Below are 461,373 nucleotides of genomic sequence, written 5' to 3' on the forward strand. Positions count from 1 at the left end.
GTCTTGTAGGACATGATACTATTCTGCGTATTCTTTCTAACATGCGGGTCCGTCTGTATCGTATTCTGGAGCCACAGGCACTGTTTCTGTCCTCGCGCTTTCGTACGGGAGATATTCTCGGCATGCTTGCGGATGATATTGAATATTTACAAAATGTCTATCTGCGCACCGTATTTCCTAGTGTAGTCGCCTTGCTGATTTATGCTGCTGCGGTTATTTCACTGGGCACCTTTGATATAGCCTTCGCGCTGCTAATGGCGCTGTACATGCTGGTGCTGGTGGTTGTGCTGCCCTTGATCTCACTGTTCTTCACCCAGAAGCGTCAACGTGAAGTGAAGCAGGCGCGCAATTCTCTCTATCAGAAGCTCACAGATGCCGTACTTGGCATGGGGGATTGGGTCATTAGCGGACGGCAAAGCCAGTTCGTGGAAACCTATGAAGCCGATGAGAAAAAGGTAGCCCGTACGGATGCCGCGCTACGCAGCTGGGCCCGCCTACGTATGTTCATTGGGCAGGCGATCGTTGGTATTGGCGTGCTTACACTAATCTCATGGGCGTCAGGTCAATATGCAGACGGCGCTTTTGCCGGGACGCTGATCGCGGCGTTTGTATTGGTTGTATTTCCAGTGGCAGATGCTTTTCTGCCAGTATCCGAAGCCGTTGAGAAAATTCCGCAGTACCGTAATTCTCTGGAGCGCCTGTCCGGTGTGGAAGAGGATAACGGGGCAACCGCTCACGCGGAACTGGAACAAGTGAACCTGGAGCCTGTCGAGCAGCTTAAAAGTTCCAGTACACACATTCAATTGAGAAATGCGGGTTACCGCTATGATACAGGAGAGGACTGGTCTATTCGCGATCTAACCCTCGACCTTCCACAAGGTAAAAAAATCGCCATCATCGGTCGCAGTGGTGCTGGTAAATCGACGCTGTTAAAGGTCATTCAAGGCGCGATTAAGCCGGCTATAGGTTCGGCTGTCATTAACGGAATCGATGCTGCAGCTTATGGCGAGAAGATTCCGGCGATTATTGCTGTGCTGAACCAGAGCCCGCATCTATTCGATACTACAGTGGCGAACAATATCCGTCTGGGAAATCCGCAGGCCTCTGACGAAGACCTTAAAGAGGCTGCTGCGCTGGCTAAACTGGATACACTGATCTCCACACTGCCTGAAGGCTATAACACACCCGTGCGTGAAGCAGGCCAACGCTTCTCCGGCGGGGAACGCCAGCGGATCGCGCTGGCCCGCATCCTGCTCCAGAATACGCCTGTTGTTATTCTCGATGAGCCAACCGTAGGGCTGGACCCCCGGACAGAGCGCGAGCTGCTGGCAACGATCTTTACAGCGATGGCTGGAAAGTCGCTGGTCTGGGTAACGCATCATCTCGTGGGCGCGGAGCAAATGGACGAAGTGATCTTTATGGAGAATGGTTCTGTGGAGATGCGCGGCACGCATGCCGAGCTGCTCAAGCGGGAGCCTCGTTACCGCAGATTGTATGAATTGGATCGACCGGTGAGCCTCTGATAAGAGAACGGAGTTTCCTTTTCCATGGAAGTGTGATAGAACAGTAGAAGGAGTATTAAGCCGCAGCGGCACAGAAAGGGATGCTTGGTTGAATGTATGTAGTGTGTAAGGAGCACGTGGAGCTGGCTATCGATAAGTTTGTGGACGAGTATGAAGATGCGCCCGACATTGTAGATTTGAAGGAAACGGAATTCTCTGACTGGGACCCGCCAGCGAAATGTGCGGAATGCGAGCAGAATGCAGAGTATTTGGTGGTCTGATCGTTGGCTGTTGCTTAGATGAAAGAGTATTAGACGTATTACAGGGATAGTGAGTGATGCGTCTAAAGTGAAAATGATGGTGCGGAAGGACGTGGTTCACGTCCTTTTTTTTGTTGGTTTGGGGAGTGGGGGGTGTTGCTCATGCGCTTGGTGAAGATAAATTGGGGTGAACCGTATCATGAGTAGGGGCAAGTTTTTTGAAGGGAAACTCGCAGGAGCTTGTATTTACAATATACAGACGATAGAAGCAGGATAGATCACACTCTGGTCGGAACGATGCATAAACAGGCTTCTGCGAGTTTAATTTGTACTACAAAATGATGATGTACCTCGAAGGTGATTTTTGCCGGTTCACAGCAAAAGTCCCTTCCGCCGTTTCGGCAGAAGGGGCCAGTTCAAAAAATGCTGTTGCATATGCGGGTTGATTCCAATTCAATGCTTCGCGTGTCCTTCGGAACACCGGTGTGAATCTAAGTAGTAATATTTTTGTATCAGTGTCCTCGTACAACTTGGATATTATTAATGAACCCGGCTGTAGGTGTAAATAGAGCAGTGAATTCCTTGCTCTTCACATCAAATTCGAATAACCCACGTTCATTTTTAACGATTGCTATCGTATATATTTTGCTACCATCGTTCGAGTAATTGGCCTCTCCTCTTTGTAATCTTGTAGTTCCCCAATTACTCACACTGGAGGTCTTGCTGGCAGTATCATAGTCAACAACCAAAGAGGGCACTTGGCCCTTATTATATTCCTTGTCACCAAATGCTATAACATGACCCTCTTTATTCATCAGCATACGAATCCAGTAATTTTCACTAAAGAGCTTTGTTTTCTCCTTTAAATCGTAATTCGTTTCGTATACGGTATACGTTGGCATTTTAAAATTGTTCTGTCCCGTGGGGCCATCTTGATGGGCTAGACTATAATTCCTTTCCTTCAACGAATAAGCAGAAGCATAAATTTTTTTGTTTTTATGATCTAATGTAATAGCTTCTACGAGCATGTCATCATCACCCCAGAGTGTCATCTCATTGGTGTTGAGATCAATAGCGCCTAATCGTATAGCTTGCTCTCCTTTTACATTAGCCACAAAAAATAATTGATCTCCTGAGGGAATAATATAGTTGACTGCAAATAAGTTATCTGTTAGTTGAGCGCTTTTTTCACTCGATAAATCTCTAACAAAGATCTGGTCTCCGTAATCCTTGTCTGTCCCTACCCTTTGGGTATAGTACACTAATTGATTAGGCTTATCATAAAAGCCCAACGGATATTGAGCTGTATAATCGAATTGAAAGACCGTTTTCATTTGCTTTGTAGCTGTATCATAGCTTAGTATTTGTGTCTTTATGGCTGCGTTTTCATCTGTAGTCGCATATTCTGAATAAGTCATCGTAATGTAATCAGCTGCAGTTGCTGGTGATTTCACCTCTGAACTAGCAGTAGGAGTAGTATTTGCTGTGCTTTCCGAACCAGCGTCCTTAGACGAGCACGAAATCAGTAATATTGCTATCAACAACAAACACATTAAAATCTTTGATTTTTTTTCCAAATCACTCTCTCCTTAATATCTGGTTCTATAATTAATTATGCCTATGGCTATAAGCCATAGGCATAATCTCTATAACTTAAAACTGATAATAGAATCTATCCGGGAAGGATAAAGTATCACTGTAAGTATGACCGAATTGTACATTATTCCAGCCCCAGAAATAGTTATCCATTACTGCATCAGGAAGAGAGCCAATGTCGTTCTTATATACAGTTTTAACAATATCAGTATCTAACGCTCTAGCAGTGATTGGAGTTCCATGAATTGCATTATCAATTTGTCGTTTTGTTGCGATATCACCTGCCCGGAAAACAGTAAATCTACCATCACCTGTTACAGCACCTGCCGAAATAATTACTGTTTGTCCTGATCCATATGTGTATGTACCTCCAGGCAAACGTCCTGGATAAGGGACTGTTGAACTTGGAACATCGGCTGCCACTGCTGCTTGTTTCGGAGCAATACTTTCATCTACATAGACACGATTGATATGTCCATCAGAACCATAGATAACTACAGTACCTGGAGATGGTTCTGGAAGATCAAATCCAAGATCTGTCACTGGTAAATGCTTAACAGATTCTGCTACAGCTTTGAAAAATTCATCCTCAGCAGCTCTTCCTTTAATATCTGGCACTTCTTCATAAGCTTGTAATGAACGTAATATGCCTTTTGTATCCCCAGAATGATCTGCTGCACTTGTATCATAGGTTATGATAGGTTCTTGCTCTGCATTATAAGTCAAAATTGCCCCTGGCACAAAAGCTGTTGGTATCTGATTCTTCACTGCTTCCAAATCAATTCGTAATTCTTTTGAAGTATTGCTATTCAGTTGAGAATTTTCAGTAGCATTTACCATCACAGCACATTCATAGTTATACCGGTAGTGAAATTGAAATGATCGCTGAAATGCTATCTGACTGTCTAAATCGCAGATTGGTCAAATGGGCAATGTGTAAATACAAGAGGTTCAGGGGACATCGCAGTCGAGCGGAAAAATGGCTGAAAGAACTTGCAAATAGAGAGCCCAATATGTTTCCACATTGGGCTCTCGGAATGAAACCATAACTGGCTGAATGATAAGAGCCGTAATGAGAGCCTGAAGGTGAAACTCCTTTGGGCTACTCGACTGTTTCAGGGAGTGGGGGCGTGGCTCAAGGGGCGAGAGGGATCGTATTTTGATGTAACGGGAACAATAGAAAAAGCTGCTTGGCGAGAAAAAGAGGCGTGTAGGGCATATCATTGCGAAGCCAATAGACAATTGTACCAATGAAGGCGGAGGAACCGTGCCAGATTGCAATATCGATTGGAACGCTTGCACCGGAAACAGATATAGAAGAGCCTGCTTTTTCGGCTCTGCTGGTGATGAGATCAACCATTAGCTTCGTAAGGCGATCGGTGAATACAGGTATACGTTTTGAAGCGAGCAGCACCTTGTAAAATTTCGAATTATCCGCGATATGCTCAAGCAGTTTGACCAATACGGACAAATCAATGTCTATGTCTAAACGAGTCTGATTCGGAGCATCACTTAGGATAGCCTGAATTTCATCAATCATTTGATTGGCCATCCTCTCCAGCATATCCGGTATATCCCGGTAATGAAGATAGAAGGTGGCCCGATTGATCGTAGCGCGTTCTGCAATACGATTCACGGTTATTTTCTCAAATTCAATCTCCTGAAGCAAATCAATAAATGCATCTCGAATCAATTGAAGCGTGCGAATGACACGCGGATCCGTCCGTGATGATGTTGTTGACATGGTAGGCCTCAGTTCCTTTCCCCATAAATGATTTATACGACAATTTCGTTCGATCTGTAAATTATATTTCCATTAGACAACAGATTGCTTTCAACCGTAAACTAATAAACATTTTCCGGGAATATGTTGCTTGTGAATTACAAGAGAGTTGATTATAATTCAACATTGAGTCTATTATACAACAACATGTTGATTGGCTCCATGATGAATGTAAAGGGAGTTGAGCAACATGAGTAATCAAGCAGCTTTTGACAGCAGTTCTATTAAGAAAGGTCCTCTGTTGTTTGTTATGATTCTGGGGGCGTTCATTGCCGTTTTGAATCAGACGATTATGAGCGTCGCGACACCGGGGCTGATGGTCGATTTTAACATTTTGGCGTCTACTGCCCAATGGCTGACGACCGGTTATATGTTGGTAAACGGAATTCTTATTCCGATCACCGCATTTTTAATGCAGCGGTTTACGACCCGTGAGCTATTTCAATCTTCCATGATTATTTTTCTAGCTGGAACCATTGTTTCGGCTACGGCGCATAGCTTCGATGCTTTGCTGGTAGGACGCCTGATTCAAGCAGCTGGAGCAGGTATTATTATGCCGCTACTGATGACCGTAATCCTGACTGTATTCCCACCTGACAAGCGAGGAGCTGCGATGGGGTTGGTCGGTTTCGCCATTATTTTTGCTCCTGCTATCGGGCCTACGCTCGCCGGTTATGTTATGGAGCATTATTCCTGGAATACGATGTTTTATGGAATGATCCCATTCGTTGTTATTGTTATTGGTATTGCCTTTATTTATTTGAAAAACGTATCTGAACGCAGCTATCCTAAGATTGACATCCTGAGTGTCATTCTTTCAACAATCGGATTCGGCGCTGTTCTTTACGGCTTCAGTAGTGCTGGAAGCAAAGGTTGGTCAAGCGCGGAAGTGGTTCTATTACTTGTTGCTGGTGTGGTCTCCTTGATTTTGTTTACCTGGAGACAGTTGGTCATCAAGAGTCCCCTTCTTGATCTCAGAGTGTTCAAATATAGCATGTTCTCCCTGACGACCGTTATTAATATTGCGGTTACCATGGTCATGTATGCAGATATGATGCTGCTTCCCCTGTATTTGCAGAATGCACGTGGATATACAGCTCTGGAGTCTGGTTTGCTTATGCTCCCTGGCGCACTTCTGATGGGAATTATGATGCCAGTGACAGGAAAGTTATTCGATCGGTTTGGAGCGAAATGGCTGTCCATTATCGGTATGGCTATTACAATCGTGACTACAATCGGGTTCGTTAATCTGACGGATTCCACCAGTTATACGTATTTAGTTCTAATGTCCACAGGACGACGCTTCGGGATGGCCATGTTCCTGATGCCAATCACAACGGCGGGCCTGAACCAACTGCCATCAAGACTGAATGCACATGGTACAGCCATCTCCAACACCATAAAGCAGGTCGCTGGTGCGATAGGTACGTCTTTACTTATCACGGTGATGACGAGCAGAACCAAGACCCACCTTGTGGATATGATGAGCGCAGGCGGCTCTTCTTCTAAGGAGCATTTGATCATGGAAGCTTCTATCCAGGGGATTAATGATGCGTATCTTCTTATTGTTGGAATTGGGATTGCCGGTCTCCTCCTTTCTTTCTTCATTAAACGTACGGAACCTTCGGAAGAGGATGGTAAGAGAGTAATCCTGCAATCCAAGGCAGTTAGATAATTTAAGATTAGAAAATATGTGAGAGAGCCCCTCCGCTTCGTAAAGCTGGAGGGGCTCTTCTGTGTACAATGCTGTTAGTGTGACAAGATGATGTGGAACAGCTGATTCCTGAAACAGGGTATCAGCCCGTTCTTTGTTTGGTTTATTTGCCATTACAGACAGCGGGAGAACTGTATATTGGGGTTTGAAATAGGGACTGGACTTGGTAGGTGGATATTGACATTACAAAGAAATAACATTTCGATAATACTCGTCTTATAAAACCGGTTTAATATGAAGTCTGTAGGAAAGAAAGCTGCATACAAAGAGACAAGGATTCATGGTGAGAACAGAATCAGGGGAGGAAGTATGTCCTTTCATTAAACCGGTTTAATGATATGGGATAAGAACATGAAAATTAGACTGCGTTCGCAGGAGATAAGAGAGGTTTTCTTCCTATGGCTACCATCGATGACGTAGCGAAAGCATCAGGCGTTTCAAAAGGCACCGTATCAAGCGTATTCAGCAAGAAAAGACCCATCAGTAAAGAAGTGACGGAACGAGTACTTGCGGCTGCGAAAGTGCTTAACTACAAGCCTAATTATTGGGCAAGAAGCCTGGCGAACAAGTCGACCCGCATTATCGGCCTTAATATTCAAGGAGAGAAATTCAAGTTCAGCCAGTTCCACCTCTCTCTTCTGAATGGTGTTCTAAGTGTCTGTTATGAGCACGGTTATAGGCTGCTCGTCAATACACTATCACATTCTTATCAGAACAAGTTGGAGCACATGGTTACAGGCCCGGCTAACGGAGAGATCTTGCTGAATCCGGAAAGCGAAGATGAACGGATCATTGAACGGTTATCCGGAGATGTGCCCATCGTCTTGATAGGCAGGCCCTCCTCTGACTTCGAGAACCATATCTCTTACGTGGACAATGACAACGTAAGCATGACCGAGCAAATCACCCGTTATTTGCTGGATCTTGGCCATCGGAACTTCTTGTTCCTAAACGCGCCGAAAGATAGAACTGTCGCAGTTGACCGAGCCCGTGGGTTTCTTGCCGCTGTCCAGGAAGCCGGGCTTCCACAGTCATCATATAGAATTGTATACAAACCTGATCCGGACAATTCTTCGCTCGATTTCGGTTATGAGACAACGCTCAAGGCACTTCAGGCAAATCAGGCAATTACAGCTATCATTGCGGATACAGACACCATGGCGCTCGGTGTTTATAAAGCGGCGGAATCGCTCAGAATCAACATTCCAAGTCAATTGTCCGTATTCGCGTTCAGTGACGATTCCGTGTTCTCACCAGAGTTCACGCCTCCGCTCACAGGTGTCCGCCTTCACGCCGAACGCTTGGGGCGGGAAGCAGCAGTCATGCTGATCGAACAGATGACAGGAAACGTAAATACAGTTAAGAGAACGATTGTGCCAACCGATATGGTCATCCGCAGCTCCTGCGCTGCACCCATTACGAACTTTGGAGGAAATTAATCATGAGTAAGAAGAACGTTGCAGTATCTTTGATCTTAGCCGGAACCGTGCTTTTGTCCGCATGTGGCAGCAACAACGACACATCTTCGTCGCCGGCTACGCCCGAATCGGCAGCTCCGACGGAGTCGACGGCGGGTATGAAGCTTGAGATTCTATCCGGTAACGTTGGAGGAAAGACGCCGGAAGGCAATACGAAATTCGCGCAAGCGATCAGCGACAAGACTGGTTTGGATGTGACGCTGGACAAGCCTGCTAGTGACTATGATCAGAAGGTGCTGACCGCGCTCAGCTCGGGAGCAAAATATGATTTGATCGAAGTCAGTGACTTGGCTAAGCTGGATGCATTCTTCAATCAAGGGGTTGTTACCGATCTGACCGATTTCGTGCAAAGCTCCAAGGTGCTTTCGGATCCTGCAGTTATCCCAACTGGTGAATGGGATCAACTTAAAGGTCCGGATGGCAAGATCTATGGGGTCTTCTCCAAATTCCAGGGCGCGACGATGCCTATCGTCCGTAAAGATTGGCTGAACAAGCTGAACCTGCAGGAACCGAAGACGCTAGATGAGCTTTACACCATCTTAAAGGCATTCAAGGAAGAAGACCCAGACGGGAACGGCCAAGCGGACACCTACGGATTGAGCACTTCGGGACTTTATGATATCCAAGGCATTATGAGCTCAGCCGGATTGAAATACAGGTATGTGATGGAGGACGGTAAACGTACGATTCCTTATGCAACCGATGCTGCGATTCCGATGTACGAATGGTTCGCCAAGCTCGTAAAGGAAGGCATTATGGATCCTAATTTCATTACGAACGATACAGCTAAAATGCGTAACCTGTTTCTCACCGACCGTGTCGGGATGGTCACATATTGGGATGCCTGGGTGGGGATGTTCAATAATTTGAAAAAGCAGGAAGATGCGAACACGGCTTTCCAGGCAGCGGGTATGGTGAGTCTCGAGGCTGCAGACGGTACGATTATCATGCGCCGGGGAGACCCGGATTTCTGGATTATTCCGGCAAATGCACCTCATCCGGAAGCAGCCAAGAAATTCCTTGAATTCTGGAATACGGAAGATGGTATTATTCTCGGGAGTTTGGGCGTTCAAGATCTCGACTATATCGTGGACAGCAATGGGTATTCACTGACAGAAACCGGTAAGGAGGCAAATATGGATCACGGCGTTCCATATTGGTACAACTCCACGGTTAAGCCGCTGTTCCCTGCTCTGCCTGGTGTCGAAGAAGCGATGGCGTTGTCCAAGCAGTATGCGACCCTCGAACTTTCTCTGTCTACTTGGCCGGATGCCGAGAAAATCGTGACGAACTACGCGCTTAAGGCAATGGCGGGCCAGATGCCGGCGAAGGACGCGGTTGAACAGATGCAGAAAGAATTGAAGGCTGCGAATTTAATCGACTAATCATCGGGAACATTCCGGAGTGACGGGCGGGAATATATTGTAGCTTCCTCATGGGTCATAGGACTTCATCTGGAGGCAGGAGGTGGAACAGCCATGAGAATGATCAAGAAGAACTCCATATTTTACGTCATGATGTTTCCGGTTATCATCTATTTTGCCTTGTTCGCTTATTATCCGCTTGTGAAAGGGCTCCAGACCAGTTTCCAGGACTACAAACTAATGGGTGAGCGGCCTTATATCGGATTCGACAATTATAATCAGGTTTTACATGATCCGAGCTTTTGGGATGCCCTATGGAATACGTTATATATAGGCGGGGGAATTCTCATCTTCGGTTTTATCGCCCCGCTGATTCTAGCACTCTCTTTGAACGAAGTCATGAAGAGTTGGTTCAAGAAAACCGCGCAACTCGTGCTGTACGTTCCGCATTTGTTATCTTGGGTGGTCATTGGGGGGATTTTCATCTTCCTCCTGTCCCCCGACAGCGGACTTGTTAATTTACTGTTGATCAAAATATTTGGTATCCAGCCAATTAACTTTATGGCAGAAGAAACCTGGGCCCGAATGATAATGATTGGTTCGGCTGTGTGGAAGGATATGGGCTACAACTGCATTTTGTTCCTGGCAGGCATCGCAGGCATTAGTCCCACCCTATACGAGGCCGCGCGAATGGACGAGGCGACAAGGTGGCAGCAAGTGCACTATGTGACGCTGCCGCAGTTGATGAACACGATGAAGGTAATCCTGCTGCTTAATACATTGGGGATTTTCCGGATTTTTGATCAAATCTTTGTGATGCGAAACCCGGCGATTGCCAGCAAGGTCGATGTGCTCATGGTGTATACGTTCCAGAAAGGAATTATGGAGATCCGTATAGGTCCTGCGGCGGCAGCCAGCTTCTTCGTTGTTTTATTCACGCTGCTGCTCACTTCTGTGGTTAGAAAAATGACGCGTTTTGATGAGGTGTAACAATGGATATCGAACGATTGGAGAGAAGGGGCTGGAGAAACAGGACGTTTGATGTCCTGAACGCGGCGTTCCTGATCTTGCTGATGCTGACGATGATTATCCCTTTTGCAAATGTAGTCGCGCTGGCCTTCTCATCTGGGATGGCTTCGATGAAGCCTGAGATCATCCTGTTTCCGAAAGATTTCAGTATAGAAGGATTCAGCACGGTGTGGAATAGTTTGGATCTCCGGCGTCCATTCATGAACAGTGTAATCGTCACCGTTTCCGGTACGATTCTTCATGTTCTGCTGTCCAGCTTGGCGGGATTTGTGCTCATTCAACCGCATTTGCCGGGCAAGAAATTTATGATTTCCTTCGTCCTGCTGACAATGATGATTCCGCAGGACGCGATCATGATTCCGCTCTATTTGGTGAATAAAGATTTGCATCTCATCAATACACTAAGTTCCCTAGTCTTATCAGGGATGATCTCCGGCTTCTCGATCCTGCTTATGCGCAATTTCTTCCTGAGCGTCCCTTACGAGATGTGCGAATCCGCGCAGATTGACGGCTTGGGGATGTTTCGCATCTTCACGACGATCTATATGCGTCTGGCGAAAACTGGGGTTGCTACAATCATGTTGTTCGAATTTGTGAGTCGCTGGAACATGCTGAGTGCTCCGGTTCTGTTCATAAATGACAGTTCCAAGATAACGCTTCAGGTGGCGCTCAAGTCGATGATTACGGATGCGAGTGCCACATCAAGCAATCTCCTGATCACGACGAACGTTCGAATGGCCGGGATCCTGATTTCGATTATCCCTTTGCTGGCAGTATACCCTTTCATTCAGAGATATTTCATGAAAGGACTTATGTTAGGTGCGAACAAAGAATAGAAAGGGTGAAATGTCTTGGAGATTCTCTCGACTCTTTCCTTGCACAGATCGATTGCTAAAGAAGAAGAAAAGACGTATATCGAGGTTCCCTTTGCAGTCGACAGTTTTGTTGAACGGATCGAAGTGAAGTATACGTACGAGCATCAGGATGGCACAACTGTAATTGATATCGGACTCCGTTCTCCGGAACGAATCATGGGTTGGAGCGGCGGGGCCAGGGACTCCTTCTTTGTCGGTCTCGGCAAAGCGACACCCGGTTATTTGGCTGGTCCGATACTGGCGGGCGAATGGAATGTCCTTCTGGGTGCCTACCGCGTGCCAGAAGGTGGGTGCGAGGTTAGGATTGAGTTGAAGCTCTTTCGTGAGCACCCGCGCTGGATGAAAGGCGACTTGCATATGCATAGCGTCCACAGTGACGGTACCTATACGATCGCGGAGGCCATTGAGTCGTGCAAGGAAAAGGGGCTTGAGTTCATGGCCTTCACAGATCACAATAATGCCTCACAGAATTTTTCTACATTGGCTGCCGATGATCAGATTGTGCTCATTCCCGGAGTGGAACTGACCAGCTACAAGGGACATTGCAACCTGTTGGGGGAATTAGACGCGCTGGATGACTTCCGTATCTTAACATCAGAGCAGGCAGTTGCTACATTGCAGCGGGCGGCGGACCATGGCGCATTCATTTCCTTAAATCACCCATTCTGCTCCAACTGCCCTTGGGAATTAGGATTTGACTTGCCTTATGACGCTATCGAGGTGTGGAATGGACCTTGGCGTCCGATTAACGAGACAGCCGTTCGCTGGTGGCACCAGCAATTGGTTTCCGGTCGCAAGCTTATCGCAGTTGGGGGAAGTGACACCCATAGACTTGATCTCCATGTCGCGCATGGAACGCCTACGTCTTATGTCCGTTCGGCAGCGGAATCGAAGGATGCGATTCTTCGTGGAATCAGGGCCGGGCATGTGGTGCTTTCTTTCAATACGAACGAGACTTTCATCGATTTGTCCATCGGGGAGGCAGGGGTGGGTGACACGGTGATTGTGGACCAACAGCAGAGATTTGAACTGGCGGTAAAGGTGATTGGTGCGGCAGGAGATCGTGTACAGCTATGGTCTGACCGTGGTGTAGAACAGGAATGGGTCGTGGAGACCGAAGGAGAATATGCCTTCCCTGTGTTGGCGGACCGCTTGTTCTATCGAGCGGAAGCGAGTCGTTACCTAGCGGAATGGAACATGACGATTACTTCTTGCCTGACTAATCCCGTCTACCTTCGTAAATTGCAGGAAGAGATATTGGTTTGAGTCTCCAGACTTTCACGGATACCCACGTAAACGTTGGCACGAAGCTGCCTGAATTGGTAAAGAAAGCGATTATGAAGAGGTTATTGGCTAATTAAGCAACGAACCGCGGTACGACCACTTTCATTCTTATAAAAACTGAGGATTGCCAAGAGATCGTTGATTTTTGAAGAGATGCCATAGAAGTAAAAGTCTCATATCAGTATAAAGAATATAATGGAAAACAGAATCCTGCTCTAACAGTGATACTTAATCTTCCTCAGAACCGGCATTCGTCTGGTTTTATGAAATCAGAAATTAATTCCTAATTTTCACGAGAAACAAAGTCCCTACGTCGATTAAGGGGCTTTTTTTGTCGAAGTTTGTCATTTTCTTGTCATTGGGTAAAGATATAATTCTCCTTAACAAGTATGAGATAACTCATATCTATAAGGAGGCGGTCCGATATTTCCCTAATAAGTGTAGGGATTTATAACTCCTTTGCTCAAGATGTGGACGGAAATATTTATTCTTGGGGTTACAATGGAGACGGGCAGCTTGGGTTTGGAAATTACGACAATACGAGTATTCCGGCCATCATTAGTGGCTTGACGAATGTTCTGGATATTACCGGTGGTGGCAATACTACAATTGCGCTAAAAGAGGATGGTAGTGTATGGACTTGGGGAGATGGTTATAATGGTCTGCTTGGTGATGGAGCGGATAATGGCCGTAACAAAGGTCTCGATAAGCATAGTTAATACAAAATAACAGGCTGCTATACGGCGGCCTGTTATTTTTTTTGCGTTACATGAAATCGAAAAAATAACGAATCACATGGAAAAAGACGGGTGCGGTATAGGTCAGACTGTCTACCCGGCTTAAGTAACTTTTTTTCAAAGCAACGAACTTGTCGTCATCGCCGATTAACAAATCCCGCTTCAGCACGGAGACGGTTAAGCTGCCGAAGAAACCGCTTAGGCTGATCAACATGCCGGAAAAGAGCCCGAAGGTCGGGTCAAGTGGTGTCAGGTAGGGATAGATTAGATAGGATACCCCTGTGGTGACAAGAAAAGCGCAGGCGAAGCCTTCCCAAGTTAATTGCGGGTTGGACGTGGGGACTATTTTTCGCTTACCGAAATAGATTGAGGCCAGATAATGGACAACATCATTCAGCTGCGTCAACACCACTAGAAACAACACAAGTCCTGCCCCGTACTCCGGTGTAGCAAATTGAAAATAAGCCAGATGACTAAGCCCGAAGACCATCAGCATAAGTCCCCACTGGGCTTGGCTGACGCTGCGCAGAAATCCAACCGTTCCTTTGTTGATCAATCGGGGAAGTGGCAGAAGCAAAAAGATATAGACAGGAATAAAGACAATAAACATCCCGTACCACTCAATGTAAATCCAGTAGAACTGCAAGGGAATTGACAAGTATGCCCACAGAAACAGTCTGCGGTCGGCTTTTCGCGATTTAATCATGGAGAAATATTCCTTAAGCGCGAAGAAGGTGAGTACCATTAGGGACAGCAGCGAAATGACTGGGTTGAATAAGGTAGCTAAGCAAAAGATGAAGAGCATGCCCCACCAGGTCTTAATGCGAAATCCAATGCCGGTATAGTCTTTGTTCGGCTGTACTCTGCTCACCCCATAATAAATGAGTTGGATGGCCGAAAGGGCTGCGAAAATTAGAATTAACGTGGATAGCGAGCGGTCCATTTCCAAATCACCAACTTGTCGTAAGGGTAGGATTCCATTAAAGGGATCATATGCTAAAATATAAGAAATTGTAGGTTTCACGTTATACTTTATCCTTATATTTTTCGAAGAGACGAATACCGTCCTTAAGTGGACGGTATATTCATTTCTTCTTATTATGAAGGAATAATTCAGACTTGATAAGGGGAAATTTTGTAAATGGAAGCTGATCGATCGGTCTTTATCTTGCTTACGAATACCGGAACATTTTTTACGAAGATCATTCAAGGCTATACGAAAGCACCATACAATCATGCCTCGATCTCCTTTAACCGGGAACTGTCTGAGTTGTACAGCTTTGGGAGAAAGCATCCTAACAATCCCCTGAATGGCGGATTTGTGCAGGAGGATCTCAAGACAGGCACGTTCAGTAAGTATCCGAATACGACATGCGTTATCTATGAGCTTCAGGTATCTGACCGCGAGGTCGAGAAAATGAAGCGGGTTCTGCACATCTTTATTCGAAGTCGTCAAAAGTATCTCTATAACTTTCTGGGACTGGTCGGCATCGCACTCAAGGAACCGGTGGAATTTAGTAACTCCTACTTTTGTTCGCAATTTGTTGCGGAAATACTAGTAAGGTCAGGTATTAAGTTATGGAACAAGCTGCCTGCACTCGTTACACCGGATGATTTTCGGCAAAGTGATCGGCTGCAGTTGATCTACGAAGGGAAATTAAGTGAGTACGAGCCTGAGACCTGAGGGGGAGTGCGGGTCAAGATAGACGGTACTTGCAGTGAAAGAGGTTTGCCGTATGGTCGGATGTTATTAGACCCTATGTCTCTCCATCCAGGCAGCAGCCCAATCGACAAGCGGCCTCTGTTCCAAAAATCGGATATCAGCATTCCCGATTTGATGTATCCTAATGTTTTTTTCCTTCTCGTATTCTTCCCCTAATGAGACAAAATCGCTGTCGTCCACAGCTAGGGTTTGGTAGGTCACCCATTTGCGAGTGCCGTCAGCCATGATCGCACTGCTTTCGTTGACCCTTTGCTTCGCAGGGAAGTCGGCTCTGGTTTCGGCTAAATGCAGAGATGTATTTTTATCATGGCCAACGCCTATTAACAGTACGTAACCATTCAGCTGATATAATTTATCCAATGGGGAGTCATCACCAAAAATATTGCTTAAATCATGAGTATTTGTAATATATGCAGCATGCTTGCCTACCGCGGCTATGGATCGTGCAGGGTGATCCGACCTTTTGGCTCCCGGCCATTTGCGAAACATTTCGGCCACGACGCCCATACCGATTGCCGGGGTAATATCCTTATCATAGGCAGGCCAGTGTTCCCGAATAATAGGCCACCATTCTACAGGTTCTTTCCAGTGTACACCCGTTGAAGGATCGAGATTCTTCCAAGTTTGGGAAGGCATCATCAAGGTTCCTTCTGTTCCTACAATTTCTAGAAGAGACCGAATTAACGTTTCGGCTCCTCCAACGACAAACCCCAGCTTGCTTAGCGAAGCATGAACAAATATGCTTTGTCCTTCCATCAGCCCGCAGCTTTTAAAGTGATGAACTAGGTCTTCTTTCGTTAAGAGGGCTCTTGATTCTTGTATGTCAGTCATATTAACCTCCACCTTTCGGGTTAAACTCTAATTCCAACCAAACCTTCTCAAGAAAGTTGAACATAGAACGTGGTCGATTCACCGACGGTGCTTTTGGCGTGAATCTTACCCTTGTGTTGATCAATGATGGATTTGGCGATGGCTAGACCTAGCCCATAACCTCCCTGTTTGCGTGCTCGGGAAGCATCGGTACGGTAGAATCGATCAAAGATTCGGGTCAGATGTTCCGCAGCAATGCCCTCACCGGTATTGGTAACCGAGAGCATAATATCGTTATGCTGTTTTTTGAGCGACAGGGTTACGGAGCCCTTGGGATTCGTATATTTCACGGCATTGTCTACGAGGATCATGACCACTTGCTTGATTTGTTCACTGTTGCCTTGCACCATCAAGTCAGGTTCAATCTCATAGTCAAGGGACACATGCTTCTCAAAGATCACGGCTTCCATCGTTAAAATAATATTCTCAACAGCCTCGCTCATATTGAACTTCGAAAAGACCATATTTGCTCTGGAATCATCCATTTCAGTCAAGTATAAAAGGTCATTGGTCAGTCTGGCCATTCTCTCTGTTTCCGATTTGATATAGTGCAGCCATTTGGCCTGATTATGAATCGTGTCTTCTGGATTGGATAAGAGAACATCCGCATTGGTGTTAATGATGGTGAGCGGAGTCTTTAGTTCATGGGAAGCATCGGCAATAAACTGCTTTTGTTTATCGAATGCTTCCTTGACCGGTGTAATTGAACGGTTGGCGAAGAACCGGCTAGTGAAGTATAGGATAATCAGCATCACCAATCCAACAACAGCGAAAGTATAGATTAAATTCGTCAGGATATTCTGCTGGGCAGTGATGTCAAGAAAGACAAGCATGGCCCCTTCATTCGTATGTTGTATGTTGAAGATCCACTGGCTCCCGTCCAGTGAGAACTTCCCGTTGTCCTTGTTCATGGCTACGGCTTCCTGTAACGCAGAGGCATAGAACTCATCATCCATATCGAGTTGAGAGATAGTGGCTGTACGAGTCCCTGCTTTATCCGTTTGCAGCGTGAATGAAACGGACCGTTCCGGAGGGGGGTTCCCGTTATCCATAAACCCATTGTCCTTAGTCGGTAATAGAGAAGAACCTTTGGTAGAGCCTTGTCGACCAGAATCACCAGGGGATTGTTGATGGAAATCCATGATTCTGTGAAGATCCATATCGATATCATTTTGCACATTCCGATAAGTAATTACGTAAATGGTGGTGAAGGCAATCAGCATCATCACAGAGATGGTGACTAGGTTAACAATAAGAAACCGATTTCTGAGCTTCGTAAACATCATGTGGTCACCTCTAATACATATCCTACATTTCTAATCGTATTAATGCGTACCGCCGAATTCAAGAAGGTCAGTTTTTTTCGCAAAAAAGAGATATAAACCTCCACATTGTTATGTTCTGCCTCCGAATCAAAGCCCCATAACTTCTCAATAATCTGCTCTTTGGAAGTTACGGCCTGTTTCCTTAATATCAGTAGCTCCAGCAATTCACATTCCTTCAAATTCATCTTGATCTCTTTCCCTTTGACAGATAGCTTCGGGTTCGCCGTATTGAGTTCGATATCCCCAAACTTTAAGGCATCGTCAGGGATCACTTCACCTTTACGTCGTAGCGCTGCCCGTATTCTTGCCAATAATTCCTCTGACGAGAAAGGTTTGGCTATATAGTCATCGGCTCCATAGTCCAGCCCCGTCACCATATCCGTGATTTCCCCCTTGGCGGTAAGAAGGATTACTGGGGTGGATACTCCCTCTTGGCGGAGCGCCTTCAACACGCTGATTCCATCCATTTCAGGCATCATAATGTCGAGCAGCAACAAATCATATATCCCGCTTAACGCGTGATCCAGACCGGATCTGCCATCATGGACTGCGTCTACGGAGTAATTATGTTTTTTTAATATTTGAGTTAAGGCTTCCGCAAGATGAAGCTCGTCTTCTACTATTAGTATCCTCATGGGTTTGCCCATCCTCTGCATAGGTTGTGTACTTGTTTACTTACGTCATTATAGCAAGTTTACCTTTAGTCAACCTTAATGAAGGTGACTAAATAGAAGCTGAATAAGGGAAACGGACAACAAGGTGAGAAGTAACGGAGGGGAATTTTGGAACTGGAGGAGCGGTAGCGTCCGCCTTTGTCTCCGGATTTCATCCGCGAGCAGCGGTATAAATCAAGAAATCTGGAGACAACAGCGGCCGGAAGTCCAACATTCACCGCAGTTACAATCAACACCTCGTTTGGAAGAGTCCTATTTCGGCTTCTATAGTAGGCACATGCAGAATTGTTAAACCAATGTAAAAGGATTAACGCAGTGTAAACTCATTTAAGATTCATTAAAGGTTCGGGGACTAAGATACATTCATAAGCAAGCGAGATAACACAGAAGACCTACCTAAACTGAAAGGATCTGAACCCCTATGGCTATTGAAGTGTTTAACCGTTATGAGAACAAATACTTGCTCGATAGTGAGTCTTACTACAAATTCTACAACCAACTGCTTGAATATATGGAACTGGACAATTACAACAAGCAGCATGAGTTTTATTCCATCACTAATATGTATTATGACACCGCACATGATGCTTTGATCCGGAATAGCCTAGCGAAGCCGAAATATAAGGAAAAACTTCGGATAAGAGCTTACGGTATCCCGAATCAGGATACGAGAGTGTATCTGGAAATCAAGAAAAAGGTGTTCGGTCTGGTCAACAAAAGAAGAACTTCGCTTCAATTAAATGAAGCTTATGATTTTGTCCGCACGGGTGTGGAGCCGGAATACAAAGACTACATGAACAAGCAGGTCATTGAAGAAATCAAATACTTCCTAACACGGTATGATTTACAGCCCAAGTTGTATCTGTCCTATGACCGGAAGGCGCTGTTCAGTAAAGAAAACCGTGATTTGAGAATTACGTTCGACACCAATATAAGATACAGACGGTATGATCTTCAGCTGGAACAAGGTACTTATGGCGAACTCTTGCTGGAGCCGGGACAATGGTTGATGGAGGTCAAGGCCGAGAAGACGATTCCGGTATGGTTGGCAAAAATGCTCTCTGAACATCAAATGTACCGTACCAGCTTCTCCAAGTATGGCAACGAGTACAAAAAAATGCTGAAGAACAGCAGAATAGAAAGTGAGAGTGCTCTCTATGCTTGATTCCATCTTTTCCGCAGCTTTGACTAGTACGGAATTAACATTCACCAATGCGATTCTAACCATTGTTATATCCATAGCACTAGGCGGAATCATTAGCTATACCTACATGAAAACTAATCCGGCAAGTTATTCGCAAAGCTTCACACTTACGATGGTGCTGCTGCCGGTAATTGTCGCGATCATCATTCTACTGATCGGCAGCAACGTAGCCAGAGCCTTCAGCCTTGCCGGTGCCTTCTCCATCATTCGCTTCAGAAGCGCACCAGGCGATCCGAAGGATATCACATTTGTACTGTTCACCATGGCGTCCGGACTTGCCTGCGGGGTTGGATCATTCGGGTACGCTGTATTATTCACACTTATCTTGTGCGTACTGATGTTTATCCTTAACCGCACGAAGTTTGGCGTAAGAACATCCCTACAGAAAACACTGAAAGTAACCATCCCGGAGGATCTGGGATATGAGGAAGCCTTTAATGAAGTTTTTGCCAAATACAACGTTGGATACGAGCTTAAAAAGATTAGAACCACCGAGCTTGGCAGCTTATATGAACTGGTCTACGCGGTAACCATCGATGAGCACACGAGCCAGAAGGAATTACTTGATGCTATCCGCTGCCGGAACGGCAATCTGGATCTCTCGCTAACCATGAATCCAACTACCACTGACTATTAAAATTTGAAGGGATTGATAAGATATGAAGAACTTAATAAAGAACGGTAAAATAGGGCTGGTGCTGTTGTGTATCGCTGTAATATCGGCCTGCAGCAGCAATACGACAGCCTCTGACACCTCTAGTGCAGCGGCAACAGCAATAACGACTACACAGAACGGGACAACTTCTAATGTACAACTAGCCAGTATCAAGCTGGCGGATCTGGTAACGTTCGACGAGGAGGATTCCACTACAGAGTGGAGCGCCGACAATTCAACAGCTATTGCTCTAAATGGAACAAGTGTTGTTGTTGATGGTTCCGGAGCTACAGCGAAGGATGGATCGGTGACGATTACAGCAGCAGGAACTTATGTCCTCAGCGGAACACTGAGTGAGGGGCAAGTTGTCGTCGATGTTCAGGATGAGGGAACGGTTCGTTTGGTATTAAACGGAGCAGAGCTTCATGACAGTAACAGCGCCCCAATCTACATTAAAGAAGCGGATAAGACGATCATTACGCTGCAAGAGGGTACGGAGAACAGCGTTACAGATGGACCAACCTATGTGTTCGCCGATGATTCCACCGATGAGCCAAGTGCGGCGATCTTCAGCAAATCGGATCTAACGATCAATGGAACGGGCAAGCTGACGGTTACGGCCAACTATAACGATGGAATATCAAGTAAAGACGATCTGAAAATCATGTCGGGTACGATTGAGGTTCAAGCTGCAGACGACGGCATTGTAGGCAAAGATCTCGTCGCCGTTCAGGACGGGAAGCTTACTATCAATGCTGGAGGAGACGGCATCAAATCAACAAATGACGAGGATACTTCCAAAGGTTTTATTGCCATTGCGGCAGGTACATTTGATATTACAGCCGTAAACGACGGCATTCAAGCGGAGACCTCAGTTGTCATTGACGGCGGTACCTACACGCTGGTCACAGGTGGAGGCCATGTGAACGCTGATGTGAAGATGGGCGATCAGGGCCCAGGCGGCATGGGCATGGGAGGGAATAAGAACCCCGAATCCAGTGCTGTGACAACGACAACAGAAACGACAGAAACAACAGCAACAACAGAAACCGAATCGACTAGCACTAAAGGGCTGAAAGCCGGTGGAGACATTACGGTTAATGGGGGCAGCTTTACGATTGATTCCGCAGATGACGCGGTGCATAGTAACAGTAATGTTTCGATAACGGCCGGAGATTTCAAGGTTACTGCTGGCGACGACGGAATTCATGCAGATGCCCTGTTGGCAATCATAGGCGGAACCATTGATATCACCAAGAGTTATGAAGGGATCGAAGGCGGGAATATCACGATTGCAGGCGGTGAAATCCATGTGGTTGCTTCCGATGACGGAGTAAATGTATCGGGAGGCAACGACGAAACATCTACCACAGGAACTCAAACACAAGATCAATTTACCAGCTCCGGCAGCAACATGCTCACCATCAGCGGCGGATATTTAACCGTAGATTCAACAGGTGATGGTCTAGATTCGAATGGATCGATCACAATGACCGGTGGTACTGTGATTGCCAATGGACCTACCAATAGTGGCAACGGCACCTTGGATTATGACGGTACCTTCGTGATGAGCGGTGGATTTCTGGTAGCGGCGGGCAGTTCAGGAATGGCTCAAGCGCCTGGTGAAGAATCCAGCCAATTCTCAGTCAGTATGACTTTCACAGAAACACAGCAGGCTGGAACGATGGTTCATCTGGAAGACAGCGAGGGCAACAATATCCTGACCTTTGCACCGTCCAAGACTTATCAAACCGTAGTGATTAACTCACCGGATCTGCAAGAGGGAGGTTCTTATACTCTCTATACAGGCGGAACATCCACAGGTAGCGAAGCGAGCGGATTGTATACGGATGGGGAATATGCAGGAGGAACAAAGGTAGTAGCCTTCGACATCTCCAGCAGCGTAACCTACTTGAACGAATCGGGAGTAACAACTGGCGGCAACACCATGGGTGGACCTGGTGGCGGCGGTGGCGGTAGAGGAACTAGACCTGAAGGTGGTGCGGGTCAAGGCACTATGCCTGATGGTGAAGGTGGCAGCCCGATGTAATGACCGGGTTATAGTATAACAATCAAAGAAGCTGGCGCATCCGCGGCAGCTTCTTTGATTGTTATCTGTGAGTCACCGTCCTCCTTTTGTTATGTAGGATGCAGGAGACCTGATCAAGAAACGGGAAGCCTAAAATAGCTCTTCAACATCTCATGAACCGCTTCATCCAAGTCAGGGTGAGTCGTCGAGACCAACCATTCGTCAGGAATGATGAGATAGCTGCCGGAGCTGCTTTTTAAATAACTGTAGATGATCTGAGCTTCGTCAAGCTTATGCCGGCTGAGTTCTTCCCTAACCTCGACCCCTTGATTCATGAACTGGTCTGTAATGGCAGACTGTATGACGGCATGAAGCTGCTTCGGGTCAGCGCTTTCGGTGTCCAGCTTAGCATGATAGAGGATGACACTGCCTTTGATCAGAATAAGCTTGAGGTTATACTCATTCATAGGTTCCAACACAACGATATTCTTGTTCTCTTCAGTGAAGCCGATGACCTTCTCTTTTTGCAGCAGAGAGCTGACTGCTCCGGTATAGTCCCGGTATTTGGCCGCAGTCTCAAAATCGTATTTCTCCGCAGCCTGACTCATGCGCCACTCCAGATCGCTTAATATGCTCGTATCCAATCCATGTAGCAGAGCGATAATTCTATCTATGATTTCATTGTATTTCTCCAGAGCTTCCCCGCCTGCGCACATTCCCAGGCATAAGCCAAGAGCGTGGTTAAGGCAGAGCGTATTCTTGTTACGGGGGCTGCTGCAAAGGATTTTCTGGTTCTCCTTGATGCCTAATACGGCTCTTTCCACGGTGCTCCTGCTGGTGTAGGGTCCGAAGTATAGGCTGTGCTCATCATCATTGGAGTCATAGGTGACTTCAAGCTGCCGATAAAGTCTGTCCATTCGAACCGCGATGTAGGTATAGGCCAACGGATTCTTCATTTTTTTATTGTACATGGGCTTGATCTCTTTAATTAAGTGGCATTCCAGCATAAAGGCCTCAAATTCCGTATCGGTGACAATATAATCGAGATCCTTAATGTTTCTTACCAGCTGCTTCACTTTAGGGGAATGCCCGGTGGAGTTGTAGAAATAGGATTGCACTCTTTTCTTCAGTCGTTTGGCTTTGCCGACATAAATGATATGCCCCAGACTATCCTTCATCAGATATACGCCGGGCGATAAAGGCAGTTCTGCTACCTTTTCTGTTAGATTCATAGGAATAGGACACCTCCGCTGCTCACGTTCGGCTAGTAAATTTAGTATAGACGATGGGTCCACGGAGATAAAGAAGTTGATATAGCGGAGTGATTTAGAAGGGAGGAGTCTACTTCTCTCGCAAAAAAATAAAGCAAACTCAGTCGCTTAGACGGAGTTTGCTTTATTTGTTCTACAATAAAATAATCTCTTGCACTTATGGAAGTATATTGCCTGCTGCAAGGAAGATAGCATACCATTCTTCACGAGTAAGCTGAACTTCACTAGCCTTAATGCAATCCTTTAGGCGATCAATGTTCATCGTGCCGATGACCGGTTGCATATGTGCCGGATGACGCAAAATCCAAGCGATGGCAATTGTGGTGTTACTTACTTCATATTTGGTGGCAATTTCATCAATCTTTTGGTTCAATTCCGGGAATTTGTCGCTTCCCAGGAACACACCTTCAAAGAATCCGTATTGGAACGGCGACCAAGGTTGAATCGTGATATCGTTCAGTCTACAATAATCCAGAATGAGGCCATCACGGTTAACGGCGGAGTGATTATCCATATTCACATTAAAGCCTTGGGAGATCATATTGGCGTTAGTGATACTTAATTGCAGCTGGTTGGCAACAATCGGTTGTTTCACCGATTTCTGCAGCAGTTGGATCTGCATTGGAGTCTGATTGGATACGCCGAAGTGTCTTACTTTTCCTGAGCTTTCCAGGATATTAAAGGCTTCTGCTACTTCATCCGGTTCTACCAAGGTATCCGGGCGATGCAGAAGTAGAACATCCAGATATTCGGTTTTCAGACGCGCCAGAATGTTGTCTACAGACTCCAAGATATGTTCTTTGGAGAAGTCGAACATTCCTTTGCGAATGCCGCATTTGGATTGCAGGATAATCTTTTCACGAATATTGGCATTCATATGGATGGCATCTGCGAATATTTCCTCACAGGCCCCAGCGCCGTATATATCTGCATGGTCGAAGAAATTGGCACCTTCGTCCAAGGCAGTTTGAATAAATTGTTCAGCCTCGGCTTTCTCAAGCGAATTAATACGCATGCAGCCGACTGCTACAACTGGCACCTCTAATGTGCTGGTACCTAGTTTCATTGTCTTCATGAATAACGTCCTCCTTAGTGATTGGGTAATCCGGTTTGCAGATGTAGAAGAATTCAAGAAAAGTATAACTGAATAAATACGCTTACGTAAGTGGTGAAATATTATATAGTAAGTGAAAGGAATGTTACTAAGGAATTATATTGCCTTTATATCACCAGATTTATGTATAAAGAAAGGGTGAGCTTATGAGGAAAATTATCGTATTTAACAGTATGTCTCTAGATGGTTATTATACAGGACCCAATGGAGAAATCGATTGGTTTATCCATGACCCCGAGGTCGACAAAACCTCACATGAGCTGATGAATCCGGACACGATATTATTTGGCAGAGCAACCTATCAGATGTTTGAGAGCTATTGGCCCCATGTCGCCAGAAATTCCAACGCTCCCGAAGGAGCCCGGCGAATGGCAGAGGAATTGAATCAGATGACTAAGGTGGTATTCTCCACAACGCTGACCGAAGTAACCTGGGAGAACTCCAAGCTGTTACACGACAATCTAGCAGAAGAAGTACGAAAGTTAAAGACAGACGAAGGTGCGGATATTACGATATTTGGCAGCGGTACACTCGTGCAGCAGCTTGCGCAGGAAGGTTTGATTGATGAATACTTGCTCCTTGTCATGCCAGTTGTTGTGGGTGGGGGCAAGCTGCTTTTTAAAGATGTCCAGAGAACTAAGCTTGTACTGCTAGAAACAAAGAGCTTCAAGTCAGGAGTAGCCCTGCTTCATTATAGAATTGGACAAGATGTCGGATGAATTCCATTCAGGAAATCATTGGAAAGTTTAAGCTCAATGTCCTGCATATAGCCGAGGTTCCTGAGTCGTATAGTTCTGAAGTATATAAGCTTACGCTTGTGGACCAAGAAGACGTCTATGTGAAGATCCCTTTTAATAAGGACAAATTATTTCGTGAATATGAGATGTTGGAAAAGTTAACAGGGATTATCCCCGTTCCGAAGGTGCTGGACATTTGGGATGGAGACGACAGGACTGCGGGTGCATTGCTTTTGTCAGCCATTGAGGGCATGCCTTGCACTGGTGTGGTGGATCAGCAGCTTGCGTATCAAATCGGGGTGGTTCATGCCAAGCTGCACAATGTGACTATGCCGGGTTATGGTGTTCAAGAAACTGCGGGGTTCAGAACGCTTGAAGATAATAATTGGAGATTATATATAAAAGGTAATTTTGAGAAGTGGCAGGAACCTTGTCAGGAAATCCTCAAGCCTGAGTTATTTGCGAAATGTGTGGCTCACTTTGACGGTGTATTTGCAGCTTTACCCGAGCCTGACGGCCCTTGTGTCGTACATATGGATTTCCGGCCTGGCAATATCTTAATCAAAGATAACCAAGTCGTAGGGATCATTGATTACGAGAGTGCGCGTGCGGGTTCCTCGGAAATTGATTTTACCAAAATCAATACATATGTTTGGGAAGTAGACCCGCGCGTGAAGCTGCCTTATCTGCAAGGATATGAAACCATTCGTCCTCTGCTGGATCTGGAGAGAGTATTACCGTTTTATAGTTTCTATGATGCTTTCTGTGCGGTGGCTTGGTGCAGGAAAAGAGGGCTCGAAAAAAATAAAGCGTATCTCCAGGAAAGTTTATCTGTTTTGGAGAAGTTGGTAGGTGATTGACGGATATTCGTACCTTTTGAAAAAAAGGCGATCTTGCCCCAGTTGAACTTGGGTGGGATCGCCTTTGTACCACTACTCCTCTGAATGCGCGGCTTCGTCCTTCACTTCCTCCCGAAAACCTTTGATGCTCTCCCTGCGCCGTTCATTCTTGTCTTCGATTTGGCTACGCTTCTCACTGCTGATTTCAGAGGAGAATTCTTCTAAATAATCCTCAGCTTCATCTAGATTCCGCAGTGTATCCTGAATACTGTTCTGCAAATGCTCGACATTATCTGCCCGATTATCCGGTTTTGCCATTCGAGTATCGCCTCCTGATAGTTGAAGCGCCGCTTAAGTGCGCTAATCATTAGCCTGAGCGTTAGCGGAGGATATTATGCACGAACGGGGGCAGTCCCATTTTATAGCGTTTGTCAATATGAAAAGACTATGGCAGAATATATAAGAACTAACAATAACGAATGGAGAATTGCTGATGATTGATTTACCCCATTGCCCGAAATGTAACTCAGAATATACTTATGAAGATGGGAGCTTGTTGGTCTGCCCGGAATGTGCCCATGAATGGACAGCAGGAGCAGATACAACAACCAGTGAAGATACTAAGATAATCAAGGATGCGAATGGAAATGTCTTAACCGATGGTGACTCTATAACCGTAATCAAAGACCTTAAAGTCAAAGGCACTTCATTAGTTGTCAAAATAGGGACAAAAGTGAAAAACATCCGTTTGATTGATGGAGATCATGATATTGATTGTAAAATTGATGGTTTTGGAGCTATGAAACTGAAATCCGAATTTGTGAAAAAGATATAAGTGAAAGGACCTTGTGACAGCCCTAGCTTGTAAGTGAAGCTGGGGCTGTTTTTGCCATATAACTTTACTGAAGCGTAAACATCCGTGTAAATCTCGGATGGTTTTTTTCTGGTTAGGGCTAGGAAGCATCTTTGCTTCCAATTCGAACTGCTGGCGCATTATGTTACACTAAAGATATGATAACCCCACTGAATTGGGGATGCTAACTACAATTAAGGATGGACCACTATAACAGCTATGGGGGTATGGATATGACAGAAATTAGCTACACCACCTCGCATCTTGAGACACCAGAACAGCTGCATGTTGCGCTTGCCGAAATCGCGAAGTGGGAGAAGGATCAGCATAAACTAATGATCTGGGATCGCCTTTCCCGCCTTCCCTTCAAGCTGCTGGATAAGATTACACCACAAATTATTCATGAGAAAATAGGCCTGCTGCTCGACGAGCTGGGGAGTTATATTCAGAACGGCGGAAACTACCTGGTCTCTCAGGGTAGAGTAGGTAACCTTGTGGCTGCTCACAGTCGTGCGCAGGGAGGACTGAATAGCGGTCCCTTTCCCCTGGCGGTGATGAATTCGGCAGCACTTCAGCTCTCCCATAGCCGCCGGAACATCGCAACCGCGCAGGGAGCGACCACAGGCTTTGGCGGCCTATTCACACTTGCGGCGGATATTCCCGCCATTCTAGGTCTGTCGCTAAAGGTTATTCAAGAGATCGGCCTCTGTTATGGTTACGATCCTAAGGAAAAAGCGGAACGGATATTCACGGTGAAGGTCATGCAGTTTGCCTCCTCGGATATCGTGGGTAAGCGGGCGATTCTGGAAGAATTGAATCTGCAAGCTGGCGGAGATGGGGATATCTCTAACGGGACAAGCACCGCTGTATCGAAGATACAGGGCTGGAGAGAAGTGGTTACCATGTACCGCGACAATTGGGGCTGGAAGAAGTTGCTGCAGACTATTCCAGTGGCTGGGATGTTCTTTGGTGCTTACACCAATCGAAAGGCATTGGAGGATGTCGCCGAGGCCGCGCGTATGTTATATCGGAAGCGAAGAATCCTGGAAAGATTGGCGCAGATCCAGAGCAAGCAGAGTGAATTATAGAGCTACAGAAGTTATCAGACGGAGGCATATATGTTTATTCAAATTATTGGCGTAGGCAAATTAAAAGAGAAGTATTTGGTGGATGGCATCGCGGAGTATGCCAAACGGCTGACACCATACCTCAAGTTCCAGATCATAGAGGTGGCAGATGAAAAAGCTCCCGACTCGATGAGCGAAGCCGAGGTCGCTATTGTAAAGGCACGCGAGGGCGAACGCATCCTCGCGCATATCAAGAGCGAGGCGCATGTCATTGCGCTCGCGATCGACGGCAAGCTCTGGAGCTCGGAAGAGCTTGCCGCCGAAATTGACCGACTCGGCACCTACGGGACGAGCCATGTCGTCTTCATCATCGGAGGGAGCCACGGGCTCTCCGACGACGTACTGCGCCGCGCGCAGCAGCGCATGAGCTTCGGGCGCATGACGCTGCCCCACCAGCTCATGCGCCTGGTCCTCACCGAGCAGATTTATCGCGCGGTGAAGATTAATCGGGGGGAACCGTACCATAAGTGACGCGAATTTTATGCAGGAAGAGAGTCGTTGAGCTAAATTATTAGGAGGTAAGAATGAACAGATTTGCGATATTTGGATATGACCCGGGTGGTATGGAATATCGAAATGGTGCTGCTGTATTAATTCTGTGTAGCAAAATGAGAGTACAGGGTATGCACTTAAAGGCAACGCAATCCGTTAATGAAACATTGGATTTTTACCGAGATACATTAAAAATTTATCCTGATAATATAGAAGTGTTAGGAGTAGGATCAGATACTTGTTTAAGTTGGGCGACAATAGCAGGTGGAAGTCGTCCGATGGATATTTATTTGAGAAGTAGGTATGGAGTAAATGTACAATCGCCCAATAGTTTACAGGGGGCGATGCTTACACAAGGGATGAGTATGGCTATAAAGGTTTGTGAGGCATATGGGAACGCTACATTTATATTAAACGAGAGTCATCCTAAAGTAGGTTATTATGCAGAATTTAATAAACCTTATAACTACAATTTAGGTATGTGGTGGGATCTAATCGGACTAATTAGTAAATATAATCGTAATATTATTAACAGTGATTATATAGAAAGCATTCCCAATGCATTTTTCGACCAAAACCAATTTAAAATAATTTATGATAATGATCATGTTTGGGATGCGCTGTTTGCTGCTTTTACAGTAGTGAATTACAGGTTCAATCCGACAAAACAGAGAATTAATGATTTAATGATAGATACAAAAACAAATAGTACATACACAGATTTGGTGATACCGACCGACACGAAGGAATATGCACACTATTATTGGATATAGGTGCTTTATCATGATTGGCTGGAAGTTGTTGAGGAGGTACTAAAGAGTCACTTATATATGATTGTTGAAAAAATTTAAAAACATGTGTTTAGTAGACAGGAAAAGCCATTCCTTTTGCAGGAGTATGGTCCAATTGCTTTTTCCAATGTTGCTCCACGACTTTTATAAGGCAACTACGTCTGCCCGTGCACTCGCGGCTGTTGGCATAACGGAAACAATCATCATCGTTGCAATTATGCTTTTAGCATCGTTCTTGTAGTGGCTGACAGTATTGAAGCGTGGTTTTTCCAACATGTTCGAGAGATAGTAACCAACCCTACGTTACTCAAAGAAGTTATCGCGGCAGTGAATGCCAAAAAGAATACAGAGCGCAAGCCGCGGGAAGATGCACGAAAATGGTTAGAAAAGGAACAGAGTCGAAGGGAATTGGTAAAAGCCAATCCCCTTATATAAGCCCGATAACTCCGTTAAGGTGGACCGTATCATAAGCGAAGTCGTATGTTCAAAAACATCGTGAAATTTAGTTTTCCTCCTTCGTGCATTTAATTTTTAAAATGTTCAAAGATGAACATTTTGCACCAAAAGACTTGTCATTATTTGTAACTAGGTGTAATATCCACATTGAATAAGTGTGTTGGAGGGGGTTATTTAAATTGAAAGAGAGAACTGAAGTAATTAATCTTTGTAAGCAAGTACTAGAAAATAGCGAACAAATTAAGGTTAGTAATGATAATCATGAAATAATTCGGAAAGTAGCTGAATTTATATTTAATCGTACACGTGAAATATATGATATCTGCAATGTGGAAAAATATAATGTATTTTTTAATGGAATTGTAGGTGTAGGTAAATCAACTGCTATTTGTAACCTATTCAATTTAATTGATAAAAGACATTTAAAGCCTGATGAAGAAATTTCAAATTTGGTTTTATTAAGGACATCTAGCGGGAGAACTACTGCGTGTGAAACAGAGATTATACAAAGCATTGAAGAAACAAGTAAAGTTATCGTCACAGCAGTAACAGGTGATGAATTTAAAGCTATGTTAGAAGAATATGTGTCATACCTTATTAACAAAAGTTCCTATCTCTCAGTAGAATCTATTCGTATTCTTGATAATATGCTTGAACTATCTCCAAGTGATTCTATAGAAGAACGGTTCTCTGCAATAAAAGACCGATTTGATTTGCATGATGAAGCATCATCTAGTGACAAGGGTATTTTACTTAATTATTTGATAAATTATATAAAGTACGAAGAAAGAACTCTCTGTGAATATACTATAGAAGATGCAAACACCGAATACTCTTTAAAAGAGCTTTTCCAAAAAATCAACAATGGATTACTAAAAAGCTGCCCTTATCCCAAGCAGATAAGGATTAGTTTATCCAAAAAACATTTTGATCTAAAGTTGCCCGAATTTATTGACAAAGTAGTTGATACACGTGGAATAGATAGTGGTGACCGTAAAGATATTCAAGACTCTATTAAATCACACAATAATATCACTATTATGTGTGATAGGATAAGTGATTTTTCAAGCAACCCTAACATCCTTAGCATTATGAAACAGGTCTTGATTCCAGAAAATAAAGATGATAATAAAAGAGTGTTTTTAGTTGGCTTGGAACGTGGAAATGAATTGAGAAATGTGGAAAGTTCAAAAAAAGATAAAGATATTGGTATTAAGAAAAAAACTGGTGATGCATTGACAATTTTTAATACTGAAAAAATAAATTTTCAGTTTAAAAATATTTTTTTCTATACACCTTTTAACGGATTGAAAATTGTTGATGGTGAAGAAATTTCCACTGTTGATGAAAATAAATATATTGAAGAGCAAAATCTATTTTTTACACATCTAAAAAAACAATTGGTTAGTATGTATCTTGACTATAGTGATGAATTATCAGATTTTATTAAGATGATTAATTCTTTAAGAAAAAATTATATTTCAGAACTTACTTTGCAAAAATTTGACAAAGTAAAAGGATTTACTCACAGTTTAGCAAAACAACTTCAAGATATAACGATTCAATTCAACACTGAATTAGAAAGTGACATTAAGAAAACCCATGCTTCAAAAGTTAGAGCAATGGTAAATAATGATGGAGAATATGGAAATTATAGTATATACACTGTATCAGAAAGACTTGGTGGTGAAAGCTTCCAATTAAGGGTATCTAATTTGAAATCACAACTACTCGGCAATATTGAAGCGGTTTTTGAAGATGATGATGAAATAGAGGTTATATGTAAGAAAACACTATATGCAAAAATAGAAGAAGCGTATTTGACCATGTATATGAAAAATCGTACATATTATTATAATAGTGTAAAAAACCCTTTAAATATTTCCTCGCATTGGCAAGAACCCAAAAAGTACTGGGGTCAAAAAGATTCATATGGCAATAAAATTGGTAATTACAGAAATAGAGTGGTAAAGAATGTACTGGAAAATATAACAAAATTACATATCGACATTATAATTAATGCTTCAAAAAACTATGATGAATTTTTTGTTGATGTAATTGATTTTTTACAATTTGAATAGTATAAAAACACCAGTCATAGTACTAATTTATATAAATAAATGATACGACGAAATTTTTTGAGCGACTAACTTTTGTTGCAAGAACTAACCAACGGAGTGAGTCATACGTTACCATATTTAGAACTTCATAACAATATATATTCTAGAGAATATACTGAAATTAACGGTAATGATAATATTCTTAAGAATAAAGGGGGAGACAAGAAATTAGTGTCGAATCCATAATATACAAAACATCCCAAGGGAGTGTGTATATTGACGTATTTTATGGAAATTGTCCCAAATATTATTGAGAACAAAAAACTTAGAGAACCACAAATCGAAGCGTATATTAAGATTAAAGAATACTTTGAAAGTAATCCTGTAGGAGAGGCATTAGTGGTATTACCCACTGGTACGGGTAAAAGTGGTTTAATCTCAATCGCTCCATATGGAGTCTCTAACAAGAGGGTTCTTGTAATTACACCTGGACTGGTAACAAAAAAGAGCGTGGTCAAAACACTACATCCCTTAGAGGATAACTTTTGGTTGAATCAAGATGTGATATTCTCACCTGAAGACATGCCAGTTGTAGAAGAATATGAATCTGATATGTTAATGTCCAGCTTAGAGAAATGCAATTTTGTTATTACAAATGTACATAAATTAAATAAATCTAGCCAAAAATCTTTATTGAATAATGTACCAAGAGATTTTTTTGACTTAGTTATTATTGATGAAGCGCATCATTCCGTAGCAAATACTTGGGTCGAGGCTTTAGAATACTTTTCGGAAGCAAAGAAACTGCACGTCACAGGGACCCCATATAGAGGAGATCATCAAGAACTGCCCGGTGAGGAAATTCACAATACATCATTATCTGAAGTTATGGCGCTAAAGTATGTTAAATGGCTAAGAAAGGCTACCATTAACAATGGGAACTTATACTTTTCTATTCCGGGCGACCAAAAAAAATATAGTAAGGATGAAGTTCTCGAAATAAAAGAAAAGGAGTGGGTTGAAAAATCCATTGCCCTTTCAGAAGAATGTTCAATAGATGTTATAGATGAAAGTATAAAACAGTTAAAAATAATTAAAGACGCGTCACCAAATGTTCCTCATAAAATTCTTGCTGTGGCTTGTAGCATCAAACATGCAAGAGATGTGGCACACTGGTACAGGGATAAGGGCTCGTTAGTCAGAATTGTTCATAGTGCAATGAAGCCAGACGAACTTGAACAAGCATTCCTGGATATTGAGGATCATAAGTGTGACGTTGTTGTTTCTGTTAATATGTTGATGGAGGGGTACGATCATAAGTATTTAACAGTACTTTCTCTATTCAGACCTTATCGTAGTTTAAATGCATTTGCTCAAGTTATTGGTAGAGTTTTGAGAGCTATTCCTAACGAGGAGATAACTGATTTCGCAATTGATAATAATGCAGTGGTTATATTCCACGAAGAAATAGGCTTGAATTTAATGTGGGAGATATTTTCAAAAGAAGTAGAGAAGAGCAAGAAGATCCCTGTGAAAGAATATGTAATATCAGATAGAGAATATGAGAAACGAGAAATTGTTTATGCCTCTATTGAAAAGGATCAGTATTTTATAAGTGATAAGGATTCCTACCTTTCTGGTCTTGATTTTAACGAAATGTTTGAACAAGCAAGGTCTCAAATCGAATCAGAACTTGAGAGCAAGATTCAAAAACTTAGAGATGCAGGACTTAGTGAAGAAGACGTACAGGCTGCTAAGGAGGCAATTAAGAAACAATCAATTACATCGAAAAAGAATGAGATTGATGAACTTTTATTATCAAAGCGACCGGAATTACTTAGAAAAAAAACCCGTGGACTTTTATATAACAATGCCAATGAGGCTGTTCAAGTAGTTCTTGAAGAAAAGGGTATAAACCCTAAAGACACCGATCTATATTTGAAGTTCAATAAAATTGTTCATAATCTAAATAGTGATTGTACCAATGATGGAATATTGGTAAGATACATTAATGCAAGACTCTATAACAAATATGGACCTGTAAAAAAGAGAGAACCTGAGGCTTTGCTTGATTCACAGAAGTACCTTGGTGTAATAATTGAGGAACTAAGGAGGATGATTTAAATGAAAGCAACGATTGAAATAAAAAGTAAGATTGACGAGCTAATACACTTATTACTCACTGACGGTGTACAGCCTAGCGATTTGACCGATAATATTTTTCTGGATGACTATAGCAATATTTCCTATAGAAGACAAAACCAAATGATTATTGGAGAACTTGTTTTTAAGGAAGAGATGGTAAATAAATTAGTGGAGACTAAGCTTAGATACTACTATAATTTGGATAAGAAGTTATTAAGAATTGAAGAAGAAATCTATAAGGGAACAAACGTGATTTGGGATAGAGCTATTACCGAAGCGAATATTCTTGATGAGCTACTTGTTTTATTGACTAAATCATACGATCAAGAACAAATCTCAAGGTTTTTATCAACATTACCTAGTAATCTTAAAGCAAAGATTGAGAAAAAGGTACATTCTTTAATTGCATAAAAGTAAGAGGCGCCCCTGACCTAAAGGAGCGTCTTTTTTTTAATTAAAACTTAATAATCCGATTTTTATGTTCTATTCTAGTATTTAGAGTGGGACACAGTAAAAATGAAATTCGCCCTACAAATGATACGCTGAACCGTATCATTTGTAGGGGCAAATTTTTTATAATTTATGGATCATAAGGAGGAAAAAATGACTGAATTATTAGCTCCAGCAGGAAGTATGGAAGCTTTAAAAGCTGCAATTTCTAATGGTTGTGATGCAATATACTTAGGAATGCAAAAATTTGGTGCACGTGCATACTCATCTAATTTTGATTTTGAATCGTTAAAAGAGGCTGTTACGTATGCGCACCTGAGGGACGTTAAAATCTATGTTACAATGAATACCATCGTTTTTGAAAACGAAGTTGAAGAGATGAAAGAGCAGATACGCGAATTAAATGATATCGGTGTGGATGGCATTATCGTCCAGGACCTGACTGCTCTCGATTATATCGTTAACAACTTTCTTGATATGGAAGCACATTGTTCAACTCAAATGGGAATAGACGATGTAGACGGAACATTATTATTTAAAGAACTTGGTGCTAAAAGAGTTGTTCTGTCCCGTGAGGTTGAGGTTGAAAAAGTAAAAGAGATCAAAAGAATAGCTGAAATACCCTTAGAAATTTTCGTTCACGGTGCTTTATGTGTATCTTATTCGGGAAACTGTCTAATGTCAGGGTTAATGGGCAATCGAAGCGCAAACCGCGGAAGATGTGTGGGTTCATGCCGTAAGGAGTATGAACTCATGGATAAGACAACAGGTACATCTTTAGGGAAAAACCATATTCTATCTACCAAGGACTTAAACACAATCGACTATATCGAGGATTTAAAAGAAATCGATTCTTTAAAAATCGAAGGTCGAATGAAAGTGCCTACGTATGTTGCGAATGTTGTATCCAAATATCGACTGGCCTTAGATCATAAAATAACCGAAGAAGATAAAGAAAATCTGAAAAAAACATTCAATCGAACATTTACTAAAGGATATTTGTTTCACGAAGATAGGAGAAATATTACAAACATTTTAAGACCTAATCACTTTGGTTATGAAATTGGAACAATCAGTAAGATTATTAAAGATACGTATGAAATAACACTTACACGTCCTTTAAATCAGAACGATACCATTCGAATAAGTCACAACAATGAAGATGTTAATTTAACGGTTGCAAAACTGTACGATAAAGATGGCGAATTAATCAACAAAGCAGATGATGTCTGCTATATCAAAATCAAAGAAAAGATGTCTACGGGAGATTTAGTATATAAAACGAAGGATTATTTCTATAACAAAGAATTAGAATCATTACTGGAAAAAGAATTTAAGCGGTTTAACCTCGATATTAGAGTATATGCACGTCCAGATTCAAAGCTTTTCATAGATGCGGAGGGCTTAGGCTTTCATTATTCATATGAAAGCGAGGAAATACTAGGCGAAGCCATTAATAATCCAACAACAAAAGACCAGGTAATCAAGCAATTTTCAAGATTAAATGATACTATATTCGAACTTAATGACGTCGATTTTGAGGAATGCAATGCATTTATTCCAGCTAAACTGTTAAATGCAGCAAGAAGAGATATTGTGCTGGGCTTATATGAATTAAAGCTTAACAGCCAGAAGAAAAGAACCAAGGCATTGGAAGCAAAAGAAAAAATAAGCTTTGCCCCTGTACAACCATACCTTACGGCCACTGTAACGACTAGGGAGCAGTATGATGCTTGCGTGAGCTGTGGAATTAAGGGAATCTATTTTGAAAATGTGGTTAGAAGAAATCAGAATGATTATAAGGAAAAAGAAGGGCAGCTCCTAATCGGAGGATATGGAGGAATTAACCACTACAGAGAAACGAATCCGTTTGTTACGGACTATTCTCTAAATGTTGTTAATGCTACCAGTTGCTATGAATTATATAAATTAGGTGCAAAACGAGTCACTTTATCTTATGAATTGAATAAGAGCCAAATTGAAGATTTAAGGAATGCCTATTATGAAGACAATGACGGCTATCCTGCACTGGAAATGATTGTATATGGCAGAGCTCCTTTGATGTTTACAAAATATTGTCCGATGAAAAAAATGAATCAATGCAGAATTTGCAAAACGAAGAGCTATGAGTTAAAAGATGAGCAAGGAACGTTCCCTATCATTTCCCATGATGATTGTACAACGACTCTCCTTAATGGGAGGACGCTTAATCTTTTAGATGAGCTACCAAACATCAAAGGAATCGAGGCATTCAGATTAAACTTCACAGTCGAATCTAAAGATCAGGTTGTGAAAGTCATTAATATGGCCTCAGGCAAATTAAATGACTCAATGAATAGTGCTGTCTTTAATCAGGAAACAGACACAAGAGGACATTTTAATAAAGAGATTGTGTAGGTAGCTAAAGGGATGGTTCTGGCGATATGATGGCGGGAGCGAAACCAACAGCGGCAGCGATCAGATTATGGCGTACATAAATGCCCGGACGGCAGACTCTGCGATTGGGGTATTCCGCGTACAGGCACCGGTTGCTGCTTTGATACTTCCCCGGGGAGGATCATTTACTTTTTTTTAATCCGGAACGGTTTTTAGGAATATTAGACCAGTGCGCAGGTGCTTTACTGTATAGGATAACGTCCTGACATCTCTCCTTCACTGAAGAAGCCATATAAGATTCAGACAGCGCGGATAACCCTACCATAAGTAGGGCAAAATTTCGAAGTGAGAGTGAGTAAGGGCTACAAATGGTCTGATCTTGGTGATAGACAGTGTTTACGCTGAAAAATGGTAAACTCGCAATTCTTGTTCTACAATACATCCAATAATAGTCACCACTTTAGCTGTCAAGAAAGGTAACACTATGATAAAAGTTGATAATTTATCCTTCTCGTTTCCGCAAAAAGAACTATATAAGGACATTTCGTTTACGATTGAAGAGGGGCAACATTGTGCTTTTATCGGAACAAGCGGCAGCGGGAAAAGTACATTGATCGATATACTGATAGATCCGGAAAGGTATTTGTTCGAGGGCGCAGCAGCGCCGGGTCTATCTCTGAAGCAAACCCCAAAAAGCCCAAACGTCACAACAGCGACTCTCCGGTAACGGGGAGTCGCTGCTTTTGTATTATCGGTCCTGAAGTGAAGGAGGCTGTCTATGATTACTTAATAGGGCAGGAGTCATTCAGACATCCGGGTTCGGTTGCGGATTCGGTATTTTCAACTGACACAGTCTCAAGCTTGGACCATGCTTGATTCAACACTTCTTTGAATAGAGAGGAATCCCGGGCGCCCGATACGGAATACGTTTCATTAAACAGAAAATACGGCATTCCCCCTACAGTGGCAAGGCGGCTATCTTTTGCATCCTTATGGACGTCTGTTGCGTATTGGTTACTCTCCAGAATCGCCAGTGATTTTGTTTCATCCAGACCTGTTTCTGCTGCCAGTAAGGCAAGGGTTGTATGGTCATTTATGTTGAGTCCATCCGTAAAATATGCTCTGAAGATACGTTCCGAGAGTTCATAAGCTTTCCCGTGGGCGGCTGCATAATGCGTTAGGCGGTGTGCGGCAAAAGTATTTGCCGGAATGGTTTGATCAAAACGATAATTGAGGCCGACCATTCTCGCCATGTCTGTAACCTGTATATAGGCATGCCTTGCTTGAGAAGCACTCATCCCTGCAAGTTTAGAAGCGAATTCGTAAATCGATTCTCCTGCCTGCGGATATTCATCCGGTGTCATTTCAAAGCTGTGGAGCACGATTTCTACCTCGTTTTTGTAATCAAACTGTTCCAGTGCAGCTTCAAACTTTTTTTTCCCAATATAGCAGAATGGGCAGGTATAGTCGAACCATATTTCTACTTTCATCTTCCTCTCACCCTCATTCCTTATTTTCTTATCCAACAACCTCTACTTTGAAATCACGATCTTCCCGCGTTTAGGCTGCATTTCACTTTTACGGTATGCCTGGTATAGGCCTTGGGCAGTAAATGGGTACATTTCATCTACATGAATGTGGAATTTTTCATCCTGTATATTACGGATTATTGACTCCAGATCGGCACGGTTAGCTCTTGCTTGGAAAAAGATTGAGTCTATATCACGGACCTTTGGACGTTGTCCAATAGCAAAGGCGACGATTGAGATATATTTTCCGCCATTTTTCAGAACAGCATAGCTTCCATTTCCGGCTTCTCCTGGTAATCCTGTGTCAAATGTGGATTTGTCCGCGATGGTATCCAGAACGATATCCACAGGCTCGGAAATTTGGTTTACCAATTCATCTTTTGTATAATCAATGACTTCATCCGCACCCAATTCCATGACGAATTGACGATTGACTTCCCTAGCTGTCGTAATTACATACGCTCCGTGTTGCTTCGCTAATTGAATGGCCGCATGACCTACGCCCCCTGCGCCGCCATGAATTAAAATACGTTGACCCTGCTGAAGTCCGCCATGCTCAAACAGGGCTTGCCAGGCCGTTAATGCAACCGTAGGTAGGGCACCAGCCTTTTCAAAGGACAGACTCTCCGGGATGGCGGCAAGGTGATCCTCTTCCACAGCAACGTAATTCATGTAGGAGCCTGTGGGAACCATTCCCATAACACGGTCACCTGGTTTGAAATGCTGCACCAATTTGCCAACTTCCTTTACAATACCGGCCACATCGAAACCAAGAATATACGGAAACTGGACTTGAAACATTGCCCCCATCGGACCCTGCTGAATGGCACCCGAGCGTATATGAACATCACCGGGATTTATGGATGAGGCATACATTTCCACAAGCACCTGTGTATCTTTAATTACAGGAACGGACACCTCCTGCTCCTCCAACGATTCAGGTATTCCGAAGCCAGTCAGCACAATTGCTTTCATCGTTATTCCCCTTCCTTTCCTTCAAAAAGTAGTCAAAAGTTGTTTAAGCAACATTTGTTTAAGCAACAGTTGTTTGATATGATCTTAGTATTATATTCTCATGACTTCAACCAGCAGATATAGGCGAAAAGTACCTTAAACAACAGATTTTGAAATTTGATGTCTTAGAAAGGGACTTAATTATGTTAAATCAGGATGACCCCAGAGTTCAACGCACACAAAAGTTAATAAGAGAAACGTTCAGAGAGCTGTTGCAGAATAAAGAGTTTGAAGAAATCACCATTAAAGATATCGCACAAAAGGCATCCATTAACCGAGCCACCTTCTATAATCATTATGCAGATAAATATGCTTTGCTGGAAGAAATTACCTTTATGGCATTTGATAACATGATTCCTGAACAAATTGCTCAGGCTCAAGGATTTACAGAGGATGTTTGCCGCCAGTTTATTGAATTGACTTATAGCTACATTATTTCGTTTTACCGGACATGCAGGTTTAGTACCAAGTCAGTTGCTGCACAAGTTGATGGTCAAATGAAGCGGAATTTACATCGGAGCATAGAATCTCTTCTGAGAAAAGGCGGGGATTCTGTCCATGTAACTATCAATGCGGCCATGATAAGTGCCGCCATTTACAATGCTGCCTACTACTGGTATGAGACAAACAAGGATGATAATGTTGAACAGCTCACAGATGCGGTTATTCTGTTCCTAAATAACGGCTTGCAAATGAAAAATTCCTGATCATGGCCGAGGTGCAGCAGCGACTTCCCGTCACCGGAGAGTTACTTCTATAAATCCATTCATGTGTCCGGGGATTTCTTCTTCAATTAGGTACTGGATATGATACATACGTGGGCTTATTCTCGCAAGCTGATCATAGTGACGGTAATAGTAGAAGTTATTTCTTTGGTGCTGTAATCACGCTCAAACGAGAAAAAAGCGAGACCTCGATTTATCATTAGGTCTCGCTTACATTCTACACATAGTAAAAATTCAAGGCTGGTTAAGGAGAAGTACACCTAGTTTTTGAAGCTGGCCCTTAAATTGCGCTCGTAGTTGTCAAAGAATTCTATAAACATCTTGCGTGGCATTTCAGTCATCCCAGTTTCCTCTCCAAGTACCATTACCTGATCCGTTGCAGCATCAAACGGCGTCCATGGAGGTAACATATTGCTGTTGGGATCGCCGTTTTTGGCGAAATTAACCCAATATGAAGACATTCGATCGGCCACGTCCCTGTCTACAGAGGTGTAAGGCAAGTTCACTTTGTCCAAATTATTGTAGGCATAAACAATTTCTCCGAAGTGGTAGGCTCCCAATTGAGTAAATCGAGAGGGTCCAGGCTGCCCTTTATCAAAATAATAGTAGTAGACCCTTGAGTTACCTGTTTGGTTTTGGAGTTGTGCCCAAGTGTGCATTTGCCAAGTAAAGAGCTTGTCTGTTGAAAGATCCAATTGGGCTTGTTTTGCTTCGCTATCGTTACTGGCAGGATACAACTGGAGTACTTCATCCGCCTTGTCTCCGAAACGCTCTCGCACGGACGCCTGGAATTTATCTGCGCCTTCTATGGCATATAGAGGCCACGGCAACGTTAAGAGGGATCCTTCATCCGCATTGCTTCCGACTAAGGTAGGCACATCATTTTGTTGACCGGCTTCAAAGATGTTATATACGGTATCTGGTAACACATAGCCATCTATAACCGGAGCGATTGTCTCTGCTGAGGAAGCGTCAAGCAACTCTTCTGCGGGCATTTGACGCATTTCTTTAATAGAAGCCTTGTTGAGTGATGCTTGAAATTCAACCCCTTGCTGCTCGGCCTGTGCTAGTGTTTGTGAGGAAATCCCCCCGGATTTTTCGCCCTCTGCGTCAAATGCAGCTCCGCTTTCGGCAATTGCTTTATTGAATAATCCCTTAGCCAGGGGAGATGCAGTAAGAATGTTAACCGAACCTGCCCCCGCCGATTCACCTGCAATCGTCACATTGTCCGGGTCGCCGCCGAATGATTCGATGTTATTCTTAACCCACTTCAATGCGGCGATTTGATCAAGAATTCCGTAGTTTCCTGACGCGCCGTAATCGGATTCCTCTGTTAGCTCTGGATTAGCCATGAAACCGAAAATGCCGAGTCGGTAATTAATAGTTACGAACAAAACGCCTTTTTGCGCCATATTTTCTCCATTGTACAAATCCATAGATCCTGATCCGTTTTTATAAGCCCCTCCATGGATAAACACCATGACCGGTTGTTTCTCTTGATTTGATTTAGCATTGGACCATACGTTCAAATACAGACTGTCCTCACTCATTTTTTCATTATTTTCAATTCCAAAATTATCAAGAAATTCACTTGTGCCAAGGCGTAAGCTAATGTAGCTTTTCAGAAAATTCGGTGTCCTACTTTGCATCTCCGCGTCGGAGAAACGCTCCAACTGGAGTACGCCATCCCACGGCTGGACCGGCTGTGGTGCTTTCCACCTTAAGTCACCAATTGGCGGGGCGGCGTAAGGAATTCCAGCGAACACTCGAACGGATTTGTCTTTGTTATATATTCCTGCAACCAAACCGTCTTGCGTTTCGATGGCTTCGGTGGATACGGATTCTCCTGAGCCTGTCCATACCGGCTTGTTTTCAATAACAGGTCCAGTCCATATAACCGTCAGGAATAAAAGAGTAATTATTAGCACCCAGCTGGCGATTCCGGGCAAAATCCTGATACGCAGGAGAGTTTTTCTCAAAGCAACTGTTACGACTATAATCATCACTAACAATACCCAGCCCAGCGGTCTGTTATCCCGAATTAATTGTGCCAGAATCGTGATTACTGTTAGGATAGTAAGTGGAATCCAGAATTGAATAATTGAGCGTTTCTTCCCATTGGGCTTGATTAAATTGTTGTGAACTTTACTCAAGTTGTTTACCTCCATACAAGATGTGATATGATACAGTTGTTTCTTATTTGCGTAGTATACAATTGCCTAAATAGAGTGTCAATTAATTGCAGAGATGTGAAACAGGAGGCGTTTTTTTGTACCATATAAGTAAAGATAAAAGATCGATCCAATCCAGTGAATGGATTTTTGAATCTTTGCAGGCGTTGTCCATGGAAATGGCTTATGAGGAGATAAGCATTACAGATATTGTTAATCGCGCAGGTATTGGAAGATCGACTTTTTATCGAAATTTTGACCATAAAGATGACGTATTAAGATTCAAATGCAACCAAGTATGCGTACAATTGAAGGATTATCTTATAAATTATCAAACTCGGCATGGCGTAGCTCCCGGTCCGGCCTCAACCAAGCCGTTTCTTGAATTCTGGTCCGGGAACTCCTACCTTATTGAAACGATAACTAGAATTAATAGGATTGATATTTTAAACAATTCTTATATTGAAGTACTGCAGCAATATTACTACAACCATGCTTATCTTATTGAGGGTATACCCGCAGAGTATGTAGAATATGTGATAGCTGCGAATGTTGGTTCGACCATCGGTGTGTTGGTCCAGTGGATTAAGAATAAAAAGCATGAATCCCCTGAAGATTTGTCTAAATTTCTCCTTCAGCACTACATATCCAGTTCAAATAGACCAGGGTCTGTCTTCAAACCTAGCGAACCTCTTATACCACGGTGATAATTCCGCCGCAACATTGGGTATTGCTCTTTTGATTGTCTTGTGACCATAACCAGGAGGGAATCTTAAAATGCCAAATAAAAACTGGGCGCTTCTCAATTCCTTGCAACTTGGACGATATGCTGAGTATTTTGCTAAGATGGATTTTGCCTCTTATGGACTTGAGGTGTTCTCATCGGAGGTTGATGATCGGGGAATCGACTTTGTTGTGAAGAATAAAGCGGGAATCTTTTCGGAAATTCAAGTCAAATCACTGAGGGGAACGGGGTATGTATTTGCTCATCTTTAGAAACGATATGATGCCGGACTTCTTTTTAATTCCTGCGAAGACATGGGCAAATCCAGATGCGGTTTTTGTTGATCGAGATTATAGCAAACCGGGTCAGACAAGCAAGCCTGAGTATGGCATCAATATATCTGTCAAAAACTACAGTATTCTTCAAGCTTTTAATTTTGAAAGTTCTATTCAAAGCTTTTTATAGTTGCCCCCATCATTTAGCGCTTGCCGCCAAACTCCCGCGTACATTCCCGTATGAGAGAGAGTAGCCTGACATTGTACGGGCAACTGCAGACAAGTCAGACACCATTAACTCTATGTGTGGTTTTTTGGGGAATTAGTTTTTTCTTGGTTGCCGAAATCGGGAAAATAATAATTTAACATTGTACGTTAAAGTGAGCTGCTTCGAGTTCAGTCAGGGGAATTGCCGCACCCGGAGTATGGAAATCATTCAGAATTCATACTCGCATCAGGGTGTCTGATCTTCTACATCAGGCACCCTGCAGTGTTCACATAGGATTACGCCTCTATTATCTAGTATTTACTCTGTCTTCTTTCGTAAGTTCTTGGTATAGGGTAAGTTTCTCTTCGGCGAGAGAAATCATGTAATCAATTTCTTGTCGCCTGGATTCCAGTCCCATCAGATGCTTCTCAAGGATTGCAATCCGTTTTTTTAAGGTGGGATTATAATTAGAAGGATACTCACCTTGTTGAATTTTATCCATCACACAGCCCTCACGAGTAAATTCCGTAATCTCCTCAAGCGATAAGCCTAATTTTTTCAGTTTATTTAGACATTGAATGTAGGAAACCTCGCTTTCTTTGTAGACACGTGCCCCTCCATTACTACGCTTGGGTTCATGTAGTACCCCGATTTTTTCATAATAACGAATCGTATAAGGAGTTAATCCCGTTTTTTCTGACACTTGACTTATCGTAAGCATCCGATTTCTGTCCCTCCTTTTTAATGCTGGTATTGAAAAATATTATACAGCTTTCAGTTAACTTAAAGCCAATGTTTACAATTGCCCCTAACTTCACCCTGAAAATTCACTTGACTTCCAGTTGACTCTAACTTGTAAGTTAACTTTACTAATTGAAATTCAGGAACAAACACTAAAGGGGTGTAACAATGAACAACGAATATTTCACGATTCAACAAGCATCGGAAGGTATCTGGGGTGCTATTTCGGTTCCAGGCAGCGGTTCTCTGGGGAATGCAGCAATTATTGATCTTGGGGATTTAACCGTTGTAGTGGATACAACCAACCTGCCGCATTCTGGTGTTTTGTTACGTCATACTGCTGAACAATTAACAAACAAACCGGTTAAATATGTAGTGAATACACATTTTCATGGAGATCATGTCAACGGCAATCAGGAATTTATGCAAAGCGAATTTATATCTACCGTTTGGACAAGAGATTTGCTTTCTGATATGGGTGAAGTGAATATTGATCTCATGCAGCAAAACATTCAAAAGTTAATAACTAGCCTAAATCATGTACGTTCAAAGCAAAGAGATCCCCACATGCTAACTGAAATCGACTATGATCTTTCCGTACAGCGAGCCCTTTATGATGCCATCCCTTCCCTTTGCAGGGTGATTCCCACGATAACTTTTGACGATAAACTCGTTATTCAAGGAACAAAGCGAACAATCGAAGTTTTATCTTACGGAGGCGGTCATTCTTTAAGTGATGCTGTTGTGTACGTTCCAGAAGAGCAAACTTTGATCGCTGGTGATTTAATATCGACTAAGACAATTCCGGTCATACCATACGGTAATCCATACGCTTGGATACGCATCCTTAAACGCATTCAAAAAGACCTCAAGGTCGATACTGTCGTTCCGGGACACGGAGATGTATCTAATTCAGATCGAATCACGGATGTCATACGCTTTTTGGAGAAAACGATCACTTATGTTTCTGGAGCTGTAAAAAGCGGGAAATCAGAGTCTTACTGGCTGGAACAAGGGGTATTAAAAGGCTATGAGGATTGGCATCTGCCCCAGTATTTCAGATGGAACTTTCGCTGGCTCTTTAACAGTATGCTTGTTCAAAACAACAGATGAGACAACAAGCAACACTGTTTGCAAAATAAATATAGAAAAGAGGATAAGTATGAAGTATACCTTATAAAGTTACGCGAAGAAGGCACCCATCGTGTGCCTTTCGATTTCGCTCAATAGATGATACGGTGAACCGTATCATAAGTAGGGGCAAGTTTTTTGAAGAAAAGCTCGCAGGAACCTGTATTTACAGCATACCGACCGTAGGAGCAGGGTAGGTCAAACTCTGGTTGGAATGTTACGTAGATATTTTTCCTGCGAGCTTGTTTATGCTACAGAATAATGATTTACCTTGAAGAAGGGACTTTTACCAGTCCTCGATGGGTCTTTGGTATGGTAGAAACAAGCGCTGACTGAGACTATGTGACGATTTTTTTCCTATATGCGGTTAGATTGTTGTCATGGCGAGGGCGGTGGGGTAATAGGAATGACTAGAACTTTTAAACTTGGCTGAATTTGGAGTGGGAGCTAAGGAAACGGAGGGACACATCATGGCGGCACAGACAATATCAGGCATCAGCCCGGTACAGGCCATTGCAGCTTACGGTGGCACACAAAGCGAGGTCAGTTCCTTGGAGAAGCAGCGGAATTTGTTGCAGATGGAACTGGACAAGGTGAATGCAGCGCAGGGCGGAGAGAGGCAGACTCCTTATCGCCGGGAGCAGCTGCAGCTGAGAATTCGATTGCTGGAGGCCCAACAGATGCAGAAAAGTGGGAGTAGCACCTCAGTCAATTTTGTACTGGCTCCTCCGCTTCAAGACCTTCCCCCACTCTTGCGGACTGAAGGAAAGGGAGGCCTCAAGGGCATCGGTCTGACTGATCCCCGGACGGCAACGGTAAACTCAGAGGGCCATTTCAACGCGTTAATTTAGACAAGAAAAAGAAGGTGCGAAAAGCGTCCGGTGATGAATCGGCTTCTCGCATCTTCTTTTTTAAAGAGGCAGCAGTGTATCGTGTATACTGAGGCCGCAGAACTACAAGGTTGGCTGATCCGTTAATATAGTTAATATAGATATATGTCTTTGTCTTCGCTATAACTTAAATGCAAAACTTGCTGCTTCAGACAGCGCGGTGAACCGTATCATAAACAGGGCGAACTTCTTAGCTTAATATCATTCCTGCACATAAACTGCAATACGTTATGGTGGATCACGCACCCATTATCAAAGAACTACCTTAAGTGGGTCTCTCAATGTTCTTTGGGGCGCGTGATGCGTTCCATTATCATAGCTACTCTGTGCCGGGGAAGAAAACGACCCATCTGAGCTGCCATGTGATTATTTCGCCCATCGACGATATAACTGCTACCTTTGTCGATTCCGCGAAATCCAGCTTGAACGACTTTCTCCGGAGTGGACAATGCGCTACCCGCCGCCATGTCCTTGCTACCGACAGCATCGAAAAAGCCTGTATCCGTCGCACCAGGGCACAGGGTAAGGACGCGCACACCGCGTCCACGGGTTTCGGCCCACAACGCTTCGGAGAAAGATAACACGAAAGCCTTGGTTGCACCATAAACAGCCGAATAGGCGCAAGGGGCAAACGCGGCCATTGAAGCCACATTGACGACGACTCCATCCTTGCGTTCCAGCATGCCGGGCAGAAAATGATGCGTCAGGTCGACAAGAGCAGCGGTGTTCAGCATAATTTCCTCCTGCTCGCGCTCTGGATCGATCTCCTCAAAGCGGCCATGCGTGCCAATGCCTGCATTATTGATTAGAATATCTACCGTTAGGCCGAGCTGGGCGATGGATTCGGCTAGTTGGCGCGGGGCACCTGCTTTGGACAAATCGCAGGGCAGGGCATACGCCTGCACTCCATGCTTACGTTGAATTTCGCCGGCCAATGCTTTCAGCTTCTTTTCTGAGCGTGCGGCTAATACCACATGGCAGCCTCGTGCAGCCAGCGCCCAAGCATACACTTCGCCAATTCCGGATGAAGCACCGGTGACCACTGCCAACTTGCCCTGATATGGATAGGTATTCATGACATAGCCCCCTCGTCTTGATATGGTTATCATAATACCAACGATAGAAGGGGCTAACCACTGTGCCTTTATACTATTAACGGAACTAACAGGCTAAGATTGCGGCGGCCATTCGGCGTCTTGCTTCAGCAAGATTGCTAGTCGCTCTTCCGTTCCCGAACCTGGTGTAGGAACGAAGAAGCACCATTGCAATCCCGGATTATTGTCGATGGCAGCGCAATGGATCGTGAACGCCAATTCCTGTCCGTCTGGAAGGAGATAATGAACCGGGGCAGAGCTTTTTTGCCGGATCTCATGCCACTCCCACAAACGTACGAAGTCTTCGCTGTTCCGTCTAAGACGCTCATATCGTTCCATGTACATGGGGTTGTTTTTGTTACTGTCGAAGCCTGCCCGGATTAACGCTGCCATGTAACGAGCAAATTCTTCCCAGTTTACAAGCCTCTTCGGGTACTCCGGATCCAGAAACAGCAGCGTCACCATGTTTCGTTCGCTTTCCGGCAATCGGCCGAAGTCCGCGACAACGAGCTCCGATCCTCGATTCCAGACGATCATATCGGCAAACTCATTGGCAATGAAAGAAGGATAACGCATTTGATCCACAAGGTTTTGCAAAAATCGGGTATCGGGTTTATCTGATCTCTGGGTCATGCTGAAGCTGATTGGATCGGGTGCGGCCAGGTCGAATAAGTGCTTCCGCTCGTCTGCATCCAGTTGCAGCGCTTCGCTGATGTGGGACAAGATTTCTGGGGAAGGATTCCTCTCTCGGCCCTGCTCCAGCCAGGTATAGTAAGTTATGCTGACATTGGCCAGATAGGCGACTTCTTCCCTTCGAAGACCCGGAGTACGTCTTCGGCCAGGCAAGGGCTTGATTCCCGCATTTTCAGGCTGAAGCCGATGTCTGCGCGATTTGATGAATTCCCCCAAAGCGGATGAAAAGTCATGGTTCTCCATATAGGCTCTGCCTCCTCTATTAACTAATACAATTTCGTGGATATGAGCAGAAGTCACCACTTGATCGAATCATGTTGCGTTCCATCTTTAGTGTGACATACATAGAGTATACTCGTTGAAGTAAGGTCAATTATAAGGAAAGTTTCTAGATTTCTCAAAATTGTTGTTCAAGAGAGGATCATCCCATAAAGGGTGTCCTTAGAAAAAAACTTGCTGCTAAAGAAAGTGCGGGGAACCCTACCATAAGTAACACGAAAAAAAGGGAGTGTGCGGACACTCTCTTTGAGCTAACATTGTCTGTTATCAAATGTCTACTTCACATTAATCAATAAGGCGAACCACATAGACCACTTAATTTGCCGTCTTATTGACGAAATCAATCTCATTTCTGATCCCTTTATGGGCGTCATTCCACAGGCCCTTTGTCAGGCGAATGCGCAGCAGGCATGTGTTAGGGTCTTCGTCGTTATTGGCTTCGTTATACCACTCGGCAAATATAGTGCGCAGCTTTGTCATCATCTCCGCATTTTTCTCGTCACATACCCAACCCAGGTTTTCACCGATACCATCGGCCGTAAAGTTTTCGATGATGATACAAACAGCGACTTCGGGGTTTTGGGCGATCTGCTGCATCTTGCCTGAGGTCGCGTTAGTGACGGTGTAGAATGCACCGTCCTCATAATAGGCGTCCACAATGCGGGCGGCGGGACGACTTTTGCCATTGGCCCCCGGTTCCAGTGCGATGGTGGACAGAGAGATTAGGCCGTCCTTGTTACCCACTTGTTCTTCCAGCAGCTTCATGGCTTCGTCGTACTTGCTCATTATATTACCTCCTAAAGTGTCATAAGGCATATAATGTTAAGCTTATCATTGTGAAATCTTAGTGCATGTGAGGAATAATACGATAAAATATTAAATCGCTATCATAATCCTCTGCTCGATTTAGGTATGGTTCAACTGATAGAGTCTTAAAATAGTGCACTTAACAAGTGTATATGGTACCCGAACTGGAGCCCTTCGATTTCGCTCTATAGATGTTACGGTGAACCGTATCATAAGCAGCTGCAAGTTTTTTTTATGGAACTCCTCGCGGGGCATAATGGGAAATCGGGATCTTTGTCAAGAAGATTGAATTCCCTTCTCCTTGCATGATAGCAGGCTTGCCTTTACTGTTTATCAGCGTGTTATCATGAGGTATTCTGGTCTACAGAGCACTTTCGAATAAAGGAGCAGATAATGAATACCAAGCATCGTAAAGTTATTTTAGCCATAACCCTATGCTATACCGTTTTGATTCTTTATTTTATGTTTATTGCTTTCGGCAGAGCAGATACCGTAGGTCGGGAGACAGGTTACACCTTTCTATTTTTACCGGATGATTTTTTCAAGCTGCCGGATCTATCGGATCTTCTACATCCAACGATGATGGATGCTGTGGGTTTTGGAAACATCGCAGCCTTCATCCCTTTCGGTATCTTGATCCCGTTGTTATATCGAACCGGCTTCATTCGATTCATGATCCTATTCATCCTGTGTATCCTTGTGCTTGAGACTGTTCAGGCGCTCACTTTGCTCGGCAGCTTCAATATGAACGACGTTATTCAAAACTCTTTAGGCGCAGCAGTCGGATTCGGGGCGTTTAGATTCGGATTTCGTACAAAAAAGGTCCGGAGAAACCTGGCCGCTACGGGCATCTCCGCGATTGTCCTGATGATCGGGATTTGGGGGAGCTTCGGGATCATCGACAAAGCGTTTACTAAAGAACTAGGCCCCTTCGTTGCATTAAACGAGTTGAAAAACAGCGGTGCAAGTTCATCGACGGGAACAACGCGAGACAGCTTCCAAATCGGCGGACAAAACGTAGAGCCCCAGTATAATGCGTACAGCACCGAAGGTAAAAGTACGGTGACGTACACATATACGTTAGGCAAAAAGGAGCTTTATCTCTACTTGAATTTTGGGATTCCCGATCAAGAGGATGCTCATGGGAGTCTGCGCATCTCTGCCGATGGCCAGGAGTATCTGTCCACGTCCGTAGAAGATCCAAGCCATGAACCGGGGATGTCCTCCATTTATCTTCAAGGGGCCCATGAGCTCACGATCACTCTGGAGGGAAATGAGAGAATATGGGATGTCGGATTCAGGGAGATGAGGTACACCTGGAATAAGTAAAGGGGCAAGGTCAGGTGCGACTGGGAGAGAGAGGCTGGGTTGAGTCCCAAACTGGTCGAGAAGCTGCATTAGATGTGGTTTTACGCGTACGCTAACTGGATGAATTGCTGCAATGGGTGCTCGGCTGGGGAGCGGGTGTAATCGTATTGGAGCCTGAACCATTCCGGAATAAGATTCGTGAGGAAGCCCAAAAAATTTCAGAACGCTACTGACATAACGCTGTCAGTAGCGTTGTTTTATTATTGGCTATGTAAACATAAAGGAGTATAGGAAGGATGGTATTTTGTGAATTTTGCTTCTGTACGCATCATTACCGACGATGTGAATCGTCTCGTCGAGTTCTATGAAAAAGTCCTGGGTGTTTCGGCGGTGCACCCCGCGCCTGTTTTTGCCGAACTCGTTATGCCAGCATGTACCCTGGCAATCGGCCACTCCCAAACGGCGCAGCTATTCGGCGCTGGTTCCGTAGTGGCAGCGAGCAATCACACTGTCATCCTCGAATTCCGCGTCGACGATGTCGAAGCCGAATACGCACGCTTGAAGCCAATTGTCTATGATTGGGTAAAAGAACCGACCACGATGCCGTGGGGGAACCGTTCTATGCTGTTCCGTGATCCCGACGGCAACCTTGTAAACCTCTTCGAGCCGGTGACCGAGGAAGCGATTAAACGGTTCAGTGGCAGGCATTGATTAACTGATCTTCATGAGGGTCATGTCGAGGTCGTAGCTAATTAATAGGCAAGCGTACTCGATCTCCTCCATTTTTCTCGCAAAGATTGGGCCAGGGAGTCCAGCGTATAGCGGAGTTTTCGCATGTTGTCATCGAGAATTTTGCCGTTCTCGATGACGGTCGGAGTGCCGGATACCAACCGGTTCCATGTCCTATTTTCAAGCGCGGTCTTGGACACGAGGAAAGAGATGCCGAAGAAGGTCAGCAGCGATACGGCGATGAGCTAATGGTTGAGCTTATCGTAAACGCCTTTTTAGGCCTATCATATAAGTAGGACGAAAAAAGCCGCGATCTGGATTATATATCCATTCGCGGCTTTTTGTTATCACAGATTCTCAGATTTCCCTATGCGTTTGAGGATACTGGTCCTTGGCATTTCCCGCAACATAGAAGTAGCTTCTACTATTCCAGCTGATTTTGCTTCGCTCATATGAGCATGAAAGGCTTTTACGCTTTCCCACTCCTGAGTTGAGTAAAAAGTTCCGGGTGCATTGCTGTCTTCGAAGATTTCATAGCTAATGAGACCCGGTTTATTTGAAGTTTCAATTGTAGTCTTGAAAGTCTGCTTTGTAAACTCCTCTTCGCCAGCTTTTGCATGGATTTCAATGAATATCGTTATACTTTCGGGATATTGGTTTTTTGTATTCATCGCATAGTCACTCCTAACAATTATGTGTTATTGAACTTGGTTAACAGTTTTTTCATTGCTTGAGTCGTTTGTTTTATTAGCTCCCGATCCTCGTCATCAAGAGTTTTTAAAATTTCAGAGGAGGAATTAATTAGCGTTTCAGCTGTTTTGTTAATAAGCCTTTGCCCAGCATCTGTAAGGCGAATCAAAGACACTCTTCTGTCATTGCTGCTGTTTACCCGCTCAACATAGTCAAGCTTTACAAGCTTATCGATTAAAACGGTTATGTTTGGTTTTGTAACATGCAGAATTTTACTTAAATCACTCATTGAGCGTTCTTTTCCGTCCGCCAACTCATGCAGAATGCCAAAATGTGTTCGAACCAAACCTGTTGTATTTAGTTGCTCGTCAACGAATTTTATAATTTTACTGTTGAGTTCATGAAGAACGTTTGAAAACTCCTTAATCATTAACAGCATCGGCTCGTTCTGTATTTTGTATCCCTCCTTTCAATTTCATACGGATGGCGTGTGCAATATAGTTAAACGTTTAATAGTTAAACGTTTAACTATTAATAGAATAATACTAACTTTTACAAATGTCAAGATTGTTCGATATGAAAATCGCCAGAATTGGAAGGATGGAATATATGATCCGATTAAGATTTTTTGGTTACCTCAGCTGAGAGCGATATTCAGGATATCGTGAGTATGCTTCGTGATGCCAAGATACGTGTGGCGAAAAATGTACTTAAAGAATCATTATGAAGCAGAGAAATTGAAAACGTTAGAAAACAAAAGCACAAGCCCTTGGCTTGTGCTTTTTGCTGTAGCTTAAGTGTAGTTCTTATTTTATGATTAATGGCAATAGTCTGAAATTTTATTTTCTAATAATCTTTTTAATTTACTAAGGAGCAGCCATGACATCATTTATTGGATTTATAGTAGTTATTATCGTTTATCCATCTTAACCGGTAATAAATATAAGTGACCCTTTAAATGAATGCGATTCTGAAAATGCCTGTGAATATAATTTGCGCTTCTTCATTTCTTCTTTTTTGTAAATTTCTATCATATGAAAATGCTTTGCTGACTAGTTTTGAATAAGTATCAATGGTATTTCAGCCCTGGATTTGGTGATGTAACGGATAAATTCGGTGTGACCTTTCAAATCCGATACAGACAGCGCGGGCTAACTTATCTTATTTTAAACATTTGATAAATCACACGGTCAAACATTCTATCGGACAAGATTTTCCGCATGAACAAAGCTAATTTGGCATTGCCCGCCACATATCTTGTTTTCGGCTTTTTGGATTGAATCGCTTTTAAAACCAATCGGGCAATAACATCAGGGGAAGAAGTACCACTTGGATTCTCAAATGTTTTTATAAAGGCGGCGGCCATTTTACTGTAGGCTGTATTCCCTGAGGTCTTCTCCACATGCTGGGACGCAACCCCTGCCCATTCACTTTCCGTTGCTCCCGGCTGGATAATGACCACATCGATACCGAAGGGCTTGACTTCCAGACGAAGGCAATCGGAGAATCCTTCCAGGGCGTGTTTTGCAGCGTGGTACCATGCGCCGAGCAGAGTGTAGATTTTCCCGCCGGCAGAAGAAGTATTGATGATTTTCCCTGATTTTTGTTTTCTCATCTGAGGGAGCACCAATTGTGTCAAACGGCTTAATCCAAAAAGGTTAACTTCGAATTGGCGCCGTGCTTCTTCCATCGGCACATCTTCGACTGCACCGTAGGAACCGTATCCCGCATTATTGAACAAAATGTCGATTCTACCCTGTTCCTGTATGATGCGGTTAACGCCATTCTTCATGGATGTTTCATCCGTGACGTCCATTTCCATAATATGTGCGCCTTTAGTTTCAATATCTCGCATCTGCTCCACACGTCTGGCGGCCCCATATACAATGAACCCTTCCTGTAAAAGCAACTTTACGGTAGCTTTACCTATTCCTGCCGATGCACCAGTGACTAAAACAACACCTTGCGTATTCAATGTTCATTCCTCCTCGTTTCTTCTCAAACAAACACCTTTTATTGACGTGACGTCACGTTACTTAAGGGCTATTATAGTGTAGTCTTTATGGTTACGCAAGATTTTTATGCTATAATTTTTTCGAAGGGAGTCTAAACTAATGGAATTTGATCGGGTACGAAATGATACACAGCGAAAGATCAGAGTGGAGCAAATTAAAAATGCAGCTATTAAGCTCTTTGATACAGAGCAATTTCATGAAATTGATTTAGCTAAAATCGCAAAAGAAACCACGTTTACGCGTGGCAATTTATATAAGTATATTTCTTCAAAAGAAGAGATTTTTCTTCTTGTCGTTCTGGATGAATTCAAGGATTGGATTAGTGACCTCAAAAAAAACTTCACTATTGAAATGACTCATGAAATCCAGGCTTTTTCACAAAGCTGGGCAGAGGTTGTGTATCGGCATCAACGGTTCCTAAAATTAATTTCGATGCTTTTTACAATGATTGAGAGGAATGTGACTCTGGAGAAGCTTGTTAGCTTTAAAAAACAATTCTCCATTGAAACGGTTGATTTAAATCATGTAATTAAATGCGTTTTCCCTGTATGGGATGATAAAACGATCGATAAATTTTTTCAGGTGCAAACGCACTATTTAATTGGATTATTTCCGTATACATCACCGACACCGATCCAAAAAGAGGCCATGGAGCAGTTGGAGATTGATTATAAATCTCTTGATTTCATTGACGAGTTTTCTGAGTTCATTTCCTTTACGGTGAGTTATTTAAATCATAATTTGAAGGCAAACAAATAAGTGCAGTACCCGTATAGTAGCAAGCTGCCGATTCACAGCATCTCAGGAGGCGAAGAGTGCGGAAGCGAGTGGAATGGACCCAGAAATCACTGGACCTGCTGCCTGAAGGATGGGAAGCTTATCGGTGATGTCGGCATTCACTTTATGGCTGATGATTACCAGGCTGAAATAGGCTTTACTCTTTCTCCTGAATTTCAAGGTAAAGCCATTTTATCAAAAGTTATCGGTTGAATGATCAATGGTATGACGATTGCATTTATGTCATTTTAGAGGATGATTGGAAGTTATTACCACGTTCGGCAGAAGAAGCCATAGTGATCATGATCGTGACAACGAAAGGGCCATCCTACAAAGGATGGCTCTAATTATTTCGGCGTCGAACTGTAAACGTATGGTTGCTGATTTGGCAGTTATTCATGCGAATTAAACTTCGACTTTTCCAATCTACTCTGTTCACGCATGGCGTTCATCTGCCTGGCATGTCTTACATTACGGCGGCTTTCTTTTGCTCTGAGTTGGCTCAACATAATGAGCAACCCAAAAGCGCCCAACACATAAGAAACCATATGATTCACTTCGTTCCACATGTTTGCAGCAGTCAGAAAAGATACCGCGCCAATGATTGTTGCAATAATCCGCCCTGTATTCTTATTTTGTGTCTCTATTAATTTTTTCTCAAAGGAAATTGATAACTTTACCCGTAGATTTCCGCTATCCATTTTATCTACTGCAGAAATGAACTTTTTTGTCGTAGGAAGGATTCCTTTGAGAAGATTTTTGCCTTCATCTACAACGTTGGAGAAGACACTTCCCCTTAGATCGCCACGCATAACCTCTTCAACATAAGGCTTAACGACCCCAATCAAATCAAGCTCAGGGTCCAGTCCAGTACAAAGTCCATACACCGTGCCTATGGCTTTTCCCAAAAATGTTGTATTTGCAGGTAACTGAAAGGGCTGGGAATAGAAGAAATCACGTAACTCCTCAACATTGTCACCTGACGTCACAAAACTCAAGTCAAACGTATCCCCGTTTATTTGTTCAAATAATGACGTGAGATTCCTTGCAAATACCTCTAAATCTACATTCCGTCTTAAAAATCTCAAACGATTAAGGGCATCGATGGCGCCGTGAGCATCTTTTAAATACACTGCCATTACAAGTGCTACCATTTGCGTCTTCATATCATCTGCAATTCGTCTGACCATTCCAAAATCGATTAAGGCTATGGTACCGTCAGGCTGCACGAGAACATTGCCCGGGTGCGGGTCTGCGTGAAAAAATCCTTCTAATAGAATCTGTTCTACGAAAATTTCTATCAGTGACTTCGCTAATTCAGTCCGATCCACACCCCAAGCATCAAGCTGGGCAAAGTCGTTGATTTTTACACCTTCCAAAAACTCCATGGTTAAAACCTTTGAAGTGGTATAGGACCAATGAATGGCTGGAACGACGACATCATCCCGATGGATAAACTGCAGCTGGAATTCTTCTGCATTATGCCCCTCTTTTTGATAATCGAGCTCTTCCATAATGGTTTCGCGAAACTCATCATACACAGCATCCAAGTCCATGAAGTCTGCAATCTTTGTCCAGCGTTTTAATAATCGAACAGCAATTTGGAGGGACTTGAAATCAATTGCAATAATGTCCTCGACCCCAGGACGCATAACTTTCACTGCGACTTCTTCACCTGTTCGTAAGGTCGCCCGATGTACCTGTCCTAAGGAAGCCGCTGCGATAGGAGTTGTACTAAACTCAGAAAAAATCTCGCTAATGGATGCTCCGAGTTCACTCTCTACCTTTTGCTGTATCTCGGAAAAATCTACGGAATCTACGGAATCCTGCAGCTTTGACAATTCATCAATAATTTCCTTCGGCAAAATATCCGCTTGTGCACTAACATGCTGCCCAAGCTTGATAATTAATCCACCCATATCCATTGCAGTATTCGTAAAATAGGTTGCCTGTTTTCGGTATAATGCTTTTGTTTTCGCTTCTAAGCGGCGGCTCGGAATAAAATGCTTTTGCTTGCCCAGCCACCAGAAATCCCAAGCGAACTTAAAAATCATCCGCATGGTTCTTCTGAACCGGACATCCTTCATCAATTTAAAGAATTCGCTCATTCTTTTTCATCTACCTCAGGTCTTTTTTCATCTACTACAGGCTCCTCATCCTCATCTTCAGAGATAGTAGTGTTTTTATCAAAGATCGCTTGGGCCATACTTTCAAACTTTTTCGAAGCGCTCATGAAGAAATCCGCAAATTTGTTGAACATTTCTGCTTTGACCAGAATGACAGCACCCTTGCGCTTATTCCCAAAAACGATGAATTTCTCACCTGGCTTGAGTTCAAGTTCTTCCCTAGCTTCTCTAGGAATAACAATTTGTCCTCTCTCACCCATTGATGTTGTTCCCAGCACTTTGCCATGCCCGAATCCATGACCATTTTCTTTTTTATGATTCATCATAATCTCTCCTTTGATAATCAATCTACACAATAGTATGATATTTCATACTAATCATATTATCAATGATAGTGTTGACTTTTTCAAATAGTTTCGGAGAGTTGACCCATGAAACTCCCAGCTTTACTTGCTACATGGTCGCTTTAACTTTGATTAATAACTTCATGAAGGTCTCGCTTTCTTCTTCGGTAAGGCCCTTGGTAATGCTTTTTTCTACTTCCATGAATATTTCGTCAAATTCTTCGACGAGGTCGGTCCCTTTTTTCAATAAGTATATTTTTTTTTGCCGCTCGTTATCTTTTGGAATCACCCTCTTGATGTATCCTTTTTTCTCCAAACCCTGAAGCATACTTGTAATGGTAGCTCCTGTACGGTTAAAGTGAATGGCCAAATCCTTCTGGATCACACCTTCGTCCTGATTTTCAAAAATGTAGCCCATCATCTGTCCTTGTTGAGCGTTCAGTCCCAGTTCTGATAATCTGGTATTCGCCATGCTTCTGACTTTCATTCCGATGTCTCGGATTGAATCTGAGTAGGGGGTAAGCAAACCTTGTTTCGTCATCCTGCGCTGGACTCCCTTGCTATAGTTTGAGTTCTAATTATAAGATCATCTTAATTTTCGAGACCCAAATAGTCAATTAATTTGTTAGATCTCGTTTAGTTTGAATGTTGACAGTTAGATATCTAACTGTTATAGTTCAAACATTAAATGAAATATATTATTCTAGGAGGCTAACAGAATGATTACTGCAATTACTAATGTGCGTATCTTTGACGGTGAGAAAGTGATCGGAGCCACGAAGGTTCTGATCGAAGATGAAAAGATCTTATCGGTGGGCGGGGAAATACCGGAGCATGCAGTCATTATCGATGCGGGAGGAGGGACTTTGATTCCGGGTCTGATTGATGCTCACGTTCATACATCCATAGACGGCTTGCGCGACGCACTGAAATTCGGAGTTACGACTGAATTGGAAATGATGGGCGGGTTTACGAGAAACGGCCGCGAGGCACAGTTGAAAGGGATCGAGGATATTGCCGACGTACGATCTGCTGGGATGGGGGTCACACCTCCGGGCGGACACCCGGATGAACTCATGCCAGGGGATGGGGAAATTCCAGATTTTGTACTGAAAGAAATGGAAAAGATGAGCGAGGAAGATCGTAACGCCATGCTGGTTGCCCATGCGCATGATCATGGGGAGGCGCCCACGGTAACGAACCGGGACGAAGCGGTGGCATTCGTAGGCGAACAAGTTAGAGATGGAGCGGACTATATCAAGATTATGATCGAAGAAGGGACGGTATTAGCAGCGCCCGGACTGCCTGTCTTAAGCCAAGATATTCTGAAAGCAGCTGTAGAGGAAGCACATCGGCATCACAAAATCGCGATTGCCCATGTATTGACTGCCGAATCTTCCCGGCAAGCCATAGAAGTTGGGGTCGAGGGACTTGCTCACTTATTTATCGATCGTCCTGAAAATACTCCGGATTTGGTGAGAATGATTGCTGAAGCTGGCGCTTTCGTTACGCCATGTCTCGTCTTAAACTCCTCCATTATCGGTAAACCCGCATCTGAAATGGCGCAGGATTCTCGTGTGAGTTCCAAGCTCAGTCCAGAATGGCTGGATACTCTAAATTCCAGTTTCCATACTTACCCGCAAGGCAGCATGGAAGATAACTATCGAAATGTGATGGATCTTCATCGTGCGGGCGTAGATATCCTGGTAGGTACGGATGTCTCTGTACCGGTTCCATCACTGGGGGGACTTGCCCATGGAGTCAGCGTACACCACGAGATGCAGCTATTGGTGGAAGCGGGATTCACGCCTGTAGAAGCTCTTCAGTCGGCTACTTCGAAGACAGCTCGCCGCTTCAGCCTAGACGATCGCGGACGTATCGTTGAGGGGGCAAGAGCAGACTTGGTCTTGGTCGACGGGGACCCGACAACGAATATCTCCGATACGTTATCAATTCGCGAAGTTTGGCAGCGCGGTGTTCGCAAAATAGGAGGGTGACTGCTACGACGCCACAGCCTCAGAACGTACAAGCAGAATTTTCGCTGAGCAGATATTGCCGGTTGGCATCTTCCTGAGGGATCCAGTTCCTGGAATTTTTTGATACTGCCAATGTTAGAGCTTATTGATGGTTTTCAGTGAAAATAAAACGCTCAAGAATAAAAAGGCGGCTAATTTTCTTCACTACCGTTTAACTTTGGTTGGGCAGGGATTTTTATTTGGCTTTCGCCCAGTCGCCCTTTCCGCGAATGCATATGATGATTATGCCTACTCATTGAAAGGAGCGATCACATATGGGATATTATCCAACGACGGGAACCGGCGGAGGATTTCCGGGAATCCCGGGCGGACCTGGCGTACCGGGCGGACCGGGAGGACCGGGGTCTCCAGGTGGATTTCCCGGAGGATTTCCAGGGGGTGCACCGGGAGGCGTTCAAGCGCCGACGGCTCCTCCACCGCAATTTGTACCGCAAATGCAGGCCACCACATTTGCCATCGACCCCGGTGGGATCAGACGCTGCCTATTCCGCAACACATACATTTGGCTGAACAACGGCGAGCAATTCTGGTTCTTCCCTGTATTCGTCGGGCGTAATTCTGTTGCAGGGTTCAGATGGTTCGGTTTCTTCTGGGGATACTTCGGTATCGATTTGAATCGGATTAGCTCGTTCACGTGCTTCTAAGACAGACAGCGAAAGAGAACAGCCAGTGGCCTGTTCTCTTTGTTGTGGATCTAATCATAAATAAAGGCATGAGACCTTGCTACTACTCAACATGGCTCGAATTGGAATTTGGAAAATGTTATTTCACACTTTAGGAGAATTTACCTCGCTGGACTGTATTCTTCATCGAGAAATTGCTGCACTGCCTGGAAGACCTGTAATCTGTTCTTCTCAAGCATGACCATATGCGTTCCTTCTCCGATTTCGACCCAACGCCGATAGGGAGCGCCTGTTATCTCGGAGAATATCTCTTTTGCCAATTCGATCGGAACATCGATGTCCCATTCTGCATGAACCAAAAGGACCGGAACCTTGATATCTTTGGGTTCATAGAACTTTTTGCCTGCGCCCCAATATTCGCGTACATCTTGTATGGGACCGTTAGTGGCTTGGATACTCAGGGGGGTCCGCATCTTGCTAGTGGGGTCAGAAGCAAGTGTGGCTTCCGACCACTTCTCGAACCAGCCGTCTGGGAGGAGGTTGTCTCTCTTATGTTCCGGAGCAGCACTTAACCATCTAACCTTCATTTGGTTTGTCGGAACGAAGCGATATGCTCCAAGCTGACCGCCGGGATCAAGCGGAATAGGCTCTGAGCTAATCCATTGCGGCGCGACTAGGGTAAGCTTATTCACTTTATTGTTATGCATGCTGGTGTAAGCGGCCGCTACGGTCCCGCCCCAGGACATGCCGAACACATTGATTTTGGATATTTTCTTTCGATTCAAGATAAAATCAACCGCAGTACCAAAATCTCGAACGGCTGTTTCGGTTCGGACGAGCGGAGGATTGTGATCAGCAGGCTGCTCCATCTCGGGTGGGTGAGTCGATCCACCATAACCGCGTACGTTCACGGCATACACATCATAACCATGACTGGCGAGAAAATCCAAAAAGGTAAAGCCGTCGAGTTCGACATCGAATAGACTTTCGATTGGATAGGTTGCACCATGTACGATCAATATTGTCCGTTCTGCGGAAAAGCTTTCACTGGAAGCCAAGCGTTTATTTCTAACCAGCAGTTCAATGCCCGGTGTATCGCTTTGAATTCTAAAGTCTTCCTTCACAATGAATTGCTTGTTTAATAATAGATTTGTATTCATGTTAATACACCTGCCATTTAACCAGATTTAATTACTCATAGCGCCATTTGAAGCCGTCTCCATCCCGACTCACATAACCTGCAGAAGTGCTAGGAAAATGCGTGCCGAAATAAAGGGCGTTGCGATCCGCTGCATAGGCAAGCGCCAAAAGCCGCGACTCACGTGCTTGTTCATCGAATTCACAGAAGCAAGAGTTCCATTCCGGACGATATACCTGGATCGGATGATGCAAGACATCGGAGGCGAAGAAGGCTTCTTCCCCGCGTGATGTTATACTGATCGACATTTGACCGATGCTATGGCCTGCCGATGGGATGAATTTGATTCCATCCATAAAGTCTCCGCCCTCTGGTCCGATGAATTCGGCTAATCCCACTTGGATAATCGGTAAAACACTTTCCTCGTAGGCATTAATGCTTACCTTGTTTGCCTCGTTATGGCTTTCCGAACTACCAAAGAATTTTTCCTCTATCTTCGGCATAATGTATTTGGCATTTGGGAAGGTCGGAACCCATTTGCCGTCAACTAACTTAGTGTTCCAGCCGACGTGATCATAATGGAGATGCGTCAGCAAGACATAGTCCACTTCCTCGGGGATTACGCCAGCTTCCTCCAACCATTGAAGATAGGGAAGCTGAAGATTGGAAAGACCCGGATTATTGGGCAAGTTTTTATCATTTCCAGTAGACGTATCTATTAAAATCGTATGCTCGGGAGTTTTTACGATCCAATTTCCGATCGTAATGATGACATGTTCCAGATCCTCATCCATACTTCCTTTAACCAACCAGTCTTTATGCTGTTCTAAGAAGGATGGATCCCAATCAGGAATAAGATCCTTCGCCGTATATCCGTTTGTTTCCAATTCATTTATACGTCTGACAGTGATATCTCCCACCTTATAGATCTTTGAGCCTAGTGCCATGATTGTTTCTCTCCCTCTATGATTTATTTAAGAGCGTAAATTACGCTAGCAACGAATATTATCTAGATAGGTCTGAAAAATTTCCTTTCAATGGTGTTCTGTCTGAAGACAATGCTTACTAGTGTCCCGGGAGCTAGCTTTACATCAACCTTGATATAAATACTAAGGCAATCATGTTCACAAATCAACGTTTTTAGAACGTAATCTTGACCCACTTCAAATGCTTGTAAATGCACAAATTGAGACATATAATAATAATATAATTTCGCTGTCAGCGTAAAAAATATCGAGGGGGAGAAATATCTACATGAATTCAATAGGCGGTTCCATCCGTAAAGTAAGAAAAGAGAAAAAATTAACTCTCCATGACGTGTCCGAAGCAGCCTCAATCTCGCCATCGTTTCTCAGCGAGATTGAGCGGGATAAGGCAAATCCTTCCATGAGCGTATTAAAACGGATCGGCAATGCATTGCAAATCAATTTCAGGGATTTATTAGCAAATGACGAACGAAGCCTTGTCATAAGAAAAAACGAACGAAAACCTCTTGTTCAATCCGAAGGCTCCAGGATTACCTGGTTTGCGCTTAGTCAGGGAAAGAGCAACAAAATGGGTCCGCTTTATGGGGTGCTTGAAGAAGGTGGCACTTCTGGGGAGATCGGTGTGGGTCACAGTGAAGGGGAAGAATTTACATTTGTCGTTTCAGGGAAATTGGAAATTATTGTTGGTAATGATCGATATGTTCTAGAAGAAGGAGATAGCATTTACTATGATGCTACCCTCCCTCATCGCTATAAAAATATCTGGAAAGGCGAAACCATACTTCTTTCCGTTTCGACTCCCCCGTTCTAAGGTGAGCCGTATCATTTGTAGCCTGAAATGAGAGGAAGATCAAATACATAACAAAGTGATTAAATGATCTTTTAAAATAAAGGATCTGAGTCGAAATAGACTTTGGGCCTTCCTTCCTCTTGCCAGCCCTTAACCTAATTTCCTAAATACACTTAAGGTATATTCCCTGTTTGAAGGATATGATGTTATTTAAGCGAATACAGCATAGGGATAAAATTATATGTATAAAGGTAGTGATAAGGCTGCATAACGGGCATATTCTGTTAGTTGATGACGAAAAAGGTATTTTAACTATGTTAGAACTGCTATTGGAGAAAGAAGGATTCAAACAAATTGCTACGGCAACCACGGGAAGGGAAGCTATGCGCCTTGTGGAAACAGCTTCATTCGATCTCATTGTGCTTGATGTGATGCTTCCGGATACAGATGGATTCGAACTGTGCCAACAGATCCGCAGGTTTACATCGGTGCCTATACTATTTCTGACCGCACGGTCTGGGGATCTTGATAAATTAATGGGACTTGGCATCGGAGGGGATGACTATATCACGAAGCCGTTCAATCCCTTGGAAGTTGTGGCGAGAATCCGGGCTCAATTGCGTCGACAAAACCTGTATAGATCGCCTACTCAACAGAAATCAAGTATTATGGATTTCGGTTTATTTGCTGTTAATAAAAGCGCCGCTCAACTGACCGTAAATGGAATAGACATCCCTTGTCCAGCTAAAGAATTTGAGCTGCTACTCTTTCTATGTGAGCATCCGAACCAGGTATTTACCGCGCTTCAACTATATGAACAGGTTTGGGGAAAGGCTCTTATGGGCGATGAGAAAACAGTGGTTATTCATATTTCCAGACTTAGAAAAAGACTTGAAGCCGATCCGTCCGATCCACAAACCATTGTGAATTTGCGTGGCATCGGTTATAAATTTATTCCAGCCCGGAAGGTTAGCTGCCCATGAAGACTAATTTTCGTCTGAGCCTCCGTCTCGTCGTATATCTAATGATCAGTCTTGTTATACTTACTCTGGTCATAGCTGCTGGGTTAGCGATTCTAACGGAATTGATTATTCCGCAAGAGGGGGATAATCAAGATCTTACGGTACTTATAAGTCTGTTCGTCATTATCGTAGGCTTCATGATCGTTTCCGGCTGGTCATTAGGAAGGCCACTTTATTATATTATTGGCTGGATTGACCGTCTGGCGAATGGAACATACGCTGATTCAGATGCTGAACAGAAGATCTACGCTAGCAAAGAGAAAAAACTAAAAAGACCGTACCACTTATATAAAGAGCTGATTATTCAACTTCATACCTTATCTGACGTTTTGGAGAAAAGTAAGCAAGATAGAATCCAACTGGATGAGATGAAGAGGGAGTGGATCGCTGGCATTTCCCATGATTTAAAAACCCCGCTTACGTACATCAAAGGGTATTCTTCGATGATGCTTTCCCCCCAATATGATTGGACCACGGAAGAAAAAACAAAATTTCTAATGGAGATCGAGCAAAAAGCCGACCATATGCAGGATCTGATTGGTGATTTAAATCTATCTTTTCGACTGGATGAACAGCAAACTCCTTTAAAGTGGGAACAAACGGATCTGATTGAATTTGTTCGGCGAATTGTAGCTGATGTGACTAACGATCCTCGTGCTGCTGGATACAATCTGTCACTCGAAACCACAGGATCGCATATTGAAACGATGTTGGATGTCAAGCTGCTGCAGCGGGCATTGCACAATTTGATCCTCAACGCTATTCTTCACAATCCTCCAGGTACAAATGTTACCATTCATATCCTACAAGACACTCACCTGCACATTGTTATCGCGGATGACGGAAAAGGGATGAGCGAGGAGGGAGTGGACCGTCTATTCGATAAATATTACCGCGGTACCTCCACAGATATACTTTCGGAGGGAACCGGCCTTGGGATGGCTATTGCTAGACAGTTGGTGTTGGCGCACGGGGGAGACATTAATGTGACTAGCCGTCTTAATGAAGGCACCTCAATATCCGTAACGTTGCCACTACATAATTAAGCTGAAGTTTGTTTGCCGTTTACTTCGATGTTACTTTCATGCTCTACAATATTCCATATAAGCCAATCGGATTATATTAGAGCTGTATGGGAGGTAAGGGTATGCTTCTGGAGATACATCAAGTAGGTAAACAATATAAAAAAGGTGTCTGGGCACTGCGAGAGATTAACCTGCAACTCAGGCCTGGAATTGTAGGTTTACTTGGGCCTAATGGTGCCGGTAAATCTACGCTCATGCGTATTCTTGCGACGATCTCCCAACCGACGGCTGGGACGGTCACTTGGAATGGAGTAGATATTCGGAAGAAACCTGATGAACTACGCTGCACACTGGGTTATTTGCCTCAAGACTTTGGCGTATATCCCCATTTGAATCCTATTGAATTTCTGGAATATGCAGCCGCTTTGAAGGGCCTGGGCGGTCGTCAGATGAAGACTCGAATATTGGAAATCCTCGAACTTTTAAATCTACATCATGTTTTGAAGCACCCAATCGGTAGTTTCTCAGGGGGAATGCGCCAGCGGATTGGCATTGCACAGGCGCTGTTGAATGATCCAAGATTGCTCATCGTCGATGAACCGACCGTCGGGCTGGATCCGGAAGAGCGGATGCGGTTTCGCAGCCTGCTAACAGACTTGTCTGGCGAACGAATTATCATTTTTTCAACGCATATTCTCTCGGATATTGAGGCGACCGCCGATCAGATTGCAATTATGTCTAAAGGCCAGTTGCTGACGAATTCTGATCCTACTGTACTCTTGCGCAATGTGCAGGGAAAGGTGTGGTCAGTCATTATCCCGGACGAAGAAATCCAGGAAGCACGCACAAGATGGACTATCAGCGGCACCATCCGGCGAGAGGACGGACTGCACCTTCGCATCGTCTCGGAGACACCACCTCTTCCACAAGCGATAGAAGTATCTCCAAGTCTTGAAGATGCCTACTTGTACGTTAGGGCAAATCAGGAGGGAGCATAACGTGAAAGTTATCCATATGATCTATCATATTGCACGTGCTGATCTTCTCGAAAGGATCAGACAATATGCATTTCTGATCATCCTAGGTATTACCATGCTGGCAGCTTATTTCTTTGTCCCCCCAGTAGAAGCCCGGTATGTCACGTTGTATCTAGATGAGTATCGGGGTGTCTATAACTCGGCTTGGATAGGCAGTTCTGTCGCCATTTCCACCACTTTGTTTCTGGCTTTGTTTGGCTTCTATTTGGTTAAGAACAGCATTCAGCGGGACGAAGTAACCAGAGTCGGTCAAATTATTGCAACTACCTCTGTGAAGAAGCTGTATTACTTGATCGGAAAGTGGATCAGTAACTTCGCCGCTCTGTCTATCATCGTATTTGTCGTCATTGTAATCGCGCTAATCATGCAATGGGTTCGTGGGGAGGAGATGGTGGTTGAACTATGGCCTCTGGTGTCTCCATTTCTGTTTCTGACACTTCCTACTATGTCTATCGTTGCTGCCATGGCGGTGCTGTTTGAGACACGTCAGGCATTGAAAGGCGGACTGGGTAATGTTATTTACTTCGTCCTCTACCTTATTTTTATTGCTAGTTCGAGATTTATGGTATTCGGACCTAACGTCATTATTTCGGATATGCTAAAGGAGCTCACTACCATCAGACCGGACTTTTCCGGTACGTACGGATTGGGTATTGTCTTTCAGGAGACACCGCTCCAGCTCTTTGAATGGCATGGCGTGAAATGGACCGGGGGTCTTCTGCAGCAGCAGTTATCGCTCTTCCTATTTGCCTTCTTGCTAATTCTTGTAGCGGTGTTGTTGTTCCATGGATTTAGGGATCAAGCAGCGAAAGGAAGGGGGAAACGAAAGCCATTCGCGGAAGTTACGATCGATGCGAAGACACACATTGATTTAGATAATGCTGGAGTTGATCTGAAGGGAAATTATGTGCGCTCGGATGCCCGAGTCCGTATGTCGGCACTTACCTCTGCGACCGTTCGTGATTCCTTTTTGTCCCTAGTGTATGCAGAATGGCGCTTGATGATGAAAAGCGCTTCGCTTGCTTGGTATGTAGTTGCCGGCATCTTATTCGTCCTTTGTCTTGTTTTCCCCGTTACAACCTCAGCCCAATGGATGATATGGCCCATAACCTGGATATGGCCGCTGGTGTTTTGGTCCGGAATGGGAAGTCGGGAAACACGCTACCAAACACAATACCTTGTAGCCTCGAGCCCGCGGTTTGCCACCCGCCAGTTGTCAGCGATGTGGATCTCTGGTGTTATGCTGACCTGTATTACAGGGGGAGGCGTGATCATACGAATGATCATGGAGGGAGATCCTGAATATTTAATGGCTTTTATCTCTGCTGTCATTCTAATTCCAAGTTTGGCTCTCGCATCCGGGGTGTTGACCAAGACAAATCGAACCTTTGAAGTAATATACATGATCGTCTGGTATCTGGGTCCATTCAACAAGATACCCTATCTTGATTTTCTGGGCACAAGGTTATCAGAAGGGGGTTCATTGATTCCGAGTCTAAGTTATATGTTAATTAGTAGCGGATTATTAATGGCGGCGTATGTGTCAAGAAGACGCTTAGCTCAAACCTTCTAGCTGTGGCTGGATCGAAAAAATCATTTGAATGGAAAGAATAATGGAGGGGGAAAACATGAAATCAAAATCATTTGCCGGTTTTATGATTAAGATGGCTCTGCTTGGACTTTGCATAGGTCTGTTGCTGTTCATACTCACGCAGTCGGGGGTTTTTGAGCTTCCGATTGTCATCGGTACAACCTCTTATGAAGGGATGAAGTCTTCACTTCTGCTGCTGATCGGTTCACCAATCGTACTGATCATCATTGGTTTTGTTATTTCGATTTTTATGCGTTCAGAAAGTGAGAAATAGCTAGGTTTTATTTTCCCAATATGATGCCTTTTGATTTTGCCCTGAAAGAAGAGACTCGAGGTGTACTTTGTTACGTAATTATCTCTAAGGTAATGAGAAGGACCCGAGATTGCACATCCCGACAAACAATATGTTGAGGAATTATACAATTTAAAAACATTAAAGTAAACCGTTCTTGTAAAGGATAAAAGCGGAGATGTTGTGCTTGATGATACCGGAAATCAAAAAACGGAAGAACAATCTATTGAATTCAAATCAGACTTAAGTGAAATCACAAAAAAAGCTCTTAGAGGTATTAACGTAGACATCAAGCGGGTTCAATTCACGATGGATCAATCTAAACAGAAAGTGGCTGAACAACTCCAGACTGTAGAACAAACGAATCAAGCGTTCCAAGAAATCGCATACTCCGTTATGAGTATTACAGAAAGAACCAATCACATTGTGATGTAGCTACAGAAGAGCAGCAGCGGCTACGGATAAAATACAAAAAATGTCAGTGTTATTCAATGACAACGTACTACTGGTGGAACGTAGAATTAATGCCTTTAAGCTAGGTCAATAAGGCCTTTTTAGTTCAATACCCTTAGTCGAGTGTTTTCCTGATTTATGAAGCTGGTCAAGTCCCCATTCAGTAGACATTGAAAAAATACCTAGAATACAAGCTGATTCCTGTACTCAACAGGAGTCAGCTTGTTTAGTTTTCGTTGTACTATATCCTCGTTGCAAAAAAAACTGTCCAACGGCGATAGGGAGCGCTTGTTATTTCGGAGAATAACTCTTTTGCCGAATCGATCGGGGCATCGATGTCTCATTCTGCATGAACAAGAGGACAGGAACCGTTTGTACCCACAAACATGGTCACAAATCAGCGTTTTTAGAATGTAATCCTGCACCACTTCAAATGCTTGTGAAAGTACAAACTGAGGCATATAATCGTAATAATATTTCGCTGACACTGTGAAAAATAGTGGAGGAGAAATATCTAGATGAATTCAATAGGTGATTCCATCCGCAAAACAAGAAAAAAGAAAAAATTAACTCTCCATGACGCAGCAACAAAATGGGTCCGTTTTGGGGGGGGCTAGAAGAAAGAAATAGCATTTATTATGACGCTACCATTCCTCATCGCTATAAAAATATCTGGAAAGGCGAAACCATACTGCTTTCCGTCTCGACCCCGCCGTTCTAATTAACAATATGTATTTTTCATCATTATTTTTGATCAAGAGGAGTAAGGTCTATGGATACAAATAATAGGTTATATGCATTTAAGTCTATTTCCCGATTTTCTTGCAGTCGCATTCAGTTGGAGCAACGGGTCAGCACTCGATTTGGATGGATGCTGATCACAATAGCAGGAACTGGAGCGGTTATTACCGATCATCAGCGTCATGTTATGTCATTCGGCAGTGCTTTGTTAGGGCAGTCAGGAAACCTTGTACTTCAAGCGGAACGATATGATGAAGAGAGTATATTTTTTTTTATTGAGTTCATTGCTGTTCCATTACCCGAATTTTTAGATGAGGACAGTCTGACTAAGAAGGAATCTCATTGGGCCAAAGTCAAGGAGGCATCGCATGCTAATGAGTTAGTGACATTGGCGGAACGGTTGTTTTCGGTCATGAATATGAATGCTGAATCCACGCAGCGCAGTTTGACCACACATATATTCATACAACAGATGATGCTTTGGTGGCTGAGCTATGATCACAACGAGCATAATCAACAACGGACGACAGATCAGGCAGTATTGTCAACTATGCATTACATGGAAGTTCATTTTACAGAAACTTTGACGAGAGAACAATTAGCTGCAATAGCAGGGATAGCCAGCACTTATTTCTCGGTTCTCTGCAAGAGATTAACCGGAATAAGTCCTTCCGACTATCTGGAGCGGCTTCGTGTCCATCGTGTAGCCGAGCTGCTGCTGCAAGGAAGAGAAAACAAGGGGGATCTGGCTGAGGTATCACGTCATTCCGGCTTTCGCGATCCGTGGTACATGAGTAAAAGGTTTCGAAAGCTTCAGGGCATGAGCCCCACGGTTTATAGGAGCAGTTTCATTCCTGAACGGGTGGCTTCACTGGAGTATCCATATACCTATCATTTGATTGCACTTGGCATCCTTCCATCTGCTGCACGCTTCAACAATTATAACGATGTAATCCCGCGAACCATACACGAAGCTATTGTAGAGCTTCCCTCTTTAATGTCTATTGAAAGTCAAATACAATTGCTCATTAAGAGTAAACCACAAGTCATTCTTACTTACGATATGGAGAATGTTCGTGAAAGACTTAGATGGGTCGCACCGGTAGTTTATATCCCTTGGTTATCGATGAACTGGCGGGAACATATGAAGACCATTGGTCGGTTATTTCTAAGAGAAGCCGAAGCAGTCCATTGTATAGAAGTATTGGATCGGCAGGCGGAGCAGGTCAGGCTTCAAGTATACGCCAAGATAGCACCTGGCACGAGGATTAGTGTGTTCAAAATCGAAAATAAACATTGTTATTTGTATGGCATTAGAGATACAGGCTGCATTTTCTATGAATTTCTCGGGTATTCTCCTCATCCTCATATCCAACAGCGTATTGCTCAAAATCCGAATTTTCATAGTATGGAGATTTCGATAAAGCAAATGACGGAATATGCAGGAGAAGTGAATTTTGTCATCCTGAATCCGGATTTGAGCGAGCAAAGCGATTATCTGCGAATGAACGAACATTGGAGGCAGTTCGAAATTGCGATTAAGCATCCGGTGATCTATCTCGATTATCGTGAGTGGCTACACTATGATCCGATCAATATTGCGGCTCAATTGCAAAAAATCAATGGTTTACTAGCCGGAGTAGCGCAGGTTCGTTAACAATATGACCAATTGCTTTTAATAATCGGATATAGTAGCTTTCCGTATTCCAAACTATAATGATAATGATAATGATTATCAGTTTCAATAGATGATGCGGAGGGAATCGAAGAGATGCGTACTGGGAAAATGGTTATCGCTAGCATGCTATTTATATTTATCATGTCATTAACGGCGTGTGGTCAGAAGAATATAACCGACACCAAAGGAACAGAGACACCAGCTGCAACAGGCACGACAGTGGAGCCATCACTAGAACCGAAAGAAAGTGCAGCAGAGGAACCAAAGGTGCGAACAGTAAATACTGTGAATGGGGACGTGACCATCCCAGTTAATCCACAGCGAATCGTGGCAACTTATTATGTTGGCGAACTAGCAGCTCTTGGCATCAAGCCGATCGGTACTGTAATCCGTCAGCTGGGAGATAAAAATCCCAATCTGGCTGCATATACAGAAGGAATAGTGGACATCGGCGAATTCCCTCCAAGTCTGGAGGCTATTGCCGCATTGGAGCCTGATTTAATCATTGCGACTGATTTTGATGGTATCGAATATGAGGATTATTCCAAGATCGCCCCTACGATTATCATTCCATGGGTAGCTGAAGATGTTACAACTAAGCTGCGTACCTTTGCGACACTTTTCAATAAAGAACAAGAAGCTGAGAAATTTATCGCTGAATCAGAAGCGAAAGTCGTCGAAGCCAGAGAGGCAATCAAGGGTTATGTATCTGAGGGCGAGACCTTCTCAATCATTAGGTTCTTTGGTAAATCTATTAGAGTGTATGGAGGGCGCGATATTGGCCATTCCCTATATAACAGTCTGCAGTTGACGCCGTCACCGCTTATTAAAGAAGCTATGGAGCAGAATCCGAACTTCACAAGCACGGAGGATGTCTCTTTGGAAGTGATCTCAAAATATGCGGCTGATCGTATATTTGTTGTAGTGACTGATGAAGATGGTGACAAGTACTATGATGAATTGCAAAAATTATCTGTCTGGACAGACCTGCCAGCAGTCAAGAATAATAAAGTGTACAAAATTCCAGCCGATAAGTGGTTCACCTATGACCCTATTTCCAACAATGTAACGTTGGACGAAGCTGTTCGTATTCTGAAAGAGGACGGTCTGAAATAGAGGAGATAATCAATATGGCAGTTGAATTGGAGCTATATGACGTTATTATTGTTGGGGGCGGTCCAGCTGGATTGTATGCTGCATTCTATAGCGGGATGCGGAATATGAAGACGAAGCTTATTGAGGCAAAGGATGAACTTGGCGGCTGGATGTTAATCTATCCGGATTCCCTGGGATACACTTGGTCTTGAATTGTCGGCTTCGTGCTCGGATGGCAAACAGGCCTGGGAAGCCTGCCAGCTGCACCAGCCCGATATTCTGCTCACAGATATCGGCATGCCGGCGATGAATGGATTGGAGTTAATCCAGAGAGCCCGTGAAGTAAATCCCCAGCTTCAGACGATTATATTGTCCTGTCACGGGGAATTTGAATATGCCCAAAAGGCCGTGAAATTGAATGTTGCCGAATATATATTGAAAGAAAGCCTGCAAATCGATCAGGTGATTTCTGTATTGGCCGAGGCGGTCTCCCGTTTAGAGGTTAAAATGATATCCCAAAATAATTACCTCCAGATGCAAAAGCTGGTCAGTCAAAATCACTCAGCCATCCGGACGAGATTCATCCGCATGTTCGTGGAGCAACCGGTTTGGGATGAAGCAGAGTGGTTCGGACAAGCCGAAGTTATGGGGGTCCGGCTGCAAAAAGGTATCCCATACTTGCCCGTGTTGGCAATCCCGGAACGCTCCTATGAACTGGAAAGACGTTTTGGCGGGATCGTGAACATGCAGTTTGTAATTGATAATGTGTTACAGGAATTTCTGGGAATTGACGGAATCATCCAGTTCGCTTTAACAGAACGGCAGTTCATACTATTCATACCCTTTCCGCATAGTATCATTCGAAATCTCTATGAGGATTTCAGAAATAAATTCCTGTATGTACAGAAGATGTCGAAGCTGCACTTGCGTATGGGTATTTCATTTTTTTACGGCGATGCCACTCCCAGCCTTATCGAAATAAAGAAACAGATTCAGGCGTTACTGGATTCCCATGCTCTACGCTTTTATACTGCTGAAGGAGCTATTATGAAGCTGGAACCTGTTAAGACGACCAACGAGGACCTGTTTATTCACTACTCTGAAATCCTTCAGCAGTTAAGAGACTGTATCCAAAATGAAGATAGTTCACGGATTTCTGCTACTGTCACAGATATCAAAAATTATATCAGCGCCATGAAATATCCGGTAGAAAGCGTAAAAAGCTGGTTGCTCAAAATGGTTATGGAACTAGAATTAAAATATATAGTAATGCAAAACTTTGTTAATAATTTCAATAGTGAAAGGTATCAGCGCTCTATACGGGAATTCGAAACCCTCAATCAGCTGATGGAATGGCTTGAAGGATTCTTGAAAGATAAAATAGTGATGCTGAAATCTATATGGAAACAAAATGTAAGAAAAGAAGTGGCCGAAGCAAAACGTTATGTTATGAACCATATTGGGGAGAAGGTTGGAATGGATGAAATGGCCAAACGTCTGGGGTTGAACCCTACCCATTTTAGCCGGTTATTTAAAATCGAGACAGGTCTCACCTTTATTGAGTATGTTACCAAACTAAAAATGGAACGTGCTCAGGATCTGTTAAATCAAACAAACATCACCATTGTAGATATTGCAGAGCAGTTAGGGTATGACAATGCCAGCTATTTCATAAAACTCTTCCGTAATTTCTCTGGTGTGACTCCTGTGGAATTCCGAAAATCCATCTAAAAAAATACTAAAACCGAACTGTGCTCGCGTGTCATAATCAACAAAATTTCCCACTGAATGTCTTATCAGCTCCTGTCTGCATTACTGGGCGGGGCTATTTGATGCTCAGTATATCCTGAAGCTTCAAGGTTCTTTTCAAGCAATGCCCCCAATCGCTGAGCCATAAAGGAAGGAGGGAGAGGCATACCATTCTTGAACCACCATTCCACAACCCCTACGATAGCCGCTCCTAAGAATTGAATATCCACATACTCACCGTCAGTTAATCCTTGATTGCTCCCTTCGGGCACATTATCCCCTAATTCTTGGAGAAAAAATGCAAGGAATCGATTGCGGAAAAATGGGCTTCCTTTACTGGCTAGTAATGCCGAGAAGAATAAAGAATGACTCTCAAAATACTCGAACCATACCAACCCCATATCTTTATAATCGGCGTCATCGTCTGTCGAATTGCAGAGTTCCCGTATATCGTCAATATGTTCTTCGATGAGCTTATCCAGAAGATCAAATTTATCCGTGTAGTGAAGATAGATAGTTCTTCGGCTAACATCTGCCCGGTCAGAAATATCTTGTATTGTAATCTGATCAAATTTCTTCTCAATCATCAGTTCAATAACAGCCATTTTGATTGCTTCTTGGGATTTGCGTATCCTTCGATCCATCTTTAACACTTGAGAATCACCAGCTTTCCTGAAAATAAATACACAATAATAAAGGATCTGTGAACTAATGCACGGAACCTGCCTTTTTAAGAATTGTAGACTTTCTATTTCTGTTTACAATTATACATAGTTGTTCCTTAATACACTAATGTGCATTTTATGTACATATATGGGGATGAAGTTATCATGATTACTAGTCGAGGGGGAACATTTCAATGAAAATTGCGATTATTGGAGCAACAGGGGGGACGGGAAGGAAAGTGCTGGAGCGTGCACTTGAATTGGGACATGAGGTTGTAGCTGTAGCCCGCCGGCCGGAAGGCATTACCTCTGCAGAGCGGCTCATCATTCGGCAGGGGGATGTATTCGATGTGTCAAGTATGGCCAAAGCCATTGCCGGTACAGATGTGGTAATCAGCTGCATTGGTCCAACCAGTAACTTCTCGCGGGGTAACGGCACGTCGAAGGGAGTCCTGAATGTCCTGGCGGCAAACTTCTCACCCGGTACCGTCATGTCGAAGGGAATTCCGAATATTATTGCAGCCTGTCAGGAGGCTGGAGTTAAGCGACTAGTCATGCAGAGTGGCATTGGGTTGAGCGATGGGAAGGAGCTTTCCGCAGGTAATCGGTGGGCTATAGGCATGAATCGCTGCATCTTATCGAAGGCGATCGAGGATAAGGCGATGGCTGAGCATGCGGTGCAACGGAGTGGCTTGGATTGGGTCATTGTACGACCGGCAGGGCTGAATAACGCAGCTGCCACTCTGAACTATACAGCAGGCCCATTAGCACGCATCGCTCCATTCCGGCCGCTATCTTTTATGGACTGTGCCGACTGCCTTGTACGGGCGGCGGGTGAGCCCGCATGGGTCGGTAAGATCGTAAATGTTGGACGAGGAATGAGAAAATAATCATTAAGGTTTCAAACATGGTTCATTACAGAGACAAGTTGGATAAAGCTCAAGCTGGTGAGACTTCCTAAAAGCGTGGGATCGCTCAGCATCCGCAACAATTATTAAGCGAAAATCGTGCCGTGAAAAATCTGGTCGCTCTCATAAGGATTGGTTTATATGAATGCGAGAAGGCCATCCTTTACGGGATGGCCTTCAAACTTGCCGCTTCAGCCATCGTGGGGAACTCCACAAGTGATGGTAAAGGAAAGATTTGAGTTGACGATACCAGCGACTTACCAAAGATGGGAAACTGTCTTTTAGTCATGCTTCCTAACTCGTTTTAACGTCTGTTAATGTGGTATATGTTGCTTAAGCAAAATAAAGGAAACTTTTACAGCATAGAGTTCCATTCGATTGGCTCAATCCCTTCATTTATGTTGCTATACTATTCTTAAAATACCAGAATAACCCTAATCGCCAATTTCAATAATGTTTCCCTCCGGGTCCGCAATGAAGAAGTTCCGCTGACCCCATGGCTTGGTAGATAATTCTTCAATGATTCTCACATTCAGCGCACTCAGCCGCTCATATTCCTGATCCACCTCATTCGTGGCAAAACGCATGTACATTTCCATAGTCAGGTTGATGCCGCTGGGTGGAACATAGGTTTCGCCAATGGACTCGGCAAAATGCTTACGGTCAAACATAAACAGCTGATCCGTGTCCTTCTTAAACGTCGCAAACAGGCCGCCGTCCCAACCGGTTTCAAAGTTCAAAACGTCACGGTAGAAAGTTACCATCTTTTCCATATTTCCCACGAATAGACCAACATCAATCATGCTGTGCAACCTCCCTCTAATCATCTAAAATCATCATATACCAAATCACTTTTTTTTACTTGGATAGTCTTGTCGGGATAACGGTCTGTCCTAGCAAGAACCCCCCCCCCCCAAAGATTGTGCTAAAATAATGTAGTAACCATTTTAACAATGATGAGGGATTTCATGTATAGAATAATGATGATTGAGGACGATGAAAAAATTAGACGGATTGTCGCTGATGCTTTGATCAAGTGGCAGTACGATGTGGTGGAAGTGACCCAATTTGACCAGGTGCTAACGGAATTTAAGCAGACAGATCCACACCTCATTTTATTGGATATTAATCTTCCGGTTTATGATGGATACTACTGGTGCCAGCAAATACGTGCGGTTTCCAAGGTGCCGATTATATTCCTTTCATCCAGAAATCAGAATATGGATATCATTATGGCGATTAATATGGGTGGGGATGATTTTATCCAGAAACCATTTGATTTGGATATTCTTGTCGCGAAAATCAGTGCGCTCATCCGCCGGAAATATACCTATCAGGAAGACGAGAACATCAGATTCATCCATCGGGGTTTGAAATTAAATATAACCAATTCAACTATTGAATATAAAGGGCAAAGCACGGAGTTAAGCCGGAATGAATTCATCCTTTTACAATTGCTGATGCGGAATGTCGGGAAAATTATTTCGCGCGAGGACTTCATGCAGGCACTATGGAATGAAGAACAGTTCGTCGATGATAACACGCTGACCGTAAATGTGAACCGGATGCGCAGGACAATCGCTGAGCTTGGCTTGGAGGAGTTCATTATCACCCGGAAAGGAATGGGGTATTTGATCGAATGACCTTCCTACGCTTTCTAACCTATGAAAAACCTTATATTTATGTGTATCTAGTCTGCTTCCTGATCTCGGCCGTGGTTCTGGTTACCGATAGCAATGGGGGCTGGACATGGGGGACATTATTCTATGCCTTCACCCTATCTTCGCTGGTGTTGCTCGGATTTTTAGTGCTTCGCTACCTGCAAAATGTTAGTGTGATCCGACAAATGAAAAGTGAGGATTATGACAGCTTGTCGCTGGAAGGAGAATTCGCTAAAGCGCACATCAATGAGCTGAAGAAGCAGCATATCCATGAAATGAATCGGACTCAAGATAGGCAGAATGAGCATTATGATTTTATCGTCTCCTGGTTCCATGAGATAAAAACACCGATTGCGGTTATTCGCTTACTGCAGCAAACCGAGATGGACGCGGGTAGTTTAAGAGAAGAGATTACAAGGATTGAAAATTACGTCGATCAAGCTCTCTATTACGCCAAACTCGATAGCTTTAATCAGGATTACGATATTCAAAATTGTGATATTATTCAGATTTCGAAAGAGATCGTTAAGGCTCATTCGAAAACCTTTTTTTCAAAAAAAATCCGCATTGACATGCAGGCAGAACCAATGGAGGTTCAAAGTGATCCTAAATGGCTGCAGTTTATCGTTAATCAGTTATTGACGAATAGTTTAAAATATACAGAGCATGGCGGGGAGATTACCATCTCAGCATTCGAAACCCCGCAGGATAAACAGCTGCTGATTCGGGACAGCGGAATTGGTATTAGTCAGAAAGATTTGCCGCGAATTTACAATCGAGGTTTTACTGGAGAAAATGGACGGACGTATACGAAGTCAACGGGAATGGGGTTATATTTAGCCCAACAGTTAAGTAACAAATTAGGACATTACATTAGTTGTACGTCGGTAGTGGGGGAGTTCACCCAATTCATTATTCACTTCCCGCTAGATAGCGATCCGTATTTAATACTACAAAAAAACACACGATGAGTAACTCACCGTGTGTTTTTTTCGTTAATAATTTTGTAGTAAATAGATGTTGATGATACATAAAAGATTAGATACGTTAACACATATACTCCCATGACAGAAAAAATAATCGTCGTTAAGGAAGGTGAATCTTTGATTACTAGGATGACTGTGTAGTATAAAAGAAACCAACTGTGTACCAATCCAAGTATTAGCGGCGGTAAAAATACGAACAGCAATTGTTTCCGAATAATCTTTTTTATTTCTTTGTCGTCCACACCAATTTTTCGTAAAATGGCGTAGTGTTCGCGCGCTTCTGTCGCTTCTCGCAGCTGTTTAAAGTATATGACACTTCCTAAAGCAAATAATGCAATGACTGCAAAAAATGCAACGGAGAACAATACTAAAGAGGATGATTCCGTATCAACAGAATACATATCTATATAGGCTGAATAATAGGCTCCTTCTGTTTTCATCACAATATCGTATATCTTTCGGGATATGTCATTGGATGTTTTCGGATCTTCGATTTGATAAATTTCATATGAAGTAAGGGTACGATTTTCTTTTAAGTCCTCAAAAGCTTCATCTGAAATAACGAGTACAGAAGGCTGAAGATCGGTATCTCCACCAGGACTCGTGGGGATACTTAACAACGGGTATCGTATTTTCTCGACTACACGAAATGTATGGTCTTCCAAAAGGGTGATTTCAAGCTGAGGACTTGTATACTTCGTTGGTTCATCTAATCCTCTTGCTAAAACAATCACTTCTTCCCCTTCTAAATCTACTTTTTCACCAACTCCACGTAAATCAACAACCGCATTGAATTGTGACTCAGGGAAAAGGTAAAACTCCTCTGTGTAATATTCGGGATAGCTATACAACATTTTTCTATTTGGGATTTTTTCTGTTTGAATTCCGGTAATTGATTTATGACCCATAATTGGATGTGAGCCATTCATAATTTGTTCAATTTGTTGTTGTGTTGCATCATCTTGCGTCGAAAAAGCAAAATGGTTTGGAAATTCTTTTTTTACAACATCAGCTTTCACAGCGTAATCTACGGCAATAAATCCAACTGCAAAGATGATAATAGCACTAATCAGTGAATTAAAAGTAAAGTTAATCGTATTTCCGCGAATAGAAAAACGGAGGGAGGAAATCCATAACATTTTGTTGCCACTAAAGTAATTTTTACTTTGACTCATCTTTTGTAAAATCCAACCGGAAAACTGGCGGAAAAATAAATATGTTCCGATAATCAATGCCACGGCTGTCGCAATTAATGTTTCTTCCAAATGATTCTTCCATATGTCTGTATCGTCAGCTATGGTAATCGTGAAGTAGGACGCTACGATCAATAGGATGGACAATAGCGCCAAAGGCATGGAAAACTTAAGCGGTTTGTCCATTTTTTCTTTTGCATGAAACAATTCAACTAACTGCACACGACGGACATTAAAATAACTTTGAATGGTAATGATACCGATTAATAAAGCGAATAACAGAATGGTTAAGGCGATTGCTTCCAGTGGAAAAGCAAAAGAAATATTGTCATTGTAGTGCATTAAGTTCATTAATACCGCGCCGAAAAATTTCGATAGCAATCCACCGATTACTATACCGCTCGATACAGAAATGGTGCTCAAGAATAATGTTTCAAAGAAGACCATTGTGGCAATTTGTCTTTCTTTCATCCCGTAAAGTAAATACATACCAAATTCTTTTTTTCGCTGCTTCATGAAAAATGAGTTCGCGTACAAAATAAAGAACACAATAAACAAAAAGACGATAATTGAGGCAATGAAAATAACCGTTTTGTAGTTTTCTTTATTTTGAATGGCTGCAACTACGTCCTCGTTAAACATTAAACCGGAAAAGGTAAAGTAAATGACAACCCCGACAAACATGGAAATGAAATATATGGTATAGAGTCGGAAGTTCCGCTTCATATTCCTCCATGATAAATCAATTAGGTTCATCGCTGGTCACTCCCTATAGCACTTTGAATCGTTAGGATTCTATCGAAGAATTCCTTTTCCGACTGTTCTCCTTTAAACATTTCATTGACGATTTTTCCATCACGAAGAAAAACCACGCGCTGGCAGTAGCTCGCTGCATACGAATCGTGAGTAATCATCAGAACCGTTGTCATAAATGTTCTATTTAACGATTGAATTTGTTCGAGCAGCTGGGTTGCAGATCGGGAATCAAGTGAACCCGTCGGCTCATCCGCAAACACAATCGCTGGCTTGGTAATAAGTGCCCGCGCTGCAGCCGTGCGCTGCTTTTGCCCACCGGAAATTTCCGACGGATATTGATGTAAAATCGATTCGATATTTAACGCTTCAAGCAATTTCGCTAATCGCTGCTCCATTTCCGCGACAGGTGTTTTTTGTAAGGAGAGCGGCAGCAGGATATTCTCTTTCACCGTTAATGTATCCAGTAAGTTGTAATCTTGAAAAATAAATCCCATGCGTTTCTGGCGGAATTCTCGTAAGGCTTTCTTCTTCATATCCAACAGCGATTTTCCTTCGATCCAAACCTCACCGCCGTTAAAGCTGTCAATTGTTGAGAGGGTATTCATTAATGTCGTTTTCCCAGAGCCGGATGGCCCCATAATCGCTGTAAATTCTCCTTCTTCAATGATCAAATCGATACTTTTTAAGACCTGTGTTTTTCCATACGATTTCGATAAGTTCTTTGTTTGAATAATTTTAGCCATGGTTACGGCCTCCTTCACCTCCATACTATATCGACTATTTTGCTGTCCAACCATCGAGTTAATACAATCTAAAGTGACATCTTTGTCATGTTGAGTCATTAGGATTGCGGATAGTTCGGTGCATCTGCTTGTAGTCGGGATAACCACGGAAGCCTCGCCAGAGATTCCTTATCTAAGCCTTCAATTATGCTGCACAAGTATTTTAAAAAGGTCACAGCAATATGCCCCCTGCAGTATCAGAAGGTCATTCGGCTGCAAATCGCACGCCGTTTGCTTCTCTCAGAGGGGAGTATAGCCGCATGTTCGGCCGCCCGCAGAACTGTTATTCCATTACAGGCGCCAGTCCCGCTGCCACAACTACCAAAACATCTCGCACGATCATTTCGATCGTACGATCTTGAGAATCTCGACTCCACTGTAAGGCTGAACCGAATATGCCCCAGCTTATGATTTGGGCCGTAGCCTCCACAATTTCTTTTGAAGGGGAGCTTGATGCTTCGCTCAGCCATTTGAACAGTAATTGATAAAGTTCCCTTTGCATAGCGCTTTCGAACAGGCGTTCATACTGGCTGTCCGCCGGTGTCATGTGCTGCCGGATACGAGAGATGAAATCGAAGACGGCTAAGATAAGAGTTCGCAGGCTGCCCATATCCGAGATGGAGGAATCGGGCAGTGCTTCGTTCAATCTCTTCTGGAATTTCTCTCTCATCCAGCTCTCCAAAAATGCATATCTATCTTCGAAATGTGCATAAAATGTGGTACGATTGACGGTCGCTTTAGCGGCTATGTCTTGCACGGAAATGGAATGGAGATTCTTTCTCTCGATGAGCAGTTCTGTAAAGGACTGCATCAGTAATTGACGCGTGCGTCTAACGCGGGGGTCATCAATATTCACTGGCATGCATAATCTCCTCCTATGGGATGGCTGGAAAGGCAACAAAGGCCTGAAGATGTTGGGAAAGCAACGATCGCGGTTCTTTGTTCATTGCCCGGATTACGTAATCCACCTATGATTCATGTGTAGTATACATGATACAAGGAGGGTTTGTTTACATGATCATTATAACCGGAGCGAATGGACAATTGGGTCGGGCGGTAGTAGAGGAGTTGCTGAGAACTGTCCCTGCTGAGCAGATTGGAGCGAGTGTCCGTGATCCGGAAAAGGCACAGGAACTTAAGGCGCAGGGGGTTCGTGTCCGCCGGGGCGATTTCACCGATGCGGACAGTCTTCTCCACGCTTTTGAAGGGGCATCAAAGGTTTTCATTGTTTCAACCGACAATGTAGGCGAGATAGCTGTCCAGCAGCGTGGGACGGCGATTGCCATGGCCAAGCAGGCTGGCGCCGATCGAATTGTCTATACCAGCCATATGGGTTCGTCCCTGACGTCGCATTTCCCTCCGATGGTCGCGCATGCCGCTATCGAAAACGTACTCCAAGCTTCTGGTATGGCGCATACTTCGCTTCGAAACGGCTTTTATGCCAATTCTGCGATCATGATGTTGGGTAATGCACTCCAAACCGGGGTGCTGGCAGCACCTATGGATGGGCCTGTTGCCTGGACGTCTCATCCCGATCTGGCCCAAGCGGCTGCGGCCCTCCTTAGTAACCAAAGTCTTGAGGGTATAACTCCTAATCTTACTGCCGCAGAGGCGATTGATTTGGAGGAGATCGCCGCGATTGCCTCTGAGTTAGCGGGGCGCTCGATACGCCGGATTGTCGTGCCGGATGACGAATATCGGGCGAATCTGGTCGCTCGCGGTGTTCCTGAGGCGAGGGCAGACATGCTCATGGGCCTCTTCCGCGCGAGCCGTGCTGGAGAATTCTCAGATGCGGATCCAATAATGCTTGCTCACTTGATCGGCCATCCACCGCTAACCTTTCGAGACTTCCTAAAAGCGTGGATCGCTCAGCATCCGCAATAATGATTAAGTGAAAATCGTGCCGTGAGAATTCTGGTCGCTCTCATAAGAAGTGGTTTATATGAATGCGAGAAGGCCATCCCGTAAAGGATGGCCTTCAAACTTGCCGCTTCAGCCATCGTGGGGAAACCTTATCATACCCACAACCGGTCCCCTCGCACCCAGCAGCGCAGTACCTAGCCACGAGCCGATAAAGCCTGCGATGATATTCCCCAGCACGCCTCCCGGAACGTCCCTACCCATCAGATTGCCGCTTAGCCAGCCGATCAACCCACCGACGATTAACACCCAGATCAGAAACATTGATTTGTCCCCTTTCCCCTCTATAGTGAATTCTATAAAATTTCACTTCTGAGAAGGGAATACTGGTCATTCCCGCATATCTCGCTAAGGGAGTTGGATTCGACGCGGTACTGATGTACCATGCTTCTTCGCGAACGATAATCAAAACTTGCCGCTTTGGCCAACGCAGTTGGCCAAAGCGGCAAGTTTTAGGGAAATAAGCTCACAGAGCTCTAGAGTCTACTCATTTTCGGATTGCTTCATATATAAATATCTGTTTTCCATTCCTTGGTGTTTGGTTGTAGTCGAAATCGGCGGATACCACGACCTCTGAAAAGCCGATGCTTTCTAAAATGAGCTTGAATTCTTCGACGCCATACCAACGTATGGCGAAACGTTGCAGTTCGGTCTGGATAAGGGCACCGTTGCGCCACTTTTCATATTTTAAATAGGTAACTTTGCATTGACTGTATATATCAGCTTCAACCAGTGTGCTGTCCATGGTGATGCTGTCTCCATTCGGCAAGCTGAATGTCGATGTACCACCAACTGGACCACACTCGAAATTCGTATCCGGCAGGAAAAAATCAAGGATAAGTCGTCCCCCTGGCTGGAGATGTTCGTACAGGCGCTTTAGTACTTTTATCGACACTTCCCGGTTCTCAATTAACATGAATGAACCACCTGGTATAATGATAGCTTCGTATGATTCAGGCAAAGAAAGCTCCTCAAGATCTGACTGGTATAAATGGGCAACTAACCCTCGTTCCTCGCATCGTTGACGGCAAGAAGCTAACATTTCGGGAGAATAATCAATTCCATCCACAATAAGTCCAGATTCGAGAAGCGGAATGAGTACACGCCCGGAACCGGTCATTGCTTCAAGAATACGCCCCTCACATTGTTTCAGTCTGTTGCGGTAATACTCTATATCACGATCCGAGTTTTGACCTATTTTCTTAGTGAGATCATAGACTTCTGTACAAAGTTCTCCATAATAGCTGAAAGACATATATTTTCCCTCCGTGATGAACTTGTAGGAAAATCACTCAAGTTCATTTACAATTACTTAATTATAGATTTAAGGGAATATATGGTCAACGCACAAAATAATTATAAAAAAACTTGCCGTACATCCCACGAAAGTAAATAGTGTCGAAGTCCATCTCATGAAAATTACTTAGTTGAACCTGTAAGACCGAACAAACCCAAAAGGAATGTTCAATCATGAAAAACCAAGTGTTCATCAAAAAAGCCGTTCTCTCCGTCATGCTGCTGTCCGCCGCTATCAGCCCCGTTGCCGCCTATGCCGCTGACGGAACTAGCAAAATCCCAACACCGAAGCCAGGTGCAGCGTCCTCCGCCCTGACCAAAGTTCCGGGTACCTACAACTTCCTCTCCGTTGATCATATTGATCCACCAGAATGGGGCGACCGTAGGAATCGGTAGCGCCCGGATACCAGTTTGGTCCCCCGTTGTAATTCACTAAACCTCTCCATATGTTATTTGCGCCCGCCAGGTTGATCATATCATTTAGAATCATAGCCCCCATATAGACTTGATCCTGCTGATCGCTGTGGTTGTAGGCATGTCCAAATGTGGAGCTGAATTTACCGGAATAACCATTTCTTGTATTTGGTTCAACTTGCATTAATCCATCCCCACCGGAGGGACCGCTTGAATCTGCCCCGTAGCTTGTTTCCTGCTTGATAACGGCACAAATCAACAAAGCAAAATCCCCATTTTTGCCAAACCGGTTATCCGCATTCACTGCATAGTTCCATATATAGCTGGGAGCTTCAGCAGGTTTGGATACGGTTGAAGAGCCGCCTGTTACAAGGTTAAATGCTTCCCATGCACCGCCTACAGCGGCTTTGTTCGCACTCAAAACCGCGCCGTTATTTAAATCCGTAGATACATACTGATGATTATTGGCCATGGCTTGAAGCGAGATGGTTCCATCCGCTAAGGTAGCTTTCATGAATTTCTCCCATATTTTCGATGGCAGATTCGAACAACTTTCAGCAGCATTGTTCAACAAGAGTCGATATATCTATGCTCATGCAAAGAGCAAGCTGAACACGAAGTAGGATGTGTTCGAACTTGCTCTCGTGGATAAATAAGCAGAAATATAAAGGGAATACTAATAAGCTAATTAAACGGCTGTACGGCCTCCATCAACAGGAAGAATGGCTCCATGAATAAAGCTGGAACTATCAGTTGCCAGAAAAATAATTGCAGCAGAGATCTCGTCGGGTGTAGCAGGACGTCCAGCAGGGGCCTGAGCGGCCAATTGGTCAAGCATACCACCCATTTGAACAGTACCTTCTGTGCGGGTTGGTCCCGGACTAACTGCATTAACTCGAACTCCACTAGGGCCATATTCAGCAGCCCATGATTTTGTAAGCAGACTGAGTGCTGCTTTGCTAGATCCATAAAGGCCCAGGACGGACGTGCCTAACTCCGCTACCATAGTCGTAATGTTGACGATTGCTCCTTTACCACGTTCGGCCATTAAGGGTGCAAGTTCGGCCACAAGAAAGTAAGGAACTTTGACATTCACTCCAAACACATTATCGAAGTCGGACTCCGTAGTTTCATGGGTTGGACCGATCGCACCGATCGCAGCGTTATTGATCAGAATGTCAATATGACCGCCTCCGAGCTCAATTGCTTTTTTCGCAAGTGTACGTGCACTCGCCTCGTCTTTAAGATCTGATGCTACGAAATCGACCCTTCCGCCAACAGCACGTATATCGTTTACTGTTTGCTCTCCACGTTCGATATTGCGTCCAGCAACGATGACATGAATGCCAAGCTCAGCTAGTGCTTTTGCGGTAGTTCGGCCAATCCCGCTTGTTCCTCCTGTAATAAGAGCTGTGGTTCCGGTTTGTTCTGAAATCATAAGTAATTACCTCTTCTCATCATTTTATGGATCATTTGATCCATTTTTTGTGGATCGAATAATCCAATAATAGTGATTATTTTCTGGATTGTCAACTCCATTTTTGCTATAATTAAATTATGAAAACTTCAGACGATTTAAACAAAACTTTATATAAGCTGAAACTTACCTCGAAGGGACAGGCTACACGAAATCGAATTGTTGAAGCTGCAGCTGATTTAATGTCCGAGCGAGGCATTGGTCGTACATCTGTGGAAGATGTCCAGCGTCTGGCAAAAGTAAGCGCCTCTCAGCTATATCACTATTTCAGTGACAAAAAAGAGCTGGTACGTGCCGTAATCGCACATCAGACCGAGGCAGTTCTAGATGCCCAGCAGCCTTACTTAAGTAAGCTCGATAGCTTTGAAGCACTGCAATCATGGAGAGATCTTATTATTGAAATCCAGACTCAACGGCAGTGCAAAACTGGTTGTCCCATCGGCTCTTTAGTGGGTGAAATATCCGAGACGGAGGAAGAAGCCCGTTCTGAACTTGTGTCTTGCTTTGCACAATGGGAGGCTGAAATTTCCAGAGGATTACATGAAATGTACAATCGCGGTGAGCTACGATCCGAATCAAATCCTGCTAGCTTAGCGTTGGCTCTTCTCACGGCACTTCAGGGTGGTCTTTTGCTCTCACAGGTGCGTCGAGAAGTTGCACCACTTGCTGCCGGATTAGATGCTGTGCTGGATCATATCCGTTCATTTGCCACTTAACTCCTTCAATATGGCTTGTACAACATTATGGTATGGCCTTTTACAGTTGTAGAAGTCTCAAATTAGAGTATGCCAACCCAACGAAAAAGCCCCTTCCGCTGAAATTTCTGCAGAAGGGGCTTTAGTTTTGAAAAATAGTTAGTTTATTTTACGCCATCGTTTAGAGTCACCGGAGTCAACGTAATCCCATTCGTATTAAAAAGGGTTCCGTCGTCGTCCTTCACATACTTATATTCGTTAGTAGTGGAGCTGAACAGCTTCGCCTGACCGGTCGAATCTTCGAACTGCTCTTCCTTCACCGGCATTCCTGTGGCTTTATCAGCATAGCCGAATAGCTGTATGTTGGCTTCCGTGGTGTCGTTAATATAAGCACGGTAGCTTTGAGAATATTTGCCGAGTGTTTTTCCATCCGGGGATTGTTCATCGCCAACATAAGTCCAGCTATTGTCGGTATACAGGGCTTTCTCATTTTGGAAATCAAATCTTTCGGCACCTGGCTTCTCCGCTTTCACAATCTTTCCGCTCACAGCATGTCCATCCGGCTCTCTTTGGATTACAATCATGTCGTCTTGCCCTTCAGTTTGATACGAACTATGATAATTTCGTACCTGATGATCAGCCGTATATTCCTTGGAGTCCATTCTTAACTGTTTCGTCACCGGGTTGTACCAATATTCGGAGTCTAAGGTCTGGCTTCCATCGGCTCTTGTATAAGACATTTTTGAGTACTGGATGGTTCCCTGCTCTTGATCAACCGCAGGTGTAGAAGTTGCTACTACCGGGGCCGTGATCAATACATTCTTGGATACTACATCGTTGCTGTCAGCTGCGTATGCAGCAATTGAACCCAGACTTGCGACGACCAATGCAGATGCCAGAGCCATCCCGGCGATTTTATTCCTTTTTCCGATTACCTTGAATTTCATGTGATCTACCTCCGCTTTTTTATGATGATTAGGAATTTGTAATTCCTGCTTGCATCCCTATTATAAAAAAGCAATATTGCATAACTATCGAAGAGTTGTAAATTAGTTGTTACTTATGGGGAAGAGGAGCTTTACTTTGGTACCGATATTTAAACGGCTGGTGATTTCAATCTTCCCGTCATGCAGGGTTATAATTTCTGAACATATAGCCAGACCCAGGCCAGCGCTGTGATGGGACTTCGATTGGGTTTTATCCACCATGAAAAACGGTTCAAATATATGAGGTACGTCCTGCTCCGGAATTCCAATCCCCTCGTCCTCTACTTCAAACACATAGAACCGATCACTGTCACTATAACCTCTGAAAAAAATTCGGCTACCTTCTGTGGATGCTTTCATCGCATTATCCAGCAGGTTGGTGCACAGCAGGATGAACAAATCCTTCTCTATCATGAGCTTATGAGGTTCAACGGAAACGACCAATTCAATATCTGATTTCTCAAGTCGAGGCTTTAAAGCTTCCTCTATCGCCACGCAGAGCGGTGTGATCTCTTCCATTTCAAGAATAGGCTTTTCTTTACCGACCAGGATCAGATCCATGAGTTTAAACGACAGGCTCTCCAGTCGCTTTCCCTCGGAGTATATATAATTTAATGCTTTGAAATAGACAGCTTCATTGTATTTGGTTGTACGTAAGAGGTCAGCATATCCGATAATTGAGGTGAGGGGTGTTTTTAATTCATGTGTCAGGTAATCAATGAAGTTCTGGCGCTGTCTTGCTAGCACCTCTAGCTCATCAACCTTGTCCTCCACTGCGTCCGCCATCTGGTTAAAGTTCTGTGCCAGAATGCCAATCTCATCATTAGAGAGCACGCTTACCCTTTGTGAGTAATCCCCTCGCGTTATGGTCTGAGCCGATTTAGTGAGAGAACGAACGGAGCGCGTCAGGTACCAGATCATCAGATACAATCCAACAGCCAGAATCAAAGTAATGACGATATAATCGTCGGCCCCGAGCTTAAGACCTTTGACTTTATCGGTAATGCTATTTCGGGCAGTCAAAAAAATAACGAGAATTCCTCCCGGCTCCAATTTACTCATGATTTCAAAACCATCTTGATCAGGCATATTGATATCCAGAAGGACCAGGTCTGGAGCATACGTGTTTATGTGCTCAAGCGCCTCTGATCCGTTGAATACCTGCTTGCTCGCATAACCTGCAATATCAAGATTCGTCTGGATCAAATCGGAAATCGCCTGATCATCTTCAACGATTAGTATTTTTTCCATAGTCAGCCTCTTTGTTCGATCATAGGTTAGCCCATACTAGTATTCAGGATAATGGCTTCCCTTGAATTATAGCTTACATGTAAGTCGGGAAACTATTTAAAAGATGTAAAATAGTTGTAAAGAATCCTACGCCTATTCATCAATTAAGGTTGGGTGGATGGCTTGCGAGATATGCTAAGATAGGTAACAAGTTTAAGGTGGAGGTGATTTATGAAGATCGAGCTTAACAGGCAAACCGCTAGGAAAATAGGTATTATGCTTGAATCTAATCTTATTTGGTATAAGCACTATTTCTTATTTTGTGATGAAGTCATTGAAAAAATGGATAAACCTCCGTATTGGATTATCGAACTTGCAACAAAAAAGTATATAGGGGATGCAGTGAGAATTGTAAATGGCTACGCCTTTTCGGAACCATTTGAAGCTTTCCCGGATTCGTTATATGATTTTCATATAGGCTGTCTGTATGTAAGATATGAACGGAAGGAACTATCATGGGCATCATTTCTGGAAGAATCCGGTGATTTTGCAGATGGTTATCAAGCAGTGAAAAAGGACTGTCAATTTTTCTACTATATGTTCAATGATTATCACGACAGTGAATATTCACTGGATTTAGAACTTAAACAAGCTGAGCTAGTGAAGAAAGAGTTTATGAATGAAATTTATGAGGTGCAGGGTATTTATACCCCATTTGTTGATTATTTTCGTAAGTATGTGTTATCCCAAAAGTAAATGGCTCTGTCGAAATCAGATATCATCCCCATATAATTCGTTCAAATGAGCGATATGATCCACTCCCCAATCATTCATGGCCTGCAATAAGGGGGTCATTCGTTGGCCGTATGACGTAATGGAATATTCGACTTTGGGAGGGACTTGCGGATAGACCTCGCGATGGATGATATCTTGATACTCTAATTCCCTTAGTTGCTGAGTGAGCATTTTTCGGGTAATGTCCGGGAGCGGAAGAATCATGAATATAACCTTATGGATTGTGCAGGGGATCTTGGGAGTAGGCTTTATTTTTTCCGGTTGGATGAAGGCGTTCCAGTATGAAAAAGCAAAAACGTCCTGGCCTTGGGTGAATGAGGTTTCGAAAGAATTAGTTTTCTTTATTGGAATCGTGGAATTGTTTGGCGTACTAGGGATCGTTTTGCCTCAAGCGACGAATATTGCACCTGTACTGACGCCGATTGCCGCAATCGGGCTTGTCCTAGTTGTTCTCTTTGGAGCGTTATTCCATATGAAGCGAAAAGAATATCAAGAAATTGGCGTGAACTTGGTTTTCTTGGTTCTAGCCCTAATTGTCGCAATTGGCCGCATGTGAGTAGTTGAAGATAAAAAAAATCCCCTCCGCCATTTCGGCAGAAGGGACCCTTCAATTCTTAATGATTCGCGAATCCTTTTAAGATCTCATGCACTTGGCTAACCATAGCGGTCGCGTCTGCACGGGTGATCCCGTCCTTCGGATTAAAATTGCCGTTTGCGTCCAGCTTCACGATCTTCAAGGAAATTGCCGTCTGAATAGCTCCTGAGTTTAAGATATCGATCTTGCCGTTATCTTTGATCTCAACCGGAATCAGATTAAGCAACGGAAGTTGGCCGCTCGTTTGGAGCGTATGAACCAGCAGATACGTGAACGATTCACGGGTCATTTCGGCTTTTGGATCGATCTTGATTTGCAGGTCCGCCTTAGATCCAACGGCTTCTTTGATCAATTGAATAGCTTGCTCTGCCGTAAGGATCTCGCTCACAGCTTCAGGTGCGGGGTGAGCTTTCAAGAATTCCACGGCTTTGTTAACGATGGCAGTGCCAGCAGTACGGGTAATATCGGCCTTCGGATTAAAGTTCCCAGCCTCGTCTAAGGTAACGAAACCAAGGGCGATTGCCGTTTGAATGGCACCCGAATTTGAGATATCCATCTGATTCTCATCCTTCACTTCGACCGGAATGACATTGATCATCGGCAGTTGACCGCTCGTTTGGAGGGTATGAACCAGCAGGTACGTGAACGATTCACGGCTCATCCTGGATTTCGGATCGATCTTGATCTGCAGGTCAGCATCCGGTCCAGCGGCTTGCTTGATCAATTGAACGGCTTGTTCTGCTGTAAGGGTCTCGTTCACAGCGACCGGCGCCGGATGTGCCTTCAGGTATGCCAGTGCATTGCTAATCTCTACGGCAGCCTCGGCCCGGGTAATTTCTTTCTTGGGGTTAAGTTTTCCGTTTGTATCCAGCTGCACAACACCATAGTTCAACGCGCGCTGGATCGAACCGGAATAATCGACCTTGACTTGATCCTGGTCTTTAAATTCAACAACAACAGGCTTCACCATAGGCAGTTGGCCGCTTATCTCGATCGCATGAATGAGCTGATATGTGAATTCTTCGCGCGTTAACTTCTGGTTTGGCTTCAAATCAGTGGGCAGATCCAGTCCGTTAACAGCAGCAATAATGAGGGCTTGTGAGTACCAAGCGGAATTACTGGCATTTGCAAAATAGTCTGTAGCCTTGGGCTCTTTAATGAATCGGACCAGATCCAGATTCAGTCCCATCGCATTGACGATCATCTGAACGCCTTCAGCCTCCGAAATGGCCATGTGCGGACCAAACAGGTAGGTGCTGATCCCTTTGATCAAGCCGCTGTTTTGCAGGGCAATGATCTTCTCTTTGTCTTGAACGTTATTTAAATCTTTGAAGGTTGCGGCGGAAGCAAATTGTTGCCCAGCAAAACTGAGAGTCAGGGCAGCAGCAGCGGTTATCGTTATCATCTTGAATGTTTTCTTCATTTCTTTCACCTCGTGTTGTAGTTTGTTGGTTATTTGTGATCTTAGACGTGCCATTGTACAAAAAGGTTACAACAAGATTTATTCCCTTATAACATCTAAAAAAACGAAGTGAGAGTAAGAATCCCGTTGACTTTGACGTCGTGTCGTACTTTAAGCTGTTCATTGAAGGGAGGAGCTATGGAGCTGCAGACCATAAGCGAGGTTACCAAGAACTATCAGATCTCAACAAGAACACTCAGATATTATGAGCAAATTGGATTGCTTCAGAGCTTGAAGAAGGAAGGATATGCTTATCGCACTTATGATGAGTGTTCGTTAAAAAGACTGGAACAGATATTGATCTTACGAAAGCTGAGAATTCCATTAAAAGAAATTCAGAGAATTTTGCAAAGTGAAGAGACACAAGTAGCACTAAACGTTTTTCAAGGAAAAATCCAAGAGCTATCGAATGAAATATGGACATTGTCTGCAATTCAGAGGGTTTTAAATCAATTGGTAATCTATCTAAGTGAACATGTAGAAGTGAAAATGAACCCTGAATATTTGTCTGAAGAATCAATACTGCAGGTCATTGAAGCCCTCCCCGTTACAAAAAATAAGCTTAAGGAGGAACCAACCATGAATGACTTGAATCTAGCCGACAATTATTTATCCCAACTTAAAGATGTGAGAATTGTATATTTAGCCCCCGTATCAGTTGCCTCGATACACTGTGCAGGTGGGTCACCGGAATACGACACAGGGAATGAACTACGGAAATTTATGATACAAACAAATCTGAAAGAGGTGAAGCCCGATCTACGGCATTTTGGTTTTAATCATCCCAATGGGCTTAAACCGGACGGAAGTGATCACGGATATGAGAGATGGGTAACCATTCCCGACAATATGGAGGTGCCGGAACCCTTCGTGAAAAAGATATTTCCTGGCGGCTTATATGCGGCCCACATGATACCCATGGGAAACTTCGAGGAATGGGGCTGGCTTACGGATTGGGTGAGAAACAGTAATGAGTATGAACCGAACTGGGGCGATCCAGATTGTATGAATGGTTCATTGGAAGAACATTTGAATTATATTAATCAATATCACTTGAGCAATGAGGAAATTGATAAAAGTTTGCAGTTGGACCTGCTGCTTCCGATAAAATCAAAGGGGTAATTTATCAAAGAAACGACTGCGCCGTCCATATAAAGGACGATGCAGCCGTTTCTTCTTGTCAAAAGTTGTTCCTTCAGCCATTGTCGCTAGCCGTCAGGGCTTTTTCCCAGACATGGCTTCTAAAAATCGCCTTAAAGCCAAGTCTTTTATAGAAGTCCATAGTAGATCCTACGTAAGCGGATTTTGCCCCGTATCCGGCGATTCGGTGGAGTCCTTCCCTAATGACGGCGCGAGCTAACCCTTTCTTACGGGCAGCAGCTATGGTCCCGACAGGCTCTAGAACACCGTGCTGATTTAGGGTGTCGTACCATAGCGTACAGAATGAAACAACTTCTCCTGAGACGTCGACAACAGACAGATCCAAGTCCGGTCGATAATCGGGAGCTAGCTTCATCCGTTCGAAAGCTAAGGGGAAAGTTCGATCATGGGCTTCTTCAAAGTAACCGAATGCTTTGGCATGAGCAAGAGCCTTGGCTTCGCTCGAAACGTCCAGTCCTGATTGAATGCGATAACCCTGTGGGAGATCAACGGACCCAAGATTGCGTAAGGAAAGAGTTGACATGGAGTCATCCCAATCTAATTTTTTGTAGCCTCTCGCAAGCGCGATGGCCTCCCGTATGGGGTCACCCTCTGGAATTCGTAAACGGATGACGCGCAAGCCCTTGTCCTGTATAGTTAAGCTACTCTCTGCAAAAACGAACATTTCTTCAAGTATCGCTGAAGACAAAGGGAATCTCACCTGGAAAAAGGCTTCACCGCTCTCTTCGCCTTCCGAATTAACGACTCCGACGATCATACCCGTTTCATCTTCCCAAACGCCCACAGTTTTTTCCCAGGAGTCGAACGTTCCATGCATCGTATGGCTGACCATTCTGCAGAAGTTCCATCTGTCGATAAGCCAATTTCCTTGATTGCCTGATTCCTTGAAGCTGGTAACAAGCATGTCACGGACTTTTAAGAAATCTTCTGTCTGGTAACTGCGAAATTTCACGTTCATCTTTTCACCGCTTTCGTATGCTCAAGATCATGTTCATCATACCAAGAAATGGAAACGTCCGGGATGTAGCAAATAATTAAATAAAAACTTGCCGTTACAGACATCACTGAGAACCGTATCATAAGTAGCTCTGGTATAAAATAATTACTCAGGGAAGGGTGCTGCCGTATGAACAAAACGGATCGTTTGCTGGCCATAGTACTTGAGCTCCAGCGTAACAAAGTGTTACGCGCTGAGGATTTGGCGGCCATATTTGAAACAAGCGTAAGAACCATTTATAGGGATATTCAGGCTTTGAGTGAAGCGGGCGTATCCGTGATAGGGGCGCCAGGACAGGGATACTCCTTAATAGAAGGGTATTTCCTACCGCCGGTCAGCTTTACAGTGGAAGAAGCCGTGACGTTACTCATCGGGACAGATTTTATCGAGCAGTGGTTTGATGCCCATTATGGCAGTAAGTCTCGAACTTCTAGAAGGAAGATTGAAGCTATTCTGCCGGAATCGGTCCGCAGTGAGGCAACCCGGATTCGCAAGAGCTTTCGTCTGATTGCAACTGCTGAAGATGCAGCACGAATACAAGAGAAGGCCTATATAGAAGTGATTCGTCGAGCGATATCGGAGGAAAAGAAAATTAGCTTCCATTATTCCAAAAGAATCGCTGAAGCCGACGGGAACCGTCAAAGTGTTCGTACTGTTGCCCCTTATGGACTTGTTCTTTTGAATGGGGCATGGGTGGTTACCGGATGGTGTGAATTGCGTCAAGACATCCGACATTTCCGATTATCCCGGATGACGGAGCTTATCGATCTGGAAGCCAGATTTGAGCTGCCAGCAGATTTTCAGTTAGATGAGTACCAGCCTCCAGATGATCGCCACGTTCTTGTGCGCATCCAGGTCCAACCTGATATTGCCGATAAGGTAAGGGAGTCTAACCATTTCTATACAGAAACCATAGAGGAGCATCCGGAAGGGTTGCTGATAACCTTTCGTGTTCGGCAGCCGGAGGAATTGCTGCAATCCGTGCTTGGCTGGGGAAGCGGAGTGGTTGTGCTGGAGCCGGAATCCCTCCGGCATCGGGTTAGAAATGAACTAGAGAACATGTTAAAACGCTACTGACATAATGGTGTCAGTAGCGTTTTTGTATACTTGGATAAAAAGATAGCTAAAGGAGCTAATAGATGATGATTACAACAAAGGAAGCATTACAACGGTTCGAGGAAACTGCGACATATTATATAGATGAACTGGATCAATACAATATGGAGCAACTGAAGCAAAAACCAAGTGAAGACGAGTGGTCCATAGGACAGATGGTTCAACATCTCATTAACTCAGCGCTTAATATGCATCTTCCTAATATGGATCAATGCCTGGTGCCAAGCCTAGATACCTTGCAATCTCTATCAGAAAAAACCGAGGCAGGTGCGGCTGCATTCGCTCAAGAAAGTTTCCCGCCCATTCGTATTCAGGTTCCGCCTTCCCCGCAATATACGCCGGCACAGCCGGAAAGCAAAGAGCAGCTAATTCAAGGATTACAGACGGTCATCCAGAGAATGCAGGAGATTGAACCCACTCTTGAACATGTGTCCACACAAACTACAGTGGCTCATCCGTCATTCGGCGGACTGTGTGCGGAAGAATGGTTCCTGCTTGTTGAAATGCACTATCGTCATCATCTTCTGCAGCTGAACCGCTTAAAAACAAACTTTGGTTCTTGAAAGAGACACCATCATTTCTTGAAAATGAGATAAGCTAACAAAGCCGCTTCAGGATTGGTGTTGTGTCTGCATCCCACAAAATCAGTCTTTAGCGATCCAAACAAATAGTAAAAAGACTCCTGACCATTCGTGGTCAGGAGTCTTTTGTTGTTTTCTGTCGAAGTTTGTCATTTTCCCGTCATTGGGGGTTGATATATTGGTATTAACTCATATGAAGGAGGAAATGAAATGCGTAGTCTATACAAAAAGGGAATTTCTATTATATTGGTGATGTTAATGGTGTTCAGTGGAGTTAGTGGGCTCCTCATTGGAGGAGACAAAGCGCATGCAGCAGGATTTGCAGGGGGTACAGGTACGGTAACTGATCCGTATTTGATTGCAAATGCGGCACAACTTGACGAGGTCAGAAATCATCTGGATGCAGGTCTTTATTTTAAACTGACAGCAGAGATTGATTTGAGTGGGTACGTTAATTGGGAGCCAATAGGGTATTATAATTTTATTAATTATGGCTGGGATGATCAAAGATTTCAAGGAAATATAGATGGTAATGGTTTTGAAATTAAGAATTTAACAATAGATAAAGAGTCAAATAATGTAGGGCTTTTCGGAATTGTGGTGGGTGGGTCGTTCAGCAATATGATCCTTAGAAATGTTAATGTTAGAGGTCTAAAGTCGGATTCAACGGGTAGCTTCGTGGGTGCCTTGGTTGGGAACAACTATGGTTCAACTATTAGTAATAGCTATGTCACAGGAACAGGTAGCGTAACGGGAGCAGGACCTGCTAATAGAGTAGGCGGATTGGTTGGAACAAACACCGGAACCATTGTAAACAGCTATACTACCATAAATGTAACTGGATTAGGTTATGTTGCTGGACTGGTTGGACAAAACCAAGGAACCATCAGCAATAGCTATGCTACGGGAAGTATAACTGGAACAGAGGATAATATTGGGGGTTTGGTAGGATATAACATGGAGGGACCGATAAGCAACAGTTATGCCACGGGAAGTGTAACAGGTAGAAGTGCCGTAGGCGGTTTAGCAGGAGTAAATAATGGTTATTGGGGTGCGGCAGTCATCAATAGCTACTCTACAGGAGCAGTGACGGGGACTGGAGCTGATGTAGGCGGCTTGCTAGGGGTTTATCCTGGAATTGGAAGCTTCAATAACAGCTTCTACGACAGTACAACATCAGGGAAATCAGATACTGGAAGAGGTACACCTGAAACAACCACACAGATGCAAGATGCAACTACATTTAGTAGCTGGGATAGTTCGATTTGGTATTTTGCTCCTGGCCAATACCCTCAATTGTGGAAGGGTTTATTGACACAAGGAACGAATGGTGGGACAACGAAGCTGACCCAGTTTATCGAGGGTATGGAATATTCGACGGATGGTGTTACGTATATCCCCTTCACGGGTTCTTCCGATGATATTAATGTAAATACAGGCGATATGATCACGGTACGTTTATCGACAAATCATTTAATAGCGAAGACATTTACAGTCAGTAACTCGGACATTAGACCAGCAGCGGCACCGGAAGCGGAATTGCAAGCTGGAACAAATCCGGGAACAACGGAGTTAATAGAGGTAACCGATGAGATGGAGTATAAAATTAACACAGGCATTTATATACCAGTTAGCACTGGAGAAATAAGCGTGGACAACCTTTCTGTGATTGTAGGAGATACGATTTATGTCCGAACAGCGCAAACCGGCGATCAACCGGCATCCAATGAACAAGTGTTGAATGTAATTGGAGAGAATATCAAGGTTGTCACCATTACAAGCTCAGTGATCGATGGCGTAACAGTGCCAGTAGCAGGTGAAACGCCAGTAGCAACCTTACCGGAAACCACCGAGTACACAGCAACGATTGCTTGGTTACCGGAACATAGCACATTTGCTACAAATACAGCATATACAGCAACAATTTCAATTACACCGAAGGTTGGGTATACGTTAACAGGTGTAACCAAAGACTCCATTGAGGTCTTTGGAGCAACAGCATCTAATGATGCGGATACAGGCGTTATCACAGCGGTATTCCCAGCCACAGACGCGACAGTCGCTGCAGCTATTACTGGAATAACAGTGCCAGTAGCAGGAGCAACGCCAGTAACAAACTTTAATACAGAAGAGTATACAGCAACGGTAAACTGGTCTCCATACCATACAACCTTTGCTCCTAGCACAGCATATACCGCGACAATATCACTTCTTCCAACAGCTGGTTATACATTAAAAGGTGTAACGGAGGACTTCTATACAGTTGCTGGAATTGAAGCTTCAAATGATGCTGGATCAGGCGAGTTAACAGTGTTATTTCCAGCAACAGGTGCGACAATCACAACTGCTGCTATTGCCGGCGTTACAGCACCTGAGGCAGGAGGGGCACCAGTAACAGTCTTGACAGATACAACCGAATATACAGCAACGATAGCTTGGTCGCCTGTTTCTGTGACCTTTGCTACTTACACAGCATATACCGCGACAATAACTCTTACACCAAAAGAGGGATACACATTCGCCGGTGTAGCTGAAGACTTCTTTACAGTAGATGGAGCATTACTGACAACAAATGCTGCGGATTCGGGTGTTATTACAGCGATATTCCCAGAAACAGCTGCGACCATTACAACAGCAGCCATTACGGGTGTTACAGTGCCAGTAACAGGAGCAACGCCAGTATCAGAGCTTGCCGATACGGATGATTACACCGCAACGATTACTTGGTTACCGGCAGACAGCACATTTGCTGCAAATACAATATATACAGCAGCTATAACAATCACACCCAAAGAAGGACACACATTAACAGGTGTGGATGAAGATTTCTATACCGTATTTGGAGCAACGACTACAACAAATAACGTGGAGACAGGGGTTGTAACAGCGGTATTCCCGGCAACCGAAGCGGTAATTGGGACAACAACGATATCAGGAGTAACTGTGCCAGTCTTTGGGCAGGTCCCAGTTAAGACTCTAGCCGATACTACGGAATATACAGCAACGATTAATTGGTTACCAGAGGCTGTGATGTATGCTCCAAGCACAGCATACACAGCAACAATCACGATCACACCGAAGGCAGGCTACACATTGGTAGGTGTGGGAGAGAACAGCTTTACAGTAGCAGGAGCATTAGCTACAAACTCAGTTAATTCAGGTTTTGTCACTGCGGTATTCCCAACAACAGCAGCAGCGAGCAATATTGCACTGCTGACATCGATAATTGGCACAGTAAGTGCAGGCGGAACAGCGAACGAAACCATTACGAGCATTCCCTACGGAACAACGTTAGCAGCGCTTAAGGCAGCGATTACAACATCCGTGAATGCAACGTTCGATGTGTTCGATGCAGATGGAACGACGATAGCTACTACTTTGGCAACAGGTAAGAAAGTTATTGTGACAGCGCAGGATGGAATAACGAAGGTCACATACACAGTGACAGTGAGTTCAGCAACACCAACACCAACACCGACACCGACACCAGCACCAGCATCAGTACCAACACCGACAACAACAACTAATGCTACCGTTATCTCTACAGATGGTTCTATCAAACTGCCCGCAGGCAGTGCCGGCCAAGTTAGCCTAAAGGATGACCTCACGGTTACTATTCCAGCAGATGCAACAGGTAAGGAACTAAATGTAACTATTGAGAAAGTTCAGAACACACAAAACCTGTTAACGAAGCAAGAGGTTCTACTCAGCCCGGTTTTTGAGATCCTGAAGAATTTCAAGGAGAACTTTAATGCGCCTGTATCGTTGATCTTTCTTTTCGATCCGACAAGCTTAACGGGCAACCAAAGAGCAGCCGTATTCTACTATGACGAAGTGAACAAGGTCTGGGTGGAAGTCGTCGGTAGCAAGGTAAGTGGCAATAAAATCACCGTAGATGTTAATCACTTCACAAAGTTTGCGGTATTGGCTGCTGGCGTTAAGGCAGACAACGCAACACCAGATCCACTAAAAGTTAACTTTAGCGATATCTCTGGACATTGGGCAGAGGCAAATATCAAGCAAGCGGTAAGCAGTGGTATAGTAAAAGGGTATGTAGACGGCACGTTTAAGCCGAGTGGAATTGTAACACGTGCGGAATTTGCTGTCATGATGATGAATACGTTGAAGTCGCAAGGAGAAGGAACGGCTCTGACTTTCACGGATACGTCTAAGATTGGAGCTTGGGCGCAGCAAGCAGTCGCTCAAGCCGTACAAGCAGGCATTATTAATGGTTATGAGGATGGAAGCTTCCGTCCAAACGCAGAAATTACACGTGCCGAGATGGCAGTAATGATCGCGACTGCATTAGGTCATTCTGATGAACCAAATGCTGACACTGGATTTGTAGACGCGGGAATTCCAACATGGGCGAAAAACAGCATTGCTTATATGAAGCTATCAAGTCTTATGCAGGGAAAAGGTAATAATGTTTTCGCCCCTCAAGACTTTGCAACAAGAGCTGAGGCGGCTACTGTTCTCTTGAATGTATTGGCACAGAAGATTAAATAAAAATGAGGTGGTATGCGTAAAGTAAATAATAGAGTATTAATAATAAAAGGGTGCCTGAGAAGGCACTCTTTTATTTCGTTGTTATAGTGTTAAGTGGGGAGAACATTTTCTTGGGATACATTAAGCGGCTTTTGCTTTCAAAGGTTCCTTGCGTTTGATGAAAAAAGCTAAGACCAACGCGATAACAGCAGCTCCGGTAGTGACCATCGAAGAAACATTCATCCCGTGTATTAAACTGTGTACATCACTTGTATTTCCCAAGCTTCCTCCATTATAGCTCATCATGATGGTGATGAGCAGCGCGGTCCCGATGGAACCGGCTACGGTTCGCAAGGTCGTGTTAACGGGAATCCCGTGCCGGATCAACTCGGGAGCTAGTGAATTCATGCCACTAGTTATGACCGGCATTATGGTTAGACTCACTCCAATCATCCGGAACGAATAACCAACCATCAAGAAAGCATAGGAAGTTGTCTCCGTTAAATGGGTAAATAACAAGGTGGATATTACTGTTAAGCTTAGCCCTGTAATGACCAGGAATCGGGCACCGAATTTATCGAATAACTTCCCTGCTATGGGCGACATGGCCCCCATCAGGATCGCACCGGGCAGCAGCATGAGTCCTGATTTAAGCGCCGAGTAACCAAGCATGGTCTGCATATAGATGGGCAGCAGCAGTTGTGCGCTAAGCATAATAATCATCAAAATCATACTGATTACCGTGGCTAAGGTGAACGAGGTACTCTTAAATACTCTTAATTCCAGTAGGGGGTTATCCAGCATGAATTGCCGCCATACGAACAGACCGAGCGCTAGGAAACCAACCGCTAAGGAGATAAGAACCTCCGTACTTTCCCAGCCTTTACTGCCAGAGATGCTGAACCCGTATAATACCCCGCTGAATCCAAGAGAGGACAGCATCACGGATAAAGAATCTATTTTACTCTTCACTTGCTTCGTTACATTCTTAAGTAAAAAGATGCCGACGAGTGTAATTAATAGTGTGCACGGGAACAGAATATAAAATAACAAACGCCATGAATGGTCTGCTACAAGCCATCCGCTCAGGACAGGCCCAATCGCCGGAGCAAAATTAATGGCAAGCCCAATAATCCCCATGGAGAAACCACGTTTAGCAACCGGGATCAGAATGAAGGCCAACGTTTGCACCAAGGGAAGCATAATCCCAACCCCAACCGCTTGCACAATTCGTCCGCTGAGCAGCAGACCAAAGTTTGGTGAGACCGCGCACAGTAGAGTACCTACAGTAAGCATCCCCATGGCAAATACGAATACTTGTTTTGTTGTGAATCTCTGGATTAGAAAAGCCGTAATCGGGACGACAATGCCGGTCACCAAGGCAAAAGCCGTCGTAAGCCATTGGGCTGAACTCGTCGAGATTTGAAAATCGCCCATAATGCTCGGCAGTGCGGTATTGAGTGAAGACTGATTCAGTAGCCCCAGCATAGCGCCGATAATTAGGATCGCCATGATAAACATTGTTCCTTTTGGTGCCTGTTCCATTCTGTTTCCCTCCAAGAGCAAATTGTAAAATGAATTAGTCAGTTGTGGTTTTCTCCTGCATCCTTAGGTTTGGTCAGCATAACGCCACCAGGCAAGTGTGCCTATAAAACCAATGCATCCAGTCAAATAAGGAAGCGTAAGGCTAAACGCTTGCAAATGGATGCTTTCGTCTCCGGAACCGACGGCGAGAAGAGCGGGAACTGCCCATGGAATATATTCAGCGATACCCATGCTCCCGCTGAGATTAGCAACTACCATGGTAAGTACGACAAATCCTAGAGGGGAGAGATAACCACGCCCAACACTGGCCATCCAGGCTACGGGTATGCATAAACAGATAACCATAAGAGCGAGCCTTGCATACGCTGTAAAGCTTTGAACAATGGTCTCAAGACTCCAGCCATCCAAGTGGACGAACCAGGCAGTTAACCCTCCTACAGCGAACATAAGCACTGCCAGTACCGCGCACCAAACGGTGGCAACGATCAATTTAGCGGCTGCCACTCCGTAACGGGACAGCGGAAGTGCCAGCAAATCCTTGATCGTGCGGTCGGAATATTCCCGGCCAAAAATCCAGCTATACACAAAACCAAATCCGATCAATCCCCCGATCGAAACAGCAGTACCAAGGTGATTCATGAAACCGGGCACATCGGTTTCCCCCTCAATAGCGTTCTGGGAGCCAATTAAGCCGGAAAAGGTGAGTCCGAGCATGACCGGCAGCAGTGTGCTGGCGAGTAATGAAATCCAGAGTAGTTTGGAGCGGCGAATTTTCAGGCTTTCTGTCCATATTGCAGTTGAAAATGGGTTCATCCTTTGCTTCCTCCCTCGATTTCAATCATTCTAAGAAAATAGGTCTCCAGATCCTCTTCCTGGACGGTAAGCTGGATTGGCGGCATATGCGCATTCACCAGCAGCTTGGCGATTCGGTCTGGATTCGCTATCGAGTGATCCTCAGAGAGCAGCAGCCCATCCGCGGACATCTTCACCTGATAGCCTTCCTGAATCAGCTTTAACCGCGCAGCTTCAGGATTCCGGGTCTGTACAAGCAGACGTTTTTGGAGTAAATGCTGCAAATTTTTTACATCTGTTTCCTGCAGCAGCTTGCCACGGTGAACAATTCCAATCCGCGTCGTCAGCCTCGCGACCTCGCCCAGAATATGACTGGAGATAAAAATCGTCACACCGTGATTGGCAGCAAGCTCGAGGAGCAGCTGTCGGACCTCAACAATTCCTGCCGGATCTAGTCCATTGGTAGGCTCATCCAGAATCAGCACTTTCGGATTATGTAGCAGCGCCTTGGCCAAACCCAGCCGCTGCCCGTTGCCAAGTGACAAATTCCCGGCTTTACGGTCCCGGTAGGGGGTAAGCTGAAGCTTATCCATTACCGTATCGATGGCATCGCGATCAGGGATGCCCCGCAAACGGCGGATGATCTCCAGATTCTCCAGAACGGTCAGCTCAGGATAGGAGTAGGGTGTTTCCACCATGTATCCTACATCTGCCCACAGCTTATGACTGCCGGCATCCACACGTTGTCCGAACAAATAAGAAGAACCGGAGTCGGGTCGGATCATGCCTAGCAGCATTCGTATGGTTGTGGTTTTGCCTGCCCCGTTCAGTCCCAGGAACCCGTAGATCTCTCCTTTGTTAACATGCAGTGAGAGGCCGTCAACCGCTGGATTGTTCCGAAAATGTTTAGTTAGACCTTCTGTCCGAATAATCGCATTCATCTACCCATCTCCTTTAAATCTAACTAGTTGTTTATATTTTGTGAAAATAAAAACCATCTTTTAAAGTAAAGACGGCTCCATGACACCATGAATTATGAATTTTGAAATCTGCTCAATGGTTTGTTCTCTTATCTGTGGTGAGTCCAGCTTACCCAGCACATTCCCATACCGGGAGAAAGCCTGAATAGTCGCTGTGGTCATATTCAGAATCAGTATTGGAAACATTGCCGGATCAAAATCCTGCCGGATGATTCCATTCTTCTTAGCGGCTGCGGCGAGCTCATATAGTTGGGTGATATCATCAGGACGGTATGTGATTTGATTCCAAGTCTTCCAGTCTTCCGCAGCCTCCCAAAAAAGAATCTTCAGATGGCGCGGGTGCTCCAGAAGAAACTCATATATTTCTTTTGTGATTTTTTCCAGGAATAACCGGAATACTATAGGATCTTTTACAAGATTGTCATTCTTCATGAAATCAGTAATTGTCGATCCTGTCGCCTGTTCACTGATTTGGTCAGCTCGTTTGATGACTTCTGTATAAAGTCCCAACTTGTCGCCAAAATATTGATAGATCATACTTTTATTGTACCCGGATGCCTTCGCAATTCCATCAATTCGTGCCGCCGAATAACCAAGCTCAGCAAACATCTCCTCAGCAGCATCAAGGATAATCACTTTGGTTCGGGCGGCATCGTAGGTTCGCGAACTTTTTTTACTCTCTGTGGGCTCTATTATTTCCACTTCCTTTACTTAAAACTAACTAGTTGGTTGAATTATATTGCGATATTGAAGAGAAGTCAAGTAGAAGTAACGAAGCAGAGGAATTATTGCAAGTCACACTTGAATTTTTGAAAATAGCCATTTTCGTAGTAAGATGAGGATGATGGAAATAAAATGAAATAATGGGGGCGTTCTTTGTTGAGAAGGTTGTCGATTCTAGCAATAATATGTGTTTTGGTATGTAGTGTAGTTCTTATTCCCGCTCCCGCATCCGCAGCTTCTAAGGGGTCCCATATTTTTGTGGACGGGGTGCCGTTGAATTCGAGATCCGTGAGCAAGAGCGGGGTATCGTTCGTCCCTTTCCGGGAATTGTTCGAGAAGCTGAAAATGAATATCGGCTATGATGCAAAACTGCAACAAGTCACGGGTACCAAAGGCGATTTGAAGATAATGTTTACGATTGGCAGCAAAACAGCATACGTTAATGGACAGAGAAAAGCACTGCAAGCAGCGCCTTTCTCCCAGAATGGCACAACGTTAATTCCGATTCGAATCGTTGGGGAAGCCACGGGAAACGCCGTCTATTATTCGGCGGCAGCAGATGTGATACAAATTAACAGCCCGTCCTTTAAAGGTGCCTCTTATACCATTGATGAGATTCCTATCTTATTCAATGCTAATGGAACCGTCTTATTCGGTCCCGACGCCTTGAAGGACATGAATCAGCAAAAAGAATTAGCCGAGATGGATGCCATTAAGGAGTTCACCGCCAACGCTCCCAAAATCCGTGTTGTTGGAGTACCACCAACACAGGAGCAAGCCAAAGAACCCGGCTATAAGGGATATCCCAATTATTTTGACGCCAATTATGTAACTGCAGCCGGAAACAAGGAAACGTTGCCTCCACTGATGAGCGAAGGCTGGATTTCTTTAGCTATGCTCTCAGAAATAGAAAACATCAGCAATCTTGGCAATAGTAATTCCAATATTCTTAGCATAGGCAAATATGTGGGAATAAATATTGTTAGGTATAATATCGTTTTGACAGATGAGTATAAAAAAGCACAAAAAGGCGATTTTACATTAAGCGATATACATATCAAAAAGTATAAAGGCACGATGTATCTGAACATCGAAGATTTAAAGACGGCTGGCCTGATTGAGTCTAATTAAGTTTTGTGGAAATAGTGAATGAATAGCTTACATGAAATGGCGACCCTACTTGGGTCGCCATTTTAATAATTCTAGAATGTGAACCTTATTGGCAGATCGAGCCAATATCTGTTGTAAGACCCGAATGGAGGCCGGCCATTATGAAGGACTTAGACTTAACCCCGTGGCTTATCCGGATGAGCCAGGGTGATGAACAAGCATTCCAAGTCGTTTACGAAGCAACGCGCGATCATGCTTACAGATTAATCAGCTATCTTGCTCCGAACAAAGAAGATATTGGCGATATCATGAGCGAAGTGTATTTGGAACTGTTCAGAAGTCTGAATACGTACGATTCGGAACAAAATTTTGCTTCATGGTTTAGCGGTTTGATTGTCAGACAAGTGCGGAACTGGAAGCGGAAGGAGTGGCGCTTTTTTCGTATCACGGAAAAGCTGAAGCTCAGCACCACCAAATCGTCCGATCCAGCGGCAGAGTTACGGTTGACGGCGCTGAGCGACCGATTGGACTTGCTTCCAATCCTGCAGACGCTACCGCTCAAATTCAAGGAGGTCATCGTCCTTCGCTACTACCAGGATTGCACTTTGGAGGACATTGCCGAATTGTTGAAGATTCCGTTAGGTACCGTAAAATCCAGACATCATCATGCACTTAAGCATTTACGCCGCCGATTTGATCAACAGGGTTTGCGAAAGGAGGGGGATGGCTTTGTCTATTGAGCAGCAACTAATAGCGGCGTTCGAACAAGATTCCCGGAAGTGTCCTTCCGACCTGGATACTCGAATTGCGGTGGAATACAGGCAGCAGGTGATGCAACAAAGGGGAAAACCATTCATGCCTAGAACAAGAAAAATGCCGAAATTTGTATTTATCGCCATCATATTTGTCCTGATTTGCGGATTCAGCTATGCAGGGAGCAAGCTCCTATTCGAAGATAAAACGGATACGTTCTCTATCAACTATCAAACAGCGCAGGAGTTGCACTTTGAGCAAGGCGATATAGAGAAGATTCGCGGTTCGCTAGAGGAAGTTAAAGCACAATTGAACCCCGGAGATACAGCAGTCGTATTTCTCCAAGATTATGACATACAGGTTGCAGGAACACCGCTTGTCTTTGGCATCAATAAACCGATTCCTCTCCCGTTAGAGGATTGGAAAGCGACATTGCAACAACACAGCATTGAGGAGAAGCTTCCCGAATCCATTCTTGGAACATTCAACTTCGTGGAGGGCATGGAAAACTCGCCATACCAATTTAGTTTTGGTCTGGATGGTTACCGGCTTCTCGATGAGATGAAAGCTGAAAACAAGAAGACAGGAAGTGAGTTATTGTGGCGAAAGGCGGATCTATCCAAAGATGAACCTGTTGTCCCCTATACTTCCGTATATCGTAATGCGGATAATGACACGATCTATTTAACTTGGCAAATTGCCAACGGTAACCCTGATCTTAAGATGTTCCAAGTAGCTCCACCCAACACTACCTTCGAGGAGATTAATCTAAGCGGCTTAACAGCACATTATATGTTGGACGATCAATCGCTGTTCGGGCAGAGCAATATTCATCAAGATGTGATGTGGCTCAAAGAAAGCAGAGGCAAGTCGGTTATCTATCATGTACAGACCGATTCTACGAAGCTGACCAAAGAACAATTGATTGAAGCAGCAAAAAGCTTGTTATAAGCATTCAATAGAACAGACCGCAGCTGTAAAAGGCTGCGGTCTGTTCTATATCGAAATAGGTCTCCAACACAATCAAACAATGCTGCCTCAAAGTATATGATAGACTGGACGTAGTGGTGTGAAGTCATAGAATGGAGAGCAACTATGAATATGAAATCATGGATTGTTATAATTATTTCAATACTAATCATTAGCGGATGTGCCAATCCCGAAGCCAAAAGATTTAAGAACAATGAAGTTGTGCAAGACGAAATTAAAGAATTGATTGTCTCCAAGGGAGCGGAAATGTACGATCTAGAACTCAACCCTATGATGGCAGAAATGGAGTTCGGTCGCGGACCTGCGCTCCCTTCCGTGGATAGTACTAAACTGGTTGTTCCAGTAAAAACAATAGGAATCCCTGAATTTAAATTTAACGCTATCGTGGATATTGGGGAAACAGAAGCTGGGGAAATTGGCATAAAGAGTGTAGATATTTATGGTAACCCCAATGGATTAGGTTATCTAGGTAACTTTCTGATGTCTTATGTCTTTCAGACAAAGTTCCACAATGAGCTGGATGAACTACTGAATTATGATAAAGGTATCTATTTAGATAGAGTGATGGTTCAGTCCAAGGCATCTATCTATATTGAGGATGAAGAGGAACTAGAGCAAATGATGCGAGCAATAACTGCAGACTATAATGCTGGAAAGTTCAATAATCCAGACGAATACACTTATCTAATAGATACGTATGGACTCGGGGGGCTGCCACAAGTATTTATCAAAATGGATCAAGCCTCTGATTCAGCAGCAACCGAGAAGAAATTCAATAATCTTGTCGCTTACATGACGAACAATAAGGATCTTCCCGCTGCTGAATATCATATTAAGACCTACTCTACCAATAAGAATGTGTCCACCTTCTCGAAATTTCTGGTAATCGGTGATTAACAGTAACCCTTTTACGTTCCATTATCTATAAACAATACATCCCTTTTGCTCTAATAACTCTAAGGTTCTAGTTACTTTCAGGTTGTGGTTCCATCGCAGATCGAGTTTCTCCAAACGTTCAAGGTTTAGAATGGAAGTTGGAATCTCCACTAACTGGTTATCTCTCAAATCCAGTTCAATGAGATTCTCTAACCCGCCTATTTCTTCAGGGAGTTCCTTTAATTTATTCTTTCTAAGGGTTAGCCGTCTTAACTTTTTTAATTTACCAATGGATGTAGGAAGGCCGCTTAATTGATTATCACTTATATCTATGACTCGGATTTCTTGCAAAGCTCCCAGATTTTCCGGCAGCCCTATGAATTGGTTACCATAGAGATGCAGTTCTCTTAACCCTATTATCTCCGTTATCGAATCGGGCAAGCTTTCAAGTTGATTATTATATAATCGCAATTCAATAAGTCTGTTCATTTTACCTATATCGAGCGGCAGCTTTTTTAGTTTATTATCCGTTACATTTAAATATTGTAGTTGCTGAAGAGCACAAAGCTGCTCCGGAAGATGTTCAAACTGATTATTACTGAGGTATAAAAAGGAATCCAATCCCTGTAGCTTTCCAATCGCTGCAGGCAATTCCTTCAACTTATTGTGTCCTAAATCTAGCATTCTTAAGTGGATTAAACGTTCGATCTCATCCGGCACTATTTCAATATCATTACCCGCATAATTTAATACTTCTAATTCCTCATGAAAGAACAGTTTCTTGGGGATCTCTTTAATACGGTTGTTATAGAGACTTAGCTCTATGAGCTCTTTGCTTTCTAATACAACCTCCGGTGTTTCTAATAGTCCTTTTCCGTCAAAATTATACCTCATGAAATTCCTCTCCTTTGATATTCAATCATCGGAACACTCTTTTTTCCTGAATAACGCTGTCCACAAAAAAGATTCACCGAATAACGGGTTGGGTTGTTCCATTTGGTGCATACGTCTGAACTCAATGATCTCAAAATCCTTAAAGATGGCTTTGATTTTGTCCTCAGTATAACCTAATCCATCCTTAAGGCTTCGTTGCCGATATACCTCCCAATCGGTCATATCTGCACCCATGCTGCCTAAGGCAAAGCACACTAGACCGAAGTATCCCCCCGGTTTCAAACCTTTGTTCACGATATCAAAGAAGCTAATTCTACGAATATCTTCCGTATTATGAATAGTTTCAGCAGTCATAGAGTCTATTCCTCCCTATAATCGATGTTATTTAATCATGAATATGGATGGAGAGATTTGGATAAGCCGTTAAAAGTTCATTTTTACGTAGATCCAGTTTAGTACGATCAAAACCTACTCCAAACAACTCGGCATCCGACTTGAAAGTAACACTTGTTCCGGTTTCATTCGATATGCCAACGGTCATTAATCCGGATTGCGGGATACCTTGTCTGTACTCTTGACGATAAATCTTGCCATCACGACGAATTTCAACGGTCAGCTTTTGTGATAGGGCATTAACCACTGCAATGCTAATCCCTCTCTCAGCCCCAGGAACTTGGAATTGAGCACTACTGCTAAACCGATTGATATCGGTCAGAATGGATTGAACAAGTGCTTCAACTGGAATACCTCTGCCATTATCAGTTACGGTCACGCTCCCATCATCGTGTAGGAACAGGTCTATTTCACTACAAAATCCCGCTTGGTGCTCAAGGATTGAATTCTCAACAACCGCCCACAGCAGGTGGTGGACATCGAAGTCTTGTGATGTTCCGAAATAAACCCCTGCGTTATTCCTTGTTTCCATCATGTCCATATAATCACTTGTATCTAGTAGGTCACCAGCCGCAGCTAATAGCAGAAGAAACGGGAGGCATCGATGCATGGGGAAGCCATACCGTCCTCCAGGTTCTTGCACTAATAAATTGGCTCCGATCAATGCCTTAAGATGGTGATAAAGCTGACCCGTTGTCCCCATGTTTAAGCGGTCCACAAGCTCGGCCCCCGTAAGTGGTTCATTAAGAACAGTCCTTAAAATGTCTAACCGTTGCTTGTTGCCAAGCGCAGCTAGAACTTTTGCCACTTTATCACTATTCAGTCCAAGCAATTGTTGTATCCGACGTTCTTGGGGCTCCCATCTTAGTCCTTGTCCGTTTAGATGAACGTAACCGGAATAGAAAACAGAACTGGAGTCAGGGTCCTTAATAACTGAGTCTTCGTAAAGAGGATCTCCAAGGTTCAGATTTGCTGCGGGTTTTCGTTCTAAAACCATATGCTGGACTAGTTGATGAAGCTCAGCCATTTGTTTCTTTAGTGCGTCAATCTCACTGCTTAAGTCACGGCTCATAAAAGGAAACCACCAACCTTTTCTTTTGCATGTTATTGTATTACGTAATTATTATAATACGTAATTCCTTATAGTCAACAGTTTTAACTTTACAGATAATATTAGATTAGCGTAATGTCTATATTAAAGCCCAAAACCTGACATGGATCATCTTTTTGTAATAGAGGCGAAAGGAAAATGTCCCTTGATTGAAACGTTACTCATAAATGTTTTGTTTTTACTGTTTCCAGTTCTAATCGTGCTAATTTTCTTTGAAAATAGGCCCTTTTCTTATAATAAAAAGATTCTTGTATTACTTTCCGTAGTGACGATGATTCTATGTATAGCCAAACCCATCAAATTGGAAATTGGATTTATTTTTGATTTAAGATATGTCCCGTTTATTATCGTAGCTCTATTTGGCGGCTATAAGAATGTGGTTTCGTTATATTTAATATTAAATATCTACCGTTTCTATATAGGTGGAGATGGAACCATGCAATCCTTGCTTTTTTCAACGGCTGTATTCATTCTGGTACCTCTATATAGCAAAAGGTTTTTGAAGCTTAACTCTAAAAATCGAATCATAATGGCAACTGTTATTTCTTTTTTTACGATGGGATTCTACCTAATCATTTTAAGTAGGATTATGGGTTCCTTAGATAGACAATTCTGGCTGCTCACGTTTGATGCCTTAACGACTTATGTTGGGGTGACGAGTATCATAATGATTTTATTAGAGCAGATCATTACCAATATCAAGAATCGCGATCGAATTTTACAATCGGAAAGATTAAATGTCGTCAGTGAGCTAGCAGCTAGTGTGTCACACGAAATAAGAAATCCACTTACCGTGACCAGCGGTTTTCTGCAGCTTTTATATAAGTCAACGAATATATCGCTGGAAGAGAAAGGATATGTAGAATTATCTCTGCAAGAACTAAATCGAGCAGAAAAGATAGTCAGTGATTATCTTTTATTTGCCAAGCCACAATCCGAGAATATGGTTTATTCCAATATGAGGGAAGAGTCTGAGTATACCAGGAATGTCATCATGCCCTATGCCGCCATACATAAAGTAGAAGTAATATTTAGTTTCAATAACTCGTTAAATAAAAGCTATGATCGGAACCAACTCCAGCAGTGTTTAATTAATTTATATAAAAACGGTATTGAAGCGATGAAAGAAAAGGGTGGCGGTTCGCTGTTCATTGAGATATCAGAAAGTAAGCAAAATATTATCATCAGTATCCAAGATACTGGAGTTGGAATGACGAAAGAGGAAATAGCACGTCTAGGTAAGCCGTACTATTCTACCAAAGAAGAAGGAACCGGTCTTGGCATGCTTATGGTCTACAGTACAATTCATAAAGTTAAAGGGAACATTGAAGTCAATAGTGAAAAAGGCAAAGGTACCACCTTCCTCATCACAATTCCTACTTAAATATGAATGGAACCTATACTTCCCGAATCATAGTTTAATAGGTCTTTGTTGCTTAATATATACCCAAGCTCCCTTATAGCTTGTGCATAAAATATAAAGAGCTCATTTGCACTGAGTTCGGAAGATTGCTGATTTTATGAGTAGGGGGGTGTGTTTATGAAAGGATTAATCTTATGTGCTGGCCGAGGAACAAGACTGCAGCCTTCGACGTATACCAAACCAAAGTGTATGTTGCCCGTTAACGGGGAGTATATTATTGTCTCCATTATTAATAAACTTGTTGCGGCCGGAATTACCGATATTGGTATTGTAGTAAACTCGTCGCAAGGAGAGATCCGGGAAACGATCGGAGATGGGGAACAGTGGAACGCTTCTTTAACCTTTCTGCTGCAAAACGAAGCTAAAGGTCTGGCGGATGCGGTCAAAAGTGCAAAGGATTTTATGGCGGATTCCCCTTTTGTATTGATGCTTGGCGATAATTTGTATGAGGGTGAACTCGAGCCATTGATTGAATCACTAGAGGCAGAACAATCGGAAGCTTCGATTCTGCTACAGCGGGTCAAAGACCCTCGTCAATTTGGTGTTGCCGTTATCGAGGGTGGGCAAATTGTCAGTCTCGAAGAGAAACCCCGCTATCCCCAATCAGATTTGGCTATTGTTGGCGTGTACGCCTTGACTGCGGCAATCTGGTCGATCATTGAGAGACTTACGCCTTCCCCACGCGGAGAATACGAGCTAACAGATGCAATTCAAATGTTAATTTCTGTGGGTGGCCATGTTGCGTACAGCGTAACGACAGCACCATTTTTTGATATCGGGACCCATGAACGCTGGCTTGAGGCGAATCGTTACAAGATGGATCATGATCCCAAGAACTTTGCGATGCCATCCGGCCTTAACTTCGTACAGTGCATCCCTCCGGTCAAGGTTGATCTCACCGCTCGCGTAACGAATAGTGTAATTGGTCCTCATGTGTATATTGGTCCGAATAGCGTTGTCGAAGATTGCATTCTAACCAATAGTATTTTGACAGATCAGGTGCGATTGTCCCATGTTCATGCAGAAGGAAGTGTATTTGGATCACATGTTCATCTAGCTGAACAAGAAATCCAGGAGCAACCTGCCCGTCATATCCTGGGTGATCGTGCGACAGTTACAAGAATCAATCCTGATTTGCCGAACGATTCAAAATAAAATGGATGCCTACTGGGGAATAGTCCAATCCAGTCTCTGGGTTAAACATACACTTAAAGTGTCTAATGCATCAGACGGCTATGCAAAAGTATACTTTAAAGGGTAGGTGAACTTCGAGAATGATTGAGCTGGTTTTGACGATTAATGATAAAGACGGGAGCTATACGGAGCATGCGGGTGTTGTCCTTGCATCAATCTTTTCCAATACCCAGCAAATGATCAACGTGCACATTGTGCATGACGATTCTCTTAGCGAAGAAAACAAGTCAAAGCTCACCCAACTGGTGGATGTATTTCATCACAATATCTTTTTTTATCATGTTACAGTGCCTGGGGATCTGCAAGAAGTTGCAGCTGGCGTGCATAAAATTGACTATTGGACAATGGCTAGTATGTACCGTTTGTTGCTCCCAACATTTATTCAGGCAGACAGGGTTATTTATCTGGACTGCGATATTTTGGTCAATATGGATATTAATGAATTGTGGAACATCGACCTGGGAGATCGCTATTTGGGTGCAGTACTGGATCAAGGCCAAAATTTGCTGGAGTACTTTATCTCACTTGGGTTAAGTGCGGAGCTGTATTTTAACTCAGGGGTTATTCTGTTTCAGCTGGACAATATCCGTAATAAACAGAACTGGTATGGAGAAATGCTCGATTTCTTACGTAATTATCCAATAATGACTATGCCGGATCAGGATGTTCTGAATGCCGTTTTCAGCTCCAACTATTTGCAAATGGATCAGCGGTTTAATACATTCGCTCATAACGAACTTGATTTAGAGAATAAGATTGTTCATTTCGCCGGAGATAGCAAATGGTGGGATATAGATTCACCCCATATACCACTGTACAATAATTACCTCGCCATGACCCCATGGGCTAGAGGACTTGCAGCACCAGAGCCAGTGTCTGAACCGGAGCAAACCTTCAGCCTGCCTGAGCCGCCCACTCCAGAAATACAGCCTGCAGAAATACAGCCTCCGGAAACTCCGGTTCTTGAAATCCCAGCTCCTGAAGTGGCAGCCCCAGCCCCAGAGAACGTTCCCGTAAAGCCACACAGACGGAGACGCCGCAGATCGTTGCGACTACGGTTGCGGTTAATAAGACTTAGATTGAGTAGAAAAAGAATGATCCGCGCCAAATACCGTTCCATCAAGCGGGTGAAACTGATCAAGCGTCGCCAGATGAAGAAGAAAAGAGTAATGCATTCGACGAAGAAGAAACTGCATCCAGTCAGAAGAAAGCACAAACATGTGATAAAAAGGGTACTCTCCAAAAGAAGCACATCCCATTTGAAGCGTACCTCATAAAGAGTCAATGGTGAGCGATCCGCCCGGTAATCTGGGTGGATCGTTCACGGTTAAAGGTAGTCCGGTAAACTTGGCCAAAGCGTTGTTCGCTTGGCTTAGGTGGGAAATGGTATAATTTCTATTAGGTATTAGAGGTAGTGTACTAAGGAGGCAGAAATGATGAGTGATGATCTTATGGAACAACTGGATTTGTGGCATGAAGAAGATGAATATCAAGAAATCGTAGATGCAATAATGGAGATTCCTCCGGAGGACAGAGATTATGTACTGATTAGTCATTTAGGTAGAGCGTTCAATAATCTCGGGAATTACGAAGAGGCACTTCAACAGTTTATGACCATTGCAGAAGAGGGCAAGGAGGATCCGCTGTGGCATTACCGAGTTGGGGTTTCCTATTATTATCTGGAGCAATATGATGAGGCCTTAAGAGAATTTAAAATCACAGATGAAATGGACCCCGAAGATGAGGATACCTTGGAGTTTCTGGAATGGATTCGGCGTAAAACCGCTAAGAGAACCACTAAGAAACCTGCTAAAGAAGCTTTGCGAGCATTCGATTTCTCCAACTTTTGGGATGACAGCGAGTATGCATTAGAGGAATATGTTTCTGAGCCGCCTACAGCTGAGCTGATTGAGTCCGTGGAAGAAGAACTGGTCTTCAAATTGCCGGCTTTCTATGTGGCCATGATGAAGTTACATAATGGGGGTATTCCTCAAAATACATCTTACCCTACAGGTGCAGAAGATTATATTTCGATTTCGGGTATCCGGGGAATTGGACGAGACAAGAAAAATTCGCTGTGCGGAGCTTCTGGTAGCCGGGTTGTGATTGAAACTGGGGGTTACCCTGAAATTGGCGTGGTTATTTGTGATTGTTCTTCTGCAGACCATGGTGTAGTGATGCTGGATTACCGTTCTTCTGGAAATGACGGCGAACCTGAAGTTGTTCATGTAGGTCAAGAGAAGAATCACAAGATTACAAAGTTGGCAAAAAACTATGAGACCTTTATTCGCGGACTGGTGAGTAAGGCTTAATAAGTGGAAGTTCTCTATTAAGAATAGGATAAGATTTTATATGTTTCACATGATAACTTATCCTTATATTTCTCGAAAAAGCGGGTGACGTCCATATAAAGGACAGCACCCGTTTCTTTTTTGTATGCCGCAATAAGGCTGCATATGCAGAACATCGCTACCACTCAGCGTGGATTTACTTTCACCTGCGAACCTTTACCGCCCGACTGAATGCCCGTATCTTTCACTCCGGCTTCCTTCAGATCGGTGAGCAGCCGCTCCAGCACCGCCTTGGCGGCGAGCCCGTCTTTGGCGCCGGATGAGGTCACGACCAATTGTACCGGTTTGCCAGAGCGAAGATGCTTGTCCGCCTGACGGAGCTTTGTGTCGTAATCATGCTCCTCGATATGAGCGGTGAAGCGAAGCTCCTTGAGCTTCTCCTTGCCGCCGCCTCCCTTATTAGCCTGGCCTGCACCTGTCTTGTGCACTGCCGCTTCCTTCTGCGCTATTGCTTTTCCTTTGCCCTTGGCAACCAGGCTGCAGGGTGGAGGACTGCTCATCAGCGAAGTGCAGACCAAGTCCACGCCAACAGCTCTAGCCATAGCCAGAGCTTCTGCTCTGGAGACGATGCCGAGCTTCTCACCTTTAAGTCCGGTTAACACCACCTCGGATGCTTTGATTTGCTCATTGATTAATACTGCCACGTATTCGTTGCCTCCCCTTAAAGAACATGATGAATGTATCATATACGGAACCTGAGTGCGGTTCAATGATTGGTTCAAATGTCCGGATAGCACCTTTAAGATGTCCAGATAACACTATAAAAAGGATTTATGATAAAAATACATGGATTTCCATGAGTTTAACGATTCGGATTATATAAAATAATGGAGGTAATCGAATGTTGAAAAAGTTAAGGGTCAATAAGCTCCTGGTTTATCTTTTAGCGATATCCTTATTGGTAGTTCAAGCCCCTTTAGGAACTGTTGTATCTGCAGCGTCACAGACCTATGAAACGGAATCCGCAACACTTTCAGGCGGTGCCGTTGTAGCTTCAGACCACACAGGATTCACCGGAACAGGCTTTGTGGGTGGGTATACCGATACCAATAAGGGAAAAGCCTCTACAGCACTTTCTGTAAGCGCTTCCTCTACTGGGAGTTATACGACTGCATTAAGATATACGAATGGTTCCGGAGCAACTCAAACCTTAAGCTTGTACGTTAACGGGACTAAGCTCAAACAAATATCACTTCCAGCGACTTCAGACTGGAACACGTGGGCTGTTGAAACAGAGACTGTAACGTTAAATACAGGAAGTAACACGATAACGTATAAGTTTGATACCACAGATACAGGTAACGTAAATTTAGACAATATTATAGTGAATGCCTCCATCGGTACAAATCTGGCCCTGAATAAAACAATCACCGCCAATAATACGTTCGCCGGTTTCCCAGCTGCGAATGCAGTTGACGGCAATGCTTCAACCTATTACGAAGGTGCCGCTAACACTTATCCCAATACGCTAACCGTAGATCTTGGCAGTGCGCAGAGTATTGGAACCGTAGTTGTTAAGCTTCCTGCAACGTGGGGGTCAAGAATTCAGACGTTATCTGTATTAGGAAGTACTGATAACACTGCCTACAATACGCTTGTAGCTTCCCAGGCCTATACGTTTAACCCAACTTCAAATAATGCGGTCACCCTTACTTTTACAGCAGTATCTACAAGATATGTAAGGTTGAATATTACCGCTAATACAGGTTCGACTGCAGGCCAGATCGCAGAATTTGAAATATACGGATCGGGCGTGGTTACTCCTACACCAACACCAACGGCGACCGCGACACCAACGGCCACTGCAACCGCAACGCCATCGCCAACGGCAACCGTAACACCAACCGTAACACCAACCGCAACACCGGCTGGAACCTATGAAGCTGAAGTGGCGACACTAGCAGGGGGTGCAACTGTAGCAACGGATCACATCGGTTATAGTGGGGCAGGTTTTGTAGGTGGATTTACGGATGCCAATAAAGGTAATGTGTCCGTGAAATTTAATATTAATGTAGCTGCGGCTACGAACTACAATGTAACCCTAAAATATGCCAACGGCTCTTCGGCCACGCAAACCTTAAGTATTTATGTTAATGGTACCAAGGTCACTCAGACTTCACTAATCGCCACTGCCAATTGGGATACTTGGACAACTAAGCTCGATACCGTGGCTTTAAACGCAGGCAGTAATACGATTATGTACAAATATGACACCACCGACACTGGAAATGTAAACCTTGATAAGATTGACGTAGCCACCACGCCACCACCGACACCAACTCCGGTACCTACAGCGACGTCGATGCCTACTCCGACACCAGCTCCAGGTACTTATGGAGCAACAATGCCTTATGACACCTATGAGGCGGAAAGTGCAGTTTATTCAGGAACTGTCGTGGGTTCTTCAACTACTGCCGGAAATATAGCCTCAGAAGCCTCCGGAAGAAAAGCAGTACAGCTTACCGCTGCGGGGCAATATGTTCAGATTACTTTAGCTAAAGCGGCCCAAGGGCTAACGATCAGATATTCTTTACCTGATAACGCTGCGGGTACTGGCATTGATTCCGCCGTCAGTATGTATATCGGTGGAACCTTATATAAAGATATTAATTTAACTTCAAAATACAGCTGGAATTATGGAGAATGGGGTACGGAAGGTGGACAAATTCGCTGGTCCAACAACCCTAATGCTGTTTCTACCTCTCCACATCATATGTATGATGAAGTTTCAATAGTGCTGGATAAGCAGTATGCAGCTGGAACTATCATCAAACTGCAAAGAAATTCTTCGAATCTAAACTTTAGCTCTACAGCAAATGTAACGGTAGATTTAATTGAAACGGAAGCCATCCCGGCGGCATTAACGATACCATCAGGCTATCTTTCAATACTAAGCTATGGTGCAGTAGCCAACGATGGCGTAGATGATACCACGGCATTCAATAACGCTATCAATGCGGTTAAAAACTCTGGTGGAACATATAAAGGGGTATGGATTCCAGCAGGCACCTTTACTTTAAACACTGGAAATAGAGGCGCTGGTTATGACGGATCGGGTACAAGACTATATCTGGATAGCGGCGTATCCATGAAGGGGGCCGGCATTTGGTATTCAACCCTTTCAGGTAATTATGCGGGTTTCTACTTGAGAGGTGGGAATGTTACCCTATCGGACTTCAAGATCAGTGCAAATGATCTCATCAGAGATGATTACAACGGGGTTTCAGGGGTTGAAGGAAATGCAACTAACTCCACCTTGACCAACCTTTGGATTGAGCATACCAAAGTAGGCTTTTGGCTTACAAACCAGACGAATGCTGCAACGATTTCCAACACTAGAATAAGGGATGTCTGGGCAGATGGAATCAATCTCCACTATGGCACGTCTAATACAACCGTTACCAATAACTCTATTCGCAACAGTGGTGACGATGGATTAGCCATGTGGTCGGATACCTACCTGGATACAAATAATACATTCAGCTACAATACGGTACAAATTCCTACGCTGGCGAATAACATCGCTATTTACGGGGGGAAGGACAATAAGGTAATCGGAAACTTATGTACAGATACCATACTCAGTGGTTCAGGCATATCTTTTGGAACTAACTTTAGTCCTCCATCCATGACGGGCAACTTAACGATTCAGAACAATATGCTCTTAAGAACGGGCTCCGCTCACCGGGATTATGGATATCAGATTGGCGCCATTTGGGCCTATTGGGTGAACAACGATGGGAAGGCCCAGAATCTGACGGTAAATGTATCGGGCAATACCATTCAAGACAGTACCTATGCTGGCATATTTATTGAAGAACCAGCACCGGGAATATCGGTTACGTATGCTTCCAATTCAATCATTAATTCCGGCACCTATGGTGTTTATGTTAGAGGATCAGCAACCGGAACTTCAATCTTTAACAATAATACAGTTACGGGAGCACCATCAGGTAAATTCCTGAATACATCGCCGAGCTTCACGGTTACGGGTACAGGAAATAACTGGTAGACGAAAAGAGAAATAGGCATTACTAGGAGCTGCCCTGAAATGATGAAGAAATCATTTCAGAGCAGCTTTTTTAATAGATTTCCTCGAAGGTGTACAATCTGGAATCATTTGAATCCTATCCATTCTGTATGATTACGTGTAATATTTAATATATTATTGATCACCAATTATACAGGAGTGGAATAGGCATGAGGCGTATCACGATTCTGATAGCAGATGATGAGCCAGAGATCGCGGATCTGGTGGCCTTACATTTACAAAAAGAGGGATATCATATTGTCAAAGCAGCCGATGGGAAAGCCGCTATGCAGGCTATTCAATCGCAATCGATAGATTTAGCCATTTTGGATATTATGATGCCTGAACTGGATGGCTATGAGGTTACCCGTAAAATTCGGGAGCAATATCATTTGCCCATCATTTTTTTGAGTGCCAAGACCTCGGATCTCGATAAAATCACAGGATTGGTGATGGGGGCAGACGACTATATGACCAAGCCTTTCAATCCGATGGAATTGGTAGCCCGGGTGAATTCTCAGTTGCGCCGCTCCATGTTGTTCAATCAACCTACAGCCCTGAATAGATCCGTATTAGAAATGGGTGGATTGATTATCTCACCAGATCAGCACACGGTTACCCTATATGGTGAAACAGTAGAGTTAACACCGAAGGAGTTTGACATCCTTTATCTATTAGCCAGTCATTCCAAGCAAGTCTTTAGCGCCGAGAATATTTTTCAGCAGGTGTGGGGCGAAGCCTACTATGAGAGCGGCAATACGGTTATGGTGCATATCCGAACCCTGCGCAAGAAGCTTGGAGAAGATATCAATAAGAATAAATTCATCAAGACCATTTGGGGTGTGGGGTATACATTCAATGAATAAGAGCAACCGCAGCTTTCGGACAACGATGATTCTGCTGCTGGGCTTAAGTATGCTTTTGTCCGGTGGGATCACGTATGGGGTCTATCGAATTCTTCAACACTATTATGCAGGTGTACGCCGTGAAGATCAGCTGGCCGAGTATCGTCATATCATGGGTAACATCGGAGATATTTATTTTTTTCTGATCCTGTTCATTCCATTGGCTATTCTTTTTTTCTTTTTGTTAACTAAGCCGTATCTTACCTACTTTAATGAAATCTCCAAGGGAATCCATCATCTTGCCAATGGTGAATTTAAGAATCGGGTGCATATTTCCTCAAGAGATGAGTTCAGAATCATTGCTGAGGATCTTAATCTGGCGAGTGAAAAGCTGCAAGAGGCCGTGGAAAAAGGGGATTTTGCCGAGAACAGCAAGGATCAATTGGTCGTGAATTTGGCTCATGATTTACGCACACCCCTTACTTCAGTATTGGGTTATTTAGATTTAATTCTTAAGGATGAAGGGCTGACAGAGGAGCAAATCAAACATTTTATCTCGATTGCCTTCAACAAATCTCAACGTCTGGAGAAGCTGATTGATGGCTTGTTCGATATTACTAGAATGAACTATGGCATGCTGCCTGTCGAAAAGAAACGAATAGACGTTAGTGAGCTGCTGAGGCAATTAAATGAGGAACTGTACCCTGTATTTGAGAAGAATCATCTGATTTCCAGGCTCACTATTACGCCTAACCTATACATTTCTGGCGATGGAGAGCTGTTGGCACGTGTATTCGAGAATTTATTGACCAACGCCACCCGTTACGGGAAGGATGGACTGTATGTAGATATCAATTGCCATCTGGATTCAGGGCATGTAATCATTCAGGTTGTCAACTACGGTGGACATATTGCTCCAGAAGATTTGCCGCATATTTTCGATATGTATTATACGAGTGATCGGGCACGAACACACCAAGAGGGCAGTACGGGTCTTGGCCTGTTCATTGCTAGAAATATTGTGGTGCAGCATGAGGGGACCCTTTCGGTCGAGAGTAGTGTGGTGCGGACCTTGTTTGAGGTTCAATTGCCGCTAGCGTCTAACATTTAAGAAAAACTTTATCTTTGCCCTGCTTTTTTTTAACTAGTTTTCTCTATCCTGATTGTATGAGGAGTTAAGGGGGAAATAGTTGATGAAGAAGTGGGGCTTTTTTCTATTTATAGTAGTGCTCTTAGGATATGCAATTTTTGGTGCCAAAGAATATCTCCAACAGAAACTGGAGGACTTCGATGGAAAATATGAGAATCAGGGAATGAGTAGTATAAACAATTCCAAGACGATCGAAATTGTGCCACAGGATCAACTGTATCAAGGGGATTTAATACTGGTTAACAAGGATTACCCTGTGCATCAGGAAGGCGTGAAATCCGACATTGTGAATGTCTCTGATCATGCCGATTTGATGCAGGGCTATGTACTGCTGGACCAGCATATCCGTCTGTCTACCTATGTAGTGCAGAAGTTTCAGAAGATGATTGAGGCAGCCGGTAAAGAGGGCGTGAATCATTTTATGATCAGCAGCGGGTATAGGAATTCTGAAGAACAAGATAAGCTTTATCAGGAAAAAGGCGCGGACTATGCGTTGCCAGCGGGTTATAGCGAACACAACCTCGGTTTATCGCTGGATATAGGATCTACCCAGAGTGAGATGAGTAAAGCACCTGAAGGAAGTTGGCTGCAAAAAAACGCTTGGAAATACGGATTTGTATTACGTTATCCCAAGGATAAAACCGACATCACCGGGATTCAATTTGAACCGTGGCATTTTCGTTATGTCGGGTTACCTCATAGTGCCATCATGCAGGAAAACAAACTTGTGCTGGAGCAATATATGGATTACATCAGAGAAAACAAGAGCATTTCGACAGTTGTAGAGGGTGAAGCCTATAACGTCAGTTATTATCCGATTTCGCAAAATATCATCAAGGTACCGGAAAACGGCCAATATGAGATCTCAGGGAACAACATAGATGGAGTGATTGTGACTGTGCAGAAATGAATCCATATACAACGAAGGAGGTTCACTATTGAAGCATATGACAGCAATCATGAGGTTGGTTACAGTAGCAGGGTTTGTGGTGTATCTGTATGTGTTAATCAAGTTGATCCTATTTAAATGGGGTTCTGTTGACATGCATGTTCTGCTGTACCAGCTTCAGAGTACTTTACAACAGCCTGATAGAATCTTCAATCGGTCCGGCAACTATATCCCATTCCAGGAGATTCTTAGAGAGATTCATCGCATGTCTATGTCGAGTCCATTTTCGTCTACGAATCTGATAGGCAATATTCTAGCCTTTATTCCCCTGGGGCTCTTCATCCCTAAACTCCTCACATCAAGAGGGGCGTCATTCATAAGCGTATTTATGTTCTCCCTGCTCCTAAGCCTCTGTTTTGAAGTGACGCAACTACTATTGCGGATGGGTACATTTGATGTAGATGATCTTATATTGAACACATTCGGCGGCATCATGGGTTATTGTATCTTCAAATTTCTTGTGTGGTTGATTAAACCCCAACCCCATGAAGATGACGGAGTTGGGGTCGTTACTTATAATTGAATTGTCATGGGTAGTCGCAGTTTTCCAATTCTTCTATGGCTGCTGCAAAATGAATCTCCAGCACCTCAATATTCTCCTGCTCTGCCCCCAGTTCACCGCCTCGTCCGATCAGCATCTCTTCTGAATACTCAGCTACGTAGCGTCACCTGCAAGCATTGATTGCGAGGGGATTACTTGATCTTAACTCGTGGATATTGTACATGCTCAATGGATACCATATAAAAAAACGGCTGCAGCACCAATAGGCGCTGTAGCCGTTTTATTGAAATTGTTCTGCAGGGAATTTAGTTTCGAGCGGGAGCAATGAAGCTAGCGGCTCTCTGCTCTGCAGCAGCAGTAACGGAGTCAGCACGAACCTTAACCTCAGAGGCTCTCTGCTCTGCAACAGGAGCAGTGGAGTCAGCACGAACCTTAATCTCAGAGGCACTCTGCTCTGCAACAGCAGCAGTAACGGAGTCAGCACGAACCTTAACCTCAGAGGCTCTCTGCTCTGCAGCAGCAGTAACGGAGTCAGCACGAACCTTAATCTCAGCAGCTCTCTGCTCGGTTACAGGAGCAGTGAAGCTAGAGCGTTCATCGGATGCAGCAGCTCTCAGCTCTGGTACAGGAGGCGCGGAGCTTGGCTGGTCAACCTTTGTGGTAGGTTCTGATTCTACAGGAACCAACGAGCTCGACTTGTCATTAGTTGGGGGTGAGACGGGTTCTACAAGCTCATCTGTGTTTGATTTGTCAACCGAAATCGTTAAGTTCGATCCTGTAAGAGTCGAAGGGCTCTGTGTCTCTTCAGTAATGATTTTATTTGGGGGTTGGGTAGCGTTCTGACTAGCTTTGGGATTTGTTAAGGTGCAGCCACTAATGATGAGTAAGGTTGCTATTCCCAGAAACGACCAACGATACGAATTGGATTTAAACTGTGTAATCATTTTAATTCTCCTTTTTAGCTGTGTCTTATTTCCGGTGAGATTCACATTTCCGGCGATTTTGAAGGGTTGTGAGAAGTCCTCCAGCAGTTTGATGAGCGTGTATCCATAGTTCCGGCTTTGATCAGGAGTCAGGCAGCTAAGTGCAAGCGCGTCGCTCGCGATTTCCTGATCTTCCTGCATTCGACGAGAGGCATACCAAAGAACGGGATTAAACCAATGAATGATTAGTAGGGCCTGCATGAACCCGTTTACCCAGATATCGTTGCGTTTCCGGTGCGCCAATTCATGAAGGAATACATGCTGCAGCTGATCGTCATCTAAGCGGGTTAGAATCGCTGTGGGCATGATCAATTGCGGGTGCAGGAATCCGAACAATGACGGTGTTCCGAGATGGTGAGATTCAACAAGAGAAACGTGTTTGTGAATCGACATCATTTTCTTACACTGATCGAACAGCTGTAATACTCTTGCATCGGTAATCGCAACGGTTTCTTTTTTTATCCTCCGGGCAAATTTCCAGTTGATGCGGATGCTGTATGTACCCAATAAGCATGCTCCCACCAACCAGACAATAAATAAGTCCTGATATAGGGTCGGGGCAGCAGTTTCCGGTACAGCTTCTCTAGCAAGTATTTCTGCCGGATTAACGGGCATGACCGACTCGATGGAATCCGTAGTACCGATCCAATTATAAATACTGAATTCGCTCTCGGGACCCCACGGTAGAATTAATCGCACAATAACTAACAGCCACATCAGGTAATGCCATCGTGGTTTCAAATGATGCTTAAGTACGCGCTGCAGCACTATAATTAGGACAACCAAGACACTCGCCATCGCCGAGACAGACCAAACCCAATCAAAGAGAGCAATAAGGCGTTCTAGGATTTGATTCATTTTGTTTTATCATCTAGAATGTTTTTCAATTCTTTAATATCTTCCGGAGATAGGTGCTCTTCTTTCAAAAAATTAACAAGCAGCGGTTTAAATGCGCCACCGTAGATTCTCTTCAGGAAGGAATCAGTCTCGGACTTCATACACTCATCTTCGGATACTAACGGAAAATAGGAATAAACTCGGTTATCCTGCGAATATGAAATGGCTTCTTTCTGGGTTAAGCGGTTCAAAAGCGTTCTTATTGTCTTGGGTTTCCAATCCGTATGATCTTCCAAAGCCTCAATCACTTCATTAGCCGTACGGGGTGTTCGGGCCCAAAGCACCTTCATGACTTCCCATTCCGCATCGGATATATGTGGAACATTGTTCATAGATTTACCTCCTGAATATGTGGATTACACGTGTAATACAAAACCAATATTACACATGTAATCCATGGTTGTCAAATGCACATGAAACAAGCCAGTCTCCAATAATCGGAGACTGGCTTGTTTGTAGCTTTTGATGCAGTGTCTGTTCTAGAATATTCTGCGGGCGGTAACGAAGCGTTTCTTCCACTTGCTATCGAAGGCCTCTACATGCACGCCGAGTTCTTTCGAATACGTATGCAAAAGCTGATTGTCTCCTGCATAGATGGCCACATGTCCGATATCCAGATCGCGTGCACTGAAGAACAATAAGTCTCCTTTACGCAGCTCGTCGATCTCGACTTTCTTGCCTATGTTGGCCTGATCGTAGGATACACGCGGGAGATCGATCGACAGTGTATCCTGAAACACACGCTTAACGAACGAGGAGCAGTCGAAAGTGTCTGTCTGATCTGGTGAAGCACCGAAGACGTATGGTGTGCCCAGATATTTTTTTCCGTACGCTATCAGCTCGTCCGCTTGTTTCTCAATCAGAGTGGGGCTTGTGTAATCGCTATATTTCGGTTTCGCAGATATGTATCCAGTTCTATTATCCTGAGTCCGAATTTCCAGCCATGAAGCGTTAACTTCGCGGATCACATGAACTTTGGCCCCTGCAGACAGCATTTCCAAGCTGACGGAGCTGCTTCCAGAGTCTGGGGAGCTTCGTAAATTGACGCCCCACAGGACGGACGTATCATAATCTACAGATGAGGAGATTTGAACCGAACGAGTGCCCTGAACCCACTTCACAGTGCTTCCCAGAGCCTCGCTAACGAAGCGTAAGGGGATCATCGTGTAACCTTTACTAATTTGACCGGGTGTGGTTAGAGTTAGCTTTTGACCATTTAGAGTAGCTGTGAGCTCGCCTATGTGATAAGTAAGCGTTGTATCTCCTTTAGTTGCTGTGACCGTTTTGCTCGCGTTATTCCAAGATAGCTTGGCGCCCTGTACTTCGAAGAGTCCGCGCATAGGAACGAGAACCGTGCCGTTGATATTGAGCGGCTGAACCTCTGGTTGAAGTTGTTGGCCATCCAAATAGATGGACACATTCTGGGGAGTCAACGGAGCTTGAGGGGCCGTCTCTGCATGAGCAGAGGTAGAATATAACAGGGATACGGCCAGTAGAGTTTTACTTTTCGTCATGCGTTCATCACCTTGTTGATAGATTTGTTTCATATAGTTGGACGAAGGTAAGACGAAATGGTTCTGTTCCAATTATTTACACCCATTTATTCCCCTATTATTTAGAGGTTATAAGTTCAATGCTTTTGGGTAAAAGCTTATATAAAATGGGGGAGGACACGCTATGAAATGGAGAGGTAGAAGCGGTAGTTCGAATGTTGAGGATCGCAGAGGCATGGGTGGAGGAAAAAGGCTGGTTGGCGGTGGAATTGGCGGCATAATCGTAGTCATTATTGTGACTTTGTTAAGTGGTGGCAGTCCAGGAGATATTCTGAATAACTTGACGAATACAGGGTCGGAATCGAATGTGCCTTACGAGCAAACGGCTCAAGAAGAGGAGCTGTCACAGTTCGTATCTGTTGTACTTAAGGATACTGAGGATATATGGAGTGATCTCTTCAAGCAAAAAGGCTTAACTTACGAAGATCCAACACTCGTTTTGTATACAGGTAGCGTCCAATCTGCTTGTGGAGAAGCAGGTGCATCGGTAGGGCCTTTCTATTGTCCAGGTGATCACAAGCTATACATTGACTTAAGTTTCTATGATGAGCTTCGTCAGGAATTTCAGGCTCCAGGTGATTTTGCTATGGCTTATGTGATTGCTCATGAAGTGGGCCACCATGTTCAAACACTGTTGGGCACCACTGAGAAGATTATGCCGCTTCGTGAACAACTTAGTGAAACGGAGTTTAATAAATATCTGGTTAACTTTGAATTGCAGGCTGATTATCTGGCAGGCGTATGGGCCCATCATGCCCAAGGAATGGGTGTACTTGAAGCTGGTGATATTGAAGAAGCTTTAACGGCAGCGAGCGCAGTCGGTGATGATAGCATCCAGAAAAAGGCTCAGGGGTATGTTGTACCCGAGAGCTTTACCCATGGAACTTCCGCGCAGAGGAAGCAATGGTTCAATAAAGGCTTCCAAACCGGAAATATAGAAGGTGGAGATACGTTTCAACAGGCAAGTTAGTGTGATGTAAGGAGTGTTGGAGGAAATCAGTCCTCTTCAGGTACAATCACTTGGATATGTCGAGGTATAATACTGAGCTCGATGGGTAAAGGGGGTCCCTCTTCGCCATCTACATTAGTCCTAACAGATTCTACCGAGTGCACACTCAAATTTTTAGCAGTAAAGTAAACCACATCTTTATGATCCTTCAGGCTGCCAACCAATAAAGAGATACCGATCGTAATGGTATTGAGTACTGTAAGATCTTTAATAATGAAACAGTGAAGCAAACCATCGTCGACAGTAGCATCGGGTGCCAGCTTCTCAAATCCGCCCACCGAGTTCGTTAAAGCAGCGAGAAAAAGCGGGGAATGTCCTTCCCATGTTTCCCCATCATGATGAATGACGAGGGGCTGGGCAGGATTACGGAGATCTTTAATTCCTTCTTTGAAGTAGGCCAAAGCACCAAATTTGGATTTATCGTCTGAGGATACGGAAGACAGTGTTTCAGCGAGTGAACCTGTGGCAACGACGTTGGCGAAAACTCTACCATTTAATCGGCCCATATCTACGTTCTTTACCCTAGTAGAAGTAAGTGTCTGGATCGCTTCTGCAGGATTCAGTGGAATTTGCAAGGCACGCGCAAAGTCATTAACTGTCCCAAGAGGGACTACACCTAGTTTCGGGCGAGGGTCTTGATCGCTGAGTCCGTTAATGGTCTCGTTGAGCGTGCCATCACCGCCAATGGATACGACCAGGTCATAACCATTCTCACATGCAGTGATACAAAAATGAGTGGCATCCCCTTCTTTTGCTGTCTCCTTGACCGTAACATTATATCCTGCATCATGTAAAACTTCTTCTACATTTCTGACATGTTGGGGCGCATCTTCTTTGCCGGAGGTGGGGTTAATGATGATCATGGCTTGCTTCATACTCATATTCCTCTCTTTCGGGATGGATAGTCACTTCTATCCTCTTACCCCAAAAGAATAGTTTTGATAGTGCTGTTTCTATACATATTTCAGGTACTTCCGTTACATGGCGTTATGTTTCGCCAATGAAGGTTGTGCTGCGGATACACTGGTGCTAATTGAAGCATAAATATCCTCCACCAGCTGGTCAAGCTGTGGTATTTGCTCCTGCTTCATCGCAGATTTAATCTCTAGCGGCTCTCCGATGAACTCAATTTTTCTCATATCGCCAATGATTTCCGTCATCTCTTTAATAGAGGCGTTCGCCCAAGTATAGTTTCCGACCAATGATACCTTGCGGCTCTGGAGATTCAAGGCTGCCATCTCGTGGAGCAGGGCTTGCATTCCGTGGTAGAGGCTCATGTTGTAGGTGGGTGAACCAAAGATTAAATGGCTGAATTTCCAGGCATCCGAAATAATGTACGAAGAATGCGTCTTGGACACATCATACATACGAATATCCTGCACCCCTTTGGAGGATAGCTTGGACGCGAGCATGTTCATCACATTCTCTGTGTTGCCGTACATGGAGGCATAGGCTAGCACAACGCCCTGTTTCTCCGGCTGATAGCTGCTCCACAGGTTATACTTGCCCAGAATATAAGATAGGTTCTCCCGCCAGACCGGCCCATGGAGCGGGCAGATCATGTTAATCTCAAGCTGCGCCAGCTTGCTCAGAACCTTCTGAACCTGCGGGCCGTATTTACCAACGATATTGGCATAATAACGCCGAGTCTCCTCAAGAAATACCCCCTCGAAATCGGTCTGGTCGCAAAAGATATTCCCCGAGAGGGAACCGAAACAGCCAAAAGCATCTGCGGAGAACAGGATTTTGTCCGTAGTTTCATAGGTGAACATCACCTCCGGCCAATGGACGAAAGGCGTCAGATAGAAACGTAAGGTCCGGGTGCCAAGGGATAATTCATCCCCTTCGTTTACAATATAATAATTCTCCGGTTTGCTGAAGGTATAGAACTGTTCCATAAACTGAAACGTTTTTTTGTTGCCGACAATCTTCAGATCCGGATAACGTTTCAGTAGTTCTTCAATATTGGCGCAATGATCCGGCTCCATATGATTGACCACCAAATAATCCAAGGCTCTTCCCTGCAGGACATGTTCAACATTCTCTAGGAATTGGGCGGTGATGGCGGAATCAACGGTATCCATCAGTGCGGTTTGCTCGTCTAAGATTAAATACGAATTATACGCGATGCCCTTTGGTAGTGGAAACATATTCTCGAACCGTTCCAGCCGCTTGTCGCTACCCCCAACCCACACAATTGCGGGTGCTATCTCTTGTACACAGTACATCGGTATTCCCTCCATGGTAATAATTTTTTTCAACAATATATCAGCATATGATGGCAAAGAAATTGACATAAATCATAAGGACTTACGATCTGAGAGCGTAGAATCAATACCCACGTAAGGTAATATTACATTAACTTAGTCATTACAAGGAGGATATGAGAAGATTACGTATCATTCTGCTGTTTTAGGGTCTTATTGAACCTGAACGTACAGGTTTTCTAAACATATTTGACAATCTGATGAAGTGGTAATATATGTTTATAAAATTGAGGGGAATAGGCAACAGATCATATGTAACAGTATGCTAACGGTACCTGCAAAAAGATTTTGACAAATACAACAGGTACCGTTATAATAAAAACCAACAGGTACGGTAAGGAAAATTAGATAGCCCAATTTAAGGAGGATTCATTATGAATATGAATACTGAATTGTACGAAAAACTCGCGAAACTGCAATGGCTGTTACAGAGGCAACACTTGAAAGCCCACGCAGCTGTTGGCCCTATGGCCGACACTTCACGCGGGCAAGGCAGGTTACTGGCGTTTCTCCGGATGAAAGACGGGATCAGCACAAAAGATTTATCCTATATGCTCGATATCCGTGTATCATCCCTTAATGAATTGCTTGCGAAGTTGGAGAAAGCCGAATACATTACCCGTAAACCTTCAGAGACAGACAAACGCATCATGCTGATTTACCTGACGCAAAAAGGACGAGACGAAGAGGGACAAGAGATAGACAGCGGCAACATATTTTCCCGCCTATCGTCAGAAGAGCAGGCTACTTTCGGGGAGTACCTAGTCCGCGTCATTACGACTTTAGAGGAAGAACTTGGAACGGATGCAGATCGTGACGTAATGGCTCTCTGGATGGAGGCCGCAAAGGAACGTATAGGTACAGAGGAATTTGAAAAACTAATGTCCATGCGCGGAAAAATGAACGGAATGTGGGGAAATTTGGGGGACGAGCGCTTTAGCGGTAGGTTCCCTGGATTTGGTGGGGAAGGTCACGGCAGAGGCATGCACGGATTTGGCTGGCCTTCCAGAGATGAAAGAAATTCGTCACCGGACAACTCACAGAACCCGGAAGATAAGTAAAGTAGAACATTTTTAACAAGCAGCATTGGCGCTGCCTTTCCAAAAGAGATAGATGAGTGGCAGAGGCAGCGCAATGACGTTTTTCCTTGGAACGACCAAATCATCCAAAGCTCGCAAACTAAACCCGCAATGTCCTCGTTACGGGTTAGTTTGTGCTGCGGCGAGAGATCGATATTCAGTTAATAGTTAGAATTCTAAGTAATTTGAAGACAAAAATAATTGAAGAAAGTGGTGACCCGCATGAATGCAGAAAACCTTCATTACTTTGAAAAGGCGCCGGTCGCAAAAGCCGTAGCTCACTTCGCTCTACCGATGATGCTAGGCATGTCAATGAGTGTCATATATTCCATTTTGAATGCCTATTTCCTTGGTACACTGGGCAATACTGCCATGTTAACTGCACTCGCATTAACCTTACCATTATTCGCGGCCATTATGGCGTTAGGCAACTTGATTGGCATTGGTAGCGGTACATTCATTTCCCGTTTGCTGGGAGAGAAAAGAGTTGATGATGTAAAGCATGTGTCTTCATTCGCCTTTTATAGTAGTTTAGTTCTCGGTCTTATCTTGATGGCTGTCGGCCTCCCATTGATCGATCCAATCGTTCATGGCCTGGGAGCGACGAATGACTCCTTCGGATTCACAAAGGACTATGTCACGATTATGATTATGGGTTCACCCTTCATCGTATTATTCTTCACATTGGAGAATATCGTGCGCGCGGAGGGTGCAGCAATGACGTCGATGATCGGTATGATTCTCAGTGTTGTCGTAAATATTATTCTCGATGCGCTAGTGATCTTCGTCTTCCATTGGGGCGTGATCGGCGTTGCGTCGGCTACGGTCATTTCTAACATGGTTGCGAGTGCATTCTACGCCTTCCATATAGGATATAAGAGCCAATTCTTAACCGTCTCCATCAAATGGTTCAAGGCTAGCAAGGAAATTCTCAGCAATGTAGTCAAAATCGGAGTTCCCGTCTTTGTTATGAGTATCTTCTTGGGTGCAATGTCGCTCATCTTTAACCGTTTTCTGGTCGAATATGGGGAGCAGGCCATAGCGGCCTTCGGAATTTCATCACGTTTATTGCAATTTCCTGAGGTTATTCTAATGGGCTTAAGCGAGGGAGTCGTACCGTTGATTGCCTTCTCTTTTACAGCGAACAAATTACGCACGAAGCATACCATTGCTTTTACGATCAAAGCGATTGTGGCCCTAGCAGTCGTGTTCGGCGTTATCGTCTATCTGATTTCCGACCACTTAATTGGTTTATTTACGAATGACCCGCTATTAATTGACATGGGCAGCTACATTCTACATGTGACCTTCTTATCCTTATTTATTACAGGAATGACCGCGTTGTTTACGGGGATCTTTCAAGCAACAGCGCAAGGAACCGCCGCGTTTATTATGTCAATTATTCAAGGGATTACTCTGATTCCTGTGTTGTATATCGCCAATCGAATGAACGGCTTCCACGGGGTAGTCTGGTCACTCGTCATTTCGGATGCCGTCGCGTTCCTTGTTGGTGCTACTATGCTGTATGTTCTGCGGAACAAATTGCAGCCTGATTTGGAAAATTTAGTACAGTAGAAAAAATATAACATGCAAAAGCCCTAACCAATTTCGGTCAGGGCTTTATCCTTTTGAAGTTACTTATTCGAATGATCTCCGTACCTCTTTGTTAATCCGTTTCAATGAATTAATCTGTTCCACAGTCAACTCACTAATGGTGGCCGCATATTCATCAATGGCTTTTCGTTGGGCAACCTCATTTTCATCCAGGATATTCTGAGTATAGAATAGTTCTGACGGCTGGATTCTTAGTGCGATAATAATCTTCTGCAGTGTATCTATAGAAAAGTTCCGTTCCCCTCGTTCCAATGATCCAACATAGGCATCATCCAAGTTCGAAAGCTCCGCTAGTTGTTGTTGGGTTAATCCCTTTGCCTTACGTATGGCTCGAATTCTGTCTCCAACCGAATTTCTTAAATCCATCATGCTAGTCACCTCTCCTAAAGGTTAGGAGAGTATGGGTACAAATGGCAGGGTCATAGAGACGGTAAAATATATTAATAGTACTGCGTATAAGTAGTATGTTAAGCTCATTGTACTCCTTCTCTAGTGGAAGTAAAGCAAAAGGAACATATTGGAGGGTTATAGAGTCAGGCTTGACGATAAAGGAGGAATCAGCTCTTGCGTAGTTCCATTCTAAAGTCACTGAAGCCGGATATCATGGTTGAAATGTTGGAAAATGCTTTTTTATCAGAGAACTGGGACAGGATACTGAATACTTCGGACATTCTATTCAGCTATGCACAATGCATCTATGAAGAGCGTCAGGATCTCAAGTCAAAGGGCTTGCCTTTATCTCTTGGCGTAGTGATGCCACATTCGCTTGTTTATTATTTCGGGTTCAGCCATCTTATGCGCGGAATTGCTCATCAGAAGCAGGGTCACTATAATCAAGCAAGAGAATGCATGAGTAAATATGCCGATCTGGGCTGGTTGGATGGTTTAGATGAGGAAGGTCTGCAACTGGTTGAGGAATTCCGGTTCCTAGCGAAGACTAATTTATATACATTGGATATTTTGGTGGGCAAGACAGATCAGTTAGAGGAATATGTGGTCTTTCTGCAAGATTATCCGGAAGAATTGTTGCCGGGTCTGGATTCGATATTACAAGCGGTGTTTCGTCATGTTATGAATGTCTATGAGCTTCTGCGTACGTTCGCACAACAGTTTACCGAGTTTGGAGAGTCCAGGGAAGAGGCTAATCCCTCTTACTATTACAACTATTGTTATTACTTGGCTGTATATCATAAACGGGCCGGGCGACACTCAGAGGCACTGGAATGCATTCTGCAGTGTATTATATTAGCCCATAAGTCGCACAATGACGGGGATTTCAGAAACTGTATGGCCTTGTTCGAATCCTTGCGAGATAGGGCTACAGAGGAGCAGATCAGGCAATATCAAGAAGTGCTGACAGCAGTCTTGGAATAAGAAGATGACGGTGTAATTAGGGCCCAGATTTCGTGGGCTCTTTTTGCTGTCGAAGTTTGTCATTTTCCCGTCATTGCCTTGAGATATAGTTATATTAATTCTTAATAATGATAATCTAAGGGAATGAGGAATAATGATGAAAAAAACTTCCGTATGGAAACTTTTGTTAATTTCGGCTTTGGTTTTAGTTGTATTAAGCGGGTGTGTTATAAATACAAATTCAGTGAACATTATCTATTCAAGTGATAAGCCAGGCAGTTCAGAGCATGTGTTCTTAAGATATTCAGATGGAAAGGTGGTTCAGGCACCTGATGATGAAGGAGCTAGTACCGTAACTGTCGAGACTTACTCCGATAAGACTATTGTAGGCGGGTATGTTAGCGATAATCATGTAAGCTGGGTTCCTGATTATGAGTATGGCTACTCTACAGACGTAACATTATCCAATTTTCAGTCAAACAAACCAGCATATGCTGTAGACCATGTTGCGCTGGCTAAAGAACCGGAACTGGATATCAATCATCTAGGGTTTGTAAATGTAACACTTGCTGTTTATGGTACAGATGGTAAACTTGTGAGCGGCCGAACAGAGATGTTCGCGCATGCAAGTGATCCCAATGTAATATTTCACAGTATGGATAGTGGAGTAGCTACAGCAAATGAGGGTTACTCCTCGTATACAGTTGGCGGACAGGTTACCTTTCTGATCCAAGGGAGCACTAAGAATATCCAGACAGCGATATCCTTGTATTCGGGTTCACATTTAATCACAGATAATTTTTTGAAGAAGGTAACTGGCATTGAAGTAAGTAGTTCCGGTGATGTGGATAGCCTACTAGTAGGCGATTCATTGGTTATGAGTGCTGGAATATTGCCGATAGATACTGCTTACCGGGCAGTTACTTGGTCAGTTCTTGATGGAACAGGAACAGCTACGATAGATGCTGATGGTTTGTTAACAGGTATTTCAGCGGGCACAGTCACTGTCAAGGCTACGGCTACAGATGGTTCTGCTGTTTATGGAACAAAGGAGATAGAAGTTAAACCCTTCATACCAGTGGCTACCCTTTCATTAACTGCTGAGGGCGGAGTTTCCACAGTAGTAACAGGTGCTCTACTAGATATGAGTGCAGTAGTAGCGCCTGCCAACGCTACAAACCAAGTAGTCACTTGGTCGGTGTTGAACGGAACAGGTTCTGCCACCATTAACGAAACCAGCGGTGAACTTACTGCCGGCAATCCCGGTACAATAACGGTACAAGCTACAGCTACCGATGGAAGTGGAATTATCGGCAGTACACAGTTATTTATAACTGTTGCTCCTACACCTACTCCAATTCTAGTCTCTGCGATTACAATAAACGGAGATTCTTCGGTGCTTCTGGGCCAATCGTTACAGCTGGCTAAGAGCATTGCTCCCGTAGAGGCCGCTAATCAAACGGTTGTGTGGTCTGTTGAGAATGGTACAGGCGCAGCCAGTGTGGATGCAAACGGTACACTGACAGGGAATTCAGTAGGCACGGTAACCGTGAAGGCAACGGCAACGGATGGTTCTGCGGTCTATGGAACAAAAGCAGTTCAAATAGTAGCGGTAAGCGGAGGTGGCATCATCAGCGGGCCAACGACACCAACAGTAACACCAACAGTAACACCAACGCCGACAGCAATACCAACACCAACGCCAACATCTGTGGCACAGCCAGTAGTGAAATTTGATGACAAAGTAGTTAGCATTGAGAATCTGCTTACTAGCCTCAACAAGAAAATAGAGGAAGCTAAAGCTCATCCAATTACAATGCAGTTCGCAGATACCCCTGCACACTGGGCGAATGCGACTGTCGGTATTTTTGTTAAATTAGGTGTGGTTAACGGGTATAAGGACGGTACCTTCCATCCCGATGCAAGTATCACTCGCGCAGAGTTTGCCACAATCCTTGCCAAAGTCTTGGATCTTTCAAGTACGGTTACTGGAAGTGCATTAAGTGATATTTCTGGTCATTGGGCTGAAGCTTCTATTCGTACTTTGAAAGATAAGGGAATTATCTCAGGGTACCCGAATGGTACCTTTAAACCCAATGATGAAATTAGTCGTGCCGAGATTATCGCTATGATTTCCAAGATTATTAATCTTAATAGTGTGAATGCTACCGCATCCTCTAGTTTCTCTGATGTTGAGGGTACATGGAACAAGGATCAAATTCAGAAAGCGGCAGCTGCTGGAATTATAAGCGGTGATGGATCAGGAGAATTTCTGCCTAATAAGCAGGCTTCACGTGCCGAAGCGTTAACGATTGTGTTGCATCTTCTGCAGACCAATCCAGAGCTTAGTGCTCTTCTGGAATCCATTAAATAATTAATAGTTCTGCAATTTGCTGAAAGCTCGCCCCACCCTTGTTAAGAGGCTGGAGCGGGCTTTTTTTTGAAAATATGGTCAAGTAGAAGCACTCTAATATTAAATTGAAATTATCCCTATAGGAACGTATGTTTTTTAAAGGGTTTCTGATAAAATAGGAGGCACAGAATGAACGAATATTTCCTAAATAGGGGTCAACCATCTATGAACTATAATCTGTATTTATCGGCACTACTGATGGCTGCTACCTGTTGTTCTCTGATGTTGGTCTATCTATGTTGGAAAAGAAGAAATCTACCGATAGCCATAAGCTATGGCTTAGGGTTGTTAACCGGCTCTTTTTACACTTTTGGCTATGCCTTTGAAATTACTAGTACTACCTTGGAGCAAATACGTTTCTGGCTGCGCATTGAATATATCGGTATTCCCTTCGGTACGGTGCTGTGGTTTATTATGGTTCTGCAATATACGGGGCGGCAATCATGGGTGCGTACCAAGTACGTTGCCCTTCTGATGGTTGTTCCCATGCTAACCTTTATTGCTCATAACACAAATGACTGGCATCACTTGTTCTACAAGAGTATGACGATCAATACTTCAGAGGGATTCCCATTGGTCACCTTGGTTAAAGGTCCCTTATATGAACTTCATGTTATGTATTCCTATAGCTTCTTTATTGTAGGAATGGTTTTTTTGATTCAGATGTTCCGCAAAGCGGCCCCCCGTATGAAGAAACAAGTAGCTCTTATGATCATAGGATCTTGGGGACCCTTTGGTTTTACGCTTGTTTACTTAAGTGGATTGATTTATATGCCCCTCGATTTATCTCCATTCGGGTTCTTGTTCTCTGGTGTTTTTTTTATGTGGGGGATTTATCAATTTAATATGCTGAGGTTAGCCCCCTTAGCTTTACAAAATGTGTTTGAGTCGATGAGAGATGCAGTCATTGTATTTGATCTGGATAACAGACTAATCAGCTTCAACAAAGCGGCCAACTGGGTGGTTGGAGGTTTGCATAAAAAAATGCTTGGACAGCCGGCTGCTCAAGTCTTACTCCATTATCCACTATTGCTGGAAATCGTCATGAAAGATCCTTCTTCGGTGAGTAGGGTCCAAATCACAGGTCTGCCGGATGGACAATTTTATAATATCCATATGTCATATGTGAGTGGCAACAACCCCAATCCGGTTGGCAAATTACTTTTGTTAAGCGATGTAACGGAAACAGTGCGTGTAGAGGAAAGACTCCATGATAATGCCAGACAATTGAGTGAATTGAATACGTTCAAGGACAGGATGTTTAGTGTAGTTGCCCATGATATTCGTGATCCCATAGCGGTACTTGTCAATCTGATGGAATTGCTTGAGGAGGAAATTCAGGCCTCAGGGGAGGACCATGAGGAGATTGTCCGCGAGATGGGGCAGCAGATTCAGAATACATTTTCCTTAGTAGAAGGCTTGCTGGATTGGTTTCGGAGTCAAACAGGGGGGATGATCTTTAATCCGGTGGAACGGGATCTGGCCCATACGGTTCAAACCAATTTGAGTCTAGTGCGTCTCCGTGGTGAGAAAAAGAATATCAACATCCTATCCGAAATACCTAACGGTACCTATGTTTATGCCGATAAAGAAATGCTTGAGTTGATTATCCGCAATCTACTGTCCAATGCTATTAAATTTACAGACTACGGTGGAACCATTCGCTTAAAGGCAGTGCAGAAAGATCATCAAATGGTTATCTCTGTAAGCGATACAGGCGAAGGAATACCTTCAGAACAGGCTCATTCTTTGCTGCAGGATGATTATCCGGTTTCTTCGGTAGGAACAGCGGGAGAGCGGGGCATCGGGTTGGGACTTATCTTATGTAGGGAATTTGTACACTTAAATGGGGGAGAGATTTGGTTTGACAGTATACCAGCACATGGCAGCACTTTTTATTTCTCTATTCCTACTGCCACTGAAGCTTCAACCAGACGATCAGGCAGCATGGAAGGTGAAGTGAGATGAAGGTTATTCTTATTGATGATGAGAAGGCGATGCATTTAATTATGAAGCGGATGCTTGCCAAGATTACGGATGTTGAAATTGTGGGGAGTTTTCAAGAAGTAGCAACCGCTTTTTCCTACTTGGAGAATCATGAGGTAGATTTGATATTTGCTGATATCAGTATGCCAAGGGAAAATGGGTTGGAGTTTGCTGAACGTTTACGGGCAAGTGGCAGACACACCAAGCTGGTATTTATAACCTCACATAAGGAACATGCGTTATATGCCTTTGATGTGCAAGCCTTCGATTATATTTTGAAGCCTGTTGTGCAAGAGAGATTACATCAAACGGTCCAAAGAGTAATGGCCGCGAAGCAGGCACCCGCTTTGAATGAAGTTAAGTTTAACTGCTTAGGCGGGATTGATATTCAAAGCACACAGGGTGTGCGGGTCAAGTGGAAATCAAGTAAAAGTGCGGAGCTCTTTGGATATTTACTAATAAATAAAGGCAGACTTGTCTCCAGAGCGAGGCTGATTGAGGATATGTTTGGCAACATGCTGCCAAAGAATGCCGAAATGTATTTAAATACGACGGTCTATCAGCTGCGTAAGGTCTTGGAAACATTTGAACTGAAGGAGAGTCTGCACTCCGACAGCAATCATTATGCGCTCAGTCTTAAAGATATACATGTGGATCTGCTCAGCTTTGAAGAGGGCTGTAGACAGATGCCTGTAGTAGATGAGAGCAATATCGAACAGGCGATAGGGATCGAACAGCTCTACACGGGCGAATTATTTGGTGATCGAGCCTTCGCCTGGGCGTGGAACGAGGCCGAACGTATTGCCGCGCTGTATAATTCTTTTACCCAGCGATTATGTGTAGCCTTGTTAAACAGAGGGGAGACACATGCAGCGATTCGGCTGTTGCGTAAACTCATGGCACACAATGAGCTGGACGAAGAGCCCTTCTTGCTGCTTATGGAGGCTTTGGCGCTACAGGAGAATAAAGAGGAGTTAACCCAGCAATACGAGAAGTTTGTGGAAACCCTACATAAAGAAATTGGAATAACCCCCTCACCTGTAGCGGTCTCCTTGTATGTGCAACTGATATCAGGGCTGGATAAATAATGAGGACTGGCCTTTCTGTCGATATATGACAATAAAGGCCAGTCTTCTATTTTTTCTGGCATCTATTACAATAGTATGAATGCGAATGTCAATTTATAATGAAGGAAGTTATCACTTTTTTCTAGTACATAGTCTAACGATTGATGAATTGTTTCAGCAGATGGAGACCAAAGGAAATCAGATTTACTAGAACCTTAGGGGGGCTGTGTCAGTGGATACGAAAATATTAATCGTGGACGATTCCAAGTCAGATGTTACTTTAATCAAAATTATGCTGCATGATTATCAGCTAATTTATGCGGCCAATGGATATGAAGCTATGCAAATGATTGATCATGATCCTTCTATTGAACTAATCGTACTGGATTTGAACATGCCTGTGATGAATGGTTTTGAAGTATTGAATGCTCTGAAACAACCCCAATATTCGAAGATTGTCACCATTATTCTGACCAATCACGATGAGATCGAGAATGAAGTGAAGGGCTTAGCATTAGGCGCAATGGATTACATACGAAAACCTTTGAACATGGAAGCCTTAAGAAAACGGATTGAAATCCAGCTTGCCTTACGAAATTCAAGAGTCATGATGGAGGACTACAATCTTCGCTTACAGAATGAGGTAGAGATCCGAACCAAAGAGCTTGTCCTAAGCCGAGATATCTCGATCAATGTATTGGTTGGATTATTGGAAGTGAGAAACTTAGAAAGCAGTAATCATACGATAAGAACTCAATATATGGTGAGGAAATTGTGTGATCACTTAAAGCTAAAGGCTGAATATTGCGATATTTTCACAGATGATTATATTCAAGAACTGTTCAGAACGACGCCGCTGCATGATATTGGGAAAGTGGGCATACCTGATCATATTCTTTTGAAACCTGGAAAGTTAACTCCTGAGGAATTTGAAATTATGAAAAAACATGTGGACTACGGTGTGGATGCCCTGATGTATAATCTCAAAGGTAATGACGCTCCCAGCTTTATCCGTACAGCTCTTGAAATTATTGGGACACACCATGAAAGATATGATGGTACGGGTTATCCGCATGGACTAAAAGGAGAAGAGATTCCTCTATGTGGCCGATTGGTCGCTATTGTGGATGTCTACGATGCTTTGGTGCATCCAAGAGTGTATAAGGCAGCTTTTTCGCATGAAAGAGCATTAGAGATTATTAATCAGGAACGTGGCTGTCACTTCGATCCCAACATTGTTGATGCCTTTATGGAAATTCATAACGAAATGCTGAAAATTACTCAAGAATTCGAGCAAACCCCAGAAATTGAGGTAGAGTAGGGTGAAAATGACTAGAATCATACTACTTACTTGTTGTTTTCTATTCTTGTTTCCGGCACTGATCCTTCACGGTAGTGCAGCAAAGGTGGATTTATCGGCCGAAGAGAAACGATTTATTACAGAACATCCTATTATCCATTTAGGGGTGGACCCTCAGTTTGTTCCTTTCGAGTTTATTGATTCAGACGGGACTTATAAGGGGATTGCGCATGATTATATTGAATTAATTAATGCGAGAACAGGCCTGAACCTAGCCGTTGTACCTGGTTTGACGTGGACACAGGCCTATGAGAAGGCTGTCGAACGAGAAATTGATGTACTGCCGAGTGTTTCCAAAACAGTGGATCGAGAAAACTACTTTTCATTCTCGATGCCCTACTATAGCTTTCAAAGAGTAATTATTACTAAGGATAATAACGATGCTATCCAGTCTTTCGAGGATTTAAATACGCAGATGATAGCCGTACAAGAAAACAGCTCCCATGATACCTATTTAAAAAGTATTGGTCATACGGAGTTGAGTTTGTACTCTACGGTGGGAGAAGCTTTAGAGGCAGTATCTAATGGCACTGAACAAGCCTTCATCGGAAACTTGGCTACAACCGCTTATTTGATCAGGGAGAACGGAATTACCGATCTGAAGGTAGTTAAAATGAATGATCCTGGGAATCAATCCCTTTATTTTGCCGTAAGAAAGGATTGGCCAGAGCTAGTAAGTATTATCAATAAGGGGATTTCCAGTATTACATCCGAGGAAAAAATTCAAATCAATAATCAGTGGATCGGAATTGAGAATAAGGTCGATTATAGCAATTTGATTCAGGTTCTGGTTGTTGCTATTATCTTTGTGCTGATCGTATTTGGTGTTTCTTGGTATTGGATTAGAAGGCTAAAAAAAGAGATTCGGGAGCGGAAACGGATTCAGGAGGATTTGGTTCTGGCGAAAGAAGAAGCCGAGATTGCTAACAATATTAAATCGAGTTTCTTGGCTCGCATGTCTCATGAAATCAGAACCCCTTTAAACGGGATTACGGGCATGACTTATCTAATGAAGAGAACGGATATTTCGGTCACCCAGAAGTTGTATATGGACAAAATAAGCCATGCCTCTAAAAGTATGGAGGCTATAATCAATGATATTTTGGACTTTGCAAAGATCGAAGCGGATAGAATTGAAATTGAACGCATTTCTTTTAATCTGGATACCGTTCTTCAGAAGGTGATAAATATTGTTTCCTTCAAGATTGAAGAGCAAGGGATCGACTTTTTTATCGATAAGGATCCAGAACTGCCGTCTATTTTCTTCGGCGACCCTAAGCGAATTGAACAAATTCTAATCAATCTAATTAACAATGCTGTGAAGTTCACTCCAACAGGTCAGGTTTCGTTGATGATAAGACTGGTAGCTGAACACTCTGATTTATTTCATATCGAGTTTACCGTTAAAGATACGGGTATTGGAATAGCAGAGGAACAGATAAAGTATTTATTTGAGCCCTTTAATCAAGCTGATATCTCTATTAATAGACGGTTTGGGGGTACAGGACTAGGTTTGTCCATTGTAAAGAGCCTGCTGGATCGGATGAAGGGTGAAATTAAAGTGTATAGTGCTCTTGATGAGGGTTCAACCTTTGTTATTCAGTTAGCATTCGAGGTGGATCGAGAACAGGAGTATATAGAGAAACAAAAGAATAGCTCGCTCTTTATTCAGAAAATAAGAGTGGTCGTGTTAGAAAAAAATCAAACCTATACTCATCTTATGCGACAATATTTAAACTCATTTGGAATCATTTCAGAGTTCACCTTGTCCGAGAAAAAGGTATTTGAGCTACTTCAGAGCACAACGGATCATGGAGCCAAGCCCTATGATTTAATCATAGTAGATTATGATACCCCAATGTTCAAAGGAATTGAATTTATACAGAAGATTAACCAGGACCCGACCATTCTCGTAAAGCCAAAGTTTATTTTAATGTTTCCGCTGGCTAGAGAGGATTTGTTCGACAAATTAGCGGAATTTTCGATTGACCTTGGCATAACCAAACCGATCATTCCTTCTGTTCTGTATAATGGTATTTTAGAAATATTTAAGGATAAAATCATGGATGAACATGAATTTACGATTATTGAAGAACAAGCGCAAGTCCTGAAAGCAAAGCCCAATCAACATATTTTGGTTGTAGAAGACAACAAAACAAATCAATTTATTGCTCAATCGATCTTGGAACAAGCGGGGTTTAATGTATATTTAGCCGATGATGGCAAAGAAGGATACGACTTTTTTGTACAGCATGCCGATCAGATCGACTTAATCTTAATGGATTTACATATGCCAGTCCTGGATGGGTATGAGGCGACACGATTAATCCGAAGAGAGAACCAGACTCTTCCTATCATTGCCATGACAGCGGATGCGATAACAGGAGTGGAAGAGAGGTGTAGAATAGCGGGCATCACGGACTTTGTGAGTAAACCCTTTGAACCGGATCTTTTAGTAGCTAGATTGAAGGAGATTCTAGGCTCTTTACCCAAAAATCCGGAAAAGGGTGGAGTGGGAACAGTGGACAAACCGATATTGGATGTAGCCTATGGGATGATTCTGCTGGGTCATAGAGAGGAATTATATAAATCCGTATTACGTACCTTTATTAATGAGAATGAACATGTCTCCACTCAACTACAGGAAAGCTTACAAGTTAAGGATTATATACAAGCTAAACAAATTGTTCATAAGATCATGGGCAGCTCTGGAAATATTGGTGCAAAAAAAATATATGAAATAGCTTCCAGATTACAAAAAGCTATTGTGGACCAAAGTGAAAGCGAAATCCAGTTTATGCATCCTATATTTAATAGCGCTTTGAGCGAATTATTACAAGAAATGGATAGGTATATTAAGGTGTCCATTGATCGTGAATAATACCTACGAGGGCGTGATCCTGGCCCATTTTCTCAAAGACAAGTCGCAAACTACGCCAGTCCATACCTTCATTCGCTGGATCAATGCCATCGATATGGTATTCAACGAAGTCGTAGCTATCCTTTGGGTATACTTCATTTAAGTTATTGATGGTCGTTCCTTGTCCAAGTCCCTCATTCAATGAGATCTTGGCATCCTTCATAAAGTCGGCATCGTAGACGAATTGTTTATAATATTGTGCAAAAGTCAGCTCGATTAATTCGCCCGTTCCGGCAAACGTCCGCCATACACGCTTTGTAGGATCCTTCATCAACCCTTCAAGCTCTTCCCGTGTAAACACGAGGTCGGCCTTCGTGTCAACGTAAGCATAGGGAGAGAAGCGGACTCCTTTCTGCGGATGTGCCCAAGCTGCGAGCGTCTTCATATTGCCATTACTAAGCGCCCTCATGACCGTAGCTGCTGCTTCCAGCGCTGTAGGGGGGGAACCTTCTTCTATAGGCTGTTCGGTCGATTCTGGTGTTTGGGTAACCCCAGTCGCTTCAGATGTCGCTATTTCTTGTGTCTGGCTTGGGGTCTGACTTGGTGTTTGTTGCGGCTTTATTGCCGCATTGGGCCCTCCATTACAGGCCGTGAGCAGGAATATTACGGCGACCAGGACGATCCATCCCTTATTTCTTATAGTGTACATAGGCACGCTCCTTATCTTATACCTTCACCCTTTCAGACGCACCTTAAACACCATATGTTGCAAAACCCAAAAGCCCGCCTCAGACTAACCTGAGAGCGGGCTTTCATATCCTATGAGAATGAAATTCGGGCATGCGCTGCCCTCCTTCACAACTTGTCTTGTAGAAATTCTTTGATCTTCTCAATTGTAGCTGCCGGTTCAATATTTTGTAGCAGATACTCCGACTCTTTTTTATAGATCACTTGTTCCGTATAATTATGTAGATATTCTTCCATAATCTCGTCTGGAGCTTCTTCCCGCTCTAGTCGAAGCCGAATATCGTCTTTGGTGACGTACAGGAAGATCCGAATGGCCTCATTTCCATAATGCTTCCGAAAGGCTTGCGCCCCTTCCCGGTTTACAACAACAATAGCGGGTTGAGACAGCTCCTCCTCCGCAATTCCATAGCTGCCCCGCTCCAGATATACAGTTTGGAAGAATACGTGCTTCTCTACCATGCTCTGAAATTGGTCCGAGGTGATGAAATGATAATGTACTCCATCTTGTTCGTGGGGCCGAATGGCACGGGTTGTGTACGGAAGAATGTAGGGAATCCCTAGATCTGTACTTAGCCTTTTAGCCATCCCTTTGCGCCCTGAGCCGCTCGTTCCGGTAATCACGATCACCTTGATTTTCGAAGCTTCGCCTTGTTCTGTTTCGAAGACTGCGTTATCCAGCTCTTGTTTCAGTGCTAATGTTTTGGATGATTTTAGCCAGTTCCACATCGCTTCTCCCGTACGCTTGTCAGGACGATTCCTGCCGTACGGGACTCACCTCCTCTACAGGCTAGCTTCTTACTAATTCGACAGGAATCAACAAAATCCCTGCGCAACGATAGAAGAGAGGAGAACGATGGGCAGGTGGTCTATCCAAGGAGGTTTTAGGCCAGTTGGTAGGTTTCAGCATTCTCCCAGCTATTCAATAACTGCTCCAAATCCTCGGCCACTAGCGGCTTGCTGAACAAATAGCCCTGAATTTTATCACAGCCCTGCTCCTGTAAATACTCCAGCTGTTCCTTAGTTTCCACGCCCTCGGCAATCACAGTCATATTCATTCGCTTGCCAATCATAATAATCTGTTCCACTAGCGTTGCTTGATTGTCTTCTGCGGGAATCGAATCAATAAAGGACTTGTCTATTTTCAAAGTGGAGATCGGCAAATGGGTCAGGTAGCTAAGTGAAGAATAACCAGTACCGAAATCGTCCAACGCAATCTTGATGTTGTGATCTCTGAGTTGATTCAATTTGCTACTGACATGACTATAGGATTCCACTAACACTGTTTCGGTAATTTCCAATTCAAGGTGTTGAGGCGCAAGGCCGGAGAATTTCAGTGTATCCATGACCAGGGTATTGAAATCAGATTGCAGTAGCTGCAGCATCGAAATATTAACGGACATGGTTAAGTGCTCGAATCCCTGTTCATGAAGATGTTTCAGAAACTTGCAGGCTTCGATGAGAACCCAGGTCCCCAAAGGAATAATTAGATGGGAATCCTCAGCGACCTTAATGAATTTAAGTGGTGGGATATACCCTAAATCCGGACAATTCCAGCGTAGAAGAGCTTCCAGACCCGTAACTTGGTTAGATACCAGATCTACCTGAGGCTGATAAAAGAGCTCGAACTCATCCTGTTCCATAGCTGCATATAAGCGATGTTCAATCTCCATCCTTTCAGAGAATAACTCATTCAAAGGATAATCAAATACAACAAAGTTATCTTTCCCTGCTTCTTTCGCTTTGTACATAGCAATATCTGCGCGTTTAACTAACTCCATAATCTCTCTTCCGTGATTCGGGTAAATACTGATTCCAATACTGATGCTAATATGTAGTAGACTGGTGTCTATCTCAACGACCTCTTTAAATCCAGCAAGAATCTGGCCTGCAAACCTGTCTATATCTGTTCGATCCTGCAGGGGGTGCATGAGAATAATAAATTCATCGCCTCCAAAGCGATAAAGAACACCCGCTTGTCCCAAGATGGAGAGCAGTCGCTCACTGGTCTTCACAATTAGACGGTCACCAAAGCTGTGCCCCATGGTATCGTTGATATATTTAAAGTTATCAATATCAATTAACATTAAGACAGCATGACGGCCTGAATCCATCAGGACTGCATCAACCTCAGTTGCATATAAGGCTCGCTTATTAGGTAGGTCTGTCAGTACATCATGAAAGGTCAAGTGATGTAGCTTGTCCTCCATTTTTTTAATGCGCTTAAGAGAGCTCAGAACAAGAGTGAAGATAAGGATGGCTGTAATGAGAACAAAGGACCACCCTTTGATCATACTAAGGTTAGTAATTACTTTAATATTAGCTGAATAAGCGTCTAAAGCTTTATCGCTAAGGAAGATCCATAAGCAGCCTGCAGATAAATAAACACCGGAAATTTTGAAGGCTCCCCAAAGTGATTTAGAGGAAAACATGAGTATTCCTCCCTCTTATTTGAGTAACCCTAGCTCATGAAGAACAAGAATGAACTTATCTGTGTTAATGGGTTTGGCAGCGTAAGCTTCACATCCATATTCAAAGGATTGTTTAACATTATCTGCTTCTGCTAAGGCCGTGGTCATGATAACTTTGAGGCGATTCTCCGGACTAAATCCTTTTTGCGTCTCATAGTCACGTATCACCTTAAGTACCTTCACACCATCTACCCGTGGCATCATAATATCCAGACATAATAGATCATAAGGGGCATTATCTTTCAGGGATAACAGATACGCATCCAGCGCTTCTAAGCCATCCACAACCGTATCCACTTCCCCATAGGGGGCGAGGAACTTACTTAAAAATTTACGACTAACCAAATCATCTTCTGCAATTAGAATCTTCATCTATCCATCATTCCTTCTTGTCTATTGATAATACCGAGCATACTCCAGCTGAGCTTTACTAACATATCCTAGTACCTCATCTATTTTCCCTCGTCGGGCCGCTAATTCAATCCGGAAAAAGGTCGCTTTAAGCTCTTCATTCCCTAACAGAATACACTTGTTTTTGATGCAATGAGCCAAATCTTCTATTTGGGTTAAATCAGGGTCCTGTATAATGAGCTCCAGTTCCTCGATACAACGTTGTAATTCAAGAAGTGCTTCACCATCATTCATCATTTTAAGAGACAGATTTGCTTCAGCCAGGATTAACTCGCCGTCAGCAGAGATCTTAATGGTAGGTCCAGTCCATTTTTCCAGGAAAAGCTGTAATTCTTCCATGCGAATCGGTTTGGGAATATAATCATCCATCCCTGCGGATAAGCATTTTTCCCGGTCGCCATGTAAGGCATAGGCTGTTATGGCGATAATCGGAGTATGGCGAATAGACCCCTCGGATTGTCTTATCTTGCGGGTCACTTCAATTCCATCCATAAGCGGCATTTGGACATCCATAAGGATTAAATCGTAGTTCTTGTGTTCCAGACGCCTCAGGACTTCTATCCCATTCTCTGCTACTTCGACTTGATAGTTAAGGGATTTTAGCATTCGGGTTAAGACCAGCCGGTTTACAGGATCATCCTCGGCAACCAGAATAGATAATGAATGATGCGGGACGGTTAAGGCTGGCAACTTCGGCTGTTCAATAACAACGGAGAGAGCGGATTTAAATTGTATTGTGAAGAGAAAAGCACTGCCCTGTCCCTTAACACTTTCCACCCAAACGCGTCCGCCCATATTCTCGACTAGCTGCTTGGAGATGGCCAGACCTAACCCTGTGCCACCGTACCTTCTAGTTATAGAACTATCAACCTGACTGAACGTCTTGAACAGCTCTTTTTGTTCATGCTCAGCAATGCCAATCCCTGTATCGTTTACTATAAACAACAGCGTTAGGGAATCCCCGTGTACTTCCTGGCATTTTACGGAAAGAGAAATCCGGCCGTTATCCGTAAACTTAATCGCATTGTTCAGCAGATTATTCAGTACTTGCTGCAAGCGGTTCGGGTCCCCGTTCACAAAGGCGGGCACCTCTGAAGAAAAGGTATAATCAAAATTTAACCGTTTGGCATGGGCCGTAGGAGAAAGCGTCTTGATGATCTTTTCGATTAATTCTTTAAGTGAGAAATTGATCTGGTCGATTCTCATTTTCCCTACTTCCAGTTTTGAATAATCAAGTACATCATTAATGAGTACAAGGAGAGCGTTGGCACAAGACTTTGCCGCATGCAGATTCTCCGCTTGTTCATCATTGATCGGGGTTAATAGAGTGAGGTCGATCATACCGATCATTCCATTGAGTGGAGTGCGGATTTCGTGACTCATATTGGCTAAAAATTCACTTTTGGCCTTATTGGCCCGCTCTGCCTCATCTCGAGTCACTTTTAATTCATTTTCAACTTTTTTTCTTTCCGTAGTATCTCTCACCATGGAGAGCAGGACCTTTTTCCCCATGAGATTGAAGCAATGCACATTAATCTCTACGGGAATCTCCTTACCCTTCTTCGTGACGTGTACGGAATCATAGGTGAAATGAGCACCTACCTTCAGAGTGGCTCTCATGCTTTTTAGCTTATCACGGTAGGACACACTATTGATATCATGTGGAGACATCCCAATAAGCTCATCTCTGGAATAACCAAGCCATAAACAGGCTACTTCATTCACATCGATAAAACGACTGAATTTTGGATTATCCTCCATAATCTCATGAAGGTATATAGCCTCTGTCGAATTATTGAAGAGCTGGCGATATTTCTCTTCACTGTCCCGCAGAGCTACCTCGGAATGCTTACGCTCAGTGATATCCCGAATGATACTCATAATGACTCGTTGGCCGCCTATGGTAGTGCCTGTTGAGCTCACTTCGACTGGAAACGGGCTGCCATCTTTTTTATGATGGATGGTCTCGAAAAATGCATTTTCCTGCTCTGCCATACTTAACTGGTCTATAATAACCGATTCATCGACACGCAACTGAAACACAGTGAGCTCCAGAAGTTCCTGTCGGGTATACCCATATTTATGAGTGGCGGCCTCGTTAACATCTAATATTTGTCCTTGGGAATTCACAAAAAGGATCGTATCATGCGCCTCTTCAGACAATATTCTATACTTATCCAATACTTCTTCCGCCAGTTTCCGCTCAGTGATATCAAATACAGCTCCAATAAACCCGAGGAATACTCCGTCCATATCATAGAATGGACTTCCCGCATCCAATACCCAGCGATATTCGCCATCGTAACGGAGAAGGCGATGCTCATTTTCAAAGGATTTACGTTGTTCAAAGGCTTGAAGATAGGTGCTTATACTGGTGGAACGATCTTCCGGATGAATCCGCTCTGCCCAGCCAAAGCCCAGCTCCTTGCGTGGTTTGCGTCCTGTGAACTGACTCCATCTTTTATTGATGTAATCATATTTTTTGTCTAAGCCTGATCTCCAGACCAGCGTTGGGAACTTCTCAAACATACTCAAGTAATAATCCTTGGCTTGAATCAATTGTTCCTCTGTTTTTCTCTGTAGAGTAATATCATCCAAGATGACTAGAACCTGCTTCTCCTTTGGGGAGGTCATCGGTACGATGCTGATCTTATACCAATAGTGTTGAGCAATCCCATTCTCTAACTGGATATAAGGAATGACAAGATTCAGACGGGATAAGCCTGTTTGCATGACCTGCCTGATGCTTCTGTGTAAATCACAGTTACCACACGCAACTGCACTGCCACACTCGCTCTCAAAGCTATGGATACAACCCAGATGATCACCAATTCTCATCTTATTAGACTCACTTAAGGGATTCAGCGTAATAAAATGCTTTGCTGCTGCATTCGCTTGCTTGAGGTTAAGGGTCCCATCGACCAAAATCATTCCAATCGGTGCAGATTCGAAATAAGCTTGGAAATTATTGCGCTCCAAAAGTAATTGATCTTCCATTTTCTTAATGGTTGTAATATCACGGAATACGACCACAGCTCCGGTTACCTGCTCATCAGACGTCTTAATGAGGGCACAGCTTGCGGATACGTACATCCTTTTTTCTAGCTTGTTGATAAGCATGGAATGTTTATGCAGCCCTTTGAAGATTTCGTTCTGTTGAATTAGAACAATAGGAGAGATACAGGGTTCTTCCGTAAGACCATTGATAAGCGGGAAAACACGATCAAAAGGGGCTCCAACGGCCTCTAGCATACTCCAACCCGTTAATTGTTCAGCGACAGGGTTCATATAGTTAATACTGCCCGCTAAGTCAGTAGTAATGACACCATCACCAATACACGCTAATACAGCGGTAATTTGATCTATATTTAATGTGGATGTCGGTAGATCCGTAGGTTTGTTATCCATTATTCTCACCATACTTCTGCATTAGATTTAGACATCATTGCTGTAACAGCTTGTTAATGAGTTGTGGGATTTGCTGTAATGAAGCTTGTCGTTCTACAGCTCCAACATCAAATGCAGCCTTAGGCATACCGTAAACAGTGGAGGAATGAGCATCTTGTCCAATAGTTCTGGCACCCTTACGCCTCATCATCAGTAGACCTTTTGCACCATCGTATCCCATACCGGTGAGAATGATGCCGATGGCCTTATTCCCTGCTGCTTTAGCTACCGAATCAAATAACACATCCACTGAAGGGCAATGCCCCGTTATTCTTTCCCCCTCATAGATCTCCACTTTGAAGAGGTCTCCTACTCTATGGACTCGCATTTGATGGTCTCCAGGAGCGATTAACACAGATCCAGGCAATACATAATCCCCGGTCTGCGCTTCTTTAACAGAAACTTTACATAGCTGGTTTAATCGGTCGGCGAACATTCGAGAGAACCCTGAAGGGATATGCTGAACAATAACTACCCCAGGCACGGTAACCGGGAGTGTTGTTAGAATACTGCTAATGGCTTCAATTCCTCCAGTGGATGCCCCAATGGCAATCATGCGGATAGAAGAAGGTGTTCCTGTCCTTGGTTCTATAGGTTTTAGGGTACCTTGCTGCTGTCTTATTTCCTCGAGATGAATGCTTGAGGCGACCACTATCTTTTGAATCAGTTCATCGAAGAAAATATTCGCACTACCGGCTACCAAGTTTGAGGGTTTGGCTACAAAATCAACGGCTCCTGCCTTCAAGGCATCGAACACACTATAACTCATGGTACTAATCATAATAATGGGTATAGGATATTGCGGAAGCAGTCTGCGTATGAATTCCAATCCGTTCATCTTTGGCATCTCGACATCACAGGTCATAACATCCGGCTCGAAAGCTAATATTTTGTCACGTGCGTCAAAAGCGTCTGCAGCAGTTGCGACCACTTCAATACTTGGATGATTTGAGAGTCCTTTTCTTAACCATTCACGAAAGAGGAGAGAATCGTCTACGATCAGTACTTTTATTTTCTTCATCTACCTATTCCTTTCGATAAACAGCAGGCATCACGTATTTAAACGGACTGGTTTCCCGGTTAATAGATTCGGAATGCCCGATGAAGAGATAACCCCCGCTTTCTAAGGATTGATAGAGTTTCTGCAGCAGCGTTTTTTTGGTTTCCGAATCGAAGTAAATCATCACATTTCTGCAAAAGATCATATGGAACTTGCGCTTGAAAGGGTAGTGAGGTTCCATCAGATTAAATTTCCGGAAGATGATCTCTTTACGGATTGGGTCGGTAAACGTAAAATTCCCATTCTCAGTCTTCCTAAGATATTGGGTCCTCCAAAGCGCTGGGAGGGGAAGGACCTGATCATGAGTATACTCCGCAGTGTTGGCCACTTCCAACACTCGATTCGAAAGATCGGTAGCAAGAATTTGTTTATCCCAGCCTTGACTCTCATTCTGAAAAAAGTCATTCAGCAGCATAGCTAGCGTATAGGGTTCCTCTCCAGTGGAACAGCCAGCACACCATATGCGCAAATCCCTCTCCACCAGCGTATCTGAAAGCTGTGGGAGAAGGATATCCTTTAAGAATGAAAAATGTGCGGTTTCACGCATGAAATAAGTATGGTTTGTTGTAATTTTATTTATTAAAGCATTGACCGTAGTTCCTGTTCGATCTTCCAGCAGGTAATCGATATACTCCCCAAACGAGTTTACCTGCATATTCGCTAGTTCGTTCTGTAGCCTGCCAACTACGAGGGAACGCTTCTCTTCACTTAGATAGATGCCGAAATGCGTATAAATATACGAGCTGAGACGGCGGAACTCTTGATTACTTATAGAGATCACATTAGTACTTCCCGAAGTCATTATCACTTAAGGATATTTTAGTGGGCCGTTTGGTTTTATTCGTAGCGTTGGCTCTAATGTAAGATTCGTTAGTCTGAAGTGTACTAGGCCGAGCTTCACTGAAGTTTTCCCGAGCATAATCCATTTTTTTAAGCTGGAAGCGATTGACTTGTTCCTGAAGCATTAGGGCTTGATGAGTCAATTCCTCGCTGGAGGCCGCACTTTCTTCAGAAGTTGCTGAATTGGTCTGTACAACATGCGAGACTTGAAGAATCCCTTGATTAATTTGAGCTACTCCGATGGCCTGTTCATTGGAAGAGATGGTAATATTGCTTATCAGCTCGGCTACCTGGGCAACATCGTTTACAATATTCTGTAACGCTACTGCTGTATTATTAGCAATTTTAGTACCAATATCTACTTTTTTAATGGAGCCTTCAATCATCGCGGTTGTTTCTTTTGCGGCATTGGCCGATCTGGCAGCTAGATTTCGCACTTCTTCTGCAACAACGGCAAAACCCTTGCCATGTTGTCCGGCACGTGCAGCTTCAACTGCTGCATTTAGCGCCAGGATGTTGGTTTGAAAAGCGATTTCGTCAATTACCTTAATGATTTTGGAGATATTAATAGAGGAATCATTTATTTCTTCCATTGCGCGAAGCATACTGCCCATCTGTTCGTTTCCATGGACTGCATTTTTCTGTGCGGCTTCAGCTAATTGATTTGCGTTATTGGAATGTTGTGCATTTAGTTTCGTTTGCGAGGAAATTTCCTCTAAGGATGCTGACAGCTCCTCTACAGAACTAGCCTGTTCAGTGGCCCCTTCCGACAAAGCAATGCTAGATTCGGACATTTGTCTTGCACCCGAAGCTACTTGATCCGCTGCAGAATTGATATTCTGCATTACTTCATTCATATTATTAGACATTCTCAGGAAAGAGGTGGCTAAAATCCCAACTTCATCTTTAGTATCGGCTTGAATTGTTACATTAAGATCACCGTCAGCCATTTGTTCAGATACAGCAACTAGACGATTAATAGGCTTACTAATAATACGGGAGACGAAGATACCAATGGAAATCGCCAGTATCATGGTCACGCCAACGATCACGAACATTGTATTCACCGTACTATTGACGTCAGCAGAGTATTCTTCAGACTTCTTAAGTCCTCCGACTTCCATCAGTTTGATTAACTTATCCAGATTTTCGTTGGCTACAATAGATGGCTGCAGTGCATCGCCGTAGAATAAGGTCTCGGCTGCCTCAACCTTATTGTCTTGTGCCAAGCTGCTTACTTGCTCCCTCACCGTTTTATAATCTTTAAGAGAGGCGGTTAAGGTATTGAAGGCAGTGCGTACGTCCTCAGTTTGAATACTGGTTTCGAATTTGCCGAGATAGCTATCCATATCGGTATCTAATGTTTTGATCTTGGTTATGTAGGGCTCTCGCTCTTTGTTGGTTGTCTTAATAAGAACATCTCTTATTGCAGCGCGGATATTGTGGAAGTCCATGCCCACATGCCCCAGGTCGCCAGAGGCCACACCATAATTCACATATAAGTTTGAGTAGTCTTGATTGACCTGTTTAATATTGGTAATCCCAATCACTCCAACTACACCCGCCATTAAAGCAATTAGAATAAAAGCAGAAATCAGTCTAGTCCCAATTTTTAAATTATTAATCCATCTCATTTGTGTATCCCCCTTATTTCTCGTCGAACTGAGTGCTCTCATCCCATGAAGCTTTTACCAGAAGCGTCTTACAATCCAATAACAGCTTGACCTCTGCTCCGACCTTGCCAATTCCTTTAATGAAGTTGTTGCCGCCCTTATTCATCTCTGGAGGAGCTACGATTTCAGTGTCAGGTATCGAAAGCACCTCCGAAACGCCGTCAACGATTAGTCCTAACGATATATTCTCGATATCCACTACAATGATGCAGGTTCTGTCGTTATAATCCCGAAACGTTTTCCCGAAACGCAATCGAATATCCATGACCGGGATGATCTTGCCCCGCAGATTAATGATTCCCCGGAGATACTCAGGCTGATCCGGGACTTGTGTGATGGGTTGAATCCCAATAATCTCCCTAACATGATTAATTTCAATTCCATAGCAATCTTCACCCATCGTAAAGGTTAAGAATTTTCCCTTCTGCGTATCTTCCTCTAGCTCGTCCTGAATATCTGTGGACATGAACCCATCAACTCCTTTGTGAATGAATGTTATTCTGGTTTTATAGTTATCCTGATAATTTCGGAATATCTAGGATGAGACTAATACTCCCATCACCTAGCAAGGTGCAGCCGGCTAGGACTGAGACCTTATGGGAACCTTGAAAGAAGCTTGGAAGTGCTTTAACAACAACTTGTTTTTGACCCAGCAGTTCATCGGCCAGAATACAAAAGCTCTTATCATCATTTTCGAGGATTATGACAATTCCATCCAATAAACTGCTGCGCTCTGCTGCATGATGTAGGCGCTCGTGCAAGCGAATTAAGGGGTAAAAAAGGCCACGCACTATAATCATCTCATTGCCATTCGGGTCAACAATAAGATCCGAGGTTTTGGGTCTCAATGATTCTTTGATGTATGAAGTAGGTATAGTGTACTTGGATTGTCCCACCCGAATATTCATTGCATCAACAATGGCTAATGTTATCGGAATCCGGATGGTAATAACCGTTCCTTTATCCTCGGTACTGTCCACTTGAAGGGAACCGCCAATGGTTTCAACATTGTTCGCTACCACATCCATGCCCACGCCTCTGCCGGAAAACTCTGTGACTTGTTCTTTGGTAGAAAAGCCGGGGTGAAGGATTAGATTGAAAATCTCTTTATGGGTATATTCACTCTCTGCTTTCCTCAGCAGACCGTTGCTATGTGCTTTTTGTAATATTTTACTTTTGTTTAATCCTCTGCCATCATCTTTAACAATAATGAGTACATCACTGCCGACATTTTTGGCTTCGAGAGTTAATGTGCCTGTTCGCGGTTTATTATTTTGCTCACGTTCAGCAGGAGATTCGAATCCGTGATCCATTGAATTCCGGATCAAATGCATAAGCGGATCAGAGAGGTGTTCAATAATATTCTTATCTACTTCTGTGTCTTCGCCAATCAGACTCAATTTGACTTCTTTATTCAATTTCTTGCACATATCCCGAACAGGCCGGTTCATCTTCTGGAAGGTCGTGGATAACGAAATCATGCGGATAGACATCACCATATCTTGAATCTCACTCGTGATCTTTTTGAGCTGGCGGGCTGCCTTCTGAAAATTGTCTAGTTCCAGATCCATTAGATCAGGGTTCTCGGTGACCATGGCTTCGGCGATGACCATTTCACCCACCAGATCGAGTAAACGGTCCAGCTTTTGTACCTGAACGCTAATGATAGTGGCTGCCACATTTCCGGTCTTCTGTTCTTCTTGCCCGAGGAACTTCTTCACAGGTGGGTCACTGCCAAGCTCTAATTCACTATCCTCAAGAACTAGCTCGGTTAATTCCAAATCCCTTAAGAAGATCGTTTGTGAAAAGAATTGAAACATCTCGTCATAGGTTCGATTCGTTTTGAAGGAAACCAGGAACCCCGTATCTCTTATTATGTCTACACTGTCTTCAGACTCAATGATGTCACTCGGCTCATACTGCAGGTTAGTCGTGAAGTCTTTGAGGTTATGAATGATCGTAAATGCCCGGATATTCTCCATCTCGCAACCCTCTTCAAAAAATACACGAGCTTGATACGAATGCTGATGGACGGTCTTTTCTACCTTTTTATTATTAGAGATATAGAATTGCTGTTTTTTTGGCGAATCTACTTTTGCCTGTTCTACTCTTGCAAGACTTGGATTCAGTTCCTTCAATTGTTCTAGATAACGCTTTATACGTTGGATTAATTCAGAGGCATCCGCAGAGGCGTCAGCCCCTTCTTTAATTTTGAGAATTTCTATCTTGATGAAGTCAATCCCCTCAAAGACAAGGTCAGAAAGCATTGAATAATCAATCTGGACAGGTTTCTCCTCGCGGATCACATAGAAAAGATCCTCAATGGAATGTGCGAGTTTAGAGATTTCATTGAAAAGCATCATTGATGAGGCGCTTTTAATACTATGCATGTGTCGGAAAATTTCATTGATGACTTCCTCTTTATAGAAAGTATCTTCGTTCTCTAACATTTTTTGTTCCAATTGTTCAAGCTGGAGAGAAGTCTCATAAATGAATATTTCCAGCATGGGTTCGTTAATGTATTCCTCCGACATTTTGCATCACCTTAACTCTCTTTTGCTATTGATGCTTCACGCAGAAAGCATCCAAGAACATACTTGTTGCTTCATGTACACGATCTCTTAGTGAGAACGCTAATCCACTCATACGCCACTGCATACAGATCTCCCGGAAGTAACCCCACATCATCGTGGCTAATTGTTCACTGTTCACATAGGGGGCGATCTCATTGTTGGTTATGGCATCATCGATTAGTCCTTTCATGAAATTCATGCGATTCGCGATAAGGCTATCGATCTTCGTCCGGAGTTCAGGTTCATAACGAAGAACTTCGTATATTTGTGTAATGGCTGTGATGGCAGAGTAGTTCTCGTAATAAGTAGCATAGGTATTGAAACAATAATGAATGGACTCTGTGGCAGTTAACTTATTTAACTGCACCGTAACAAACACGTCGGAATCATACTTTGAGAAATAATCCAGTACCGCCAGCAAAAGCTCATTTTTAGATTTATAGTGACGAAAGATTGCTCCTTCGGATACTCCTTGTTGCATGGCTACTTTTCGAATGGACAGATTATTAATCCCAATGTCATTGATTACCTCAATCGTAGATAACACCAATCCTTCTTTTGTATGAATGAGAGACTTGACCATATTTATTTCACTCCTTGCAGAAAGTAAACACTCACTTACCTGACACCTTACATGACGTAGTATACCCGACTTAATAGTTAGAAAGGACGATATTTGTCGAATAATGTGTGAACATATTGGGAATTTCTCTCTATTAACATAGAATTCATGGTTCAAATGGCATAGTCGACGAGGTCCCTTGTACTACAAGTGAGTTAGAAGAAGGAAATACCCGGATTATATAGAATAAGTTCCAGTAATAAATTTGATTAGCGCGCTGTATGGGGGTCGATAAGTATGGATGATTTTGAGCGGTTAATTGAAAAGGAGTTTAGGGATAACCTGCAAGCTTACTTTATCGTACCGCATATGTATGAACTGGGAATTGCCTGTGTAGAGGAGAAGCTGCGGGAATCGATGCTATTTGGCAAGCTGACCGTACTTCACTATCGTATTTTTGAGGGAACTGGGGATGGGATATTCCGTGCGGCGGCGGCGGTGGAGCTGATGGTTCTTAGTCTTGATATTATTGATGATCTTCAGGACAAGGATAACAAGGGTATGGCCTGGAACCAGATGGCCCCGGAAATTGCACTTAACATTGCCCTAGGACTATTGACGTTGTCACAGCAAATGCTATTAACTAGCGAATTCGCTCTGGAGCGGACGCATGAAGCTGCACAGGTGATGAGTAAACAGATTCTGACGGCCATAAATGGTCAAACGACAGATTTGCAGAATGATATAACGAATGAAGAGGACTATTTGTGTATGGTTAGGCAGAAATCAGCGGCTCTGCTTGTTGCTGCCTGTATGATCGGCACGCTGCTCGCAACAGGTGAATGGAACGCACAGGTGAGGGATTATGCTGAAGAGCTTGGGATCGCCGCGCAGATCAAGAATGATATTGGTGACCTGCTGAATTGGGAGAATAAAAATGATTTCTGGAACCGCAAGAAGACGCTGCCCACATTGTATCTGCTGGAGTCCATCTCGGAGGAAGAGAGCTGGATTCTAGATTATTTCGAGAAGCGCCTCCAACTGGAGGATGTGTTTCACCGCAGGGAAGAGATTGAGAAGATCCTAGAACAGACAGGAACGCTTCTCTATACTTCGGTACGAATGAGAACGCACTATTACAATTATCTGGAGCTAGTAAATAAGCTGGGTATGGACTCCTATTGGACGGACCAAATCATTGCTTTAGCTGAATAGATTCAGTATCAACCACACATCACATTAAGAACCGCAAGGATTTGCGGGAAATACTAGTGCACTTAGCGTTTCTAGTAATAGTTGGGAATGCTATATTTAATCTAAGAGGCTAACCTCTTAAAAACCGATTGGAGGAATGTAATATGTTAAAGGAATTGATTCAAAATTTGATGAAAGATCCAGGGATGTATGCTCGTTTACAGAGCAATCAACTTCAATTGGCAGGAATTAGCGAAGTGGAACAAAGAGCATTAGTCGATGTAATTGGCAGCAGAAGTGATAAGAATGAAGTGATGAAGTCAATGTTTTGGGCGAAATTCTAGATAGACTGGGAGGCAGCAGTTTTGTTGAAACTATCCAGAGTTGCTGTATTCTCGTTAATGATTACAATCCTAACGGTTTACTTATCTTATAGCATTCTACAGCATAGAATGATTGGTACGGATGTTGAAAAAGATAATACAGGTCAATATGTGGTAACTAAAGATACTCCCGCTGGATATTGGGGATATGGCCGTATTCTAGCGGGAGATATTATCATGGAAGTGGATGGAGAAATTCCATCCTCCGTATTCTTTATAAAGAATTATAACGCTATAGAAGGGGCATCCACCATTCGTTTAATCCGAACTAACGCTGGCGGCGCTCAGCAAGACATTACTCTTACTGTAGATAAGGGGATTGGTCCAGAAGATCTTTTGTTGGAGTTTATTATACCCTTATGCTCCGTATTATTGTTTGCGGGATTTTCGTGGTTTGTTTACCATCGGAAGCAAGGCGATATGGCAGCTATCTACCTCATTCTATTTTTCTTATCCACTGGCTTGGCTTATTTCAGCTCCTTCTCATCAGGGAGAGCGAATCCGGTAGGAATGCTGACCTTCTATTCTACATTCTCTTTAGTTCCTATTTTCTTCCTGCAATTTCTAAATCAATATCTCAAGCGTTATGAAGAGCCATTAGTCCGCAGAGGACTATTTGTGGCTTTGTATTGCGTTGTCACTGTTATCCTCTCTCTTCTAGTCATAAGAATGCTGACGGGCTTCGACTTTTATTTTTTTGCAGGCGTTCCGCTGATTCTACCTTTTTTTATAACTGTAAATTTGTATATTATTTATAGGCTAATCGAGAAATTTGTTAGACATCGCCGGGATTATCTGAGGACACTATTTAAGTTCACGTTAATTGGGCATATGATCGGCTTTCTACCGTTTATTCTCTTTTTTGGTATGCCTCAACTGGTGGGTGTAAATCTTATTACTTCGCAGGTGGCCTCTATTTTTCTATTAGGGATTCCAATTGTATATTTGTACATGTTTATGAACCGACAGTTATTTGATATTGATTTTCTATTAAATCGTTTTTTATACTTTACAATTATTTCTTTTATTCCAACTTTGCTAATTACCACCTTTGGTGTGCTTATTTTGAACCAGCATGATTTTTCGTGGGTCAGATGTATACAGATGCTTCTGGTGGTTTACCTTATGCTCACTCTTTTTCTGTTTTGTAAGGAATATGCGGACTTCCGTCTAAGACCGAATTTCAATAAAGATCTGTATAACTTTCAGGGAAGTTTGGATCGTTTCTCGACTCGCATCTCACGTGTAATGAAGCGTGCAGACCTGGAGCGGGTCTTGGAACAAGAGATCCTGTCTACCTTACTAGTCAAAAAGATGACCTTTCTGGAAGTGAGCAAAGAGCGCGTGCATGCTTCCCAGTCCAATACAGGGGCTAAGGGCATCCATCCTTCGGTGATATCTGCACTGCAGAACTCGGTCCATCAACTGACGGTCGGAGAGACAGTATCAGTTCCCTATGGGTTGTGTATCGTTATGGGACACAAGGGCTCAACCTTTCATGTGCTCTGGCTGGATGATAAAGAGAACCAGACGAAATATAATCTGGATGAGTTGGGCTGGTTGAAGACTTTGGCTAATTATACCGCTATCGTCTATGAGAACCTGTACCTGATTGAAAGCTTGATTGAGGATCTGGAACTGGAATTCCAGAAGCAGAAGGGTGCTTCGCCTTGGGTGATGCGGTTGATCTTTAATTTGTCGGAGATTGAACGGCGTAGACTGGCTGCAGACCTGCACGACTCAGCGCTGCAGGACCAGCTAATCTGGTACCGTAAGCTTGAATCCGTCATGCTGGATCATGTCATATCTGCTGAGCTATATCAGGAGCTTGAGACGATTCACGAAGGTCTGCTGGATGTGATTCACCAGATTCGTGAGACCTGCAACGAGATGAGACCCCCACTTCTCAAGGAAATGGGGATTGTGGAGGCGCTAGGGCATCTGTTCGAACAGACCCAAATCCGTTCGGATTATGCCATTGATTTCCGTGTGAAGCGGTTCACCGCAGAATTGAATGATGAACAGACGTTAGCCCTATTCCGCATTGTTCAGGAGTTGCTGCGCAATGCCAGCAAGCATGCGAGTGCCTCAACCGTTATTATTGAGCTAGAGCAGAGGGAGAGCATTCGGCTTTTGTACAAAGATAATGGAATTGGCATGGAGCTGGGCGAATTAAGTGACTCCTATCAGCACATGGGCTTATCGGGTATTAAGGAGAGAGTTCGCAGTCTAGAAGGGGAGATTGAGTTCCAATCCGTGGTGGGTGAAGGACTGGAAATCAGCATTAGTCTGCCGTTAGAGTCAGTGAGTACAGCAATGGAGGGTAAGGATGAATCGGATGATAAATATCTTGTTGGTTGATGACCATCCTTCCGTAGGCGAAGGAACCAAAAATATGATTGAGCAGGATGCAGAGATGCAGGTGACCGTTATTTTATCGGCCATGGAAGCGCTGGAGCTGGTCAAGACGGAAACCTTCGACGTGATGCTGTTCGATCTGAATATGCCGGTAATTAGCGGTCTCGAACTGACCAAGAGGATGATGAGCGCTCACCCAGATAGCCGGGTATTAATCTATACGGGCTATGAGATTAGCCCTCATTTCAATCTGCTGATTGAATCTGGAGTCTCGGGCTTTGTAAGCAAGACGGTCACCCGAGTGCAGCTTCTTAACGCCATACGCTGCGCGCTCCGAGATGAAGCAGTGATTCCGGTATCGCTGCTGCGGCAGCTTCGCCGTCGGGAGATTCGCTTAAACGAATCCAGGGAAGAGAGGGCCCTGGAAGCTGTATCGATCAATGAGCGCGAGCAGGAAATTCTGCAAGAGGTAGCTAGCGGGAGTGCGAATAAGGATATTGCTGGCAAGCTGCTGATGAGTCAACGGACGGTTGAATATAACCTGACGCGGATATTTGAGAAGCTGGGCGTTCGTTCGCGGGCAGAGGCGGTAGTTGAGGCCAGACGACTGAACTTGATTCATTCTAGTGATTTTTTGTGAACGAATGAGCTGAAACTGAAATGTATAAGAAGCCGTCACCTTAAACATCCTATAGAGGAGCAGGAGCATTTCAGAAGGGAGATATTCTCATTTATGAAACGTTACGATACTACTCTGCAGGATAGCAGCACTGCGGCTCAGACGAAGAATTCAGTTAATAAACTGCATGACTCTGTCTCGCAGGCTTTGAGCCATCCGAATGAACAGACCATTTCCCAGGCTGAGAATAGCTTGGAACATGCAGAAGAAGCCGTTCGTGTAGCCGGTCGCTCCTTAAATGATCAAGGTGTAGAATTTGCCGAACAAATATTAGATGACGAGAAGACTAGACTGGCTGCGCTGGATAAGCCAGATAGTCCACTTAATCGCTAAACGATCCTTACTTGCAGCCTGTGAAGCCTATGCGCTTCGCAGGCTGTTCTTTCTTTCGACAGGCTGGGTTGCGTTGAAAAGATGTGGTAACCATAGCTCAATGTTATACTTTATTTATGGCAAGACTGGCAAAAGATCAGGGAGTGAGCAGGGTGGGTAACAAGAGTATCGAAGAGTTGACAGCTCAGGCAGAGGCATTCATTGAGCTTTGTTATACAGAGCTGGAGAAGTCTGAGGCTGAAATAGAGCAACGTATTCTGGAAATACGTTCTGAGATACATGCATCTGGCACCTATCACCATACACAAGAGGAACTGGTGCACGGAGCACGAATGGCTTGGCGCCATAATAGTCGCTGTATCGGTCGCCTGTTCTGGCACACTTTGGAGGTGTTGGATGCCCGCGAGGCGAAGACCGAGGAGCAGGTAGCGGAAGAACTGCTGCAGCACTTGAAGCAGGCGAATAACGGAGGACGTATTCGTCCGGTAATTACTGTCTTTCATAGTGGTGAAGACGCCGCTCAGCGTATCCGCATCTGGAACCATCAGTTAGTTCGCTATGCCGGTTATCCAGAGACTGCTAATAAGTCCCGTTCCGGCGATCCGGTATCGGACGCCTTCACTCGTGTCTGCCAGCAGCTCGGTTGGCAGGGAACAGGCGGAGACTTTGATGTGCTGCCGTTGGTTATTAGTATCGGGGACGGCCAACCTCGCTGGTTTCCCATTCCCAGACACCTTGTACAAGAGGTGCCTTTAAGTCATCCCGAGATCTCCCGTTTTCCAGAGCTGCAGCTGCGCTGGTATTCCGTTCCCATCGTTTCGGATATGCAGCTGGAGATCGGTGGGATTTCTTACTCGGCTGCTCCTTTTAACGGCTGGTATATGGAAACCGAAATCGGTTCCCGCAATCTGGGAGATACCGGACGTTATAACCGTTTGCCCGCTGTTGCTGATTTACTGGGACTGGATCGTTCCACCAACACTTCGTTATGGAAGGATCGGGCTCTGCTTGAATTGAACCGTGCGGTGCTGTACTCTTTCAAGCAGGCAGGTGTCAGTATTGTTGACCATCACACCGCAGCTGATCAGTTTGTGCGTTTCCAACAGCAAGAAGAGGAACGTGGACGGCAGGTATCCGGCCGCTGGTCCTGGCTTATTCCACCTATGTCCCCATCGGCTACTCCGATCTGGCATGACCGCACCATAAAGGAACTTGATCTCAGCCCCCGCTTTCTTTACCAAAAGTCGGCCTATGCGGGCTGGTTGAAGGAGACAGACCAGCAGCAGGGTAGAGATGGCGTGGAGAAATCCGAGATAGACATGCAACCAGTGGAAATGGCTTGTCCCTTTCACCATAAGACTGATACATAGCCGTATTCCTTTTGGGAATGAGATTGTTGAAGCATGATATAATGAGGCAAAATAGAATCTGGTGAGGAGAGCTACTTATGATAGGTCGCAGCGGAAATCCGGCGTTAAATGACAAAACCTTTGATCGGACGGATCGTTATTCCGGACAAGAGCGAATGACAATCAATGGAACTGTAAACAGAGCGTTTATAACACTTATTATGCTGCTCGGCGGTGCGTTTAGCATCTGGATGTTGTATTTTGAAGGTCAGAATGTATTTCCTTATGTAATAGGAGGGGCAATTCTTGGCTTTATCCTGGCTTTAATTGTAAGCTTCAAGCCTACAGCGGCTCCTTATCTGGTGCCGATCTATGCAATAGCTGAAGGGGTGTTTCTGGGTGGGCTTTCAGCATCGTATGAATCTTTATACAACGGGATCACTTTACAGGCAGCATTACTAACCATCTGCGTATTCTTCGCTTTGCTTTTGGCGTACAAGACTAGAGTCATTAAGGCCACGGAGAAATTTAAGCTTGGCGTATTAGCGGCTACAGGCGGAATTGCCTTGGTCTACCTGCTTAGCTTTGTACTTGGGATGTTCGGCGTTACGGTTCCATATCTGCACGACAACAGCTTAATCGGTATTGGCATATCGGTGGTTATCGTGATCGTTGCCGCCCTAAATCTCGTATTGGATTTCAATTTCATCGAGACCGGAGCGGAGCAAGGTGCGCCGAAGTACATGGAATGGTATGGGGCATTTGGCTTAACAGTTACGCTCGTCTGGTTATATGTTGAGATCCTGCGTCTGCTGTCCAAGCTGCGGAGCCGCAACTAATCTATGCTCCTCAATTAAAAAAGCCCTCTGGCCTTTGTGAAATATCTTTCACAGAGTACCAGAGGGCTTTTGAACTTTAATCAGCTAGTTTAGGCTACCGCACACCCTTCATAAAGCCTTGAATCTTGGCAGAAAGCATGAAGAGCAGCAGACTCAGCAGGAGCGCGGCTCCGCCGATGACACCAAAGTACAACATTTCGGTATCAGCGTTGTAGAATTTAACAATCTGGGCATTGATAGCCTGGGCCGCGGCGTTGGATAGGAACCACAAGCTCATTGTTTGGGCGGAGAAGGCCACAGGTGCTAATTTGGTAGTGACTGACAGTCCTACTGGTGACAGGCATAACTCCCCAATCACTACGATGAGATAGCTTAGAACGAGCCAAAGCGGGTTAACCAACGAGTTATTACCGCCAAAGTAAGCCGGTACAAGAATGACCAGGAAGGATAAGCCGGCGAATAGCAGGCCTAGCGAGAATTTGGTGGGAACAGAGGGCTGACGAGCCCCAAGCTTCACCCAAAGCCAAGCAAATACAGGTGCGAGTATAATAATAAACAACGGATTAAGCGATTGGAACCAGGCAGGAGAAAGCTGGATTCCAGCAAACTCCAGTTGGGTACGCTTGTCTGCATAATTAGCAAGAATGGTTGATCCCTGCTCTTGAATAGCCCAGAACATCACCGATGCAATAAATAGCGGAATATAAGCGAGGATTCTGGAACGCTCAATAACAGTTGTTTTTGGGCTGCGGTACATGACAATGAAATATAGAGTCGGAATTAGAATCCCTAAGATGCCGATAAGAGCGATAAAGGTATCAAAGGTTAATAACCCCATTGGAATGGCGATAGCGATCAGGATAATAATTACTGCTGCACCAATTCCCATGAAGCTGAAGGTTTTTTTCTTTTCAGTGGCGGAAAGCGGATTCGCTATGATAGTACCAGCCAGACCTAGATTTTTTTTCTTGGTCAGGATAAAGATCAGCAATCCCGCAAACATCCCGACAGCAGCAATAGCAAAACCTAAGTGGAAGTTGTCATAATTCATCCCTATAGTTCCTACAATTAAAGGAGCAAGGAATCCCCCGAGATTAATTCCCATGTAAAAGATACTGAATCCTGCATCCCGGCGATGGTCTTTTTCACTGTAAATTTCACCTACAACGCTGGATACATTTGGTTTCAGTAGTCCAGTACCCATTACAATCAAGAGCATGGACAGGAAGAACATTGCTGTGCCCGCAGGAATTGCCAAAGCAATATGCCCGAACATAATCAATATTCCACCGTAAAAAATCGATTTTGAAGGTCCTAATATTCTGTCGGCAAACCAGCCACCGATAATGCCAGACATATACACAAGTGATCCATAGATGGACATAATCGCTAGAGCGGTATTTTCAGCAAAACCCAAGCCGCCTTTGGATACCTCGTAATACATAAAATAAACAAGGATAGCTCTCATCCCATAATAGGAGAAGCGCTCCCAGAACTCTGTGAAGAAAAGAGTGAACAGACCTTTGGGATGTCCAAAAAATCCTTTTTGTGGCACACTCTCTACAATGGTTTGTCTGTTTATATCTGTCAATCGGACAACCTCCCTGTCGTAAATCGAAAAAAGACATCCCTAAAAGGATATGCCCTAGTATCATGTTACAGTTGTGTCAGCCTATCGTCAAGTTCATTTCCCTTCCAGAAAGTGAATCTAAACCTGCTGTGGAGAGTCAAATAGGGTTGAATTATAAAAAAGCAACGGTTATAATGAATTATATAGTGATTGATCAATAACTAAAATCCCTGTGAGGAGGACACTATGACTAAAGAATTAAACTCGGTGCAACCAAAATCGGATGAAGTTATCGTAGTAAATCGCCGAGAGCAGATATTAGAGGCCGCTGTTATTGTTTTTGCTGAACATGGTTACTTTAGGGCTACAACAGCACAGGTAGCCGAGAAGGTCGGCATCTCGCAGCCCTATATCTTTAAGATATTCAAGAACAAAGAAGAGTTATTTGTCGCTACCTTAGAACGGGCTTTTGAGCGAATTACCCGCTCCTTTAAGGGAGTAAATGCTCCTGCAGATCAAATCGTCTGGGAAGCGATCAGGGTATATGAACGATTGATGGAGACGCATCCCAATGAGATTATTTTGCAGGTTCAGGCCTTAGGCATCCGGGACGAAGCCATTCGCCAGGTGATACGGCAGGGAATGCGGGACATAACAGAGCTTGTGAAACAGATATTTGTAACAGCCGGGATGGAGCATCCCGAGGTAGAAGTAAGCACCTTTATGGCTAACGGTATGTTGTGCAACATTTCCATGACACTTGGAATGCCTGAACTAAAGCCTAAGCATTTGGATCGTGGGTAAGGTTTATCAGCTCTAGGTAATATCGAAGGGATGAGATCCTGGATATTACTACATGTTGGGTAGTGATTGATCAATAAATAAATTAAATGGAGGGATATGCATGTTGAAAAAAGCATTAGTGTTGGGTGCAACAGGTGGAACAGGAACGGTAATTATCGCAGAACTCTTAAGAAGAGGCATAGAAGCTGTCGCCTTTGGACGGTCGCTTCCCAAGCTGGAGTTGCTGGCGGCAACACTAGGAAATCCAGTCGGACTTACCCTAAAGACCGGCGATGTATTTAATGAGAAAGATATTTCTGCAGCTTCGCTCGGGGTGGATACTATTTTTCATAGTGCTTCAGTACCTTATAACGAAATGAGTACACGGCTGCTGCCCATGGGAGAGGCGGTTATGCAGGCGGCGAATATGCTGGGCATCAAGGTCGTCGCTGTAGATGGGATTTATCCGTATGGCAGAAGAACAAATGAGCAGCCTATAGATGAAGATTATCCGAAGAACCCACATACTAAGAAGGGGAAAGTAAAGCTTGAGTTCGAGCAGATGTTCTTTAGCACACGCTGGAACCGAGCGCAAAGGATGATTGTGCGCTTGCCGGATTATTTCGGCCCTTCCGCCAATGAAGCCTCGTATTTAGGCTCAACGCTGGAGTCGATCGCTGCCGGTAAACCGGCGCTTTTTGTAGGGAATATGAAGGTGGCCCGTGAATATGTGTATCTGCCCGATGCGGCGATCATGATTGTGGAGTTAGCCAGCAGAGATGAGGCTTATGGACAGAACTGGAACATTCCAGGTGGGGGTATCATCTCCGGCCGTGAAATCGTCCACATTGCGCAACGAGTGAGTGGCAAATCCAAGCTGGTTCTACCTATGGGAAGGATTGGCTTATCCCTACTGGGTTTATTCATTCCAGTCATGAAGGAGATCGTTGAAATGCTCTATTTGACCGAAGAGCCTGTAGTACTGAGCGGAAAGAAGTATGAACGTTTAGTTGGCCCTATCCCCACAACTTCCCTTGAGCAAGGGTTTACAGAGACGATGCAGGCGATAATGAGCCGGAAGGCAAATGTATAGCATATTCATAATTAACGGCATATTTGTGAAAGATAGAAATAGTCATGAACTCCAATCTGTGATAATATTTAGTCCTATATACAAAGAGGAAGTGAGCTATAAATGATAAACATAACCATTCCCAAGCCGGATGTTAGTATGACCAAACAGGTTGCTCCTGAGCTGAGCAATATTTACGGATTCATTGATTTCCACCTGATCCCTAGAGATTTGGGCGGTATCTTTATGTTCTACAATGACAATGAAGAGCTATTGTTTGTCGGCAAGGCAAGAAAGCTGAGACCACGCATTAAGAAGTGTTTTGAGGATAGCGTATCGGTCATGAAGATGCATCGGGACGAAGTCTACAAAATTGATGTTTGTCTGATTGAAGATCCGGTCCATAGAGAAATTTATGAGACCTATCTTATCAATACACAAAAGGCTAAATATAATGTGGATAAAGTGTTCTACAAGTAAATAGCTGAGTTAGAGCAAAGAGCGCAGTCCTTAGGGATTGCGCTCTTTGCTGTTTAAGAGTTCAAGCGAATGAAATAAGCGAAGTAGTCCATAATACAATAGGTTGTTTAATCCCCAGTTAAAGGAGTAGAAATTCATGAAAAGGATTCTGAAGCTAATATTGATAGGGGTGTTCTTAACAGTCAGTTTGCTGCCGATCACGACCCAGGCCGCAGAGAGTGAGTACGGTCACGGCCTTGATATGAACAAGCAATATTTGGGTCCAGCAGGGGTACAACTGCAAGGGGACCTTCGAAAGCTCTGGATTGACCATGTGACATGGACAAGGGCTTATGCTGTAAGCGCCCTTGCAGGTTTGGAGGATCAGAAGCAGGTACTAGTTAGGTTATTGAAGAATCAGCAGGACATTGGCAATGCCATCAAGCCGTATTACGGAGAAGCAGCTGGTAATAAGCTGGCTGAGTTGCTGCGAGAGCATATTCTTATTGCCGGTAAGATCGTCGAGGTACTGAAAGCCGGAAATCAGGCGGATGTAGATAAGTATAATAAAGACTGGTATAAAAATGCGGATGATATTGCTGCGTTTCTCAGCAAAGCAAACCCTCATTGGTCGAATAAAGAATTACAGGCAATGTTCTACAAGCATTTGCAATTGCTTACTGATGATCTTACAGCAAGAGTGAAGAAGGATTATGATGCAGAGATCGTTGCTTTTGATAAAGGGGAAGAGCATATGATTAAGTTTGCAGATACCCTTACAGAGGGAATCATCAAACAATTTCCAGAGCGTTTTAAATAATTCAAGGAGAGGCACCTGAAAAGGTGCCTTTTTTTGGTTTTGGAGCCAAATTGTTAATAATTTATCCGCGAAAAATCATTCTTAAGACATGGATTATACTTCTGTTAGCAGAAAATTAGGCCTTAAGATACATTTGAATAAATTAGATATAAAGGCTCACTAACATATAGAATATATACTCTATAATAGACTCGTAAGAGTACTCGACATTTTTTGACATTTGTAACGAGGTGAGAGGATAGATGTCCTTTTTTAAAAAGAAAGAAACTGCTGAGAAACCATTGCAGCCTAATGTGTATCAAATGATACAAATGACGGAAGAACCTGTTCAAGAAGAAGATCATGTGGCGGCCGAGACTATCAGCGGTCTAATCTCCACGGGTAAAGCACAACTCGACAAGAAATCATTAGATTTGATCTTCTCCGTAGAGCAGATCATTCAGGCACGACAGCATGCCGAGACCAATATTAATGAGCTTCAGGATCGATTGACCCATTCGAGTAGCCATGTTGATCGATTGAACCGGGACTTAAAGAATCTTAACAAAGTTATTGAAGAGCGAGAGAAGAACATCTTAGAGCTTGAGCATAAATTGATTGAGAAGAACCTTAAAGTAGATCAAGTAATGGAAGATTATCGCGAAATCCAGACATCGATGTCACATGAGGTCGAAGAATTAAAAAGTACGATTGATCTTGAGCAGCAAAAGTACACTAGTCTGGTACAGAAGCACAATGAGGTACATGCAGACAGAAATAAAAAGATTAATGATCTGGAAGAAAAGATCGGCCGGATAGAAATCGAGAATTCGCATTTAAGACAGAAATACGATACGGTCCGGCAAGAAAAAGCATATCTTTCCAATATGATCAGTGACTTCACTAATCGGATGACTTTACCCTTTGCCAACAACCTGACAGAGCGTAAAGATGGAAACGGAGATACATAGGATTAATGTCATCTATTGAACCCAACACCATTCTGATGCTTGAGTTACTGTCGCTTGAGCATAAGTCAGTCGGTTATCAGCTTGAGGTAGGTTTAACCCGTAATGAAGGGTATACAAAATGCGTTCTCACCATTGACGAATTTACATATAATCAGCTGGACCAGTTGGGTCCCTTTTTCGGTGAAAGAGTGAGGTTATCGATCTATCCGAAGCGGGACCCCTTTCGACAAACGTATTACAGCACACTTGTCAAAATAAACAGAAGCTTCAGTGAAACGATGTATTTTGCTTGTTCTGAAGATTATGTATCACAGCTTCTCCAATTCAAACAGTATGATCTTACCCACGTGGAAGAAGAGGGGGAATATCAGGCTGTGGTTCCTGCTGCTGCGGTTAATCTTCCGAAGAACCAGTCAGCATGGCAGGGAGGACAAATCGTTTGGCGATGCCTAATGTTCAGTTTCTTGTTCTTTATACTGAGTCTGCAATTAGATCAGAATTTGTTAATGGAAAGCGCTGATGCTCAAGACAATTCGGTGTTTGGAGTAAGCTCCAAAGTTATCAGCTCTAAGCCACTTCCTTTAATTCCTTCCCCAGAACCCTCAGAGCCCCCAAAGGAACAGACTCAGTTGTACTATGATATTAATATAGACGAGAACAAATATGAATATGGCTTGCCGGATGGTTATGTGGCTCTATCCTTTGATGATGGTCCGTCTCATTATACGAAGCAGATCGTGGATATTCTAACAGAACACAAAGTAGCTGCAACATTTCTGTTCGTTGGCAAGAATGTATTAAAGCATCCGGATGAGGTAAGGTATGCGAACGAGCATGGGATGCTGATCGGGAACCATTCCTGGGATCACAGTGATTTAGTGAAGAATAGTATCGAGGAGAATCAGGATAATCTAGCCAAAGCAAATCAGGCTCTGGGACAAATTATTCAAACGCCAATTACTATCTTTCGTCCGCCATATGGCTCAATTAATGATAAGCTGGCGAACAAGGTGAAGGAACAGCATATGAAGGTTCTGTTATGGAACCGAGATCCACAGGATTGGAAGGCCGAGAGTAAGGAAGAGATTCTGCAATATTTTCAAGCAGAGGACCCCTCCGGAGGAATCTATCTCCTGCATGAGAAGAGTATTACCGTTAAGGCACTGCCTGAGATTATCGAATATCTGAAGAGCAAGAACATGAAGTTTGCGATTTTTAAATAGATTATTAAACTTGGAAAATCTAAAAAGCGTACCCGTACAGGGGTGCGCTTTTTAGATATCACAGCTAGAATACGGCAAACCCTCTTGTTTTAATAAAAAAAATTTGAGACAATAAGCAGGACTGAACTTTAATGTTTTGAAAAGAGGATATAAAATGAATAAACAATCCATTTATGGATTAACTTTGGAACAATTGACGGCATGGCTTTTGGAATATGGACATAAAAGATTTCGGGCAACCCAGGTCTGGGATTGGCTGTATCGGAAGCGGATCACCAATTTCGCGGAGATGCTCGATGTAAATAAAGAGTGCGTTCTATTATTGGCCGACCATTTTGTAATCGATACTATGGAAGAACATGTGAAGCAGGAATCCGAGGATGGAACGATTAAGTTTCTGTTCCGCTTAAAGGACGGCAACCTGATCGAAACGGTGCTCATGAGACAGAAATATGGCTTGTCCGTATGTGTTACGACTCAGGTAGGCTGTAATATCGGCTGCAGCTTCTGTGCGAGCGGATTGCTGGCTAAGAGCCGGGACCTGTCCAGCGGTGAGATTGTGGAGCAGATCATGAAGGTACAGTTGTATCTGGATACAGTGAACCCTGAACACAAAGTCACCCACGTTGTAGTAATGGGAATTGGGGAGCCATTTGATAACTTTACGAACCTGCTTAATTTTCTAACGATTATTAAGGATCATAAGGGATTGGCGATTGCTGGCAGAGGGATCACTGTATCGACGAGCGGACTTGCTGATAAAATTGTAGAATTCGCCGATGCGAATATGCAGGTGAATCTGGCCGTTTCGCTGCATGCGCCTAATAATGAGCTGCGGACACGGATTATGAAGATTAACCGGGCTATTCCTATAGAGAAATTAATGTCAGCCATTGATTACTATCTGGAGAAAAGCAATCGGAGAATTACATTCGAATATATCCTGATGAAGGATGTTAATGACGGCAGGGAGCATGCGCTGGAGCTTGCGGAACTGATCGGCCATCGGCGGCAACTGGTTAACGTGAACTTGATTCCTTATAATCCGGTTGATGAGCACAGCCAATATCAAAGAAGTGAGCTGGAATCCATACGGGCCTTTTTTGACACCTTGAAGAAGCAGGATGTGAGCGTGAGCACCCGCCTGGAGCATGGGGTAGATATTGACGCTGCTTGCGGGCAACTCAGAAGCAAACAAATCAAGAAGTCTAAAGAGAACAGCTTGACTAAGGATAGCATGGTAGCAGGCTGAAATAAGTTTTAGCAAAAGAAGTGTATCCCTCGGGGTACGCTTTTTTTGGCGAGTTCTTTTACAGAGTATCAAAAGGAAGTATGCTTCACTTTAACCCCTACCGGGTATACATTGTGGGAGCTTCATGAAGAGGGTCATCAGAAACCCGTACAGCAGCTGTTACAGCTTCTTAGTAGATATCGTCCAGATGAGCTTGAGGTGATTGGACGTTTTCTCGATGATTTAGTGAATCGGACGGAGTAGGCATACCCGATACGAGGGATAAAGTAGGACTTCCCTGGAAAAACTGGTTGATATCATGTGCTAAACCTACAGATTGCGAAGAAATCCTGATTGTAAGGAATCATTCGCTGATCTTTTTGTGATACAATTACGTTTGGTAGTTATAAGGAAAAGAGGTTGATTAAAGCAATGCTGAAATTTACGAGTTATAAAGTGGACAACTTAAAGGACCCATTTGGTATTCTAACCGGCAAGAGATATGAATTCGTCATTAATCTGGACGTTCCAGAGGATGATGAGCTGTACGTAGAGAATGGGGTATCCGCTCGTGTGATTGTTAAAGTGGAAGACGAGCAGACTAGTATCGTCAGCTACGATTTGCAGGAAACAACAACAGGTAATGTTCTGGAATTCGATTTTGAAGAAGATGAGGAAGCAGCACTGGTCCTTTTCTGTAAAGAGCATTTACCGGAATAAAGAAATGTAAGAAAGCAACGGCTTCACCGTCCTATATATAGGACGGCGAAGCCGTTGCTTTTGTATTATAGGCAGCTATCCACATAATGCTGGATCTGTTTATTCCACCAAGGCCAGTCATGGTCGACATCCTTGCCCCAATATTCAATCCGGGCCGGGATTTTTTTGTGGTGCAGCAGGTCCTGAAGCAGGCGGGTTTCATGCAGCATCTCATCTTCATAAGCTCCCTGTCCGACGCAGAGGATAATGTTGCTATGTCTGTATTGCTCCAGATAATATTCATCATGCAGCCCAGGCAAGTAGTGTAAGGGTGAATTCAGGTACACCTGTTCACTTACATAGTCACCGAAGAAGTAATGGGTGGAATAAACACCGCTAAGGGCGATTAAGGTATCAAAGTACTGCGGGTAACGGAAGAAGAAGCTGGCACCGTAATAAGCTCCCATCGAGCAGCCGGAGATTAGAATTTTCTGGTCGGCTCCACCATTGTTCCATTTACTTTGATGAAGAATGCCAGGAATCAATTCCTGTGAGATATATTTATCATATTGCTCGTGCCGGTTGATTTTGTCTTCGACATTCCAGTGGGAGGAGAAGAATGTCTCCTCATCGATACTGTCACAGGCCCAAATCTGCAGCTTGCCAGCTTCGATGAATGACTGAAGCGTGTCCACCATTCCTGAATCCTCATATTGATAAAATCTCCCTAACGATGTAGGAAACACAAGCATTGGTTTTCCGGCATGACCATATATTTTATATTCCATCTCTCGATCTAAAAAGTGACTGTACTCTTTATGGTAGCTGATCTTCATCCCTTAACACACCCTATCCCTCTTCTTGTTGAACATAATTCACAATGTTCCGAACCTCTTCTAATTGGCCAGAACGGAATTGATATGCACTATTCCCCATGGCTCTGCTGAATACTTCCTCGATCTCATTATAATTTACGATTTGTGGACCAAAGGTGTGAAGTATATCTTCGTGGCTATGGGTATAATGCTTATGTTGTTTGCGGCTGGCATATCCGGTGTAATATTTACCCTCATAAGGTCCGCCAACCTCATTATGTACAATCATACTAGCCCATTCTTTATAAATATTTACGTCATAGGTGAAATTGATCGCATCGGTCATCCAGGCTCCGGGGGGTCTCATATTAACCTCAAGGGCAATAATCCGTCCGTCCTTATTCGACTTGAATAATTCGATATGGAAGAAACGTTCTTTGATCTCAAAAGCCTTCAATATGCCTCTGCCGGCACTTTCAACCTCAGGACTGATGTCCTTCAGACAGTAATAGGAGAGATGATCATTGTTATTCACTACATCCATTACACTGTTCTCGAACCGATGGCTTACAGCAAACCGTACTTCACCGTTAATATCTACTAGTCCGTCATAGGTAAGAATGATCCCGTCGATGAATTCTTCAATAATAAAGGCAATATCAGCAGGTTTCGTGGTGAAAAAGTGGTCTAGCTCCTCAAGATTATTAATCTTATAGGTCATGCTGGCTCCGGAGCCGAGATCTGGTTTGACGACTAGCGGGAAGCCGGTGGTCTGTATAAAGGCCTCTACGCTTTCGCGAGTGGTTCCCGTTGAGAATTGAACCGTACTCACACCGCTTTTATGAAAAAACTCTTTCATTTTAGACTTTTGCTTCAGATTATAGACAAAATCTGTTTTGGTGCCATAAATATTAAAGTCTGTACGAATTTGGGCGTCCAGCTCCAGCCAATATTCATTGAGAGACTCGAATCGGTCGATTTTGCCATATTTATGCGTAAAGAAGCCTACAGCTCTTAGAATCTCCTCGTAGTCCTCCAGATCATTAACTTTGTAATATTCGGTTAGTGAAGCTTTCAGCTTGTCCTCAAGATGTGTATATTCAATATCTCCGATTCCTAATACCGTTGCTCCCTGTGCTTGTAAGTGGTAACAAAATTCGGCGCTATTCTTAGGGAAATGAGGGGAAAAAAATATAAAGTTAATGCGAACCAGCCCCTTTGCTCAAATATAATTCCGAGTTAATTTGTATGATTAATTTAATCTACCAGTTTCGTCAACTTTCGTCAATCCTCAACGCTGTTATTCAAGGTGTGTTCGGTTTAGCCGGGCCAGCAAGGTACCAAAGGTCTGACGTTCTTCGGCGGTCCAGTCTGCCAGTAATAGTTCATATCGTTCCAGTCTGACCTTTTTGGCTTCGCTGAGCTTCTCTGCACCTAACTGGGTAATCTGAAAGTTACTGGACCTGCCATCCTGTGGGTCCGGTAGACGTACTACGTAGCCTTTCGATTCGAGAACACTTGTCTGTCTGCTCAGGGTAGATATATCTAAGCGGAAATCATCGGCAAGTGCCTTCACACCCAGCGGCTGATGAATAGACAAATGCTGGAGCAGGGTATAGGTAGAGCGGTCCAGTCCTCCATGCTTCCTATCCAAAGAAGCACGGCGAATGAGCGCGATCAGTTCATTATTAATGAGTTCAAGATTCTTATCCTCCATTGAAAGTTTCCTCCAAGATAAATTTCGGTGCTTGTCTATACATTATAAATGAAAATCATAAATGAAAGCGCATAATGATGTAAAGCATATTGACTTTCATTATTGTAGTTGTATAATACAATTACATATAACTCATTGTATCATACAACTAATTTGTGATGGAGTACAGAGGAGAGAATTTTGATGAATATGCAAGCTGTAAAGAATCCGGCTTTTTGGCCGATTATCTTCGCCATCTTTTTTGGGAATTTCATGGCCATCTTGAGCACCACTACAATCAATGTGGCCTTTCCAGTATTTATGAAAGACTTTCATGCAGATATTAGTACGGTTCAATGGATGATTACCGGGTATTTACTGGCTACAGGGATCGTCGCGCCGGTCGTTGGCTATTTTGGTGACAAGTGGAGCTATAAACGACTGTATATATTTGCGTTATCAGGCTTTACGATATTTTCTGCGTTATGTACGATCGCCTGGAATATTGATTCTCTAATTACCTTTCGCATTCTGCAGGGAGTGTTCGGCGGGTTGATTATTCCCACAACACTGACGATGATCTATCAATTTATTGGCAAAGGAAAACAGGCTTTTGCGCTGAGCCTATGGAGTCTCTCCTCGATGCTTGCTCCAGCTTTCGGACCTACGCTCGGCGGCTGGCTTACGGGTTATTTTGGCTGGGAATCCTTATTTATTATCAATCTGCCGATTGGTATTATTGCCATTATTGTAGCGTTTAAATGCTTGCCCAATCTCCGGGGTTCTATCGTACCCAAAATATTTGACTTGCCCGGCTTTGTCACTGTCGTGCTGAGCAGTGCCTTCATTATTCTGGCTTTTAGTAAAGGGAATGCTTGGGGCTGGACCTCTTGGCAGACGTTAGGTCTCCTATTTGTTGGAGCGGTTATACTGGCATATTTCATATGCAGGGAACTGTCTATTAAAGACCCACTGCTTAATTTGAAAGTGTTTCAACAGAAACAGTTTACGTATAGCCTGATTATTAACTGTATTATTACCATCGCTTTATACGCGGGGACCTTTTTAATTCCAATTTTCCTGCAGGATGTTCAGCAGTCTACGCCTTTAAATACAGCATTGGTACTGCTGCCAGGCTCGATAGTGATGGCTATATTGTCTCCGATTGTAGGCAAGCTTTATTCTAGAATTGGACCCTTCTGGCTTATTCTTAGCGGTATGGTGCTGCTGATTATTTCGACCTGGGAGCTAAGCCATATTACACTGAGTGCTACGCATGTATATGTGGCTTCATGGATGGGGCTTCGGTCTGTAGGGATTGCTTTGGCTTTTATGCCGGTCACCAATGCCGGGATGTCCGCCATTCCCAAAGAATATTCTGGTCACGCTTCTTCAGTCACAAGTTGGGTACGTCAGGCCACAGGGGCGCTGTCTATAGCAATCTTTAGCTCTGTACTCGCCGCCAGAGCGTTGACCCATCAGAAGGAACTAAGCGAAGGCGCCACCGCCACATCAGCTTTTATCAAAGCTCAAGGGATGACATTTAGTGTGCAGGACGTGTTCCTTGTAGCTACGTTTATTGGAGTGATTGCGATTCCGCTTACGTTCCTTTTAAGAGAGGGAAAGAAACAATCAATTCCGGTACTTAAGATTTCAACAGTAAGAAAAGTACAATGAATCCAGACAATTATTGGGTAAATGAGGAATGAATCCGAAAGTCCAAGAATCCAGAAGAAAATCTTAGACTCCATATGATTTAGATGGTGGTAGCGGAGAATAGCAGGGATTATGGCGAAATATTGAATATTATGCGAGTTTAATATTTTGCTGTAATGCGTTATGCTCTATACATCACCAATGGAACCGCATTCATTACGCTAAAGGCGGTTGCCGAGGTGGTTGATTTGTAAGGAATAAGCTTTTCAAGCAAGAAATATCTTGCGGTCGAAGGAGCGTGATTCCGTTGCAAAAGGTAAGCGAAGCGTACTGAAACGATTGTTCACACTAGGAGAAACGTCCGTGAAAACGTTTTTCGTGAAATCGTGTACGCGGGAACTCATCCCATATGCAAGACATGGAGAAGAACTCCGAACAGGAGTGCACGGGGAATTCGAAAGCGCACGGTAACAATGTTAAGTTGAATAATGAATAAGGGTCACCATGTCAAGGATATGGATTGATGTTGGAGGAAAGATTGAATTGATTAGTGGAATAAACACATAAGTCCCCGTTGCCTTATTAATTAAGGAGAGCGGGGATTTGTGCGTTCAGAAGCTAGAAAATAATTGCAGGTAATATATAACTACTCCTAATGTTGGAGTTCAATCTTATAATCTTTCTCTAGATACTTATGTATTCTGTTGAAGTCGGCTTGATTCAAATCAACCAGGCGCTTGTTCTTCTCTCGTCCAAGAATAATGCCGATGGTCTGTGCTGCCAAAGCGGTAGTTGGCATAATACGGGCACTGCCATAGGCTTTGATGTTAGCTCCTACGTTTTTACCTACAACTAGTACATTATCATAGGATTTGAGTTCAAATGAACGTAGCGGTAGGCCGTAGTGATCGGGCTTACCAAAGCCTATTCCTTTTGGCATGGTTTTGGTTCCTTGCAGATCTATTGCATATCCACCAATGCTAACATTATCCCAGAACATTCGCGCTCCCATTAAATCTGGATAATCAAGTATATACTTGGTTTCATAACGGTTATAGTCGCGGATATATAGGTAATCGGGGAATCCGTTAAGTTCTGCTTTGGCGAAGCCTGGTATATTTTTACGTAAAAAGGTTAAAATTCGGGGTATCTCGGCCTTAGATTTTGCAATCGCTGTCTGTACTGATTCAGGATCTGAAGGGTTCACATCATAAATAAGCAGACCGTTAATGGTAACCTCACCGTTCCTCTGATCGGTCACATTTAAGCCTCGTAGCCTTAACATCTTATCCAGGGTGATATATTTATTAGTAATATTGCTGAATCCAGTTGCAAAATTCCAATCCACATAGGTGGTGGAACCATATTTCTTTCGCACATTGGTTAGTGGGTAATCATCCAGAACGGCCTGATGGAGTTTATTCCAATTTATTTTTTTGAAATTCATCATATAAGTAGCTGTCATATAATCTGGCTGTTTACCATTATAGAGTGATTCCATTCCGGGAATGCGCTTGTCACCCAGTTTAGCGCTCAGGGCATTGAAATCGGTATTTTCCACCCAGTACCTAGATTGAATTGTATAACTAAATCCATCTTTGGCGCGATAAGTCATAGTTTGCAGAGATTTTCCCTTGTCTAATGCGATGGCATTAACTGAATCGATAACGATCCCACTCTTAATTGGTATTCCTTTAATAAGCTTGTCATAATAGCTACTGAATTCCGCTGTTTTTCGAATGGAACCCACTTTATATTTGGTATAAAGGTTCTTGATCTCTCCTTGAACCAGATTTTTATGCTTATTGTCATTCACATCATCGAGAACCAGCATTTGCCCCTGAATTAACTCACCACCGGGCTTGCTTCGTGGATCCAGAATAATAACTTTGAGTCCTAGACTCCGTGCTTCCTTGGCTAACAATACGCCCTGAATCTCACTTCCAATCACAACAACATCATAGCTTGCTGCTGCGGATGGAGCTTTGGATTGCGCAATTACTGCGTGCGGATTAGATACGAGTAACTGTAGGGTAAATATTAAAATTAGAATTCCTTGGATACTACGAAAACCATTCTTCGTCGTCAACATTTTTGCTCACTGTGCCCCTTACTGTTTGTTAGATTTAACAAGTACACTTTGAAAGAAACATACTAGAGTACTTTATAAATATCATACAACAAATGGGCAATTTTTCCTCCAATAATTATTATTAACTATCTAGTGAGATGATTTGTTCTAAAGCTTATTAAGGAGAAAACTACTAAAGATATGCTGCTTAGCGCATTCTTTTCGCATGTTTGTGTAATATAAGGTAAAATACAATAAAGGCGAGCTAAATAGGAGTTGTAAACATGTCTAACGAAGAAGTGTTCTTGACCGAAGAGGGATTGGCTAAATTAGAGGCAGAGCTTAAAGATTTAAAGACTGTCAAACGTAAGGAATTAGCGGCTCGGCTTAAATTGGCGATTAGCTACGGAGATCTGAAGGAGAATAGTGAATACCACTCTGCCAAGAATGATCAGTCGTTCATGGAGACCCGAGTGATCATATTGGAAAAGATGTTAACCAAAGCTCGAGTGGTAGATGCAAAAAGCATAAGCAGTACCTCAGTCAGCGTTGGCTCCATTGTTATTCTGAATGATATTGAATATTCCGAAAAGATTGAGTATAGAATTGTAGGTCCTGCTGAAGCAGATGTTCTGGATAACAAGATTTCCTATGAGAGCCCGTTGGGCAAGGAATTGCTGAACAAAAAAGTAGGCAGCATTATTAGTGTCAATGCACCTATGGGCGTTATCAAATATGAACTGCTTGAGATCAGAGCTCTATAAGAGGCTGTCTTGAAAATCCCTGTCCCCTTATCACTAAGAGGACAGGGATTTTTTAGAAGCAAACAACTTGTTAAGTAAGGATATGACCACCCTCTACGTGAAGAACCGTTCCGGTTACGAACTCGTTATGAATCAGATAAAGTACGCTCTGGGCGACGTCCACTGCTGTGCCAACTCGTTCTACTGGCAGCTTGGCAGCAATTTTAGTATAGAAGTCATTTCGTGCTTCTACTGGCATTTTCTCACGGGATGGAGTATCTATGATCCCCGGAGAAACGATATTCACCCGGAGGGGAGCCAGCTCCAGAGCCAAGGTTTGGCCGAGATTGGAAACGGCTGCATTGACTGCACCGAGGGTGGAAGAGCCGATCATTGATTTATAGGCAACAACACCGGAGAAGAGTGTGATAGAGCCTTGCGGAGATAACTTCGGCGCACCGTATTTGGCAGCATAGTATTGGCCCCAGAATTTATTCTCAAACAGCTGGCGCGCAGCGCTAGTAGGAGTTTCCAGAAAAGGACCTCCGCTTGTTTCCGCCGCACTTACCACCAAATGCTGGAATGCCCCTACTTTTTCAAAGAAGGATTGTACCTGTTCTTCATTGGTTATATCCAGGATATATGCAGTAATAGCTGCTCCTAACACTTCTTTGGCCTTCTCCAGCTTATCCTTGGAACGACTGGCAATAATAATCTCTGCACCTTCGATTGCCGCGAGTCTGGCCGTCTCCAGACCGATTCCAGAACTACCTCCAATAATAACAACCCTTTGTCCTATTAACATTAGGTTACCTCCTCCACAAAGTATAATGCTCTCTGGGAAGTAGTATATTCCTATAACTTTCCTTAGGGAAGTAGTTACAATTAATACATATAGTTTCAAAAAGTATAGTTTTGTGCGGCTGTAGATATTATAGCGTGAGACCATATCGTTTTAATTCAATAAAAATCGCTTCCAAGCGTAGCCCCTTTTCAGTCAGTGTATATTCTACTCGTGGTGGAACCTCGGGATAAACGGTCCGCTCCAGAATGCCATGACTTTCCAGCTCCCTAAGCCTTAACGCAAGCGTCTTTGGACTGATACCCTCTAATGATCTCAAGAGATCACTAAAGCGTTTCGTTCCGTCCATCAGTAGGTCACGGATAATTAGAAAGGTCCATTTCGTCCCGATGACATCCAGAGTTTTGGCAATAGGGCAGGGTTCGCCTGGGGTGCCCTTGGTTAGAATAACGGGTTCTACCATACAAGTCATCCTCCTGACCCAATTACGGATTTTCCTAATCATAACAATACTATCCTTGAGAAAGCCAGCTGCTGTCATAGGTAATCACTATTAAACATATTGCTTCCGTGTCTTAGACGATCCTTCCTGCTTTGGTTATAGTTATGAAGTAACTAAAGAACAGAGGGGTCCTGCTTCTTGATCCAGACCGTATTATTGACTTTATATCAAGTCATCGTGCCATTGTCCATCCCGGTCATCGCGGGAGCGCTGCTCGGGCGGTTTAAGAATCTTGATACTAAGCCCTTGTTGACGCTGTATTTATACTTTTTGAGTCCGGCAATCATTCTGGATACATTGGCTACGGCGGATATTTCCTTTGACGACGTGTATAAGACGTTGGCCTTTTCGCTACTTAATCTGTTCCTGTTGTGGGTGCTTGCAAATGTATTGGGGAAAATACTGAAGCTGGCTCCACCCGAACTAGCGGGGCTGACACTGGTCTCAACGTTCACCAATAGTGTGAATTATGGTCTGCCGCTTGTGCTGCTTGCCTTTGGACAGCTTGGACTAGACAAAGCCTCGGTCTATGTTATTGGACAGATGGTCATTGTTAATACGGTGGGGGTATACTTCGCTGCGAGATCACAGTTCTCTGTAAAAAATGCAGTCAGATCCGTGTTTTCTCTGCCTGCCATCTATGCGGCTATTCTAGCTTTGGGGCTCAGAGCCTTCCATCTGCATATGCCGCACGAGGTCGCGTCAGGGGTCGCCATGGTGGCAGGGGCTTACTCACCTGTGGTATTGGCGATACTGGGCGCACAGATGGTCAAAGTCAGAGTAGCTCAAGTGGAGCGCAAACTGCAGTCTGCTTTTTGGACAGGACTTATGGTTCGCTTATTTCTGGCACCGCTGATTGCCTATCTCGGGTTAACCATTCTGCACATTACGGGGCCTTTATTCTCAGTGCTGCTGATTCTGGCTTCTATGCCTGTTGCGGTAAATGCCGTTGTGCTGGCCGAGCGGTTTAATGCCTCCGCAGATTTGGTCTCTAGATGTATTTTATGGACGACGCTGGCCTCTTTTCTAGTGCTGCCAACTCTCATTGCCCTAGTGGGCGCTTAAGACTATTCCCAATAGCTCTCATCACCGAAATCAGTGCTTGTTGATATTTCCTTCCAGCTTTCGATATCGGCCTTTATGTCCTGCAATTGCTTCTCAGCATAATCCTCAATCATTTCTGTACGGTCCACAGCTGACCGGTCCAGACCAGTCTGTTCTAAAGGCCCCCGGCTCCACCAGCGTAACGTTAATGCCAAGCGGTTGAACTTCTTTAGCTAAGGACTGTGACAAGCCTTCAACCGCAAATTTGGTCGCATGATAATAACCAAAAGCTGGGAACGCGGTTAATCCGCCGATGGAGGATACATTTACAATGTGACCGCTGTGTTGTTTACGTAAGGTTGGGAGAACTTCTCGGGTTAAATCACTGAGTCCCCAAAATATAGATGCTGGAGTTCACTCCATGTCAAGCAGTCAGGACTCAGTATCGATTTAGAAATCGAAGTTGTCAGGGTCTGGACCGACCCGTTGGTCTTGGTTCAGGCTGGCAATCAAGGTCATATCCTCTTCCGTTAACTGAAAATCAAACAGAGTTGCATTTTCGATGATCCGCTGCTCTTTGGTAGATTTGGGTATCGTTACAATGCCACGCTGCAAATCCCAGCGCAGAATAACCTGGGCCACGGATTTGTCGTGTTTAGCAGCAATATCCTGTATTAGAGGCTGCTCTAGCAATTGACCCTGCATCAAAGGTGACCAAGCTTCCAACTGAATGCCTTGCTCCTTGCAGAAGCTGAGCAGATCCTGTTGGGTTAGGTAGGGATGAAGCTCAACCTGATTGACCATGGGTTTGATTTCGCTATCCTTCATGACATCCTCCAGATGATGGATTTGGAAGTTGCTGACCCCGATCGCTTTAACCCGGCCTTCTTTATATAATGTCTCCAGCGCTCTCCAGGCTTCTTGGTATTTTCCTTCCACTGGCCAGTGAATAAGATATAAATCAAGATAGTCCAGACCAAGCTTCGCCAGACTAGTCTCGTAGGCGGCAAGGGTTGATTCGTAGCCCAAATCCGCATTCCATACTTTTGAAGTGACGAAGAGTTCCTCTCTTAACAGCTTGTTCTCCAGTAGGGCCTCGCGGATTCCCTGACCGACGCCGGTTTCATTCTCATAAATCGCTGCTGTATCGATGCTGCGGTAGCCATGGGAAATGGCCGACTTTACAGCCTGCACCAGCTCTGCACCTTCTTCTACTTTAAATACTCCGAGTCCAAACCACGGCATCTTCACACCATTGTGCAGTGTAGTTGTATCTTGTAAATTCTTAGCCATATTAAATAACCTCCCAGGTTGTATTGAACTTATGAATAAGCAGTTTCACTCTTAAGCTGAGTCTCATCTTTTCGTTCCAGAGCACGGCTCCAAGCCGTTAAGAATACAGCTCCCAGCACCATAATTCCCCCTACCCAAGCCGTATGAATCAATCCCAAATGGTCAGTTACGACACCCCCGAGGTAAGCGCCAATTGCAATGCCAGCGTTAAACGCAGCAATATTAACAGCAGAGGCTATATCTCGGGCTCCTGGAGCAAACCGATCAGCCAGCATGACTACATAAACCTGTAATCCGGGAACGTTCATAAAGGCGAGCAGTCCCATAAAGAAAATTGTAATTAAGGCCGGACCCTTAAAAGGAGCTGTAAAAGCTAAGACGAATAACACAATAGCTTGTAAGGCAAACATGTAGAACAAAGCGTTCATCGGTTTGTGGTTGGCTGCTTTGCCGCCAATCATGTTGCCAATCGCAATGGCAATTCCATAGACCAACAGAATGACGGCAACCGTCTTTTCTTGGAAACCGCTAATATCATGGAGGAGAGGCGATAAGTAGGTGAAGACGACAAATGTACCCCCATAGCCCAGAGCGGTAATGGTAAAAGCCAGTAGTAAGCGCCCATTGGTCATAAGCTTAACTTGCTCACGCAGTGGTGTACGGGTTCCTCGGCGCAGACCTGTCGGAATTAAGATCAAGTTAGCGATAAGCGCTACAATGCCTATGCCAACAATGGCAACAAAGGCAGCGCGCCAGCCCAACTGCTGTCCAAGGAATGTACCCAGCGGGACTCCGGTAACGGTAGCTACAGTCAGTCCGGTGAACATAATCGAGATTGCACTGGCTCTGCGATTCTCAGGAACGAGATCGGCTGCAATCGTAGAGGCGATCGACATGAAGAGACCGTGCGCTAAGGCGGATATCACACGGGCGGTCAGCAGTACTGTAATTCCATTCGCCCCGGCGGCGAGACTGTTGCCGGCAATGAACACCAGCATAATCGCGAGTAGTAATGTCTTCCGGGAGAACGTTGTGGTCAGGGAAGTTAGGACGGGGGCACCAAAGGTTACCCCTAAAGCGTATAAAGTAACGGTTAACCCGGCTGTCGTCACGGATATGTTCAAGTCATTAGAGATGAGTGGCAGAAGGCCAACACTGATAAACTCGGTTGTTCCTATCGCAAAGGCACTAACTGCTAGGGCAAGCAGTGCCAGCGTACTTCTTTTTTTATCCAAAGTCATATTGTTTCACTCCTGCACTATGGTAATCATCGGCCGATAAGTGCTATTATGAGTTATAGAGATAATAATGAATAGTACGTACTTTTTGGTGCTGTAGGTACTAAAAAGTACCTATACATCTAACATAGATGGCTCTTACTTAGGAGGGAAATAGATATTATGGTGAAGAAATATAATATTTCGGTAGAGGCAACGCTGGAAGTCATCGGTGGGAAGTGGAAATGTGTCATTCTCTGCCATTTAACACATGGGAAGATGCGGACGAGCGATTTAAAACGCCATATGCCGAATATCACGCAAAAAATGCTGACCCAGCAGCTTAGAGAATTGGAGCAGGATGGTATTGTAAATCGGATTGTCTACAATCAGGTCCCTCCCAAAGTGGAGTATGAGCTTAGTGAGTATGGCCAGAGCTTAGGATCTATATTGGATTCGCTCTGTGCATGGGGAGAGAAGCACATTATTAAAGAATATGGTGATAGATCCAGCATGCTGGAGGATAATGTTCTCAATAACAAGAAGCTAGAGGTAGAAGCATCCAGCGTGGAATAGGCGAAGATCGCGGATAAGCGATTTCATTCATCCGTTCAATAATAGCCCGAGGGTCTAAGCGATACTGCGTAGAACCTTGGGCTATTTATGTAAAAATAAGAGTGTATATGTTTCTTCTTGATTCATAGGGTTGTTTACGTAGACTGCAACTTTTTTTTGCGTTATTCCGTCTGGAAGAAAGTAGAAGAAATTAAGCATCGAAAAACTTACAAGAGGTGAACGAGATGAACAATACATTAAGAAAACTTACAGTATCGGCAACAGCACTGCTAACCCTGGCCTTTGCAGGACAGAGTTTTGCCGCATCGTTACCTTTTGCAGACCTGGCCAATATACCAGCCAAAGATAAAATCGTAGACTTACAGCAAAAGGGAGTTATACATGGTGTGGGTGGCGATAAGTTTCTACCCAACGCATCGATTACAGCAGCACAGGGAATACAGATGTTCGTTAATGCTTTTGATCTGAATATTGATCAGCTACGGTTCTTTAAAGCCCCACAAGCAACGGATTATTATGCGAATGCTAATAACGATGCCTGGTACGCGGAAGCTCTGATTATTGCTGCCAATAATGATATCGGCTTGCCTGCTGATCTGGACCCGGGAAAGAATTGGAGCCGTGAGGAATTTACACACCAGCTTATCCAGGCTATAGAGAAACGTAGTAATCTGCCCATGATCAAAATCATGCCGGTAGATATTGCGGATGTATCTGAATTTACCAATGGGTATGACGGTTCCATACAACTGGCTCTTGCTATCGGCATTGCCCACCTGGATACTGCAGGTGATTTCAATCCTACGGATGATATTACCCGTGCCGATGCCGCGGAAATGATCTACAATGCACTGAAATATATAGAAGCACATCCGGCACCAGCCGGTGGCTACCCGGAATAAAGACGGAGTAGCAACGTTATTTGCTCTATACGGGCAACACTACAACAGCCATCCTCAAGGGATGGCTGTTTCTCGTTTGGAAGCTAAACGTAGGGATTGGACCCCCGCTGCTCTAAATTTTATTAAGTTGTTTCTTTCCCTAACGAGATCGCCTTTTGTTGTGTTTCTGTTTGGCTGTAGCCTTGTTCAGCGCGTGCCCGCCTGTACCTCCACCGACCGCTTGCTGCTGACGTGTACCAGGACTCTCAATAGCGGCGTTCGTTCCACCTGTGCTGTATAATCCGCCGCCGCTGGCCACCTGTGTAGCAGAGGAGGCCCCATTGCGTTTAGAGAGCTTAACCGTTTGGGTATTAATAACGACTACAACTTCCTTGCCGCAGGGATAGAATGTGGAGTTCTTGGAATTCTTGTACTTGCTGCGTGTTCTGCCTTGTTTCCCTAAATTGGTGGCGTCTCCACCTGCACCAACGCTCTGCTGCTGGCGTGTATAAGGGGAAGCAATAGCTGCATTATTGCCGCTTGCACTGCTTCGCCCTGCCCCGCTGGAAATTTGTGTCGTGTTGGGCGCATTGGTGTACTGATTATTAATGACGAATACCAGTCGGTCCACTCCCCGGAGTGGTGTCTTGGTAATCAGACGTCTGTTCCCTTTTTGTATAATGACCACAATTCGATCACTTGCTTTTGCCATCGTATCCTTCCTCCTTACATAGCTTTTCCTTACCATTAATGCAATGTGAGGGGATTGGTGAGCAAAATGAGTGTTTACGCGGCAAAAACAAACGTCTGCCTACTCTTCATGAAACAGCGCTAAAAAGCAGGGCTTATCCTTAAAATTTTGCTTGTAAGGAGCGGACAGACCGTATAAGATATACAAAGTATTTATTTTCGATGATTCATATAATCTCATATAATCTTGGGGATATGGCCCATAAGTTTCTACCGGATGACCACTGTAATTGTCCGACTATGAGTGAAGTAGCGGGTCTCAAAGACCCAGAAGGACAGATTCACTTGAGAGAACGACTCAAGGGATCTGTCCTTTTTGTTTTTCTAACCAAGAAGGAGCGATCAGATTCACAATGAAAGTACTACAAGAACGCATTAGACAAGAAGGTCTCATCCTGTCGGATACGGTGTTGAAGGTAGACTCATTTCTGAACCATCAAGTCGATACGGAGCTAGCACTACAAATCGGGCAGGAATTTAAGCGGGTATTTGGACATCTGCCAATCAATAAAATAATTACAATTGAAGCCAGCGGGATTCAGTTCGCGATGGCTGCGGCGATAGCGCTGGGCGTTCCGTTTATTTATGCCAAGAAAAAGAAAGCAGTAACTCTCTCCGAAGCGGTATATTCAGCCCCGGTGCATTCTTTTACCCGGCAAGAAGAATATCTGATCAGCATTTCACAGAAATATCTTGGATCTGGCGATAAAGTGCTTATCGTCGATGATTTCTTGGCTACTGGTGCTGCTCTTATAGGTTTGGTTGATATTGTGAATGAGGCGGGAGCAGAGCTTTTGGGCGTTGGTTGTGTGATCGAGAAGAGCTTTCAGGAAGGACGCAGCCTGCTGGAGAAACGGGGTATTCCTGTTTACTCACTGGCTCGGATTGCCTCCATGGCTCCGGGAGAGGTCCACTTTATTGATAATAACCCTGCAGTTGATCCAATCCAGGATAAGGCGATTGCTGCGGTACAGGAAGCATAATAATCGGCCAATCCGTTGGTGTGGTCATCAATTTAGTATCCTATAAAGAGGACCTGACCGGTATACGGTTCGGGTCCTTTTGGTGTGGGATGCTGTCAGAAAATACATACTATTTCAATTGCCAAGCCCATTACAGTGGACTAGAATTAGTGGAGTGATTACAGATAATTGATAGGATGGAATAGAAATGAATGATAAAATCGTAATGCCGCTATGGACCTTCTGTCTCTTTATTGTGGTCATGAACACAACGATGTTTAACGTATCGCTGCCAACCATCATTCAGGATCTGCATATTTCTGCTGATCTCGGCTCATGGGTGATTTCCAGCTATTCTATCGGCTACGCGCTGTCGACCGTTATTTATAGCAGATTATCCGACCTGGTGCCAATCCGTAGGCTGCTGACCATCGGACTGACTACGCTTGGACTAGCATCAGTCTTTGGGCTATTTGCCCATGATTTTCAGGCTCTTTTGTTCACAAGAATTTTACAATCGGCAGGTGCCGGAGCTATGGCGGGATTGGGTCTTGTGCTGGCGAGTCGCTATGTTCCTGTCGCCAGACGCGGTGGGGCTATAGCTATGATCTCCGTAGGCAGCGCTATGGCTTTTGGTCTGGGACCGATTGTCGGCGGGATCATCAGCCAATATTTCGGCTGGAATGGTTTATTCGGGATCACCTGTCTTGTGCTAATCGTTCTGCCAGTGCTGCTGCGTTTACTGCCGAAGGAACAGCCCCAGGCGGGAAACTTTGATATTGTGGGCGCTGCACTGACTGTTATCAATGCGGCAAGCCTGCTGTTGGCAGTAACTAGCCAGTCTCTGATGTGGTTAGCTGTAAGCATAGTATCTTTCTTCGCTCATGCTTGGCATCTGAAACGGGCAAAGGAATCGTTTATTAACCCGCAGCTGCTGAAGATGCCCGGATATGGCAAGCTTGTGACCATCGGTTTTTGCATTCTGGTGCTGAATCTGGGTAATTTGTTCCTAATGCCGCTCGCTTTGGCTAATTTGTTCCATAAATCAGCTTTAATGATCGGGCTGTTCATCGCTCCAGGGGCGATTCTTTCCGCCTTTCTAACTAGGTTTGTTGGACACTGGATTGACCGGTATGGGAATTTACGGTTCTTACTGATCGGCCATGGCATTCTGGTCAGTATTATGGCTATTTTTGCCTTGAATTTATCTGCGTCTCCGGCCGTATTACTGTTTGGGTACCTGTGTTTCTCTCCAGCATTTTCGGCGACTATGGCTTCCTTGAATAATGAAACCTCCATGATTCTGCCCAGAACATGGATTGGCTCCGGGATGGGCCTGTTGCAGCTGGTTCAGTTCTTTGGCGGCTCTGTATCTGTTGCAGTGTGTGGCCTACTCTTACATGTAGGGCGGGATCTTGTGCCGGCAACAGCCTACCAGCATGTATACGTGCTATTGTTCATTGTAAGCTTATGCTCTTTGGGCGTAGTGTTCTTATATAGACGTTCGCGTTCACAGGAGCCTATTGGGCAATCCACTGAGGCTAGCTTGAGATATGAAACGAAAAGGTGCTAATACCGTATCATATGCATAATAGTGTTGAGGAAGGATGGTAAAAGGTGGATAATGGAATGAGTGTCATCTTGTTCGAGAAAATGCCGGAAGGCGGTCTGCGTCTAATTGAGGAACGTACGTGGAGCATGAATATGATTGCTGCACTTGAGCATGTCAATTATCTAGTAGTTGGCAGCCTTGAATATGAGACGGTGGAAGGGCGGTTGAATGTAGACGAAGGCAAGCTGGAGCTTTTGCTTGTTCCAATGCGCACCGAATGATTGATATTAAGGAAGGAGGACCCCGCGTTGTCTAAAGATGAGAAAGCTAAAGAACTAGCTGTATCGAAACTGTTCACATCTGAAGGAAAGCCGCTTCGTGTACTATCCACTTCACTCGGCATTGCCCTGTTGGCTAATGCCATGTTTATTCCGGGTGGTGCAGGTGCCAGTGGCAATACCTCAGGTGAGGAACCGAAGCTTGTATCTTGGTCGACAGATGAGGTTAAAGCTTATTTTGATAAAAATGTTGACTGGAACATTCCATATCCGGTTGAGGGTACAGAAGAGGTTGTCGAGCAGGGAGAGGGGGTAGTGACCTCTAATGGAACGACAGTAGTGAATAACTATGGCGGTTATAATTCAGGCTTCGGCTGGGACGATATGCTGTTGTACCACATGCTGTTCAATAGTGGCTCCAATTACTCCTCAAGAGGATGGTATAACGATCGACCAACCTATTATGGAGGTACTCAAAATACTTATAAGCCCCCAACTTATAGCAGCGACAAGTTCCAGAATAAAACGGTACCCGGCTCTGTAGTGAAACCGAAGACCTCTACTTCTTCTACCGGCTCCATTACCAGAAGGGGATCTTCGTCAAAGACGGGCGGTATCGGAGGTAACTCCAGCGGTCTAGGCTCTTCCAAAAGCTCAAAGTCCAGCTCTGGTTCCTCCTCCTCGAAGTCTGGCTCCAGCAAGAGCGGCTTCGGCGGATGATTCACAATCAGTGTGCATTTGAGATTAGGGTTCAGTCCACTCTTGAGCGGGCACCCCGGGTAGAGCAGCTGAAGGAGCTTGGGTTTACCTGGGCAGACCTTAAGGAAGAGGAATACTGGTTGGATGCGGTGGCAGTGATGCGCAACGAGACCTATAAGGAGCTTGAAGAGGCTTCTGCGAAGCTCTGGGCTATACTCGATAAAGCTGCCCGTTATGTTCACCTCAAGCACGATCTATATGATCTTCTCGGTATTCCACAAGTATTGTGGGTGATGCTCGATGAATGCCCACTTCCTGCGCAGGGAGTCATCAGCCGGTATGCAAGATTCGATTTTGCCGTGGCTGATGACGGAACTATCAAGTTGCTGGAGCTGAATGCGGATACACCAACCGGTTACGTGGAAGCCTCTATAGCTACCCCCTGGATATGTCAGCAGGCCGGCATCGCAAGCCCAAATACGGCAATGAAAGAACTACTAGCGGCAGCCTGGCAGGAAGAACGTCCGGATACGGCGGCTTGTGTTGGTTACGGAACTCATCTTGAGGATTCCGGCACCATTGAAGCCCTTGTAAAGCATAGCGGTCTTGATATTCAGTGTGTTGACTGTCTTGACTTATGGGTCGATAAGGGAATTCTTAAGGATGGGGAAGACCGCATAATTAAGCGTATGTTTGCCCTGTACCCTAAGGAATGGATGGCCGTAGATGAGGGTGGAGATGCCCTTGCCTATGCAGTGGAACAAGGTCATCTTCAGTTATTTAATGGTCCGCACAGTATAATTTTGCAGTCTAAAGGGCTTATTGCAGCGGTATGGGGAATGTATGAGCTGGGTCTTCTTTTTGATAAAGAGGAACGTGAGACCATCTCAAGCTATGTCCTGCCGACTTATAATAAACCCGTGTTCTCCGGGAACTTTGTGTCCAAATCCGTATTTGGCCGCGAGGGAGGTTCGGTGCGTCTTTTTGATGACAGCGGAACGCTGGAGCTGCAGGATGAGGAAGGCTTTGATAGCAGCGTGTTATTTCCTACTGTTTATCAAAAAAGAGCCGAAATGGCCCGCGTACAGACCGCAGAGGGTGAGCTTCATCTGTTGACCGGTATGTTCGTTATTAACGGGAAGCCCTGCGGGCTGCTCGGTCGGGCAGGCGGGCTAATTACAGGCAATGCCAGTCATTTTATCGCGTTAGGAGTGAGTTAATTGGATATCGGCAAAGGTAGAAAAACGCGGAATAAAAGAGGTTCAAGAGCCAGGTTCGGAGCATTCATATGTCTGATGTTCTTAACGATGTTGTTGTTAGGGGCATGTGGCAACCAGGATAGTGTATTTCATACTGACCCCTCTACAGAAACGTCAGATAGTACATCGCGGGTTCCTTGGGATTACCGGGTTGTAGAGAGCACAGTGGGTGACTTAATCGGCAGCGATATGACGGTGTTGCCAGATAACGAGTTGCTCCCGAATGATGGTAATTATGCGACAGGCGACAAAATATGGACACTGCAGTTCATGGACGCCGAGTTGGTTACCGATGCCGATCAGCGCAACGAAATTCGCCTGTCTTCATGGACTACGCTCAAGTCCTATGGAGACCAGAAGACGGCAGCAGAGGATCTGAAGAACCTTAAAGTATCGATCACAACCGATGTCGATCTTGTGGGTGTATATAAGACCCAGTATAAGGATAAGACTAGAAACTTTGCCGTGCTTGAGCTGCCTTCGGGCAACCGGATCAAACAGCCGATTGACGACAAGCGTTACACGGCATTGGAGAAAGCTAAGACTGCATCAGTAGTGCTTGAGGAAGTTCATGATTTTGCCGATTATGATTCGGCCTATGCTAAATTTCGGGGGTGGGCTAAATGACGACGATTGTAAATTTATTGGTAAGTGTTGTTGTAATTATTGTACTGCAATTGTTGGGCGTGTTCATATTCAGCTTGATGACACCATTTAAGGATATGGAAGAACTCAAGAAAGGCAATGTAGCTGTAGCCTTGGCGTTAGGCGGCAAGTTTCTAGCAACGGCAATTATTCTTGGAGTAGCGGCGTATACGAATACATCGATCTGGTTTATGATGCTCTGGTTTGCGGTTGGCTATCTGTGCTTGGTAGCAGCTTATTGGATCTTCGAGCTAGTTACCCCCGGCTTTACCATTTCCGAGCACCTGCAAAAAGGGAATGTGGCCGTAGGGACGATGCTGTGTATGGTATTTATCGGAACAGCGTTTGTGATCAGCAGCTTGATTATTTAAATCCGGAAGAGGGGTGAGCAGGTGCATTTTCTGCTCAGAATATCCACGAGGATGATGCGCTTAAGAAAACAATCCATTGGGCTGATTATCCTGATGTTTATTGTAATAAGTGCAACCATAGCTTTTGTGCTTGAGCCAGATACTTTTCATAACTGGTTTAATGCCTTTTACTGGGTCATGACAACGATGGCTACTGTTGGATACGGTGATTATTTTGCAGAAACGATAGGCGGTAAGGTGTTTACTATCTTTCTGTATATTTTCGGGATCGGTCTGCTCAGTTTGGTTATCGGTAAGATCATTGACTCTATCGCAGAGATGCAGAGAAGAAGGGGGGCAGGCACTTTGAGCTTTCGGGGTGGGAATCATGTCATTCTAATCAATTGGAGCAAAAAAACGCAGGCCGCCGTAGAGGAGATTTTGTGCTATTTACCGGAATGCCAGATCGTGATCATTGATGAGACGGGACGACATCCGCTGGAGTATATGGATCAGGTTCACTTCATTAGTGGGGACGCTTCCAGTGATGAGATTCTTCTTAAGGCTAATATTCTTGAGGCTAAGGCGGCGATTGTGTTCGGGGATACGCGGATTGACGAAGCTTCGCTGATCGATGGCAAATCATTGCTCATTGCCTCTAGCATTGAACGTATTGCGCCGAAGGTACATAGCACTGTAGAAATTATGCAGGAGAAGAATATTCGGAATTTCCAGCATATCCATGTTAATGAGTTCGTGCTGTCACATGATGCTATCTCCAGATTGGCTGTGCGATCTGCTCTGCAGGAAGGGAACTCCGAGGTGATTACGCAGCTGCTGAGCCGGCAGCATGGTGACGATATCTATGAAATTCCGCTGAATGTTGCATGGAAGACGTATGGAGAGGCCTTTCAGGATCTGCTACTTCAGGGAGCCACCTTATTGTCTGACCGCAACGATCTAAGCATCAACAGGAAGCTTGACCAACCCATTCCTACAGAGGCGAGATTGTATATTGTCTCGGATGACGAGACTTATCGACGGATTAAAGGGTAATAAATAAGAAGCTGTCACGGTCTGAAAAGGCGGAGGGGCAGCTCTCTTTTTATTCTGGAGAGGTAGATGAACATCAATAATTTATTAGATATATCTGAAATTAAAGGTTTAGCGAATATATGTTAACTTTGTGACTAATGTTACCGTTATATTAGTATAATTACAGAATCTAAAATTGGATGGAGGGAGTGATGAATTGAACAGTAAGAACAGCACAGTCATAGTGCTCCTAATGAGTCTGGTCTTGCTGGCAGCCTGCAGTGGCAATAAGGCAGAACCTTCGCCTACTTCAAGTCATTCAGTCACTCAAAGTGACGAGCAAGTGTTATATAACTTTATTAATACGAAGCTTACAGGTCCCTATGGGGTATTTACAAATTTTCAGGAGACAGACCAGAACGGAGAGGCTGCAAGCGGTCATGAGATCTTAAGCGAGTCTGCGGGACTTATGATGCGAGTGGCAGTGCTTACCGGCAATAAGGAGCTATTCGCCGCACAATGGAAGCTTGCCCAACAAACATTCGACATGAAGGATGGCTTCAGTTACCGTTACAGCCCTAAACTGGACAAGCAATATCCTGTGAATGCCGCTGTTGATGACCTGCGCTTAATCCGAGCGTTATATGAAGCGGGTGAGATTTTCGGGGAAACTCAGTATACAGAGCAGGCGGATAAATATGGTCGGAGATTCTATGATAACAATGTTGAAAATGGGTATTTGAGGGATTTTTATGATGAAAATTACAAAATAGCAAATGAGTCTATTACATTATGTTATATTAATTTAAGCACAATGCAAAAGTTGTCGATTTCTGACGAATTACGCGGTATATTATTGGGTAATATGAACGATATTTTAAAAGGCGGCTATTTGTCCGATCAGTTCCCTTTCTATGAAACACGGTTTGATTATAAGACGGACAAGTATGGCTCGGAGAATATTAATACGGTTGAATCGCTGCTGTCCATTCTATCTTTGGCAGAGGTAGATCAGCAGAAAGCCTCCAGCATTAAATATATAAAGCAGCAGGTCGATGCCGGAACGCTGTTTGGACAATACACAAAAGAAGGCGTACCGGCGAATGATATCCATTCCACGGCGATCTATGCTATTACAGCGATGATTGGCTCGGAAATTGGAGATGAAATACTTTATCGCCAAAGCATTGCCAGAATGAACGAGCTTAGAGTATCAGATTCCAGCAGTGCGTTGTACGGCGGTTTCGGCGATGTACATAATAAACAGGCCTATTCTTTTGACAACCTGATGGCATTATTAGCTTATTCCTACTAATTCCAACTGAAAGTAATGAAGGTGATCCGTATGACAGACAACCCTTTGAAACCGTCCCTGCGACCGGGCTTCGCGCTCGCTAGCCTTCCGCTGTCACCTGCCTTAATATCAGCCTTTGGGGTACTGCTCATTACGGTCATTGCCCTCTTTACTGCTCCCTATGTGGGCATGGCGGACAACGGTGACTACTTCCGTAATATTTATAGCAACGGGCTATATTTCAACCTGCCGGATTATGACAGTAAATACTTTGGTTATTTTGTGAAGCAGTATGGAATCTATCAATATTTCAACGAGAATGGCGCAACACTGGATTCCTCGCAATCCTTGTTTATCAAGTTGGCTATAGGGCTCAATAAGCTGTTGTTCAGCAGCAAGGTATTTGATATCCGTTTTCAGGCGGCTATTTATACGATTCTTTATGTGGTAGCTGTGTATATGTTAATAGAGGCTATTACGTGGAAGATGTCCAAGAAGCAGGGTTTGGTCATTGCAGTTATTGCTATTTTTATATTTGGAGATACGGGCTATACGGCATATTTCAATTCTTTTTACAGTGAGAGTGTCGTCATGATTATGATGATCTTCGTATTCGCTTCGTGGCTGTCCATTTATCGCAAAAGATATAATGACTATGCTATGCTGGCTGTGCTCGTTATCAGCAGTCTCATTCTTACTACCTCCAAACAGCAGAACGCTCCCGTGGGTATGGTTATTGCTATGCTTGCAGTACCGCTCATCTGGATTCGCCGAGACCGTATATTCCGCTACCTAGTGATGGGTTCAATTGCGCTGTTGATGTTCACCGGAATCGCGACATATCTGAACATTTCCAAGGAATTTGTGAACATTAACCAGTATCATGCCATGACCCGTGGAGTTCTGAAAGAGTCTACTAATCCGGAAACCACCCTGAAATCCTTTGGGATCAATGATCAATACTCTATTCTCAAGGGCAATATCTATTACGAACAGTATGGGACCGTGGATGTGAACTCTCCGATTCTGGAAAAGGATTTCTACAGCCGCTACGGATTCGGTTCGATTCTCAAATATTATGTTGCTAATCCAGGTCAGCTGGGTGCTATTCTCAATATAGCAGCTGACAGTGCGTTCACGATCAAGCCAGTGGCTATGGGGAACTATGAGGAATCTGCGGGAAAGGTTTTCCGGGCACAAAGTCATTTTTTCTCCATCTACAGTCTGCTCAAAAAAACGCTTGTACCCAAGACATTCGGCTTTATCCTCATCTGGATGGTGCTTATCATCGGTCTATATATTCCTTCTTTCATAGTCGCGGTCAAATCGCGGAATATCAGAAGGATGCAACGAATGGCGCTGATTCTGACAACAATCGCTGTGGGACTGTCCGGTATTTTTGTTTCGATTATTGGAGCAGGTGATGCCGATATCGCTAAGCATGAATTCTTATTTACCCTATCGTTTGATTTGGTTACATTCCTGACCTTTTCCAGTGTAATAGCCCGCAGATTAGCGGGAAGCCGTCAGATATCAAGCAATACTACTAGCGAGTATCCGGCAGAGGCTCAAAAGGGTGTGAGCATTTGAATAAAAGAGTTCAAAGTATCCTGCTCCTGCTGATTGTTGCTGTCCTGCTGCTTCCAGCATCACTTGTACATTCTGCCGCAGCTCCACAGCAGCAGGTCCTGCTGCTGTTCGACAGTCTGGCAATAGGAACAGCCAGAGAAGGCAACGTTAACGAGCTCCAGCGACAGCTGGCGTCCTTGAATGCCAAGGTTACACTGGTAAGTCTGGACCAATACGAGCGTGGGGCCATGGCGCCTTACTCCAATGTGATTACAGTAATTAATGCGCCTGATTTGGCTATTGCAAACAAGTCCTATCTCGGTGATCTGGAGCGCTATAAAGGACAATATTTACATATCGGTTACAGTCCTCCTGCCAGTCTAAAGAAGGCTTTACAGTTAACTACGGGGGTAATGTACGGTGCAAGTGCCGATCTGCAAATAGGGGAGTTCCAAGAGACAGGCTTACAAGTGCAAGATATGCCCTATATTGCTGCAAGTAAGGCCGTACAGGCATACGGAACGGTATCGTTTCGGGACAGAAGTCTCCAGGTACCTTATGCCGTGAGCAGCGGAAAGTATACCTATGTGCCTTATTTGGTACAAGGGAATGCCAGTATCTTGGCCATAGCCAACGTGCTGAAGGACTGGCTTCATCCAAACGTTTCTCCTCAAACGTATTTAGTTCTCAAAGAAATTTATCCGTTCTCTGATCTGGAACTGCTGGAAAAAACCGCGGATGAGTTATATCAGGACGGTATTCCTTTTATCGCCAGCGTGCGGCCGGTGTTCAGTAATACTGATTTTCCGGCAATGCAGCGTTACTTGGAAGCACTGAAGATTGTCCAATCTAGAAACGGCAGCATCCTGGTTAACGCACCGGTAATCATGCCGTCAATCAACAGTAGTGACCATACGCTGCAGGAGAAAATGAATGGGTTTATAAATCTGTTGATCAATAACAGGATAGCCCCACTCGGCATCGGTGCGGATTCCTACTGGTCCTATGATAAAGAGTATGCTAATGCAGGAATGGGTTTTTTTGACTCAGCGGTGTTGTTTCAAGATGATAAACAGGTACTTTATATGGAGCAGACGAATACATCCAAGACATTCGCCTCATCCCTGTACAGTCTGCCGCTGGATTTCTTGCAGAGCGTGCAGCATAAGGCTAGTAAGGCTATGCCGGCTTTCCCGCTGAATACAGCAATTACCGTCGATTTTCCGCAGGATGAAGCTGAACTTGAGAACATGCTGCACAGTCTGGAGCAGTACTGGATTCCTTTTGCCGACTATAAACAGGGAGCACATCGGGTAGTCACGGATACAAGTACCATTTCTTCGTTGCAAGGGGTTATTTCGATCAATGGCCAGGAACTGAACATAGACTACACGCCGGAAACTGTGAATGATGACTTTCAATATACACAAGAGCAAAAGAAAAGTTTTACCAAGCTGTTCAATGTGCAGAACCAATTCTTCATAGTAGTTATTATTATCTCTTTGCTGCTCTTTGGCGGATTGCTGATTATCGGAAACCGGATGTATAGAAAGAAATATATGAAGTGAGAAAAAGAATAGTGACTAGGAGAAAATGATGAATATACCAGACGTGCTAATGGTAATAGCTGTGATCTGTATCTGGTCCCTGCTGCTGGTGAATGTGACCCTCATTATAGCGGGATACCTGTATTACATTAAATCCGAGAATGAGGAAATGCCAGAGATTAAGGGGGAGGTGCCGTTTGTTACGATCATGGTTCCCGCCCATAACGAAGGTGTGGTCATTAGCAAGACGGTAGAATCTCTGCTGGCCCTCGATTATCCGCATGACCGTTATGAGATTATTGTGATTAATGATAATTCCTCCGATAACAGCGCTCTTCTTCTGGGGAATATTCAGAGTCGGTACCCGAACCGCAATCTGATTGTCATTAGCACAGATGCGATCACAGGCGGCAAAGGAAAGTCGAATGCGCTCAATATAGGATTTGCCCGCAGTAGTGGTGAACTCATTGCCATTTATGATGCGGACAACACCCCGGAGAAAATGGCGCTACGTTATCTGGTGGCTGAGATTATGAACGATTCCAGCCTCGGAGCGGTGATCGGCAAGTTTCGAACCCGCAACCGTGATGCGAGCCTATTGACCCGGTTTATTAATATCGAAACCCTGTCTTTTCAATGGATGGCTCAAGCAGGACGCTGGAAGCTATTCAAGTTATGCACGATTCCCGGAACCAATTTCATTATGCGCAGATCTATTGTCGAGAGCATCGGGGGCTGGGACGTGAAGGCCATTGCAGAGGATACGGAAATCAGCTTTCGCATCTATATGATGGGCTACCGGATCAAATTCCAACCGAAATCCGTGACCTGGGAGCAAGAACCCCAGACCTTAAAGGTCTGGTTCAAGCAGCGAACGCGCTGGGCCAAGGGAAATATTTATGTCATTGTCAAAAATATCCCTCTGCTCTTCGACAAGTCTGCTTCGCGCATCCGTTTCGACATTCTTTATTATCTATCGATCTATTTCCTGCTGCTGCTGTCGCTGATTACCTCTGATACGCTGCTCATTCTGCATGCGCTCGGGTATGTGCACACCACAATAGCCGGACTTAGTGGATTTCTCTGGTTGCTCGCCATCATTCTGTTCGTCGTAGGAACCTTCATTACGCTGACTACCGAGAAAGGCGAAATGAGCTTGTCTAATCTATGGATCATCTTATTAATGTATGTCTCCTACTGCCAGTTATGGATGCTCGTCGCCGCTTACGGATTATACAACTACATCAAAGATCTTATTTTTAAAAGAGAAGCAAAATGGTACAAGACCGAGCGTTATTAAAGTGCCAGCGGGAAAGAAAATGTAATTACAGGAGACACAGAACATGAAAAAACAATTAGCTATGCTAGTACTCTGCCTCTCTCTTTTCTTTATTCAAATCGATGGCGCTGCAGCCGCAGTTCTGCAGAAAGACAGCAACCTGACGTATGAGACATTATTTACTGGAACAGATGTCTCCTTGTCAGGCTCAAGCTCCCAGCAGCAATATTTTAAAGTCATGAATTATTGGAATGTGGATGAACTAAGAATTAATCTGCATTTTCAAATCTCGCAAATTACCGAGGATCAGAACTCAAGTGTGACCCTCTCGCTTAATGGTAGCCCGTTCTATACGTTCAGACCCTCCGTGCAGAACAATGGGGAACAGCAACTCACCATCACAGCACCCAAGGGATTTCTGAAAGAGGGCAGCAATACGCTCACCATTCAGGGTTATCTGCGTACAGCAAGAGTGGATAATCAAATCTGCTCTGTGGATAATTCACCTGATAATTGGCTGCATCTTTTTAATACATCCAGTATCGCTGTTCGCTATACTCCGAAAGCATTAAGCGGAGGCATCAGTGATTTCAGTGAGCGCTTCTCCGGGATCGATACCTTAACAGACAATCACAGCCTGCTCGCTGTACCGGATAAGAGCACTGCCGTCGAATTGGAATCGGCAACCTATGCCCTTTCGGGGCTGGCGAGCACGAATACCTTGAGCGACAGGACAATCCCGCTGCTTCCTTACCGCGGGGATACCGTGAAGACAAAAGAGGCTGTTGTGCTGATCGCTATGTATGATCATGTGCCAGCCTCGCTAAAGGCTCAACTCAGCACCACTGAAGATTTAGGAACTCATGCGCTGATTCAACTGGTGAATAAGGATACTCAGCCGACGCTGGTGGTGACCTCGAAGGATGAAAGTTTACTGATTAAAGCTGGGCGTTTGCTCGGTAATAGGGATTTAATGGGGCAGATCAGCAGTGAACTGTTGGTCATAGATGATGCTACAGAGGTTGCGACTCCAGCTTTTTCCCTCAGCTCTGATATCACCTTCACAGAGACGGGCGATAAACTGACTGGACCGAATCATCAAGAGCAGACCTATTTCGTCTCGCTGCCGTCCAACCGGTCTATTGCTGATTCCGGCAAAATCAGTCTGGATTTCCGCTACGCCGAGAATCTTGATTTCGATCGTTCCCTGGTTACAGTGAGCATCAATGGTACTCCGATCGGCAGCAAGAAGCTGACGCAGGAGTTGGCGAATGAGGATACTCTGAATTTCTCCATTCCGCAGAATCTAAATATCTCCGGTAACTTCTCAGTGAATGTTGCCTTTGATTTGGAGCTGCCAAGTGCTATATGTACACCAAATACACAGCAAATGCCTTGGGCCTATATCAGCAAGGACTCTGGGCTGCATTTGAATACAAAGGACCGGACGGATCTGCTGTTTAATAACTATCCTTACCCTTTCCTGCGTGATGAAGTCTATAACCACGTGGCCGTCGTTCTACCAGATGAGATGGATGATTACTCTTACCAAAGCTTGTCCAATGTGTTCAATCTGCTGGGCCAATATGCCAGTGGGAATACAGGGGATGTTCACTTTTACACCGACAGTGTTTCTGCAGATAACTTAAAGAACAATAATATAATTGCTATTGGTACCTATAAGAATAATAAAGTCATTCGGGATAATAACGATAAGCTCTATTTTCAATATAACAGCGAGGGGACCACGTTCCACTCTAATGAGAAGATGAGTATTGAAGAGCAATATGGTGCGCAGATGGGTACTTTGCAACTGATTGATTCGCCCTATGAGGGTGGGCATGGTCTGCTTGCTGTAACAGGTGTCAGCTCAGAAGAGTACTATTTGGCTTCTAAACTGATCGCCAGCGAGAGTAGTAAGTGGAAGGTATACGGGGACGGTGTAGTTACGGATAAGGATGGCAACATCAGTGCCTATCGTTTCAAAACTGCCAGTGGCGCAGCCAAGGACTCGGTGGTACAGAGAATTATTGACCGCAGTGATATGCTTGCCTTTGTTGTAGCCATTGTTTTGGTGCTTACTATGGTCATTCTATCGCTCATTCTGCTGCTTCGTAAACATATGAAGAAACGTGGTGATAAAGGGTGAGACGCAACCGCAGCAACTTAATATCGGATGTCGCCTTTCTGTTATTTCTGGTGTTGATTTATATATGTATTGTCTTCATAGCCGGAGCGCCGGACAGTTATATCCAGAATATCATCATTTTGAATGTCGCCTTCTTGCTTGCTATAGTTACGTATTTCACAACAGTAACTGCCGGGCTGGTTCTTAATCTCGTGTTTATCTTCAGCTATGGGTTCTTCATTCTGTATCAGACCGTTTCACAGGGCGCGACGATTGGCGTGAATACGTATTTCTGGCTGCTGATGACTCCATTGCTTACGGTTGTTGTCTGGATATTTACCTTAAGCGGTCGTCAGCTGCAGACAGAGAATGAACGGTTGGTGAAAAAGACAGCCAATCTGGCCACAGTTGACGAGAATACGGATCTGCGGAATAGCTTCTCTTTTCAGAAGGACGCCGTCCTGTTTACAGGCATTTCGACCAGATATAAGATTCCGTTAACGCTGCTAGTCGTCAAAGTGAAATATTGGAATGAGATTCGGCGCCTGATTCCGGAAGAGCAACTGGCGGAAGCCATCTACGATGTCTCCCAGATCAACCAATCCAGTATTCGTACCAATGACGCTCTATATTTACTGGACAAAGAGGATGCCACATGGGGCTTGCTGCTATTTACGGACAACGATGGGGCTAAAATCGTCATAGAGCGTCTTAAATACAAGCTTCAGGAGTTAAACGACACCGAGTTCTCCCGTAAATACAAAGTTAGCCTCGGCCTAAAGATTGGAGCGGTGGAATATCAGGCGGATACCATCGAGAATCCATTCGATTTCATTGTTCAGGCTAAAAAACAGCTGGAGTATGATGTATAGGCAAATAATCTTGATGAGGAGGAAGATTTTATGGATCTGGGCCTTATGAACAAGTCGGTTTTTGTAGCTGCGGCCAGCAAGGGACTGGGACTCGCAACAGCGCTGGAGTTCGCCCGTGAAGGGGCTAGAGTGACGATTGCCAGTCGGAGCCTGGAACAGCTGGAAGCTGCCCAGCAGGCCATTGTGGAGGCTACCGGACAACGGGTTGGCATTGTGCAGATGGATGTGACTAACCCGGAAGATACCAAGCGTGCCATACATGCAGCAGTTGAGCATAACGGCGGTCTGAATGTCTTGGTCACCAATGCAGGGGGCCCTCCCGGAGGAGGCTTCGCCGATATGGAGGATGAGGATTGGAACGGTGGTTTTGAGCTTACGCTGATGAGTACCATCCGCCTGATTCGGGAGGCGCTGCCATATCTTCGCTCCGCGGGCGAGGGACGCATTGTCAATGTGAGCTCAGTCTCCATCAAACAGCCTATTCAGGGGCTTATTCTCTCTAATGTGTTCCGTGCTGGTGTCCATGCATTGACGAAAAGTCTGGCAACAGAGCTTGCTCCGGATGGAATTCTGATCAATACAATTGCTCCCGGCCGCATCGGCACCGATCGAATTTTGCAATTGGACCGCAAGCGTGCCGATCTGCATGAGATTCCCTTGGAGCAGGTTCAGCGAGAGGCGATGAAGCAAATTCCGCTCGGTAGAACAGGCACGCCGCAGGAGTTCGGCAAGGCTGCCGTATTCCTGGGATCTTTCGCCAATACGTATATCACAGGACAATCGCTGCTGGTTGACGGGGGAATGGTCAAGTCACTATAATTTGAACAGTATTTGATCTTGACTTTGACAAGTGATTTAACTTATGATGAAGTGGTGGCCTAAATCGTGAGATTTGCTTAATTTTCTACGTATAATAGGTTATACTTATAGATAAACCTAGAGATCCTTTGGTTAAGTTACCATAAAGAATCATTAATTTGTTAAGAAGGAGGACTATCAGAATGAGAGAAGGCATACATCCTAAATACAACCAGGTTATTTTTCTGGATGCAAGCGTAGGTTTCAAATTCCTGAGCGCATCTACTAAATCATCCGGTGAAACAATGGAATGGGAAGATGGCAACACGTATCCAGTGATCCGTGTGGACGCAAGTTCCGCATCACACCCTTTCTACACAGGTAAACAAAGAGATTCCGAAACAGGCGGTCGCGTAGACAAGTTCAAACAACGTCTGGCACAGAAGAAATAGGTTTTAATCATTATGTTAGAAAGGGACAACCCCGTATGAAGTATTCGCTTCATACGGGGTGTCCCTTTTTTTTATTCATAATTACCAAGAATGATTCATTTGTAGGAAATAGTAGGATATAATGAGTCAAAGTCATCTGATAATAGGGGAAATTTGACATGCCGTGGATGCAAGGTTATCCGTATTATTTATTATTGGGCAGTGTTCTAACTCTCTATATGGGCGTCAGCTCGCACAAATACCGGAAGACACCAGGAAGACGCTATTTATGGTTTTTAATGCTGCTGATCAGCTGTATATTTGCCGTTACAGCGGCAGAGATCATGTCCTTATCTTTTCATACCAAGCTATGGTGGAAGAACGTACAGCAGGTTCCGCTTTTTTTGAGCACGTTATTTACCTATGCCGTCATCAAGGACTATGTTTCCCGTTCCAATGAGGGATTGTCGAGAAGGCTTATTTACTTTTCCATTCCCGTCGTTCTGGATGTTATCCTAATCTTTACAGACTCGTTTCACCACCTCATGCGCAGTGAAGTAAGTGTGGGAACCGTTGCTGGGGTTAGCGGGATTGTTGTTCAGCCGACGCTCTTGAGTATGGGTTTCATCGCATATGATCAGCTGTTCGGTCTATACGCTGCTTATCTGCTGCTGGTTTCCCTGTTAAATGCCCCAAAGTATTATTTCAGACGAAATTCACTGCTGATGATCGGGCTGATGATTCCGGTGGTTTGTTCTTTTTTGCTGCCGATTCTGAAAATCACAATTACAGGCTTTACAGCATTCACCTATCTTCCAGCTGTTCTGGCTACTTATTTTTCATTATTTCGTGACGCTCGTCTGTCTATTTATCCTTTGGCTAAGAGTGAAATATTGGAGAATATGAAAGATGGTATCATTCTCACGGATCGTTATGACATCATTATTGATGTGAATGAAGCTGGACATGTGATGCTGAGTGATCTTATTGGAGAAATGCCAGAAACGTGGCAAGGGAGGAGCATCCAGCCCTTACTGGAGCTTCACCTCGAAATTGGTTATAATTACACCCAACGATCTGAGGGTCAGTTTGAAATTGAGTCTCCCCGCTCAGCGGACATCTGCTACGGTGTATCTCTGATTGCGACGGATCAGACCAAAACGGAGACAACAGGGATGCTGATCGTCTTCAGTGATCATAGTGAGAAGAAACGTTATGAACGTGAGCTTCTGCATCAAGCGACAGTAGATGATTTAACCGGGCTGTACAACCGCAGGCATTTTATGCGAATGGTGCAAAGCCACGGAATTCAGGACGGGGCGGGAATGGCCCTGCTGCTGTTCGACATAGACGATTTTAAGTTGATTAATGATACATATGGACATTTGGCTGGCGATCAGGCGCTAGTTAATTTTTCCCAAAAAATACTTAAGGTTTATAAGAATAATGGTATTGCCGGAAGAGTCGGTGGTGAGGAATTCGCAGTCTGCTTTTTTGCCAGTAATGAACGCGCTGCGCTTGAGGAAGCAGAGAACTTTCGGGCGATGATGAGTGACCATGTATGTATTCTGGATGAGGGTCAGAGTATTCAGCTTACGGTGAGCATTGGGATTGCCTTCACAGAGCATAGTAATGTAACCTACGAGGATTTGTACCGGCAAGCTGACGAAGCATTATATTTATCCAAGGCTACTGGGAAGAATAGAGTTACACTAGGCGGCCAACCTATTCCTAGAGAGGCGATCAAGGGTTAACTATACAGGACCACAGTGCTACATTTTGTAGCAGCTGTGGTCTTTTTAATAGATTCCTTGCTCATTTGTAGTATTATGAAAATAAAAACAATACTTGACATTAGGAGGCGCTATGGAGCCATTCAAGGATCGGCTAAGGTCTATGAAAATGCAGCAAGACGGGCTGGTTAAGGAATATCAGACTTTGATTGCCGAATATGAGAGCCATGACTTGGTGAACGAAAATGACGTTTTGAGGAAACAATACGAGGAACATAAGTTGGCTTTGGCGGATCTAAGACTAGAGGTAGGGAAGCTTCGGCAGGAGAACTCAGAGTTAAGGACCACTCTAACGGAACAGATTCTGGATGAGAAGCTTAATATACTGAGAATATCCCGCCAAAAGCTGCAGACCTATTTTTCAGTATATGGCCTTGCCTATACAGACCGGTTGACGGCCTTTGAGCAGGAGGCGAAACATCGTATTCAACGTCTGCATACTACGCTCACTCGTCAGTTGAGTGATGATAAGGAGGAGATTGCTGGACGCCTTGGAGCGATCACTGCTGAAGTAAATGAGGTAATCCGGCTGCGTCGTCAGCAGCAAAAGGAAGCAGAGAATGGTCTGTTGTCCGGAATGGACAGCCGCTTGAATGAATTTGCCGCAGAGGAAGTCACTGAGGAGATCATGCAGCGTAGAAGAAAGCAGAACCAGATCGAGATGAAGATTGGCCTGGGCTGGATTAACCGGCTGGGTATTCTGCTTCTGATCCTGGCCGTGGGCGCGGCATTCCGATATAGCTACTCCACTTGGTTCAATGGGTATATGAAGGGGAGTGCCTTTTTCCTGCTGGGAGCACTTATGCTGGGTGGTGGAGAGTGGCTATTCAGTAAGGGGAGAGGGACCTTTGCTTTAGGCTTGCTCGGCGGAGGGATTTCAGTGCTGTACGGTTCAATCTTCTACAGCTACTTTTTGCTGGATATCATCAGTATTTATGTCGGCTTGTCTTTATCTATACTCGTTACCTTTACGGCAGTGCTGCTATCGCTAAGGTATGAGTCGCGGACGATCTGTTCACTCGGTCTTGTTGGTGGTTACTTGCCGTTATATTCTTATCTATTCGCCTTTGGACTTACAGGCAGTGCTGTTTATGTAGCCATGGGTTACTTATTTGTGTTGAATATCTTTATTCTGCTGATTTCCTTCCGCAAACGTTGGAGCATTGTCAATTACATTAGCTTTCTGTTCAATACACCTTCGATGCTGGTGCTGATACTCCTGTCGGATAGTCACGCGGTTAACATGCTGTATGCCATTCTGACCTTTGCGATGTATCTCGGAATAACACTCTGGTATCCGTTTAAATACCGCTCAAAGCTATCCTGGTGGGATTTCTCACTACTAAGCTGTAACACGTTAGTCAGCTGTCTTACCTTGTATAGTTTATTTCTTTCTGCAGGGTTGGAGGATTACAAAGGAGCGCTTGCACTGCTCTTTTGTCTAATGTATCTGGGATTGGGACGGTTGCTTGAGAAGCGTATGCCGCAGGAGAAGCAGAGTATGCTATTGTTCTATGCGACCTCGTTGACCTTTGCAGTCCTGATGATTCCATTCCAGCTTGGGTCAGCATGGTGGTCCATAGGCTGGCTGGTGGAGGCAGTTGTTCTTGTTGTTTATGGAAATCTCGGACGATTCAAAGGAGTGGAACGGGCCGGTTGGGGGATCTTGCTGCTTTGTCTGGGGGTATTCTTTGGAATGAATGTACCGCTGCAGGCAGCAGGTGGCAATAGCTTCCTGTACTACAGTGATTCGTACTTTCCCCTGAAATATAGCTTCATTACAGCAGGGATGCTCATCGTAGCCGTATTATATGCAGTTCAGCACAGTCGGAAAGATTGCTTGCTCTATAGTGGGCCGCTAGAGATTCAGTTGGCAGTTTGGTTCAAATATGCGGCATTGTTAAATTTTTGGACCTTTATTTTATATGAATCAGGACGGCTGTATGACTGGCTCGTACCGCAGGATTTCTCTCATACCGTCTTCTATAATTGGCTTCTGTCTGCATTGGTATCTATTATTCTGGCTTATGTTCTGCCCAAGGTGAAGGTACTGTTTGACAGGGTTGTCAGTTACTTTACGATGTTTCTGTATGGAATCAGTTACATTATTTGTCTTGTAATTACCGTCGAGCTGCCAAGTCTGCAGAGCGACTTCTCCCAGAATAACGGGGCAGATTATCTCGCACTGGGGATACTGATTGTCTTTAATATCTTCGTATGGTTTAGCGGCAGAGACCTGCTGATCACCGTCATCAACCGTCACTACAAGAGCATTGAGCTGTATCCAGTTATTATGGGTGTCTATCTGCTGGGAATCATTACGGCTTTCCTAGGTGTTCAGCTGCAACTGAATGATGCGGGCTTAATCTTCAGTCTCGCCTATCTGCTGATGGCAGTGCTATTTATTATGTACGGCTTCGCCAAACGGTATGTATATATTCGACGGTTCGGCCTGGGTCTGACTCTGCTGGCCACAGGAAAGCTGCTGCTCTATGATTTAAGTCTGTTGAATACAGGTAGCAAAATCATTGCGTATGCCAGCTTTGGATTGTGCCTATTAGGTATTTCCTACTTGTATCAAAGGGTATCTAACAGAATGGAGGAGGCCAATGCAGCGGGGCAGAATGATACTTCAAGCTAGTCTGGCGGGGTTGCTCTGTCTGGTCTCTTTAAACTTTCCTGGACAAGATATTGCTGTCGCCGCTACGGTGGATCGTAATTCTCAATGGGGGTTCACGAAACCCATTGAGATTGCGGGAAAAGCACCCTATCACGCGCTATATTTGGATGAAGAGGTCTATAGGCAGGCGTCCAATGATTTAAGGGACCTGCGTATTGTGGATGGAAACGGGGGATTTGTCCCCTTTTATAAGGACAGTGGTATCACGGCTGCAGAAGAGCAGAGCCTTACTTATTCCTCAGTGCTGGTCCATACCGCTAAGAAGGGGGTGAATACTTCCTTCGATTACAAAATAACCCCGATTCGTGAGGACGCTGACATTCAGGGGAATAAGCTGGTATTCACGCTTCCAGATGAAGCATTCCTGAAGCATGTGCAGGTATTGGGAAGCTATGATGGCAACGTATGGGAGCCTCTAACTAAGGGAGATTTATATTCTACTGACGGTGGTGTGGAGCAGAACAGTATCGAATTGGGCACGGCTTATAAATTCAGTTATTACCGCTTAGTAGTAGCGAATAACAGTGAGAATCTTAACTTCAGCACATTGCTGCTGCTTCATAATAGTACAGAGCTGAAGACAACAGACTATAGGCGGCTGCGAACCCCTGCCTATGAGATTAAAAAGATGGGGGATCAGACGCAGATCCTTGTTCATAACAGCGACCACTTGAAGGTATCCAAGATTATGCTGAAAAGCACAGGCAATTTTATCCGTAAGTATGAGCTGCTTGATGGAAGTGAGCGGAATATCGAAACGCAAGGAGATGGAATGCTGTATCGGCTGGATTTCCAGGATGCTCAGGATGCCCAGATTGCGGCCACAGATATTGTGCCCTTTACAACGGTTACTGCTCCTTCCTTTACGATTGTAATTTATAATCATGATGATGCCCCTCTTTCTATTTCCGGCTTATCTATGGAATATTTGATCGACAAGCTAGTGTTTGCAGAAGAGGGGGTGGGACCTTACCGGTTGCTCTATGGCAACCCAGGGGCTTCTACACCACAGTATGACATTGTTAATTTCAAAGCCCATATTGAAGTTGAGGGAGTGGCGCTTGCCAAGCTCGGAGCAGAAAGTGTTGTGCCTAAGACTAGCGTGGATTCCTCTTCACAGGTAGGCTGGTTTCAGAGTAGGATTTGGTTTAACGGTGTAATTATCGCAGTCTCTTTATTGCTCATTATTATGCTGATACGGAAGATGAATCGAACTTAGGAAAAGAGGACGTTTGGATGTACCAGACCTATATTTTTGATCTGTACGGCACACTTATTGATATTCAGACGGATGAGGACCGCCCTGAAGTATGGGAACGCTTGGCCCTTCATTTCAGTTATCAGGGGCTGCGCGTCTCCGGAGTAGAACTTATGGCGCTTTTTCTACAGGAAAGAGATAGTCAGCTCGCTGAAGCTGCGAAGAAATGCCAGTTCCCTGATTTCGTAATGGAGAAGGTCTTCTTGTCTGTGGCGCGGCAACTGGGTGGAGAACCAGTACTACCTTGGCTGCATGAAACTGTAAGGTGGTTACGAACATTATCTATGCAATACATCTCTCTGTATGACGGAGTTTTTGAGATTCTAAGAGCCTTACGAGCACGAGGTAAAAAAGTATTCCTGCTCTCCAATGGTCAGAAGACGTTTATCGAAGCAGAGTTAACGATGTTGGGTATTTTACATTTATTCGATGGCATTGCAATCTCTTCAGTGGCTGGCATAAGCAAGCCTGATCCGCTCTTCTATCAATATCTAGCCAGTACCTATGGGGCCGATCTAAGCTCGGCGCTTATGATCGGCAATGATCCACGCACGGATATTGAAGGTGCTAGAGCGATTGGGATTGATTCTTGTTACATTCAGACAGCTTCCTCGCCCTCCAACATCCCGGTGAACAGTACCGTGCAAATATGGGACGGTGATTTGCGGAAGATTCCGGGTTGGAACCAATAGCTGATAGACACGAGTCCCCTTATCCGGCTAAACAAGAAGCTGGATAAGGGGACTCTCTTTAATCTCAGACGCTGAGCGTCAGAACGGATTTAAGAACTTAAATAACACCTTCGGCCAGCATGGCCTCGGCTACTTTTATGAATCCGGCAATGTTAGCACCGACAAGAAGATTACCAGGTTGTCCGTAAGCCTCAGCAGCATCGACGGTTTGACGGTAAATATTACGTATGATTTCATGCAATTTCCCATCGACCTCTTCGAAGCTCCATGATTGCCTCATGCTGTTCTGGGCCATTTCCAATGCGGATACAGCTACGCCTCCGGCATTAGCAGCTTTAGCTGGGGCGAACAGGACTGCTGCCTGTTGGAACAGAGCAATAGCCCCCAGAGTGGATGGCATATTGGCTCCCTCGCCAACAGCTTTTACACCATTGGTGATCAAGAGCTTAGCCATTTCCTCATTAATTTCATTCTGAGTAGCACACGGAAGCGCAATATCACATGGAATCGTCCAGATCTGTGGGGAACCCGCAGTATATACCGCACCAGGATGTTCGAGTACATATTCACTAATCCGCTTTCGTTCCACTTCCTTAATCCGCCGGACCGTCTCAATATGAATTCCATCCTCATCATGGAGATAGCCGTCAGAATCGCTGCAAGCCACTACTTTCGCTCCCAACTGTTCCGCCTTCTGCATGGCATAGATGGCCACATTACCGGAGCCAGATACGATCACACGACTGCCTTTGATCTCCATTCCCTTGGTCTTCAGCATTTCGTTAACAAAATAAACAGCCCCATAACCGGTAGCTTCTGTCCGTGCCTCACTACCCCCGTATACAATGCCCTTTCCGGTTAGCACACCAGCCGGGTAACCTCCGTGGATTCGCTTGTATTGTCCGAACAAGTATCCGATCTCACGGGCGCCTACGCCAATATCACCTGCAGGCACATCTTGGTCCGACCCGATGTAGCGCTGCAATTCGGTCATGAAGCTTTGGGCAAATCGCATGATCTCCCCATCCGATTTACCCTTTGGATCAAAATCTGAACCCCCCTTGCCCCCACCGATGTGTTGGCCGGTCAGCGCGTTCTTGAATATTTGTTCGAAGCCGAGGAATTTAATAATACTGGCATTAACGGATGGATGAAAGCGGAGTCCACCTTTGTAAGGTCCGAGCGCGCTGCTGAATTGTACACGATAACCTCGGTTAACCCTTATTTTGCCGACATCATCCGTCCAAGGAACGCGAAAGGAAATCATCCGTTCCGGTTCGACCAGCCGTTCTAGAATGGAATGCTTCTGATATTTCGGTTCTGCGACAAGGATAGGGAGCAAGGTTTCCAGAAATTCTTTCACAGCTTGGTGGAACTCGGTCTCCTGTGGATTGCGTGCAACAACGCCTAAGTATGTATTTTCAATGTAACGCTGGGCCTCAGAACTCATGAACGCAACCACCTTTAATTAGAATGTAGGTTAGATAAAATCAATTCCTGCAGGTAAATAACGTTAAGTTAACGTTTGCAAAGTACTCAACTATATTGTGAAATTGAAGACAAACCCTGTTCTGCCGTATAATGAATCCACACTCATAATATAGTTAACGGGAAGAAGGGAATCTATGATGAGCTTAATCATCATCTTGGCATCCATCGTAGTCTTAATAGCTGCTGCATATATCATGATGACTTTTTACCCTTTATTTGGAGGTCAGGCATCCAAGAAGGATAGAGCGCTCATTAAGAAGTCTGCTCACTATGATCAAGGTAAGTTTATTAATTTGCTCCCGGAAGATACAATCAATAGTCTGGGCAGCAATATGTCCATCTTGAAGGACTTTATCAAAGGCAATCCACGCGCTAAGCCTACTGTGCCCCTGCTGCCCAAGTCCATGCTTCATGCAGCACTCCAGCATAATAAAGAAACCAAGGTAACCTGGTTCGGACATTCAGCGGTATTGCTGGAGATCAATGGAGTTACATTATTTCTTGATCCCATGCTAGGCAGCTCCCCGTCCCCTTTTCCATTTATTGGCGGAAAACGCTTCAGCAAGCAATTGCCGATTGAGATCTCGGATCTTCCATTAGTAGACATCGTACTACTGTCCCATGATCATTATGACCATCTAGACTATGGTTCAATTAAGCAACTGAAGCACAAGGCTTCGATGTTTATCGTACCGCTTGGATTAGGTGCCCATCTGGAACGTTGGGGAGTGCCGCGCGAGAAGATTCAGGAGCATGATTGGTGGGATGAGTTTCAGTATGCTGGACTGACTTTTGCCAGCACTCCAGCCCGGCATTTTTCTGGAAGGAGTCTTCTGGACCGTAACTCAACACTCTGGTGTTCCTGGGTGATTCAAGGGGAGAATACTAAGGTATTCTTTAGCGGGGACAGTGGTTACGGCCCACACTTCAAGGAGATCGGCAATAAATATGGGCCTTTTGATCTGACATTAATGGAGTGTGGTCAATATGATAAACGTTGGTCTTCCATCCATATGATGCCGGAGCAGACGATTCAGGCGCATTTGGATGTGCAGGGCAAGCTAATGATTCCGATTCATTGGGCAGCCTTTACGCTCTCTATGCATGATTGGAATGATCCGGTGGAGCGGGCCTGGAAGGCTGCAAAAGAGCGGGGGACGTTATTGGCGACACCTCGGATCGGAGAGACAGTCTATGTAGGTTCAATGGAATATCCCTCCTCAACCTGGTGGCGATAAGCGTTAAGGACGCAGACATGGGCCAAAGTGTGCTACAATGTTTTTGCAAAATGGACTTGAGGGAGCTGACAATATGAGTGATGAAGTAAACGAGCAGGAAATGGTAACGGTGATATCCGCTGAGACTAAGGTTGACCCGACACTGATTAGATTAGTGCTGAAGCATGAGCTGGCTTTTATCAATAAAGCCAAGGCTAATGCTAAGGGTGAAGTTGATATCGACAATGATGATCTGGTTGATTATGTTACTTCCCAACGTGATGTACAGCTGGATGAACTGACTGTAGAGACTATACTTGATGCCGAAATGGATTATCTGATGGACAAAGGGTTGGCTGGTTATATCGATTAAACCCTTGTAGCATGCGGCTCATTGCCCAAATTCAAGGGACTGTGAGCCGAGCTTAATAATTAAATTATAAAATAGTTTGCCTTGTCCTTTGCTTTCGCAAAATAAGTGTGATACAATGAAGTCAGTCATAAATAACCCTTAATTCACATATTGTAAAAGGTTATCATTGTGAGTATGAATCCTTTTCCAATGTGTGAATTTTTATTTGTTCGTACAATACGTAGGAATAAAAGGACATGTGTTAAATAAAATATTGGAGGTAATTATTATGCAAACAGGAACAGTGAAATGGTTTAACGCAGACAAAGGATTTGGCTTTATCGAGGTTGAAGGTGGAAGTGACGTATTCGTACATTTCTCCGCAATCACTGGCGACGGTTTCAAATCTTTGGACGAAGGCCAACGTGTTGAGTTCAACGTAACTCAAGGCGCTCGTGGACCACAGGCAGAAAACGTAGTAAAACTGTAATTTCAAATTCAAGCTGTCCTTAACTCAAGTTGAGGGCAGCTTTTTTTTCTCTGTAATTCTCGTCGCAGCATGTCATGGCATCCTGTAGGGATGGTGAAATCGTCTCGATTCGAACCAAGGAGGGGTATTTATGTATTTTCGTAAAAAAGCGCTAGAGGATCTTCCGCAAGAAGACACAGCGATTTGGTCCTGCACAAAGGATGATTGCACAGGTTGGATGCGCGATAATTTTGCGTTCCAATATATTCCCACCTGCTGGCAATGTAACTCTCCTATGACTAGAAGTATGAAGATACTGCCTATGCTTGTGAATACGAATTTTGAAATGAAGGCTATTAAGAAGGGTATTACGATTAAGTAAACTTTTCTTACCCCTTAAAATAGAATTAGAACCTACAAATAGATCCTTCAATGGCCTGTCCCCTTAGTAACGGGCAGTCTTTTTTTTTGCTGTTTAACTCTATTTTTCTGATTGGATTAGCGTCTAACCGTGAACCTTAAATAGACACTTTGCAAAAGGTGCGCTGTTTAAGGTTTTTTTTCTGTTTTTTAATGCAACTAGGCAAGTTTCCCTTGACAATGGATGGTACTTCGGCACAATAGAGTTGGAAACGCTAACAGAGTAAGAAGAAATTTAGGTCGTTATTATTGCAAAAGCGAGATCGCGCAACTTAAAAATGGGGGTTAAAGAAAATGTCTAAGAACAAAGTGACTAAGGGGTTGATCCTGTCTTTTGTCCTGACACTCGTTCTGTCCGGATGTGGTGGCGGAGCAAAGAACAACAACACTGTTGCGGCGAAGAAAGTCACCATCAATATGATGCACTTATGGCCAGCAGGAACCTCAGCCCAACAGTATAAATTAGTTAGCCAGATCCTAGATGACTACCAGAAAGAGCATCCCAATGTAACCGTGAAGACGGAAGTTCTAGAGAACGAGCAATATAAAAATAAACTTAAAGTGCTATCAGCTTCCAACGAGCTTCCAGATGTGGGTATCACTTGGGCAGCGGGATTCATGGAGCCCTATGTGAAGGGTGGATTATTCGCACCACTCGATGACATTCTGAATGGAGAGGCGCTTAAAGATAAATTTGTTTCAGGCACTACTGAAGGCTTCCAAATGGATGGTAAAACCTACGGGCTGCCCATTGAGCTCAACATTACTCCAATTTACTACAACAAAGAGATATTCAATAAATATAAACTGGAAGTACCAACCACTTACGATCAATTTAAGAAAGTGGTGCGGACGCTAGCAGATAATAGCGTAGTTCCAATCGCGCTGGGTAATAAAGACCGCTGGACAGGTTCCTTGTGGTATATGTATCTGGCTGACCGGATCGCCGGCAGCGATACACTGAAGAAAGCGATTGACGGATCAGGTTCGTTTGAAGATCCAGGCCTGATTAAAGCGGCTGCTGAAGTACAGAGCCTGGTCGACAGGAACGCATTCAACAGAGGCTTCAATGGGTTGTCCAATGATGAAGGCAAAGCTGAATTCATGAATGAACATGCGGCGATGTATTTAATGGGCTCATGGGAGCTGGCGAACTTCACCACCAATCCTGAGATCCCGCAAGAATTTAAAGACAAGGTTGGCTTCTTCAAATTCCCTACAGTGGATGGCGGTAAAGGAAACATTAACAGCTGGGTTGGCGGTCCTGGGGTTGCCTTATTTGTAGCTGAGAATTCCAATGTAAAAGAAGAAGCGAAAGCCTTCGTTGAATATTTTGTATCCAAATGGGGCGAAGATGCGGTAACAACAGCAGGCGTAATTCCAGCTACTAAAGTGGACACAACAAAAGCCGGTCTGCCGCAAATGTATATAGATGTCCTAAATGAGCTGAATAACGCAAGCAGTATTACTCTTTTTGCAGACGTGCAAATGAAACCGAATGCTGCGCAGATCCATCTGGATATGATTCAAGCGCTGTTCGGCAAAGCGGTGACACCGGAAGAATTTGTAGCTAAACACAAGGCAGCTGTTGAAAAAGGAAACTGATGGAGTAAGGCTAATTCACAATTGCAGCAGGAGGACCATCAGGCTCCGCAGCCTCGTGTTCAATGAGTCCGTGCTTCTCCCAAGCTCGGCTCTTCCAGCGGAAGAACATAATGACAGCTCTTACCCACTCATCAAACGCAGTGGCGATCCACACCCCGGCAAGGCCGAGATGAAGCTGGAATACCAGTACATAGCCAAGGGGCAAGCTCAGGCAGACCATGGAGATCAGACCCATATAGACAGGAAACTTTGCATCTCCCGAAGCGCGTAAAGAGTTGATGATGACCAGATTACAGGTCCGACCGGTCTCGAGGAAGAAGCTGAGCAGAATCACCTGAGAGCCCATTGTAATAATGCTCTCGTTATTGGTGAAGAGGCCAAATAGCGGTACCCGGAAGAAGATTACTATGGCGTCCATGATCACCGTAATCAGTAAAGCCCACTTCACACTAGAGAACACACGTGAATAGGCTTCTTGAGGCCGTCTTGCTCCGACCAGATGACCGACAATAATGGAGGTTCCCATCGACACTGCTACACTGAATAGAAAAATATAACTGGAGATGTTGAGCGCATATTGGCGGGTAGCCATTGCCTCCGCACCTAAATATGTAATATACAGTGTAAATACAAGCTGGCAGGACTGATAGGTTATCGATTCAAAAGCGGATGGGATGCCAATCTTGAGAATTTGCAGTACATATTTCTTGGATAGATGAATGTAATAGCTCCACTTCACCCGCACCTCCAGAATTCTATAGAGCAGCAGGAAGAACAAGATCAAGCAGATAAATCGGCTGGTGATCGTAGAGATGGCCGCACCTTGTACACCGAGCGCTGGAAAGCCGAAATGTCCAAAGATTAAGGTGTAATTCCCGACCACATGAATGACGTTCATCAGCAGGGAAACTACCATGGTCTGTTTAGTGAAGCCATGAGTGCGGATGGTGGTGGCTAGAGCATTAATCAAGGCCTGGAGAAAAATACCACCCCCGACGATATTCATGTATGCTTTGGCATGGACAAGAATATCACCTTTTACATTCAGGGCGGATAGCAGACTACCCCCGAACGACAATAGAAATGTACTTAAAATAATACCAACCAACAGATTTAAGGTTATGGCATTGCCAGTCACCTGTGCCGCTTCTTGCGGTTTTTTCGAGCCGAGATATTGGGAGACAACAATGGCCGCTCCGTTTCCGATTACACTGAGTATCAGAATGGCCATGACAATAATCTGATTCGCCGCACCCACACCGGCTACGGCATCGTCAGACACGGAACTGATCATAAACGTATCTACGCTGCCCATGAGCATAAACAGGAACAGTTCCAGAAAAATCGGCCAGGTCAGCTTTAATAGATTAAACTCCTGAAGTTTGTTTTCCTCCATCGTGCACCTTCTTATTTACTATGATTTCTTTACTAAACAAATTTAAATGTTAGCACAGCTTCTATAATAAATCAGCAAATTTACCGAAATAATACAAAATAATATTATAGTTTCTCATTCCCTATGATGAAGCCTTTGACAGCACAGTAGTATCCTACAGGTAACTACCTCACAATAAAGTGCCTACTTTCTTTATCGACTGTATAGACCTACAATAAGTATAATACTTACTAAAATAAATTAAACGAGGAGATTATACTTAATATGAAATTGCAGTTAGCGCTCGATCTAGTGGATATTGCCGGAGCCAAAGAAATTGTCGCTCAAGTAGCCGAATATATAGATGTTGTTGAAATAGGAACACCGATCGTGATTAACGAAGGGCTGCATGCAGTGAGAGCCATCAAGGATGCTTTTCCATCGCTGACCGTTTTGGCTGATTTGAAAATAATGGATGCAGGTGGATATGAAGTGATGAAGGCTGTAGAAGCAGGCGCAGACATCGTTACTGTACTTGGCGTTTCCGCGGATTCGACCATTAGAGGCGCTGTTCTGGAGGCTAAAAAGACGAATAAATTGATCCTGGTTGATCTAATCAGTGTAAAAGATATTAAGACTAGAGCGGCTGAAGTGGACGCACTTGGCGTAGATTATATCTGTGTCCATTCTGGGTATGACCATCAGGCTGAAGGCATAAACTCCTTCGCCGATTTGCAAGCCATCAAGAGTGTTGTCAAGAATGCTAAAACGGCGATTGCTGGCGGCATTAAACTGAGCACGTTGCCGGAAGTCATTGCAGCGAATCCCGACCTTGTGATCGTTGGTGGCGGCATCACTGGTGAAGCTGATATTAGAGCGGCGGCAGCCGAAATGAAACGCCTCGTTAGCCAAGCGTAAAACGGTATGAATACAGTGGAATATGCACAAGTGATAATAAATGAACTGCAGAGTTCAGTATCTCAGCTCGGTGAAGCAGATACAGAGCAAATGGCGGATTTACTTCTGCGCTCGGGCAAGGTGTTCGTGGCTGGTGCAGGCCGATCTGGGCTGATGGGGCGGGCCTTCGCCATGCGGCTCATGCAGGCCGGTAAAGACGCCTATGTCGTTGGTGAAACCATAACGCCGGGCATTGCTGCGGAAGATGTGCTGGTGCTCGGCACAGGCTCAGGTGAAACACAGGGACTGGTCTCTATGGCGGAAAAAGCCCAATCGCTGGGTGCAGCAGTTGTGGCGGTCACGCTTACGCCGGAATCGACAATCGGGCAGTTGGCGGATTATACAGTGAAGCTGCCGGGTGCGCCCAAGGATCAGACTGGTGGCAGTTCTATCACTATTCAGCCCATGGCCTCTTTATTTGAACAGACACTGCTGGTATTTTATGATGCAGTCATCCTGCGGATGATGGAGAAGACCGGACAGACTACTCAGCGGATGTTCGGTAAACATGCCAATCTGGAGTAACGCAAAAGACGGATAACCTTCCTCATGGAGTGGTTGTTCGTCTTTTGTAGTATGATGAAGTGTGAGAGGAGGTCACTAAAATATGGCTACTGAGATTAAAGACCGTATCAATCTGAAGGAAATCAATTGTGAGAAGGAATTGACGCTTGCCGTAATCGGTGGGAAGTGGAAGCTGATTATTTTGTGGCATCTCGGCCTTGAAGGAACCAAACGGTTTAGTGAACTCAAGCGGCTGATTCCGCATATTACGCAAAAGATGTTAACGAATCAATTGCGTGAGTTGGAAGAGGATCAACTTGTACTAAGGAAAGTTTATGCGGAGGTTCCACCAAAAGTGGAATATTCCTTGACAGAGTATGGCGACAGTTTGCTGCCGGTCTTACGTATGATGTATGATTGGGGCAAAAGCTATGGTGAGAATGTGATTTGGAAAGATGCACCACCCACTGATAAGTGCTGAGTGCATTTATATAAAAATAAGCTATATCATTCGAAAATGGAGGGATTTATTCAAATGTCGAAGACGGATTATACCCCACTCTTGGAGTCTTTCCAATTTAAGACCGGATTTACATTGAAGAACCGCGTGGTCATGGCACCCATGACGAATTTCTCTTCTCTTCCTGACGGATCAGTTTCTGATGAAGAAGTGGCCTACTATATTCGCCGCTCTAAAGGAGCTGGAATGGTTATTACAGCTTGTGTGTATGTATCTGCTGGCGGGAAAGGTTTTCCAGGCGAATTCGGTGCGGACAAGGATGAAATGCTTCCGAGTCTCCGTAAATTAGCAGCGGCCATTAAGGGTGAGGGAGCAAAGGCGATCCTGCAAATCTTCCATGGCGGCCGTCAATGTCCACCTGAGTTACTGCCTGATGGACAAGCTGTTAGCGCAAGCAACGTTCCGGCAGAACTGCCGAGTGGCGGGAATGGACCGATTCCCCGTGCCCTAAGTGAAGCTGAAATCTTAAGCATCATCTCTGATTTCGGTGAGGCTACACTCCGGGCTATCACAGCTGGCTTTGATGGTGTGGAAATTCACGGAGCGAACGGTTATTTGCTGCAGCAATTCTTCTCTCCGCATTCTAACACCCGCGAGGATCGTTGGGGCGGAAGTCTGGAGAAACGTCTGACTTTCCCGCTTGCAGTTGTAGATGAAGTGAAACGAGTGGTAAAGGAGCATGCCAAGACGCCCTTTCTCTTGGGCTACCGCTTCTCTCCAGAAGAGCCGGAAACACCAGGGATCACGATGGCCGAAACCTTTGCGCTGATTGATGCTCTGAGCGGTCGAGGACTTGATTATCTGCATGTTTCACTGATGGATTTCTGGTCTCTGCCCCGCCGTGGTACCGAAGATAGCCGGCCGCGCATGGAACAGATTGTTGATCGTGTCGCAGGCAAGCTGCCGGTCATCGGAGTGGGATCGCTCTACAGTGCTGACGATGCGCTTAAAGCTCTACAGACGGGGATCGCACTTGTTGCACTAGGTCGGCCACTCTTGATTGATCCGGATTGGGTTCAAAAAGTAGCGGAAGGACGTCAAACGGAAATTCAGACCGCATTGGATCTTTCTGCTCAATCAACACTAGTGATACCTAATCCGCTGTGGGGTGCTTTAACCCATACGCCGGGCTGGCTGCCAATTAAGGCCTAAGATATAAGTATTATAATAGGAGCTTATACTCCAGTTGCAAACCAAAGTAACCCCTGAATACCACTGTACTAGGGTATTCAGGGGTTACTTTGGTCTGTACTCTTAAAGGGCAATAGAGGTACTACGCTTTTTGCTCAAACAGCTTGGCAATTTCAACGATAACGTTGACGGCCTTAACCATATTATCTGCGGAGACATATTCGAACTTGCCATGGAAGTTCTCGCCACCGGTAAAAATATTAGGCGTCGGCAGTCCCATATAGGACAGCTGTGAGCCGTCTGTTCCTCCGCGTATCGGGCGGATAATCGGCGCTATTCCAAGGTTCTCCATCGCCTCATGGGCAATGTCGACGATATGGCGCACCGGTTCTATTTTCTCACGCATATTGTAATATTGGTCATTCATTTCAAGCACGACATTATTGTCGCCATAGGTTGTTTTAAATTCATCAACGATGGCTGCGATATGACCTTTGCGTGTCTCGAATTGCTGGTGGTCGAAGTCACGGATGATATAATGCAGCTTACTATGCTCAGCGGTGCCCTGCATGGAAATCAGATGGTAGAAGCCTTCATACCCTTCGGTGAACTCTGGTGCTTCACCAGCTGGCAGTCTAAGGTGGAAAGCCAGGGCAATCTTCGCAGAATGGATCATTTTTCCTTTTGCTGTACCGGGATGTACGTTAACCCCATGAAAGGTGATTTTGGCAGCAGCAGCATTGAAGCTTTCATACTCAAGCTCTCCGAGCGGTCCGCCATCCACGGTGTAGGCATAGGTTGCACCGAAGGCGGCCACATCAAATTTATGTGGTCCACGTCCGATCTCCTCATCAGGAGTAAATGCGACCCTAATCTTGCCATGCTTAATTTCCGGATGTGCTAGAAGATAGACCATGGCTGTTATAATCTCGGCAATTCCGGCCTTGTTGTCTGCTCCAAGCAGGGTTGTGCCATCGGTGGTAATCAGTGTATGCCCTTTATACTCCAATAGCTCAGGAAAGCTCTCCGTGGACATTACTACGTTCAAGTTTTTGTTCAAAACAATATCGGTACCCTCATAGTTCTCGATGATTTGCGGCTTTACATCCTTACCGGTGAAATCAGTTGCAGTATCCAGATGCGCCAGGAATCCGAGGGTCGGAACTTCCTTCTCACTGTTAGCCGGGAGAGTGGCCATGACATAACCATACTCGTCCACTTGTACTTCTACCAGACCGATTTGCTTAAGCTCCTCAACCAGCTTATGCGCAAGCACCAGCTGTCCTGGAGTGGAAGGACAGACCTCATTATCCTCATTCGATTGTGTATCCATTTGAGCATAGGAAATAAAACGTGCCATAACTTCTTGCTTCAATCTTGTCATCTCCTCTTCATCTTCGTATGTATATAGTATCACGATCCAGGCAAGGTCTCATCCCCTTCAACCAGTTTCGCCGTAAGCAAATATCTATCCGGGGCTGAGCCAACATAAGAGAATGGGTAACAAGTAATCAGGGTAAGGATTGGTTCAGCACTTTGCTTGATAGCGCCTCGTTCCTGCCCATCTACGATGCTGCTGCCAGTGACCTTGTATACAAATTTCCCGTCTGCGGTTTCTACCTCAATCAGATCATTTTTATTCAGCTCTCCCAAGCCGCGGAATACAGTATCGCGGTGACCAGCCAGTACACTGTTACCAATACCACCTAAAGCTGCGCTGCCTTTGTAATGTCCGGCTCCTTTCTTTAATTGTCGACTTCCGGTACCTTCCACAATTGCAACTTTCTTATGGATAGAGGGGAATGAGATCTCCCCTATAATTTCTCCTTCGGTATAGCTTGGAGCGGAGCTTGAGTTTCGTTGGACAGGACTGACCATGCCTTCGGGAAGAGGTGTTTCTTCGCGCGACAAAGTGTGTACGGAGGCTTCCTCCCTCTTTTTCGACCATTCATTCAAGGCATTGTGTGCTTCAATTGGTGCTCTGATCACCTGAACCACTGAATATAACAACACACACAAAGAAAGTATGAAGATGAGTTTCACGGCAATTAAGAGACCGGAACGCTTCTTCATACTCTCTCCTCCAGACTTTGAGCTGCATGTTTTTTATCTTTTAGTTCTCAGCCTGCGCAGAATCATTACGCTAATAATAGCTATTGGCAAACTGATGAGAATCAGGTTATACCAAGGCTCAGCGGTGTTCGGCAGTTTATCCCCTGCATCAGAGGTGCCGAGCGGAAGCTCATCATCGGGCACTGCGATCTCATTGTCAGGTGATGGTGTTGTTACATTGTCGGTCGTAGTGCTGCCTGCGACTGGTGTAGCAGTAGGAGTATTCCCTCCATTACTATCGCTGCCTCCCAGTGGAACTGGTGCGTCGGTGACGACAATTTCACCTACTATCGGAGTAGGCGAGGGAGAGAGTGTTGGTGTTGATGTTGGTGTTAGGCTGTTTACAGGCGTAACCTGCGGACTGGTCGGTCCCTCTGGAGAAACGGTTGCTGTAGGTCCGGTACTAGGCTCGGTTGATGGAACAGGTGATGCAGTTGCGGTTGGTGCAGCACTAGGTTCGGTTGGCGGACTTGATTCCCCAGAAGCTGAGAAATCAAAAACTACAGTCACAGCCTTCCCCTGATACTCGTTGCCTGCCTCTGCCGGGAAGATCACCTTCATTTCGATTACGTTCTGTGCTCCTCCGGCCAAAGAACCAATGGCTACTCTGCCGGTAGCCTTGCTCATAACTCCTGAATAGATGATTACTCCCTCTTTTTCAAGTGTCATCTGCAGAATATCGTACAATTCTACATCTCCAGACAACATTTTGAAGTCCACATAATAATTGAAGGCCTCATTTCCTGCATTGATGATCGTGTATTCCGATTGCGTCTCGTCACCCGGTTCCATATTGTTCATGGTTGCGGTACTTGTCGTATGCGAATTTACGGTAAGCTTAATGGTATCCTCTGCACTTACCCCACCAGCGTGCCATATGAGGCCTGCCAGAACGATCAGGACATAAGCGAATATTATCGCCGAGCGATATTTTTTCTTCACTCCCCGCTCCTTTCTGCTGCGGCCCCAAATCCTACGGGCTTCCGGCAAAATACTCTGTTTAGAATTTCTGCACACTTTGTCGAAAGGTGGTTCCTACCGGAACTACTATAAACATAAAGTGTTATTATCCCCGGTGGAACAGAAGTCGATTAAGATAGACAAAGGTGCGGATTGTTCGTTATAACGAATATCTCCAGTATAATCAAAATGTATTATAAAGAAAAATAGCATATATGTAAAAAAATCAGCAAAAACAACGATTATATAAACATAATATAATGTTTACTGAAGATTGCTCCGAATTAATCTTTATTTTTACACTTTTTATGTTCTGTATGCGTTTTATAAAGAACGAACTCAGGTTTGGCGTATTCAAAAAAAAGGCAAGACGGATATCGGAAGCGAAGTCAAACCTTCGCGTTCAAATTCCATCTTGCCTGAACCTCTAGTTGAATAATTAACTCATGAACCTTAGCTTTCTTTAATAGCCTCTGCCACAAGCTCATAAGAGCGCAAACGGGCGGAATGGTCATAAATCTGTGAGGCTATAATCCATTCATCGGCATCCGTTTCCGCTTGGATCTGTTGGAGTCTTTCTTTAACTGCGGCCTTATCGCCGGAGATGGAGTACTGCTGTTTCTCCAGCATGATCGCTTTCTCCTGCATAGTCCATAGTCCATCCATGCTATCTACCGGAGGCTGCAGCTTACCGGTACGACCGCGGATAATATTAAGGAACTGCTGCTGTTGGGAGGTAGCTAATTTGCGGGCTTCCTCCGTAGTCTCTGCTGCTGTAATTCCCAGCCCGACCATGACATGTGGTTTAGCAAGCGCTGCTGATGGCTGGAAGCTATTGCGGTATAGGTCTAGTGCAGGAAGCAGGTATTCAGGCGCAAAGTGGCTGGCAAAAGCGAACGGCAAGCCCAACTGGCCAGCCAGACGGGCACTGAAGCCGCTGGAGCCAAGCAGCCAGATCGGCACATCCAAGCCTTCGCCGGGAACCGCTCGTACTCCTGGGGGACGTGAACCGGCACCTTCAGGGTCGAAATAAGCTCTAAGTTCACTTAGCTGCTCGGGGAATTCACCACCATCATGTCCGAGGCCACGGCGAAGTGCCCGTGACGCTGGCTGATCAGAACCCGGAGCTCTGCCCAAGCCAAGGTCGATGCGGCCAGGATATAGGGATTCAAGTGTACCGAACTGTTCAGCTATGACAAGCGGCGCATGATTGGATAACATGATGCCGCCGGAGCCTACGCGTATGCTGCTTGTGCCGGCAGCTATATGCCCAATAACAAGTGAAGTGGCTGAGCTGGCGATTCCAGTCATATTATGATGCTCCGCCAGCCAATAACGGTGATAGCCCCACTCTTCGGCATGTCGGGCCAAGTCTAAAGAGTTATGAAAAGAATCCGCCGCTGTCCCGCCTTCCACAATTGGAGCCAAGTCCAGCACGGAGATAGGAATGTTCCGCAGTTGTTTCAATGTAATCCCTCCATTAATGATGCGTCCGCATCTTTTATTATTATTAGCAGATAGGTATAGATCTACCCAATAACTATACCATGTTATTTAATTATTTACACACTTTTAGTAAGCTAATAGTACTTTGGAGGTAGATTGAGAAGCTTTTCAAATAATCAATAAAAGTAGGATTTATATTCACAAAGGAGAGGGTTTTGCACTCCGTAGACTGATAAAAAATATATTTGTAAGCGTTTTACAGATACTCTTGTCATTTTCTAAAGGCCTTGCTATAATAATTTTGAAAAGGTTTTCTAAAAAGGAAGTTAACATTATGAAGCCAACAATAAGAGATGTCGCCAAAATGGCAGAGGTATCTATCAGCACTGTTTCTCGTGTAATGAATGCGCCGAACACAGTAGTGGAGAGCAAGCGAAACCGAGTAATAGAAGCAATCGAGCAGTTGCAATATCAACCGAATGCGTTCGCACGTGGTCTGATTTATAAGAAGTCATTTACACTAGGCTTACTTATCCCGGATATCGAGAACCTTTATTTCGCTGGTTTGATCCGGGGAATGCAGGATGCATGCATCAAGCTAGGTTATAGTCTAATGATTTGTAATACTGACCGTGATAAGGAACGGCTGTTGTCGTACATTGATACCTTCCATGAGAAGCAGGTGGATGGAATTGTGTTCGCCAGTGATGTCCTTTATCCGGAGTACCATGATAAGCTGGTTGGCTGCAGGATTCCTTTTGTGTTGGTATCCTCGCATTCCGATGAGTTCGACATTCCTTCTGTAGAGATTGATGATGAAATAGCTGCGTATGACGCTGTTCGGTTTCTGATTGAACTGGGGCACAAAGAGATCGGCATGATTGGGTTCAACCACGATAATTCAGTTTCCGGTCCACCCCGTTATGAAGGATTTAGAAGAGCCTTAACTGAATATGGACTTCAGCATAATATTGAGAAAATCAGATATGCCAATCACCGCTTTGAACATGCCTATCAAGCTGCTCATGAGTTGTTTACTGCATATCCTGAATTGACAGCTGTTTTCTGTGTGGCTGATGAGTTTGCGATGGGTACGATTTCTTATTTGAAGGATCGCAACGTTCTTGTTCCAGGGCAGGTGTCAGTCATCGGTTTTGATAATCTGCGGATGTCGAGCATGTTCATTCCAAAGTTAACGACAATTGCACAACCGATGTACGAGTTAGGCTACCGTGCTGCAGAGAAGCTGCATGAGCTGCTGACTACCGGCACAGTTGAGATACAACGCGAGAATTTGGAGCATAAGCTGATTGTAAGGGAATCGTCACGGGAAAAATGAGATCATCTCATTTCTCTCAGGCTATTTTGAAAAGCTTTTCAATACTACGAGAATAATAGTTGATTTGGTGGCATATTAGTAATTCTGTAGAAACAAGACCGATAAAACTTATTGCAACAATCAAGAAATTAGGGTTGAAACATGGGCTTTCTATGATATGATGGAAATGTAAGCGTTATTAATGTATTATTTTGTCGGATAGACGAATGATCGATAATCTGTTTGATCTTTTTGTGAAAAGCTTTGCAAGGGGGTGATCACCAGCCAATCGGAGATAAAACCGTGATGCTAGGAATAAAATGAGATTCTCTATTACAAATGATAAGGGGATGTATGAAAAAATGAAAAAAGTTTCGGGACGTACAATGTCATTGGCTTTGGCGCTGTGTTTATCCTTCTCAGTAATGCTGAGTGCATGCGGCGGGGGTAATAATAACAATACGGCTGCAGCGACTGACCCACCAGCGGCAACTAATGCTGCAACAACTGATAACAACCAAGCATCAACAGACAATGCCAGTGCGGACACTGCGGGCACTCCACTGGAACTAGCGATGAAGGGTGACTATAAAGGAACAAAGGTAACCATGTTCGGACCATTCGTAGATGCCGACCAAGTGAAATTTGAGAGCAGCATCAAAGACTTTGAAGCAAAAACAGGAATCGATATCCAGTATGAAGGCTCGAAAGAGTTCGAAGCTACGATCAACATACGGGTTGATGGCGGCAATGCGCCTGATATCGCGGATTTCCCGCAACCAGGACTGTTGGCTTCTATTGCTAAGACCGGCAAGGTTGTGGATCTGACCAGCGTGCTGGATCAGGCCAAATTGGCAGCTAACTACAATAAGAGTTGGCTTGATATGTCGACAATGGACGGCAAAGACGGCAAGATTATGGCCGGTATCTGGAACCGCAGTAACGTGAAGAGCTTGGTGTGGTATCCGAAGAAACAATTTGATGAAGCAGGCTATAAGGTTCCTGAAACTTGGGATGAAATGATGGCTTTGACTGAACAAATTGCTAAAGACGGTGATCCTGCCTGGAGTATTGGTATTGAAAGCGGCGCAGCAACTGGCTGGGCAGCAACGGACTGGGTAGAAAACATTATGCTGCGTACCACTACACCAGAGAATTATGACAAATGGGTTAAAGGCGAATTGTCATTCACCTCTCCTGAAGTGAAAAACGCGGTTGAAGTCATGTCCAAAATTTGGCTCAACAAGGATTATGTATATGGCGGCACTAAATCAATCGTAACTACAGCCTTTGGGGATGCTCCAAAACCGATGTTCGAGAATCCGCCTAAAGCCTGGTTCAACTTGATGGGTAACTTCATTACAAGTTTCTTCCCAGAAACGGCGAAGGTTGATGAAGATTATGATTGGTTCTACCTTCCTTCCATTGATCCGCAATATGGCAAGCCAGTACTTGTAGCAGGCGATATTTACGCTATGTTCAATGATCGTCCTGAAGTTCGTGCGGTAATGGAATTCTTCACAACGGGTGAATCCATCAAGACTTGGGTACAATCCGGTGGCGTAATCGCGCCAATGAACGATGCTTCCCTAGACTGGTACAGCTCTGAATCCGACCGTCGGATGGCGAAACTGGTACAAGATGCTTCTACCCTTCGTTTCGACGGATCTGACTTGATGCCAGGTAAAGTAGGCGCAGGTACTTTCTGGAAAGGTATGACCGACTATGTAAGTGGTACAGCTACGTTGGATCAGGCACTTGAACAAATTCAATCCGGCTGGAAAAACTAAGCGGTAGAAGTTAGAACACTTTATTCAAAAAGAGGGGCAGCGAGCAGCGATGGTAATCCGCCCCTCTTTTTGTTTTTTTAAAGATGATCTTCAATGCTTATTTCGAAGAGAGTTTTGCTCTGCAAAACTTAGAGGAGGAAGCTAATATGGCACAAACAAAGCAAAGAGTCAGCCTTCGGGCGGTGCTGTTATCTATTGGAATATTGTTAGCCAATATCGTTGTTAATGGCCTGATCTTTATGTTTTTTCGTGATTCGACAATAAATCCGCTACTGACAGCGGTGCTTGCTGTTCTTTGGGGTGTTCTGGGTGTGTATCTGATTTACTATACCCTCACCTGGGCGGTAGAGCAGTACCCTGATTATATTCGCAAAAGGGTTCTCCCTTATGTCTTTATAGGGCCGGCGGTTATTATATTGGGCTGGCTGCTGGTACTACCGGCGCTGCGCACATTGTATTTGAGTTTCTTCGATGCCTCTTCTGAGAAGTTCGTAGGCCTTAGCAACTATGCGGCTATCTTCACTGATCACCTGATGGCGACAGCGCTGCGCAATAATCTACTTTGGGTATTCGTAGGAACGCTGGCCTGTGTGACCTTCGGGCTGTTAATTGCCATTCTTGCTGACCGCAGCAGTTATGAGAAACTTGCCAAGTCCATTATTTTCATGCCTATGGCGATCTCCTTTGTAGCTGCGGGTGTAATCTGGAAATTCATTTACTACTATCAACCAGGCGATAGCCAAATCGGATTGTTTAATGCAATTGTTACTTATTTCGGTGGTGAACCACAGGCGTGGACGAGTATGATTCAGCCGTGGAATAACTTCTTCCTCATCATTATTCTGATCTGGATGCAGACGGGTTTCGCAATGGTAATCTTCTCAGCAGCAATTAAAGGAGTTCCCGAAGATATTATGGAAGCCGCCCGAGTGGACGGCGCTAAAGAAGTATCCATCTTTTTCAAGATTATGATTCCATACATCTCAGCCACAATTCTGACGGTCACAACGACGATTATCGTCTTTACGTTGAAAATATTTGACGTCGTCATGGTGATGACGGGTGGTCAATACGATACAGAAGTGGTAGCGACCCAGTTCTACCGGCAATTCTTTATGTACCGTAATTTCGGTTATGGTTCAACGCTGGCTATCGTTCTGCTGATCGCAGTCTTGCCGGTAATTATTATTAATCTGCGTCAGTTCCGCAAGCAGGGGGGATTCTAATGGTCGGCAAAAAGAAGAAAAAGGGCAGTAAGACGGTTGTTAATATCGTACTTGGAATCATCTGTGTGATCTGGCTGCTTCCGACACTTGGACTGTTTGTCTCGTCCTTCCGTCCAGCGGCTGATATTCTGCAAACAGGTTGGTGGAAGGTATTCCCTCATCAGGAATGGAAGGCCGGGGATACCATCCAGCTGTCCAAGGATGTGGATTTACGGGGGCCGATTGAGGTAAATGGCAAGACATATACAGACGACCAGCTAAAAGCTGGCGTTAAGGCAGACGACAGCCGTCTGATCTGGGAGAACCGCAGAGCGCGCACGGTTAACTCCCAGGAGCAGGGCTGGAAGGTGAAGCCAGACCTTACGCTGGACAATTACAATAATGTGCTAACCGGTAAGGAATACAAGCTCAAAGAAGCTGACGGTAGTGAAACTATACAGAAGGGCACAGGCTTGTCGCAAGCCTTCTGGAATACACTCACGATTGCCGTTCCAGCAACGGTTATTCCGGTGCTGATCGCCTCCTTTGCCGCATACGCTTTTGCCTGGCTGCGTTTTCCGGGCCGTAAAACCCTATTCGTCATCATTATCGCCATGCTCGTAATCCCGATTCAGGTTGCTCTTATTCCTGTGCTTAAGGATTATACCGCGCTTGGCCTAAACGGAAGTTATTTGGGCATCTGGCTGGCGCATACCGCCTTTGGTTTACCGCTCGTTACGTACTTTATGTATAACTTTATCAGCCAATTGCCGAAGGATCTGTTCGAATCGGCATTTATGGACGGCGCAAGTCATTTCACCATCTTTAGCAAGCTGATTCTTCCGTTGTCTGTGCCTGCACTAGCTTCCATCGGAATCTTCCAGTTTCTCTGGGTGTGGAATGATTATCTGGTGTCGCTCATTTTCATTGGCAACCAGCCGTCCGTGCAGGTTATGTCGATGAAAATCGCTGATCTCGTCGGTTCACGCGGCAATGACTGGCATTTGCTCACTTCAGCTGCTTTTATCTCCATGCTGATGCCGCTCGCTATTTTCTTCCTGCTGCAAAAGTATTTCGTCAGAGGCCTTATGGGCGGATCGATCAAAGGCTGATTTCAATCAATTGAATATGTATAAAAGATGTCCGCTATCAGGAGGAGCGTTATAGAGATGAAGATGAAACCATACGAACATCCGGCAGCATTATACCCTTACCGGGAGTGGAGCCTCGGTGAGGATGCCTATGATGATGAGAACAATCAACGAAGCGAGAGCGTATTCGCTCTCGGCAATGGATATATTGGCCTGCGTGGTAATTTTGAAGAAGGATATCACGGGCAGGCAGGGTCATCGGTTACAGGGAATTATTTGAATGGATTTTTCGATTCTGAACCGATTGTATATCCGGAAGGAGCCTATGGATATCCTTCCCGTAACCAAGCGATGCTTAATGTTACCAATGCCCAGATTATCGAGCTGAACATTGAGGGCCAGCCTTTTCATTTGAACAGCGGGCAGGTACATCGCTTTGAGCGAAAGCTGGACATGAAGAGCGGCATTCTACACCGGGTGATTGAGTGGGAATCGCCCGCCGGTCATCGCGTGTTACTTACAATTCGACGGATGGTGGCGCTGCAGCATAAGCATTTGGCTGCGATCCATTATGCGGTCACTGCATTGAATTTTGCGGGAACAATCACGTTTACCTCGGCAATGGAAGGCCATATTGAAAGACCGGAGGTTACGGATGATCCCCGTCTAGGAGCGGGTAGTTCCGAACCCAGCCTGCTGCTTGAAGCTACAGGATTAGGGGAAGACGACTCATTAGTATGGATGAAGCAGCGAACGCGGCATACCCAGTTCGCACTGCTAACAGCGATGAGTCACCAGCTGCAATCAGCTTCTGGTTATGAAATGAGTAAGCAGCTGGAGGAAGAACGGCTGTCTGTGCAGTTTGTTGTTCCGGTAACAAGCGGTGAGACCGTCTCACTAACCAAATACATTACTTATCATACTTCGAAGGATTATGCCGAAGATGAGCTGATGGACCGGAGTGTTGATGTGCTGCATCTGGCGGCGGAGAGCGGTTTTGAGGATCTTGCCAAGGAGCAGCAGGCATATCTGGATACCTTCTGGAGCCATAGTGATGTGGAGATCAACGGTGACCCGGCACTTCAGCAGGGAATTCGGTTCAACGCCTTCCAGCTGCTGCAATCGGTAGGACGCGACAGCGTGACGAACATCGGGGCCAAAGGCTTAACTGGTGAAGGATACGAAGGACATTATTTCTGGGATACCGAGATGTATATGCTGCCCTTCTTCACATCTACCCAACCGGAGATCAGCCGTTCTCTACTGGACTTCCGTTATGCTACGCTTGGCAAGGCAAGGGAGCGGGCCGTAGTGATGTCGCAGAAGGGAGCCCTCTATCCTTGGCGTACGATTGACGGGGAAGAGAACTCTTCGTATTTCCCGGCAGGCACAGCGCAAGCGCATATCAACGCCGATATCGCTTATGGCATTAAGCAGTATGTGCTTGCTACGGGCGATAATGAGTTTCTCGTGACCAAAGGTGCGGAGATGCTGTTCGAAACCTCCCGCTTCTGGGCTGATCTGGGTCATTTTAATCCAGCTAGAGACGGAGCCTTCTGCATAGATGCCGTAACGGGTCCTGATGAATACACGGCTATTGTCAACAACAATGCCTATACTAATCTGATGGTACAAGATCAGTTCAACTACGCATATGAGACGGCAGAATTCCTGCGGCATCAGTACCCACAGGATTATGGACGTCTGCAGCGTGAGATTGGTCTCACAGAGGAAGAAGTAGAGGGCTGGTTAGAAGCCGCCGCCAAGATGTTTATTCCATTTGATGAGCAGTTGGGTATCTATGCACAGGACGATACCTTCCTAACCAAGAGGAAATGGGATTTTGACAACACGCCAGCTGATAAATATCCGCTCCTGTTGAACTACCACCCCCTTGTAATCTATCGTCATCAGGTACTGAAGCAGGCGGATCTGGTGATGGCGATGTTTCTATTGGGAGATCAATTCAGCTTAGCGGATAAGATTCGTAATTATAATTATTACGAGCCGCTTACGACACACGACTCTTCATTATCACCTTGCATCCATAGTATTATGTCTGCTGAAATCGGTGATTTGGAGGGTGCTTACTCCTATTTCGATCGTACGGTACGAATGGATCTGGATGACATTAACCACAATGCCAAGGACGGATTGCACATGGCAGCGATGTCAGGCTCATGGATGTCCATCGTGAACGGCTTTGGGGGCATGCGCCTCTATAATGGACAATTGTCCTTTAATCCAGTGCTGCCTTTACAATGGGATAGCTACCGTTTTAAGATAACCAATCACGGTCAACTGCTCGAAATATTTGTGGATCGGCAGGCAGTAGTCTATACGCTGCTGGAAGGGGACGGATTAGAGATCAGTCATAAGGGACATCCGATTATGTTATCGCAAGCGGAGCCGGTACGTTATCCAATTACTAAGCACCTGGAAGCTGTTATCTTTGATCTTGATGGTGTCATCACCGATTCTGCGGAGTATCACTATCAGGCGTGGAAAACACTGGCAGACGGGTTGGACGTGCCTTTCGACCGGGACAAGAATGAAAGGCTCAAAGGCGTAAGCCGAATGGAATCGCTGGAGATCATTCTGGAAAATAGCGGTCTCAGCTTCACCAAGGCAGAGAAGGAGCGGCTCGCGAAGCAGAAGAATGATAACTATAAGCTGATGATTCAGCGCATTACTCCGGCTGATCTGCTGCCAGGTATCGCCGAACTGTTAACTAGCCTTCAGGAGCAGGGAATAGCTGTCGGATTGGCCTCGGCCAGTCAGAATGCAGCATTGATACTGGAACGTCTAGAGGCCGGACATTGGTTTCAGGCCGTAGCAGACCCGGGGGACATTCGTAAGGGCAAGCCTGATCCGGAGATTTTCTTGAGGGCCGCAGAGATGTTGGATGTTCCACCTTGTAACTGTATCGGTGTTGAGGATGCAGCGGCAGGGGTTATGGCGATCCAAGCCGCCGGAATGAAAGCAGTCGGTATTGGAAGCGTTGAGCAGTTGGGCGCTGCAGATCTGCTGCTAGCCTCAACGATTGAACTGACTGTGACCAAGCTACAGAAGCTGCTAGCATAGACGAATACCCCGGCTCTTCATCCGACAAGGGAAGATGAGACGGGGTATTTATGATGTGCTACTTACCCTAAGCATTCTCCGGAATTATCTGTTCCAGATGGTGCTTCATATGTTGAAGATAATCTTCAATTAACCATTCGAGTGTGACAGTGCCGCCTTGAGGGAGCTGAAAAACTAGGGATAACTGAGTAGGCGTCAGATTTGAAATCACTCTCAGGACCGTTTGATTCAGACTGACCCAAAGATTTAAGATGTCTTCGGGAGAAGTTTTGCTATACTGCTGAGCGTCCATCCATTGGTTTTGATCATATGGAGTGAGGGGGAGAGGTTGAGGCTCGTACTGAACCTTTATGAAGCGGGATAAATTGTTAATGGCAGAGTCGCACAGGTGGCCAAGAATTTGCAGTCTTGACCACTTTCCTTCCGCATGTGGTTCCGTTACCTCAGCATAAGTTAAGCTACAAAAGGAAGCGGGAAATTCCGATAACAATAAGTATAGATTGTCGATAGGGGGCATAAACAGCACTACCTCTCTTTAAAGAATTAAATCGTTTACTAAGTGAAGTAACTATACGTTAAATAAACATATGATTAGAGATATGAAGCTATCAATCCATAAATTTTCTTCATATAATGAAATGAAGAGGTACCGAATGAATAGAATGTCGAACTTCCCGTTTTATTTGATAGAAGCATAACTTTGAGCATAGATGAATGGGAGTGTGCTTATGGGTATAGAAAGAACACATCAGGGGATTACAAGAGTTTGGCTGATATTATTACTAATTTTGCTTACTGTAACACTCTATCAGCCAATGTTGGCAAGCGCAGAAGAGACCGATTCCTCCACCCAGAATGTGTTGATTCTTAATTCGTATCACAATGGTTTTGCCTGGACAGATGATCAGAGTAACGGGATAGAAGAGCAGCTTAAGAGTGCTGAGAAGATACCGATTATTTACACTGAATATATGGACTGGAAACGTTATCCGAGCGACGCCAGCTGGGAGCAGTTCTACGAAATGATCCAATTCAAATATGCTGCTATACATATTGACGTTATCATGACCACAGATGATAGCGCTCTGAATTTCGCCATAAAATACCGTGAAGATATTCTGGACAATGCTCCGATTATATTCAGTGGTGTCAATCAACTTGGCTATGACGGTATTAAAGACCCCAGTAATATTACTGGGATCATTGAAGAAATTGATCCTACAGAAACTATAAGAATGGCGCTGGAGATTAATCCCTCCATACAGAACGTTTATGTTGTATTTGATAATTCAGAAAGTGGACTAACCACGGGTAAAATAGTTACTGATAAGCTCTTGTCTCTGAATCTTGGGCTGCAAATTTTCCCCATGAATCATTTCTCCAATGAACAAATTATGCAGAAAGCATCTACTCTTTCTTCGGATAGCATTATTCTCATGACTACATATTTTAGTGACTCTACTGGTAGAATTACTGAATTCGACCGTTTCTCCAGTGAGCTTGGCCAGAACAGCAGCGTCCCTGTCTATCACATGTATGATTTCGGCTTAAATCATGGAGCATTTGGTGGGAGCATGATCAGTGGGAAAATCCAGGGACATACAGCTTCTAATATGGCACTTCGTGTCCTACAGGGTGAAAGCACATACCAGATCCCGATTGTCACAGACAATATAGCACGGAAAGTATTTGATTATCGGGAGTTGCAGCGTTTCGATATTTCACTGCAACAGCTGCCGAAGGGCAGCGAGGTCGTGAATAAACCTTTTTCTTTTTATGACACCTATAAAGGTCTGGTACTTAGCATCATCGGTGCATTCACTATACTACTAGCGTTCATACTTATCCTGCTATTTTATGTACAGTTGGTTAAACGCATGCGCAAAAATTTGGAAAGAAGCAATGAACGCTTTAGCTTGGCTGCATTTGGGGCTGATGCGGTTATCTGGGATGTGGATATGTCGACGATGATCTACTATTTCTCTGATAGCTGGTACGAGCTGTTGGGCTACGAACGGGATGAGATTGACGAAAGCCATAAGGGCTGGAAGGATATTATTCATCCTGAAGATGCCGATCAGGAGGCCCGTAGGAGAAGTGAACATTTGGAGGGTCTTTCCACCTATTATTACAGCGAGTATCGGCTGCGGAGCAAGTTGGGTGAATATAAGTGGTTTCAGGCTAGAGGCAAGATATTGCGGAATGCAACTGGTGGTTATATCCGCTTCGCAGGCTCCATGACGGATGTGACGGACCGCAAGGGTGTTGAGAACAAGCTGCAGATGAGCTATCAGGAACTTGAATCGACTTACGAGGAGCTCACGGCTCTGCAGGATGAACTGGTGGAGCAGTATAACAAGGTAGTGGAGAATCAGGAACTGCTGCAGAATAGTGAAGAGAAATATCGGGTGCTGGCCTATAATGACGTGGTAAGTGGTCTGCCAAATCGGCTTTCGTTATCTGAGGAATTGGAAAATTTTGTACAGGAACATTCCGGTGGACGAGGTGCCTTGTTCTTTCTGGATATCGACGATTTCAAATATATAAATGATACGATGGGACATAGCTTTGGCGACGAACTGCTGGTTAAGGTTGGGGAGCGGCTGCTAGAACTGTCGGATGGAAGAAGTAGTCATTTCCGTTTCGGCGGTGATGAATTTGTGATTTTATTAAAAGATTTAAATAATTCTGCCGAAGTCCTCACCTATGCGGAGTCCCTGGTTCAGGGCTTTAAGGAACCCTTCAAGCTGCATGAAAGTATTGTTCATATTTCTACGAGTATTGGGATTTCCCAATATCCCGAGGATGGAGATAATGCGGAGGAGTTGCTTAAGAATGCTGATATCGCGATGTACAAAGCAAAAGAGGCGGGTAAAGGCTCTTACGTTCTTTATGGAAAAGCGATGCAGCAGCATTTCGATGATCGGATGATTATTGAGAAGAACTTAAGAAATGTGATCTCGAATAATGAGCTTTCCTTGCATTATCAGCCGTTAGTTGATGTCGGTTCAGATCAACTCTGGGGATTTGAAGCTTTGTTACGCTGGCATAGTCCGGTGCTCGGGTTTATGTCGCCACTCTCTTTTATCAAAATTGCGGAGGATAGCCGCTTGATCGTACCTATCGGAGAATGGGTGCTGCGGACCGCCTGCCAGTTCATTAAAGACCTGCATGGGAAAGGGTATGAAGGTTATCATATATCAGTCAATATCTCGGTGATTCAGCTGATGCTGGATAACTTTACGGAGATGGTGCTAGCTGTTCTGCAGGAAACAGGATTAGCGCCTGAATATCTCGAATTGGAAATCACAGAGTCGATCTTTATGGAATCCTTTGAGATCATCAGCACTAAGTTGAATTTTCTGAAGAAAAAAGGGATCGGGATTGCCTTGGACGATTTCGGAACAGGATATTCCTCCCTCAGCTATTTGAAGCAACTGCCCATCACTACGCTGAAGATTGATAAATCCTTTATTGACAGCATTGACTCACCGAATAGTATGTCCTTGGCCCGGTCAATCGTGACGATAGGACATGACATGGGGTTAAAGGTTACGGCAGAAGGGGTGGAAACGCCAGAACAGCTGGCCTTCCTCGAGCGCACCAGCTGCGATAAGATCCAAGGCTACTTTATCAGCAGGCCGATCCCGCAGAACGATGTTATGGAATGGGTTGATGGGAGAAAGGTAAGCTAAGACAATCTGTGTAATATGACAAAAGAAACGGGTGTTCCAGCAGCCAGTTGTGGCTGAGGGACAACCGTTTCTTTTGTTGAAATATAATCTTATTTTAACAGCCTCCGCGCCAGCTTTACTTTGTTGCCGTAGGGTGGGTAAACGATGCCGAAGTCTATTCTAGTGCTTCTCTTGACGATGCTCTTGCGATGGGAAAATACAGCAAAGCTATGTTGCCCATGGTATCCGCCGATGCCCGAGTTGCCAACGCCGCCAAAGGGCATATAAGTGTTCGAAACATGCGAGATTGTATCGTTGATACAACCTCCCCCGAAAGAAACCCGGCCAAGTACCTCTTGCTCCACCTGTTTATCCTCTGTAAACAGATATAATGCCAGTGGTTTCGGGTGATCGTTAATACTCTGTATGGCTTCATCCAGTTCACGATATTCTATAATAGGCAAAATAGGTCCGAAGATTTCATCCTCCATTGAACGGTCATTCCAGGTCACAGGGTAGAGCAGAGTGGGTTCAATATAAAGATCCGCTTCTACAACGGTGCCGCCCATGATAACCTTCGTTCGATCTGCTTCAATCATGCTCTCGAGCCTGTGCAACTGGCGTTCGTTTACGATGCGCCCATAATCAGGATTCTGCTGAATATCTGTTCCATAGAAATTGGTGATGCATTGTTTGATGTTGGAGATCAGCTCGCCTGCGATTTCACTATGGACCAGCATATAATCCGGTGCGATACAGGTCTGACCTGCATTGACTAACTTTCCCCAAACAATTCGTTTCGCGGCTACGTCAAGATTAGCCGTCTTATCGACAATAACCGGGCTTTTCCCGCCAAGCTCAAGCGTTACGGGTACAAGATTATGGGCTGCTGCTGCCATTACAAGCTTGCCTACAGGCACACTCCCGGTAAAGAAAATATAATCAAACTTGGCATGGATCAATAAGTGTGTTGTTTCTTTCTCACCTTGCACAAGTCGGATGTACTGTGGCTCAAAGGCCTCTTTGATCAATTCCTCGATTATTGCTGAGACGTTGGGTGTACTCTCGGAAGGCTTGAGGACGGCACAGTTTCCGGCGGCGATCGCGCCAATTAACGGTTCAATCAGCAATTGAAACGGATAATTAAAGGGGCCGATAATAAGCGCTGTTCCATAGGGCTCGCTGATTACATAACTTTTGGAAGGGAACAAATGCAGTGGTGATCGGGCCTTTATGGGCTTGGCCCAGCGCCTTAGATGCTTCATCATAGAACCAATGCTGTCCAGCGTGAAGCCAATTTCTGTAGCATAGGCCTCAAACTCACTTTTGCGCAAATCCTGATATAAGGCGGTAATGATACGACCCTCGTATTTCTTAATGCTGTCTTTAAGCTTCTGCAGCTGCTGAAGCCGGAAGGTAATTTCTTTCGTACGCCCGCCGTTGTAGAACTGTTTATGCTCCGCAAGCATCTTGTCTATGCTCTCGGCTGTCTGTTGTATCATTTATATCCCTCCACCTAATGCTCTCTTAACAGCATTCCTTATTCATTGTTCTCCAACCAGTTCTGCATCTGCTTCCGGTCCAACAGAGTAATGATGCGACCTCGAAAATCAATCCAAGCGCTATCGCGCAGATACCCGATTTCACGGGATAGAGAGGGTCGTGCTGTGTTCAGCTGCTCCGCCCATTCCTTTCTGCCGAAAGGAAGTCTGATCGAGTCGGAGGATTGTAGTTTCGCTTGCTCCAGCAGATAAAAGACAATCCGCCGCCGCAGGGTCCCGGCAGAGAGGATTTCTATTTTGCGATTGACCATCACCAGGCGCTCCGACAGGTTCTCTATATAGTGAGATAGCATATCTGTATCGGCAGAGAACAGTCGCAGCAACTCTTGCTTGCTGATGAACATGACGTGGCACGGTTCCGCTGCGGTCACCGTGGCCGGGAAAAAGTTCTCTTTGCGAAACAATACAGCCTCACCAAAAGTCTGCCCCTCACCCAAGCGGGCAATCGTGACACTGTTGCCATTAGGATAGATTTTCTGGACTTCTACTCGACCGGACAGAACGATACCCAGCCTATCGGCTGTTTCACCTTCAGAGAGGATCAACTCGTTCTTATTGCAGAATCTGACATTGTAAACCATGGTTTGCAGTAGAGTTTGAATTTCTTCGACCGACTTTCCGCGGAATAGAAGACAGGCTTGCAGTGTGGCAGGGTCTGGGCTCATATATCCTCCGAGTTTATCCTCTTTGGTAACAACTGTTACCGATTGTTTGACGCCAGTCTACTACAATGGATAACAGATGTAAACATTAGGTTAACAGAGGAGCGAACGTACAATGAGCAGCATGTTTTGTTTTCAATGTCAGGAAGCAGCTAAAGGAACAGGCTGTACCATTCAAGGAGTCTGCGGTAAGACCAGTGAGGTTGCCAATCTGCAGGACCTTTTGCTGTATACGCTGAAGGGGATCTCCATTTATGCAATACAAGGCCGGGAGCTCGGCCTAACAGATTTGGCAACGGAAAGATTCATCGCTGAGAGTATGTTCGCCACGATAACCAATGCTAACTTTGATCGTGAAGGATTTATTGTTAGAGTAAGAGAGGGCATTGCGCTGCGGAACCAGTGGAAGTCCAGATTGGACGGCACGGAAGCAACGATTCCTTTGGGAGCTCATGATGCTGCATTATGGACTCCGGGAACCGATGCAGAGCTGGAAGCTAAAGCGGCAAACATAGGTGTTCTGTCCACAGGTGATGAGGATATCCGTTCCTTACGCGAGCTGTTGACCTATGGGCTGAAGGGTATGGCAGCTTATATGGAGCATGCGGCTGTACTCGGTTATCACGAAGATAGCGTACATGTGTTTATGGAAAAAGGATTAGCGGCCACCTTGGATAACGATTTGGGCGTGGCAGAGCTGATCGCTCTCGTTATGGAATGTGGTAAATTTGGCGTCGATGTGATGGCGCTGCTGGACCGGGCCAATACAACCACTTACGGAAATCCGGAAATTACCAAGGTCAACATCGGGGTAGGTAGCCGTCCTGGGATTCTGATCAGCGGGCATGATCTATTGGATATGGAAGAGCTGCTGAAGCAGACAGAAGGTACCGGAGTCGATGTATACACACACAGCGAAATGCTGCCTGGCCATTATTACCCGGCTTTCAAGAAATACGATCATCTCGTAGGCAACTATGGTAATGCCTGGTGGAAGCAGACGGAGGAATTCGCAAGCTTTAATGGACCGATTCTGATGACTACCAATTGTATCGTGCCGCCAAAGGATAGCTATGTAGACCGTCTGTATACAACAGGTCATACCGGATACCCTGGTGTGAAGCATATTCCGGCCGGTGCTGACGGAGCGAAGGATTTCTCTGCTCTCGTGGAGCAGGCCAAACGTTGTGCGGCTCCAACTGAAATTGAAACTGGTGAAATTATTGGTGGCTTTGCCCATGCAGCTGTCATAGGCCTGGCAGATCAGGTCGTAGATGCTGTGAAAACAGGTGCCATCAAACAGTTCTTTGTGATGGCAGGCTGTGACGGCCGGATGAAGAGTCGGGATTATTACACAGATTTTGCTTCCGAACTGCCGGAAGATACAGTGATTCTTACGGCGGGCTGTGCGAAGTATAAATATAATAAGCTGGAGCTTGGGAGTATAGGTGGCATTCCGCGTGTGCTTGATGCCGGTCAGTGCAACGATTCTTATTCTTTGGTCGTCATTGCGATGAAGCTGAAGGAAGTTTTTGGCCTGGAGGATATTAATGAGCTGCCGATTTCCTACAACATTGCCTGGTATGAGCAGAAGGCGGTAATCGTATTGCTGGCGCTGCTGCATCTGGGTGTGAAGAATATTCATCTTGGCCCAACTCTGCCAGCGTTCTTATCCCCTAATGTGGCTAAAGTGCTGGTCGATAACTTTGGAATAAGTGGTATTGGTAGTGTAGAAGAGGATATGAAGCAATTTATGGCAGTGGTATAACCTTATAATAACAACGAAATCGGTCTGTGATTCTGTACGCTCCCTGTTGGAGCTGCAGACCATAGGCCGATTTTTTGTTTGAGATTATAGCGAGGTACCATTCATTTTCGGTTAGAGGCCAGCTTATTGCTTAGGAAGTCGGTAGACCGCGAACGGCTCGCCGTGACGGAAAGGTTGGCTGGCTTCATCCAGTTTATTCAAGGTTTCAGTACTTAGAGTAAGCTTGCTGCTCTGCAAATTCTCCTCTAACTGTTGTACGCGTGTGGCGCCAACGATTACAGTGGAAACAGTGGGCCGATTCATTAGCCAGGCTAAAGATAACGCTGTGGAGGAGGTACCCAGCTCCTGGGCCATTCCGCTAATCGTATCTCCAAGCTCTATTCGGTCAGCGCTCAGGAATCTGTTGAAATTAGGATCGGTATCGGCTCTAGAACCAACAGGTACTGCGCCGTTAATCGAATATTTTCCTGTGAGAATCCCGCCAGCCAGCGGGAAGTAAGGGATCACTCCAACTCCCTGATCGAGACACAGCGGGATTAACTCATTCTCTGGTGTACGATCAGCAAGGGAGTAACTACACTGGATGGAAATGAATCTGGTGAAATTTCGTGCTTCAGCAATTCCAAGTGCCTTCATCAATTCCCACGCTGCATAATTGGAGGCCCCGATATAACGTACTTTCCCCGCAGAAACCATATCATCGAGCGCACGCAGTGTTTCTTCCAGTGGTGTGTTGGGATCAAAGGTATGGATCTGGTACAGATCGACATAGTCAGTCTTCAGACGACGGAGACTGTCCTCCAGTTCATGCATCAGATGATGGCGCGAGGAGCCGCTTCCGTTGGGGCCAACACTACGTATCAAACCTGCTTTGGTGGTCAGCACCGTATTTTGCCGTCTGCCCATAAGGGCCAGACCTATAATCCGCTCCGACTCGCTGCCTGCATAAATATTGGCGGTGTCGATAAAGTTAATTCCGTGCTCCAGCGCCGCATGAATAATTCCGATTGAAGTCTCCTGGTCCGCCCGTTTGCCAAAGGCATTCGTCCCGAGACCCAAAGCGGATACTTGCAGTCCGCTGTTTCCAAGCCGATGAAATTTCATAGTTTACACTCCTTTTTTAAATTACTTATTGGTGAATAGCTGCAAGGCAGTTTCTATGAATAACTTAACCGCAATCGACGACTCTGCCAGTGAATTTACCGCGAGATGGATATCTCTGTAGGCTTCAGGCTCCAGCTCCCGGACCACTACATTAGGAGGCAATGATAACAATGACAGTTCAGACATCACGCCAACAGCCAAGCCCTCCTGAATCATATTAAGCGCTGTAGCATAATTATTGACCTCATATTTCACCTTCAGAATGCTGCCGCTTCGGTTAAATAAATCTACCACCGGCGTTTCATAGCCAGCTCTGCAGAGCAAAATCGGTTCATTCGCCAGATCCTGGACACAGACGACGGATTTCTGCTGCAAGGGGTGGTCGTCTCTTAATACTGCATAAAGCTTTTCTCTATATAAGGGAATGGTTTCAAATTCCCCATACGGGGAGATAATTAAACCAATATCAATGATGCGGGATTCCAGCCATTCCTTGACCTCGGCGATGGAGCCTTCATGCAATTGGATCTCAATATGGGGATATTTTCGGGCGATCGAGCTAATAATTTTTGGGGAAAAATGAGCGGATGCCGCCGGAAACGCACCAACCCGGATACTCCCTTGCTCCAGGCCTTTTTCTGCGCAGATCTCCTGATGAACCTTATCGAAGCCCATGAGAATTTCCCGGAAAACAACAAGGATGCGCTTGCCGATATCAGTCAGCATCAGGCCATTACGACGATCACGCAGCAGCAGCTTCACCTCTAGCTCTGATTCGAGGGAGGCGATAGCCCGACTGACTGCGGGTTGGGTCATATTCAATTCCTGGCCGGCTTTGGTGAAGCTGCCGCTCTCAGCAATTTTGACAAATAAGCGGATTTGGTTGTTGTTCATATCAGAAATGGTATGCCCCTTATGATTATAATTCATTTTATTTATGAGTACATGTATTGTATCATTTGGAATGAATCATAGACAAGGAGTGAGCACATGTCTCAGCAGCAGAAATCCGTTATGCTTCTTATCTTTCTGGTAGTAGTATGGGGCATCAATTGGCCTCTTTCCAAAATTGCTCTGGACTACTCTCCGCCCTTGTTATTTGCAGGAATCCGGACGGTCATTGGCGGCCTCATTCTAATCCTGATCGCACTGCCGAAGCTACAAGCGCTTCGCTTCAAGGAGCTTTGGCCGATTTATCTTACCTCGGCGGTATTAAGCATTGTTTTCTATTATGGTTTTCAGACCATTGGTTTGCAATATGTACCTGCAGGGCTGTTCTCGTCAATCGTATTTCTGCAGCCTGTGCTGCTCGGTATCTTCTCCTGGCTCTGGCTGGGAGAAAGTATGTACGGCCTCAAAATGACCGGTCTGCTGCTTGGTTTCCTCGGGGTAGCTTCACTCAGTATCGGAGGCATTACCGGCAGTATTTCACTTTCCGGTATTATACTTGCACTGGCCAGTGCTTTGAGTTGGGCTTTGGGTACGATCTATCTGAAACGGAACGCAGCAAGAGTGGATATGTTATGGATGACAGCGATGCAGATTACAATCGGCGGGGTTGTTCTGCTAATCTTCGGTTCGGTGACAGAGCAATGGACGGATATCACCTGGAATTCTTCCTTTGTTTTAAACACGCTGTTTATTGCCATTTTCGTTATTGCATTGGGTTGGCTGGTTTACTTTAAGCTGATTAATGAAGGAGAAGCCGGTAAGGTAGGCTCGTTCACTTTTTTGATCCCATTGATTTCCATAGGCGCAAGCGTAGTATTATTAAATGAACAGATCACCTGGAATCTGGTGGTTGGCCTACTGCTGATAGTCAGCAGTATTGTTATGGTGAATGTAAGAATAGGGCGGACCGCTAAGCAGTTCCGTACTTAGAAAAAGGGGGAACTTTCATGTTTATTCGTACGGACGAGCAAACGGTTCATGACAACTACAAGCTGCTGATCGGCAGCATTGTGCCAAGACCGATAGCTTTTGTAACCTCGCTAGATGAAGCAGGGGTGGTCAACGCCGCCCCGTTCAGTTTTTTTAATATAGTGAATGATGATCCAGCGATGATTATGTTCTCATGTGTGCGGAAGCCAAATAGAGAAATGAAGGATACTGCCCGTAACATTCTGGCCAGCAAGGAGTTTATCGTGCATATCGTAGACGAGGATAATGTCGCCGCTATTAACCATACCTCCATTAATGCGCCCAGCGGGATTAGTGAAATTGAACTTGCTGGACTTACTACAACTCCCGGACAAGCGGTAAAGGTTCCGCGGGTTCAGGAATGCAAAATCGCCATGGAGTGCCGCTTGGCACAGCATGTGGAATTAGGTCACTGTGACATGATCATTGGTGAGGTCATTGGTTTCTATATTGACGATGAGCTTTATGAGAATGGCCGCATCGATATCGGCAAGCTGAAGCCGGTAAGCCGTCTGGCAGGTGCTTCCTATGCTGCGATTGGCCGAATCTTTGATATGGACAGACCGCAGTTCAAAGCTTGAAGGAGTAGGACGCTGGATGTGGAAGGCGAATAACTGTTTATTGGCAAAACAAAAGACGCTCTCAAGCTATTGCTTGTGGAGCGTCCTTCTTATTTCTCCGAGAAACGGGTGCGCTCGGTAAAGCCGTTTCTGCTTGGAAAACGTAAGGCATGTGCTTTTTCAGCTTTGGCAGTGGCACGCTGCGGTGCGGCCGAAAGCGCGGCGAAGTCAGCCTGTTCAACTTCTTCAAGCACGCGGTTTAAGTGAGAGAAGACGGCACCAAGGTCACGGATGACACTTAGCGAGCATTGTCCTTGCAGCTCTGCAAAGCAGGCTAGCTGCAGGTCACGGGCACGGTGCAGACATTCTGGCAGGGAACGTTGGCATTCAGCGTCAGACAAGGTTTTGGTCCCGAAAAGGGCAATACAATCAGCGGTAGCCTCTACGACCTCGGCCATCCAATCAGTAGCGGCATAACGCGCTGGCAGAAGCTGGAGCTCTGTGGAGATTTCCTTAACATAGGAATGGATCACCTTCAGATGTTTCGTGGCCTGTGTCAAGCTGTTTAGCTCACCGCGATATTGGTAATGGGACACGGTATAGTGCATTTCTTTCTGTTGTTGGCCGCTGCGCGCCAGTCGTTCTCCCGAGCGTTCCAAAATTGCGGAAGCCTGAGAGAACCCCCGTCCACCGGGAACCAAGCCGCTTAACGCATCGGCTAGCAGCAAGCTTCCTTCGAATGCTAGGCCTTTGATCTTGACGAATCCTTTAGGAGGCACAATAATCATATTTATAACGAGGGCAATTGCCACACCGATTAAGGTCTCTGCCACTCTCCATAGTACATAATTATCCTGATAAAAGGTAAGAGCCAGCACGGAAGTGACACCAATCTGCGAGACAGCTTGCATATTCAGACGACAAGCTGTGGCGATCCCGATTCCGATCAGCAGGATCAGCAGAATGGATAGCCCCCCTACATTAAGGAACTGGCCCACGATCAGACTGACGGTACCGCCGAGCACAATGCCGAGCAGTCGGTAAACCCCTTTTTCCAGTGAAGCTTTAACACTCCCTTGCGTAATGAGAATGGCTGCAAGGGGTGCAAAGTATAAAAAACGGTCGCCATAAAGGCTGTGCACCGCGACCCATGAGAGAGAAGCAGCCAGTGTAACCCGTATCATATAAAGCGAGAATCCATATTTTTCAAGGCGGTCTTGTAACCCCTCGTTCATAACTTTCATCTTCTTTCACGAAAATAAGAAAACATCATCCACTTTCATTCATTTTCATTATAGCACCGCAAATCATGTTGTAAGGACTGAAGTCTTTACGAAGTTGTTAAGTTTCCAGGTTCATTTTAACAATGTAAACTATGGCATAAAAGGAACTCATCCTATATGCTATAACTATTGAAGTGTGTCGAACTAAGGGAGGAATTGTCGCTTACCAGCGCTCAGCATGCTCTTGTTCGATTGTTCCCCGTCAGAAACGGGTAAAATAGTTTGTACTACATAAGGTAAGGGAGGTCGTTAGCTATAACTACCCTGGAAGGCACTATTATTTCATTTGACGAGGTCATCAAGCAATATGACGATGAAGAGGCAGTATTAAAGGGAGTCAGTTTCGAGATTGAACGTGGTAAATTCTATACGCTGCTCGGCCCATCTGGCTGCGGCAAAACGACTATACTGCGTCTGATCGCCGGATTCGCGGAGCCGACTGCAGGCTCTATTTATCTAAACGGTAAAGTCATTAACCACATTCCCGCCAACGAACGGCAGGTCAATACGGTGTTTCAGGATTATGCGTTATTTCCACATCTGAACGTATTCGAGAATGTGGCTTTCGGACTGCGCATTAAGAAGCTTAAGAAGGATGTTATCACGCAAAAGGTGCAGGAAGCGCTGCGCTTTGTTAACCTTGTCGGTTACGAGCAGCGCGGTGTGAGCGAAATGTCCGGCGGACAGCGGCAGCGTGTCGCGATTGCCCGGGCTATCGTCAACGAGCCGCAGGTGCTGCTGCTTGATGAGCCTTTGTCTGCGCTTGATCTGAAGCTGCGCACGGAGATGCAGTATATTTTGCGGGAAATGCAACAGCGTCTGGGGATTACGTTTATCTTCGTAACCCATGATCAGGAAGAGGCTTTAGCCATGTCGGACTGGATCTTTGTCATGAATGAAGGCCGGATTGAGCAAAGCGGTACACCTAACGATATTTATGATGAGCCAATTAACCGGTTCGTGGCGGATTTCATTGGGGAGTCCAACATCGTACCCGGCGTAATGATTGAAGACTATGTGGTAGAGTGGGGCGGCCACCGTTTTGAATGCGTCGATGCCGGACTTAAAGCTAATGAAGCCGTGGAGGTCGTGATCCGGCCGGAGGATTTGGAGATTGCCACACTGGAGCAGGGCAAACTGAAAGTGCGTGTGGATTCCCAGCTGTTCCGGGGCGTGCATTACGAGATCTGCTGCTATGATGAATCCGGGCATGAATGGCTGGTCCATTCCACACGGAAAGTAACAGTAGGCAGTGAAATTGGCCTTTATTTTGATCCGGAAGCCATTCATGTCATGCGTTTTGGCGAAACGGAGGAAGAGTTCGACAGACGTCTGGAAGCTTATGGCGAGGTGGAGAGTCATGAAGAATAAGGGCCGGTCGTATTATCTCATCCCTTATTATTTATGGATCGCTTTGTTTGTAATTGCACCGGTGCTCCTAATTATCTATTATTCTCTATTTGATCTGGACGGGCATCTTACCATAGACAATTACATAAATTTCTTTACGCCTGTGTATCTCAAAATGACGCTAAATTCCTTCTGGTATGCGTTTCTGATCACGGCGTTCTCCTTGCTGATTGCATATCCGGCAGCTTATTTACTAACAAGAACCAAGCACAAGCAGCTATGGCTGCTGCTGATTATTTTGCCTACATGGATTAATCTGCTACTGAAGACGTATGCGTTCATTGGGATCTTCGGCAAGTTCGGACCGGTTAATAATTTCTTTGACCTGCTCGGGCTTGGTGAACAACAGATTCTGTTCACGGGCTTCAGCTTTGTATTTGTGTCCGTCTATATCTTTATCCCATTCATGATTCTGCCAATTTATAGCGCACTTGAAGAGCTTAACTTGTCGTTGCTCGATGCGGCCCGCGATCTGGGCGCTTCCGGCTGGACAACGTTCCGGCGGGTGATTTTCCCCCTGACGATCTCGGGGGTGCGTTCGGGCTGTATGGCGGTATTCATACCGGCACTTTCTCTGTTTATGATCACCCGGCTCATCGCAGGCAGCCAGGTAATTACGCTTGGCACCGCGATTGAGCAACACTTTCTGGTCACACAGGATTGGGGCATGGGCTCTACGGTTGCGGTATTCCTTATTGCCATTATGGCGTTGTTCATGATTCTTACCGGCGGCTCGCGGAAAGGGGTGCAGAAATGAGAAATAAAAATGGATTCTCCAATCTGTATCTGGTTCTGGTGTTTGCCGTGCTCTACGCGCCTATCTTCTATCTAATGTACTATTCGTTCAACAGCGGCGGGACCATGCATGAATTTGAAGGCTTTACGCTGGATTATTATCGTGAGGTGATTCAGGATACCCGGCTGATTATCATCGTGATTAATACGCTGGTGATCGCACTGTTGTCCTCTGCTATAGCAACCTTGATTGCCATTGTCGGAGCGCTAGCCATTCAACGTACCCGTAGCCGACGGGCCAAAAATAGTCTGCTGTCGCTAAACAACGTGTTAATCGTCAGTCCGGATGTCATTATTGGAGCATCCTTCCTGATTCTGTTCACCATTGTCGGCATTAAGCTCGGATTCGTCTCTGTACTGCTCTCGCATGTGGCATTTAGCGTGCCGATTGCGGTACTGATGATTCTGCCGCATTTGCAGGATATGAGTCCAACGCTGACCGACGCGGCACGTGATCTTGGGGCCAGTCGTCGGGATGTGTTGACCAAAGTCATCTTGCCGATTATTAAGCCAGGGATATTCAGTGGGTTCTTTATGGCATTGACCTACTCACTGGACGACTTTGCGGTTACGTTCTTCGTGACAGGCAACGGGTATTCGACCTTGTCGGTGGAGATTTATTCCCGAGCGCGGCAAGGGGTATCCTTGTCAATCAACGCACTCTCGACGATGATCTTTCTGTTTACAATTCTGCTGGTTGTTGGTTATTACTTCCTGACACTCCGGAAACATCGCGCTCGCATCGCAGAGCCTGTCGCTGAAGTGGGGGTGCCTAGATGAAACAGCTGGTTAATACTTTTCTAGCGATCCTGATTGCCGCCTTTGCTCTGATGTATCTGGGGGCATGGATGAACTCGAATGAGGGGTATTCGGGCACCAATACACTGACTATCTACAATTGGGGCGATTATATCGAGCCTGAGCTACTGAAGGAATTCGAGACAGAGACCGGCATCACAGTCATCTACCAGACCTTTGATTCCAATGAAGCGATGCTGACCAAAGTGGAGCAGGGTGGAACGACATTTGATGTCGTCATCCCTTCCGACTATGCCATCGCCAAGATGAGAGAAGAGAAGCTCTTGCTGCCGCTGGACCATAGCAAGCTTCCGAATCTGGTCAATATAGATTCACGGTTCATGGATCTTTCGTTCGATCCTGGCAACGAGTATTCGGTACCTTATTTCTGGGGAACGGTAGGTATTATCTATAACCCTGAAATGACCAAGGGGATGACCTTTGACAGCTGGGATTCCCTATGGGACAGCAGGCTGAAGAATAATATCCTGCTGGTTGATGGCGCGCGCGAGGTGATGGGCATGGCACTGAACAGCCTACATTATTCAGTGAATGACCAGAATGAAGCTCATTTGCAGGCAGCACTCACTAAGCTGAACAAGCTGTCTCCTAACGTGAAGGCGATCGTCGGCGATGAGATCAAAATGCTGCTGGCTAATGAAGAAGCCGCTGTAGGTATTGTCTGGTCGGGCGATGCCGCCGAGATTATGGATGAGAACGATAAGCTGGATTATGTCGTGCCGCAGGAAGGCTCGAACAAATGGTTCGATAATATGGTCATTCCACGCACGGCGGCAAATGTAGATGGAGCGCATCAGTTCATTAACTTTATGCTCCGCCCGGACGTGGCCGCGAAAAATGCTGAATATGTCGGTTATTCCACACCTAACGTCCCTGCGTTGAAACTTCTGCCAGCTGAGGTCTCTGAGGACACACGCTTCTATCCGCCTGCTTCGCTGACGGATCGGCTTGAAGTCTATGACAATCTCGGAAAACGGATGCTCGCTCACTACAATGAGTTGTTCTTGAAGTTCAAAATGAATAAATAATGAGTGTCTGAGTTAAAAAGCGTCTAATTTGCGGTCTTCCGCTATTGGGCGCTTTTGTTCTAATATTCACCCTGCCACCACACTATTATCTCAATCCCCGAATACCGGATCGTCGGACGTCGAGAACGCCGAACCCCGTCAGATTCGCTTTGCTGGGATTATTGACCTTGGATTTAACATGAATTTCTGCCGTTAATTGAGTCGGTCTGAGCTGAAATACAGGATTAACTGCATTTTGTGCCTCTAAATCGGTGATAAATAGAGTAATCAGCTATTATAGATAGAATTAACGGCATTATATGCATTTATTTACTCGAAAACCGTGAAAATGAGCGAATTAGATGCACTAATTGCCGTTAATCAAAATAGTCTAGCACTCCCCGTGCTAACTCGTAGCGGACGATTCTTTTCTGATTGCCACTATAGGAAGGTAACAGCCACCCTTTATCACACATTTTGTGTAGCAGGTGGACTGCGGTTCTGTGATGAACCTCAAAATGCATCTCGACATCCTTAGGGCGAAGCGGGCGGACTAGTCCAAGGGCTAGACGGATAACTTCTTTTTCCTTCAAAAGCAAGGGCGAAACTGGCACTTGTGCGGCTTGATATTTGCTCAAAACCATGCGCAGCAAGGTGATACAGAGGTCGGGGTGTTGTTCAACATCGTCGTAAGCGAAGGAAATGATTTGATACCCCATGGCGTATAGAAAAGTTTCGCGATTTAATTCATTGCAATATTTCTGCCGATCCATGTCACGTACGTGCGTGGCAAAGCCTTTTATTTCAATTAAAATCTTAATGTGTCCAGGTAACCAAGCGAAATCGGCGAAATATGATCTGCCCCGCCAGTCAGCAACTTCGTATTCGGGGTGAAGATCCTCAAAGTCCCCGCGGAGCGGCCACCACACATTGCGTAGAAATAGAACTTCAGCGTGGCGATGTCCTCTTTCCAGCCGACCCAGCCGCTCACCACTCCTCCTTGCGAGGTGTTTTTCGATGAATTCACAATGTACTTCTTCAAATGCCAAATCGCTCACCCTCTTCTCCAAAAAATAGAAAACGCCCCGACTCTCCTCACTAGAGGGAAATCGGGACGTTCTTCGTCTCTTCATTGCAAGTATAGGATAAACTCTGGCCTATGACTAGCTTTGGCCGCTATTTTATTCCAATTCTCATTCGATAACATATCAGAACCTGCAGCGTCCGTCCCTGAAAATATTGCTCCACCGCAGTCGTGAAAGCTGCGATATCCTGAACCAGGCTAGACGGGTCAAGCTTAAGTACAGATTGTATCCCACCTTGACTAAGAGTCAGACCCACATAACGTTCTGCATTACAGGACTCGGTATTATGGAACACAATTTCTCTGGCGAAGGAGAAGGCTTGACTGGATTTGATCTGGGTCAGATGTTTCTCTTTGTCCCACTTATGTGCTCTCTCCGTTTCGGGGAGCAGGACAGTTAGAAGCTCATCGGCTTTGCTAATCAGAAGGTTGTACTGATCCTCTATGTCTTGCTGAAGCACTAGTGGCCAGTCGCAATCATAGGCGGCAAAGACTCCGCCTGGTCTCAAGCAGCGTGCTATTTCCTGCAGTGTACTTACCGGCTCCATCCAATGAAAAGACTGCGAGCTGGTTATAATATCTACACTTTCGGATACGAGTGGAAGCTGATTGGAATAGCCCTGTACAAAAGATAAAGAAGCAGCAGCCTGCGGATCCTGGCCAAGCTTCTCAAGTGCTTTTCCCAGCATGTCTGTGTTGGGCTCTATACCGATTACAGAGTCGGCAGCATCCTTCCACAAAAAGGTGGATAGGCCTGTTCCACAGCCAATATCGGCAACACGCGAAGGTCTGCTTCCCAAGTAATTCGTCAGCACTTCTATAACAAGCGCTGGAGCCGTGGGGCGGTGGCGGTCATAGTCATTTTGAAATCCCAAGAAGCGGTCGATATTCTGCTTGCTGTTTCCTTTTGGCAGCATATAATCCTCCTTTATTCTTCATGCACAAACCGAAATAGAATTCATCCTTATATAGTATGAGATATATGCAGTGGAATAAGCAAAAATCCCCAGGGCACTTTAAAAGGGCAGCCTGGGAACTATTGAATAGTTATAGCTCATAAAAAGAGCGTTTGCCTATCTATCGCAGCAGCGCGGGATCAACGGCAGGGACTAATCCCACTGCAGCCGCACGATCCAGCAGAGCTGATATAGCTGCATAGCCGTCCTCGCCGAGATTCATGGAGAAATCATTCACATAAAGATCAATATGTGATTTGGCTACTTCAGGCTCGAGCTCCTGTGCATGGCTCAGGACATACTCTCTTGATTCCAGTGGATGATCCCAAGCATATTGCAGAGAGCTGCGAATCCAGCCGGTGATGGCTTCTGTATTGAGATCGCGGCGGGCGATAATAGCGCCAAGTGGTATCGGCAGTCCAGTATCACTCTCCCACCAACTGCCAAGGTCGGTTAGCATGTGGAGTCCATAGGAAGGGTAGGTGAAGCGGGCTTCATGGATCACTAATCCAGCATCGATATGACCGTCCCGTACAGCAGGCATGATCTCATCAAAAGGCATAACGACGATTTCGCCGATGCCGCCCGGCACATGTTGGGCGGCCCAGAGCCGGAACAGCAGATAGGCGGTAGAACGTTCACTTGGAACGGCAATCCTGCGTCCAGTTAGTCCTGCTGGTCGTTTCACAGATGTAGGTCCGCCAGCGGTCAGCAGCAGAGGGCCACAGCCTCGACCCAGTGCGCCGCCGCACGGGAGCAGTTTGTAGCGGTCCAAGACCCAGGGGAGGGCGGCGTAGGAGATTTTGAGTACCTCCGGTCCAACACCATCGGCAGCGAGGTTGTTCGTAATATCAATGTCGGCATAGGTTACATTAAGCTTGGGTGCATTCGGTACAAGACCATGCGCCAAAGCGTGGAAGACAAACGTATCATTAGGGCAGGGCGAGAAAGCAATATTCAGCTCAGTTGTCATTACAGCACCTCCAGTAATATTGCGGCGGCAGCCTCTAAGGCTTCCAAGGCTTCGCCGATCTTCCAAGCTGCGCGGTCGCGTGGTCCGACCGCGTTTGAGATCGCGCGGAGCTCCAGTACCGGGAGCCCTAGCGCCACGGCGGCCACGGCTACTCCGTGGCCTTCCATCGCTTCAGCCGCCGCGCCCGGGTGGCGCGCGGCGAGTGCGGCGGCCGTCTCCGCCGTGCCGGTCGCCGTCGAGACGGTCAGCACGGGGCCCGTGCTGACGTTAAGCCCGGCCGCTGCCAGCGCGGCCGTTACCGCCTGTACCGTGCCGGAGTCTGCCGGCACGGTCACGCTGCCGAAGCCAAGCTCAGCAGCGGAGCGGAAGCCCTCCGGCGTCTCGGCCCCGAGGTCGGCGGCAATCATCTCGCTGGCTACGACCAGCGAGCCTATGGATGCCACTCCCGGGAATCCGCCGCCGATCCCGGCGCTGATAACGCAGCCGTAGGAACCGGCTGCGAGTGCAGCGGCGGTACCCGCCGCCGCTGCGGCTGTGCCAGCGCCAGCCGCCACAACATGGAACCTGCCGCTGCCCTGCAGGCCGCGCAGGACCGCATCCCGCTCGGCTGCGACCGCAGTCACGATCAGCACTCGCGGCGCCGAGGCTTGTCCCTCCACAGCTGCGCCAGTGGAGGAGTTATTAGGGAATGTTCTCATCGTCCAACCTCCTTCTATCATATAGAGACATGCGCCTAGCTGAAAGTTTTCCTCATAAGTGAGGATATGCCGATGAATAAGATTAGTCAGATGACAAGCAACCTCTTTCATTGCAGAAAGTACAGTAGAATCTTCGGATTTGACCTGAAAGAACGATTCTGTTGTATTTCATACTTTAGATTCCGGCAAATAATGTGTATAAGAGCGATTCTGATTAATTCTACTGTATGAAATACATTAGAATCGAAATTCCTGCCCATATGAGTGTATTCTAATGTACTAAGTACAGTAGAATAGGGTTTCTGTCGGCAAAATCAGAGATTGACCCAGTGGACCTTAGAAAAGGTAAGGTGGCTTGTTGAGCTAAAGAGAGCACAAACCGGGACCGGACTGAGAAGCAGCTATTTGCCCGAAATCAGGCGATATGGGAGTTTGGCGGACTCCATGGACGCTATTGCCCCAATTTTTTCGCAAAAGATCCAGTTTCTAATTCAATAGCGTTTTCTGAGTCCGCTTCCTATCCCGTAATCCCTTTCGAATGTAAAATAGCGGATCTACAGTCCGCCTGGATTGATCTGCAACTATTCAGGCTTTATATGTTTGCCTCGGTGTTGGTTCGCATCAAACGCTAATTTTGGTTTTGAGCCAGAATGGGCAGTAGCACCATGAAGACGCTTGCCAAACCAGTATCGCAAGGAAAAGGATACGCCGTTTTGGAGGTCAGGTCAATTCGCGCCTTTTTTTGCAGAGGCTGTTGACAAAGTTGGCGGTATAGATTATATTTATCTTAACTTAAAGATACTTAACTTAAAGACAAGTGAAAGTGGAAGCGGAGGTGTGAATGATGAGCGAATTCAAGGAGACAATAAATAAGACTGACAGTCTTGCTGAGCAGGATGAAGCAGCGTCACTGAAATTATTCGTTGTCTTGTCTAAGGCCTATAAGAGCCTGATGGACCACGCGGTTAAGGATATGAAGAGTCACGGATTAGCCTCTGCTGAATTCATGGTGCTTGAGGTGTTATATCATAGAACGCGTATTCCACTGCAGCAGATTGGCGAGAAGATCCTCGTCACCAGCGGCAGCATTACGTACAATATTGATAAGCTGGAGAGTAAGGGACTACTGAAGCGTGTACCGTGCAGCGATGATCGGCGCGTGACTTATGCAGAGATTACTGAAGCGGGCCGTGCGCTTTTTGATGAAATATTCCCCCAACATGTATCTTCCATCCATAATCTGATGGGCGGACTGAACAATGAAGAGAAGGATCAGGCCATAGAATTACTGAAGAAACTTGGCAAAGGCGTGTAGAATCGGCAAAGATACTAACTACTAGCACCTAAAGTATTTATCATATAAAGCGAATTTCTACAGTCGACATATCCAACGGAGCAAGTAAATCACAGGCGTTTCGTTAAGGCTTATAGTCAAAGTATAAACACAAAATTTTTTACCTAATATCTTAACGTTAAGATAATTAAATCAAAGAGAATGGAGAGTGTTGAAAATGGTAAGTGTAGCATTATTGTTGTTAAGAGTGGTTATCGGGGTTGCGTTCGTAGGGCATGGAGCACAAAAGCTATTTGGTTGGTTTGGTGGATATGGTCCAAAAGGGACCGGCGGGTATATGGAGTCGATCGGCATGAAACCCGGTGTCGCAATGGCGGTGCTGGCCGGACTGATGGAGTTAGTTGGAGGAATACTATTTGTAGCGGGTCTGTTTACTCCGGTTGCAGCCGTACTGATTATAGCAACTATGCTTGGAGCAATTATCAAGGTTCATGCACCTAATGGTTTCTGGTCTACGTCTAACGGTGTTGAATTTCCGCTGACTGTGCTGGTGATTGCACTTGCTGTAGCACTAGCTGGTCCAGGTTCGATTTCACTCGACGCACTGTTTTTTAACTAAGAAGTTTCTCGTGAAAATATTCTTATATTTTGAGAAAGGGGATAATACTAATGACATTACAAACTTCAGGAATACACCATATTACGGCCTTTGTGGGAGATGCACAGCGCAACGCTGACTTCTATGCGGGGATTCTCGGGCTGCGGCTGGTCAAAAAAACAATTAACTTCGATGCTCCAGAGGTCTACCATCTGTATTTTGGGAATGAACAGGGTGCACCGGGCACGATTATTACCTTCTTCCCTTGGTCCACAGGACGTAAAGGCAGAATTGGCGGCGGGCAGGTTGGCGTAACCACTTATGCGATACCGGTAGGCTCATTGGACTTCTGGGAGCAGCGGCTTGCTACTTACCGGATACCTGTTACTGAAGTGAGCCGAATCTCGGAATCCTATCTTTCCTTCGCCGATTATGACGGCTTGCGGATAGAACTGGTGGAACGTGAAGAAGGTGCTCCTAGTACGTGGTCCTTCGCCGGAGTACCTGTGGAACACGCGATCAAAGGTTTCGGCGGCGCCGTTCTCTACAGCACGAACCCGCTGAAAACAGCGGATACGCTTGGTCATACACTGGGCATGGTGCGTATCGCTGAGGGCGACGGGTATATACGGTACAGATCAACTGGAAATATAGGCAATATTATTGACCTGAAGGCTACTCCAGTTCCGCAGGGAGCGGGAGGCACCGGAACAGTACATCATATCGCTTGGCGTGCCATAGATGATTCTGAACAGCTGGAGTGGGGGATTCTGGTACAAAGCCATGGTTATCAGCCTACACCGGTTCAAGACCGCCAGTACTTTAATGCGATCTACTTCCGTGAAGAGGGTGGAATCCTGTTCGAGATCGCTACCGATCCTCCGGGTTTTGCTAATGATGAAGAGCCGGATGCACTGGGGCTGAAGCTGATGCTTCCATCCTGGTTTGAACCGCACCGTGCGGCTATCGAAGAGAATCTCAGTCCTTTTCAAATTCGTGAAATTGAGGTGAAGCAGGGATGATCCATGTATTCCGTAAGGGTACAGACGAAACCAAGCCAACATTAGTATTATTCCATGGCACTGGCGGTACTGAGAACGACCTGCTGCCGCTGGCTGATCTGCTGTCGCCTGAATCTTCCGTACTAGGTATCCGGGGCAACGTGCTGGAGAACGGGATGCCTCGTTTCTTCCGGCGGTTAGCTGAAGGCGTGTTCGATGAACCGGACCTGATCTTCCGCACACATGAGATCAAGCAATTTCTGGATGAGGCAGCGGCACAATACGACTTCGACGCTACGCAGCTAATTGCTGTCGGCTACTCCAATGGTGCGAACATTGCTGGCAGCCTGTTGTTTCATTATAAGGATATCTTCCACTCTTCTATTCTGCTGCATCCGATGGTGCCGCTGCGAAATGTGGAGATTCCTTCTCTTGAAGGTCATGCCATCTTCATAGGAGCGGGTAAGAATGATCCGATTATTGCTACTGCGGAAACCCAGGAGCTGGAGTCCTTATTGCAGGGAGCCGGTGCTGAGGTGACCACACTTTGGGGCAATCAGGGGCATCGCCTGAGTGCTGAAGAAGCAGAGGCAGCTAGAGATTGGCTGCAGCAGATTTAAGTTGATGAATAGTACAAAGCCCCCTATAGGCAGGCACTTTGTTCAAAGTGTCCGACTTAGGGGGCTTTTTTGTGCAGAGGTAGCGGTAAGGTTGTACTTCTAAAGCGTTATTAGGTTAGTTTTGTCTGCTGCATTAATTAAAAAGTGGCGGTTCCGATAAAATTTTGATACACTTATTCGTAATTATTACTATCTGATAATAGATAAACAGGGAGCAAATAAAGTGAATAGCAAAACTAAAAGCAGTACCGCAGCTCGTCTTCCACGCGCCAAAGGCATTGATATGGCCACTATTTATACGCCTAAGGAATGTGCTCGCAAGGTGAAGCGTATTGTTCTGAATGATAAGAATCGTACGATTGTCGATGAATTTATAACCATCCTGGGGATGAAGGAGAAATTTGAGGAGCAGGATGTGCCTATGCCGAATAAGATCGTCATGTTTGGGCCTCCAGGAACAGGGAAAACGCTGACCGCCTTCTACATCGCACAACGTTTGGAGCTCCCTCTTGTACTGGTCCGGCTGGATGCAATCATTCACAGCCACTTAGGTGAAACGGGCAGCAATGTACGTAAGATATTTGATTTTGCCAATGCCACACCTTGTGTACTGTTTCTCGATGAATTTGACGCGTTGGGCCGGATGCGTGATTCCAGCGATGAAGTCAAGGAAATGGCTAGGGTAGTGAACACACTGCTGCAGTGTCTGGATGAGTTCGAGGGAGATAGTATTTTTGTAGCTGCAACCAATCTGGAGGATGAGCTGGATACCGCTATATGGCGTCGTTTTGATACTAAAATGACCTATGGTATGCCTACCGAAGCGGATCGTCTGAAGTATATTGAACTACTCGTTGGTTCCGAGCTGAGTGAGACGGGTCTTTCACGGCAGGCAGCAGACCTGCTTACAGGCTGCAGCTTTGCCGATATTGAGCAAATCGTGTTGAAGGCCAAACGTAAATCGATTATTGAAGATGGCGTGCTCGACTATAATAATATTGAAAATGCACTGTCGGAGTACAGTCCGCGAATAGGGCATGAACACGAAAAAGACCTCCGGGATTACTTGGTTCAGTGATAACGGAGGTCTTCTTTTTATAAATTAGCTGGAGACGGCTGCAGCCGCCGGGAGCTGTGTTTCATTAAGCTCTTTTTTGCGAGAGAGATCCCACATGATCTTTACAAGCAGTACGCACATCGCGAGATTTAACAGAGAAGCGGCAAACATCGTGAAATTGTAGGCACTTCCGCGGCTAAGAGTACCGTAATAGACGGCATAGGTATTGAGGAAAATCGTTGTACTGAACCCGAACACCAGCCATAGCAGGCGTTTGTCCCGCCAATAGGTGTAGGCCAGCAAGGTGAGTGCAGCTGCCGGGAATAAATACCGTTCATGCATGCTGGACGATAGTGTGAAGACACCGGCAATCTGCAGCAGAGCTCCAAGAGCGGCAATGGCCGCATTTTTGCTCCGCAGGTACATCCATCCGGTAAATAGTGTGGTCAGCACGATAAATATCATCCCCCAGTCATGGTAGCTTAAGAAGGCTAGTGTGGAGGAGGATTCGGTATAATTGTCTCCCAGCAAGGCGAACAGATTATAGGCATTCACTGATGCAAATGGATATTCATTGACCGTACCCGTGTAGAGGGTATACAGCCATAATGGACTCTGTCCTGAAGAGAAAGGCAGGACGACGATCAAGAGGGTCAATATGCCTGCGCCCGCTGCTTTAAGCCACGCTTTGAGTGAACCTGAGCGCACCGTTGCGAAGAATAGCACAGGCACATAGATGATCCCTTGTGGCTTCATGAGAACAGACAAAGTCAGCACAGCTGTTGCCCAGCCATATTTGCGTTGACAGAGCAGCCATATGGCAGAAACTACAATCAGCGTGAAGAAGGAATCAACCTGTCCCCAGAAGGTCGCGTTGATGAGCACGGCTGGATTAAACATGTAAAAAGCAGCAATAAGCAAGCCCGTCTCGAACGAGAAGTATCGGCGCGCAGCCTTGTAGAGCAAATAAGCAGTGGCCGTATCGGCGAGAATAGAGGGCAGCTTGATCAGCGTCATAAAATAGGGAGTTGCCGCCGGTAGCGTGACGATTTTGCCGGTAAGATAAAGAACATACATATAGAGAGGCGGATAATCGCTTGTGCTATTCAGATAAAAGCCGCTCAGGCTATCCGCAGCCTGTGTTGCCCAGGTCTTGAAGAAATTAATGTCACTCTGATACCCGCTGATCCATGGGGCTGCGGCTAGTTTGAGGCAGAGTCCGATAGCGAGAAGCAGACCGACAAGCATTGTTTTACGATGCTCCTTAATGTGAAGCTTGCCGCGCAGGGTATAGTAGAAGGCTGCGATAAATAATACGGCAAAAATAACAGCATACCAGGCCAGCGGTGTTCCATAATCTCTGCTTGCCGAGGCACCGCCAAAGCTATTGCCACCCATACCCCCGCCGCCCATCTGTCCGCCGCCGGATGGACGGGTGAAGCCTGCGCCGCTGCCATCCGTGGTGCCTTGACCACGAGCAGGGCGTTCACCGCTACTGTCGGAAGCAGACGTATCACCCTGAGCTGCGCCGGATGGCGTGTTGCCACCTGCTGCGGAAGACGTACCGTCTGGCGATACTCCTGGTGTTTGGGAGCCGCTGTCAGCAGCATCAGGAGTTGTTGTACCTTCGCTCTGTCCTGCGGTTCCCGGTGTCGCGGCATTACTGTCTGCACCGGGGGCAGCCATACCGGCAGTCCCCCCCTCTCTCTGGTTAAAACCTCCACCTCTATTTCCCCATTGAGTATCGAGAGTGGTAGAAGTATTCGTTGTATCCACATTCGCTAAGGAGTAGACGCTTAATCCAAGGGAGAGCAGCAGGGCCAGGCTAAGTATGATTTTGAGCTTGTGATTGTGGATAAAGGACAAGGGATGCACTCCTCTCTTACATATGATTTTATTATGAACAGCCCACCTGAAAATACACTGAAGGTCCAAATCATAAATCACAAAAGGATTGAAAATTCCAGTTCCTTTCAGGTAGTATGAAGAATACAAAAAAAACTGCCGCAAGGGTATCAACGGAAAGGTTGGCGTAAGTACTGTGATTAACAAACTTAGCAATAATAATATTCTTGCCGCTACGGGTCCAACACGTAAACAGAGATTGCAATTGGCACTTATTCTAGGCGCTATTGCTACGATCGGCCCTCTGTCGATTGATATGTATTTGCCGGCGCTGCCTGCACTTGCCGTGCATTTTGGGACAACCGCTGCCTTTGTACAGCTTAGTCTGACCCTCTTTTTGCTGGGATTAGCCTCGGGGCAGCTGATTGCAGGACCACTGAGCGATGTCTATGGCCGCCGCCGTCCGCTGCTGATTGGGATGTTGATCTATGCCATCTCCTCGCTGCTCTGCGCGTTTAGTCCCTCAATCGGACTGCTGGTCGTGTTGCGCTTTATTCAGGGACTGGCGGGTTCGGTAGGTGTGGTTATTTCGCGCGCTGCCGTCCGTGACTTGTACAGCGGCTCCGAATTAACAAGGTTCTTCTCTCTCTTGATGATCGTCAACGGTCTGGGTCCAATCGTAGCACCAGTCATCGGTGGCCAACTGCTGAGATTGACAACGTGGCAAGGTGTGTTCGTCGTATTATGTATCGTTGGCATTCTCTTTTTCGTGACCATTCTGCTGCGATTGCCGGAGACACTGCCGAAGGATAGGCGTTCCAAGAGTGGAATTAAGGGTACTTTGTCAACCTTCCGCATATTGCTTGGTAATCGGAAATTTATGGGCTATGCGCTCTCTCAAGGTTTTGTTACTGCGGCTATGTTTGCTTATATCTCCGGCTCTTCCTTCGTACTGCAAAATATTTTTGGGGTCTCACCACAAATCTACAGCTTGATCTTTGCTATGAACGGACTTGGAATTATACTCACGGGCCAATTGGCAGGCCGATTGTCTGGAAGACTGGGGGAGGAAAAACTGCTCATTAGCGGTCTTCTGCTCAGTACATTGGGTGGTCTTCTACTGTTGGTTACCATTCTTGTTGGAGGGGGCCTGCTGCCCATCCTGATCTGCTTGTTTGCTGTGGTTTCCAGCGTGGGGTTAGTGGGAACAACCAGTTTCTCACTGGCGATGCAGGATCAGGGGGAAACCGCAGGCAGCGCCTCGGCGTTGCTGGGACTACTGCCACTGCTGCTTGGCGGGTGCGTAGCTCCGCTCGTGGGTCTTGGCGGTGGAGAAACAGCGCTTCCGATGGCGATTGTCATAGCAGCGGCCGGAACTTGCTCTATTTTATCTTATAAATTGCTTGTAAGAGGAGGAAAGTCATAGAATGAGCCGTAAAGATCTATCAACGCTGCTATTGCTCGCCCTAATCTGGGGAGCTTCCTTTTTATTCATGAGAATCGCTTCTCCTGAGTTTGGGCCGGTCTTTACGACAGAACTTCGGGTCAGCCTGGCTGCGGCTGCGCTGCTTATCTATGCTAGGTTTACCAGACGACAGCTTGATATTTGGCGACACTGGAAGAAATTCCTCATACTCGGAGGCCTCAATGCTGCACTACCCTTTACGCTAATCTGCATGGCGGAATTGAACCTCAGTGCTTCGCTGGCAGCCATTCTGAACGCGACTACACCGATGTTCACAGCTTTGGCTGCTTGGGGCACTCTGCAGGAAAGACCCGGCTGGGCCAAAACCGTAGGTCTCGGCGTGGGGCTGTTCGGAGTTGTCGTTCTCGTCGGTTGGAGTCCGGTGCCTATGGAGGGCAAGATCCTGCTGTCCGTGTTGTTTTCACTAGGAGCTGCATTGTCCTATGGATTTGGCGGGTTGTATGCTTCACGTGCCAGTCAAGGCTTAGAGCCGTTGACACTGGCCGTAGGACAGCAGCTCGGAGCGAGTGTACTGCTGCTGCCGCTGGCCGTTATTTTTACTCCCCGACATATGCCGTCCTCTGCCGCAGTTTTTTCCGTAATCGGCCTCTCGCTACTTTGTACTTCCATTGCCTATCTGTTGTATTTCCGGCTCATTCGCAATGTAGGCGCTGTGAAGACGGTAAGTGTAACTTTTCTCGTGCCCATCTTCGGCATACTGTGGGGGGCTATATTCCTGAATGAACAGATCTATCTGAACACAATCATTGGACTTATTATCATTCTCCTGAGTGTAACACTCGTTAACCGCAAGGCCCGTCCCAAGGGCGGGAATAGAGTGGAACTAGCGGACCAGAGAAGGGTGTAAGGCGGCCATGTTTCTACAACTCTTCCCAACATACTTTCAGCAAACTTTCAGCGGGCTTTAACGTTCCTTTCCTGCAAAAGGATTATAGTGGAAGTATGAAAGGGGGGGGAATGATGAATGTATCATCAGTAGCAAGTACTACAACTTATACAGCTTCCAGTGCAACCGATACTAGCGCGCTTGAGAAACAAAAAACAAAGCTGGAATCCGATCTGGAAAAAGTGAGTTCTAGCAAGGATGATGAGAAGACTAAGGCAGCAAAGACTAAGCAAATTGAGGCACAGATCAAGCAGATTGAAGCCCAAATTGCCCAGAAGGCCAAAAACAGCTCATCCTCCGCAAGCAGTACTGCGCAAGCGCCGGAGAAACCTGTGAATAACAATGCCATTGTCGCAGCCAGTGCTCAAGACATAGCTACCGCAACCACGGATAGTGAAGGGAAATTTGATATTCGGGTATAAGTGCGGTTGTAATTAGTATTACATAAAAAGAGGACATCCTTTGCTGTGAAGGGTGTCCTCTTTTTATGCTGTACATTTTCGGAAAAGTCACAAATTATTCTTCAATGCTGCAGGGAAATTAGCTCTGCCGGCGGTCTTATATAGGAGGACTTCCTTGTCGCGAGCCTTCTGTTGTAGGTATTGTTATAATGGACAAAGCTGGAATTTTAATGTGCACACGAACCATCCGGTTGTTCAGGTAAAGGCAGGTATAGAACATGCATTCAATGAAACAGACATTAGAACGATTCAGAATTGTAAGACTAGTCTTATTCATTTACCGGATACGTGCGGTTAGAGCGCTTTTTCCAGTAGCCATCATAGCTCTTGTGTACTGGGAGGGGCAGCAGGAGCTGAAGCGGGTTCATTTAAGTCGTACCGTACATGAGCTAAGAAACGTGCCGGCATCTGCCATTCTGCAAATGATTGGAATCTCACTGCTTTCGGTGGCAGTCATGAGTGCCTATGACTATTTAATCAGGTTTCATTTTCGTTTAAAAATAAGTCTATGGAGCACCTTCCGCTATGCCTGGATTGCGAACACGTTCAATAATCTGATTGGCTTTGCTGGTCTGGCCGGAGTAGGCTTGCGGACACTTCTATATAAGAAGAGTGGTGTGCCAACCTCGGTGCTGACACCAGCCATAGTCTTTCTTTCCCCGCTAATGATTACAGGCTTGTCCTTGCTGTCTTGGGGGAATATCTTCGGTCTCCTTCCGGCAACGACACTTTTGCATGAGCATCGCTGGCTGGTGTTCGCCGTATGGAGCATGGCGCTTTATTTACCTGTTTTTGTGATTATACAGCGCTCATCGTTATATGCGAAATGGATTAACGGGGGGCAAGGAAGAACACCGTGGATTACGGTAGCCGCCTCAGTCAGTGCCTCATTTCTGGAATGGAGCTTTGCCGGGTTGACGTTCTGGACGATCGGTCATCACCTACTGGGTGGAGCCGATTTCGTGACTCTCTTCAGCATTTATACAGTGGCCGCGATTGCTGGCATCCTGAGCATGGCACCTGGCGGAATTGGCGCTTTTGATCTGATTGCACTGCTGGGACTTACCCAGCTTGGGCATGGAACCGACCAGGCGATGGCCGTGCTTGTCATTTACAGGCTGTTCTACTATGTCATTCCATGGCTTATCGGGCTGGTGCTGGCGGCACTGGAGATCGGACTGCAGGGAAAAAAACAGCTGGATCGAACAGCAGCGGGGCTAGAGCCCTCGCTCAATCTGTGGCAAAAAATTTGGGGATGGCCGGAACAATATTCCTTCCTGAGCGATCTTGGGATGTGGGCGCTCGGCAAGCTGGTACTGGCCAGCGGCCTTATCATGCTGCTGTCGGCAGCCACACCTGAGCTTCTCTACAGGCTTCGTATCACAGAAGAACTGTTGTCGCTGCCCATGATGAAGCTTTCGCACCTGCTGTCTGTATTGATCGGCTTTATGCTCATTCTTTTATCGCGAGGCATTTCACTGCAGATTCGCAGGGCCTACATATGGACCAGTATTTTGTTGTTCGGCGGAGCTGTGTTTACGTTCACCAAAGGCTTCGATTATGAAGAGGCCCTGTTCCTGCTCTTAGTAGCCCTGATCTTATGGATATCGAAAGCCCGTTTCTATCGGATCAGTGCACCGGTCAGCAAGCAAAGCACGATTTGGTGGTTTGTGCTGTCCTCTATTATTGCCCTCAGTTATTATCTGCTGGGAAGCTATGCGCATCGCGGTTTTATGAAGCATCTTCCGCCTGGTATGCAGCCCGAGTGGCTGCAGCAGCATAGTAATGTCGCCTTTACGGCAGTAGGCGGGCTGGTCTTCTCCTGGTTATTGCTCACGATGCTGATTACCCTCCGACCCCAACACAAAGTGGAGGCGCTGTTCGGTACTGCGGATATGGAGAGACTGAGGATTTTTTTGAACGATGTGCCAGGTAATCCCTTGACCCACATGCTGTTTCTGGGTGACAAAAGCTTCTTCTGGGCGCAAGGTGGAACAGTGCTTTTTGCTTTTGCCAGAGTGAGGGACAAACTTGTCGTACTGAGTGACCCGCTCGGGCAGAAGAGTCTGATTAATGAAGGAATTAGTGAGTTTCGACAGACCGCTGACAATTATGGTTTGGCTGTAGTCTTTTATCAGGCTACACCTGCTCTTTTGCCGATCTATCACGAGCAAGGCTACCGCTTCTTTAAGCTGGGTGAGGAGGCCTTGGTACCGTTGGATACATTTACGCTTAGCGGCAAGAAGTTCAGCGATTTTCGCAGTATAAGCAAGCGTTTTGAGCGGGAGGGTTACCTGTTTGAGGTTGTTGAAGCGCCGCATGCTGAGAGTTTATTGCGAGAGCTGCGGTCAATCTCGGATGAATGGCTGAACGGACGGACGGAGAAGGGATACTCGCTTGGCTGGTTCAAGGAGGCCTATCTGCAGTTAGCCCCGATAGCGCTGCTGCGCAGCACTGAGGGTGCTGTGTTGGCTTTTGCCTCGATTGCACCGGGATATGATGAGCAATTGACGGTCTCTATTGATCTGATGCGCCACCGGAAGGTCACGCCAAACGGAACGATGGATTATCTATTTGTCCGTCTTCTGGATTGGGCGAAGTCTGAAGGCTATCACAGATTTAATCTTGGCAATGCCCCGTTGTCCAGCGTGGGTGAGAATTCTGGTGCGCTGCGGGAGGAGAAGCTGGCCCACCTTGTGTATAAACGGGGAGGACATTGGTACGGCTTCTCCGGTCTGCGCAAGTATAAGGAAAAGTTCGCTCCAGACTGGGAGCCGCGTTATTTGGCTTATCCCGCTACGCTAGCGCTGCCGATCCTGACACTGGACTTGGTAAGGCTTGTATCCCGTCATCCTGAGGCAGAGGAATAGAGCATGTGTGGAATATGCCCTAGACGATAAGGTGGAAATCGGCCATACTAATGCTGCCATGATACAGATTGAAGAATAAACAACTATAGAGGATACAGCATCTTTTTGACGGCTCTTGCATGATGCAGGTGCTTTTTTTAATGAAAATCTGCAAGAAGAGAGGAGTATACGGAGATGAGTAACTCAGTGATCGAAGTGATTGAGAAGCGTAAATCTGTACGTACTTATGAATCGACACCGCTTGAAGAGGTTGTTCACACTTCCATAATGGATTACCTGAACAATGAGGAGAAGCTGGCCGGACCCCTTGGCGGAAGAGCAGACATTGAATGGATATGGGCTAAAGGGGAAGGTAATGACAAGGGGATTAAGCTGGGGGCGTACGGAATCATTAAGAACCCGCAAGCCTATTTGGTGGGCAGAATAAAAAATGATAAGCAGTCGCTATTGGAATTTGGTTATATTTTTCAGAAGCTGATTCTTTATGCGACCAGCCTTGGCCTGGGCACTTGCTGGATCGGGGGAACTTTCAACCGTAATTCCTTCGCGCGTGAGATTAAGCTGGGAGCCGATGAGCTCATTCCTTGTATTACACCAGTGGGTTATGCCCGGGAGAAACATAGCGTGGTGGAGTCCACCATGCGTTTTGTAGTAAAAGCGGATCAAAGAAAACCGTGGTCAGAGCTGTTTTATGATTCTGAATTCAAGGTGGAATTAACCCGTGAAGAAGCTGGGAACTTGGCCGTTCCGCTGGAGATGGTCCGACTTGGACCTTCAGCCTCTAACAAGCAGCCATGGAGAGTAGTGCTGTCTCCCGACCGGAAGCAAGCGCATTTTTATTTAGTGATGACTCCGAATTACAGCGGCAACAAGGTGGGCTTTGAGATGCAGCGGATTGATGTTGGGATTGCCGCCTGTGATTTTGAACTGGCTTGTCAGGAGCTGGGGATTTCAGGCTCATGGGTCATTAATGATCCGCAGATTGAAGCTCCACAAGCCGAATATATGTTAAGTTACGCAATTAAGTAGCTAGGGAACACCACCAGAGTAAGCCCGTTACTAGCAAAATGCAGATTAGCGACAACGTATCGCTTCTCCGCCAGATCAGGGCATACGTTGGAGTCCGGTCTTTCTTGGAGTCATACCCACGGGACTCAATCGCTGTCGCCAGCTCATCACCCATGCTAATGACAAGGATAAGCAAAGGCACAAGGAGCATGTAAATCTGGCGAGGTGTCCATTGCTTAAGCTTGTTCTGCTGTCTTCCGCGTGAGCGCAGCGCTAACTGCAGCTGTGACAGCTTGCCGAGTATCCAGGGAACGAACTGCAGCGTGATGGATACGGCCAGCGACACATTGCGGGTGCGGATGCCAAGCTTCTTAAGCGGCGCAATGGCCCATTCCAACCCTTCACGCAGTGGGGCACCTGTAGTGGTCTCCGTAAAAAGGAACCCGATGGCGACTAGCAGCAGAAACCGGAGCACACTTAAGCCACCCAGAATGATGCCCTCGTTGGTGAATCCAATCGGACCCAGACTATAATCGGGAGAACTCCAGGTTATCGCCGACAGAATCCAGAGGAACAGGAACATCAGAAGGAACGGCTTGAAGAACCATACCGTTCTTGCCCAGGAAAGGCCGGCGGAGCCTAGAAGTCCGGCTATAATTCCAGTAGTCAGCAGCAAAGGTAACAGAGAATGCATTCCCAGAATGATAAAAGAGCCCAATACCATCCCCAGCCATTTGACGCGGGGGTCCCGCTCCTGCCACCTTGATTTTAGGGTGGTAGTTTTGCTGTGTATTACCTCGCTGTACGCCTGAAAGCGATTGTCCTCAGTGGGAAGAACGTCGGCATCGGCATCCTCAACAACCTCCATTATATTACGGGAAATGACTGGGATAGCCAGCGGATGGGCTTGAAGCTCCGTGAGCACATCCTCCAAGGAAGCGGGTGTTTTTTTGATAAGGCCTTTTTCCTTGAGGGTTGCTCCGATTCGTACATATGCAGGAGGCTCCAGTCCAGCTGCGCTAAGCTTGGCGGGATCAGTGGTTAACGGGTGGATGGGACCGCTGTAATAAACAGAACCCTGGGACATGACTACAGCTTGGTCGGCTATCGGGAAGAACGCATCCAAATCATGGGTGCCAGTCACGATTGTCAGTCCGCTCTGCTGCAGTTTCTGGACCAATTCCAAGAGAGCCTGTGCAGCTGGAGGATCGAGACCGGCTGTGGGCTCATCCAGAATAAGCAGCCTAGGCTGTACGGCAATAGCTCCAGCGATACAAAGACGCCGTTTCTCGCCACCGCTCAAGAGAAAGGGCGAGCGTTCGCTATATTCCTCAAAGGGGAGTCCCACTTTAGCTAGAGCACTCTGAATAAGCTCGCTCCGGCTAGCTTTCGGAACGCCATGTTGTTCCAGACCATATTCAATATCCTTATACACACTACTCGCAAACAGCTGTGTTTCCGGCTGCTGGAAGACCATGGAGATGCGTTTAGGGTTAACGTCTCCGCCATACGAAATACTTCCAGTTGAAGGTTTAACCAGACCTGAAATTAAACGCAGCAGCGTAGATTTGCCGCTGCCGGTAATCCCGCACAGGACGGTGAGGCTACCTTGTGGAATCTCCAGTTGGATATCGCAGAGCGCTGGTGTTTTATCATACTGAAAGGATACGCCTTCCATCTGAACGATCATAGGACGCCCTCCAGATCAGCCTCTGTCAACGGCAACAGATGAGCAGGCTAATCTTGTGTCTGCAGCAGACGCCCGATACGGACAACCGGAGGAGGTTGCCATCCCAAGGTCTCCGGGAGTGTAGAGCTATAGAAGAGAGTCCTTGGGTCTCCATCATAGATTATCTTCCCGGACTCCATAACCAGGATGCGTGGGCTTTCTGCCAGCTCTTCCATGCGTTGGGTAACCCAGAGCACGGTGGTACCCTGTTGCCATAGTTCCTTAGCGAGAGCAAGAATGTCTCGCCGTCCGGCAGGGTCCAGCATAGAGGTAGCCTCATCGAACAGGATCATCTCTGCCTCCAGAGCAAGACAGCTGGCTACGGCCAGCCGTTGCCGCTCGCCACCGGAAAGGGTTGAAACCTCATGCTCTGCTTTATGAGCTAATCCCACCTTCTGTAAGACACGCTTAATGCGCTCTCCCATCTCAGTGCGAGAAAGACCCCGGTTCTCCAGGCCAAAGGCGATATCCTCGAACGGAGTAGAACCCACAGTCTGAGACTCTGGATTCTGGAACACGAGCTGAATCTTCTGTTTGACAGCGGAGCGATGGGACGGAGAACGCAAATCAAGTCCGGCCGCGATCAGGCTGCCGCCAGAAGGAACATTCAGACCGTTAAAGGTACGAATTAGGGCTGATTTGCCGCAGCCGTTAGGTCCTGTTAGTGCCACCCATTCTCCCTGTTCAATATGTATTGTGACGCCTTGCAATACCGGCAGCCTACGCTGGCCATCTCGGAAGGACAAGGTTAATTGATGTGTCTGAATCATTATCATGCCTGCTTCCCTGCCAGTTTTCTGAACATTTGTAATCGATTATAACAAATATTTAAACATTGATGTATGTGAAAAGGGATGTTATAGTGATCCTAAAAAATGGGGGTAAGCCTGCAAATGAAGAAATGGACGACTCGAGGCCTGATATTTAGTGCATTATTCGCTGGTATTATGATAGCCATGAGCTATTTGAAATTTATATTACCTTTCTCAGCCGTACCAATCACGCTTCAGACCCTGGCCGTTATGCTGGCTGGGTCCATCTTGGGCGCACGCTATGGCACGCTGGCGGTACTGATAGTAATTGGGCTTGCTGCGGTTGGGTTCCCTGTTCTGGGCGGAAGAGGGGGGATAGCTGTGTTGGTTGGGCCGACAGGGGGATATATTTTCTCATGGCCCTTCACTGCCCTGCTGGTGGGCCTGTTCGCTCAGCGCATGAAACAGAATAAATATACCTTTGTTAAGCTGTTATTGGTTAATTTCATCTTCGGTGCGCTGTTTGCCTATCCTGGGGGAGTAGGCTGGCTGGCCTATAATACCGGGATGGAATCTCTATCTAAGGCACTGACTGCGGGTATGTGGCCTTTCCTGCCAGGTGATTTCGTCAAGGCTGTGTTATGTGCAGCTGTCGTATCAGCTGTATGGAAAGTATATCCTATCGAGCGTATTTTAGGTCGGGACAGCGGCGTCTGGCTTGATGAGGAGAAAGCAACGGTCTGAGGCGCACATCCATTTATACAAAAAAGGAGTACCCAAGAGCCACGTGGCCGTTGGAGTACTCCTTTTTCTTCATTAATTAGTGCTATTATTTCTTAATCTCGGCATCCGGAAGGGCCCAGACTGAGACGCTCCCGCCTTTTACCGGGAAGGTAGCCCATCCATCTTGTTCAATCGTTATCGTTCCTTCTTGATTATGGGTGAAATCTACCCAGACTTCTCCGGCCCGTTGCTCTCCGACAAGCATTCTTTTATTGCCATTATCGCCATTAGAGACGACTACCGCGCAACCGGAATGCTCGATTTCCTCAATGCCGCGGCGCACCCAGCCAATGGTATTGGGGTGATCAAAGTAATCATCCTGTTCTCCGTAGGCTTTGTGATTTCGGGCATACAGCAGGGGATCAATCGCCGTTTTTTTGCCCGCAATGGGTGCGGGTCCTGCTACTCCATAATAATCACCGTAAAAGATAACTGGATAACCGTCCCGACGCAGCAGGGTGAGTGCATACGCACTTTGCTTGAACCAGTCGCCTACCCATGACTCCAGCGCTTCATGAGGTTGGGAATCGTGATTATCCACGAAGGTAACAGCATTGGCCGGGTGTGACTGTACCAGAGTATCATCAAAAATCTTAGATAGATCAAAGTCCCTGCCACCTAAGGAAGCAGAATAAAGCTTGTAATGGAGAGAGACATCGAATAGATCAATCTTATAATCGATCGTATTCAGAAACTCCTGGCAGGCCTCCAGATTGGAATTCCAGAATTCCCCGACCATGTAAAAGTCCTCACCGCGCTTCTTGATCATCTCTGCCGCGAATTCCTTGATGAAATCATGGTTAATATGCTTGATGGCATCCAGACGGTAACCGCTGCACTGAAGCGTATCTACCAACCATCCTCCCCACCGCAGCATCTCTTCTTGGACTTCCGGCTCACTATAATCAATATTGGCGAACATTAGATAATCATAGTTCCCGAATTCATCATCGACATTCTGGTTCCAGGTCTTGTTCTCGCCCGCAATTCGGAATACACCGCTTCGAGCTCCCTTGGCATCATAATCAGTGCCATTAAAATGATTAAAGTTCCACTTAAAGGAGGAATGTTCATCTCCCCGGCCTGGAAAGGTGAATTTGGTCCAGCCCTCAATTTCGAAGGGCTCCGAGATTTCCTTCATACGATCATTAGGATCGACCTCGATAACCGTGAATACTTCAGTCTCATCTGCACCAGCCTTATGGTTCATCACAAGGTCGACATAAACGGCGATGCCGTTTTTTTGACACTCGCCAATCGCATCGAGCAGCTCCTGTTTGTTGCCGTATTTAGTGCGTATGGTTCCTTTTTGATCATATTCGCCCAGATCATAGAGATCGTAGACACCGTAACCGGTATCGTCGCCTGAGACTGCTTTGGTAACCGGTGGAACCCACACGGCATCAATTCCGAGTTCCTTTAATTCCGGCGCCATCTCTGCTAAGTGCTTCCAATGATTCCCGTCCGCGGCCACATGCCACTCAAAAAACTGCATCATAGTATGGTTTCTCTTCATGCCCAACTGCCTCCTCCAACATCATGCGTGTATCTTTTCTCTGATGTATTGTTATGTATACAAATAAAATGCTGTTTCCTAATATACTAATACCCCCAGGGCTGCCTCTTTAAATCATGATGTTAATAAACATTATTCCATCATTGGGTAATATGCATAACCCTGGGAATTTACCTATTGAAATAAATCAAGTTGCAAAGGGGCTAGTCCGCCATCAATGCCAAGTAAAGCCTGCAATTCCTTGGCATTGGCCGTAGCATCGCCCCCGGAATTATTATTGAAAACTACGTACAACTCGCGGCAGGTCTTCTCAAGCTCTAGCAGTCGGTCCCGCCACTCAGTCAGCTCATCCGTATTATAACGATAAAGGTAACGCAGCTTGCGCCAATCCGGGTGATTGCTCTGCTGCCAGCCGCCGATATTGCGGCCATGTAAACGTACGTAGGTAGCTTCTGCTGAAGTGGCTATGGCAACTATGGGAATAGAGCCCGTTCCTGCTTGAGGTTCATCGGCCACTGTATGAATCCACCCTTCCCGCTCCATGAACTGTAAGGTCTTCTCTCGCAGTCCGGGACTATACCAAGAATCATTGCGGAATTCAATTGCACAGGGAACATCCAACATCCGTTCCTTGGTTTCGCGCAGCAGTTCAACGTTTTCTTTGGTGCAATCAAACCAAGGCGGAAACTGAAACAAGGTCATGGCCAGCTTGCCCGCTTCCCGGACAGGCTGAATGGAGGTATGGAACGCGCTGAACATTTCCTCTGTGGATGCAAAATAATTCTTTTTGTCACGCAGATGTCCGGTCATGCCTTGATAAGCTTTAACAATAAATTCAAATCCATCAGGGGTCTGATTGACCCATTTGGCATAATTCTTGACTGGCTGTACTGCGTAAAAAGAACTATCGATCTCTACAATTGAGAAATGCGCGCTGTACGTGGGCAGGCGCTCGGCGGGTTTGATTTTGCCATACAGCTCCTCATGGTCACCGAAACCGGTTAGCCCAATCTTAATCATAGGCCCTCCTCCTTCCTGAGACATATCGTAAACGATGACTTGGTGCTAAAAGTTGCTTAATGCTCCGATTTGATGCAACATAAGGATAGATAAATAGCTGCAGATACGCAGCAAAAACTCCCAAACTGATTGTCCTGTCTGGGAGTTGCTGTGATACAAAGAATGGAAGCTTCTCTTATCAATAAGCTATTCCTTCAGCTTACCGATTTTTTGCTGAATTGCACCCTTCAACTTGTCTTTTTTGCCATCGGCTTGAAGAGATGTATTGTCAGTGGCGTTTCCCACTTGGTCTTTAATTTCACCTTTGATTTTGGATACTCCACCTTTGATCTTGTCGCTAAGTCCATCTGTATTTGTCATCCGTATTCAGCTCCTATAGTAGATTTAGTATAAACGATGTTCTAATTACAATTTACCCCCTGTGCTATTAAATTAAACAACCGGGTGGAAGCGGAAGGCACGAAAGCCGCTAGGGCAGTTAGTGGGAAAGGAGCTACATAATGAAGCATAAATTTCAGCTACTGAGTCCACATATTTTGATTATGCACGCAGAACATGAGACGGATCGACCCATTTTGGCAGCCATCTTGGGGGAACGACGTACGCTTTTGCTGGATGCGGGAAATTCTCCTGCCCATGCTGAGCTGTTTCGCAAGGAACTGTCTGAATATGGCTACCGGCAGCCGGATATGATTGCCTTGACACATTGGCATTGGGATCATACCTTTGGGCTGTCAGCTTGGGACCTACCCACAGTTGCGCACGAGGGAACTGCCGAGGCCTTGACTCGCCTTAGTGGATTGGATTGGTCTGATGAAGGCCTTGAAGGACTTGCCGTCCAAGGGATAATCAGTGACGAGAGCATCCTGCATATCCGCAAGGAATACGGCAGTCATCGAACGATTCGCTTCATGAAACCGGATATTGTGTTCGCTGACAAGATCACGATTGATCTGGGCGGAATTACGTGTGAGCTGAATCATGTGGGTGGAGACCATTCAGCAGATTCGTGTGTCCTTTATGTTAAAGAAGACAATGTGTTGTTTCTTGGCGATGCGCTGGGTCCTTCCGTATATGGTGGCCCACGGCAATACAGCAGCACCGGCTTTCTGAAGCTGCTTAACTTAGCCTATAAATATGATGCTCAGTGGTATGTAGAGTCTCATGGAGTACCCATGAGTGGCACGGAATTCCGCGCTGATCTTGCCTCTTGGGAGCGGCTGGCCCGTGTCGTGGATGTTTTCGGACAAGACCGTGAACGGGTTGTGCTGGAAATGAAGACGTACCTGAAGCTCGAGGAGCTCCCGAAGGACTTGCAGCAGGGCGTCGAATATTTTATAGCGGGTACGAAATAACGAGTGTGGTTACTAGCAATGAACTATGACCCGTAAGATGGAGACTTTGAGAAAAAGCCCCTCTAGCGGGTCATCTGAATTTTTAAGGACTATTGAATAGAATATGAAGTTATCGAAGCTTGACCAGATGCGTAATCTAGGAAATAGGCAGTTTTTACACTTGAGTTGTAACTTAAAAATTTAGAAGTGCTTTCTTTAGGCCAAGTTTGATTAGCCAAGATTTGACTTCCTTTCTGAGAATATAAAGACCAAGTATGCTTCAATAAGTTCCCTACAAACACTTGGTCATTAATTAACTCCGTTTGCCATCCCGAAATATCGCCTTCTTCTTTATAAATATCCTTTAATGATGCAATTTCTACTCCACTTACAGTATTGATTAATCTATATACCTTTTGCGATTCAGTAGCTATAGGACGACTTGCGTTAGCGGGAGTGGCTTGGTAAGTATACGATGTAAATAAGGCAAGGTTGCCTCCATTATATTTAAGATTAATGTCAGTATTGAAGTCTTTGATCAGCTGCACTTTTTTAGTATATAGATTAACTGTTTTTACGAAAAAATCATCACTCATAATGCCTTGCGCCTGATATTTTATAGCTAAATCAGGGTACCCCACAAAATCCCAATCCTGCACGTTAACAAATTCGTATCCTTTATCAATGATTGTAGCATTATAGCTTACATTTGGTTTGCTCCAAGGATACTGATAAAGGTTAAATGAGTTATTCGATTGAACCATTATTCGTTCATTTACTGTTCCAGTAGGAGCAACCCATTTAATTTTATTCCCTGTATTTTTTAGGGCTATTTTAGCTTTGCTAATAACCGTTCCCTTATAAGAAAGGACTGTTTTAGAAATTGTAGTACCATTATCTTTTTTTAGCAGAACAATTTTCTGTGGATTTTTCATAACGTTTAAATCTAAAATAGTATTTGCATCATTAGAAATATTTGTGATCATATTTGTTGTTAATTCTACTAAATCTGCTTTGTTATTAGCGTAGTCAATTAATACCACTACATTTTCACTAACATAGACTACATCCGTTTTGTCGTTACTTGGAGGTAAATAATTCGAACTGGCATAGGACGTATTAGAAAATATCAGTATCCCTATCAGCATAGAAAAAATAATTATTAATTTCTTACTCATATCAGCGCTTCCCCTTTGACTTAAGAATCTATAATTCCTCAATTGGCTTGAATGGTGTAATCTCAGAACCTTGCGACAGATGCACCGTGTTGCGCCCGCCTCGTTTAGAAGTGTAGAGCGCGTGGTCGGCATCTGAAAGCAATTCTTCAAGTGAAGTATCGCGGCTGCCAGCCTCAACTACCCCAAAACTGGCTGTTACTTTAATGGAACCAACCAGGGTATGCAGACTACTCTGCTCAATATCTGCCCGGATAATATTAGACAGCTGCCCAGCTTGCGTAAGCGTGGTGTTGGGCAGACTCATCACAAACTCCTCGCCGCCATAACGGCCGAATATATCCCCATCCCGTAAATTCCTGCTGCATATCTCAACAATATGTTGAAGCGCTATATCTCCATATTCATGACCATAGCGGTCGTTGATACTCTTAAAGAAGTCAATATCAAGCAAAATAATCGAGAATGGAGTCTTGTTGTCTACGGCTTGAATCAACAGGTCGTTACTCATTTCCAGGAAGTGAGTCCGGTTATAGATGCCTGTAAGGCTGTCGATCGTGGCCAACTGCTGCAGCTTCTCCTGAAGCAGCGTCCGTTCGGTCACATCAATCAGCATAATCATCCGACCCGCTAAGTGGCCGCCTCGTTTCATCACCGGGGAGGAACGAACCTGATAATAACAAACCTCGGCACCTTTGATCCAAGCCACTTCTCGTTCTTCGTGTTGAAGTAGATCGGCATCCATCACATACGAGACCGCCTCCTTGCCTGCGGGAAGAAACAGCTGGGCTAGTGGTTTGCCGATCGCGGCGGAGTCAAGGCCCTGCATCATTTCTGCGGCGGCCCGATTATAATCGACGAGCATATCAGACAGGTCTGTGACCAGCACGCCATCCAGCATGCTCTCGAACAGATTTTCACGGGCAATGGGAGCAGCGGTCAACATTCCTCTAGAAAGAATTGCCCAAATATATAGTAGAGAGGTCAAACTCATAATAACCGGTACGGGGTCCATGCCATAAGGGGTTTTGCCTAGCAGATACAGAAAGGAACCCAGAGTAGGCATGCAAAGACCGATGAGGAAGGTTGTTAATTGTCTGCGGTACACCCGCTTCATCCGGCTCCATTGCCAAAGAATAAGAGAGGTTGCCGTGAGTAAACAGCCAAAGGTGAAGCTGCCATGCACTATATACCAAGGGCCAATTATCACATCAACGAGTGGAGAGGGAGTTCCCTGCCGTAAATAAATGGATTGGTAAAATAAATGGTGGGTTTGGTTAGTCCACACCATCAATGTTGTGATCACCGGAATCGCAAATAACACGCTCCGCATCCCTCTTTTGATCAACCTCTCCAGCCCCACAAAGTGCATGACCATGATCAGACTCGCAGGTGCAATGAAGGGAAGACCCAGATACTCTACCTTAATCCAAAGGTTTATTTCCTGCAGTGTATTTCCCGACAGTTCTAACGCGAAGCCAAACGTGTATATGGCTGAAGCCCAAGAGCTCAGAATAAAAGCCTTGATTCCGGCAAAATCCGTTTCTTTATAGTAGGCGAAGAGGGCAAGCAAGGCACTCAGCACGCCGGATATAGTAACGATTACAATATAATTTGAGATTAGAGTATCAAACATAAACTTGTTGTCTCCTACTTAAGAAAAGATGTAGTGGAATATGATCACTATGCTCAATACATAACATCTTTATCGGCAGAAATCTCAATTCTTAACAATAAAAGCGCAATCCTAGACAAAATGACGGAATTTCACGAGAGCTATTTTACTATTTGTCTAGTGTGAGTCCGAAGAGCAAAGTGTAACATGTTAGTTAATACTACATCGAAGAAGAATATGTATCGAATAGCACTCATATATGTTATGTTATATAACATTAAACAATTTATTCGGGAATCGAGGAGGGCATAGGAATGTCATTATTAGCGACTGAAATTCCTGAAATACTACTGGAAAATGTTGAAATGCGCTATCAGACAGATACGGCTGATGTGCTTGCACTGCATAATGTGAGTCTTGATATCGCGAAGGGAGAGTTTGTCTCTCTGCTTGGTCCTTCCGGATGCGGCAAGACAACGCTGCTCAGACTGATGGCAGATCTTATAACGCCAACTGGCGGCAATATTACCGTGGCTGGTAAAAGCGCACGAGAAGCCAGGTTAGCTCAGAAATATGGGATTGTATTCCAGAGTCCGGTGTTATACGACTGGCGGAAGGTGAAGCATAATATCACTTTGCCGCTTGAACTTTTGGGTGTTAAGAAGTCTATCCGCGAGGACAAAGCAATGGAGCTATTGGAACTGGTTGGCTTGCAGGGCTTCGCGGACAAATATCCATGGCAGCTCAGCGGAGGTATGCAGCAGCGGGTAGCTATCGCCAGAGCGCTGTCGATGGAGCCGGAAATACTGCTAATGGATGAACCGTTCTCCGCGCTTGATGAATTTACACGTGAGCGCTTGAATGAAGAGCTGCTGTCTGTCTGGTCCAAGGTCAAGAGCACCATTGTATTTGTAACGCACAGTATTCCTGAATCCATTTTTCTATCAGATCGGGTCTTCGTGCTTTCCCCTCATCCGGGACGGCTGTCTGCAATTGTAGATATTCCTCTGCCGCGTCCGCGTACGGCGGAGATGAGAAACAGCCCGCAGTTTTTCGAACTGATCGCGCGTATTCGCGACAGCTTCGAAGGGGTGTGAGGATGAAGGGCAATAGTGTATTTTTGCGGGACCGTGTACTGCCGCTCTTCGTTTGGGTATTTGGACTGCTTGTGGTATGGGAGGCGGCGTCCTGGATGTTGCTGCATGTGGCGAAAGCCCCGCTGGCTCAGTCCAAGCTGCCTTATGTTCATGAAGTGATATCTACCCTGTGGAATTATGGGGGTACGCTGCTGAAGGAAGGGTCGGCCACCTTCGGGAATGCTGGGGTCGGGTTCTTAATCGGTGCAGCGGCTGGTGTTGTGCTAGCCGTGCTGATGAGTCTGTCCAAGACGATAGAACAGTTGACCTTTCCTTATGCTGTTGCCTCACAAATGATTCCGATACTCGGTCTTGCGCCAATCATTTACGGTATTGTGCGTGATGAGCAAATCTCGCGGGTTATTATCTCCGGCTATATCACGTTCTTCCCAGTTTCACTTAATATGCTGCGTGGTTTGCGCAGTGTCGATCTCTCCGCACTGGAATTAATGCACTCTTACGCTGCCAAACCTTGGGCAGTGTACTGGAAGCTGCGTTTTCCGGCTGCACTGCCTGGTCTGTTCAGCGGCCTCAAGATTGCTGCTCCTCTCGCTGTGACGGGTGCAATTCTGGTAGAACTCATGGGTGCACAGCATGGGATAGGTGTCATTATGCTGCGCAATCTCTACTATGGTCCTTCAAATACCTATATGTTCTGGTCTACGGTGATTGTAAGTGCTTTGCTCGGTATTGTGAGCTATGGTCTGATGACCTTAATAGAACGTCTGGTGGCACCTTGGCAGCCGGAATTCCGCCCGAAAGGAGGTAGCCACTAATGGAAAGCAACGCTGTAAGGGAACCCTCACTTCTAGCCGCTTCTGGTAAAGAGGTGCTCCAGACTCCTTCCGTAACGGTGAGGGAGAAGCGCCCTATGGAGCCTGGGCTTACCGCAGGCCCTGATAAACAAGGGAAAGCGCGGCGTCCCTTGAAATGGCTGAACACCGGTGTGATTTTACCTTTGCTCGCTGGTATTCTGTTTCTTGTCTTGTGGGAGCAGGAAATCTTTCATAAAATATTTGATCTGAAGAAATATCAGTTGCCTATACCGTCAGCGATAGTGGCGGCGATGAGAGAGAACTTCAGCTTACTGTTGTCCTTTACAGGCTACACGCTGACAGAAGCAGTACTGGGAATGCTGGTCGGTTCCGCCTGTGGTTTCCTGATTGCTTTGGCAGCTACAGCCTGGCCTCGTTGGGGTGGTGGCAGCCTGACGATGGTCGCGGCGCTAAACGCTGTACCTATCGTTGCGCTAGCCCCCATTATGAACTTGTGGTTCGGGGACGGAATTGGGTCGAGAGTAGCCATAGTGACTGCAACAACTATGGCTGCGATGGCAATTAATGCTTACAAAGGAATGGCGGCAGTTGATCCGCTAGCGCTTGACCTGATGCATTCCTACGCTGCGAATAAACCAGCGGTGTTCCGCTACTTGCGTATTCAGAACAGTCTGCCCTACGTGTTCACGGCATTGAAGATTAATGCTACAGCCAGTATGATCGGGGCCATTGTCGGAGAATTCTTCTTCTCTTCACGCGGTCTTGGGTATCTGCTCTCTAACTCCATTAAAGTAGCCAAGATGCCGCTCGGCTGGTCTTGCATCGTTCTAGCCGCTATCGCCGGAGTGATCTTCTACCTGATCGTGGAACGGCTGGAGAAAGTGTTCATTAAATGGCATCCTTCTCAACGGGCATAAATCCATAACGTTATTACATCCGGTCACAGTGGACAGGGAATAGAGAAACCTCCCACAGCCGTATGCATAGATCACCACGATGGTAACCATACTGTGCTTTCATCATTACACACTTAAACTTACGGTAGGGGGAGTTCGATTGAAGAACGGGAAAAAAAGAAATTTTCGTGGTGGGCTGTTGGCGGTAACAATGATATTGGTGGTCTCTTTGATGGCAGGTTGTGGAGGGAATAATAACAATTCGGCGGCTGAAACCACTGCTGCTCCGGCAGCAAATGCTACTACTGAACCTACTACGGCACCAACGACTGAACCTGCGGCTGATCCAGTGACGGTTAAGCTGCAACTGAAATGGGTGCCGCAGGCGCAATTCGCTGGTTATTTTGTCGCACAGGATAAAGGATATTACACAGAAGAAGGCCTTAATGTAGAAATCTTGCCCGGCGGTCCGGATATCGTGCCAGAACAACAGGTGGCAGGCGGATCTGCGGACATCGGTGTGGACTGGGTAGCGAGCTTGCTGACCAGCCAAGAACAAGAGATGCCGTTGGTACAGATCGCTCAGATCTTCCAAAAGAGTGGACTTGTCCTAGTTTCCAATAAAGATGCCGGTATAGCTACACCTGCTGACCTGAAGGACAAAAAAGTCGGCAACTGGATGGGTGGCAATGAGTTTGAAATCCTGGCGCTCTTTGATAAATACAAGTTGGACTCCAATAAAGATATCAAGTTTACAAAACAGGGCTTCACGATGGACCAGTTCCTGGGTGGCGACATTGATGTAGCTTCGGCAATGACCTATAACGAATATCAGATCATACTAGAGTCTGGTATCAAGGCTGAAGACCTGAATGTCATTGACATGAATGACGAAGGTGTAGCTATGTTGGAGGATAATCTGTTTGCCAATAAGGAATGGCTTGCTGCCAACAAAGAGACAGCTGCGAAGTTTGTCCGTGCATCCCTGAAAGGCTGGAAAGATGCTATCGCCGATCCGGCAGCGGCTGTAGACAGTGTGATGAAGCTGGCTGAAGCAGGTAGCACTACGAAAGAGCATCAGTTGACCATGATGAATGAAGTTGCCAAGTTGATTTTGCCAGAAGGCTTTGACAGTGCCAAGATGGGCTATACCGATGCTGCGGCATTTAAGCAGACTGCAGACATTGCGCTCCAGTTTGGTGTAATTAAAAAGGCTTCGAATGTGGATGAAGCCTATACGAATGAAATTGTAGAGATGGCGGCTAAATAAAGGGTTTTGCTCATATGCATAAGGGATGGCCGCCGGTTTTGGCGGTCATCTATTATAATCAGTCATTTCAGAAGTTTGGTGGCGTAACAGGCTTCTTAGAATAGAGAAAGAGGTGCGGACTATGTCCCTATTGGTGACGCAGACCGAAAGAGTTAAGAATTTCGTGAATGGAGTTTGGGTAGAGTCATCGTCTGGACGGGATGAGGAAGTGTTTAATCCGGCGACAGGCGAAGTGATCGCCTACGTACCCATCTCTAGCCGGGAAGAGTTAGATGCCGCGGTGGAGGTTGCTGCGCTGGCTTATCAATCTTGGAAAAGAATAGCCGTACCCCGGCGCGCACGTTATTTCTTCCAATATCAGCAGTTGTTGGTGCAGCACTGGAACGAGCTGGCAGAGTTGATTACGCTGGAGAACGGCAAAAGTCTGGAAGAAGCACAGGGCGAGGTGCTGCGTGGTATCGAATGTGTTGAATTTGCCGCAGGCATTCCTACTCTGATGATGGGCAGCCAACTGCCGGACATTGCCACCGGCGTTGAATCCGGGATGTACCGCTATCCCTTGGGTGTAATTGGTGGGATTGCACCGTTTAATTTCCCAATGATGGTGCCGTGCTGGATGTTTCCACTGGCTATTGCCTGCGGAAATACCTTTGTACTGAAGCCTTCAGAACGCACACCGCTCTTGGTGAATCGGCTGGCCGAACTATTCGCGGAGGCGGGTTTTCCGCCAGGTGTACTGAATGTAGTCCACGGGGCGCATGATGTTGTGAATGGAATGCTGGAGCATGAGGATGTGAAGGCCATCTCCTTTGTGGGCTCGCAGCCGGTTGCGGAGTATGTATATAAGCATGGGACGTCGCAGGGTAAACGTGTTCAAGCGTTGGCTGGAGCCAAGAATCATTCCATTGTACTTCCGGATGCTGATCTCGATAATGCGGTTAAGAACATTATTTCCGCCGCTTTCGGCTCTGCAGGTGAACGTTGTATGGCTTGTTCGGTGGTCGTTGTGCATGAGAATATCGCTGACGAACTCGTGAGTCGTCTGAAGTCTGCTGCAGATGAGCTCAAGATCGGCAACGGCATGGATAAAGGCGTGTTTCTCGGGCCGGTGATCCGTCAGTCCAATAAGGAACGCACACTTTCGTACATTGAGACAGGCGAACGTGAGGATGCTGTGCTGGTAAGGGATGGCAGGAAAGATGAGGCGGTAGCTGGAGCAGGTTATTTTATCGGGCCTACGATCTTCGATCAGGTACAGCCGGGGATGACGATTTGGCGTGATGAGATCTTCGCACCAGTGCTGGCGGTGATTCGAGTCAAGGATCTCGGTGAAGCAATTGCGGTAACGAATCTATCACCATTTGCAAACGGAGCATGTATCTATACAGACAGTGCCAAGGCCATCCGGGAATTCCGTGAGGAGATCGATGCGGGGATGTTGGGTGTGAATCTGGGTGTTCCTGCACCTATGGCTTTTTTTCCATTCTCTGGATACAAGAAATCGTTCTATGGGGATCTGCATGCTAATGGTCGTGATGGTGTTGAATTTTATACCCGCAAAAAGATGATTACTGCCCGTTACTAGGCAGACATAGGAGTTTGAGAGGAGAGAGAGTTATGCTCAACCTGGGGACGGATAGCGAACTTGCCATTAAGAAGGATCAGCAATATTTATGGCACAACATTACACCTTACAGTGAAGCCAATCCACCAATGATTGCCACTTCGGCAAGCGGCTCGTGGGTGACGGATATTAATGGAGATAAATTTTTGGATGGAATGTCAGGATTATGGTGTGTGAATGTCGGTTATGGCCGTAAGGAACTGGCGGAAGCGGCTTATAATCAGTTGCTGACCTTGCCGTATTTTCCACTGACACAGAGCCATCTGCCAGCGATCGCACTGGCGGAGAAGCTGAATGAGTGGCTGGGAGACGACTATGTGATCTTCTTCTCCAACAGCGGCTCGGAAGCGAATGAAGCAGCTTTCAAAATGGCACGCCAATATCAGCAGCAGATCGGCCAGCATTACCGGCACAAGTTCATTGCCCGCTACCGCGGCTATCACGGCAGTACGCTCGGTTCCCTGTCGGCAACAGGCCAGGCTCAGCGTAAATTTAAATACGAACCCCTCGCTGGCGGTTTTCTGCATGTAGCTCCACCAGACAGCTACCGCCGTCCGGCAGGCATGACTGTAGAAGAATTTAACCTCCAATGTGCGCAGACGATTGAGGATACGATTGTCTGGGAAGGCGTAGAAACGATGGCGGCAGTGATCATGGAACCTGTGATTACGGGCGGCGGTGTAATCGTCCCTCATCAAATCTATCTGGATCGGGTACAGGAAATCTGTACCAAACATGGTGTGCTGCTCATTATTGATGAAGTGATCTGCGGGTTCGGGCGCTCCGGGCGCAACTTCGGACACCATAATTACAATGTGAAGCCTGATATTGTGACCATGGCTAAAGGATTAACCAGTGCCTACCTCCCGCTGTCTGCAACTGCAGTTCGCAAGGATATTTATGAGGCTTTTAAGGATAACAGTGATGACTATGGTCACTTCCGTCATGTGAATACATTCGGGGGCAATCCGGCAGCATGTGCACTTGCTCTGCGCAACCTCGAAATTCTTGAGCAGGAGAATCTGGTGGAACGTGCGGATATCCTCGGTGAAAGAATATATAGTGAGTTCTCCGAACTACTTGACCATAAGCTGGTTGGCGATATTCGCCGCTTCGGCTTGGTGATTGGTATCGAGCTGGTTGAGGATAAAGTGAGCAAGAAGCCTGCTGACCTGAGCATAGTTAAAGGGATTATTGCCGAGTGTAAATCGAAGGGGCTGATCATCGGCAAGAATGGAGATACAGTAGCGGGCTTCAATAATGTACTTACCTTCGCTCCGCCGCTATCCTCCACCGATGAAGATGTGCAGTTTATCGTAGATACCTTTAAATCTGTGCTGAACGGGAGCTGGGCACAGTAGATTTCTCCGGGTATAGGAACTGATAGGCACGCAGTGCGACCTGGATGGAGATGCGGTTCTCGGGCAACATGAAGTCTTCGCCCAATAGTTCGGTAATTTTGTCCAACCGATAATAGAGGGATTGTCTGACGATGAACAGGTTCCGGGCCGCAATCTGCTTGGAGCCGTCATGGTCCAGATAGACACGCAGGGTGAGCATCAGCTCACTGCCTTTGGTTTGATCGTGATCGATCAGTGGGCCCAGGTAGCTGCGAATGAAGTTCTCCAGCGTTTTCCCGTCATTCAGGTTCAGCAACAGTTGAAAAACACCAAGCTCCTCGTAGAATAGCAAGGATTTCTGGTAACAAGAGTAGAGGGACAACGCTTGAACGGCTTCTTGATAACCGGCATAAGCGTGCTTGAGACCCCGCTGGGACTTGCTGACTCCGATGATGAGCTGCAGGTCCTTCAGTTTCTCATCAGAGCGAATATGCTGCAAGGAATCCAGGGCTTGTTGTAAGCGCAGCTTGCCTGGCAACTTGGACTGGATATCCAGCGCGATGACGGTCAAGCGGTTATTTTTCAATGTGATCAGCGGACGCAGGGAATATTTCTCGAAGATGGAACGCAGGATGAGCGACAGGTGAAAGGTGATGGACTCCCATTCGTTCTCTGAACTGTTCCATTTGACGTCACGGGGGTTCTCAATCTCAATAAGGCAGACACGGTAAGGTAGCTCATTTACAACATTGAAGTCAGGGCCGATCAAGCTCTTGAGTCGATTATCATCTTCAATCCGGCCGTTGATTAGCTCATCCACCCACAGATTCTCGGAAAAGAGCTTGCGCTCCTCCATATATCGCGTGCGCAGCAGTTCCTGGGCAATAGACAGAGAAGCGGAATCAAGCAGCATACAGTCGAACTCCTGTGGCTTGTGATTACAGACCATCAGGATATAGGCCCAAGTCTGATCCAGAGCACCTACAGGCTTCACGGCGATCGTCTTGTTTCCGTATTCACGGAAGTGAGGGGCGGCATCCGGTTGAACGCCTTCCATTTCTTCACTGAAGGAAGCGAAGAAATTTAGCAGTGGGCTTTGCTCCTCGGGCGAAATGGCCGGGAAGAACAGCGGTTTGCCTTGCAACTGCATGTAGACGATCTGCGTGCGGGTGCTTTTACACAATAATTGCAGTACTTTCAGTGTTCCTTGCGAGGTCAGCGTTAGACGATGGAATTCACGGGAGATGCTCTCCAGCTCCTGCAGCATCCGGTGATGGCGGTTAATGATGAGGGAATGCAGGTCAAGTGTGATGTCCACAAACCGCACGGTACGCGGGAATATTATCAGTGGGAAATCGTGGCTATTCGCCAGGTCGATCATTTCTTGTGGGACATCATTGAAATATGCACCTAGCTCAATGCATAGACAGGCAGCACTCTTATCGATCAGATTTTGCATAAATGCCAAAGAAGAGGGCAGATCCATACCTACACCAATTCCGGTAGTTAAGATCATCTCTTCTCCATGGATCAGACTTTCGAAGCTTGCACTCTCAAGCACATGAACCCAACGGATGGCCCGGTTCAGACCGCTTTTTCCTCCGACGACTTCCGATTCCGCAAACAGTGGTCTCTTCAGTGCATCGCGAATTGTAAATACTAGCTCCCAATCCATTGCTCTTCCCCCTCGCTCTTCGGTATTGCACAGGCGCCTTGGACTTATTCTATTCTCAGCCCATTCTCACACGTAAAAAATACTGTTTTGAAATTAGACAAAGTGTCTAGTGCAACGAAAATACGAATTGACTATAGTTTGAATATAATATGTCAGTATATATGACCTAAATGGATAGAGTTTAAATATATATTTGTGTTATTTCTTATATTACTACATTAATCCTTAGAAGTAAGTAATTTATTAAGGCAATTCTCGTAATAATGTTATATTATATAACATAACACGAACATGAGTATCTTGCCCAGAGGAGGGACAACGGATGGATCACACTTCTCCATTAACAACTTTTACACCAGATATGTTCATGCGTAACTTTGCTGAGGCTGAGCCGGGCTTGACCCGCAAAGGTGCAATCGAAGAGTCCAATCGCTGTTTGTATTGTTATGATGCTCCCTGCATTAAGGCTTGCCCAACCAGCATTAATATTCCTTCTTTTATAAAGCGGATTGCTACCGATAACATGAAAGGTTCAGCCCAGACCATTATGGACTCCAATCCCGTAGGTGCGAGTTGTGCACGTGTCTGTCCTACAGAGGAATTGTGCGAAGGAGCTTGTGTATTAAATGATGCTTCAGCACCGATCCAAATTGGACTGCTGCAGCGATATGCGACCGATTGGGCAATCAATAGTGGTGTGCAGCTATTTACAGCTGGTGTGTCTAATGGTAAAAAAGTTGCTATTATTGGTGGCGGCCCAGCCGGACTGTCCGCAGCAAGAGAACTGGCGCGTGAAGGTTTTGGAGTGGTGATCTATGAAGCGAAATCGCTGGCAGGAGGCCTTGATACGCATGGTATTGTGTCGTTCCGGCTGCCACAGTCGATCTCACTCTGGGAAGTAGAGCAGGTGGAGAAGCTGGGCGTTGAGATACGGACAGGTGTGAAGGTTGGTATTGATATCACTGTAGAAGAGCTGAAGGCTAACTATGATGCCATTGTACTGGCGGCCGGGATGGGTTATGTTCCTCCGATCGGTATCGAGGGCGAGAAGCTGGCAGGCGTGTACGACGCAATTGAGCTGGTAGAATCCACAAAGACAGGTATTCCAACCCTGGAGCTGATGGGTCAGCGGGTGGCTGTCATCGGTGCAGGCAACACGGCCATTGATGCGGCTACCTGTTCTGTAAGACTGGGAGCTGCTAATGTGAAGATGGTTTATCGCCGGACCCGTGAGGAGATGACGGCTTATGACTTCGAATATGAATTCGCTAAGCAGGATGGTGTGGAATTTAGCTGGCTTACCTTGCCGAAGCGTATCGTTGGCGACGAACTGGGCAATGTGACCGGATTGGAATGCGTACAGATGAAGCTGACTGGAGAGACCGGGAAGGATGGACGCCTTGTGCCGATGCCGGTAGAGGGTTCCGAGTTCATCATGCCGCTAGAGGCTGTTGTGGTAGCTATTGGGCAAAAGCGGCGCACCGATCTGATCGATGCTCTCGGCCTGAAGCATAACTGGGGTATCGTGGATATTGACGAAGCCACCTATAGAACCTCCGACCCGCAGATCTACGCTGCTGGCGATATTGTTTTTGGCTCCGGTAAAGGTGAAGCCATGGTGGTATCCGCTGCCCAGCAAGGCAAGGAAGCCGCTTATGCGATAGTTAAGCAATATTTGGGACAGCAGGATAGCGTTGTTGGATCAGCAGTCTAGGTAGTGAGATATAATAGGGAGGGAACATCAATGGCAGATTTGAGTATTAATCTCGCAGGAATCAAGTCACCCAATCCGTTCTGGCTGGCCTCGGCGCCACCTACCAATACAGGCTATCAAGTGCAGCGGGCATTCGAGGCCGGTTGGGGAGGCGCTGTATGGAAGACGCTCGGTGAACCGATCATTAATGTCTCTTCCCGTTTTGCAGCAGTACATTTCAATGGCCAGCGGGTAGCTGGATTCAATAATATTGAACTGATTACGGATCGCCCGCTCGAGGTGAACCTGAAGGAAATATACGAAACGAAGAAAAGATTTCCGAATCATGCGATTATCGCTTCTCTGATGGTGGAACCGACGCAGGAGAAATGGCATGAGATCGTCAAGCGTGTAGAAGCTATCGGTGTAGATGGGCTTGAGTTAAACTTTGGCTGTCCGCACGGTATGGCAGAGCGTGGAATGGGGGCGGCCTCCGGGCAGCAGCCCGATCTGGTCCAGGCGCAGACGACCTGGGTGAAGGAAGTGGCAACAACACCAGTTATTGTGAAGCTTACCCCGAACATTACGGATATTACAGTTGTGGCCCGGAGTGCTGTTCAAGGCGGTGCCGATGCGATCAGCATGATCAATACGATCAATAGTTTGGCGGGCGTTGATATTCACAGCTGGAATACGCTGCCTAATGTCGGAGGCCAAGGAGCGCATGGTGGATATTGTGGACCCGCCGTGAAGCCGATTGCGCTGAGTATGGTAGCCGAGTGTGCGCGCGATCTCGGTGTGGGCGTACCTATTTCTGGAATTGGCGGCATTTCCACTTGGCAGGATGTCGTTGAATTTATGCTGATGGGTGCCACCGGCATTCAGGTATGTACAGCGGTTATGCATCACGGTTTCCGGATTGTGGAGGAAATGATCGACGGGTTGAACAACTACCTGGATGATAAGGGCCTGGCCTCCGTGACGGAGCTGATCGGAAAGTCTGTGTCCAGATACTCCAATTGGGGTGATCTGGATCTTAACTATAAAGTGGTTGCGCGGATTAACGAGGAGAACTGCATCAACTGCAACAAATGCCATATCGCCTGCGAGGATGCTTCGCATCAATGTATAGATATGTTAACGAATGCCGACGGCAAAGCTATTTTGCAGGTGCGTGAAGAAGACTGTGTGGGTTGTAATCTTTGTTCTATTGTCTGTCCGGCTGAGGGTGCGATTGATATGATCCCGCTGGAAAATGGGGCTGCGCCGTTGACTTGGAATGAGCGTCAAAAGGTGATCAGCTCGTTGAATGGCTCCTACTCAGAAGCAGAGGTGGTGTAAGGATGAAGAAGATCATCAAGAACGGAATCATTGTTACCGCAGCAGACACTTATACAGGGGATGTAGCCCTAGAGAACGGTATTATTACAGAGATCGGTCTCAACCTGTTGGCTGAGGGTGCGGAGATTATTGATGCGTCTGGATGTTATGTATTTCCTGGAGGCATTGACCCGCATACGCATCTGGATATGCCTTTTGGCGGAACGGTTACAGCAGATGATTTCGAGACCGGGACCATTGCCGCTGCTTACGGGGGTACGACAACCGTTATTGATTTCTGTCTGACCACCAAAGGCCAGCCACTGCAGCAGGCGGTAGATACTTGGCATCATAAATCGCAGGATAAGGCTGTTATTGATTATAGCTTCCATCTTATGGTGTCCGAGCTGAATGATAAGGTGCTCGGGGAGCTTCCGCAGATCATTGAGAACGAAGGCATCACCTCACTCAAAGTGTTTATGGCCTATAAGAACACCTTTCAGGCCGATGACGGAACACTCTTTAAGACCCTGCAAGTCGCTAAAAGAGAAGGCGCACTGGTCATGGTGCATGCCGAGAACGGCGATGTGATTGAGTATTTGGTGGAGCAGGCTTTAGCTGCGGGCAATACTGACCCTATCTATCATGCGTTGACCCGCCCGCCGGAGCTAGAAGGCGAAGCTACTGGCCGGGCCGCCTATTTGACGGAGCTGACCGATTCGCAGCTCTATGTTGTGCATGTGACCTGTGCGGAAGCGGTAGGTAAGATTGCTGAAGCACGTAAAAAGGGACTGCGTATTTATGGCGAGACCTGTCCGCAATACTTGGTGCTGGATCAGACAGCACTGGAAAAACCGAATTTTGAGGGTGCTAAATATGTCTGGTCCCCGCCGCTGCGTGAGCAGTGGAATCAGGATGTGCTCTGGGACGCCTTATGGAGTGGAAGTCTGCAAACGATCGGCTCGGATCAGTGTTCTTTTAACTTCAAAGGGCAGAAGGATCTGGGGCTGGGCGATTTCTCCAAAATTCCGAACGGTGGACCGACCATTGAGGACCGGTTCAGCATTTTATATTCGGAAGGCGTGCAAAAGGGCCGGATTTCACTGAATAAATTCGTAGACATCATTTCAACCTCGAGCGCCAAACTATTTGGCCTGTTCCCGCAAAAAGGGACTATCGCTGTAGGCAGTGACGCTGACATTGTCATCTTTGATCCGTCTATAGAAAGAACCATTTCTGCCGAAAGCCATCATATGAACGTCGATTATAATGCCTTTGAAGGTTTCGAGGTCAAAGGTGAGCCAGTCTCCGTACTGAGCCGTGGTGAATTTGTGATCCGCAATAAGGAGTTCGTCGGCAAAGCAGGCTCTGGCAAATATCTGCAACGGAAACGGTTTGCAGCGGAGGCTCCGCGTCCGTCCAAAACAGCAATTAGTGGAGGAGTGGTCTAATGTCCGCATTCGCTGAGTTTGCCAAGGAACAGCAGGAAGTTGATGGGCTTTTGTTCAAAGGTTATACTATTGCCGGTATCCTGGAGGATCTGGACGGTGCCAGAATTAAGTTCGTTCGCGCCGAACCGGCGAAGAGTGCGGTGGAGCTTATGCTCCTTACTGCGGATGCACGGAAGTATGTGACCACACTTATTTTTGCCGGGCACGGAGTATCGGAGAAATAAAGGTCGGAACATCCATCTATCTATCTATTGTTACAAAGAAACGTCTGTCCCCCACAAAGGGTGACAGGCGTTTCTTCTTGATACCTAAAGCGATGTCGAGATATTCCACTCATACCCGCTCCAGAAACTCCTGCCGCAGGATGGACATTATTTGCAGGGATTCGAAGACTTTCCCTACCTTTATGCATTCGCGCAGTGTACCTTCAAGTCTAAAGCCAACACCTTCATATACGTGGCGTGCTCTAAGGTTATGATCCTTGACATCCAGCCACAGCCGATGCGTCTCGGTATGGACAAAGATCCAATCAATCAGTAACTGTAACGTCATGGTGCCGTAGCCACGCCCTTTGGACTGGATGACGATTCGTTTAATGTTGACGGTAAGATTAGGGTCCTGAAGCCCTGTTAGAATAATATATCCCATCTGTTCTCCTAAAGTCTCCTGAATAATGAAATGTAGGATGTCCCCGTCATCAATAGCAGCCGCATGCTGCTCCCTACTCCATTGACCAATAAAGCTGCGGTTAGCCTCACCCTGCTCAGCCACGAGCACAAAATCCAAATCCTGCTTGGTAGTGCTTCGTAAATCTAGACCCTCTGAATGGAGTATCATAATGCTCCTCTTTCTTAGACGTTTTATTACATATTATACGGATTCAAACCCAAATTACAGTTGAAGAATTTGAACAAATGAACAAAGAGATAAATACAAAGTCTGAATAGTTTTCATTTAAAACTGGCGGACTGTATAGACGCTATTTCACTTGATAGAGTGTGGGGAAAAAGGAAGCGGACTTAGGAGATGCTATTGAAGTAAAAACAGGTTCTTTTAGGAAGAAATTTAGGTAATAGCGTACGTGGAGTCCGTCAAACTCCCAAATAGTCTGATTTTGAGAAAATAAGGGCTTCTCAGTCTGGTCCCGGCTGTACTCTCTTTACGCCTTATCCATTCCGATGGAATAGCTGAATATAAGGATAATTTATGTTGTATAATTCTTATCTTATCAAAAAAAGCCGGCCAGTCACCTGGTCGGCTTTGCAAATGAGGTCTATTATAAAGGTTAGCGTTTAGGCTAAAGGGTTGTTAGGTAAATATTGTGAATAAGTTGAGACTGTTATTGAAGGAAGAATGGTCGTAGGTTCAGAAGGAATGGACGTAACGTCAGGTGAATATAAATAGACACTGCTGTTGGATATCGACGTTCTAATTCTTGTGAATTCATTGGCCAGACTAATCAGAGAAGAGGAAGCGAGGGTGTCCTCTTTGATACGCAGCTTGAAAGTTACTAGCGTCTGATCGACCGCTGGGATGAGGGCTTGCTTATTATTGGCCTCGACCTGAATATCGATTCCGCGCATACTGGTATTTTTTCCGAAATATATACTTCCGTCGACTGGACTGATGAAATTAAATTGAAATGAATTGTCAACCTCATTCCCCGCAGTGTAGCAGTCCTCTTTATAGCAGGAATGATGAAGATATTCGGTATTGTCGAATATATTGCTGTCATATTGAACTATGAAATTCAAATAACTGTAGCCATGGTCATTTGGTGAGAAATTTTTTAAATGAACCTGTACAGTTACTTCCTCTCCGGGGGTGTAAGCAGGTTTATCTGTAGTCACCTCAACGGACATGGCAGGAGGTGTGGTGTCTGCGGTTACCTCGTGTATTGTAGTGAACATGAGGGTAAGAAGCCTCGAACTTCTAAAATAATTTTTGAAACTAAATAATTTTATCATGTTACTACCTCCGTATAGTATGAATACAATCAGGTATGTAATCTTGTTGTCTATGTCTATAGTAACGGGTGTCACTGATAAATCGCTGATAAATGTCGAAGATTAGCAGAAAAAAAAGAATAAAAAGCCCGAAAAAGCCATGAAAACGGCTTGTAGGGCTTTTTTTAGACTTTTTTTATTTTAAATTAGGGGTTTGGTGCAACTATGTACCTAGCTGGCTATACTCTTCCAAAAACCGTTCTGGCAATTTCTCACCCAGCTCTGCCTCATAGATATCTCTGAACTGAGTAAACCTGCGCTGTGCTTTGAAGGGCTTTCCGATACTATAGTAAATAGAGATTAACTGCAGACAATATCCCTCTTCCAGTGGCTCCAGCTCAGCAAGGCGTATAGCATATTCTTCAGCCTCATAAGCACGCCCATGTTGCAGAAGACTTAATGTAAGCTGTTCCAATAGGTTGATGTAGAGTGTACGAAATTTGTCGCGGATGGAATAAAGCCACAAACTGTCATTGGATAGCAGAAGTTCTCCTGCATATAGAGCGGCTGCAGCCTGCAGTCCATCAGTGTGGTTGTCATGAAGGGCAGTCGTTGCAGCTTCTAGAAATATTTCGGTATCGCTTATAATTCCTCTGGACTCCAGTCGGTAGTTCTCTCTGTCAAAGATTAGCTCGATATTCTCACCAAGACTTGCATTCTTTAGTGTTTTACGGATCTGATAGACGGTAGTATGCAGGTATTGCTTGCCCTTCTCGTAATTCGATTGAGGGAATAAGTCATTTAGAATTACGCTTACATTGCCTTGTCTATGAATCCATAAGTAAGCGAATAATTCACCTGCTTTATGGGTACTCCACTTCACTACACCCTGAGGGCCGGTTAATTCATAACCTCCCATGAGTTGAAACTGGATCTTAGTATTTTGCTGCTCCACAGATTCGATCGGCAATCTCTTGGCTAAGAATTTAGTCCATGTCTTCAGCAGACGTGAGGGATCGACAGGCTTGAGCAAATAGTCTACAGCCGACAATTCAAAGGCTTCGACAGCATAATTCCGGTATGCACTAACAAATACAATGTCCGTTGCCGGAGAGAACGGAAGCAGCTTCTCGGCAAAAGCTAAGCCTGAAAGCTCAGGCATCTGGATATCCAGGAACAGAATATCCGGCTTCAGCTCAACTGCGGCTATAAAAGCCTCCCGTGGGTTGTTGTGTATATGAACGAAGGAGATCCCTTCACACCGCAGCAGCAATTCCTGCATTTGTTCAAGCGCAGGCCATTCATCATCTACTACCATTACTGTATAATTCAGGAGAGTTCACCCTTCCATGGAATTGTAATTTTTACCTCTATGCCGCCATTTTCCCCCCGGACAATCTGTAATGGCTGACCAAACTGCTTCAATAATCTGCGATTAATGTTCTTGAGACCAATTCCCGTCCCTTCCCCCTGAGTGGAAACATAGCCGTCCTTCATCAAGGAGGCCAGCTTGTCGTCGCTCATTCCTTTTCCGTTATCCGAAACCGTAATAACTGCCTGATCCCCCACCCGTCTAGTTGCCAGGGTCACCGTCCCACCGTCCATCTTCTCCATGAGGCCATGCCGAACCGCATTCTCGACAATAGGCTGGACGATTAATGGAGGTAGGGAGAACTCCGAAATTCCAATATCGTATTGAACCGTGAGTCTTTTTCCGAAGCGAGCTTGTTCCAGTGATAAATAGGCTTCAATCAACTCAAGCTCTTTCTCGAATGGGACAGCTGTCTCCTGATTGCCAAAATCGAAGCTTCCCCGCAGAAAATGACTAAGATCATAAAGTAATTGCCGTGTCTTATCGTTATCCCGTGAGCTCATCCAAATAATAGTATTGATCGCATTATAAAGAAAATGTGGTTTAATCTGTGCACGCAGCATGGAAATTTCGGAGTCGAGGCGATCGGATACGGATCTTCTCAACTGTACAAGTGTCTTGACCCGACCCTTAAGATCGCTCCAGGCATAGGGCTTATGAATAAAGTCATTGGCACCTGCGCTGAAGGCGGCCTCATTAAAGTGGAGCTGCTGTCCTGCCGTAGCCATAAGAATGGGCAGATCCAACGGACTATAGGTTCGACGGATGATCCGACATAACTCGAGACCAGACATCTCGGGCATCATGACATCCAGAATACAGAGGTCGAAATCACGCTCATCGGTGAGGATAGTAAGTGCCTCTTTGCCGCTTCTGGCACTTGAAATTAGATAATTCTCCAGGGATAGCAGGTTGGTTAATGCCTTCAAGTTGGCATAATCGTCATCTACAATGAGAATTCGTGGAGCATAGTAGCCCACGTCTTCAGTTCGTGTGACAGTAGCCGCGCTCTCTCCGAATGCTGCGCCATCGACTAGAGATTCAATGGGTGATTTTACCGGAGTTAGAAGCAGCTGGCGGTCTTCTGGCTCCTCCCAGTAGGTTCCCTTTTGTGAAAAAGGTATGGCAAAGGTAAAGCTGCTGCCCCGGCCTAAGGTGGAGGAGACCTTGATCGTACCTCCGTGCAATTCAATTAGCTTCCTCGTAATAGCAAGTCCAAGGCCGAGTCCGCCATTTTCCAGTGAATCGGCTTCATTGACCTGTTCATAGTCGCGAAAGATACTCTCCAGCCGCTCCTTCGGAATCCCTCGTCCGGTGTCTGTGACGGTAAGATGGACGTAATCATCAACCTGCTCGGCTTCGAATACTACGCTGCCGCGATCGGTGAATTTGAGTGCATTATCCAGCAGATTGTATAAGACCTGCATTAGCCGGTGTTCGTCCGCCTCGACAATGAAGACGCCAGGGGGGATGTGGTTTTTAATGCGTATCTCACCTTTTTTGTTCAGAAATTGAAAGACCTCAATCACGATGTTGACGACACTTTGAATATCAATCGGTTTCCAGTAAAGCTTGATGCGCTGTCCTCGAATCTGCTCATAATCCAGAATGTCCCGAACCAGAAAGGCAAGCCGTCTTCCGGTACCTAGAATGAGCCTAATGTCTTCACGTTGCGACGAGCTCATAGCGGGGCTAGAGCCTTCAAACAATGATAATGAAATATTAATAATTGCATTTAGCGGAGTACGCAGCTCATTTGAGATTTTGAGTAGGAACTCATCCTTGTCTTTATCCTTGCGCTCCAATTGCTGTGACAATTCCTTTATGGTTTCATAGGCATGGGCGTGGCGGGTAGAAATAAACAAGCCTTGGGTCAAGACGAAAATCGGAGCTGCCACAGGTAAGGTTGAATATAGATTAGTGCCATAGGCTAGGTTGGCAAATAAGGAAAATGAAAATTCGCCTATAGCGATGATACTTATGAGCAGATATGAGGAGCCTATTTCTTTGTGCAGAACGGCCCGGATCATCACGTAAATGGCGTACCCTATGGGCAGCATGTTAAGAGCAAGAAGATAATCCAATGGCTGTGAGTAATAGTGCATTTGGCTAACTAAGGTAAAGATGCCAAAGATTAAGGAAGTACCAATTATGATTCTCAGCACCCAACGGGAGTACAGCTTAGGGAATAGGGAATATATATAGCTCGAAAGCGAATAGTATCCAATAAGGGTTGAGAAAATTTGCAGTTTACTGAACCATTCATAGGAGATCGTTGGAATAAGGTTAAAAAGCAGCTTTTCACTATGTGTGATCAGATACACTGCGAAAGAGAAACAGAACAATGCAAGCTCTAAAGAGGAACGGTCTTCTTTACGCTGTAGACCCTGGCCTAAGAAATAAAAGCCTATGAAGGCAAAACCGGATAAACGGATCGTATCGTATGTTCTGTTCCGCTGTTCTAGACGCAGGATAGCTTTTGAGGTCCCGACCTGAATGGAGTTGGCAATACCTCCATTTGTATAAGTGAAATTGGAGGCTTGGATAACAATTTCGGCTCTTCCTGCGGGAGCTTTAAACTGGACGATGTAAGGAGCATTCTGAGGATTGGCAGTTTGGCGGGATAATCCCGGCTGACCGCTTCTTCCAAGCCGCTCTCCATTAACATAGACAATACTTGCCGTACGGATGCTGCTCACTTTGAGTGCGTAGTCTTGGGCTCCTGAAGGCAGTATAACGAGAAGCTTATAAGTGGCAGCTCCATACCTGGGATATTCTTCACCATGTGGGAGAGAGGACCAAACTGCGGGTACGGGAATATATTTGATATCCTGTTTGGCCGCAGAGTTAATGGAGGAAGGGGTCAACAGCTGATTCCAATAGAACTCCCATTTTCCGTCCAAATTGACGTTCAGAGAATCATCGAAGGGACATCCAGTCAGGTCTATTATACCTGGGTTATTACGGGAACAGGCTGCGGCTGAACTGCGCAGTAGAGGCAGCAGCAAGGTAACGGCAAGCAAGCAAATACAAACCAAGCCAAAGCTCCGTTTAGCCAGCATTCTATAATCGAAGAATTTCATAGAGACCTCTCTTTGGTGATGCTCAACCGTTAAATTTTGTTAGTATTCATCATAGCCTTCGCAGCTTCAGCTTGTCTAGGCTTATTACAGCTTCAGCTTCAAGCTTTGGATAAAAAACTATTGTATAATCGAGTTTAGATGTTAAGAATTTGGAACCAGATGGGGAGAACACCAAGCTATGTACCTTTTAGATGTAATGTCATGGCTGACTGAGGACAAGCTGCGGCACATGCTGGAACAATATCGTTCTCTTGGACCGCTTCCTGGTATCGGGCTGGCTTTTATGAAATCTTTTGTGCCACCACTGCCAACTATCGCTATTGTGGGTTTAAACGCAGCTGTGTATGGATTATGGCTGGGGTTTCTGTACTCTTGGATCGGCCTGTTAGCCGGTTGTGTAACCACCTTCCTGATTATCCGCAAAATAGCCTCCCACCCGTATCTACGGAAATGGGCCATGCGGCCAAAGGTTGCCAAAAGCATGACCTGGGTACGCCAGAGTGGCTTTAGCTATGTTTTTCTGCTCAGCCTTTTTCCGGTGGGGCCGTTTGTGGTCATTAATATGGCTGCTGGACTTGCTGGAATGAAGTTGCGTTCTTATTTAATTGCTCTGTTTGCAGGCAAAGCCATCATGGTATTCGCAGTTTCGTATATTGGGAATGATGTTGAACGGTTTATCCGCCACCCGGGTGAAGTGATCTATGTGCTGCTGTTTATTGGATTGTCACTTTGGGGAGTTAAGGCCATAGAGGCCCGCTTCGCCAAAGCAGCAGAGGACACTGAAAAAGTTAATCTGTAATGGTCGGAAATTTTGAGGAAGAGGTGTTTTATGAAATATCGTAAGCTCGGAAGTACAGGGATGGATGTATCGGTTATTGGTCTGGGTACTTGGCAGTTTGGTGGCGAGTGGGGTAAGGATTTTACGCAAGTAGAAGTGGATGCCATGCTGGACAAGGCGGGGGAGCTAGGTATTAATCTGTTGGATACTGCAGAGTGTTATGGGGATCATCTGTCAGAGAGATTCATCGGCAACTATCTGGCCCGGCGAAAGCGCGCAGACTGGAAGGTGGCGACGAAGTTCGGACACCATTTCGAGGGCCACCTGCTGCGCGGGCAGCTGTGGAGTGCGGCAGATGTATTAAAGCAGCTGGATGATTCCTTGCGTGCACTCCAGAGCGAATATATAGATCTGTATCAATTCCACTCTGGAACGGATAATGAGTTCAACAATGACAAACTATGGAGCATGCTGGATAGACAAGTTCAGGCCGGCAAGATCCGGCATTTGGGAGTGTCCATTAGTGCCTCCAATGATGGAGTATTTCAGACCGGTTCGGCGCCTGATGTCAAGGCAGAGGCGATACAGGTAGTCTATAACCGGCTGGATCGTAAGCCGGAGGAGAATATCTTTCCGCTGTGCATCGAGCATAACTTGGGAGTGCTGGCTCGTGTACCCCTGGCGAGCGGTTATTTAAGTGGCAAGTATAAGCCAGATGCTGTCTTCCAGCCGGGTGATGTGCGAGCTAACCATAACGCTGATACGAGAAACAAGCAGTTGAAGGCTGTGGCTGAGATTGCTGCTAATGAGGTGCCGCGTGATATTCCTATGGCACAATGGGCGCTGGCCTGGTGCCTTCAGCATGCTGCAGTAACCAGTGTAATTCCGGGCTGCAAAAATGTAGAGCAGGTCATCTCCAACGCTGAGGCTGCTGATTGGGTAGGGAATCTCTAGAAAGTGAACATACGGCGAACCTGTGCTTCGGTCTCATCCGTGCTGCGCGTATGAACCCAGCTATTGGTTGAGGCATTATAACAATAATCTTGTTGCCATTCATTAATATGACTGATAATGCTACGGACGGCCTCTAGAATCCGTTCCACTTCTTTGTTAGTCATAATCGGATGAAGTGAGAGGCGGACCCATCCCGGCTTTAGGGATTGGTTACCGGCATTTAGTGCTTCTACGAAGCGTGAGGAGAACTCTGGACTAAGGCCCAGCAGATGATGGCCGTATGGACCAGCGCAAGAGCAGCCTCCGCGGGCCTGAATACCGAAACGGTCATTCAGCAGCTTGACCGCCAGGTTGTAATGGATATTATGCAGGTTGAAAGATACAATTCCGTGACGGCGAGTGTGACTTCCTGCCAATAGCGATAGACCGGGTATCTTGCGGAGACCCCTTAATAATGCCTGGCATAGCTCCTGCTCACGGAGCACCATATAGTGTCCAACCCCATTCATTTGCTCTTTCAGATTCAGGCATAGGGCAGTTCGAAAGGCTTGCATAAAGCCAGGGGTCCCTCCATCCTCACGGATCTCAACAGTATCTATGTAGCGGCGTCCACCCCAGGGGTTTACCCATACCACTGTACCTCCACCAGGTTCATCGGGTAGTTGATTTCGGCAAAGGGCAGTATCCAGTACAAGGATTCCACCTGTACCTGGACCACCGAGGAACTTATGCGGAGAGAAGAATATGGCATCCAGCTTCTCCAGTGGTGAAGCTGGATGCATGTCAATAGGTTCATAGGGAGCGCTGGCGGCGAAATCGACAAAGCAAACCCCACCATGCCTGTGCATGGCTGCAGCCAGCTTCGGATAAGGAGTTTGAATCCCGGTGACGTTGGAGCAGGCGGTAAACGAGCCGATCTTAAAGCGGCGGTGCCGATAGGCTAACAGCAAAGTCTCCAACTGTGTAACATCTATATTTCCCTCCGCATCGGGGGGTACGGTGACAACATCGCCCAACCCTTCCTGCCAAGGCAGCAGATTGGAATGATGCTCCATGTGGCTGATGAAGATTACCGGACGATCTTCTGCAGAGGCAGCTTGATCGTCCGGCAGCCATTCTGGCAGCTTTAAGCCCAATAAACGCTGCAGCTTGTTCACGGCTCCGGTGGTCCCGTTGCCGCAAAAGAGCAATGCGTCCTGCGGCTCGGCATTGACATGCTTTTTGATAATACGGCGTGCTTCGGCGTAAGCCAAGGTCATGGTTAGTCCAGTAGTATTGGATTCTGTATGCGGATTGCTGACATAAGGGCCGAAGCTCTCCTGCAATCTGCGCTCAATCGGCTCATATAAGCGTCCACTTGCCGTCCAATCCGCATACAGCAGCGGTTGTCTGCCATAGGGAGTGGTAATATATTGGCCGATGCCGATGGTATGTTCACGAAAAGTTTCAAAGTGCTCTTGCAGTGAAGCTGGCGTCTCTTCTGAAAAGGCGCGGTTGATACTCAGCACGGACAATCCCTCCCGCCGAAATGGATGCCGTCCATATAAAGGACAACAAAGCCATTTCTTCTTGGCCTCAGTATATGCAGGCAGGGAGGAATAGGTTAAAGCCCATGACCGAGATCTAAATGAACAGCTGCATATCGCTTTCCAGCGCATCCTTCAAATAGGTAGCAGCATCAATGATTTCTACCTCAGGCAGCAGTTCCTCCGGCTTGAAGCCCATAATATCTACAGACAGCTTGCAGGCGTAGAACTTGATGTTTTTTTTGCGAGCGCCTTTGAGAAAATGAATGAGCTTGGGTGCGCCTTGATCTTCCATCATTTCCTCCAGCATTATTCGTCCCAAGCCACTGAAATTCAGATGGGAGAGCGGCAGCTGCTGAGGACCCTTCGGCGTGATGACATCCATCAGTTTTTCATAAATAGTCTTGTCCTCCAGGGACATCTTCTCCGGGTCACGCACTAGAAACAATCCCCAAAAAGAGAAAAACATCGTCACTTCCACGTCAATATCCCGTGCTGCATTAGCAAGGATTAACCCCGCCATCGCTTTATCATATTCTCCGCTGAACATCAGCAGATTCATTTTTTTGCCCATATGATGTCCCCTCCATGATCGTTATGGAATGTACATAGTATGGTTAGTGTATCTGAGAAGTATGCTTCGATCTATCCAGTGAACCTGCGAAAAAAGCCCCCTTGCGGGGGCTTAAATATTCGCTGCTATTCATGTTTAGTTATTTTGAGGTACTTTCGGAATCGGCTGATTCCGGATCAACAGGGCGGAGGCGGTCATAATGGCGCGCAGCATACCAGACGCTGCCAGTAAACAGCACAATGAGTCCCAGAATAATAGCGAACCGCCAATCGCCTGCTTTGAAATTCAGCTGCAGTACGGTCAGTACGAGCGCAACCTGGGTCCATACAAGTGTTCTTTTGCGAAAAGCCGAAATATCTCCAGTCATCGTTGGCATGCCGCGGATAACACGATAAGCAATAATGGCCAGGATCAGCGCGAATATAGCGGTTCCAGCTAATTCTGCAGGTGATAATACATTCATCGTCTCAAAATCCTTTCAGGTTATCTAATCTTTATTATAGCGATCCTCGGCTACATTACCAACTCGCTCTAGTGTCAATTATGAGACTAGTTTCCGGATTTCTGCCGGAGGGAGCGCTGGGAAGAATAGAAAGCCCTGAATATAAGGGCAATTATGCTGAATTAAGAAATCAGCTTGTTCCACAGTCTCCACGCCTTCGGCAATAAGATCATAGCCTAGCTGTGAGGCAACATAGACGATCGATTTAATAATGGTCTCATCAATCGTGCTGACTCCAATGCCTGTGATAAACGTGCGATCAATCTTAATTTTGTTGACAGGGAAATGTTTTAAATAGTTCAAAGAGGAATATTTGGTGCCAAAATCGTCAATGGACACCACAATTCCGCGATCGCGCATTTGTTGCAACAGTGGATAATGCTCTTCTAATAGGGCAGTGCTTTCCGTAATCTCAAACTCCAGCACTTCCGTCCCTAATTGATATTGATCGAGTACGGCGAAGAGGTTCTCCAGAAGATTGCGATTATAGAACCAGCTGTTGGAGATATTGATAGACGTACGCAGCAAGGTCATTCCATCTGCTCTCCACGCACAGAGCTGTCTGCATACTTCACGCAGCACCCAATCTGTAAGCTGAATCATTAAACCAGCCTCTTCTACGGCGGCAATAAAGGTTCCTGGTCCGATTAGCCCCTTCTCCGGATGATTCCAGCGGATCAGGGCTTCCATACCAATCATTTCTCCAGTTATGGCATTGATCTGCGGCTGATAATGGAGCACGAACTCGTTGCGCTCCAGCGCAAAATGCAGGTATTTGGCAATCATCGTCCGCTGCAGCAGCTTCTCCCGCAGCTCCCAGTTGAAGAGGAAATAATCGGCATCTTCCTGAGATTTGGCCTGATACATCGACATGTCGGCAAATTTCAATAGATCATCCTTATCTAGCGAGTGCTCCGGGTATAGAGAAACTCCTATACTAGTAGACAAGCTAAGCTGGGCCCCGGCGATATTCAGCGTCTCAGAGATGAGGGTACTAATCTTCCCGGCAATATCAGGGATACTCTCTGGAGGAATATTTTCAAACAGCATGATGAATTCATCACCGCCTGTGCGTGCGAACATGGTGAAGGGCAGATTTCCATTAGCCAGTCGTCCGGCCAGTACCTTAATCACCTGATCGCCAATGGAATGGCCGAGGGTATCGTTAATCTCCTTGAAGCGATTCAGATCGAAGAAGAACAAGGTATAGGTCTGAGTAGGTTCGGCAGACTGCAGAAGGCGCTCGAATTCCTCCATGAAATAACGTCGATTCGGAATATCTGTCAGAGAGTCATAATGAGCCAGCTTCTCATACAATCGCTTGGAAATGCGCAGATCCCGGGTACGGATGCTGACTATACGCTCCAGATCTCGGTTAAAGCGATTCTGATGCCACATGATATAGAGGATGAACGCGATGATAAGCAGGAAGGCCACATCGATCCAGAGAAGGCTTCTCAGCACCTCCCATTTCTTGTTCGTATTCAAGGCGACACCCATCAGCCAATGTTGATTATAAATTTCGAGAGGCGCGGTAAGTTGTTGCTCGGGGTTATGGTTCTGGTTTCCGAACAGGAAGGTATGATCCGCTTTAGTCACATAAACCTCAGAACTTGTGAGTAGGAAGTCCACGATATCATCTATTCGCATAGTAACCGACACGATGCCCTTAACGGAGTCGCCGTTATACAAAGCCTGTCTGATCACCATGCCATAATTACCCTGAGCTAGCGTCCGGGGACCATCCACTGTTATTTTACGAGAGCGAAGGGTCTCTTGGATCAAGCCTGGTGAGGATAATGCAGAATCCAGAAATAGACTTTTATTCAGAATCGCAGTATTGCCCGCGAGGGGATAGACATACCGGATAAGACCATCCGGAGCGATCATAATATTCATAATATCGCTTGAATTGCCGTAGGCCACAGCCAGATAATGATTAATAATCGCAGGGTCAGCATCAAAGCCAACTGCCTGGATAAAAGCACTGACGCCTTTTACAATCGAGACTCTCTCTTCAATGTTCGATGTCAGCATCACCGCCTGAGACGAAAGGTCAGCTTGTTCAGCCCGGTATTCACGATCCATCGATAAGGAATAGTAATAAAATAGTGAGAGCTGAAGAGCAACTAAGAAGCCGAGGATGATGGTTAAGTGCTTTTTACTAATGAAAGCCATGGAGTGCCTCCGATATCGGAAAAGTTCAACATGAGTACTGGAATGAATAAAGGATAGATTACCATGCTGGTAAAAAAAATATGTCGAGAAATGTCGTAGGTACTATTACAGCATGTCATTTTTATGGGCTTTGCGCAAGGGAAATCATGCTAAATACAGTTTAGAATTAAAAACGGATAAACACGTTCCGCCAAAGGGCAGTTTTGCGCTTATCCGTCGCTCTTGATATATGCAATTTCGTAAGATTACTACAAGGCAGTTACCTACTTCTTGAAGATACCAAGTGGAGCTCCAACAGGTAGGAAGGTACGTCCAAAATGAGCGTTAAGCACAGAAGCGCCACAGCCGTAAAGTGAAACAATACCAATCCCAAGCTCGGCACAGGCAGCAAGTTTATGGAATACTTCAGCAGCAATGCCGAAGGAATCGAAAGTCAGGCCCAGAAAGAGGAAATCGATCAATATAAAGATGATGAGTAGTACTTTATTAGCCTCTACCGCGCCAAGCGTCATAAATAGTGTAAAGACCAGATAACCTAGAAATACAAAACCGAGTTGCTTGGGATCAATACCAGCGGCCAGAGTAGCACCGAATACGCCAAGTTTGATTAACCAGCTAGCCGCCATACCAAACCAGAAGAAGGCATAAGCGGAAAATGCGGTCATTCCGAAGGTATTATTGTGTTTGGCATCCTGGATAGCAGCAAATAGCTGGGCAAAGGCGCCAAGGAAAATTGCCCATGGAATTGCATAGCTGAGACCTGTTGTGATTTCGAGCTTTTGTGAAGAAGCGACCAAGGTGACGATAGCCAGTCCGAATAGGCCGATGGCACTGGGATCCGCAGTGATGATTTTGACGGATTGAGTAGATGGGGATTGCGCTGACATGACAGTTAAAGCCTCCAATATTCAAAAGTGTTCGCTCATAGCAACAGCACCCAGAGGGTGCTGTATAAGCTTGGCCTATCATATCATATCGCCAAGAACTTGCCTATAAATTTGGAATCATTTTTTGTCATAAAATAGAGCATCCTGTGACAAAAAAGCAGGAATAGCCGATGATTTAATCGGCTTGCTAATATAGTAACCTTGCAGCTCATCGCTTCCCAACTGGCGCAGCAGGTCGAATTGTTCCTGCCACTCAATGCCTTCGGAGATAACCTTGAGGCCAAGGTTGTGACTTAGCTCAATAATAGCTTTGACTAGCACATCGCCCTTAGGCTCCGATGTAATCTCGGAGATGAAGGAGCGGTCAATCTTGATCACATCAACAGGGAAACGTCGTAGATAACTTAGGGAAGAAAAGCCTGTGCCGAAATCATCCAGTGAAATGCGGAATCCATGCTCTCTAAGCTGCTGCAGCGACTGGAAGATATTATCCCCAGATACCAATACACTTTCTGTGATTTCCAATTCCAGACAAGAGGCGGGAAGATTATATTCCTGAAGCAGTTTTAACAGGATTTCTAAAAGTCCAGGCTGCATCAGCTGCCTAGCCGAAATATTGACCGCAGCACTTAACTCAAGACCCTTAAGTCGGAACTCCCGCAGATCGGAGCATACTTGAGCCAGCACCCAATTGCCAATGCTGATAATGGAGGCGCTGGTTTCGGCCAGCGGAATGAACTCTGAGGGAAGCACCGCGCCATAAGTTGGACTTGTCCAGCGCAGCAGCGCTTCTACCTTGGTTATCTTCAGTGTGTCTGAGGATAGAATCGGCTGGTAATGAACTTCAAATTCATTGTTCGCTATGGCAGATAGCAACTGCTGTACGATTACCTTTTTACGTCTTACGCTTTCCTCCAGCACCGTTGAGTATTGAAATATATTGTTGCGTCCTGACTCTTTTACATGGAACATCGCCAGATCTGCCTGCTTGACGAGTAAGTTAGCGTCCTCACCATTCTGAGGATAGACGCTGATCCCAATACTGGCCGTATTATACAGGAGATGCCCATGAATCTGATGTGGTGCGGCTAAAGTCTCTTGAATTCGCGATAGCTGTTCTGTAGCCTCGCCATTTTCCGGAATGTCTGCTAAAAGAATAGTGAATTCATCGCCGCCAAGGCGGGAGACTACATCATTCTGACCCATGACGCTTGAGATCCGGGCAGCGATTTCCCTTAACATAACATCGCCAAAATCATGCCCCAAGGTATCATTGACGGTCTTAAAATGATCAAGATCAATAAAGAGCAGCACAATTTGTCGCTGTTCTTCTTTTGCTGCCGCAATGGCTTGATTTAGCTTTGTGAAGAAATGGGAGCGGTTAGGCAACTGGGTGAGCGGGTCGAGCATCGTTTGTAGCCGCAGTTCTTCCTGTGCCTCTTCCAGGGAGGAGAGCATGCGATTGAATTCATGCTCCACATCGCTGAATTCATCTCTACCCTTAATGCGGATGCGGATGGATAAATCCTGACTGTTGCCGATGCTGCGGATATTTCTTATTAATGAAGACATCCGCTGCAGAACGGAGCGGTTGACAAAGACTAGGCTGGCGACGCACATCAGCAATGTTGTTCCTAAAAAGAACAGGCGAAAGTTAATAATAGATCGCATACCGTTGTTATAAATCTCACGTGGCTGTTCCACTGAGATGACTATACCGGGATTTCCGAATAGGTCATAAATAACGGTATGAATGGAATTGAAATTCTTAGAAACTGCGGTAATCCAGGTATCTTTTCCCCCGCTCTTGGCAAGCGATAAGGAGGAAGCCGGAACCATCGTAGCTCCATACCCGATTCGTGTGATTTCTTTCGGGTCCAGCATTCTTCCGGCAATAGCCATTCCTCCCAGCGGAGGCACCTTCTCATTATTTAGAATAGGTGTAAGGGTGATCAGCATGGGACCCTCATCTAACATCACAATTCCTGTCCTGCTATCCTCTAATCCTGCAAAGGTCGGAAAATGGCTGTTAATCAAGGAGATTTGATTTAGAAGCTCGGGGGTTAGTGGAGAAATAACTCCAGCATGTTGATCATATGTACCTCCATAAATCGGCTGCCCTAACTTGTTCAACAACGCAATCATATCGAAATGATTGATTTGATAGGTGAGCTCATCATAATTACTTTTAATGTAGGGGGCGTTAAAAATATCTTTTGGGATGGGTGATTCCACGAAGTGGTAGGTTTCATCCCATACTGAATAATTGAGCAGGTTGGACTTCATAGTCTCCAGTTCATTCTGGTAGGAAGAGACTGCAGTTGTCATTTTATCCTTTAAGAGGGCCTCATCAAGCTTATCGAAGCGGTTCAATAATATATAATGCACCAATATGTAAATCACGCTTATTCCAAAGAAAGCCACGATAGAGATGAATATCAATATTTTTTTGCGCAACTTCATGATGCTCTCCTTAAGATTTCATAGATTCAAGAGGGAAAAAGTTCCAACTAGGACAGTGTACCATGATTATGGAACAATTTGAATCGTGAACCCACCCCCAAATTGTCGAAATTTGATGTATAATAATAGCTATTAATAATCATTCTTAAATGATAATAGGAGGCGTTAAGCTCAATATGAAGAAGTGGACGTTATTTAAGAATGCCTCCCGGTTTGGAGTCATTCCAGTTATGCTAATACCCATTGTCCTGGGAACCGTTGGGGCCTATGTGTGGGAAGGAACATTCCATCCGTTTTTGTTCATCATAACCTTTGTAGGTGGTGCAGCTGCACATTTATTCTCCAATATGGTGAATGATCTTTGGGATTTTCGTAATGGAGCAGATGTGGAGGCCCATAATACACCTGATGTAATCACAACAAACTCGGGCTTTCTGTCTGGTGGTGTGCTCTCTGAGTCCATATTCGCGTTTATGACGTGGAGCTTGCTTGCTATTGCTGTGCTTTGTGGCGCAGTTCTTAGTATATATAGTGGCTTAGAGCTTCTCTGGTTTGTAGCTGGCGGTGCATTAATCGCCTATTTCTATGTAGCCCCACCGTTGCGCTTTGGCTATCGGGGTAAAGGATATAGCGAGTTGTCCATCTTTATTGCCTTTGGTTTGATGCCCGTTCTGGGTGCTTATTTCGTACAGACCGGCGAGTTCAGCATCAAGCCTGTGCTTTTGTCGTTTCCTGTAGGTCTTCTGACCACATTGCTGCTGTTCAATCATCATTTTTTACACTGGAAATCGGATAAACAGGCTGGCAAGCGGACGTTAGTTGTAGTCTGGGGAGAACGGAGAGCACTGGTATTCTCGCATGTGCTGCTCTATATCTCTTATGCTTCCTTGGTAGCCTGTGTCATTCTCGGTGTGCTTCCGGTCTATGCCTTGCTTGCCCTGCTTACAGCGATTGCACCGGTGCATGTCTACCGCAGTCTGCAGCCGCAGAATGCCTCTCCAGCCTATTTGCCGCTGATGGGTGCGTCTTTGCAAGCGTCTGTGCGTTGTGGTGCGATTATGGCCGTGGCTTTACTGATCCAGGGATTGATTTGATGTAGTGCTCATTTGACAGATAAGGGTGAATGCTGTGAATGTACGAAGTTTTCTGAGGTTTGTTGAGCTCCCCACGAAGGTTGCCAGTATCATTCCATTACTAATGGGAACGTTGTATGCCCTGTATCGGTTCGAGGACTTTTATGTTCTGCGCTTTCTGCTGATGTTCGTATCATTGCTGAGCTTTGATATGGCCACAACGGCCATTAACAACTATTATGATTTCAAAAAAGCGGCAAAAACCAAAGGCTATGGTTATGAGACCCACAATGCCATTGTTCACTTTAAGCTGAAGGAAAGTGTTGTGGTTGCGACCATAGTAATCCTGTTGGTGCTAGCGGTGGGCTGCGGAATAGTACTCGTTGCTCAGACGGGGCTGCTAGTTTTTTTGCTGGGTGGACTGTCGTTCCTGATTGGAATTCTATACTCCTTCGGACCCATACCCATCTCGCGGATGCCCTTGGGAGAGCTGTTCTCGGGCTTATTTATGGGATTTGTCATCATCTTTATCTCTGCCTACATTCACACGGATGATACTGTTGTAGCGCTGCTGATTCAGGGGGGCTGGATTAATCTACACATTAATATGGTGGAGGTACTGTATCTCTTCTGGTTCTCGGTTCCGGCAATTCTGGGGATTGCAGGCATTATGCTGGCCAATAACATTTGCGATATAGAGGATGATATGGAGAACCGTAGATATACATTACCCGTCTACATCGGACGCAAAAATGCGCTTCTGCTGTTCAAGCTGCTCTATTATGCCTCTTATCTAGATCTTGTTGTACTGCTTATTTTAGGAGTGAATCCGCTGCTGGTGCTGCTGATCTTGCTTACCCTGATTCCGCTCCGTCGCAATATCGCTTTATTTACCGGAAAGCAGGATAAGGCAACTACCTTCATTCTGGCTGTGAAGAACTTTGTGCTGATGAATGCAGCACGTATACTGATTCTGGGTGTGGCTGTCTTGCTGAATGTGATAATGTGACGAATAGAGATTCATTGCATTTTGTGATAATGTGTCAGTATTGAATAGTGATCTATACCAAGAAAGAGGTGCACCTATGACGCAAAAGCTTCGTTGGGGAGTAATGGGCTGTGCGCAAATCGCCACAGGTTCAGTTATGCCGGCTATCGTAGATTCAGAGACTGGCATGATTAAGGCGATAGCTAGCCGTGGAATAGAAAAAAGCACTGCGGTAGCCGCAGAGTTCGGCGTGGAAAAGGCTTATGGCAGCTATGAGGAGCTACTGGCTGATTCTGAGATTGATGCTGTATATATTCCGCTGCCCAATCATCTTCATCGAGAATGGGTTCTTCGGGCTGCTGAAGCAGGCAAGCATGTCCTGTGTGAGAAGCCAATTGCACTGAGTAGCCAAGAAGCGGGAGAAATGGTAGAGGCCTGCAACAAGGCGGGTGTTCATCTGGCAGAAGCCTATATGTACCGGCATCATCCACGAATAGCGGAGCTGAGAGCTATCATCGCCGCAGGTGAGATCGGGGCGCTTCGCTCGATCCGGGGCACTTTTACATATAATGATGCTGCTGACAACACTAATATTCGCTTCAAATCGGCCTGGGGTGGAGGTTCGTTGTTCGATGTTGGCTGTTATCCGCTTAGTGCAGCACGGCTACTGTTTGATGCTGAGCCGGAAGCGGTAACCGTACAGGCGATCTTCTCGCCGGAGCATGACAATGTTGATATGATGGCATCCGGACTGGTGGAGTTTCCGGGGGGCGTAAGTCTGATTTTTGACTGCGGCATGTGGGCCTATAACCGCCAGCTGCTGGAGATTCTCGGCACAGAAGGACGAATTGAGGTCCCTATGCCGTTTAATGCCCGAGAAGAAGATGCTGAATTCTTCGTCTATACCGGTGACGGGACAAGACGCGTTGAAGCTACTGGCGCTAATCCCTATGTACGACAGGTGGATGATTTTGCAGCCACTGTGTTCGAAGGAAAACGGTTCATTGCTTCAGAGGACCCGGTATACAATATGAGGTTGATCGAGGCTTGTCTGGCTTCTGCCAAGCGGCGGGAGAGAGTTAGTCTGCTGTAGAAGAAATAAGTTTCCAAACACGATTCTGAAGGGTGACCAATGGTCACCTTTTTTTGATTTTTTATGAACGATACTTTTGTGTTAATTGAGCAAAAATTTGATAAAATAGGAATTGGATTGAAACTGATGCTAGCATTAGATTTCGAAGGGAGATTATGAAATGGGACTCGTAGAAGAACCAGTTATTTCAATTTCCGGCCTATGGATGAACTACTCAGACAGGATGGTACTTCGGGGGATTGATCTGAAGGTATTTCAGGGACAGATTATTGGCTATATCGGCCCTAACGGGGCGGGCAAGAGTACAACGGTCAAGATTATGCTCGGTCTGGTTGAGGGGTATAACGGCAAAGTGGAAATCTTCGGACGGGACATTGCGGATGGAGATACTGCCTACAAAAGAAGGATTGGCTATGTGCCTGAGGTTGCTGAATTATATGACAGCCTGACGGCCAGGGAATATTTGACCTTTATCGGTGAGCTGTATGGCTTGAAACGGAGTAGTGCGGATAATAAGGCGGAAAGGCTAATGACGCTGCTGGGTCTGGAGAAGTCATATGATATGCGGATTGCCTCGTATTCCAAAGGAATGAAGCAAAAGGTGCTGCTGATCTCCAGCATGTTGCATGATCCTGATATTTTATTTCTGGATGAGCCGCTTAGCGGACTAGATGCTAATAGTGTAATGATCGTGAAGGAAATCTTTGCCTCACTGGCTGCAAGAGGTAAGACCATCTTCTACTCGTCGCATATTATGGATGTGGTTGAGAAGATTAGCAGCAGGATCATTCTGATCGACGCAGGGAGTATTGTAGCGGACGGAAGCTTCGCGGAATTAAAGGAGAAGAGTGCTGAGGGCTCGCTTGAAGAGATTTTTAATCAACTAACAGGCTTTGATAAGTACCGGGATATTGCCGGTGAATTTGTCGCTTGTATGCAAGAGGTGTCTCCAGTATGAATGATTTTCTTGTACTCAAGCTACTGGATAGGCTACGGAGTGGGTTCAGAAGAATCGGTGTAGATTACGACTTGATGCGGAGTATCTTGCAGGTCAAGCTGACGATGGACGGAAGAAGAACACCTACAGTACTCGCAGGAGCGCAAAAGCGTGAGCAGAACAAGGATAGCTCTCCGATACGTGTGCATTGGTTATATTTACTGCTAGGGCTGGTGCTGATCGCTCTTATTGTGCAGAAGGATCACTATATGATGCAGATGAGTCTTATATTTGGTGTAGTGATGTTTATGATAACGACTACGCTAATATCTGATTTCTCGTCAGTCATGCTCGATCTGCGGGACAAAAATATACTGTTCTCTAAGCCAGTAAACCGTATTACCCTGAATATGGCGAAGAGTATCCATGTCATGATTTATTTAGTTACCATTACCTTAACATTAACAGGTCCTTCACTGGTGGTCTCTTTATTCAGTCAAGGGATACTATTCTTCGTGATCTATGGGATTATAATTATCCTGATGGACTGCCTCATTCTAGTGATTACTGCGCTGCTCTATTTGCTGATCATGAAGTTTTTTGACGGAGAGAAGCTCAAAGATATTATAAATTACGTACAGATCCTGCTGACTATCGGAATCACGGTCGGTTACCAGCTCATTTCCCGGTTATTTAATATCACTGAGCTGGGCTTATCTTTCAAGCCGGCATGGTGGCAATACTTTATCGCTCCGGTTTGGTTCGCAGCCCCCTTTGAGCTGCTGCTTGGTGGAGGGAGGGCAACCTATCTCATAGTGCTTACAGTGCTGGCTGTAGTCATTCCACTCCTGCTGATGGCCGTGTATCTTAAGCTAATACCACTCTTCGAACGGAGTTTGCAAAAGCTTGCAGAGCAAGGCTCCAGCGGTAGAGACAGTGCACGCTTGGCAGGCTGGCTATCCAACGTATTTTGCAGGAATCGGGAAGAGGGAATGTTCTTCCGTTTTACTTGGTCAATGATGAAGAATGAGCGGGATTTCAAGCTGAAGGTATATCCTTCGATTGGCTTTTCCATCGTCTTTCCATTCATCTTTTTGTTTAATATGGTCTGGGGTGAAGGTTCGGGGATAGCCAAAGATTCTAAGGCCTATCTTTTTATTTATTTCAGTGCACTGCTGATGCAGACCGTTGTACTGATGCTGAGATATTCGGCAAGCTATAAGGGCGCTTGGATTTATAAGCTTATTCCACTGCCAGAAACAGTTCCTATTTATCGCGGTATGCTCAAGGCAGCGTTGCTCCGGCTGTTGCTGCCGTTGTTTGCCGTGGAGGCGGTATTGTTCATTTGGTTATTCGGAATGCGTATAATACCGGACTTGGCAGCGGTGCTATGCGCACTGCTAATCTATTCGGTTATATGCTTCCGTGTGTTGCCACAGGCTTTGCCCTTCTCAGAGCGTTTTGAGGCTGTCAAACAGAAGGAATTCACTACAAGTTCGTTTATCTTGATTGCTATTTTGATGGTTCTGGCAGGCATTCATTATATCTTTACTACGTTCTCGGCTGGTGTTTACATCTATTTGGTAATTTTGGTTATTGCCAATATATTAATATGGCGAATTACCTTCCCGCAGAGTGATTCACACACAGGACATATTTCGCATTTTCAAGGATGAACCTAACGGCAAATATGGACATTTGATGCCGACCTTCAAAAAAGGTGGCAAGTTCCAGTATTTACTTAGACAGTCCGCCAAATACAAGGTAAAATACACAATAAAGTTGCCTTTCAGGGATTGCCTATAATCTTTACGCACTCTTCCTTTATTTGATATTTGTGTACTGATTTTTACTTGAGAAATGCACTCTAGCAAGTAGATATATCATAACGAGTGAAGAGGTTGACTATGGATCAAATGGGAATCCACTATAATTTTTGGGTTGTTTTGTTATCTTTCGCACTGGCGGCGACCGCTGCTTATTCAGCTCTTAATCTTACTTCTCAAGTATTTCGTTCTGCAGGCAAGGTTCGCAGGTTATGGCTGCTGTCGGGAGCCTGCGTACTCGGAAGCGGGATATGGGCCATGCACTTCGTGGGCATTATGGCCAGTCGACTTCCATTTGAAGTTAGTTACCACCCAGGTAAAGCTATTGTATCTCTATTAATCAGTATATTCTCCTGTTATATTGCACTCTGGATGGCCTCTGAGTCCCGCCAAGGAATATGGCGAATGATGATTAGCGGTTTATTCCTCGGAGTTGGTGTTTCGGTGATGCATTATGTCGGAATGTCCTCCATGGAGATGAAAGCGACTATTCATTATGATTGGCTAGCTCAAGGGTTGTCCATAATGCTCGCCGCGTTATCCGCTTATATCGGAGTGTTTCTGTTCCGCAAGTTTAAGGAATTCCCTAACTTCAGCCGCTGGAAGCTTTATTCAGCACTCTTCATAGGGACGGCTGTCACCGGAATGCACTACATTAGCATCAGGGCGAGTCATTTTGAATTTGACAGTTTGCTTGGAAGCAAGCCCTTCCTGATGGAGACTGACGTTATTCTACTTACGGGTGTTTCACTTGTTACCTTATTAATGCTTGGTATTTCTGGTGGTGCTGTGTTCTTGGATCGTCACGTACTTGAACGTATGGCTTACCATGATCCGCTTACCGAGCTACCAAATCGTCATGGTCTGGAGCGGTATTTCAAAGGTGATTTCTTCAGTAATATTTCAGGAGCTGTATTTTTTGTGGATCTGGACCGCTTTAAGTCGATTAATGATACGTTGGGTCATGATATCGGAGACATGCTTCTGCAAGAGGTTGCTGGTCGATTAAGGCGTTCTGTAAGCGATGAGGGGAAAGTCTTCCGCTTGGGGGGCGATGAATTCCTGATCGCTCTGCCAGATTGTACTGTGGAAGCAGCACAGGAAGCAGCAGAGCATATTTTGGATGAGGTCAAGAAATCCTACAGCATACAGGGAAATGAGTTATATGTCACCGCAAGTGTGGGAATCAGCATGTCTCCGGAGCATGGTACGGACCGTTCAGCTCTAATGAAGGCCGCGGATACGGCACTTTACACCTCAAAGGATTCTGGAAAGAATAAGTTCAGTGTGTTCGATCAGGAGATGAACCGGCATCAGCTTCGCCGGATGTCACTAGAGAAGGATCTTCGCAAAGCGCTGGCCCTCTCGGAGTTTATGGTTGTATATCAGCCTAAATGGGATTCTCTGATGAATGTTACTGTTGGTCTTGAGGCATTATTGCGTTGGAGACACCCGGAGCATGGTATTATTTCCCCGGTGGAGTTCATTCCGATAGCAGAGGAGACCGGACTCATCGTCCCCATCACGAACTGGATGTTATATGTGGTATGCAGCCAGAATATGCGCTGGCATAACGAAGGAGTGGCTAACGTTGCTGTCTCCATTAACATGTCTGCACGGATGTTCGAAGGCGGGAGCTTGTACGAGGTTGTAGAGGAAGCGCTCACGCGCTCCGGTCTTGCACCCCATTTTCTAGAATTGGAGATTACAGAATCCATTGCTATGAATAATATGGAGGAGACGGTGGCGCAGCTCACCAAGCTCCGAAAGATTGGAGTCAGAGTATCACTCGATGATTTCGGAACGGGCTTCTCATCACTTGGTAATCTGGATGAAATTCCGGTCAACACGCTCAAGATTGATCAGGTATTTATTCGCAAGAGCAAGATGCATTCCAAGAAAGCGATTATTAGCAACATTATTGCTATTGCCAGTAACCTCAATATGGAGGTGGTTGCCGAAGGTGTGGAGACTACCGAACAGATTGAATTGCTGCAATCCCTGGGCTGTCGGGTCATGCAGGGCTACTATTATGGACGACCTATGCCAGTGCATGAACTAGGCCAGTGGTTTATCGAGAATACAGCTTCTTGAATTGAAATGAATACATAGAAGATGGCGTACAGGAAGAGCGAAAAAATGGCAGGTCAGGGAATAATTCCCTTGACCTGCCATTTGCTTTATATGTGATCTTAAACCTTGAAGTTCTCGACGAGTACTTGCAGTTTCTCGGCCAATGAGGACAGGAATGTTGCAGAGGACTCTACTTCTTCCATAGCGGCCAGCTGCTGTTGTGAGGAAGCAGACAAAGTCTCCGCACCTTCTGCAGTTTGATTGGAGATGGAGACGATATGCTGGATGGATGTAACCAACTTAGTGGCTAGATCTCCCAACTCACTGACAGTAACGGAGATTGCCTGGCTCTGCTCCGCCATGCCAGATACTGACAGCTCAATCTCGGCAAAGGAGGTACCAGCTGTATCAATCATTTCTGAACTTTGTTCCATTTCCTTTGTGGAAGAAGCCATCATCTCGGTAGCCTTATCCATCTGATTAACGATCAAATTGATCAGTTGACCAATCTGGGCAGCTGATTGAGACGAACGTTCGGCCAGCTTACGTACGGACTGGGCGACAACGGCGAAACCACGGCCTTCATCGCCAGCACGAGCTGCCTCAATAGCTGCATTTAGTGATAAAAGATTCGTTTCTTCGGCAATACTGGCTATTACTCCGACAATACTCTCAATTTCTTTGGAATGACTGGAGAGTCGATTGATAATGCCGGATAACATACTGATGCTGCCGCTCATGATCATCATCTGCTCTGTAGTGGAATCCATGGATTCCCGACCGACCCGGGCCTTCTCTGCGTTCACATTTGCATGGCTCAGAGCTATACCAGCACTGGAAGCAATCTCTGAGATGAAGCGGGACATGTCCTGCACTGCCTGATAGCTTCCCTCTAGATTCTGTAATTGTACGTTTGCTCCATCGGCAAGCTCTATCGTAACATTGACGCTATGCTCGCCCGCCCGGTTCGTTTCTTGTGCGCTGGCGGAGAGCTCCTGGGATGAGGAGGCGACTAGCATTGAGGTATCGTTCACTTGTGTGATGAGCGTGCGCAGGTTCAGTGTCATCTCATTAAAGTCACGTGCCAAAGTGCCAATCTCATCCTTGCTTTTGAATAAAATGGGGTCATGGGTAAGATCACCCTGGGCCACGAGATTAACAGAACTGGACAGTCTGGTCAGTGGGCTAATCATGCGGCGAATTAACAGATAGGCAGCAATAATAGCAATCACCAGAATGGAAGCACCGATAATAAAAGGCTGAAGAATGATATCGTTAGTCCGTTCCTGAATTAAAGGGCCGTCAAAATTAATGGCCATTAATGCTATGATGGGTTTGGTAGGGTCATGATCCTGATAAATAGGGCCATAACCGGTCTTGAGGGAAGAACCCTCGTATGTATAGACCTTGGAGTATGCTGAATGCTGCATTTTAGTAATCATTTCTTTATCTTCTTTATTGAAATAGAAGGAATCTCCTGCTTTATACCCTCTTTTCTTAAAGCTGGCATCTGCGGCCAATACCTTGCCATCCAGAGATAAAATAAATGCTTCTTTAAAAATTGGCTTATGTTCAATAATCCAACCAATCCGATCTTCTATAGCAGACAGCTTACTATTATCTCCTGCGGCCAAGGCAGAGATATCTTTCGGATCAATAAGGCCAGTAGTGATATTGGCACAACCTACCAATTCTATTCCGGCTGCTTCGTCGATTTGCTGATAAGCAGCACGATATCCGAAGAAACCAATAGATGATCCCACAACAAGTAATACGACGAGCATCATCCAAGTTAATTTTGTAGCCAATTTCATCTTTTCACCAACCTCGGAAAATAGTTTTGACGTGACTCCTGCTGTCACTGCTACGATTATAGCTTATCGGTGACAATAGATCATTAGCTAGAATAAATTTATTTTGTGTCGGATAATGCCAGAATATGACAGGGAATGTTACTTTCGTAATGTCTAAATGATGTGCTAGACAAATCAATTGAATCATGACCTGATAAAATGGTACCCTTGTATTAGGACAAACGGACTGGGAGCTGAGTGGGATGACGCAACAAATAGATCCGTTAGTAGAAGAGATTGGAATGTCCATGTGGAGAGTACAGCGCAAAATAATCTCACAAATGTCATTACATAAAGAAATCGGCCTTACTGTACCTCAATTCGGCTTGCTTCATATGATTGCTCAAGAGAAGAAATCGCGAGTGGTACAGCTGGCGGAGAAGATGGAAGTGAAGTCCAGCGCGGTTACTGTAATGCTGGATCGCCTAGAGATGCTTAATCTTATCGCACGCGTGCAGGATGAGAATGATCGACGCGCTGTAGCGGTTACCCTTACAGATAAGGGCGAAGGTGTGCTAAAAGAGGCGCAGTATCGTTCGAATCTATTGATATCCGATTGCTTGTCTATATTGGAGCCAGAAGAACTGCAATTCTTTGCTAAGTGTTTCCGAATGCTGGAGAAGCAGGAAAGATAGTTACAGTTCCCCTATAAATGTAAGAAAGCCACGCTCCCAATGGGGGAACGTGGCTTTCTTGTTGTTCTATTTGGAAATTTTTTCAGGTAGCTGAGTTACATAGTTATCGGACAGCAACAGCAATCTTAACGCTCGATTGTATTCATCCTCCGTTGCAGAGGGTTTCTGTCCTCCCGTAGCGAGCTGAAATTGTGTGTTATCCTCAAAGCTGTTACCGGGAATCAGCAATCCGGAGTTGGCAATGAAGGAGCCGGAGGGCAGATAATAACGTTCTGGCAATAGATTATATTTCTCACTGAGCAGATCCTGGCCGAAATGCAGATTGTTCTTCATGGAAACACCCAGCAGTCCAGCAGCGGTTGGCATAATATCCACTTCTCCACCAACCTGTTCCAGCGTCTGCGAATCCGTATTGCCTCCACCATGGATAATGAGCGGGATATTCAGCATATTAGCGTAGCTATAATCATGGCCATATATTTCCGTCATCAATTCCTTATCATCGTGATCCAGCGAATAAATCGGCAATCCCATATGATCACCATAAATCATAATCACACTGTTATCCCATAAGCCATTAGCTTTCAGCTCTTCTACGAATTGCCCGAACGCAACATCGGCGTAATTCTGAGCCCGGATATAATCACCGACAAAGGTCCCCTCGTAACGTTCCGGCATCTTCATCCGGAACTTCTCCTCAGGTATTGTGAACGGGTGGTGGGCAGACATGGAGATGACCTGCGCGTAAAAAGGTTGACCGCCCGCACTCATATCTTTCAGCTTATCCGCTGTTTTACGATAGAGCACTTCATCTGAGGCTCCGAAGAAAAAGGTATCTTCATCACCAAAGAAATCATGATCATAATAATGCTCCCAACCGAGTGAGCTGTACAGTTCACTCCGGTTCCAGAATTTCACATCATTAGTATGAAAGGTGGCAGTCTGGTAGCCATTCTCCTGTAACAAGCGGGGTAGACTCGGCAGCACCCTATCGACATAAGACGTTGTAGCCGCTCCACGTGGAGGAATGTAAAAGGAAGTGTTCACTACGAACTCGGCATCTGAGGTATTTCCCTGACCTACCATCTGATAGAAGTTAGGGAAGTACAGGCTATTATCCCCTAACAGCCGATTCAGGTTAGGTGTGATCTCTTGGCCATCAATCTTAAGTCCCAGCAGAAAGTTCTGAAATGCCTCCATCTGGAGGATAATCAGATTCTTGCCTTTAGCTGCACCCTGGAACGAAGAGCTGTCGGTTGTGCCGATACCTTTTAGTTTATCTACAACATCCTGTGTAATCTCTTTAGCATTCACAACCTCTGGTTTACCTTGAGCAAAAATAGTATAAGCCTCATAATTGAGAATACCCATTTCCTGTGCTTTCTTGATCTCATTCATACTGGCTTTGTTGGGTAAAATATTGAAAAAGCATAACCCTAGAGAAACGGCGAACAGAAGGCTGTATTTCAGCTTTGCGCCACTGCGATTAATGTTTTCCTTTTTATAATTCCGGCCTTTTTTGTTGAAAAAGAAATAGAAACCGAGGCCAATAATGTCTATGAAGATCAGCAGATAATAAGGGTCCATGAGCGAGAATACACTGTCGCCGACTTCCGTGACCTGACCTACCTGTTCCGCTGCATGATAAGTGACAATGACTCCGAAATATTTGAAATACATAATGGCGGCAAAAAAGATTGCGGTTACGACAAAATTGACGGTCATATAATAGCCAAGTTTACGTTTGGAGGCAAAGCGCTCAATAATACAAAAGAGAGCCCAGGCAAAAGGGATTTCTGTCAATAATGATTTCCAAGGCAACAGGTCTCCAAAAATGACACCCCAGGCCAAGAAGCTTTTGAGTATGATTACAATTGTAAAAAATACAAATGGTTTAACAATCCACCGTTTGATATTTAGGGACGACACAGCTTCGCCTTCTTTCTACATGATGAAACGCTTGTTTCTCGGCTAGGAAGAAGCAGCGTAAAGACAAGGGAATTCCATAGTAATAGAATTTATTATGCAGCGCTAGACAGGGAATGTCAAAAACAGAATAGGAAGTAAAGTCTTTGTGGAAAGCGTAAACTCAATGAAGCGGGGTTAAAGCTGTTGCTCCTGTCATCAGATGGGATTATATAGTGCAATGAGAACGGAAATGCTCATTGCAAGAAAAAAGGATGTCCAGAAAATACATGGGGAGGGCATGAAATGAAGCATGAGGTTGCTATATCCGTTAGAGCACTTGTGGAGTATGCCTTTCGCAGTGGCAGTATCGAGCCGGGGTTTCACAGTGCTGCATCAATGGCGGAAGGAACGCGTATCCATCAAAAAATACAGAAACAGTATAAAGAGGAAGATCAAAAGGAGGTCTATTTAAGGATCGAAATCCCTCACAAAGAACTGTTGTTCATTGTCGATGGACGGTGTGACGGTCTGCTCGTATCGGAGGATGGAGAGCTTATCGTTGAGGAGATCAAGTCAACCTTTGGACCGCTGGACCTGTTGGGTGAGGGGCGTGAAGTGCATTGGGCACAGGCGCTGATGTATGGCTTTATGATCTCGCATGAGCAAGGTCTTCCTTCTATACAAGTAAGACTTACATACGTTCGTCGGGATGGAGAAGAGCAGAGAAGCTTGCACAGGAGAGTATCTATAGAAGAGCTTAGCACCTTTGCCGCTGATACGGTAGCAAGGTATGCGCCTTATGCAGAAATGCTGCTCGCGCATGAGATGCGAAAGGAAAGCAGCATCCGGGAGCTTTCTTTTCCATTTCCTGCCTACAGACAGGGACAGCGGCATTTGGCTGGAGCAGTCTACAAGACTGTTTCAGAAGGAGTCAGTCTGTTCGCCCAGGCACCAACCGGAATCGGCAAGACGATGTCCACCCTGTTTCCGGTAATCAAAGCGATGGGGGAAGGACAGGTCCGGGGTTTATTTTACTTAACGGCCAAGACGGTTACCCGACTTGCTGCACAGGAAGCTATATCGCAGCTGTTGGCGCAAGGCCTTCAGCTGCATGTCATTACACTGACTGCTAAAGATAAGGCCTGTTTTCGGGAAGAGGGGCTCTGCAGTAAGGCTGCCTGTCCATTTACGGACGGGTATTATGATCGGATTAACGGTGCTCTGATGGACATACTGGAGCAGGAAACGTTGATGACACAAGAGATTATTGCAAGGTATGCCTTGAAGCATCAAGTGTGCCCCTTTGAGTTCTCACTGGATGTAGCCTATGTCTGCGATGCGGTAATCTGTGATTACAACTATATCTACGATCCCCGGATCAGCTTAAAACGGCTGTCGGAGGTGCAGAAGAAACAGACGGTACTGCTTATTGATGAGGCGCACAATCTGGTCGACCGGGGACGGGAGATGTTCTCCGCTTCCTTACAGAAGGCACCATTTCTAGGGCTGCAGCGTGAATACAAGGTTGTGAACAAGAACTTAAGTGTCGCTGCCAAGGAGATAAACGCGTTCTTTATTGCTCTGCGCAAAACCTGTAACGAAGAAGGACAGGGGAAGTGGACTTTTTTTCCAGACGAGCTGCCAGCTCTGCTAGAGACGTTTACCGCAGAAGCGGAACAGGAACTGGTCAGCCCTTCTTCTGTCCTTATTAATCCTGAAGGAGAAGACGAGGAGAGTCTTCTTGATACTTATTATGCAGCACAGGGGATGTTGCGTACATTCAAGATCTATGATGAGCGCTACATTACTTATGCGGAGGTTCGGCGCGGCGATGTGTTTTTGAAGCTGTTCAATCTGGACCCTTCGTATCTGTTGCAGCAAATGGCGAAGCGTTTTCGCAGCCGGATTCTATTCTCCGCGACGCTCTCCCCGTTGTCCTACTATAGAGATATGATTGGTGCAGCAGAGGAGGATTACAGCGTAGTTGTGGCCTCGCCCTTTCATAAGGAGCAATGGGAAGTATCCATCCTGCCTGTGTCTACAAGGTATCGTGACCGGGCGGAATCTCTGCTGCCGCTCAGTGATGCCCTGAAGGGGATGGTCGCTAGGAAAGGGAATTATCTTGTTTTTTTCCCTTCTTACTTGTATTTGCAGAATGTATACGAGGTGTTTGCTGAGAAATATCCTGAAATAGTAACACAGGTGCAAGGGACCGGCATGAGTGAACGGGAAAGAGAGGATTTTCTGGCTGCTTTTCGTCTCGACAATCCTGAAACCTTGCTTGGCTTCGCTGTACTGGGAGGAATTTTCTCCGAGGGTGTAGATCTGCCGGGCAACCGTTTGAATGGCGTGATGGTCGTAGGAGTGGGCCTGCCACAGCTTGGACTAGAACGCAATCTGCTACGCGGGTATTTCAATGCCCTTGGCAAGAATGGCTTTGATTACGCCTATGTCTACCCAGGGATGAGTAAAGTGCTTCAGGCCGGAGGACGTCTGATTCGCAGCGAGAATGATACAGGGATTATCATATTGGCGGATGACCGTTTTTTACAAAGTCCCTATCTGCATTTGCTTCCTGAGGAATGGGGGGACTTTCCTTCTACAGAGATAACATCGTATACTTAATGAAAAGGCATACATTACAGAGTCACAGGAGGTAAGAGAATGACATTAAATATCGGGATTATTGGGACAGGCTGGTTCTCCAAGGTACATGCAGATTTGCTGGCAGGTATGGCGGATGTTTCGTTGACGGCTGTTTGTGGCAGCAGTAAGCAAAAGGGAGAAGAGATAGCCCGGCCTTATAATGCCGCTGGATATGGTGATGTAACGGAGATGCTCGACGCCCATAAGCTGGACGCTGTTTATATTTGTGTGCCTCCACAGTCGCATGGAGCTATTGAGCGTGCACTCATCCGCAGGGACATTCCTTTTTTCATAGAAAAACCACTGGGCTCCAGCACCGAAATTCCAGCGAGTCTGCTGCAGGAAATTAAGGAGCATAATTTATTGACCTCGGTAGGTTATCATTTCCGGTATCAGGAAAATATAAAACGGTTGAAAGATATTTTGAAAGGTGACAAGGTAGGGATGATTGTCGGTCAATGGATGGGCGGCATGCCGGGAGTGGCATGGTGGCGTAATCAGGAGCAGTCAGGCGGGCAGTTCACAGAGCAGACCACTCATATCGTAGATTTACTGCGTTACTTGGCTGGTGAAGTGAAGGAAGTTTACGGCATGTTTGGCAACCGTATTGTACATGAGCAGCATGAAGGCGTAAGTGTTGCCGATGTAGGCACCGTATCCCTGAAGCTTGAGAACGGCATTATTGCCAATATCTCCAATACATGTGTATTGCCAGATGGGGTAGGCAGTGCGGGTCTCAGCTTCTACAACGACCGAGGTCTGCTGGACTGGAATCCGGAGCGCCTTCTGGAAGTGCGCAGCGGCAACAGCAACGAATATGCTAATACAGGCAATCCTTATTTAGTTGAAAGTGAAGCTTTCCTGTATGCCGTGCGCACAGGCGATCGCTCACGTATTCTTAGTGATTATGAGGATGGCTATAAGACGCTTAAAGTCACTTGTGCAGCGTATGATTCCGCACAGAGTGGACAGCCAGTGACACTCTAACGCTAAAAGTAGAGTTCCATATAACAAAAAAAGACACGACCGCCCAGTTAAACTGCAGCGATCATGTCTATGGCCCAAGCCGGGTCGGCCTAGTGGAGGAAAACCGCGAGCATGGCCGGAGCTACACCTATTGTGAATAGCGCCGTCAGGATCATCGCGATACTGGAGATGGTTCCGGTCAACGAACTTAGCTCGAAAGCTTTGGACGTACCCGTACCGTGCGCAGCGGTTCCCAGCGATACACCGCGTGCGATTTCATTGTCAATGCGGAAGAGGCGAAGCACACTAGGACCCATCATCGTACCCAATACTCCGGTCATAATGACGAAGACTGCCGTAATACTGGGTATGCCGCCGATACTTTGCGATATGCTCATAGCGATCGGAGTAGTCACCGAACGCGGTACCAGGCTGGCCGTCAGATCGCTGCTGAGATGCAGCCATTTCGCGAGAAACATGGATGAGATTACTGCAACTACCGTACCAGAAAGCACGCCTGCCGCAATTTCGGCGGCGTGTTTTTTGAGTACCTTGAAGTTTTTATGCAGAGGGATCGCAAAGGCGATGGTTGCTGGTTGCAATAAGTCCGTCAGCCATTTGCCTCCCGCATTGTAAGATTCATAGGGAATTCCTGTCATCAGCAGGAAGCCGATAATAAGTAACGGCGTAATGATTAGCGGTGAGGTATACATTTTGGCACGTGAAGTATAAATACGCTTTGCCAATAAATAAACACCGATAGTAAGCGCGAGAAATATCAGGCCAAACATCATGACACTCTCCGCTCTTTCGCTTTAGAGATAGCGCCTGTAAGCAGACCGGAACTAGCCATGACTACAAAAGTGCCCACGAGTACAACCGCCAGCACACGCAGGCCATCTGTTTCCAGCAGTTTGGAATAATTCATAACACCTATAGCAGAAGGAATAAAGAACAGCAGCAGTTCAGCCAGCAGCCAGGATGCACCAAGCTCTACCCAATGGAGAGAAATGACCCCCGACTCTAGTAATAGAAACAATAGGACCATACCGAGAATGCTTCCGGGAATGGGAATATGCATTAATGAAGTCAATGTATTAATAAGTAGTGAGAACAATGTAAGCCCCGCCACCTGCAGCAAGCCTAAAGTAATCTTTTTCATAAGGCTTCGCTCCTTTCATGGTAATGAAAGTTTACATCTATTTCTTTCATAGGTAAAATGAATAGATCGAATAGCTGACATTCTATTTATCTATACATTGGAGGCAGAACAGTGGATATCCGACAATTACAATATTTCGTTCAAGTAGCAAGACTAAATAGTTTTTCCAATGCCGCCAAGTCGTTGTATATTTCTCAACCCACAATAAGCAAAATGATCCGCAACCTGGAGGTTGAACTGGGGGCAGATCTATTTTATCGTGAAGGTAAAAGTATCCGGCTGACGGATGCAGGCCAGATATTGCTAACCAAGGCGCAGAATATTGTAGAATCTTTTGGCAGCTTGTCCTCCGAGCTTGATAGTTTACGTAACTTGAAGCAGGGTCATATCCGAATCGGATTGCCACCTATGGTAGGTGCAAGCTTCTTTCCTGCAGTCATCGGCCAATTTCACAAGCGGTATCCTGAGGTCACCATTCGGCTGCATGAGGATGGGGCGAAGAAAGTGGAGAATGATGTAGAAACCGGTCTAATCGACATTGGTGTAGTTGTGCTGCCGGTGAATATGGCCAAGTTTCACTGCTTCACCTTTATTGAAGAGAAGCTGGAGCTTTTGGTACCAATAGGGCACCGTCTGGCGGGAGTGAGCAATGTTCGCTTGGGAGAATTGGCAGAAGAGGAGTTCGTGTTGTTTCGTGAGGACTTTGCGCTGCATGACCGGATCATTACGGCTTGCGTGAAGGCTGGATTTCAACCAAATGTTGTATATGAGAGCTCTCAGTGGGACTTGATCAGTCGGATGGTTGCTGCGGGCCTAGGAATTGCCTTGCTGCCAGAGACCATCTGCCGTGATATGGACCGTTCACGGATCGAGATCATTCCTTTGACGAAGCCCGCTATTCCTTGGCAGCTTGGGATGATCTGGCGCCGGGATCGCTATCTGTCTTTTGCGGCACGTGAATGGATTTCTTTTGCAAAGGGGCTGCTGGGTGAGCAGTTTCTCCCCTCGGATTATATTGATATTTCTGATACATAAAGAACTGTATTTCTTACTCTAGGATCGACATATTTTTCTTTTTTTTCAAAATATGTTTTTTGGCATCATGAATTATGATAGGGAAGAAGTGATAGAGAGAAGGTGAGTGGAAGTGATATTTTACCAAGCATATTCCCTGGATGATCATAGGAGCGAATATAGAGAAGATGAGTTATTTATGACTATTGAGAGTCTTAGATGTGAATTGCTTGAGGTAGCGCAACAACGCAGTCTCAGTGACCGCGCGGTATTAGAGCTGAGTGAACGGCTGGACGGTTATATTCTATTGGCACAGAATAAGATGATGGAAAGCTTGCGCAACCGCAATAAAGAGGCTGACACTCGCGCGAAGTCTATGATAAGAAACAAAACAACATTTCAGCAATAATAATCGGAACTAGATGATAAATAGAATATCCAAGAGGAGGGCGTAATCTCCTCTTTTTGTTGTGCTTTCTATAAGGTTCACCTATAATGTCAATTAATAGAAGCTTATTAATAACAATTGAGGGGGTGCCGGGTGGAGGCGAAGCTGACAACATTACGATCAGAAATAGAGAAGAATCTGTCCCGCTCGGGCCATAATCTCGCCTCGTTTGCCAAAGTCTCTGGGTTAAACCGCGGTAGTCTTAGCGCAATACTCCATGGCAATCCGCATAAGCCCCTTTCCTTGGGACAATTAGATTCGATCACCAAGGCCTTTGCTTTTCCGGAGGGCTGGCTGTATCCCCTATATGTGGATGAATGCTTTAGCGAAGAACGGGTATCACGCCGTAGAGTAGAACCCTTTTTGATTCGTTGTGCCGAAATCGGCAAACAGCAATGCATAGATGAAATACTAAGCAGGACATTGGAATATTCCAAATCACTGGATATTATTTTTTCGGTAGCTGAGAAGCTGTTCAGAAATGGAAAAGTTCAAGAGTCACTAATCTTTTACAAAATTATAGCCGCGAATGAGCCGGACAACTATTCTGAACGACTAGCAATTAGCCAGTACCGCATTTTCAATTCGTTGCAAGCGGTTGTCGATGCTGAGGATAACTTGCGCGCAGTGATCACCTTTGAACCGTTTCGCGGCCGTCTCCCAGAAGCTATGCAGCTGGATGGCCTGTTGAAGCTGGGCAAGGTATGCTTTCTTCTGAATATGTGGAAGGACGTTGAGAAATATGCGGACGAGCTGAGAGCGCTCGCGAATGGCGTGTACCGCGAAGAACTGCAACTGCGCAAGAAGAATGGCAGACGCAGTGAGGAATTGCAGACGGAGCGTCCTTTGGTAGTTTATTATGGCCATGGCTACCTGCTCAAAGCCTCTGCTCTCACGAAGCTAGGACGATACGAGGAAGCCAAAAAGTATACTGCTGGGTACTCTGATTTGAGCTGGTTTGAAATACTGGATGAGGTAGGCCGTCAAGCCGTAGAAACCTTCCGTCTGTACGCCATAGCGAATAGCTACACCCTAGAAATGCTAGTCGGCAATATTAAGGCTTTGCCTGCGTATATTTCTTTTTTGGCAGAGCATCCTGGAGAAATTCTGCCGGGCATGCTTATCATTATGGAATCAGCTAATCGGTATGGATTTTCTGCGGATGCTGCACTTACGCGATTTTCACGGGAAATGCTCCGATTTGGACAATTTCAGGACCCTATTAATGTAGATCGGTTATTCAGATTGAACTATGAGGTAGCCATGTACCTAATAGATCGGCAGGAGTATGCAAAGGGAATCGAGCATACGATACAGAGTCTCCAACTTTCCATGAAATTGAATACTGAAAGAGGTATTATTAAATGTGTAACTTTATTTGAGATTAATAGAGTTCACGCCAGCGACAAACAGCAGCAAATGTACACAGACCTTATGAAGGAGATGAGACAAAATGAAAAAAACGTTACTAATGATGACCGCAGTTTTGGCATTGTTTAGCTTCATCCTCATCGGAAACTCGGTAGATCGGGCTGGCACTGGTGGAGGAATGACAACTCAGGAGCACGGTGTTGAATTTTAGGGAATCTGAGGTTGTCCTATAAGAAATCAATATTTATTTGTATATTAGACTCCTTTGCCTGTAGGCAAGGGAGCTTTTTTTATTAGTTGTTCTTTATTTCGTAATAATTGATAACGTATTCATTATTTGACAAAGTCATGTACGAAAAATATAATTAGGTTACCTAATTAATATACTATTTAATTATTAGTAAACCTAACTAATCTTGGAGGTGAACAAAATTGAGATGAATCCAAAAAAACCAGAAAATCCAGAAAATCCAGAAACCTCAGAAAATTTCGAAGCCACAGAAAATCCAGTCGCCCATCAGCTTTTTGCAGCACTGAGACAGCTGCGCAAATCTCATTGGCAGCATTCGGTGGAAGGACACAAGCCAAGTGAGATGACTTTATTGATAACTATCGCAAGGCGAGGCCATTCTACAAAGGAGGGACTTAAAGTATCTGAAATCAGCCGGTTTCTAGGGTTGACTCCTCCCACAGTTACACAGTTGATTAACAGTCTTGAGGCTAAGAATATGGTGGCAAGACAAGCAGATCCAAAAGACCGTAGGGTAGTGCGCATTACGCTTACCGAGCAAGGGAAAGCCGTTACACGCAAAGCGAAAGGCTATATGGATGTTATGCTGAACAAGCTGGTGGAATATTTGGGCGAAGATGAGAGCATCCTGCTTGCAGAACTGCTGCTGAAGATGCATGCGTTCATAGAGGACAATCCGCCGCCTAATTTGGACCGGTTACAAATGAACGGAGATGAGAAACTTTGATTAAATTAATGAAACAATTGCAGCCCTTTAAGCTAGCTGTTGCGGCAGTATTGATACTTGTGTTCCTCCAGTCAATGGGCGACTTATATCTGCCAACCTTAATGTCCGACATTGTGGATAAAGGGATTGTGCAGGGAGACCGCAGCTATATTTGGAAAATCGGTGGATTCATGCTGCTTGTAGCGGGCGGGGGTGCATTATGCTCCGTGATTGCCAGTTATCTGTCTTCGAAGGTCGCTGCAGGCTTTGGTAAAAATACCCGTTCGCGTGTATTCAATCATGTAGAGAATTTTACACTACATGAGTTCGATAAGCTAGGTACAGCTTCTCTAATTACACGGACAACAAATGATATTACACAGGTCCAGACTGTACTAACCATGATGCTGCGCATGATGATTGGCGCTCCGATGATGATGATCGGTGGGATCATCATGGCAGTATCAGAGGATGCTAAGCTTTCCCTGATCTTTGTAGTTGTTATTCCATTGCTAGTTGGTGCGATATTCTTCATCGGTATGAAAGGTTTGCCGTTGTTCAAGGCGATCCAAATTAAGCTGGATAAATTGAATCTTGTACTGCGTGAGCATTTAACCGGTATTCGGGTTATCCGTTCATTCAACCGGATTGGTCATGAGAATAAACGCTTTAGTGAAGCGAATCATGATTTGACAGAGACGGCCATTAAAGTTAACAAAGTTATGGCTGGCTTGATGCCTTTAATGATGATTGTGATGAACTTTTCAATGATCGCCATTCTTTACTTCGGTGGCATACGAATCAATGAAGGTAACATGCAGGTTGGTTCTTTGATGGCGTTCATTCAATATGCTATGCAAATCATGTTCTCCCTGATTATGGTATCCATGATGTTCGTACTTATTCCTCGCGCTTCGGCTTCGGCTCTGCGTATTAATGAAGTGTTGGATATGCAGCCAGAATTCTCAGACCCAACGCAAGGTGAACTTCAAACAACCGCTACAGCTACCCATAAAGATGGACGGGATACGATGCGCGGTTTTGTCGAGTTCGATAACGTATCCTTCTCCTATCCTGGTGCGGAACAACCTGCTCTGTCTAGAATCAGCTTCAGTGCACGTCCAGGTGAGGTAACGGCTATTATCGGCGGTACCGGCTCGGGTAAATCTACGCTGCTTAGCTTGATTCCAAGATTCTATGATGTGAATGAAGGTGCAGTGCGTGTAGACGGAGTCGATGTGCGTGAGATGACACAGGAAGAGCTGCGGAGCAAGATTGGATATATTCCGCAAAAAGCAGTGTTATTCACCGGAACGATCAATGAGAATATCCGCTACGGCAAAGAAGATGCAACCGATGAAGAGATTCTTCATGCAGCCAGAGTTTCTCAATCCTTCGACTTCGTGTCTGAAATGAAGGAAGGTTTTAACTCGGAGATCGCTCAGGGCGGAAATAATGTCTCCGGTGGTCAGAAGCAGCGTCTATCTATTGCCCGTGCACTTATTAAGAAGCCTGAAGTATATTTGTTCGATGATAGCTTCTCTGCACTTGACTTCAAGACAGATGCCAAACTCCGCGCTGCACTTAAGGGTGAAACGATAGAATCTACCGTTCTGATCGTAGCCCAACGAGTTAGTACGGTTATGGATGCAGACCGGATTATCGTTATAGATGATGGTGAGATCGTCGGAATGGGAACTCACCGCGAGCTGCTGGATAACAATGAAGTCTATCGCGAGATCGTATCCTCGCAGCTGTCAGAGGAGGAAATAGCATGAGTGAAGAAAAAGAGTACAAACGCCCTGATCCTGCTCCGCGTCGTAGAGGACCCGGGGGTCCTGGAGGTCCTGGGGGCCCTGGAATGATGATGCCTGCGGAGAAAGCTAAGGATTTCAAAGGCACACTTCGCCGCTTGATCCGTTACTTACGTCCGCGTCAAGTTCAATTGTTCTTTGTATTTATTTTGGCGATTGCTAGTACTGTTTTCAGTATTTTCAGCCCTAAGGTTATGGGTAAAGCTACTACCGAGCTCTTTAAGGGTGCATACGCTAAAATGACTGGCGTAGAAGGTGCAGCCATTGACTTCGGATATATTAATGAAATTCTGATTATTCTCGCTGGGTTGTATCTATTTAGTGCTCTATTCAGCTACATTCAGCAGTATGTGATGGCTGGCGTAGCCCAGAAGGTTGTTTATGATATGCGTGAGCAGATCAACAGCAAGCTGGAGCGACTGCCTCTCAAATATTTTGACTCTCGGACCCATGGTGAAATTCTTAGCCGTGCGACCAATGACGTGGATAACATCAGCACCACGTTGCAGCAGAGCTTAACGCAACTGATTACGGCTATTATTACGATTATTGGGGTCATTGTTATGATGTTGACCATCAGTCCGTGGCTGACCCTGATTACTGTGATTACCTTACCGCTGAGCTTTTTGGTGATCATGGCCATTTCGAAGCGTTCACAGACCTACTTTATTAATCAGCAGAGATCGCTAGGACAGCTGAACGGACATGTAGAGGAAATGTATACCGGACACCGGATCATCAAGGCGTTTGGGCGTGAACGGCAGTCGCTTAAGGATTTCAACGATATTAACGACAAGCTTTATGATTCCGGCTGGCGGGCTCAATTTATGTCCGGGATGATTATGCCGCTGATGATGTTTATTGGTAACATAGGGTATGTACTTGTCTGTGTAGTTGGAGGTATCTTTGTAACTAAAAAAGCGATCGAGGTTGGTGATATCCAGGCATTTATTCAGTATTCACGCCAGTTCACCATGCCGATTACGCAAACGGCTAACATCGCCAATATTATTCAATCCACGATTGCTTCCGCAGAACGCGTGTTTGAGCTCCTCGATGAAGAGGAAGAAGTTCCGGAAATCAGTACTTCATTGATCAAGCAGGGAGCAGTTACTGACGAAGGATCGGTTGAGTTCCGTCATGTGAAGTTTGGATACAAAGAGGATGCTATTCTGATCGAAGATATGAATATTGAGGTCAGCCCAGGGCAGACCATTGCCATTGTAGGGCCGACCGGTGCCGGCAAAACAACGCTGATCAATCTATTGATGCGCTTCTATGAGCTGAACAGCGGTGAAATCATCATTGATGGTGTGAATATTACCGATATGAAACGCAGCGAGCTGCGCAGTAAGTTTGGTATGGTGCTGCAGGATACCTGGCTCTTTAACGGTACGATTCGTGACAATATTGCTTATGGTCGCGAAGGAGCAACCGAAGCAGATGTAGTGCGGGCTGCCAAGGCTGCGCATGCAGATCATTTTATTCGCACACTTCCACTGGGTTATAACACCGTGTTGAATGAAGAAGCTTCCAATATCTCGCAAGGCCAGAAGCAGTTGCTTACGATCGCGCGGGCGATTCTGGCTGATCCGGCCATCCTGATACTGGATGAAGCAACGAGCAGCGTCGATACGCGGACGGAAGTGCTGATCCAGAAGGCGATGAATACGCTGATGAGCAATAGAACCAGCTTTGTTATCGCTCATCGCCTATCCACCATTCGTGATGCGGATCTCATACTTGTAATGAATCATGGTAGTGTAATCGAGAAAGGCAACCATGAAGAGTTACTGGAAAAAGACGGATTCTATGCGGATCTATATAACAGCCAATTCTCCGATGAAGGATTGCCGGGTGTAGGCTAAAGTACGACAGCATAGCACAATTGAATATGCTTTGGGCCAACGCCCCTTTGTTCACAGCTTGCTTAGGCATGTTTGTGAACAGAGGGGCGTTTGGTATGTTTTTAAGTGATATGTTGCGGGAAGAATAAAAAAGATTTGATAAAAATAAAAAGGAAATATATGATAGGAATATGAAATGACCCACGGCTCATTTTTGGGGCAATGAGTACAAAAGAGAGGGTGAAGGGGATGACAGGCTACGGTAAATGGGTGGCAGGCAGCAAGACGAAGTGGATTACACTTCTCGTATGGATTGCGGTAGTTGGAGCACTTACTATGTTATGGCCTGCTGTAAATTCACAGGTGGATAATAATGCTGCAAACCTTCCAGAAGATTCACAGTCCGTGCAGGCAGCAAAGATTTCCGAAAGAGAATTTCCAACCGGAAGCGGTATACCGGCACTGCTCGTATGGCATAGAGAAGGTGGACTTACCGAGAAAGATCTGACGCATGTCGGAGCAATATACAACAAGCTTACACAAGAGCCCTTGCCACATCAAAATTTTGTTCCGCCATTAGGGAATTTGCCGCCACAGGCACTTCAGGCTTCGTTGTCTGAGGATGACAGCACGCTAGTGACTCCTGTTCTTTTCGATAAAACTGCAGATAGTGAACAACTAGGTGTTGCTGTTACACAGCTGAAGGAGATGATCCGCACCGAGACAGGTGGAGATCCTACCGCAGCTAAGGTGGAAGGCAGTGACTTAAGCTTGCGCGTTACCGGTCCTGTTGGTATTTCTATTGATGCTACAGGCTTATTCCAGAACGCAGATGTTGCCTTGCTTATGGCGACTGTAATTCTGGTACTGGTGTTTCTGTTACTTATATACCGTTCACCCATTTTGGCCTTTATACCACTCATTGCGGTGGGCTTTGCTTACGGGGTAACAAGCCCGCTACTTGGCAAAATGGCACAGGAGGGCTGGATCACCGTCGATTCCCAAGCGGTCTCAATTATGACGGTACTCCTGTTCGGCGCAGGTACCGACTATTGTCTGTTCCTGATTTCACGGTTCCGCCAGATTTTGAAGATAGAGAACAGCAAGAGCCGTGCGCTGCTACGCTCCATTACAGATTCGTCAGGCGCTATCGCCATGAGTGGATTCACTGTAGTGCTGGCTCTGTTTGCACTACTGCTGGCCCAGTCGGGTGCGTACCATCGCTTTGCGATTCCGTTTAGCCTCGCTATCTTTATCATGGGTATTGCGAGTCTGACTCTAGTACCAGCCTTACTGGCAATCTTCGGACGGACCTCGTTCTTCCCGTTCATTCCACGGACTCCGCAAATGGAGGTTAACCGGGCCAAGGCTAAAGGTAAGCCAGCTCCAAAGGTGAAGTCTTCCCATATTCGCAACAGAGGAATCGGCGGACTGGTTGTCTCCCGGCCTTGGGCTATTGTCGGGGTGACCGTTGTGGCGCTGGGGATTCTGGCTTCTTTCTCCAGTGGGATAAAATTCACGTATGATATTCTCTCCTCTTTTCCAAAGGATATGGAATCACGTCAAGGATTTGATCTTATTGGCAAACAATTCTCCCCGGGAGAGTTGGCTCCGGCCAAGTTGATGATTGATACAAAGGGGAAAGCTGATGGAGCGGACCTTAAGGTCATGCTTGGCGGTATTTCTTATGTGGACACCGTTTCTGATCCGCAGCAGGGAGCCATTGACAAGAACATTCTAGGCTTTGATATTGAATTCAAAAACAACCCGTACTCGCTTGAAGCTATGAGCCACATCCCGGCGCTTCTATCCACAACAGAGCAGGCACTGCTGGAAGTTGGGATTGAGAATCCTGCAGATAACGTATGGGTAAGTGGCCAAACGGCCACGCAGCATGATACCAAACAGGTTGGAGAGCGAGATACCGATCTTATTATACCAGTCGTTATCGGGATGATTACCTTGCTGCTGCTGCTGTACTTACGTTCCGTGATCGCAACGGTATACCTGGTGGGGACTGTGATCTTGTCTTTCTTCTCAGCCCTGGGCTTAGGCTGGATTATTATTCATTACGTACTCGGTGCAGATGCCATTCAGGGCGCTATCCCGCTGTACTCCTTCGTTTTCCTGGTGGCGCTGGGCGAGGACTATAATATTTTTATGATCTCAAATATCTGGAAGAAGCGGAAGAAGATGCCGCTGAAACAAGCGATCTCAGAGGGCGTAAATGAGACCAGCTCAGTGATAACCTCTGCAGGCCTCATTCTGGCGGGTACCTTTGCCGTCTTGGCATCCTTGCCGATTCAGGTGCTGGTACAATTCGGGATCATTACCGCTATTGGTATTTTATTAGACACATTCGTAGTTCGCCCGTTCCTCGTGCCCGCGATTACGATGCTCTTCGGCCGGCTTGCGTTCTGGCCGGGTAAGCATCAAGAAGTGGAGAAACCTCTGCCTGTTCATGAGAGCAGCGGGGACTAACGGAGTTTAGCACAACAGGGAAGCCCATGCAGCCAGATTTGGCTGTCGGACTTCCCTGTTTTTTTGAAATATAAGAATTTATATGTTCACACGGAGTTCAGTTCTCTGGTGTACGGCTAAGCAGTAGCTCGTACTTGTCGAGAGAGGCACCCAGGATGGCTTCGTTGCCGCCGGCACCCCGATGCGACTGACGGAAGGAGTCGCTTGAGGTCCAGCCTTTGAAGGCTTCTTCATTCTCCCAGACTGTACAAATCTTCAGTTCCTCTACACCCTCTTTAGGGCTGCCATGCCAGACCTCCATACGAACAAAGCCAGGCATTTCCTGTACGCCGTTCGTTCCACCGAAACGCTGGGCCATAGCTTCCCCATGGCCTTCTTTAATCTTGATCGTGTTCGTTACTACCAGCATACTCATCGAACCTCCAATCAGTGTGATATACAGGTGATGCAGTACATTCGAGTGTGGGCTTCTTTCGCATCTTATTGCGGATTGGTTGTCCAGATGCCAGCGGTTTTCAGGAAGACCCGATCCGGAAGCTTGAGCGCTGTCAGTGCCAGTTCGGCAACATCCTCAGGCTGCATCATCCGGTCTTCATCGCCAATCTTAAGGCCGGCATCGACCGCCAATCCCGTATTGACGGTGCTTGGAGTCAAGGCAACCACACGGATATTGTGTTTGCGCACCTCTTGTGCCAGTGCTTCGGTCATGCCCATCAGGGCAAACTTGGAAGCGCAGTAGGCAGAGCCTGTCGCGAAGCCACGTTCTCCGGCTGTGGATGAGATATTAATAATATTGCCGCTGTTCTGCTCAATCATCGCGGGCAGAGCTGCACGGGTCACATAATAAGTACCGAACAGATTAATTTGGATGTGGCGCTCCCAGTCAGCAGGGTCCATTTCTACTAGGGTACCGAACTGAGCAATACCGGCGTTGTTAATCAGTGCGTCAAATGCGCCTAGGTCATTCTGCAGGGAGGCTACGGCCCGCTCGGCCTCTTCACGTACAGAGACATCGGCTACGGCAATGCTAACCTTTACGTCATAGACTTCGGTCAAGGCTGATTTCAAAGCTTCGAGATCGGCTGAGGTTCTGGAGATCAGGCCCAGATTAGCGCCTTCTTTAGCCAACGCCAGGGCCAGGGCTTTTCCGATTCCTTTGCCTGCGCCGGTAATTACAACACTTTTTCCTCTTAAATCCATAACTTGTCGTCACTCTCCCTTGAACTATTCTGAAGCAAATCTTTCTTCAGGTCCTATTATAACCGAGTAGGCTTAGACAATCACGCTACGACCGATGAGAATGAAAGTGATCTGCCTCCATTTGGGGGTTGGTGGATGACAGCGCTGAGCCTTGCCTTTAAGGCTGGGAAATCAGCAGGCCGGGACTCAGATTTTCGCGTCGAGCCTTCGATTATCCCTCCTCTGTTACAATCCTCCTCCTATTTATTACCACTGTCCTGTCAAAAGAAACGCTGTGGATAGTATTGTAAATATTCGAGGAGCAGGAGTCTGTTAATACTCGGAGTCAGAGGCAGGGGAATTGATAGATACTCTGTTGCGGCCAGTGTTCTTGGCATGGTAAAGGGCCTGATCCGCAGACTGGACCAAGAGCCTGCCATCTGCCCCTGGCACCGTCTCAGGGTAGCAAGCAAGCCCGATGGAAACTGTAATGGTTATTCTGTTGTCGGGAGGCAGCAGGAAAAGTTCGTTCTCCACAGCTTCTCTAAGCCGTTCGGCGGCGCTCTTCGCTTGAAGCAACGGGCAATCGGGTAGCAGTACGGTAAACTCCTCTCCGCCATTGCGGGATACGATATCATGGGAGCGGGAGTGTTGACAGAGCCGGCGGGTAAGCTGTCTTAACACCTCGTCTCCGGCAGGATGCCCGTAGGTATCATTGATAACCTTGAAATGATCAATATCAATGGCTAGCAGGGACAGGCTTTCCTGATGGCGCTCGGCTTGAGCCATTTCTGTCTCCAGATGCCGATGAAACTGCTGCAAGTTATTCAATCCAGTCAAATAATCAGTGGTTGCCCGAACTTCAAGCTGGGTGAACACTTCGTTGGAACGCTGGATATGTTCAGCAATGTAATAAATAATAAGCACGGCGCCGAGTGAGAAAATGAGTTGCAACGGATAGAAAGAAATAATAGAGAGGTTACCCTTAGTATTTAGCAGTAAGGCGAGAAAGAGTCCCATCCAGAGCAGATTTCCAACCATCATCTTACGCAGGCGCGACCAAGGAAACACAGAAATCCAGCCGCAAAGAATTCCATTGAACAAAAGAGTGATTGCTGTAGTGACGGAGTTATAGGAAGAATCATAAAAAATAACCCTGCAGATGGCCAGAATAAGTGCGCAGACAAGTGTGGGCAGCCAGCCTAGATAGGAGGCGATAATTACGATGGTTAAGTGGAGTAAGTTAACGTAGGTCCCAGGTCCAGCAAGAAAGGAATAGCTCATCAGGATCATGCCAAACAGGCCGAATAGAACCCCTGCACTCACACCAGCAAGCGGAGTCACCTTCGTCCCATTTAGAAAAGCATACTTTTTGGCAAGTCGGCCGGAAAAAAACACAAACGTCACCAGTATGCAAAAGTTAGCAAATAAGCTGGCGATTAGATCGATCATCATCATTAAAATTTATAACCCCTTACTAAAGTATTAGCGTAGTCAGATAAACTGGCTAGATTCAGTTTATCTGGAATTTTAGTAATGATATAGAGGGAAAAATGAATCTTTCATGGATTTAATGAAATAAAAGCACTTTTTAGTGCTTAATGACTATTTAATTGACGCCGTTATACTCAAGACTTATACTTGATCTAAAAATAAGTTAAAGGATGATAAAGATGAGAAACCTGAATTTGACTTCTCAACGTCAAGCCGTTTATGATATCGTCCGGAATTCGCATGATCATCCTACCGCTGCAGAAGTGATGAATCGGCTGGTAGAGCAGGGACATAACTTAGCATATGGTACTGTATATAACTCATTGCGCTACCTTTCGGATAAACAAATGATCCGTGAGTTGAAGCTCGGTGAAGCCGCCAGCAGATATGATGCCCGAATGGATGATCATCAACACATTATTTGTGAGGTGTGCGGCAAAGTGGATGAAGTTATGAGCCAGGTTCCACAGGATTGGATGAATACGGTAGCCAAGGAGACAGGTTATATTATTGGGCATGCCCATGTTGTATTCGGCGGAGTCTGTCCGGCCTGCAAGAGCCAGAGCAAGAGCAAGCTTATGAACTAGGTTATACAATAATCATATAAGAAAAGACCGTTTTCAATAAAACGGTCTTTTTTGACGTTTATATTATAATTATCTAGAAACACAGGAGAATAATGAAGAAACTTAGGAGAAAAATGGGTTTTCAAAGTGGATATATAATTATATATTTAGTCTGGGGAATATATTGTATTGAAGATTTGAAAGAAAGCGAGTGACAACACCCATGCACAAGAAAACGCGTATGAACATCCGTTCGAAGCTAGTTCTTACATACCTTCTCGTCCTGCTGGTACCCAGTTTGATTATCGGCTGGCAGACCTATCAAACAGCTAGCACTGAGGTGGGAAATCAGCTCATGAACAATGCTACTGAAAGCGTATCGGCCGTTAATGGAATCATTAATGCTAATATTCAAGCTAAAATAGACGATATTAATTATTTTGCTTCGCAGATATCATCCGATGCAGTAAACAGTGAGGCCAATGGTGAAACCTCGGCTGCTCTGAAGGCTAGAATGAAGGAGTATGCTACGCTGCATCCTGATGTCATGGATATTTATGTTGGGACAAGCCGTGGGAAAACAATCCATGCCACAGATACCAGACTTCCGGATGGGTATGACCCGCGGAAAGATAATTCTTATGTGGATGCGCTTAAACATGGCAAGGGGATAGTGATCTCACCTGCATTTCAAACGGTTAATAATGAAATCGTTATCGCAATCTCGTCGGTGCTTGAGGGTGGAAACGGAGTCATGGCGATGAATCTCAACCTATCCAAGCTGAGTGAGCTAACCAGCCTCAAGGTAGGGGAGAAAGGATATATTTTTATCATTGACAGCAGTAAGAAATTTCTTGTTCATCCTACTGAAACTATTGGCAAAGAGAGCAACCTGGACTTTATCAAGAAAATGTTCGAGAAAGAAGCTGGAACCTTTGATTATGTCTACAAGGATGCTCAGAAGAAGATGACTTATGAGCAAAATGCTCTTACGGGCTGGAGAATTGGGGGAACCATCAGCAAAGATGAAGTTCTAACTGCGACAGACGGTATTCGTAACAAGGCGTTCATCGTCATAGCTATCTCTGTGCTGTTTGCACTGGTGCTGATTTATATCAATGTTCGTTCCATTCTACAGCCGATCCATCGACTTGGGAAAGCGACAGAGGTTATAGCTAAAGGGGATCTGTCAGAGGATATTGGAGCGTTCCGCAAGGATGAGATCGGTATGCTGGCGGAGAATTTCCGGACTATGGTTTCAAATCTCCGTGAGATGATTATTGGTGTACAGGAGATGACAGACAATGTGTCTTCCTCTGCTGAGGAACTGACAGCCGGTGCTGATCAGACAACGCAGGCTATTGAGCATGTCACCATAGCAATACAAGAAGTGGCGGCAGGTACTGAACGGCAGGTTAACAGCGTGCAAAGAGGGATGGACAGTACAGCGGCAACAACTAACGAAGTAGGGCAAATTTCCGAGTTGATGCAACAGGTATCCGTTATGATGGACAAAACCTCGCTTTCCGCTGCGGAAGGTAACGAATCAGTCATCAGCGTTGTGGACAAAATCAACAGCATCCATCAAACAGTGGAAGAGCTTGGTGGTGTAATTGATAATCTCAATGATCGCGCCAGCCACATTGTCGGAATCGTCGATGTGATTACGGGTATTGCACGGCAGACGAATCTGCTTGCACTGAATGCTTCGATTGAGGCTGCCAGAGCCGGGGAGCATGGCCGCGGGTTTGCTGTAGTTGCCACAGAGGTACGCAAGCTGGCAGAAGAATCGGAGAAATCAGCAAGACTGATCTCCGAGCAAATTGCTTCGATCAATGGGGAGATGAAACAGGCAACAGCTACCATGGAGAATGCGAAGGAACGGGTATCTGAGGGGATTATGGCAGTCGATACCACCGGACGATCCTTCTCCCGAATCCGCAGAGCAGTAAAGGGTGCTGCAGAGAAGATCGTAGATATGGGTGGTGCTGTACACACACTAACAGCCGAGGCAGATAGTATGGATAAAGCTATTCAGGAGATTCGCAGCATTACCGAGGAATCAGCAAGCAATGCGGAGACCATATCAGCCGCTGCCCAGGAGCAGCTGGCATCTGTAGAAGAGATTGCCTCTTCGTCAGCAGACCTCAGCCATCTAGCAGATGAGCTGCAGAAGTTGGTCGGCCGTTTCAAATTGTACGCTATAAACGGTGAAGCAGAGGCAATACCTATTTTACAGCCAACAACCGAGCAGGAGCCTGAACGCGAGTCTGCGTTCTGAAAATATTGTACATCATCTGCGAGAAACGGTTCCCGTTCCTAAAAGGACAGCGAAACCGTTTCTTCTTATGTAAATGTATTACTCTGCTTTCCTTTTTCGCCCCTTTGCAAGTATACTGATAAACAACAATAAGGGGTTCCGGAAAAGGAGAGTCGATTACATGGCAGAACAATTAAAAGGTCTGATTATCGCCCTTGCGGGTCCGCGTAAATCGGAGGAAATGGCCAAGCTAGTGCAGAACATGGGTGGAACGGCAGTATACCGTCCTGCACAGGGTACTGTATTTCTGGATGATGAGGCGCTGCGTGAAGGCTTAACCTCTTGGATAAATAACCCGCCACAATGGACCATTCTGACAACAGGGATGGGCTTGGATGCCTTGTTCGAAATGGCCGATCGAATGGAGATCGCAGAACATTTTTTGGAGGTTCTTTCGGGGTCCCTAATTGCAGCACGCGGCTACAAAACAGTCAATGCGCTCAAGAGACGTGGACTGGCTCCAGAGGTTCGTGACGACGATGGGAGTACAATCGGATTAATCCGCGGACTTCAACCCTTTGATATGCAAGGCAAAGAGGTAGTGCTGCAACTGCATGGGGATCCGGCTCCACGTATGGTCTCTTGGCTGAGTGAGGTTGGCGCGAATACCCGCCAGATTTTGCCTTACCGCCATACACCGCCGGAGCCAGGAGAACTGGAAAGATTGCTTGCGGAAGTTATAGAAGGCCGTGTGGATGCTGTTGCTTTTACAAGCGCACCGCAGTTTCGGTTTCTGGTAGAGTTCGCCCGAGAGCAAGGGAAGCTTGCAGAGCTGCTGAATGCCTTTGAAGAAAAGGTATTAGCCGTTTCGGTAGGCAGAATTACTTCGGAGGCGCTGAAAGAAGAAGGCATTCAGCGGATTGTTATGCCTGAGCATGAACGGATGGGCAGCATGTTCGTGGAGCTAGGTCGGTATGTGGCTGCGAACCGCTAAGGAGAACCTATTTGCGGTATGCAGGCGGACAGTATCTAGAAAAGAGTTCCTGCCCAGTGATGGTATGAAAATGGACATCTGCAGCAGTTTTCCTTAGAATAAAAGCAATGTGTAACTACTAATGATTACGAAATAAGGAGGAGGACACCTATGGACAAGCGAAAATGTCTGTTACTGGGTGACTATACCCATCCCCGGTTTCATCCACTGCAGGGAGTGGACCAACAAGTCAGCGAGATTCTAAATGATTTGCTGATTGTACAGTGTTCGGAGAATAAAAAATTGCTGCGTAGTGAGCATTTGGCTGGCTATGATTTATGTATTGCTTATAATGAGCTATGGAATGAAACGGTCTCGCCTCGGCAGACAGCCGGACTACTTAGCTATGTGAGTGGAGGTGGAGGTTTGATCGTGCTTCACACCGGGATCTCACTGGCCAAGCGTTATGAGCTGGCCCAGCTGATCGGCGGTCGATTCACTGGCCATCCAGCATACACTAGCTTGAACTTTAAGGTATTGGAGCATGACATTACGGAAGGCATTGAGGATTTCCAACTAGACGAAGAGCCGTATCGTTTTGAATTTGATCCTTTTACGGAGAAGACCATACTGCTTGAGTACGAGGAAGACGGAGAAAGACTGCCAGCAGCCTGGTGCCATAGCTATGGACTTGGCAGGGTAGTTGTCCTTATGCCGGGCCATCATGAGCCATCCTTTCGCCATCCGGCGGTACGGAAATTGATTTTGCAGGCCGCCACATGGGCTGCACGTATTCCAAGATAAAAATAAATTAGGCTATGAAACGTGTAACTTTGGAAAAGCAGGGTTAGTGGGGTATACTTTAACCATAACTTCTGTTTGTAACGAAACGGAATCTTTGGGAGGAAAGTGCCATGAGTGATTTGTTTAAAAAAGCGATCTCTTTAGGAGTGGGCCTCACCATTGTCAGCAAGGAAAAAGTCGAGAAGGTTGTCGAAGAACTGGTAAAACGCGGAGAGCTTGCTCCCTCTGAATCGAAAGCGCTAGTTGACCGTCTGGTTGAACGCGGTGACGAGGAACGCGGAGTCTTTAAATCTACAGTGCAGGAGCAGGTTCAGCGTGTGTTAAAGGAATTGAAGGTACCCGTACAAAGCGATATAGCCGAGTTGGAAGTACGAATTGCAGGTTTGGAGCGTCGTGTGGCCGAGCTGGAGGGCACTGCTCCCCTAGTGGGAACATTGCCGGAAACGCGTACAGAATAAATGGCGGTCCGCATCAGACATGCTGGACGTTACCAAGCAATTGCCATGGCGCTTATGCGTCATGGCTTCGGTTATATGGTCGAGGAGCTGGGGCTCTATCATCTTTTATCCCTTCCGCGCCGGCTCGTGACGCAGGAAGTTCACTTAAGTCTTACACTCGGGGAGCGGATTCGCCTTGTACTGGAGGAGTTGGGCCCAACCTTTATTAAACTGGGTCAACTCGCCAGTACAAGATCTGATCTGCTGCCTGATTCCATAATTCAAGAACTGGTGAAGCTGCAGGATAATGTGCCGCCGTTCTCTGCGGAGAGTGCTCGTGCAATCGTCGAGCAGGAATTGGATCAGCATCTGGAGGAGATCTTCGCTTCCTTTGATAATAAACCGCTTGCCGCAGCCTCGATTGGTCAGGTCCATCGCGCAGTACTGCATAATGGACAAGCTGTCGCCATCAAAATTCAGCGTCCCGGTGTTCTGCGGACGATGAGCCGTGATTTAGAGATTCTGCGTGACCTAGGCGCTCTTGCCGAGAGAAGAATGGACTGGGCGAAGCAGTATGGACTATCACGGATGACAGAAGAGTTCACGAAGTCGCTGCTTGCTGAGCTTGATTACAGTCAAGAAGGTCGTAATGCGGAGAAAATAGCTTTGCAGCTAACCGATCAAGACGGGATCTATATTCCGTCGATCCATTGGGACTACACCTCCACACGGGTCCTGACGATGGATTTCGTGGAGGGCATTACCTTAAACCGCCGTGATGAACTGATCAGCAAAGGCTTTAAGCTTAAGGATGTTGCCCAGAAACTCGTGGAGATGATGCTGAAGCAAATCTTTATTCACGGCTTCTTTCATGCCGATCCTCATCCCGGTAATGTAATGCTGATGGGTAATGGCAAGCTGGCACTGATTGATTTCGGCATGGTGGGACGGCTGAGCGAGGAGATGAAGGATCATTTATCTGCGCTCATTATCGCACTTATGCGTAAAAATACAGATTCTATGGTGCGGGCGATTCTACGTCTTGGAGTTATTAGTGAGGACGCTGATCGAGCTGCGCTACATGATGATATGGACCGGATGCGGGAAGAATATTATGATGTCCCTTTCCATAAAGTTAGCATCGGCAAGGCGCTAAATGATCTATTCGGAATTGCACGCAAGCATCGGCTCGTCATCCCGCCGGATTTGGCTATGCTAGGCAAAACAATGCTGACCCTAGAAGGCGTTGTCGGGAATATGGACCCTTCCTTCAGTATTGTGCAGATGGCCGAGCCCTTTGGCCGCCAGTTGGTGAAGCAGCGCTTCAGCAGCAATAGGTTGCAGCGCAAGCTTTGGGGTGGCGTTGCGGATCTAGTGGAAAGTCTGGTAGAGCTTCCGGCTCAGGCACGGCAGCTGTCCTCATTGATCAGCAAGGGAAAGCTTAAGGTAGAGGTTGGCGTGCCGGAGCTGCAGAGTCTTATGCGCAAGATCGACCGGGTGGGCAACCGTTTGTCCTTCAGCATTGTGCTGCTGGCGTTCAGCATTATTATGGTGGGCCTGATTATAGGCTCCTCGCTGCGCGGCGAACCTTCGCTAATCTGGGACTTCCCTTCGGTAGAGATCGGTGGTGTAGTGGCGCTGCTGCTGTTCCTGTGGTTGTTATTCTCGATTTTTAAATCGGGAAGGTTCTAGGAGCTAAAGGGATTTAATAATAATTCTTCGGCAGTTACACACAAATGACATTGGATCAAGTACAATGTAAAGGATGACTTTCACTTCTATACGTATAAAATGTTGCAGAATCTAAAATTCTCTATAAAAGCCCCATTTGATTGGATTGTAAGTCTGAATGTCCGGTGGATCACTGCCCCAGAAACCGAACTTTGACCGCACCTTTCAATGGGTCAAGGATAAAATGGGACGGAAGGACTCCTGTGGGGTTCTTCCGCTTTTGTTTGAATATACGCCGTACTTGCTTATATTAATCCGGGAAATGGATACTTATAAGTTATGCCTTGCATAGCTGCATCGGAAGCATACGCTTTATAAGGAACGCCAGGCTCTAAGGCATGGAGCAGGTCTTTTGAGGAAGATGGAAAGTTTGGGGAAAGTAGTAATCAAATTAAAATGAGGAAAAGCGAGGTGGACAATTTGCCGGGTTTTAAAGAATTAGGAGTTTCAGAATTATTGAGCACATTGCTTCAGGGTCAAGGTATTGTTAAGCCTACACCAGTACAGGAAGAAGCGATTCCGCCATTGGTACAAGGCTTGGATGTTATTGCCAGAGCAAAGACGGGAACAGGCAAAACGTTGGCTTTCCTGTTGCCAATTATGGACAAGATCTATATCGAGCGGGCCTATCCGCAAGCGCTGATCTTGGCTCCGACACGCGAGCTGGCGCTGCAGATTACGGAAGAGGCACGCAAGCTGGCACGGCACACTGAGGTAAAGATATTGGCTGTTTATGGTGGACAGGATGTAGAGAAACAGCTGCGCAAGCTTGAAGGTGGCAGACATCTTATTATCGGGACACCGGGCAGAATTCTGGATCATATGCGCCGGGGAACGCTTGATTTGGATAATGTCAAAATGCTCGTTCTAGATGAAGCCGACCAAATGCTGCATATGGGCTTCCTGGAGGATGTAGAGACGATTATTACGGCCGTTCCTTACCGCCGTCAAACAATGCTGTTCTCCGCTACGATGCCTGATCCGGTTAAGCGCCTTGCTGCTAATTATATGAAAGAGCCACTGGATATCGTTATTAAGAGCGGCTCACCGATTCCACTGGATAATATACAACAGCAGGTTATAGAATGTTCAGACCGCAACAAAGAGGAAGCCCTTAAAGGATTAATCGAACGGGATCGTCCGTATTTGGCGATTGTGTTCTGCCGGACGAAACGTCGGGTATCCAAGCTGAATGAGGCCTTGCGTGAAGCTGGTTATGATTGTGACGAGTTGCACGGTGATTTGTCGCAGGGCAAACGCGAAGCAGTGATGAAGAGATTCCGCGAAGCGAAGCTGCAGATTCTTGTAGCAACCGATGTTGCGGCTCGTGGCCTAGATGTTGAGGGAATTACCCATATTTTCAACTACGACTTGCCGCTTGATGCGGATAGCTATATTCACCGGATCGGTCGGACAGGCCGTGCCGGTGGCAAAGGATTGGCCATCACTTTCGTCTCCCCACGGGAGCAAGGCGGTCTGGATTTGATCGAGCATGGCATCTCGCAGCGGCTGGATCGCCGCCGTTACGAGAAGGATGAATTCGGAGTCGGCGAATTCAGCAATGTTCAAGTCGGCGGTGGCCGTCATGGCGGAAGTCGCCAAGGCGCGGCTCCCGAGTCGGCGCGGGCCGGACGTGGACCGAAGACCGCGAGCCGTGGTCAAGGACGCAGCGGCGGAGCTCCGCGTGCAGACGGCAGTGCGCGTCAGGGTGGACGCGGCCGTGGCAAGGATGCAGGCGGCTGGGCAGCGCCTGCGGAGCAAGGACAACGCAGCCGTCCAGAAGCGGCAGCAGGCGGCAAGCGCAGCGCTTATAGCGCAGCGAGCGCACCACGCGGCGGTCAGGCCAGCGGTGGCGCAGGCGCAGCCAAATCGGGTGGACAAGCCAGCGGTAAAACAGCTGGTGTACCAAGAGTAGGCGGCGGCTACGGTGCCTTTGCCTCTAGAGGCGACAGCCCGGCAGCAGCTAGTGCCGGCGGCCAGCGCGGTGCGAACAGACCTGGAGCTTCTGCAAAAGGTGCACCAAGCAGCGGCTATAGCGAGAATGTAACCAGAGGTGCAGACGGCGGTGCTTATGCTGGAGGCACACCACGTGGTGGATTGGGCAGCGGTTACGGTACGGGTCCATCCAAAGGTAAAGGCAAAGGCGGCAGCTACAGTTCCGGTGGTCCTTCAAAGGGTGGCAGCAAAGGCGGGTATGGCGCTAAGGGCGGTTCGGGCGCAGGTAAAAGTACTCGCAATAGCACGGGTGGCGGCGGAGCTTCACGCAGTACTCGCAGTACGGGTTCCGGTGGCTTCAAGAGCGGCGGACGTGGCACATCCAGATAAAGGTGCTAGACATAGATAGATCAAATTGTTACCATAGGGCAGTTAGCAGAATGCTAATGACCTATGGTAACCTTTGTTTTGAGATCATATTTATCTGCTATTATCTGATTAATGCTGAAACATTTTGGGCCTTAAGCCTGTCTAATAGTTAAATAGATTATCCCGCTCATAGGAGGAATACGTTTACCCATGTCCAAAAAAGCTAGAGTTCTTATCTTATTCATTGTTGTGATCGCTATCGGTTGGGGTATAGGGAAGTATGCGACTCCTTCTGCCTCGCAGGAAGAAGGAACTAATATAAGTCAACAGGACGATCTTCAGGGTCAGCCTGCGGCAACTCCGGACCCTTCGACTGTTGTGGGTGAAGCATCGACTGCGCCGGACCCTACTGTGACTACTAGTGGTGCTCCAGACGAAACGGCTACGCCTCCTGAAGTATCTGCAGTACCAGCAATGACAGTAAAGGCAACCGCAACAGCTAAGCCTACGAATAAGCCAACCAATCACTCCGGAAATGATGCAGAGCAGACGGCTGCTGAGCCGGATAGTATAACGGTGATGGTAAACAAGCAGTACAAGCTGCCTAATCACTATAAACCGACTGATCTGGTATATCCGAATGTACCCTTTACCTTCACCGAGAAGATTGAGAAGCGCATGATGCGAAGTGCTGCTGCCAAGGCGTTGGAGAAAATGTTCGCAGGTGCAAAGTCTGACGGCATTTATTTGGCCGGTGTTTCGGCCTATCGTTCCGAAGCGACGCAGACAACGTTATTCAATCGTTATGTAGCGAAGGATGGAGAAGCGAAGGCTCGCACCTACAGCGCAGTGCCTGGCCATAGCGAGCATCAGACAGGACTATCTATCGATGTCTCGGGTAGTACTGGTAAATGTGCTGCAGAAAGCTGCTTTGGCGGAACAAAGGAAGCAAAATGGCTAGCCAAGCATGCGTCGGAATATGGATTCATCATTCGTTATCCACTAGGTAAAGAGGCTATAACGGGATATATGTATGAACCATGGCATGTTCGTTATGTTGGCAAGGATATTGCAACTTCGATCGCTAAGAGTAACAGTACGCTGGAAGAATATTTTGATGCAGTACCAGTATCTAAATAACAATACAGTACAGTCGAATAAGACAAGCAGTCCTGAGAAATTGACAGGGCTGCTTCTTTTTGTCCACTCCTCGTCTAGGGATGAGAGGCCCGTGATATAATAAGGGGGATGTAAATCCGGAATCCATCTTTCGTAATTGGAGAGCTGTCCTAATGATAAAATTAAGTGTGCTTGACCAGTCTCCGGTATCGGAGGGAACTTCACCAGCCGAGGCTTTAGCTCAAACAGCGATATTGGCGCGGGAAGCCGAACGGCTTGGATATCACCGCTTTTGGGTATCTGAGCATCATTCTGCTGCGGGTCTGGCGGGTTCAAGTCCAGAAGTATTGATGGCTCACCTAGCTGCGGTGACCACAACGATTCGCATCGGTTCAGGCGGTGTTTTGCTTCCGCATTACAGTGCCTATAAGGTAGCCGAGAATTTCCGCGTGCTGGAGGCACTATACCCGAGACGGATTGATCTGGGTGTCGGACGGGCACCGGGTGGAGCGGCTTTGGTGACTAGAGCTCTTCAGGAGCAGCATCAGCTCCGCAGCTCAGACCACTACGAGCAGCAGGTCGAGGACTTGATCACCTATTTATACAACAAGGTTGATCCGGCTCACCGTTTTGCGGGGCTTACCGCTACTCCTGCGATTGCTACGGCACCGGAAATTTGGCTGCTCGGCTCCAGTAAAGACAGTGCTGCCCTTTCTGCTAAGCTTGGAACCGGCTTTGCTTTCGCCCAATTTATTAATGGTGCTGGCGGTAGTGAGGCAGTAAAGGCCTACCAGCATAGATTCCAGCCTTCTCCTGTCACGCAGAATCCTCGTTCATTGGTTGCTGTATTCGCAGTATGTGCCGAGACCTCAGAGCAGGCGGACCAACTGGCGTCCAGCATGGATCTTTCCCTTGTTTTGTTGGAGAAAGGACATGTCTCAACCGGTACTCCCTCTGTAGAGAAAGCGCAGAGCTATCCCTATACGCCTTATGATATGTTCCGCATTCAAGATAATCGGAAGCGAATGGTTATCGGTTCGCCTGAGGATGTGAGGGCGCAGCTTGAAGCACTGGCAGAGCAATATCAATGTGAAGAGGTTATGATCGCGAGCATCATGTACAGCTTTGCCGACAAGCTGAAATCACTTCAACTTATTGCTGAGGTCTGTGGCCTTCAACAACGAAGTACAACTTCTTTATAGCTGTGGATGAATATGGCGATAATTTGCATTCCAGTGGGGATAAGGTAAGATGGAAATGAATTGCAGCGATGCTGCTATCAAGGCTTACCACTTACAAAAGAGAGAAGGGAACAAGGATGTCGATCTACAGTTTCGCCGGAGTTACACCTTCGGGCAAAGAAGTATCTTTTACAGAATATGAAGGCAAGGTGCTGCTGATTGCCAATACAGCCAGCAAATGCGGGCTGACGCCGCAATACGGTGATCTCCAAAAGTTGTACGAGCAATATGGAGAGCAGGGACTTGTGGTCTTAGGATTTCCTTGTAACCAATTTGCCGGCCAAGAGCCGGGGACGAGCGAAGAAGCAGAAGAGTTCTGTAAGATCAATTATGGAGTTACCTTTCCGGTATTTGCCAAGGTTGATGTTAATGGACCAGACGCCAGTCCTCTTTTTGAATATTTGAAGAGTCAGCAGCCGGGTTCCGGTGAGAGCAGTGATATTGGCTGGAATTTCACGAAATTTCTCGTTGATCGCACGGGCAATGTAGTGGCCCGCTTTGAACCGAAGCAAGCACCAGAAACAATGAAGGAAAATATTGAGTCACTATTATAGAGTATTAACGTCCCATAAATAGGTAAATAATCCTTTCAGGTTCGCTATAAACGCGGCTTGGGAGGCTTTTTTCTGAAAATAATACTTGACGCTTTTCAAAGACCTTGTATCCTTTGAATAGAGCTATATGAATCAGGATAATAACGGCAGGAGGGTTCTTTTCAAGCATGAGGTTAATTACAGAGATCGCATCAGAAACAGGGATTGACGAGCAACATCTGGAACTGTACGGCAAATATAAAAGCAAGCTGTCACCATCCCTATGGGAGGATTTGAAGCATAAGCCCGATGGCAAGCTGGTATTGGTCACTGCGGTGAATCCAACTCCAGCTGGGGAAGGCAAGACGTTAACGACGATTGGATTGGCTCAGGCCTTGAATGCTGCGGGCGTAAAGACCGTTGCAGCTCTGCGCGAGCCGTCGCTTGGCCCGTGCCTTGGCATGAAGGGCGGCGCTACTGGTGGCGGCAAATCGCAGATCGTGCCTGCGGATGAGATTAACCTGCACTTTACCGGTGATATTCATGCGGTTACGTCCGCGCATAATCTCTTGTCGGCCATGATCGACAATCATATATTCCAAGGCAATGAGCTGGGTCTTGATCCGCAGCGTATCGTGTGGAAACGCGTGATGGATATGAATGACCGCAGTCTGCGCAGCATTGTGACCGGTCTTGGAGATGGCAACGGAACGGTACGAGAGAGTGGATTCCAGATTACGACCGCATCCGAGATTATGGCCGTACTCTGCCTCTGCGATAACCTTGCTGATTTGAAGAAGCGCTTGAGCCGGATGCTGATCGGATATGATCAGTTGGGACGGCCGGTGGCTGCCAAAGAGCTAGGGGCTGTTGAAGCTATGACTGCGCTGCTCAAAGAAGCGGTTAAGCCCAATCTGGTGCAGACCTTGGAGGGAACTCCGGTCATCGTGCACGGTGGACCGTTTGCTAATATTGCCCATGGCTGTAGCAGTGTTATTGGTACCCGTTATGCATTGAAGCTGGGAGATGTTGTGGTAACGGAGGCAGGCTTCGGTGCCGATCTGGGCGCAGAGAAATTTATGGATATTAAATGCCGCCAAGCTGGACTTGTACCTTCCGCAGCGGTGCTTGTCGTAACGGTGAAATCACTGAAGTATAACGGTGGCGTTCGCAAGGATGAGCTGCAAACCGAGAATCGGGAAGCACTGCTCACCGGATTGTCCAATATGGAGCGCCATATTGAGAATCTTGGTAAATTTGGCGTACCAGTTCTGGTGGCCATTAATCATTTTGCAGGTGACAGCGAGCAAGAGATCAATGATGTGCGGGAAGCTTGCCGCCGTCTAAATGTACCAGCTGCTGTATCCAAGGTATGGGCCGAAGGCGGAGCTGGCGGATTGGAGCTGGCTGCGGAATTGAAGAAGCTGCTGGATCATAGCGACACTGACAGTTTTGCTCCTTTATATGAGGATAGCCTGGATATTCCGTCCAAGATCAACAAGATAGTCCGTGAAATCTATCGCGGTGCGGACGTGGCCTTCTCTCCTGCGGCGAAACGCAGCTTAGCGATCATTGAACGGCTTGGACTGCATGATCTTCAGGTGTGCATGGCGAAGACACCCTACTCCTTCTCTGATCAGCCTCGGCTGCTCGGTGCGCCTGTAGGCTTCACGATGGGTGTTCGTGATATTACTTTATCACTGGGAGCAGGGTTTGCTGTTGTGATTACAGGTAATATTGTAACCATGCCCGGTCTTCCAGCTAAACCAGCCGCAGAGTCATTGCGGATCGACGAGGATGGAGAGCTGCACGGGCTCGTGTAAACCATTTTAATCTGTTTTGTTCTGTCTATTCCTTTCCCTGTGCTAACCGTGATGTTCTAACGGTGAGCTCGGGTTTTTTTTGCTTTTTTCCGATAAACATAATGTCGAGCTGATGTGGAAAAGCTAAGAAAGTCGCATGTTGCAGAACTGGCATCATCCACTTTAAGTTGTGAACAATCTGGGAATATAGTGAAAAAGACTTGCAATGTGATATTAATCACAATATAATCAGCGTATGAAGTGAAATAAATCACATACAAATTTAAAATCACAGTATACAGTAGTCAAATTGGAGGAGGAAGAAATCATGAAAGTAGCAGTCATTGGATGTACCCATGCCGGAACCGCCGCAATTGTAAATACCGCCCAGTTATACCCTGATGCCGAGATCACCGTATATGAGCGTAATGATAATATTTCCTTTCTATCGTGTGGAATTGCCCTGTACGTTGGTGGAGTGGTCAAAGACCCGCAGGGATTGTTCTATTCTTCGCCGGAACAGCTTGCAGAGCTGGGCGTGAAGACGAATATGCGCCATGAAGTGATCGCGATCGATACGGTGCGCAAAACCTTACGTGCCCGTAACTTGGCAACTGGCCTGGAATTCGACGATATGTATGACAAGCTAATCATGACAACCGGTTCGTGGCCGATTGTTCCGAAGCTGGAAGGTATAGAACTGGATGGCATTCTGCTTTCCAAGAATTATAACCACTCCAACACCATTATTGAAAAAGCGCAGCAGGTGGACAGAATTACCGTTGTGGGTGCCGGATATATCGGTGTGGAACTGGTAGAAGCTTTTCAGATGAATGGTAAACAGGTGACGCTGATTGATGGAGAAGAGCGCATCCTGAGTAAATATCTGGACGAAGAATTCACTACACCTATACAACAATCGCTGCAGGATCATGGAATTAAATTGGCTTTGGGCGAGAAGGTCAGCTCTTTTGCCGGTGTTGGTGGTAAAGTAACGAAGGTGATTACAAGCAAAGGGGAGCATGAGACGGATCTGGTTATTCTCTGCATCGGTTTCCGCCCGAATACAGATCTGCTGAAGGGTCAAGTGGACATGTTGCCTAATGGGGCCATTATCGTCAATGACTATATGCGGACCAGTATCCCGGATGTTTATGCAGCTGGTGACAGCTGCGCGATTCATTACAATCCTACAGGCAAACATGCTTATATCCCGTTAGCTACTAACGCTGTCCGGATGGGAACCTTGGTCGCACGCAATCTGGTTGCAGAAACGATTCCTTATATGGGAACCCAAGGCACTTCAGGCATAAAGATTTATGAAGACAATATTGCAGGCACCGGACTTACTGAAGACGCGGCTAAGGCTGAGGGAATGGATGTAGAAACCGTATTAATAAACGATAATTACCGTCCGGAATTCATGCCGACGTTCGAACAGGTTCAGCTAAAGGTTGTATTTGATCGGGCAACCCGCCGTATACTCGGGGCGCAGATTATGTCCAAAATGGATCTGACGCAATCGATCAACACTGTATCGGTATGTATTCAGAACAATATGACAATAGATCAGCTGGCCTTCATTGATTTCTTCTTCCAGCCACACTACAACAAACCTTGGAATTTCTTGAACACCGCTGGCCTCCAAGCGTTGCCGAAAACAATCGTACACAAAGAAACAGTAACTGTATAAACTATTTGGAAATGACGCTATAATGATATAGCATTGGGACCGAGGCCATTTTAATGCTTCGGTCTTTTTTGTTGTTTTCTACTTGTACAATAAATTTGACATGTCAGTGAAAACTTTCACTTAGGTTTTCTAAGAGTGACAATTATCACGTTATTGTGTTTTGTGACACGATACAATGGCATAAAGGAACAAATTTGAAGTAAATAGACGAAGGAGATAGGAACCATGGCTTATAACAAACCACAGCAGATTGCCGAAGTAACCGTAGAGAACGGGATTAAGAAGGCTCGTAATCCGTTGAGTACCGTGCTTATTCTGGGCTTTCTGGGAGGAGCGTTTATTGCGCTCGGATTTTTGCTGGATATTCGTGTTATTGCAGGTGCACCTAAAGAATGGAGTACTATTGCCAACTTTATAGGAGCCTCCATATTCCCAGTAGGATTGGTACTGGTCTTGCTTGCAGGAGGGGAATTACTCACTGGTAATATGATGGCGGTGCCGCTCGCGTTTATTGCGAAGAAGATTTCGTTCTGGGAAGTCATCAAGAATCTTGTCCTGATCACACTTAGTAATTTGGCGGGGGCCTTATTTGTTGCCTATTTCTTCGGCCATATTGTGGGTTTAACGGCAGATGGAGTGTATTTGGATAAATTGGTGGATATGGCTGAGCATAAGATTGATGTAACCTTTTTACAGGCTTTCATCTCCGGTATTGGCTGTAACTGGCTCGTAGCGCTGGCTGTTTGGTTATCCTATGGAGCAGATAACTTCAGCGGTAAGATTCTTGGTATTTGGTTTCCGACTATGGCTTTTGTTGCCATCGGCTTCCAGCACGTTGTTGCGAATATGTTCCTTATTCCGGCGGCTATCTTTGAAGGCCATTTCACTTGGGGCCAATACTTTACTAACTTTGTTCCGGTCTGGCTCGGTAACTTGGTAGGTGGAGCGATATTTGTCGGTGCGGCTTATTATCTATCGTTCTTGCACAAAGCACCTTCAGCAATTCAATCCGTGGACACCTTGGCTCCAGCGAGTGTGAAGAAACACGCTTAATCAGTCCTCTTATATATGCATAAACCATTAGTATCGTTAGCTTAATGAGCACTCCTTAGAACATTTATTTCCAAGGCCTTCGGGTAAGTGGAGATGAAGTTTCTGAGGGGTGTTTTTGCGAAATATAAGAATTTATATGCTTCACGCAATAATTTATCCTTATATTTCTCGAAGAAACGGGTGCCGTCCATATAAAGGACGGCACCCGTTTCATCTTATTCAGACATAACAAAATTCGCCGTGCAGATCCGACTCGGGGGAACGAAATCGGGCTCACGGCGAATGAAGAATAGGGAGTGTTTCATAGTTATGATTACCCGCACTATTCAAGATCGAATCAGTACATTTCAATACTCCGCCTTTACGGACGACTCCACCAACTATAAAATATAAATATCTTACGAAACGAGGGGAGCCTGCGGTTATGAGCCAGAATGGGAACGGGATATTCCCGGCGGTATGTCCGCTGGATTGCCCTGATACATGTGGACTTTTAGTGCATAAGCGAGATGGGAAGATTATAAAAGTAGAAGGTAATCCGCAGCATCCGATAACCCAGGGAGCTATTTGCAATAAGGTGCGGCATATGGCCGAGCGGGTTCAGCATCCCGAACGACTGATGCATCCGCTTAGACGTGTGGGTCCCAAAGGGGAAGGCTCATTTGAGATTATAAGTTGGGAGGAAGCGATTCGTGAGATTGCCGGTAAGTTCAGCCAGCTCTCCACGGAGTATGGAGCGGAGAGTATTCTGCCTTACAGCTTCTATGGAAATATGGGTGTACTCAGTGTAGATGGAATGGACCGGCGGTTCTTTAATGCGCTCGGGGCAAGTCGCCTGCAGCAGACGATATGTAATTCAGCAGGCACTGCTGGCTGGAAGTATACGATGGGCTTCAACGGGGGCACAAGTCCGGAAGATACGGTGAACGCTGATGTGATCATTGTTTGGGGTGGGAATATTGTCAGTACAAATATGCATCAGGTAGTCTTGGCTGAGAAGGCCCGCAAGCGCGGCGCACAGGTTATCGTAATTGACGTACACCGCAACAGGACTGCACAGTGGGCGGACTGGTTCCTGCCGTTGTATCCGGGAACGGACACGGCGTTGGCGCTGGGTCTGATGCATATTCTGTTTCGGGACGGGCTAACCGACGAGTTGTTCATGGAACGCTATACCGTGGGCCATCAGGAGCTGCGAGAGCATGTTGAAGCGTATCCTCCTGAGCGGGTCGCGGAAATTACGGGTATTCCTGTAGCTGATATTGAGAGGCTGGCTAAGTTGTACGGTGAGGCTGAAATTTCACATATTCATATTGGCAACGGCCTGCAGCATCATGACAACGGCGGCATGAACGTGCGTACAATTGCCTGTCTGCCTGCGCTGACCGGACAATGGCAGAAGACTGGCGGTGGTGCGTATAAGTCTAACAGTGGTTATACTTCCATGAATTCACGCGCATTGACACGGCCGGATTTGCGTCCGGATTCACAGGTGCGCAGCATTAATATGAATAAGATTGGCGAGGCACTGGAAATGACGGATCGACCTGTGAAGGCATTATTCGTCTATTGCAGCAATCCGGTCGTTGTCGCTCCGGACGCGGAGCGGGTACGGACAGGCTTTGCTCGTGAGGACTTGTTCACAGTAGTCCATGATTTGTTTCTGACAGATACGGCGCGTTATGCTGATATCGTACTGCCAGCGACTTCGTCTTTTGAGAATACGGATATCTTCGGCTCGTATTGGCATCATTACATTCAGCTTCAAGAGCCTATCATGGAGGCTCCCGGAGAATGTAAGAGCAACGCAGAGCTATTCTCACTGCTGGGCCAGGCTATGGGCTTTGACTCGGAAATCTTCAGCCAGTCTGAGCATGAGATGATCCGGGAAGCGCTAGACTATCCGCGCAATCCGTATTTAAACGGCGTGACACTGGAACGGTTGCTGGCCGAGAGCTACGTGAAGCTGGATATGACGCCTAAGGAATCATTTCTGGAGCGCCTGTCTACCGAGTCAGGTAAGATCGAACTGTACTCCAAATCTATGGAACGGGCAGGCTTGCCTGCCTTGCCAACCTACACGCCGCTGAAGGAAGGTTATGATGGGTTGCGGAGACCGGAGGTGGGAACCCCCTATCCACTGATGTTCATCTCTCCACCGAATCATAATTTCTTGAACTCTACTTTCTCCAACCTGGAGAAGCATCAAAAATTGGAAAAAGGTCCTCTGCTGCAAATTCATCCAGAGGATGCGGCAGCGCGGGGCATAACCGACGGCGATGAGGTTACCCTATTCAATGACCGGGGTATCGTAGAACTTACAGCTAGGGTAACAGATAAAATGCTTCCCGGTACCGTTATCAGCCAAGGGCTGTGGTGGGAAGGGAAAGAGCGCAGGCAAAGAGTGAATGTACTGACCCCGGACCGGCTTAGCGATATGGGGAACGGAGCCACCTTTTTCTCGACGACAGTAGAAGTGAAGCGACGGTAATATTGCGTATTAATGCGATAAAGCGTCAATGTGAAGGCTTGCTCTGAACTCTATTTTCAGATAATACTGGATGGGATTAATGACATATAGATTACAGGGGATGTACACTACCAATGAAGTTTTTAGATGCTTATCCTAAAGAAGTAAAAGTATTTCTGATTGCCAGCCTTATAAATGCAATAGGTAGTGCGATCATGTGGCCGCTGGTGACGATGTATGTATTTGACGAGCTTGGCCGCAGCATGAAGGATGCCGCACTTATTATCGTTATCCAATCTATTGGCGGAATTGCAGGCCAATTGCTCGGCGGTTCTCTTTATCATAAAATAGGCGTAAATAAGCTGATTGTTGGAGCGTTGGTGATGAATGCTTTGGCCTTGTTCACTTTACCGGCCGCAAGCACTAACTGGACCTTATTCATGGCAACGATGGGACTGGTAGGATTATTTAATTCACTTTCGCTACCGGCTATACAAGCGTTCATCGGCTTCCGATTCGCGGAGCAGCGCGGTGAGCTGTTCAATGTTATTTATGTCGCCAATAATATAGGAGTAGCCATCGGTACAGCGCTCAGCGGGTTCCTGGCGGACTTCTCCTATATGCTGAGTTTTGTACTGAATGGCGTGTCATCGGCTGTATTTGCGGTTTTTTTCTTTGTTTATTTGCGGAAGGTTGGCACAGGTTCCTCCTCGGAGAAGATGGATCACATAAAAGTCCATCCACGTGCTCAGTCCAATTGGAAGCTAATGGGTCATACACGTATTTATTTGTACATGGCTATTGGCTCGCTCTTTCTGCTGATCGGCAATTCCATCTGGAATACAGGCGTATCGCCGTTTATTATTTCCGAGGGCTGGCCCAAAAGAATTTATGGTTTTCTCTGGACGCTAAACGGGGTGCTTATCTTCGTAGCGCAGCCACTCGTTAGCCTGATTAAACGCTGGTTCGCGTCAACGTCAACGGCCCAAATGACAGCTAGTGCTGTATTTTACTTTAGTGGCTACGCCGTTATCCTATTGCTGCCGAGTTACCCCGGTCTGCTGCTGGCGATGGTGCTGACTACGCTCGGCGAAATGCTTATCTCGCCAGCAATGCCCTCCTTTATTTCGGATCATGCCGACCGCAGCGCTCCGTTCTACCTCGGCCTAACTGGAGGGATTGGCGCCTGTGGCCGCGTAATTGGACCCTATTTCATGGGCAGTCTGTATGATAGCGGAGGATTAGCCCCTACAGCTTGGCTGGCCTGTGCAATGGCAGTGCTGTCCGTAGGATTCTTCATTTTACATGCGTTTGTCAACCGGCGAGGTCGTAAAGCATGGACTAATAGTATGGAACAATCCGCTTAGAATGATTTAAGCAGTAACGCAAGGGGTGCAATAAGGAATGCAACACATCAATAGGGATACACTCGATATTAGACCATCTGAGTTCAAGGATGCTCGTGAACTGATTACACTGGACAATATGATCTGGACGGAGGAGACTACTCCGGGTCCTTTAATGTGGCGTTCACGTGAGGATTATCTGCTGCATGCTCCCCCGGGCTCTCAGCTCGTGGCTATGCAGGAGGGCCAGCTCTGTGGATATGTCGGCTTTGGCTGTCCGAGTGGAATGGTGAGCAATAGACATGTCTGCGAGGTGAATATTGCCGTTCATCCGCGCTGCCAGCGTGTGGGTATTGGGCAGCAGCTGATGGTAGCGATCAAGCAGCATGCTGCGAACAACGGAATTCGCAAGCTTCGTCTGCGTGTATTATCCTGTAACACGCCAGCACTTTCCTTCTATCAAAAATGTGGATTTCAGGAAGAGGGGCGTTTGCGGGAGGAATTTTATCTTGGCGGTCGTTATGTGGATGAGGTATTTATGAGCTGTATGCTGACAGGAGGCCAGGAACATGGAAATCATCTCGCTTAATTTGGGGCGGCCGATAACGGTTGACTATCGCGGCAAACCGGTGGAGACAGGAATCTATAAAATGCCTGTGAAAGGACCGGTACAACTGTACAGTAACGGCTTCGAGGGAGACGGACAGGCGGATTTGGTAAATCACGGAGGCCCCGACAAGGCAGTATGTGTATATCCGATTGAGCATTATTCGTATTGGGAGGAACGCTTAGGCAAGAAGCTGGAATTCTCCGCCTTCGGTGAGAATATAACAACAAGTGGGTTATTGGAGACAGAGGTTAACATTGGGGACATCTATGAAATGGGAACGGCCCTGCTGCAGGTGAGTCAGCCGCGTTATCCTTGCTTCAAGCTCTCGCAAAAGCACGGTCCTGCTGATATGCCTGCCCAGGTGCTGCAAACGGGGTATAGTGGTTTCTACTTTCGCGTGCTGCGTGAAGGCAAGATCTCTGCAGGGGACGATATCTTGAAAAAGGAAAGCGGAACGGGCGGTATAGCGGTGTCGCGGGTATTGCATTCCATGGAGGTTGGACGTACGGACAAGACGGATTTGGCCGAGCTGCTGGAGCTTGAGAGTCTGGCCGATGGTATCCGCACGAAGTTTCGCAACTGGCTGGAGATAGTGGAGGGTTAGGTTTCACCCGATAACGTATCCTTATATTTCTCGAAAAAACGGGTGCCATCCATGTAAAGGACGGCACCCGTATCTTCTTGCATGTCTTATGCCGGTGAGTCCGAGGCTGGAAGCTTCAGCTTAGCAATCTCCATTCGCTGCGCAGCAAGCCATATACGGCATGATTCACATAACCGGAGGGCAGCTTCTCCGCCTGACGAACTATACCTTCGAGCACGAAGCCCAACCGCTCGGGAATGGCACGACTGGGAGTGTTACTGGTGGCGCAACGAATTTCCACGCGGTTCAGCTCTAATTCCAGCAGCGCGTAATCCACAAGGACCCGGCAGGCACTGGTCATATAGCCTTTTCCTTCATAGCCCTCACCCAGCCAGTAACCAATGCCGACAGAACGGTTGCTCCAGTCGATCTCGTGATACCCGATAATACCGGCTAGCTCGCCGCGGACCCACAATCCGGCGGTAAATCCACCGTTGTCTGCGCCTTGCTTAATCGCATTTTTGACAAAGCTGACGATGTGGGTCTGCTCCGTGACGGCATCCACCCAAGGCAGCCATTGCCGCAGCCGAATCCGCGAGCGCTGTACCAGCGCGAACATTTGACGGGTATGCTCCAGCACCAGTGGCTTTAGCATAAGCTCTTCATCTATAGGATAATTGAACAAGCAGCAGCCTCCTCAGTGGCATAAGACTTGTTGTGCTTACTTGCGCTTCTTCCATTCCAGTGCGTAAATATCTTCCTCCAATGACTGCATTCGCTGTCCTACAAGGGTGCGGCAATCGCCCAATGCTCCATTATAAATGGTGGGTCCAAGTTCATTTAAGAAGAATTCCAGCAGGCTGTCTGCTGCCAGATGGCCGATACTCTCCCCACGCTCGCTCTCGAAGTAAGCGCGGATGTTCTCTACAATGTCTTCCCGTTGCTCCTTAGGCAGTTTGATTAACTTCACGGATAAGCTCCCCTTTTATGCAGATAAAAGCTAAAAGTCCCTATGTCCTCCATGCTACTCCATCGCCGGGAAAGAAGTCAAAAGATAGGGCGATTAACTTGGGATTGGTGTTTGCCCTGTGTCTGCTTTTATTGAACAATCCCTGTTTAACGGGTATATTAGTAGGAAACATGTTTATACAAGAAAAGTGATGTAATATTCCAGAACGAAAGGTTGATAACTGTGGAGAACCGTAGCACCCCCTCCAATTTCATTAAGAATGTCATTACCGAAGATCTACGCTCGGGTAAAGTAAAGGAAGTTGTTACCCGCTTTCCACCAGAGCCAAACGGCTATTTACATATCGGACATGCCAAGGCGATTTGGATTAACTTTACACTGGCTGATGAGTTCGGTGGGAAGACTAACCTAAGATTTGATGATACTAATCCAGCTAAAGAGGATACGGAATATGTGAATTCCATTCAAGAAGATGTGAAATGGCTAGGCTACGAATGGGATGAGCTGCGCTTTGCCTCGGATTATTTCGATGAGATGTACAAGCGGGCTGAGCTGTTGGTGACCAAAGGCAAGGCTTATGTAGATGACCTTAGTGCCGACGAAATTCGTCAACTGCGGGGTACGCTGACGCAGCCAGGCCAGAACAGCCCGCATCGCGAACGCAGCATCGAGGAGAATCTGGATTTATTCCGGCGAATGCAAGCAGGTGATTTCAAGGACGGCGAGAAGGTGCTTCGCGCCAAGATCGATATGTCCTCTCCGAATATTAACCTGCGTGATCCCGTTCTTTATCGTATTTCTCATACGCATCACCATAATACAGGCGATAAGTGGTGTATCTATCCCATGTATGCCTTTGCCCACCCGCTGGAGGATGCTATCGAAAGCGTGACCCATTCCCTCTGTTCGCTGGAGTTCGAAGACCAACGGCCGTTCTATGATTGGGTCGTAGCAGAATGTGAGATGCCGTCCGTGCCACATCAATATGAATTTGGACGTCTTAATGTAGCTCAGACGATGACCAGCAAGCGCAAGCTGAAGCTGCTGGTTGACGAGGGACATGTAGACGGCTGGGATGATCCGCGTATGCCAACGATTTCCGGCCTGCGTCGTCGGGGCTATACACCGGAAGCTATTCGCAGCTTTGTCTACGAAGCAGGGATTTCCAAGAGCCAGGGTCTAGTGGATCTGCAGATGCTGGAGCACTTTATCCGTGAGGATCTTAAGCTTACCGTGCCGCGTACAATGGCTGTACTGCGTCCGCTCAAGGTCGTCATCACGAACTATCCTGAGGGCCAAACCGAAATGTTTGAAGTGGAGAATAACATTGAGAATGAAGAAATGGGCAACCGCCAGGTTCTGTTCTCACGTGAGCTTTACATTGAACGCGACGACTTCATGGAGAATCCAGCGCACAAATATTTCCGGTTGTTCCCTGGCAATGAAGTACGTCTGAAGAATGCCTACTTCATCAAATGCAATGAGTTTATCAAAGACGAGCACGGTGAGGTTGTCGAGCTGCATTGCACGTACGACCCGGAAACCAAAAGCGGAAGCGGCTTTACGGGCCGCAAAGTGAAGGGGACATTGCACTGGGTAGAAGCAAGTCAGGCTGTTCCCGCAGAGTTTCGTCTCTACGAGCCGCTGATTTCTGCTGAGGCGCCGGATGAGGTAGTAGTGGATCTGGAAGGACTGGATGCTCCTGTGGAGAAAGCAGAGCCAAGTTTCCTCGATCAGATCAACCCGAAATCCATTGAAATTCTGCAAGGATTCGTAGAGCCAGCGCTTAGAGAAAGTGTGGCGCAGGATAAATATCAATTTTTCCGGCATGGCTATTTCAATGTGGACAGCAAGTATTCCGCTCCAGGCCATCTTGTATTTAATCTCGTTGTTCCACTGAAGAGTTCATTTCAGCCGCCTAAACAGGGCTAAGCGGAGTGAAATGTAGGTAAGTGTTCTGGGAGGTCACTCCACGGGAACCATTCAAGCAACAGACCAACAACAAAAACTAGCAAGTCCCCAATGACCGGAGACTTGCTAGTTTTTTAGCTTTATTGTGTTTTAAGAAAGTTGCCTTAGCCTCAGCAGAGGATCACAGCTCGGTTTCCGTATGTTCTTCCTCAGCCTCAGATGGCGGTCGATACCCGCCGCGAATGACAAAGAGCCACATTGAGCCGAAACCGAGAGCACCAATCAGTGCTAGAAATACTCCAGACTGGTACATGCTTTGTGCGCCGAGATTCTGAAACAGCCAGCCGCCAAGAACACCGCCAAGAATGCCGGATATACCGCTCCAGGTTAGCGTATAGAGGGCTTGTCCGGAAGAACGGTAAGCACGCGGGACCAGTAGCATTGTTAGCTGGGTACCGACATAGAAGAAGCCCCCGAACGTGATGCAGTGCAGGATCTGAATAAGCGCAACCTGAAGTGCTGTTGTCGCATCAGCCATCAGCCACCAGCGCAGTGCGAATAAGGCACTGACGAACGCCAGCCAGCCTAGAAGCACGGAGATCTTACGCTTGAGGAACCGGCCACAGAGGATAAACACGCCTACTTCCAGAATGGAAGAGAGGAATACAGCGAGCCCGATCATTGATTTAGAGCCGCCAAGGTCCGTAATATACAGTGACATAAATGTATTGTTCATCGTATTAGGAATAGAGACTAGAATGCCGAAGAGAATAAAACACAGGAAAAAGGGATTGTAGAAATTTCGACTGAACCCTTTAAACGGCAGTGGAGCCATTCCAATCGACTGGTCCAGCTTTGGCAACGCAAGCAGGGCTACCATCGAGGCGCATAGCAGCGCTGTAAATAGATAAGACAATACAGATACTCCAGCCCATTCCAGAATCGGCCCGGCGATAACCGCAGTCAGCGCCCATCCCATTGAACCCCACAGCCGGAAGGAGCCGAAACGGTGAGTCGTGCCGTTAATGTAGCTTAGAATCATCGTGTTGCTCTGGGCAAACAGAGGGCCTTGAAAGAAATAGAATAAAATAATGGAGACGTAGATCATCTCATATGTATTGGCCTGAAAAACAAGTTGGGATATCACAAGTGTTCCCGTCAGCATAAGCATTACGATTCTTCGAATATTCTGAGACCGATCTGTCCATATGCCCCAGAATGGATTAGCAAAAATCGATACAAGCGCTCCAATGGACATTACACTGCCGATCTCCAGCTTGTTCATCCCGGCATCCTGCAGGTATAGTTGGAAGAAGCTGGTGAAGAGGACTATCGTACCATATACAAAAAAATTGAACCATTTCAAAGACGTGAAAGAAGGTTGCTTATCAAGGTTTTCCCGCAAATTGGGCACTCCTTTCCCGCTAAATGCTTGGTAACAGCAGCGCGGCATTTAAGGCCGCTTCTATCACTGTAACACGTGTTGAAAGGGGATACAAACCAACTTTTGAGCAGTTTTCCAAATGTCTGGTAAAGAGGGGACTAAAGATGCAGATTACCGGAATCATTTTAGCTGGAGGACGTTCCCGACGAATGGGTACTGACAAGGCACTGCTGGAGTTTGGTGGAGTTCCTCTCATCGCACACCTGGCAGTCCGGTTATCACAAGTAGCGGATACGGTCTTAATCGCTTGTGGTGAAGAGGAAAGGGAAGACTACCAGTTTCTTAAATTGCCCATGGTCACCGACTGTTATCCAGGTCTCGGTCCACTCGCGGGCTTGTATGCTGCACTGAACCTATCACATACGGAATGGAGCGCTGTCGTGGCCTGCGATTTGCCCTTTACAAGTATAGAGCTTCTTAACTATATGAAAGAGCTTGCCGCAGCAGAGCCTTCGGTTCAAGCGGTCGTCCCCGTGAATGCCGCGGGTAAAGTCCAGCCTCTATTGGCTTTGTACCATAGAAGCGTCCTCCCAAGTTTACATGAATCGCTGGAGCAGAAAAGTCTGAGGGTAATGGAATGGCTCGGCTGCCTGAAGGTTCGATATGTTCAGGAGAGAGACTTTCCAGTAAGTTATAGATCGCATGACAAAGCGCTGTTAAATATGAATACGCCTGCGGAATATTTTGCTGCTGTAAAGCTTGCCTCATTTCTTCTCAAGGGTGATTCTGAAAATTAATCAGAAATGTTCAATCGTTTAACTTCAGTTTACAAAGCAGGGGTATTGTAGATTTATCGCAGGACAGAAGCAGTAAGGCTCCTGTCATCTATGCAAGTAGAAAAGGGGAACAAAATATGAGCAGCATAACAACAAAGCGGGGGAAGGGAATAGCGATCAAGCCTTTCCTGACCTTGCTGAAGGATACCAAACCTTCCTATGGCCTACTGGCTATAGCGATTGGTCTTAGCATAATATCAACATTGGTGGGACTGATAATTCCTATGTTCACCAAGAATTTAGTAGACGGTTTCTCGCTGGCCTCCATCAGCAAACTGCAGATTGTTGGAATAGTTGGGGCTTTTATTGCCCAGACCATTGCCGCTGGTGTCTCCATTTATCTGCTGAATTACGCCGGACAAAAAATGGTTGCCGGTTTGCGGGACCGGCTGTGGCGCAAGTTCCTTGTTCTCCCGGTAGCTTATTATAATGAGAACCGGACCGGAGAAAGTGTCAGCCGTATGACTAACGATACAGGGATCATTAAGACCTTGATATCTGAGCATCTAGCCAGCCTATTTACGGGAGTAATCTCCATTGTGGGTTCGATTTCAGTTCTGCTCTACCTAAACTGGAAAATGACCCTGGTCTTGTTCACCGTGCTGCCGCTCTCTGCACTGATTCTGGTACCGCTCGGACGACAGATGTACAAGATCTCAAAGGGGATGCAGGACGAGACGGCCTCTTTTACCGCGACACTCAGCGGGGTATTGTCAGAGATTAGATTGGTGAAATCCTCCGGGGCAGAAGATCGTGAATATGTAGCCGGCAAGACTGGAATTATGAATTTGCTCTCCTTCGGTATCCGTGAGGGTAAGATCAGCGCAATGATTAGTCCATTAGTCTCCTTCGTGTTTATGCTGTTGCTGGTTGTCATTATCGGCTACGGCGGGATGCAGGTATCTGCAGGTGTTTTGACAGCGGGGGAGCTCGTGGCTTTTATTCTATATCTGATTCAGATTATCATGCCGCTTACCCAATTGACGACGTTTTTCACACAAATGCAGAAGGCTAAGGGTGCATCTGAGCGTATTATTGAAACATTGGCCGAAGCTGAGGAAATCTATGAAGGGGAAGAGGAAGCGAGCGGTACAGAGGGGCCGATCACTGTAGAAGACTTGAGCTTTGGCTACAAAAACGGCGAGAATGTGCTGAGCAATGTGAGCTTCCGTATGCATCCAGGTGAGGTGACGGCTATTGTAGGACCGAGCGGAGGCGGAAAAACAACCTTATTTTCCCTGTTGGAGCGCTTCTATGAGCCGCAGATGGGTATGATCAGACTTGGCGAGAAGCCTGTAGCGGCGTTCTCACTGCGTTCCTGGCGTAACCTGATCGGCTACGTATCACAGGAGAGTCCTCTACTGGCAGGTACGATCGCTGAGAATCTTAGCTATGGTCTGGAACGGGAAATCAGCAGCGATGAAATGCGCAGCGCAGCAGCAATGGCTTATGCTGACGGCTTTATCAACGAGCTGCCGGATGGATATAATACCGATGTCGGTGAACGTGGTGTGAAGCTGTCTGGTGGACAGCGGCAACGGATTGCGATCGCCAGAGCGTTATTGCGTAATCCGCGGATTCTGATGCTTGACGAGGCGACTTCCAGTCTGGACAGTCAATCGGAAGCGGTAGTGCAAAAGGCACTTTCCAATCTGATGGTGGGCCGGACAACGATCGTGATTGCCCATCGCCTGGCGACAGTCGTGAATGCAGACCAGATTATTTTTATGGAAAAAGGGCAAATCACCGGCACGGGAACACATGCGGAGCTGCTGCAGACTCATGAGCTTTATAAGGAATTCGCTACCCAGCAGCTGCAGCTGAATACACCAGAGATTCTCGCTGGCAGTGAAGAGGAGGTTGCGGTAGCAGATGACAAGAATACTGGTAGTGGACGACGATCCGCACATTCGCGAATTGGTGGAAGTCTTTCTGAGGGCTGAAGGGATAGATGAGGTTCATGGGGCTTCCGATGGCTTGGAGGCTCTACATTATCTAGAAAGTGCCAGTGTAGACATGGCTATTCTTGATGTGATGATGCCGAATATGGATGGCTGGGAGCTGTGCCGACGCTTGCGGAAGAGCTACGAATTTCCAATTCTGATGCTGACTGCTAAAGGCGAAGCCACACAAATTGTAAAAGGTTTTGAGCTGGGCACGGATGATTATCTGGTGAAGCCGTTTGAGCCGACGGTGCTTATTGCCAGGGTGAAGGCGTTGCTCAAGCGCTACCAGATCTCGGCCGCACAAAGTGTGACCATTGGTCATTTGCACATGAACCGCAAGACGTATGAAGCGTCCTCTGAACATGGGGAGATAACACTGCCGCTCAAGGAGTACGAGCTTCTGTTCAAGCTGGGCAGCTATCCGGGACAGACATTGACAAGAGACCGACTGATTGAAGAGATCTGGGGTTACGATTTCGAAGGTAATGAGCGGACGCTGGATGTGCATATTAATCGCCTGCGTGAACGCTTTCCTCGGGAGAAGTATGGATTCGCCATCCGTACGATCCGCGGGCTGGGTTACCGGCTGGAGGGGGATATGGAATGAGAAAATTCAGATTGATTCCTAAGATTTTATTGGGTATATTGGGCGTTTCAACAGTGATTGCGGCCGCTTGGACGGGGGCCTATTTCGCGTCTAAACTGATTTTCCACAGCTTTGGAACACCATCTACGGAATATGTATCACAGCTGATTCTTATGCTGCTTCAGCTTGTGATTCTTTTTTGCTTGATGGCGATCATCGGCTCTGCTACCAACGGAAAAGAGAGAGCCTTCTATACTCCAATAATTACCGCGATCCGGCAAATTTCCAAAGGTGATTTCAAGGTGGTATTAGATAATGATAGAAGATATGGTCAGTTTAATGGAATCGTGGAGGGGATCAATGAAATGGCCAGTGAGTTAAGCCGGATGGAGACGATGCGCCAGGATTTTATCTCCAATGTATCGCACGAGATTCAATCGCCGCTAACTTCTATTCGCGGATTCGCACAGGCACTGCGCAATGAGAGCTTGAGTTCCGGCAGCAGGAGGCATTATCTTGACATCATTGAAGCGGAAAGTACACGTCTATCGGGTTTAAGCGAGAATCTGTTGAAGCTGTCAGCACTGGAAGCAGACAGCTTTCCGTTCGAGCGCAAGGCTTACCGTCTGGACAAGCAACTACGGGAGATGATTCTGGTCGCCGAGCCGCAGTGGCTCGGAAAAACTATAGAAGTCGAGGCAGAGCTGGAAGAGATTCATGTTTACGCGGTGGAGGATCTGATGAGCCAGGTCTGGACCAATTTGCTGCATAACAGCATCAAATTCACCCCGGAGGGTGGCTGCATCCATATTCGGCTGTACTCCTTGGAGAAGACGATTGAGGTGGAGATCAAGGATAGCGGTATCGGGATTGCTGAAGAGGAACTGCCCCGTATCTTCGAACGCTTCTACAAGGTGGACCAGGCCAGAACAGCCAGTGAGGGCGGTAGCGGGCTTGGTTTGTCACTCGTGAAGAAGATTGTTGAAATTCATGAAGGAAACGTAGCTGTAAGGAGCCGTCCCGGTGAAGGAACGGTATTTGTGGTGAGCCTGCCGCTGCAGATGAAATAGATTACTTTGCGGGTGCAGTAAGTCCCTTCTCCAACAGGTACCATAATCCGCTGAATTCCTGCTCGATGTCTGTACTCAGCCACTGATAGGCATGGGCGGGGTGGTGGAAACGGGCAGTAGCATTAAAAATTGAACGTGCTAAGACTTCGGTCTGAAGCGTTGTATGAATGAGATTAGTCTCAATACCCATAGCGATAAGGGTAATCATCTGCTCAATAATGCGCCTTACATGGGCGTCAATGAGATCAGCAGATTCTGCGGTGACATCCGCATACATCTTGAACATCTCAGGGTCTTGCTCAGCGTATAGATGTTTCAGCTCTATTAACTTCATTATATAATTCTTCAGTTGCTCCAGAGGATTCTCCGCAATATGGTTTACTATTTCTGTAAGGGGAACGAGGATACTCTCCTCCAGCCATCTTTCCGTTACAGCCTCTCTTAAAATCGCTTTGCTCGGAAAATGCCTGTACAGCGTGCCATGACTGACTCCCAGCAGCTTAGCCACATCGGTTACGGAAGTCTTGTCAGGGCCGAAACGGCGCAGGCTTTGTTCAGCGGCATCCAAAATTTCAGTTTTACTCAAAAACATACTTGGTTTAGTCATAATCCTTCTCTCCTCTCTGTGAAAATAGCTTAGCACAATTATTTGATGAATGACAATGATTATTATTTGTCATTTGATTTGTTCTTTTAGCACAGCGGACAGAGTAATCAACCCTGCCTCCAGCTCAGAGAGCGGTGCATACGCATAAGAGAGCCGCAGGTGTCTGCCATCGCGGCGATCGTAGAGATCACCTGTGTTGAGCAGCAATCCTGCTTGCAGCGCTTTTTTGAATAGTTGCGGCAGCGGCAATGGCTTGTGGAGGGACAGCCAAATATAGAAGCCTCCTGCCGGGTGGTTCCACGAAGCCAGGTCAGTAAAATAAGCGTGAAGGATGTCCAGTACAACAGTTCGTCGCTTTCGCAGCTCCTGCCGTAAGGAATTACAGTGTAGTTCATGATAACCGCTCTCCAGCCATTTCGCGGCTGTGAGCTGCGACAGAGAGCTTGCACCATAATCACTCTGCATCTTGATGTCGGCCAACCGCCGAACCACCGGCTCAGGACCAACTACCCAACCGATGCGCAGACCCGGGCTGGCCGATTTGGACAACGTGCCGAGATACAGGACACGACCTTCATTGTCTAGTGCTTTTAGCGGTAAAGGTGGTGGATTATCCAACCATAATTCCTGATAGGCAGCGTCTTCGAGAATGGGCAGTCCAAGGCTGCTGGTGACCGCCATCAACTCCTGCCGTCGTCTTGCATCCATCAGAATTCCGGTAGGGTTGTGGAAGGTAGGAATGCTGTAGAGCATGGCGGCAGCGGTCTGCTGTACTTCTGGTGTGATGCTCTCTGTAAGCACTCCACGTTCATCCATGGGCAGACCGCTAAATTTCACGCCTGCAGATTGAAATGAATGAATAGAGTACAGATAGGAAGGTTTCTCCAGTAGAATTGTTGAACCGCGTGGCAACAGCCCCAGGGCAATCAGTTGAAGGCCCTGCAGTGACCCCGAGGTGATCAGAATAGAGGCTGGTGTTGCTGATATCCCTATCTTGGACAATTGGTGGCTTATAGCTGTCCGCAATTGAAGACTGCCAAGTGGCTCTTCATAGGATAGAGGTAGGTGTGTTTGCTGTGAAAGATCAGCCAGAATGCTTTGCATCATGGCACTAGGCAGCAGCTCAGGGGCCAGTTCACCTGTGCCGAGACGAATCAGCCCGCGTTCATATTCCAAGCGATTTATAGCCTGTATGGTGGGCAAATTGGGATAGTGGACGCCTTCCTCGACATAATCATTCCAGTTGCCCGCCTGGCTCCTGGAGTCAACAGATTTTGGAATTACGACGATGGTCCCGCCGCCCCGCTTACCCTCGATCAGACCCAAAGCCGTTAGCTGTCCCAGTGCAGTTACAATAGTACTGCGGTTGACTCCAAACTGTCTGGCGAGCTCACGCTGTGGTGCCAGACGCATCCCTGCGGGCCAAGCGCCACTCCTGATTTTGCCCAGAAAATAAGTGGAGATTTGGGTATGGAGTGGCAGCGGTGATGTATTATCCAGTTTCCAGCTTTCTGTAGTAGAGGTGGAGAGAGGGGGAACAGACACAGCATGCACTCCTTTTTTTGCTTGAGTATATCATGATTTGTTTGTTAATTTTAGTTTGGTTGGGCCTTCTGCAATCATTTGGATGGTTACGAATGCTGTGCAAGAAAGTACTATCAGTGTTACGGCCAGAGAGACCGAGCCGAGGCTGGTTAAGCTGAAGTACTTAGATTGTGCAGAGGAGCATCTATCATGATCGTAGCCATCATACATGGAATTATATTGGCCCTGGGACTTATTTTACCGCTGGGAGTGCAAAATATATTCGTATTTAATCAGGGAGCCTTACACCCCAAATTCCGCAGTGTACTGCCGGTTATTCTGACCGCCGCTATGTGCGACACGTTGCTTATTGCTGCCGCTGTGGGTGGTGTTTCACTGGTTATCATTTCACTGAACTGGGTTAGGCCTGTTGTTTATGGGGCAGGGATTCTGTTTCTATCTTTTATGGGCTGGAAAATATGGAGAAGTGTGCCGGCAAAGAGAGAAACGAAGCTGCTTTCATTAAAAGGGCAGGTAGGATATGCGCTGTCGGTATCACTCCTGAATCCGCATGCATTAATGGATACGGTAGGGGTTATCGGCACCAATTCCTTGCAATACACAGGTGGAGAACGTTGGGCGTTCGCCGTTGCCACCGCAGGAGTTTCCTGGATTTGGTTCATCGGACTTGCCGCAGCCGGAAGAATGCTTGGGAAGGCTGATTCTTCTGGACGAGCTATTCGGCTGCTGAATGTTATTTCTGCATTGCTAATCTGGGGGATCGCGTTTTATATGGGCATTCAACTCTTCGGAAGCCTCTAGCCGTGAATGATTAGCATGAATTTGACAGTAATACGACAATTATAGGGAATGGACATAGAATGCTCACGGAAAGCGCTTTGAATGTTCGTTATAATTTTGAGTGTAGAATATTAGTTTCACTTTTGCGAAGAGCACAGCTACGATCTCGGAATGCGTTGCGGCGACCATGGCTATACTGGCGCGGCGCCCGAGCAAACCAATTGAGGAGGATTTGCAGAATGACCAATCAAACAGTTCCATTACTTGCCGTGCCCGAGGCGCTTAGCCGGTGGCTGGAAAGCCGGGGATTAATATACCAACTGCTAGTAGATTTCTTTGGAAGAAAACCAACACTTTCACTGGTTGCCCAGTGGAGCCGTAAAGCACAAATGGGCGTTGCGGCAGAGATGACTGAAGGTGGACGGGAGCTGAAACGCTACCTCTGCAGCCAGGAGCCAGGTGAGCTGATGCACATCTGTGAGAAAGAGACGCTTGAATATAAGCGACTGATGAATGAGCGGGCCGCCATTGTCCCGCGTGAAGCTGCCCACATGGGCTGTGCGGATGAATTCTGTAACGTGCTGTCCGATGTCTACGCTTCAGCAGGAATTGTGTTTAAGAAATGCAACGGTGATGAATCCGATGATCATATTGCCATTGAACTGGAGTTCATGGCAGTGCTGCATGAACGTATGCTCTACAACAGCTTTTCCATTAGAAGTGCTATGGAACTGCTGGAAATTCAGGAAACCTTTCTGGATGAGCATTTACTGAAGTGGACGCCGCAGTTCTGCGAAAGACTGAATGCTGCTACAGAAAGTCCATTGTATCTTGGACTCAGCCATATGCTTGCGGAATTTTTGCCTCAGGATCTGCAAATGCTGCGGATCTGGAAGGCTTCGCTGGAGAGCAGCGCAACTTCAATGGCCTAGGCAAGCTATAGGCATTGCATGTGCCGGGTTCTAATTCGTAAATAGACAAATAAAAGGCGCCTTCCCTAATCGGAAAGGCGCCTTTTGCTTGAGTTGTTATTCTTCTACCCGTTTGCTGCGGAATTTCATCAAGAATTCGTACACAACCGGTACAACAACTAGTGTCAGCAGCGTGGAACTGATCAATCCGCCAATAACAGTTACGCCAAGTCCTTTGGAGATGATTCCGGCACTGTTTTCCAGTCCGGTAACTAGCGGCAACAGAGCACCTATGGTAGCGAGAGCTGTCATCAGAATTGGACGCAGGCGGGTTCCCCCAGCTTCAAGCAACGCTTGACGGGTGGATAGTCCTTCCTTCTCCTTATGAATAACACGGTCGATTAACACGATCGCATTTGTGACGACGATGCCAATTAGCATCAGCGCACCCATGAGGGAGGAGACGTTCAGGGTTTCACCTGCCAGCAACAGAGCAACGAGAGCTCCGATCACGGTGAAGGGAAGCGAGAACAGAATTGCGAATGGTGCCAGCCCGCCACCAAAAGTAACAACAAGCACGAAATACACAATGGCGATAGCGGCTGCCATGGCAATGCCCAGTTGGCCAAAGGTATCGTTGATTTGCTCGGTCACACCACCGAAGGTAATGGTTACACCATCGGGCAGATCCATAGCATCAATCTTATCCTTTACGTTATTCGAAGCACTGTTGACGTCAGTCGCTATAATCTCAGCAGTAACGTCCACCTTCATTTTACCGTCCATACGAGTAATGGAGTCAGGGGAAGTACCGTTTTTGATGGTCGCAACTTCTCCAATAGGGACTGTGAAGCCTAAAGGCGAAGTCAATGTAGCCTTTTCCATTTCCTGAATACTGCTATACGTATCTTTATCAGTCTCGATGTAGACATTGTAGTTCTTACCGTCCACAGCCACCTCAGTCAGAACAGGAAGTGCACCGGCAGGACTTAGCTTCATAGCAATTTGTCCAGCTGTTAGGCCGAGAGCACTAAGTTTCTTCTGATTCGCTACAATCGTGTATTGATCATAAGATTCCTTGAGGCTTGTTTCCCCGTCTTTAAAGTTAGCTTTGTCGGCCTGGACGATCCCAGCGATCTCATCGGCAACCGGCTTCAGCTGCTCCAGAGTATCACCGAAGATATTTACGGTTAGTGTGCTGCCGCCAAGGCCCCCACCGGACATGCCGGACAGATCACCCCATACACCTTCTGGAACTTCTTTGGTCAATCCTTCGATCAACTTCTCTTTAACGGTATCAAAATCAGCAGTGTCACTATCATAAGCAACGTAGAACAGGCCAGAATTGCCGGAGCCTATACCGAACGGGCTGCTGCCACCGATGGAATATTGCATTTTGTCTAAATGCTGTTGGGCCAAGATATATTTTTCGGCCTTCAGCCCCTGTTCCTTCACGTCTTCCAGCCGCTGTCCGGCTTTTGGGGAGTAGGTCAGTGTAATATTCTTCTCTTCTTGGGAGGGCAGGAAGCTGACACCGATTGGTTTGATCAGGAGCAAGCTGCCGGCAAGCAGAAGTACTGCTACCCCGAGCGTAATCAGCTTATGAGACAGACACCAGTTCAGTATTTTTTGGTAGCCAGTTGCCATTCTTCCAGGTTTTTCACTGTGAATCTTCTTACTGTTCTTCAGTCCATTGCGGAACAGCGTGTGAGCCAATGCTGGAACCAGCGTAATTGCAACCACCAGTGAAGCCAGCAGAGCAAATACCATAGTGAGGGCAAAAGGCAGGAACAGCTCACCCACCATACCGCTGACAAAAGCAAGTGGCAGGAATACGGCGATCGTTACAATCGTGGAGGAGAGGATGGGTACGAACATTTCGCGTGTCGCTGCGCTAATCAATTCCCGACCACGCAGTTTCTCGCCGGATAGCGACAGCCGCCTGAATATATTCTCTATGACGACAATTGAGTCATCGACTACCCGCCCGATGGCTACGGTCATCGCCCCGAGTGTCATCATGTTAAGGGTAATATCCATCTGTCGCAAGCACAGAATAGCGATGAGGAGCGACAAGGGAATGGAGATAATTGAAATAATGGTAGAGCGGATATTCCGCAGGAAGACCAATATAATAATAACAGCGAACAGGGCTCCAAAAGCTGCTTTGGACAGCATCGTTCTTACGGAATCCTCAATCGGCTTGCCTTGATCCAACAGTACTGTCAGGTCAAGCCCTTTGTACTGCTGCTTCAGCTCCTCCGTCTTGTCCTTGACGCTGTTCACAACGTCGACGGTGTTGGCATCATTGCCTTTGACAATTTGAATGCCGATGGATTCTTTACCGTTCGTGCGGGAGATGGATTCAGACTTTCCAGTAACCTCAATCGTTGCCAGATCTCCTAGCTTAACTGTTGGCAGTCCTAGATTAGCTGAAGCCCCAGTGGGAGTACCAACGCCAGCAGCGCCATTACCTGCAGCTTTTGGCACAATCGGGATACTTACATTTTTAAGATCTTCAACGGTAGTGATGTTGCCATCCACGACCACTGCTTTCTGAGACTTCTCCATCTCAAACAGTCCAAGTGGAACGCGGATAGAAGAGCCTTGGACGATACCTTTAATAGTATCTTCTGTCAGCCCATATTCCTTCAGCTTGTCTTGGTCGAACTTGAGTGTGACTTCCTTGACATATTGTCCGGCAATTTGCACGGAGGCTACGCCTTCAAGATCTTCCAGGGCCGGGCGAATATCATTCTCGGCAATCTTCGTCAGCGCTTCAAGGTCCTGGGAGTCGTCATCGGAAAGACTTAATGAGAGGACGGGCAGTGAGCTCAGGCTGAAACGGGTTATGGAAGGCTTCTGCACATTTTCTGGCAGAGTGACCTCATTCAATGCCTCGCGCACAGCAGCCGTTGCGTTATCTAGATTGGTACCATAAGCGAATTCAATTTGAATGCTGGAGGCGTTCTCCAGTGAAGTGGAGGTCAGTGTCTTGACACCATCCACATTGCGCAGCTTCTGCTCCAGCGGTTTGCTGACATCATTAACGACGCCCTCTGGCGCAGCACCCGGATAAATCGTTGTAATGCTGAGATAGGGTATATTAATATTGGGCAAAGTCTCTTGCTTCATGGTCAGGCCGCTGTATAAACCGGCAAATACAATAATGATGGTCAGAAGCCAAATGGCGAATTTGTTTCTGAGCGAGAAATTAATTAAGTTTTTCATAAGTTACGTTTCTGCTCCTTTGTAGACCTTCCGCATACGGAAGAGTCATCTTTTTTGGACTGGCATACGAAGCTCGCTATCCGTATTGAACTCTATATATAAGTTTCTGCAGTTCTCACTGTTAGTTAAATGCACATAAGTTGTTCTTGTAGGATGTGATCAGCTTCTGCAGCTCCTCCAATTCTTTGGCCAACTCAGGAAAGGTACGCAGATTGGACAGCATCCCTTGGATAATAGCTCTCCGGGGATGGGGAACTAGCACTTCTCCCTCCAAAATAGTGAGTGATTCCAGCATATCCTCCTTAGCTTGTGGCGGTATGGCAGTTGATGCGCTCAATAGATCCTTCATCTCTTTGATCAATTGAAGTGGATTTCTGCGTTGGTTGCCTTCGTGAACTTCCATCCAGCCCGATAGAATCGAAGAGGAGATGAGCGGGTCCGGATGGCGGGTGAGCAGACCCGACACCATGATATTCAATAGATCTACCAGATGATCAGCCATGCGGGCTATCGATATAGGAGTCTCTTGATAAAACATCACACGCACATAGGAGCTGATCGTGCCATGAGCAATCAGGCACAAGTCACCGGTGTATGGCAGAATTTCTTTTCCATAAAGGCTCTCGAGCTTTGCCTGAAACCAATTGAAAAGGGTTAAGTTGCTGTTGCGCAGCCAATCCGGCACCTCGGTTTGCTCTCTTCCGGACAGCTCCTGAATCTGTCGCTGTAGAAACTCTCGTAGCTCATAGACGTGATGCAACAGGATTTCAATTTGATTGCGCAGCTTCTCTTGGGGGGTTCTGCGACTTTCCTGCTCCTCACGTAACAGGGGATCACGAATCATCCGGAAGCAATATATGTAAATGCTGCGCTTCAGCTCTTCCTTGGATTTGAACACCAGATATAGACTGCCCTTGGAGATCCCACATAGCTCGGCAATCTCCTGCATAGAGGTGGAGGAGGAGCCTTTCACGGCGAATAATTGCATTGCTGTTTTGATAATCTGTTCTTTTTTATCTACGCTTCGCTCAGCCACTAAGCTACTAGCTCCTTTCTGACTATGGAGTTCTCTAATTGACTAATAAGTCAAATCGATTATATTATATTATTTGTGGCATTACAAATCTTCCATAGAAGAGGTTACAGTATTGACGCAATTCTATTTTGTAAGCTTTTCCGATAGGAAGAAAGAGCTTCTTCAGGTAATATATAAATGTGTCGATTACGTGAGGCTTGCTAGAAAGAGAAGGTAGGTTGGCAAATGAGAAGAGGATTACAGTCTACAGTCATTATTGGGGCTTTATTAGCATTTTATTACTTCGGGTTCGGGCTATTTGGCAGTACCGGAGGTACAATTATTAGTATTTTTTCTACATTGACGGTCATTTCTATTGGCTTGGCTATTTTTATGGAGAATCGTAATCCTTCTACAACGATGGCATGGATTCTATTGCTTGCCCTGATTCCGGTACTGGGACTTGTCTTCTATTTCCTGTTCGGACAAAATGTGTTCAAACGCCGTAAGTATGACAAAAAAGCCCAGCGCGACCTGATGGCTTACGAACGGATCGAGAATGACGCGCTACGGATGCATCAGGACTGGTCCATTTTTGATCCTTCACGCCAAAAGCTGCTTGGACTGGCTCAAAAATTGGCACGTACGCCTATATCGTTTACTTCGGAGACGCGTATACTGACCAACGGTGAAGAGACATTTGGCACCCTGCTGCTGGAACTGCGTCAGGCTCAGCATCATATTCACATGGAATATTATATTTTTCGTGCGGATCATATCGGAACCCGTATTCAGCAAATTCTGATCGATAAGGCCCGTGCAGGTGTGGTCGTCCGATTTATGTATGATGCAGTCGGCAGCATTCAACTCTCCAAAGCTTTTCTGAAGGAAATGAGTGATGCGGGGGTGCGGGTTGCGGCATACGGTAGTTCCAAATCCTTCTTTTCCTTTTTCTCCAGTCGGGTGAATTACCGGAATCACCGCAAGATTGTTGTTATTGATGGCGATGTTGGATTTATGGGTGGACTTAATGTGGGTGATGAATATCTGAGCCGCAGCAAGACATACGGCTTCTGGCGGGACACGCATATGCTCGTCAGAGGTGAGGCGGTGCGTACGATGCAGATTATCTTTTTACAGGATTGGATGCATACAACGGGTGAGAAGATTCTGGAGCAGGATTATCTTTCCCCGCAGCTGCGGTTTATGTCAGGTGATGGAGCGGTGCAGATCATAGCGAGCGGACCGGATAACGAACGCCGGGCGCTCAAAAATATATTTTTCTCCATGATCACCTCTGCCGAGAAATCGGTGTGGATTGCCAGCCCCTATTTCATTCCCGATGAGGATATTCTAACGGCGATCAGAGTCGCGGCGATGTCCGGGCTTGATGTACGATTGTTATTCCCGGCCAAACCGGACAAATGGATTCCGTTTCTGGCCTCACATTCCTATTTCCCGTCTCTGCTGGAAGCAGGCGTGAAGATTTATGAATATGAGAAGGGCTTTATTCATTCCAAACTGCTGATTATTGACAGTGAAATAGCCACGATAGGCACAGCAAATATGGATATGCGCAGCTTCCACCTTAATTTTGAGGTCAATGCACTGCTGCTTAAGACAGAGAGTGTAGCTCGGATTGTAGCTGATTTCGAGCGGGATTTATTATCCACCAGCCAGATCGTGCAAACAGAGTTCATGAACAAGCGTTTGATAGAACGGCTGCTTGAATCAGGAGCCAGACTGATGTCGCCGTTACTCTAACCAGAAATATATACCGCCTACTTAGAGGCACAATATACACCACCGGGGAAAGAGTGTCCTCGGTGGTGTTTTATTTTACATTCTTCGATATGTCCTAAAATGTGGTGAAACCTAAAGTGGTCTGCAGCCGGAACACCAGGTATTTAAGCCATGTCACATCACTTTGATAATCTTGGAGCGGAAGACTGTATTCCGCACCTTCATTGTTCCATAACCGGTTGAAATAGGCATCCATCTCGGCATAAAGCGGCTGGTCCTGTTTCACTGCTACCCACAAATCGTTCTCCAGATTGTAATCATCCAGATTCCGTGTCGTAAAATTAGTGGAGCCGCCAAGGATAATGGAATTGCCGCTTGGCTTAGCAATGAAGAGCAGTTTAGGGTGGAATTGCTCTTTGGTTGTATTGTACCAGCGGATCGAAATCTTTCCTGCGGAACGTCGGTTTAGGTCCATGGCTACCGGACGGTTCGGAATGCCGATTTTGTCCCGGCCAAAGGCGTTCTGGTTCGGGTCCAATAGGAGATTGACTTTAGCACCACGGGTCGAGGCATCCAGCAGCGCGTTAATGATGCCGTCATCGGCAAGATAGAACATAGCCATCCATACGGTTTCACCCTTTTGGGCAGCTCGGATTTCCTGCAGTGCATACTTGTACACTTTCCCCTCTGTCACATAACGCACCTCCGCCAGTCCTTCTACTTCTCCCTTGTCTTCCTGCGTGAATACAGGTTCTTTGCTCAGCAGGGGACCTGCTCCAGACAAATTGGCTGCTGCCTGCTCCGTTTGTAGAATATCAGCTAGTATAGGACCCTGTACCTCAAGGGCAATATTGGAATGATAGGCACTGGCATCATGTACGTTCCCGGAGGAGATTAGTGCGGTCTTCTCGCTGACAATCACTTTGCGGTGATTTGCCTTCACATTTAGCAGTTTAAGATAGGAGCGCGCCGTGATATCAGGACCTTCGCTTGCCATGAGGTTCGGAATCCAGCCCGTTCCATCTTGTCCGAACCACTGGACGAAGGTACGCCATACGGCCGAATAGGCAGGGGTAGAGTCGCGCAACGCATCAACGTCAGTCATAATGACGTTAATGCCCGCAGCCTTCATTTCCTCCAAGAGAGCGTTGGGAGCAGAACCGTAATTGGTGTTAACCTCGTCTGTAATGAAGACAATGTCCATCTCTGGATAAGCTAATTTTTGCGCGATAAGCTTAGTAGTTAGCGTTCGGCTGACTGGCGGAAACAGCTGGTCTTTATGGGTATAATCATTGAACAAAAACAGGTCGATCACCAAAAACTCCCTAGATTCCCCAATAATCTGTAGTATTCTCGGTAAAATCTGACTCTCTTGTTTCCCTGTGGGGCTGCCATCCGCATAAGTTAAGTCATGCCAGAAGCTCACATGATTAACCTGGTATAGAGGACTCTCGTAAGAAATCCCCTGAGGAAGAGGTTTATGTGTCTGATATATCATTACACCCGTTAGCCAGAGAATGAGCATAAGGGCTAATCGTAGTATCCAGGTGCGGCGGCTTAGTTTCATGGAGTCCTCCTGTAGGTGTGTAGGAGCATATCCCTCCTCTCGGTAGGTTATGGTTATGCTCGGTAATTTATCAACTTCTATATAACCTCCAGAGGTGATAATTGAAGCAACTGGGACCCCTGACTAACGTCGGATGACATTATACTTAGGCTTATGTATAATGAGTGTAAATAATTTGTATAAGGTTTGAGACATTAAATACATATAGCAGTAAGTGGGAAAGAGAGTGAGATACAACGTGTACTCCATCAAACAGGTCGTTGAAATGCTGGATATTCCATCGGTTACGTTAAGAGCCTGGGAAAGCAGGTATCAGGCGGTGACGCCGGAGCGAACCGAGTCCGGATATAGGCTATACAGCCGTGATAATGTGGAGGATTTGCGCTGGTTGAAGGATCAGATCGAGCAACAAGGCATCAGTATCTCGCATGCGGTTCGATTGTTGAAGGTGCAGAAGGAGAAACATCTAGAGGATAATGTGGTCATTAGTGGAACTCCGGAGGATGCCTTTGAGAAGATGAAAGAGCAAATTTATACTGCGCTGCATGAATTTCAAGGGGAGCGGGCCAATGCGTTAATTGATTTTGGTTTCTCTATGTATGGTTACGAAGCTATGTTCCATCAGGTATTGGTGCCTGTTCTAATCAAGGTCGGGGATGCATGGGAAGTGGGCAAGGCGACTGTAGCGCAGGAGCATTATATGACACATATGATTTCTAATCGATTTTATCAATTTTTCAACGTCTTTCCCGTTTATGCGCATTTGCCAAAGGTGCTGGCGTTTTGTCCGGCTGGTGAGCATCATCAGGTTGGATTACTGTTATTTTCACTCTTTTTACGGAAGAATGGAGTGGAGGTTATCTATCTCGGTGCCAATACGCCTGAGGAAGGTATCTTGTCGATACTAGAGCAGCAAAAGCGTATTGGAGCGATCTGTCTGTCAGTTACTGATAAAGCGCTAATTCCATACTGTGAGGGGCTAATCCAGCATCTAAAAGGGGCTTGTCCAGAAGCGGAGTTCATCGTGGGTGGTAAAGCGTACGAAGCTTTCCCCAATTCGGTCGGTGCGCGTTTCATTATGAATGAGCCGCCTGAGCAGTGGCAATCATGGTTTGATAAAATGTTTATTGGCATGAAGAGCAAGATTTAAGGCCAACTAGCGTTGCTGAAAAGGAAATGTAGAGTCCGTTGCGTCACTTATTAGTGATGCTAGGGGCTCTTTTTTTGAATCTAAATATAGATTATTAAACTGGGACATCTATCCTATTGGAATAGTAAAAACTAGCTATATTGGCCTCTGGCTTCGCTGAATGAGATAGCTATAGTTGGTCATTTACATAAGTATTTAATAATTGTATAATGTTTGTAAAGAACTTGTATAATGTTTAGAGATTGTGGGATTTGAGGGGGAGTAGGCTTGATCAGTACAAAGAGTGCCGCAAAGGTTGCTGTTGTCGGAGCTGGGCCAGGTGGACTTGCCGCCGCTATGCTGCTTGCTGCAGAAGGATATCATGTTGAAGTTTATGAGAAGCAGGAGGTAGTTGGCGGGCGTTCGGGAGAGCTTCGACTTGGGAAGTATACCTTTGACCGCGGCGCAACTTTTCTGATGATGCCACACCTGCTGAGAGAGTTGTTTACCTCTGCAGGCCGCTCTATAGATGATTACGTTTCCTTGAAAGAGCTTGATCCGCTGTATTCACTGCATTTCGGCGATACCGTATTCAAACCTTCTACAAATCAGGACCAAACCGCGAATGAGGTCGAAAGGTTGTTTCCGGGTAACGGTGAAGGTTACCGTCGATTCATGGCCAATGAAGGAGATAAGCTGGACAGAGTGCAGCCTTTGTTACAGCGTCCGTTTCAATCTCTTGGTGATTATCTCAAAAAAGATGTTTTGCATGCCCTGCCTAAGCTGCATGCCACTGATACTGTGTACAATCGTCTTTCTAAATATTTTTCGGATGAACGCCTCCGGTTTGCCTTTGCCTTTCAAGCTAAATATTTAGGGATGTCGCCTTGGGAATGTCCAGGTACCTTTACGATTCTTTCCTACATGGAGCATCGTTATGGATTGTATCATCCGATTGGCGGAATCAACCAGGTCTTTCAAGCGATGGCAGATGTGCTGAAAGAGCATGGCGGAAGGGTTCATACCTCCTGCGGGGTGAAGCGTGTGCTGGTCCATAATGGGCAGGCAACGGGGCTGTTGCTCGACAATGGGGACAAAGTAGATGCGGACTATGTCGTGATTGGTGCTGATTTCGGTTCAGCCATGACGGAGATGTTCGAGCCTGGGATATTAAAAAAATACACGCCGAAGAAGGTAGCCATCAAACGATATTCATGTTCTACAGCGATGTTGTATCTGGGAGTGGATGGTGCCGTTGATCTCGGCCATCATTCCGTTCATTTCGCCGAGGATTATCGGCGAAATGTGGAAGAAATCACGAAATTGGGAACCTTGTCTGCGGATCCTTCAATTTATGTGCATAATCCATCCGTTCTCGATCCAACATTGGCACCAGCCGGCAAATCTTCGCTGTATGTGCTGATGCCAGTTCCTAACCTGACAGCAGATATCAACTGGGAGAAGGAAAGTGAGCGGGTAGAAGAAGAAATGCTTGAACGCTTGCAACGTATTCCGGGGCTGGCGAATTTATCCCAGCGGATCGAGGAGAAGCTGTTCTTCTCACCGCGGGATTGGCAGGCAAAGCTGGGCGTGTATAACGGCGCAACGTTTAATCTGGCCCATAATCTGGGCCAGATGATGTATCTGCGACCGCACAATACCTTTCAGGAGGCGCGGGGGATATGGTTGGTCGGGGGCGGAACCCATCCCGGCAGCGGATTGCCGACGATATTCGAGTCGGCCAAGATCAGTGTGCGACTGCTGAAGGAACATGACCGCGCAGCCCGCTCCAGAACGTTCAAGGCCGGAGTAGCCGGAACAAGGGCATCACTGTGAGCCGGGTCGCCATCGTCGGCGGCGGTATCGGCGGGCTTACGGCAGCGCTGCTGCTTAGCCGTATTGGGCAGGAAGTTACGCTGTACGAACGCGCTTCACAGGTCGGTGGGCGTGTAGCTTTTGAAGAGCATGGACCCTACCGGATCGATCGCGGACCCACGATTGTGCTGCTACCAGACATGCTGCGCAGCATCCTTGAGGAAGGGGGTCTACCACCGGAAAGTGTAGAGCTGCTGCGCTGTGATCCACTGTACCGAGTTCATTTTAAGAGCGGTCGGACCTTAACCAAGGTGAATGGAATTCAGGAGCAGGCTGCAGAGGTTGAACGTTGTTTTCCCGGTGAGGGTAAAGGATTTATCCGCTTTATGCATGATATGTCGATCTTATATCCATTAGGTAAAGCTTCTTTTCTTGAGCGGGGCTTTAAGAGCCGCAGTGAGTTCTTCAGTTTTGGCAACCTGTCGCTGATGGTCCGCCTACAAGCCTATAAGAGTCTGAAAGAAGCAGTTGGACGCTATTTTCAAAGTGAAGAGCTGAAGGATGCCTTCTCCCTACAAAGCTTATATATCGGCGGTGCTCCTTTCCGTACCCCCGGAATCTATACCATGCTTCCTTATGCGGAGCAGGCCTTCGGCATCTGGATGTTGAAGGGTGGCTACGGCGAACTGCCGCGAATTATGCTCCGGGAGCTGAAAAGCCGCGGGGTCACTATTCATACACATACTGAAGTTCAATCTCTGCTGGTAAGTGGCGGACAATGCCATGGAGTAGTCATTGAGGGAGAAGCCATTTCATATGATGCTGTGTTATATAACGGCGACTTTCCGCATTTAGAAGGGCTCCTGCCACAGGGGGTTACCAAGAAAGTCCGTAACACGCAAAAAGCCAGCCAGCCTCAACTTTTAACTAGGACGGATTCAAGCCCGGCATTAAACCAGCCGGCCAGCAAGTTTCTCCCCTCATCAGGTTGTTTGCTTATTTACGTGGCAGCCTCCAAAAGATGGGAGGAATCGCTGACACACCAGTTTTTTCTGCCTGATAGTCTAAATGACAGCTTGCGGGAGGTATTTGATCGGAATATCATTCCCGATAAGCCTTCCTATTATGTCTTCAACCCGGCGGCGCTGGATGAGAGTGCCGCTCCGCCAGGAGAAAGTATATTGTACTTTCTTGTTCCAGTTCCTGCGGCGCAAGAAATTAACTGGGAAACTGCCGCTGGCCCGTTGGCCGACAAAGTACTAGCGGATGCAGAGTCTCGCGGATTTCCCGGACTTGCTGACAGTATGGTTTGGCGCAAAGTCCGTACTCCTATGGATGCTAAGCAGGAAGGGATGTTCGGTGGAGGGAGCTTTGGGATTGCCCCAGTGCTGTCTCAATCGGGCGTATTCCGACCTCAGCCCAAGCCTTTTAAGATAGAAGGATTGTATGCGGCTGGCGCTTCTGTGCATCCCGGGGGTGGGGTGCCGATTGTAATGCAGGGAGCCAGACTGGCCGTCCATGAACTGATAAAGGAGCTGAGTATAAATGAAGGAAGACGTATTGCAAAAGTGTGAGGAAATGATCAGAATTGGGTCCTCATCGTTTTACCGGGCATTTGACGGACTGCCCAGCCCGCGCCGTGAGGCGGTGCATGTTATATATGCTTTTTGCCGCATCATTGATGATAGTGTGGATGAGCCGGAGAAGTCGCCGTTCACTATTCATGAGCTCCGCAATCAGTTTCAGGACTTGGAGCGTGCAGATGGACACTTTATCTGGCCTGCGCTGCGCTGGCTGTTCCGCAGTTTCCCGCAACTGGGGAAGGAACCGTTTCTATTGCAGATGGAAGGCCAGCTAAATGACCTCACCTTCACTCATTATGAAACGATGGAGCAGCTCGAATCCTATTGTTATCTCGTAGCGGGTACCGTCGGAGAAATGCTGCTTCCTGTTCTTAGAGATGACGGCAGCGAAGAAGCGCAGGCAGCAGGTATTGCTCTCGGGATAGGAATGCAGTTTGTGAACATCATTCGTGATGTGGGCGAGGATCTGGGACGTGGGCGCCGATATCTTCCACTTGAGGTGATGAAGAAGAACGGATATAGCCAGCCGGAACTGGAAAAGGGCGTAGTGAACAAGCCGTTTATAGCTGTATTGCATGAGCTTAAAGAAAGTGCGCTATATTGGTTCGAAAAAGGGCTGGACAATCTCGATACCTATCCACCGGAGAGTGGTATGGCAGTAGAATTAGCAGCAGCCTTCTATGCGGGCATACTCGATGCCGTGGCAGCGATGAGGCTAAGCTGCAAATGTATCGGCGCACGGCTGCACGTTATGCTTCAGGTTTTAGCAGCAAGGGCAAGACGGCGGCATTTTAATGATCAGATATTTATTCTGGGCTTGGTATTTTATAGGTGCGCTGCTCTTAATCGTGTTCAGCATACCGGAAAGCTTACAATTCTCCAATGGCCTATTTCTTATTTTTTATGCCGTATATGCTCTGGATTTAACGAACAAGGGGCTAGAACGCCCCTTCCTGTCCGACCAGTCAGTCATTTATTGGTGTGGCCTTCCAATCTGGCTGTCCGCTATCGTGATTTGGACAGGAGGCATGGGTGTGGAGTGGCTTGGTGTTCATTCCGGCAGGCTGTTTGGCAGTTACGAATATTCTGATATTTTGGGGCCATTGTTATTTGGTGTCCCTATTACTTTAGGTTTTGCTTGGATTGCTGTCGTATGCGGTGCAGTCTTGATCAGTAATGATTTCGGCCTGACTGGGGTCCGGTTGTCTTTGGTCCGGGCTGTACAAACAGGCTTCTGGAGCGTTTTATTAGATTTGGTTCTCGATCCTGTGGCTCATGCCAAGGGCTTTTGGCATTGGGGGAGCAGTGGGGGACTGTACGGCGTTCCCTGGAGTAATTTTCTCGGCTGGTTCATCGTCAGTGCAGCTTTGTCGTTGTCCTTGCAGGTCTTTAAAATATCCCGCCTGAGCGCGCGTCGGGGGACCCGATTGTATCAGGCTATTCTAATTATGTTCGGGCTCATAGCCGTGCGTGAGGGATTATCACTCTGTGCTTGGATAGCGGGGCTGGGAGCTTTGCTGGCAGAAGGGAGTTTGTATTATGCTGGAAGCCGTCAGATCAAGAAGCTTTGATAAGTTGTTCTACCGTTACAATTACCATTATTTAATTCGTAGACATTTCCGTTATTTTGGGGTGGCCGGAGAGCTGCAGCCACCTTCTATAGAGGGCAGACCTGTGCTGTACATTATGAATCACAGTTCATGGTGGGACGGATTGCTCGCATACCATGCGGCTAGAACGCTGACGAATCGGGTGCACTATTTCATGATGGAGGAAGAGCAGCTGCGCAAGTATGCTTTTTTTCGCAAGTTGGGAGCGTATTCAATGAATCGGCATAGTACGGGAGATATCAGTGCCTCGCTGCGTTACACCTCGAGACTGCTCCGGGCTGGAGGCAGTGTATGGATGTATCCAGAGGGGGAAATCCAACCCTTAGAGCATCGTCCGATGGTATTGAAGGCAGGCGCTGGCCTTGTGCTGCGCCTGTGTCCGGAAGCGGTCGTTGTGCCGGTAACGTTGTATCATGGCTTATTTCGTCATCCCAAGCCGGAGGCGACATTGTTGGCCGGGGTTCCGCTTGCCCATTCCTGGAAGGATATGAACCGCAACAGCATTGGGGATGAGCTGCAGACTGTGCTGGAAGAACAATTGAATAACCACCGCCAAATGATCATCAATAATGGTGGTTATGTACCTGAACAATTCCAACCTCTGATGAAGCAGGGCCGTTCCACCAATGAATGGTTTGATGCCGTACTTGGCAGGAGAAGACGATGATACTACTGCTGCAGATTATCAGTGGCTGTCTGCTGCTGCAACTGCTGTTTGCGCTATGGAACACTACACGGCTGCCGAAGCTTGGGGTGGTAAAGCGGGCCGTACATTCAATTTCCGGTCCACCTTTGATTCAAAAGGGAGTTCCACGATTGTCCGTACTGATTCCAGCTCGTGACGAGGCTGATAATATTGCCGCTTGTCTGGCATCTGTGCTGGCTTGTAGAAGCGTCGGCTGGGACTTTGAGGTGCTCGTGCTGGATGATCGTTCCAGTGATGGAACTGGAGAACTTGCTGCTGCGACTGGAGATCACCGGGTTAAGGTGCTAGCCGGTCGGGAGCTGCCAGAGGGTTGGTTGGGCAAGTCCAATGCTTGCGTTCAGTTAGCGGAAGCAGCGAGTGGGACTTGGTTGCTCTTCTTGGACGCAGATATCAGACTCCGTCCAGAGGCGCTGGAAGCGGCTATATTGACAGCTACTGCTCAAGGAGGCGGCTTGGTGACTGGCTTCCCCTGGCAGGTAACGAGGACATGGCTCGAAAAGCTGATTGTGCCGTTAATGAACTTCACCATCATCTGCCATCTGCCAATTCCACTGGTTCGTGGCTCCAAAGATTCCCGATTTGTAGCCGCACATGGAGGATTTATGCTGATTCATCGGGACAGTTATTCACGTAGTGGAGGCCATGCCGGCATCCGTGCCGAGCTTGTCGATGATATGGCTTTAGCTCGCGCAGTAAAGATTTCGGGAGATCCTGTGACACTGGCTAACGTTGTGGATTATACGGAAATGCGCATGTATCATAACGCACAAGAGGTGTGGAAGGGCTATCGCAAGAACATTTATGCCGGTCTGGGTCGCCGTCCTCTTTTGCTGCTAGGCTTATTAACTGTCTATACAATGCTATATGTATTGCCTATTGTGACACTTACTTTTGCTTGTCTGGCAAATCAGGGAACACTGACGTTATGGGCGCTACTTGCAGCCCTGTTAGGTATAGCTATCAAACGGACCAGTGATGCATCTGCTAAACAAGCGGTTTGGTTGTGCCTGCTGGTATCCGTAAGCATGCTTGGCCTGATCGCTATTGCGATCAGCTCTTGGCGGGGCGCTAAGGTCGGGCAAGGCTATGAATGGAAAGGGAGATGGTACCGTTGAAATCGAAAGCTGTGATTATCGGTGCCGGGTTCGGTGGACTGTCCTGTGCGGTAACTCTTGCTTCCAAAGGTTGGGATGTAACTGTGCTGGAACGTCAGCATCATCCCGGTGGCAAGCTGCAGCGTATTCAGACTGGCGGGTATACCTTTGACCGTGGACCCAGCACCATTACAATGCCTCAGGTTTTTCGCTCATTGTATGAGCTTGCTGGGGTCGCAATGGAGGATCATGTCCAGCTCTATGAACTAGAACCGCGCACACGCAATGTATTTGCAGATGGAAGAGTGGTGGATTTGTCTCGGGATGCCAGATATATGAAAGAACAAATTGCTGCATACAGTCCAGCCGATGCTGCCCGTTACACGGATTTTATGACTGAAGCTGCTGTAATGTATCGCCTCAGTGAGAAGCGGTTTCTGAACAAGTTGTTACTCTCCTGGCGGGACAAAATCTCTCCGGCACTTGTGCGTGACCTGCTTCGTGTACGGCCTTTTCTTAGCCTGCAGGCACTGCTGTTGCGATACTTCAGTCACCCACATACGCTCGCAATGTTGGGGCGTTATGCTACTTATGTTGGATCATCGCCTTACCGTTCCCCTGCTATCTTTGCCATGCTGGGATATGTGGAGAGTGAAGAGGGCGTATTTGGTGTGAAGGGCGGTACATACAAGCTGGTGGAGGGTCTCGTGTCCCTGGCTGAACGATTGGGTGTGAACATCGTAACCGATACGGAAGTAACAGCGATCTCGGTGGTGAATGGTGCGGTAGAAGGGGTGGAGACGGAAAAAGGTTTCTACGCTGCCAAAACGGTGATCGCCGGGGGCGATGTGCTTAGTATTAACCGGATGCTGCTGCCGGAGCGCAGTCGTCCAGCCATGAGCAACCGCAAAATCGCTTCCTATGAGCCCTCTCTCTCAGGTCTGGTTACGCTCGCTGGCGTCCCACAGAAGTATTCTGCACTGCTGCATCATACGGTATTTTTCCCGGAGCAATATGAGCCGGAATTTAAGGATGTTTTTGAACAGAAGCGCCCTCCGCAGAACCCCACCGTTTATGTATGTCACTCCGGGTATTCCGAGCCGGGTATGGCCCCGGAAGGCGGCAGCAATCTGTTTATACTTGCTAATGCGCCGTATGTGAATGAGGCTTGTGACTGGCGGGAAGAGACATCTATCTATGGAGCGAGAGTCTTATCGACACTTGCCGGACATGGTATTTCCGGTGTGGATCAAGGAGATGTTATGCTGCATTACACGCCACAGGATATCGCCGATGATACGCTCTCGCATAAAGGAGCCATCTATGGGATTTCTTCGAACTCCATTCGCCAGACTTTCTCTAGACCAAGCAACCGTTCCAGTGATGTGTTAGGTCTCTGGTATGTAGGCGGCACCACACATCCCGGTGGAGGAACACCGGTTGTATCATTGTCCGGTCGGCTTGTAGGTGAACATATTGCCAATAAATCGTAGATTGGAAGTACACAAGCGATATCCTCTTATTGTAAATTCAGACTCGCGGATGTGTTATAATGAAGCGTATTGCGTAGAAAAACAGTATGGAGATGGGCCAAACGCCAGCTATCGTACTTCAAATATAGGCTGAGGAACGGGAGGAAGATATCATGAATGATACGCCACAGGATGCCGTGCCGCAGGAAGTGAAGGGGCAGCCTGGCGCGGATCATGGCGGTTCCCTGCTGCCAACCTCCAAGACAGGTGAACGAAAGATTGAGCATGTTCGTCTCTGCCTGAATGAGGAAGTAGGCGGTAGCGGCATTACTACTGGTTTTGAGCATTACCGGTTCCGGCATAACGCTCTTCCAGAACTGGATTTTAACAACATCTCGCTGCGCACAGTCTTTCTGGAACGTCAGTTGCGTACACCGCTGTTAATCAGTTCCATGACGGGTGGCAGTGCAGCTACCGGGGCCATCAACGCCCGGCTGGCCGAGGCTGCTGAACGTCGGGGCTGGGCGCTTGGTGTAGGCTCTGTTCGAGCGGCGGTAGAGCGCTCTGAACTTGCTTCTTCCTTTCGTGTACGGGACAATGCGCCGAGCATTCCTGTGATCGCCAATATCGGTGCTGTACAGTTGTCTTATGGCTTTGGTGTAGAAGAATGCCGCCGGGCTGTAGAGATTGTTGGCGCAGATTATCTGGTACTGCATTTGAACGGACTTCAGGAGGTCTTTCAACCGGAAGGCAACACTGGCTTTGCTTCTCTGCTGTCGCAGATTGAGCAGGTATGCCGCAGGCTTGAAATTCCGGTAGGTGTGAAGGAGGTCGGCTGGGGTATAGATGGCGAGACAGCAGCCAGGCTCTATAATGCCGGAGCGGCCTTTATTGACGTAGCTGGTGCAGGCGGCACCTCCTGGAGTCAGGTGGAGAAGTTCCGCAGCACGGACCCTGTTCGCCGCGCTGCGGCTGAGGCCTTTGCCGATTGGGGGATTCCTACTGCAGAATGCATCGCTGAGGTGCGGGCGGTGTCTCCGAACGGCGCTTTGATTGGCAGCGGTGGATTAAAGCATGGTGTGGACGCGGCTAAAGCATTGGCACTGGGTGCGGATCTCGCTGGTTTCGGTCGGAATCTGCTCGGTCCAGCAGTTCATTCGGAAGAAGCGCTGGATGCGGCGCTGGCTCAGATTGAGCTGGAGCTGCGAACGGCCATGTTCGGCATCGGCGTATCGGATCTCGCAGCACTGCGTGGTACTTCCCGCCTAGTCCGCCGCTAGAAATAAGAAGCTGAATACACTGAAGTAAGGAAAGGGTCTAACAATCATGATCAAACTGGTCCAAATGGACGAAACAACATTTCAATTTTTTCTAGGACAATCTACTCGCGATTATGCGGAAGGTAAGATGAAAGCAGGGGCTTGGGATGTAGTTAGTGCGCTGAAGCAATCCAAGGAAGAAATGACGCAATTTCTGCCTAAAGGTTTGAATACGGAAGGCGCTTATTTATATTCTGTAGTGGAGCTCGAAAGCGACACTCAGGCCGGATACATCTGGTTCAATGTCAATGAAGGACGCAGTGGGCTGGAAGCCTTCATTTATGATATTTATATTTTTGAACCCTTTCAGGGTAAGGGGTATGGCAAGCTAGCGATACTGGCACTGGATGAAGAAGCACGGGCGATGAATATCACCAAAATCGGCCTGCATGTCTTCGGCCAGAACAACCGTGCCTTCGAGCTGTACCAAAAAATGGGCTATATCGTAACCGATATTTCGATGTCTAAAGAGCTGTGAAAAACAGAGGGCAGTACATCGAAATAGAGGGATTTTTCCCCTCTAATTCCTCTAATATAAAGTTTTAAGCGAAATTCTATCTCAAAATCAGGGGTTAACCCAGTGAAGCGGACTGAGAAGTCCCTATTTGTTCAAAACCAGGCGATTTGGGAATTTGACGGACACTAGCGACGTTATTGACCCCATATCTTCTCAAAAGAAACTGTTTTTGCGTCAATAGCGTCATCTGAGTCCGCTTCCTGTTCCCAAACCCTGTTCAAAAGTGAAATAGCGGCGCTACAGTCCGCCAAGTTTGAACTTCCACTATTCCGGCTTTGTATGTTTTTGCTTTGTTGTTCGCTCGCTTGAATTTGTCAGCCACTAATTTTGGGTTTAAACCAATAAAGTTTTGCATTTTAAAAAGGACCTCTGGAAAGAGGTCTTTTTTGTGTGCTGTCTCGACGAAATTTGTAAATAATTGTGACATATATCTTTGAAATAGAATTAATAGAAAAATATTATTAAAGGATTGAATTCCTTAAAATGGATTTGTTTATAAATCAAAGGTAAAGGGTGGTCTGAATTGAGAAAAAAAATTATCTGGCTGCTAATTTCAGCTGTAGCTGCTTTAGCAGTGGTCGGATGCAGAAGCGGAAATTCTTCCGGTGGGAACGATTCTGTTAAGGCATCAGCTTCAATTAGCGAAACTCCGCTAGCCAGCGCCCCGGCCCTGACGATGGAGCAAAAGCTACAGGATTTTGAGTACATGTGGACGATTATGGAAGAGAATTATCCTTTCTTTGAAGTGAACAAGCGTCTGAACGGTGTGGATTGGCTGGCGAATAAGGAGAAATACCGCAGTGAAATTGCAGCAACAAGGACGGATGAGGAGTTTTTTAAAGGGATAAACTCTGTGTTGAGCGAGCTAAATAACTTACATACGGAATTTATCAATGAACAAGGGTACAACATGTTGACGGAGATTTATACACAGGTGGGGGCGATAATGGAGCCGTGGCTTCAGGTGCTTCAACAGCCAGAAGTCTTGGCACGCTATAACAAGAAATCCCTATTGAAGCAGCAAAGTACGACAGAGGCAAGTCCTGTTGAAGGTGCTGATGGCACTGAGAATGTAGAAGCTGGAGCAAACGAGCAGACCAGTGGAAACGTGAAGAAAACTATTATTAAACCCTATCAAATAGCTTACCTCGGCTTAAGTAGCTTTGCGGGACAATTTATGGAGCAGGATGCGCCTGAGATCCGTGAGTTCTTGACAGAGGTTAAGGATTACAAGACTCTTCTTATAGATATCCGCGGAAATGGAGGAGGCAGTACTAATTACTGGCGGTTATATATCGTACCTCTGCTGATCAATAAACCCGTAAACTATAGCACTTATTATTTATATAGAGGTGGGGAATATGCGGAGGCTTTTTTACAGCCACGCCATTTAGTAGGTCTGGATCCTATTGTCGAGATTAGTAAAAAGAATTTGCCTAATATTCCGCCTGAGGCGACAACAATGTTTAAGGATTTTATGACTGTCAGCGATGATGTGCAGCCCATTAAATCTGTTGGATTCAAAGGGAAAATATACTTGCTTGTGGACCATGCCGTTTTTTCTGCTTCCGAGGGATTTGCTGCGTTTGCCAAAGGAAGTGGATTTGCCACAGTAGTAGGTGCACAGACAGGGGGAGACGGTTTAGGAGCAGATCCATTATTGGCGGCCTTGCCGAACAGCGGGTATGTGTTCAGGTTTTCTCTGGAAATGGGCCTTACCTCTGACGGAAGCTGTAACGAGGAGGTGAAGACGATCCCTGATGTGGAAGTCGAACCCGATACCACTAAGCCCTTATTGGAGCAGCCGGCAATTCAGAAGGTGCTGGAGCTTGCAGGATCTTAGGTGAGCGGAGCGGTTTGGATTGGCTTTATTTTCGCAACTTATAGCCGTAATACATGCCTATTTGTCCCTTTCGTGGCCTTGACACCGCCTTATCCCGGACACACAAGCTTGACATCCGGTGTTGCTGGAGCATATGTTCTAATATATAATGGTTTAGATCGTGTGGTTTGTTCGGATGATCAATCCAACTGAAAATAGGAGTTGTCATATAAATGGCTTTGAAAGCTGGAATCGTTGGACTTCCCAACGTCGGGAAATCTACATTGTTTAATGCTATAACGCAAGCAGGAGCAGAAGCTGCTAACTATCCGTTTTGCACTATTGACCCTAACGTGGGCGTCGTTGAAGTTCCGGACGAACGTCTGGTAAAGCTGACTGAATTGGTTCAGCCTAAGAAAGTGGTTCCGACCGCTTTTGAATTTGTAGATATTGCCGGGCTTGTGCGCGGTGCTAGTAAAGGTGAAGGTCTTGGCAACAAGTTTCTGGCTCATATCCGCGAAGTGGATGCTATCGTACATGTTGTGCGTTGTTTTGAAGACGAGAACGTTACGCACGTTGATGGTAAAGTGAATCCGCTTAGCGACATTGAGACGATTAATCTGGAACTGATCCTTGCGGATCTGGAGAGTATCGAGAAACGGATTGATCGTGCCCGCAAAAACCTCAAGGGCGGCGAGAAGAAAATCGTTCAGGAAGTCGAGCTGCTGGAGCGCATTAAGGAAGCTCTTTATAAAGACAAGCCCGCACGCAGCCTGGAGTTGTCTGAAGAGGAACAACTTATTGTGCGCGATCTTCATCTGCTGACGCTGAAGCCGGTACTCTATGCGGCTAATGTGGGCGAAGATGAAGTGGCCGATGCCGACAATAATCCATTTGTACAACAGGTGCGTGAGTTTGCGGCTTCCGAGAATGCGGAAGTTGTGCCAATCAGTGCCAAGATGGAAGCAGAAATTGCCGAACTGGAAGGCGAAGACAAGGCGATGTTCCTGGAAGAGCTTGGACTACAGGAATCCGGTCTGAACCGTTTGATCAAAGTAGCTTATAAACAGCTTGGCTTGTATACGTATTTCACAGCAGGCGTACAGGAAGTTCGCGCTTGGACGATCCACCGCGGAACCAAAGCGCCTGGAGCAGCTGGTGTCATTCACACCGACTTTGAGCGTGGTTTTATCCGTGCGGAAGTTGTGGCCTATGCGGATCTGCTGGCAGCCGGTTCGATGAACGGGGCCAAGGAACGTGGTCAATTGCGTCTGGAAGGTAAAGAATATTTGGTGCAGGACGGCGATGTTATGCATTTCCGGTTCAACGTATAAACTGCTACCAGCCATATAAAAAGATAAACAGGTCATCCCATGATAAGGCTCATGGGATGGTCTTTTTTTGTAATATAGGATTCCTTTATAACAGCAAGAAAAAACTTTATGATACCCACTGTAGCCAATTCGACATATCAGTGGTATAATATAAAGTCGTATATCTATTTTTATTAGATAACGATATAAAAGCTTAATTTGTCAATATGAAATTGAAACAGGAGAGGTGAATTCCCTTGTTGGACCGATTGCAATCCCTGGCGGGCCGCTACGAGAAACTCAGTGAACTGCTTTGTGATCCGGATGTTGCAAGCGATAGTAAGAAACTGAGGGACTATTCCAAAGAACAATCAGACCTGCAGCCAGCCTATGAGGCGTATGCTGAATATAAAAATGTAATGGAAGAGCTTGAAGCCGCTAAGATTATGCAGGGCGAGAAGCTTGATGATGACATGAAGGAAATGGTCAAGATGGAGATTGATGACCTTTCTTCGCGTCAAGTGGAGCTGGAGGCTAAGATTCATCTGCTGCTGCTGCCTAAAGACCCTAATGATGACAAGAACGTGATCGTGGAAATCCGCGGTGCGGCTGGCGGAGACGAAGCGGCCTTGTTCGCGTCTGATCTCTACCGGATGTACACTCGTTTTGCCGATACCCAAGGCTGGCGCGTCGAGTTAATGGATGCGAACACGAATGACCTCGGCGGATTTAAAGAGGTGATCTTCCTCATCAACGGACGTGGTGCTTACAGCAAATTGAAATATGAAAGTGGCGCACATCGGGTACAGCGTATTCCAACGACTGAATCGGGTGGACGTATTCATACCTCTACCTCTACGGTTTCGGTGATGCCGGAAGCAGAGGAGTTTGAAATCGAAATTCACGATAAAGATATTCGTGTAGATACCTTCTGTTCCAGTGGCGCGGGCGGCCAGTCCGTTAATACAACCAAATCTGCAGTTCGTGTAACCCATATCCCAACGGGTATCATGGCTACCTGTCAGGATGGCAAGTCGCAGAACTCCAATAAAGACAAGGCATTGCAAGTGCTTCGTGCCCGGATCTCGGATATGAAGCGTCAGGAGGAAGAAGCGAAGTATGCCGGAGAACGGAAAAGCAAAGTCGGCACCGGTGACCGCAGTGAGCGTATTCGGACTTATAACTTCCCGCAGAGCCGGGTTACGGATCACCGGATCGGCCTTACCTTGCACCGTTTGGAGCAGGTCATGAATGGAGATATTGCCGATATTATCTCGGCGCTGTCGATTGCAGAGCAAGCAGATTTGATGGAAAAAGGAGAATAATGCTTTGAAACACGACGCATATGTCATGTCGGAAGTGCAAAGCATCCGGGAAGCCTTTGCGGAGGCTTCTTCTTTTTTAAGCAGGAGCGGCGTGAATGAGCCGCAGCGCAGTGCTCAGCTATTGCTTGAGCACGTGCTTGGCTTGTCCGGCGCAGCGTATTACATGGCGCTGGCTGATCCTTTTCCGGCGGCGGATCGGGAAGCCTGGGAAGTCATGGTTACCCGCCGCGGCGCAGGCGAACCTGTGCAATATATTATAGGCGAGCAAGAATTCTACGGGCGGGTCTTTGAAGTAACACCGGAGGTGTTGATTCCCCGTCCGGAGACTGAGCTGCTCGTCGAAGCCATTCTGCGCTACAGCGCGGAGCTGTGGCCTGCGGCGCAGTCGCTGACCGCCGTCGACATCGGCGCCGGCAGCGGAGCGATCTCCGTCACGCTGGCGGCCGAAGCGCCGGCGTGGCGGGTCTGCGCTGGCGACATCTCGCCGGCAGCGCTAACCGTGGCTGCGCGCAACGCAGCGCGTCACGGCACAGCCGTGGACTTTCGGCTCGGCGACCTGCTCGAGCCGTTCGCGGGGATGGAGACGGATATTCTCGTCTCCAATCCGCCCTACATTCCCGGCGCAGAGATCGCCGGGCTGCAGCGTGAGGTGCGCGACCATGAGCCGCGCACGGCGCTGGATGGCGGCGCGGACGGGCTGGACCCGTACCGCCGCATGATGGAGCAGTTGCCGCTCTTCCCGGCACCACCGCGGCTAGTCGGCTTCGAGCTTGGCCTCGGCCAGGCGGAACAGGTGGCCGCGCTGCTGGAAGCGACCGGCCACTGGAGCGAGATCATCACGATTCATGACCTCGCGGGGATCGCGCGGCATGTATTAGGTATAACGCGCTGAGGCTAGTTCTAGTAGCGCAGAAATTGCATTTTTACGGAACCTTCCTTTACAATAGAAATATCTATGCGCAAGATGCGTATCCGGATAGCCCACTCTAGAGCAAGGAGGCACAGCATGCTTCAGAAGATAAAAAAGATCGATGGCGTCATCATACTTATATTAGTATTACTGATGGTCGTCAGCATCTTCTCCATATACAGTGTCACCCATGGGAGAGACAAGCTGGATGGGTCCCATATTAAAATGATCAAATTTTATATCCTTGGCTTTATTGCCTTTTTTGGCCTGACTTTTGTAGATTATCGATTGATTGTGAAATATGCTCTCTATATATATGCTTTTGGTATTGGAATCCTGGTGCTAGTCAGCTTCATTGGTAAGGAACAGAACGGAGCCCAAGGCTGGATTAAGTTCGGAGGACAGAGTCTTCAGCCTGCTGAGTTGTTCAAGCTGATTTTGATTCTTTTTTTGGCAGCCGTGCTTGTCCGGAAAAATAAAAACAAACTCTTATTCTGGCGTGATGTATTTCCGCTTGGATTGATCACCATCGTCCCTTTTCTCCTTGTCATTTCCCAAAATGACTTAGGAAACGCACTCTCCTATATCGTAATTCTGGTCGGGCTGTTATGGATTGGGAATATCAAGTTTACGCATGCACTGATCGGGTTGCTTATTATTGGTTGCTCTGCGGCAGCCGGAATTATGAGCTATATCCATTATCATGATGAAATCAAAGATTTTCTTACCGATATCGGCCGATCCCACTGGGTGGAGCGCTTTGATCCTTGGCTTGTGCCGGATAAGGCGACAGCAAAAGCGAGCTATCATACGAAGAACGCCAAGCTAGCAATTGCTTCAGGTGGAATGAGCGGGGAAGGTTACATGGAAGGCAGCTCTGTCCAAACAGACCGAGTACCGTATACTTACTCTGACTCTATCTTTGTGCAGATTGCCGAAGAGTTTGGATTTGTAGGCTCTGCGCTGGTATTGCTGCTGTATTTTATCCTCATTCACCGAATGATTCTGATTGCTCTAGAAAGTCGAGATAGGGGTGGGCCATTTCTGATTGTAGGTGTGGTTGCCATGATGCTGTACCAGATATTTGAGAACATCGGCGCATTCCTCGGACTCATGCCGTTAACAGGAATTACCTTGCCCTTCATCAGCTTCGGAGGTACGTCATTGCTTATCAACATGGCCAGTATCGGGCTGGTAATGAGTGTACGCCTGCATGGACAAGAAGTAGAAGATGACATGCCGAAGTCAAGCCTTTATTCAGCGCCAGCCAAACTGGGTTAAGCTACTAGCAGGCTAACTAATTTAAACCATGGGATCTCATTGTTGTGGATGAGGTCTTGTGGTTTTTTGTTTATTTATGGATATTATTCCTATAGAATGTAAAGAGGGGCTATTCGATCATTAGGGTAGTTATGAATCTAGCGGAATTGGGAGCGTCCATATGCTGCAAAAGCTTAAGAAAATCGATGGTGTAATTGTAATTGTGCTGATTATGCTAATGTGTGTCAGTATATTTTCTATATTCAGTGTAACCCATGGCAGGGAATTGGACGGCTTTCATCTGCGAATGCTCAAGTATTACATATTGGGTTTTGCCGTTTTTGTGGTGCTTGCCTTTGTCGATTACCGGATATTTATCAAATATGCCCTCTATTTATATCTATTTGGAGTTGGACTATTGGCGCTGGTGAACCTATTTGGCCAAGTACATAATGGGGCTCGAGGTTGGGTGGAGATAGGAGGATTAAGTCTTCAACCGGCTGAATTGTTCAAACTGGTGTTGATTCTTTTTCTGTCCTCTGTAATAGCCCGTAAACAAGGTTCCGCGCTTACCTTCTGGAAAGGGATTGTTCCCTTAGGTTTGTTGACGCTGCTCCCCTTTGCAATAGTTATTGTGCAGAATGATCTGGGCAACGCGCTCAGCTACATTGTTATTCTACTGGGTCTGCTATGGATAGGAAACATTAAATTTTCCCATGCCCTCATAGGCTTAATTATTGTGGGTGGATTGAGTCTGATGTTCGTCTTTAGCTATATTCACTATCATGATCAAGTGGTGGAGTTTATTGTAGAAACTACGGGTCGGGATCATTTGATTGACCGGTTTGATCCTTGGCTTGTCCCGGATCTGGCAACTGATGATGCAAGCTATCATACCCGGCATGCCAAGCTAGCTATTGCCTCGGGTGGTATGAGCGGTGAAGGATATATGCAGGGAAGCTCTGTGCAGTCCAATCAGGTGCCGTATACCTATACCGATGCCATTTTTGTGCAGATTGCCGAAGAGTTTGGATTTTTAGGTGCCGCACTCTTGCTTCTGCTCTTCTTCATTCTGATCCACCGGATGATCCTGATTGCTCTGGAAAGCAAGGATCGCAGTGGGAAGTTTCTGATCATCGGGATGGTGGCCATGTTGCTGTATCAGATTCTTGAGAATATCGGTGCCTTTATAGGTCTGATGCCGTTGACGGGGATTACGCTGCCTTTTATCAGTTATGGAGGGACTTCAGTGCTGATTAATATGTCCAGTATGGGAATAGTGATGAGCGTGCATCTTTATGGACAGGAAATAGAGGATGAGCTGCCAAGAGCCAGGGATTATGCGGCACAGGTTAAGGGACTAAAGGGCTGAAATCAATATTTAGTAGATTGCTAGGTTTGCAGACTCTCTTCTCCGGGCATACTGACTCACATAAGAGTTCAGAGGGAGAGGGGCCGTTTTACATGGATATGAACCAACCGAATCACGGCGATTCGTTACAAGATTCCATACGCACAACCTTTAAGTATACTGCCATTTTAATTTGTTTCTTTATGGTTATCATGATGGCCTGGGAAGGTCAAAAAAGCGATGCTGCAGTGGCGGAGGTAGCGATTCCTAAGGATTCGATCCGGCTGCGCATTCTGGCTAATTCAGATGGAACACAGGATCAATTGGTCAAGCGGCAAATCCGCGACACAATCGTCGAGCAAATGAACCAATGGGTGTCCGGGCTTGCCGATCCGCAGAGCTTGGAACAAGCGCGAACCTTGATTAGAAGCCATCTGCCGGAGCTAAACGCGCTGGTTGGAGCGGAGCTTGCGAAACGGGGAATAGAGTATTCTTTTAATGTCGAGTTAGGAGTCGTCCCTTTTCCAACCAAAATGTATGGGGGCACGGTGTACCCGGCTGGTGATTATGAAGCGGTACGCATCACCTTGGGTGCGGGCCAGGGACAAAATTGGTGGTGCGTATTATTTCCTCCATTATGCTTCATAGATGCAGGTTCAGGAGATGCGGCCGCTCCTGCTGCGACCAAAGGGGCGAAGACAGTCGCTGCTTCCGCAGCAGACGATAACAAAGTGCAACCAGCGGTTGGTAAAGCTGTGCAGAAGGCTTCAGTAACTGAGGATGATTCATCAACTGCGGGCAAGGAGCCCAAAGTGCGTTTCTTCTTCTGGGAGCTGCTGCAAAACATCTGGAGCTGGATCAGTGGATTATGGTCTTAAGTCCTGTTCTTGGATCTACAGTTTTGCTTCAAGATATGTTACTCTTTTCTTAGTAGATCCTTAACGGCTCCCCTTGGGGGCCGTTTCTTCTTGAATAAGAGCAAGTAATTATTTAGAAAGCCTGTGATGAGTATGGAACAACCTAAAGATTCTTTATTTGCTGTTCAGCGGCAGAGCGGCGATATAAGCACTACCGTATATTGGGAGCTGAAGTCAGCAGTGGAGGCTTCTTTATTAGTGCAGACGGAGGAAGACCGTTCAGCTATAGCGGAAGCGGCGAAAATGCTACGCGCGGGTGGCACTGTGGCATTTCCCACCGAGACGGTTTACGGTCTGGGTGCAGACGCCCGGAATACAGCAGCTGTTGAAGCCGTATTCGCGGCAAAAGGACGCCCGTCCGACAATCCCTTAATCGTGCATATTGCCGATCGAAGTGCTCTGGACGGGCTTGTTACTGCTGTGCACCCTACGGCTCAGGCGCTGATTGATGCTTTTTGGCCCGGCCCTTTAACGCTGGTTCTGCCGGTCCGGTCTGGTGTTCTATCGCCCCTCGTGACGGCAGGTCTGGATACGGTCGGCGTACGCATGCCTGATCATCCGGTGGCCTTGGCACTATTAAGTGCGGCGGCCTGTCCGGTTGCCGCACCTAGCGCCAATCGCTCCGGCCGGCCAAGTCCGACCCTGGCCTCGCACGTACTGGACGACTTGGCCGGCTATATCGGCGGCGTCCTGGACGGCGGCGCTGCCGGGGTCGGTCTGGAATCAACCGTCGTGCAGGTGCAGCCTGACGGCATGATCGCTGTGCTGCGTCCCGGTGGCATCACCACCGAGCAGCTCGCTTCTGTAGCGGGCGCGGATGCTGTAGATACAGCGCCTGCCGCTGTTGTGGAGCTGGCAGCTGCGGCAGCAGCAGATGCTAGCTCTGCCTCCGGCCCGGAATTCGCGGCCGGTGGGAGCAGCCCCGGCCCGCGCGCGCCGGGCATGAAGTACACGCACTACGCGCCGCGCGGCTGGCTCGGCGTAGTGCGCGGCGCTTCGCCGCAACGCGTGGCGGCGGAGGCCACGCTTCTGCTGCAGGCGGCGCAGCAGGCCGGCGAGAATACGGGCCTGCTCCTCTTTGCGGAGCATAAGGCCCTGTATCCCGCCGAAGCTGCCGCCTGCGTTGTATCTCTTGGCTCATTATCCTCGCCAGAGGAGGGAGCCCGCTCCCTGTATGCCGCGCTGCGGCGCTTCGATGAAGCGGGAGCCACCTACATTCTGGCCGAGGCATGTCCGGAGACCGGCCTCGGCGCAGCCATCATGAACCGGCTGATGAAAGCAGCCGGTGGCTCCGTAATCGAAGCCGGCTAAACACGGCTCTCTAACCCTACCTAGCTAGGCTCTTCCCGAATTCCTGACCCAGTCATGATTGCCATCTTGTCCGCATATCGTTGTAGTACAAGATATAACGGACTTGGGGGTAGGGGAATGGGCATGGGTGAAGTATATGCCGGATGGGGGCAGACCCTAACAATTGCTATAATGGCAATTGCGCTGGGCATGGATGCTTTTTCACTCGGTGTAGGCATCGGGATGAAGGGCATTCGTCTGCTGCATGTGCTGCAAATGAGCCTGCTTATTGCCTTTTTTCATGTGCTTATGCCACTTCTGGGCTTACTTACGGGAAGTTACGTTGGGCATTTGCTCGGTCAGGTAACGGCTTATGCAGCTGGCGGTCTGCTTGTCCTACTGGGGACGCATATGGTTTTTAACTCCTTTCGTCCGATTTCCAGTGAGATGCGGGGAACGAGTCACCGGACATTTTGGGGCATGCTGCTCATTTCTTTAAGTGTAAGTGTAGATTCGTTTTCCGTGGGAGTATCATTAGGAATGTTTGTAAATAGTGTATTTTTGACCGTGCTGGCCTTTGGAATTTGCGGCGGCTTAATGTCGACTGTCGGCTTGCTGCTAGGGCGGCATGTTAGCCGCGGACTTGGTGAATACGGTGAAGCCTTGGGTGGGGCAATACTTTTGGCGTTTGGCTTACTGTTCATCTTCTGATACAATAACGGCGAAAGTATCTTTCAATATTCATGGGGGTGGAAAGCATGCTGCATATTTTATTCGTCTGCACCGGAAATACGTGCCGTAGTCCAATGGCCGAAGGGCTTCTACGGAAACTAGCAAAGGAACGCGGAATCGACCTGGAAGTGCGGTCTGCAGGTGTATCTGCCATTTCCGGTACTTCGATTTCACGACATGCCGCAGCTATTCTGCGGGATGAAGGTATTAATGACCATATTCTATCCTCTCAGCTAACGGGGCAAACTGTTTCTTGGGCAGATCTTGTATTGACGCTGACCGGTGGGCATAAAAGGCATTTGCTGCAGTATTTCCCGGACGCGGTAACGAAGACTTACACACTGAAGGAATACGTGCATGACGAAGACGCTGTAACTGAAGATATTAAAGAGCTGGATAGCCTATATGCGGATGCAGAACTTAGCCTAGCGCTTGGTGGGGAACCGAATGCTGAAGATTTGCAGCGGATTATTGAGATCCGCCAACGGATTCCAAGCTTCGATATTTCTGATCCCTTTGGAGGGAACCGCGAAGATTATGAGCTAACGGCTGCCGAGATCCGTACAGCATTGTTCGGTCTGCTGGATAAGTTGGAATCCTTACGCCGTTTGTAATGAAGGTTGATTTTCAGTGGCCTTTGCATTAATATGAAAGAACAAATATCGGTTCCGGTGTAACTGGCGACAAGTGTGGATCAAACCACGATGGAGCATCGGAATAAACGGCCGGTCGCCTGGGCAAAAGAGCAAATCCGCAGCTACCTGCGGACTGCTCTTTTTTGTTTAAAATGAACCTGATTACAACTAGTCTATGTTTATGATGTGAGGAGGTAAGGAGATGGACGAAGTCGTGAAGCAGGACCCTTGGGAAAAATGTGCATCCACTAATGTAACCGAAAGTACAGAACATCCGGCGGAAGTAGAGCTTTCTTGGACTGCCGTAACTGCCACCGTGGTACGTGAGCTGGCGAAGATTGGCAAGCTTGGGCCTGGAAAAGTTCTTGTTGTCGGAGTCAGTACTAGCGAGGTCGCTGGTGTTCGAATTGGTACTGGAGGCGCGCTGGAAGTGGCAGAACAGCTGCTTGAAGGGGTACGCCAAGTTGCTGAAGAATGGGGCTTTCAACCGGTATACCAGTGCTGTGAGCACTTGAACCGTGCGCTTGTAATGGAACGCTCTTTGCTTGCGTCACTTGGGTTGAAGGAAGTTGCTGCTGTACCTATACCCGGAGCCGGGGGCTCTATGGCTGCCGCTGCTTACCGTTCGATGGCGGATCCTGTTCTGGCCGAAAGCGTACAAGCTCATGCCGGAATAGATATTGGGGAGACGTTGATTGGTATGCATTTGCGCGCTGTGGCAGTCCCTTTCCGGCCCACACAACGCTACATTGGTGCGGCTAGAGTGAATGCGGCTTGGACTAGGCCGGCGTTGATCGGCGGCGAACGTGCAGTATACCATACACCTGAAGTTAGTGGTTCTCAGCTCTGCGATTGACCAGCGAGCTTCAATAAAATATAAACACAAACACTAGGAGGAAATAAGAATCATGGAACAATTGCGTAAGAGTGACCCGGCAGTACTGGAAGCGATGGGACTGGAGTTAAGACGTCAGCGTGCCAATATTGAGCTTATTGCCTCAGAAAATATCGTCAGTGAAGCCGTTATGGAAGCAATGGGCTCCGTGCTTACGAACAAGTATGCAGAAGGCTATCCCGGCAAAAGATATTATGGTGGTTGTGAAGATGTGGATATTGTGGAGAACCTGGCCCGTGATCGTGCAAAACAACTGTTTGGTGCCGATCATGTAAACGTGCAGCCGCATTCCGGCGCTCAGGCGAATATGGCAGTGTATCTGGCCGCACTTAACCCAGGGGATACTGTGCTGGGCATGAACCTGGCACATGGTGGCCATTTAACGCACGGCAGTCCGGTCAATGCCTCCGGTTTGCTGTATAACTTTGTAGCCTATGGTGTTCAAGAGAATACATTCCTCATCGATTATGATGAAGTGCGCAAAGCAGCATTTAAGCACCGTCCTAAACTAATTGTAGCTGGTGCGAGTGCATACCCGCGTATTATTGATTTTGAAGCGCTAGGCTCTATTGCAAATGATGTCGGAGCTCTGTTTATGGTAGATATGGCACATATCGCCGGTTTGGTTGCGGCAGGTCTTCATCCGAGTCCGGTTCCATATGCCCATTTTGTTACAACTACAACACATAAGACTTTGCGCGGTCCACGCGGAGGTATGATTATGTGTAGACAGCCATGGGCGGCTGCAATCGATAAGGCGGTATTCCCTGGTTCTCAAGGTGGCCCTCTTATGCATGTGATTGCATCCAAAGCTGTGGCATTTGGAGAAGCGCTGCTGCCATCCTTTAAGACTTATGCTGAGAATGTAGTGAAGAATGCGAAAATACTGGCAGAAACACTTATAGGTGAAGGAGTAAACATTGTATCAGGCGGGACGGACAATCATTTGATGCTGCTCGATACCCGTAATCTCAATATCACTGGCAAAGTAGCGGAAAAAGTACTGGATTCCGTCGGCATCACTGTGAATAAGAATGCTATACCATTTGACCCTACAAGTCCATTTGTAACCAGTGGCATCCGGATAGGTACACCTGCAGTCACCTCGCGTGGTATGGACGAGCAGGCCATGGTAATCATCGGCCGTATTATTGCCAACGTTCTGAAGAATCCAGAGGACGAAGTGAAATTGACTGAAGCTGCCCGCCAAGTAGCGGAACTTACGGAGCAATACCCACTGTACACCGACCTAAAATATTAAGATTAGCTGCGGTATCGTATGTATATTCGAGTGTTTCTTTTTGCAAATATAAGAATGTATATGCTTCAGACGATAACTTATCCTTATATTTCTCGAAGAAACGGGTGCCATCCCTAAAAGGACGGCAAAGCCGTTTCTTCTTGCTCCGCGAGGTCAGCTTATTGACCTTGGCGGAGTTTTTTTGTTGTTGCATAATGTTCACACTTTAGGTTTAAAAATCTTAGCTTCCCCAAATGATTGGTTCCATGAAAGTTCATGAAATTTTCATTAAATTAATGAAAATCAGTGAAAGAAATGTGAAAAGTATAAAATTTTTGAATTCAAGCAAATTTAAACACGAGATTTATCCAGCAAGTTGAGCAAACTCCTAATCTTTACCGAGTATCTTGCGGGCTGCAGCAGATTGCAGTAAATGGCGGCGTCTGCTTCCTAACTAAAAGTGTCAGTTCCTTCATAGGTGAAAAGCGGTGAAGGGAATGATATAATGAACAAGATTTAGCCGCAGAGAAGTATAAACGCTTTCTATGGCTATAAGACTCACAATTACCGGAGGGACAAGTTAATGGGAAAATTGGTGATTTGCGATCATCCTTTGATTCAGCACAAACTAACATTTATACGCGATGTGAGAACGAACACGAAAGAATTTAGAGAGCATGTCGATGAAGTAGCTACCTTGATGGCTTATGAGATTACACGTGATATTCCGCTCGAGACCATTACAGTGCAGACACCGGTTGCTGAGACACAGAGTAAGGTGATTTCCGGAAGAATGCTGGGTCTTATTCCAATTCTTCGGGCAGGGCTGGGTATGCTTGAAGGCGTACTGAAGCTGCTTCCCGCAGCTAAGGTAGGACATGTAGGATTGTTCCGCGATCCAGACACACTTCTACCGGTTGAGTATTATATTAAACTTCCTACTGATGTGCAAGAACGCGAGCTGATCGTAATCGATCCGATGCTGGCCACTGGCGGCTCGGCAATTGCTGCTATTACAGCGCTAAAGAAGCGGGGATGTACCCAGATTAAGATGATGAACCTGATTGCTGCTCCAGAAGGGGTTGCGGCTGTGCAAGCGGCTCATCCCGATGTTGATATTTATGTAGCTGCACTTGATGATCATTTAAATGAGCATGGTTATATCGTACCAGGACTCGGCGATGCTGGAGATCGCCTGTACGGAACGAAGTAATACACATAAGGTCTTTATTCAACAAGGCAACTTCGAAGGGTTTAAAGAAAGGGTAGGGGTTATGTCTAAAATTAAAGTAATGACGATTTTTGGTGTGCGCCCCGAGGCGATCAAGATGGCGCCCTTGGTGTTGGAACTGAAAAAACATTCCGAGCATATTGAAACGATTGTATGTGTAACGGCCCAGCATCGCGAGCTGCTCGATCAGGTTTTGGAAGTGTTCAAGATCACCCCGGATTACGATCTGGATGTAATGAAGGACCGTCAAACATTGAATGAGATTACCATTCGTGTGCTGGAAGGATTGGAGCCTGTGCTGAAGGAGGCCAAACCTGACCTTGTGCTTGTACATGGGGATACACTGACTACATTTCTGGCCAGCTATGCTTCATTTCTGCAGCAAATTCAGGTAGGGCATGTAGAAGCAGGACTTCGGACCTGGAATAAGCTGTCTCCATACCCAGAGGAAATGAACCGTCAATTGACAGGAGTGTTAGCTGATTTACATTTTGCTCCAACCGATCTTTCAGCTGATAACCTGAGACACGAGAACAAAAAAGAATCAAGTATTTATATCACAGGCAACACGGTAACCGATGTGTTTCAATATACCGTACAGCCGGACTATCGGCATCCTGTACTGGACTTTGCTTCAGGAAAAAGACTTATTTTAATGACGGCGCACCGCAGAGAATCACAAGGCGAACCGCACCGTCATATTTTCCGTGCTATCAGAAGAATCGCTGATGAATTTGAAGATGTGGCCATTGTTTATCCTGTGCATCCGAGTCCTGCGGTTAGGGAACCGGCACATGAAATTTTAGGCGGGCACCCGAGAATTAAGCTAATTGATCCACTGGATGTCGTAGATCTGCACAATTTTTATCCACATACCCACTTGATTTTAACCGATTCCGGCGGCCTGCAGGAGGAAGCTCCCTCTTACGGAATTCCTGTGCTTGTGCTGCGTGATACGACCGAGCGCCCGGAAGGGATAGAAGCCGGAACGCTGGAGCTGGTGGGAACGGACGAGGAGAAGGTGTATCAACGGACACATGCTCTGCTGACTGATCAAGTGCTCTATCAGTCCATGAGCCGGGCCGCCAACCCGTATGGAGATGGTAAAGCATCCGAAAGAATTGTCAATGCGATTTTGCACCATTTCGGAGTGAACGAAAAACGCCCTGAAGAATTTCACAGAATGTTCACAAATTAATTTATGGACATTGTAAGCGATATTTTCAAAGACCAAATTCAACATACAGTAGAACTGTACGGTTTATATGGTTTTGGAATGTTTTGCTGTGATTATTTTCATCTTTTCAGAGTTTTTTTGAGTAATGTTTGACGAATTGACAAACTGTCTGGAAATTCAGTAAAATTAGTTGGGATTGTAGCCATGAAGGAACAAAAAAACATGGACAGCTTAGGACGTGCTGCACTAGTACTTGGAAGCGCAGGGACTTTACTAGCTTCTTACATTATTATGGGTTTTTTTGTGGCAAGGTGGTTGAGAGACCGCTTGGCCGGTCCGGATTATTGGTTAGCCATCGGAACTATAGCCGGAATGGTTCTGGGTATTGTAAACGTCGTCCTGTTAGTCAAAAAATTTTTGGGGGAGCAGAATGGATAATATGACTCCCGTGATAAACACGGTCACCAAATTGACGTTAGCGCTCATGGTAGGATTGCTGATAGGTTGGGCACTTCATCATGAAACTCGCGACGTTACGCTGGGCATGACTTTGGGTCTGGTGGCGGGACTTGCAAACTTCCGTTATCTGGCTGTAAAGGTTCGACGGGTGACGCAGTCGATAGCGAGCAATAAGGGGAATGCATTCAGCCTAGGTTTTGTCACAAGGATATGCTTTGCGATTTTGGTCACCATGTTCGCGGTGAAGATTAATCTCTCGTTGGGAGCAACCATTCTAGGTTTATTCATTCCTCAGCTTCTTGCCATACCTACAGGGATATATCTGGGTATCAGAAACAAGCTTTAACCAGAGTAAAGAGAAAGGGGGATGATGCTATGCATGATATGCCGAAAATCTTTGTCGGAGGAATACCGATAGATTTGTCTGCTGTTCTGATGCTTCTGATCAGTTCGATAGTAGTATTCGGTCTGGTTATGCTGTCAGTTCGTAATCTTTCGGTTGAGAATCCTTCCAAACTTCAGAATTTTATGGAATGGGTTGTGGAATTTGTAGAGGGGTTAATCAGCAGTGCGATGGATCTGAAGAAAGGGAAGCCCTACATATCTTTGGGGTTGACGTTGATTCTGTTCATTTTTGTTTCTAACCTGCTTGGATTACCGTTCTCAGTCGTTACAGAAGTTACTGAGGGTCCAGTTTCAGTATTCGGGCATGTAATTGAGGCAACGCGGAATATGGTTCCTGGAGATCACGTTGAACTTTTATGGTATAAGTCACCGACTGCCGACATCAACGTTACCGCAGGACTAGCCATCATCGTGTTTGTATTGATGAATTATCTGGGCATCAAGCTTAATGGCAAACACTACTTTAAGCATTATATCGAACCGTTTCCAATTTTTCTGCCGCTCAATATTATTGAGAATTTGTCCAAGCCGGTGGCGCTGGCCATTCGTCTATTTGCCAATATTTTTGCGGGCGAGGTGCTCATAACCGTTATTTTGAAGTTGGGAGTAGCGAGTATACCGTTTCTGGCCATTTGGCAGGGCTTCAGTATTTTTGTAGCTGCACTGCAGGCTTTTATTTTCACAATTCTGACGATGGTGTATATCGCACAGATGACGATCCACGAGGAAGAAGCTCATTAATGAACTGTCGTAAAGAATGGCAGTAAGCCGTATTCTCTTTGCGGGAGATATTTTATATCATTAAGCACAATAGAACCGAAATTTGAAGGAGGATATTTACAAATGGAATTTTTGGCAGCAGCAATAGCAGTAGGTTTGGGTGCACTTGGTGCAGGTATTGGTAACGGTATGATCGTAAGTAAAACAGTAGAATCTATTGCTCGTCAACCGGAAGCTCGCAACATCTTGCAAACAACAATGTTTATCGGTGTAGGTATCGTCGAAGTTATTCCTTTGGCAGCAACAGTTATTGCATTCCTGATCATGTTTACTTAATAAACCGTATTTACGGTTTGGCGGGGACGGCCGATGCCATCCGCGCCTTACTTTTGTATACGTCCGCATGCTGCGGTAACGGAAGGGAGTGACCTCAAGTGGAAATAGTTTACACAAATATTATCTTTACGATTGTCGCCTTTGGGATTCTATATTTTCTACTTAGCAAATATGCCTTCAGCAAATTGTTTGCAGTAATGGAGACGCGCCGTGAGCTGGTTATGCAGCAAATGGATGAAGCTACGAAGACCAGAGAACAGGCGGTCGCATATGTAGAAGAGCAGAAACAGGCACTGAACAGCGCGCGTAAAGAGGCTCAGACAATTATTCAGCAATCCCAGATTACCAGCAGTCAACAGGTAGAACGGATTCTGGAGCAAGCCAAAGCTGATGCATCACGCGTGAAGGACGAAGCAGTCCGGGATATCGAGAACGAGAAGAAGAAAGCTGTCGAGGAGCTGCGCAGCGAAATCGGCACAGTATCCGTTCGCATCGCTTCCAAGCTCTTGCAAAAAGAAGTTAGTGTGAGTGGTGAACAAGAACAGCTCGTTGATCAATACCTCAAAGAGGTAGGAGGCCAATCATGAGCCGCGATACGGTAGTTGCCAAACGTTACGCTAAAGCGCTATACAGTGCGGCGGTGGATAAGGGCATTACGCTTGAAGTAGAAGAACAGTTGCGAGCAGTTGTCGAAGTGCTTCACTACGACCAAGAGGTGAAACGGTTTATCATTGCGCCGCGTATCTCGGAGTCCGACAAGCTGAATGTGCTGCGCACAGTACTTCAAGATAAGGTGTCGCCAACGGTAATGAACACTGTAGAACTGCTGGTTGAACGGGGCAGAACCGATATTTTTGCTGAACTGCTGGAAACGTATATCAAGATTGAAGGAGACGCTCTCGGTATCGGTGATGCCACAGTGTACTCCACATATGCTCTGAGTCCAGAGGAGCAGGCAAGTGTAGCTGCCGAATTTGGCCAATTGGTGAAACGGACAATCCGTGTCAAGAATGTGGTTGATGAAAGCTTATTGGGCGGACTTAAGGTTTTGATTGGCGATACGCTGTACGACGGTAGTCTATCCGGCAAATTAGAGCGTCTCGAGAAATCCTTTAATGTTAAGTAATGTTAAGTATAGAAGATAGGGGTGAGGATATTGGGCATCAGACCTGAAGAGATCAGCACTTTGATCAAAAGTCAAATTGAGCAATATAAATCCGATATCGAAGTTGCCGAAATTGGCACCGTTATTCAAGTCGGCGACGGTATCGCCCGTGTCTACGGTCTGGAAAACGCAATGGCAGGCGAACTGCTTGAGTTCTCCAACGGAGTAGTGGGTATGGCACTGAATCTAGAAGAAAGCAACGTTGGTGTTGTTATTCTGGGTGAGTACACAGCAATTCGTGAAGGCGACCAAGTAAAGCGCACAGGACAAATTATGCAGGTTCCAGTTGGCGATGCGCTGCTGGGCCGTGTAGTCAACGCGCTTGGTCAGCCACTTGATGGCAAAGGTCCAATCGTTACGACTGAATTCCGTCCGGTAGAGAACAATGCTCCGGGTGTTATCGATCGTAAATCGGTTCATGAACCGATGCAGACTGGTCTAAAAGCCATTGACGCCATGGTGCCGATTGGTCGGGGACAACGCGAGCTTATCATCGGTGACCGTCAAACAGGTAAAACAGCGATCGCAATTGATGCAATTATTAACCAAAAAGGCAACGGGATGAAATGTATCTATGTTGCCATCGGCCAAAAACAATCTACGGTGGCACAGGTTGTAGAAACTTTACGCAAGCATGGCGCTTTGGATTATACGATTATCGTAACCGCTTCGGCTTCTGAGCCGTCCCCGCTGTTGTATATTGCTCCATATGCAGGTTGTGCAATGGGTGAATATTTCATGTACAAAGGTGAGCATGTGCTTATCATTTATGATGACCTTTCGAAGCAAGCCTCCGCTTATCGCGAATTATCCTTGCTGCTTCGTCGTCCACCGGGCCGGGAAGCTTTCCCTGGTGACGTGTTCTACTTGCACTCCCGTCTTCTGGAACGTGCAGCTAAGCTTAGCGATGAGCTTGGTGGTGGTTCATTAACCGCTCTGCCATTTATCGAAACACAGGCCTCCGATGTATCGGCTTACATTCCAACGAACGTAATTTCGATTACAGACGGTCAGATTTTCCTTGAATCAGACCTGTTCTACTCCGGTCAACGTCCTGCCATTAACGTTGGTATCTCTGTATCGCGTGTAGGTGGTTCTGCGCAGATCAAAGCAATGAAGAAGGTTGCTGGCTCCCTCCGTCTGGATCTTGCCCAATACCGTGAACTTCAGGCGTTCTCACAGTTCGGTTCTGATCTCGATAAATCTACACTAGCCCGTCTAAACCGTGGTGCCCGCATGATGGAAGTTCTGAAGCAAGGCGTGAACCAGCCTTTGTCTGTTGAGCATCAGGTCCTCAGCTTGTACACGGCTGTAAAGGGTCACCTCGATGATATTCCAGTTAAGGACGTAAAACGTTTTGAAAAGGAATTTCTGGCATTCATGGAAAGCAGTGTGGCTGAAGTCATTAAATCCATCACGGATACAAAGGATTTAACTGCAGATAACGAAGCTGCTCTAATAGCCGCTATTGATAAGTTTAAAAAGGGCTTTGCTACTAGCTAAGTTTTAGTCGATGATTGAGAACTTATAAAGAGAGCTTTGGTTCGCCAAAGTTTAGAATATGCTTACGAAGCTAGCTCTTCGTCAAAGCTAAGAATATGCTTACGAAGTTAGCTCTTCGTCAAAGCTAAGAATATGCTTACGAAGTTAGCTTTGACTTCGTCAAAGCTTTGAGGTGGTGAAATCATGGCAAGAAGCATGCGTGATATTAAACGTCAAATCAAGAGCGTTCAGAACACCCGACAGATCACAAAGGCGATGGAGATGGTAGCTGCCTCCAAGCTGAGAAAAGCGCAGGAGAAAGCAGAAGCGGCCCGTCCTTACTCAGAGAAGCTTAAGGAGGTCGTAACGAGTATCGCTGGTAGTTCAGAGGGCATCAAGCATCCTATGCTGGTCAGCCGCCCTGTGAAGAAAACAGCTTATCTTATCGTTACCTCAGATAGAGGGCTTGCGGGAGGATATAACGCTAATATTTTGCGTAAATTGACATTGCTCATCGCGGAGAAACACAAATCCAAAGACGAGTACGGCATATTTGTGATCGGCCGTAAGGGCCGTGATTTTCTGCGCCGCCGTGAGTACCCGATTGTTGAGGAAGTAACCGAGCTTTCTGATGCACCAACGTTTGCTGACATCAAGTCGATTGCCTACTCCGCAGTGCAGCAGTTTGAATCGGGTGTATTTGATGAGTTGTACCTTTGTTATAATCATTTTGTTAATGCAATGACTCAAGAACCAACCGTAGATCGGCTACTGCCGATGGAGACTGTTGGGAAGAAAGAGCAGCATGGAGTAAGTGCAATGTATGAATATGAGCCATCACCGGAAGGTGTATTGGAAGTATTGCTTCCCAAATATGCCGAAACTTTGATTTATAGCGCAATTCTGAATGGCAAGGCCAGTGAGCTGGGTGCGAAGATGACAGCGATGGGTAGTGCTACGAAGAACGCCTCGAAAATGATCGGAGAACTTACACTTACGTACAACCGCGCTCGTCAGGCGGCAATTACGCAGGAAATTACCGAGATCGTGGCCGGTGCGAACGCGCAGTCCTAAAGTATTAGAGAGGTAGAGCTGAGTGCTTGACTTTGCCTTTTATTTTATGAGAAACGAGTGCCGTACAATCAGATGCGCTGTAATACTCCCTTCGGGAGAGGATGCTCCTAACTTGCGGTACAGTAGTTTCTTCTTAAGTAACAGCTTTCAAGGAGGGAATTTAAGATGAATAAAGGACGCGTTGTAAGCATTATGGGTCCGGTTGTGGATATTGAATTCGAACGCGGCCAGCTGCCCGAGATATTCAACGCTATTAAAATTGAAACAAGCTTGGATAATGGCCGCAAGATTGATCTGACCCTTGAAGTTTCCAATCATCTGGGAGATAACGTGGTACGTTGTATTGCCATGTCTTCCACAGATGGACTGGTTCGCGGTCTGGATGCGTTTGACCAGGGAAGTCCAATTTCGGTTCCGGTGGGTGTCGCGACGTTAGGTCGAGTGTTTAACGTGCTGGGCAATCCTATTGATAACGGTGGCGAAGTTGTTGCTGAAAGAAACCCAATTCACCGTCTTGCTCCGACATTCGATGAATTGTCGACACAAGCGGAGATTCTGGAAACTGGAATAAAGGTTATCGATCTGCTCGCGCCGTATGCCAAGGGTGGTAAGGTTGGCCTGTTCGGTGGTGCTGGTGTTGGTAAAACGGTAACCATTCAGGAGCTAATCAATAACATCGCTCAAGAACACGGCGGTATCTCCGTATTCGCAGGTGTTGGTGAACGTACGCGTGAAGGTAATGACTTGTACCATGAAATGACGGAGTCTGGCGTTATCAAGAAGACAGCAATGGTATTCGGACAAATGAATGAGCCTCCAGGCGCACGTCTGCGTGTAGCTCTGACAGGTCTGACTATGGCGGAATATTTCCGTGATGTAGAAGGCCGCGATACGTTGCTCTTCATCGATAATATATTCCGCTTTACTCAGGCGGGTTCCGAAGTATCTGCACTGCTTGGCCGTATGCCATCTGCAGTAGGATATCAACCAACGTTGGCTACAGAAATGGGTCAGTTGCAGGAACGTATTACTTCCACCAAAAAAGGTTCTGTTACTTCCATTCAAGCGATCTACGTACCAGCGGATGATTATACTGACCCCGCTCCGGCAACGGCGTTTGCCCACTTGGATGCAACTACCAACTTGGAACGTAAAATTTCTGAAAAAGGGATCTTCCCGGCGGTTGATCCATTGGCTTCCAGCTCGCGTTTGTTGGCTCCGGAAATTGTTGGTGAAGAGCATTATAATGTGGCTCAAGGCGTTAAGCAGCTGCTTCAGCGCTACACCGAGCTTCAGGACATCATTGCCATTTTGGGTATGGATGAATTGAGTGAAGAAGATAAGGTTATTGTGGCTCGCGCTCGTAAGGTTGAGCGTTTCTTATCACAGCCTTTCCACGTAGCTGAGCAGTTCACAGGTTTCAAAGGTAAATATGTGCCGATTAAAGAAACCGTACGCAGCTTTAAGGAAATTCTAGAAGGTAAGCATGATGATCTTCCAGAAGTAGCTTTCCTTTTTGTGGGCGTTATTGAAGAAGCAGTTGAAAAGGCAAAAACGCTGTAACCTGAGCAAAGACGATGCTTTCGAAGTGAATATTACTTCGTGAGGCTAAGATATTGTTTTCGAAGTAAGTATTACTTCGTAAAGCTAAGATGATGCTTTCGATGCGAGCTTTACTTCGTAAAGCTTTAAGGAGGAATGGAAGTGAATACCTTTTTGTTGGAAATTGTCACGCCGGAGCGTCTTGTCTACTCCAAGCAGGTTAATAGCTTGACGGTAAAGGGAGCCGATGGCGATTTGGGTATTTTGCCGGGACACATTCCGCTTGTGACTCCACTTCAGGTTGCTCCGTTGTCCGTCAAAGCGGATGGTGTTACAATCATTGTTGCCGTTCATGGCGGTTTCGTTGAAGTGCACAAAGACAAGGTAACGGTACTGGCTGAAAGTGCTGAGCTGCCTAAAGATATCGACATTGAGCGTGCTGAAGCTGCTAAAGAGCGGGCACAACGCCGTCTGCAGACGCGGAGTAAACAGGATGATGTTGATCACCGCCGTGCAGAATTGGCGCTGCAACGCGCTGTTACACGGATTAAAGTGTCCACAGGAAAAGGGCAACAGTAGAATACTTAGCAGTCAAGCCTATGGCTTGGCTGTTTTTTTAAAATATAATAATTTATATGTTTCACACAATAAATTATCCTTCTATTTCTCGAAGAAACGGGTGCCGTCCTTATAAAGGGCGCCAAAGCCGTATCTTCTTACCGTTTTCATCGGTAATGAAAGTGAACATCTCGTGTTTTCCTTGGATATTGCGGGTAAATTGTTTAAAATTGTGTAAAAGTACTGGATTCTTTTCCCCTACGCAAGTATGATGTAAGAGTCGATTTCCGAGTAATGTAGAGACACGGGGGGTTAACATGGAGTTGTTAAGCACAATCGGCAGCAGTGGTGTGGTCTCAATGACCGTATCTCTGTTCTGTGTGGCAATATCTTGGTGGGCTTTGCAGAACCTTAAGCTCGAGTTGGTCATAAGATATCCCAAGAGTCCTCAGGGGCGGCTGTTGCATTTGCTGCTAGCTATTGTCCTGGGCCACTTCGTGGCGGGGTTTCTGCTGGAGTACATGGGCTGGAGCGGACAGATCCGTAATATGTTTTAATAGCTGGTGGTTTGGTTATATGTCTCATAGACCTATGATGCAAAAAGGTGTCGAATAATAATATTTTATTATGTCAACACTGAACTTTAAGGAATGTATTTGACTCATGACAGGAATATTCATTTATTTAGTAATTGATGTATGAACAGGGAATTTAACATTGTATTCGAGAATAATGAACGCGGAGGGAAACCGAAAATGAGTAAATTTATCGTCCGCGGTGGCAACAGATTGACCGGGACCGTGAAAGTTAGCGGCGCGAAAAATTCCGTACTACCGATCATAGCCGCCTCTTTATTGGCCGAAGAAGGAATAAGCATCATTGTGGACGCACCTCCTCTTGATGATGTAATGACAATTAGCAAGGTGTTAGAGTCTCTGGGTGCGGGTGTTACATACCACAATGATATTATTGAGGTCGATGCCAGAAATATCACCTCTTGTGAAGCAGATTATGAATGGGTACGTAAGATGAGAGCTTCTTTTTTAGTAATGGGTCCTCTTTTATCAAGATTTGGTCATACACGTATTTCCTTGCCTGGCGGCTGTGCAATCGGCACACGACCCATTGACCAGCATTTAAAAGGATTTGAAGCGCTTGGTGCTGAGATTAGTCTTGGCCAGGGCTACATTGAAGCGAAAATTAACGGTCGGCTGCGCGGAGCTAAATTGTACTTGGATGTAGCGAGCGTAGGAGCGACCGAAAATATAATGATGGCGGCATCATTGGCTGAAGGCGTGACCGTATTAGAGAATGCTGCTAAAGAGCCGGAGATTGTTGATTTAGCGAATTATATTAACGGCATGGGCGGTATTGTCCGTGGTGCTGGAACAGGCGTTATCCGTATTGAAGGCGTCGAGCGGCTTCATGGCACAAGACATCATGTGATTCCTGACCGCATTGAGGCGGGCACTTATATGGCAGCTGCAGCAATTACGGGCGGCGATGTATATGTGGAAGGCGCCATTGCTGATCATCTAGGTCCAGTTATCTCCAAGATGGAAGAAATGGGTGTAACCATTATTCCTGATGAGAACGGCATTCGCGTAATTAGTGACAAGCCGCTTAAGGCTGTGGATTTGAAGACACTCCCTTATCCTGGTTTTCCTACGGATATGCAGTCACAAATGATGGCCTTGCTGCTCCGTTCGGAAGGTACCAGCGTAGTTACAGAAACGGTATTTGAGAATCGTTTTATGCATGTAGATGAATTTCATAACATGAATGCAGAAATTAAGATCGAAGGTCGCTCTGCGATTGTTACGGGCAATGCCAATTTGGTTGGAGCTAAGGTATGTGCTACAGACCTGCGTGCAGGTGCGGCACTTATTCTGGCTGGTCTTGTGGCCGACGGCACTACGGAAGTTAGCGGCACACATCATATTGATCGCGGATATGTGCATTTGGCAGAGAAGTTGTCAGGCCTTGGTGCTGATATTTGGCGTATTTCAATGGAAGAGACAGCAGTACCTACTGTGAAAGAAGAAACTTTTAAAGTGGAAGCTGTCAAAAGTGAATCGTACAAAAGCGAAGAGGCTAAGCCACGCTTTCAGATTCAACCGTCCTGGGTATAATATCAATTAATTTGTCGATCAGACCAAGCTGCAATCATGCGGCTTGGTCTTTTTTGCGTGTTTATACAGAGTTTCCGTCTACTCTCTTTCTCTTAGATGTGTTCTAGCAGTTGTTAGAAATTCATATCTATAAGAATCACCATTGAGCGAGGAAGGAGCCATAGAGATGAAAGATTCCCGCTATTTCCGGCGTAAAATGACAACGCCGTGGCATTCGCACAGAGGCGCTCCCCGCTTCAGGCGACTGCGAGCTGCCGCCTGGCTCGCAGCGCCTCTCCTGGCGGCGCTGCTGCTGCCACTGGCGGTTGTCCCGCTGCGCCATGGACAACCCGTGCCTGTGGCCGTGCCGTCCGCCACGGCCGACCCGGCGCAGCCGGGAACGGCTGCGGAGGAAGCCGCGCAGCCGCAGGTCTCTGTCTATTTGTCGCAGAGCGGACAAATAGAGACGTTGCCGCTGGAAGAGTACGTCAGCGGCGTGATTGCGGCCGAGATGCCGGCCGACTTTGAGCTCGAAGCGCTCAAAGCGCAGGCCGTAGCGGCCCGCACCTTTATCGTCCGCCGCCTGCTGGCAGGCGACGTCAGCGGCGTTCCCGTTCCGGGTGCGGATGTAACCGATACAATAAGCCATCAGGCTTATATATCGGCGGCCACGCTGGAACGGAAGTGGCCGCACGGCGGCAAGAGCGCCGAGCTGGCGAAACTTCGCCGCGCGGTTCTGGAGACGCGCGGGATCATAATGACCTATAAAGGACAGCCGATCACGGCATCCTTTTTCGCCTCTAGTGGCGGATACACCGAGAACTCGGAGGATTACTGGAATGCGGCTGTACCGTACCTGCGGAGCGTGGAGAGCCCTTGGGAGAAAGAGATAACACCTAATTTAGCAGTGACTTATACATTCAGCAATTCAGAACTACTAAGCAAGCTTGGTGTGGCGAATACAGCAATCCCCGCTTCTAAGGATATTGCCCACTCTGTAAAAGCGCAGTCAGTCTCTTCATCCGGATTAAGCATGGAGTTGCTATCCCTCACTACCGGACACCGGATCAAGGAAATCTCGATCGGGGGGACTGTGTTCACCGGGCGGGAGGTTCGCGAGAAGCTGGGACTTCGGTCCAGCCAGTTTACCTGGAAGCGCAAAGGCAATGAAATTTACATTACCACATACGGCAATGGGCATGGAGTAGGCATGAGTCAGTGGGGGGCGAACGGGATGGCCAAAGAAGGCAGCACGGCAACTCAGATTCTCAAACACTACTATAGCGGAATATCATTTTGCCAAGTCTCAACTCTTCTGAAAAAATAACTTGGAAGATACGTATAAAAGACGAACACCCGGTAACACTGGTTACTGAGGTGATAAACATATGAATGAACAAGACAAAAACAAATCAAACCATGATGAATCTCTCAAAAAAGTGCAGGGAGATTTAGGCGCAAAGCCTTCTTCATGGAGCAGACTGTTATCCAAACGGTGGGTATTTCCGGCAGTCTACACGGCGGCAGCGGCAATTATACTAACCATGGTGTGGGTCTATCAGGATAATGCGGCCCAGAAGCCGCTGACTCCGGACACCGCCGCCGTCGGTTCACAAGATGCGGGGACTACCGCTGGAGAGACTGGCGCTGTGAACAGCGATCCAGATGCTTTGGAGGTTGTTGCTTCAGCAGAAAGCCTGGCTTGGCCAGTTGACAATCCAGGTGATGTAGAAGTAGTTAAGCCATTCTATGATGAGAATGGTTCGGAAGAGAATCATGTTGAGGCCATGGTGCAATATAACGACACCTTCGTGCCGAATGTCGGAGTTGATATTGCCCGTGAAGACAATAAGACGTTTGACGTTAAGGCAGCGCTCAGCGGTGAGGTAACCAGAGTAGAGAAAGATGCCACAATCTTCGGAACCATTATCGAAATTACCCATCCGGGTAGTCTGAAGACGGTATATCAAAGTTTGGGTGATGCCAAGGTCAAGCAAGGTGATGTAGTGAAGCAGGGAGACAGTCTTGCTACAGCTGGACGCAGTGAGATTGAGAAGAGCCTTGGAAATCATGTGCACTTTGAGGTATACGAGGATGGTAAGGTAGTAAATCCTACAGATTTGTTGCCGCAGCGTTAATACATTATCCGCAGGAAGCGAAAGCTTCCTGTTTTTTTGCGTCCCAAATGACTTTTTTACGATTTAAGCAGGCTTATTTTGCCATTTCTATAGTTGTCCATTAAATAAAATGAGCCTCCCCCAGCTTGTCATGTCCTGAAAGCGTGAATATATAGGCCCGCCCCTCATATAATGTACCAAACTATCCACAGTTGGGAGGCGGGAGCGTGCACGATTACATCAAGGAACGTACGATCAAAATCGGACGCTGCATCGTGGAAACCAGGCACACGGTCCGGACCATAGCCAAGGAATTTGGCGTTTCAAAAAGCACGGTGCATAAAGATTTGACCGAGCGTCTGCCAGAGATCAACCCAGATCTGGCCGATCAAGTAAAGCACATTCTTGAATATCACAAATCAATCCGTCATCTTCGGGGGGGAGAAGCCACAAAAATTAAATATAAAAAAACGACAGGTAAAAAGCGCGAAGTTGCAGTAGCCTCAAAGCAATAACATTTTCGGAAATATTAAGCAATAATTCAGTTTTAATGCATTGTATACTTCCCCTAAAGTATGGTATTTTTAAATTTAGTACTATATATGATGAACTCTGGAATAAGGCAGGGCGTTTACGGATTTTTCAAAGCTAGATAGTGTCCCCAAACGCTAGGATTTACATTCTTGAGTTCAGTCTATATAACTTCTGTTTTTATCTAAAATAACACTTTGGGGGCTCTTTCATTATGTTTAGCAAGGATATCGGAATCGATCTCGGCACGGCCAATGTGCTCATTCATGTTAAAGGGAGGGGAGTCGTTCTGGATGAACCCTCCGTGGTCACACTTGAAAGTGATACGAAGAAAGTCCTTGCGGTGGGAGAGCAGGCACGTCGCATGGTTGGACGCACACCTGGGAATATCATAACGATCCGTCCTCTTCGAGATGGTGTTATTGCTGATTTTGAAATCACAGAAATGATGCTGAAGTATTTCATCGACCGCGTTGGCGGCCGTACTTGGTATTCGCGACCCCGTATATTGATTTGTGCCCCTACGAATATAACATCCGTCGAACAGAAATCCATCCGGGAAGCGGCGGAACGCAGCGGAGCTAAGGAAGTCTTCTTAGAGGAAGAGCCTAAAGCCGCTGCGATCGGAGCGGGAATGGATATTTATCAGCCAAGCGGAAACATGGTCGTCGACATCGGCGGCGGAACGACGGATGTAGCCGTACTGTCTATGGGCGACGTCGTTACCGCCTCCTCTATTAAAGTCGCAGGGGACAAGTTCGATGAGGCCATTTTAAGATATATCAAACAGAAGTATAAATTGTTAATTGGTGAACGCACTGCAGAGGATATCAAAGTTACAATCGGTTCTGTTCGTCCTGGAGGTATGAAGGCTGAGATGGACATTCGTGGTCGGGATATGGTTAGCGGCCTTCCCCAGACGCTTACCATTTCTTCTAGCGAGGTAAAAGAAGCGCTGTGGGACCCTATTTCCGCTATCGTAGCGGCAGCCAAATCCGTGTTGGAGCGTACACCACCAGAGCTGTCTGCGGATATTATTGATCGTGGGGTAGTTCTAACTGGCGGCGGAGCATTGCTTAACGGGTTGGACGAGCTATTGTCTCAGGAATTGCGTGTTCCGGTTTGGGTGGCGGAAGATCCAATGCACTGTGTAGTAAAGGGAACTGGAATTATGTTGGATCATTTGGACAAGGTCGTTAAGAAAAAGTTCTAAGCAGCCGATAATATAAGATATCAGGAGAATTAGGAAGGGGAATTGCCTTCAATGATAAGAGGATTATATACGGCCGCTGCTGGTATGATTACGCAACAGCGTAGACATGATACAGCAACTCAAAATATTGCCAATTTAAATACAACAGGCTACAAGCAAGTTGACAGCATAAGCCATGCTTTTCCGGATGTACTGATCTCCGCTATGAATAACAATGGTACAAGTAAAACAATCGGACGTCTGAATACAGGCGTATTCGCAGAACAATCGGTATCTCAATATTTGCAGGGTGATTTGATTCAGAGCGGCAAATCGATAGATTTCGCTTTATCTACCGATCTGCAGGTGGCAGATCCTACTACCGGTGCCAATATGTCTTTTGATGGTTCAGGCAAGAATATAAATGCTAATGGCGAGGTTACCTATCAGCCGCAGGCCTTTTTCACTGTTCAAGATAATGAGGGTAACAACTTGTATACACGAAACGGCAGCTTTTCGGTGACTGCTACCGGCGATGTACTTAGTGCAGGCGGTTTCAAGGTCCTTGATGCTAACGGTAAACCGATAGTCTTGACAGAGCCGCAGGACAACCTTAAAGTGGACGGACAGGGTAATTTGCTGAATTCGGCTACAGGGCTTCCCTCAGGGATTAAGCTAGGTGTTAGTGTAGTCATGAAACCACAGGAGCTGGTGCGTGACGGTAACGGTGTATTCCACGCTGATGACGCTGGCGCTGCTGGTATCCGGAATTCTGCTGCCACGGATAATATGCAGGTGCGTCAAGGATATCTGGAGAATTCTAATGTAGATGCTACCCAGGCTACCGTAGATTTAAATGCTGCGTACCGTGCGTATGAAGCGAATCAGAAGGTTATACAGTTTTATGATTCTAGCCTGCAGAAGGCTGTTAATGAAGTTGGTAGAGTATAGCTCACAAAGTGAGCTTTATTCGTAAAGCTTTGAGGAGGTTTGATCAATGAACAATTCGACGATCGGTGCAACAGTCTCTATGTCCAGTCTTCAGCAACGGCTCGATATTATTGCAGACAACATAGCCAATGTAAATACGAACGGCTATAAGAGCAAAGAGGGCTCGTTTGAAGATGTGCTAACCCGTGTACAGCAACAGTCGGCTGATTATGAGCAACCAGGCCGAGGCACGCCGCTCGGCTTTAACATCGGCTATGGTGTCCGTGTACCCACGGTTTCAAGCAATTGGGATGAGGGGCCATTGAAGGAAACGGGTAAACCGACCGATTTGGCGCTGCAGGGCAACGGTTTGTTCGGAGTTCAGGTCAATGGTGCTACCGCCTATACTCGCCAAGGTGATTTTCATTTTATTCCGGATACAACGAATGCAAAGAATATGGTACTGGTAGATAATACGGGCAATAAGGTATTGAACACAGATGGCAATCCATTAACAGTACCTGTGGGTGTAAGTGCTGCTATTGATGAGAGTGGACAGGTATTGACGAAGAAAAACGAGAGCGATACTGTTCAGGTAGCAGGTAGAATAATGATTGTAGAGCCGCTGAGCAAGAATGCTCTACAGGCAGTAGATGGTAATTTCTATGTGCTCGCTGACGGAGTCACGGCACAGCAGGCTTTTATACAAAGAGCTGCAGGTGAGGCTTCGGCAGTTGGAGTGCGATCAGGATGGCTGGAGCAATCCAACGTCGATTTGAGTAAGGAAATGACCGAATTGATGCAGATCCAGCGCACATACCAGCTGGCGGCGCGGGCGCTTACCTCCAGTGACCAAATGGCTGGTCTGGCTAATAACTTGCGCGGGTAGGTGAAGGAATGAATCGTCAGGAAAATGACAAACCGGAAGTTGACAAAGAGCCGGTGCGGAAGCGCGGAATATCGAAATGGACTATTATCCAGTGGTTTTTGATTCCTTTGCTGCTTGTAGCGGCTCTGGCAGGCGGTCTGGTGACCGGTTATGTCGTGCTCGGTAAGAGAGAATTTAGTGATGTGCTTCTATGGAGCACTTGGAAGCATGTCTATGATTTAGTTTTTGCTCCATAAATATGGCTGATTCAGAACTCCCTTTTTGTATAAGGGAGTTTTCTTTTTTATACTGAAAAATGTATAATGATGGGGGACTTAGGCCAAGCAAAAAGGGCCCTCTCCGCCAGGCTGCCGCGTGCGGTGGAGAAAGCCCCTTATCTCAACCTCCACTTCTGCAGGTGGTGAAGGATATATATAATTTTTGCCGAAGCTGCCTATATTTATGCAGACCGGTATAGAATAACTGTAAAAAGTTGCAGCGGCAGCTTGTTCTAAGACGCGGTTACATCCGAAAGGAGTTTTGTTATAATGCTGGATATTAAACAAATTCAAGAAATAATCCCCCATCGTCCCCCATTTCTGCTTGTGGACAAGATCACCGAAATTGAAATGGGTAAAAGAGCTGTCGGGATCAAGAATGTAACAGTAAATGAACCCTTTTTTGCAGGTCATTTTCCGGGATACCCGGTTATGCCAGGTGTACTGATTACAGAAGCACTGGCTCAGGTTGGGGCAGTTGCTATTTTGGGACTGGAAGCTAATCGGGGAAGAATCGGCTTTCTGGCAGGCTTGGACGGTTTCCGGTTCCGCGGTCAGGTAGTGCCAGGAGATACACTTGTACTGGAAGTAGAGATTACCCGACTTAAAGGCAGCATCGGGAAAGGACAAGCTACAGCCAAGGTAGACGGGAAAGTTGTGGCTTCTGGAGAAATTATGTTTGCGCTTAGCTAAACACATATTATTAAATCATACCTGGAGAAGGAGAGATTTTCATATGACTCAATTAAGCCCAAAAGCCGCAGAGACGTTAGCACGCTGGCTGCAGGACCCTTCTATTGATGACAACACTAAGGCGGAGCTGAATGCTCTGGAGAATGAGCCTCAGGAGCTGGAGGAACGCTTTTACAGAGATCTGGAGTTTGGTACAGGCGGTTTACGAGGTGTTATTGGTGCAGGCAGCAACCGCATCAACCGGTACACAGTAGGCCGGGCAACTCAAGGCTTCGCTAAGTATATTCTGGAGAAACATACTGGAGAAGGCAGACCCTCTGTGGTGATTGCCCACGATTCCCGCCGCTTCTCACCGGAATTCACATTGGAAGCTGCCCTGGTACTGGCAGGCAATGGAATTGAAACTCACCTTTTCCCATCCCTGCGCTCTACACCACAGCTATCGTACAGTGTTCGATATCTGAAGGCAACAGGTGGCATAGTTATTACTGCAAGCCATAATCCTCCTGAATATAATGGATATAAGGTATACAATGCAGAAGGCGGACAGCTTGTGCCAGACGAAGCAGAGAAGGTCATTTCCTACATACTACAGGTCGATTCTTTCGATGCCGTGAAACGCATCTCTCAGGAAGAGGCAGAGAGACAAGGTATGCTGCACTGGCTGGATGAGAGGGAAGATGAAGCATTTACAGATACCGTGGCTGCAGTTAGTGTTGCCCACGAAGAGATTGCTGCTACTCTAGGCCGTGATTTCAAGATTGTTTATACTCCATTGCATGGCACGGGTAATCTTCCGGTCCGCCGTGTACTTAAGAAAATCGGCTTCACAGAGGTGTATGTTGTACCTGAACAAGAGCAACCTGATTCCGAGTTCTCTACAGTGAAATCACCGAATCCCGAGGAGCGGGAGGCTTTTACACTGGGTATGAAGCTGGGTGAAGAATTGAATGCCGATCTTCTGATTGGTACCGATCCTGATGCAGACCGGATGGGAGCTGTAGTCCGCGATAACGAAGGCAAGTTTGTAGTTCTGTCTGGCAATCAATCTGGCGCGCTGATGATTCATTACTATCTAAGCCGTTTGCAGGAACAAGGCAAGCTGCCCGATAACGGTGCTGTTGTGAAGACCATCGTGACGAGCGAGATGGGCGCGGCTGTAGCTGCCCATTATGGCGCTACTGTATTCAATACATTGACCGGTTTCAAATACATTGGGGAAAAGATGACCCAATTTGAACAGTTCGGTGAGTATACCTTCCTTTTTGGCTATGAAGAGAGCTATGGTTACCTTGCCGGTAACTATGCTCGAGATAAGGATGCCGTTCTAGCCGCAATGCTTATTTCTGAAGCGGGGGCTTATTACAAGGCGCAGGGGAAAACCTTATATGAAGTTCTTCAAGAGCTGTACGAGCAGTTCGGTTATTTCCTAGAAAGCTTGGAATCCCGTACTTTAAAGGGCAAAGATGGAGTTGCACAAATCCAAGGAATCATGAATGATTGGCGCAGTAATCCGCCGCAGGAAATGGCAGGTTCAGCCGTAAGCGAGATTTTGGATTATTCGTTAGGACTTAATGGGCTGCCGAAAGAGAATGTATTGAAATATTTGCTGGCTGACGGTTCGTGGTTCTGCTTGCGCCCTTCCGGTACAGAGCCGAAGATCAAGGTCTATTTTGCGGTACGTGGGGAATCCCTGCAGAATGCCAAGGACAAGGTAGCCACGCTCGCGCAGCAGGTTATGGCCCGTGTTGACGGGAACTAATAAACAATAAATGATCTTTTCCCTAAAAAGTCTGGTGCTGACGTGGTGAAGCAGGGGGCCTGAGCTGAAAACACAACAATATGCTCACAACTTCTTGGTAGCTGCGCTCGGTACACCAGGCTTTTGCCCTGAATATAAACAATTATCTAGAAGGAGGTACATTTGGTGCAACAGAAATGGAAACGTTGGAGTATATCTTCGCGGAAATGGCTATGGATTATAGTCGTGGTTGGCGTAATAGCAGCCTTGCCTGTCGTCTATGACCGCCTGCAGACGGAGAAATCTTCCAAAACGGTTGAATTTGTATTTGATTATCGCGATTTGGTTGAAGTTGCCAGTTACCGCGTTAATCCACAGACTTATATTGCCGAGCAGCTTGTTCGCTTGAAGGATGCTGGCGTACAGAGTATGGCAATTTATGAGAGCACACTTGATGATTTACGCAAGGCCCGCCGACTAATGCTCTGGGGTGCAACAGATATAGCAAATCTTACAGAGAGCGTTATCCCGGAGAACGAGAACTATACATACGTCCTCTTTAGCAGTCCGGAGAATAATACGGCCTTGTCGCCGCTAATTCGGGAAGCATTTAGTTCTCTGGGTATCGCTACAAAAGATTGGACCTTTCGCGGACAGCAGGGGCTTATCATCGAGACTCCACTTGAAGATGCCACACTGAAACCGCTACAGCCAGATCCGTTCACACTGGAGATGCTGCATGACCAAGGCTTCAATATCGTCCCTCGTCTGGTTGACTCTCTGACGTACAATGAGGCCTCTGTGGAGAAGCTGTTGAATCGTTACGAGGAGCTGGGCGTCAAACGGATCCTGTTTGAAGGTGAATCTGTCAAAGGTTACACAGATGACGAGGATTTGAACAGTGTGACCCAATTCGCGGATCTCCTTAAGCAGCATGGAATGGGAATTGCGGCCATTGAAAATATTAAGAAACAGCAAAAGGGTTTTAATAAGCTAGCCTATCTGCTGGATTATAATGTGACACGGCTGTATTCACTTAGTGAAGGTGATTCCTCCTTGTCTCCGGAAGTGATTTCCGACCGCTTCGCACTTGCGACTAAGGATCGTAATATTCGGATGATCTATCTGAATACAATTCCGTCGCGTGATACTACGAAGGCGCAGATTACAGATTCCCTCGATAACCTGATTACAAGTCTTAGCGAACCTGGGGGAGCTGTTGAGCAAATAAAAGATAATGGCTTTAGCTTAGGACAAGCTACTGCCTTTGAGGTTGTTGATTCATCCTTTCAGCGTTATTTCAAGCTAATTTCGGTTGTTGGTGCAGTTGCATTAGTATCCTTGATGATTTCTTATTTCATTCCATTGCTTACACTTGCAGCTTTTGTGTTGGGGCTGCTTGGAGGAGCAGGGCTGATGGTATTGAAGCCAGACCTTTTTGCACAAGCTCTTGCCCTTGCTGCAGCGATTAGTGCACCGACAGTGGCTACCGTGCTTGCGATTCGTAAAATCAATGAAAACGGCCCTCCGCTGCGAAGCAACGCGCTTACCTATGTGGTTATGAGCCCACAGCGGCGATTAGCCCACAGTTTGGTGCTTTATGTGAAGACAGCACTGATCTCACTGAGTGCAGTACCTTTTGTGATAGCCCTGCTTAATAATATTACTTACAGTCTGGTGTTGGACCAGTTTCGTGGGGTGAGTCTTTTGCATATAGCCCCTATTGGTCTCGTTGCCCTGTATGTGCTTTTGTACCGTGGTGAGTTTGCCTTTAATAAGACGGGTAAACTACTGCGTACACCAATAACACTATCTTGGGTAATCGCAGCGGGTATTCTGGGAATTCTCGGCATGTACTATTTAAGCCGTACCGGTAACGGAGGCAGCGTAAGTTCTTTGGAAATGTCATTCCGTACGTTCCTGGAGAATACCGTTGGCGTCCGGCCACGTAATAAGGAATTCCTATTGGCACATCCGTTGTTTATTCTTGGAGCATTTCTTGCCTATAAATACCGGAATGCCGCTTTCATCATGATTATCGCTGTGATAGGCCAGCTTTCTATGGTAGATACATTTGCGCATATTCATTCACCGGCGCTGATCTCCTTGGTCCGCGGATTATTGGGCCTTGGACTCGGTCTAATCCTCGGTGTAATAGCAATAATCATTTGGCAAATGGCAGAAGGGTGTTGGAAAAGATGGTCGCCGCTCCTCAAAAGGTAGTTATCTCCGGTTATTACGGCTTCCATAACAGCGGAGATGAGGCGGTACTGCAATCTATTCTGATTGCGCTGCAGAAACAGTCCCAAGCTGCGGGTATATCAATAACGCCTGTAGTGTTGTCTATAGATCCTGAATGGACAACTGCAGCTTATGGTGTCGAATCTGTACACCGGATGAAGCTTGGCGAGGTCCGGCGGGCAATCTCGGAGAGTGTCGGTCTGATCAGTGGCGGTGGCAGTCTGCTGCAGGATGTAACGGGCAGTAAAAGTATTCCTTATTATCTGGGTGTGATCAAACTTGCACAGTGGATGGGTAAACCAACCTTTATCTATGCTCAAGGAATAGGTCCGGTGAACCGTAAGTTGTTCCATCCTCTCATCAAAGCAGTGTTCCGCAAATGTGCCTATGTATCCGTGCGGGATGAACAATCCCGCCAGCTTTTGCAATCCATGGGATTACGGCAGGAGAAGATAGAGGTGGTACCTGATCCGGTAATGGGATTGACCCTGCCAGAGGATAAGGAAACAGATGAGACTCTGGAAGCTACTGCTCAACTTATCGATACATTACCAGTAGTAGGAGTATCGGTGCGGTATTGGGAACAGGATCGTAGAGAACTGGATATCATTGCTCAAGGCCTGATAGAGGCATGCAGTGTGGCTCCGTTTCATGTACGCTTTCTACCATTTCATCAGCCTATCGATAATGATGCTTCGTGTTATGTGATGGATAAGCTGGAGAAAGGGATCGCACAGCATGGGGGTATCATCAGCATTTGTGAGGATGCACTTCATCCGCAGAAGATGCTGAGTGAGGTTGGTCGATGTGATGTATTGATTGGGATGCGCCTCCACAGTCTGATCTACGCTGCCGGAAGGTATGTGCCGCTTATTGGGATTTCCTATGATCCCAAAATTGATCATTTTCTGGACAGAATTCATTGTCGTCCCGTGGGTACAACCGCTGAATTAAGAAGTGGAGATGTGGCTTCCGAGGTACTTCATCTCTTGAAAGCAGGAGGCGATTGGAGAAGTGAACGCGAGCTGCTCATTGCCACTTTAATTCAAGAGGCCGAGGCTCCAGCTCGGCAGATTGTTCAATATTTAGCTCATAAAGGGTGATATATTAGTGAAAGCTGAAAGTATGATTCCCACAGTTCCGATTTTTGGCATCCGGGTATCCAAAGTCGATATGGCGGCAACAGTTTCTTTTTTGACCGAGGCGGTTCATACGCGTGAGCCGCATCAAGTCATTACTGCAAATCCAATCATGGTTATGGCCGCATTGGAGAATCCGGCTTACATGGATATCATGAAGTCGGCAGAGCTTGTTGTACCTGACGGTACTGGAGTAGTATGGGCAGCTGGTTATTGTCGTGAACCTGTGGCCGAACGTGTGGCAGGTTTTGATCTCTTACATGAATTGCTGCGGCAAGGAGAAAGATATAGCTGGAAGGTATATCTGCTTGGCTCTACGCCAGAAGTGATTCAGGAAACAGCACGTAGGTTACAACTACAATATCCGGGTATCATCATTGCCGGCTACCGCGACGGATTTTTCAGACCGGAGGAAGATGAGCAAGTCGTAGAGGCAATTGTTGCTGCCGGACCTGATCTGTTATTCGTGGCAAGAGGTGCGGATAGTCAGGAGCCTTGGATTGCCAAGTACAAATCTCAGCTCGCTGTACCGATCATGATGGGAGTTGGCGGCAGCTTTGATGTCATTTCAGGTAAGAGCCGCCGTGCTCCTAAATTGTTCCAAAGTTTGAGAGCTGAGTGGTTATATCGTCTATTGAAAGAACCTACTCGTTACAAAAGAATGCTTGCGCTGCCGAAATTCGCAGTAAAAGTGCTGCGAGAGAAAGATAAGGTAACAAAAGTAGGCTGAAATGCGGATATTCACTGAGAAAATCAAAGAAATAGCCTAAAAACGGAATTGGAATTTGTTTTCCTAACAGCGTATAATTCAATGCGGTAGAGAAATGGGGGTCGACTGATCAAATGTTAATTATATACATCGCCGGATTTATCGTGTGCATGGGACTCGCACTGTGCTTGACGCCTTTGGTGAAGAGATTCGCTATTAAGATAGGTGCAACTGATGTGCCGAATGCCCGCAAGGTGCATACGAAGATTATGCCCCGCCTTGGCGGATTAGGTATTTTTCTGGCGTTTGTGTTAGGCCTGCTTGCCGTATTACCGATTATTCCTTATGAGTTTACTCCGCGGGAGGTCAACTTCATCAAAGCGCTGCTGTGTGGTGGCGGACTAATTGTTCTAATTGGTGCTCTGGATGACCGTTTTGAACTTTCAGCAAAAGTGAAGCTACTGGGCCAAATTGCCGCAGCTTGTATCGTTGTTTTTGGTTTTGGCATTACTGTTTCTTTCGTGAATATTCCATTTAATAATACGTACTCTTCACTGGAAAGCTGGATATCTATCCCGTTGACGATTTTCTGGATTGTTGGTGTGACGAATGCTGTGAATCTGATTGATGGATTGGACGGGCTTGCTGCTGGTGTATCGGGGATTGCAATCGCAACAATTGCTGTGATGGCTTTGCTAATGGGTAATACCATGGTAGCGCTCCTCTGCCTGTTGCTCCTAGGTAGCATCATAGGTTTTCTGTTCTTCAACTTTCATCCTGCCAAAATCTTCATGGGTGATACCGGTTCCTTATTCCTGGGCTTTTGTTTGGCGCTCTTGGCGCTCCTCGGATTTAAGCAGATAGCGTTGGTATCTTTTATTACTCCGTTGCTTATTATCGGTGTGCCATTATCGGATACGTTCTTTGCTATTGTGCGCCGCAAGCTACAGAAGAAACCTATTTTCGCACCGGATAAAGGTCATCTCCATCACTGTCTCCGCGAGCTGGGCTTTAGCCACCGTCAGACAGTACTAATCATTTACGGTATTGCTGCTTTCTTTGGTATTCTAGCTGTTATTCAATCATCTGCAGCGCTTTATGAAGCCAACTGGGTGACTTTCGTTGTTATTTGCGTAATGTTGTTCTTCCTGCAGATAGGCGCGGAAATCACTGGCGTGATCAGCAAGACCAAACGTCCTCTGATTAACTTCTTTCTAAGAATGCGTATGAAGCTTGATCCAGAAAGAAGCTCTAAATCTTAAGTGATAAAGGTTTCAATTTTGTATTATTTTCCTTTATTAACAAAACTCATCCGATTTCGGGTGAGTTTTTTGCTGTTATCTCTAAAAATATGACTTGCCGTGACCGATATAGAACACAGTGATGATTTACGAGAACCTATACTCAAAGGAGAGATATACACATGCAACGCTTTAAGAGACCATTCGTTTGGCTGCTGCTGGCGGCTCTGATTGTTTCTATGTTTCCCGGCAACTACACTCCCCAAGCGGCGGCAGCTTCCACGACTTATTTTAGCCCGGATGATCTCACGCTGCGCAATACAGTGGCTTTGGATCAGGATGTCGTAGCGACTACCCCTGTTCCTAATCCAGCAGGTTTGATTAGCCGAAGTAGCGTATACAAGACAAGTAATCAGAACTTATCCGTTACAGGGACCTATTCGCAGGTAACAGCATCAACGATGCAAGTGACGGTAGAACAACTTACCCAGAACAGTACAACATTAAAATGGACAACGGATTCTACTCGATTGACTAATGGAACAGTTACGACAGATAGCAACAGTCCAAGCAATCGTTTCACCACTAGTGGTGTTGTTTTGTACGCAGGTTTTAATAAAGTCACCTTTTCCGGTATGCAGGGGAATCTGAAACGGTCCGAATCCTTTTATGTTCTTTATGATAAGGTTCCTTATGTAAGCTCGCTGAAGGTATTGGGTGGGCCAACTGCACTTAACCTGAACGAAGGTACACAGGTTGTTGTGCCAGTCTCTTCAATTACTGTCCAAGGTAGTGTAACAAATGCTACTAGCGTAAGTGTTTCTGTGAATGGCGGAGTTGCGCTGCAGACTTCTCTATTGGAAGACGGAACATTCTTTACACCTGCTTTGACCTTAAAGCCAGGGCTTAGCACGTTAAGAATTATTGTGAAGAATGCTTCAGATTCCATTACGATAGACCGCTCCGTATATTTCTTTGATACGGATCAACCCTATGCTTCACTAAATATTGATCATGATGGAACAGCTTACAATATTCTAGATAACATACCGACATTAACGTCCAAAATTACTACGATAGCTAGCTTCTCCGGACAGATTCTGGTGCCTTACAATACAGCATCATTTGCATCGACTGCCAAGTTTACAATTAATAAAGGGACTACAAATGCAGTGCCTGTTACTACAATTAATGTGGTTCCTTCAAAAGAATTAACAATTCCGGGTGCTGATGGTGTGACAGCAGCATATAAACTGGTAACCTTTACAACTTCAATTGATTTACCCATTATTTCGGGTTCCAATGATTTTACACTTTCCGTTGATTACGGTACCTACAGCAGTTCAATAGTGTATTCTTATAAATATTTACCCGGCGAAACAGTAATTACGGATATGTATTATTTACCAGACTATACTACTGGCAGCGTGGGATCAAAATTACCTTTGAGCGGTCAGGAAATGGAAAAAGATAATTTTTATATTCTGGTCAAGACAAATAGAGCCCCTGATACAGGAGTGAAATTAACTGCTAATTATTTGCCCTTGAGTGACAAAGCTCTAACCTTGGGTGCTCCAATTCCGGGTCCGGGAACGAATGAATATATATACCAGATCACCGGATTTTCAAACGGACAGCAGAAGGTGCAGTTCCGGTATGAATTGTCTCAGTCTTTCTACAATGCAGATATTTCTTATGTGTCCAAGAATTATATTTATGTAAGTAATCTGCAGGATGGCCAAACATATGAATTCGATTCCAACAAAACTACTAATAAATTGACTGTAGAAGGAGAATATATTGGATTTGAGAATATCGCCAGTGCACAGGTGCAAATCAATGGTATTGATAGTGCATCTTTGCCAAATAACGGACCGACTCCAACTAAATTCGATATTGAAGATACTGATTTAATATTTCCTAAATTCAGTTTCAGCTTGCCTATCAGCCAATCAGGCCCGTATGTATATGGTGAGAACAAAATTGTATTTACTGGGGTTTCCATGGATGCAGCGGGAAATCAACGGTTAATCACCAAAGAACTACGCATTTACATTGTTGATACTAATGTTTCAAATCTGACTCAGTTTCATCCTGCTCTAGGAGAAGGTCGTACCCAATTCACAACAAATTCTCTAACAAATGAAACGGAACGAAATAAGATTCTGGCATTGCCTGCAGAGTTTGTGTATAAGGATGAGAAATACACAACAAGCCAGGAGAAATACGATCTGGTCCTGCGGGGTGGTGGGGCTACCATCGTTAATTTATATCAGGGATCTGATCTTGTTTTCTCCTCAGTTGGGCTACCAAAGCTTCTTACAAACGATAACGAGAGTGAGGGGCCAGCGCCCTATGCGGGAACTGGTAAATATTTTGATTATCGGGGCAGCAATAAAGATTTTCTGTTGCGTATTCGTGATATTGAATTTGACGCACCAGGGAGTCATGTCTACACGTTGGAGCTTATCAACAAGACAGGAGCAAGAACAACTCAAAGACTTGAAGTTGTTCGTGAAGTTTCCCCATATCGCATACTATCACCTGTAGCGACGGTGGGTGATCAAATTGTCGTTAACAAAAACTTTGTTCGGTTCGACATTGAAGCAGAGGGTGCTACTAAGGTTATTATTGATAAGTTCGAAGCTATACCGCGTACGGATCTGGTCAATCGTTTTACTTACGACTATGTGGGTTTGAAGCCGGACAAGGCAACAACGATAAAAATTCAAATCGTTCGTGCGGGTTCGACCTTAAGTGATACGATTAGTGTTTATTATGCAAGTTCGGTTCAGGTTGACACACAGTTCATGGCAGAGAAAGTAGCTACTAAGTACAGTATATTTAATAAAGGACTTCAATTGTCATTCCCGAAAGGTACAATCATGAAAGGCTACACCACTACGGGTGCAGCTAAATACTATCCAGATACCAAACTGTTATTCGGCATAGCGGATCCGGTTGATGGTGTAGTTGAACGGAAAAATGATTATGGGAATATCATTAATGTCAGTGCTGCAGATGCCAGAACGCCTGAGGGCAAGAGTCCGCTAGTTATTCCACAGGATTTGGTGTTGCGCTTTACTTCAACGGCTTCAACCAATAATTTTTCGAGAATATCTGATGTCTACTGGCTTAATGGTGGTCTGGGAGAAGTGGGAACTAAAGGGACAGCGAACTATACCCCTGCGACCAACGGGATTGCTCCTTATTCTATAGAAGGTTATTTTACTCAGTACAGTCAGACTCGAAAGATTATCCCTTCTCAGCGGGGTGAACTAACCCTTACTTTCAACGCTAACGTTGTAGATGAAGTGGGTTCCTCAGTAACGGTTTTCCGATATTCAGATGCAGGGAAATGGGAGAATATCGGGGGTGAGGTTGATACCAAGAATCACACGGTTACAGTTCCGTTTGATGAATTCGGTTATTACACTGTTATGAAACTTCGTCGAGGCTACACGGATATAACCAATCATCCTTGGGCTAGAAATATATTGAACGGTCTTTATTCCAAAGGGATTATGACTAACCTTCGTGCTGATACTTTTGGTGCAGACGACACAACAACTCGTGGTGAGTTTGCTACCCTGTTGATCAAAGGTTTGAATATTCCGTTAAACTATGATGCTAACAAGCAAACGTTCTTCGATATTGTTCCTGAGGCAGTTTCGACTACCTGGAATTTTAAAAGTATTGAGACGGCAGCAAGAGCAGGGATTGTGACAGGGCTAAGTGATGGTTTCTTTGGCCCGGATCAGCCGCTTACTCGTGAACAGGCAGCAGTTATGATCGCTCGGGCGCTTAAGTTGAAAATGTCCACTAATGATGCCAAGTTGTTAACCAGTCTTTCCAAATCCTTTGTAGACAGCGGTAGTATGGATTTCTATTCTCGTCCAGCTGTTGAAGCAGTCTCCAAAGCTAAAATCATGGAAGGCAGTGCATTGACCATCACGGGGCAGACGAAGCCAGTTTATAACTTCAACCCTAAAGGCAAGCTAACGCGTGCAGAAGCTGGTAAGATTGCCGTAGAGCTCCTGAAGAAGAGTACAGCTATTTTCCCGAAAACTTTTAACTAAGAGTAATGAAGTGGAAAACGACCAATCTCGTAGATATCCTTTGCGAGGTGGTCGTTTTTAGTATTATATTGAAATTGAATTCAGTCATCGATAGCTTTGTATGCAAGTCTGAATTGTAGGATTGGATTATTTTAATGAATTTCACATAAGATACAGGAGTATCCAAAAATAAAGCTTAAACTTACCAATGACAATAGTTTTGTAATCTGCTCAGGTTTACGTTACAATAACCTAAGAAGATAATATTTTCCGAAAGGTGAAAGCTATCGATGAAACCGATTTTATCTAAAGCACAGCTGGATTACTTGAAAGCAAAGAATACGTTTGAGAATAGAGCAAAAGTCATGGAGAAGGATATTGCGGCAAAGCGGGCTCTGCAGGAGATTACGCAGGAAGTAATGGAAGAGCTTGTACAAGCTACGGGTTTCCACGATGCCTACAATGATCTTGTTGTTGCTGAGAACGCATTGATCGAATGGTCGCATTCCACGATTAAGCATGAGAAGAGCTACCGAGAGAATCGGGGAGCGATTGATGCCATGTATGACAATGTGAATGCTACTCCTGAGAAGCGTCAGGAATTAATTCAGCTATCCATGAAGATTCGTTAGACCATATGCTATAGAAGTGAGCGCCGGCAACGGCGCTTTTTACTATGTATTGGGTCTTTCTGGAATTAGGTACGGTATCTATTTCGTTTGAAAAAGTCGCATTGTGGGTATTAACTTAACATATATTGTTTAATGACGCTTGGTGGAAAGCTATGTTATACTAATTCCCGTAGTCCCCCATCATTAACAATACTTAGTAGAATATACATATGTATCTTCTATGAGTGAGGAAACTTAAGAAAATTAATTTTTTTTTTGAGGGAACCGCAACTTTTCCAAACCATCTGCGTTTAAGGTGTAGAGTCATTTACACATGAGGTTGAAATCAACATCATATGTAAAGAGTAAAGCCAATTTGACCAATTGGAAAAATTAAGCTTTACGTGACTTGAGGCGCATTATATAATACTTAGGTGGAATTAGTAATCTAGTATTGTTATGCCTTGAATTCGTTTACCAGTTTCTGTGATACCCGTCACAGACATTATTTATACTTAATATGCTCAACTCGGGAAAGGGGGTGCGTATGCTAATGAGTGACATGAGCTACCCATCTAAAGAAGAAACTAAGTTTATGAACGTCCAAGGAGGAGAAAAAAAGGTTATGAAGAAAATTTTATCCGTAGCTTTATCTACAGCAATGGCATTCTCAATGTTTGCTTCTGTAGCGTTTGGTGAAACAGCAACAACTCCGCAAGCTAAATTTGATGCTTTGGCAGCTAAGGGTGTTCTTAACGGATATCCGGATGGTCAAGCTCACCTTGAAAAAGATCTTACACGCGCTGAATTCGCTAAGATCGTTACTAAATTGTTCGATCTTACTGAAGTAACTAACAAATTGTCTTACAAAGACAAAGGTTACACAGCTAAGAACTGGGCTGTTCCTTACATCGAAGCTGTTACTGCAGCTAACTTGATGCAAGGTAAAGATACTGTTAAAGGTATCTTCGACTACAATGGTAAAGTAACAGTTGAAGAAGTAGCGGCTGTATTGTTCCGCGCTTTGAAACTTGAAACACCAACAACAACTGACAACTCTGCATCAGCATGGGCTAAAGGCTATGCTCAAGCAGTAATCAACAAAGGTCTAGTTGCTCAGAACACTAACTTCAAGAGCAATGCATCCCGCTCTTTGGTAGTAGAAACAGCTTATGCAGTTGATCAACTTGGTCAAGTTGCTATGTTGACTGTAACTTCTGCTGAAGCAACAAGTCCAACAAGTGTAGTAGTAACTTTCTCAGATAAAACAACTCAAACTGTAACTTTGACAACTGCTCTGGTAGCAGGCGTTGAAACTACAATCAGCTTCAAACATATGGAAAAAGATTACACAGCTAAAGTAACTCTGCTAGCACCTAAGGTTGTTTCCGTAACAGCTCCAAATGCTAAACAATTGGTTGTTAAATTCAACCGTGCTATTGACGGAGAAACTCTTGTTGAAAACACAACTTCTGGTTCATCGTTGATTGACGATGTAATCAAAGTAACTCGTGTTAACAGCAGTGACCAATTGGTTAATGCTAACAACGCTAGCGTTGTTCTGGCTTCCAATGGTACTGAAGCTTGGATCACTTTTGCTGGCAACGAATACCTCAAAGGTACTTACACTGTTGTAGTTAATGACAGCGTTAAAACAACTGCAGGAGAAGCTATCCCAGCTTTCACTAACTTGGTGACTGTTGCTGATACCACTGCTCCAACTGTTGCTTCTGTATCTTCTGTTGCTAAAACAACAACTAACAAAGTTTATGTTAAATTGAGCGAGCCAGTTAAAACTGCTGGATTGATCGCATACGTTAACGGTTCCCCTGCAAGTGTAAGCCGTGACACATATGCACCGCTTGATGAAGTAACATTGAATACTGGTGCTACATTAACTAGTGGCGCTACTTATGATGTTTCCCTGACTAACCTGACTGATTTTGCAGGAAACGTTGCAAGCCCTAACCCAACTAAAACTTCTGTTACTGTAACGTCTGATGCTGCTGCTCCTACAATCGTAAGCGCGACTGCAATCGGCGACAAGAAGGTCCAAATTGTTTTCAACAAAAATGTTGATTTCAATTCTTTGGTAGGTAGTGTTCGTTTGCTCGATCCTAACGGCGAAAGCAAAGGTGTATTCCAAATCAATGCTGGTACAGACGGTAAAACGTTTATCTTGGGTTCCCCATTGGCAGCTTTGCCTGACAACGGAACATTCACAGGAACAATCGTATTTGGAGCAAGTGTACGTGATACACTTGGTAACACTCTGGGTACTGCTTTGTCCCAACCAATTACTTTCACTAAAGACACAGTAGCTCCAACAGTTACTAGCGTAACTTACAAAGCGGGAACTGGTATCACTATCAAGTTCTCTGAAGAAGTTACTTACGCTAATGTTTCTGGCTTGACTTTGATCACAGATTCTACTGGTGTTGCTAACACTGACCTGACTTATACTAGCCGTTCGAATGACGGTAAATCCTTGACATTCTTTGTAGGTACGGCTGCTGTATCTGGCGCTCAAACTCTACGTTTGCCAGCTGGTCTGGTAACTGATGCTAGCTTTGCAAAGAACAAATCAGCTGCAACAGTATTGCCTGTATCTGGAAGCACTGTTTCCACTGATGCTGACAGACCTACAGTTATCAGCGCAGTATATCAAACAGAAGTTGCTACCAGCGCTGATTATGTTATCAATGTGACTGCAACTGACAACACGGAGCTGAACACTAAGGTGCTTCAAGATGTTAACAGCTACACATTGGCTGACACTGCACTGCCAATTGGTTCTTATGTAACACTATTGCCAGCAGGTTCAACTCCTACAAGAGTTGCTCAAGTTCACATTCCTAAGTCCGGCATTAATGCAACTAAAGACTATAAGTTCACAGTTGCTGGTGTTGTTGACACTGCTGGAAACGGTCTGGAAAATGCATTCATTGCTACAATCAAACTGGGTGACAGAGTAAGTCCTACCCTGTCCACTGCTGTGGTATCTACTTCAGACACCAACACATTGGTTCTGACATTCTCCGAAGCAGTTAAGAATGCTCAACTTGATGACCTTGAATTCAAACTTAACAGTACTGTTGTAACTCCAGCATCGTTTGCCACTATCGGCAATGCAACATTGGCTGACAAATACTATGTAACATTCAAAGATGCTAATGGCAATGTTATCGACCTTAACGGTAACACTGTATACACTCTGACTGTTAAAGTTAAAGACGCTGATGCTACTACTGGATTCAAAAACTCCATCACTGATGATGAAGGAAACAAAGTTAACACTGGTACTTCTATCCAGGTTAAATAATTTTTAATACCGAAACACAGAATAGCCTCTTCGGAGGCTATTCTTTTTTTTAGGCATTTTACATTTTACAAGGAGGAACACCATGAAACCAATTTGGAAAGTTTCAGTAGCAGCAGTTTTATTAGCTGGTGGTATTTGGGCGGGATCACTGGTTAATGTTACAGCAGAAGGCGCAGGCGTGGGCTCTCAGCCTGGCACAGCGGACGACCCAGTTGTCACTAAGAGTTATGTGGATCAACAAATTCAGAAAGCTCTGCAAGGCGGGGGACTCACAACACCTATTGCCACAGTTGCTCCAACTGCAACCCCTAGCCCCGGAGCTACTACACCAGTTACTACTCCCAGTCAGAACACGAGTGATGAATCTAAGATTGTTGATGTAAAACCAGGTCAAACCTTAATTGCATCTGCAGGAGCAGAATTTATTGTTCGTGCGGGTAAAGCTGTTATTTATTCTCAAGATAGTAATGGTGTTGCGGATTTAACAGATGGAAAAGATCTTACGAACGGTCAGGCTGCACCATCGAATCATTTATTGTCTTTTCCCCGTGATGGACGTGGGATAGCAGTCCAGACTGATCAAACTCTGGGGCTTGTTGTAATGGTTCGCGGTGGATATACGCTAAAGTGATTTAACCATTAATATAGATTAAGTTTGCCCTTTAAGCTGGAAATCATACCATAACTGAATATACGATATACGGGACTCTTTTCCACACTTAACAAACATTGAGACGATTGAAGGCATCTTAATCTGCGCACAATATTCCTGTAATCTTAAAAAACTCAGGAGGTGCAGCTCATGGCACGTAACAATCGCGTGGTTATACCAGAAAGTCGGACAATGTTGAAACAAATGAAATATGAAATTGCTGCTGAATTTGGTTTATATGGGGCTAATTATGGAGGGGGAGCAGATACAGAGTTTGCTTCGGAATTGGGAGCTCTTGGGGACTCCGGTAGCTCTAATCATAGTCCATACCTCGGACATCTTTCATCCAGGGATAATGGTTCCGTTGGCGGTGAAATAACGAAGAGACTTGTAAAGCAAGCCGAGCAAGCCCTTTTTCTATAATTATTGAAGAATTGTTGTTGGAATAAGTTCCTGATAATTTTGTAATGAATATCCATTTATTAGAGCTTAGTTATTCTTAATAAACAACCTGCTAAAAATTGACACCATCTCATAAATAAGATAATATGATTTTTGAGGAAAGCCATAAACCTTTTCCACTATGGGAAAGGTTCATTTTTTGCAGAAATTGCAGGAATATTAGGGAAATGGCCATCCGGGAATCTAGCAATTTTATTCACCTATAAACTGTTAGGTTCAAGGCACTTATACATCATCATACTATCCATATAGGAGGTTGTTATACATGTCTATTACAGGGCGCCATTTATTCACTTCCGAGTCTGTAACGGAAGGGCATCCGGATAAAATCTGTGACCAGATATCTGATGCGGTTCTAGACGCATTTCTGGCTAATGATCCAAACGCACGTGTTGCCTGCGAAGTAGCAGTAGCAACGGGACTTGTATTGGTTATCGGAGAGATTAGTACCAAATCGGAATATGTTGATATTCCAGCGATTGTGCGAAATACGATTAAAGAAATAGGTTACACCAATGCCACCTATGGCTTTGACTACAACACATGTGCAGTATTAACTTCTCTTAATGAGCAATCCGCAGATATTGCCCAGGGAGTAAATGCAGCTCTGGAGAACCGCGATCCGGCACAGCTAGCCCAAGAAACGGCTAATATCGGCGCTGGCGATCAAGGTTTGATGTTTGGTTTTGCTACTAACGAGACTCCAGAATTGATGCCATTACCTATTGCTTTGTCTCATCGCATAGCTCGTCGTTTAGCAGAAGTACGTAAGAATGGAACTTTAGAATACCTACGCCCCGATGGCAAAACTCAAGTAACTATTGAATATTTTAATGAAAAGCCAGTTCGTGTAGATACCATCGTTGTATCCACGCAACATGCGGAAGAAATTACACTTGAGCAAATTCAGGCAGATATCAAAGAACATGTTATTTTGCCAGTTGTCCCAGCGGTACTGCTTGATGAGGATACTAAGTACTTTATTAATCCTACCGGTCGTTTTGTTATTGGTGGGCCTCAAGGGGATGCTGGCTTAACTGGCCGTAAGATTATTGTAGATACGTATGGCGGTTATGCTCGTCATGGCGGCGGTGCATTTTCTGGTAAAGATCCAACAAAAGTTGACCGTTCTGCAGCCTATGCAGCCCGTTATGTGGCTAAGAATCTTGTAGCTGCTGGCCTTGCGGATAAGTGTGAGATTCAATTAGCTTATGCCATTGGTGTTGCTAATCCGGTTTCAATTAGTGTAGATACATATGGAACAGGTAAGATCAGCGAAGAAAAGCTGGCCCAGATGATCAGTGATAACTTTGATCTTCGACCTGCCGGTATTATCTCTATGCTTGATTTGCGTAAACCTATATATAAACAAACTGCTGCGTATGGCCATTTTGGGCGTACGGATTTAGATTTGCCTTGGGAACGTGTCGATAAGGCAGAACTGCTGAGATCACAGGCGGGTTTGTAGCACGTTTCGTTAAATGTTTATTGTTTAAAGATTAACTCGTTCATATTATAGACCCGCGAGGAAGGCACTTCGATAGAAGTACTTAACTTGCGGGTTATTTTGTGTGCTGATATGGAATAAGCTTAGTGTTTTCTCTCCGGATGAGATGATTACTAAACTTTGGAAGTCGTTTAACCGAAATAAAAGAATATATACATAAAGATGACAGTATGGCTTGAGAGGAGTTTATCACGGCATGAAAAGAAAAATTTCAATATGGACGGTTCTCATTCTGGCTGGAGATTTGTTGCTAGGGGTAGGGAGTGCGTCAGTCGGAATTGGAGCATCTGCAGTATATGCTGCATCTGAGTTTGGCATGGTAACCACACCATCTGCAGGAGCATCCTATGTAAGTATAGGCTCATCTCTTAGATTGAGTTTTGATCGGCAGGTGAATCCGCAAACTGGAAATATTATTATTACCCCGCAAGGCTCCAGTGACCCCTTTGTGACTATTCCTATCGGTACCTCAGGATTAATCGGCAGCTCCAAAGACTATGAAATTAAATGGGATGCTAGTCTGCATTTCATACCCAATAAGACATATATAGTAACCGTACCAAAGGGCTTATTTAAGGATAGTACTGGAGCTGAATCCTCATTAACAAGTTGGTCGTTTACAACCGCACCTGAGATCAATACAGGAATTACAGTGAGTAATTTCACACCTGCTAATAATGCCAGGGTTGATTCTGGAGCATTAGCGCAGATTAGCTTGAAGTTGGATAAACCATTGCAAAAGGGTGGGGGGGCCATCAGACTTCTTTCTTCTGCTGACAATTCTATTATTCAGGAATTTATAATGAAGGATGGAGAGTCAGGTGTTGCTATGGTGAGTGACACTGCGTCCACAACAGTTACCTTAAGCCTAACAAATAAATTAGCGACCGGAAGTAATTATTATGTACTTATTGATTCCTACGCCTTTAAGGATGCAGATGATAAGACCTTCTCAGGCATATCCAGTGGTAATGTATGGAGTTTTTCCACTATAGGTGCAGCAGCTATCCCAGTCACGTTAAATCCGGCAGCAGGAGCAGTAAGTGTATCTGCTTCCGGAGCGCTACAGCTCAACTTTGATCGTCCTATGATGCCTGCAACGGGCTATATTACTGTATCTCCTGGTACTGCCGATGATGCCAGGACACGATGGGTCAACGTGAATTCCACAGCAGTAACGGGTGGCGGGAGTAAGAATATTCTACTTTCTCCGGCATCTACAGCAAACCCGCTTCTCAGTAATACACTATATACAGTTACTATACCTCAAGGGGCTTTCTACGATCAGGATGGAAATGTTTTTCCTGCTACCGCTCCTTATACTTGGAGCTTTACCACGGCGTCCTTGACGAGTGTTGGAGTAACCTCTTTGATACCTGCAGACCGAAGTGAGTCTGTGGATATTAACAAAGCTATTACGCTTACCTTTAACCGAGATGTAATTTATAACAGCTCTATTGTGAAAAGTGTAGCACTCTACAAAAGCAGCGGGATACAGACTCCTGTAACTATAACACAGAGCGGGACTACGGCCGGAGCAAAAGAATATACTATAAAGCCTACCGCCGCTCTGGAGTATAATTCAACCTATTACATTGACATTGCTAAGGGTGCCTTCTCCGATGCTACTGATCCAGCCTCTATATATGGTGGGCTGAGTGGTGCTAATTCCTGGAGTTTCCGTACCCTTGCTCTGGATTCAACAGCACCTATACTTACATCGGCACAACTGGATAATAACCGAACGATTCGCTTGAAGTATAATGAAACACTCAATTCAGCGGTTGCTCTGCTACCCTCGAGCTTCCAGGTAACTGTTAATGATGAAAATCGTGCAATAGAAAGCGTCTCTATTCAGGGTGATAGTGTCTTAGTGATACTCAGTACAGGGATTGCTGTGGGCCAAGTCGTGAAGCTTAGCTATACCGGGGGGTTGCGGACCATTCAGGATTCCAGCGGGAATCCAGTGAGCACCTTTTCTTTAAAGTCAATTACTAATTCTATCGAGTCTTCAATGCCATTACCCCAGGAAGGTAGGATCACGGGCAAATCAGTAGCATTAAAATTTAATGATTCGCTAAAAGCGGTCTCTACGTATGCCCAAAGCCAATTTTTAGTGACCGCTGATGGATATTCACTTGGAGTAAACTCCATCAGCTTGAGCGGGAATACTGTATATCTGGGGCTGAATAGCGAAGCTTCAAGTGGACAGACCGTTCGCGTATCCTATAATGCAGGCTCGTATCCACTACAGAATACTTTGGGGCAAAATATTGCAGATTTCGCTGACTTCTATATTCGTAATAGCAACGATGCGACGTTGCCGCTGTTTCAAAGTGCGGAAGGGGCCGGCACTAAAATTGTACTTACCTATAATGAGGGGATGTCTGTAACGAGTTTACCGATGATTAGCCAGTTCTCCGTACTTGTGGGCACTACTCCCAATTATGTGACTAATGTAGCAGTGAGTGGGAACCTGGTTACGTTAACTCTTACAAGTTCCTTGACAGTGGGCCAGAACGCTACATTATCCTATGTACCGGGTGTAGCTGGGCTAAGTGATCTGAATGGTAATCGTGCGGGATATATTAATCTGAAGCCGGTGACTGTATCATCGTCAACGTCCGTGGCTGAAATCAGCAGTGCAACAGTAACTGGAGATGAACTCACCGTTACTTTTAACAAGAGTATGCAGGCTTCCACCAACCTCTATGTAAATCAGTTCGGGGTGAGAGCAGATGGAAACAATTTGGGCGTACAATCTTATGATTTATCAGGCAAGATTCTAAAGCTAACCCTTTCAAGTGTTGTGAAGACGGGTCAAACCGTTGACTTGTCTTATATGTCAGGTTCGACACCGATCAACGATTCCAGCGGTAAGTTACTTTCCTCATTCTCTGTACTCTCTGTGCAAAATCTTACTGGTACCTCAACAGGGACGGGCAGCCGCCCAACTTATCTGGGGACATTGGCAGCAAGTGAGTTCGGAGAGGAGTATCCACTCTTGAAAAGTGACTCTTCAAATGCAACGGATGAACGATCCGTATACAGCCAGTCCGTTAAAAAATATAACCTGACAACTGAACGTTTAAGCTCCAGTTATGATTATTTATATAAACTGGGTACATCAACACTAGCCTTTGAAGTGCCTTCCACAGAACTGGCAGCTTATGTGACTATACCGCTGAAACCACTGCTTGATGCAGTAAATCGTAACAGTAGCGCTAAACTAGCGATACGCTATGGGGACAGTCTTTATAGTGTGGCTCTAGGGGATATCGATATGAGTGGACTGGCTGCTAGTTTAATTGCGGACAGCAATAATATCTCGCTTGTATTCCGCATGGAAAAGGTTCCAACAGGGACCTTCACCCCACTGGAACAAAAGCTGCAAGCGCAAGGCTTGCAGAATGTAACTAGTCTTGTTGATTTTCGTCTGACAGCTATGATCACCGGGAACACCTCTAGTGTGAATGTGCTGAGTGTACCTGGAGAGTATACCGTGCGCACTACTTCTATTTTGAATAGTGCGCAATCTTCAATTGCCCGGTTGGATCTGACTTATAATGATGCAGCCTATCTTCCTACAAAAAGCAGTACTTTGGGTAGTTATACTATTCTACGTGCTCGTACTGTCGGAAATCAGGTTGTAGGAACTTTTTTATCAACGCGGACCTTTACGGATATGAGTAAGCATTGGAGTAATACCATTGTTGCCGAGCTTGCCGCCAAGAATATCATTGACAGCAGTTATGGAAACACATTCAAGCCGGAGCAAAAGATCACCCGAGCTGAGTTTGCAGTTATGCTCAGTCGAGGCCTCGGACTGCAAGGTGACCGTGACACAGCACAACGTTTCAGGGATATACAACCCTCTACGCAAACAGGGGATTACATTGGAGCGGCGGCCAAAGCGGGTATTATCACTGGGAATACAGATGCAACCTTTCGCCCCAATGAGAATATAACCCGTGAGCAGCTGGCAATTATGATGATTCGGGCAATGGAATATACCAAGAATCCGATAACATTAAGCAGTACCTCTGCATCTGCGTTGACAGCTTTCAAGGATAAATCCAAAATCCAGAGCCAGAGTGCTGAGTTCGTTGCCAAAGCTGTACAATCAGGTATTATTCTGGGCATGACAACGACAGAATTCCAGCCACAGGGAAACGCCACCCGTGCTCAAGCTGCTGTTATGCTGCAAAGAATGTTAGATAAAGCAGATTATTTATAGAAGATAATGTAACACCCGGCTTGTATCAGTCGGGTGTTTTTTGTGCTGCCGTCCCTGCTAATCTGCAGTTTGTCGCAACTTTTTCACTAGAATTCAGTCTATTAAAAGAGTAATAGGAAAATAGAGTCCGGATTTCCAGACTTTGAAACTTACCAAATGAGTAAAGAGATGGGAGAGTTACGCCGAAATGAATGAAGCTTTTATGGAGAAGAAGACTAGAGAAATGTTGCGGGAGATCAGAACAGCGTCTGCAAAAAAATGGGTTGCCGCCTCATTGGCGGGTGTGTTATGGATTATGCCAGTGATCGGCAGTGAGGGAATTACTCAATTCGGGCAAGGACCTTCACCAGTGGCTTCTGCGGCTGCCTCCGCTTTTACGGTAACCAAACTAGGCGAAGAAGTTATTACTTCAGGCGCCATTATGATGAAATATAAATATACAACTTCTCGTTCCGGTAAGCAGGCTACCGGACTGGCAGACGTAATTCGAGTGGATCTGAATAACCCCTATGTTTCAATGGATGTTATGACTGGCAAAGGCGGCGATTTGACCACACGCCAGAGCACCGGTGGTATGGCTAAAGAAACAGGAGCAGTGGCTGCAGTAAATGGTGATTATTTTAATACGGGCGGCGAAGGGGTACCCATTGGGGGTCAGGTTTCTGCGGGGGTTGTTGTTTCTACTCCCTCACAGTTGAACGGAATGTATGCTTTTGCAGTAACGAAGGATCGGCAGCCTGTTATTGATGAATTTACTTTTGAAGGAACAATAACGGCAGCGGACGGTGCCCAGTTTGCTCTCTCCGGGATCAACAAAGGTGCCTATATTCCAGAAGGCGGAACCTCTACGTATAGCCATGCCAATGCGATGTACATCTATACAGATGCCTGGACAGCGCTCGAGCGGCCCAAGAATAGCTCAACTACTCCTACAGAGGTGCTTGTTGAGAACGGTATAATTACACAAATCTCTCCGAATGCTGCGCTGCCAATGGCTGTTCCTGAGGGCGCCTATATTCTGCGTACGCACGGACTCGCCGCTCAGTTTGTCGCAGCACATCTGGCTGTAGGGCAACCATTGACGAGTTCTTCATCGCTGCGATCCCAAACCACGCAGCAAGCGCTGGACCCGGCTAGTTTGCAAATGATGATCGGAGGACATACCATTCTTGTGAACAATGGCAAAGCGGCAACGTTCTCGCGCTCGACCAGCAGCATTGGCGGCTATCGTGCACGGACAGCTCTTGGCTATTCACAGGATGGACGTTATGCATATGTTGTAACTGCTCAGAAGAATGACAACAGTGCAGGGATGTCGCTAACCGAACTGCAATCCTTTATGACGAACATTGGCGTCTGGAAAGGCTTGAATCTCGATGGTGGGGGTTCTACGACGATGGTCGATCGGCCCCTTGCCGAGACAACCGCTACACTCACCTTTAATACGGAGTATGGTACGGAACAGCGCAGTATTGTTAATGGACTTGGTGTCTATACATCTGCTCCGCAGGGTGAAGTAAAGGGAATTACAATCAGCGGAAATTCTGTACTTCTGATCGGACAAAAGGCAGCTTATTCGTTAAAAGGCTATGATACTTACTATAATCCAATTGATGTAGCAGCAGGAAATCCGGCATGGGTTTCAAGCAGCGGCAGTGCAACTGTCAGCGCGGGGGAAGTGACAGCAGTGAAGCCAGGCGCTGTGACTTTGACAGCCACCAGCGGCACGGCTAGTGCTTCGACAAAGGTTACTGTACTTGGAGGAGATGATCTGAGCAGTATGACGGTAGGTACAGCTACAGCGCCGTTGATAGCGGGCTCATCTGTCTCTGTTCCTGTAACAGCAACTGCAAAGAGCGGCGCGAAGATTGCCGTTCCAGATTCTGCACTGAAGTGGGAATTTGTTGGCTTTAAGGGCAATGTGCAGGCTGGTAAGCTTACAGTGGATACCGTGGATACGGGGGTTACGACAGGCTACGCCATCGCCCGTTATAACGGCTTTAGTACTGTGGTTGTTCTATCGGCTGTGGCCGCCACACCTTGGGAAGATTTCGAGAATGCGAGTTATCCGGTCGCATTTACTACAAATGTAGCAAGTGTACAAGGGACGGCTGCAATAATGGCTGGTAGTGCTGAACGTGCAGGCTCTAAAGTGCTGTCACTCAGTTACGATATGACCGCTGGCAGCGGCAAAATGTATGCTTATGCCCAACTCAATGGTACGACCGGTAAAACAATTCCAGCGGCGGCTACGTCGATGTCGCTTGATGTGATGGGGGATATGAGTCTGAACTGGTTGCGGGCTGAACTGGTAGACAGCAGCGGAGCCACGGTTTATGTCGATCTTGCCAAGATCATCGATTGGAACGGTTGGAAGAGCCTTAATCTTGATTTGTCAGGTTCTGGAATCAAATTTCCAGCAACCCTAAAGAGACTCTATGTTGTAAATGTAGAGGAAGGTCAGGATGAACGTGCTAAGACGGGAACCGTTGCTTTTGATAACATTTCGTTTACAATGCCTTCCCTTTCCAGTGAAGCAGGACTTCCAAAAGGTACAGCATCAATGGTCATTGGTTCCAAATCAATCCTGGTAAACGGTACAAAGCAAGCTATAGATGTAGCGCCAATTGTTAAGAATGGTAGCACGTATGTGCCGATTCGTTATGTGCTGGATGCCTTTGGTGGCCAAGCAATGTGGGACCAGGCAACCAAGAAGATTATGGTGTTGCGCGGAGCCAAGGCATTGGATCTTACTGTAAATAAAAAGGAATATTTGTTAAATGGTAAGCTTCAAAGTGCGGAAGTAGCGCCTTTAATCCTACAAGGCAGGACTTTAGTACCCCTTAGATTGGTTTCAGAACAGTTAGGATTGATTGTAAAATGGGAACAGAAAACGAAGACCGTAACTATCGAATCGTGATATGTTAATATAAAGGTAAGCCTTTAATATGATTCGATAGAAATGGGGCAAGCATCCGTGGAATTTCAAGCCGATGCGATTGATCGCGTGATTAAAAATACCATCGAAGTGATGGTCAGCAGCAAGTATCAGATTTTTGAAATATTGCAGGTTGCACGCGATGAGCTTGTCGCACTAACCAAAGAACTGCAGAGAGTTTTGGAAGAAACGGATGAAACAATACTTAAGGTAGACAAACTGGAGATGAACTATCACCGCTCCCGAATCCGGCTGACCGAAGTCAGCCGGGATTTTGTCCGCTTTTCGGAGAAGGATATCCGTATTGCTTATGAGAAGGCGACGGAGCTACAGCTAGAGCTCATGATGACTAGGGAGAGAGAAGTCTATCTTCGTAGCAGGCGTGATGAGCTGCAATTGCGGGTACGCAGTGTAGAGAACTCGGTGGAACGTGCGGAATCGATAGGTTCGCAAATGAGTGTTGTTGTAGAATATTTATCTGGTGAACTGGGACAAGTGACGAGAATTGTCGAATCCGCCAAGAATCGACAAATGATCGGGCTCAAGATAATCCTGGCTCAAGAGGAAGAACGTAAAAGAATTGCCCGGGAAATTCATGATGGTCCTGCTCAAATGCTGGCGAATCTAGTCCTTAGGACGGAAATTGTAGAAAGAATGCTGGTAAAGCAGGAATTTGGGCTAGTGCAAGCCGAAGTAGTAGACTTGAAAGGGCAAGTTCGTAATAGCCTGGAGGAAATGCGTAAGGTTATTTTTAATTTGCGTCCGATGGCACTCGACGATTTAGGACTGATTCCGACAATGCGGAAGTATGTGCACGACTATGAGGAGAAGACGAAGATCCGGACCACTTTTGAAACAAGGGGGAAGGAACATAGGCTGTCGTCAGCGATGGAAGCAGCTGTATATCGTCTCATTCAGGAAGCACTATCCAATGCGGCGAAACATGCCTACCCGAGTTATGTATTGGTGGAAATAACATACCAAGCGCAGTTGATCAAGATCGTCGTCAAAGATAACGGTTTAGGCTTTAATGTGCAAAAAGTGAAGACTGACTCAGGCAACCGCGAGAGCTTCGGTCTTGTAGGGATGCGGGAGCGTGTGGAACTGCTTGAAGGAAGACTTGAAATCGAATCAGCAGAGAATCAAGGGACAACAATCGTAATCCATATTCCGACGAATGTGGAAATGGGAAAGGAGTAATGTTATGGAGAATCAAAGTATAGTGAAATCGCCCATTAAAGTGCTTTTGGCGGATGATCATCAACTGTTTCGTGAAGGTCTCAAACGCATTTTGAATATGGAGGATGATATTGAGGTCATCGGTGAGTGTGGTGACGGAATACAGGTATTGGAGTTCTGTAATGGGAATAAACCTGATATTGTTCTGATGGACATCAATATGCCTATTGAGAACGGTGTGGAGGCCACGCAAAAGCTGCGGGAGATGTTCCCCGACGTTAAAGTTATTATTTTGTCGATTCACGATGATGAAAGCTATGTCTTCGAAACACTGCGTAAAGGCGCTAATGGATATTTACTGAAGGATATGGAGGCGGAGTCACTCATTAATGCGATTCGTTCGGTCCATGAGGGGCATGCTTTTATTCATCCTAAGGTTACGGGTAAGCTCATTAATCAGTTGCGGCGCATGACGTATCTTAACGAAACGGGTGCTATGACGGAGACTCCGGTTAAGGAAGCTGGTGTTAAATTCGTAGCAGGTGACAATAATCCTTTGACTCGCCGTGAAGCAGAGGTGCTGCGGTTGATGGCGGAAGGCAAGAGCAACAAGATGATAGGCGAACACTTGTTTATTAGTGAAAAAACCGTCAAAAACCATGTCAGTAGTATTTTGCAAAAAATGGAAGTTGACGATCGTACACAAGCTGTTATCAATTCCATTAAATTTGGCTGGGTTACCTTGTAAGCTAGCATAATCTTTAACTGAGCGTTTTGGAGAATCCAAATAGTCTGGGAATACGTTACATATATTCGAGTACGATTTACGCATAAATTCGAATTTTGCAAAATGCTGATTTAAATGATGATCCGGAATATTGCAGCAGAAATCTGGCATCAGTTCATAAGAGCAGGCTTCAAAGCAGCATCAGGCGTATCTGCATTTAGAAGAGCACAAAGCAATGATTTAGACCATGCAGTGTATTCGCCAGATTGAACAATAAGGGAGAACAAAGGTTGTTTTCCCTTAGGAACGTTGGGCAGTCACCGACCTTTTGTAGCCGGCATATATTGTCGGTATACAGAGGAGGTGCATCTCTATGGTAGCCCAGTTGATATGGATTGCGGCTGTATATGCATCCGCGGTAGCTATTATTCATATGCTGCATAGCCGGGAGCAGACGCGGCAGACACCGCGAGCCAGGAAATGGATTCATTATATTCTCATTACCCGTAATCATGAAACTGTTGTGGAAGGATATATCCGGGCACTGAATGTTTGTGCGTTGCTAACGGGAAAGCGGTTGCGTATGACCTGTATGGATGATAGCTCAAGTGATGGAACTCTGGAGATTGTATCCAGAATGGCCCGAAGTGGCAGCCCTATTGATCTGGTCATATCAATGCCTACTCTTCAAGCGGATGAAGTCATGATGCATCAGGGAATTGTAGTTGACTTGCGATTGTCCGAGCAGCAGGTTAAGCTGCCTTTTATGCGGACGACAGGAAGTAGGGGATACAGATCGAAGCGTGGCGGCAGGTAAATAAATATGGTAGTAACGGGTGAAGCACACTCTCCATTTGGATAGGGGGGTGTGCTTTTTTGCGTTATAAACAAACTGATTCAATAGCGTCTTTTGCAGTCCGCATGTACTGAAGAGTGGTGAGAATATTAATTTTTTGTGCTTAAGTATAGAAATTCTGGGGGATCGACTTGTACGTTTGTCAGGTTTGAATTGCATCTATTCAGGTTTTGATCTCTAAGATGGGGGAGATTTCATGAAGGTAGCTGTATATGCAGTTAAGGAAAATAGGGGCTGGAGTCTCTGGATTTCATTAAATCTGGCTGTGGACAGGTTATGGTGGTCTGGAGCTTTGGGAGGGAGTAAAGGCTGGAACAGCCGAGCAGTCAGCATGGTTATTCTAGCAACTTCTCTGCCACTCGGCTGGGCAGTGAAACTTCGGGATAGCTTTAAATCGAGGACCTCTATGCAGGCATGGGGAAATATGGAGTGGAGAGATTATATTGCTAGAGAATTAGCGCCAGAAGTACAGGAGGAGATGGCTACGGGAGGGAGGGGAGGTTGGTCCCATAATGAGGGTTCATTATGCCAGCCAGTATTGAATGGCTGGACCTCAATAGAGTTGATGGAGGATGGTCATGAACGACAAGAGAACATATTTGGAGCCACTTTAGACCATTTGTCACATCAGGAGGATCTAGAAAGATTAAATCTGGCCTTAGCAGCCGAACAATTGGCCGGAGCGTTAGCCGGTCGTTCTTTGCTGCAGCCGGAATTGGAAGCAATGCTGGCAGAACAGTTGCCGAATCTGTCGGGTGACTGGCGCAGCACGGCCCAATTGGTGCATTTGCAGGGTAGGCTAGTGCTAACGGCTGGTATCTTGGCTACAACGGAGCGCAAGGATGGGGCGACAGCTTGGCTGTCACGCGTAGCAATGCCCTGGCGCGGCTTCGCCAAGCGCCGCGTACTCCCACGCTGCCAGCGCTGCGGCAGCGTCGCCACAGGCCACACGGCGTGCGCCGCGTGTGGCCTCATGGGCTGCGCCTATTGCGAGGCCTGCCTCGCACTCGGGCGCAGCCGGGCTTGCGCGCTGCTGCTGCGCAGCGCAGCGCTTCCTGCCGTGCGGTGCACGGCAGGTTCTGCCCCCACCGCGGCCCGCCGGTGGGGGCTTAGCGCGGCGCAGGCGGGAGCCGTAAGCGCCGCGCTGGGATTTCTGGCGGAGCCGCGTCAGCGCTCCGCGGGCCAGGGCCCAGAGCGGTTCCTGCTCTGGGCTGTGACGGGAGCCGGGAAGACGGAGATGGTCTTTCCGCTCCTGGAGGCTGTGCTCGCTGCCGGAGGGCGAGCGCTCATAGCGACGCCACGGCGCGACGTCGTGCTGGAGCTGGCGCCGCGGCTAGCCAAGGCATTCCCGGCGGAGACCCTCGCCGTGCTCTATGGCGGTAGCCCTGATCGCTGGGTAAGTGGCCGCTTAACGCTCGCGACCACTCATCAGTTGCTGCGGTTCAACCAGGGATTTGATCTAGTTATCATTGATGAGCTAGATGCATATCCCTATCATAATGACCCCATGCTGGCCTACGCTGCCGGACAAGCCAGTAAGAAGGATGGCTCTTTCCTCTTTCTATCCGCAACACCGCCCAAGGAAATGCAACGGGAGGCTAATTCCGGTCGTCTTCCTCATGCTAAAGTACCTGTCCGCTTCCATGGACAGCCCTTACCGGTGCCACTGCATTTAACGATCATACCTGTTCGTATATTCCTGAAGCGTGGTACCCTACCGAAGTCGCTCACACAGGTGCTGCGTAGGTCCTTAGCAAGAGAGGCTCAGATCTTTCTGTTTGTGTCACGTATTGCTCATATTGCTGGACTGATTAAGCTTCTCCGCCAGAGCTTTCCTGAAGTCGCTATTGAGGGTACTTCCTCTCAAGATCCAGCAAGGGCAGAGAAAGTAGCTGCATTTCGCAGCCGGATCATCTCTCTGCTGGTGACAACTACAATTCTGGAACGGGGTGTGACTGTCCCACGCAGTGATGTGTTCATTCTAGATGCAGATAGTGGTCTGTTTGACGAAGCCTCGTTAGTACAGATGGCTGGGCGCGCTGGACGCTCCAAAGACGATCCCGCAGGAACTGTCGTATTCGCTTCCCCTCAGTGGAGCCGATCACAGCGAGGAGCGATCTCCCACATCCGGGCTATGAACGGTAATGCCCAACGCAACGGTTATATTAGCAGAAAGAGTTCCTTATGAATACCAAGTCGATATGGTTAAAAGGGCTCCAGTCACTGCTCACTTCGTCCGTACCCCAGTGTCTAATCTGCGGCAAGCACAGGCAAGCTTCATCGCAGTTGCCTAGTATTTGTGTAAACTGTGCAGCAGCCATTCCGTGGATCGTCTCCCCTCGCTGTCTCAAATGCGGCCGTCATGTCGGCTGCCCCGACTGCAACCGTGGTGGGGAGACTTCGCCGATTATCTGCAACCGGAGCGCAGTAGCGTATAATAGTGTAATGCGTGAAATGCTAGGCCAGTATAAATATCGTGGGAATGAACGTTATTCCGCCCTGCTTGGCTTAATGCTGGACAGAGCGTATTTGATACTGAAGGAGGAAAGGGAGAAAGAGCAAAGAGTCCAACGATCTTCTCCTCATTCAACTATAAGTTCTTTCTTTCAAAATAAACGGGCTGCCTCGGGAATCCTCTGGCAGGCTGACTTGCTAGTGCCGGTTCCTGTTAGCGATTCCCAGCTGGAAGAACGCGGTTTTAACCAAGCTGAGAGACTTGCCGATGTCGTATCCCAGCGTAGGGGTATTCCACAGCTTCCGCTGCTGGTTCGCAAGCATCATACGGGTAAGCAGAGCTTTAAAGGCCGAGCGGAACGGCTAGCAGATATGAAGCATGCTTTTGCCGCCAGTCCCGCGATGATAGAACTATTTCCTAATTGGTTGGGAGCAATGAAACCCATGGACCGTCCCCTGCAGATAATTATTATAGATGATATATATACAACTGGCAGTACCCTCCGTGCCTGTGCAGAAGTCATACAGCAAATGACGGAAGCTTACAGATATGATGTGGAAATCTATAGCTTGACTTGGGCTCGTTCATGACTTGAACCTATTCATCTAATTTCCAAGATAGACGAAATCCCTGCTATCATGTAATCTAGGAGCATAAGAATACTATACGTTGCACAAAATGTAAGGGGAGGAGCCGCTGCGTTTATGAATCTAGACAATTGTCCAAGGTGCGGCCGGTTGTATGTAAAGAATGTCATGGATTTATGCCAACCTTGCATCAAAGAACTGGAATATGAATATGAGACCTGCGTGAATTATTTGCGTGAGTTCAGAGGAACTACCATTCAGGAATTATCCGATGCCACGGAAATTTCCATTAAAGAAATAACCCGTTTTATTCGGGAGGGCCGCATTTCTATAGCAAATGCACCTAATATGATGTACCCCTGTGAGGTGTGCGGAACACTAATCCGCGACGGGCATATGTGCGACAATTGCCGTAACCGTCTACGGAAGGATCTTACGAGTCTCACCAGGGAAATTAATGAAAAGGAACCCCCTAAAAAGACCTCCGAGGGTGCCTATCGTGCCCTTGACAAACGCAACGACTAATAAAATCTGCAAAAAAAACGTTTGCAGCTATAAAGAATGTTTCAATACAAGCCGATAAACTTATTAAAGATTATCGGTTTTTTTATATTAGAAGGAAGGTGGAAGTTATGAAAATTAACGAGACCGGACGAATTAACGCGATTAATCCGTACCAACGCAGCGCGGAGTCGCAAAGGCAGGAACAGATGAAGAAGAGTACACGCAAGGATGAAGTATCTATCTCTGATGAGGCTCTTAAACTGCAACAGGCACAGAACAGCGGCAAGATTGACACTGATCGTGCCCTCAAGATCGATGGTCTGAAGCAACAGGTCTCCGCAGGTACCTATCAAGTAGACGCAGCCAAACTCGCAGAGAAACTCGCCCCTTATTTCAAGCAATCCTCCGAGAATTAGGTGAAACCATCCATGGCATTAACAACATTGTTAGAACTTCTTGAGCGGTTGGACGAAGCACATATTCAAATGCTGAATCTGGCCGCTAGCAAGAAACAGAGCATTATGGACAACAAGGTGGATGCTCTAATCGAAATCCTAAACCGTGAGTCTAAATTTATGAAGCTGATTGGACAGCTGGAGGAACAGCGCGCACAGGCGGCATATGCCTTCCTGCAAGGGGTTGGTATTCGCTCCAACCTGCAACTGAACCTAAGTGAGCTGTCCCGGCTTGTATTTGATCCCGATGACAAATCGCGACTGCTGCATATTCAGCAGAAGCTTTCAGGCACATTGCAGCAACTGAAAGCTGCTAACGAACTAAATCAGAAGCTGATCGAGCAGTCGCTTACGTTTATAGATTATTCCCTGGATCTGTTAGTCGGAAGACCTAACCAGGAGATCACCTACCATCATCCATCCGATAAGGGCAGCAGCGCGAAACGGCCTGGCCTTTTTGATGCCCGTGGTTGAATGATGTTTAGTAATTTACCAGAGCAAAATGCAAGGGAGGAACCAATAACATGACATCCACTTTTCATGCTATGGAGACTGCGAGACGCAGTCTCTTTACCCAGACCGCAGCGCTAAACACGACTGGACATAATATCGCTAACGCTAATACGGAAGGTTACACCCGCCAGCGTGTCAACATGACTGCATCCAAACCTATTGAAGCTTACGGCTTTAGTAATTCTACGGCTCCGGGTCAGCTTGGAACAGGTGTGGAATTTGGCTCTATTGATCGCATTCGTGAGAACTTTTTGGATAACCAGTTCCGCGATGAGAACTCTGCTCTAGGGGGTTGGACCATTAAGTCGGATACCATGGACAAGCTGGAAGCAATCTTTAATGAGCCTTCGGATACAGGTATCAGCACTGTAATGGATAACTTCTGGAAGTCTTGGTCAGATCTAAGCAAGAATCCCGAAGATAGTACATCACGCAAAATTGTGGCACAGACAGCACAATCCATGACAGATGCTTTGAACTATATGAGCAGACAGCTCGACAATCTGGATAGTGACTTATCCTCCAATATTGCCGTTAAAGGTACAGAAGTACAGACCTACCTTACTTCTATTGCTAACCTGAATCAGTCCATTTATAAGATTGAAAGCATGGGCGACAAAGCTAATGATCTGCGCGATCAACGCGATCTCATCACAGATAAACTTTCCAAGATTATTAATGTAAATGTAGTGGAGACGGATAGCGGATACAATGTTTCGTTGGGTGGTCAACAGCTTGTCCAAGGTAATGCGGTAACGGCAACCGTAGATAGTGCATTTTTGACAAGTGCTTACGGCGATGGCAGCACAGGTGATCTGAAATCGGGTGAAGTCTATGGCATGTTAGCCTCAAGTAAGGTTTATGTAGCCGATTTTAAGAAGCAGCTTGACAATATAGCTAATACTATTGCTACTGGTGAGGTTGCAATTACTCTTCCTAAAGGCTCTATGCCTCCAGCGGGAACCATTCTAACCAATGATGCTGCAGTCATCAATGCAGATGGAACATCTTCAACGATTACAGCTGGAACAGCGTTTCCTGCAGGCGCTACATTGAATGCTGACGTGAAGACAACGGTAAAAGGATTGAATGGTCTTCATCAGTTGGGTTATACCATGGACGGAACGCTTAATCCCGGCAAGCCCTTGTTCACAATTACGGGAGATGGATCTACTATAACAGCAGGTAATATTACTTTTAATCCATTAATTGCTGGAGACACTAACCTTTTAGCCACTTCTATCCGAACTACCGGAACCGGTACTTCTGAAAAGGTCGTTAACGGAAATAATACCTTGGCTCTCTTACTAGCCACTCAGCAGGTAGGTTCTTTCAAATCCGCATCAACGGGTATTACGGCAACGCCAGGAACTTTCTATAAATCACTGGTGGGACAGTTGGGTGTCCAATCACAAGAAGCTACACGCCAGACCGATAACGCCAACTATTTGGTGGAACAGGTGGATGCGCGCCGTCAATCGGTAAGTGGAGTATCCCTCGACGAAGAAATGTCTAATATGCTTGTCTACCAGCATGCGTATAGTGCCGCAGCGCGGTTTATGACTACTTATGACGAATTGCTTGACAAATTAATTAACTCTACCGGAACCGTAGGCAGATAATATAAAACAAGGGAAGGGGAAATGACCTATGTTGAGAGTAACCTCCAATATGATGAACTCACAGCTGCTGCTTAACCTGAACCGTAATGCCCGTACTATGAATCATACCCAGGTACAGTTGGCTACTGGCCGCAAGCTGAATACTCCATCCGATGATCCGGTGGGCATTACGTATTCGCTGCGTTATCGTGCGGAGCTGTCAGCTAATGAGCAATATCAGGATAATGTCGATGGCGCCGTTTCCTGGTTGGAATTTAATGATACGGTATTGACTCAGACAGGTTCTGTTATGCAACGCCTGCGTGAACTAGCCGTCCAGGGAGCGAATGGAAGTAATCCGCAAACTGCGCTCAACAGTATCAATGAAGAGGTTAAACAGCTTAAAGAGCAGCTTGTTGATATTGGCAACAGTCAATTTAATGGGAAATATATCTTTAATGGCCAGCAGTATGATGTGAAGCCTTTTGATTTCTCAACAGGTGTAGATGGGGTTCTGGACACCTCCGGAGCTGCTCTAGTCACCACAGATGATGGACTAGTGAATTATTCAGTGGGAGAGAGCGTTCAACTGCCCATTAATAATACGGGAAATGAAGTTTTTGGTGGGACTGACGCTGATAATATCTTTAAAGTTATTGACAGGATATCTACTGCCTTGACCACTGGAGACACGACTGGATTATCTGGCGAGTTGGCCAATATAGATACGCGCACTAACAAAATGTTAACCGTGCAGGCTAATATTGGTGCCAAGACCAATCGGATTCAACTGATGCAGAATCGTTTGAGTGATTTGGGCGTTAACCTGACAGACCAGCAATCCAAAACCGAAGACGCCGATTATGCCGAGTTGGTAATGAATTCCAAAGTCCAGGAGAACGTATATAGTGCATCGCTAAGTGTGGGTGCTAAGATTATTCAAACATCATTGGTTGATTTTATAAGATAACAATTATTAATGGCTACCTAATTCAAACATATATCCAAAGCTATAGATTAGGTTGCTAATGACCAAACGTCTATAGCTTTTTTGTTAAACAAATGATAAAGGAGTGTTCATAATAATGATTATAGAAACGTTGACATGGGGAACGCTTGATATAAACGAGGATCAGGTGTACCACTTCTCCAAAGGAATCCCCGGTTTTGAGGAAGAAACGGAGTTTGCCGTAATCATAGGGGAGGAGGGACCCTTCTCTTATCTCCAATCTTTAAACAATCAGAGCTTATCCTTTCTCTTAAGTGATCCCTTTGTCTTCTACCCAGCCTATGAATTTCAGCTGCCAGAGAGTGATAAGGAAGAGTTGGAGCTAGAAGATGATGTTATCGTTTGCTGTATCGTGACTATTAAAGACGAACTGGAGCAAGCAACGTTGAATCTACTGGCTCCTATTGTACTGAATCCGGTTAAACATACCGGTAAACAGGTAGTGTTGCACAAATCGTCCTACGGGACTAAACACCGTTTGTGGAATGCTGTGGAAGAGGTACTTCAGAAGGGTGGCGAATGAGATGCTTGTACTTACACGTAAAAAGGGCGAATCCATCATCATCCAGGATAATATTGAAATCACCATTCTAAGTGTGGATGGGGATAGTATTAGGGTAGGGATTTCTGCGCCCAAGCATGTCGATATCTTTCGCCAGGAAGTCTATTTATCGATCAAGGAATCTAACAAGGAATCGGCTACTTCAGGTACCACTAATCTAAGCGCACTCATGGATCGCTTACGTGAGCAAAAATAAATTAAAGAAATTTCATAATAGCTATAAACAATACGATGCTGAGGTCGATATATATAACAGGTGCTGAATCGAAAGGGACGGCCGGCCTGATCGGCAGCACTTACCACATGGATGTGGACAAACTATTTCAAGGAGGAATTTTATTATGATTATCAACCACAATATGGGCTCCATCAATGCTAACAGAAACATGAACATCAACGCAGGTAACGCCAGCAAATCAATGGAAAAGCTTTCTTCAGGTCTTCGCATTAACAAAGCCGGCGACGATGCAGCAGGTCTTGCTATTTCCGAAAAAATGAGAGGCCAGATTCGTGGTCTTGATCAAGCTTCTAGTAACTCCCAAGATGCAATTTCTCTCTTGCAAACGGCTGAAGGCGCATTGAGCGAAACAACTTCCATTCTGCAAAGAATGAGAGAACTGGCTGTTCAAGGATCGAATGACACATTGAACTCCAACGATAGAGGCCAAGTACAAAAAGAATTGGATCAGTTGACTTCTGAAATAGATAGAATTGGTAACAACACAGAGTTCAATACTAAGAAACTACTTAATGGTGGAGCTAATGTAACGGGTGTATCTACTGTTGATGCACTTGCTACTGTCACTGGAGGAACTGGCGATACAGTAGTAGGTACTGTAGTAACTCTTACTGGCTCAACTCTTGCAACTAAGGCAACTGCTACAAGAGCTGCTGCATTTACAGGAAATGTTACTACTGCATTATCTGCTGATGTTACTGTAAATGGTACTCAGTTTAAATTTGCTGTTGGTACTACTCAAGCCGATGTAATAAAAACCATTAATGATGCAGCTGTTGGAGTTAAGGCATCAGAAGTAGCAGGTGGATTAGTATTGACATCTACCAACGAAGGAAGTGCCGCGAAATTCACATCTAATGCGGCTGCTGCTGCTACTCAGGTAGCTTCTGTTGGTATTGATGCTACTGTAGCTGGTGCAGGTAGTTACACAGCACAGGGTAACACTGTAACTATTACAAGTGGTAATGCTAAGGGATTGCAATTTGAAGTAAATGGTGCGGCTGCTGCTACAGTTATGACTGTAACTGGAAACGGAACATTGAACTTCCAAATCGGTGCTAATGAAAATCAAATGATGAACGTTGGCGTTGCAGATATGAGAGCAACTGCACTTGGAGTTTCAGGAGTTCAAGTAACTGATTCCGCAACAGCAACTACAGCGATCACTACAATCCAAACTGCAATTGATTCTGTTTCTTCCGAAAGATCCAAGCTTGGTGCATACACAAACAGACTTGAACACACCATTGCCAACTTGGGTACTGCTTCCGAGAACATGACTTCTGCTGAATCCCGTATCAGAGACGTTGACATGGCTAAAGAAATGTCAACATTCTCCAAGAACAACATTCTTTCGCAGGCTGCTCAAGCAATGTTGGCTCAAGCTAACCAACAGCCACAACAGGTTCTGCAGTTGTTGAGATAATTAGTTGGAAACATACTAGCAATAGTATGGAGTCAGAGCGAAAGCTCTGGCTTTTTTTATTATTATTAATCATGTTGAACAAACACCAGTAGCTGGAAAGTAGCTACTGGTGTTTGTTTTTTTATCGAAGTCGGTGGAGACTTAACAAGAAACTGTTGGAAAGTTATAATTCTAAGCTTTTTTATCAATCTGCAGGATAATTCTTCCGCTGTATATTCATCTAACGCACCGAATAACCGATAAATAGAGTATGAATGAAAGCTATCGGGGGGATTCGGTATGGAGATTCGTCTTTCGGGTTCAGGGAACTATAGTAATAAATCAATAGATACGGTGAGTGCACCTATTACACCTCCTAAGAGCGAGGTCAAAGAAGACAGTAGCGCGATAGCACAATTACCCAGCTATGTGGAAATAAGGGGATTGGAGAATCAGGGTGTCTCTGTTTCAACAGCAGATGAACAGGTTGTCAAAGCACTTGATCGTGCGCTCAAAGCGTTGCAGGGACCGACAGTTGATTTTGAAGTTAGTATGCACAAACCAACCAATACAATAATGATCAAAATGCGGAATAAGGATACCGGCGAGTTGATCAGAGAAATCCCTGCTGAGAAGACGCTTGATCTTGTGGCTAGTATGATGAAGATTGCAGGAATATTAATTGATGAAAGAATATAAATAGGAGGGTATGATATGGTAACTCGAATAAGTGGGTTGGCTTCTGGTATGGATGTGGACACACTAGTGAAACAAATGATGACCGCAAAACGCGTGCCTTTGGACAAATTATCTCAACAAAAACAGACGCTCACGTGGCAGAGAGACAATTATCGTGATATAAACAGTAAACTTGTCGATTTCCGTAACTCTAAGCTAATGACGTATAATAAATCTACGGAGTTGAATACTCAGACGGCTGTTGTAAGCGGAAATACAACTGCAATGAAGGCTGAAGCAACAGCCGATGCTAACGGGATTCCTATCTCAATGGAAATCACCCAACTTGCCAAGCCAGCTTCATGGGAGTCCGGGATTGTACCAGCTCCTTCGACGGGTACAGCCAAGACTACTTCACAATCCAAACTAAGTGCACTTACAGGCGCCGACCCTGCAACTCAAACTTATAATATCGTAATCAATGGTAAAACTTTGGATTTTGACAAGGACCTGACCATAGGGGAAGTCGTATCCAAGATTAATACAAGTGCAGCTAATGTGACGGCTACATTTGATGAAGTTTCAGGCAAGTTCTCCATCGCTTCGAAGACTTATGGATCTGAAGGTAAGGTTGTAATCAGTGATCCAAGTACTCTGTTGACGGTATTGGGATCAACTGGACCATACACTCAAGTTAATTCTCAGCCTGCACTGGTGAAAATCAATGGTAGTGCATCAACTACAAGCTTTGATAGTAACCGCTTTAGTCTGAATGGCGTTCAGTTTACATTACTGGCAGTTTCAGGTGGTAACGCTACAACAGTAACAACACAATCAGATCCCGCAAAGGCAATAGAGACGATTACTAGTTTTGTGAAGGATTACAACGATTTGTTAGGTGCACTACAAACCAAGGTTGACGAAGCACGTTATAAGGATTTTCCTCCCCTCACGGATGAGCAGAAGAAAGATATGAGTGATAGTGATATTACACAATGGGAAGCCAAAGCAAAAAGTGGATTGCTGAAGAATGATGACATTCTGAAATCTACTATCTCTTCAATGCGTGAAGAACTAACGAAGAAAATTGGCGATCTGAGTGCCATTGGAATAACAGCAGGGCCTTATTACGAGAATGGGAAACTGCATATTGACCAAACCGTTTTGAAAAAAGCAATACTGGACGATCCACAAAAAGTTACCTCTATCTTTCAAAGCTCTACAGGCGGCTCAGATGGATTATTTGATAAATTAACTACAAAAGTCGATGCTGCTCTGGACAAGATTGTAACCAAAGCAGGGACTTCGAAGTTCTCATCAGACATAACCATTGCTTACAAGAAGGACAGCCTGATAGGGAAAAGTTTATCGGATTATACTAATCGAATTAGCGCATTTCAGGACAGACTAACCGATTTAGAGACTAGCTACTACAAAAAGTTTACGTCCATGGAGACTGCTATGAATAAATACAATAACCAGTCCAGTATGATTACTAACTTCATGGCACAATAATTGATAGAGGTGAATTCACATGATGACTTCTCCATATGAGAAATATCGTCAGTCTTCTGTTCAGACAGCAACGCCTGCACAATTGCTAATTATGCTTTATGATGGAGCGATACGCTTCGCTAGAACGGCAATGGATGGAATCAGCAAACAGGATTATGAGAAGTCCAATTTGAATTTTGGCAAGGCACAGAATATTGTAAAGGAACTAATGATTACATTGGACCAGACTTACGAGGTTTCCAAGGGCCTATACGCACTTTATGAATATATTAATTATTTGCTTGTCGAAGCGAATGTCCACAAGAGTCAAGAGAAAACCGAAGAAGCCATAGGCTATCTCACAGACCTTCGAGAAACTTGGTTTCAGGCTTCCAAAATCGCTGCGAGTCAGCCTGAAATTACCCATGGATGAACTCATTCGGAGTTTAGAACAGTTGACCCAGGGGATTATGGGCCGCCTGAATGAAGCCCCTTACGAGGAGCTTGAGTCCTTCGTGGAGAAACGACAGAATATTGTCGATTCTATGGGGGAAAGAGCGGCAATATTCCAACCAACGCCTGCGCAGAAACAGGAAATTAATCGAATCTTGGAAGACGATGCTGCAATTCTCGCCGCAATGAATTCTCATCGCCTCGAAGCCCAAGACTGGCTGCAGAAGCGTAATCAGGCCAAGGCACAGCATAACGCATACGATACACATTACGCTCCAGATAGTATTTTAATGGATCGCAAAAAATAATACATTCTTCTTGATTCACCTCAGGAGCAGATGGGTATTTATAAACCATCTGCTCCTTTTTTTTGCTGTTAAGCCGTTTTTTTATTCTATTTATTGTTAAATTAAGGAATGGTAATTTATTGCATGTAAACATTTACTATTCCAATTGACAATTGAGAAGTTGCGGTGGTATAGTCGATTTGTGAGCAAGACTCACGTTCATCTGATGACGAAGGGAATGTTTATCAATGGAAGGTAAAGTAAAGTGGTTTAATGCAGAAAAGGGTTATGGTTTTATCGAGACTTCAGATGGTGGCGACGTATTCGTACATTTCTCCGCAATTCAAACAGATGGTTTCAAGACATTGGATGAAGGTCAATCCGTAGAATTCGACATCGTTGAAGGCGCACGCGGACCACAAGCAGCTAACGTAATCAAATTATAATCATCCGGCGAAGCCGACCTACATATATGGTAGATGGTTAGCAATTGAGGACAACGCTAGCGAGGACTTTGGGACTATTCCCAGGGTCCTTTTTTCATGGAGTATTATCTTTTTTATAATAAATGTTAACATCCGCTAAAATATGGGTAATGAAGAAGGTTGGGCTTTTTATCTTGCCTCGACGTACTCTAACTTTAGCACAGGAGGATGATTAGCAGTATGAACAAGAAGTGGCGTGGTATTATGACCGGAATATTGGGGATCAGTATGTTATTGGGATCTCTTGGCAGTGTTTCCGCTGCACCGGTACCAAAGGATATTCAAGGTCATTGGGCACAAAGTCAGCTGCAGGAATGGCTGGATGCAGGTTACTTGCACGGGTACCAGGATGGTACCGTCAAACCAAACAAAGCTATTACTCGAGGGGAGTATGTAGCACTTGTAAACCGTCTGTTCGGTTTCACAGAAACAACGACTATCAGCTTTAAGGATCTTAAGAGCTCTAACTGGGCTTACGCTGAAGTTGCCAAGGCTGTAAAAGCAGGATATATCGGTGGGTATGAAAATAATACGTTCCGTTCGAACAATGCATTGACCCGACAGGAAGCCG

Annotated in this window: 410 protein-coding genes, 5 pseudogenes and 2 riboswitches (2 of these 417 running past the window's edge); of the genes and pseudogenes, 288 read left to right on the top strand and 127 right to left on the bottom strand. The window is 45.8% G+C overall.

Features of this window, described 5'->3' with window-relative positions:
• On the top strand, positions 1 to 1,523 hold the 3' portion of the coding sequence (gene cydC / locus GJB61_RS12890; RefSeq protein ID WP_154118928.1) for a thiol reductant ABC exporter subunit CydC. It extends 232 nt beyond the left edge of the window; 1,523 of the gene's 1,755 nt are visible here — the last part of the coding sequence; its start codon lies beyond the left edge, outside the window; the stop codon is at positions 1,521 to 1,523.
• Between the two features lie 92 nt (positions 1,524 to 1,615).
• The gene (locus tag GJB61_RS12895) at positions 1,616 to 1,783 is read left to right on the top strand and encodes a CxxH/CxxC protein (RefSeq protein ID WP_154118929.1); all 168 of its coding nucleotides are present in this window, start codon (positions 1,616 to 1,618) and stop codon (positions 1,781 to 1,783) included.
• A 491-nt stretch (positions 1,784 to 2,274) separates the two neighbouring features.
• Here GJB61_RS12895 and GJB61_RS12900 read toward each other — a convergent pair whose 3' ends face one another.
• The 3 genes from GJB61_RS12900 to GJB61_RS12910 all read right to left on the bottom strand — a co-directional run bounded on the left by GJB61_RS12900 (position 2,275) and on the right by GJB61_RS12910 (position 5,102).
• Entirely contained in the window at positions 2,275 to 3,339 is a 1,065-nt protein-coding gene (locus GJB61_RS12900; protein ID WP_229521647.1) for a hypothetical protein, read from the bottom strand.
• Positions 3,340 to 3,415: 76 nt separating this feature from the next.
• Positions 3,416 to 4,198 carry a hypothetical protein gene (locus GJB61_RS12905; RefSeq protein WP_154118930.1) on the bottom strand — a complete coding sequence of 261 codons (783 nt, stop codon included), beginning with the start codon at positions 4,196 to 4,198 and terminating at the stop codon, positions 3,416 to 3,418.
• A gap of 295 nt (positions 4,199 to 4,493) precedes the next feature.
• Complete coding sequence (locus GJB61_RS12910; RefSeq protein ID WP_154118931.1) at positions 4,494 to 5,102, bottom strand: TetR/AcrR family transcriptional regulator; 609 nt, start codon at positions 5,100 to 5,102, stop codon at positions 4,494 to 4,496.
• A 229-nt stretch (positions 5,103 to 5,331) separates the two neighbouring features.
• Between GJB61_RS12910 and GJB61_RS12915 the strand changes: the two genes are divergently transcribed.
• From GJB61_RS12915 to GJB61_RS31705, 7 genes are all read left to right on the top strand, one after another.
• Complete coding sequence (locus tag GJB61_RS12915) at positions 5,332 to 6,816, top strand: DHA2 family efflux MFS transporter permease subunit (RefSeq protein WP_154118932.1); 1,485 nt, start codon at positions 5,332 to 5,334, stop codon at positions 6,814 to 6,816.
• Positions 6,817 to 7,253: 437 nt separating this feature from the next.
• The gene (locus GJB61_RS12920; RefSeq protein WP_154118933.1) at positions 7,254 to 8,294 is read left to right on the top strand and encodes a LacI family DNA-binding transcriptional regulator; all 1,041 of its coding nucleotides are present in this window, start codon (positions 7,254 to 7,256) and stop codon (positions 8,292 to 8,294) included.
• Positions 8,295 to 8,296: 2 nt separating this feature from the next.
• Positions 8,297 to 9,718 carry an extracellular solute-binding protein gene (locus GJB61_RS12925; protein WP_154118934.1) on the top strand — a complete coding sequence of 474 codons (1,422 nt, stop codon included), beginning with the start codon at positions 8,297 to 8,299 and terminating at the stop codon, positions 9,716 to 9,718.
• 93 nt (positions 9,719 to 9,811) lie between these two features.
• A complete protein-coding gene (locus GJB61_RS12930) occupies positions 9,812 to 10,687 on the top strand; it encodes an ABC transporter permease subunit (RefSeq protein WP_154118935.1) in 876 nt (291 codons plus the stop codon).
• 2 nt (positions 10,688 to 10,689) lie between these two features.
• Complete coding sequence (locus GJB61_RS12935) at positions 10,690 to 11,562, top strand: carbohydrate ABC transporter permease (RefSeq protein WP_154118936.1); 873 nt, start codon at positions 10,690 to 10,692, stop codon at positions 11,560 to 11,562.
• 39 nt (positions 11,563 to 11,601) lie between these two features.
• A complete protein-coding gene (locus GJB61_RS12940; RefSeq protein WP_195724324.1) occupies positions 11,602 to 12,867 on the top strand; it encodes a CehA/McbA family metallohydrolase in 1,266 nt (421 codons plus the stop codon).
• 452 nt (positions 12,868 to 13,319) lie between these two features.
• Entirely contained in the window at positions 13,320 to 13,604 is a 285-nt protein-coding gene (locus GJB61_RS31705) for an RCC1 domain-containing protein (protein ID WP_338115848.1), read from the top strand.
• A gap of 46 nt (positions 13,605 to 13,650) precedes the next feature.
• Here GJB61_RS31705 and GJB61_RS12950 read toward each other — a convergent pair whose 3' ends face one another.
• Positions 13,651 to 14,565 (bottom strand): phosphatidate cytidylyltransferase, encoded by a 915-nt coding sequence (locus tag GJB61_RS12950; protein WP_154119409.1) that lies wholly within the window; start codon positions 14,563 to 14,565, stop codon positions 13,651 to 13,653.
• A gap of 198 nt (positions 14,566 to 14,763) precedes the next feature.
• Here GJB61_RS12950 and GJB61_RS12955 point away from each other — a divergent pair, with 198 nt between their 5' ends.
• Positions 14,764 to 15,306 (top strand): C40 family peptidase, encoded by a 543-nt coding sequence (locus GJB61_RS12955; protein ID WP_154118939.1) that lies wholly within the window; start codon positions 14,764 to 14,766, stop codon positions 15,304 to 15,306.
• Between the two features lie 66 nt (positions 15,307 to 15,372).
• On the opposite strand, the gene GJB61_RS12960 is transcribed toward GJB61_RS12955, so the two are convergent.
• From GJB61_RS12960 to GJB61_RS12970, 3 genes are read right to left on the bottom strand one after another with little or no spacing between them, the layout of a single operon-like run.
• A complete protein-coding gene (locus tag GJB61_RS12960) occupies positions 15,373 to 16,176 on the bottom strand; it encodes an AAC(3) family N-acetyltransferase (protein WP_154118940.1) in 804 nt (267 codons plus the stop codon).
• Between the two features lie 47 nt (positions 16,177 to 16,223).
• Positions 16,224 to 17,498: a sensor histidine kinase gene (locus tag GJB61_RS12965; RefSeq protein ID WP_154119411.1), complete on the bottom strand. Its 1,275-nt coding sequence runs from the start codon at positions 17,496 to 17,498 to the stop codon at positions 16,224 to 16,226.
• On the bottom strand, positions 17,498 to 18,175 hold the full coding sequence (locus GJB61_RS12970; protein WP_154118941.1) for a response regulator transcription factor: 678 nt from the start codon (positions 18,173 to 18,175) through the stop codon (positions 17,498 to 17,500). Before GJB61_RS12970 ends, GJB61_RS12965 begins: the two co-directional genes overlap by 1 nt.
• Positions 18,176 to 18,635: 460 nt before the next feature.
• Here GJB61_RS12970 and GJB61_RS12975 point away from each other — a divergent pair, with 460 nt between their 5' ends.
• From GJB61_RS12975 to GJB61_RS12985, 3 genes are read left to right on the top strand one after another with little or no spacing between them, the layout of a single operon-like run.
• Complete coding sequence (locus tag GJB61_RS12975) at positions 18,636 to 19,379, top strand: polyphosphate polymerase domain-containing protein (RefSeq protein ID WP_154118942.1); 744 nt, start codon at positions 18,636 to 18,638, stop codon at positions 19,377 to 19,379.
• Positions 19,372 to 20,055 carry a DUF4956 domain-containing protein gene (locus GJB61_RS12980; RefSeq protein ID WP_154118943.1) on the top strand — a complete coding sequence of 228 codons (684 nt, stop codon included), beginning with the start codon at positions 19,372 to 19,374 and terminating at the stop codon, positions 20,053 to 20,055. Before GJB61_RS12975 ends, GJB61_RS12980 begins: the two co-directional genes overlap by 8 nt.
• 22 nt (positions 20,056 to 20,077) lie before the next feature.
• Entirely contained in the window at positions 20,078 to 22,123 is a 2,046-nt protein-coding gene (locus tag GJB61_RS12985) for a carbohydrate-binding domain-containing protein (protein ID WP_154118944.1), read from the top strand.
• 113 nt (positions 22,124 to 22,236) lie between these two features.
• Here the strand turns inward: GJB61_RS12985 and GJB61_RS12990 are convergent, their stop codons facing one another.
• Together GJB61_RS12990 and GJB61_RS12995 are read right to left on the bottom strand one after the other, a co-directional pair.
• Positions 22,237 to 23,334, bottom strand: a complete 1,098-nt coding sequence (locus tag GJB61_RS12990; RefSeq protein WP_154118945.1) for a GIY-YIG nuclease family protein — start codon at positions 23,332 to 23,334, stop codon at positions 22,237 to 22,239.
• A gap of 196 nt (positions 23,335 to 23,530) precedes the next feature.
• Entirely contained in the window at positions 23,531 to 24,448 is a 918-nt protein-coding gene (locus GJB61_RS12995; RefSeq protein ID WP_154118946.1) for an aldo/keto reductase, read from the bottom strand.
• A gap of 185 nt (positions 24,449 to 24,633) precedes the next feature.
• On the opposite strand from GJB61_RS12995, the gene GJB61_RS13000 reads away from it, so the two are divergent.
• Both GJB61_RS13000 and GJB61_RS13005 read left to right on the top strand, forming a co-directional pair.
• Positions 24,634 to 25,206, top strand: coding sequence for a dihydrofolate reductase family protein (locus tag GJB61_RS13000; protein WP_154118947.1), 573 nt, complete (start codon positions 24,634 to 24,636; stop codon positions 25,204 to 25,206).
• The gene (locus GJB61_RS13005) at positions 25,203 to 26,084 is read left to right on the top strand and encodes a phosphotransferase family protein (protein WP_154118948.1); all 882 of its coding nucleotides are present in this window, start codon (positions 25,203 to 25,205) and stop codon (positions 26,082 to 26,084) included. The genes GJB61_RS13000 and GJB61_RS13005 overlap by 4 nt, the downstream gene beginning before the upstream one ends.
• Positions 26,085 to 26,156: 72 nt before the next feature.
• Here the strand turns inward: GJB61_RS13005 and tlp are convergent, their stop codons facing one another.
• On the bottom strand, positions 26,157 to 26,381 hold the full coding sequence (tlp, locus tag GJB61_RS13010) for a small acid-soluble spore protein Tlp (RefSeq protein ID WP_154118949.1): 225 nt from the start codon (positions 26,379 to 26,381) through the stop codon (positions 26,157 to 26,159).
• Positions 26,382 to 26,556: 175 nt separating this feature from the next.
• Here tlp and GJB61_RS13015 point away from each other — a divergent pair, with 175 nt between their 5' ends.
• The 9 genes and pseudogenes from GJB61_RS13015 to GJB61_RS13060 form a co-directional block, all read left to right on the top strand.
• On the top strand, positions 26,557 to 26,898 hold the full coding sequence (locus GJB61_RS13015; RefSeq protein ID WP_154118950.1) for a zinc ribbon domain-containing protein YjdM: 342 nt from the start codon (positions 26,557 to 26,559) through the stop codon (positions 26,896 to 26,898).
• 251 nt (positions 26,899 to 27,149) lie between these two features.
• A complete protein-coding gene (locus tag GJB61_RS13020) occupies positions 27,150 to 28,004 on the top strand; it encodes an EcsC family protein (RefSeq protein ID WP_154118951.1) in 855 nt (284 codons plus the stop codon).
• 30 nt (positions 28,005 to 28,034) lie between these two features.
• The gene (rlmH, locus tag GJB61_RS13025) at positions 28,035 to 28,514 is read left to right on the top strand and encodes a 23S rRNA (pseudouridine(1915)-N(3))-methyltransferase RlmH (RefSeq protein ID WP_154118952.1); all 480 of its coding nucleotides are present in this window, start codon (positions 28,035 to 28,037) and stop codon (positions 28,512 to 28,514) included.
• A gap of 53 nt (positions 28,515 to 28,567) precedes the next feature.
• The gene (locus tag GJB61_RS13030; protein WP_154118953.1) at positions 28,568 to 29,308 is read left to right on the top strand and encodes a hypothetical protein; all 741 of its coding nucleotides are present in this window, start codon (positions 28,568 to 28,570) and stop codon (positions 29,306 to 29,308) included.
• Between the two features lie 653 nt (positions 29,309 to 29,961).
• Positions 29,962 to 31,863: a hypothetical protein gene (locus GJB61_RS13035; protein ID WP_154118954.1), complete on the top strand. Its 1,902-nt coding sequence runs from the start codon at positions 29,962 to 29,964 to the stop codon at positions 31,861 to 31,863.
• 255 nt (positions 31,864 to 32,118) lie between these two features.
• A complete protein-coding gene (locus GJB61_RS13040) occupies positions 32,119 to 33,966 on the top strand; it encodes a DEAD/DEAH box helicase (protein WP_154118955.1) in 1,848 nt (615 codons plus the stop codon).
• Entirely contained in the window at positions 33,967 to 34,398 is a 432-nt protein-coding gene (locus GJB61_RS13045; RefSeq protein WP_154118956.1) for a hypothetical protein, read from the top strand. It abuts the gene before it with no gap.
• Positions 34,399 to 34,590: 192 nt separating this feature from the next.
• Entirely contained in the window at positions 34,591 to 36,834 is a 2,244-nt protein-coding gene (locus tag GJB61_RS13050) for a U32 family peptidase (protein ID WP_154118957.1), read from the top strand.
• A 463-nt stretch (positions 36,835 to 37,297) separates the two neighbouring features.
• Positions 37,298 to 37,468 (top strand): annotated as a pseudogene (locus GJB61_RS13060) (ATP-binding cassette domain-containing protein); the annotation flags it as partial.
• A gap of 127 nt (positions 37,469 to 37,595) precedes the next feature.
• Here the strand turns inward: GJB61_RS13060 and GJB61_RS13065 are convergent.
• Together GJB61_RS13065 and GJB61_RS13070 are read right to left on the bottom strand one after the other, a co-directional pair.
• On the bottom strand, positions 37,596 to 38,303 hold the full coding sequence (locus GJB61_RS13065; RefSeq protein ID WP_154118958.1) for a DsbA family oxidoreductase: 708 nt from the start codon (positions 38,301 to 38,303) through the stop codon (positions 37,596 to 37,598).
• 42 nt (positions 38,304 to 38,345) lie between these two features.
• Entirely contained in the window at positions 38,346 to 39,317 is a 972-nt protein-coding gene (locus tag GJB61_RS13070) for an NADP-dependent oxidoreductase (RefSeq protein WP_154118959.1), read from the bottom strand.
• A gap of 149 nt (positions 39,318 to 39,466) precedes the next feature.
• On the opposite strand from GJB61_RS13070, the gene GJB61_RS13075 reads away from it, so the two are divergent.
• The gene (locus GJB61_RS13075; RefSeq protein WP_229521648.1) at positions 39,467 to 40,063 is read left to right on the top strand and encodes a TetR/AcrR family transcriptional regulator; all 597 of its coding nucleotides are present in this window, start codon (positions 39,467 to 39,469) and stop codon (positions 40,061 to 40,063) included.
• A gap of 278 nt (positions 40,064 to 40,341) precedes the next feature.
• On the opposite strand, the gene GJB61_RS13080 is transcribed toward GJB61_RS13075, so the two are convergent.
• On the bottom strand, positions 40,342 to 42,234 hold the full coding sequence (locus tag GJB61_RS13080) for a carboxylesterase/lipase family protein (protein WP_195724326.1): 1,893 nt from the start codon (positions 42,232 to 42,234) through the stop codon (positions 40,342 to 40,344).
• A gap of 116 nt (positions 42,235 to 42,350) precedes the next feature.
• Between GJB61_RS13080 and GJB61_RS13085 the strand changes: the two genes are divergently transcribed.
• The 3 genes from GJB61_RS13085 to GJB61_RS31715 all read left to right on the top strand — a co-directional run bounded on the left by GJB61_RS13085 (position 42,351) and on the right by GJB61_RS31715 (position 43,441).
• Positions 42,351 to 42,959 carry a TetR/AcrR family transcriptional regulator gene (locus tag GJB61_RS13085; RefSeq protein ID WP_154118962.1) on the top strand — a complete coding sequence of 203 codons (609 nt, stop codon included), beginning with the start codon at positions 42,351 to 42,353 and terminating at the stop codon, positions 42,957 to 42,959.
• A 70-nt stretch (positions 42,960 to 43,029) separates the two neighbouring features.
• Positions 43,030 to 43,248 carry a hypothetical protein gene (locus GJB61_RS31710; RefSeq protein ID WP_229521649.1) on the top strand — a complete coding sequence of 73 codons (219 nt, stop codon included), beginning with the start codon at positions 43,030 to 43,032 and terminating at the stop codon, positions 43,246 to 43,248.
• Between the two features lie 7 nt (positions 43,249 to 43,255).
• Positions 43,256 to 43,441, top strand: a complete 186-nt coding sequence (locus GJB61_RS31715) for a hypothetical protein (protein WP_229521650.1) — start codon at positions 43,256 to 43,258, stop codon at positions 43,439 to 43,441.
• 325 nt (positions 43,442 to 43,766) lie between these two features.
• Here GJB61_RS31715 and GJB61_RS13095 read toward each other — a convergent pair whose 3' ends face one another.
• On the bottom strand, positions 43,767 to 44,180 hold the full coding sequence (locus GJB61_RS13095; protein ID WP_154118963.1) for a MerR family transcriptional regulator: 414 nt from the start codon (positions 44,178 to 44,180) through the stop codon (positions 43,767 to 43,769).
• Positions 44,181 to 44,368: 188 nt separating this feature from the next.
• On the opposite strand from GJB61_RS13095, the gene GJB61_RS13100 reads away from it, so the two are divergent.
• Positions 44,369 to 45,313, top strand: a complete 945-nt coding sequence (locus tag GJB61_RS13100) for an MBL fold metallo-hydrolase (RefSeq protein ID WP_154118964.1) — start codon at positions 44,369 to 44,371, stop codon at positions 45,311 to 45,313.
• A 488-nt stretch (positions 45,314 to 45,801) separates the two neighbouring features.
• On the top strand, positions 45,802 to 46,182 hold the full coding sequence (locus tag GJB61_RS13105) for a hypothetical protein (RefSeq protein WP_154118965.1): 381 nt from the start codon (positions 45,802 to 45,804) through the stop codon (positions 46,180 to 46,182).
• A 317-nt stretch (positions 46,183 to 46,499) separates the two neighbouring features.
• Here GJB61_RS13105 and GJB61_RS13110 read toward each other — a convergent pair whose 3' ends face one another.
• From GJB61_RS13110 to GJB61_RS13120, 3 genes are all read right to left on the bottom strand, one after another.
• On the bottom strand, positions 46,500 to 47,297 hold the full coding sequence (locus tag GJB61_RS13110; protein ID WP_154118966.1) for an SDR family NAD(P)-dependent oxidoreductase: 798 nt from the start codon (positions 47,295 to 47,297) through the stop codon (positions 46,500 to 46,502).
• A gap of 93 nt (positions 47,298 to 47,390) precedes the next feature.
• Positions 47,391 to 48,251, bottom strand: coding sequence for a helix-turn-helix domain-containing protein (locus GJB61_RS13115; protein WP_154118967.1), 861 nt, complete (start codon positions 48,249 to 48,251; stop codon positions 47,391 to 47,393).
• 351 nt (positions 48,252 to 48,602) lie between these two features.
• Positions 48,603 to 49,073 carry a pyridoxamine 5'-phosphate oxidase family protein gene (locus GJB61_RS13120; RefSeq protein WP_154118968.1) on the bottom strand — a complete coding sequence of 157 codons (471 nt, stop codon included), beginning with the start codon at positions 49,071 to 49,073 and terminating at the stop codon, positions 48,603 to 48,605.
• 414 nt (positions 49,074 to 49,487) lie between these two features.
• On the opposite strand from GJB61_RS13120, the gene GJB61_RS13125 reads away from it, so the two are divergent.
• From GJB61_RS13125 to GJB61_RS13135, 3 genes are all read left to right on the top strand, one after another.
• A complete protein-coding gene (locus tag GJB61_RS13125; protein ID WP_154118969.1) occupies positions 49,488 to 50,423 on the top strand; it encodes a VanZ family protein in 936 nt (311 codons plus the stop codon).
• A 104-nt stretch (positions 50,424 to 50,527) separates the two neighbouring features.
• On the top strand, positions 50,528 to 50,635 hold the full coding sequence (locus tag GJB61_RS13130) for a WCX domain-containing protein (RefSeq protein WP_229521651.1): 108 nt from the start codon (positions 50,528 to 50,530) through the stop codon (positions 50,633 to 50,635).
• A gap of 73 nt (positions 50,636 to 50,708) precedes the next feature.
• Complete coding sequence (locus GJB61_RS13135; protein WP_338115798.1) at positions 50,709 to 51,113, top strand: VOC family protein; 405 nt, start codon at positions 50,709 to 50,711, stop codon at positions 51,111 to 51,113.
• Between the two features lie 71 nt (positions 51,114 to 51,184).
• Here GJB61_RS13135 and GJB61_RS32580 read toward each other — a convergent pair.
• From GJB61_RS32580 to GJB61_RS13155, 4 genes and pseudogenes are all read right to left on the bottom strand, one after another.
• Positions 51,185 to 51,283 (bottom strand): annotated as a pseudogene (locus GJB61_RS32580) (YetF domain-containing protein); the annotation flags it as partial.
• A gap of 195 nt (positions 51,284 to 51,478) precedes the next feature.
• Positions 51,479 to 51,802 (bottom strand): putative quinol monooxygenase, encoded by a 324-nt coding sequence (locus GJB61_RS13145; protein ID WP_154118970.1) that lies wholly within the window; start codon positions 51,800 to 51,802, stop codon positions 51,479 to 51,481.
• A 20-nt stretch (positions 51,803 to 51,822) separates the two neighbouring features.
• The gene (locus tag GJB61_RS13150; RefSeq protein ID WP_229521657.1) at positions 51,823 to 52,251 is read right to left on the bottom strand and encodes a MarR family winged helix-turn-helix transcriptional regulator; all 429 of its coding nucleotides are present in this window, start codon (positions 52,249 to 52,251) and stop codon (positions 51,823 to 51,825) included.
• Positions 52,252 to 52,977: 726 nt separating this feature from the next.
• Positions 52,978 to 53,796, bottom strand: coding sequence for an oxidoreductase (locus GJB61_RS13155; RefSeq protein WP_154118972.1), 819 nt, complete (start codon positions 53,794 to 53,796; stop codon positions 52,978 to 52,980).
• A 139-nt stretch (positions 53,797 to 53,935) separates the two neighbouring features.
• Here GJB61_RS13155 and GJB61_RS13160 point away from each other — a divergent pair, with 139 nt between their 5' ends.
• Positions 53,936 to 54,595, top strand: a complete 660-nt coding sequence (locus tag GJB61_RS13160; RefSeq protein ID WP_154118973.1) for a TetR/AcrR family transcriptional regulator — start codon at positions 53,936 to 53,938, stop codon at positions 54,593 to 54,595.
• Positions 54,596 to 54,826 (top strand): GNAT family N-acetyltransferase, encoded by a 231-nt coding sequence (locus GJB61_RS31200; protein ID WP_195724327.1) that lies wholly within the window; start codon positions 54,596 to 54,598, stop codon positions 54,824 to 54,826.
• A gap of 179 nt (positions 54,827 to 55,005) precedes the next feature.
• On the opposite strand, the gene GJB61_RS13170 is transcribed toward GJB61_RS31200, so the two are convergent.
• The 3 genes from GJB61_RS13170 to GJB61_RS13180 form a co-directional block, all read right to left on the bottom strand.
• Entirely contained in the window at positions 55,006 to 56,700 is a 1,695-nt protein-coding gene (locus GJB61_RS13170; RefSeq protein WP_195724328.1) for an ABC1 kinase family protein, read from the bottom strand.
• A gap of 17 nt (positions 56,701 to 56,717) precedes the next feature.
• Complete coding sequence (locus GJB61_RS13175; RefSeq protein ID WP_229521659.1) at positions 56,718 to 57,065, bottom strand: AbrB/MazE/SpoVT family DNA-binding domain-containing protein; 348 nt, start codon at positions 57,063 to 57,065, stop codon at positions 56,718 to 56,720.
• 127 nt (positions 57,066 to 57,192) lie between these two features.
• A complete protein-coding gene (locus tag GJB61_RS13180; RefSeq protein WP_154118975.1) occupies positions 57,193 to 57,624 on the bottom strand; it encodes a MarR family winged helix-turn-helix transcriptional regulator in 432 nt (143 codons plus the stop codon).
• 178 nt (positions 57,625 to 57,802) lie between these two features.
• Between GJB61_RS13180 and GJB61_RS13185 the strand changes: the two genes are divergently transcribed.
• Positions 57,803 to 59,080: an amidohydrolase family protein gene (locus GJB61_RS13185; RefSeq protein ID WP_154118976.1), complete on the top strand. Its 1,278-nt coding sequence runs from the start codon at positions 57,803 to 57,805 to the stop codon at positions 59,078 to 59,080.
• A 293-nt stretch (positions 59,081 to 59,373) separates the two neighbouring features.
• Positions 59,374 to 59,763: a collagen-like protein gene (locus tag GJB61_RS13190; RefSeq protein ID WP_154118977.1), complete on the top strand. Its 390-nt coding sequence runs from the start codon at positions 59,374 to 59,376 to the stop codon at positions 59,761 to 59,763.
• Positions 59,764 to 59,903: 140 nt separating this feature from the next.
• Here the strand turns inward: GJB61_RS13190 and GJB61_RS13195 are convergent, their stop codons facing one another.
• Positions 59,904 to 60,902 carry an alpha/beta hydrolase gene (locus GJB61_RS13195; protein ID WP_154118978.1) on the bottom strand — a complete coding sequence of 333 codons (999 nt, stop codon included), beginning with the start codon at positions 60,900 to 60,902 and terminating at the stop codon, positions 59,904 to 59,906.
• A gap of 31 nt (positions 60,903 to 60,933) precedes the next feature.
• Positions 60,934 to 61,827 carry an MBL fold metallo-hydrolase gene (locus GJB61_RS13200; RefSeq protein ID WP_154118979.1) on the bottom strand — a complete coding sequence of 298 codons (894 nt, stop codon included), beginning with the start codon at positions 61,825 to 61,827 and terminating at the stop codon, positions 60,934 to 60,936.
• 307 nt (positions 61,828 to 62,134) lie between these two features.
• Here GJB61_RS13200 and GJB61_RS13205 point away from each other — a divergent pair, with 307 nt between their 5' ends.
• The 11 genes and pseudogenes from GJB61_RS13205 (at position 62,135) to GJB61_RS13260 (ending at position 73,321) form a co-directional block, all read left to right on the top strand.
• Positions 62,135 to 62,677: a helix-turn-helix domain-containing protein gene (locus GJB61_RS13205; RefSeq protein WP_154118980.1), complete on the top strand. Its 543-nt coding sequence runs from the start codon at positions 62,135 to 62,137 to the stop codon at positions 62,675 to 62,677.
• A 242-nt stretch (positions 62,678 to 62,919) separates the two neighbouring features.
• Positions 62,920 to 63,639, top strand: coding sequence for a response regulator transcription factor (locus GJB61_RS13210; protein WP_154119415.1), 720 nt, complete (start codon positions 62,920 to 62,922; stop codon positions 63,637 to 63,639).
• Positions 63,636 to 64,724 carry a sensor histidine kinase gene (locus tag GJB61_RS13215; protein ID WP_229521661.1) on the top strand — a complete coding sequence of 363 codons (1,089 nt, stop codon included), beginning with the start codon at positions 63,636 to 63,638 and terminating at the stop codon, positions 64,722 to 64,724. The genes GJB61_RS13210 and GJB61_RS13215 overlap by 4 nt, the downstream gene beginning before the upstream one ends.
• A gap of 101 nt (positions 64,725 to 64,825) precedes the next feature.
• Positions 64,826 to 65,701 carry an ABC transporter ATP-binding protein gene (locus GJB61_RS13220; RefSeq protein ID WP_154118981.1) on the top strand — a complete coding sequence of 292 codons (876 nt, stop codon included), beginning with the start codon at positions 64,826 to 64,828 and terminating at the stop codon, positions 65,699 to 65,701.
• A gap of 1 nt (position 65,702) precedes the next feature.
• On the top strand, positions 65,703 to 67,313 hold the full coding sequence (locus tag GJB61_RS13225; RefSeq protein ID WP_154118982.1) for a hypothetical protein: 1,611 nt from the start codon (positions 65,703 to 65,705) through the stop codon (positions 67,311 to 67,313).
• A gap of 55 nt (positions 67,314 to 67,368) precedes the next feature.
• Positions 67,369 to 67,605: a hypothetical protein gene (locus GJB61_RS13230; protein WP_154118983.1), complete on the top strand. Its 237-nt coding sequence runs from the start codon at positions 67,369 to 67,371 to the stop codon at positions 67,603 to 67,605.
• Between the two features lie 201 nt (positions 67,606 to 67,806).
• Positions 67,807 to 68,058 carry a hypothetical protein gene (locus tag GJB61_RS13235; RefSeq protein ID WP_154118984.1) on the top strand — a complete coding sequence of 84 codons (252 nt, stop codon included), beginning with the start codon at positions 67,807 to 67,809 and terminating at the stop codon, positions 68,056 to 68,058.
• A gap of 790 nt (positions 68,059 to 68,848) precedes the next feature.
• On the top strand, positions 68,849 to 70,474 hold the full coding sequence (locus GJB61_RS13245; protein WP_154118985.1) for a helix-turn-helix domain-containing protein: 1,626 nt from the start codon (positions 68,849 to 68,851) through the stop codon (positions 70,472 to 70,474).
• A 114-nt stretch (positions 70,475 to 70,588) separates the two neighbouring features.
• Complete coding sequence (locus GJB61_RS13250; RefSeq protein WP_154118986.1) at positions 70,589 to 71,611, top strand: ABC transporter substrate-binding protein; 1,023 nt, start codon at positions 70,589 to 70,591, stop codon at positions 71,609 to 71,611.
• A 14-nt stretch (positions 71,612 to 71,625) separates the two neighbouring features.
• A pseudogene (locus GJB61_RS13255) lies at positions 71,626 to 71,784 on the top strand (NAD(P)-binding protein); the annotation flags it as partial.
• A gap of 19 nt (positions 71,785 to 71,803) precedes the next feature.
• Positions 71,804 to 73,321, top strand: coding sequence for a response regulator transcription factor (locus GJB61_RS13260; protein ID WP_154118987.1), 1,518 nt, complete (start codon positions 71,804 to 71,806; stop codon positions 73,319 to 73,321).
• 65 nt (positions 73,322 to 73,386) lie between these two features.
• On the opposite strand, the gene GJB61_RS13265 is transcribed toward GJB61_RS13260, so the two are convergent.
• Entirely contained in the window at positions 73,387 to 73,992 is a 606-nt protein-coding gene (locus GJB61_RS13265; protein WP_338115800.1) for a TetR/AcrR family transcriptional regulator, read from the bottom strand.
• Between the two features lie 206 nt (positions 73,993 to 74,198).
• On the opposite strand from GJB61_RS13265, the gene GJB61_RS13270 reads away from it, so the two are divergent.
• Positions 74,199 to 74,894, top strand: coding sequence for an NAD(P)-dependent oxidoreductase (locus GJB61_RS13270; RefSeq protein ID WP_154118989.1), 696 nt, complete (start codon positions 74,199 to 74,201; stop codon positions 74,892 to 74,894).
• Between the two features lie 452 nt (positions 74,895 to 75,346).
• Here GJB61_RS13270 and GJB61_RS13275 read toward each other — a convergent pair whose 3' ends face one another.
• Positions 75,347 to 75,715, bottom strand: coding sequence for a VOC family protein (locus GJB61_RS13275; RefSeq protein WP_154118990.1), 369 nt, complete (start codon positions 75,713 to 75,715; stop codon positions 75,347 to 75,349).
• 165 nt (positions 75,716 to 75,880) lie between these two features.
• Here GJB61_RS13275 and GJB61_RS13280 point away from each other — a divergent pair, with 165 nt between their 5' ends.
• Both GJB61_RS13280 and GJB61_RS13285 read left to right on the top strand, forming a co-directional pair.
• Positions 75,881 to 76,555, top strand: a complete 675-nt coding sequence (locus tag GJB61_RS13280) for a response regulator transcription factor (protein WP_154118991.1) — start codon at positions 75,881 to 75,883, stop codon at positions 76,553 to 76,555.
• The gene (locus tag GJB61_RS13285) at positions 76,552 to 77,544 is read left to right on the top strand and encodes a sensor histidine kinase (RefSeq protein WP_154118992.1); all 993 of its coding nucleotides are present in this window, start codon (positions 76,552 to 76,554) and stop codon (positions 77,542 to 77,544) included. The genes GJB61_RS13280 and GJB61_RS13285 overlap by 4 nt, the downstream gene beginning before the upstream one ends.
• Positions 77,545 to 77,549: 5 nt before the next feature.
• Here the strand turns inward: GJB61_RS13285 and GJB61_RS13290 are convergent, their stop codons facing one another.
• Complete coding sequence (locus GJB61_RS13290) at positions 77,550 to 79,436, bottom strand: ABC transporter permease (protein WP_229521668.1); 1,887 nt, start codon at positions 79,434 to 79,436, stop codon at positions 77,550 to 77,552.
• A 68-nt stretch (positions 79,437 to 79,504) separates the two neighbouring features.
• Positions 79,505 to 80,251: an ABC transporter ATP-binding protein gene (locus GJB61_RS13295; protein WP_154118994.1), complete on the bottom strand. Its 747-nt coding sequence runs from the start codon at positions 80,249 to 80,251 to the stop codon at positions 79,505 to 79,507.
• Positions 80,252 to 80,437: 186 nt separating this feature from the next.
• Between GJB61_RS13295 and GJB61_RS31725 the strand changes: the two are divergent.
• Positions 80,438 to 80,551, top strand: a pseudogene (locus tag GJB61_RS31725) (AraC family transcriptional regulator); the annotation flags it as partial.
• Between the two features lie 22 nt (positions 80,552 to 80,573).
• On the opposite strand, the gene GJB61_RS13300 reads toward GJB61_RS31725, so the two are convergent.
• On the bottom strand, positions 80,574 to 81,152 hold the full coding sequence (locus GJB61_RS13300) for a TetR/AcrR family transcriptional regulator (protein WP_154118995.1): 579 nt from the start codon (positions 81,150 to 81,152) through the stop codon (positions 80,574 to 80,576).
• A gap of 152 nt (positions 81,153 to 81,304) precedes the next feature.
• Between GJB61_RS13300 and GJB61_RS13305 the strand changes: the two genes are divergently transcribed.
• Positions 81,305 to 82,174 carry an NmrA family NAD(P)-binding protein gene (locus GJB61_RS13305; RefSeq protein ID WP_154118996.1) on the top strand — a complete coding sequence of 290 codons (870 nt, stop codon included), beginning with the start codon at positions 81,305 to 81,307 and terminating at the stop codon, positions 82,172 to 82,174.
• Positions 82,175 to 82,309: 135 nt separating this feature from the next.
• Here the strand turns inward: GJB61_RS13305 and GJB61_RS13310 are convergent.
• From GJB61_RS13310 to GJB61_RS13325, 4 genes and pseudogenes are all read right to left on the bottom strand, one after another.
• Positions 82,310 to 82,474, bottom strand: a pseudogene (locus GJB61_RS13310) (GlsB/YeaQ/YmgE family stress response membrane protein); the annotation flags it as partial.
• A gap of 223 nt (positions 82,475 to 82,697) precedes the next feature.
• The gene (locus GJB61_RS13315; RefSeq protein ID WP_154118997.1) at positions 82,698 to 83,465 is read right to left on the bottom strand and encodes a class I SAM-dependent methyltransferase; all 768 of its coding nucleotides are present in this window, start codon (positions 83,463 to 83,465) and stop codon (positions 82,698 to 82,700) included.
• A 309-nt stretch (positions 83,466 to 83,774) separates the two neighbouring features.
• Positions 83,775 to 84,434, bottom strand: a complete 660-nt coding sequence (locus GJB61_RS13320; RefSeq protein WP_195724329.1) for a transglycosylase SLT domain-containing protein — start codon at positions 84,432 to 84,434, stop codon at positions 83,775 to 83,777.
• A 174-nt stretch (positions 84,435 to 84,608) separates the two neighbouring features.
• The gene (locus GJB61_RS13325; RefSeq protein WP_154118998.1) at positions 84,609 to 85,358 is read right to left on the bottom strand and encodes an SDR family NAD(P)-dependent oxidoreductase; all 750 of its coding nucleotides are present in this window, start codon (positions 85,356 to 85,358) and stop codon (positions 84,609 to 84,611) included.
• 119 nt (positions 85,359 to 85,477) lie between these two features.
• On the opposite strand from GJB61_RS13325, the gene GJB61_RS13330 reads away from it, so the two are divergent.
• Complete coding sequence (locus GJB61_RS13330) at positions 85,478 to 86,113, top strand: TetR/AcrR family transcriptional regulator (RefSeq protein WP_154118999.1); 636 nt, start codon at positions 85,478 to 85,480, stop codon at positions 86,111 to 86,113.
• A 143-nt stretch (positions 86,114 to 86,256) separates the two neighbouring features.
• Here GJB61_RS13330 and GJB61_RS13335 read toward each other — a convergent pair whose 3' ends face one another.
• Positions 86,257 to 87,039, bottom strand: a complete 783-nt coding sequence (locus GJB61_RS13335) for a hypothetical protein (protein WP_154119000.1) — start codon at positions 87,037 to 87,039, stop codon at positions 86,257 to 86,259.
• 102 nt (positions 87,040 to 87,141) lie between these two features.
• Positions 87,142 to 88,329 (bottom strand): ATP-binding response regulator, encoded by a 1,188-nt coding sequence (locus tag GJB61_RS13340; RefSeq protein ID WP_154119001.1) that lies wholly within the window; start codon positions 88,327 to 88,329, stop codon positions 87,142 to 87,144.
• A 210-nt stretch (positions 88,330 to 88,539) separates the two neighbouring features.
• Between GJB61_RS13340 and GJB61_RS13345 the strand changes: the two genes are divergently transcribed.
• On the top strand, positions 88,540 to 89,064 hold the full coding sequence (locus GJB61_RS13345) for a hypothetical protein (protein ID WP_154119002.1): 525 nt from the start codon (positions 88,540 to 88,542) through the stop codon (positions 89,062 to 89,064).
• A gap of 15 nt (positions 89,065 to 89,079) precedes the next feature.
• Here GJB61_RS13345 and GJB61_RS13350 read toward each other — a convergent pair whose 3' ends face one another.
• The gene (locus GJB61_RS13350; protein ID WP_154119003.1) at positions 89,080 to 89,307 is read right to left on the bottom strand and encodes a winged helix-turn-helix transcriptional regulator; all 228 of its coding nucleotides are present in this window, start codon (positions 89,305 to 89,307) and stop codon (positions 89,080 to 89,082) included.
• On the opposite strand from GJB61_RS13350, the gene GJB61_RS13355 reads away from it, so the two are divergent.
• Complete coding sequence (locus tag GJB61_RS13355) at positions 89,306 to 89,659, top strand: DoxX family protein (protein WP_154119004.1); 354 nt, start codon at positions 89,306 to 89,308, stop codon at positions 89,657 to 89,659. The two genes, GJB61_RS13350 and GJB61_RS13355, sit on opposite strands and share 2 nt — an antisense overlap.
• 58 nt (positions 89,660 to 89,717) lie before the next feature.
• Here GJB61_RS13355 and GJB61_RS13360 read toward each other — a convergent pair whose 3' ends face one another.
• Positions 89,718 to 91,121, bottom strand: a complete 1,404-nt coding sequence (locus GJB61_RS13360; protein WP_154119005.1) for an S-layer homology domain-containing protein — start codon at positions 91,119 to 91,121, stop codon at positions 89,718 to 89,720.
• Between the two features lie 177 nt (positions 91,122 to 91,298).
• On the opposite strand from GJB61_RS13360, the gene GJB61_RS13365 reads away from it, so the two are divergent.
• Positions 91,299 to 92,282, top strand: a complete 984-nt coding sequence (locus tag GJB61_RS13365; protein ID WP_154119006.1) for a MerR family transcriptional regulator — start codon at positions 91,299 to 91,301, stop codon at positions 92,280 to 92,282.
• Between the two features lie 73 nt (positions 92,283 to 92,355).
• Here the strand turns inward: GJB61_RS13365 and GJB61_RS13370 are convergent, their stop codons facing one another.
• A complete protein-coding gene (locus GJB61_RS13370; RefSeq protein ID WP_154119007.1) occupies positions 92,356 to 93,279 on the bottom strand; it encodes a GNAT family N-acetyltransferase in 924 nt (307 codons plus the stop codon).
• 168 nt (positions 93,280 to 93,447) lie between these two features.
• Between GJB61_RS13370 and GJB61_RS13375 the strand changes: the two genes are divergently transcribed.
• From GJB61_RS13375 to GJB61_RS13385, 3 genes are all read left to right on the top strand, one after another.
• Positions 93,448 to 94,395 (top strand): helix-turn-helix transcriptional regulator, encoded by a 948-nt coding sequence (locus tag GJB61_RS13375; RefSeq protein WP_154119008.1) that lies wholly within the window; start codon positions 93,448 to 93,450, stop codon positions 94,393 to 94,395.
• 65 nt (positions 94,396 to 94,460) lie between these two features.
• Entirely contained in the window at positions 94,461 to 94,997 is a 537-nt protein-coding gene (locus tag GJB61_RS13380; protein ID WP_154119421.1) for a DinB family protein, read from the top strand.
• Positions 94,998 to 95,225: 228 nt separating this feature from the next.
• Positions 95,226 to 99,524, top strand: coding sequence for an S-layer homology domain-containing protein (locus GJB61_RS13385; RefSeq protein WP_154119009.1), 4,299 nt, complete (start codon positions 95,226 to 95,228; stop codon positions 99,522 to 99,524).
• Positions 99,525 to 99,644: 120 nt separating this feature from the next.
• On the opposite strand, the gene GJB61_RS13390 is transcribed toward GJB61_RS13385, so the two are convergent.
• From GJB61_RS13390 to GJB61_RS13405, 4 genes are all read right to left on the bottom strand, one after another.
• Positions 99,645 to 101,048 carry a DHA2 family efflux MFS transporter permease subunit gene (locus GJB61_RS13390; protein WP_154119010.1) on the bottom strand — a complete coding sequence of 468 codons (1,404 nt, stop codon included), beginning with the start codon at positions 101,046 to 101,048 and terminating at the stop codon, positions 99,645 to 99,647.
• A gap of 63 nt (positions 101,049 to 101,111) precedes the next feature.
• Complete coding sequence (locus GJB61_RS13395) at positions 101,112 to 101,861, bottom strand: ABC transporter permease (protein ID WP_154119011.1); 750 nt, start codon at positions 101,859 to 101,861, stop codon at positions 101,112 to 101,114.
• Positions 101,858 to 102,781, bottom strand: a complete 924-nt coding sequence (locus tag GJB61_RS13400; protein WP_154119012.1) for an ABC transporter ATP-binding protein — start codon at positions 102,779 to 102,781, stop codon at positions 101,858 to 101,860. Before GJB61_RS13400 ends, GJB61_RS13395 begins: the two co-directional genes overlap by 4 nt.
• 60 nt (positions 102,782 to 102,841) lie before the next feature.
• Positions 102,842 to 103,456: a TetR/AcrR family transcriptional regulator gene (locus GJB61_RS13405; protein WP_338115802.1), complete on the bottom strand. Its 615-nt coding sequence runs from the start codon at positions 103,454 to 103,456 to the stop codon at positions 102,842 to 102,844.
• 354 nt (positions 103,457 to 103,810) lie between these two features.
• Between GJB61_RS13405 and GJB61_RS13410 the strand changes: the two genes are divergently transcribed.
• The 4 genes from GJB61_RS13410 (at position 103,811) to GJB61_RS13425 (ending at position 107,293) form a co-directional block, all read left to right on the top strand.
• On the top strand, positions 103,811 to 104,674 hold the full coding sequence (locus tag GJB61_RS13410; protein ID WP_420819750.1) for a copper amine oxidase N-terminal domain-containing protein: 864 nt from the start codon (positions 103,811 to 103,813) through the stop codon (positions 104,672 to 104,674).
• A gap of 140 nt (positions 104,675 to 104,814) precedes the next feature.
• A complete protein-coding gene (locus tag GJB61_RS13415) occupies positions 104,815 to 105,393 on the top strand; it encodes a sigma-70 family RNA polymerase sigma factor (RefSeq protein ID WP_154119015.1) in 579 nt (192 codons plus the stop codon).
• Positions 105,394 to 105,508: 115 nt separating this feature from the next.
• Entirely contained in the window at positions 105,509 to 106,357 is an 849-nt protein-coding gene (locus tag GJB61_RS13420; protein ID WP_154119016.1) for a hypothetical protein, read from the top strand.
• A gap of 144 nt (positions 106,358 to 106,501) precedes the next feature.
• Positions 106,502 to 107,293, top strand: coding sequence for a hypothetical protein (locus GJB61_RS13425; RefSeq protein ID WP_154119017.1), 792 nt, complete (start codon positions 106,502 to 106,504; stop codon positions 107,291 to 107,293).
• Between the two features lie 21 nt (positions 107,294 to 107,314).
• Here GJB61_RS13425 and GJB61_RS13430 read toward each other — a convergent pair whose 3' ends face one another.
• The 3 genes from GJB61_RS13430 to GJB61_RS13440 are packed head-to-tail and all read right to left on the bottom strand — an operon-like array spanning position 107,315 to position 109,631.
• The gene (locus GJB61_RS13430; RefSeq protein WP_154119018.1) at positions 107,315 to 108,166 is read right to left on the bottom strand and encodes a leucine-rich repeat domain-containing protein; all 852 of its coding nucleotides are present in this window, start codon (positions 108,164 to 108,166) and stop codon (positions 107,315 to 107,317) included.
• A 21-nt stretch (positions 108,167 to 108,187) separates the two neighbouring features.
• Positions 108,188 to 108,520, bottom strand: a complete 333-nt coding sequence (locus GJB61_RS13435) for a methyltransferase type 12 (protein WP_420819747.1) — start codon at positions 108,518 to 108,520, stop codon at positions 108,188 to 108,190.
• 31 nt (positions 108,521 to 108,551) lie between these two features.
• Entirely contained in the window at positions 108,552 to 109,631 is a 1,080-nt protein-coding gene (locus tag GJB61_RS13440) for an ATP-binding protein (RefSeq protein ID WP_154119019.1), read from the bottom strand.
• A 142-nt stretch (positions 109,632 to 109,773) separates the two neighbouring features.
• Between GJB61_RS13440 and GJB61_RS13445 the strand changes: the two genes are divergently transcribed.
• The 4 genes from GJB61_RS13445 to GJB61_RS13460 all read left to right on the top strand — a co-directional run bounded on the left by GJB61_RS13445 (position 109,774) and on the right by GJB61_RS13460 (position 114,599).
• Positions 109,774 to 111,054 (top strand): ATP-binding protein, encoded by a 1,281-nt coding sequence (locus GJB61_RS13445; protein WP_267490812.1) that lies wholly within the window; start codon positions 109,774 to 109,776, stop codon positions 111,052 to 111,054.
• A 156-nt stretch (positions 111,055 to 111,210) separates the two neighbouring features.
• Complete coding sequence (locus tag GJB61_RS13450; RefSeq protein WP_154119021.1) at positions 111,211 to 112,248, top strand: sugar phosphate nucleotidyltransferase; 1,038 nt, start codon at positions 111,211 to 111,213, stop codon at positions 112,246 to 112,248.
• A 119-nt stretch (positions 112,249 to 112,367) separates the two neighbouring features.
• A complete protein-coding gene (locus GJB61_RS13455) occupies positions 112,368 to 113,564 on the top strand; it encodes a glycosyltransferase family 8 protein (RefSeq protein WP_154119022.1) in 1,197 nt (398 codons plus the stop codon).
• 156 nt (positions 113,565 to 113,720) lie between these two features.
• Positions 113,721 to 114,599 (top strand): SMI1/KNR4 family protein, encoded by an 879-nt coding sequence (locus GJB61_RS13460; protein ID WP_338115804.1) that lies wholly within the window; start codon positions 113,721 to 113,723, stop codon positions 114,597 to 114,599.
• 164 nt (positions 114,600 to 114,763) lie between these two features.
• Here GJB61_RS13460 and infC read toward each other — a convergent pair whose 3' ends face one another.
• Positions 114,764 to 115,282, bottom strand: a complete 519-nt coding sequence (gene infC / locus GJB61_RS13465; RefSeq protein WP_338115805.1) for a translation initiation factor IF-3 — start codon at positions 115,280 to 115,282, stop codon at positions 114,764 to 114,766.
• Between the two features lie 197 nt (positions 115,283 to 115,479).
• On the opposite strand from infC, the gene GJB61_RS13470 reads away from it, so the two are divergent.
• From GJB61_RS13470 to GJB61_RS13490, 5 genes are all read left to right on the top strand, one after another.
• Positions 115,480 to 118,650: a discoidin domain-containing protein gene (locus GJB61_RS13470; RefSeq protein ID WP_154119023.1), complete on the top strand. Its 3,171-nt coding sequence runs from the start codon at positions 115,480 to 115,482 to the stop codon at positions 118,648 to 118,650.
• A 188-nt stretch (positions 118,651 to 118,838) separates the two neighbouring features.
• The gene (locus tag GJB61_RS13475; RefSeq protein ID WP_154119024.1) at positions 118,839 to 119,534 is read left to right on the top strand and encodes a response regulator transcription factor; all 696 of its coding nucleotides are present in this window, start codon (positions 118,839 to 118,841) and stop codon (positions 119,532 to 119,534) included.
• A complete protein-coding gene (locus tag GJB61_RS13480) occupies positions 119,527 to 120,624 on the top strand; it encodes a HAMP domain-containing sensor histidine kinase (protein WP_154119025.1) in 1,098 nt (365 codons plus the stop codon). Before GJB61_RS13475 ends, GJB61_RS13480 begins: the two co-directional genes overlap by 8 nt.
• Positions 120,625 to 120,706: 82 nt before the next feature.
• Entirely contained in the window at positions 120,707 to 121,573 is an 867-nt protein-coding gene (locus GJB61_RS13485; RefSeq protein ID WP_154119026.1) for a M15 family metallopeptidase, read from the top strand.
• Between the two features lie 37 nt (positions 121,574 to 121,610).
• On the top strand, positions 121,611 to 122,135 hold the full coding sequence (locus tag GJB61_RS13490) for a VanZ family protein (RefSeq protein ID WP_229521727.1): 525 nt from the start codon (positions 121,611 to 121,613) through the stop codon (positions 122,133 to 122,135).
• 284 nt (positions 122,136 to 122,419) lie between these two features.
• On the opposite strand, the gene GJB61_RS13495 is transcribed toward GJB61_RS13490, so the two are convergent.
• The 3 genes from GJB61_RS13495 to GJB61_RS13505 form a co-directional block, all read right to left on the bottom strand.
• On the bottom strand, positions 122,420 to 123,955 hold the full coding sequence (locus GJB61_RS13495; protein WP_154119028.1) for a M56 family metallopeptidase: 1,536 nt from the start codon (positions 123,953 to 123,955) through the stop codon (positions 122,420 to 122,422).
• Positions 123,952 to 124,326: a penicillinase repressor BlaI gene (gene blaI / locus GJB61_RS13500; RefSeq protein ID WP_154119029.1), complete on the bottom strand. Its 375-nt coding sequence runs from the start codon at positions 124,324 to 124,326 to the stop codon at positions 123,952 to 123,954. Before blaI ends, GJB61_RS13495 begins: the two co-directional genes overlap by 4 nt.
• A gap of 147 nt (positions 124,327 to 124,473) precedes the next feature.
• On the bottom strand, positions 124,474 to 125,508 hold the full coding sequence (locus GJB61_RS13505) for a stalk domain-containing protein (RefSeq protein WP_154119030.1): 1,035 nt from the start codon (positions 125,506 to 125,508) through the stop codon (positions 124,474 to 124,476).
• A 163-nt stretch (positions 125,509 to 125,671) separates the two neighbouring features.
• Between GJB61_RS13505 and ypfJ the strand changes: the two genes are divergently transcribed.
• The gene (gene ypfJ, locus GJB61_RS13510; RefSeq protein WP_154119031.1) at positions 125,672 to 126,517 is read left to right on the top strand and encodes a KPN_02809 family neutral zinc metallopeptidase; all 846 of its coding nucleotides are present in this window, start codon (positions 125,672 to 125,674) and stop codon (positions 126,515 to 126,517) included.
• 26 nt (positions 126,518 to 126,543) lie between these two features.
• Here the strand turns inward: ypfJ and GJB61_RS13515 are convergent, their stop codons facing one another.
• Complete coding sequence (locus GJB61_RS13515; RefSeq protein ID WP_154119032.1) at positions 126,544 to 127,431, bottom strand: diacylglycerol/lipid kinase family protein; 888 nt, start codon at positions 127,429 to 127,431, stop codon at positions 126,544 to 126,546.
• A gap of 102 nt (positions 127,432 to 127,533) precedes the next feature.
• The gene (locus tag GJB61_RS13520; protein WP_154119033.1) at positions 127,534 to 128,784 is read right to left on the bottom strand and encodes an FprA family A-type flavoprotein; all 1,251 of its coding nucleotides are present in this window, start codon (positions 128,782 to 128,784) and stop codon (positions 127,534 to 127,536) included.
• Positions 128,785 to 129,197: 413 nt separating this feature from the next.
• Here GJB61_RS13520 and GJB61_RS13525 point away from each other — a divergent pair, with 413 nt between their 5' ends.
• Together GJB61_RS13525 and GJB61_RS13530 are read left to right on the top strand one after the other, a co-directional pair.
• Positions 129,198 to 129,884: a MarR family winged helix-turn-helix transcriptional regulator gene (locus tag GJB61_RS13525; protein WP_154119034.1), complete on the top strand. Its 687-nt coding sequence runs from the start codon at positions 129,198 to 129,200 to the stop codon at positions 129,882 to 129,884.
• Positions 129,885 to 130,124: 240 nt separating this feature from the next.
• Positions 130,125 to 131,477, top strand: a complete 1,353-nt coding sequence (locus GJB61_RS13530; protein WP_154119035.1) for an MATE family efflux transporter — start codon at positions 130,125 to 130,127, stop codon at positions 131,475 to 131,477.
• A 63-nt stretch (positions 131,478 to 131,540) separates the two neighbouring features.
• On the opposite strand, the gene GJB61_RS13535 is transcribed toward GJB61_RS13530, so the two are convergent.
• Entirely contained in the window at positions 131,541 to 131,885 is a 345-nt protein-coding gene (locus GJB61_RS13535; RefSeq protein WP_154119036.1) for a helix-turn-helix domain-containing protein, read from the bottom strand.
• Positions 131,886 to 132,080: 195 nt separating this feature from the next.
• On the opposite strand from GJB61_RS13535, the gene GJB61_RS13540 reads away from it, so the two are divergent.
• From GJB61_RS13540 to GJB61_RS13565, 6 genes are all read left to right on the top strand, one after another.
• Positions 132,081 to 132,890 carry a DNA-binding protein gene (locus tag GJB61_RS13540; protein WP_154119037.1) on the top strand — a complete coding sequence of 270 codons (810 nt, stop codon included), beginning with the start codon at positions 132,081 to 132,083 and terminating at the stop codon, positions 132,888 to 132,890.
• A 223-nt stretch (positions 132,891 to 133,113) separates the two neighbouring features.
• On the top strand, positions 133,114 to 135,243 hold the full coding sequence (locus tag GJB61_RS13545) for an S-layer homology domain-containing protein (protein WP_195724331.1): 2,130 nt from the start codon (positions 133,114 to 133,116) through the stop codon (positions 135,241 to 135,243).
• A 204-nt stretch (positions 135,244 to 135,447) separates the two neighbouring features.
• A complete protein-coding gene (locus GJB61_RS13550) occupies positions 135,448 to 137,250 on the top strand; it encodes a sensor histidine kinase (protein ID WP_195724332.1) in 1,803 nt (600 codons plus the stop codon).
• Complete coding sequence (locus GJB61_RS13555; RefSeq protein WP_154119040.1) at positions 137,247 to 138,356, top strand: response regulator; 1,110 nt, start codon at positions 137,247 to 137,249, stop codon at positions 138,354 to 138,356. The genes GJB61_RS13550 and GJB61_RS13555 overlap by 4 nt, the downstream gene beginning before the upstream one ends.
• 211 nt (positions 138,357 to 138,567) lie before the next feature.
• On the top strand, positions 138,568 to 139,656 hold the full coding sequence (locus tag GJB61_RS13560) for an HD domain-containing phosphohydrolase (RefSeq protein WP_338115806.1): 1,089 nt from the start codon (positions 138,568 to 138,570) through the stop codon (positions 139,654 to 139,656).
• A 7-nt stretch (positions 139,657 to 139,663) separates the two neighbouring features.
• Positions 139,664 to 142,576, top strand: a complete 2,913-nt coding sequence (locus GJB61_RS13565; protein WP_154119041.1) for a response regulator — start codon at positions 139,664 to 139,666, stop codon at positions 142,574 to 142,576.
• On the opposite strand, the gene GJB61_RS13570 is transcribed toward GJB61_RS13565, so the two are convergent.
• From GJB61_RS13570 to GJB61_RS13620, 11 genes are all read right to left on the bottom strand, one after another.
• Complete coding sequence (locus tag GJB61_RS13570) at positions 142,551 to 143,264, bottom strand: hypothetical protein (protein WP_154119042.1); 714 nt, start codon at positions 143,262 to 143,264, stop codon at positions 142,551 to 142,553. The two genes, GJB61_RS13565 and GJB61_RS13570, sit on opposite strands and share 26 nt — an antisense overlap.
• A 146-nt stretch (positions 143,265 to 143,410) precedes the next feature.
• Positions 143,411 to 144,028 carry a guanylate kinase gene (locus GJB61_RS13575; RefSeq protein ID WP_154119043.1) on the bottom strand — a complete coding sequence of 206 codons (618 nt, stop codon included), beginning with the start codon at positions 144,026 to 144,028 and terminating at the stop codon, positions 143,411 to 143,413.
• Between the two features lie 155 nt (positions 144,029 to 144,183).
• Complete coding sequence (locus GJB61_RS13580; protein WP_154119044.1) at positions 144,184 to 145,731, bottom strand: putative bifunctional diguanylate cyclase/phosphodiesterase; 1,548 nt, start codon at positions 145,729 to 145,731, stop codon at positions 144,184 to 144,186.
• 15 nt (positions 145,732 to 145,746) lie between these two features.
• Entirely contained in the window at positions 145,747 to 146,142 is a 396-nt protein-coding gene (locus tag GJB61_RS13585; protein WP_154119045.1) for a response regulator, read from the bottom strand.
• Between the two features lie 21 nt (positions 146,143 to 146,163).
• Positions 146,164 to 149,589: a PAS domain-containing hybrid sensor histidine kinase/response regulator gene (locus tag GJB61_RS13590; RefSeq protein WP_195724333.1), complete on the bottom strand. Its 3,426-nt coding sequence runs from the start codon at positions 149,587 to 149,589 to the stop codon at positions 146,164 to 146,166.
• 34 nt (positions 149,590 to 149,623) lie between these two features.
• Positions 149,624 to 150,649: a protein-glutamate methylesterase/protein-glutamine glutaminase gene (locus GJB61_RS13595; RefSeq protein ID WP_154119047.1), complete on the bottom strand. Its 1,026-nt coding sequence runs from the start codon at positions 150,647 to 150,649 to the stop codon at positions 149,624 to 149,626.
• Between the two features lie 4 nt (positions 150,650 to 150,653).
• Entirely contained in the window at positions 150,654 to 151,469 is an 816-nt protein-coding gene (locus tag GJB61_RS13600) for a CheR family methyltransferase (RefSeq protein WP_338115807.1), read from the bottom strand.
• 1 nt (position 151,470) lies between these two features.
• Positions 151,471 to 153,162 (bottom strand): methyl-accepting chemotaxis protein, encoded by a 1,692-nt coding sequence (locus GJB61_RS13605; RefSeq protein WP_154119049.1) that lies wholly within the window; start codon positions 153,160 to 153,162, stop codon positions 151,471 to 151,473.
• Between the two features lie 13 nt (positions 153,163 to 153,175).
• Positions 153,176 to 153,667 (bottom strand): chemotaxis protein CheW, encoded by a 492-nt coding sequence (locus tag GJB61_RS13610; protein WP_154119050.1) that lies wholly within the window; start codon positions 153,665 to 153,667, stop codon positions 153,176 to 153,178.
• A gap of 46 nt (positions 153,668 to 153,713) precedes the next feature.
• Positions 153,714 to 155,735, bottom strand: a complete 2,022-nt coding sequence (locus GJB61_RS13615; protein WP_154119051.1) for a chemotaxis protein CheA — start codon at positions 155,733 to 155,735, stop codon at positions 153,714 to 153,716.
• Between the two features lie 25 nt (positions 155,736 to 155,760).
• On the bottom strand, positions 155,761 to 156,357 hold the full coding sequence (locus GJB61_RS13620) for a TetR/AcrR family transcriptional regulator (RefSeq protein ID WP_154119052.1): 597 nt from the start codon (positions 156,355 to 156,357) through the stop codon (positions 155,761 to 155,763).
• 276 nt (positions 156,358 to 156,633) lie between these two features.
• Here GJB61_RS13620 and GJB61_RS13625 point away from each other — a divergent pair, with 276 nt between their 5' ends.
• From GJB61_RS13625 to GJB61_RS13655, 7 genes are all read left to right on the top strand, one after another.
• A complete protein-coding gene (locus tag GJB61_RS13625; protein ID WP_154119053.1) occupies positions 156,634 to 157,551 on the top strand; it encodes a polyprenyl synthetase family protein in 918 nt (305 codons plus the stop codon).
• Positions 157,552 to 157,694: 143 nt separating this feature from the next.
• Entirely contained in the window at positions 157,695 to 157,874 is a 180-nt protein-coding gene (gene comX / locus GJB61_RS13630) for a competence pheromone ComX (RefSeq protein WP_154119054.1), read from the top strand.
• Positions 157,875 to 157,898: 24 nt separating this feature from the next.
• Entirely contained in the window at positions 157,899 to 160,274 is a 2,376-nt protein-coding gene (locus GJB61_RS13635; RefSeq protein WP_154119055.1) for a sensor histidine kinase, read from the top strand.
• Complete coding sequence (locus GJB61_RS13640) at positions 160,252 to 160,911, top strand: response regulator transcription factor (protein WP_154119427.1); 660 nt, start codon at positions 160,252 to 160,254, stop codon at positions 160,909 to 160,911. The genes GJB61_RS13635 and GJB61_RS13640 overlap by 23 nt, the downstream gene beginning before the upstream one ends.
• Before the next feature lie 93 nt (positions 160,912 to 161,004).
• Positions 161,005 to 161,283 carry a hypothetical protein gene (locus tag GJB61_RS13645; protein WP_154119056.1) on the top strand — a complete coding sequence of 93 codons (279 nt, stop codon included), beginning with the start codon at positions 161,005 to 161,007 and terminating at the stop codon, positions 161,281 to 161,283.
• Between the two features lie 116 nt (positions 161,284 to 161,399).
• Entirely contained in the window at positions 161,400 to 162,653 is a 1,254-nt protein-coding gene (locus GJB61_RS13650; protein ID WP_154119057.1) for a nitric oxide synthase oxygenase, read from the top strand.
• 77 nt (positions 162,654 to 162,730) lie between these two features.
• Positions 162,731 to 163,471 (top strand): Bax inhibitor-1/YccA family protein, encoded by a 741-nt coding sequence (locus GJB61_RS13655; RefSeq protein WP_154119058.1) that lies wholly within the window; start codon positions 162,731 to 162,733, stop codon positions 163,469 to 163,471.
• Between the two features lie 94 nt (positions 163,472 to 163,565).
• Here GJB61_RS13655 and GJB61_RS13660 read toward each other — a convergent pair whose 3' ends face one another.
• Positions 163,566 to 165,062 (bottom strand): peptide MFS transporter, encoded by a 1,497-nt coding sequence (locus GJB61_RS13660; protein ID WP_154119059.1) that lies wholly within the window; start codon positions 165,060 to 165,062, stop codon positions 163,566 to 163,568.
• Positions 165,063 to 165,287: 225 nt separating this feature from the next.
• On the opposite strand from GJB61_RS13660, the gene GJB61_RS13665 reads away from it, so the two are divergent.
• From GJB61_RS13665 to GJB61_RS13705, 9 genes are all read left to right on the top strand, one after another.
• Positions 165,288 to 165,845: a TetR/AcrR family transcriptional regulator gene (locus GJB61_RS13665; protein ID WP_154119060.1), complete on the top strand. Its 558-nt coding sequence runs from the start codon at positions 165,288 to 165,290 to the stop codon at positions 165,843 to 165,845.
• Positions 165,846 to 165,945: 100 nt separating this feature from the next.
• Positions 165,946 to 166,917: an NAD-dependent epimerase/dehydratase family protein gene (locus GJB61_RS13670; RefSeq protein ID WP_154119061.1), complete on the top strand. Its 972-nt coding sequence runs from the start codon at positions 165,946 to 165,948 to the stop codon at positions 166,915 to 166,917.
• Positions 166,918 to 167,019: 102 nt separating this feature from the next.
• On the top strand, positions 167,020 to 167,376 hold the full coding sequence (locus GJB61_RS13675) for a nucleotide excision repair endonuclease (protein ID WP_154119062.1): 357 nt from the start codon (positions 167,020 to 167,022) through the stop codon (positions 167,374 to 167,376).
• Positions 167,377 to 167,512: 136 nt separating this feature from the next.
• Positions 167,513 to 168,175 carry a glycosyltransferase gene (locus GJB61_RS13680; RefSeq protein ID WP_154119063.1) on the top strand — a complete coding sequence of 221 codons (663 nt, stop codon included), beginning with the start codon at positions 167,513 to 167,515 and terminating at the stop codon, positions 168,173 to 168,175.
• A gap of 242 nt (positions 168,176 to 168,417) precedes the next feature.
• Positions 168,418 to 169,125, top strand: coding sequence for a hypothetical protein (locus tag GJB61_RS13685; RefSeq protein ID WP_154119064.1), 708 nt, complete (start codon positions 168,418 to 168,420; stop codon positions 169,123 to 169,125).
• 5 nt (positions 169,126 to 169,130) lie between these two features.
• Positions 169,131 to 170,348 (top strand): polysaccharide deacetylase family protein, encoded by a 1,218-nt coding sequence (locus GJB61_RS13690; protein ID WP_154119065.1) that lies wholly within the window; start codon positions 169,131 to 169,133, stop codon positions 170,346 to 170,348.
• A gap of 154 nt (positions 170,349 to 170,502) precedes the next feature.
• Entirely contained in the window at positions 170,503 to 171,600 is a 1,098-nt protein-coding gene (gene rlmN, locus GJB61_RS13695; protein ID WP_154119066.1) for a dual-specificity RNA methyltransferase RlmN, read from the top strand.
• Between the two features lie 45 nt (positions 171,601 to 171,645).
• A complete protein-coding gene (locus tag GJB61_RS13700) occupies positions 171,646 to 171,843 on the top strand; it encodes a hypothetical protein (protein WP_154119067.1) in 198 nt (65 codons plus the stop codon).
• 168 nt (positions 171,844 to 172,011) lie between these two features.
• A complete protein-coding gene (locus GJB61_RS13705) occupies positions 172,012 to 172,299 on the top strand; it encodes a DUF6509 family protein (protein ID WP_154119068.1) in 288 nt (95 codons plus the stop codon).
• A gap of 65 nt (positions 172,300 to 172,364) precedes the next feature.
• Here GJB61_RS13705 and GJB61_RS13710 read toward each other — a convergent pair whose 3' ends face one another.
• From GJB61_RS13710 to GJB61_RS13720, 3 genes are all read right to left on the bottom strand, one after another.
• Positions 172,365 to 173,114, bottom strand: coding sequence for an esterase family protein (locus GJB61_RS13710; RefSeq protein WP_154119069.1), 750 nt, complete (start codon positions 173,112 to 173,114; stop codon positions 172,365 to 172,367).
• 13 nt (positions 173,115 to 173,127) lie between these two features.
• Entirely contained in the window at positions 173,128 to 173,952 is an 825-nt protein-coding gene (locus GJB61_RS13715; protein WP_229521669.1) for an ATP-grasp domain-containing protein, read from the bottom strand.
• A 441-nt stretch (positions 173,953 to 174,393) separates the two neighbouring features.
• Entirely contained in the window at positions 174,394 to 174,810 is a 417-nt protein-coding gene (locus tag GJB61_RS13720) for a MarR family winged helix-turn-helix transcriptional regulator (RefSeq protein WP_154119071.1), read from the bottom strand.
• 183 nt (positions 174,811 to 174,993) lie between these two features.
• Here GJB61_RS13720 and GJB61_RS13725 point away from each other — a divergent pair, with 183 nt between their 5' ends.
• Positions 174,994 to 176,466 carry an MDR family MFS transporter gene (locus GJB61_RS13725; protein ID WP_229521671.1) on the top strand — a complete coding sequence of 491 codons (1,473 nt, stop codon included), beginning with the start codon at positions 174,994 to 174,996 and terminating at the stop codon, positions 176,464 to 176,466.
• 631 nt (positions 176,467 to 177,097) lie between these two features.
• Here GJB61_RS13725 and GJB61_RS13730 read toward each other — a convergent pair.
• Positions 177,098 to 178,537: an FAD-dependent oxidoreductase gene (locus tag GJB61_RS13730; protein ID WP_154119072.1), complete on the bottom strand. Its 1,440-nt coding sequence runs from the start codon at positions 178,535 to 178,537 to the stop codon at positions 177,098 to 177,100.
• Between the two features lie 263 nt (positions 178,538 to 178,800).
• On the opposite strand from GJB61_RS13730, the gene greA reads away from it, so the two are divergent.
• Positions 178,801 to 179,280, top strand: coding sequence for a transcription elongation factor GreA (gene greA, locus GJB61_RS13735; RefSeq protein ID WP_154119073.1), 480 nt, complete (start codon positions 178,801 to 178,803; stop codon positions 179,278 to 179,280).
• Between the two features lie 70 nt (positions 179,281 to 179,350).
• On the opposite strand, the gene GJB61_RS13740 is transcribed toward greA, so the two are convergent.
• Together GJB61_RS13740 and GJB61_RS13745 are read right to left on the bottom strand one after the other, a co-directional pair.
• Positions 179,351 to 180,064: an SDR family oxidoreductase gene (locus tag GJB61_RS13740; RefSeq protein WP_154119074.1), complete on the bottom strand. Its 714-nt coding sequence runs from the start codon at positions 180,062 to 180,064 to the stop codon at positions 179,351 to 179,353.
• 127 nt (positions 180,065 to 180,191) lie between these two features.
• Positions 180,192 to 180,524, bottom strand: a complete 333-nt coding sequence (locus GJB61_RS13745) for a winged helix-turn-helix transcriptional regulator (protein WP_154119075.1) — start codon at positions 180,522 to 180,524, stop codon at positions 180,192 to 180,194.
• Positions 180,525 to 180,701: 177 nt separating this feature from the next.
• Between GJB61_RS13745 and GJB61_RS13750 the strand changes: the two genes are divergently transcribed.
• Positions 180,702 to 181,628, top strand: coding sequence for an AEC family transporter (locus GJB61_RS13750; protein WP_154119076.1), 927 nt, complete (start codon positions 180,702 to 180,704; stop codon positions 181,626 to 181,628).
• A gap of 2 nt (positions 181,629 to 181,630) precedes the next feature.
• Here GJB61_RS13750 and GJB61_RS13755 read toward each other — a convergent pair whose 3' ends face one another.
• The 4 genes from GJB61_RS13755 to GJB61_RS13770 are packed head-to-tail and all read right to left on the bottom strand — an operon-like array spanning position 181,631 to position 184,141.
• A complete protein-coding gene (locus tag GJB61_RS13755; RefSeq protein WP_154119077.1) occupies positions 181,631 to 181,822 on the bottom strand; it encodes a hypothetical protein in 192 nt (63 codons plus the stop codon).
• Positions 181,734 to 182,009, bottom strand: coding sequence for an SDR family NAD(P)-dependent oxidoreductase (locus GJB61_RS13760; protein WP_338115850.1), 276 nt, complete (start codon positions 182,007 to 182,009; stop codon positions 181,734 to 181,736). The genes GJB61_RS13755 and GJB61_RS13760 overlap by 89 nt, the downstream gene beginning before the upstream one ends.
• Before the next feature lie 48 nt (positions 182,010 to 182,057).
• Positions 182,058 to 182,900, bottom strand: a complete 843-nt coding sequence (locus GJB61_RS13765; protein ID WP_154119078.1) for an aldo/keto reductase — start codon at positions 182,898 to 182,900, stop codon at positions 182,058 to 182,060.
• 29 nt (positions 182,901 to 182,929) lie between these two features.
• A complete protein-coding gene (locus GJB61_RS13770) occupies positions 182,930 to 184,141 on the bottom strand; it encodes an MFS transporter (RefSeq protein ID WP_154119079.1) in 1,212 nt (403 codons plus the stop codon).
• Positions 184,142 to 184,300: 159 nt separating this feature from the next.
• On the opposite strand from GJB61_RS13770, the gene GJB61_RS13775 reads away from it, so the two are divergent.
• Positions 184,301 to 184,693, top strand: coding sequence for a winged helix-turn-helix transcriptional regulator (locus GJB61_RS13775; protein ID WP_154119080.1), 393 nt, complete (start codon positions 184,301 to 184,303; stop codon positions 184,691 to 184,693).
• Between the two features lie 224 nt (positions 184,694 to 184,917).
• Positions 184,918 to 185,595, top strand: coding sequence for an S-layer homology domain-containing protein (locus tag GJB61_RS13780; RefSeq protein ID WP_154119081.1), 678 nt, complete (start codon positions 184,918 to 184,920; stop codon positions 185,593 to 185,595).
• Between the two features lie 139 nt (positions 185,596 to 185,734).
• On the opposite strand, the gene GJB61_RS13785 is transcribed toward GJB61_RS13780, so the two are convergent.
• Positions 185,735 to 186,286, bottom strand: coding sequence for a hypothetical protein (locus tag GJB61_RS13785; protein ID WP_154119082.1), 552 nt, complete (start codon positions 186,284 to 186,286; stop codon positions 185,735 to 185,737).
• Between the two features lie 195 nt (positions 186,287 to 186,481).
• Positions 186,482 to 186,585, top strand: a riboswitch (purine riboswitch).
• Between the two features lie 92 nt (positions 186,586 to 186,677).
• Here GJB61_RS13785 and GJB61_RS13790 point away from each other — a divergent pair.
• The 20 genes from GJB61_RS13790 (at position 186,678) to GJB61_RS13885 (ending at position 209,445) form a co-directional block, all read left to right on the top strand.
• Positions 186,678 to 187,307: a xanthine phosphoribosyltransferase gene (locus GJB61_RS13790; protein WP_154119083.1), complete on the top strand. Its 630-nt coding sequence runs from the start codon at positions 186,678 to 186,680 to the stop codon at positions 187,305 to 187,307.
• A 187-nt stretch (positions 187,308 to 187,494) separates the two neighbouring features.
• The gene (locus GJB61_RS13795) at positions 187,495 to 188,859 is read left to right on the top strand and encodes an MFS transporter (protein ID WP_154119084.1); all 1,365 of its coding nucleotides are present in this window, start codon (positions 187,495 to 187,497) and stop codon (positions 188,857 to 188,859) included.
• 56 nt (positions 188,860 to 188,915) lie between these two features.
• The gene (locus GJB61_RS13800) at positions 188,916 to 189,119 is read left to right on the top strand and encodes a hypothetical protein (RefSeq protein ID WP_154119085.1); all 204 of its coding nucleotides are present in this window, start codon (positions 188,916 to 188,918) and stop codon (positions 189,117 to 189,119) included.
• A gap of 27 nt (positions 189,120 to 189,146) precedes the next feature.
• A complete protein-coding gene (locus GJB61_RS13805; protein WP_154119086.1) occupies positions 189,147 to 189,836 on the top strand; it encodes a hypothetical protein in 690 nt (229 codons plus the stop codon).
• Positions 189,833 to 191,035: a glutathionylspermidine synthase family protein gene (locus GJB61_RS13810; RefSeq protein ID WP_154119087.1), complete on the top strand. Its 1,203-nt coding sequence runs from the start codon at positions 189,833 to 189,835 to the stop codon at positions 191,033 to 191,035. Before GJB61_RS13805 ends, GJB61_RS13810 begins: the two co-directional genes overlap by 4 nt.
• Positions 191,036 to 191,110: 75 nt before the next feature.
• Positions 191,111 to 191,701 (top strand): hypothetical protein, encoded by a 591-nt coding sequence (locus GJB61_RS13815; RefSeq protein ID WP_229521739.1) that lies wholly within the window; start codon positions 191,111 to 191,113, stop codon positions 191,699 to 191,701.
• Positions 191,698 to 192,090, top strand: coding sequence for a DUF350 domain-containing protein (locus GJB61_RS13820; protein WP_154119089.1), 393 nt, complete (start codon positions 191,698 to 191,700; stop codon positions 192,088 to 192,090). Before GJB61_RS13815 ends, GJB61_RS13820 begins: the two co-directional genes overlap by 4 nt.
• Before the next feature lie 51 nt (positions 192,091 to 192,141).
• A complete protein-coding gene (locus tag GJB61_RS13825; protein ID WP_338115809.1) occupies positions 192,142 to 193,125 on the top strand; it encodes an ion channel in 984 nt (327 codons plus the stop codon).
• Positions 193,126 to 193,321: 196 nt separating this feature from the next.
• Positions 193,322 to 194,419 (top strand): glycosyl hydrolase family 8, encoded by a 1,098-nt coding sequence (locus tag GJB61_RS13830; RefSeq protein WP_229521673.1) that lies wholly within the window; start codon positions 193,322 to 193,324, stop codon positions 194,417 to 194,419.
• A gap of 30 nt (positions 194,420 to 194,449) precedes the next feature.
• Positions 194,450 to 195,988 (top strand): glycan biosynthesis hexose transferase WsfD, encoded by a 1,539-nt coding sequence (wsfD, locus tag GJB61_RS13835; protein ID WP_195724334.1) that lies wholly within the window; start codon positions 194,450 to 194,452, stop codon positions 195,986 to 195,988.
• Positions 195,985 to 197,535: a hypothetical protein gene (locus GJB61_RS13840; protein ID WP_154119090.1), complete on the top strand. Its 1,551-nt coding sequence runs from the start codon at positions 195,985 to 195,987 to the stop codon at positions 197,533 to 197,535. Before wsfD ends, GJB61_RS13840 begins: the two co-directional genes overlap by 4 nt.
• A 28-nt stretch (positions 197,536 to 197,563) precedes the next feature.
• Entirely contained in the window at positions 197,564 to 198,814 is a 1,251-nt protein-coding gene (locus tag GJB61_RS13845) for a glycosyltransferase family 2 protein (protein WP_154119435.1), read from the top strand.
• Between the two features lie 43 nt (positions 198,815 to 198,857).
• Positions 198,858 to 200,942 carry a cellulose biosynthesis cyclic di-GMP-binding regulatory protein BcsB gene (locus GJB61_RS13850; protein ID WP_154119091.1) on the top strand — a complete coding sequence of 695 codons (2,085 nt, stop codon included), beginning with the start codon at positions 198,858 to 198,860 and terminating at the stop codon, positions 200,940 to 200,942.
• Positions 200,939 to 201,793, top strand: coding sequence for a diguanylate cyclase domain-containing protein (locus GJB61_RS13855; protein ID WP_338115811.1), 855 nt, complete (start codon positions 200,939 to 200,941; stop codon positions 201,791 to 201,793). Before GJB61_RS13850 ends, GJB61_RS13855 begins: the two co-directional genes overlap by 4 nt.
• A gap of 30 nt (positions 201,794 to 201,823) precedes the next feature.
• On the top strand, positions 201,824 to 202,612 hold the full coding sequence (locus GJB61_RS13860) for an SDR family oxidoreductase (protein WP_154119092.1): 789 nt from the start codon (positions 201,824 to 201,826) through the stop codon (positions 202,610 to 202,612).
• Positions 202,613 to 202,794: 182 nt separating this feature from the next.
• Positions 202,795 to 203,043 carry a type B 50S ribosomal protein L31 gene (locus GJB61_RS13865; RefSeq protein WP_154119093.1) on the top strand — a complete coding sequence of 83 codons (249 nt, stop codon included), beginning with the start codon at positions 202,795 to 202,797 and terminating at the stop codon, positions 203,041 to 203,043.
• A gap of 158 nt (positions 203,044 to 203,201) precedes the next feature.
• A complete protein-coding gene (locus GJB61_RS13870; RefSeq protein ID WP_154119094.1) occupies positions 203,202 to 204,776 on the top strand; it encodes a sensor domain-containing diguanylate cyclase in 1,575 nt (524 codons plus the stop codon).
• 112 nt (positions 204,777 to 204,888) lie between these two features.
• A complete protein-coding gene (locus tag GJB61_RS13875) occupies positions 204,889 to 207,456 on the top strand; it encodes a DUF2339 domain-containing protein (protein ID WP_154119095.1) in 2,568 nt (855 codons plus the stop codon).
• Positions 207,425 to 208,714, top strand: a complete 1,290-nt coding sequence (locus tag GJB61_RS13880) for a DUF3999 family protein (protein WP_154119096.1) — start codon at positions 207,425 to 207,427, stop codon at positions 208,712 to 208,714. The genes GJB61_RS13875 and GJB61_RS13880 overlap by 32 nt, the downstream gene beginning before the upstream one ends.
• Positions 208,715 to 208,731: 17 nt before the next feature.
• Positions 208,732 to 209,445, top strand: coding sequence for an HAD family hydrolase (locus GJB61_RS13885; protein WP_154119097.1), 714 nt, complete (start codon positions 208,732 to 208,734; stop codon positions 209,443 to 209,445).
• Between the two features lie 97 nt (positions 209,446 to 209,542).
• Here GJB61_RS13885 and gdhA read toward each other — a convergent pair whose 3' ends face one another.
• The gene (gene gdhA / locus GJB61_RS13890; RefSeq protein WP_154119098.1) at positions 209,543 to 210,895 is read right to left on the bottom strand and encodes an NADP-specific glutamate dehydrogenase; all 1,353 of its coding nucleotides are present in this window, start codon (positions 210,893 to 210,895) and stop codon (positions 209,543 to 209,545) included.
• A gap of 175 nt (positions 210,896 to 211,070) precedes the next feature.
• Here gdhA and GJB61_RS13895 point away from each other — a divergent pair, with 175 nt between their 5' ends.
• From GJB61_RS13895 to GJB61_RS13915, 5 genes are all read left to right on the top strand, one after another.
• On the top strand, positions 211,071 to 212,174 hold the full coding sequence (locus GJB61_RS13895; RefSeq protein ID WP_154119099.1) for an MBL fold metallo-hydrolase: 1,104 nt from the start codon (positions 211,071 to 211,073) through the stop codon (positions 212,172 to 212,174).
• Positions 212,175 to 212,247: 73 nt separating this feature from the next.
• Positions 212,248 to 212,526: a hypothetical protein gene (locus tag GJB61_RS13900; protein WP_154119100.1), complete on the top strand. Its 279-nt coding sequence runs from the start codon at positions 212,248 to 212,250 to the stop codon at positions 212,524 to 212,526.
• A 268-nt stretch (positions 212,527 to 212,794) separates the two neighbouring features.
• The gene (locus GJB61_RS13905) at positions 212,795 to 212,995 is read left to right on the top strand and encodes a cold-shock protein (protein ID WP_019914790.1); all 201 of its coding nucleotides are present in this window, start codon (positions 212,795 to 212,797) and stop codon (positions 212,993 to 212,995) included.
• A 130-nt stretch (positions 212,996 to 213,125) separates the two neighbouring features.
• Positions 213,126 to 213,356: a cold-shock protein gene (locus GJB61_RS13910; protein ID WP_154119101.1), complete on the top strand. Its 231-nt coding sequence runs from the start codon at positions 213,126 to 213,128 to the stop codon at positions 213,354 to 213,356.
• A 332-nt stretch (positions 213,357 to 213,688) separates the two neighbouring features.
• Positions 213,689 to 214,999 (top strand): extracellular solute-binding protein, encoded by a 1,311-nt coding sequence (locus GJB61_RS13915; RefSeq protein ID WP_154119102.1) that lies wholly within the window; start codon positions 213,689 to 213,691, stop codon positions 214,997 to 214,999.
• Between the two features lie 10 nt (positions 215,000 to 215,009).
• On the opposite strand, the gene GJB61_RS13920 is transcribed toward GJB61_RS13915, so the two are convergent.
• Complete coding sequence (locus tag GJB61_RS13920; protein ID WP_154119103.1) at positions 215,010 to 216,395, bottom strand: MATE family efflux transporter; 1,386 nt, start codon at positions 216,393 to 216,395, stop codon at positions 215,010 to 215,012.
• Between the two features lie 264 nt (positions 216,396 to 216,659).
• Between GJB61_RS13920 and hxlA the strand changes: the two genes are divergently transcribed.
• From hxlA to GJB61_RS13940, 4 genes are all read left to right on the top strand, one after another.
• Positions 216,660 to 217,292 (top strand): 3-hexulose-6-phosphate synthase, encoded by a 633-nt coding sequence (gene hxlA / locus GJB61_RS13925; protein ID WP_154119104.1) that lies wholly within the window; start codon positions 216,660 to 216,662, stop codon positions 217,290 to 217,292.
• Positions 217,293 to 217,298: 6 nt separating this feature from the next.
• Entirely contained in the window at positions 217,299 to 217,856 is a 558-nt protein-coding gene (hxlB, locus tag GJB61_RS13930) for a 6-phospho-3-hexuloisomerase (RefSeq protein ID WP_154119105.1), read from the top strand.
• Positions 217,857 to 217,938: 82 nt separating this feature from the next.
• A complete protein-coding gene (locus tag GJB61_RS13935) occupies positions 217,939 to 218,316 on the top strand; it encodes a winged helix-turn-helix transcriptional regulator (RefSeq protein ID WP_154119106.1) in 378 nt (125 codons plus the stop codon).
• 54 nt (positions 218,317 to 218,370) lie between these two features.
• Positions 218,371 to 219,507, top strand: coding sequence for an NADH-dependent flavin oxidoreductase (locus GJB61_RS13940; protein WP_154119107.1), 1,137 nt, complete (start codon positions 218,371 to 218,373; stop codon positions 219,505 to 219,507).
• 121 nt (positions 219,508 to 219,628) lie between these two features.
• Here the strand turns inward: GJB61_RS13940 and pepT are convergent, their stop codons facing one another.
• The 4 genes from pepT to GJB61_RS13960 all read right to left on the bottom strand — a co-directional run bounded on the left by pepT (position 219,629) and on the right by GJB61_RS13960 (position 224,025).
• Positions 219,629 to 220,870, bottom strand: coding sequence for a peptidase T (gene pepT / locus GJB61_RS13945; protein ID WP_420819751.1), 1,242 nt, complete (start codon positions 220,868 to 220,870; stop codon positions 219,629 to 219,631).
• A 29-nt stretch (positions 220,871 to 220,899) separates the two neighbouring features.
• Positions 220,900 to 221,559: a sortase gene (locus tag GJB61_RS13950; protein WP_154119109.1), complete on the bottom strand. Its 660-nt coding sequence runs from the start codon at positions 221,557 to 221,559 to the stop codon at positions 220,900 to 220,902.
• Positions 221,560 to 221,592: 33 nt separating this feature from the next.
• Positions 221,593 to 222,540, bottom strand: coding sequence for a hypothetical protein (locus tag GJB61_RS13955; protein WP_154119110.1), 948 nt, complete (start codon positions 222,538 to 222,540; stop codon positions 221,593 to 221,595).
• A gap of 471 nt (positions 222,541 to 223,011) precedes the next feature.
• Entirely contained in the window at positions 223,012 to 224,025 is a 1,014-nt protein-coding gene (locus GJB61_RS13960) for an LLM class flavin-dependent oxidoreductase (RefSeq protein ID WP_154119111.1), read from the bottom strand.
• Positions 224,026 to 224,338: 313 nt separating this feature from the next.
• Here GJB61_RS13960 and GJB61_RS13965 point away from each other — a divergent pair, with 313 nt between their 5' ends.
• From GJB61_RS13965 to pgmB, 5 genes are all read left to right on the top strand, one after another.
• Positions 224,339 to 225,343: a LacI family DNA-binding transcriptional regulator gene (locus GJB61_RS13965; protein ID WP_154119112.1), complete on the top strand. Its 1,005-nt coding sequence runs from the start codon at positions 224,339 to 224,341 to the stop codon at positions 225,341 to 225,343.
• 341 nt (positions 225,344 to 225,684) lie between these two features.
• Positions 225,685 to 227,112 carry an ABC transporter substrate-binding protein gene (locus GJB61_RS13970; RefSeq protein ID WP_154119113.1) on the top strand — a complete coding sequence of 476 codons (1,428 nt, stop codon included), beginning with the start codon at positions 225,685 to 225,687 and terminating at the stop codon, positions 227,110 to 227,112.
• Positions 227,113 to 227,258: 146 nt separating this feature from the next.
• Positions 227,259 to 228,338: a carbohydrate ABC transporter permease gene (locus tag GJB61_RS13975; protein ID WP_154119114.1), complete on the top strand. Its 1,080-nt coding sequence runs from the start codon at positions 227,259 to 227,261 to the stop codon at positions 228,336 to 228,338.
• Positions 228,338 to 229,429, top strand: a complete 1,092-nt coding sequence (locus GJB61_RS13980) for a carbohydrate ABC transporter permease (RefSeq protein ID WP_154119115.1) — start codon at positions 228,338 to 228,340, stop codon at positions 229,427 to 229,429. Before GJB61_RS13975 ends, GJB61_RS13980 begins: the two co-directional genes overlap by 1 nt.
• A gap of 57 nt (positions 229,430 to 229,486) precedes the next feature.
• Positions 229,487 to 232,492, top strand: coding sequence for a beta-phosphoglucomutase (gene pgmB, locus GJB61_RS13985; RefSeq protein WP_229521675.1), 3,006 nt, complete (start codon positions 229,487 to 229,489; stop codon positions 232,490 to 232,492).
• 67 nt (positions 232,493 to 232,559) lie between these two features.
• On the opposite strand, the gene GJB61_RS13990 is transcribed toward pgmB, so the two are convergent.
• Complete coding sequence (locus GJB61_RS13990) at positions 232,560 to 233,009, bottom strand: DinB family protein (protein ID WP_154119117.1); 450 nt, start codon at positions 233,007 to 233,009, stop codon at positions 232,560 to 232,562.
• 211 nt (positions 233,010 to 233,220) lie between these two features.
• Between GJB61_RS13990 and GJB61_RS13995 the strand changes: the two genes are divergently transcribed.
• The gene (locus GJB61_RS13995; RefSeq protein WP_195724336.1) at positions 233,221 to 236,187 is read left to right on the top strand and encodes an ABC transporter substrate binding protein; all 2,967 of its coding nucleotides are present in this window, start codon (positions 233,221 to 233,223) and stop codon (positions 236,185 to 236,187) included.
• 89 nt (positions 236,188 to 236,276) lie between these two features.
• On the opposite strand, the gene GJB61_RS14000 is transcribed toward GJB61_RS13995, so the two are convergent.
• Both GJB61_RS14000 and GJB61_RS14005 read right to left on the bottom strand, forming a co-directional pair.
• On the bottom strand, positions 236,277 to 237,668 hold the full coding sequence (locus GJB61_RS14000; RefSeq protein WP_154119119.1) for an aldehyde dehydrogenase: 1,392 nt from the start codon (positions 237,666 to 237,668) through the stop codon (positions 236,277 to 236,279).
• 38 nt (positions 237,669 to 237,706) lie between these two features.
• A complete protein-coding gene (locus tag GJB61_RS14005; protein ID WP_154119120.1) occupies positions 237,707 to 238,393 on the bottom strand; it encodes a Crp/Fnr family transcriptional regulator in 687 nt (228 codons plus the stop codon).
• A gap of 112 nt (positions 238,394 to 238,505) precedes the next feature.
• Here GJB61_RS14005 and hcp point away from each other — a divergent pair, with 112 nt between their 5' ends.
• Positions 238,506 to 240,158 carry a hydroxylamine reductase gene (hcp, locus tag GJB61_RS14010; RefSeq protein ID WP_154119121.1) on the top strand — a complete coding sequence of 551 codons (1,653 nt, stop codon included), beginning with the start codon at positions 238,506 to 238,508 and terminating at the stop codon, positions 240,156 to 240,158.
• Positions 240,159 to 240,281: 123 nt separating this feature from the next.
• On the opposite strand, the gene GJB61_RS14015 is transcribed toward hcp, so the two are convergent.
• Both GJB61_RS14015 and GJB61_RS14020 read right to left on the bottom strand, forming a co-directional pair.
• The gene (locus tag GJB61_RS14015) at positions 240,282 to 241,262 is read right to left on the bottom strand and encodes an aldo/keto reductase (RefSeq protein ID WP_154119122.1); all 981 of its coding nucleotides are present in this window, start codon (positions 241,260 to 241,262) and stop codon (positions 240,282 to 240,284) included.
• Between the two features lie 21 nt (positions 241,263 to 241,283).
• Positions 241,284 to 242,156: a LysR family transcriptional regulator gene (locus tag GJB61_RS14020; RefSeq protein ID WP_154119123.1), complete on the bottom strand. Its 873-nt coding sequence runs from the start codon at positions 242,154 to 242,156 to the stop codon at positions 241,284 to 241,286.
• Between the two features lie 96 nt (positions 242,157 to 242,252).
• Here GJB61_RS14020 and GJB61_RS14025 point away from each other — a divergent pair, with 96 nt between their 5' ends.
• On the top strand, positions 242,253 to 243,143 hold the full coding sequence (locus GJB61_RS14025; protein ID WP_154119124.1) for a DMT family transporter: 891 nt from the start codon (positions 242,253 to 242,255) through the stop codon (positions 243,141 to 243,143).
• Positions 243,144 to 243,160: 17 nt separating this feature from the next.
• Entirely contained in the window at positions 243,161 to 243,763 is a 603-nt protein-coding gene (locus GJB61_RS14030) for a flavin reductase family protein (RefSeq protein ID WP_154119125.1), read from the top strand.
• 89 nt (positions 243,764 to 243,852) lie between these two features.
• Here the strand turns inward: GJB61_RS14030 and GJB61_RS14035 are convergent, their stop codons facing one another.
• Positions 243,853 to 244,977, bottom strand: coding sequence for an FUSC family protein (locus GJB61_RS14035; protein WP_229521677.1), 1,125 nt, complete (start codon positions 244,975 to 244,977; stop codon positions 243,853 to 243,855).
• Positions 244,978 to 245,289: 312 nt separating this feature from the next.
• Here GJB61_RS14035 and GJB61_RS14040 point away from each other — a divergent pair, with 312 nt between their 5' ends.
• From GJB61_RS14040 to GJB61_RS14055, 4 genes are read left to right on the top strand one after another with little or no spacing between them, the layout of a single operon-like run.
• Positions 245,290 to 246,396 carry an ABC transporter ATP-binding protein gene (locus tag GJB61_RS14040; protein ID WP_154119127.1) on the top strand — a complete coding sequence of 369 codons (1,107 nt, stop codon included), beginning with the start codon at positions 245,290 to 245,292 and terminating at the stop codon, positions 246,394 to 246,396.
• Positions 246,386 to 247,192 (top strand): ABC transporter permease, encoded by an 807-nt coding sequence (locus tag GJB61_RS14045; protein ID WP_154119128.1) that lies wholly within the window; start codon positions 246,386 to 246,388, stop codon positions 247,190 to 247,192. The genes GJB61_RS14040 and GJB61_RS14045 overlap by 11 nt, the downstream gene beginning before the upstream one ends.
• A complete protein-coding gene (locus tag GJB61_RS14050) occupies positions 247,189 to 248,010 on the top strand; it encodes an ABC transporter permease (RefSeq protein ID WP_154119129.1) in 822 nt (273 codons plus the stop codon). The genes GJB61_RS14045 and GJB61_RS14050 overlap by 4 nt, the downstream gene beginning before the upstream one ends.
• Positions 248,007 to 249,077, top strand: coding sequence for an ABC transporter substrate-binding protein (locus tag GJB61_RS14055; RefSeq protein WP_154119130.1), 1,071 nt, complete (start codon positions 248,007 to 248,009; stop codon positions 249,075 to 249,077). The genes GJB61_RS14050 and GJB61_RS14055 overlap by 4 nt, the downstream gene beginning before the upstream one ends.
• 356 nt (positions 249,078 to 249,433) lie before the next feature.
• Here the strand turns inward: GJB61_RS14055 and GJB61_RS14060 are convergent, their stop codons facing one another.
• The 4 genes from GJB61_RS14060 to GJB61_RS14075 all read right to left on the bottom strand — a co-directional run bounded on the left by GJB61_RS14060 (position 249,434) and on the right by GJB61_RS14075 (position 252,767).
• Positions 249,434 to 250,105, bottom strand: coding sequence for a hypothetical protein (locus GJB61_RS14060; protein WP_154119131.1), 672 nt, complete (start codon positions 250,103 to 250,105; stop codon positions 249,434 to 249,436).
• A gap of 127 nt (positions 250,106 to 250,232) precedes the next feature.
• A complete protein-coding gene (locus GJB61_RS14065) occupies positions 250,233 to 251,057 on the bottom strand; it encodes a class I SAM-dependent methyltransferase (protein ID WP_154119132.1) in 825 nt (274 codons plus the stop codon).
• Positions 251,058 to 251,217: 160 nt separating this feature from the next.
• Positions 251,218 to 252,057, bottom strand: a complete 840-nt coding sequence (locus GJB61_RS14070) for a 1,4-dihydroxy-6-naphtoate synthase (RefSeq protein ID WP_154119439.1) — start codon at positions 252,055 to 252,057, stop codon at positions 251,218 to 251,220.
• Positions 252,058 to 252,068: 11 nt separating this feature from the next.
• Entirely contained in the window at positions 252,069 to 252,767 is a 699-nt protein-coding gene (locus GJB61_RS14075) for a futalosine hydrolase (protein WP_154119133.1), read from the bottom strand.
• 675 nt (positions 252,768 to 253,442) lie between these two features.
• On the opposite strand from GJB61_RS14075, the gene GJB61_RS31730 reads away from it, so the two are divergent.
• The 6 genes from GJB61_RS31730 to GJB61_RS14100 all read left to right on the top strand — a co-directional run bounded on the left by GJB61_RS31730 (position 253,443) and on the right by GJB61_RS14100 (position 257,358).
• Complete coding sequence (locus GJB61_RS31730) at positions 253,443 to 253,640, top strand: hypothetical protein (RefSeq protein ID WP_229521679.1); 198 nt, start codon at positions 253,443 to 253,445, stop codon at positions 253,638 to 253,640.
• On the top strand, positions 253,612 to 254,082 hold the full coding sequence (locus tag GJB61_RS14080) for a MarR family winged helix-turn-helix transcriptional regulator (RefSeq protein ID WP_154119440.1): 471 nt from the start codon (positions 253,612 to 253,614) through the stop codon (positions 254,080 to 254,082). Before GJB61_RS31730 ends, GJB61_RS14080 begins: the two co-directional genes overlap by 29 nt.
• A 196-nt stretch (positions 254,083 to 254,278) precedes the next feature.
• On the top strand, positions 254,279 to 254,680 hold the full coding sequence (locus GJB61_RS14085) for a DoxX family protein (protein WP_154119442.1): 402 nt from the start codon (positions 254,279 to 254,281) through the stop codon (positions 254,678 to 254,680).
• Between the two features lie 50 nt (positions 254,681 to 254,730).
• A complete protein-coding gene (locus tag GJB61_RS14090) occupies positions 254,731 to 255,681 on the top strand; it encodes a ring-cleaving dioxygenase (protein WP_154119134.1) in 951 nt (316 codons plus the stop codon).
• Positions 255,678 to 256,280, top strand: coding sequence for an alpha/beta hydrolase (locus GJB61_RS14095; protein WP_154119135.1), 603 nt, complete (start codon positions 255,678 to 255,680; stop codon positions 256,278 to 256,280). The genes GJB61_RS14090 and GJB61_RS14095 overlap by 4 nt, the downstream gene beginning before the upstream one ends.
• A 223-nt stretch (positions 256,281 to 256,503) precedes the next feature.
• Positions 256,504 to 257,358, top strand: a complete 855-nt coding sequence (locus tag GJB61_RS14100) for an AAA family ATPase (RefSeq protein WP_338115812.1) — start codon at positions 256,504 to 256,506, stop codon at positions 257,356 to 257,358.
• A gap of 24 nt (positions 257,359 to 257,382) precedes the next feature.
• On the opposite strand, the gene GJB61_RS14105 is transcribed toward GJB61_RS14100, so the two are convergent.
• A complete protein-coding gene (locus GJB61_RS14105; RefSeq protein WP_154119136.1) occupies positions 257,383 to 259,203 on the bottom strand; it encodes a glycosyltransferase family 39 protein in 1,821 nt (606 codons plus the stop codon).
• Between the two features lie 178 nt (positions 259,204 to 259,381).
• Between GJB61_RS14105 and GJB61_RS14110 the strand changes: the two genes are divergently transcribed.
• The 5 genes from GJB61_RS14110 to GJB61_RS14130 all read left to right on the top strand — a co-directional run bounded on the left by GJB61_RS14110 (position 259,382) and on the right by GJB61_RS14130 (position 265,914).
• Positions 259,382 to 260,608 (top strand): multidrug effflux MFS transporter, encoded by a 1,227-nt coding sequence (locus GJB61_RS14110; RefSeq protein ID WP_338115852.1) that lies wholly within the window; start codon positions 259,382 to 259,384, stop codon positions 260,606 to 260,608.
• A 1-nt stretch (position 260,609) separates the two neighbouring features.
• Positions 260,610 to 261,515, top strand: coding sequence for a DMT family transporter (locus GJB61_RS14115; RefSeq protein WP_154119137.1), 906 nt, complete (start codon positions 260,610 to 260,612; stop codon positions 261,513 to 261,515).
• 110 nt (positions 261,516 to 261,625) lie between these two features.
• Positions 261,626 to 261,976, top strand: coding sequence for a FlxA-like family protein (locus tag GJB61_RS14120; protein ID WP_229521681.1), 351 nt, complete (start codon positions 261,626 to 261,628; stop codon positions 261,974 to 261,976).
• A 257-nt stretch (positions 261,977 to 262,233) separates the two neighbouring features.
• Positions 262,234 to 264,885 carry a bifunctional lysylphosphatidylglycerol flippase/synthetase MprF gene (mprF, locus tag GJB61_RS14125; RefSeq protein WP_154119138.1) on the top strand — a complete coding sequence of 884 codons (2,652 nt, stop codon included), beginning with the start codon at positions 262,234 to 262,236 and terminating at the stop codon, positions 264,883 to 264,885.
• A 174-nt stretch (positions 264,886 to 265,059) separates the two neighbouring features.
• Positions 265,060 to 265,914, top strand: a complete 855-nt coding sequence (locus GJB61_RS14130; RefSeq protein ID WP_154119139.1) for a nitroreductase family protein — start codon at positions 265,060 to 265,062, stop codon at positions 265,912 to 265,914.
• Here the strand turns inward: GJB61_RS14130 and GJB61_RS14135 are convergent.
• Entirely contained in the window at positions 265,907 to 267,583 is a 1,677-nt protein-coding gene (locus tag GJB61_RS14135) for an ATP-binding cassette domain-containing protein (RefSeq protein WP_154119140.1), read from the bottom strand. The two genes, GJB61_RS14130 and GJB61_RS14135, sit on opposite strands and share 8 nt — an antisense overlap.
• Positions 267,584 to 267,630: 47 nt before the next feature.
• Positions 267,631 to 268,392: an ATP-binding cassette domain-containing protein gene (locus GJB61_RS14140; protein ID WP_154119141.1), complete on the bottom strand. Its 762-nt coding sequence runs from the start codon at positions 268,390 to 268,392 to the stop codon at positions 267,631 to 267,633.
• 123 nt (positions 268,393 to 268,515) lie between these two features.
• Between GJB61_RS14140 and GJB61_RS14145 the strand changes: the two genes are divergently transcribed.
• Positions 268,516 to 269,118, top strand: coding sequence for a biotin transporter BioY (locus GJB61_RS14145; RefSeq protein ID WP_154119142.1), 603 nt, complete (start codon positions 268,516 to 268,518; stop codon positions 269,116 to 269,118).
• 85 nt (positions 269,119 to 269,203) lie between these two features.
• Here GJB61_RS14145 and GJB61_RS14150 read toward each other — a convergent pair whose 3' ends face one another.
• The 3 genes from GJB61_RS14150 to GJB61_RS14160 all read right to left on the bottom strand — a co-directional run bounded on the left by GJB61_RS14150 (position 269,204) and on the right by GJB61_RS14160 (position 272,053).
• Entirely contained in the window at positions 269,204 to 270,673 is a 1,470-nt protein-coding gene (locus tag GJB61_RS14150) for an alpha-amylase (RefSeq protein WP_154119143.1), read from the bottom strand.
• A 174-nt stretch (positions 270,674 to 270,847) separates the two neighbouring features.
• Positions 270,848 to 271,693 carry a DUF72 domain-containing protein gene (locus tag GJB61_RS14155; RefSeq protein WP_154119144.1) on the bottom strand — a complete coding sequence of 282 codons (846 nt, stop codon included), beginning with the start codon at positions 271,691 to 271,693 and terminating at the stop codon, positions 270,848 to 270,850.
• A 186-nt stretch (positions 271,694 to 271,879) separates the two neighbouring features.
• Positions 271,880 to 272,053: a CsbD family protein gene (locus GJB61_RS14160; protein ID WP_154119145.1), complete on the bottom strand. Its 174-nt coding sequence runs from the start codon at positions 272,051 to 272,053 to the stop codon at positions 271,880 to 271,882.
• 140 nt (positions 272,054 to 272,193) lie between these two features.
• Here GJB61_RS14160 and GJB61_RS14165 point away from each other — a divergent pair, with 140 nt between their 5' ends.
• Positions 272,194 to 273,048: an MBL fold metallo-hydrolase gene (locus tag GJB61_RS14165; RefSeq protein ID WP_154119146.1), complete on the top strand. Its 855-nt coding sequence runs from the start codon at positions 272,194 to 272,196 to the stop codon at positions 273,046 to 273,048.
• 89 nt (positions 273,049 to 273,137) lie between these two features.
• Here GJB61_RS14165 and GJB61_RS14170 read toward each other — a convergent pair whose 3' ends face one another.
• Entirely contained in the window at positions 273,138 to 274,205 is a 1,068-nt protein-coding gene (locus GJB61_RS14170; RefSeq protein ID WP_154119147.1) for a hypothetical protein, read from the bottom strand.
• Positions 274,206 to 274,233: 28 nt separating this feature from the next.
• Positions 274,234 to 275,838, bottom strand: a complete 1,605-nt coding sequence (locus GJB61_RS14175; protein ID WP_154119148.1) for a histidine kinase N-terminal 7TM domain-containing diguanylate cyclase — start codon at positions 275,836 to 275,838, stop codon at positions 274,234 to 274,236.
• A 293-nt stretch (positions 275,839 to 276,131) separates the two neighbouring features.
• Here GJB61_RS14175 and GJB61_RS14180 point away from each other — a divergent pair, with 293 nt between their 5' ends.
• From GJB61_RS14180 to GJB61_RS14205, 6 genes are all read left to right on the top strand, one after another.
• A complete protein-coding gene (locus GJB61_RS14180; protein ID WP_154119149.1) occupies positions 276,132 to 276,914 on the top strand; it encodes an ABC transporter ATP-binding protein in 783 nt (260 codons plus the stop codon).
• A gap of 2 nt (positions 276,915 to 276,916) precedes the next feature.
• Positions 276,917 to 277,729, top strand: a complete 813-nt coding sequence (locus GJB61_RS14185; RefSeq protein WP_154119150.1) for an ABC transporter permease — start codon at positions 276,917 to 276,919, stop codon at positions 277,727 to 277,729.
• On the top strand, positions 277,729 to 278,646 hold the full coding sequence (locus tag GJB61_RS14190) for an ABC transporter permease (protein WP_154119151.1): 918 nt from the start codon (positions 277,729 to 277,731) through the stop codon (positions 278,644 to 278,646). Before GJB61_RS14185 ends, GJB61_RS14190 begins: the two co-directional genes overlap by 1 nt.
• A 139-nt stretch (positions 278,647 to 278,785) precedes the next feature.
• The gene (locus GJB61_RS14195; protein WP_229521683.1) at positions 278,786 to 279,895 is read left to right on the top strand and encodes an ABC transporter substrate-binding protein; all 1,110 of its coding nucleotides are present in this window, start codon (positions 278,786 to 278,788) and stop codon (positions 279,893 to 279,895) included.
• A 121-nt stretch (positions 279,896 to 280,016) separates the two neighbouring features.
• A complete protein-coding gene (locus tag GJB61_RS14200; protein ID WP_154119152.1) occupies positions 280,017 to 281,480 on the top strand; it encodes a CoA-acylating methylmalonate-semialdehyde dehydrogenase in 1,464 nt (487 codons plus the stop codon).
• 32 nt (positions 281,481 to 281,512) lie between these two features.
• Complete coding sequence (locus tag GJB61_RS14205) at positions 281,513 to 282,880, top strand: aspartate aminotransferase family protein (protein ID WP_154119153.1); 1,368 nt, start codon at positions 281,513 to 281,515, stop codon at positions 282,878 to 282,880.
• Here GJB61_RS14205 and GJB61_RS14210 read toward each other — a convergent pair.
• Positions 282,846 to 284,534 (bottom strand): PucR family transcriptional regulator, encoded by a 1,689-nt coding sequence (locus GJB61_RS14210; RefSeq protein WP_154119154.1) that lies wholly within the window; start codon positions 284,532 to 284,534, stop codon positions 282,846 to 282,848. The genes GJB61_RS14205 and GJB61_RS14210 overlap by 35 nt on opposite strands.
• A 322-nt stretch (positions 284,535 to 284,856) precedes the next feature.
• Here GJB61_RS14210 and GJB61_RS14215 point away from each other — a divergent pair, with 322 nt between their 5' ends.
• Genes GJB61_RS14215 through GJB61_RS14230 form a run of 4 tightly spaced genes read left to right on the top strand, consistent with a single transcriptional unit; the run spans position 284,857 to position 289,222 of the window.
• A complete protein-coding gene (locus GJB61_RS14215; RefSeq protein ID WP_154119155.1) occupies positions 284,857 to 286,248 on the top strand; it encodes an NAD(P)-dependent oxidoreductase in 1,392 nt (463 codons plus the stop codon).
• A gap of 30 nt (positions 286,249 to 286,278) precedes the next feature.
• Positions 286,279 to 287,568 carry an NAD-dependent dihydropyrimidine dehydrogenase subunit PreA gene (gene preA, locus GJB61_RS14220; RefSeq protein WP_154119156.1) on the top strand — a complete coding sequence of 430 codons (1,290 nt, stop codon included), beginning with the start codon at positions 286,279 to 286,281 and terminating at the stop codon, positions 287,566 to 287,568.
• Between the two features lie 2 nt (positions 287,569 to 287,570).
• Positions 287,571 to 288,998 carry a dihydropyrimidinase gene (gene hydA / locus GJB61_RS14225; protein WP_154119157.1) on the top strand — a complete coding sequence of 476 codons (1,428 nt, stop codon included), beginning with the start codon at positions 287,571 to 287,573 and terminating at the stop codon, positions 288,996 to 288,998.
• A complete protein-coding gene (locus GJB61_RS14230; protein ID WP_154119158.1) occupies positions 288,998 to 289,222 on the top strand; it encodes a hypothetical protein in 225 nt (74 codons plus the stop codon). The genes hydA and GJB61_RS14230 overlap by 1 nt, the downstream gene beginning before the upstream one ends.
• Positions 289,223 to 289,331: 109 nt before the next feature.
• Here the strand turns inward: GJB61_RS14230 and GJB61_RS14235 are convergent, their stop codons facing one another.
• From GJB61_RS14235 to GJB61_RS14250, 4 genes are all read right to left on the bottom strand, one after another.
• Positions 289,332 to 289,835 carry a GNAT family N-acetyltransferase gene (locus GJB61_RS14235; protein WP_154119159.1) on the bottom strand — a complete coding sequence of 168 codons (504 nt, stop codon included), beginning with the start codon at positions 289,833 to 289,835 and terminating at the stop codon, positions 289,332 to 289,334.
• 455 nt (positions 289,836 to 290,290) lie between these two features.
• Positions 290,291 to 290,965: a hypothetical protein gene (locus tag GJB61_RS14240; protein ID WP_154119160.1), complete on the bottom strand. Its 675-nt coding sequence runs from the start codon at positions 290,963 to 290,965 to the stop codon at positions 290,291 to 290,293.
• A 202-nt stretch (positions 290,966 to 291,167) separates the two neighbouring features.
• Entirely contained in the window at positions 291,168 to 292,262 is a 1,095-nt protein-coding gene (locus GJB61_RS14245; protein ID WP_154119161.1) for a response regulator, read from the bottom strand.
• 11 nt (positions 292,263 to 292,273) lie between these two features.
• On the bottom strand, positions 292,274 to 295,399 hold the full coding sequence (locus tag GJB61_RS14250; protein WP_154119162.1) for an ATP-binding protein: 3,126 nt from the start codon (positions 295,397 to 295,399) through the stop codon (positions 292,274 to 292,276).
• 178 nt (positions 295,400 to 295,577) lie between these two features.
• On the opposite strand from GJB61_RS14250, the gene GJB61_RS14255 reads away from it, so the two are divergent.
• Positions 295,578 to 296,198 (top strand): TVP38/TMEM64 family protein, encoded by a 621-nt coding sequence (locus GJB61_RS14255; protein ID WP_154119163.1) that lies wholly within the window; start codon positions 295,578 to 295,580, stop codon positions 296,196 to 296,198.
• 30 nt (positions 296,199 to 296,228) lie between these two features.
• Positions 296,229 to 297,131 carry an aldo/keto reductase gene (locus GJB61_RS14260; protein ID WP_154119164.1) on the top strand — a complete coding sequence of 301 codons (903 nt, stop codon included), beginning with the start codon at positions 296,229 to 296,231 and terminating at the stop codon, positions 297,129 to 297,131.
• Here GJB61_RS14260 and GJB61_RS14265 read toward each other — a convergent pair.
• From GJB61_RS14265 to GJB61_RS14290, 6 genes are all read right to left on the bottom strand, one after another.
• A complete protein-coding gene (locus GJB61_RS14265) occupies positions 297,128 to 298,639 on the bottom strand; it encodes an aminotransferase class V-fold PLP-dependent enzyme (RefSeq protein ID WP_338115813.1) in 1,512 nt (503 codons plus the stop codon). The two genes, GJB61_RS14260 and GJB61_RS14265, sit on opposite strands and share 4 nt — an antisense overlap.
• Before the next feature lie 115 nt (positions 298,640 to 298,754).
• Complete coding sequence (locus GJB61_RS14270; RefSeq protein WP_154119166.1) at positions 298,755 to 299,231, bottom strand: DsrE/DsrF/DrsH-like family protein; 477 nt, start codon at positions 299,229 to 299,231, stop codon at positions 298,755 to 298,757.
• A 139-nt stretch (positions 299,232 to 299,370) separates the two neighbouring features.
• Complete coding sequence (locus tag GJB61_RS14275) at positions 299,371 to 299,694, bottom strand: hypothetical protein (protein WP_154119167.1); 324 nt, start codon at positions 299,692 to 299,694, stop codon at positions 299,371 to 299,373.
• A gap of 78 nt (positions 299,695 to 299,772) precedes the next feature.
• Complete coding sequence (locus tag GJB61_RS14280) at positions 299,773 to 301,911, bottom strand: bifunctional diguanylate cyclase/phosphodiesterase (RefSeq protein ID WP_154119168.1); 2,139 nt, start codon at positions 301,909 to 301,911, stop codon at positions 299,773 to 299,775.
• Between the two features lie 263 nt (positions 301,912 to 302,174).
• Positions 302,175 to 302,798, bottom strand: a complete 624-nt coding sequence (locus GJB61_RS14285; protein WP_154119169.1) for an acetate uptake transporter — start codon at positions 302,796 to 302,798, stop codon at positions 302,175 to 302,177.
• Between the two features lie 117 nt (positions 302,799 to 302,915).
• On the bottom strand, positions 302,916 to 305,261 hold the full coding sequence (locus GJB61_RS14290) for an EAL domain-containing protein (RefSeq protein ID WP_154119170.1): 2,346 nt from the start codon (positions 305,259 to 305,261) through the stop codon (positions 302,916 to 302,918).
• 176 nt (positions 305,262 to 305,437) lie between these two features.
• Between GJB61_RS14290 and GJB61_RS14295 the strand changes: the two genes are divergently transcribed.
• From GJB61_RS14295 to GJB61_RS14320, 6 genes are all read left to right on the top strand, one after another.
• Positions 305,438 to 306,355, top strand: a complete 918-nt coding sequence (locus GJB61_RS14295; RefSeq protein ID WP_154119171.1) for a prenyltransferase — start codon at positions 305,438 to 305,440, stop codon at positions 306,353 to 306,355.
• A 34-nt stretch (positions 306,356 to 306,389) separates the two neighbouring features.
• Positions 306,390 to 307,343: a 1,4-dihydroxy-2-naphthoate polyprenyltransferase gene (locus tag GJB61_RS14300; protein ID WP_338115814.1), complete on the top strand. Its 954-nt coding sequence runs from the start codon at positions 306,390 to 306,392 to the stop codon at positions 307,341 to 307,343.
• 76 nt (positions 307,344 to 307,419) lie between these two features.
• Positions 307,420 to 308,415: a Gfo/Idh/MocA family protein gene (locus tag GJB61_RS14305; protein WP_154119172.1), complete on the top strand. Its 996-nt coding sequence runs from the start codon at positions 307,420 to 307,422 to the stop codon at positions 308,413 to 308,415.
• 160 nt (positions 308,416 to 308,575) lie between these two features.
• The gene (locus GJB61_RS14310; RefSeq protein ID WP_154119173.1) at positions 308,576 to 309,373 is read left to right on the top strand and encodes an ABC transporter ATP-binding protein; all 798 of its coding nucleotides are present in this window, start codon (positions 308,576 to 308,578) and stop codon (positions 309,371 to 309,373) included.
• The gene (locus tag GJB61_RS14315; protein ID WP_154119174.1) at positions 309,370 to 311,028 is read left to right on the top strand and encodes a hypothetical protein; all 1,659 of its coding nucleotides are present in this window, start codon (positions 309,370 to 309,372) and stop codon (positions 311,026 to 311,028) included. The genes GJB61_RS14310 and GJB61_RS14315 overlap by 4 nt, the downstream gene beginning before the upstream one ends.
• 231 nt (positions 311,029 to 311,259) lie before the next feature.
• Positions 311,260 to 313,272: a bifunctional diguanylate cyclase/phosphodiesterase gene (locus GJB61_RS14320; protein ID WP_154119175.1), complete on the top strand. Its 2,013-nt coding sequence runs from the start codon at positions 311,260 to 311,262 to the stop codon at positions 313,270 to 313,272.
• A 98-nt stretch (positions 313,273 to 313,370) separates the two neighbouring features.
• On the opposite strand, the gene GJB61_RS14325 is transcribed toward GJB61_RS14320, so the two are convergent.
• The gene (locus GJB61_RS14325; protein WP_154119176.1) at positions 313,371 to 315,065 is read right to left on the bottom strand and encodes a methyl-accepting chemotaxis protein; all 1,695 of its coding nucleotides are present in this window, start codon (positions 315,063 to 315,065) and stop codon (positions 313,371 to 313,373) included.
• A 242-nt stretch (positions 315,066 to 315,307) separates the two neighbouring features.
• On the opposite strand from GJB61_RS14325, the gene GJB61_RS14330 reads away from it, so the two are divergent.
• Positions 315,308 to 315,739: a MarR family winged helix-turn-helix transcriptional regulator gene (locus tag GJB61_RS14330; RefSeq protein ID WP_154119177.1), complete on the top strand. Its 432-nt coding sequence runs from the start codon at positions 315,308 to 315,310 to the stop codon at positions 315,737 to 315,739.
• 66 nt (positions 315,740 to 315,805) lie between these two features.
• Here the strand turns inward: GJB61_RS14330 and GJB61_RS14335 are convergent, their stop codons facing one another.
• Positions 315,806 to 317,668, bottom strand: a complete 1,863-nt coding sequence (locus GJB61_RS14335) for an LTA synthase family protein (protein ID WP_338115815.1) — start codon at positions 317,666 to 317,668, stop codon at positions 315,806 to 315,808.
• Between the two features lie 282 nt (positions 317,669 to 317,950).
• Here GJB61_RS14335 and GJB61_RS14340 point away from each other — a divergent pair, with 282 nt between their 5' ends.
• Positions 317,951 to 320,272, top strand: a complete 2,322-nt coding sequence (locus tag GJB61_RS14340) for an ATP-dependent DNA helicase (RefSeq protein ID WP_154119178.1) — start codon at positions 317,951 to 317,953, stop codon at positions 320,270 to 320,272.
• 39 nt (positions 320,273 to 320,311) lie between these two features.
• Positions 320,312 to 321,280 carry a Gfo/Idh/MocA family protein gene (locus tag GJB61_RS14345; RefSeq protein ID WP_154119179.1) on the top strand — a complete coding sequence of 323 codons (969 nt, stop codon included), beginning with the start codon at positions 320,312 to 320,314 and terminating at the stop codon, positions 321,278 to 321,280.
• Positions 321,281 to 321,369: 89 nt separating this feature from the next.
• Here GJB61_RS14345 and GJB61_RS14350 read toward each other — a convergent pair whose 3' ends face one another.
• Positions 321,370 to 322,050, bottom strand: a complete 681-nt coding sequence (locus tag GJB61_RS14350; protein ID WP_154119456.1) for a CidB/LrgB family autolysis modulator — start codon at positions 322,048 to 322,050, stop codon at positions 321,370 to 321,372.
• Entirely contained in the window at positions 322,050 to 322,421 is a 372-nt protein-coding gene (locus GJB61_RS14355) for a CidA/LrgA family holin-like protein (protein ID WP_154119180.1), read from the bottom strand. The genes GJB61_RS14350 and GJB61_RS14355 overlap by 1 nt, the downstream gene beginning before the upstream one ends.
• 111 nt (positions 322,422 to 322,532) lie before the next feature.
• Between GJB61_RS14355 and cidR the strand changes: the two genes are divergently transcribed.
• The 7 genes from cidR to GJB61_RS14390 all read left to right on the top strand — a co-directional run bounded on the left by cidR (position 322,533) and on the right by GJB61_RS14390 (position 332,352).
• Positions 322,533 to 323,456: a cidABC operon transcriptional activator CidR gene (gene cidR, locus GJB61_RS14360; protein ID WP_338115816.1), complete on the top strand. Its 924-nt coding sequence runs from the start codon at positions 322,533 to 322,535 to the stop codon at positions 323,454 to 323,456.
• A 112-nt stretch (positions 323,457 to 323,568) separates the two neighbouring features.
• Positions 323,569 to 323,844, top strand: a complete 276-nt coding sequence (locus tag GJB61_RS14365; RefSeq protein ID WP_338115817.1) for an aspartyl-phosphate phosphatase Spo0E family protein — start codon at positions 323,569 to 323,571, stop codon at positions 323,842 to 323,844.
• 132 nt (positions 323,845 to 323,976) lie between these two features.
• Complete coding sequence (locus tag GJB61_RS14370; RefSeq protein WP_338115818.1) at positions 323,977 to 325,383, top strand: DNA-binding protein; 1,407 nt, start codon at positions 323,977 to 323,979, stop codon at positions 325,381 to 325,383.
• A gap of 308 nt (positions 325,384 to 325,691) precedes the next feature.
• Positions 325,692 to 326,231 carry a MarR family winged helix-turn-helix transcriptional regulator gene (locus tag GJB61_RS14375; RefSeq protein ID WP_154119183.1) on the top strand — a complete coding sequence of 180 codons (540 nt, stop codon included), beginning with the start codon at positions 325,692 to 325,694 and terminating at the stop codon, positions 326,229 to 326,231.
• On the top strand, positions 326,228 to 327,988 hold the full coding sequence (locus GJB61_RS14380) for an ABC transporter ATP-binding protein (RefSeq protein ID WP_154119184.1): 1,761 nt from the start codon (positions 326,228 to 326,230) through the stop codon (positions 327,986 to 327,988). Before GJB61_RS14375 ends, GJB61_RS14380 begins: the two co-directional genes overlap by 4 nt.
• Positions 327,985 to 329,892, top strand: a complete 1,908-nt coding sequence (locus tag GJB61_RS14385) for an ABC transporter ATP-binding protein (RefSeq protein ID WP_154119185.1) — start codon at positions 327,985 to 327,987, stop codon at positions 329,890 to 329,892. Before GJB61_RS14380 ends, GJB61_RS14385 begins: the two co-directional genes overlap by 4 nt.
• Before the next feature lie 201 nt (positions 329,893 to 330,093).
• Entirely contained in the window at positions 330,094 to 332,352 is a 2,259-nt protein-coding gene (locus GJB61_RS14390; protein WP_229521686.1) for an MMPL family transporter, read from the top strand.
• A gap of 97 nt (positions 332,353 to 332,449) precedes the next feature.
• Here the strand turns inward: GJB61_RS14390 and GJB61_RS14395 are convergent, their stop codons facing one another.
• From GJB61_RS14395 to GJB61_RS14405, 3 genes are all read right to left on the bottom strand, one after another.
• Positions 332,450 to 332,761 carry an antibiotic biosynthesis monooxygenase gene (locus GJB61_RS14395; RefSeq protein WP_154119460.1) on the bottom strand — a complete coding sequence of 104 codons (312 nt, stop codon included), beginning with the start codon at positions 332,759 to 332,761 and terminating at the stop codon, positions 332,450 to 332,452.
• 71 nt (positions 332,762 to 332,832) lie between these two features.
• Positions 332,833 to 333,552, bottom strand: coding sequence for a 3-ketoacyl-ACP reductase (locus GJB61_RS14400; protein ID WP_154119186.1), 720 nt, complete (start codon positions 333,550 to 333,552; stop codon positions 332,833 to 332,835).
• 312 nt (positions 333,553 to 333,864) lie between these two features.
• Complete coding sequence (locus tag GJB61_RS14405) at positions 333,865 to 334,989, bottom strand: diguanylate cyclase (protein WP_154119187.1); 1,125 nt, start codon at positions 334,987 to 334,989, stop codon at positions 333,865 to 333,867.
• A 215-nt stretch (positions 334,990 to 335,204) separates the two neighbouring features.
• On the opposite strand from GJB61_RS14405, the gene GJB61_RS14410 reads away from it, so the two are divergent.
• The 17 genes from GJB61_RS14410 (at position 335,205) to GJB61_RS14490 (ending at position 356,571) form a co-directional block, all read left to right on the top strand.
• A complete protein-coding gene (locus GJB61_RS14410; protein ID WP_154119188.1) occupies positions 335,205 to 335,612 on the top strand; it encodes a Fur family transcriptional regulator in 408 nt (135 codons plus the stop codon).
• Between the two features lie 202 nt (positions 335,613 to 335,814).
• Positions 335,815 to 337,872 carry a methyl-accepting chemotaxis protein gene (locus GJB61_RS14415; protein ID WP_154119189.1) on the top strand — a complete coding sequence of 686 codons (2,058 nt, stop codon included), beginning with the start codon at positions 335,815 to 335,817 and terminating at the stop codon, positions 337,870 to 337,872.
• 160 nt (positions 337,873 to 338,032) lie between these two features.
• The gene (locus GJB61_RS14420; protein WP_154119190.1) at positions 338,033 to 338,845 is read left to right on the top strand and encodes a uroporphyrinogen-III synthase; all 813 of its coding nucleotides are present in this window, start codon (positions 338,033 to 338,035) and stop codon (positions 338,843 to 338,845) included.
• 150 nt (positions 338,846 to 338,995) lie between these two features.
• Positions 338,996 to 339,628: a ThuA domain-containing protein gene (locus GJB61_RS14425; RefSeq protein WP_154119191.1), complete on the top strand. Its 633-nt coding sequence runs from the start codon at positions 338,996 to 338,998 to the stop codon at positions 339,626 to 339,628.
• 110 nt (positions 339,629 to 339,738) lie between these two features.
• Positions 339,739 to 340,086 (top strand): phasin family protein, encoded by a 348-nt coding sequence (locus tag GJB61_RS14430; protein WP_154119192.1) that lies wholly within the window; start codon positions 339,739 to 339,741, stop codon positions 340,084 to 340,086.
• Positions 340,087 to 341,757, top strand: a complete 1,671-nt coding sequence (locus GJB61_RS14435) for an ABC1 kinase family protein (protein ID WP_154119193.1) — start codon at positions 340,087 to 340,089, stop codon at positions 341,755 to 341,757.
• A 435-nt stretch (positions 341,758 to 342,192) separates the two neighbouring features.
• Positions 342,193 to 344,121: a DEAD/DEAH box helicase gene (locus GJB61_RS14440; protein ID WP_154119194.1), complete on the top strand. Its 1,929-nt coding sequence runs from the start codon at positions 342,193 to 342,195 to the stop codon at positions 344,119 to 344,121.
• A gap of 189 nt (positions 344,122 to 344,310) precedes the next feature.
• Positions 344,311 to 345,240 carry a M15 family metallopeptidase gene (locus GJB61_RS14445; protein WP_154119195.1) on the top strand — a complete coding sequence of 310 codons (930 nt, stop codon included), beginning with the start codon at positions 344,311 to 344,313 and terminating at the stop codon, positions 345,238 to 345,240.
• Between the two features lie 152 nt (positions 345,241 to 345,392).
• Entirely contained in the window at positions 345,393 to 346,421 is a 1,029-nt protein-coding gene (locus tag GJB61_RS14450; protein ID WP_154119196.1) for an LLM class flavin-dependent oxidoreductase, read from the top strand.
• Positions 346,422 to 346,537: 116 nt separating this feature from the next.
• The gene (locus GJB61_RS14455; RefSeq protein WP_154119197.1) at positions 346,538 to 347,014 is read left to right on the top strand and encodes a glutathione peroxidase; all 477 of its coding nucleotides are present in this window, start codon (positions 346,538 to 346,540) and stop codon (positions 347,012 to 347,014) included.
• Between the two features lie 167 nt (positions 347,015 to 347,181).
• Positions 347,182 to 348,816, top strand: coding sequence for a formate--tetrahydrofolate ligase (locus tag GJB61_RS14460; protein WP_154119198.1), 1,635 nt, complete (start codon positions 347,182 to 347,184; stop codon positions 348,814 to 348,816).
• Positions 348,817 to 349,123: 307 nt separating this feature from the next.
• Entirely contained in the window at positions 349,124 to 350,488 is a 1,365-nt protein-coding gene (locus GJB61_RS14465) for an FAD-dependent oxidoreductase (RefSeq protein WP_154119199.1), read from the top strand.
• A 225-nt stretch (positions 350,489 to 350,713) separates the two neighbouring features.
• Positions 350,714 to 351,541: a formate/nitrite transporter family protein gene (locus GJB61_RS14470; protein WP_154119200.1), complete on the top strand. Its 828-nt coding sequence runs from the start codon at positions 350,714 to 350,716 to the stop codon at positions 351,539 to 351,541.
• Positions 351,542 to 351,965: 424 nt separating this feature from the next.
• Positions 351,966 to 354,032: a molybdopterin-containing oxidoreductase family protein gene (locus tag GJB61_RS14475; RefSeq protein WP_154119201.1), complete on the top strand. Its 2,067-nt coding sequence runs from the start codon at positions 351,966 to 351,968 to the stop codon at positions 354,030 to 354,032.
• 113 nt (positions 354,033 to 354,145) lie between these two features.
• A complete protein-coding gene (locus tag GJB61_RS14480; protein WP_154119202.1) occupies positions 354,146 to 355,378 on the top strand; it encodes an MFS transporter in 1,233 nt (410 codons plus the stop codon).
• Between the two features lie 37 nt (positions 355,379 to 355,415).
• Positions 355,416 to 355,946 carry a GNAT family N-acetyltransferase gene (locus GJB61_RS14485; RefSeq protein WP_154119203.1) on the top strand — a complete coding sequence of 177 codons (531 nt, stop codon included), beginning with the start codon at positions 355,416 to 355,418 and terminating at the stop codon, positions 355,944 to 355,946.
• Positions 355,927 to 356,571 (top strand): MOSC domain-containing protein, encoded by a 645-nt coding sequence (locus GJB61_RS14490; RefSeq protein ID WP_154119204.1) that lies wholly within the window; start codon positions 355,927 to 355,929, stop codon positions 356,569 to 356,571. Before GJB61_RS14485 ends, GJB61_RS14490 begins: the two co-directional genes overlap by 20 nt.
• A 115-nt stretch (positions 356,572 to 356,686) precedes the next feature.
• Here the strand turns inward: GJB61_RS14490 and GJB61_RS14495 are convergent, their stop codons facing one another.
• Positions 356,687 to 357,235 carry a GNAT family N-acetyltransferase gene (locus GJB61_RS14495; protein WP_154119205.1) on the bottom strand — a complete coding sequence of 183 codons (549 nt, stop codon included), beginning with the start codon at positions 357,233 to 357,235 and terminating at the stop codon, positions 356,687 to 356,689.
• Positions 357,236 to 357,271: 36 nt separating this feature from the next.
• Complete coding sequence (locus GJB61_RS14500; RefSeq protein ID WP_338115822.1) at positions 357,272 to 357,520, bottom strand: DUF2164 domain-containing protein; 249 nt, start codon at positions 357,518 to 357,520, stop codon at positions 357,272 to 357,274.
• Between the two features lie 222 nt (positions 357,521 to 357,742).
• On the opposite strand from GJB61_RS14500, the gene GJB61_RS14505 reads away from it, so the two are divergent.
• Positions 357,743 to 359,452, top strand: a complete 1,710-nt coding sequence (locus tag GJB61_RS14505) for a glutamine--tRNA ligase/YqeY domain fusion protein (protein ID WP_338115823.1) — start codon at positions 357,743 to 357,745, stop codon at positions 359,450 to 359,452.
• A gap of 160 nt (positions 359,453 to 359,612) precedes the next feature.
• On the opposite strand, the gene GJB61_RS14510 is transcribed toward GJB61_RS14505, so the two are convergent.
• The gene (locus GJB61_RS14510) at positions 359,613 to 360,836 is read right to left on the bottom strand and encodes an MFS transporter (RefSeq protein ID WP_229521688.1); all 1,224 of its coding nucleotides are present in this window, start codon (positions 360,834 to 360,836) and stop codon (positions 359,613 to 359,615) included.
• Between the two features lie 143 nt (positions 360,837 to 360,979).
• Between GJB61_RS14510 and mobA the strand changes: the two genes are divergently transcribed.
• From mobA to GJB61_RS14530, 4 genes are all read left to right on the top strand, one after another.
• Positions 360,980 to 361,612, top strand: a complete 633-nt coding sequence (gene mobA, locus GJB61_RS14515) for a molybdenum cofactor guanylyltransferase (protein ID WP_195724337.1) — start codon at positions 360,980 to 360,982, stop codon at positions 361,610 to 361,612.
• Between the two features lie 116 nt (positions 361,613 to 361,728).
• A complete protein-coding gene (locus GJB61_RS14520; protein WP_154119209.1) occupies positions 361,729 to 363,594 on the top strand; it encodes an ABC transporter ATP-binding protein in 1,866 nt (621 codons plus the stop codon).
• Positions 363,524 to 364,204 (top strand): response regulator transcription factor, encoded by a 681-nt coding sequence (locus GJB61_RS14525; RefSeq protein WP_154119210.1) that lies wholly within the window; start codon positions 363,524 to 363,526, stop codon positions 364,202 to 364,204. Before GJB61_RS14520 ends, GJB61_RS14525 begins: the two co-directional genes overlap by 71 nt.
• A complete protein-coding gene (locus tag GJB61_RS14530) occupies positions 364,201 to 365,253 on the top strand; it encodes a sensor histidine kinase (RefSeq protein WP_154119211.1) in 1,053 nt (350 codons plus the stop codon). Before GJB61_RS14525 ends, GJB61_RS14530 begins: the two co-directional genes overlap by 4 nt.
• A gap of 1 nt (position 365,254) precedes the next feature.
• Here GJB61_RS14530 and GJB61_RS14535 read toward each other — a convergent pair whose 3' ends face one another.
• On the bottom strand, positions 365,255 to 365,860 hold the full coding sequence (locus GJB61_RS14535) for a TetR/AcrR family transcriptional regulator (protein WP_154119212.1): 606 nt from the start codon (positions 365,858 to 365,860) through the stop codon (positions 365,255 to 365,257).
• 69 nt (positions 365,861 to 365,929) lie between these two features.
• Positions 365,930 to 367,405, bottom strand: coding sequence for an aminotransferase-like domain-containing protein (locus GJB61_RS14540; protein WP_338115824.1), 1,476 nt, complete (start codon positions 367,403 to 367,405; stop codon positions 365,930 to 365,932).
• A 189-nt stretch (positions 367,406 to 367,594) separates the two neighbouring features.
• Between GJB61_RS14540 and GJB61_RS14545 the strand changes: the two genes are divergently transcribed.
• Both GJB61_RS14545 and GJB61_RS14550 read left to right on the top strand, forming a co-directional pair.
• Positions 367,595 to 368,206 carry a LysE/ArgO family amino acid transporter gene (locus tag GJB61_RS14545; protein ID WP_154119213.1) on the top strand — a complete coding sequence of 204 codons (612 nt, stop codon included), beginning with the start codon at positions 367,595 to 367,597 and terminating at the stop codon, positions 368,204 to 368,206.
• Positions 368,207 to 368,424: 218 nt separating this feature from the next.
• Complete coding sequence (locus GJB61_RS14550) at positions 368,425 to 369,117, top strand: TorD/DmsD family molecular chaperone (RefSeq protein ID WP_154119214.1); 693 nt, start codon at positions 368,425 to 368,427, stop codon at positions 369,115 to 369,117.
• A gap of 96 nt (positions 369,118 to 369,213) precedes the next feature.
• On the opposite strand, the gene GJB61_RS14555 is transcribed toward GJB61_RS14550, so the two are convergent.
• Together GJB61_RS14555 and GJB61_RS14560 are read right to left on the bottom strand one after the other, a co-directional pair.
• The gene (locus GJB61_RS14555; RefSeq protein WP_154119215.1) at positions 369,214 to 372,327 is read right to left on the bottom strand and encodes an efflux RND transporter permease subunit; all 3,114 of its coding nucleotides are present in this window, start codon (positions 372,325 to 372,327) and stop codon (positions 369,214 to 369,216) included.
• A 121-nt stretch (positions 372,328 to 372,448) separates the two neighbouring features.
• Positions 372,449 to 373,363, bottom strand: a complete 915-nt coding sequence (locus GJB61_RS14560) for a TetR family transcriptional regulator (RefSeq protein ID WP_154119216.1) — start codon at positions 373,361 to 373,363, stop codon at positions 372,449 to 372,451.
• A 225-nt stretch (positions 373,364 to 373,588) separates the two neighbouring features.
• Between GJB61_RS14560 and cls the strand changes: the two genes are divergently transcribed.
• Positions 373,589 to 375,106, top strand: coding sequence for a cardiolipin synthase (gene cls / locus GJB61_RS14565; RefSeq protein ID WP_154119217.1), 1,518 nt, complete (start codon positions 373,589 to 373,591; stop codon positions 375,104 to 375,106).
• 94 nt (positions 375,107 to 375,200) lie between these two features.
• On the opposite strand, the gene GJB61_RS14570 is transcribed toward cls, so the two are convergent.
• Entirely contained in the window at positions 375,201 to 376,652 is a 1,452-nt protein-coding gene (locus tag GJB61_RS14570) for a phospholipase D family protein (RefSeq protein WP_154119218.1), read from the bottom strand.
• 226 nt (positions 376,653 to 376,878) lie between these two features.
• Between GJB61_RS14570 and GJB61_RS32390 the strand changes: the two genes are divergently transcribed.
• The 77 genes from GJB61_RS32390 to GJB61_RS14950 all read left to right on the top strand — a co-directional run.
• A complete protein-coding gene (locus GJB61_RS32390; RefSeq protein WP_338115825.1) occupies positions 376,879 to 377,802 on the top strand; it encodes a MerR family transcriptional regulator in 924 nt (307 codons plus the stop codon).
• Positions 377,803 to 378,069: 267 nt separating this feature from the next.
• The gene (locus GJB61_RS14580) at positions 378,070 to 379,617 is read left to right on the top strand and encodes a phytoene desaturase family protein (protein WP_267490813.1); all 1,548 of its coding nucleotides are present in this window, start codon (positions 378,070 to 378,072) and stop codon (positions 379,615 to 379,617) included.
• Positions 379,614 to 381,170 (top strand): phytoene desaturase family protein, encoded by a 1,557-nt coding sequence (locus GJB61_RS14585; protein WP_338115826.1) that lies wholly within the window; start codon positions 379,614 to 379,616, stop codon positions 381,168 to 381,170. Before GJB61_RS14580 ends, GJB61_RS14585 begins: the two co-directional genes overlap by 4 nt.
• Positions 381,142 to 382,269 (top strand): phytoene/squalene synthase family protein, encoded by a 1,128-nt coding sequence (locus tag GJB61_RS31735; protein ID WP_229521690.1) that lies wholly within the window; start codon positions 381,142 to 381,144, stop codon positions 382,267 to 382,269. The genes GJB61_RS14585 and GJB61_RS31735 overlap by 29 nt, the downstream gene beginning before the upstream one ends.
• Positions 382,214 to 382,750, top strand: coding sequence for a carotenoid biosynthesis protein (locus GJB61_RS14595; protein ID WP_338115827.1), 537 nt, complete (start codon positions 382,214 to 382,216; stop codon positions 382,748 to 382,750). The genes GJB61_RS31735 and GJB61_RS14595 overlap by 56 nt, the downstream gene beginning before the upstream one ends.
• On the top strand, positions 382,719 to 383,456 hold the full coding sequence (locus tag GJB61_RS14600) for a lysophospholipid acyltransferase family protein (protein WP_154119220.1): 738 nt from the start codon (positions 382,719 to 382,721) through the stop codon (positions 383,454 to 383,456). Before GJB61_RS14595 ends, GJB61_RS14600 begins: the two co-directional genes overlap by 32 nt.
• On the top strand, positions 383,453 to 384,610 hold the full coding sequence (locus GJB61_RS14605) for a glycosyltransferase family 2 protein (RefSeq protein WP_154119221.1): 1,158 nt from the start codon (positions 383,453 to 383,455) through the stop codon (positions 384,608 to 384,610). Before GJB61_RS14600 ends, GJB61_RS14605 begins: the two co-directional genes overlap by 4 nt.
• Positions 384,598 to 386,082 carry a phytoene desaturase family protein gene (locus tag GJB61_RS14610; protein WP_229521768.1) on the top strand — a complete coding sequence of 495 codons (1,485 nt, stop codon included), beginning with the start codon at positions 384,598 to 384,600 and terminating at the stop codon, positions 386,080 to 386,082. Before GJB61_RS14605 ends, GJB61_RS14610 begins: the two co-directional genes overlap by 13 nt.
• 152 nt (positions 386,083 to 386,234) lie before the next feature.
• On the top strand, positions 386,235 to 387,341 hold the full coding sequence (gene fni, locus GJB61_RS14615; protein WP_154119223.1) for a type 2 isopentenyl-diphosphate Delta-isomerase: 1,107 nt from the start codon (positions 386,235 to 386,237) through the stop codon (positions 387,339 to 387,341).
• Positions 387,342 to 387,405: 64 nt separating this feature from the next.
• Complete coding sequence (locus tag GJB61_RS14620) at positions 387,406 to 387,858, top strand: GNAT family N-acetyltransferase (protein WP_154119471.1); 453 nt, start codon at positions 387,406 to 387,408, stop codon at positions 387,856 to 387,858.
• Positions 387,859 to 388,420: 562 nt separating this feature from the next.
• On the top strand, positions 388,421 to 389,740 hold the full coding sequence (locus GJB61_RS14625) for a S41 family peptidase (protein ID WP_154119224.1): 1,320 nt from the start codon (positions 388,421 to 388,423) through the stop codon (positions 389,738 to 389,740).
• Between the two features lie 212 nt (positions 389,741 to 389,952).
• On the top strand, positions 389,953 to 391,053 hold the full coding sequence (ychF, locus tag GJB61_RS14630; RefSeq protein WP_154119225.1) for a redox-regulated ATPase YchF: 1,101 nt from the start codon (positions 389,953 to 389,955) through the stop codon (positions 391,051 to 391,053).
• Positions 391,054 to 391,289: 236 nt separating this feature from the next.
• A complete protein-coding gene (gene prfA, locus GJB61_RS14635) occupies positions 391,290 to 392,357 on the top strand; it encodes a peptide chain release factor 1 (protein ID WP_154119226.1) in 1,068 nt (355 codons plus the stop codon).
• 4 nt (positions 392,358 to 392,361) lie between these two features.
• Positions 392,362 to 393,249, top strand: a complete 888-nt coding sequence (prmC, locus tag GJB61_RS14640) for a peptide chain release factor N(5)-glutamine methyltransferase (protein WP_154119227.1) — start codon at positions 392,362 to 392,364, stop codon at positions 393,247 to 393,249.
• A 114-nt stretch (positions 393,250 to 393,363) separates the two neighbouring features.
• On the top strand, positions 393,364 to 394,548 hold the full coding sequence (locus GJB61_RS14645; protein WP_154119228.1) for an FtsW/RodA/SpoVE family cell cycle protein: 1,185 nt from the start codon (positions 393,364 to 393,366) through the stop codon (positions 394,546 to 394,548).
• Between the two features lie 160 nt (positions 394,549 to 394,708).
• Entirely contained in the window at positions 394,709 to 395,899 is a 1,191-nt protein-coding gene (locus GJB61_RS14650; RefSeq protein ID WP_154119229.1) for an FtsW/RodA/SpoVE family cell cycle protein, read from the top strand.
• Between the two features lie 137 nt (positions 395,900 to 396,036).
• A complete protein-coding gene (gene spoIIR / locus GJB61_RS14655; protein ID WP_338115854.1) occupies positions 396,037 to 396,756 on the top strand; it encodes a stage II sporulation protein R in 720 nt (239 codons plus the stop codon).
• A 132-nt stretch (positions 396,757 to 396,888) separates the two neighbouring features.
• Positions 396,889 to 398,106 carry an L-threonylcarbamoyladenylate synthase gene (locus GJB61_RS14660; protein ID WP_154119473.1) on the top strand — a complete coding sequence of 406 codons (1,218 nt, stop codon included), beginning with the start codon at positions 396,889 to 396,891 and terminating at the stop codon, positions 398,104 to 398,106.
• Between the two features lie 123 nt (positions 398,107 to 398,229).
• Positions 398,230 to 398,796, top strand: coding sequence for a manganese efflux pump MntP (locus tag GJB61_RS14665; RefSeq protein WP_420819748.1), 567 nt, complete (start codon positions 398,230 to 398,232; stop codon positions 398,794 to 398,796).
• 47 nt (positions 398,797 to 398,843) lie between these two features.
• Positions 398,844 to 399,431 carry a low molecular weight protein arginine phosphatase gene (locus GJB61_RS14670; RefSeq protein ID WP_154119232.1) on the top strand — a complete coding sequence of 196 codons (588 nt, stop codon included), beginning with the start codon at positions 398,844 to 398,846 and terminating at the stop codon, positions 399,429 to 399,431.
• A 49-nt stretch (positions 399,432 to 399,480) separates the two neighbouring features.
• Positions 399,481 to 399,563, top strand: a riboswitch (ZMP/ZTP riboswitch).
• A 91-nt stretch (positions 399,564 to 399,654) separates the two neighbouring features.
• Positions 399,655 to 400,308 (top strand): TIGR01440 family protein, encoded by a 654-nt coding sequence (locus GJB61_RS14675; protein WP_154119233.1) that lies wholly within the window; start codon positions 399,655 to 399,657, stop codon positions 400,306 to 400,308.
• A gap of 49 nt (positions 400,309 to 400,357) precedes the next feature.
• Positions 400,358 to 401,608, top strand: coding sequence for a serine hydroxymethyltransferase (locus GJB61_RS14680; RefSeq protein WP_338115855.1), 1,251 nt, complete (start codon positions 400,358 to 400,360; stop codon positions 401,606 to 401,608).
• Between the two features lie 562 nt (positions 401,609 to 402,170).
• Positions 402,171 to 402,800, top strand: coding sequence for a uracil phosphoribosyltransferase (gene upp, locus GJB61_RS14685; protein WP_154119235.1), 630 nt, complete (start codon positions 402,171 to 402,173; stop codon positions 402,798 to 402,800).
• Positions 402,801 to 402,861: 61 nt separating this feature from the next.
• On the top strand, positions 402,862 to 404,016 hold the full coding sequence (wecB, locus tag GJB61_RS14690) for a non-hydrolyzing UDP-N-acetylglucosamine 2-epimerase (protein ID WP_154119236.1): 1,155 nt from the start codon (positions 402,862 to 402,864) through the stop codon (positions 404,014 to 404,016).
• 183 nt (positions 404,017 to 404,199) lie between these two features.
• Positions 404,200 to 404,433 (top strand): AtpZ/AtpI family protein, encoded by a 234-nt coding sequence (locus GJB61_RS14695; RefSeq protein ID WP_154119237.1) that lies wholly within the window; start codon positions 404,200 to 404,202, stop codon positions 404,431 to 404,433.
• A complete protein-coding gene (locus tag GJB61_RS14700) occupies positions 404,426 to 404,800 on the top strand; it encodes an ATP synthase subunit I (protein ID WP_154119238.1) in 375 nt (124 codons plus the stop codon). Before GJB61_RS14695 ends, GJB61_RS14700 begins: the two co-directional genes overlap by 8 nt.
• Positions 404,801 to 404,829: 29 nt before the next feature.
• Positions 404,830 to 405,600 carry a F0F1 ATP synthase subunit A gene (atpB, locus tag GJB61_RS14705; RefSeq protein WP_154119239.1) on the top strand — a complete coding sequence of 257 codons (771 nt, stop codon included), beginning with the start codon at positions 404,830 to 404,832 and terminating at the stop codon, positions 405,598 to 405,600.
• A 102-nt stretch (positions 405,601 to 405,702) separates the two neighbouring features.
• Positions 405,703 to 405,915, top strand: coding sequence for a F0F1 ATP synthase subunit C (gene atpE / locus GJB61_RS14710; RefSeq protein WP_154119240.1), 213 nt, complete (start codon positions 405,703 to 405,705; stop codon positions 405,913 to 405,915).
• A gap of 98 nt (positions 405,916 to 406,013) precedes the next feature.
• Positions 406,014 to 406,502 (top strand): F0F1 ATP synthase subunit B, encoded by a 489-nt coding sequence (gene atpF / locus GJB61_RS14715; protein ID WP_338115828.1) that lies wholly within the window; start codon positions 406,014 to 406,016, stop codon positions 406,500 to 406,502.
• The gene (locus GJB61_RS14720) at positions 406,499 to 407,041 is read left to right on the top strand and encodes a F0F1 ATP synthase subunit delta (protein WP_154119241.1); all 543 of its coding nucleotides are present in this window, start codon (positions 406,499 to 406,501) and stop codon (positions 407,039 to 407,041) included. Before atpF ends, GJB61_RS14720 begins: the two co-directional genes overlap by 4 nt.
• 30 nt (positions 407,042 to 407,071) lie before the next feature.
• The gene (atpA, locus tag GJB61_RS14725) at positions 407,072 to 408,583 is read left to right on the top strand and encodes a F0F1 ATP synthase subunit alpha (RefSeq protein WP_154119242.1); all 1,512 of its coding nucleotides are present in this window, start codon (positions 407,072 to 407,074) and stop codon (positions 408,581 to 408,583) included.
• 183 nt (positions 408,584 to 408,766) lie between these two features.
• Positions 408,767 to 409,636 (top strand): ATP synthase F1 subunit gamma, encoded by an 870-nt coding sequence (gene atpG / locus GJB61_RS14730; protein ID WP_154119243.1) that lies wholly within the window; start codon positions 408,767 to 408,769, stop codon positions 409,634 to 409,636.
• Between the two features lie 165 nt (positions 409,637 to 409,801).
• Positions 409,802 to 411,199 (top strand): F0F1 ATP synthase subunit beta, encoded by a 1,398-nt coding sequence (gene atpD / locus GJB61_RS14735; RefSeq protein ID WP_154119244.1) that lies wholly within the window; start codon positions 409,802 to 409,804, stop codon positions 411,197 to 411,199.
• 141 nt (positions 411,200 to 411,340) lie between these two features.
• Complete coding sequence (locus GJB61_RS14740; protein WP_338115829.1) at positions 411,341 to 411,757, top strand: F0F1 ATP synthase subunit epsilon; 417 nt, start codon at positions 411,341 to 411,343, stop codon at positions 411,755 to 411,757.
• Between the two features lie 296 nt (positions 411,758 to 412,053).
• Positions 412,054 to 412,293, top strand: coding sequence for a DUF1146 family protein (locus tag GJB61_RS14745; protein WP_154119246.1), 240 nt, complete (start codon positions 412,054 to 412,056; stop codon positions 412,291 to 412,293).
• A gap of 198 nt (positions 412,294 to 412,491) precedes the next feature.
• Entirely contained in the window at positions 412,492 to 413,868 is a 1,377-nt protein-coding gene (gene murA / locus GJB61_RS14750) for a UDP-N-acetylglucosamine 1-carboxyvinyltransferase (protein WP_154119247.1), read from the top strand.
• A 166-nt stretch (positions 413,869 to 414,034) separates the two neighbouring features.
• Positions 414,035 to 415,174, top strand: coding sequence for a stage II sporulation protein D (gene spoIID / locus GJB61_RS14755; protein WP_154119248.1), 1,140 nt, complete (start codon positions 414,035 to 414,037; stop codon positions 415,172 to 415,174).
• Between the two features lie 61 nt (positions 415,175 to 415,235).
• Positions 415,236 to 415,985, top strand: coding sequence for a M23 family metallopeptidase (locus GJB61_RS14760; protein ID WP_154119249.1), 750 nt, complete (start codon positions 415,236 to 415,238; stop codon positions 415,983 to 415,985).
• Between the two features lie 206 nt (positions 415,986 to 416,191).
• Positions 416,192 to 416,479, top strand: a complete 288-nt coding sequence (spoIIID, locus tag GJB61_RS14765) for a sporulation transcriptional regulator SpoIIID (protein ID WP_239714245.1) — start codon at positions 416,192 to 416,194, stop codon at positions 416,477 to 416,479.
• A 230-nt stretch (positions 416,480 to 416,709) separates the two neighbouring features.
• A complete protein-coding gene (mreB, locus tag GJB61_RS14770; protein WP_154119251.1) occupies positions 416,710 to 417,708 on the top strand; it encodes a rod shape-determining protein in 999 nt (332 codons plus the stop codon).
• Positions 417,709 to 417,759: 51 nt separating this feature from the next.
• Positions 417,760 to 418,638, top strand: a complete 879-nt coding sequence (locus GJB61_RS14775) for a flagellar hook-basal body protein (protein ID WP_154119252.1) — start codon at positions 417,760 to 417,762, stop codon at positions 418,636 to 418,638.
• Between the two features lie 46 nt (positions 418,639 to 418,684).
• A complete protein-coding gene (locus GJB61_RS14780) occupies positions 418,685 to 419,506 on the top strand; it encodes a flagellar hook-basal body protein (RefSeq protein ID WP_154119253.1) in 822 nt (273 codons plus the stop codon).
• An 8-nt stretch (positions 419,507 to 419,514) separates the two neighbouring features.
• A complete protein-coding gene (locus tag GJB61_RS14785; protein WP_154119254.1) occupies positions 419,515 to 419,742 on the top strand; it encodes a DNA-directed RNA polymerase subunit beta in 228 nt (75 codons plus the stop codon).
• A 291-nt stretch (positions 419,743 to 420,033) separates the two neighbouring features.
• Entirely contained in the window at positions 420,034 to 420,456 is a 423-nt protein-coding gene (gene fabZ, locus GJB61_RS14790) for a 3-hydroxyacyl-ACP dehydratase FabZ (RefSeq protein WP_154119255.1), read from the top strand.
• 43 nt (positions 420,457 to 420,499) lie between these two features.
• Positions 420,500 to 422,218, top strand: coding sequence for a phospho-sugar mutase (locus tag GJB61_RS14795; protein ID WP_154119256.1), 1,719 nt, complete (start codon positions 420,500 to 420,502; stop codon positions 422,216 to 422,218).
• Positions 422,219 to 422,383: 165 nt separating this feature from the next.
• A complete protein-coding gene (locus GJB61_RS14800) occupies positions 422,384 to 424,420 on the top strand; it encodes a DUF5693 family protein (protein WP_338115830.1) in 2,037 nt (678 codons plus the stop codon).
• On the top strand, positions 424,396 to 425,541 hold the full coding sequence (gene csaB / locus GJB61_RS14805; RefSeq protein ID WP_154119258.1) for a polysaccharide pyruvyl transferase CsaB: 1,146 nt from the start codon (positions 424,396 to 424,398) through the stop codon (positions 425,539 to 425,541). Before GJB61_RS14800 ends, csaB begins: the two co-directional genes overlap by 25 nt.
• A gap of 22 nt (positions 425,542 to 425,563) precedes the next feature.
• The gene (locus tag GJB61_RS14810) at positions 425,564 to 426,307 is read left to right on the top strand and encodes a WecB/TagA/CpsF family glycosyltransferase (RefSeq protein WP_154119475.1); all 744 of its coding nucleotides are present in this window, start codon (positions 425,564 to 425,566) and stop codon (positions 426,305 to 426,307) included.
• A gap of 113 nt (positions 426,308 to 426,420) precedes the next feature.
• On the top strand, positions 426,421 to 427,548 hold the full coding sequence (locus tag GJB61_RS14815; RefSeq protein ID WP_154119259.1) for a glycosyltransferase family 4 protein: 1,128 nt from the start codon (positions 426,421 to 426,423) through the stop codon (positions 427,546 to 427,548).
• 161 nt (positions 427,549 to 427,709) lie between these two features.
• The gene (locus tag GJB61_RS14820) at positions 427,710 to 431,606 is read left to right on the top strand and encodes an S-layer homology domain-containing protein (RefSeq protein ID WP_154119260.1); all 3,897 of its coding nucleotides are present in this window, start codon (positions 427,710 to 427,712) and stop codon (positions 431,604 to 431,606) included.
• Positions 431,607 to 431,875: 269 nt separating this feature from the next.
• Positions 431,876 to 432,217 (top strand): hypothetical protein, encoded by a 342-nt coding sequence (locus GJB61_RS14825; RefSeq protein ID WP_154119261.1) that lies wholly within the window; start codon positions 431,876 to 431,878, stop codon positions 432,215 to 432,217.
• Positions 432,218 to 432,749: 532 nt separating this feature from the next.
• Positions 432,750 to 435,518 (top strand): S-layer homology domain-containing protein, encoded by a 2,769-nt coding sequence (locus GJB61_RS14830; protein ID WP_195724339.1) that lies wholly within the window; start codon positions 432,750 to 432,752, stop codon positions 435,516 to 435,518.
• An 82-nt stretch (positions 435,519 to 435,600) separates the two neighbouring features.
• The gene (locus GJB61_RS14835) at positions 435,601 to 436,149 is read left to right on the top strand and encodes a hypothetical protein (protein ID WP_154119263.1); all 549 of its coding nucleotides are present in this window, start codon (positions 435,601 to 435,603) and stop codon (positions 436,147 to 436,149) included.
• Between the two features lie 171 nt (positions 436,150 to 436,320).
• Positions 436,321 to 436,593, top strand: a complete 273-nt coding sequence (locus GJB61_RS14840; protein ID WP_154119264.1) for an alpha/beta-type small acid-soluble spore protein — start codon at positions 436,321 to 436,323, stop codon at positions 436,591 to 436,593.
• Positions 436,594 to 436,897: 304 nt separating this feature from the next.
• Positions 436,898 to 438,100 (top strand): methionine adenosyltransferase, encoded by a 1,203-nt coding sequence (gene metK / locus GJB61_RS14845; RefSeq protein WP_154119265.1) that lies wholly within the window; start codon positions 436,898 to 436,900, stop codon positions 438,098 to 438,100.
• A gap of 235 nt (positions 438,101 to 438,335) precedes the next feature.
• A complete protein-coding gene (locus GJB61_RS14850) occupies positions 438,336 to 442,376 on the top strand; it encodes an Ig-like domain-containing protein (RefSeq protein WP_154119266.1) in 4,041 nt (1,346 codons plus the stop codon).
• Between the two features lie 202 nt (positions 442,377 to 442,578).
• Positions 442,579 to 445,296, top strand: coding sequence for a stalk domain-containing protein (locus tag GJB61_RS14855; protein ID WP_229521770.1), 2,718 nt, complete (start codon positions 442,579 to 442,581; stop codon positions 445,294 to 445,296).
• Between the two features lie 57 nt (positions 445,297 to 445,353).
• Positions 445,354 to 446,514: a sensor histidine kinase gene (locus GJB61_RS14860; protein WP_338115831.1), complete on the top strand. Its 1,161-nt coding sequence runs from the start codon at positions 445,354 to 445,356 to the stop codon at positions 446,512 to 446,514.
• 4 nt (positions 446,515 to 446,518) lie between these two features.
• Positions 446,519 to 447,241, top strand: a complete 723-nt coding sequence (locus GJB61_RS14865; RefSeq protein WP_154119269.1) for a response regulator transcription factor — start codon at positions 446,519 to 446,521, stop codon at positions 447,239 to 447,241.
• Positions 447,242 to 447,355: 114 nt separating this feature from the next.
• Positions 447,356 to 447,490 (top strand): hypothetical protein, encoded by a 135-nt coding sequence (locus GJB61_RS32195; protein ID WP_267490814.1) that lies wholly within the window; start codon positions 447,356 to 447,358, stop codon positions 447,488 to 447,490.
• A gap of 103 nt (positions 447,491 to 447,593) precedes the next feature.
• Positions 447,594 to 448,037 carry a glycosyltransferase family A protein gene (locus GJB61_RS14870; protein WP_154119270.1) on the top strand — a complete coding sequence of 148 codons (444 nt, stop codon included), beginning with the start codon at positions 447,594 to 447,596 and terminating at the stop codon, positions 448,035 to 448,037.
• Between the two features lie 235 nt (positions 448,038 to 448,272).
• Positions 448,273 to 450,264, top strand: coding sequence for a helicase-related protein (locus tag GJB61_RS14875; RefSeq protein ID WP_154119271.1), 1,992 nt, complete (start codon positions 448,273 to 448,275; stop codon positions 450,262 to 450,264).
• Entirely contained in the window at positions 450,261 to 451,121 is an 861-nt protein-coding gene (locus GJB61_RS14880; RefSeq protein ID WP_154119272.1) for a ComF family protein, read from the top strand. Before GJB61_RS14875 ends, GJB61_RS14880 begins: the two co-directional genes overlap by 4 nt.
• A 114-nt stretch (positions 451,122 to 451,235) precedes the next feature.
• Positions 451,236 to 451,643: a TIGR03826 family flagellar region protein gene (locus GJB61_RS14885; RefSeq protein ID WP_154119273.1), complete on the top strand. Its 408-nt coding sequence runs from the start codon at positions 451,236 to 451,238 to the stop codon at positions 451,641 to 451,643.
• A gap of 107 nt (positions 451,644 to 451,750) precedes the next feature.
• Entirely contained in the window at positions 451,751 to 452,038 is a 288-nt protein-coding gene (flgM, locus tag GJB61_RS14890; protein ID WP_154119274.1) for a flagellar biosynthesis anti-sigma factor FlgM, read from the top strand.
• 12 nt (positions 452,039 to 452,050) lie between these two features.
• The gene (locus GJB61_RS14895; protein ID WP_154119275.1) at positions 452,051 to 452,551 is read left to right on the top strand and encodes a flagellar protein FlgN; all 501 of its coding nucleotides are present in this window, start codon (positions 452,051 to 452,053) and stop codon (positions 452,549 to 452,551) included.
• Positions 452,552 to 452,601: 50 nt separating this feature from the next.
• A complete protein-coding gene (flgK, locus tag GJB61_RS14900) occupies positions 452,602 to 454,212 on the top strand; it encodes a flagellar hook-associated protein FlgK (protein WP_154119276.1) in 1,611 nt (536 codons plus the stop codon).
• Positions 454,213 to 454,240: 28 nt separating this feature from the next.
• The gene (gene flgL / locus GJB61_RS14905; protein ID WP_195724340.1) at positions 454,241 to 455,161 is read left to right on the top strand and encodes a flagellar hook-associated protein FlgL; all 921 of its coding nucleotides are present in this window, start codon (positions 454,241 to 454,243) and stop codon (positions 455,159 to 455,161) included.
• A gap of 115 nt (positions 455,162 to 455,276) precedes the next feature.
• Positions 455,277 to 455,723 carry a flagellar assembly protein FliW gene (gene fliW, locus GJB61_RS14910; protein ID WP_154119277.1) on the top strand — a complete coding sequence of 149 codons (447 nt, stop codon included), beginning with the start codon at positions 455,277 to 455,279 and terminating at the stop codon, positions 455,721 to 455,723.
• A 1-nt stretch (position 455,724) separates the two neighbouring features.
• Complete coding sequence (csrA, locus tag GJB61_RS14915; RefSeq protein WP_154119278.1) at positions 455,725 to 455,958, top strand: carbon storage regulator CsrA; 234 nt, start codon at positions 455,725 to 455,727, stop codon at positions 455,956 to 455,958.
• Between the two features lie 145 nt (positions 455,959 to 456,103).
• Positions 456,104 to 457,426, top strand: coding sequence for a flagellin N-terminal helical domain-containing protein (locus tag GJB61_RS14920; protein WP_154119279.1), 1,323 nt, complete (start codon positions 456,104 to 456,106; stop codon positions 457,424 to 457,426).
• A gap of 279 nt (positions 457,427 to 457,705) precedes the next feature.
• Positions 457,706 to 458,104, top strand: coding sequence for a flagellar protein FlaG (locus GJB61_RS14925; protein ID WP_154119280.1), 399 nt, complete (start codon positions 457,706 to 457,708; stop codon positions 458,102 to 458,104).
• A gap of 15 nt (positions 458,105 to 458,119) precedes the next feature.
• Positions 458,120 to 459,598 (top strand): flagellar filament capping protein FliD, encoded by a 1,479-nt coding sequence (gene fliD, locus GJB61_RS14930; RefSeq protein WP_154119281.1) that lies wholly within the window; start codon positions 458,120 to 458,122, stop codon positions 459,596 to 459,598.
• Between the two features lie 19 nt (positions 459,599 to 459,617).
• A complete protein-coding gene (fliS, locus tag GJB61_RS14935; RefSeq protein ID WP_154119282.1) occupies positions 459,618 to 460,010 on the top strand; it encodes a flagellar export chaperone FliS in 393 nt (130 codons plus the stop codon).
• Positions 460,003 to 460,338, top strand: coding sequence for a flagellar protein FliT (locus GJB61_RS14940; RefSeq protein ID WP_195724341.1), 336 nt, complete (start codon positions 460,003 to 460,005; stop codon positions 460,336 to 460,338). Before fliS ends, GJB61_RS14940 begins: the two co-directional genes overlap by 8 nt.
• Positions 460,339 to 460,565: 227 nt before the next feature.
• A complete protein-coding gene (locus tag GJB61_RS14945) occupies positions 460,566 to 460,763 on the top strand; it encodes a cold shock domain-containing protein (protein ID WP_036721237.1) in 198 nt (65 codons plus the stop codon).
• A gap of 219 nt (positions 460,764 to 460,982) precedes the next feature.
• A protein-coding gene (locus tag GJB61_RS14950; protein WP_195724342.1) for an S-layer homology domain-containing protein crosses the window boundary here: on the top strand, positions 460,983 to 461,373 show its beginning. It continues 1,043 nt past the right edge of the window; only the first 391 of its 1,434 coding nucleotides appear in the window; its start codon is at positions 460,983 to 460,985; its stop codon lies beyond the right edge, outside the window.

This window comes from Paenibacillus monticola, from assembly GCF_009664975.1.
Lineage (GTDB): Bacteria > Bacillota > Bacilli > Paenibacillales > Paenibacillaceae > Paenibacillus_AQ > Paenibacillus_AQ monticola.

What these genes read in the sequence shown, in the direction of transcription:
- GJB61_RS14810 (WP_154119475.1), top strand. Translation starts at nt 425,564, where the DNA reads ATGATTCCCACAGTTCCGATTTTTGGCATCCGGGTATCCAAAGTCGAT.
- GJB61_RS14395 (WP_154119460.1), bottom strand. Translation starts at nt 332,761, where the DNA reads ATGCTGGTAGTAACGAACACGATCAAGATTAAAGAAGGCCATGGGGAA.
- GJB61_RS13305 (WP_154118996.1), top strand. Translation starts at nt 81,305, where the DNA reads ATGATCATTATAACCGGAGCGAATGGACAATTGGGTCGGGCGGTAGTA.
- GJB61_RS13650 (WP_154119057.1), top strand. Translation starts at nt 161,400, where the DNA reads ATGGCAAGACTGGCAAAAGATCAGGGAGTGAGCAGGGTGGGTAACAAG.
- GJB61_RS13185 (WP_154118976.1), top strand. Translation starts at nt 57,803, where the DNA reads ATGATTACTGCAATTACTAATGTGCGTATCTTTGACGGTGAGAAAGTG.
- GJB61_RS13245 (WP_154118985.1), top strand. Translation starts at nt 68,849, where the DNA reads ATGGATACAAATAATAGGTTATATGCATTTAAGTCTATTTCCCGATTT.
- GJB61_RS12985 (WP_154118944.1), top strand. Translation starts at nt 20,078, where the DNA reads ATGAAGAACTTAATAAAGAACGGTAAAATAGGGCTGGTGCTGTTGTGT.
- GJB61_RS13475 (WP_154119024.1), top strand. Translation starts at nt 118,839, where the DNA reads ATGAGGCGTATCACGATTCTGATAGCAGATGATGAGCCAGAGATCGCG.
- pepT (WP_420819751.1), bottom strand. Translation starts at nt 220,870, where the DNA reads ATGACAAGATTGAAGCAAGAAGTTATGGCACGTTTTATTTCCTATGCT.
- GJB61_RS13690 (WP_154119065.1), top strand. Translation starts at nt 169,131, where the DNA reads ATGTCATCTATTGAACCCAACACCATTCTGATGCTTGAGTTACTGTCG.
- GJB61_RS13905 (WP_019914790.1), top strand. Translation starts at nt 212,795, where the DNA reads ATGCAAACAGGAACAGTGAAATGGTTTAACGCAGACAAAGGATTTGGC.
- atpE (WP_154119240.1), top strand. Translation starts at nt 405,703, where the DNA reads ATGGAATTTTTGGCAGCAGCAATAGCAGTAGGTTTGGGTGCACTTGGT.
- flgL (WP_195724340.1), top strand. Translation starts at nt 454,241, where the DNA reads ATGTTGAGAGTAACCTCCAATATGATGAACTCACAGCTGCTGCTTAAC.
- fliW (WP_154119277.1), top strand. Translation starts at nt 455,277, where the DNA reads ATGATTATAGAAACGTTGACATGGGGAACGCTTGATATAAACGAGGAT.
- GJB61_RS14270 (WP_154119166.1), bottom strand. Translation starts at nt 299,231, where the DNA reads ATGGGCAAAAAAATGAATCTGCTGATGTTCAGCGGAGAATATGATAAA.
- csrA (WP_154119278.1), top strand. Translation starts at nt 455,725, where the DNA reads ATGCTTGTACTTACACGTAAAAAGGGCGAATCCATCATCATCCAGGAT.
- GJB61_RS13610 (WP_154119050.1), bottom strand. Translation starts at nt 153,667, where the DNA reads ATGTCCACAGATATTCAGGACGAGCTAGAGGAAGATACGCAGAAGGGA.
- GJB61_RS14455 (WP_154119197.1), top strand. Translation starts at nt 346,538, where the DNA reads ATGTCGATCTACAGTTTCGCCGGAGTTACACCTTCGGGCAAAGAAGTA.
- GJB61_RS13705 (WP_154119068.1), top strand. Translation starts at nt 172,012, where the DNA reads ATGCTGAAATTTACGAGTTATAAAGTGGACAACTTAAAGGACCCATTT.
- fliS (WP_154119282.1), top strand. Translation starts at nt 459,618, where the DNA reads ATGATGACTTCTCCATATGAGAAATATCGTCAGTCTTCTGTTCAGACA.
- GJB61_RS13880 (WP_154119096.1), top strand. Translation starts at nt 207,425, where the DNA reads ATGCAGCGGGGCAGAATGATACTTCAAGCTAGTCTGGCGGGGTTGCTC.
- GJB61_RS14870 (WP_154119270.1), top strand. Translation starts at nt 447,594, where the DNA reads ATGGTAGCCCAGTTGATATGGATTGCGGCTGTATATGCATCCGCGGTA.
- GJB61_RS14600 (WP_154119220.1), top strand. Translation starts at nt 382,719, where the DNA reads ATGCTGGAAGCCGTCAGATCAAGAAGCTTTGATAAGTTGTTCTACCGT.
- GJB61_RS14065 (WP_154119132.1), bottom strand. Translation starts at nt 251,057, where the DNA reads ATGCTGCCAAAAGGAAACAGCAAGCAGAATATCGACCGCTTCTTGGGA.
- GJB61_RS13365 (WP_154119006.1), top strand. Translation starts at nt 91,299, where the DNA reads ATGGAGCTGCAGACCATAAGCGAGGTTACCAAGAACTATCAGATCTCA.
- GJB61_RS13470 (WP_154119023.1), top strand. Translation starts at nt 115,480, where the DNA reads ATGTTGAAAAAGTTAAGGGTCAATAAGCTCCTGGTTTATCTTTTAGCG.
- GJB61_RS14250 (WP_154119162.1), bottom strand. Translation starts at nt 295,399, where the DNA reads ATGAAATTCTTCGATTATAGAATGCTGGCTAAACGGAGCTTTGGCTTG.
- GJB61_RS13015 (WP_154118950.1), top strand. Translation starts at nt 26,557, where the DNA reads ATGATTGATTTACCCCATTGCCCGAAATGTAACTCAGAATATACTTAT.
- GJB61_RS14650 (WP_154119229.1), top strand. Translation starts at nt 394,709, where the DNA reads ATGCTGCAAAAGCTTAAGAAAATCGATGGTGTAATTGTAATTGTGCTG.
- fni (WP_154119223.1), top strand. Translation starts at nt 386,235, where the DNA reads ATGAATGATACGCCACAGGATGCCGTGCCGCAGGAAGTGAAGGGGCAG.
- comX (WP_154119054.1), top strand. Translation starts at nt 157,695, where the DNA reads ATGTTAAAGGAATTGATTCAAAATTTGATGAAAGATCCAGGGATGTAT.
- GJB61_RS14610 (WP_229521768.1), top strand. Translation starts at nt 384,598, where the DNA reads ATGGTACCGTTGAAATCGAAAGCTGTGATTATCGGTGCCGGGTTCGGT.
- GJB61_RS13000 (WP_154118947.1), top strand. Translation starts at nt 24,634, where the DNA reads ATGAGGAAAATTATCGTATTTAACAGTATGTCTCTAGATGGTTATTAT.
- GJB61_RS13515 (WP_154119032.1), bottom strand. Translation starts at nt 127,431, where the DNA reads ATGAAGCAAGCCATGATCATCATTAACCCCACCTCCGGCAAAGAAGAT.
- GJB61_RS13190 (WP_154118977.1), top strand. Translation starts at nt 59,374, where the DNA reads ATGGGATATTATCCAACGACGGGAACCGGCGGAGGATTTCCGGGAATC.
- GJB61_RS13820 (WP_154119089.1), top strand. Translation starts at nt 191,698, where the DNA reads ATGACGACGATTGTAAATTTATTGGTAAGTGTTGTTGTAATTATTGTA.
- gdhA (WP_154119098.1), bottom strand. Translation starts at nt 210,895, where the DNA reads ATGAGTTCTGAGGCCCAGCGTTACATTGAAAATACATACTTAGGCGTT.
- GJB61_RS14240 (WP_154119160.1), bottom strand. Translation starts at nt 290,965, where the DNA reads ATGATAAAATTATTTAGTTTCAAAAATTATTTTAGAAGTTCGAGGCTT.
- GJB61_RS14310 (WP_154119173.1), top strand. Translation starts at nt 308,576, where the DNA reads ATGGGACTCGTAGAAGAACCAGTTATTTCAATTTCCGGCCTATGGATG.
- GJB61_RS13970 (WP_154119113.1), top strand. Translation starts at nt 225,685, where the DNA reads ATGAAAAAAGTTTCGGGACGTACAATGTCATTGGCTTTGGCGCTGTGT.
- GJB61_RS14385 (WP_154119185.1), top strand. Translation starts at nt 327,985, where the DNA reads ATGAGTGAAGAAAAAGAGTACAAACGCCCTGATCCTGCTCCGCGTCGT.
- GJB61_RS13215 (WP_229521661.1), top strand. Translation starts at nt 63,636, where the DNA reads ATGAAGACTAATTTTCGTCTGAGCCTCCGTCTCGTCGTATATCTAATG.
- GJB61_RS14485 (WP_154119203.1), top strand. Translation starts at nt 355,416, where the DNA reads ATGCAACACATCAATAGGGATACACTCGATATTAGACCATCTGAGTTC.
- GJB61_RS13585 (WP_154119045.1), bottom strand. Translation starts at nt 146,142, where the DNA reads ATGAAGATTCTAATTGCAGAAGATGATTTGGTTAGTCGTAAATTTTTA.
- GJB61_RS13920 (WP_154119103.1), bottom strand. Translation starts at nt 216,395, where the DNA reads ATGGAGGAAAACAAACTTCAGGAGTTTAATCTATTAAAGCTGACCTGG.
- GJB61_RS14160 (WP_154119145.1), bottom strand. Translation starts at nt 272,053, where the DNA reads ATGACAAATACAGATGGACTTAGCGACAAGATCAAAGGTGGAGTATCC.
- fabZ (WP_154119255.1), top strand. Translation starts at nt 420,034, where the DNA reads ATGCTGGATATTAAACAAATTCAAGAAATAATCCCCCATCGTCCCCCA.
- GJB61_RS14670 (WP_154119232.1), top strand. Translation starts at nt 398,844, where the DNA reads ATGCTGCATATTTTATTCGTCTGCACCGGAAATACGTGCCGTAGTCCA.
- GJB61_RS14275 (WP_154119167.1), bottom strand. Translation starts at nt 299,694, where the DNA reads ATGAATGTATTATCACCTGCAGAATTAGCTGGAACCGCTATATTCGCG.
- GJB61_RS14785 (WP_154119254.1), top strand. Translation starts at nt 419,515, where the DNA reads ATGAATCGTCAGGAAAATGACAAACCGGAAGTTGACAAAGAGCCGGTG.
- GJB61_RS13220 (WP_154118981.1), top strand. Translation starts at nt 64,826, where the DNA reads ATGCTTCTGGAGATACATCAAGTAGGTAAACAATATAAAAAAGGTGTC.
- GJB61_RS12925 (WP_154118934.1), top strand. Translation starts at nt 8,297, where the DNA reads ATGAGTAAGAAGAACGTTGCAGTATCTTTGATCTTAGCCGGAACCGTG.
- GJB61_RS14400 (WP_154119186.1), bottom strand. Translation starts at nt 333,552, where the DNA reads ATGGATTTAAGAGGAAAAAGTGTTGTAATTACCGGCGCAGGCAAAGGA.
- GJB61_RS13095 (WP_154118963.1), bottom strand. Translation starts at nt 44,180, where the DNA reads ATGCTTACGATAAGTCAAGTGTCAGAAAAAACGGGATTAACTCCTTAT.
- GJB61_RS14035 (WP_229521677.1), bottom strand. Translation starts at nt 244,977, where the DNA reads ATGAACGAGGGGTTACAAGACCGCCTTGAAAAATATGGATTCTCGCTT.
- GJB61_RS13495 (WP_154119028.1), bottom strand. Translation starts at nt 123,955, where the DNA reads ATGAATCAAATCCTAGAACGCCTTATTGCTCTCTTTGATTGGGTTTGG.
- GJB61_RS14050 (WP_154119129.1), top strand. Translation starts at nt 247,189, where the DNA reads ATGAGAAATAAAAATGGATTCTCCAATCTGTATCTGGTTCTGGTGTTT.
- GJB61_RS14025 (WP_154119124.1), top strand. Translation starts at nt 242,253, where the DNA reads ATGTCTCAGCAGCAGAAATCCGTTATGCTTCTTATCTTTCTGGTAGTA.
- GJB61_RS31710 (WP_229521649.1), top strand. Translation starts at nt 43,030, where the DNA reads ATGCCAAATAAAAACTGGGCGCTTCTCAATTCCTTGCAACTTGGACGA.
- metK (WP_154119265.1), top strand. Translation starts at nt 436,898, where the DNA reads ATGTCTATTACAGGGCGCCATTTATTCACTTCCGAGTCTGTAACGGAA.
- atpB (WP_154119239.1), top strand. Translation starts at nt 404,830, where the DNA reads ATGCATGATATGCCGAAAATCTTTGTCGGAGGAATACCGATAGATTTG.
- GJB61_RS13715 (WP_229521669.1), bottom strand. Translation starts at nt 173,952, where the DNA reads ATGAAAGAGTTTTTTCATAAAAGCGGTGTGAGTACGGTTCAATTCTCA.
- GJB61_RS13330 (WP_154118999.1), top strand. Translation starts at nt 85,478, where the DNA reads ATGAAAACTTCAGACGATTTAAACAAAACTTTATATAAGCTGAAACTT.
- GJB61_RS13115 (WP_154118967.1), bottom strand. Translation starts at nt 48,251, where the DNA reads ATGGAGAACCATGACTTTTCATCCGCTTTGGGGGAATTCATCAAATCG.
- GJB61_RS13555 (WP_154119040.1), top strand. Translation starts at nt 137,247, where the DNA reads ATGAAGGTTATTCTTATTGATGATGAGAAGGCGATGCATTTAATTATG.
- GJB61_RS14435 (WP_154119193.1), top strand. Translation starts at nt 340,087, where the DNA reads ATGGCGGTCCGCATCAGACATGCTGGACGTTACCAAGCAATTGCCATG.
- GJB61_RS13045 (WP_154118956.1), top strand. Translation starts at nt 33,967, where the DNA reads ATGAAAGCAACGATTGAAATAAAAAGTAAGATTGACGAGCTAATACAC.
- GJB61_RS13975 (WP_154119114.1), top strand. Translation starts at nt 227,259, where the DNA reads ATGGCACAAACAAAGCAAAGAGTCAGCCTTCGGGCGGTGCTGTTATCT.
- hydA (WP_154119157.1), top strand. Translation starts at nt 287,571, where the DNA reads ATGAAGAAGATCATCAAGAACGGAATCATTGTTACCGCAGCAGACACT.
- GJB61_RS13915 (WP_154119102.1), top strand. Translation starts at nt 213,689, where the DNA reads ATGTCTAAGAACAAAGTGACTAAGGGGTTGATCCTGTCTTTTGTCCTG.
- GJB61_RS14940 (WP_195724341.1), top strand. Translation starts at nt 460,003, where the DNA reads ATGGATGAACTCATTCGGAGTTTAGAACAGTTGACCCAGGGGATTATG.
- GJB61_RS13285 (WP_154118992.1), top strand. Translation starts at nt 76,552, where the DNA reads ATGACCTTCCTACGCTTTCTAACCTATGAAAAACCTTATATTTATGTG.
- GJB61_RS12995 (WP_154118946.1), bottom strand. Translation starts at nt 24,448, where the DNA reads ATGAAGACAATGAAACTAGGTACCAGCACATTAGAGGTGCCAGTTGTA.
- GJB61_RS13710 (WP_154119069.1), bottom strand. Translation starts at nt 173,114, where the DNA reads ATGAAGATCAGCTACCATAAAGAGTACAGTCACTTTTTAGATCGAGAG.
- cls (WP_154119217.1), top strand. Translation starts at nt 373,589, where the DNA reads ATGAGAAGAGGATTACAGTCTACAGTCATTATTGGGGCTTTATTAGCA.
- GJB61_RS14145 (WP_154119142.1), top strand. Translation starts at nt 268,516, where the DNA reads ATGAAGAAATGGACGACTCGAGGCCTGATATTTAGTGCATTATTCGCT.
- GJB61_RS14620 (WP_154119471.1), top strand. Translation starts at nt 387,406, where the DNA reads ATGGACGAAACAACATTTCAATTTTTTCTAGGACAATCTACTCGCGAT.
- GJB61_RS14760 (WP_154119249.1), top strand. Translation starts at nt 415,236, where the DNA reads ATGAATGAACAAGACAAAAACAAATCAAACCATGATGAATCTCTCAAA.
- GJB61_RS14210 (WP_154119154.1), bottom strand. Translation starts at nt 284,534, where the DNA reads ATGGATTGGGAGCTAGTATTTACAATTCGCGATGCACTGAAGAGACCA.
- GJB61_RS14550 (WP_154119214.1), top strand. Translation starts at nt 368,425, where the DNA reads ATGACCAATCAAACAGTTCCATTACTTGCCGTGCCCGAGGCGCTTAGC.
- mobA (WP_195724337.1), top strand. Translation starts at nt 360,980, where the DNA reads ATGCAGATTACCGGAATCATTTTAGCTGGAGGACGTTCCCGACGAATG.
- GJB61_RS14205 (WP_154119153.1), top strand. Translation starts at nt 281,513, where the DNA reads ATGCTCAACCTGGGGACGGATAGCGAACTTGCCATTAAGAAGGATCAG.
- GJB61_RS14525 (WP_154119210.1), top strand. Translation starts at nt 363,524, where the DNA reads ATGACAAGAATACTGGTAGTGGACGACGATCCGCACATTCGCGAATTG.
- GJB61_RS14190 (WP_154119151.1), top strand. Translation starts at nt 277,729, where the DNA reads ATGGAAAGCAACGCTGTAAGGGAACCCTCACTTCTAGCCGCTTCTGGT.
- mprF (WP_154119138.1), top strand. Translation starts at nt 262,234, where the DNA reads ATGCATTCAATGAAACAGACATTAGAACGATTCAGAATTGTAAGACTA.
- GJB61_RS13535 (WP_154119036.1), bottom strand. Translation starts at nt 131,885, where the DNA reads ATGATGGATTTAAGAAATTCGGTTGGAGACAGAATTCGAGCCATACGT.
- GJB61_RS13590 (WP_195724333.1), bottom strand. Translation starts at nt 149,589, where the DNA reads ATGGATAACAAACCTACGGATCTACCGACATCCACATTAAATATAGAT.
- GJB61_RS13005 (WP_154118948.1), top strand. Translation starts at nt 25,203, where the DNA reads ATGAATTCCATTCAGGAAATCATTGGAAAGTTTAAGCTCAATGTCCTG.
- GJB61_RS12915 (WP_154118932.1), top strand. Translation starts at nt 5,332, where the DNA reads ATGAGTAATCAAGCAGCTTTTGACAGCAGTTCTATTAAGAAAGGTCCT.
- GJB61_RS14530 (WP_154119211.1), top strand. Translation starts at nt 364,201, where the DNA reads ATGAGAAAATTCAGATTGATTCCTAAGATTTTATTGGGTATATTGGGC.
- GJB61_RS13315 (WP_154118997.1), bottom strand. Translation starts at nt 83,465, where the DNA reads ATGTCTTTCAGCTATTATGGAGAACTTTGTACAGAAGTCTATGATCTC.
- GJB61_RS12965 (WP_154119411.1), bottom strand. Translation starts at nt 17,498, where the DNA reads ATGTTTACGAAGCTCAGAAATCGGTTTCTTATTGTTAACCTAGTCACC.
- GJB61_RS13575 (WP_154119043.1), bottom strand. Translation starts at nt 144,028, where the DNA reads ATGTGGAACTGGCTAAAATCATCCAAAACATTAGCACTGAAACAAGAG.
- GJB61_RS12930 (WP_154118935.1), top strand. Translation starts at nt 9,812, where the DNA reads ATGAGAATGATCAAGAAGAACTCCATATTTTACGTCATGATGTTTCCG.
- ypfJ (WP_154119031.1), top strand. Translation starts at nt 125,672, where the DNA reads ATGAAATGGAGAGGTAGAAGCGGTAGTTCGAATGTTGAGGATCGCAGA.
- GJB61_RS13775 (WP_154119080.1), top strand. Translation starts at nt 184,301, where the DNA reads ATGGTGAAGAAATATAATATTTCGGTAGAGGCAACGCTGGAAGTCATC.
- GJB61_RS13910 (WP_154119101.1), top strand. Translation starts at nt 213,126, where the DNA reads ATGTATTTTCGTAAAAAAGCGCTAGAGGATCTTCCGCAAGAAGACACA.
- GJB61_RS13200 (WP_154118979.1), bottom strand. Translation starts at nt 61,827, where the DNA reads ATGGCACTAGGCTCAAAGATCTATAAGGTGGGAGATATCACTGTCAGA.
- GJB61_RS14165 (WP_154119146.1), top strand. Translation starts at nt 272,194, where the DNA reads ATGAAGCATAAATTTCAGCTACTGAGTCCACATATTTTGATTATGCAC.
- GJB61_RS13350 (WP_154119003.1), bottom strand. Translation starts at nt 89,307, where the DNA reads ATGATTCTTCCGCTCCCGGACATTACCCGAAAAATGCTCACTCAGCAA.
- GJB61_RS12910 (WP_154118931.1), bottom strand. Translation starts at nt 5,102, where the DNA reads ATGTCAACAACATCATCACGGACGGATCCGCGTGTCATTCGCACGCTT.
- wsfD (WP_195724334.1), top strand. Translation starts at nt 194,450, where the DNA reads ATGACAGACAACCCTTTGAAACCGTCCCTGCGACCGGGCTTCGCGCTC.
- GJB61_RS13740 (WP_154119074.1), bottom strand. Translation starts at nt 180,064, where the DNA reads ATGTTAATAGGACAAAGGGTTGTTATTATTGGAGGTAGTTCTGGAATC.
- GJB61_RS13550 (WP_195724332.1), top strand. Translation starts at nt 135,448, where the DNA reads ATGAACTATAATCTGTATTTATCGGCACTACTGATGGCTGCTACCTGT.
- GJB61_RS14885 (WP_154119273.1), top strand. Translation starts at nt 451,236, where the DNA reads ATGAATCTAGACAATTGTCCAAGGTGCGGCCGGTTGTATGTAAAGAAT.
- GJB61_RS14795 (WP_154119256.1), top strand. Translation starts at nt 420,500, where the DNA reads ATGACTCAATTAAGCCCAAAAGCCGCAGAGACGTTAGCACGCTGGCTG.
- wecB (WP_154119236.1), top strand. Translation starts at nt 402,862, where the DNA reads ATGTCTAAAATTAAAGTAATGACGATTTTTGGTGTGCGCCCCGAGGCG.
- GJB61_RS14880 (WP_154119272.1), top strand. Translation starts at nt 450,261, where the DNA reads ATGAATACCAAGTCGATATGGTTAAAAGGGCTCCAGTCACTGCTCACT.
- GJB61_RS13150 (WP_229521657.1), bottom strand. Translation starts at nt 52,251, where the DNA reads ATGATTAAGGAGTTTTCAAACGTTCTTCATGAACTCAACAGTAAAATT.
- GJB61_RS13430 (WP_154119018.1), bottom strand. Translation starts at nt 108,166, where the DNA reads ATGAGGTATAATTTTGACGGAAAAGGACTATTAGAAACACCGGAGGTT.
- GJB61_RS13320 (WP_195724329.1), bottom strand. Translation starts at nt 84,434, where the DNA reads ATGAAAGCTACCTTAGCGGATGGAACCATCTCGCTTCAAGCCATGGCC.
- GJB61_RS14230 (WP_154119158.1), top strand. Translation starts at nt 288,998, where the DNA reads ATGTCCGCATTCGCTGAGTTTGCCAAGGAACAGCAGGAAGTTGATGGG.
- GJB61_RS14720 (WP_154119241.1), top strand. Translation starts at nt 406,499, where the DNA reads ATGAGCCGCGATACGGTAGTTGCCAAACGTTACGCTAAAGCGCTATAC.
- GJB61_RS13815 (WP_229521739.1), top strand. Translation starts at nt 191,111, where the DNA reads ATGTTCTTAACGATGTTGTTGTTAGGGGCATGTGGCAACCAGGATAGT.
- GJB61_RS13800 (WP_154119085.1), top strand. Translation starts at nt 188,916, where the DNA reads ATGAGTGTCATCTTGTTCGAGAAAATGCCGGAAGGCGGTCTGCGTCTA.
- GJB61_RS14170 (WP_154119147.1), bottom strand. Translation starts at nt 274,205, where the DNA reads ATGAGTAAGAAATTAATAATTATTTTTTCTATGCTGATAGGGATACTG.
- GJB61_RS14520 (WP_154119209.1), top strand. Translation starts at nt 361,729, where the DNA reads ATGAGCAGCATAACAACAAAGCGGGGGAAGGGAATAGCGATCAAGCCT.
- GJB61_RS13205 (WP_154118980.1), top strand. Translation starts at nt 62,135, where the DNA reads ATGAATTCAATAGGCGGTTCCATCCGTAAAGTAAGAAAAGAGAAAAAA.
- GJB61_RS14470 (WP_154119200.1), top strand. Translation starts at nt 350,714, where the DNA reads ATGGCTTATAACAAACCACAGCAGATTGCCGAAGTAACCGTAGAGAAC.
- GJB61_RS13685 (WP_154119064.1), top strand. Translation starts at nt 168,418, where the DNA reads ATGTCCTTTTTTAAAAAGAAAGAAACTGCTGAGAAACCATTGCAGCCT.
- GJB61_RS14235 (WP_154119159.1), bottom strand. Translation starts at nt 289,835, where the DNA reads ATGATACTCCATTCAGAGGGTCTAGATTTACGAAGCACTACCAAGCAG.
- GJB61_RS14095 (WP_154119135.1), top strand. Translation starts at nt 255,678, where the DNA reads ATGATCCATGTATTCCGTAAGGGTACAGACGAAACCAAGCCAACATTA.
- GJB61_RS14185 (WP_154119150.1), top strand. Translation starts at nt 276,917, where the DNA reads ATGAAGGGCAATAGTGTATTTTTGCGGGACCGTGTACTGCCGCTCTTC.
- GJB61_RS13845 (WP_154119435.1), top strand. Translation starts at nt 197,564, where the DNA reads ATGAATATACCAGACGTGCTAATGGTAATAGCTGTGATCTGTATCTGG.
- GJB61_RS13665 (WP_154119060.1), top strand. Translation starts at nt 165,288, where the DNA reads ATGACTAAAGAATTAAACTCGGTGCAACCAAAATCGGATGAAGTTATC.
- GJB61_RS14675 (WP_154119233.1), top strand. Translation starts at nt 399,655, where the DNA reads ATGGACGAAGTCGTGAAGCAGGACCCTTGGGAAAAATGTGCATCCACT.
- GJB61_RS13860 (WP_154119092.1), top strand. Translation starts at nt 201,824, where the DNA reads ATGGATCTGGGCCTTATGAACAAGTCGGTTTTTGTAGCTGCGGCCAGC.
- GJB61_RS14430 (WP_154119192.1), top strand. Translation starts at nt 339,739, where the DNA reads ATGAGTGATTTGTTTAAAAAAGCGATCTCTTTAGGAGTGGGCCTCACC.
- GJB61_RS13625 (WP_154119053.1), top strand. Translation starts at nt 156,634, where the DNA reads ATGGATGATTTTGAGCGGTTAATTGAAAAGGAGTTTAGGGATAACCTG.
- GJB61_RS13280 (WP_154118991.1), top strand. Translation starts at nt 75,881, where the DNA reads ATGTATAGAATAATGATGATTGAGGACGATGAAAAAATTAGACGGATT.
- GJB61_RS12970 (WP_154118941.1), bottom strand. Translation starts at nt 18,175, where the DNA reads ATGAGGATACTAATAGTAGAAGACGAGCTTCATCTTGCGGAAGCCTTA.
- blaI (WP_154119029.1), bottom strand. Translation starts at nt 124,326, where the DNA reads ATGAACAATGTTCCACATATATCCGATGCGGAATGGGAAGTCATGAAG.
- GJB61_RS13570 (WP_154119042.1), bottom strand. Translation starts at nt 143,264, where the DNA reads ATGTACACTATAAGAAATAAGGGATGGATCGTCCTGGTCGCCGTAATA.
- GJB61_RS14180 (WP_154119149.1), top strand. Translation starts at nt 276,132, where the DNA reads ATGTCATTATTAGCGACTGAAATTCCTGAAATACTACTGGAAAATGTT.
- GJB61_RS14555 (WP_154119215.1), bottom strand. Translation starts at nt 372,327, where the DNA reads ATGAAAAACTTAATTAATTTCTCGCTCAGAAACAAATTCGCCATTTGG.
- GJB61_RS13145 (WP_154118970.1), bottom strand. Translation starts at nt 51,802, where the DNA reads ATGAATACAAAAAACCAATATCCCGAAAGTATAACGATATTCATTGAA.
- GJB61_RS14780 (WP_154119253.1), top strand. Translation starts at nt 418,685, where the DNA reads ATGAACAATTCGACGATCGGTGCAACAGTCTCTATGTCCAGTCTTCAG.
- GJB61_RS14665 (WP_420819748.1), top strand. Translation starts at nt 398,230, where the DNA reads ATGGGTGAAGTATATGCCGGATGGGGGCAGACCCTAACAATTGCTATA.
- GJB61_RS14015 (WP_154119122.1), bottom strand. Translation starts at nt 241,262, where the DNA reads ATGAAATTTCATCGGCTTGGAAACAGCGGACTGCAAGTATCCGCTTTG.
- GJB61_RS14120 (WP_229521681.1), top strand. Translation starts at nt 261,626, where the DNA reads ATGATGAATGTATCATCAGTAGCAAGTACTACAACTTATACAGCTTCC.
- GJB61_RS14840 (WP_154119264.1), top strand. Translation starts at nt 436,321, where the DNA reads ATGGCACGTAACAATCGCGTGGTTATACCAGAAAGTCGGACAATGTTG.
- GJB61_RS13980 (WP_154119115.1), top strand. Translation starts at nt 228,338, where the DNA reads ATGGTCGGCAAAAAGAAGAAAAAGGGCAGTAAGACGGTTGTTAATATC.
- murA (WP_154119247.1), top strand. Translation starts at nt 412,492, where the DNA reads ATGAGTAAATTTATCGTCCGCGGTGGCAACAGATTGACCGGGACCGTG.
- GJB61_RS14390 (WP_229521686.1), top strand. Translation starts at nt 330,094, where the DNA reads ATGAGTACAAAAGAGAGGGTGAAGGGGATGACAGGCTACGGTAAATGG.
- GJB61_RS13645 (WP_154119056.1), top strand. Translation starts at nt 161,005, where the DNA reads ATGAAACGTTACGATACTACTCTGCAGGATAGCAGCACTGCGGCTCAG.
- GJB61_RS13875 (WP_154119095.1), top strand. Translation starts at nt 204,889, where the DNA reads ATGGAGCCATTCAAGGATCGGCTAAGGTCTATGAAAATGCAGCAAGAC.
- GJB61_RS13435 (WP_420819747.1), bottom strand. Translation starts at nt 108,520, where the DNA reads ATGACTGCTGAAACTATTCATAATACGGAAGATATTCGTAGAATTAGC.
- fliD (WP_154119281.1), top strand. Translation starts at nt 458,120, where the DNA reads ATGGTAACTCGAATAAGTGGGTTGGCTTCTGGTATGGATGTGGACACA.
- GJB61_RS13990 (WP_154119117.1), bottom strand. Translation starts at nt 233,009, where the DNA reads ATGCCCCCTATCGACAATCTATACTTATTGTTATCGGAATTTCCCGCT.
- GJB61_RS14320 (WP_154119175.1), top strand. Translation starts at nt 311,260, where the DNA reads ATGGATCAAATGGGAATCCACTATAATTTTTGGGTTGTTTTGTTATCT.
- GJB61_RS14445 (WP_154119195.1), top strand. Translation starts at nt 344,311, where the DNA reads ATGTCCAAAAAAGCTAGAGTTCTTATCTTATTCATTGTTGTGATCGCT.
- greA (WP_154119073.1), top strand. Translation starts at nt 178,801, where the DNA reads ATGTCTAACGAAGAAGTGTTCTTGACCGAAGAGGGATTGGCTAAATTA.
- GJB61_RS13250 (WP_154118986.1), top strand. Translation starts at nt 70,589, where the DNA reads ATGCGTACTGGGAAAATGGTTATCGCTAGCATGCTATTTATATTTATC.
- GJB61_RS14345 (WP_154119179.1), top strand. Translation starts at nt 320,312, where the DNA reads ATGACATTAAATATCGGGATTATTGGGACAGGCTGGTTCTCCAAGGTA.
- GJB61_RS14255 (WP_154119163.1), top strand. Translation starts at nt 295,578, where the DNA reads ATGTACCTTTTAGATGTAATGTCATGGCTGACTGAGGACAAGCTGCGG.
- GJB61_RS13105 (WP_154118965.1), top strand. Translation starts at nt 45,802, where the DNA reads ATGGCGGCACAGACAATATCAGGCATCAGCCCGGTACAGGCCATTGCA.
- GJB61_RS13525 (WP_154119034.1), top strand. Translation starts at nt 129,198, where the DNA reads ATGAATATGAATACTGAATTGTACGAAAAACTCGCGAAACTGCAATGG.
- GJB61_RS13355 (WP_154119004.1), top strand. Translation starts at nt 89,306, where the DNA reads ATGAATATAACCTTATGGATTGTGCAGGGGATCTTGGGAGTAGGCTTT.
- GJB61_RS13385 (WP_154119009.1), top strand. Translation starts at nt 95,226, where the DNA reads ATGCGTAGTCTATACAAAAAGGGAATTTCTATTATATTGGTGATGTTA.
- GJB61_RS13995 (WP_195724336.1), top strand. Translation starts at nt 233,221, where the DNA reads ATGGGTATAGAAAGAACACATCAGGGGATTACAAGAGTTTGGCTGATA.
- GJB61_RS14150 (WP_154119143.1), bottom strand. Translation starts at nt 270,673, where the DNA reads ATGAAGAGAAACCATACTATGATGCAGTTTTTTGAGTGGCATGTGGCC.
- pgmB (WP_229521675.1), top strand. Translation starts at nt 229,487, where the DNA reads ATGAAGATGAAACCATACGAACATCCGGCAGCATTATACCCTTACCGG.
- GJB61_RS13865 (WP_154119093.1), top strand. Translation starts at nt 202,795, where the DNA reads ATGAGAGAAGGCATACATCCTAAATACAACCAGGTTATTTTTCTGGAT.
- GJB61_RS14420 (WP_154119190.1), top strand. Translation starts at nt 338,033, where the DNA reads ATGGCAGAACAATTAAAAGGTCTGATTATCGCCCTTGCGGGTCCGCGT.
- GJB61_RS12895 (WP_154118929.1), top strand. Translation starts at nt 1,616, where the DNA reads ATGTATGTAGTGTGTAAGGAGCACGTGGAGCTGGCTATCGATAAGTTT.
- GJB61_RS14920 (WP_154119279.1), top strand. Translation starts at nt 456,104, where the DNA reads ATGATTATCAACCACAATATGGGCTCCATCAATGCTAACAGAAACATG.
- GJB61_RS14535 (WP_154119212.1), bottom strand. Translation starts at nt 365,860, where the DNA reads ATGACTAAACCAAGTATGTTTTTGAGTAAAACTGAAATTTTGGATGCC.
- GJB61_RS13895 (WP_154119099.1), top strand. Translation starts at nt 211,071, where the DNA reads ATGATGAGCTTAATCATCATCTTGGCATCCATCGTAGTCTTAATAGCT.
- GJB61_RS13460 (WP_338115804.1), top strand. Translation starts at nt 113,721, where the DNA reads ATGATGAGTGATGATCTTATGGAACAACTGGATTTGTGGCATGAAGAA.
- GJB61_RS13020 (WP_154118951.1), top strand. Translation starts at nt 27,150, where the DNA reads ATGACAGAAATTAGCTACACCACCTCGCATCTTGAGACACCAGAACAG.
- GJB61_RS14155 (WP_154119144.1), bottom strand. Translation starts at nt 271,693, where the DNA reads ATGATTAAGATTGGGCTAACCGGTTTCGGTGACCATGAGGAGCTGTAT.
- GJB61_RS14315 (WP_154119174.1), top strand. Translation starts at nt 309,370, where the DNA reads ATGAATGATTTTCTTGTACTCAAGCTACTGGATAGGCTACGGAGTGGG.
- GJB61_RS14200 (WP_154119152.1), top strand. Translation starts at nt 280,017, where the DNA reads ATGTCCCTATTGGTGACGCAGACCGAAAGAGTTAAGAATTTCGTGAAT.
- GJB61_RS12990 (WP_154118945.1), bottom strand. Translation starts at nt 23,334, where the DNA reads ATGAATCTAACAGAAAAGGTAGCAGAACTGCCTTTATCGCCCGGCGTA.
- GJB61_RS13595 (WP_154119047.1), bottom strand. Translation starts at nt 150,649, where the DNA reads ATGAAGAAAATAAAAGTACTGATCGTAGACGATTCTCTCCTCTTTCGT.
- GJB61_RS13670 (WP_154119061.1), top strand. Translation starts at nt 165,946, where the DNA reads ATGTTGAAAAAAGCATTAGTGTTGGGTGCAACAGGTGGAACAGGAACG.
- GJB61_RS13520 (WP_154119033.1), bottom strand. Translation starts at nt 128,784, where the DNA reads ATGTACTGTGTACAAGAGATAGCACCCGCAATTGTGTGGGTTGGGGGT.
- GJB61_RS14285 (WP_154119169.1), bottom strand. Translation starts at nt 302,798, where the DNA reads ATGTCAGCGCAATCCCCATCTACTCAATCCGTCAAAATCATCACTGCG.
- GJB61_RS13480 (WP_154119025.1), top strand. Translation starts at nt 119,527, where the DNA reads ATGAATAAGAGCAACCGCAGCTTTCGGACAACGATGATTCTGCTGCTG.
- GJB61_RS13345 (WP_154119002.1), top strand. Translation starts at nt 88,540, where the DNA reads ATGAAGATCGAGCTTAACAGGCAAACCGCTAGGAAAATAGGTATTATG.
- GJB61_RS13935 (WP_154119106.1), top strand. Translation starts at nt 217,939, where the DNA reads ATGGCTACTGAGATTAAAGACCGTATCAATCTGAAGGAAATCAATTGT.
- GJB61_RS13580 (WP_154119044.1), bottom strand. Translation starts at nt 145,731, where the DNA reads ATGTTTTCCTCTAAATCACTTTGGGGAGCCTTCAAAATTTCCGGTGTT.
- GJB61_RS12950 (WP_154119409.1), bottom strand. Translation starts at nt 14,565, where the DNA reads ATGGACCGCTCGCTATCCACGTTAATTCTAATTTTCGCAGCCCTTTCG.
- GJB61_RS14440 (WP_154119194.1), top strand. Translation starts at nt 342,193, where the DNA reads ATGAGGAAAAGCGAGGTGGACAATTTGCCGGGTTTTAAAGAATTAGGA.
- GJB61_RS12905 (WP_154118930.1), bottom strand. Translation starts at nt 4,198, where the DNA reads ATGGTAAATGCTACTGAAAATTCTCAACTGAATAGCAATACTTCAAAA.
- GJB61_RS13745 (WP_154119075.1), bottom strand. Translation starts at nt 180,524, where the DNA reads ATGGTAGAACCCGTTATTCTAACCAAGGGCACCCCAGGCGAACCCTGC.
- GJB61_RS14055 (WP_154119130.1), top strand. Translation starts at nt 248,007, where the DNA reads ATGAAACAGCTGGTTAATACTTTTCTAGCGATCCTGATTGCCGCCTTT.
- GJB61_RS14085 (WP_154119442.1), top strand. Translation starts at nt 254,279, where the DNA reads ATGGTAAGTGTAGCATTATTGTTGTTAAGAGTGGTTATCGGGGTTGCG.
- GJB61_RS14325 (WP_154119176.1), bottom strand. Translation starts at nt 315,065, where the DNA reads ATGAAATTGGCTACAAAATTAACTTGGATGATGCTCGTCGTATTACTT.
- GJB61_RS14340 (WP_154119178.1), top strand. Translation starts at nt 317,951, where the DNA reads ATGAAGCATGAGGTTGCTATATCCGTTAGAGCACTTGTGGAGTATGCC.
- upp (WP_154119235.1), top strand. Translation starts at nt 402,171, where the DNA reads ATGGGAAAATTGGTGATTTGCGATCATCCTTTGATTCAGCACAAACTA.
- GJB61_RS14700 (WP_154119238.1), top strand. Translation starts at nt 404,426, where the DNA reads ATGGATAATATGACTCCCGTGATAAACACGGTCACCAAATTGACGTTA.
- GJB61_RS13170 (WP_195724328.1), bottom strand. Translation starts at nt 56,700, where the DNA reads ATGAAGGATGTCCGGTTCAGAAGAACCATGCGGATGATTTTTAAGTTC.
- GJB61_RS14305 (WP_154119172.1), top strand. Translation starts at nt 307,420, where the DNA reads ATGACGCAAAAGCTTCGTTGGGGAGTAATGGGCTGTGCGCAAATCGCC.
- GJB61_RS13420 (WP_154119016.1), top strand. Translation starts at nt 105,509, where the DNA reads ATGCCTAGAACAAGAAAAATGCCGAAATTTGTATTTATCGCCATCATA.
- atpG (WP_154119243.1), top strand. Translation starts at nt 408,767, where the DNA reads ATGGCAAGAAGCATGCGTGATATTAAACGTCAAATCAAGAGCGTTCAG.
- GJB61_RS14075 (WP_154119133.1), bottom strand. Translation starts at nt 252,767, where the DNA reads ATGAGAACATTCCCTAATAACTCCTCCACTGGCGCAGCTGTGGAGGGA.
- GJB61_RS13125 (WP_154118969.1), top strand. Translation starts at nt 49,488, where the DNA reads ATGAATACCAAGCATCGTAAAGTTATTTTAGCCATAACCCTATGCTAT.
- GJB61_RS13720 (WP_154119071.1), bottom strand. Translation starts at nt 174,810, where the DNA reads ATGGAGGATAAGAATCTTGAACTCATTAATAATGAACTGATCGCGCTC.
- GJB61_RS14745 (WP_154119246.1), top strand. Translation starts at nt 412,054, where the DNA reads ATGGAGTTGTTAAGCACAATCGGCAGCAGTGGTGTGGTCTCAATGACC.
- GJB61_RS13030 (WP_154118953.1), top strand. Translation starts at nt 28,568, where the DNA reads ATGAACAGATTTGCGATATTTGGATATGACCCGGGTGGTATGGAATAT.
- GJB61_RS13380 (WP_154119421.1), top strand. Translation starts at nt 94,461, where the DNA reads ATGATTACAACAAAGGAAGCATTACAACGGTTCGAGGAAACTGCGACA.
- GJB61_RS13900 (WP_154119100.1), top strand. Translation starts at nt 212,248, where the DNA reads ATGAGTGATGAAGTAAACGAGCAGGAAATGGTAACGGTGATATCCGCT.
- GJB61_RS13620 (WP_154119052.1), bottom strand. Translation starts at nt 156,357, where the DNA reads ATGGTCAAGTCTCTCATTCATACAAAAGAAGGATTGGTGTTATCTACG.
- rlmH (WP_154118952.1), top strand. Translation starts at nt 28,035, where the DNA reads ATGTTTATTCAAATTATTGGCGTAGGCAAATTAAAAGAGAAGTATTTG.
- GJB61_RS13160 (WP_154118973.1), top strand. Translation starts at nt 53,936, where the DNA reads ATGGAATTTGATCGGGTACGAAATGATACACAGCGAAAGATCAGAGTG.
- GJB61_RS13965 (WP_154119112.1), top strand. Translation starts at nt 224,339, where the DNA reads ATGAAGCCAACAATAAGAGATGTCGCCAAAATGGCAGAGGTATCTATC.
- GJB61_RS13325 (WP_154118998.1), bottom strand. Translation starts at nt 85,358, where the DNA reads ATGATTTCAGAACAAACCGGAACCACAGCTCTTATTACAGGAGGAACA.
- GJB61_RS14865 (WP_154119269.1), top strand. Translation starts at nt 446,519, where the DNA reads ATGGAGAATCAAAGTATAGTGAAATCGCCCATTAAAGTGCTTTTGGCG.
- GJB61_RS31715 (WP_229521650.1), top strand. Translation starts at nt 43,256, where the DNA reads ATGATGCCGGACTTCTTTTTAATTCCTGCGAAGACATGGGCAAATCCA.
- GJB61_RS13565 (WP_154119041.1), top strand. Translation starts at nt 139,664, where the DNA reads ATGACTAGAATCATACTACTTACTTGTTGTTTTCTATTCTTGTTTCCG.
- GJB61_RS14480 (WP_154119202.1), top strand. Translation starts at nt 354,146, where the DNA reads ATGAAGTTTTTAGATGCTTATCCTAAAGAAGTAAAAGTATTTCTGATT.
- GJB61_RS13655 (WP_154119058.1), top strand. Translation starts at nt 162,731, where the DNA reads ATGATAGGTCGCAGCGGAAATCCGGCGTTAAATGACAAAACCTTTGAT.
- GJB61_RS13485 (WP_154119026.1), top strand. Translation starts at nt 120,707, where the DNA reads ATGAAGAAGTGGGGCTTTTTTCTATTTATAGTAGTGCTCTTAGGATAT.
- tlp (WP_154118949.1), bottom strand. Translation starts at nt 26,381, where the DNA reads ATGGCAAAACCGGATAATCGGGCAGATAATGTCGAGCATTTGCAGAAC.
- GJB61_RS13605 (WP_154119049.1), bottom strand. Translation starts at nt 153,162, where the DNA reads ATGAGATGGATTAATAATTTAAAAATTGGGACTAGACTGATTTCTGCT.
- GJB61_RS14330 (WP_154119177.1), top strand. Translation starts at nt 315,308, where the DNA reads ATGACGCAACAAATAGATCCGTTAGTAGAAGAGATTGGAATGTCCATG.
- GJB61_RS14350 (WP_154119456.1), bottom strand. Translation starts at nt 322,050, where the DNA reads ATGTTTGGCCTGATATTTCTCGCGCTTACTATCGGTGTTTATTTATTG.
- GJB61_RS14775 (WP_154119252.1), top strand. Translation starts at nt 417,760, where the DNA reads ATGATAAGAGGATTATATACGGCCGCTGCTGGTATGATTACGCAACAG.
- flgM (WP_154119274.1), top strand. Translation starts at nt 451,751, where the DNA reads ATGAAAATTAACGAGACCGGACGAATTAACGCGATTAATCCGTACCAA.
- GJB61_RS13375 (WP_154119008.1), top strand. Translation starts at nt 93,448, where the DNA reads ATGAACAAAACGGATCGTTTGCTGGCCATAGTACTTGAGCTCCAGCGT.
- GJB61_RS13790 (WP_154119083.1), top strand. Translation starts at nt 186,678, where the DNA reads ATGAAAGTACTACAAGAACGCATTAGACAAGAAGGTCTCATCCTGTCG.
- GJB61_RS14645 (WP_154119228.1), top strand. Translation starts at nt 393,364, where the DNA reads ATGCTTCAGAAGATAAAAAAGATCGATGGCGTCATCATACTTATATTA.
- GJB61_RS13400 (WP_154119012.1), bottom strand. Translation starts at nt 102,781, where the DNA reads ATGAATGCGATTATTCGGACAGAAGGTCTAACTAAACATTTTCGGAAC.
- GJB61_RS14090 (WP_154119134.1), top strand. Translation starts at nt 254,731, where the DNA reads ATGACATTACAAACTTCAGGAATACACCATATTACGGCCTTTGTGGGA.
- GJB61_RS12975 (WP_154118942.1), top strand. Translation starts at nt 18,636, where the DNA reads ATGGCTATTGAAGTGTTTAACCGTTATGAGAACAAATACTTGCTCGAT.
- GJB61_RS14030 (WP_154119125.1), top strand. Translation starts at nt 243,161, where the DNA reads ATGTTTATTCGTACGGACGAGCAAACGGTTCATGACAACTACAAGCTG.
- GJB61_RS14415 (WP_154119189.1), top strand. Translation starts at nt 335,815, where the DNA reads ATGCACAAGAAAACGCGTATGAACATCCGTTCGAAGCTAGTTCTTACA.
- GJB61_RS14130 (WP_154119139.1), top strand. Translation starts at nt 265,060, where the DNA reads ATGAGTAACTCAGTGATCGAAGTGATTGAGAAGCGTAAATCTGTACGT.
- GJB61_RS13425 (WP_154119017.1), top strand. Translation starts at nt 106,502, where the DNA reads ATGAATATGAAATCATGGATTGTTATAATTATTTCAATACTAATCATT.
- GJB61_RS14490 (WP_154119204.1), top strand. Translation starts at nt 355,927, where the DNA reads ATGGAAATCATCTCGCTTAATTTGGGGCGGCCGATAACGGTTGACTAT.
- ychF (WP_154119225.1), top strand. Translation starts at nt 389,953, where the DNA reads ATGGCTTTGAAAGCTGGAATCGTTGGACTTCCCAACGTCGGGAAATCT.
- flgK (WP_154119276.1), top strand. Translation starts at nt 452,602, where the DNA reads ATGACATCCACTTTTCATGCTATGGAGACTGCGAGACGCAGTCTCTTT.
- GJB61_RS14005 (WP_154119120.1), bottom strand. Translation starts at nt 238,393, where the DNA reads ATGAGCCCAGACCCTGCCACACTGCAAGCCTGTCTTCTATTCCGCGGA.
- GJB61_RS13725 (WP_229521671.1), top strand. Translation starts at nt 174,994, where the DNA reads ATGAATATGCAAGCTGTAAAGAATCCGGCTTTTTGGCCGATTATCTTC.
- GJB61_RS14405 (WP_154119187.1), bottom strand. Translation starts at nt 334,989, where the DNA reads ATGATGATGATCGATCTAATCGCCAGCTTATTTGCTAACTTTTGCATA.
- rlmN (WP_154119066.1), top strand. Translation starts at nt 170,503, where the DNA reads ATGAATAAACAATCCATTTATGGATTAACTTTGGAACAATTGACGGCA.
- GJB61_RS13230 (WP_154118983.1), top strand. Translation starts at nt 67,369, where the DNA reads ATGAAATCAAAATCATTTGCCGGTTTTATGATTAAGATGGCTCTGCTT.
- GJB61_RS13530 (WP_154119035.1), top strand. Translation starts at nt 130,125, where the DNA reads ATGAATGCAGAAAACCTTCATTACTTTGAAAAGGCGCCGGTCGCAAAA.
- GJB61_RS14850 (WP_154119266.1), top strand. Translation starts at nt 438,336, where the DNA reads ATGAAAAGAAAAATTTCAATATGGACGGTTCTCATTCTGGCTGGAGAT.
- GJB61_RS14925 (WP_154119280.1), top strand. Translation starts at nt 457,706, where the DNA reads ATGGAGATTCGTCTTTCGGGTTCAGGGAACTATAGTAATAAATCAATA.
- GJB61_RS13175 (WP_229521659.1), bottom strand. Translation starts at nt 57,065, where the DNA reads ATGATGAATCATAAAAAAGAAAATGGTCATGGATTCGGGCATGGCAAA.
- preA (WP_154119156.1), top strand. Translation starts at nt 286,279, where the DNA reads ATGGCAGATTTGAGTATTAATCTCGCAGGAATCAAGTCACCCAATCCG.
- GJB61_RS14830 (WP_195724339.1), top strand. Translation starts at nt 432,750, where the DNA reads ATGAGTGACATGAGCTACCCATCTAAAGAAGAAACTAAGTTTATGAAC.
- GJB61_RS13870 (WP_154119094.1), top strand. Translation starts at nt 203,202, where the DNA reads ATGCCGTGGATGCAAGGTTATCCGTATTATTTATTATTGGGCAGTGTT.
- GJB61_RS14175 (WP_154119148.1), bottom strand. Translation starts at nt 275,838, where the DNA reads ATGTTTGATACTCTAATCTCAAATTATATTGTAATCGTTACTATATCC.
- GJB61_RS14855 (WP_229521770.1), top strand. Translation starts at nt 442,579, where the DNA reads ATGGAGAAGAAGACTAGAGAAATGTTGCGGGAGATCAGAACAGCGTCT.
- GJB61_RS14410 (WP_154119188.1), top strand. Translation starts at nt 335,205, where the DNA reads ATGAGAAACCTGAATTTGACTTCTCAACGTCAAGCCGTTTATGATATC.
- GJB61_RS14260 (WP_154119164.1), top strand. Translation starts at nt 296,229, where the DNA reads ATGAAATATCGTAAGCTCGGAAGTACAGGGATGGATGTATCGGTTATT.
- GJB61_RS13120 (WP_154118968.1), bottom strand. Translation starts at nt 49,073, where the DNA reads ATGAGCAAGTACGACGAAGCCATGAAGCTGCTGGAAGAACAAGTGGGT.
- GJB61_RS13360 (WP_154119005.1), bottom strand. Translation starts at nt 91,121, where the DNA reads ATGAAGAAAACATTCAAGATGATAACGATAACCGCTGCTGCTGCCCTG.
- GJB61_RS13885 (WP_154119097.1), top strand. Translation starts at nt 208,732, where the DNA reads ATGTACCAGACCTATATTTTTGATCTGTACGGCACACTTATTGATATT.
- mreB (WP_154119251.1), top strand. Translation starts at nt 416,710, where the DNA reads ATGTTTAGCAAGGATATCGGAATCGATCTCGGCACGGCCAATGTGCTC.
- GJB61_RS13455 (WP_154119022.1), top strand. Translation starts at nt 112,368, where the DNA reads ATGATTGAGCTGGTTTTGACGATTAATGATAAAGACGGGAGCTATACG.
- GJB61_RS13770 (WP_154119079.1), bottom strand. Translation starts at nt 184,141, where the DNA reads ATGACTTTGGATAAAAAAAGAAGTACGCTGGCACTGCTTGCCCTAGCA.
- GJB61_RS13680 (WP_154119063.1), top strand. Translation starts at nt 167,513, where the DNA reads ATGAAAAGGATTCTGAAGCTAATATTGATAGGGGTGTTCTTAACAGTC.
- GJB61_RS13780 (WP_154119081.1), top strand. Translation starts at nt 184,918, where the DNA reads ATGAACAATACATTAAGAAAACTTACAGTATCGGCAACAGCACTGCTA.
- GJB61_RS13335 (WP_154119000.1), bottom strand. Translation starts at nt 87,039, where the DNA reads ATGAAATTCAAGGTAATCGGAAAAAGGAATAAAATCGCCGGGATGGCT.
- GJB61_RS14295 (WP_154119171.1), top strand. Translation starts at nt 305,438, where the DNA reads ATGAAGAAGTGGACGTTATTTAAGAATGCCTCCCGGTTTGGAGTCATT.
- atpD (WP_154119244.1), top strand. Translation starts at nt 409,802, where the DNA reads ATGAATAAAGGACGCGTTGTAAGCATTATGGGTCCGGTTGTGGATATT.
- GJB61_RS14450 (WP_154119196.1), top strand. Translation starts at nt 345,393, where the DNA reads ATGATAAAATTAAGTGTGCTTGACCAGTCTCCGGTATCGGAGGGAACT.
- GJB61_RS12935 (WP_154118936.1), top strand. Translation starts at nt 10,690, where the DNA reads ATGGATATCGAACGATTGGAGAGAAGGGGCTGGAGAAACAGGACGTTT.
- GJB61_RS13810 (WP_154119087.1), top strand. Translation starts at nt 189,833, where the DNA reads ATGATTCACAATCAGTGTGCATTTGAGATTAGGGTTCAGTCCACTCTT.
- GJB61_RS14140 (WP_154119141.1), bottom strand. Translation starts at nt 268,392, where the DNA reads ATGATTCAGACACATCAATTAACCTTGTCCTTCCGAGATGGCCAGCGT.
- GJB61_RS14570 (WP_154119218.1), bottom strand. Translation starts at nt 376,652, where the DNA reads ATGAAACTAAGCCGCCGCACCTGGATACTACGATTAGCCCTTATGCTC.
- GJB61_RS14375 (WP_154119183.1), top strand. Translation starts at nt 325,692, where the DNA reads ATGAATCCAAAAAAACCAGAAAATCCAGAAAATCCAGAAACCTCAGAA.
- GJB61_RS14475 (WP_154119201.1), top strand. Translation starts at nt 351,966, where the DNA reads ATGAGCCAGAATGGGAACGGGATATTCCCGGCGGTATGTCCGCTGGAT.
- GJB61_RS14825 (WP_154119261.1), top strand. Translation starts at nt 431,876, where the DNA reads ATGAAACCGATTTTATCTAAAGCACAGCTGGATTACTTGAAAGCAAAG.
- GJB61_RS13490 (WP_229521727.1), top strand. Translation starts at nt 121,611, where the DNA reads ATGACAGCAATCATGAGGTTGGTTACAGTAGCAGGGTTTGTGGTGTAT.
- GJB61_RS14135 (WP_154119140.1), bottom strand. Translation starts at nt 267,583, where the DNA reads ATGATCGTTCAGATGGAAGGCGTATCCTTTCAGTATGATAAAACACCA.
- GJB61_RS13850 (WP_154119091.1), top strand. Translation starts at nt 198,858, where the DNA reads ATGAAAAAACAATTAGCTATGCTAGTACTCTGCCTCTCTCTTTTCTTT.
- hcp (WP_154119121.1), top strand. Translation starts at nt 238,506, where the DNA reads ATGAGCAGCATGTTTTGTTTTCAATGTCAGGAAGCAGCTAAAGGAACA.
- GJB61_RS13300 (WP_154118995.1), bottom strand. Translation starts at nt 81,152, where the DNA reads ATGCCAGTGAATATTGATGACCCCCGCGTTAGACGCACGCGTCAATTA.
- GJB61_RS13675 (WP_154119062.1), top strand. Translation starts at nt 167,020, where the DNA reads ATGATAAACATAACCATTCCCAAGCCGGATGTTAGTATGACCAAACAG.
- GJB61_RS13795 (WP_154119084.1), top strand. Translation starts at nt 187,495, where the DNA reads ATGAATGATAAAATCGTAATGCCGCTATGGACCTTCTGTCTCTTTATT.
- GJB61_RS13290 (WP_229521668.1), bottom strand. Translation starts at nt 79,436, where the DNA reads ATGTTTGTCGGGGTTGTCATTTACTTTACCTTTTCCGGTTTAATGTTT.
- GJB61_RS13730 (WP_154119072.1), bottom strand. Translation starts at nt 178,537, where the DNA reads ATGTTGACGACGAAGAATGGTTTTCGTAGTATCCAAGGAATTCTAATT.
- GJB61_RS14605 (WP_154119221.1), top strand. Translation starts at nt 383,453, where the DNA reads ATGATACTACTGCTGCAGATTATCAGTGGCTGTCTGCTGCTGCAACTG.
- GJB61_RS14245 (WP_154119161.1), bottom strand. Translation starts at nt 292,262, where the DNA reads ATGGTAGTAGATGATGAATGGCCTGCGCTTGAACAAATGCAGGAATTG.
- GJB61_RS13110 (WP_154118966.1), bottom strand. Translation starts at nt 47,297, where the DNA reads ATGAATACCTATCCATATCAGGGCAAGTTGGCAGTGGTCACCGGTGCT.
- GJB61_RS13070 (WP_154118959.1), bottom strand. Translation starts at nt 39,317, where the DNA reads ATGAAAGCAATTGTGCTGACTGGCTTCGGAATACCTGAATCGTTGGAG.
- GJB61_RS14215 (WP_154119155.1), top strand. Translation starts at nt 284,857, where the DNA reads ATGGATCACACTTCTCCATTAACAACTTTTACACCAGATATGTTCATG.
- GJB61_RS13100 (WP_154118964.1), top strand. Translation starts at nt 44,369, where the DNA reads ATGAACAACGAATATTTCACGATTCAACAAGCATCGGAAGGTATCTGG.
- GJB61_RS14045 (WP_154119128.1), top strand. Translation starts at nt 246,386, where the DNA reads ATGAAGAATAAGGGCCGGTCGTATTATCTCATCCCTTATTATTTATGG.
- GJB61_RS13065 (WP_154118958.1), bottom strand. Translation starts at nt 38,303, where the DNA reads ATGAAAGTAGAAATATGGTTCGACTATACCTGCCCATTCTGCTATATT.
- GJB61_RS14080 (WP_154119440.1), top strand. Translation starts at nt 253,612, where the DNA reads ATGAGCGAATTCAAGGAGACAATAAATAAGACTGACAGTCTTGCTGAG.
- GJB61_RS13445 (WP_267490812.1), top strand. Translation starts at nt 109,774, where the DNA reads ATGGATCATCTTTTTGTAATAGAGGCGAAAGGAAAATGTCCCTTGATT.
- GJB61_RS14115 (WP_154119137.1), top strand. Translation starts at nt 260,610, where the DNA reads ATGAGCCGTAAAGATCTATCAACGCTGCTATTGCTCGCCCTAATCTGG.
- GJB61_RS14465 (WP_154119199.1), top strand. Translation starts at nt 349,124, where the DNA reads ATGAAAGTAGCAGTCATTGGATGTACCCATGCCGGAACCGCCGCAATT.
- GJB61_RS14020 (WP_154119123.1), bottom strand. Translation starts at nt 242,156, where the DNA reads ATGAACAACAACCAAATCCGCTTATTTGTCAAAATTGCTGAGAGCGGC.
- GJB61_RS12980 (WP_154118943.1), top strand. Translation starts at nt 19,372, where the DNA reads ATGCTTGATTCCATCTTTTCCGCAGCTTTGACTAGTACGGAATTAACA.
- GJB61_RS12920 (WP_154118933.1), top strand. Translation starts at nt 7,254, where the DNA reads ATGGCTACCATCGATGACGTAGCGAAAGCATCAGGCGTTTCAAAAGGC.
- csaB (WP_154119258.1), top strand. Translation starts at nt 424,396, where the DNA reads ATGGTCGCCGCTCCTCAAAAGGTAGTTATCTCCGGTTATTACGGCTTC.
- GJB61_RS14695 (WP_154119237.1), top strand. Translation starts at nt 404,200, where the DNA reads ATGAAGGAACAAAAAAACATGGACAGCTTAGGACGTGCTGCACTAGTA.
- GJB61_RS13295 (WP_154118994.1), bottom strand. Translation starts at nt 80,251, where the DNA reads ATGGCTAAAATTATTCAAACAAAGAACTTATCGAAATCGTATGGAAAA.
- GJB61_RS14815 (WP_154119259.1), top strand. Translation starts at nt 426,421, where the DNA reads ATGTTAATTATATACATCGCCGGATTTATCGTGTGCATGGGACTCGCA.
- GJB61_RS14460 (WP_154119198.1), top strand. Translation starts at nt 347,182, where the DNA reads ATGAGGTTAATTACAGAGATCGCATCAGAAACAGGGATTGACGAGCAA.
- GJB61_RS13275 (WP_154118990.1), bottom strand. Translation starts at nt 75,715, where the DNA reads ATGATTGATGTTGGTCTATTCGTGGGAAATATGGAAAAGATGGTAACT.
- GJB61_RS14945 (WP_036721237.1), top strand. Translation starts at nt 460,566, where the DNA reads ATGGAAGGTAAAGTAAAGTGGTTTAATGCAGAAAAGGGTTATGGTTTT.
- GJB61_RS12955 (WP_154118939.1), top strand. Translation starts at nt 14,764, where the DNA reads ATGGAAGCTGATCGATCGGTCTTTATCTTGCTTACGAATACCGGAACA.
- GJB61_RS14820 (WP_154119260.1), top strand. Translation starts at nt 427,710, where the DNA reads ATGCAACGCTTTAAGAGACCATTCGTTTGGCTGCTGCTGGCGGCTCTG.
- GJB61_RS13395 (WP_154119011.1), bottom strand. Translation starts at nt 101,861, where the DNA reads ATGAACCCATTTTCAACTGCAATATGGACAGAAAGCCTGAAAATTCGC.
- GJB61_RS14280 (WP_154119168.1), bottom strand. Translation starts at nt 301,911, where the DNA reads ATGGCTTTCATTAGTAAAAAGCACTTAACCATCATCCTCGGCTTCTTA.
- GJB61_RS13785 (WP_154119082.1), bottom strand. Translation starts at nt 186,286, where the DNA reads ATGGCAAAAGCAAGTGATCGAATTGTGGTCATTATACAAAAAGGGAAC.
- GJB61_RS13390 (WP_154119010.1), bottom strand. Translation starts at nt 101,048, where the DNA reads ATGGAACAGGCACCAAAAGGAACAATGTTTATCATGGCGATCCTAATT.
- GJB61_RS14355 (WP_154119180.1), bottom strand. Translation starts at nt 322,421, where the DNA reads ATGAAAAAGATTACTTTAGGCTTGCTGCAGGTGGCGGGGCTTACATTG.
- GJB61_RS14290 (WP_154119170.1), bottom strand. Translation starts at nt 305,261, where the DNA reads ATGAAGTTGCGCAAAAAAATATTGATATTCATCTCTATCGTGGCTTTC.
- GJB61_RS13450 (WP_154119021.1), top strand. Translation starts at nt 111,211, where the DNA reads ATGAAAGGATTAATCTTATGTGCTGGCCGAGGAACAAGACTGCAGCCT.
- GJB61_RS13765 (WP_154119078.1), bottom strand. Translation starts at nt 182,900, where the DNA reads ATGGCTAAGAATTTACAAGATACAACTACACTGCACAATGGTGTGAAG.
- GJB61_RS14875 (WP_154119271.1), top strand. Translation starts at nt 448,273, where the DNA reads ATGAAGGTAGCTGTATATGCAGTTAAGGAAAATAGGGGCTGGAGTCTC.
- GJB61_RS12960 (WP_154118940.1), bottom strand. Translation starts at nt 16,176, where the DNA reads ATGACTGACATACAAGAATCAAGAGCCCTCTTAACGAAAGAAGACCTA.
- GJB61_RS13180 (WP_154118975.1), bottom strand. Translation starts at nt 57,624, where the DNA reads ATGACGAAACAAGGTTTGCTTACCCCCTACTCAGATTCAATCCGAGAC.
- spoIID (WP_154119248.1), top strand. Translation starts at nt 414,035, where the DNA reads ATGAAAGATTCCCGCTATTTCCGGCGTAAAATGACAACGCCGTGGCAT.
- GJB61_RS14835 (WP_154119263.1), top strand. Translation starts at nt 435,601, where the DNA reads ATGAAACCAATTTGGAAAGTTTCAGTAGCAGCAGTTTTATTAGCTGGT.
- GJB61_RS13940 (WP_154119107.1), top strand. Translation starts at nt 218,371, where the DNA reads ATGTCGAAGACGGATTATACCCCACTCTTGGAGTCTTTCCAATTTAAG.
- hxlA (WP_154119104.1), top strand. Translation starts at nt 216,660, where the DNA reads ATGAAATTGCAGTTAGCGCTCGATCTAGTGGATATTGCCGGAGCCAAA.
- GJB61_RS13270 (WP_154118989.1), top strand. Translation starts at nt 74,199, where the DNA reads ATGAAAATTGCGATTATTGGAGCAACAGGGGGGACGGGAAGGAAAGTG.
- GJB61_RS14895 (WP_154119275.1), top strand. Translation starts at nt 452,051, where the DNA reads ATGGCATTAACAACATTGTTAGAACTTCTTGAGCGGTTGGACGAAGCA.
- GJB61_RS13825 (WP_338115809.1), top strand. Translation starts at nt 192,142, where the DNA reads ATGATGCGCTTAAGAAAACAATCCATTGGGCTGATTATCCTGATGTTT.
- GJB61_RS13950 (WP_154119109.1), bottom strand. Translation starts at nt 221,559, where the DNA reads ATGAAGAAGCGTTCCGGTCTCTTAATTGCCGTGAAACTCATCTTCATA.
- GJB61_RS32195 (WP_267490814.1), top strand. Translation starts at nt 447,356, where the DNA reads ATGATGATCCGGAATATTGCAGCAGAAATCTGGCATCAGTTCATAAGA.
- GJB61_RS13370 (WP_154119007.1), bottom strand. Translation starts at nt 93,279, where the DNA reads ATGAACGTGAAATTTCGCAGTTACCAGACAGAAGATTTCTTAAAAGTC.
- GJB61_RS13415 (WP_154119015.1), top strand. Translation starts at nt 104,815, where the DNA reads ATGAAGGACTTAGACTTAACCCCGTGGCTTATCCGGATGAGCCAGGGT.
- GJB61_RS13195 (WP_154118978.1), bottom strand. Translation starts at nt 60,902, where the DNA reads ATGAATACAAATCTATTATTAAACAAGCAATTCATTGTGAAGGAAGAC.
- hxlB (WP_154119105.1), top strand. Translation starts at nt 217,299, where the DNA reads ATGAATACAGTGGAATATGCACAAGTGATAATAAATGAACTGCAGAGT.
- GJB61_RS13050 (WP_154118957.1), top strand. Translation starts at nt 34,591, where the DNA reads ATGACTGAATTATTAGCTCCAGCAGGAAGTATGGAAGCTTTAAAAGCT.
- GJB61_RS14545 (WP_154119213.1), top strand. Translation starts at nt 367,595, where the DNA reads ATGATCGTAGCCATCATACATGGAATTATATTGGCCCTGGGACTTATT.
- GJB61_RS14660 (WP_154119473.1), top strand. Translation starts at nt 396,889, where the DNA reads ATGGAACAACCTAAAGATTCTTTATTTGCTGTTCAGCGGCAGAGCGGC.
- GJB61_RS13505 (WP_154119030.1), bottom strand. Translation starts at nt 125,508, where the DNA reads ATGACGAAAAGTAAAACTCTACTGGCCGTATCCCTGTTATATTCTACC.
- GJB61_RS13440 (WP_154119019.1), bottom strand. Translation starts at nt 109,631, where the DNA reads ATGAGCCGTGACTTAAGCAGTGAGATTGACGCACTAAAGAAACAAATG.
- GJB61_RS13640 (WP_154119427.1), top strand. Translation starts at nt 160,252, where the DNA reads ATGATAAATATCTTGTTGGTTGATGACCATCCTTCCGTAGGCGAAGGA.
- GJB61_RS14425 (WP_154119191.1), top strand. Translation starts at nt 338,996, where the DNA reads ATGGACAAGCGAAAATGTCTGTTACTGGGTGACTATACCCATCCCCGG.
- GJB61_RS31735 (WP_229521690.1), top strand. Translation starts at nt 381,142, where the DNA reads ATGAAGGAAGACGTATTGCAAAAGTGTGAGGAAATGATCAGAATTGGG.
- GJB61_RS13340 (WP_154119001.1), bottom strand. Translation starts at nt 88,329, where the DNA reads ATGGAAAAAATACTAATCGTTGAAGATGATCAGGCGATTTCCGATTTG.
- GJB61_RS13615 (WP_154119051.1), bottom strand. Translation starts at nt 155,735, where the DNA reads ATGTCGGAGGAATACATTAACGAACCCATGCTGGAAATATTCATTTAT.
- GJB61_RS14000 (WP_154119119.1), bottom strand. Translation starts at nt 237,668, where the DNA reads ATGATACAACAGACAGCCGAGAGCATAGACAAGATGCTTGCGGAGCAT.